Source organism: Brevundimonas sp. Br13, assembly GCF_055391505.1.
In genome coordinates, this window is sequence record NZ_AP044008.1 from 2,404,987 (window position 1) to 2,843,501 (window position 438,515).

At 66.5% G+C, this 438,515-nt stretch carries 452 protein-coding genes, 15 tRNA genes, 2 pseudogenes and 1 riboswitch (2 of these 470 only partly in view); of the genes and pseudogenes, 214 read left to right on the forward strand and 255 right to left on the reverse strand.

What is annotated here, in order from left to right; translation table 11 throughout:
* The 3 genes in view from ACZ5M6_RS11770 to ACZ5M6_RS11780 are tightly spaced (at most 38 nt apart) and all read right to left on the reverse strand, a layout consistent with a single transcriptional unit that may run on beyond the window.
* Nucleotides 1-429 carry the 5' end (the start) of a DNA polymerase III subunit delta' gene (locus ACZ5M6_RS11770; protein ID WP_464158723.1) on the reverse strand. It extends 564 nt beyond the left edge of the window, so only the first 429 of its 993 coding nucleotides appear in the window; its start codon is at nt 427-429; the stop codon falls past the left edge of the window.
* Nucleotides 426-1,058, reverse strand: coding sequence for a dTMP kinase (gene tmk, locus ACZ5M6_RS11775; protein ID WP_464158724.1), 633 nt, complete (start codon nt 1,056-1,058; stop codon nt 426-428). Before tmk ends, ACZ5M6_RS11770 begins: the two co-directional genes overlap by 4 nt.
* Nucleotides 1,059-1,096: 38 nt before the next feature.
* Nucleotides 1,097-1,885, reverse strand: a complete 789-nt coding sequence (locus tag ACZ5M6_RS11780; RefSeq protein ID WP_201463965.1) for a septal ring lytic transglycosylase RlpA family protein — start codon at nt 1,883-1,885, stop codon at nt 1,097-1,099.
* Nucleotides 1,886-1,995: 110 nt separating this feature from the next.
* Here ACZ5M6_RS11780 and ACZ5M6_RS11785 point away from each other — a divergent pair.
* Nucleotides 1,996-2,085: transfer RNA gene (locus tag ACZ5M6_RS11785), tRNA-Ser, on the forward strand.
* Between the two features lie 789 nt (nt 2,086-2,874).
* On the opposite strand, the gene ACZ5M6_RS11790 is transcribed toward ACZ5M6_RS11785, so the two are convergent.
* The 11 genes from ACZ5M6_RS11790 to ACZ5M6_RS11840 all read right to left on the reverse strand — a co-directional run bounded on the left by ACZ5M6_RS11790 (nt 2,875) and on the right by ACZ5M6_RS11840 (nt 13,816).
* The gene (locus ACZ5M6_RS11790) at nt 2,875-3,504 is read right to left on the reverse strand and encodes a helix-turn-helix transcriptional regulator (protein ID WP_464158725.1); all 630 of its coding nucleotides are present in this window, start codon (nt 3,502-3,504) and stop codon (nt 2,875-2,877) included.
* Nucleotides 3,497-3,763, reverse strand: a complete 267-nt coding sequence (locus ACZ5M6_RS11795) for a hypothetical protein (protein ID WP_464158726.1) — start codon at nt 3,761-3,763, stop codon at nt 3,497-3,499. Before ACZ5M6_RS11795 ends, ACZ5M6_RS11790 begins: the two co-directional genes overlap by 8 nt.
* Complete coding sequence (locus ACZ5M6_RS11800) at nt 3,760-4,347, reverse strand: lytic transglycosylase domain-containing protein (RefSeq protein WP_464158727.1); 588 nt, start codon at nt 4,345-4,347, stop codon at nt 3,760-3,762. Before ACZ5M6_RS11800 ends, ACZ5M6_RS11795 begins: the two co-directional genes overlap by 4 nt.
* A gap of 215 nt (nt 4,348-4,562) precedes the next feature.
* On the reverse strand, nt 4,563-5,060 hold the full coding sequence (locus ACZ5M6_RS11805; protein ID WP_464158728.1) for a tyrosine-type recombinase/integrase: 498 nt from the start codon (nt 5,058-5,060) through the stop codon (nt 4,563-4,565).
* 153 nt (nt 5,061-5,213) lie between these two features.
* Nucleotides 5,214-5,903 carry a response regulator gene (locus tag ACZ5M6_RS11810; RefSeq protein ID WP_054765924.1) on the reverse strand — a complete coding sequence of 230 codons (690 nt, stop codon included), beginning with the start codon at nt 5,901-5,903 and terminating at the stop codon, nt 5,214-5,216.
* On the reverse strand, nt 5,903-8,590 hold the full coding sequence (locus ACZ5M6_RS11815) for a DUF4118 domain-containing protein (RefSeq protein ID WP_464158729.1): 2,688 nt from the start codon (nt 8,588-8,590) through the stop codon (nt 5,903-5,905). The genes ACZ5M6_RS11810 and ACZ5M6_RS11815 overlap by 1 nt, the downstream gene beginning before the upstream one ends.
* Nucleotides 8,591-9,169, reverse strand: coding sequence for a K(+)-transporting ATPase subunit C (gene kdpC, locus ACZ5M6_RS11820; protein ID WP_152950355.1), 579 nt, complete (start codon nt 9,167-9,169; stop codon nt 8,591-8,593).
* Nucleotides 9,170-9,179: 10 nt separating this feature from the next.
* On the reverse strand, nt 9,180-9,896 hold the full coding sequence (locus ACZ5M6_RS11825; protein ID WP_054765927.1) for a TorF family putative porin: 717 nt from the start codon (nt 9,894-9,896) through the stop codon (nt 9,180-9,182).
* Between the two features lie 23 nt (nt 9,897-9,919).
* Complete coding sequence (kdpB, locus tag ACZ5M6_RS11830; protein WP_054765928.1) at nt 9,920-11,986, reverse strand: potassium-transporting ATPase subunit KdpB; 2,067 nt, start codon at nt 11,984-11,986, stop codon at nt 9,920-9,922.
* Nucleotides 11,987-12,004: 18 nt separating this feature from the next.
* Entirely contained in the window at nt 12,005-13,714 is a 1,710-nt protein-coding gene (gene kdpA / locus ACZ5M6_RS11835) for a potassium-transporting ATPase subunit KdpA (protein ID WP_464158730.1), read from the reverse strand.
* An 18-nt stretch (nt 13,715-13,732) separates the two neighbouring features.
* The gene (locus ACZ5M6_RS11840; RefSeq protein ID WP_082503478.1) at nt 13,733-13,816 is read right to left on the reverse strand and encodes a potassium-transporting ATPase subunit F; all 84 of its coding nucleotides are present in this window, start codon (nt 13,814-13,816) and stop codon (nt 13,733-13,735) included.
* Nucleotides 13,817-14,193: 377 nt separating this feature from the next.
* Here ACZ5M6_RS11840 and ACZ5M6_RS11845 point away from each other — a divergent pair, with 377 nt between their 5' ends.
* Nucleotides 14,194-15,087, forward strand: a complete 894-nt coding sequence (locus ACZ5M6_RS11845) for a PA3715 family protein (RefSeq protein WP_464158731.1) — start codon at nt 14,194-14,196, stop codon at nt 15,085-15,087.
* Between the two features lie 74 nt (nt 15,088-15,161).
* Here ACZ5M6_RS11845 and ACZ5M6_RS11850 read toward each other — a convergent pair whose 3' ends face one another.
* A complete protein-coding gene (locus ACZ5M6_RS11850) occupies nt 15,162-15,923 on the reverse strand; it encodes a hypothetical protein (protein ID WP_054765931.1) in 762 nt (253 codons plus the stop codon).
* A gap of 243 nt (nt 15,924-16,166) precedes the next feature.
* Between ACZ5M6_RS11850 and ACZ5M6_RS11855 the strand changes: the two genes are divergently transcribed.
* On the forward strand, nt 16,167-16,646 hold the full coding sequence (locus ACZ5M6_RS11855; protein ID WP_336967203.1) for a sensor histidine kinase: 480 nt from the start codon (nt 16,167-16,169) through the stop codon (nt 16,644-16,646).
* Nucleotides 16,647-16,724: 78 nt separating this feature from the next.
* Here the strand turns inward: ACZ5M6_RS11855 and ACZ5M6_RS11860 are convergent, their stop codons facing one another.
* The 4 genes from ACZ5M6_RS11860 to ACZ5M6_RS11875 all read right to left on the reverse strand — a co-directional run bounded on the left by ACZ5M6_RS11860 (nt 16,725) and on the right by ACZ5M6_RS11875 (nt 24,033).
* Nucleotides 16,725-17,729 carry an amidohydrolase family protein gene (locus ACZ5M6_RS11860; RefSeq protein ID WP_054765934.1) on the reverse strand — a complete coding sequence of 335 codons (1,005 nt, stop codon included), beginning with the start codon at nt 17,727-17,729 and terminating at the stop codon, nt 16,725-16,727.
* A 24-nt stretch (nt 17,730-17,753) separates the two neighbouring features.
* Nucleotides 17,754-19,694 carry a S9 family peptidase gene (locus ACZ5M6_RS11865; protein WP_464158732.1) on the reverse strand — a complete coding sequence of 647 codons (1,941 nt, stop codon included), beginning with the start codon at nt 19,692-19,694 and terminating at the stop codon, nt 17,754-17,756.
* Nucleotides 19,695-19,786: 92 nt separating this feature from the next.
* The gene (locus tag ACZ5M6_RS11870) at nt 19,787-22,471 is read right to left on the reverse strand and encodes a TonB-dependent receptor domain-containing protein (RefSeq protein ID WP_464158733.1); all 2,685 of its coding nucleotides are present in this window, start codon (nt 22,469-22,471) and stop codon (nt 19,787-19,789) included.
* A 175-nt stretch (nt 22,472-22,646) separates the two neighbouring features.
* A riboswitch (glycine riboswitch) is annotated at nt 22,647-22,734 on the reverse strand.
* Nucleotides 22,735-22,941: 207 nt separating this feature from the next.
* The gene (locus ACZ5M6_RS11875) at nt 22,942-24,033 is read right to left on the reverse strand and encodes an ABC transporter substrate-binding protein (RefSeq protein ID WP_464158734.1); all 1,092 of its coding nucleotides are present in this window, start codon (nt 24,031-24,033) and stop codon (nt 22,942-22,944) included.
* Between the two features lie 53 nt (nt 24,034-24,086).
* Here ACZ5M6_RS11875 and ACZ5M6_RS11880 point away from each other — a divergent pair, with 53 nt between their 5' ends.
* The 3 genes from ACZ5M6_RS11880 (at nt 24,087) to cml (ending at nt 27,707) form a co-directional block, all read left to right on the forward strand.
* The gene (locus ACZ5M6_RS11880) at nt 24,087-24,749 is read left to right on the forward strand and encodes a response regulator (protein ID WP_054765938.1); all 663 of its coding nucleotides are present in this window, start codon (nt 24,087-24,089) and stop codon (nt 24,747-24,749) included.
* Complete coding sequence (locus tag ACZ5M6_RS11885; RefSeq protein ID WP_182713108.1) at nt 24,746-26,131, forward strand: sensor histidine kinase N-terminal domain-containing protein; 1,386 nt, start codon at nt 24,746-24,748, stop codon at nt 26,129-26,131. Before ACZ5M6_RS11880 ends, ACZ5M6_RS11885 begins: the two co-directional genes overlap by 4 nt.
* Nucleotides 26,132-26,525: 394 nt before the next feature.
* Complete coding sequence (gene cml / locus ACZ5M6_RS11890; RefSeq protein ID WP_182713109.1) at nt 26,526-27,707, forward strand: CmlA/FloR family chloramphenicol efflux MFS transporter; 1,182 nt, start codon at nt 26,526-26,528, stop codon at nt 27,705-27,707.
* A 54-nt stretch (nt 27,708-27,761) separates the two neighbouring features.
* Here the strand turns inward: cml and ACZ5M6_RS11895 are convergent, their stop codons facing one another.
* On the reverse strand, nt 27,762-28,670 hold the full coding sequence (locus tag ACZ5M6_RS11895) for a LysR family transcriptional regulator (RefSeq protein ID WP_464158735.1): 909 nt from the start codon (nt 28,668-28,670) through the stop codon (nt 27,762-27,764).
* Between the two features lie 79 nt (nt 28,671-28,749).
* On the opposite strand from ACZ5M6_RS11895, the gene ACZ5M6_RS11900 reads away from it, so the two are divergent.
* From ACZ5M6_RS11900 to ACZ5M6_RS11910, 3 genes and pseudogenes are all read left to right on the forward strand, one after another.
* Nucleotides 28,750-29,193, forward strand: a complete 444-nt coding sequence (locus ACZ5M6_RS11900) for a VOC family protein (protein ID WP_464158736.1) — start codon at nt 28,750-28,752, stop codon at nt 29,191-29,193.
* A 96-nt stretch (nt 29,194-29,289) separates the two neighbouring features.
* A complete protein-coding gene (locus ACZ5M6_RS11905; RefSeq protein ID WP_336967209.1) occupies nt 29,290-29,766 on the forward strand; it encodes a hypothetical protein in 477 nt (158 codons plus the stop codon).
* Nucleotides 29,767-30,084: 318 nt separating this feature from the next.
* A pseudogene (locus ACZ5M6_RS11910) lies at nt 30,085-30,522 on the forward strand (M13-type metalloendopeptidase); the annotation flags it as partial.
* 225 nt (nt 30,523-30,747) lie between these two features.
* Here ACZ5M6_RS11910 and trhO read toward each other — a convergent pair.
* The 9 genes from trhO to ACZ5M6_RS11955 all read right to left on the reverse strand — a co-directional run bounded on the left by trhO (nt 30,748) and on the right by ACZ5M6_RS11955 (nt 36,073).
* Nucleotides 30,748-31,707, reverse strand: a complete 960-nt coding sequence (trhO, locus tag ACZ5M6_RS11915) for an oxygen-dependent tRNA uridine(34) hydroxylase TrhO (RefSeq protein ID WP_464158737.1) — start codon at nt 31,705-31,707, stop codon at nt 30,748-30,750.
* A 31-nt stretch (nt 31,708-31,738) separates the two neighbouring features.
* Nucleotides 31,739-31,815, reverse strand: a tRNA-Arg gene (locus ACZ5M6_RS11920).
* A gap of 17 nt (nt 31,816-31,832) precedes the next feature.
* Nucleotides 31,833-32,138, reverse strand: a complete 306-nt coding sequence (locus tag ACZ5M6_RS11925) for an ETC complex I subunit (protein WP_054765943.1) — start codon at nt 32,136-32,138, stop codon at nt 31,833-31,835.
* A 78-nt stretch (nt 32,139-32,216) separates the two neighbouring features.
* A tRNA-Pro gene (locus ACZ5M6_RS11930) sits at nt 32,217-32,293 on the reverse strand.
* Nucleotides 32,294-32,339: 46 nt separating this feature from the next.
* Nucleotides 32,340-32,819 carry a DUF192 domain-containing protein gene (locus tag ACZ5M6_RS11935; RefSeq protein ID WP_054765944.1) on the reverse strand — a complete coding sequence of 160 codons (480 nt, stop codon included), beginning with the start codon at nt 32,817-32,819 and terminating at the stop codon, nt 32,340-32,342.
* A 19-nt stretch (nt 32,820-32,838) separates the two neighbouring features.
* A complete protein-coding gene (locus ACZ5M6_RS11940) occupies nt 32,839-33,381 on the reverse strand; it encodes a cold-shock protein (protein ID WP_464158738.1) in 543 nt (180 codons plus the stop codon).
* Nucleotides 33,382-33,614: 233 nt separating this feature from the next.
* Nucleotides 33,615-33,689, reverse strand: a tRNA-Glu gene (locus tag ACZ5M6_RS11945).
* A 95-nt stretch (nt 33,690-33,784) separates the two neighbouring features.
* Nucleotides 33,785-35,596 (reverse strand): single-stranded-DNA-specific exonuclease RecJ, encoded by a 1,812-nt coding sequence (recJ, locus tag ACZ5M6_RS11950; RefSeq protein WP_464160124.1) that lies wholly within the window; start codon nt 35,594-35,596, stop codon nt 33,785-33,787.
* A gap of 39 nt (nt 35,597-35,635) precedes the next feature.
* Complete coding sequence (locus ACZ5M6_RS11955) at nt 35,636-36,073, reverse strand: hypothetical protein (RefSeq protein ID WP_464158739.1); 438 nt, start codon at nt 36,071-36,073, stop codon at nt 35,636-35,638.
* 130 nt (nt 36,074-36,203) lie between these two features.
* Between ACZ5M6_RS11955 and phaC the strand changes: the two genes are divergently transcribed.
* Both phaC and ACZ5M6_RS11965 read left to right on the forward strand, forming a co-directional pair.
* A complete protein-coding gene (gene phaC / locus ACZ5M6_RS11960) occupies nt 36,204-38,216 on the forward strand; it encodes a class I poly(R)-hydroxyalkanoic acid synthase (protein ID WP_464158740.1) in 2,013 nt (670 codons plus the stop codon).
* On the forward strand, nt 38,213-38,590 hold the full coding sequence (locus tag ACZ5M6_RS11965) for a hypothetical protein (protein WP_228184286.1): 378 nt from the start codon (nt 38,213-38,215) through the stop codon (nt 38,588-38,590). The genes phaC and ACZ5M6_RS11965 overlap by 4 nt, the downstream gene beginning before the upstream one ends.
* Here the strand turns inward: ACZ5M6_RS11965 and msrB (ACZ5M6_RS11970) are convergent.
* From msrB (ACZ5M6_RS11970) to rplM, 4 genes are all read right to left on the reverse strand, one after another.
* On the reverse strand, nt 38,587-39,084 hold the full coding sequence (msrB, locus tag ACZ5M6_RS11970) for a peptide-methionine (R)-S-oxide reductase MsrB (protein ID WP_054765952.1): 498 nt from the start codon (nt 39,082-39,084) through the stop codon (nt 38,587-38,589). The genes ACZ5M6_RS11965 and msrB (ACZ5M6_RS11970) overlap by 4 nt on opposite strands.
* A 51-nt stretch (nt 39,085-39,135) precedes the next feature.
* Entirely contained in the window at nt 39,136-40,074 is a 939-nt protein-coding gene (gene argC, locus ACZ5M6_RS11975; RefSeq protein WP_054765953.1) for an N-acetyl-gamma-glutamyl-phosphate reductase, read from the reverse strand.
* A gap of 103 nt (nt 40,075-40,177) precedes the next feature.
* The gene (gene rpsI, locus ACZ5M6_RS11980; protein ID WP_054765954.1) at nt 40,178-40,669 is read right to left on the reverse strand and encodes a 30S ribosomal protein S9; all 492 of its coding nucleotides are present in this window, start codon (nt 40,667-40,669) and stop codon (nt 40,178-40,180) included.
* A 2-nt stretch (nt 40,670-40,671) separates the two neighbouring features.
* Nucleotides 40,672-41,148: a 50S ribosomal protein L13 gene (rplM, locus tag ACZ5M6_RS11985; RefSeq protein WP_054765955.1), complete on the reverse strand. Its 477-nt coding sequence runs from the start codon at nt 41,146-41,148 to the stop codon at nt 40,672-40,674.
* Between the two features lie 258 nt (nt 41,149-41,406).
* Here rplM and ACZ5M6_RS11990 point away from each other — a divergent pair, with 258 nt between their 5' ends.
* Nucleotides 41,407-41,580, forward strand: coding sequence for a hypothetical protein (locus tag ACZ5M6_RS11990; protein ID WP_464158741.1), 174 nt, complete (start codon nt 41,407-41,409; stop codon nt 41,578-41,580).
* 27 nt (nt 41,581-41,607) lie between these two features.
* A complete protein-coding gene (locus ACZ5M6_RS11995) occupies nt 41,608-42,807 on the forward strand; it encodes an alkaline phosphatase PhoX (RefSeq protein WP_464158742.1) in 1,200 nt (399 codons plus the stop codon).
* Here ACZ5M6_RS11995 and ACZ5M6_RS12000 read toward each other — a convergent pair.
* Nucleotides 42,776-43,876 (reverse strand): COX15/CtaA family protein, encoded by a 1,101-nt coding sequence (locus ACZ5M6_RS12000; protein WP_464158743.1) that lies wholly within the window; start codon nt 43,874-43,876, stop codon nt 42,776-42,778. The genes ACZ5M6_RS11995 and ACZ5M6_RS12000 overlap by 32 nt on opposite strands.
* Nucleotides 43,877-44,022: 146 nt before the next feature.
* Here ACZ5M6_RS12000 and ACZ5M6_RS12005 point away from each other — a divergent pair, with 146 nt between their 5' ends.
* On the forward strand, nt 44,023-44,277 hold the full coding sequence (locus ACZ5M6_RS12005; protein ID WP_224760946.1) for a transglycosylase: 255 nt from the start codon (nt 44,023-44,025) through the stop codon (nt 44,275-44,277).
* Complete coding sequence (locus ACZ5M6_RS12010) at nt 44,277-44,471, forward strand: DUF2842 domain-containing protein (RefSeq protein ID WP_054765959.1); 195 nt, start codon at nt 44,277-44,279, stop codon at nt 44,469-44,471. The genes ACZ5M6_RS12005 and ACZ5M6_RS12010 overlap by 1 nt, the downstream gene beginning before the upstream one ends.
* 35 nt (nt 44,472-44,506) lie before the next feature.
* On the opposite strand, the gene nhaA is transcribed toward ACZ5M6_RS12010, so the two are convergent.
* The 8 genes from nhaA to ACZ5M6_RS12050 all read right to left on the reverse strand — a co-directional run bounded on the left by nhaA (nt 44,507) and on the right by ACZ5M6_RS12050 (nt 50,131).
* A complete protein-coding gene (nhaA, locus tag ACZ5M6_RS12015; protein WP_054765960.1) occupies nt 44,507-45,739 on the reverse strand; it encodes a Na+/H+ antiporter NhaA in 1,233 nt (410 codons plus the stop codon).
* A 244-nt stretch (nt 45,740-45,983) separates the two neighbouring features.
* Nucleotides 45,984-46,060, reverse strand: a tRNA-Pro gene (locus ACZ5M6_RS12020).
* 59 nt (nt 46,061-46,119) lie between these two features.
* On the reverse strand, nt 46,120-46,539 hold the full coding sequence (locus ACZ5M6_RS12025; protein ID WP_152950514.1) for a MerR family transcriptional regulator: 420 nt from the start codon (nt 46,537-46,539) through the stop codon (nt 46,120-46,122).
* A 5-nt stretch (nt 46,540-46,544) separates the two neighbouring features.
* Nucleotides 46,545-46,850: an integration host factor subunit alpha gene (locus ACZ5M6_RS12030; protein WP_054766969.1), complete on the reverse strand. Its 306-nt coding sequence runs from the start codon at nt 46,848-46,850 to the stop codon at nt 46,545-46,547.
* A 77-nt stretch (nt 46,851-46,927) separates the two neighbouring features.
* Nucleotides 46,928-47,905 (reverse strand): beta-ketoacyl-ACP synthase III, encoded by a 978-nt coding sequence (locus tag ACZ5M6_RS12035; protein ID WP_152950515.1) that lies wholly within the window; start codon nt 47,903-47,905, stop codon nt 46,928-46,930.
* Nucleotides 47,902-48,978, reverse strand: coding sequence for a phosphate acyltransferase PlsX (gene plsX / locus ACZ5M6_RS12040; RefSeq protein WP_321208117.1), 1,077 nt, complete (start codon nt 48,976-48,978; stop codon nt 47,902-47,904). The genes ACZ5M6_RS12035 and plsX overlap by 4 nt, the downstream gene beginning before the upstream one ends.
* A gap of 105 nt (nt 48,979-49,083) precedes the next feature.
* Nucleotides 49,084-49,602: a YceD family protein gene (locus ACZ5M6_RS12045; RefSeq protein ID WP_464158744.1), complete on the reverse strand. Its 519-nt coding sequence runs from the start codon at nt 49,600-49,602 to the stop codon at nt 49,084-49,086.
* A gap of 4 nt (nt 49,603-49,606) precedes the next feature.
* The gene (locus ACZ5M6_RS12050; RefSeq protein WP_287106156.1) at nt 49,607-50,131 is read right to left on the reverse strand and encodes a ubiquinol-cytochrome C chaperone family protein; all 525 of its coding nucleotides are present in this window, start codon (nt 50,129-50,131) and stop codon (nt 49,607-49,609) included.
* 91 nt (nt 50,132-50,222) lie between these two features.
* Here ACZ5M6_RS12050 and ACZ5M6_RS12055 point away from each other — a divergent pair, with 91 nt between their 5' ends.
* Entirely contained in the window at nt 50,223-50,702 is a 480-nt protein-coding gene (locus tag ACZ5M6_RS12055) for an outer membrane protein assembly factor BamE (RefSeq protein WP_054765966.1), read from the forward strand.
* Nucleotides 50,703-50,762: 60 nt separating this feature from the next.
* Here ACZ5M6_RS12055 and ACZ5M6_RS12060 read toward each other — a convergent pair whose 3' ends face one another.
* The 14 genes from ACZ5M6_RS12060 to ACZ5M6_RS12125 all read right to left on the reverse strand — a co-directional run bounded on the left by ACZ5M6_RS12060 (nt 50,763) and on the right by ACZ5M6_RS12125 (nt 62,499).
* Nucleotides 50,763-52,910, reverse strand: a complete 2,148-nt coding sequence (locus ACZ5M6_RS12060) for a sodium-translocating pyrophosphatase (RefSeq protein ID WP_287396727.1) — start codon at nt 52,908-52,910, stop codon at nt 50,763-50,765.
* Nucleotides 52,911-53,087: 177 nt separating this feature from the next.
* Complete coding sequence (locus ACZ5M6_RS12065; RefSeq protein ID WP_054765968.1) at nt 53,088-53,519, reverse strand: hypothetical protein; 432 nt, start codon at nt 53,517-53,519, stop codon at nt 53,088-53,090.
* A 45-nt stretch (nt 53,520-53,564) separates the two neighbouring features.
* On the reverse strand, nt 53,565-54,554 hold the full coding sequence (thiL, locus tag ACZ5M6_RS12070; RefSeq protein WP_464158745.1) for a thiamine-phosphate kinase: 990 nt from the start codon (nt 54,552-54,554) through the stop codon (nt 53,565-53,567).
* Nucleotides 54,554-55,078 carry a transcription antitermination factor NusB gene (nusB, locus tag ACZ5M6_RS12075; protein WP_152950520.1) on the reverse strand — a complete coding sequence of 175 codons (525 nt, stop codon included), beginning with the start codon at nt 55,076-55,078 and terminating at the stop codon, nt 54,554-54,556. The genes thiL and nusB overlap by 1 nt, the downstream gene beginning before the upstream one ends.
* Nucleotides 55,075-55,536 carry a 6,7-dimethyl-8-ribityllumazine synthase gene (gene ribH / locus ACZ5M6_RS12080; protein WP_191558565.1) on the reverse strand — a complete coding sequence of 154 codons (462 nt, stop codon included), beginning with the start codon at nt 55,534-55,536 and terminating at the stop codon, nt 55,075-55,077. Before ribH ends, nusB begins: the two co-directional genes overlap by 4 nt.
* Nucleotides 55,533-56,681 (reverse strand): 3,4-dihydroxy-2-butanone-4-phosphate synthase, encoded by a 1,149-nt coding sequence (ribB, locus tag ACZ5M6_RS12085; RefSeq protein ID WP_464158746.1) that lies wholly within the window; start codon nt 56,679-56,681, stop codon nt 55,533-55,535. Before ribB ends, ribH begins: the two co-directional genes overlap by 4 nt.
* A complete protein-coding gene (locus tag ACZ5M6_RS12090; RefSeq protein WP_054765972.1) occupies nt 56,681-57,271 on the reverse strand; it encodes a riboflavin synthase in 591 nt (196 codons plus the stop codon). The genes ribB and ACZ5M6_RS12090 overlap by 1 nt, the downstream gene beginning before the upstream one ends.
* Nucleotides 57,272-57,391: 120 nt before the next feature.
* Complete coding sequence (locus tag ACZ5M6_RS12095; protein ID WP_054765973.1) at nt 57,392-58,012, reverse strand: RibD family protein; 621 nt, start codon at nt 58,010-58,012, stop codon at nt 57,392-57,394.
* Complete coding sequence (gene nrdR, locus ACZ5M6_RS12100; protein WP_054765974.1) at nt 58,012-58,482, reverse strand: transcriptional regulator NrdR; 471 nt, start codon at nt 58,480-58,482, stop codon at nt 58,012-58,014. The genes ACZ5M6_RS12095 and nrdR overlap by 1 nt, the downstream gene beginning before the upstream one ends.
* An 8-nt stretch (nt 58,483-58,490) precedes the next feature.
* On the reverse strand, nt 58,491-59,774 hold the full coding sequence (gene glyA, locus ACZ5M6_RS12105) for a serine hydroxymethyltransferase (RefSeq protein ID WP_464158747.1): 1,284 nt from the start codon (nt 59,772-59,774) through the stop codon (nt 58,491-58,493).
* Between the two features lie 33 nt (nt 59,775-59,807).
* Entirely contained in the window at nt 59,808-60,371 is a 564-nt protein-coding gene (locus tag ACZ5M6_RS12110; RefSeq protein WP_054765976.1) for a GNAT family N-acetyltransferase, read from the reverse strand.
* A gap of 32 nt (nt 60,372-60,403) precedes the next feature.
* Nucleotides 60,404-60,592: a DUF6898 family protein gene (locus ACZ5M6_RS12115; RefSeq protein WP_054765977.1), complete on the reverse strand. Its 189-nt coding sequence runs from the start codon at nt 60,590-60,592 to the stop codon at nt 60,404-60,406.
* A complete protein-coding gene (hemA, locus tag ACZ5M6_RS12120; RefSeq protein WP_464158748.1) occupies nt 60,589-61,815 on the reverse strand; it encodes a 5-aminolevulinate synthase in 1,227 nt (408 codons plus the stop codon). The genes ACZ5M6_RS12115 and hemA overlap by 4 nt, the downstream gene beginning before the upstream one ends.
* Before the next feature lie 162 nt (nt 61,816-61,977).
* Entirely contained in the window at nt 61,978-62,499 is a 522-nt protein-coding gene (locus ACZ5M6_RS12125; protein WP_197273304.1) for a DinB family protein, read from the reverse strand.
* 29 nt (nt 62,500-62,528) lie between these two features.
* Here ACZ5M6_RS12125 and ACZ5M6_RS12130 point away from each other — a divergent pair, with 29 nt between their 5' ends.
* Nucleotides 62,529-63,209 carry a TetR/AcrR family transcriptional regulator gene (locus ACZ5M6_RS12130; protein WP_224761196.1) on the forward strand — a complete coding sequence of 227 codons (681 nt, stop codon included), beginning with the start codon at nt 62,529-62,531 and terminating at the stop codon, nt 63,207-63,209.
* 225 nt (nt 63,210-63,434) lie between these two features.
* Here ACZ5M6_RS12130 and tuf (ACZ5M6_RS12135) read toward each other — a convergent pair whose 3' ends face one another.
* From tuf (ACZ5M6_RS12135) to ACZ5M6_RS12155, 5 genes are all read right to left on the reverse strand, one after another.
* A complete protein-coding gene (gene tuf / locus ACZ5M6_RS12135) occupies nt 63,435-64,625 on the reverse strand; it encodes an elongation factor Tu (RefSeq protein WP_183217189.1) in 1,191 nt (396 codons plus the stop codon).
* Nucleotides 64,626-64,731: 106 nt separating this feature from the next.
* Nucleotides 64,732-66,810 (reverse strand): elongation factor G, encoded by a 2,079-nt coding sequence (fusA, locus tag ACZ5M6_RS12140; RefSeq protein ID WP_183217187.1) that lies wholly within the window; start codon nt 66,808-66,810, stop codon nt 64,732-64,734.
* A 149-nt stretch (nt 66,811-66,959) separates the two neighbouring features.
* On the reverse strand, nt 66,960-67,433 hold the full coding sequence (gene rpsG / locus ACZ5M6_RS12145) for a 30S ribosomal protein S7 (protein WP_054765982.1): 474 nt from the start codon (nt 67,431-67,433) through the stop codon (nt 66,960-66,962).
* A gap of 81 nt (nt 67,434-67,514) precedes the next feature.
* The gene (gene rpsL, locus ACZ5M6_RS12150) at nt 67,515-67,889 is read right to left on the reverse strand and encodes a 30S ribosomal protein S12 (RefSeq protein ID WP_008260482.1); all 375 of its coding nucleotides are present in this window, start codon (nt 67,887-67,889) and stop codon (nt 67,515-67,517) included.
* Between the two features lie 365 nt (nt 67,890-68,254).
* The gene (locus ACZ5M6_RS12155; RefSeq protein WP_464158749.1) at nt 68,255-68,806 is read right to left on the reverse strand and encodes a hypothetical protein; all 552 of its coding nucleotides are present in this window, start codon (nt 68,804-68,806) and stop codon (nt 68,255-68,257) included.
* 250 nt (nt 68,807-69,056) lie between these two features.
* On the opposite strand from ACZ5M6_RS12155, the gene ACZ5M6_RS12160 reads away from it, so the two are divergent.
* A complete protein-coding gene (locus tag ACZ5M6_RS12160) occupies nt 69,057-69,881 on the forward strand; it encodes a hypothetical protein (RefSeq protein ID WP_464158750.1) in 825 nt (274 codons plus the stop codon).
* A gap of 65 nt (nt 69,882-69,946) precedes the next feature.
* Here ACZ5M6_RS12160 and rpoC read toward each other — a convergent pair whose 3' ends face one another.
* Together rpoC and rpoB are read right to left on the reverse strand one after the other, a co-directional pair.
* A complete protein-coding gene (rpoC, locus tag ACZ5M6_RS12165) occupies nt 69,947-74,143 on the reverse strand; it encodes a DNA-directed RNA polymerase subunit beta' (RefSeq protein ID WP_201462747.1) in 4,197 nt (1,398 codons plus the stop codon).
* Nucleotides 74,144-74,292: 149 nt separating this feature from the next.
* A complete protein-coding gene (rpoB, locus tag ACZ5M6_RS12170) occupies nt 74,293-78,408 on the reverse strand; it encodes a DNA-directed RNA polymerase subunit beta (RefSeq protein WP_183217176.1) in 4,116 nt (1,371 codons plus the stop codon).
* A gap of 372 nt (nt 78,409-78,780) precedes the next feature.
* Between rpoB and ACZ5M6_RS12175 the strand changes: the two genes are divergently transcribed.
* Nucleotides 78,781-79,635, forward strand: a complete 855-nt coding sequence (locus ACZ5M6_RS12175) for an alpha/beta hydrolase family protein (RefSeq protein WP_464158751.1) — start codon at nt 78,781-78,783, stop codon at nt 79,633-79,635.
* A 12-nt stretch (nt 79,636-79,647) separates the two neighbouring features.
* On the opposite strand, the gene ACZ5M6_RS12180 is transcribed toward ACZ5M6_RS12175, so the two are convergent.
* The gene (locus ACZ5M6_RS12180; protein ID WP_054765988.1) at nt 79,648-80,328 is read right to left on the reverse strand and encodes a type 1 glutamine amidotransferase domain-containing protein; all 681 of its coding nucleotides are present in this window, start codon (nt 80,326-80,328) and stop codon (nt 79,648-79,650) included.
* A 124-nt stretch (nt 80,329-80,452) separates the two neighbouring features.
* Between ACZ5M6_RS12180 and ACZ5M6_RS12185 the strand changes: the two genes are divergently transcribed.
* Nucleotides 80,453-81,370 (forward strand): CE1 family esterase, encoded by a 918-nt coding sequence (locus ACZ5M6_RS12185; protein ID WP_082382707.1) that lies wholly within the window; start codon nt 80,453-80,455, stop codon nt 81,368-81,370.
* Nucleotides 81,371-81,494: 124 nt separating this feature from the next.
* Here the strand turns inward: ACZ5M6_RS12185 and rplL are convergent, their stop codons facing one another.
* The 5 genes from rplL to ACZ5M6_RS12210 all read right to left on the reverse strand — a co-directional run bounded on the left by rplL (nt 81,495) and on the right by ACZ5M6_RS12210 (nt 84,971).
* The gene (gene rplL / locus ACZ5M6_RS12190; RefSeq protein WP_152950534.1) at nt 81,495-81,881 is read right to left on the reverse strand and encodes a 50S ribosomal protein L7/L12; all 387 of its coding nucleotides are present in this window, start codon (nt 81,879-81,881) and stop codon (nt 81,495-81,497) included.
* 62 nt (nt 81,882-81,943) lie between these two features.
* On the reverse strand, nt 81,944-82,459 hold the full coding sequence (gene rplJ / locus ACZ5M6_RS12195; protein ID WP_464158752.1) for a 50S ribosomal protein L10: 516 nt from the start codon (nt 82,457-82,459) through the stop codon (nt 81,944-81,946).
* Between the two features lie 303 nt (nt 82,460-82,762).
* Entirely contained in the window at nt 82,763-83,224 is a 462-nt protein-coding gene (locus tag ACZ5M6_RS12200; protein WP_054765991.1) for an NUDIX hydrolase, read from the reverse strand.
* 161 nt (nt 83,225-83,385) lie between these two features.
* The gene (locus ACZ5M6_RS12205; RefSeq protein ID WP_054765992.1) at nt 83,386-84,471 is read right to left on the reverse strand and encodes an AI-2E family transporter; all 1,086 of its coding nucleotides are present in this window, start codon (nt 84,469-84,471) and stop codon (nt 83,386-83,388) included.
* A gap of 89 nt (nt 84,472-84,560) precedes the next feature.
* Entirely contained in the window at nt 84,561-84,971 is a 411-nt protein-coding gene (locus ACZ5M6_RS12210; protein WP_054765993.1) for a winged helix-turn-helix transcriptional regulator, read from the reverse strand.
* Between the two features lie 52 nt (nt 84,972-85,023).
* On the opposite strand from ACZ5M6_RS12210, the gene ACZ5M6_RS12215 reads away from it, so the two are divergent.
* On the forward strand, nt 85,024-85,632 hold the full coding sequence (locus ACZ5M6_RS12215) for an NAD(P)-dependent oxidoreductase (RefSeq protein ID WP_464158753.1): 609 nt from the start codon (nt 85,024-85,026) through the stop codon (nt 85,630-85,632).
* 78 nt (nt 85,633-85,710) lie between these two features.
* Here ACZ5M6_RS12215 and ACZ5M6_RS12220 read toward each other — a convergent pair whose 3' ends face one another.
* From ACZ5M6_RS12220 to ACZ5M6_RS12255, 8 genes are all read right to left on the reverse strand, one after another.
* The gene (locus ACZ5M6_RS12220) at nt 85,711-86,238 is read right to left on the reverse strand and encodes a DUF2059 domain-containing protein (protein WP_183217161.1); all 528 of its coding nucleotides are present in this window, start codon (nt 86,236-86,238) and stop codon (nt 85,711-85,713) included.
* Between the two features lie 252 nt (nt 86,239-86,490).
* Nucleotides 86,491-87,180 (reverse strand): 50S ribosomal protein L1, encoded by a 690-nt coding sequence (rplA, locus tag ACZ5M6_RS12225; protein WP_054765995.1) that lies wholly within the window; start codon nt 87,178-87,180, stop codon nt 86,491-86,493.
* A 4-nt stretch (nt 87,181-87,184) separates the two neighbouring features.
* Nucleotides 87,185-87,616, reverse strand: coding sequence for a 50S ribosomal protein L11 (gene rplK, locus ACZ5M6_RS12230; RefSeq protein ID WP_054765996.1), 432 nt, complete (start codon nt 87,614-87,616; stop codon nt 87,185-87,187).
* A 360-nt stretch (nt 87,617-87,976) separates the two neighbouring features.
* Nucleotides 87,977-88,552, reverse strand: coding sequence for a transcription termination/antitermination protein NusG (gene nusG / locus ACZ5M6_RS12235; RefSeq protein ID WP_054765997.1), 576 nt, complete (start codon nt 88,550-88,552; stop codon nt 87,977-87,979).
* 13 nt (nt 88,553-88,565) lie between these two features.
* On the reverse strand, nt 88,566-88,865 hold the full coding sequence (gene secE, locus ACZ5M6_RS12240) for a preprotein translocase subunit SecE (protein ID WP_201462751.1): 300 nt from the start codon (nt 88,863-88,865) through the stop codon (nt 88,566-88,568).
* 70 nt (nt 88,866-88,935) lie between these two features.
* Nucleotides 88,936-89,011 (reverse strand) — tRNA-Trp (locus ACZ5M6_RS12245).
* Between the two features lie 96 nt (nt 89,012-89,107).
* On the reverse strand, nt 89,108-90,442 hold the full coding sequence (locus ACZ5M6_RS12250; protein ID WP_191554085.1) for a hemolysin family protein: 1,335 nt from the start codon (nt 90,440-90,442) through the stop codon (nt 89,108-89,110).
* 95 nt (nt 90,443-90,537) lie between these two features.
* Nucleotides 90,538-90,672: a hypothetical protein gene (locus ACZ5M6_RS12255; RefSeq protein ID WP_255478917.1), complete on the reverse strand. Its 135-nt coding sequence runs from the start codon at nt 90,670-90,672 to the stop codon at nt 90,538-90,540.
* Nucleotides 90,673-90,795: 123 nt separating this feature from the next.
* Here ACZ5M6_RS12255 and ACZ5M6_RS12260 point away from each other — a divergent pair, with 123 nt between their 5' ends.
* Complete coding sequence (locus ACZ5M6_RS12260) at nt 90,796-91,458, forward strand: DUF938 domain-containing protein (protein ID WP_082382709.1); 663 nt, start codon at nt 90,796-90,798, stop codon at nt 91,456-91,458.
* Here the strand turns inward: ACZ5M6_RS12260 and ACZ5M6_RS12265 are convergent, their stop codons facing one another.
* Nucleotides 91,459-91,860 carry a hypothetical protein gene (locus tag ACZ5M6_RS12265; RefSeq protein WP_007445689.1) on the reverse strand — a complete coding sequence of 134 codons (402 nt, stop codon included), beginning with the start codon at nt 91,858-91,860 and terminating at the stop codon, nt 91,459-91,461. It abuts the gene before it with no gap.
* A gap of 421 nt (nt 91,861-92,281) precedes the next feature.
* Between ACZ5M6_RS12265 and ACZ5M6_RS12270 the strand changes: the two genes are divergently transcribed.
* Nucleotides 92,282-93,052 carry a pseudouridine synthase gene (locus ACZ5M6_RS12270; RefSeq protein WP_054765999.1) on the forward strand — a complete coding sequence of 257 codons (771 nt, stop codon included), beginning with the start codon at nt 92,282-92,284 and terminating at the stop codon, nt 93,050-93,052.
* Here ACZ5M6_RS12270 and ACZ5M6_RS12275 read toward each other — a convergent pair.
* From ACZ5M6_RS12275 to crcB, 5 genes are all read right to left on the reverse strand, one after another.
* Nucleotides 93,038-93,346, reverse strand: coding sequence for a transcriptional regulator (locus ACZ5M6_RS12275; protein ID WP_464158754.1), 309 nt, complete (start codon nt 93,344-93,346; stop codon nt 93,038-93,040). The two genes, ACZ5M6_RS12270 and ACZ5M6_RS12275, sit on opposite strands and share 15 nt — an antisense overlap.
* Nucleotides 93,343-93,795, reverse strand: coding sequence for a hypothetical protein (locus ACZ5M6_RS12280; protein ID WP_464158755.1), 453 nt, complete (start codon nt 93,793-93,795; stop codon nt 93,343-93,345). The genes ACZ5M6_RS12275 and ACZ5M6_RS12280 overlap by 4 nt, the downstream gene beginning before the upstream one ends.
* Nucleotides 93,796-93,874: 79 nt before the next feature.
* Nucleotides 93,875-94,639, reverse strand: a complete 765-nt coding sequence (locus tag ACZ5M6_RS12285) for an ATP12 family chaperone protein (protein ID WP_464158756.1) — start codon at nt 94,637-94,639, stop codon at nt 93,875-93,877.
* Nucleotides 94,636-95,658 (reverse strand): RluA family pseudouridine synthase, encoded by a 1,023-nt coding sequence (locus ACZ5M6_RS12290; RefSeq protein WP_054766003.1) that lies wholly within the window; start codon nt 95,656-95,658, stop codon nt 94,636-94,638. The genes ACZ5M6_RS12285 and ACZ5M6_RS12290 overlap by 4 nt, the downstream gene beginning before the upstream one ends.
* Nucleotides 95,655-96,050 carry a fluoride efflux transporter CrcB gene (crcB, locus tag ACZ5M6_RS12295; protein ID WP_201462755.1) on the reverse strand — a complete coding sequence of 132 codons (396 nt, stop codon included), beginning with the start codon at nt 96,048-96,050 and terminating at the stop codon, nt 95,655-95,657. Before crcB ends, ACZ5M6_RS12290 begins: the two co-directional genes overlap by 4 nt.
* A gap of 139 nt (nt 96,051-96,189) precedes the next feature.
* On the opposite strand from crcB, the gene ACZ5M6_RS12300 reads away from it, so the two are divergent.
* Entirely contained in the window at nt 96,190-97,383 is a 1,194-nt protein-coding gene (locus ACZ5M6_RS12300) for a hypothetical protein (protein ID WP_464158757.1), read from the forward strand.
* Here ACZ5M6_RS12300 and ACZ5M6_RS12305 read toward each other — a convergent pair whose 3' ends face one another.
* The 3 genes from ACZ5M6_RS12305 to ACZ5M6_RS12315 form a co-directional block, all read right to left on the reverse strand.
* On the reverse strand, nt 97,384-97,872 hold the full coding sequence (locus tag ACZ5M6_RS12305) for a CC0125/CC1285 family lipoprotein (protein ID WP_409613445.1): 489 nt from the start codon (nt 97,870-97,872) through the stop codon (nt 97,384-97,386). It abuts the gene before it with no gap.
* Between the two features lie 76 nt (nt 97,873-97,948).
* Nucleotides 97,949-98,674: an RluA family pseudouridine synthase gene (locus tag ACZ5M6_RS12310; RefSeq protein ID WP_464158758.1), complete on the reverse strand. Its 726-nt coding sequence runs from the start codon at nt 98,672-98,674 to the stop codon at nt 97,949-97,951.
* A gap of 16 nt (nt 98,675-98,690) precedes the next feature.
* Nucleotides 98,691-100,019, reverse strand: coding sequence for a replication-associated recombination protein A (locus ACZ5M6_RS12315; RefSeq protein ID WP_464158759.1), 1,329 nt, complete (start codon nt 100,017-100,019; stop codon nt 98,691-98,693).
* Between the two features lie 70 nt (nt 100,020-100,089).
* Between ACZ5M6_RS12315 and ACZ5M6_RS12320 the strand changes: the two genes are divergently transcribed.
* Complete coding sequence (locus tag ACZ5M6_RS12320) at nt 100,090-100,512, forward strand: VOC family protein (RefSeq protein WP_464158760.1); 423 nt, start codon at nt 100,090-100,092, stop codon at nt 100,510-100,512.
* Nucleotides 100,513-100,841: 329 nt separating this feature from the next.
* On the opposite strand, the gene ACZ5M6_RS12325 is transcribed toward ACZ5M6_RS12320, so the two are convergent.
* From ACZ5M6_RS12325 to ACZ5M6_RS12340, 4 genes are all read right to left on the reverse strand, one after another.
* Nucleotides 100,842-102,245, reverse strand: coding sequence for a Do family serine endopeptidase (locus ACZ5M6_RS12325; RefSeq protein ID WP_464158761.1), 1,404 nt, complete (start codon nt 102,243-102,245; stop codon nt 100,842-100,844).
* 74 nt (nt 102,246-102,319) lie between these two features.
* Entirely contained in the window at nt 102,320-103,219 is a 900-nt protein-coding gene (locus tag ACZ5M6_RS12330) for an enoyl-CoA hydratase-related protein (RefSeq protein WP_191554096.1), read from the reverse strand.
* A 107-nt stretch (nt 103,220-103,326) separates the two neighbouring features.
* Nucleotides 103,327-104,544, reverse strand: coding sequence for a hypothetical protein (locus tag ACZ5M6_RS12335; RefSeq protein WP_152950545.1), 1,218 nt, complete (start codon nt 104,542-104,544; stop codon nt 103,327-103,329).
* 234 nt (nt 104,545-104,778) lie between these two features.
* Nucleotides 104,779-106,371 carry a carboxyl transferase domain-containing protein gene (locus ACZ5M6_RS12340; RefSeq protein ID WP_464158762.1) on the reverse strand — a complete coding sequence of 531 codons (1,593 nt, stop codon included), beginning with the start codon at nt 106,369-106,371 and terminating at the stop codon, nt 104,779-104,781.
* A gap of 286 nt (nt 106,372-106,657) precedes the next feature.
* Between ACZ5M6_RS12340 and rpsF the strand changes: the two genes are divergently transcribed.
* From rpsF to ACZ5M6_RS12395, 11 genes are all read left to right on the forward strand, one after another.
* Nucleotides 106,658-107,047: a 30S ribosomal protein S6 gene (rpsF, locus tag ACZ5M6_RS12345; protein ID WP_054766976.1), complete on the forward strand. Its 390-nt coding sequence runs from the start codon at nt 106,658-106,660 to the stop codon at nt 107,045-107,047.
* 12 nt (nt 107,048-107,059) lie between these two features.
* Nucleotides 107,060-107,338 (forward strand): 30S ribosomal protein S18, encoded by a 279-nt coding sequence (gene rpsR, locus ACZ5M6_RS12350; RefSeq protein ID WP_054766014.1) that lies wholly within the window; start codon nt 107,060-107,062, stop codon nt 107,336-107,338.
* Nucleotide 107,339: 1 nt separating this feature from the next.
* The gene (rplI, locus tag ACZ5M6_RS12355; protein ID WP_183217132.1) at nt 107,340-107,924 is read left to right on the forward strand and encodes a 50S ribosomal protein L9; all 585 of its coding nucleotides are present in this window, start codon (nt 107,340-107,342) and stop codon (nt 107,922-107,924) included.
* Nucleotides 107,925-108,270: 346 nt separating this feature from the next.
* Nucleotides 108,271-110,745, forward strand: a complete 2,475-nt coding sequence (locus tag ACZ5M6_RS12360; RefSeq protein WP_464158763.1) for a TonB-dependent receptor plug domain-containing protein — start codon at nt 108,271-108,273, stop codon at nt 110,743-110,745.
* Between the two features lie 160 nt (nt 110,746-110,905).
* The gene (locus ACZ5M6_RS12365) at nt 110,906-112,396 is read left to right on the forward strand and encodes a replicative DNA helicase (RefSeq protein WP_464158764.1); all 1,491 of its coding nucleotides are present in this window, start codon (nt 110,906-110,908) and stop codon (nt 112,394-112,396) included.
* A gap of 39 nt (nt 112,397-112,435) precedes the next feature.
* Entirely contained in the window at nt 112,436-113,467 is a 1,032-nt protein-coding gene (gene alr, locus ACZ5M6_RS12370; protein ID WP_464158765.1) for an alanine racemase, read from the forward strand.
* 93 nt (nt 113,468-113,560) lie between these two features.
* Nucleotides 113,561-114,940: a DNA repair protein RadA gene (gene radA, locus ACZ5M6_RS12375; protein WP_464158766.1), complete on the forward strand. Its 1,380-nt coding sequence runs from the start codon at nt 113,561-113,563 to the stop codon at nt 114,938-114,940.
* A gap of 28 nt (nt 114,941-114,968) precedes the next feature.
* Nucleotides 114,969-115,565: a CvpA family protein gene (locus tag ACZ5M6_RS12380; protein WP_054766020.1), complete on the forward strand. Its 597-nt coding sequence runs from the start codon at nt 114,969-114,971 to the stop codon at nt 115,563-115,565.
* Between the two features lie 27 nt (nt 115,566-115,592).
* Nucleotides 115,593-117,098, forward strand: coding sequence for an amidophosphoribosyltransferase (gene purF / locus ACZ5M6_RS12385; RefSeq protein WP_464158767.1), 1,506 nt, complete (start codon nt 115,593-115,595; stop codon nt 117,096-117,098).
* A gap of 9 nt (nt 117,099-117,107) precedes the next feature.
* Nucleotides 117,108-117,422 (forward strand): hypothetical protein, encoded by a 315-nt coding sequence (locus ACZ5M6_RS12390; protein ID WP_152950551.1) that lies wholly within the window; start codon nt 117,108-117,110, stop codon nt 117,420-117,422.
* Between the two features lie 88 nt (nt 117,423-117,510).
* Nucleotides 117,511-118,263, forward strand: coding sequence for an SDR family NAD(P)-dependent oxidoreductase (locus ACZ5M6_RS12395; protein ID WP_054766023.1), 753 nt, complete (start codon nt 117,511-117,513; stop codon nt 118,261-118,263).
* Nucleotides 118,264-118,300: 37 nt separating this feature from the next.
* Here the strand turns inward: ACZ5M6_RS12395 and ACZ5M6_RS12400 are convergent, their stop codons facing one another.
* The 9 genes from ACZ5M6_RS12400 to ACZ5M6_RS12440 form a co-directional block, all read right to left on the reverse strand.
* Nucleotides 118,301-118,927 (reverse strand): methyltransferase family protein, encoded by a 627-nt coding sequence (locus tag ACZ5M6_RS12400; RefSeq protein ID WP_054766024.1) that lies wholly within the window; start codon nt 118,925-118,927, stop codon nt 118,301-118,303.
* A 221-nt stretch (nt 118,928-119,148) separates the two neighbouring features.
* Nucleotides 119,149-119,640, reverse strand: coding sequence for an NUDIX hydrolase (locus ACZ5M6_RS12405; protein ID WP_464158768.1), 492 nt, complete (start codon nt 119,638-119,640; stop codon nt 119,149-119,151).
* 4 nt (nt 119,641-119,644) lie between these two features.
* Nucleotides 119,645-121,264: a ribosome biogenesis GTPase Der gene (gene der, locus ACZ5M6_RS12410; protein WP_054766026.1), complete on the reverse strand. Its 1,620-nt coding sequence runs from the start codon at nt 121,262-121,264 to the stop codon at nt 119,645-119,647.
* Nucleotides 121,265-121,295: 31 nt separating this feature from the next.
* Nucleotides 121,296-122,675 carry a PQQ-binding-like beta-propeller repeat protein gene (locus tag ACZ5M6_RS12415; protein ID WP_464158769.1) on the reverse strand — a complete coding sequence of 460 codons (1,380 nt, stop codon included), beginning with the start codon at nt 122,673-122,675 and terminating at the stop codon, nt 121,296-121,298.
* A gap of 23 nt (nt 122,676-122,698) precedes the next feature.
* A complete protein-coding gene (locus tag ACZ5M6_RS12420; protein WP_183217112.1) occupies nt 122,699-123,433 on the reverse strand; it encodes a tetratricopeptide repeat protein in 735 nt (244 codons plus the stop codon).
* A gap of 79 nt (nt 123,434-123,512) precedes the next feature.
* Nucleotides 123,513-124,349: a 3-methyl-2-oxobutanoate hydroxymethyltransferase gene (gene panB / locus ACZ5M6_RS12425; RefSeq protein WP_287395133.1), complete on the reverse strand. Its 837-nt coding sequence runs from the start codon at nt 124,347-124,349 to the stop codon at nt 123,513-123,515.
* A 57-nt stretch (nt 124,350-124,406) separates the two neighbouring features.
* Nucleotides 124,407-124,808: a hypothetical protein gene (locus ACZ5M6_RS12430; protein ID WP_054766030.1), complete on the reverse strand. Its 402-nt coding sequence runs from the start codon at nt 124,806-124,808 to the stop codon at nt 124,407-124,409.
* On the reverse strand, nt 124,798-125,352 hold the full coding sequence (locus tag ACZ5M6_RS12435; protein WP_152950553.1) for an RNA polymerase sigma factor: 555 nt from the start codon (nt 125,350-125,352) through the stop codon (nt 124,798-124,800). The genes ACZ5M6_RS12430 and ACZ5M6_RS12435 overlap by 11 nt, the downstream gene beginning before the upstream one ends.
* 21 nt (nt 125,353-125,373) lie before the next feature.
* Complete coding sequence (locus ACZ5M6_RS12440) at nt 125,374-125,769, reverse strand: DUF6249 domain-containing protein (protein WP_201462769.1); 396 nt, start codon at nt 125,767-125,769, stop codon at nt 125,374-125,376.
* A gap of 185 nt (nt 125,770-125,954) precedes the next feature.
* Here ACZ5M6_RS12440 and ACZ5M6_RS12445 point away from each other — a divergent pair, with 185 nt between their 5' ends.
* Nucleotides 125,955-126,194 (forward strand): hypothetical protein, encoded by a 240-nt coding sequence (locus tag ACZ5M6_RS12445; protein WP_201462770.1) that lies wholly within the window; start codon nt 125,955-125,957, stop codon nt 126,192-126,194.
* A gap of 10 nt (nt 126,195-126,204) precedes the next feature.
* The gene (locus ACZ5M6_RS12450) at nt 126,205-127,035 is read left to right on the forward strand and encodes an endonuclease/exonuclease/phosphatase family protein (RefSeq protein ID WP_464158770.1); all 831 of its coding nucleotides are present in this window, start codon (nt 126,205-126,207) and stop codon (nt 127,033-127,035) included.
* Here ACZ5M6_RS12450 and ACZ5M6_RS12455 read toward each other — a convergent pair.
* Nucleotides 127,028-127,375, reverse strand: a complete 348-nt coding sequence (locus tag ACZ5M6_RS12455) for an ArsC family reductase (RefSeq protein WP_464158771.1) — start codon at nt 127,373-127,375, stop codon at nt 127,028-127,030. The two genes, ACZ5M6_RS12450 and ACZ5M6_RS12455, sit on opposite strands and share 8 nt — an antisense overlap.
* Nucleotides 127,376-127,494: 119 nt before the next feature.
* Here ACZ5M6_RS12455 and ACZ5M6_RS12460 point away from each other — a divergent pair, with 119 nt between their 5' ends.
* Nucleotides 127,495-129,213, forward strand: a complete 1,719-nt coding sequence (locus ACZ5M6_RS12460; protein ID WP_464158772.1) for an ATP-binding protein — start codon at nt 127,495-127,497, stop codon at nt 129,211-129,213.
* Here ACZ5M6_RS12460 and ACZ5M6_RS12465 read toward each other — a convergent pair whose 3' ends face one another.
* The gene (locus ACZ5M6_RS12465; protein ID WP_464158773.1) at nt 129,214-131,835 is read right to left on the reverse strand and encodes a TonB-dependent receptor domain-containing protein; all 2,622 of its coding nucleotides are present in this window, start codon (nt 131,833-131,835) and stop codon (nt 129,214-129,216) included.
* A 177-nt stretch (nt 131,836-132,012) separates the two neighbouring features.
* On the opposite strand from ACZ5M6_RS12465, the gene ACZ5M6_RS12470 reads away from it, so the two are divergent.
* Nucleotides 132,013-133,101, forward strand: a complete 1,089-nt coding sequence (locus ACZ5M6_RS12470) for an ABC transporter ATP-binding protein (protein WP_464158774.1) — start codon at nt 132,013-132,015, stop codon at nt 133,099-133,101.
* 21 nt (nt 133,102-133,122) lie between these two features.
* Here ACZ5M6_RS12470 and ACZ5M6_RS12475 read toward each other — a convergent pair whose 3' ends face one another.
* The gene (locus ACZ5M6_RS12475; protein ID WP_182714989.1) at nt 133,123-133,479 is read right to left on the reverse strand and encodes a phage holin family protein; all 357 of its coding nucleotides are present in this window, start codon (nt 133,477-133,479) and stop codon (nt 133,123-133,125) included.
* A 110-nt stretch (nt 133,480-133,589) separates the two neighbouring features.
* Between ACZ5M6_RS12475 and ACZ5M6_RS12480 the strand changes: the two genes are divergently transcribed.
* From ACZ5M6_RS12480 to ACZ5M6_RS12490, 3 genes are all read left to right on the forward strand, one after another.
* A complete protein-coding gene (locus ACZ5M6_RS12480; protein ID WP_348684302.1) occupies nt 133,590-134,027 on the forward strand; it encodes an HIT family protein in 438 nt (145 codons plus the stop codon).
* Between the two features lie 71 nt (nt 134,028-134,098).
* Nucleotides 134,099-134,174: transfer RNA gene (locus ACZ5M6_RS12485), tRNA-Thr, on the forward strand.
* A gap of 73 nt (nt 134,175-134,247) precedes the next feature.
* Complete coding sequence (locus ACZ5M6_RS12490) at nt 134,248-135,246, forward strand: SMP-30/gluconolactonase/LRE family protein (protein WP_464158775.1); 999 nt, start codon at nt 134,248-134,250, stop codon at nt 135,244-135,246.
* Between the two features lie 26 nt (nt 135,247-135,272).
* Here ACZ5M6_RS12490 and gspM read toward each other — a convergent pair whose 3' ends face one another.
* The 15 genes from gspM to ACZ5M6_RS12565 all read right to left on the reverse strand — a co-directional run bounded on the left by gspM (nt 135,273) and on the right by ACZ5M6_RS12565 (nt 151,870).
* Entirely contained in the window at nt 135,273-135,746 is a 474-nt protein-coding gene (gene gspM / locus ACZ5M6_RS12495) for a type II secretion system protein GspM (RefSeq protein WP_464158776.1), read from the reverse strand.
* Nucleotides 135,743-136,852 (reverse strand): type II secretion system protein GspL, encoded by a 1,110-nt coding sequence (gene gspL / locus ACZ5M6_RS12500; RefSeq protein ID WP_464158777.1) that lies wholly within the window; start codon nt 136,850-136,852, stop codon nt 135,743-135,745. Before gspL ends, gspM begins: the two co-directional genes overlap by 4 nt.
* Entirely contained in the window at nt 136,849-137,805 is a 957-nt protein-coding gene (gspK, locus tag ACZ5M6_RS12505; RefSeq protein WP_263596074.1) for a type II secretion system minor pseudopilin GspK, read from the reverse strand. Before gspK ends, gspL begins: the two co-directional genes overlap by 4 nt.
* A 26-nt stretch (nt 137,806-137,831) precedes the next feature.
* A complete protein-coding gene (gspJ, locus tag ACZ5M6_RS12510; RefSeq protein WP_464158778.1) occupies nt 137,832-138,431 on the reverse strand; it encodes a type II secretion system minor pseudopilin GspJ in 600 nt (199 codons plus the stop codon).
* Between the two features lie 5 nt (nt 138,432-138,436).
* Nucleotides 138,437-138,817 (reverse strand): type II secretion system minor pseudopilin GspI, encoded by a 381-nt coding sequence (gene gspI / locus ACZ5M6_RS12515; protein WP_228184345.1) that lies wholly within the window; start codon nt 138,815-138,817, stop codon nt 138,437-138,439.
* On the reverse strand, nt 138,810-139,310 hold the full coding sequence (locus tag ACZ5M6_RS12520; protein ID WP_325100310.1) for a GspH/FimT family pseudopilin: 501 nt from the start codon (nt 139,308-139,310) through the stop codon (nt 138,810-138,812). The genes gspI and ACZ5M6_RS12520 overlap by 8 nt, the downstream gene beginning before the upstream one ends.
* Nucleotides 139,279-139,728 carry a type II secretion system major pseudopilin GspG gene (gene gspG / locus ACZ5M6_RS12525; protein WP_054766045.1) on the reverse strand — a complete coding sequence of 150 codons (450 nt, stop codon included), beginning with the start codon at nt 139,726-139,728 and terminating at the stop codon, nt 139,279-139,281. The genes ACZ5M6_RS12520 and gspG overlap by 32 nt, the downstream gene beginning before the upstream one ends.
* A 13-nt stretch (nt 139,729-139,741) precedes the next feature.
* Nucleotides 139,742-140,959: a type II secretion system inner membrane protein GspF gene (gene gspF, locus ACZ5M6_RS12530; protein ID WP_464158779.1), complete on the reverse strand. Its 1,218-nt coding sequence runs from the start codon at nt 140,957-140,959 to the stop codon at nt 139,742-139,744.
* Nucleotides 140,959-142,455: a type II secretion system ATPase GspE gene (gene gspE, locus ACZ5M6_RS12535; RefSeq protein ID WP_409613525.1), complete on the reverse strand. Its 1,497-nt coding sequence runs from the start codon at nt 142,453-142,455 to the stop codon at nt 140,959-140,961. The genes gspF and gspE overlap by 1 nt, the downstream gene beginning before the upstream one ends.
* Before the next feature lie 4 nt (nt 142,456-142,459).
* A complete protein-coding gene (gene gspD / locus ACZ5M6_RS12540) occupies nt 142,460-144,613 on the reverse strand; it encodes a type II secretion system secretin GspD (RefSeq protein WP_409613528.1) in 2,154 nt (717 codons plus the stop codon).
* The gene (locus ACZ5M6_RS12545) at nt 144,610-145,461 is read right to left on the reverse strand and encodes a type II secretion system protein N (protein WP_464158780.1); all 852 of its coding nucleotides are present in this window, start codon (nt 145,459-145,461) and stop codon (nt 144,610-144,612) included. The genes gspD and ACZ5M6_RS12545 overlap by 4 nt, the downstream gene beginning before the upstream one ends.
* A 189-nt stretch (nt 145,462-145,650) precedes the next feature.
* Nucleotides 145,651-148,317, reverse strand: coding sequence for a TonB-dependent receptor domain-containing protein (locus tag ACZ5M6_RS12550; protein WP_464158781.1), 2,667 nt, complete (start codon nt 148,315-148,317; stop codon nt 145,651-145,653).
* Nucleotides 148,318-148,393: 76 nt separating this feature from the next.
* On the reverse strand, nt 148,394-149,911 hold the full coding sequence (locus ACZ5M6_RS12555; protein WP_224760958.1) for a hypothetical protein: 1,518 nt from the start codon (nt 149,909-149,911) through the stop codon (nt 148,394-148,396).
* Nucleotides 149,912-150,386: 475 nt separating this feature from the next.
* Nucleotides 150,387-150,902, reverse strand: a complete 516-nt coding sequence (locus ACZ5M6_RS12560; protein ID WP_464158782.1) for a hypothetical protein — start codon at nt 150,900-150,902, stop codon at nt 150,387-150,389.
* Nucleotides 150,902-151,870, reverse strand: a complete 969-nt coding sequence (locus tag ACZ5M6_RS12565) for a M20/M25/M40 family metallo-hydrolase (RefSeq protein WP_464158783.1) — start codon at nt 151,868-151,870, stop codon at nt 150,902-150,904. The genes ACZ5M6_RS12560 and ACZ5M6_RS12565 overlap by 1 nt, the downstream gene beginning before the upstream one ends.
* A gap of 117 nt (nt 151,871-151,987) precedes the next feature.
* Here ACZ5M6_RS12565 and ligA point away from each other — a divergent pair, with 117 nt between their 5' ends.
* Both ligA and ACZ5M6_RS12575 read left to right on the forward strand, forming a co-directional pair.
* Complete coding sequence (ligA, locus tag ACZ5M6_RS12570) at nt 151,988-154,321, forward strand: NAD-dependent DNA ligase LigA (RefSeq protein WP_444571969.1); 2,334 nt, start codon at nt 151,988-151,990, stop codon at nt 154,319-154,321.
* Between the two features lie 175 nt (nt 154,322-154,496).
* Complete coding sequence (locus ACZ5M6_RS12575; protein ID WP_054766053.1) at nt 154,497-154,919, forward strand: DUF2147 domain-containing protein; 423 nt, start codon at nt 154,497-154,499, stop codon at nt 154,917-154,919.
* Between the two features lie 78 nt (nt 154,920-154,997).
* Here the strand turns inward: ACZ5M6_RS12575 and ACZ5M6_RS12580 are convergent, their stop codons facing one another.
* From ACZ5M6_RS12580 to ACZ5M6_RS12645, 14 genes are all read right to left on the reverse strand, one after another.
* A complete protein-coding gene (locus tag ACZ5M6_RS12580) occupies nt 154,998-155,984 on the reverse strand; it encodes an aldo/keto reductase (RefSeq protein WP_464158784.1) in 987 nt (328 codons plus the stop codon).
* Nucleotides 155,985-156,094: 110 nt separating this feature from the next.
* Nucleotides 156,095-156,171, reverse strand: a tRNA-His gene (locus ACZ5M6_RS12585).
* Nucleotides 156,172-156,308: 137 nt separating this feature from the next.
* A complete protein-coding gene (locus ACZ5M6_RS12590) occupies nt 156,309-157,022 on the reverse strand; it encodes an energy transducer TonB (protein WP_054766055.1) in 714 nt (237 codons plus the stop codon).
* 14 nt (nt 157,023-157,036) lie between these two features.
* The gene (locus ACZ5M6_RS12595) at nt 157,037-157,471 is read right to left on the reverse strand and encodes a biopolymer transporter ExbD (protein WP_054766056.1); all 435 of its coding nucleotides are present in this window, start codon (nt 157,469-157,471) and stop codon (nt 157,037-157,039) included.
* 5 nt (nt 157,472-157,476) lie between these two features.
* Nucleotides 157,477-158,364: a tonB-system energizer ExbB gene (gene exbB / locus ACZ5M6_RS12600; protein WP_054766057.1), complete on the reverse strand. Its 888-nt coding sequence runs from the start codon at nt 158,362-158,364 to the stop codon at nt 157,477-157,479.
* 536 nt (nt 158,365-158,900) lie between these two features.
* Nucleotides 158,901-158,976: transfer RNA gene (locus tag ACZ5M6_RS12605), tRNA-Phe, on the reverse strand.
* A gap of 63 nt (nt 158,977-159,039) precedes the next feature.
* Nucleotides 159,040-159,204, reverse strand: coding sequence for a DNA gyrase inhibitor YacG (locus ACZ5M6_RS12610; protein ID WP_082382714.1), 165 nt, complete (start codon nt 159,202-159,204; stop codon nt 159,040-159,042).
* Nucleotides 159,205-159,207: 3 nt separating this feature from the next.
* On the reverse strand, nt 159,208-160,239 hold the full coding sequence (locus tag ACZ5M6_RS12615) for a ribonuclease E/G (protein WP_464158785.1): 1,032 nt from the start codon (nt 160,237-160,239) through the stop codon (nt 159,208-159,210).
* A complete protein-coding gene (locus tag ACZ5M6_RS12620) occupies nt 160,236-160,817 on the reverse strand; it encodes a Maf family protein (RefSeq protein WP_464158786.1) in 582 nt (193 codons plus the stop codon). The genes ACZ5M6_RS12615 and ACZ5M6_RS12620 overlap by 4 nt, the downstream gene beginning before the upstream one ends.
* Nucleotides 160,818-160,834: 17 nt before the next feature.
* The gene (gene infA, locus ACZ5M6_RS12625; RefSeq protein ID WP_008261544.1) at nt 160,835-161,053 is read right to left on the reverse strand and encodes a translation initiation factor IF-1; all 219 of its coding nucleotides are present in this window, start codon (nt 161,051-161,053) and stop codon (nt 160,835-160,837) included.
* A gap of 103 nt (nt 161,054-161,156) precedes the next feature.
* Nucleotides 161,157-161,624, reverse strand: a complete 468-nt coding sequence (locus ACZ5M6_RS12630; protein ID WP_054766060.1) for a UPF0262 family protein — start codon at nt 161,622-161,624, stop codon at nt 161,157-161,159.
* The gene (locus ACZ5M6_RS12635; protein ID WP_183217078.1) at nt 161,621-162,106 is read right to left on the reverse strand and encodes a DUF2948 family protein; all 486 of its coding nucleotides are present in this window, start codon (nt 162,104-162,106) and stop codon (nt 161,621-161,623) included. The genes ACZ5M6_RS12630 and ACZ5M6_RS12635 overlap by 4 nt, the downstream gene beginning before the upstream one ends.
* Nucleotides 162,106-163,398 carry a UDP-N-acetylglucosamine 1-carboxyvinyltransferase gene (murA, locus tag ACZ5M6_RS12640; RefSeq protein ID WP_333897309.1) on the reverse strand — a complete coding sequence of 431 codons (1,293 nt, stop codon included), beginning with the start codon at nt 163,396-163,398 and terminating at the stop codon, nt 162,106-162,108. The genes ACZ5M6_RS12635 and murA overlap by 1 nt, the downstream gene beginning before the upstream one ends.
* Before the next feature lie 103 nt (nt 163,399-163,501).
* The gene (locus tag ACZ5M6_RS12645; RefSeq protein ID WP_182715012.1) at nt 163,502-163,699 is read right to left on the reverse strand and encodes a hypothetical protein; all 198 of its coding nucleotides are present in this window, start codon (nt 163,697-163,699) and stop codon (nt 163,502-163,504) included.
* 110 nt (nt 163,700-163,809) lie between these two features.
* Between ACZ5M6_RS12645 and ACZ5M6_RS12650 the strand changes: the two genes are divergently transcribed.
* Nucleotides 163,810-163,884, forward strand: a tRNA-Thr gene (locus tag ACZ5M6_RS12650).
* 61 nt (nt 163,885-163,945) lie between these two features.
* Here the strand turns inward: ACZ5M6_RS12650 and ACZ5M6_RS12655 are convergent.
* From ACZ5M6_RS12655 to lipB, 4 genes are all read right to left on the reverse strand, one after another.
* Entirely contained in the window at nt 163,946-164,542 is a 597-nt protein-coding gene (locus ACZ5M6_RS12655) for a hypothetical protein (protein WP_287396510.1), read from the reverse strand.
* 47 nt (nt 164,543-164,589) lie between these two features.
* On the reverse strand, nt 164,590-165,090 hold the full coding sequence (msrB, locus tag ACZ5M6_RS12660) for a peptide-methionine (R)-S-oxide reductase MsrB (RefSeq protein WP_444571976.1): 501 nt from the start codon (nt 165,088-165,090) through the stop codon (nt 164,590-164,592).
* Nucleotides 165,091-165,164: 74 nt separating this feature from the next.
* Nucleotides 165,165-166,649 (reverse strand): hypothetical protein, encoded by a 1,485-nt coding sequence (locus ACZ5M6_RS12665; RefSeq protein ID WP_464158787.1) that lies wholly within the window; start codon nt 166,647-166,649, stop codon nt 165,165-165,167.
* Nucleotides 166,650-166,775: 126 nt separating this feature from the next.
* Nucleotides 166,776-167,492, reverse strand: coding sequence for a lipoyl(octanoyl) transferase LipB (gene lipB, locus ACZ5M6_RS12670; RefSeq protein WP_183217074.1), 717 nt, complete (start codon nt 167,490-167,492; stop codon nt 166,776-166,778).
* Between the two features lie 65 nt (nt 167,493-167,557).
* Between lipB and ACZ5M6_RS12675 the strand changes: the two genes are divergently transcribed.
* The 7 genes from ACZ5M6_RS12675 (at nt 167,558) to ACZ5M6_RS12705 (ending at nt 173,588) form a co-directional block, all read left to right on the forward strand.
* Nucleotides 167,558-167,809, forward strand: coding sequence for a FliM/FliN family flagellar motor switch protein (locus ACZ5M6_RS12675; protein WP_054766067.1), 252 nt, complete (start codon nt 167,558-167,560; stop codon nt 167,807-167,809).
* Between the two features lie 96 nt (nt 167,810-167,905).
* Nucleotides 167,906-167,990 (forward strand) — tRNA-Leu (locus ACZ5M6_RS12680).
* Between the two features lie 65 nt (nt 167,991-168,055).
* Nucleotides 168,056-169,474 (forward strand): magnesium transporter, encoded by a 1,419-nt coding sequence (gene mgtE, locus ACZ5M6_RS12685; protein ID WP_464158788.1) that lies wholly within the window; start codon nt 168,056-168,058, stop codon nt 169,472-169,474.
* Nucleotides 169,475-169,543: 69 nt separating this feature from the next.
* Nucleotides 169,544-171,385 (forward strand): lysozyme, encoded by a 1,842-nt coding sequence (locus ACZ5M6_RS12690; protein ID WP_464158789.1) that lies wholly within the window; start codon nt 169,544-169,546, stop codon nt 171,383-171,385.
* Between the two features lie 81 nt (nt 171,386-171,466).
* A complete protein-coding gene (locus ACZ5M6_RS12695) occupies nt 171,467-172,630 on the forward strand; it encodes an isovaleryl-CoA dehydrogenase (RefSeq protein WP_464158790.1) in 1,164 nt (387 codons plus the stop codon).
* A 29-nt stretch (nt 172,631-172,659) separates the two neighbouring features.
* A complete protein-coding gene (locus tag ACZ5M6_RS12700) occupies nt 172,660-172,848 on the forward strand; it encodes a DUF3008 family protein (RefSeq protein ID WP_228184363.1) in 189 nt (62 codons plus the stop codon).
* 101 nt (nt 172,849-172,949) lie between these two features.
* Nucleotides 172,950-173,588, forward strand: coding sequence for an exopolysaccharide biosynthesis protein (locus tag ACZ5M6_RS12705; RefSeq protein ID WP_464158791.1), 639 nt, complete (start codon nt 172,950-172,952; stop codon nt 173,586-173,588).
* 245 nt (nt 173,589-173,833) lie between these two features.
* Here ACZ5M6_RS12705 and flaF read toward each other — a convergent pair whose 3' ends face one another.
* Nucleotides 173,834-174,199, reverse strand: a complete 366-nt coding sequence (flaF, locus tag ACZ5M6_RS12710; RefSeq protein ID WP_464158792.1) for a flagellar biosynthesis regulator FlaF — start codon at nt 174,197-174,199, stop codon at nt 173,834-173,836.
* On the reverse strand, nt 174,159-174,581 hold the full coding sequence (flbT, locus tag ACZ5M6_RS12715; protein WP_464158793.1) for a flagellar biosynthesis repressor FlbT: 423 nt from the start codon (nt 174,579-174,581) through the stop codon (nt 174,159-174,161). Before flbT ends, flaF begins: the two co-directional genes overlap by 41 nt.
* Nucleotides 174,582-174,738: 157 nt before the next feature.
* On the opposite strand from flbT, the gene ACZ5M6_RS12720 reads away from it, so the two are divergent.
* The 7 genes from ACZ5M6_RS12720 (at nt 174,739) to ACZ5M6_RS12750 (ending at nt 179,046) form a co-directional block, all read left to right on the forward strand.
* Nucleotides 174,739-175,176 (forward strand): hypothetical protein, encoded by a 438-nt coding sequence (locus ACZ5M6_RS12720; protein ID WP_054766075.1) that lies wholly within the window; start codon nt 174,739-174,741, stop codon nt 175,174-175,176.
* Between the two features lie 11 nt (nt 175,177-175,187).
* Entirely contained in the window at nt 175,188-175,385 is a 198-nt protein-coding gene (locus tag ACZ5M6_RS12725; protein ID WP_054766076.1) for a hypothetical protein, read from the forward strand.
* Between the two features lie 64 nt (nt 175,386-175,449).
* A complete protein-coding gene (locus tag ACZ5M6_RS12730; RefSeq protein ID WP_152950575.1) occupies nt 175,450-176,310 on the forward strand; it encodes an AAA family ATPase in 861 nt (286 codons plus the stop codon).
* Nucleotides 176,311-176,366: 56 nt separating this feature from the next.
* A complete protein-coding gene (locus tag ACZ5M6_RS12735) occupies nt 176,367-177,179 on the forward strand; it encodes a methyltransferase type 11 (RefSeq protein ID WP_228184367.1) in 813 nt (270 codons plus the stop codon).
* Nucleotides 177,180-177,323: 144 nt separating this feature from the next.
* The gene (locus tag ACZ5M6_RS12740) at nt 177,324-177,917 is read left to right on the forward strand and encodes a YfbR-like 5'-deoxynucleotidase (RefSeq protein ID WP_464160125.1); all 594 of its coding nucleotides are present in this window, start codon (nt 177,324-177,326) and stop codon (nt 177,915-177,917) included.
* Nucleotides 177,918-177,921: 4 nt separating this feature from the next.
* Nucleotides 177,922-178,869 carry an NUDIX hydrolase gene (locus ACZ5M6_RS12745; RefSeq protein ID WP_464158794.1) on the forward strand — a complete coding sequence of 316 codons (948 nt, stop codon included), beginning with the start codon at nt 177,922-177,924 and terminating at the stop codon, nt 178,867-178,869.
* A gap of 87 nt (nt 178,870-178,956) precedes the next feature.
* Nucleotides 178,957-179,046: transfer RNA gene (locus tag ACZ5M6_RS12750), tRNA-Ser, on the forward strand.
* 125 nt (nt 179,047-179,171) lie between these two features.
* Here ACZ5M6_RS12750 and ACZ5M6_RS12755 read toward each other — a convergent pair.
* The 8 genes from ACZ5M6_RS12755 to ACZ5M6_RS12790 all read right to left on the reverse strand — a co-directional run bounded on the left by ACZ5M6_RS12755 (nt 179,172) and on the right by ACZ5M6_RS12790 (nt 190,521).
* Nucleotides 179,172-180,998 (reverse strand): Ca2+-dependent phosphoinositide-specific phospholipase C, encoded by a 1,827-nt coding sequence (locus ACZ5M6_RS12755; RefSeq protein WP_464158795.1) that lies wholly within the window; start codon nt 180,996-180,998, stop codon nt 179,172-179,174.
* 39 nt (nt 180,999-181,037) lie between these two features.
* Nucleotides 181,038-184,013: a TonB-dependent receptor gene (locus ACZ5M6_RS12760; protein WP_464158796.1), complete on the reverse strand. Its 2,976-nt coding sequence runs from the start codon at nt 184,011-184,013 to the stop codon at nt 181,038-181,040.
* Between the two features lie 80 nt (nt 184,014-184,093).
* Nucleotides 184,094-185,101, reverse strand: coding sequence for a FecR family protein (locus tag ACZ5M6_RS12765; RefSeq protein ID WP_287104881.1), 1,008 nt, complete (start codon nt 185,099-185,101; stop codon nt 184,094-184,096).
* 84 nt (nt 185,102-185,185) lie between these two features.
* A complete protein-coding gene (locus ACZ5M6_RS12770; protein WP_054766082.1) occupies nt 185,186-185,689 on the reverse strand; it encodes an RNA polymerase sigma factor in 504 nt (167 codons plus the stop codon).
* Nucleotides 185,690-185,855: 166 nt separating this feature from the next.
* Nucleotides 185,856-188,618, reverse strand: a complete 2,763-nt coding sequence (locus tag ACZ5M6_RS12775) for a TonB-dependent receptor (protein WP_464158797.1) — start codon at nt 188,616-188,618, stop codon at nt 185,856-185,858.
* A gap of 179 nt (nt 188,619-188,797) precedes the next feature.
* A complete protein-coding gene (locus ACZ5M6_RS12780; RefSeq protein WP_224764384.1) occupies nt 188,798-189,427 on the reverse strand; it encodes a DUF1190 domain-containing protein in 630 nt (209 codons plus the stop codon).
* 5 nt (nt 189,428-189,432) lie between these two features.
* Nucleotides 189,433-189,846: a DUF350 domain-containing protein gene (locus ACZ5M6_RS12785; protein ID WP_287394734.1), complete on the reverse strand. Its 414-nt coding sequence runs from the start codon at nt 189,844-189,846 to the stop codon at nt 189,433-189,435.
* A 27-nt stretch (nt 189,847-189,873) separates the two neighbouring features.
* The gene (locus ACZ5M6_RS12790) at nt 189,874-190,521 is read right to left on the reverse strand and encodes a DUF2491 family protein (RefSeq protein WP_182713480.1); all 648 of its coding nucleotides are present in this window, start codon (nt 190,519-190,521) and stop codon (nt 189,874-189,876) included.
* 137 nt (nt 190,522-190,658) lie between these two features.
* Here ACZ5M6_RS12790 and ACZ5M6_RS12795 point away from each other — a divergent pair, with 137 nt between their 5' ends.
* The 4 genes from ACZ5M6_RS12795 (at nt 190,659) to ACZ5M6_RS12810 (ending at nt 193,951) form a co-directional block, all read left to right on the forward strand.
* Nucleotides 190,659-191,339: a YjfI family protein gene (locus tag ACZ5M6_RS12795; protein ID WP_182713481.1), complete on the forward strand. Its 681-nt coding sequence runs from the start codon at nt 190,659-190,661 to the stop codon at nt 191,337-191,339.
* A 15-nt stretch (nt 191,340-191,354) separates the two neighbouring features.
* A complete protein-coding gene (locus ACZ5M6_RS12800) occupies nt 191,355-192,110 on the forward strand; it encodes a PspA/IM30 family protein (RefSeq protein WP_182713482.1) in 756 nt (251 codons plus the stop codon).
* 3 nt (nt 192,111-192,113) lie between these two features.
* Nucleotides 192,114-193,280, forward strand: coding sequence for a glutathionylspermidine synthase family protein (locus ACZ5M6_RS12805; protein ID WP_464158798.1), 1,167 nt, complete (start codon nt 192,114-192,116; stop codon nt 193,278-193,280).
* 65 nt (nt 193,281-193,345) lie between these two features.
* Nucleotides 193,346-193,951: a biliverdin-producing heme oxygenase gene (locus ACZ5M6_RS12810; protein ID WP_464158799.1), complete on the forward strand. Its 606-nt coding sequence runs from the start codon at nt 193,346-193,348 to the stop codon at nt 193,949-193,951.
* Between the two features lie 21 nt (nt 193,952-193,972).
* Here ACZ5M6_RS12810 and ACZ5M6_RS12815 read toward each other — a convergent pair whose 3' ends face one another.
* Nucleotides 193,973-195,262: a PQQ-dependent sugar dehydrogenase gene (locus tag ACZ5M6_RS12815; RefSeq protein ID WP_464158800.1), complete on the reverse strand. Its 1,290-nt coding sequence runs from the start codon at nt 195,260-195,262 to the stop codon at nt 193,973-193,975.
* Entirely contained in the window at nt 195,259-195,696 is a 438-nt protein-coding gene (locus ACZ5M6_RS12820; RefSeq protein ID WP_464158801.1) for a DUF2231 domain-containing protein, read from the reverse strand. Before ACZ5M6_RS12820 ends, ACZ5M6_RS12815 begins: the two co-directional genes overlap by 4 nt.
* A 252-nt stretch (nt 195,697-195,948) precedes the next feature.
* On the opposite strand from ACZ5M6_RS12820, the gene ACZ5M6_RS12825 reads away from it, so the two are divergent.
* From ACZ5M6_RS12825 to ACZ5M6_RS12845, 5 genes are all read left to right on the forward strand, one after another.
* Nucleotides 195,949-197,199 (forward strand): TetR/AcrR family transcriptional regulator, encoded by a 1,251-nt coding sequence (locus ACZ5M6_RS12825; protein WP_464158802.1) that lies wholly within the window; start codon nt 195,949-195,951, stop codon nt 197,197-197,199.
* Nucleotides 197,200-197,467: 268 nt separating this feature from the next.
* On the forward strand, nt 197,468-199,693 hold the full coding sequence (locus ACZ5M6_RS12830) for a TonB-dependent receptor (protein WP_464158803.1): 2,226 nt from the start codon (nt 197,468-197,470) through the stop codon (nt 199,691-199,693).
* Between the two features lie 61 nt (nt 199,694-199,754).
* Entirely contained in the window at nt 199,755-201,065 is a 1,311-nt protein-coding gene (locus tag ACZ5M6_RS12835; protein WP_464158804.1) for a metallophosphoesterase family protein, read from the forward strand.
* Nucleotides 201,062-202,633 (forward strand): alkaline phosphatase D family protein, encoded by a 1,572-nt coding sequence (locus ACZ5M6_RS12840; protein ID WP_464158805.1) that lies wholly within the window; start codon nt 201,062-201,064, stop codon nt 202,631-202,633. The genes ACZ5M6_RS12835 and ACZ5M6_RS12840 overlap by 4 nt, the downstream gene beginning before the upstream one ends.
* A 20-nt stretch (nt 202,634-202,653) precedes the next feature.
* On the forward strand, nt 202,654-203,442 hold the full coding sequence (locus tag ACZ5M6_RS12845; RefSeq protein WP_464158806.1) for an acid phosphatase: 789 nt from the start codon (nt 202,654-202,656) through the stop codon (nt 203,440-203,442).
* Between the two features lie 143 nt (nt 203,443-203,585).
* On the opposite strand, the gene ACZ5M6_RS12850 is transcribed toward ACZ5M6_RS12845, so the two are convergent.
* Genes ACZ5M6_RS12850 through ACZ5M6_RS12885 form a run of 8 tightly spaced genes read right to left on the reverse strand, consistent with a single transcriptional unit; the run spans nt 203,586 to nt 206,721 of the window.
* On the reverse strand, nt 203,586-203,777 hold the full coding sequence (locus ACZ5M6_RS12850; protein ID WP_464158807.1) for a helix-turn-helix domain-containing protein: 192 nt from the start codon (nt 203,775-203,777) through the stop codon (nt 203,586-203,588).
* A complete protein-coding gene (locus ACZ5M6_RS12855) occupies nt 203,774-204,193 on the reverse strand; it encodes a thermonuclease family protein (protein ID WP_464158808.1) in 420 nt (139 codons plus the stop codon). Before ACZ5M6_RS12855 ends, ACZ5M6_RS12850 begins: the two co-directional genes overlap by 4 nt.
* Complete coding sequence (locus ACZ5M6_RS12860; RefSeq protein ID WP_464158809.1) at nt 204,190-204,582, reverse strand: hypothetical protein; 393 nt, start codon at nt 204,580-204,582, stop codon at nt 204,190-204,192. Before ACZ5M6_RS12860 ends, ACZ5M6_RS12855 begins: the two co-directional genes overlap by 4 nt.
* The gene (locus ACZ5M6_RS12865) at nt 204,579-204,776 is read right to left on the reverse strand and encodes a hypothetical protein (protein ID WP_464158810.1); all 198 of its coding nucleotides are present in this window, start codon (nt 204,774-204,776) and stop codon (nt 204,579-204,581) included. The genes ACZ5M6_RS12860 and ACZ5M6_RS12865 overlap by 4 nt, the downstream gene beginning before the upstream one ends.
* Nucleotides 204,777-205,472: a hypothetical protein gene (locus ACZ5M6_RS12870; protein WP_464158811.1), complete on the reverse strand. Its 696-nt coding sequence runs from the start codon at nt 205,470-205,472 to the stop codon at nt 204,777-204,779.
* A 13-nt stretch (nt 205,473-205,485) separates the two neighbouring features.
* Nucleotides 205,486-205,689 (reverse strand): hypothetical protein, encoded by a 204-nt coding sequence (locus ACZ5M6_RS12875; RefSeq protein ID WP_464158812.1) that lies wholly within the window; start codon nt 205,687-205,689, stop codon nt 205,486-205,488.
* Entirely contained in the window at nt 205,686-206,501 is an 816-nt protein-coding gene (locus ACZ5M6_RS12880) for a hypothetical protein (protein ID WP_464158813.1), read from the reverse strand. The genes ACZ5M6_RS12875 and ACZ5M6_RS12880 overlap by 4 nt, the downstream gene beginning before the upstream one ends.
* Before the next feature lies 1 nt (nt 206,502).
* Complete coding sequence (locus ACZ5M6_RS12885) at nt 206,503-206,721, reverse strand: hypothetical protein (RefSeq protein WP_464158814.1); 219 nt, start codon at nt 206,719-206,721, stop codon at nt 206,503-206,505.
* 166 nt (nt 206,722-206,887) lie between these two features.
* Here ACZ5M6_RS12885 and ACZ5M6_RS12890 point away from each other — a divergent pair, with 166 nt between their 5' ends.
* On the forward strand, nt 206,888-207,010 hold the full coding sequence (locus tag ACZ5M6_RS12890) for a hypothetical protein (RefSeq protein WP_464158815.1): 123 nt from the start codon (nt 206,888-206,890) through the stop codon (nt 207,008-207,010).
* 1 nt (nt 207,011) lies between these two features.
* Here the strand turns inward: ACZ5M6_RS12890 and ACZ5M6_RS12895 are convergent, their stop codons facing one another.
* From ACZ5M6_RS12895 to ACZ5M6_RS12950, 12 genes are all read right to left on the reverse strand, one after another.
* Nucleotides 207,012-207,188 carry a hypothetical protein gene (locus ACZ5M6_RS12895; RefSeq protein WP_464158816.1) on the reverse strand — a complete coding sequence of 59 codons (177 nt, stop codon included), beginning with the start codon at nt 207,186-207,188 and terminating at the stop codon, nt 207,012-207,014.
* The gene (locus tag ACZ5M6_RS12900; RefSeq protein WP_464158817.1) at nt 207,185-207,883 is read right to left on the reverse strand and encodes a hypothetical protein; all 699 of its coding nucleotides are present in this window, start codon (nt 207,881-207,883) and stop codon (nt 207,185-207,187) included. Before ACZ5M6_RS12900 ends, ACZ5M6_RS12895 begins: the two co-directional genes overlap by 4 nt.
* A gap of 38 nt (nt 207,884-207,921) precedes the next feature.
* Complete coding sequence (locus tag ACZ5M6_RS12905) at nt 207,922-208,248, reverse strand: hypothetical protein (RefSeq protein WP_464158818.1); 327 nt, start codon at nt 208,246-208,248, stop codon at nt 207,922-207,924.
* Entirely contained in the window at nt 208,245-208,505 is a 261-nt protein-coding gene (locus ACZ5M6_RS12910) for a hypothetical protein (RefSeq protein WP_464158819.1), read from the reverse strand. The genes ACZ5M6_RS12905 and ACZ5M6_RS12910 overlap by 4 nt, the downstream gene beginning before the upstream one ends.
* On the reverse strand, nt 208,502-209,824 hold the full coding sequence (locus ACZ5M6_RS12915; protein WP_464158820.1) for a DUF7666 domain-containing protein: 1,323 nt from the start codon (nt 209,822-209,824) through the stop codon (nt 208,502-208,504). Before ACZ5M6_RS12915 ends, ACZ5M6_RS12910 begins: the two co-directional genes overlap by 4 nt.
* Nucleotides 209,821-210,264 (reverse strand): HNH endonuclease, encoded by a 444-nt coding sequence (locus ACZ5M6_RS12920; protein ID WP_464158821.1) that lies wholly within the window; start codon nt 210,262-210,264, stop codon nt 209,821-209,823. The genes ACZ5M6_RS12915 and ACZ5M6_RS12920 overlap by 4 nt, the downstream gene beginning before the upstream one ends.
* On the reverse strand, nt 210,261-210,527 hold the full coding sequence (locus ACZ5M6_RS12925) for a hypothetical protein (protein WP_464158822.1): 267 nt from the start codon (nt 210,525-210,527) through the stop codon (nt 210,261-210,263). Before ACZ5M6_RS12925 ends, ACZ5M6_RS12920 begins: the two co-directional genes overlap by 4 nt.
* The gene (locus tag ACZ5M6_RS12930) at nt 210,524-211,720 is read right to left on the reverse strand and encodes a recombinase RecT (RefSeq protein ID WP_464158823.1); all 1,197 of its coding nucleotides are present in this window, start codon (nt 211,718-211,720) and stop codon (nt 210,524-210,526) included. The genes ACZ5M6_RS12925 and ACZ5M6_RS12930 overlap by 4 nt, the downstream gene beginning before the upstream one ends.
* Nucleotides 211,720-212,625, reverse strand: a complete 906-nt coding sequence (locus ACZ5M6_RS12935) for a PD-(D/E)XK nuclease-like domain-containing protein (protein WP_464158824.1) — start codon at nt 212,623-212,625, stop codon at nt 211,720-211,722. The genes ACZ5M6_RS12930 and ACZ5M6_RS12935 overlap by 1 nt, the downstream gene beginning before the upstream one ends.
* A 142-nt stretch (nt 212,626-212,767) precedes the next feature.
* Nucleotides 212,768-212,968 carry a hypothetical protein gene (locus tag ACZ5M6_RS12940; protein WP_464158825.1) on the reverse strand — a complete coding sequence of 67 codons (201 nt, stop codon included), beginning with the start codon at nt 212,966-212,968 and terminating at the stop codon, nt 212,768-212,770.
* Nucleotides 212,968-213,282, reverse strand: coding sequence for a hypothetical protein (locus tag ACZ5M6_RS12945; RefSeq protein ID WP_464158826.1), 315 nt, complete (start codon nt 213,280-213,282; stop codon nt 212,968-212,970). The genes ACZ5M6_RS12940 and ACZ5M6_RS12945 overlap by 1 nt, the downstream gene beginning before the upstream one ends.
* Nucleotides 213,282-213,599 carry a hypothetical protein gene (locus ACZ5M6_RS12950; protein WP_464158827.1) on the reverse strand — a complete coding sequence of 106 codons (318 nt, stop codon included), beginning with the start codon at nt 213,597-213,599 and terminating at the stop codon, nt 213,282-213,284. The genes ACZ5M6_RS12945 and ACZ5M6_RS12950 overlap by 1 nt, the downstream gene beginning before the upstream one ends.
* Nucleotides 213,600-213,780: 181 nt before the next feature.
* Here ACZ5M6_RS12950 and ACZ5M6_RS12955 point away from each other — a divergent pair, with 181 nt between their 5' ends.
* Nucleotides 213,781-214,017, forward strand: a complete 237-nt coding sequence (locus tag ACZ5M6_RS12955; protein ID WP_464158828.1) for a hypothetical protein — start codon at nt 213,781-213,783, stop codon at nt 214,015-214,017.
* Here the strand turns inward: ACZ5M6_RS12955 and ACZ5M6_RS12960 are convergent.
* The 3 genes from ACZ5M6_RS12960 to ACZ5M6_RS12970 are packed head-to-tail and all read right to left on the reverse strand — an operon-like array spanning nt 214,014 to nt 215,111.
* Nucleotides 214,014-214,397, reverse strand: coding sequence for a hypothetical protein (locus ACZ5M6_RS12960; protein WP_464158829.1), 384 nt, complete (start codon nt 214,395-214,397; stop codon nt 214,014-214,016). The genes ACZ5M6_RS12955 and ACZ5M6_RS12960 overlap by 4 nt on opposite strands.
* Entirely contained in the window at nt 214,394-214,756 is a 363-nt protein-coding gene (locus ACZ5M6_RS12965) for a hypothetical protein (protein WP_464158830.1), read from the reverse strand. Before ACZ5M6_RS12965 ends, ACZ5M6_RS12960 begins: the two co-directional genes overlap by 4 nt.
* 28 nt (nt 214,757-214,784) lie before the next feature.
* A complete protein-coding gene (locus ACZ5M6_RS12970; RefSeq protein ID WP_464158831.1) occupies nt 214,785-215,111 on the reverse strand; it encodes a helix-turn-helix domain-containing protein in 327 nt (108 codons plus the stop codon).
* Between the two features lie 63 nt (nt 215,112-215,174).
* Between ACZ5M6_RS12970 and ACZ5M6_RS12975 the strand changes: the two genes are divergently transcribed.
* The gene (locus ACZ5M6_RS12975; RefSeq protein WP_464158832.1) at nt 215,175-215,393 is read left to right on the forward strand and encodes a hypothetical protein; all 219 of its coding nucleotides are present in this window, start codon (nt 215,175-215,177) and stop codon (nt 215,391-215,393) included.
* Between the two features lie 10 nt (nt 215,394-215,403).
* Here the strand turns inward: ACZ5M6_RS12975 and ACZ5M6_RS12980 are convergent, their stop codons facing one another.
* Complete coding sequence (locus ACZ5M6_RS12980) at nt 215,404-215,694, reverse strand: hypothetical protein (RefSeq protein WP_464158833.1); 291 nt, start codon at nt 215,692-215,694, stop codon at nt 215,404-215,406.
* Nucleotides 215,695-215,780: 86 nt separating this feature from the next.
* On the opposite strand from ACZ5M6_RS12980, the gene ACZ5M6_RS12985 reads away from it, so the two are divergent.
* From ACZ5M6_RS12985 to ACZ5M6_RS13030, 10 genes are all read left to right on the forward strand, one after another.
* The gene (locus ACZ5M6_RS12985) at nt 215,781-216,236 is read left to right on the forward strand and encodes a hypothetical protein (RefSeq protein WP_464158834.1); all 456 of its coding nucleotides are present in this window, start codon (nt 215,781-215,783) and stop codon (nt 216,234-216,236) included.
* Between the two features lie 150 nt (nt 216,237-216,386).
* Nucleotides 216,387-217,001, forward strand: a complete 615-nt coding sequence (locus tag ACZ5M6_RS12990; protein ID WP_464158835.1) for a hypothetical protein — start codon at nt 216,387-216,389, stop codon at nt 216,999-217,001.
* Nucleotides 217,001-217,573 (forward strand): hypothetical protein, encoded by a 573-nt coding sequence (locus tag ACZ5M6_RS12995; RefSeq protein ID WP_464158836.1) that lies wholly within the window; start codon nt 217,001-217,003, stop codon nt 217,571-217,573. The genes ACZ5M6_RS12990 and ACZ5M6_RS12995 overlap by 1 nt, the downstream gene beginning before the upstream one ends.
* Nucleotides 217,570-218,346 carry a GcrA family cell cycle regulator gene (locus ACZ5M6_RS13000; protein WP_464158837.1) on the forward strand — a complete coding sequence of 259 codons (777 nt, stop codon included), beginning with the start codon at nt 217,570-217,572 and terminating at the stop codon, nt 218,344-218,346. Before ACZ5M6_RS12995 ends, ACZ5M6_RS13000 begins: the two co-directional genes overlap by 4 nt.
* Nucleotides 218,343-218,531: a hypothetical protein gene (locus tag ACZ5M6_RS13005; protein WP_464158838.1), complete on the forward strand. Its 189-nt coding sequence runs from the start codon at nt 218,343-218,345 to the stop codon at nt 218,529-218,531. Before ACZ5M6_RS13000 ends, ACZ5M6_RS13005 begins: the two co-directional genes overlap by 4 nt.
* Complete coding sequence (locus ACZ5M6_RS13010) at nt 218,528-218,896, forward strand: hypothetical protein (protein ID WP_464158839.1); 369 nt, start codon at nt 218,528-218,530, stop codon at nt 218,894-218,896. Before ACZ5M6_RS13005 ends, ACZ5M6_RS13010 begins: the two co-directional genes overlap by 4 nt.
* Entirely contained in the window at nt 218,889-221,429 is a 2,541-nt protein-coding gene (locus ACZ5M6_RS13015; protein WP_464158840.1) for a DNA methyltransferase, read from the forward strand. The genes ACZ5M6_RS13010 and ACZ5M6_RS13015 overlap by 8 nt, the downstream gene beginning before the upstream one ends.
* Complete coding sequence (locus ACZ5M6_RS13020) at nt 221,426-221,611, forward strand: hypothetical protein (protein WP_464158841.1); 186 nt, start codon at nt 221,426-221,428, stop codon at nt 221,609-221,611. Before ACZ5M6_RS13015 ends, ACZ5M6_RS13020 begins: the two co-directional genes overlap by 4 nt.
* Nucleotides 221,608-223,095, forward strand: a complete 1,488-nt coding sequence (locus ACZ5M6_RS13025) for a replicative DNA helicase (RefSeq protein WP_464158842.1) — start codon at nt 221,608-221,610, stop codon at nt 223,093-223,095. The genes ACZ5M6_RS13020 and ACZ5M6_RS13025 overlap by 4 nt, the downstream gene beginning before the upstream one ends.
* Complete coding sequence (locus ACZ5M6_RS13030) at nt 223,095-224,117, forward strand: DUF1376 domain-containing protein (protein ID WP_464158843.1); 1,023 nt, start codon at nt 223,095-223,097, stop codon at nt 224,115-224,117. Before ACZ5M6_RS13025 ends, ACZ5M6_RS13030 begins: the two co-directional genes overlap by 1 nt.
* A 2-nt stretch (nt 224,118-224,119) precedes the next feature.
* On the opposite strand, the gene ACZ5M6_RS13035 is transcribed toward ACZ5M6_RS13030, so the two are convergent.
* A complete protein-coding gene (locus ACZ5M6_RS13035) occupies nt 224,120-224,689 on the reverse strand; it encodes a hypothetical protein (RefSeq protein WP_464158844.1) in 570 nt (189 codons plus the stop codon).
* A gap of 56 nt (nt 224,690-224,745) precedes the next feature.
* Between ACZ5M6_RS13035 and ACZ5M6_RS13040 the strand changes: the two genes are divergently transcribed.
* From ACZ5M6_RS13040 to ACZ5M6_RS13180, 29 genes are all read left to right on the forward strand, one after another.
* Complete coding sequence (locus ACZ5M6_RS13040; RefSeq protein ID WP_464158845.1) at nt 224,746-225,567, forward strand: hypothetical protein; 822 nt, start codon at nt 224,746-224,748, stop codon at nt 225,565-225,567.
* A gap of 133 nt (nt 225,568-225,700) precedes the next feature.
* Nucleotides 225,701-226,890, forward strand: a protein-coding gene (locus tag ACZ5M6_RS13045) for an IS3 family transposase (protein WP_165906610.1) whose coding sequence is annotated in 2 segments (ribosomal slippage) — nt 225,701-225,953 and nt 225,953-226,890 — 1,191 coding nt in all. Because the reading frame shifts where the segments join, the coding sequence is not laid out codon by codon here.
* Nucleotides 226,887-227,189, forward strand: coding sequence for a DUF6864 domain-containing function (locus ACZ5M6_RS13050; RefSeq protein WP_464158846.1), 303 nt, complete (start codon nt 226,887-226,889; stop codon nt 227,187-227,189). The genes ACZ5M6_RS13045 and ACZ5M6_RS13050 overlap by 4 nt, the downstream gene beginning before the upstream one ends.
* Complete coding sequence (locus ACZ5M6_RS13055; protein ID WP_464158847.1) at nt 227,189-227,476, forward strand: hypothetical protein; 288 nt, start codon at nt 227,189-227,191, stop codon at nt 227,474-227,476. The genes ACZ5M6_RS13050 and ACZ5M6_RS13055 overlap by 1 nt, the downstream gene beginning before the upstream one ends.
* A gap of 565 nt (nt 227,477-228,041) precedes the next feature.
* Nucleotides 228,042-228,500: a terminase small subunit-like protein gene (locus ACZ5M6_RS13060; RefSeq protein ID WP_464158848.1), complete on the forward strand. Its 459-nt coding sequence runs from the start codon at nt 228,042-228,044 to the stop codon at nt 228,498-228,500.
* Entirely contained in the window at nt 228,433-230,007 is a 1,575-nt protein-coding gene (gene terL, locus ACZ5M6_RS13065; RefSeq protein ID WP_464158849.1) for a phage terminase large subunit, read from the forward strand. The genes ACZ5M6_RS13060 and terL overlap by 68 nt, the downstream gene beginning before the upstream one ends.
* On the forward strand, nt 230,004-231,392 hold the full coding sequence (locus ACZ5M6_RS13070) for an anti-CBASS protein Acb1 family protein (protein ID WP_464158850.1): 1,389 nt from the start codon (nt 230,004-230,006) through the stop codon (nt 231,390-231,392). Before terL ends, ACZ5M6_RS13070 begins: the two co-directional genes overlap by 4 nt.
* A gap of 27 nt (nt 231,393-231,419) precedes the next feature.
* Nucleotides 231,420-232,850: a hypothetical protein gene (locus tag ACZ5M6_RS13075; protein ID WP_464158851.1), complete on the forward strand. Its 1,431-nt coding sequence runs from the start codon at nt 231,420-231,422 to the stop codon at nt 232,848-232,850.
* A 4-nt stretch (nt 232,851-232,854) separates the two neighbouring features.
* Nucleotides 232,855-233,304, forward strand: a complete 450-nt coding sequence (locus tag ACZ5M6_RS13080) for a hypothetical protein (RefSeq protein WP_464158852.1) — start codon at nt 232,855-232,857, stop codon at nt 233,302-233,304.
* Between the two features lie 11 nt (nt 233,305-233,315).
* Nucleotides 233,316-234,374 (forward strand): major capsid protein, encoded by a 1,059-nt coding sequence (locus ACZ5M6_RS13085; protein ID WP_464158853.1) that lies wholly within the window; start codon nt 233,316-233,318, stop codon nt 234,372-234,374.
* Nucleotides 234,375-234,432: 58 nt separating this feature from the next.
* A complete protein-coding gene (locus ACZ5M6_RS13090; RefSeq protein ID WP_464158854.1) occupies nt 234,433-234,780 on the forward strand; it encodes a hypothetical protein in 348 nt (115 codons plus the stop codon).
* A 3-nt stretch (nt 234,781-234,783) separates the two neighbouring features.
* Nucleotides 234,784-235,275, forward strand: a complete 492-nt coding sequence (locus ACZ5M6_RS13095; RefSeq protein ID WP_464158855.1) for a DnaT-like ssDNA-binding protein — start codon at nt 234,784-234,786, stop codon at nt 235,273-235,275.
* Nucleotides 235,268-235,543, forward strand: coding sequence for a hypothetical protein (locus ACZ5M6_RS13100; protein WP_464158856.1), 276 nt, complete (start codon nt 235,268-235,270; stop codon nt 235,541-235,543). Before ACZ5M6_RS13095 ends, ACZ5M6_RS13100 begins: the two co-directional genes overlap by 8 nt.
* Nucleotides 235,544-235,605: 62 nt before the next feature.
* Nucleotides 235,606-236,577 carry a structural protein gene (locus tag ACZ5M6_RS13105; protein WP_464158857.1) on the forward strand — a complete coding sequence of 324 codons (972 nt, stop codon included), beginning with the start codon at nt 235,606-235,608 and terminating at the stop codon, nt 236,575-236,577.
* Nucleotides 236,574-236,948 (forward strand): hypothetical protein, encoded by a 375-nt coding sequence (locus tag ACZ5M6_RS13110; protein WP_464158858.1) that lies wholly within the window; start codon nt 236,574-236,576, stop codon nt 236,946-236,948. Before ACZ5M6_RS13105 ends, ACZ5M6_RS13110 begins: the two co-directional genes overlap by 4 nt.
* Nucleotides 236,948-237,358, forward strand: a complete 411-nt coding sequence (locus tag ACZ5M6_RS13115; protein WP_464158859.1) for an HK97-gp10 family putative phage morphogenesis protein — start codon at nt 236,948-236,950, stop codon at nt 237,356-237,358. Before ACZ5M6_RS13110 ends, ACZ5M6_RS13115 begins: the two co-directional genes overlap by 1 nt.
* Nucleotides 237,355-237,783, forward strand: a complete 429-nt coding sequence (gene gp17, locus ACZ5M6_RS13120; protein ID WP_464158860.1) for a tail completion protein gp17 — start codon at nt 237,355-237,357, stop codon at nt 237,781-237,783. Before ACZ5M6_RS13115 ends, gp17 begins: the two co-directional genes overlap by 4 nt.
* 2 nt (nt 237,784-237,785) lie before the next feature.
* Entirely contained in the window at nt 237,786-238,229 is a 444-nt protein-coding gene (locus ACZ5M6_RS13125; RefSeq protein WP_464158861.1) for a phage tail tube protein, read from the forward strand.
* Nucleotides 238,229-238,609: a hypothetical protein gene (locus tag ACZ5M6_RS13130; RefSeq protein ID WP_464158862.1), complete on the forward strand. Its 381-nt coding sequence runs from the start codon at nt 238,229-238,231 to the stop codon at nt 238,607-238,609. Before ACZ5M6_RS13125 ends, ACZ5M6_RS13130 begins: the two co-directional genes overlap by 1 nt.
* 262 nt (nt 238,610-238,871) lie before the next feature.
* Entirely contained in the window at nt 238,872-239,237 is a 366-nt protein-coding gene (locus ACZ5M6_RS13135; protein WP_464158863.1) for a hypothetical protein, read from the forward strand.
* 74 nt (nt 239,238-239,311) lie between these two features.
* A complete protein-coding gene (locus tag ACZ5M6_RS13140; RefSeq protein ID WP_464158864.1) occupies nt 239,312-241,552 on the forward strand; it encodes a phage tail length tape measure family protein in 2,241 nt (746 codons plus the stop codon).
* Nucleotides 241,552-242,133, forward strand: coding sequence for a hypothetical protein (locus tag ACZ5M6_RS13145; RefSeq protein ID WP_464158865.1), 582 nt, complete (start codon nt 241,552-241,554; stop codon nt 242,131-242,133). Before ACZ5M6_RS13140 ends, ACZ5M6_RS13145 begins: the two co-directional genes overlap by 1 nt.
* Nucleotides 242,133-242,768: a hypothetical protein gene (locus tag ACZ5M6_RS13150; protein ID WP_464158866.1), complete on the forward strand. Its 636-nt coding sequence runs from the start codon at nt 242,133-242,135 to the stop codon at nt 242,766-242,768. Before ACZ5M6_RS13145 ends, ACZ5M6_RS13150 begins: the two co-directional genes overlap by 1 nt.
* A 10-nt stretch (nt 242,769-242,778) precedes the next feature.
* Nucleotides 242,779-243,204 (forward strand): DUF6950 family protein, encoded by a 426-nt coding sequence (locus tag ACZ5M6_RS13155; protein ID WP_464158867.1) that lies wholly within the window; start codon nt 242,779-242,781, stop codon nt 243,202-243,204.
* Nucleotides 243,205-246,714, forward strand: a complete 3,510-nt coding sequence (locus ACZ5M6_RS13160) for a fibronectin type III domain-containing protein (protein ID WP_464158868.1) — start codon at nt 243,205-243,207, stop codon at nt 246,712-246,714. It abuts the gene before it with no gap.
* A complete protein-coding gene (locus ACZ5M6_RS13165; protein ID WP_464158869.1) occupies nt 246,711-247,370 on the forward strand; it encodes a DUF4376 domain-containing protein in 660 nt (219 codons plus the stop codon). The genes ACZ5M6_RS13160 and ACZ5M6_RS13165 overlap by 4 nt, the downstream gene beginning before the upstream one ends.
* On the forward strand, nt 247,367-247,741 hold the full coding sequence (locus tag ACZ5M6_RS13170) for a DUF1353 domain-containing protein (RefSeq protein WP_464158870.1): 375 nt from the start codon (nt 247,367-247,369) through the stop codon (nt 247,739-247,741). Before ACZ5M6_RS13165 ends, ACZ5M6_RS13170 begins: the two co-directional genes overlap by 4 nt.
* A gap of 14 nt (nt 247,742-247,755) precedes the next feature.
* A complete protein-coding gene (locus ACZ5M6_RS13175) occupies nt 247,756-248,199 on the forward strand; it encodes a hypothetical protein (protein ID WP_464158871.1) in 444 nt (147 codons plus the stop codon).
* Nucleotides 248,196-248,573 carry a hypothetical protein gene (locus ACZ5M6_RS13180; RefSeq protein ID WP_336968373.1) on the forward strand — a complete coding sequence of 126 codons (378 nt, stop codon included), beginning with the start codon at nt 248,196-248,198 and terminating at the stop codon, nt 248,571-248,573. The genes ACZ5M6_RS13175 and ACZ5M6_RS13180 overlap by 4 nt, the downstream gene beginning before the upstream one ends.
* Nucleotides 248,574-248,601: 28 nt before the next feature.
* Here ACZ5M6_RS13180 and ACZ5M6_RS13185 read toward each other — a convergent pair whose 3' ends face one another.
* Nucleotides 248,602-248,745: a hypothetical protein gene (locus tag ACZ5M6_RS13185; protein ID WP_464158872.1), complete on the reverse strand. Its 144-nt coding sequence runs from the start codon at nt 248,743-248,745 to the stop codon at nt 248,602-248,604.
* A 95-nt stretch (nt 248,746-248,840) separates the two neighbouring features.
* On the opposite strand from ACZ5M6_RS13185, the gene ACZ5M6_RS13190 reads away from it, so the two are divergent.
* Genes ACZ5M6_RS13190 through ACZ5M6_RS13200 form a run of 3 tightly spaced genes read left to right on the forward strand, consistent with a single transcriptional unit; the run spans nt 248,841 to nt 250,205 of the window.
* Nucleotides 248,841-249,557 (forward strand): M15 family metallopeptidase, encoded by a 717-nt coding sequence (locus ACZ5M6_RS13190; RefSeq protein ID WP_464158873.1) that lies wholly within the window; start codon nt 248,841-248,843, stop codon nt 249,555-249,557.
* A complete protein-coding gene (locus ACZ5M6_RS13195; RefSeq protein WP_464158874.1) occupies nt 249,554-249,964 on the forward strand; it encodes a hypothetical protein in 411 nt (136 codons plus the stop codon). Before ACZ5M6_RS13190 ends, ACZ5M6_RS13195 begins: the two co-directional genes overlap by 4 nt.
* Complete coding sequence (locus ACZ5M6_RS13200; protein ID WP_464158875.1) at nt 249,888-250,205, forward strand: hypothetical protein; 318 nt, start codon at nt 249,888-249,890, stop codon at nt 250,203-250,205. The genes ACZ5M6_RS13195 and ACZ5M6_RS13200 overlap by 77 nt, the downstream gene beginning before the upstream one ends.
* Before the next feature lie 89 nt (nt 250,206-250,294).
* Here the strand turns inward: ACZ5M6_RS13200 and ACZ5M6_RS13205 are convergent, their stop codons facing one another.
* From ACZ5M6_RS13205 to ACZ5M6_RS13235, 7 genes are all read right to left on the reverse strand, one after another.
* A complete protein-coding gene (locus ACZ5M6_RS13205; RefSeq protein ID WP_464158876.1) occupies nt 250,295-250,501 on the reverse strand; it encodes a hypothetical protein in 207 nt (68 codons plus the stop codon).
* A gap of 12 nt (nt 250,502-250,513) precedes the next feature.
* The gene (locus ACZ5M6_RS13210) at nt 250,514-251,410 is read right to left on the reverse strand and encodes an SDH family Clp fold serine proteinase (protein WP_464158877.1); all 897 of its coding nucleotides are present in this window, start codon (nt 251,408-251,410) and stop codon (nt 250,514-250,516) included.
* A 131-nt stretch (nt 251,411-251,541) separates the two neighbouring features.
* Nucleotides 251,542-252,246, reverse strand: coding sequence for an SOS response-associated peptidase (locus ACZ5M6_RS13215; RefSeq protein ID WP_464158878.1), 705 nt, complete (start codon nt 252,244-252,246; stop codon nt 251,542-251,544).
* A gap of 22 nt (nt 252,247-252,268) precedes the next feature.
* Nucleotides 252,269-252,607: a hypothetical protein gene (locus ACZ5M6_RS13220; RefSeq protein WP_464158879.1), complete on the reverse strand. Its 339-nt coding sequence runs from the start codon at nt 252,605-252,607 to the stop codon at nt 252,269-252,271.
* A complete protein-coding gene (locus tag ACZ5M6_RS13225) occupies nt 252,604-252,801 on the reverse strand; it encodes a hypothetical protein (RefSeq protein ID WP_464158880.1) in 198 nt (65 codons plus the stop codon). The genes ACZ5M6_RS13220 and ACZ5M6_RS13225 overlap by 4 nt, the downstream gene beginning before the upstream one ends.
* Nucleotides 252,798-253,973, reverse strand: a complete 1,176-nt coding sequence (locus ACZ5M6_RS13230) for a tyrosine-type recombinase/integrase (protein WP_464158881.1) — start codon at nt 253,971-253,973, stop codon at nt 252,798-252,800. Before ACZ5M6_RS13230 ends, ACZ5M6_RS13225 begins: the two co-directional genes overlap by 4 nt.
* A gap of 219 nt (nt 253,974-254,192) precedes the next feature.
* Nucleotides 254,193-254,284: transfer RNA gene (locus ACZ5M6_RS13235), tRNA-Ser, on the reverse strand.
* 123 nt (nt 254,285-254,407) lie between these two features.
* On the opposite strand from ACZ5M6_RS13235, the gene ACZ5M6_RS13240 reads away from it, so the two are divergent.
* From ACZ5M6_RS13240 to ACZ5M6_RS13255, 4 genes are read left to right on the forward strand one after another with little or no spacing between them, the layout of a single operon-like run.
* Nucleotides 254,408-255,913 (forward strand): exopolysaccharide biosynthesis polyprenyl glycosylphosphotransferase, encoded by a 1,506-nt coding sequence (locus ACZ5M6_RS13240; protein WP_464158882.1) that lies wholly within the window; start codon nt 254,408-254,410, stop codon nt 255,911-255,913.
* 11 nt (nt 255,914-255,924) lie between these two features.
* Nucleotides 255,925-257,370, forward strand: coding sequence for a lipopolysaccharide biosynthesis protein (locus tag ACZ5M6_RS13245; RefSeq protein ID WP_464160126.1), 1,446 nt, complete (start codon nt 255,925-255,927; stop codon nt 257,368-257,370).
* On the forward strand, nt 257,367-258,308 hold the full coding sequence (locus ACZ5M6_RS13250; protein WP_464158883.1) for a glycosyltransferase family 2 protein: 942 nt from the start codon (nt 257,367-257,369) through the stop codon (nt 258,306-258,308). The genes ACZ5M6_RS13245 and ACZ5M6_RS13250 overlap by 4 nt, the downstream gene beginning before the upstream one ends.
* On the forward strand, nt 258,308-259,237 hold the full coding sequence (locus ACZ5M6_RS13255; protein ID WP_464158884.1) for a glycosyltransferase family 2 protein: 930 nt from the start codon (nt 258,308-258,310) through the stop codon (nt 259,235-259,237). The genes ACZ5M6_RS13250 and ACZ5M6_RS13255 overlap by 1 nt, the downstream gene beginning before the upstream one ends.
* Here the strand turns inward: ACZ5M6_RS13255 and ACZ5M6_RS13260 are convergent.
* Nucleotides 259,234-259,935 (reverse strand): P-loop NTPase family protein, encoded by a 702-nt coding sequence (locus ACZ5M6_RS13260; RefSeq protein WP_191559029.1) that lies wholly within the window; start codon nt 259,933-259,935, stop codon nt 259,234-259,236. The two genes, ACZ5M6_RS13255 and ACZ5M6_RS13260, sit on opposite strands and share 4 nt — an antisense overlap.
* A gap of 65 nt (nt 259,936-260,000) precedes the next feature.
* Nucleotides 260,001-261,440 carry a GumC family protein gene (locus tag ACZ5M6_RS13265; protein WP_464158885.1) on the reverse strand — a complete coding sequence of 480 codons (1,440 nt, stop codon included), beginning with the start codon at nt 261,438-261,440 and terminating at the stop codon, nt 260,001-260,003.
* 121 nt (nt 261,441-261,561) lie between these two features.
* Here ACZ5M6_RS13265 and ACZ5M6_RS13270 point away from each other — a divergent pair, with 121 nt between their 5' ends.
* Entirely contained in the window at nt 261,562-262,323 is a 762-nt protein-coding gene (locus tag ACZ5M6_RS13270; RefSeq protein WP_333896498.1) for a polysaccharide biosynthesis/export family protein, read from the forward strand.
* A 19-nt stretch (nt 262,324-262,342) separates the two neighbouring features.
* Here ACZ5M6_RS13270 and ACZ5M6_RS13275 read toward each other — a convergent pair whose 3' ends face one another.
* Together ACZ5M6_RS13275 and ACZ5M6_RS13280 are read right to left on the reverse strand one after the other, a co-directional pair.
* Complete coding sequence (locus ACZ5M6_RS13275) at nt 262,343-262,654, reverse strand: sel1 repeat family protein (RefSeq protein WP_152950594.1); 312 nt, start codon at nt 262,652-262,654, stop codon at nt 262,343-262,345.
* 172 nt (nt 262,655-262,826) lie between these two features.
* Nucleotides 262,827-263,552, reverse strand: coding sequence for a glutathione S-transferase N-terminal domain-containing protein (locus ACZ5M6_RS13280; RefSeq protein WP_464158886.1), 726 nt, complete (start codon nt 263,550-263,552; stop codon nt 262,827-262,829).
* A gap of 175 nt (nt 263,553-263,727) precedes the next feature.
* On the opposite strand from ACZ5M6_RS13280, the gene ACZ5M6_RS13285 reads away from it, so the two are divergent.
* Nucleotides 263,728-264,315, forward strand: coding sequence for an RcnB family protein (locus ACZ5M6_RS13285; protein ID WP_182713496.1), 588 nt, complete (start codon nt 263,728-263,730; stop codon nt 264,313-264,315).
* A gap of 99 nt (nt 264,316-264,414) precedes the next feature.
* On the opposite strand, the gene gatB is transcribed toward ACZ5M6_RS13285, so the two are convergent.
* Nucleotides 264,415-265,917, reverse strand: a complete 1,503-nt coding sequence (gene gatB / locus ACZ5M6_RS13290) for an Asp-tRNA(Asn)/Glu-tRNA(Gln) amidotransferase subunit GatB (protein ID WP_182713497.1) — start codon at nt 265,915-265,917, stop codon at nt 264,415-264,417.
* A gap of 97 nt (nt 265,918-266,014) precedes the next feature.
* Here gatB and ACZ5M6_RS13295 point away from each other — a divergent pair, with 97 nt between their 5' ends.
* Nucleotides 266,015-266,350, forward strand: a complete 336-nt coding sequence (locus ACZ5M6_RS13295) for a hypothetical protein (protein WP_464158887.1) — start codon at nt 266,015-266,017, stop codon at nt 266,348-266,350.
* Between the two features lie 144 nt (nt 266,351-266,494).
* A complete protein-coding gene (locus ACZ5M6_RS13300) occupies nt 266,495-266,878 on the forward strand; it encodes an endonuclease domain-containing protein (protein ID WP_464158888.1) in 384 nt (127 codons plus the stop codon).
* Nucleotides 266,879-266,919: 41 nt separating this feature from the next.
* On the opposite strand, the gene gatA is transcribed toward ACZ5M6_RS13300, so the two are convergent.
* Nucleotides 266,920-268,398 carry an Asp-tRNA(Asn)/Glu-tRNA(Gln) amidotransferase subunit GatA gene (gene gatA, locus ACZ5M6_RS13305; RefSeq protein ID WP_464158889.1) on the reverse strand — a complete coding sequence of 493 codons (1,479 nt, stop codon included), beginning with the start codon at nt 268,396-268,398 and terminating at the stop codon, nt 266,920-266,922.
* 2 nt (nt 268,399-268,400) lie between these two features.
* Entirely contained in the window at nt 268,401-268,688 is a 288-nt protein-coding gene (gene gatC, locus ACZ5M6_RS13310; protein ID WP_191554205.1) for an Asp-tRNA(Asn)/Glu-tRNA(Gln) amidotransferase subunit GatC, read from the reverse strand.
* A gap of 137 nt (nt 268,689-268,825) precedes the next feature.
* On the opposite strand from gatC, the gene ACZ5M6_RS13315 reads away from it, so the two are divergent.
* The 5 genes from ACZ5M6_RS13315 (at nt 268,826) to pyrC (ending at nt 273,163) form a co-directional block, all read left to right on the forward strand.
* On the forward strand, nt 268,826-269,410 hold the full coding sequence (locus tag ACZ5M6_RS13315; protein WP_191554206.1) for a hypothetical protein: 585 nt from the start codon (nt 268,826-268,828) through the stop codon (nt 269,408-269,410).
* Between the two features lie 38 nt (nt 269,411-269,448).
* Complete coding sequence (gene ruvX / locus ACZ5M6_RS13320) at nt 269,449-269,928, forward strand: Holliday junction resolvase RuvX (protein WP_191554207.1); 480 nt, start codon at nt 269,449-269,451, stop codon at nt 269,926-269,928.
* Entirely contained in the window at nt 269,925-270,848 is a 924-nt protein-coding gene (locus tag ACZ5M6_RS13325) for an AEC family transporter (protein ID WP_191554208.1), read from the forward strand. The genes ruvX and ACZ5M6_RS13325 overlap by 4 nt, the downstream gene beginning before the upstream one ends.
* Nucleotides 270,849-270,911: 63 nt before the next feature.
* Complete coding sequence (locus tag ACZ5M6_RS13330; RefSeq protein WP_183214727.1) at nt 270,912-271,892, forward strand: aspartate carbamoyltransferase catalytic subunit; 981 nt, start codon at nt 270,912-270,914, stop codon at nt 271,890-271,892.
* Entirely contained in the window at nt 271,892-273,163 is a 1,272-nt protein-coding gene (gene pyrC, locus ACZ5M6_RS13335) for a dihydroorotase (protein WP_464158890.1), read from the forward strand. Before ACZ5M6_RS13330 ends, pyrC begins: the two co-directional genes overlap by 1 nt.
* 182 nt (nt 273,164-273,345) lie before the next feature.
* Here pyrC and ubiM read toward each other — a convergent pair whose 3' ends face one another.
* Together ubiM and ACZ5M6_RS13345 are read right to left on the reverse strand one after the other, a co-directional pair.
* Complete coding sequence (gene ubiM / locus ACZ5M6_RS13340) at nt 273,346-274,527, reverse strand: 5-demethoxyubiquinol-8 5-hydroxylase UbiM (protein ID WP_464158891.1); 1,182 nt, start codon at nt 274,525-274,527, stop codon at nt 273,346-273,348.
* A 69-nt stretch (nt 274,528-274,596) separates the two neighbouring features.
* Nucleotides 274,597-275,532, reverse strand: coding sequence for a glycerophosphodiester phosphodiesterase family protein (locus tag ACZ5M6_RS13345; protein WP_464158892.1), 936 nt, complete (start codon nt 275,530-275,532; stop codon nt 274,597-274,599).
* 127 nt (nt 275,533-275,659) lie between these two features.
* Here ACZ5M6_RS13345 and plsY point away from each other — a divergent pair, with 127 nt between their 5' ends.
* The 3 genes from plsY to topA all read left to right on the forward strand — a co-directional run bounded on the left by plsY (nt 275,660) and on the right by topA (nt 280,116).
* Nucleotides 275,660-276,298 carry a glycerol-3-phosphate 1-O-acyltransferase PlsY gene (gene plsY / locus ACZ5M6_RS13350; RefSeq protein WP_444572018.1) on the forward strand — a complete coding sequence of 213 codons (639 nt, stop codon included), beginning with the start codon at nt 275,660-275,662 and terminating at the stop codon, nt 276,296-276,298.
* On the forward strand, nt 276,295-277,365 hold the full coding sequence (gene dprA, locus ACZ5M6_RS13355; protein WP_464158893.1) for a DNA-processing protein DprA: 1,071 nt from the start codon (nt 276,295-276,297) through the stop codon (nt 277,363-277,365). Before plsY ends, dprA begins: the two co-directional genes overlap by 4 nt.
* Nucleotides 277,366-277,503: 138 nt before the next feature.
* Nucleotides 277,504-280,116, forward strand: coding sequence for a type I DNA topoisomerase (gene topA / locus ACZ5M6_RS13360; RefSeq protein ID WP_464158894.1), 2,613 nt, complete (start codon nt 277,504-277,506; stop codon nt 280,114-280,116).
* 27 nt (nt 280,117-280,143) lie between these two features.
* On the opposite strand, the gene ACZ5M6_RS13365 is transcribed toward topA, so the two are convergent.
* The 7 genes from ACZ5M6_RS13365 to ACZ5M6_RS13395 all read right to left on the reverse strand — a co-directional run bounded on the left by ACZ5M6_RS13365 (nt 280,144) and on the right by ACZ5M6_RS13395 (nt 292,177).
* Entirely contained in the window at nt 280,144-283,347 is a 3,204-nt protein-coding gene (locus ACZ5M6_RS13365) for a discoidin domain-containing protein (protein WP_464158895.1), read from the reverse strand.
* Between the two features lie 162 nt (nt 283,348-283,509).
* Nucleotides 283,510-284,325: a carbohydrate ABC transporter permease gene (locus ACZ5M6_RS13370; protein ID WP_464158896.1), complete on the reverse strand. Its 816-nt coding sequence runs from the start codon at nt 284,323-284,325 to the stop codon at nt 283,510-283,512.
* Nucleotides 284,322-285,254 (reverse strand): carbohydrate ABC transporter permease, encoded by a 933-nt coding sequence (locus ACZ5M6_RS13375; RefSeq protein ID WP_287397411.1) that lies wholly within the window; start codon nt 285,252-285,254, stop codon nt 284,322-284,324. Before ACZ5M6_RS13375 ends, ACZ5M6_RS13370 begins: the two co-directional genes overlap by 4 nt.
* Nucleotides 285,251-286,519, reverse strand: a complete 1,269-nt coding sequence (locus ACZ5M6_RS13380) for a sugar ABC transporter substrate-binding protein (protein ID WP_464158897.1) — start codon at nt 286,517-286,519, stop codon at nt 285,251-285,253. Before ACZ5M6_RS13380 ends, ACZ5M6_RS13375 begins: the two co-directional genes overlap by 4 nt.
* Complete coding sequence (locus ACZ5M6_RS13385) at nt 286,516-287,985, reverse strand: glucoamylase family protein (protein ID WP_333896009.1); 1,470 nt, start codon at nt 287,983-287,985, stop codon at nt 286,516-286,518. The genes ACZ5M6_RS13380 and ACZ5M6_RS13385 overlap by 4 nt, the downstream gene beginning before the upstream one ends.
* 75 nt (nt 287,986-288,060) lie before the next feature.
* Nucleotides 288,061-291,063 (reverse strand): TonB-dependent receptor, encoded by a 3,003-nt coding sequence (locus ACZ5M6_RS13390; RefSeq protein ID WP_152950605.1) that lies wholly within the window; start codon nt 291,061-291,063, stop codon nt 288,061-288,063.
* Between the two features lie 28 nt (nt 291,064-291,091).
* Nucleotides 291,092-292,177, reverse strand: coding sequence for a LacI family DNA-binding transcriptional regulator (locus ACZ5M6_RS13395; RefSeq protein WP_197273308.1), 1,086 nt, complete (start codon nt 292,175-292,177; stop codon nt 291,092-291,094).
* A 305-nt stretch (nt 292,178-292,482) separates the two neighbouring features.
* On the opposite strand from ACZ5M6_RS13395, the gene ACZ5M6_RS13400 reads away from it, so the two are divergent.
* The 3 genes from ACZ5M6_RS13400 to ACZ5M6_RS13410 all read left to right on the forward strand — a co-directional run bounded on the left by ACZ5M6_RS13400 (nt 292,483) and on the right by ACZ5M6_RS13410 (nt 296,663).
* Nucleotides 292,483-295,137 (forward strand): TSCPD domain-containing protein, encoded by a 2,655-nt coding sequence (locus ACZ5M6_RS13400; RefSeq protein ID WP_464158898.1) that lies wholly within the window; start codon nt 292,483-292,485, stop codon nt 295,135-295,137.
* Nucleotides 295,138-295,193: 56 nt separating this feature from the next.
* Nucleotides 295,194-295,688, forward strand: coding sequence for a pentapeptide repeat-containing protein (locus ACZ5M6_RS13405; protein ID WP_152950607.1), 495 nt, complete (start codon nt 295,194-295,196; stop codon nt 295,686-295,688).
* A gap of 81 nt (nt 295,689-295,769) precedes the next feature.
* A complete protein-coding gene (locus tag ACZ5M6_RS13410) occupies nt 295,770-296,663 on the forward strand; it encodes a pentapeptide repeat-containing protein (RefSeq protein ID WP_464158899.1) in 894 nt (297 codons plus the stop codon).
* 75 nt (nt 296,664-296,738) lie between these two features.
* Here ACZ5M6_RS13410 and aspS read toward each other — a convergent pair whose 3' ends face one another.
* Complete coding sequence (gene aspS, locus ACZ5M6_RS13415; protein ID WP_464158900.1) at nt 296,739-298,571, reverse strand: aspartate--tRNA ligase; 1,833 nt, start codon at nt 298,569-298,571, stop codon at nt 296,739-296,741.
* Between the two features lie 160 nt (nt 298,572-298,731).
* On the opposite strand from aspS, the gene ACZ5M6_RS13420 reads away from it, so the two are divergent.
* From ACZ5M6_RS13420 to ACZ5M6_RS13435, 4 genes are all read left to right on the forward strand, one after another.
* The gene (locus tag ACZ5M6_RS13420; protein ID WP_182713518.1) at nt 298,732-299,019 is read left to right on the forward strand and encodes a YciI family protein; all 288 of its coding nucleotides are present in this window, start codon (nt 298,732-298,734) and stop codon (nt 299,017-299,019) included.
* Nucleotides 299,020-299,105: 86 nt separating this feature from the next.
* Entirely contained in the window at nt 299,106-299,786 is a 681-nt protein-coding gene (locus ACZ5M6_RS13425) for a P-loop NTPase family protein (protein WP_201462836.1), read from the forward strand.
* Nucleotides 299,787-299,874: 88 nt separating this feature from the next.
* Entirely contained in the window at nt 299,875-302,091 is a 2,217-nt protein-coding gene (locus ACZ5M6_RS13430) for an RNA degradosome polyphosphate kinase (protein WP_201462837.1), read from the forward strand.
* Nucleotides 302,091-303,599 (forward strand): Ppx/GppA phosphatase family protein, encoded by a 1,509-nt coding sequence (locus ACZ5M6_RS13435; RefSeq protein WP_464158901.1) that lies wholly within the window; start codon nt 302,091-302,093, stop codon nt 303,597-303,599. Before ACZ5M6_RS13430 ends, ACZ5M6_RS13435 begins: the two co-directional genes overlap by 1 nt.
* A 29-nt stretch (nt 303,600-303,628) precedes the next feature.
* Here ACZ5M6_RS13435 and rnd read toward each other — a convergent pair whose 3' ends face one another.
* Nucleotides 303,629-304,780: a ribonuclease D gene (gene rnd / locus ACZ5M6_RS13440; RefSeq protein ID WP_464158902.1), complete on the reverse strand. Its 1,152-nt coding sequence runs from the start codon at nt 304,778-304,780 to the stop codon at nt 303,629-303,631.
* Nucleotides 304,781-304,859: 79 nt separating this feature from the next.
* Here rnd and purM point away from each other — a divergent pair, with 79 nt between their 5' ends.
* The 3 genes from purM to ACZ5M6_RS13455 all read left to right on the forward strand — a co-directional run bounded on the left by purM (nt 304,860) and on the right by ACZ5M6_RS13455 (nt 308,800).
* On the forward strand, nt 304,860-305,897 hold the full coding sequence (purM, locus tag ACZ5M6_RS13445; protein ID WP_464158903.1) for a phosphoribosylformylglycinamidine cyclo-ligase: 1,038 nt from the start codon (nt 304,860-304,862) through the stop codon (nt 305,895-305,897).
* 4 nt (nt 305,898-305,901) lie between these two features.
* The gene (gene purN, locus ACZ5M6_RS13450) at nt 305,902-306,486 is read left to right on the forward strand and encodes a phosphoribosylglycinamide formyltransferase (RefSeq protein ID WP_082382715.1); all 585 of its coding nucleotides are present in this window, start codon (nt 305,902-305,904) and stop codon (nt 306,484-306,486) included.
* Nucleotides 306,487-306,751: 265 nt separating this feature from the next.
* The gene (locus ACZ5M6_RS13455; protein WP_464158904.1) at nt 306,752-308,800 is read left to right on the forward strand and encodes a M13 family metallopeptidase; all 2,049 of its coding nucleotides are present in this window, start codon (nt 306,752-306,754) and stop codon (nt 308,798-308,800) included.
* A gap of 77 nt (nt 308,801-308,877) precedes the next feature.
* On the opposite strand, the gene ACZ5M6_RS13460 is transcribed toward ACZ5M6_RS13455, so the two are convergent.
* The 4 genes from ACZ5M6_RS13460 to ACZ5M6_RS13475 form a co-directional block, all read right to left on the reverse strand.
* Nucleotides 308,878-309,078: a hypothetical protein gene (locus ACZ5M6_RS13460; protein WP_008260739.1), complete on the reverse strand. Its 201-nt coding sequence runs from the start codon at nt 309,076-309,078 to the stop codon at nt 308,878-308,880.
* A gap of 167 nt (nt 309,079-309,245) precedes the next feature.
* Nucleotides 309,246-309,665, reverse strand: a complete 420-nt coding sequence (gene ndk, locus ACZ5M6_RS13465; RefSeq protein WP_287103895.1) for a nucleoside-diphosphate kinase — start codon at nt 309,663-309,665, stop codon at nt 309,246-309,248.
* Between the two features lie 79 nt (nt 309,666-309,744).
* The gene (locus ACZ5M6_RS13470) at nt 309,745-310,167 is read right to left on the reverse strand and encodes a type II toxin-antitoxin system VapC family toxin (protein WP_287103897.1); all 423 of its coding nucleotides are present in this window, start codon (nt 310,165-310,167) and stop codon (nt 309,745-309,747) included.
* Nucleotides 310,164-310,475 carry a type II toxin-antitoxin system Phd/YefM family antitoxin gene (locus ACZ5M6_RS13475; RefSeq protein ID WP_464158905.1) on the reverse strand — a complete coding sequence of 104 codons (312 nt, stop codon included), beginning with the start codon at nt 310,473-310,475 and terminating at the stop codon, nt 310,164-310,166. The genes ACZ5M6_RS13470 and ACZ5M6_RS13475 overlap by 4 nt, the downstream gene beginning before the upstream one ends.
* A gap of 45 nt (nt 310,476-310,520) precedes the next feature.
* On the opposite strand from ACZ5M6_RS13475, the gene ACZ5M6_RS13480 reads away from it, so the two are divergent.
* Both ACZ5M6_RS13480 and ACZ5M6_RS13485 read left to right on the forward strand, forming a co-directional pair.
* The gene (locus ACZ5M6_RS13480) at nt 310,521-312,407 is read left to right on the forward strand and encodes an ABC-F family ATP-binding cassette domain-containing protein (RefSeq protein WP_464158906.1); all 1,887 of its coding nucleotides are present in this window, start codon (nt 310,521-310,523) and stop codon (nt 312,405-312,407) included.
* Nucleotides 312,407-312,661, forward strand: a complete 255-nt coding sequence (locus tag ACZ5M6_RS13485; RefSeq protein ID WP_197273309.1) for a DUF2164 domain-containing protein — start codon at nt 312,407-312,409, stop codon at nt 312,659-312,661. Before ACZ5M6_RS13480 ends, ACZ5M6_RS13485 begins: the two co-directional genes overlap by 1 nt.
* Before the next feature lie 3 nt (nt 312,662-312,664).
* On the opposite strand, the gene ACZ5M6_RS13490 is transcribed toward ACZ5M6_RS13485, so the two are convergent.
* Entirely contained in the window at nt 312,665-313,483 is an 819-nt protein-coding gene (locus ACZ5M6_RS13490) for a hypothetical protein (protein ID WP_464158907.1), read from the reverse strand.
* A 74-nt stretch (nt 313,484-313,557) separates the two neighbouring features.
* Here ACZ5M6_RS13490 and trmFO point away from each other — a divergent pair, with 74 nt between their 5' ends.
* Nucleotides 313,558-314,961: a methylenetetrahydrofolate--tRNA-(uracil(54)-C(5))-methyltransferase (FADH(2)-oxidizing) TrmFO gene (gene trmFO, locus ACZ5M6_RS13495; RefSeq protein WP_054766141.1), complete on the forward strand. Its 1,404-nt coding sequence runs from the start codon at nt 313,558-313,560 to the stop codon at nt 314,959-314,961.
* Here the strand turns inward: trmFO and ACZ5M6_RS13500 are convergent.
* From ACZ5M6_RS13500 to ACZ5M6_RS13510, 3 genes are all read right to left on the reverse strand, one after another.
* Nucleotides 314,958-315,653, reverse strand: coding sequence for a VIT1/CCC1 transporter family protein (locus ACZ5M6_RS13500; RefSeq protein ID WP_054766142.1), 696 nt, complete (start codon nt 315,651-315,653; stop codon nt 314,958-314,960). The genes trmFO and ACZ5M6_RS13500 overlap by 4 nt on opposite strands.
* A gap of 67 nt (nt 315,654-315,720) precedes the next feature.
* Nucleotides 315,721-316,374 (reverse strand): squalene/phytoene synthase family protein, encoded by a 654-nt coding sequence (locus ACZ5M6_RS13505; RefSeq protein WP_054766143.1) that lies wholly within the window; start codon nt 316,372-316,374, stop codon nt 315,721-315,723.
* Nucleotides 316,364-317,380, reverse strand: a complete 1,017-nt coding sequence (locus ACZ5M6_RS13510; protein ID WP_152950621.1) for a polyprenyl synthetase family protein — start codon at nt 317,378-317,380, stop codon at nt 316,364-316,366. Before ACZ5M6_RS13510 ends, ACZ5M6_RS13505 begins: the two co-directional genes overlap by 11 nt.
* 124 nt (nt 317,381-317,504) lie before the next feature.
* On the opposite strand from ACZ5M6_RS13510, the gene ACZ5M6_RS13515 reads away from it, so the two are divergent.
* From ACZ5M6_RS13515 to ACZ5M6_RS13535, 5 genes are all read left to right on the forward strand, one after another.
* A complete protein-coding gene (locus ACZ5M6_RS13515) occupies nt 317,505-318,260 on the forward strand; it encodes a tRNA1(Val) (adenine(37)-N6)-methyltransferase (RefSeq protein ID WP_464158908.1) in 756 nt (251 codons plus the stop codon).
* A 128-nt stretch (nt 318,261-318,388) separates the two neighbouring features.
* Nucleotides 318,389-320,056, forward strand: a complete 1,668-nt coding sequence (ettA, locus tag ACZ5M6_RS13520) for an energy-dependent translational throttle protein EttA (protein WP_054766145.1) — start codon at nt 318,389-318,391, stop codon at nt 320,054-320,056.
* 24 nt (nt 320,057-320,080) lie between these two features.
* Nucleotides 320,081-320,311 (forward strand): DUF433 domain-containing protein, encoded by a 231-nt coding sequence (locus tag ACZ5M6_RS13525; RefSeq protein ID WP_054766146.1) that lies wholly within the window; start codon nt 320,081-320,083, stop codon nt 320,309-320,311.
* Entirely contained in the window at nt 320,308-320,640 is a 333-nt protein-coding gene (locus tag ACZ5M6_RS13530) for a DUF5615 family PIN-like protein (RefSeq protein WP_054766147.1), read from the forward strand. Before ACZ5M6_RS13525 ends, ACZ5M6_RS13530 begins: the two co-directional genes overlap by 4 nt.
* Nucleotides 320,637-321,563 carry a 2-hydroxyacid dehydrogenase gene (locus ACZ5M6_RS13535; protein WP_464158909.1) on the forward strand — a complete coding sequence of 309 codons (927 nt, stop codon included), beginning with the start codon at nt 320,637-320,639 and terminating at the stop codon, nt 321,561-321,563. The genes ACZ5M6_RS13530 and ACZ5M6_RS13535 overlap by 4 nt, the downstream gene beginning before the upstream one ends.
* Here ACZ5M6_RS13535 and ACZ5M6_RS13540 read toward each other — a convergent pair whose 3' ends face one another.
* Nucleotides 321,564-321,968: an EF-hand domain-containing protein gene (locus ACZ5M6_RS13540; protein ID WP_054766149.1), complete on the reverse strand. Its 405-nt coding sequence runs from the start codon at nt 321,966-321,968 to the stop codon at nt 321,564-321,566.
* A 117-nt stretch (nt 321,969-322,085) separates the two neighbouring features.
* Between ACZ5M6_RS13540 and ACZ5M6_RS13545 the strand changes: the two genes are divergently transcribed.
* The 4 genes from ACZ5M6_RS13545 (at nt 322,086) to metH (ending at nt 327,955) form a co-directional block, all read left to right on the forward strand.
* Nucleotides 322,086-323,060: an ArsR/SmtB family transcription factor gene (locus tag ACZ5M6_RS13545; RefSeq protein WP_054766150.1), complete on the forward strand. Its 975-nt coding sequence runs from the start codon at nt 322,086-322,088 to the stop codon at nt 323,058-323,060.
* Entirely contained in the window at nt 323,057-324,013 is a 957-nt protein-coding gene (gene metF / locus ACZ5M6_RS13550) for a methylenetetrahydrofolate reductase [NAD(P)H] (protein WP_054766151.1), read from the forward strand. The genes ACZ5M6_RS13545 and metF overlap by 4 nt, the downstream gene beginning before the upstream one ends.
* The gene (locus ACZ5M6_RS13555) at nt 324,013-325,119 is read left to right on the forward strand and encodes a homocysteine S-methyltransferase family protein (protein ID WP_464158910.1); all 1,107 of its coding nucleotides are present in this window, start codon (nt 324,013-324,015) and stop codon (nt 325,117-325,119) included. Before metF ends, ACZ5M6_RS13555 begins: the two co-directional genes overlap by 1 nt.
* 169 nt (nt 325,120-325,288) lie before the next feature.
* Nucleotides 325,289-327,955: a methionine synthase gene (gene metH, locus ACZ5M6_RS13560; RefSeq protein ID WP_464158911.1), complete on the forward strand. Its 2,667-nt coding sequence runs from the start codon at nt 325,289-325,291 to the stop codon at nt 327,953-327,955.
* A 43-nt stretch (nt 327,956-327,998) separates the two neighbouring features.
* On the opposite strand, the gene ACZ5M6_RS13565 is transcribed toward metH, so the two are convergent.
* Both ACZ5M6_RS13565 and ACZ5M6_RS13570 read right to left on the reverse strand, forming a co-directional pair.
* Complete coding sequence (locus ACZ5M6_RS13565) at nt 327,999-328,574, reverse strand: hypothetical protein (RefSeq protein WP_054766153.1); 576 nt, start codon at nt 328,572-328,574, stop codon at nt 327,999-328,001.
* Between the two features lie 185 nt (nt 328,575-328,759).
* Nucleotides 328,760-331,783 carry an outer membrane beta-barrel protein gene (locus tag ACZ5M6_RS13570; protein ID WP_464158912.1) on the reverse strand — a complete coding sequence of 1,008 codons (3,024 nt, stop codon included), beginning with the start codon at nt 331,781-331,783 and terminating at the stop codon, nt 328,760-328,762.
* A gap of 546 nt (nt 331,784-332,329) precedes the next feature.
* Between ACZ5M6_RS13570 and ACZ5M6_RS13575 the strand changes: the two genes are divergently transcribed.
* Nucleotides 332,330-333,232, forward strand: a complete 903-nt coding sequence (locus ACZ5M6_RS13575; protein ID WP_333896034.1) for an MBL fold metallo-hydrolase — start codon at nt 332,330-332,332, stop codon at nt 333,230-333,232.
* Nucleotides 333,233-333,362: 130 nt separating this feature from the next.
* Here ACZ5M6_RS13575 and ACZ5M6_RS13580 read toward each other — a convergent pair whose 3' ends face one another.
* The gene (locus tag ACZ5M6_RS13580; RefSeq protein WP_333896035.1) at nt 333,363-334,049 is read right to left on the reverse strand and encodes a DUF1499 domain-containing protein; all 687 of its coding nucleotides are present in this window, start codon (nt 334,047-334,049) and stop codon (nt 333,363-333,365) included.
* A 15-nt stretch (nt 334,050-334,064) separates the two neighbouring features.
* Nucleotides 334,065-335,699, reverse strand: a complete 1,635-nt coding sequence (locus ACZ5M6_RS13585) for a long-chain-fatty-acid--CoA ligase (protein WP_333896036.1) — start codon at nt 335,697-335,699, stop codon at nt 334,065-334,067.
* Between the two features lie 168 nt (nt 335,700-335,867).
* On the opposite strand from ACZ5M6_RS13585, the gene udk reads away from it, so the two are divergent.
* From udk to ACZ5M6_RS13615, 6 genes are all read left to right on the forward strand, one after another.
* Entirely contained in the window at nt 335,868-336,515 is a 648-nt protein-coding gene (gene udk, locus ACZ5M6_RS13590) for a uridine kinase (protein ID WP_054766158.1), read from the forward strand.
* Nucleotides 336,516-336,599: 84 nt separating this feature from the next.
* On the forward strand, nt 336,600-337,532 hold the full coding sequence (locus ACZ5M6_RS13595; RefSeq protein WP_228184428.1) for an NAD(P)H-dependent flavin oxidoreductase: 933 nt from the start codon (nt 336,600-336,602) through the stop codon (nt 337,530-337,532).
* Nucleotides 337,533-337,568: 36 nt separating this feature from the next.
* Nucleotides 337,569-338,279 carry a TorF family putative porin gene (locus tag ACZ5M6_RS13600; protein ID WP_464158913.1) on the forward strand — a complete coding sequence of 237 codons (711 nt, stop codon included), beginning with the start codon at nt 337,569-337,571 and terminating at the stop codon, nt 338,277-338,279.
* Nucleotides 338,280-338,451: 172 nt separating this feature from the next.
* Entirely contained in the window at nt 338,452-338,664 is a 213-nt protein-coding gene (locus ACZ5M6_RS13605) for a cold-shock protein (RefSeq protein WP_182713543.1), read from the forward strand.
* Between the two features lie 42 nt (nt 338,665-338,706).
* Entirely contained in the window at nt 338,707-338,880 is a 174-nt protein-coding gene (locus tag ACZ5M6_RS13610; RefSeq protein WP_152950636.1) for a hypothetical protein, read from the forward strand.
* A 23-nt stretch (nt 338,881-338,903) separates the two neighbouring features.
* Nucleotides 338,904-339,164, forward strand: a complete 261-nt coding sequence (locus tag ACZ5M6_RS13615; protein WP_464158914.1) for a hypothetical protein — start codon at nt 338,904-338,906, stop codon at nt 339,162-339,164.
* Between the two features lie 2 nt (nt 339,165-339,166).
* On the opposite strand, the gene ACZ5M6_RS13620 is transcribed toward ACZ5M6_RS13615, so the two are convergent.
* Both ACZ5M6_RS13620 and ACZ5M6_RS13625 read right to left on the reverse strand, forming a co-directional pair.
* Nucleotides 339,167-340,330 carry a cystathionine gamma-synthase gene (locus ACZ5M6_RS13620; RefSeq protein ID WP_464158915.1) on the reverse strand — a complete coding sequence of 388 codons (1,164 nt, stop codon included), beginning with the start codon at nt 340,328-340,330 and terminating at the stop codon, nt 339,167-339,169.
* A 4-nt stretch (nt 340,331-340,334) separates the two neighbouring features.
* Nucleotides 340,335-341,735, reverse strand: coding sequence for a pyridoxal-phosphate dependent enzyme (locus ACZ5M6_RS13625; RefSeq protein WP_464158916.1), 1,401 nt, complete (start codon nt 341,733-341,735; stop codon nt 340,335-340,337).
* A 105-nt stretch (nt 341,736-341,840) separates the two neighbouring features.
* Here ACZ5M6_RS13625 and rnr point away from each other — a divergent pair, with 105 nt between their 5' ends.
* The 4 genes from rnr to rpmG all read left to right on the forward strand — a co-directional run bounded on the left by rnr (nt 341,841) and on the right by rpmG (nt 345,545).
* Nucleotides 341,841-344,171, forward strand: a complete 2,331-nt coding sequence (gene rnr, locus ACZ5M6_RS13630; protein ID WP_464158917.1) for a ribonuclease R — start codon at nt 341,841-341,843, stop codon at nt 344,169-344,171.
* The gene (locus ACZ5M6_RS13635; protein ID WP_152950642.1) at nt 344,168-344,881 is read left to right on the forward strand and encodes an NUDIX hydrolase; all 714 of its coding nucleotides are present in this window, start codon (nt 344,168-344,170) and stop codon (nt 344,879-344,881) included. Before rnr ends, ACZ5M6_RS13635 begins: the two co-directional genes overlap by 4 nt.
* A gap of 2 nt (nt 344,882-344,883) precedes the next feature.
* Nucleotides 344,884-345,291, forward strand: a complete 408-nt coding sequence (locus tag ACZ5M6_RS13640) for a DUF5990 family protein (protein WP_464158918.1) — start codon at nt 344,884-344,886, stop codon at nt 345,289-345,291.
* 86 nt (nt 345,292-345,377) lie between these two features.
* A complete protein-coding gene (gene rpmG / locus ACZ5M6_RS13645) occupies nt 345,378-345,545 on the forward strand; it encodes a 50S ribosomal protein L33 (protein WP_003164451.1) in 168 nt (55 codons plus the stop codon).
* Nucleotides 345,546-345,624: 79 nt separating this feature from the next.
* On the opposite strand, the gene ACZ5M6_RS13650 is transcribed toward rpmG, so the two are convergent.
* Together ACZ5M6_RS13650 and ACZ5M6_RS13655 are read right to left on the reverse strand one after the other, a co-directional pair.
* The gene (locus tag ACZ5M6_RS13650; RefSeq protein ID WP_183214777.1) at nt 345,625-346,986 is read right to left on the reverse strand and encodes a PleD family two-component system response regulator; all 1,362 of its coding nucleotides are present in this window, start codon (nt 346,984-346,986) and stop codon (nt 345,625-345,627) included.
* Nucleotides 346,983-347,348, reverse strand: coding sequence for a response regulator (locus tag ACZ5M6_RS13655; protein ID WP_182713570.1), 366 nt, complete (start codon nt 347,346-347,348; stop codon nt 346,983-346,985). The genes ACZ5M6_RS13650 and ACZ5M6_RS13655 overlap by 4 nt, the downstream gene beginning before the upstream one ends.
* 106 nt (nt 347,349-347,454) lie before the next feature.
* On the opposite strand from ACZ5M6_RS13655, the gene ACZ5M6_RS13660 reads away from it, so the two are divergent.
* From ACZ5M6_RS13660 to ACZ5M6_RS13670, 3 genes are read left to right on the forward strand one after another with little or no spacing between them, the layout of a single operon-like run.
* Entirely contained in the window at nt 347,455-348,723 is a 1,269-nt protein-coding gene (locus ACZ5M6_RS13660) for a DNA polymerase IV (protein WP_464158919.1), read from the forward strand.
* 8 nt (nt 348,724-348,731) lie between these two features.
* A complete protein-coding gene (locus ACZ5M6_RS13665) occupies nt 348,732-350,027 on the forward strand; it encodes a nicotinate phosphoribosyltransferase (RefSeq protein ID WP_464158920.1) in 1,296 nt (431 codons plus the stop codon).
* A 36-nt stretch (nt 350,028-350,063) separates the two neighbouring features.
* The gene (locus tag ACZ5M6_RS13670; protein ID WP_464158921.1) at nt 350,064-350,804 is read left to right on the forward strand and encodes a polysaccharide deacetylase family protein; all 741 of its coding nucleotides are present in this window, start codon (nt 350,064-350,066) and stop codon (nt 350,802-350,804) included.
* Nucleotides 350,805-350,810: 6 nt separating this feature from the next.
* Here the strand turns inward: ACZ5M6_RS13670 and ACZ5M6_RS13675 are convergent, their stop codons facing one another.
* The gene (locus tag ACZ5M6_RS13675) at nt 350,811-351,101 is read right to left on the reverse strand and encodes a hypothetical protein (protein ID WP_348684213.1); all 291 of its coding nucleotides are present in this window, start codon (nt 351,099-351,101) and stop codon (nt 350,811-350,813) included.
* 67 nt (nt 351,102-351,168) lie between these two features.
* Nucleotides 351,169-352,074 (reverse strand): hypothetical protein, encoded by a 906-nt coding sequence (locus ACZ5M6_RS13680; RefSeq protein ID WP_183214782.1) that lies wholly within the window; start codon nt 352,072-352,074, stop codon nt 351,169-351,171.
* 103 nt (nt 352,075-352,177) lie between these two features.
* Here ACZ5M6_RS13680 and ACZ5M6_RS13685 point away from each other — a divergent pair, with 103 nt between their 5' ends.
* On the forward strand, nt 352,178-352,636 hold the full coding sequence (locus ACZ5M6_RS13685) for a RidA family protein (protein ID WP_054766172.1): 459 nt from the start codon (nt 352,178-352,180) through the stop codon (nt 352,634-352,636).
* Nucleotides 352,633-353,781 carry a GNAT family N-acetyltransferase gene (locus ACZ5M6_RS13690; RefSeq protein WP_464158922.1) on the forward strand — a complete coding sequence of 383 codons (1,149 nt, stop codon included), beginning with the start codon at nt 352,633-352,635 and terminating at the stop codon, nt 353,779-353,781. Before ACZ5M6_RS13685 ends, ACZ5M6_RS13690 begins: the two co-directional genes overlap by 4 nt.
* A gap of 158 nt (nt 353,782-353,939) precedes the next feature.
* Here the strand turns inward: ACZ5M6_RS13690 and ACZ5M6_RS13695 are convergent, their stop codons facing one another.
* From ACZ5M6_RS13695 to clpS, 3 genes are all read right to left on the reverse strand, one after another.
* Nucleotides 353,940-355,616 (reverse strand): class I SAM-dependent methyltransferase, encoded by a 1,677-nt coding sequence (locus tag ACZ5M6_RS13695; protein WP_464158923.1) that lies wholly within the window; start codon nt 355,614-355,616, stop codon nt 353,940-353,942.
* 91 nt (nt 355,617-355,707) lie between these two features.
* Nucleotides 355,708-358,011, reverse strand: coding sequence for an ATP-dependent Clp protease ATP-binding subunit ClpA (clpA, locus tag ACZ5M6_RS13700; RefSeq protein WP_464158924.1), 2,304 nt, complete (start codon nt 358,009-358,011; stop codon nt 355,708-355,710).
* A 13-nt stretch (nt 358,012-358,024) separates the two neighbouring features.
* A complete protein-coding gene (gene clpS, locus ACZ5M6_RS13705; protein ID WP_054766176.1) occupies nt 358,025-358,354 on the reverse strand; it encodes an ATP-dependent Clp protease adapter ClpS in 330 nt (109 codons plus the stop codon).
* Between the two features lie 167 nt (nt 358,355-358,521).
* Here clpS and ACZ5M6_RS13710 point away from each other — a divergent pair, with 167 nt between their 5' ends.
* Nucleotides 358,522-359,010, forward strand: a complete 489-nt coding sequence (locus ACZ5M6_RS13710; protein WP_054766177.1) for a nuclear transport factor 2 family protein — start codon at nt 358,522-358,524, stop codon at nt 359,008-359,010.
* A 59-nt stretch (nt 359,011-359,069) separates the two neighbouring features.
* On the opposite strand, the gene ACZ5M6_RS13715 is transcribed toward ACZ5M6_RS13710, so the two are convergent.
* A complete protein-coding gene (locus tag ACZ5M6_RS13715; protein ID WP_182713555.1) occupies nt 359,070-359,549 on the reverse strand; it encodes a phasin family protein in 480 nt (159 codons plus the stop codon).
* A gap of 244 nt (nt 359,550-359,793) precedes the next feature.
* Between ACZ5M6_RS13715 and ACZ5M6_RS13720 the strand changes: the two genes are divergently transcribed.
* Nucleotides 359,794-361,224 (forward strand): serine hydrolase, encoded by a 1,431-nt coding sequence (locus ACZ5M6_RS13720; protein WP_182713556.1) that lies wholly within the window; start codon nt 359,794-359,796, stop codon nt 361,222-361,224.
* A gap of 21 nt (nt 361,225-361,245) precedes the next feature.
* Here ACZ5M6_RS13720 and ACZ5M6_RS13725 read toward each other — a convergent pair whose 3' ends face one another.
* From ACZ5M6_RS13725 to ACZ5M6_RS13735, 3 genes are all read right to left on the reverse strand, one after another.
* Nucleotides 361,246-362,934 (reverse strand): cisplatin damage response ATP-dependent DNA ligase, encoded by a 1,689-nt coding sequence (locus tag ACZ5M6_RS13725; protein WP_464158925.1) that lies wholly within the window; start codon nt 362,932-362,934, stop codon nt 361,246-361,248.
* A 105-nt stretch (nt 362,935-363,039) separates the two neighbouring features.
* Nucleotides 363,040-364,857, reverse strand: coding sequence for an ATP-binding protein (locus ACZ5M6_RS13730; protein WP_183214786.1), 1,818 nt, complete (start codon nt 364,855-364,857; stop codon nt 363,040-363,042).
* Between the two features lie 83 nt (nt 364,858-364,940).
* A complete protein-coding gene (locus ACZ5M6_RS13735; protein ID WP_054766996.1) occupies nt 364,941-365,246 on the reverse strand; it encodes a BolA family protein in 306 nt (101 codons plus the stop codon).
* 45 nt (nt 365,247-365,291) lie between these two features.
* Here ACZ5M6_RS13735 and ACZ5M6_RS13740 point away from each other — a divergent pair, with 45 nt between their 5' ends.
* Nucleotides 365,292-365,960, forward strand: coding sequence for a J domain-containing protein (locus ACZ5M6_RS13740; protein ID WP_054766181.1), 669 nt, complete (start codon nt 365,292-365,294; stop codon nt 365,958-365,960).
* 12 nt (nt 365,961-365,972) lie between these two features.
* On the opposite strand, the gene ACZ5M6_RS13745 is transcribed toward ACZ5M6_RS13740, so the two are convergent.
* Nucleotides 365,973-366,650, reverse strand: a complete 678-nt coding sequence (locus ACZ5M6_RS13745; protein WP_464158926.1) for an SDR family oxidoreductase — start codon at nt 366,648-366,650, stop codon at nt 365,973-365,975.
* A 40-nt stretch (nt 366,651-366,690) separates the two neighbouring features.
* A complete protein-coding gene (locus ACZ5M6_RS13750) occupies nt 366,691-367,863 on the reverse strand; it encodes an N-acetylmuramoyl-L-alanine amidase family protein (protein WP_464158927.1) in 1,173 nt (390 codons plus the stop codon).
* 510 nt (nt 367,864-368,373) lie between these two features.
* Between ACZ5M6_RS13750 and ACZ5M6_RS13755 the strand changes: the two genes are divergently transcribed.
* Genes ACZ5M6_RS13755 through ACZ5M6_RS13765 form a run of 3 tightly spaced genes read left to right on the forward strand, consistent with a single transcriptional unit; the run spans nt 368,374 to nt 373,313 of the window.
* Nucleotides 368,374-371,040, forward strand: coding sequence for an Rne/Rng family ribonuclease (locus ACZ5M6_RS13755; protein WP_464158928.1), 2,667 nt, complete (start codon nt 368,374-368,376; stop codon nt 371,038-371,040).
* A 58-nt stretch (nt 371,041-371,098) separates the two neighbouring features.
* The gene (locus ACZ5M6_RS13760) at nt 371,099-372,499 is read left to right on the forward strand and encodes a M48 family metalloprotease (RefSeq protein ID WP_152950658.1); all 1,401 of its coding nucleotides are present in this window, start codon (nt 371,099-371,101) and stop codon (nt 372,497-372,499) included.
* A gap of 28 nt (nt 372,500-372,527) precedes the next feature.
* Nucleotides 372,528-373,313, forward strand: a complete 786-nt coding sequence (locus ACZ5M6_RS13765; protein ID WP_183214790.1) for a DsbA family protein — start codon at nt 372,528-372,530, stop codon at nt 373,311-373,313.
* A gap of 44 nt (nt 373,314-373,357) precedes the next feature.
* Here ACZ5M6_RS13765 and ACZ5M6_RS13770 read toward each other — a convergent pair whose 3' ends face one another.
* The 4 genes from ACZ5M6_RS13770 to ACZ5M6_RS13785 all read right to left on the reverse strand — a co-directional run bounded on the left by ACZ5M6_RS13770 (nt 373,358) and on the right by ACZ5M6_RS13785 (nt 376,962).
* On the reverse strand, nt 373,358-375,379 hold the full coding sequence (locus ACZ5M6_RS13770) for a DUF3857 domain-containing transglutaminase family protein (protein WP_464158929.1): 2,022 nt from the start codon (nt 375,377-375,379) through the stop codon (nt 373,358-373,360).
* Between the two features lie 104 nt (nt 375,380-375,483).
* Nucleotides 375,484-376,674 carry an elongation factor Tu gene (tuf, locus tag ACZ5M6_RS13775; protein WP_183217189.1) on the reverse strand — a complete coding sequence of 397 codons (1,191 nt, stop codon included), beginning with the start codon at nt 376,672-376,674 and terminating at the stop codon, nt 375,484-375,486.
* A 52-nt stretch (nt 376,675-376,726) separates the two neighbouring features.
* Nucleotides 376,727-376,800 (reverse strand) — tRNA-Gly (locus ACZ5M6_RS13780).
* A 78-nt stretch (nt 376,801-376,878) separates the two neighbouring features.
* Nucleotides 376,879-376,962, reverse strand: a tRNA-Tyr gene (locus ACZ5M6_RS13785).
* A 148-nt stretch (nt 376,963-377,110) separates the two neighbouring features.
* On the opposite strand from ACZ5M6_RS13785, the gene rlmB reads away from it, so the two are divergent.
* From rlmB to ACZ5M6_RS13800, 3 genes are read left to right on the forward strand one after another with little or no spacing between them, the layout of a single operon-like run.
* On the forward strand, nt 377,111-377,995 hold the full coding sequence (rlmB, locus tag ACZ5M6_RS13790) for a 23S rRNA (guanosine(2251)-2'-O)-methyltransferase RlmB (protein ID WP_152950659.1): 885 nt from the start codon (nt 377,111-377,113) through the stop codon (nt 377,993-377,995).
* Nucleotides 377,996-378,026: 31 nt separating this feature from the next.
* The gene (locus ACZ5M6_RS13795; protein WP_464158930.1) at nt 378,027-378,839 is read left to right on the forward strand and encodes a TerC family protein; all 813 of its coding nucleotides are present in this window, start codon (nt 378,027-378,029) and stop codon (nt 378,837-378,839) included.
* Entirely contained in the window at nt 378,836-379,165 is a 330-nt protein-coding gene (locus ACZ5M6_RS13800; protein WP_336967590.1) for a rhodanese-like domain-containing protein, read from the forward strand. Before ACZ5M6_RS13795 ends, ACZ5M6_RS13800 begins: the two co-directional genes overlap by 4 nt.
* Here ACZ5M6_RS13800 and ACZ5M6_RS13805 read toward each other — a convergent pair.
* Nucleotides 379,162-379,509, reverse strand: coding sequence for a carboxymuconolactone decarboxylase family protein (locus tag ACZ5M6_RS13805; protein ID WP_054766191.1), 348 nt, complete (start codon nt 379,507-379,509; stop codon nt 379,162-379,164). The genes ACZ5M6_RS13800 and ACZ5M6_RS13805 overlap by 4 nt on opposite strands.
* Before the next feature lie 65 nt (nt 379,510-379,574).
* Here ACZ5M6_RS13805 and ACZ5M6_RS13810 point away from each other — a divergent pair, with 65 nt between their 5' ends.
* Nucleotides 379,575-379,889, forward strand: a complete 315-nt coding sequence (locus ACZ5M6_RS13810) for an ArsR/SmtB family transcription factor (RefSeq protein ID WP_152950662.1) — start codon at nt 379,575-379,577, stop codon at nt 379,887-379,889.
* A gap of 10 nt (nt 379,890-379,899) precedes the next feature.
* On the opposite strand, the gene metG is transcribed toward ACZ5M6_RS13810, so the two are convergent.
* The 3 genes from metG to ACZ5M6_RS13825 are packed head-to-tail and all read right to left on the reverse strand — an operon-like array spanning nt 379,900 to nt 383,463.
* The gene (metG, locus tag ACZ5M6_RS13815) at nt 379,900-381,600 is read right to left on the reverse strand and encodes a methionine--tRNA ligase (RefSeq protein WP_464158931.1); all 1,701 of its coding nucleotides are present in this window, start codon (nt 381,598-381,600) and stop codon (nt 379,900-379,902) included.
* Between the two features lie 54 nt (nt 381,601-381,654).
* On the reverse strand, nt 381,655-383,013 hold the full coding sequence (locus tag ACZ5M6_RS13820; RefSeq protein ID WP_464158932.1) for an MATE family efflux transporter: 1,359 nt from the start codon (nt 383,011-383,013) through the stop codon (nt 381,655-381,657).
* Between the two features lie 51 nt (nt 383,014-383,064).
* Complete coding sequence (locus ACZ5M6_RS13825; protein ID WP_184277801.1) at nt 383,065-383,463, reverse strand: DUF1489 family protein; 399 nt, start codon at nt 383,461-383,463, stop codon at nt 383,065-383,067.
* 104 nt (nt 383,464-383,567) lie between these two features.
* On the opposite strand from ACZ5M6_RS13825, the gene ACZ5M6_RS13830 reads away from it, so the two are divergent.
* Entirely contained in the window at nt 383,568-383,858 is a 291-nt protein-coding gene (locus ACZ5M6_RS13830) for a putative quinol monooxygenase (RefSeq protein ID WP_316407369.1), read from the forward strand.
* Here the strand turns inward: ACZ5M6_RS13830 and ACZ5M6_RS13835 are convergent.
* Nucleotides 383,855-385,846 carry an acetyl/propionyl/methylcrotonyl-CoA carboxylase subunit alpha gene (locus ACZ5M6_RS13835; protein ID WP_464158933.1) on the reverse strand — a complete coding sequence of 664 codons (1,992 nt, stop codon included), beginning with the start codon at nt 385,844-385,846 and terminating at the stop codon, nt 383,855-383,857. The two genes, ACZ5M6_RS13830 and ACZ5M6_RS13835, sit on opposite strands and share 4 nt — an antisense overlap.
* A gap of 99 nt (nt 385,847-385,945) precedes the next feature.
* On the opposite strand from ACZ5M6_RS13835, the gene ACZ5M6_RS13840 reads away from it, so the two are divergent.
* Complete coding sequence (locus tag ACZ5M6_RS13840) at nt 385,946-386,557, forward strand: TIGR02466 family protein (protein ID WP_191554268.1); 612 nt, start codon at nt 385,946-385,948, stop codon at nt 386,555-386,557.
* A gap of 1,025 nt (nt 386,558-387,582) precedes the next feature.
* Entirely contained in the window at nt 387,583-388,776 is a 1,194-nt protein-coding gene (locus ACZ5M6_RS13845) for a reverse transcriptase domain-containing protein (RefSeq protein ID WP_464158934.1), read from the forward strand.
* A gap of 23 nt (nt 388,777-388,799) precedes the next feature.
* Here the strand turns inward: ACZ5M6_RS13845 and clpB are convergent, their stop codons facing one another.
* Both clpB and ACZ5M6_RS13855 read right to left on the reverse strand, forming a co-directional pair.
* A complete protein-coding gene (clpB, locus tag ACZ5M6_RS13850) occupies nt 388,800-391,388 on the reverse strand; it encodes an ATP-dependent chaperone ClpB (RefSeq protein WP_464158935.1) in 2,589 nt (862 codons plus the stop codon).
* A gap of 152 nt (nt 391,389-391,540) precedes the next feature.
* Complete coding sequence (locus tag ACZ5M6_RS13855) at nt 391,541-393,799, reverse strand: TonB-dependent receptor domain-containing protein (RefSeq protein WP_464158936.1); 2,259 nt, start codon at nt 393,797-393,799, stop codon at nt 391,541-391,543.
* A 198-nt stretch (nt 393,800-393,997) separates the two neighbouring features.
* Here ACZ5M6_RS13855 and ACZ5M6_RS13860 point away from each other — a divergent pair, with 198 nt between their 5' ends.
* Both ACZ5M6_RS13860 and ACZ5M6_RS13865 read left to right on the forward strand, forming a co-directional pair.
* Nucleotides 393,998-395,635, forward strand: a complete 1,638-nt coding sequence (locus ACZ5M6_RS13860) for a serine hydrolase (RefSeq protein ID WP_191554272.1) — start codon at nt 393,998-394,000, stop codon at nt 395,633-395,635.
* Nucleotides 395,636-395,722: 87 nt separating this feature from the next.
* Nucleotides 395,723-396,205, forward strand: a complete 483-nt coding sequence (locus ACZ5M6_RS13865; protein ID WP_191554273.1) for a hypothetical protein — start codon at nt 395,723-395,725, stop codon at nt 396,203-396,205.
* Between the two features lie 30 nt (nt 396,206-396,235).
* On the opposite strand, the gene ACZ5M6_RS13870 is transcribed toward ACZ5M6_RS13865, so the two are convergent.
* The 3 genes from ACZ5M6_RS13870 to ACZ5M6_RS13880 all read right to left on the reverse strand — a co-directional run bounded on the left by ACZ5M6_RS13870 (nt 396,236) and on the right by ACZ5M6_RS13880 (nt 398,811).
* Nucleotides 396,236-396,982 (reverse strand): DUF4893 domain-containing protein, encoded by a 747-nt coding sequence (locus tag ACZ5M6_RS13870; protein WP_464158937.1) that lies wholly within the window; start codon nt 396,980-396,982, stop codon nt 396,236-396,238.
* 51 nt (nt 396,983-397,033) lie between these two features.
* Nucleotides 397,034-397,747 (reverse strand): DUF4893 domain-containing protein, encoded by a 714-nt coding sequence (locus ACZ5M6_RS13875; RefSeq protein WP_444572532.1) that lies wholly within the window; start codon nt 397,745-397,747, stop codon nt 397,034-397,036.
* A 116-nt stretch (nt 397,748-397,863) separates the two neighbouring features.
* Nucleotides 397,864-398,811 (reverse strand): DUF4167 domain-containing protein, encoded by a 948-nt coding sequence (locus tag ACZ5M6_RS13880; RefSeq protein ID WP_464158938.1) that lies wholly within the window; start codon nt 398,809-398,811, stop codon nt 397,864-397,866.
* 339 nt (nt 398,812-399,150) lie between these two features.
* On the opposite strand from ACZ5M6_RS13880, the gene ACZ5M6_RS13885 reads away from it, so the two are divergent.
* Together ACZ5M6_RS13885 and ACZ5M6_RS13890 are read left to right on the forward strand one after the other, a co-directional pair.
* Nucleotides 399,151-400,401 (forward strand): NAD-dependent epimerase/dehydratase family protein, encoded by a 1,251-nt coding sequence (locus ACZ5M6_RS13885; protein ID WP_464158939.1) that lies wholly within the window; start codon nt 399,151-399,153, stop codon nt 400,399-400,401.
* Between the two features lie 8 nt (nt 400,402-400,409).
* Nucleotides 400,410-401,303 (forward strand): SDR family oxidoreductase, encoded by an 894-nt coding sequence (locus ACZ5M6_RS13890; protein WP_464160127.1) that lies wholly within the window; start codon nt 400,410-400,412, stop codon nt 401,301-401,303.
* 9 nt (nt 401,304-401,312) lie between these two features.
* On the opposite strand, the gene ACZ5M6_RS13895 is transcribed toward ACZ5M6_RS13890, so the two are convergent.
* The 3 genes from ACZ5M6_RS13895 to ACZ5M6_RS13905 all read right to left on the reverse strand — a co-directional run bounded on the left by ACZ5M6_RS13895 (nt 401,313) and on the right by ACZ5M6_RS13905 (nt 403,238).
* A complete protein-coding gene (locus ACZ5M6_RS13895) occupies nt 401,313-401,741 on the reverse strand; it encodes a J domain-containing protein (protein WP_464158940.1) in 429 nt (142 codons plus the stop codon).
* 16 nt (nt 401,742-401,757) lie between these two features.
* Nucleotides 401,758-402,594, reverse strand: a complete 837-nt coding sequence (locus tag ACZ5M6_RS13900) for a division plane positioning ATPase MipZ (protein WP_054766206.1) — start codon at nt 402,592-402,594, stop codon at nt 401,758-401,760.
* A gap of 143 nt (nt 402,595-402,737) precedes the next feature.
* Nucleotides 402,738-403,238, reverse strand: a complete 501-nt coding sequence (locus tag ACZ5M6_RS13905) for an SPOR domain-containing protein (protein WP_182714816.1) — start codon at nt 403,236-403,238, stop codon at nt 402,738-402,740.
* Nucleotides 403,239-403,529: 291 nt separating this feature from the next.
* On the opposite strand from ACZ5M6_RS13905, the gene panC reads away from it, so the two are divergent.
* Nucleotides 403,530-404,390 (forward strand): pantoate--beta-alanine ligase, encoded by an 861-nt coding sequence (gene panC, locus ACZ5M6_RS13910; protein ID WP_182714817.1) that lies wholly within the window; start codon nt 403,530-403,532, stop codon nt 404,388-404,390.
* 103 nt (nt 404,391-404,493) lie between these two features.
* Here the strand turns inward: panC and ACZ5M6_RS13915 are convergent, their stop codons facing one another.
* Nucleotides 404,494-405,249 carry a hypothetical protein gene (locus tag ACZ5M6_RS13915; protein ID WP_287105018.1) on the reverse strand — a complete coding sequence of 252 codons (756 nt, stop codon included), beginning with the start codon at nt 405,247-405,249 and terminating at the stop codon, nt 404,494-404,496.
* Nucleotides 405,250-405,357: 108 nt separating this feature from the next.
* On the opposite strand from ACZ5M6_RS13915, the gene ACZ5M6_RS13920 reads away from it, so the two are divergent.
* Both ACZ5M6_RS13920 and ACZ5M6_RS13925 read left to right on the forward strand, forming a co-directional pair.
* A complete protein-coding gene (locus tag ACZ5M6_RS13920; protein WP_054766210.1) occupies nt 405,358-405,963 on the forward strand; it encodes an LOG family protein in 606 nt (201 codons plus the stop codon).
* Between the two features lie 105 nt (nt 405,964-406,068).
* Nucleotides 406,069-406,362, forward strand: coding sequence for a CC_3452 family protein (locus ACZ5M6_RS13925; RefSeq protein WP_054766211.1), 294 nt, complete (start codon nt 406,069-406,071; stop codon nt 406,360-406,362).
* A 17-nt stretch (nt 406,363-406,379) separates the two neighbouring features.
* Here the strand turns inward: ACZ5M6_RS13925 and gltX are convergent, their stop codons facing one another.
* The 3 genes from gltX to ACZ5M6_RS13940 form a co-directional block, all read right to left on the reverse strand.
* The gene (gene gltX, locus ACZ5M6_RS13930; RefSeq protein WP_444572537.1) at nt 406,380-407,714 is read right to left on the reverse strand and encodes a glutamate--tRNA ligase; all 1,335 of its coding nucleotides are present in this window, start codon (nt 407,712-407,714) and stop codon (nt 406,380-406,382) included.
* Nucleotides 407,715-407,791: 77 nt separating this feature from the next.
* Complete coding sequence (gene dksA, locus ACZ5M6_RS13935; RefSeq protein WP_054766213.1) at nt 407,792-408,226, reverse strand: RNA polymerase-binding protein DksA; 435 nt, start codon at nt 408,224-408,226, stop codon at nt 407,792-407,794.
* Nucleotides 408,227-408,400: 174 nt separating this feature from the next.
* The gene (locus ACZ5M6_RS13940) at nt 408,401-408,826 is read right to left on the reverse strand and encodes a flagellar assembly protein FliX (protein ID WP_054766214.1); all 426 of its coding nucleotides are present in this window, start codon (nt 408,824-408,826) and stop codon (nt 408,401-408,403) included.
* A gap of 183 nt (nt 408,827-409,009) precedes the next feature.
* Here ACZ5M6_RS13940 and ACZ5M6_RS13945 point away from each other — a divergent pair, with 183 nt between their 5' ends.
* The 4 genes from ACZ5M6_RS13945 to ACZ5M6_RS13960 all read left to right on the forward strand — a co-directional run bounded on the left by ACZ5M6_RS13945 (nt 409,010) and on the right by ACZ5M6_RS13960 (nt 412,522).
* On the forward strand, nt 409,010-410,122 hold the full coding sequence (locus ACZ5M6_RS13945; RefSeq protein ID WP_054766215.1) for a flagellar basal body P-ring protein FlgI: 1,113 nt from the start codon (nt 409,010-409,012) through the stop codon (nt 410,120-410,122).
* Between the two features lies 1 nt (nt 410,123).
* Nucleotides 410,124-410,435: a rod-binding protein gene (locus ACZ5M6_RS13950; protein ID WP_054766216.1), complete on the forward strand. Its 312-nt coding sequence runs from the start codon at nt 410,124-410,126 to the stop codon at nt 410,433-410,435.
* Complete coding sequence (locus ACZ5M6_RS13955) at nt 410,432-410,869, forward strand: flagellar basal-body protein FlbY (protein WP_152950682.1); 438 nt, start codon at nt 410,432-410,434, stop codon at nt 410,867-410,869. Before ACZ5M6_RS13950 ends, ACZ5M6_RS13955 begins: the two co-directional genes overlap by 4 nt.
* Nucleotides 410,870-410,947: 78 nt before the next feature.
* Nucleotides 410,948-412,522, forward strand: a complete 1,575-nt coding sequence (locus ACZ5M6_RS13960) for an EAL domain-containing protein (RefSeq protein WP_228184471.1) — start codon at nt 410,948-410,950, stop codon at nt 412,520-412,522.
* 4 nt (nt 412,523-412,526) lie between these two features.
* On the opposite strand, the gene ACZ5M6_RS13965 is transcribed toward ACZ5M6_RS13960, so the two are convergent.
* Entirely contained in the window at nt 412,527-413,771 is a 1,245-nt protein-coding gene (locus tag ACZ5M6_RS13965; RefSeq protein WP_464158941.1) for a dipeptidase, read from the reverse strand.
* Between the two features lie 219 nt (nt 413,772-413,990).
* Here ACZ5M6_RS13965 and hemF point away from each other — a divergent pair, with 219 nt between their 5' ends.
* The 3 genes from hemF to ACZ5M6_RS13980 all read left to right on the forward strand — a co-directional run bounded on the left by hemF (nt 413,991) and on the right by ACZ5M6_RS13980 (nt 415,841).
* Entirely contained in the window at nt 413,991-414,872 is an 882-nt protein-coding gene (gene hemF / locus ACZ5M6_RS13970) for an oxygen-dependent coproporphyrinogen oxidase (RefSeq protein WP_464158942.1), read from the forward strand.
* A complete protein-coding gene (locus ACZ5M6_RS13975; protein WP_464158943.1) occupies nt 414,869-415,060 on the forward strand; it encodes a hypothetical protein in 192 nt (63 codons plus the stop codon). Before hemF ends, ACZ5M6_RS13975 begins: the two co-directional genes overlap by 4 nt.
* Nucleotides 415,061-415,604: 544 nt before the next feature.
* The gene (locus ACZ5M6_RS13980) at nt 415,605-415,841 is read left to right on the forward strand and encodes a hypothetical protein (RefSeq protein ID WP_464158944.1); all 237 of its coding nucleotides are present in this window, start codon (nt 415,605-415,607) and stop codon (nt 415,839-415,841) included.
* Between the two features lie 42 nt (nt 415,842-415,883).
* Here the strand turns inward: ACZ5M6_RS13980 and ACZ5M6_RS13985 are convergent, their stop codons facing one another.
* The gene (locus ACZ5M6_RS13985) at nt 415,884-416,759 is read right to left on the reverse strand and encodes a LysR family transcriptional regulator (protein WP_464158945.1); all 876 of its coding nucleotides are present in this window, start codon (nt 416,757-416,759) and stop codon (nt 415,884-415,886) included.
* A gap of 79 nt (nt 416,760-416,838) precedes the next feature.
* Between ACZ5M6_RS13985 and ACZ5M6_RS13990 the strand changes: the two genes are divergently transcribed.
* The gene (locus tag ACZ5M6_RS13990; protein ID WP_464158946.1) at nt 416,839-417,915 is read left to right on the forward strand and encodes a YeiH family protein; all 1,077 of its coding nucleotides are present in this window, start codon (nt 416,839-416,841) and stop codon (nt 417,913-417,915) included.
* A 388-nt stretch (nt 417,916-418,303) separates the two neighbouring features.
* Here the strand turns inward: ACZ5M6_RS13990 and ACZ5M6_RS13995 are convergent, their stop codons facing one another.
* Together ACZ5M6_RS13995 and rlmJ are read right to left on the reverse strand one after the other, a co-directional pair.
* A complete protein-coding gene (locus tag ACZ5M6_RS13995; protein WP_464158947.1) occupies nt 418,304-419,035 on the reverse strand; it encodes a type 1 glutamine amidotransferase in 732 nt (243 codons plus the stop codon).
* A 29-nt stretch (nt 419,036-419,064) separates the two neighbouring features.
* A complete protein-coding gene (gene rlmJ, locus ACZ5M6_RS14000) occupies nt 419,065-419,880 on the reverse strand; it encodes a 23S rRNA (adenine(2030)-N(6))-methyltransferase RlmJ (protein ID WP_464158948.1) in 816 nt (271 codons plus the stop codon).
* Nucleotides 419,881-419,995: 115 nt separating this feature from the next.
* On the opposite strand from rlmJ, the gene ACZ5M6_RS14005 reads away from it, so the two are divergent.
* The gene (locus ACZ5M6_RS14005; RefSeq protein ID WP_464158949.1) at nt 419,996-421,018 is read left to right on the forward strand and encodes a DNA topoisomerase IB; all 1,023 of its coding nucleotides are present in this window, start codon (nt 419,996-419,998) and stop codon (nt 421,016-421,018) included.
* 3 nt (nt 421,019-421,021) lie between these two features.
* Here the strand turns inward: ACZ5M6_RS14005 and cysS are convergent, their stop codons facing one another.
* Complete coding sequence (gene cysS / locus ACZ5M6_RS14010; protein WP_464158950.1) at nt 421,022-422,473, reverse strand: cysteine--tRNA ligase; 1,452 nt, start codon at nt 422,471-422,473, stop codon at nt 421,022-421,024.
* Between the two features lie 105 nt (nt 422,474-422,578).
* Between cysS and folE the strand changes: the two genes are divergently transcribed.
* From folE to ACZ5M6_RS14085, 15 genes and pseudogenes are all read left to right on the forward strand, one after another.
* Nucleotides 422,579-423,193 carry a GTP cyclohydrolase I FolE gene (gene folE / locus ACZ5M6_RS14015; protein WP_464158951.1) on the forward strand — a complete coding sequence of 205 codons (615 nt, stop codon included), beginning with the start codon at nt 422,579-422,581 and terminating at the stop codon, nt 423,191-423,193.
* A gap of 172 nt (nt 423,194-423,365) precedes the next feature.
* Nucleotides 423,366-423,800 (forward strand): biopolymer transporter ExbD, encoded by a 435-nt coding sequence (locus ACZ5M6_RS14020; protein ID WP_152950694.1) that lies wholly within the window; start codon nt 423,366-423,368, stop codon nt 423,798-423,800.
* A gap of 323 nt (nt 423,801-424,123) precedes the next feature.
* Nucleotides 424,124-424,228 (forward strand): annotated as a pseudogene (locus tag ACZ5M6_RS14025) (hypothetical protein); the annotation flags it as partial.
* 55 nt (nt 424,229-424,283) lie between these two features.
* Complete coding sequence (locus tag ACZ5M6_RS14030) at nt 424,284-425,753, forward strand: gamma-glutamyltransferase family protein (protein WP_464158952.1); 1,470 nt, start codon at nt 424,284-424,286, stop codon at nt 425,751-425,753.
* A 30-nt stretch (nt 425,754-425,783) separates the two neighbouring features.
* Complete coding sequence (locus tag ACZ5M6_RS14035; RefSeq protein WP_182714860.1) at nt 425,784-426,125, forward strand: MmcQ/YjbR family DNA-binding protein; 342 nt, start codon at nt 425,784-425,786, stop codon at nt 426,123-426,125.
* A gap of 57 nt (nt 426,126-426,182) precedes the next feature.
* Nucleotides 426,183-427,067 (forward strand): alpha/beta hydrolase family protein, encoded by an 885-nt coding sequence (locus ACZ5M6_RS14040; RefSeq protein ID WP_464158953.1) that lies wholly within the window; start codon nt 426,183-426,185, stop codon nt 427,065-427,067.
* Between the two features lie 35 nt (nt 427,068-427,102).
* The gene (locus ACZ5M6_RS14045) at nt 427,103-427,945 is read left to right on the forward strand and encodes an aldo/keto reductase (protein WP_464158954.1); all 843 of its coding nucleotides are present in this window, start codon (nt 427,103-427,105) and stop codon (nt 427,943-427,945) included.
* Nucleotides 427,946-427,960: 15 nt separating this feature from the next.
* Nucleotides 427,961-428,623, forward strand: coding sequence for a Pr6Pr family membrane protein (locus tag ACZ5M6_RS14050; RefSeq protein WP_054766232.1), 663 nt, complete (start codon nt 427,961-427,963; stop codon nt 428,621-428,623).
* 8 nt (nt 428,624-428,631) lie between these two features.
* Nucleotides 428,632-430,161 (forward strand): UbiD family decarboxylase, encoded by a 1,530-nt coding sequence (locus tag ACZ5M6_RS14055; protein ID WP_464158955.1) that lies wholly within the window; start codon nt 428,632-428,634, stop codon nt 430,159-430,161.
* A 33-nt stretch (nt 430,162-430,194) separates the two neighbouring features.
* The gene (locus tag ACZ5M6_RS14060; RefSeq protein ID WP_152950700.1) at nt 430,195-430,809 is read left to right on the forward strand and encodes a hypothetical protein; all 615 of its coding nucleotides are present in this window, start codon (nt 430,195-430,197) and stop codon (nt 430,807-430,809) included.
* Nucleotides 430,810-430,899: 90 nt separating this feature from the next.
* On the forward strand, nt 430,900-431,508 hold the full coding sequence (locus ACZ5M6_RS14065; RefSeq protein WP_191554293.1) for a hypothetical protein: 609 nt from the start codon (nt 430,900-430,902) through the stop codon (nt 431,506-431,508).
* 101 nt (nt 431,509-431,609) lie between these two features.
* Complete coding sequence (locus ACZ5M6_RS14070; RefSeq protein ID WP_464160128.1) at nt 431,610-433,397, forward strand: M14 family metallopeptidase; 1,788 nt, start codon at nt 431,610-431,612, stop codon at nt 433,395-433,397.
* A gap of 3 nt (nt 433,398-433,400) precedes the next feature.
* Nucleotides 433,401-433,808, forward strand: a complete 408-nt coding sequence (locus ACZ5M6_RS14075) for an MAPEG family protein (RefSeq protein WP_054766237.1) — start codon at nt 433,401-433,403, stop codon at nt 433,806-433,808.
* 43 nt (nt 433,809-433,851) lie between these two features.
* Nucleotides 433,852-435,207: a TldD/PmbA family protein gene (locus ACZ5M6_RS14080; RefSeq protein ID WP_464158956.1), complete on the forward strand. Its 1,356-nt coding sequence runs from the start codon at nt 433,852-433,854 to the stop codon at nt 435,205-435,207.
* A complete protein-coding gene (locus ACZ5M6_RS14085; protein ID WP_464158957.1) occupies nt 435,204-435,998 on the forward strand; it encodes a 3'(2'),5'-bisphosphate nucleotidase CysQ in 795 nt (264 codons plus the stop codon). The genes ACZ5M6_RS14080 and ACZ5M6_RS14085 overlap by 4 nt, the downstream gene beginning before the upstream one ends.
* Before the next feature lie 81 nt (nt 435,999-436,079).
* Here ACZ5M6_RS14085 and ACZ5M6_RS14090 read toward each other — a convergent pair whose 3' ends face one another.
* On the reverse strand, nt 436,080-436,256 hold the full coding sequence (locus ACZ5M6_RS14090; protein WP_464158958.1) for a hypothetical protein: 177 nt from the start codon (nt 436,254-436,256) through the stop codon (nt 436,080-436,082).
* 169 nt (nt 436,257-436,425) lie between these two features.
* Here ACZ5M6_RS14090 and ACZ5M6_RS14095 point away from each other — a divergent pair, with 169 nt between their 5' ends.
* Nucleotides 436,426-436,671, forward strand: a complete 246-nt coding sequence (locus tag ACZ5M6_RS14095) for a DUF4170 domain-containing protein (RefSeq protein WP_054766241.1) — start codon at nt 436,426-436,428, stop codon at nt 436,669-436,671.
* Nucleotides 436,672-436,723: 52 nt separating this feature from the next.
* Nucleotides 436,724-436,939, forward strand: a complete 216-nt coding sequence (locus tag ACZ5M6_RS14100) for a hypothetical protein (protein ID WP_054766242.1) — start codon at nt 436,724-436,726, stop codon at nt 436,937-436,939.
* Between the two features lie 12 nt (nt 436,940-436,951).
* Here ACZ5M6_RS14100 and ACZ5M6_RS14105 read toward each other — a convergent pair whose 3' ends face one another.
* Together ACZ5M6_RS14105 and ACZ5M6_RS14110 are read right to left on the reverse strand one after the other, a co-directional pair.
* Nucleotides 436,952-437,617 (reverse strand): fused DSP-PTPase phosphatase/NAD kinase-like protein, encoded by a 666-nt coding sequence (locus ACZ5M6_RS14105; protein ID WP_287395174.1) that lies wholly within the window; start codon nt 437,615-437,617, stop codon nt 436,952-436,954.
* A 31-nt stretch (nt 437,618-437,648) separates the two neighbouring features.
* On the reverse strand, nt 437,649-438,515 hold the 3' portion of the coding sequence (locus ACZ5M6_RS14110) for a DMT family transporter (RefSeq protein WP_464158959.1). The gene runs 105 nt beyond the window's last position; the window shows 867 of its 972 coding nt (coding positions 106-972); the start codon falls outside the window, past its right edge; the stop codon is at nt 437,649-437,651.

Sequence of the window (438,515 nt, forward strand, 5' to 3'; positions counted from 1 at the left end):
GGCGTTGGCCGCATTGATGTTCAGGTCATCGGCCGCATCGATGATCGCCACCCGGTGCTGGGCCTGAGACGGGCTCTTGGAAAAGAACTCCGGCAGGTCGCGCGACTGATCGACCGAGATCGACTTCTTGGTCTTGCCGCCCTCGACCAGCCGTTCCAGCACCAGCAGGTCGGGATGGGACTGGGCCGAGATCAGCCGGCTGACCGGATCGTCGCGCCGCGCCCCCAGCGGCCCCCGCGCCGGATCCGCCCCCGCCCCCAGCAGCCGCCGCGCCGCGCGATAGGCGAAGGTCGCCTTGCCGGTCCCCTCGACCCCGCACAACAGCCAGGCGTGGTGCAGACGGCCTCGCTCCCAGGCGTCCAGAAAGGCCGTTTCCGCCGCCGCATCGGGCACCAGATCGAACCGATCGCGGGGGTGGTCGTCGCTCACAGCAGCCGGTCCTGCACCGCCCGCCAGACCCGCGCCTCGACCTCGTCCGGCGACCCCACGGCGTCGATCAGCACGCACCGATGGGGGTTGGCCTCGACGATCCTCAGAAAGCCCTCGCGCAATCGCTGATGAAACTCCAGCCCCTTGGATTCGAACCGTGTCTCAAACAGGCCGCGCCCGAACGCCCGCTCCAGCCCCACCTCGACCGGCAGGTCGAACACCAGGGTCAGGTCCGGCTGGTCGTCTCCGACCACGCCTGCATCGATCTGTTCGATAAAGCTCTGGGCCACGCCGCCGCCGGCGCCCTGATAGGCCCGGCTTGAATCGGCGAACCGGTCGCACACCACCCAGTCGCCGGCCTCCAGCGCCGGCCGGATGGTCCGCTCCAGATGGTCCGAACGCGAAGCGTACATCAGCAGGGTTTCGGTCATGGCCGACCAGGGCTCGGCGTCGGTGGCCACGACCAGGTTGCGGATCACCTCCGCCCCCTTCGATCCGCCCGGCTCTCGCGTGCGGACCACCTGGCGGTCGCCCAGAACGGGTTGCAGCCGCTCGACCAGCCGTCCGACCTGAGTCGACTTGCCGGAGCCCTCGCCGCCTTCGAAGCTGATGAATTTCCCACGGGTCACGGGCGCACTAATGGCGTCCGCAGCGCGGGAGGCAAGCCTTAGCCGCCGGATATCAACAGAGCGTCCGCATATCCGCGCGCCACGACCGCCTGACGGGCCGTCTCGGCCGCATTGGCGTCGCCCCAGGGACCGACCAGAACGCGGTACAGTCCGCCGGTCTCGTCCACGGTCGCGCGCTCGCCCAGCCTGCGCGCGGTCCGCCGCGCGCTGTTCTGATCCCTGAACGCCCCGGCCTGGACCCAGAAGCCGCCGCCCGCGCCGACCGGGGCTTCGGCCGAGGTCGAGGGAGCGGGCGCCGCCGCCTCGGCCCTCAGCACAGCGCCTCCGCCCAGTCGCGGCGCCCGGCCGAGATAGCGAACCCGCACCCGCCCCACGCCTTGCCGCAGCAGATCCAGCTCCTGCGCCGCGCCCCGCGACAGGTCGATGATTCGCCCATCGACGAACGGCCCGCGATCATTGACCCGCACCACGATCCGGCGCCCGTTCTCCAGATTGGTGACCTCGACCAGGCCCGGCAGCGGCAGGGTCTTATGCGCGGCGGTCAGCTGGCGCATGTCGAACCGTTCGCCGGTCGAGGTCGGCCGACCGTTGAAGGCGTCGCCGTACCAGGAGGCCAGACCGACCTCGTCATAATCGGGCTGTTCCTTGGGCGTGTACCACCGCCCGCGCACCTGATAGGGCCGCATCGTGCCCGACACGATCGGGGCCGGGTCCCTGACGACGGGCGCGGCTCCGCCGCCTCGCCCGCCGCCCAATGTCGAACAGGCCGCCAGCAGCGAGAACAGCCCCAAAACCAGGCCGCTCCGGATCCACTGTCCAACTCGCATCGGCACGCCTCGTCACACCCGTCCAAAAACAGGATGACCGAAGACATTTCCGCTTTGGTTAATGGGGCGTTCGCCTGCTATGGCGTCCGCCCGACCGGGCGATCCGGCAAGGAAGTGTGGCCGAGTGGTTTAAGGCACTGGTCTTGAAAACCAGCGACGGTGCGAGCCGTCCGTGGGTTCGAATCCCACCGCTTCCGCCATTTGCATTAATTTTATTACGCAAATTCTAGCTTTTTCTCTACGCCCACCTAAACACCCGCCTATCACAACACCGCTTCAGATGGCTTTTCAGGGCGTTCGAGGTGTGTTCGGTTATCTCCAGTTTCGCCTGGTCCGGGAGTTCTGTCTCACTTCCACAGCGGTTTCAGGCGCGATTCGGCGATATGCCCGAACCATCTCAGGCGAAGAGAGAACGAGAGTCCGCCAAGCACGCAGCACTGTCGTCAGCCGGATAGCGCCGTCTCCTTAATCGACCCTCGCCATCATCCAGCGACGAAAGGCGTCGGCGCCCGCTTGTGCCCCGAAGTGAATCGTGTCGGCCATGGCGTAGAACCAGCTCGTCCCCAGCCTGCTAATCAGCCACGTACCCAGCGAGCGCTCACGACTGGCCCGCGATCGGGCAAGCGGAGCGAAGTCATGCGGGACCATTCGTTCGGCGTCAGCTGTTTGCATCGGCCGCGATAGATCGTGCTTGCCTTGGCTGTCGATTGGCCACTTCGCCTTTCCAACAGATCCTGACCGCCTCGGGTCGGTAGCGCGAACTCCATGGACGCGGGGGAGCGTCCTCAGTGATCCCGAAATGACGGACCGAGTCCGCACCATGTCGATCATTCCCACGTCATGGCGCGCCTCCACGCAGTGACGGAAATTAGGGATCACCTGAAGAGGTGGCGCCAGTCAGACGATACAGTCGAGGGCCCGCCCCGTAAGACCGTCGCCGCATCGACCGAGGCCTAAGTTGAGGTCGGGGCCAGAGTTGAAGATGAAGGCTAGAAGCCGAAGTCCGTCTGAACTGGATCCGGACCACGTGAACGTCGTCGCGGCTTGCGCGCCGCCACTGCGGGCGGCGTACACGGTGGAGGTGGAGGTGGCGTTGGGGATTGCGGCGGAACCGACCCCGTCGTCGCCGAACCGGGCGCCCGCTCGCGGGACGGACCGTTCTCCCGCGACGACAGTGGCATGCCCGGCAGACGCGGCGGGCTCGGCGGGCTCGGCGGGCTGAAACGCCGCTCGCCGCCCGGCGCTCGGCCGGGAACCGGTTCGGCGCCTCGCCTCGCCCTTTTCCAGGCGTTCAATTCGCTTTCCCGCCATCCGACCCGACCTGGGGACACGGGTATGGGCCAAGGGAAGAGTCCTGCCCGCTGCATGCGCAAGGCCGTCGTTCGGCTGAAGCCGACGAGGTTTTGAACCTCGGGCCAGAGCAAAAGCCGGTCATCCGGACCGCCGGGCTGGACGCCGTCGTCGTTTAACCGGAACGGGGTCGCCCGGCCTCTTGGAGGCGGAACCGGCGTCGATTCCGCGCGGTCGAGGATCACGTCCGTCACGATCCGCTCCCTCACCGCCTTCGGATGGGCGGAGAAGAGGTTGGGGCCGTCGGATCGGGGCGTCCGATCACACACGGCGTCGGCTCTGGGCGGCGGCGGGGGCGCCGGTGCGGAGCCCCAATATCTGGGCCGCCGCCCAGGCTTCGAGCAGATTGCGGGGATAGAAGGGTTTTGAACGGACGTGGAGACACGGAGGTCCGTCCGACCGGGTGGACCAAAGCCGCGCCAGCGGGGCCGGCTTGAGCCGGATGCCCCGCTGCGCCAGGAAGGCGGAGGTCTCGGCGCGCGTCAGGAGCGCGCCCTCCTCCACCGCCGAAAACGCGGGCTCCGTCACCTTTGGGAGCCTCCCGTAGGCTGGCATTGCTGGACGGTGAGGATCCGCCGGCCCGCCGTCAGGGCGGAGGTAGCAGCCCAGAACGCTCGCGACGTACTGGCGGGTTTCGGCGATGTCGGGGATCTGTCCGAGCCGGGCCACCCGGGGGGTCCGGCGTTGTAGGCGGCCAGAGCCAGCCGCACGTCGCCGAACCGGACGAGTTGCTGCGCCAGATAGGCCACGCCGCCGCGCACGTTCTCCTCCGGCTCCAAACGATTCGGAACTTGAAGATCGGCGGCTGTCCCGGGCATCAATTGGGTCAGGCCACAGGCGCCGGCGATCAAACAGGCCTCGGGTCGATAGGCGCTTTCAACAATGACGACGGCGTGAAGCAGCTTCTCGTCGAGGCCGTGTCGCCGCGCGGCGGCCTCCACAGCCGCCTGGTAAGGCTGGCTGAGCGCCGCGATCCTGTCGCTCAGCGCTTCGAACTCACCGACGCCCTCCCTGTCCTCAGACGAGAAGCCGAACAGCCGCCGCCGGCGGCGGACCAGTCCACGGCCTGGGCCCGTGCCGGTCCAATGCCCATAGTCGGGCTGACGAGGCACAGGAGGAGGGCCGCGCGGCTGGCATACCTCACCACAGACGAACGTCCGGCTTGGCCACTCTGGCTGGCAACTGAGCGCCAACGGCGGTCATGCGGATTATGCCGGATAGAGGACATTCGCGCGTGGATCTGAGGCACGCTTTCGGGGCGCGATGCATGCTTTTCAAACCCACCCTTAGCAGATATGACTGGGCTCGTTTCAGGCTCGGTCGAGAGTCACAAATCGATCTGCTCTGATATCTCCAGGGCGTCGTCCACCTCGATGCCGAGGTATCGGACAGTGCTCTCCAGTTTCCGGTGACCCAATAGGAGTTGGCAAGCCCGCAGGTTACCGGTCTCCTTGTAGACGAGAAACACCTTACTGCGGCGGAGGCTGTGAGTTCCGTAACCCTGCGACTCGAGGTCGATCATCCGAATCCATTGATCGACGAGCCGGGCGTCCTGTCGGGTGCCAATGTGCTGCCCCGGCCGGCTACGACTGGGGAACAGCCAGTCCTCATCGCGCTGACCCCGGACCTTTAACCAGGCAGCGATTGCGTCACGCGCGGCCTCTGTGATTTCGAACGGCACAGGCCTACCCGTCTTCCGCTGGATGACGAATGAGCGCTGGCGGAAGGCCCAGATGTGCTTCGGCTTGAGCGGCGCCTCGGCGCCGATCAGACCAGCCCGTGTTCCATGGCGCTTGGGTTGGATGAATAGGTCAGACTGGCGCATGGCCAACCTCCATTGAGGTCGCCTCCATGTGCGTTGCCATTCTATGACCACAGCAGCTCTCAGCGCCGTCGGCGGTCAGGTCTTTAACCCAAAGAGCATCTTCAGATAATCGCCATGGCGCCGCCGTCCCGCCTCGGCTACCGGTCGGCTGAATCAAGTGGCAAGCCGATACCCAATGCCTGGTTCGGTGACGAGCAAAGCGGGCTGGGCTGGGTCTTTCTCCAGCTTGTGCCGGAGTTGGCCGATCACGACACGCAGATACTGGACGTCGTGCAGGTGGCCGGCGCCCCAGACGGTCTTCAGCAGATCGACATGGCCCAGCACCTTGCCGGCGTTGCGCGCCAGATAGGCCAGGACGTCGTACTCCTTGGGCCGCAGCTTCACCCGCTCGCCGGCGCGGGTGACGATCCGGCGGTCCAGATCGATTATGACATCCTCCGCCGTGACCACCCCGCCAGCGACCGGCGTCAGCATGCCTTGGCGCAAGCCTGCGCGGATGCGCGCCAGCAATTCGCCGACGCCGAATGGCTTTTCCACATAGTCATTGGCCCCCAGGTCCAAGGCCGCAATTTTTTCCGCCTCGCGGTCGCGTGCGGACAGGATGATGATCGGTCCCTTGTAGAACTCGCGCGCGCGGGTCAGCACGTCCTTGCCGTCCATATCGGGCAGGCCCAGGTCCAGGACCACGGCGTCGGGGTTCCACAGGGCGATGGCGCGCAGGCCTTCCTGTCCGCTGTCGGCGCGCTTGGGTTCATAGCCGGCGGCGTCGAGCGCAGGCGACAGAAACCGGTGGATTTGTGGTTCGTCGTCGATGACCAGAATCTGGGGGCGAACGGCGGTCATCACAGCAGATCCGGATGGGTGGCGATGGACTTGGGCAGGCTGATCAGAATTCGAGTTCCGCGCTTTTCACCGTCCGGTCCGTCCTGGATCGGGCTGGCGGCGGCGATGCGGCCGCGCATGGCCTCGACGAAGCCCTTGGCGATGGCGAGCCCCAGGCCGGCCCCTTTTGCACGGTCGGTGGATTCCTCCATACGCCGAAACTTGTCGAACACCCTTTCCAGCTCCGCAGTCGGGATGCCCCTGCCCTCGTCCTCGATGGAGATGACGACGGCGCCGCGATCCTCATAAGCCGCCAGTTCGATGGTCGTGCCGTCGGGGCTGTAGGCGATGGCGTTTTCCAGAATGTTGACCACCGCCTGTTCCAAGAGGCCCGGATCGGCCTCGACCATGCTGAGCTGGGCGGGAAAGTCTCGTGTGACCTTGCGCTGGCCCAGGCGGCGCGACACCCGGTCGGCGGCGGCGTTCAGGATGTCGCGCACATCGGTCCAGTCGGTGCGGACGTTCAGCCCGCCGCCCTCTAGCCGGGTCATGTCCAAGAGGTCGCCGACATAGCGCGACAGGCGCTCGGCCTCTTCTCGGATGCTCAGCAGCAGGTCGTCGCGGACCTCGGGCTTCAGGGTCGCACCATAGTCGATCAGCGTCGTCGCCGAGCCCAGGACCGTGGACAGGGGCGTGCGCAGATCGTGGCTGACCGAGTTCATCAGGGCGGCGCGGAAACGGTCGGCGCGGCGCAGGGTCTCGGTCTCCAGCGCCTGACCCGCCAGGTCGGCGCGCTCCAGCGCAACGGCGCCTTGATCGAGCAGGGCCAGGGCCAGCCGCTCCTCGTCCGAACCCGCCGCCACGGCCGAGGCGTCGATCCCCGCCACCCCGGCCCGCCCTCGAACCCCCTCCAGGGGTTGGAACCGCCAACGGCTCTGCGGCAGGGTGCCGGTGCCGTGGCCGGCGACCTCGCCATGCATCCAGGCCCAGCGGGCGGCCGCCATGGCGTCGGCGCCCAAGACCACCCTTTCTGGACTGGCGGCCGCCGGGACAATGTCGTCGCCGTCCGGCAGCAAGACCACGGCTCCCGCACCCGCAGCGGCGGACGCCTGTTCGGCCAGGCTTAGAGCCGTGCCGGCGCGATCCTGGGCGGCGGACAGGGTCTGGCTGGCGGCCAGCAAGGCCGAGACGGCGGCGGCGCGCCTTTGGGCGGCGCGGGCCTGTTCGCGCACCCGCCCCGCCAGAACCCCTGTGCCCAAGGCGACAGCCCAGAACAGAACCAGAGTGAGGAAGTCGGTCGGCGAGCCGATCAGGAAACTGTAGCGCGGCTGAAGGAACAGGAAGTTGTAGGTCAGAAAGGCCAGGGTCGCCGCCGCCAGGGCCGGGCGCAGGCCATTCAACACCGCCGCCGCCACGACCGCCGCCAGATAGATGACGCCCAGATCGACCCGCTCGAACCGCGTGTCCAGCAGCAGGGCGACGCCCGTCGCCGCACCGATGGAGCCGGCGCTCGCGCTATAGGCGCGCCAATCCACGCCGCCGCGCGGTGCCGCCCGCGTCGCCGGTTCGGGCGCCGCCAGATCCCCTTCGGTCACCACATGAACCGCGACGCCCTGGGCCTTGCGCAGCAGTTCGGTCGCCAGGGCCCGGCCGGTCCATTCGGCGAACCGCCCGCCCCGCGTTCTGCCGATGACGATCTGGGTGACGTTGTTGCGATGGGCGTGATCCAGAACGGCGCGCACCACGTCGTCGCCGCTCAGCGTCACCGGCCGCGCCCCCAATTGCTCGGCCAGTTTAAAGGCCTCGGACAGGCGCGCCATCGAGCGGGCGTCCGAGCGCGAGTCCGACGGCCGTTCCACATGGGCCACCGACCAGGGGGCGTCCATCATCATATCCGACATTCGCCGCCCCGTCCGCACCAGAGACGCGCTCATGGCGTCGCCGCCGACGAGGACCAGGATTCGCTCGCTCGCCGCCCAGGGCCCGGACACGCCGCGGACCCGCAGATGGGACAGCAGCTGATCGTCCACCGTCTGGGCCGCGCGGCGCAGGGCCAGTTCGCGCAGGGCTGTCAGATTCTCCAGCTTGAAGAAGTTCTCGGACGCCACCTGCGCCGTCTCGGGCACATAGACCTTGCCCTCGGCCAGGCGAGCGCGGAGGTCCTCGGGCGTGATGTCCACCACCTCGATGTCGTCGGCTTCGGTCAGGAGGCTGTCGGGCACCGTTTCGCGCTGCCGCACGCCGGTGATGCGCAGGATAACGTCGGAGAGGCTTTCCAGATGCTGGATGTTCAGCGTCGTCCAGACATCGATCCCGGCGTCGCGCAGCTCCTCCACATCCTGCCAGCGTTTTGGATGGCGAGAGCCCGGCGCGTTGGAATGGGCGTATTCATCGACCAGCAGCAGCCCGGGGCGGCGCGCCAGGGCGCCGTCGAGATCGAACTCCATCAGCGACCGCCCACGATGGTCGATCGGCGTGCGCGGCAGGACCTCCAGGCCGCGCAGCAAACTCATAGTCTCCTTGCGGCCGTGGGTCTCAACCAGACCCACGACGACATCCAGCCCCTCAGCCTTTCGCCGACGGGCGGCGCGCAGCATTTCATAGGTCTTGCCCACGCCGGGCGACATGCCCAGAAACACCTTCAGCCGCCCGCGCTTGCGGCGCGGAACGGCTGAAGTCGCGGGCGTTTCGGGCGCCGTCTCGGGCAATCAGCCCTCCGCGCCGAAGCGGGCGTCCAGCGCGCGATTGGTCATCAGGACATTGACCCGCGGCTGGCCGATGAAGCCGAGGAAGGCCCCCTCGGTCTGGCTGTCGATGATGCTCTGCACCTGCTGCACGGAAACGCCTCTGGCGCGGGCGATCCGCGCGGCCTGAAGCCGAGCGTAGGCCGGGGACACGTCCGGGTCGAGGCCAGAACCCGAGGTCGTCACCGCATCGGCGGGGATGACGCCGGGACCGTCCTCGGCGCGGATGGCCTGGGCGCTTTCGGCGACCCGCGCCGCCAGGTCCGGGTTCAACGGCCCCATGTTCGAGCCCGACGAGGCGGCGGCGTCATAGCCGTCGCCCGCAGCCGAGGGGCGCGGATGCAGATAGGTCGAACCCGCGAACGGCTGTCCGATCAGGGCCGAGCCAACGACCCGACCGCCGGCGTCGCGCACCAGGCTGCCGTTGGCCTGGCTGGGGAAGGCGATCTGGGCGATCCCCGTCACCGCCAGCGGATAAGCCAGCCCCAGCAGGAGGGTGAAAAGAGCCATCATCACGATGGCTGGACGCAGTTGGTTGACCATGGTCCTCGCCTCAGAAGGTCACCTTCAGCGTCGCTATGGCGCGCGCGCCGTAGAGATCGCCGAAGTCGTGTTGATCGGTGTCGTGATAGCGCAGGTCGACGGCCAGGGTGTCGGTCAGCTGATAGGCCGCGCCCAGGTTCCAGGTGGTGTAGTCTAGGTCCGAAGACACCCACTGACGCCCGACGGCGCCAGAAACAGTCCATTTCTCGGCTGGGCTGACGGCGCCGTTGATCTCCGCATAGGACGCCTCGTCCTCCGATGCGCCGAAGAAGTCGGGTGAATAATAGACCGCCGCTCCCAGGGTCGCGGGACCTACAGCGCGCGAGGCCGCCGCTTTCAGCTCGACATAGTCATAGTCCGCGCCGTCCGGCTGGCCGGCGTACAGATAGCCGATGACGCCGAAGTCCAGGGCATAGCCCGCCACCTCGGGCCGATAGCCGGCGTAGAGATCGACCTCGGCGTGGGTGTCGTCGCCGAAATCGACATTGGAGGCCCAGCCGCCGGCGTAGAAGCCATTGCGGGTCAGATCGACGCCCGCCGAGATCGCCGGATCTTCCTGCGTCTGGCTGACGCCGCGGAAGACATAGTCGGACGTCAGGGCGACGTTTGCCGAAACATCCTGCGCCTTGGCCTCGCTGCATAGGCCCAGGCCTGCGATTGCGGCGATACTGGCGGCGGCGAACCAGGCGTCGTTACGGCCGGAGGCCTTGTTGAGACGATTACGCATGGAGATATCCTTGGAAGCGCGCATCAGGCCAGGCCCAGCGCGGAAATGACGAGATCGATCAGCTTGATGCCGACGAACGGCGCGATCAGACCGCCCACGCCGTAGATCAGCAGGTTGCGACCCAGCAGGGCGCCGGCGCCGATGGCCCGGTATTTGACGCCCTTCAGCGCCAGCGGGATCAGGGCGACGATGATCAGGGCGTTGAAGATCACCGCCGACAGTATGGCGCTTTCGGGACTGTGCAGACGCATCACGTTCAGCGCGCCGAGCGACGGCAGGGCGACCACGAACATGGCCGGGATGATGGCGAAATACTTGGCCACGTCGTTGGCGACCGAGAAGGTGGTCAGGGCGCCGCGCGTGATCAGCAGTTGCTTGCCGACCTCGACGATCTCGATGACCTTGGTCGGATCGCTGTCCAGATCGACCATATTGCCGGCCTCGCGCGCGGCCTGGGCGCCGGTCTGCATGGCCACCCCGACATCGGCCTGGGCCAGGGCGGGCGCGTCATTGGCGCCGTCGCCGCACATGGCGACCAGACGGCCCTTGGCCTGTTCGGCCTTGATCAGGCGCATCTTGTCCTCGGGCGTCGCCTCGGCGAGGTAGTCGTCCACCCCGGCTTCCGAGGCGATGGCCGCCGCCGTCACCGGATTGTCGCCGGTGATCATGACGGTGCGCAGGCCCATGCGACGCAGGTCGGCGAAGCGCGCCTTCACGCCCGGCTTGACCACGTCCTTCAGGTGGATGACGCCGACCAGCACGCCGTTCTGGGTCACGGCCAGGGGCGTGCCGCCCGAACGGGCGATCCGGTCCACCGCCTGACGGAACTCGGCGGGAGCCGCGCCGTCGGACAGGTTCAGATCCTTCAACACCGCATCGACCGCGCCCTTCCTCCAGCTGTCCTTGCCGACGTCCAGGCCCGACTGGCGGGTGACGGCGGTGAAGGGGATGGCGACGGCGCCGACAGGTTGTTCGACCGAGACGCCGGCGTTGCGGCCCAGCTCGACGATGGACCGGCCCTCAGGCGTCTCGTCGGCCAGGGACGCCATGACGGCCGCGGCCAGGGCGGCCTCGGGGCGCACGCCGGGAACCGGGATGACCTCGGTCGCCATGCGGTTGCCGAAGGTGATGGTGCCGGTCTTGTCGAGCAGCAGGGTGTCGACGTCGCCTGCCGCCTCCACCGCACGGCCCGAGGTGGCCAGCACGTTCACCTTCAGCAACCGGTCCATGCCGGCGATGCCGACGGCGGACAGCAGGCCCCCGATCGTGGTTGGGATCAGGGTGATGAACAGGGCGCCCAGCACCATCGGGTCCAGATCGACGCCCGAATAGGCGCCCAGGCCCACCAGGGTCACGACCGCGATCAGGAAGATCAGGGTCAGGCCGACCAACAGCACGGCCAGAGCCAGTTCGTTCGGCGTCTTGCGTCGATCCGCGCCCTCGACCATGGCGATCATGCGGTCCAGGAAGGTCGAGCCCGGCTTGGCGGTGATGCGCACCTTGATCCAGTCGGACACCACGGTGGTGCCGCCGGTCACCGCCGAACGGTCGCCGCCGCTTTCGCGGATCACCGGGGCGCTCTCGCCGGTGATGGCGGCCTCGTTGACCGAGGCCACGCCCTCGATGATCTCGCCGTCCGAGGCGATGACATCGCCGGCCTCGACCAGGATGACGGATCCGATCTCAAGATCCGACGCATTGGTCGGGATCACCATGCCGGTCTCGGGATCGACGATCAGCTTGGCCTTGGTTGTGACGCGGGTGGCGCGCAGACTATCGGCCGCCGCCTTGCCCCGCCCTTCGGCGACGCTTTCGGCGACATTGGCGAACAGGACCGTGGCCCACAGCCACAGCGCCAGTTGCACCGCAAAGCCCGCCGATTGACCGCCGGCCATGGCCGCCGCCGCCGAGATCGTGGACAGAAGCGCCACGATCCAGGTGGTGAAGATAACCGGGTTCTTGACCAGTTTGACCGGGTTCAGCTTGACGAAGGCGTCGCCGACTGCGCGCCCGATCATCGCCCCGGAGAGACCGCCCGCGAGGGGCGACGCACCGCCGCCCTCGCGGGGATCGAGTGTGATTTGTGTCATGTCAGGATGTCCGAAGGATCAGGCGCCGGCGACCGCCGCGAGCACCTGGAAGTGCTCGACGATCGGTCCCAGGGCGAGGGCGGGTAGGAACTGCAGGCCGCCGAGGATGAGGATCACGCCGATCAGCAGGCCGATGAACAGGCCGTTGTCGGTGGGCAGTGCGCCGGCGCTGGGCGCCAGCTTGGGCTTGACGACCAAACTGCCGGCGATGGCCAGAACGGCGACGGCCGGAACAAACCGACCGAACAGCATCCCCAGACCCAGGGTCGTGTTCCACCAGGGGGCGTTGGCGGTCAGACCCGCAAAGGCAGAGCCGTTGTTCGCCGCCGCCGAGGTGTAGGCGTAGAGGATCTCCGAAAGGCCATGCGGGCCGTCGTTCAGCAGCCCCGCCAAGGCGTTGGGGAACACTGCACTGACCGCCGCGAAGCCCAGGATGGCCAGCGGCAGGACCAGCACCGCGATCATGGCGAACTGGATCTCGCGCGCCTCGATCTTCTTGCCCAGATATTCGGGCGTCCGTCCGACCATCAGGCCGGCGACAAAGACCGACAGCAGGGCCATGACCACCATGATGGCGATGCCCGATCCGATCCCGCCGGGCAGGATCTCGCCCAGCTGCATCAGGAACATCTGCAAGGCCCCGCCCAGCGGCATATAGCTGGCGTGCATCGAATTGACCGAGCCGTTCGAGGCGCCGGTCGTGACCACGGACCAGGCGGTCGAGGCGGGCGCGCCGAAGCGGACCTCCTTGCCCTCCATATTGACAGAGGCGTCCACCTGGGCCGCGACCAGGGCCGGGGCCGGCTGGGTCTCAATCACATACATGGCCGCGCTGGCGACGCTCAGCAGGATCAGCGCCGCCGCCGCAAGAGCGCGGACGTCGCGTCCCGCCAGAGCCGTGCGGCCGAAGGCGAAGAAGGCCGCCCAGCCCATGACGTTGATCGCCACGGCGCTGAGAAGATTGGTGATGGCGTTGGGGTTCTCGAAGGGATGGGCGCCGTTGACGTTGAAGACGCCGCCGCCGTTGATGCCCAACTGTTTGATCGCCACCTGGCTGGCCGCCGGAAACAGCGGCAGGCTCTGGGACCCGCCCTCGACGCCTGTCGCCTGAACGTTCGCCGCCAGGCTCTGCACAACGCCCAGCCCGGCCAGAACGACCGCCAGCACCAAGGCTGCGGGCAGCAGCACATAGAGGGTGGTCCGTGTCAGATCCGCCCAGAAGTTGCCGACGCCCTCGCCGCGATGGGCCACAAAGGCCCGCGCCAGGGCCGCCGCTATGGTCGCCCCGGTCGCAGCCGACACGAAGTTCTGTACCGTCAGCCCAACCATCTGGCTGAAGGTCGACATCGTCGCCTCCCCGCCATAGCTCTGCCAGTTGGTGTTGGTGACAAAGCTGACGGCGGTGTTGAAGGCCAGGTGCGGCGACACGCCGGCAAACCCCTGCGGGTTCAGCGGCAGCAAGCCCTGCAGACGCAGGATCGCATACAGCAGCACAAAGCCCGCCAGGTTGAAGGCCAGCAGGGCGCCGGCATATCCCAGCCAGCCTTGGCTGCGTTTCGGATCGACGCCCGCCGCGCCGTAAAAGACGGCCTCGACCGGCTTCAGCATCGGGTCCAGCCAGGTCCGCTCGCCGTTCCAGACGCGCGACATATAAATGCCGATGGGCCAGCCGAGCATGACGGCCAGCCCAAGGGTCAGGGCGATCTCGCCCCATCCTTGAATGTTCATGAAATCCGTCCCGGTTCCTCAGAACCGCTCGGGCCGCAGCAGCGCCGCGACCATGTAAACGGCGACGACCAGCGCCCCCGCCCCCCAGAGCATGGCGATCATCGTCACACCCGTTTCAACGCTGTGGCCAGCAGGGCGAAGACGGCGAACGCCCCTGCCCCGATCGCCAGAAAGATCACATCGGCCATGTCGGCCTCCTCGCTCAAAGTTCGAGCGGGACAGGACCATCAAGACGCATAATGGCGCGATGTGACTCCCAGCCCTTCGTCTAAAGGATTCATAAAAACATGGATCTATAGACCGGTCGCCTACTAGGCCTATCGCCTGGACGAAGAAGCGCGTCGTGGCTTCCCATTGGGAGTCGCCGTCGTCGATCCGTAGGAGAATTGGTCGCTTTTGCCAGGATGGACGGCGTCCCCTATGGATCGATCCACTTGCCCTACGCCAAGGCCCCGACTTCCCATTGACCGGGAACTTCCGTGACGAAAACGATGCTCAATGTCTATCAGCAGCAGACCATAGTTCAGCGGCTGTCAAAAGCTGTGAAGGGAGAGACCATGCGGACGGTCGACGGATGGAGTCTGGCGACGCTGATGTTGGCGCTGTGCTTGCCGACGCTAGCGCGTGCACAGGATCAGGAATGCGGGGACATCCGGGCGATCGTTCGTCAAGCCTACCCCAGTGCGGTCTCGGACGGTGAGCGCACTATGAGAACTGGAAATCGCACGCTCACCCTGCCCCCACCCTCGTCGATAAACCCTCACGCCATCGTCTGTCGTCGCTGGCGGGGAAGGCCAGGACTGCTTCTGGTCGCCATCCCGCTTATTGCTGAGGTTGGCGTGGATTCGACGCTGGGTGATCTTGATGTGCTCGTCGTCGACGAGCCAACCGGCACGCCGCGCCATCGGCTCCGCATTCCCCACGCCATGGACGACGACGCCGTCCGGATTTCCCGGATTTCTTTCGACACTGCGCCATACCGCCTCGGGCCAGATCGACTGGCGTTTGGCGTGAGACGCGAATGGGTCGGCAGTTCGCGCCCTAACCCGTTCATGGAAACCACGCTGTCCCTCTACGAGCCGCGGGGCGCAGCCCTCGCGTCAGTCTTGGACGACCTGATCGTCCAACGCAGTCAAGGGCAATGGGATCTGTCCTGCGCCGGCGAGACTGTTGTGACCGAGCGGATTCTTCGAATGATCCCGGGCCAGAAGGGGCAGGATATTTCGGTGCTGGAGCGGATCACTCAGAGCACGTCTAGGGAGGCCAAGAACGGTGAGTGCAGCACGACCGACCAAGCGGTCGCGCCTCGCACGATCCGCCTTTCATTTGACGGCAAGCGCTATGACGTTCCCCGCCTGATCCAGCGACGCTAGCCATCTGGTCATAAGGCGACGCGAACGGCGATCTTGATGTCGCTGGTGCGCCACGACAGGTCATCCCTCCCGCGTCATGTCGCTGGACTTGATGGGACGGCGACGGGCTTCTTGGGCGGACGGGCGATCGCCTCGGCCCTTTCCAGAAGGCTCTCCGTTCTGAGGAGGCGATCGTGATCCGTGTGGATCATCCCCCGCACGATGTAGCTGCCGAGCAGGACGCCGAACCCGATAATGGCCAGCTCCGGGGCGAGGCCGGTGGCGAGCGCGCCGAGGGCCCCGGCCGGATCGCCCCCTTCCACGGCGGACCTGAGATTGGCGGCCGCTCCGACCGCAAGCTCTCCCTCCGGAGAGACGATGAACCGTACGGCGGCCGCGCTCGTCGCGATGAGACCAACGGCGATCGGTAGCTTGTCCGGGGTGCGCGCGTTGAGCTTCAACTCGAGACGCACGGATTTCAGCCGACTTGTGATCTCGTCCTTCGAGAACTGATCCGCTACCTCCCCGGCAAAGGAAGCCGCCAAATCGTGGCTGCGCTGGAACCGCCCCTGTGATCTCGCATGAAGTTCCCGGACAAGGACGCCGAAGCTGAAGACCCAGCTTAGGCCCACGAGACCGAGCCCCAGCAGGAAGGCTCCGGCAACGACCGGCTTGAGCCACGCTCTGATCGTCGCCGCGTTCAGGGCGAGAAGCCCACCCAGTATCGTGACGATCAGCGCCCCGACACCGATCACCATCATCCATTTCAACACAGTCTCAAACCGTCCCTCCGGAGCGGAGGTCCGGTTGGCGCGGCACAAGGCGTCTATCGAATAGTCGGAGTTCTTGCCTGTCATGGCGGCGGTGTGGCCTCAGAACGTAAACTTTGAGTTGCGCTCCACAGCGCGCCCCTCAACCGTCGTCCAACACGAACACCTTGTGAGGGCCGGTTGCTCCGGCCGAGGCGCCACCATGGCGCGCGACAGTCTGGCGGAACAGGTGCAGCTCAAGGAGGCCGAGATCCGCTCCACCTAACTGCGCCTCAGAGAGCAGGAGCGGATGATCGCCATCAATGAGGAGCGCCAGCGCCTGGTGCCGACATGCACGACGGAGTCGGCGGCCATCTGGTCTCGCTGGCCCAGTTGAGAGGCGGCGCGCCCGATGTCGAAACCCTGCGCCAGGGCGTGCGGATCGCCATCGACGATCTGCGGCTGATCATCGACTCGATGAATGGCGTGGATGACTCGCTGGAGGTCGCCATCGCCATTTTCTATGAGCGCATGGCGCCCCGCCTGCGTCTGGTGGGTATCGAACTGACCTGGACCGCCGCGCCGGGCGCGCCCGTCGAGGGTTTCAGTCCGGAGGCCAGGATCAACATCTACCGTATTCTTCAGGAGGCGATCACCAACGCGGTCAAACACGCCCAGGCGTCCCGCGCGGACATCCGCCTTGAGAGCGAGTCCGAGGCCGTCGTCATATCGGTCTCGGACGACGGCATGGGCCTGCCGCCAAGGCTGCGGGATGGCGGCAAGGGCCTGCCCAACATGAAACGCCGCGCGGAACGGATCGGCGGAACCTGAATCTGGTCCCGCTGAACCCCGGACTTTCAGTTCGGCTGCGGGCGCCCCTGCCCACCTGGTTCGCACGCCGCCCGGAGATTATGCCCCAGTTTTTAGCTCGACCTGCCTCAGCCGTAACGCCTCGGCCTCGTCTGAAGTCAGCGGCAACAAGGCCATGGCGTCGTTCAGATAGGCGTCCAGAGGGCCCGAGAACGGCCAGTCGGATCCTGGTACGAACCGATCGACGCCGATCCGTCGCATCAGATCGACCAGCCTTTCGCGATCTCCGGGCGGCGTGTCGGCGTCGAAGACCTGGGCCAGGTCGAAATAGAGGTCTGGAAAACGCTTGGGATCCGTCGCCAGCGACTGCCGGAAGGCCTCCAGCGCGTCCCAAGTGTTCGCATCCAGTCCGCCCCAGCCGCCCGAATGGGCGATGACCACCGGGACGCCGCGAGCATGGGGCAGAACCTGTTCGACAAAGATGCGCACATCCTGGGCGCCATAGTCGGAGGCGCGGGTTCGCATGTGGATCATGATGGTCAGGCCGGCGCCCGAGGCGGCGTCGAAGACGGCGGCAAGACGGCGAACCTGACCGGGGTCGCGAAGATCGACGCCCGAGTTGGTCAGATGCAGCTTCAATCCCTTTGCAAAAGGCTCGCCTTTCCACGCTTCGATTTCGGCCAGAGCCTCGGGCGCCAGCGGATTGACCGAGATGAAGGCGACCAGCCGCTCGGGATGCGCGGCCGCCGTGGCCACGGTGAAGGCGTTGGCGGCATGAACGCGGTCGGCCGCGTCGGCCAGCGGCGGAACCATCATCGGGCTCTCGGCCAGATAGGCCGTGGACATGATCCAAGCCGTCTGGACGCCCGTCTGGTCCATATCCGCCAGAAGATCTTTGGCCGTCAGTGGTTTGACGAAGGCCGGATCGCAGGCGCTGATCCGCCCCGGACTGTCGCAATAGGCCGTCAGAATCTCCCGAATGGGCGGGGCGTGGACATGGACATGATGGTCGGTACGAACCGGAAGACGGGTCTGGGACGTGGCGGGCGCCGCGGCGAGCACGACCAGGGCCGCGCTCGCCGCGACAAGGCGTTTGAAGAACATGGAGCGTGACTGGAACTGTGTCGCCTAGCGCGCCGCCTCGCCCAGCAGGGTCTGTTTCCAGAACAGAAGGCTGGTCCAGAAATAGTAGTCCTCGTTCTCCTTCTTGTGGAAGCCGTGGCCCTCGTTCTGGGCCAGCAGGTGCCAGGCCGTGCCTCCGCGGCTGCGGACTGCGCTGACGATCTGGTCGGCTTCGGAGGCCGGGACGCGGGGATCGTTTCCACCGGTGGCGACCAGAAGCGGAATGGTGATCTTGTCGACGCTGGTCAGGGGGGAGATGGCTTGAAGCTGGGCGCGCTGAGCCGGATCCCGTTCGTCGCCGTATTCCACCCGTCTCAGGTCGCGGCGATACGACTGGGTGTTTTCCAGGAAGGTGACGAAGTTGGAGATGGCGACATAGCAGTTCGCCCCCTTCAGCCGGTCGCTGTAATGCACGGCGGCGGCGTAGCACATGTAGCCGCCGTAGGAGACGCCGGTGACGGCGAAGCGCGAGGCGTCAAGGGTGGGATCGACCTCGAGCGCGTCCAGGAAAGCGCCGATGTCCTTGACCGAATTCTCGCGCTGGAACGGGCCGTTGTCCAGATTGACGAACCGGGTGCCGAAGCCGGACGAGCCGCGCACGTTCGGGAAGAAAAGGGCCACGCCCATCTCGTTTAACAGATAGTTCTGCGCGCCCAGGAAATCGGGGCGCGTCTGGCCTTCAGGACCGCCGTGGATATCGACAATCAGCGGCCGCTTGCCGGGGAATTTGGCGGGGTCGGGCCGGTAGAGGAAGCCGGACACCGTCTCGCCGTCGAAGCTCCTCACCTCGACCAGTTGCGGCTCGACGTTGACAGCAGGGTCCAGACCGCCCGTCTCGCTATAGGTCCATTGGGTGACGGCCAGGGTGGTCGGATCGACGGAGAAGGCGTCGCCGGAGACGCGCGCGGACGACAGGCTGAGACCGATCGCGCCCCATGGGGCGATGTCGATGGCCGGGCCGATGCTGTAGGGGATGACGCCTTCCGGCAGACCTGTGACGACCCGGACGGCGCCGGTCGCGACATCCATAACCTTCAGCCGCGATATCCCAGCCTCGTTGACCGCATAGGCGATGAAGCCGCCGTCCGGAGCGACGGCGTAGTCGCTGACATCCCAGCGAGCTTCAGTGCTGACCGGAACAAAGCCGTTCCGCACGATCCGCCCCAGACGCAGGAAGTCGGAATCCTTGTTCGAGGTCGCCCAGACGGCGCCGTCGGGCCCGTACTGAGGATCGACATAGGAGACCTGCGCGACAGGGTCAGTCAGCGGCGTCATCCGGCCCGAGGCGAGGTCCAGCTCATAGACAACGGCCCTATTGATCGACATCCGGTTCAGGACCAGGGCCTTGGTCCCGTCCCTGGAGAAGTCGGCGATGTTCCAGCCGCCGCCGGACACCTGGGCCACCAGACGGTCGGTCGAGGGGTCGGAGGGATCGACCACATAGAGGTCCATGTCCGCGCCGTTGCGACGCGATGAGGCGTAGCCGACCCGCTTGCCGTCCCGACTCCAGGCGCCGAACCAGTTGCGGCTCTTGCCGTCCGTAATCAAGCTCAACCGACCGGCGGCCAGGGTGTAGAGTTGATAGAATTCGTCGCCCCCATTGTCCTTCTGGACAAGAAGGGTCTGACCGTTCGGCGACAGGGCGCCGGCCAGGATCGGCTCGGCCTCGAAACTGATCTGGGTCCGGGCGCCGTCAGGAGCGGCGACGACGTGAAGCTGATCCGTGGCGCCGAACCGGGTCTTGATCAGCATCGACTGATCGGCGGCGTTCCAGCCCAGGAAGGTCGCACGGCGCGTCTGAAGATAGGGCTGGCTCGCCGCGACCAGGTCGTCGGGCACGGCGGGAAGGCCGTCGGCGACGATGGCGGCGGGCTTGGGCGCCTCGGCCAGGGCCGCAGGAGCGACGCTCAGGGCGAGCAGGAGAGCCATCGGCAGACGGGAAATCATGACACAGACCGTGTGAAAAATGGAGGAGCAGAAGGGGAGATCGCCGGCCCAATGGAGGAGCGGGGCCGGCGATCCGGAGCGCAGAACCAGAACTAGAAGCGGTACCGCGCGCCAACCGTGACGTACCGACCGATGACGTCGTAATACGGCGAATAGAGCGACCCGACCGGCGGGTCCTTGTCGAACAGGTTGGTCGCATTGGCGTACAGCTCGACCCCGTTTGCGCCGTAGTGCGCCAGGTCGGCCGTCAGCCCTAGATCGACATAGGTGAAGGCGTCGATGTGGTTGTTCGAGATGGCGACGGTGCTGTTGTAGTCGCCCGCCGAGATGTAGCGCGCGCGCAGGTTCGCGCCGAACACCTCGCCCTTCCAGCCGAGGCTGGCGTTGACCCGCAGCTTGGGTACGCCCAGGCCGAAAGAATAGCCCTGGGATTCGACATATTCGATCTTGGTCACGCCGTCGTCCGTGGTCAGGCTGTTCACCCAGGTGCCGACCAAGCGCATCATCACCCGGCCCGTCGCGCCCGGAACCCAGAGGTCGGCGTCGGAGGCGTAGGAGGCCTCGGCGTCGATCCCGTCCGTGTGGTACTCGGCCAGGTTCACATAGGTGGACATGGTGCGGACCAGATTGCCCGCCGAGTCGCGCTCGACCTTGGAGCAGAGGTCGAGGTTGCCGTTGTAGCAGCGGTTGACCAGATCCTGCGGCGCAATCGTCGTTATCACGTCGTCGATCTTGATGTCGTAATAATCCAGCGACAGGTTCAGGCCTGGGATCGAAGGCGGCGAATAGGTGACGCCCAGGGTCAGTGTATCGGCGGTCTCCGGGCGGAGGTTGGGATTACCGCCGCCGTTGTTCAGCGTATAAACTAAAGCCCCGTTCTTGGCCGGGTCATTGATGTTGTTCCAGCCGGTGGTGGTGGTGGTGAACAGCTCCGAAAGATTGGCCGAACGGATATCGCGCGACTGAGTCACACGGCCGCGGAAGCCGGGGAAGAACTCGTTGGTGGCGCCAACCTTCCAAGACCAGATCGAGCCCGTGGTGTCGTAGTCCGAGATGCGAGCTGCAGCATTGAACTGCAGGTCGTTCAGGATCGGCAGATCCTTGACGATCGGGACCAGGACTTCGGCGAAGGCCTCCTTCACGCTGAACTCGCCGGACATGGCCGAGAAGCTGAACGTCTTGAAGGCCTTGGCCGCGTCCAGCTCGCCGATGCGCTGATCGGTCTGCTCCTTGCGGGCTTCCAGGCCGACGGCGATCGACACGTCGCCGGCCGGCAGGCTGAAGGGCTCGCCACGCAGGCTGACGCCGGCGACGTCCAGCTTGGTGGTGGCCCGCTGCTGAGGCGTGCCGGTGACATAGTCGATGGCTTCCTGAGACGGCGCGCCCAGGCCGAAGAGATTGATCGGCACGCAGCCCGAATTGGGATTGGTCAGGGTCACGCGGCAGACGGCTCGACCGCTCACGGGATCGATAACGGAATCGACCGCATTGGCGAATTCGGTCTTCAGCAGGAAACCGGGCGTATCGATATTATTCTCGAACTCGCCGTGGCTGTAGTAGGCGCCCCAGCGCCAGCTGTCGCCGAACTCGCCGTCCACAGCCAGAGTGGCCTGGGTGGTGACGCGCTCGAAATCGATCGTGGAATAGGACAGATCGGAGTTGAAACGTCCGAAGGTGAAGGACGTCTGGCCAGCGGCCGCCATCTGCTGCTTGATCGTGGACGACAAGAAGGCGTTGTCGATGCTGATGGTCAGGTCGCCGCGATCGTGATCGCCGAACCAGACATAGTCGTTCCACATCCGCGAGTGACGGACGTCAGCCGTAACCCGCAGCTTGTCATTGATCTCATAGACGGCGCTGGCCAGCCCGGTGTAGCGGCGCTGCGGCGTGACCAGGGGGCTGAGATCGTCATTGGACGGACCTTCGCCGCCGATCGAGTTGGTTCCGCTGACTGTGCCGTAATCGAAAGGCCGAAGCGTGCCGTCCGGGTTAAACACCTTACCGCGGTTCACGCCCGACAGGATCAGACCGCCGTAAGCGGCGTTGGCGAAACCGACGTCCGGCTGCAGGGCGCCGTTGACGGTGGCCCATCGGCCGATATTCGGGCGCGACGCTTTGGGGATGACGCCTTCGTTGTCGAGGTATTCGCCGCCGATGACGAAATGGCCGCGCCCGTCGGCGAAGTCTGCGCCCCAGGCGCCTTCGAACCGTTCCTGCTCAGCGTCGTCGTAGGAGGACACGCCGTATTCGGCGCCCAGCTTGCCGCCGGTGAAATAGCGATCGATGCCGATGTTCACGACGCCGGCGACGGCGCCTGAGCCCCAGGCGGCCGATGCGCCGCCCGTAACCACGTCGACGCTCTTGACCAGCACTGACGGCACGGCGTTCAGATCGTTCTCGCTGGACACGCGACGCCCATCGATCAGGACTAGGGTCCGGTTGATGCCCAAGCCGCGCAGATCGACCGGCGCATTGCCCGCACCGGTGTTGGTGCCGGTCGTCTGGGCCGATGTGGTGGCGCGGAATTGAGGCATGTCGTTGAGGGCGGCGGCGATATTCGGCCGCGCGCCAACCGACAGATCCTCGGCGGAAAGATGGATGGTCGGCGTCGGCGCCTCGAAGCCGGCGCGGTCGATCCGCGAGGCGGTGACGACGATGTCATCGACCGAGGCCGCATCCTCTGGAGCGCCCGCATCCTGGGCATGGACAGAGGTGGCGCAGGCCATCAGCGCGATGGCGCTGCAATAGTAGGTCAGGTTGCGATTAAGACGAGACAAAGCGAGATTCCTCATGGCGATGACGCCCCTCCCCAGGGTTGCCCAATGCGACCGGCGCTCTGCGGCGCCCGTTCGCCCCCGCTGTCATTGGGCCTGAGAGCTTCAGGCCGTTCGCCGACCCTTTCTCCTTCGGCGAGGCCGCATCCCCCGGATTCGACCTTCTCTCCAGCGTTCCTTCAGCAAGACGGTCCGTTTGCCTGAGCGTTTCCGGGGCGGTTGCGCCTTCGGCGTCGGCGGGAACCGATCTCTCCCGCCTTGCTGAAGCGAGTAAGATCGACCAACGAATGCCTGTCAAATCGGCACACCTCGCAAGGCTAATGCTTCTATTTTCACATTCATGCAATTACATGCCGCTTTTGAAGCGCGTCAGTCGTTTGTCGCCGAGCGACTATCGGTCACCGCAGGATCGGTGAAAGCGAGGTGACAGAAACACCGCCTTCAGAAGAAAGAGACTTATCCACAGGAAAGCCTTAGGGCGCCCTAGGGTCGTCCGGCGCCCGTTGCGCCGCCTGCATGGCGGCCCGCCAACGCTGCAGAAGCCCCTCGCGACGCGCCTGATCAAGATTGGCGAGCAAGGCCGGTCCCACACGGACCGGCCGAGCGCCGGGGATAGAGGTGCGACGCTCGGTAAGAATGTCGTCGCGAGCCGGGCGGACCCCCAGGCCGGCGATGATCCTCTGCCCTTCACGCGATAAAAGAAAATCCAGAAAAAGCCGGGCGGCGTTGGGGTGGGCCGCGTTGCGGGGTATGAAGGCCACGCGCGAGACGGACAGATGATAGTCCTCTGGCGTAACCAGGCCGATATCGGGCGCCCGGGCGACCCACGACGCCCCGTAAGACTGGTTCATATTGTAGGCGAAGGCCATGCGGCCCTCAGCCAGTTGGCCCATCATCCTTTGGCCGGACGTATCGGCACGCGGATGAGTAGACCCCAGGGCAGTCATCAGGGCCCAAGCGTCGGGATAGATCTGGATGTCGGCCGACAGTTGCAGAAGCGCCACCCCGCTGCGTTCGGCGTCATACAGGGTGACCCGGCGGAAAAACCGGTCCGCGTCGGTAGACAGCCGTTCGAGCAGTTGGGCGTGGCTGCGCGGCACGATCTCCGACGGCAACCGCCTGCGATTATAGGCGAAGACGACGGGCTCGGCCGTCACACCGAACGCCTGGTCTCGCCAGACCGAGCCGTCCGGCATGGCCGCCCGATGCGGCGATCGATAAACTTGGGCGTAGCCGTCATTGATCAGCTTGACCTGCACGTCCATCGCTGTGCTCCAGACCAGATCCGGCCCCTCCAGTCCGGAGGCGGCGCGGGACTGGACTCGGTTCGCGATCAGGGTCGAGTTGATGTCCTCGAGCCGCACCGCGATCTCGGGCCAGCGCCGTTGAAACGCCGCCAGCACAGGCCCCATCAGGCTAGTGTTCGTGAGGATGTGCAGCCCGCCCTCGCGCCTGGCCAGCCATCGGACGCGGGGCGCCGTCGCGACCCCGTCCGGCTCGCCCGCGCAGGCCGAAACCCCCGCCCCCGCGAGTCCGAGAAGCAGATGTCGGCGGTCCGTCTTCACCGGGGCGGGTTTCCCGCTATTGTACCGCTCATGATCCGCTCCTTCGCATCGCCATGAGAATACTGGTCGTCGAGGATGACAAGGCGCTTCAGCATTCGCTCGAGGCCAGCCTTCTGGCGGTCGGTTTCGAACTCCGCTCCACCGACAGCGGGGACCAAGCCCTTCATCTGGAAGCGACGGAGCGGTTCGACGCTGCCGTGTTGGACATCGGCCTTCCCGACATCGACGGTTTCGAGGTCCTGAAGGCCTTCAGACGGCGGGGATCGCAGACGCCCGTCCTCATGCTGACCGCGCGCGACGCCCTGGGCGACCGGGTGGCGGGACTGGATTTCGGCGCTGATGACTATCTCGTCAAACCCTTCGCCCCTTCGGAACTGATCGCCCGATTGAGAGCGATCGTGCGTCGACGCCAGGGTCGGGCGGCGGGCGCCGCGATCGTCGGCTCACTGGTCTGCGACTGGGACGCCGGCCGGGCCCAGGTCAATGACCGGGAGCTGTCGCTCCGTCCGCGCGAATGGGCGGCCCTGCGCGTTCTGGCCTCGCGCGCTGGCCAGGTGGTGGATCGGGAGTTGTTGGCGGCCGAAGTCTTTCCGCAGGATGAGGCTCCCTCGCTCAACGCCCTGGAGATCCATGTCGGTCGGCTGAGGCGCCAGTTGCAGCCTGACGGCCCCGCCGTGACCAATATCCGCGGTCGCGGCTATCGTCTCGATCCATGAGCGAGGCGCCCGGCTCGCGCCGCCCCCACAGTCTGGTGACACGTCTGCTGATCGCCCAGGTCGCGCCCCTGGCCCTGTTCGCCGTCGTGGTGCTGGCGGTCGGGGCTTGGACGGCCCACCGCGTGGTGGCGGAGACGGCCGACCGCCTCCTGGCGGGGGCGCTGCAGACCATCCGGGAAACGGTCTCGGTCGCCGACGGCAAGGTGACTGTCGATGTCGCGCCCTGGACTCTGGGCCTGCTCGACGGTCCCGAGCGGGACGCCGTCTTCTACAGTGTTCGCGAGGGCGGCCGACTGATCACAGGCTATGAGGAGTTGCCGCGCCTGCCCGACGCCTCGTCGGATGCTCCGATCTTCGCCGACCTGTCCGTCCGCGGCGTGCCGGTTCGCATGGCCCAGCAAACCCTGACGATCCCAGGAAGACCCGCCCCCGTCACCGTGTCGGTGGCTCAGAGCCTGGACTCGCGACGCGCCAGCCTGTTGGATCTATATCGCAGCCTGCTGCTGCCACCCACCCTGCTCGTCCTGTTGGCCGCGCTTCTGATCTGGCCGGCCTTGAAGTGGGGCCTCAACTCGCTCAAGCGGCTGATCGACGACCTGACGCGCCGCCCCGGTCCCCGTGCCGACTTCGCGCCCGCCGACATCGACCTGGCGCCCCGCGAATTCCAGCCGGTGCTGACCGCCTTCAACCATCTCCTGGCGCGGCTTGAGGCCTCGACGTCGGGGGTTCAGCGCTTCGCAGCCGACGCCTCGCACCAGTTGCGCACCCCGCTTTCGGTCGTGGCGGCCAATCTCGATCTGCTGGCGGGCGCGCCCAGGACCTGGACCGCGCGGGAGAGGCGTCTGATCGACGACTCCCGCGACGCGGTCGCCGGCATGACCCGGCTCGTCGGCCAGTTGCTTTCCACGGCCCGGGCTGACGGCGCCCGGATCAAGTCGTCTGCCGACCTGGGCCGGGCGGCGCGGCGCGCCTTTCAAATGGCTAAGGCGCGCCGGTCCGCCCCGAACGGCGCTCTACGCCTTCGTCTTCCGGCAGAGGCCGTGGTCGTTCTGGGCGCCGAGGACCTAATCGCTGAACAGATCCTCAATCTTATCGACAACGCCTTCCACCACGGCGCGCCGCCCGTCATCGTGCATGTGCGAACAACGGGCGCGGTCTGCGTCTGGGATCACGGCCCCGGCGTCGATGAGGCCGCCCTTCCCCGCCTTACAGACCGATTCTTCCGCGCCGCGCCCTCCCAGGCGTCCGGTTCCGGCCTCGGCCTCGCCATCGTTCGCACCTTGGCGGAGGCCCAAGGCGGGCAGTTCGGTTTATCCAACCGCAGCGGCGGGCGAAGCGGCCTCGTCGGGCGACTGACTTTCCAACCCAGTGCGGAAGAATGAGTCGTCCAAACGACAAGCCGTTCTGAAGGTGGACGCGCGCCACCGGATCGGGAGCGCCGTTCGCACCGACGGCGGCTGAAGGCGGCTTCGATCGATGTGCGGTTTAAGGCGGCTGCGCCGAAGACCCTCTCGCCAAGCCCCACCAGAGGGCTTTCGGTTTTGTCGGACAGCGCCCGTCGGCCGCCACAGCCCTGCGCGGCTTCGGTCGCTGGACCTTTGCTTTGTCTAGGTCCAGACAAAGCCTGACCAAGAAGACGCAGGAGGCGCCTGAGATGGGTGGCACGAAGGCCTCGGACGAATAGGCCGCAACGACGAACCCGTTGTTGCGGCGATCTGCTGACCTCCACCCGGCTGATCGCCGTCAAATCCAGCATTTGACGCGAAGCGATCCCTCATGTCCGACAACCGGCCCATTTGGGCCCACGCCCTTCCGACCGCCATCCTGCTGATGGCGCCCTTTGACCTGCTCGCCTCGCTGGCGATGGACATCTATCTGCCCGTGACGCCGGCCATGCCGGCCGCTTTGCAGGCCGATCCACCCGTCATCCAGCTCACGCTCAGCGTCTACCTCCTCGGCCTCGGCCTCGGGCAAGTCATCTTCGGCCCGCTCTCAGACCGGTTCGGTCGGCGGCCTGTGCTTCTGTCCGGCGCGCTCACGTTCGCGGTGACTTCGGGCCTGTTGGCGATGGCGGCGTCAGGCTGGGCGTTCGTCGTCCTTCGGCTTGCTCAGGCGATGGGCGCCGCGGCGATGCTGGTGGCGACCTTCGCGACGGTCCGTGACGTGTACGGCGACAAGCCGGAGAGTGTCCGGATCTATGGCCTGTTCAGCGCGATGTTGGCCTTTGTGCCCGCGTTCGGACCCGTGCTCGGGGCGCTCGTTTCAGCGCAGTTGAGCTGGCGGGCGATCTTCTGGTTCTTGGCCGCGTTGACGCTTCCGCCCCTGATGCACGCGCTTTGGCGGTGGACGGAAACGCGCCCTTTGGGCGAAGCCTCTCGCCCACGCCCGGGCCCCATTCTCCGCAGTTGGGCCTTCCAAATCTACACCTTGGCGTTTGGAGCCGCGATGGGGTCCTTCTTCGTCTACGTCTCGACGGCGCCACGCATTCTTGTCGAAAGGGTGGGACTGTCGGAGCTTGAGTTCAGCCTCGCCTTCGCCAGCACGGCTTTCGTCATGATCGTCGCATCCCATGCCGCTCGCCCTTGCTTGGACCGATGGGGGGTGGCGGGCGCCGTTCAGCGGGGCATGGGCCTGCTGCTCGCGAGCGCCCTGTGTTTCGGCGCGAGCGCCGCCTTCGGCGAGCCCTCCATAGGGAGCGTCATCCTCCCGTCTTGGATCATGGCAGTGGGGATCGTCCTGACCGTGTCCGTCTCGGCGAATGGCGCCCTCGAAGCCTTCGGCGATCAGGCGGGCCTGGCCGTCGCGCTCTACTTTGCGGGCCAGAGCCTGATCGTAAGCCTCGTTGGGACCCTGGCCGTGATCCTATTCAACGGCAGCACAGTTTGGCCTCTGGCCGCCTACACGCTGACACTGCCAACCCTCGTGCTACTGGGTCTCAACGCATCACGGAAATCCTGAAACCCAAGAGATCATCACGGATCGAACAGGCGGCTGCAGCTCAACGTCGCCAACTCAGGGCGTCGCCTGCGCTTCCGTCTCGATCTCGTTTCTGAGCCAACGCAGACCGTGATCATGGTCCCGCCGGTCATGCCAGACCTGGACAAGCGAAATACCGGCCAGGTCGATCGGCGGGGCCCCGAGGGTCAGACCGTCTTCCCGGCGCGCCTCAAGGCTTCGGCGCGCCGCCGTCACGATAAGGTCCGTCCCTCTGACAATCCGAGGGGCGACGGACCAGTGCGGCAGGGTGAAGATCACCCGACGAGCGTGGCCCAAGGCTTTCAAGGCGGCGTCCACCTCGCCCCTGTCGTCCGGCGACGCCGCCACCGCCACATGAGGTCGGGACAGATAGTCCTCCAAGGTCGCCGGCAGGCCCGCCGCCTCGTCGGCAAGACAGGCGAATTGATCAATGAAGAGATCCGAACCGCGCAAGCCCTCGTCCCGCACGCCCGGATAGACGCCGATCGCCAGATCGATCTCGCCGGACCGAACCGCCCCGAGGGCGGCCTCGCGGCCCAGGGACACGAGCCGCAAGGCCGCACCCGGCGCCGTTTCAACAAGGCGCCTGACCAGCCCCGGCAACAGAACCTCGGCGGCGTAGTCGGACATCGAGACCCGAAACGCCCGCCTGAGGGTCTGCGGACTGAAGACCTCATCCCGCAAAAGCCCTCCGAGCACGGCGAGGGCCTCGCCAAGGGGCGCGGCCAACGCCTGTGCGCGCGCGGTCGGCTCCAGCCTCCCGGCTCTGCGAACCAGGATCGGGTCATCAAGCAGAGCCCGAAGACGCGCCAGAGCGTGGCTGACGGCGGGCTGGGTCTTGTTCAGCCTCAGCGCTGCACGGGTCACATGGCGTTCAGAAAGCAAAGCGTCCAAGACCACGAGCAGGTTGAGATCAATGCCGGCGAGTTCATTCGTCATACGCATGATCTCCATATTAAATATCCATTTCCATGCGGAATGCGAATAAATGAAGATTGGCGCGCAATCACCAAGGGAGCGCCCGATGTCCGATACACCCTCCTTAGACCGCGGCCTGAGCCACATCGCCCTGGTCGTCCGTGAAATGGACCGCAGTCGTGAGTTCTATGAAACCTTCGCCGGCTTGCGGCTGGTGCATGAACGCCGTGCGGAGGGCCGTATCAGCCGCGTCGCCTGGCTGGCCGATCCCCACACCGCGTTCACGGTCGTGCTGGTCGAATCAAACCAGCTCGACGACACGCCGCTCGGTCCCTTTGGGCACATTGGACTGGCGTGCCGGGATCAGGGCGAAGTGGACCGTCTCGCGGACCTCGCCAGGCGCAGGGGCATCCTGCGGTCTCCGCCCGTTCAAAGCCCGCCTCCGGTCGGCTACTGGACTTACATCAGCGATCCAGAAGGAAATACGCTGGAGCTATCCTTCGGACAGCAGATCCGATTCACGGGTCTTCAGGGCGCCGAAGGACATTGAGCCGAGCGGCAGCGAGGCGCGCCTCAGCATCGGATTGACTCTCGCGCTATTTACGAAATTGTAGGTAGTCAATCAGCGCGTGTAGAGGAGGTATCGATGCTGAGAACTACGCTCATGGCGGCCGCCGCCGCCTCCATGATCAGCCTTGTTTCGGCGGAACAGGCTCAAGCAGGCACCTTCTATCTGCCGCCCCCCGGGGTGACGGCGCCGGCGACCGGGACCGTCACCTTCCAAACCTTCATAGGACCGGTCACCTGCTCGGTGCGATCGAGCTGGCGAATGCAGAACAATGTGCCAAGCCTGGTCACGTCAACCCTGACGGGACCGAACTGCTTCCTGGTGACCCTGAATGGGTTTGGAAGTCTGGTCGCCCCCACGCCGTCCACCCTGCCGTCGGGGATTAACAGCCAGGTGATCCTGAACTGGAGTGTGTCAGGAGGATCCACCTGCATGTCCTCCATGTCGCCCGGAATCTTCGACAATCCGACTTCGACCGTCAGCTTCACGGGGTCTGGGGTGAGTTGCGTCGCCTCGGGAACCTTGACGTTTCCAGGGCTGACGCTTCTTCCTTAGGCGCGTCGAGCAAGTCGTCGCTGGCCGCCAAGCTCGAGAAGGCGGGTCCTGTCGTGTCAGGCAAGCCCCAGCGACGCGCGCGCAAGAAGCGAAAAACTCGGCAGTCTTATGCCCCCTCGACGATGTTCAGCGTCGTGACGGTCCCCTGAAAAATGCGTCTGGAGCGCATGTTGCAGCTTGGAGAACTCTGCCAACCGATAGCGCTCCGCATGGCTGACTCGTCCTTTTAGTCGCCATCATTACTGGGTGTGCGGTCTACTGAGCCAGAGAAGAGCGTAAGCCAAATCGTCGTATGGGGATTGCCTCGCACTCGCGGTAAGGCGGTCGCCGACCAGTCGCGCCGCATTCGACGCCAAGGCCGAACGGCTGGTCTCTCAATACGATAGCTATGAACCTCTACCCGGCGTTCACCTGGACGGGCGCCGATCTCTCGGCGAGAACCTCGCAGATTTGGTCGGGGTGACCCTGGCGCTTGATGCGCTCCGGCTGCATGCGGCGGAGACCGGGATGGAAATGAACGCCCGGTTGGACGGCTTCACCGCAGAGCAGCGCTTCTTTCTGAGATGGGCGCAGTTCTGGCGCACACAGCCAACTGAAGACGCCCTGAGGCGTCAGTCTCAGAACAGCTACCACTCCCCGGCCCGCCACCGCGTCAACGGCGTCGTCCGCAATCTCGACGCCTGGTACGCCGCATTCCATGTCGGGCCGGACGCGGCTCTGGATCGACCACCAGACGAAAGAGTGGTGGTTTGGTAGCGCCTCGGATTCACGATCAGAACTCGGCGCTTGCGAAAAGCGTATGCGCCCAACGTCGCCTTTGAGTCACGCCGCGTCATCCAGCCTGACCCCGGCTGATTAGAACTCATCCAGAGGCAATCCGAAAGGTGGGTACAGACGTGGGAACAATTCAAGATTGTGGCTTATGACATTGTTTTTATTTATTTAACCTACAAAGCGGACACTGCTTCCGCCGGCGCCCCGTCAGGCCGGATCCGTTCGCCCCAGATGCGCCTGCCCTCGCCTTCGGGCCAGCTCGATCTGTCTTTGCCGCTCCGCATAGCGCAGCCTCTGGGCGTCGTCGCGCGTGTCCCTGCAACGGTCGCAACAGACGCCTTCGATGAAATGGGGCGAGGCCCGCCCCGCCGCGTCCACAGGCATGCGGCAGCCCCGGCAAAGCGTGTGCTCGCCCCGGACCAGACCATGTCCGACTGACACCCGCTCGTCGAAAACGAAACAGTCGCCCCGCCACAGGCTGTCGGCGGGATCGACCTCTTCCAGATAGCGCAGGACGCCGCCTTCCAGATGGTGGACGTTCTCCACCCCTTCCGCTTTCAGAAAGGCGGTCGACTTTTCGCAACGAATGCCGCCGGTGCAGTACATGGCGACCCGCTGCGGCTTGCGTTCGTCAAGCAGCGCCCGGCCTTCCGTGCGGAACCAGTCGGGAAAGTCGCGGAAGCTTTGGGTGTTCGGCTGCACCGCCCCCTCGAAAGCGCCGATTTCGCCCTCATAGTCATTGCGGGTGTCGATGACCAAGGTGGTCGGATCAGCGATCAGGGCGTTCCAGTCCCGAGGCGCCACATAGACCCCCGCTTGGCGCGCGGGGTCGAGATCGGGCTGACCCATGGTCACGATCTCGCGTTTGATGCGGACCTTCATCCGAAGGAAGGGCGCCTCCCCCGTCCAGGCGTATTTGACGTCCAGATCGGCGAACCCCGGCAGGGCGCGGATCTCACCCAGCACCGCCTCAATCCCCGCCTCCGGCCCGGCGATCGTGCCGTTCAGCCCCTCGGTCGCAACCAGAAGCGTGCCCTTGACGCCGCACGCGTCGCAGACCGCCTGAAGCCGATCCCGCACCAAAACAAGCTTGCTCTCCCCTATCGGCGCAAACCGATACAGGGCGGCGACTCGAATCTGAGGAGAGGCGAAAGCGGGGTCTGTCATCGAGAAAGCTCTGATCGCCGCCGCCGGAGAATGGCGCGCCCTGTAGGACTCGAACCTACAACCGTCCGCTTAGAAGGCGGGTGCTCTATCCGGTTGAGCTAAGGGCGCCTGGCAAACGCCCGACGTCAGTGCGTCCAGGGCTGTTTGCGGTTGGTTGCGAAGTTGTCGGCATAGGCCTTGATGATCGTCGGCGCCTCGTGCGGCTCGTGCAGCCGGAACGGAATGCCGTGACGTTCGGCATAGGCGACGGCCTCTTCCTTCGAATCGAAGGTCAGGCGCACCTGGCCGTTCATGTCGGAGCTGCCCGTCCAGCCCATCAGCGGGTCGATTGTGCGGGCCGAGGCCGGTTCGAACTCCAGGCGCCAGTCGCGGCTCTTGGCCTTGCCGGACTGCATAGCGGTCTTGGCCGGGCGGTAGATGCGGGCGAGCATGGCGAAATCCCTAGTGATCGGCAGGTCCTGTGGACCTGCCATAACGCGCGCCGGACACGGAATCCAGCGGCCGTTCCATGGTCGGGGCGAGAGGATTCGAACCTCCGACCCTCTGGTCCCAAACCAGATGCGCTACCAGGCTGCGCTACACCCCGGACCGAACGGAGCGCTCTATTGGCACTTCAGCGCGCAATCCGCAAATCATGGCTTGAAATAAGGGTGCAAAACCTTGTCGCCGGGCTTGGCGCCGATCTCGGAGGCCCGCCCCGCGCGCAGTTCCAGAACCCCATTGGCGGCGCCGTTCGAGGGGATCGGCGTCTCGGAAAAGGGCGTGGCGTGCGAGGCGATGGAGACGATTCGCCCTTTCGGATCTATATAGAGAATGTCCAGCGAACTGGGGGTGTTGCGCATCCAGAAGCTCTGTTCGCGCGGCGGCTCTCCCGGCCATTGGAACAGCATGCCCTGATCGTCCGCCAACGGGGGACGGAACATCAGCCCGCGCTGCCGTTCGGGCTCATCGTCCGCAATCTCAACCCAGAAGGCGTGTTCGCCCGAGGCGGTGACGACCGCCAGCCGCTGCATCGGCTCGCCGTTGACGCCCACCGGCGCCTTGGCGGCGCACCCAGCCAGCGCCAGCGCCATCAAGCCGGCTGAAAACGCACGTCGCACCAGATCGACCATCCGCCCTCCGGGGCGACCTTCAGCCGCCCGTTCTGATTTCCGCCACCACCAGCCCCTTGGGGCCGCTGGCGAACCGCACCTGAACCGCGTCGCCGGGAACCAGATCGTCCAGTCCACAACGGCGCAGCGTCTCTATATGGACGAAGATATCGCCGGGTTCGCGATCACGCACGACGAATCCGTAGCCCTTGGTGCGATTGAACCATTTGACCACGGCGGGCTCCAGCGTCGCGCCGGCGTCAAGCGGCGGCGCCGGCTTGTCGGCCTCGGTACCGGGCCGTCTCGCCACCGCCGCGACGTCGCCGACGCCCAGGTCGTGAACCTGGACGGCCTGCCATCCCTTGGCGCGCCGCACGCAGTCGCACACGATGGGCGCGCCCTCTTCCGCATGGTCGCGCCCCTTGTCTCTCAGACTGCTGATGTGCAGCAGCACGTCCCGCAGATCGGTCAAAGTCGGATCGTCCGGAACGATGAAGCCATAGCCCTTCGTCGGATCGAACCATTTGACGCGACCGACGACACGAACGGTCTCCGCCGTTTCAATCCCGTGGTAATCAGTCAACCTAATACCCCCGCCCGCTCCTCTACGGACCCTTAGATTCCGTTTAACACTGTTCCGCGAATCTTTGGAAAGCGGAATCTGGCCGCAGGGGGTGGGAATGTTGAGCGAGGTTAGCAGAAACGTCTCGGTTGTGTCGCACAAACGACACCAATCCGGCGCGCCGCTCAACGATTGAATTGGCGAGGATTTCTATAGGCGAGGCGGCAGGCGGCCAGGCCCTCAGCTTCACCGCGTGGCAGTCCCTAGGGGAATCGAACCCCTCTTTTCAGGTTGAAAACCTGACGTCCTAACCGATAGACGAAGGGACCGCTGCGCGGGAGAGCCGGCGATATAGCCGCGCCCTCAAAAGGGTGCAAGCGCGGATTTCGAGTTTTTCAGCAGCCTGGTCTCGAAGCGGCGACCGTCATATGCGACGGGGATCGGCCACGTCCTCGATCTCGAACTGAACGCCGCGCCGGCCGTTCCAGTCGTCCGCCTTCAGACGACCGACGACATTCAGCCCCCCCTGGCCCGACAGCAGGGCCCGGCCGATCGGCAGATCGGCGCAACGCCAGGCCACCGCGCGGACGGACGCCCCGTCAGGACCGACCAGACGACAGCGCACATGACCGCCGCTCATCTGCACCGCCTCGCGGGCCTGGACCCCGCCCAGGGCGAAGACGGGCTCGGGATTGGCCGGACCGAACGGCGCCAGACGTTCGAACGAATCGAACAGATCGCGGCGAGCGGCGGCCGGATCGATCAGGGCGTCGATCTCCAGCACATCCATCGCCACGGCGTCTTCCCGTTCGCCGGACAGCCGCTCCGCCAGAAAGGCGGTCAGTTCGGCCAGTCGGCCGCCCTCGACCGTCAACCCGGCCGCCATGGCGTGGCCGCCCCCGGCCAGCAGCAGCCCTGCTTCCCAAGCCGCCTGGACCGCCCGGCCCAGGTTCATGCCGGGCTGGGACCGGCCCGACCCCTTGCCCAGTCCCGTCACCGGGTCCAATCCAACGACGATCACGGGCTTGCGCCAGCGTTCCCTCAGACGCCCCGCCACAATGCCGACCACGCCGGGATGCCAGTCTTCGCCGGCCACCACGATCACGGGCGTGTCATCGACGTGCGCCCCGCTCGCCTCCACCTTGCGCACGGCGGCGTCGGTCACAGCGCGCTCGACGTCGCGCCGAGACAGGTTCAGGGCGTCCAGCTCCAGCGCCAATTGCTGGGCCTCGGCCGGATCATCCGTCGACAACAACCGGGCCCCCAGGTCCGCGCGCCCGATCCGACCGCCTGCGTTGATGCGCGGTCCCAGGATAAAGCCGGCGTGATGGCTCTTGGCCGCGCCCTGTTCCGCGCCCGCGGCGGCCAGAAGCGCGCGCAGACCGGGATTTCTCCAGTCGCTCATCACCTTCAGGCCCAGACTGGTCAGGGCGCGGTTGAACCCGGTCAGGCCGGTGACGTCGCAGATGGCCCCCAGGGCGGCCAGGTCCAACCACTGCCGCAGGTCCGGCTCAGGCCGGTCGGCGAACAGGCCTCGCCGCCGCGCCTCGCGGTTCAAGGCGGCCAACAGCACGAAGACCACCCCGGCCGCCGCCAGATTGCCCTGACCTGAGTTGCAGCCGGGTCGATTGGGATTGACCACCGCCAGGGCCTGCGGCGGCTCCGACCGCATCAGATGGTGGTCGATCACCACGACCTTCAGGTCGATGGCGGCGGCATGGGCCAGAGCTTCGTTCGCGGCGGCGCCGCAGTCCACCGTGACGACCAGATCGGCCCCGGCCGCCTTCAGCGTGTCGAAGGCGCGCGCCGACGGGCCGTAGCCTTCGGTCAAGCGATCAGGGACGTACAGAGGCAGGTCGGCGCCCATGGCCCGGAACCAGCGCACCAGCAAGGCCGCGCTCGACGCGCCGTCCACATCATAGTCGGCGAAGACATGCACCCGAGCCTTGGCCAGCAGTGCATCGACGATCGCCTGGGCCGCCCTGTCCATATCCATGAAGCTGGACGGATCGGGGAAAAGCGCCCGCAGGGTCGGGGTCAGAAAATCCGCACCCTGATCGGCGCCCACGCCGCGCGCCGCCAGCGCCCGCGCCACGGGCTCGTCGAGACCGAGCCCCTGACGATGGGCGCGAATCAGGGCCGGGTCCGCCGGGCGTTGTCGCCAAGCCCGCCCGGACAGGGACTGGGACACGCCCAGAAAACCGCTGTCGATCTTGAAGCCGCCGTCGTCCGCCATCATCGCATCATCCGGGGATTCTCCGCCCCGGCGACCGCCTCATGGGATCGGTCGGCGATCGACCGGCGGCGGCGCCTTGGCGCGATCTCTCAGTTCCTGAGCGAAGGCCTCGATATCCGCCTGGGTGCGGGCCGCGTCGGGCGATACGGGAACGGCCCAAACCTGGGCGCGGACAGCCGCGGCTTCAGCCTCGGCGTCGGTCATCGTCCATTCGATTCGCGCCGCCTCCTGCGCAAGGGTCGAGCCCTCGGCCTGGAGCCGATCGATTGATCGCCCGACCTCAGCGACCTGCGGCAGATCGGTCGGGGCGGCGGGGAAATCACGCCAGCGCGGATAGTCTCGATTGGCGTCGACCAGCGCCTGGACGCGCGGCGCAATGGGCGAGGCGGGATCGGTGTCCAGACCCAGCGACCGCGCACAACCGCCCGAGGCTGCGATGAGGCCCGTCAGACAGACGACGGAGGCGGCTCGCCTCATTTTCGGCCCGCCGGCTTCATTTTAGATAAGTGCGCGTTCATTTCGAGGTTCGTCTTATGCCATCATCGTCCTCTGCGGAAGGGCGCGGGTTCGAACCGGCGTGACGCGCACAATAAGGTGGAGGAAACCAATGGCCCGCGCTCCCGAAGACAGCCCGCCCAAGCCGGGCGCACCCCGCACCGAGCCGACCCCGCGCAAGGCGGGACGCCCGACCTCGGCCAAGCCCCGCCCTTCAAAAGCCAAGACGGCCCCCAAGGCCGCGAAGGCCGCGAAGGCCGACGCATCGGAGGCTGCGGCCTCCGCCGCTAAGCGCGGTCCCAAGCCCGCTCCGGCGGATACGAGGCCGCCCGAAACCGAGGACGTCGCCCCGCCCTTCGGCGCCGACCAGGCCCAGTTGATCGAGACTCTGTCGATGAACCTGGCCAAGGCGGCGATGATGGCGCAGGGCGCCTTGGCCGAAGCCGCCCTGTCGCAGGCCGACCGTCCGGCGGCCTTGTCGCCCGACCCCTTCAACATCGCGCCCGCCCTGACGTCGATCATGGGCGGTCTGGCGGCGCGCCCCGAAAAGCTGTTTCAGGCCCAGGCCGATCTGTTCGGCCGCTACATGGACCTGTGGGCCGATACGGCGCGTCAGGCGGCCGGCGAACCGGCGAAGCCCGCCCCCGCCGACAAGCGGTTCAAGGATCCGGAATGGTCCGAGAACCCGATGTTCGACCTGATGCGCCGCTCCTATCTGCTGACGTCCGACTGGATGAACGGCCTGATCGCGGGGGTCGAGGACGTCGATCCGGCGGTGAAGCGGCGCGCCCAGTTCTTCACCCGTCTGCTGACGGACGCCTTTTCGCCGTCGAACTTCCTGGCGTCCAATCCCGTCGCCCTGAAGGCCCTGGCGGAGACGAGCGGCGAATCGCTGGTCAAGGGCATGCAGAACTTCGCCGCCGATCTGGAACGGGGCGCCGGATCGCTGCGGATCAGCCAGGCGGACTACGGCAAGTTCGTCGTCGGTCAGAACGTCGCCACCGCGCCGGGGCAGGTGGTCTGGCGCGACGATCTGTTCGAACTGATCCAGTACGCCCCAGCGACCGAGACCCAGCACCGGATTCCGCTGCTGATCTTCCCGCCCTGGATCAACAAATTCTACATCCTCGACCTTCAGCCGGGCAATTCCCTGATCCGTTGGCTGTCCAGCCAGGGTTTCACCGTCTTCGTCTGCTCCTGGGTCAATCCCGATCGCGACAAGGCGGGCTACGGGTTTGACGACTATCTGGAGAAGGGCGTCTACCGCGCCGTCGAAAAGACGCTGGAGCAGGCCGGGACCGATCGGCTCAACGCCGTCGGCTATTGCATCGGCGGTACATTATTGGGCGCAGCCCTGGCCCATATGGCGGCCAGGGACGATCAGCGGATCGCTGCGGCCACCTTCTTCGCCGCCCAGCACGATTTCGCCGAGGCCGGCGACCTCCTGCTGTTCACCGACGACCACTGGATCGCCGAGATCGAGCGCCAGATGGACGCCGCCGGCGGCGTCCTGCCGGGCGCGGCCATGGCCGACACCTTCAACGCCCTGCGGTCCAATGACCTGATCTGGTCCTTCTTCGTCAGCAACTATCTGTTGGGCAAGGATCCGCCGGCCTTCGACCTGCTGTTCTGGAACGCCGACCAGACCCGGATGCCCAAGGCCCTGCACCTGGCCTATCTGCGCCAGATGTACGGGGCCAACGCCCTGGCCCAGGGGGCGTTCAAGATCGGCGGGCTGACGGCGGACCTGTCCAAGGTGACGATCCCCCTCTATTTCCAGGCCAGCCGAGAGGACCACATCGCCCCGATGAACTCGGTCTATCGGTCCGCCAAACTGTTCGGCGGCGAGGACGTCACCTTCACCCTGGCGGGCTCGGGCCATATCGCCGGGGTCATCAATCCGCCGACGGCGAAGAAGTATCAGCACTGGACCAACGCCGAACTGCCCGACACCCTGGCCGAATGGCAGGCGGGCGCGGTGGAGGCGCCCGGCAGCTGGTGGGAACACTGGGCGGCCTGGCTGCGGGCGCGATCGGGCGAGCCCGTCGCGGCGCGCGATCCGTCGGCCGGCCCCCTGCCCCCGCTTGAACCCGCCCCCGGCGCCTATGTGAAGGTGAAGTCTTGAACCGTCTGGAACCCAACCTCATGCTGGCCTTCAGCACGGGCGTCGCCCTGGCGCTCTTGATCATGACGGCGACGGCGTTCGGAGCGCCGGGCCAGGCGGCGAAATATCTGATCACCGCCGTCGTCTGTTCGGCCCTGTTCGTCGCCTTCAACGGCGGGATGAACCGGCTTCTGAAACGCCCCACGCCCCAGCCGATGATCCATCCGGCCTCCGCAGCCTCCGCCGTCTGGGCCGGCCTGTTTCCCTTGGTGTTGATCTTCGCCGCCGCCGCGCCGGTCTTTCTGCCGGGTCATGACTATGGCCTCCTGATCCTAATCGCCTCGGTTTGGTTCGGCGTGGCGGTCGATTCCGCCATCCGGGCCAATCGAGCCTAGGCCGCAACGAACCTCAGGGCCGCGCCGTTGTTGCAATAACGCAGTCCGGTCGGGCGGGGACCATCGTTGAAGACGTGGCCTTGGTGTCCCAGGCAGCGGGCGCAATGATATTCCGTGCGAGGAATGCCGATCGCAAAATCGCGCTTGCGGCCGATGTTGGCGCCCATGACCTCATAGAAGCTGGGCCAGCCGGTGCCGGACTCGAACTTCCAGCTCGAGCGGAACAGGGGCAGGTCGCACCCCTTGCAGACGAAGGTCCCCCGTCGATGCTCATCGTTCAAGGGACTGGTGAAAGGACGTTCGGTCGCCTCATGCCGCAGAACCCGCCAGGCGGCGTCGCCCAGCCGCCGCCGCCATTCCGCGTCCGAAATCCGGCGATAGGGCGAGGCGGCGTATTGGGCCTCGCCCGCCGCCGTAGGCTCTGGCGAGCAGGCGGCCAGGGCGAGGACGCCGGTCAAGAGGCTGCGGCGATGGGGGAGCACGGACAGGGTCATGCTCTCAGTACGAAGGCGAGTCGGAAAAGGTTTCTCTCCCGTCCTCCAAGCTCAGTTCAGCCCGGTCGCCTCATCCAGTCCCAGCATGATGTTCAGATTCTGCACCGCCGCGCCTGACGCCCCCTTGCCCAGATTGTCCAGCAGGGCGACCAGGCGCGCCTGCTCTCCGCCCCGGTCGCCGAAGACGTGAAGACGCAGACGATTGGTGCCGTTCAGGGCCTCGGGTTCGATCCCCGTCAGGGCCTCGGTCTCTTCCAGGTCGGCGACCTCGACGAACGGCTGGCCCTCATAGGCTTCGACCAGGGCGCCGTGCAGCCGCTCGACCGACGGCGTCTCCGGCAGGGCGGACAGATGCAGCGGAACCTCGACCAGCATCCCCTGGCGATAGTTTCCGACGGCGGGAGCGAACAGGACGGGGCGCGACAAGCCCGAATGTTTGGTCATCTCGGGCACATGTTTGTGCTTCAGCGTCAGGCCGTAGGCGCGATAGGCGGTCGAGGCGTCGTCGGCCTCGAACTCTGCGATCATGGCCTTGCCGCCCCCGGAATAGCCGGACACCGCGTTGACCGTAACCGGCCATTCGGCCGGGACCAGCCCGGCCTTCACCAAGGGCCGCATCAGGGCGATGAAGCCGGTGGGATAGCAGCCGGGATTGGACACCCGTGTCGAGGCGGCGATCGCCGCGCGCTGGTCCGCATCCATCTCGGCGAAGCCATAGGTCCAGTCCGGATCGACCCGATAGGCGGTCGAGGCGTCGATCACCTTGACTGACGGATTTTCGATCATGGCCACCGCTTCGCGCGAGGCGTCGTCAGGCAGACACAGGATCACCGCATCGGCCGCATTCAGCGCTTGGCGCCGTGCGTCCACATCGCGCCGCCGGTCGCCCAGCAGCATCAGGTCCAGATCGCCACGCGCCTCCAGACGTTCGCGGATCTCCAGTCCGGTAGTGCCGGCTTCGCCGTCGATGAAAATGGTGTGGGTCGTCATAGGCTGCTCCCTGGCCGTCCCGCTCCTGCCGGAGGAGATGGGCAAGAAAAAGGGCGCTCCGGGTCTCCCCGAAGCGCCCCAAATCCAAACCGCATGAATGCGATCAGCGCTTCGAGAACTGGAAGCTGCGGCGAGCCTTGGCGCGGCCGTACTTCTTGCGCTCGACGACGCGGCTGTCGCGGGTCAGGAAGCCGTGCGGCTTCAGGACCTTGCGCAGTTCCGGTTCGAAATGCGTCAGGGCGTGCGACAGGCCGTGGCGGATGGCGCCGGCCTGGCCCGACAGGCCGGAACCTTCGACGGTGCAGATCACGTCATACTGGGTGGCGCGGTCCGACACGGTCAGCGGCTGGGCGATCATCATGCGCAGCACGGGACGAGCGAAATACTGCTCCTGGTCCTTGCCGTTGATGGTGATCTTGCCGGTGCCGGGCTTCACCCAGACGCGGGCGATGGCGTTCTTGCGCTTGCCGGTCGAATAGGCGCGGCCCTGGGCGTCCAGCTTCTGGACATAGACGGGGGCGTCGTTCTCGGCCGAGGCGGTCAGGCCCTTCAGGGCGTCGAAGCCGGTCGCGGTTTCGTTGGTCACGTCGGTCATGCTCAGACGCTCCGGGTGTTCTTGGGCGACGCCGACTTGAAGTCGATCGTTTCCGGTTGCTGGGCTTCGTGGTCGTGCTGGCTGCCGGCGAACAGGCGCAGGTGCGTCATCTGCTTGCGGGCCAGGGGGCTTTCCTTGGGCAGCATCCGCTCGACGGCCTTCTCCAGGACGCGCTCGGGGAAGCGGCCGCCCAGCACCTTTTCAGGCGTGGTCGACTTGACGCCGCCGGGGTGGCCGGTGTGGCGGTAGTAGATCTTGTCGGTGTTCTTCTTGCCCGTGAACACCACCTTGTCGACGTTGGTGACGACGACATAGTCGCCGCAATCGACGTGGGGGGTGTAGTCGCCGCGGTGCTTGCCGCGCAGACGGTTGGCGATGAAGGTCGCGAGGCGGCCCACCACGACGCCTTCGGCGTCGATGTGGATCCACTTCTTCTCGACCTCGGCCGGCTTCAACGAAGCCGTGGTGCTCTTCAGCATTGAGAGGATTCCTGGAGACGAAAATCGGGTTCGGCCCCGAGGGAACCGAATGAAGGCGCGCTGATACAGGAGGGCGGCGACGGCGTCAATCCAATCCAGGACATCCAGATTGTATCATCCATATGTAAACAAACGTCTTTTTTGATACGGTATTAAAATACCAGTACCGGACAGCGTCCTTTTGTTGTGAAATAACAGTCGTCGTCATCAAACCATGATCATTCGGAGTCATCGGAGGTCGTCCCTTGGAGCCCTCCCATGATCCTTCATCGCCGCAGCCTCATCGCTTCCAGCGCCGCTCTCGCGTTTTCCGGCCTGGCTCGCAATGTCCACGCCGCCGAAGAGGAAACCTATCTCAATGAGGTCGTCGGCTACGGCCCGCTCAAGCGCGACCCCAACGGGGTGCTGGACCTGCCCGAAGGCTTTTCCTAACGCATCGTCTCCCAGGGCGGAGAGACCATGGCCGACGGCCTGCTGGTTCCGGGACAATTCGATGGCATGGGGTGTTTCGCCCTGGACGACACCCGCGTCGCCCTGGTCCGCAATCACGAACTGAAGGGCTCCTCAGCCAGCCACCGCAACTGGGGCCCCGGCGGCTATAATCAGGAACGGATCGGTCGGCTGGACGCGAACCGCGCCTATGACACCTATAAGGACGGTCGTCCCCTGCCCGGCGGCACGACCACGGTCATTTACGACCTGGCGACCGGCCGCACCGAGCGCCAACACCTCAGCCTGGCCGGCACCAGCACCAACTGCTGCGGCGGCCAGACGCCCTGGGGTTCCTGGCTCAGCTGCGAGGAGACCAGCGAACTGCCGGCCGACTCGGACGTGACCAAGGACCACGGCTACGTCTTTGAAGTTCCCGCGCGCGCCGAGGGCCTGGTCGATCCGGTTCCGTTGAAGGCCATGGGGCGCTTCGAACATGAAGCCGTCTGCGTCGATCCCCGCACCGGCATCCTCTATCTCACCGAGGACCAAGGAGACGGCCTCTTCTATCGCTTCCTCCCCGATGCCCCGGGCGAACTGGCCAAGGGGGGTCGGCTGCAGGCCATGGTGCTGCGCGGGCACAAGGGGGCCGACACCTCGAACCACAACGACCGCATCTGGTCAGTCGGCGACTGGCGCGAGGTGGAGTGGATCGACATGCACGAGGTCGAGAGCCCCAAGGGCGATCTGCGCTGGCGCGGCCACGCCGACGGCGCCGCCCTGGTGGCCCGCGCCGAAGGCATCTGGTGGGGCGACAATGAACTGTATCTGACCGCCACCTCGGGCGGGCCGATCCAACGGGGCCAGATTCTGCGCTATGTCCCCTCCCCCGAAGAAGGCCGAGGCGGCGAATCCCGGCGCCCCGGGCGCGTGCAGTTGTTCGTCGAGAGCACGGACCTGAAAACGCTGAACATGGGCGACAACATCACCATCGCGCCCTGGGGCCATCTGATCGTCTGCGAAGACAACTATTCGACAGAGGTCAAAAACCATCTGAAGGGGGTCACGCCCGAGGGCAAGCTCTACACCCTCGGGCGCAACGTGTTTCAGGGGAACTCTGAGTTCGCCGGGGCGGTCTTCGCCCCCGACGGCCGGACCCTGTTCGTCAATATTCAGTATCCCGGCCTGACAGTGGCGATCACCGGACCATGGTCCTCGGTCCGGACATGAAGATCCGGGGCTGAGCCCGCAGCACCAGCCAGAGGTTCATCGTCGCCGCCGCCAAGACGACGGCGGCCCCGGCCTGGTGCAGGACGCCGAGCCACAGAGGAACCGCGTGGATCAGGGTGGCGATCCCCAGGACCGCTTGGCCCCAGACCACCCCGGCCAAAACGAAGGCCGCCAGCCCCATTCCCTCGGCCACCCGCCAGCGCCAGGCCTGAAAGGCGTAGATGCTGACGGCGATCAGCAGACCATAGGCGACCAGACGGTGGTTGAACTGGGTCAGGGCCTGATCGTGCAGGAAGGCGACGGCGCCCAGGCTCCAGTCCGCAGGCGGCAGGACGGAACCGTTCATCAGGGGCCAGTCGGTATAGACGAGCCCGGCGTGCCCGCCCGCCACCACGGCGCCCAGCAGGCATTGCAGGAACACCAGACCCAGCAGGAAACCCGCGCCGCGCGCCCAGCCGGCCGGAGGGCGTCCGTGGTCCTGACCGTTCCAGGCCTCCAATCCGGTCCAGATCAGGGCGGCAAACAGGATCAAGGCCAGACCCAGATGGGTCGCCAGACGTTCGGGCGCGACACTGACCCGCTCGGACAGACCGCTTGAGACCATCCACCAGCCGATCAGCCCTTGCAGACCGCCGAGGCCCAGCAGCAGGACGCAGCGCCAGATCAGTCGATCCGGCACGGCCCACTGACGAAAAATCGAGCGGGCGGGCGCGATGCGGCACAGCAGAAACACCACAAGCGGCAGGGCGAACACCAGGCCGATCACCCGCCCCAGCAGCCGATGCACCCATTCCCACCAGAAGATGCCCTGAAACTCGGCCAGGCTCATGCCGGCGTTGACCTGGGCATACTGGGGAATCTGCTTGTACTTCTCGAACGCCTCGGCCCACTGGGCGTCGTTCAACGGGGGGATGGCCCCCATGATCGGCTTCCACTCCGTGATCGACAGACCCGAGCCGGTCAGGCGCGTGACCCCGCCCACCACCACCATCAGAAAGACCAAGGCCGCCGTGGCGAACAGCCACACGGCCACGGCGCGGTTACGATCTGGATTTCCGAAACGGTTCATTCGACGCCCGACACTGACCCGGATATGGTGTCGCCTTCGACCGTGACCAAATCGCGACCGAGGCGGTATGCCCCGCCAAGGCCGCAAGATCGAGTCGGATTGAGATCATGACGTCCTCCCCGATGGGGCTGACAGGGAGAAGATGCGTGTTGCAATACGCCGACATCGGCGCCGCCCTTCTGGGCGGCCTGCTTCTGGCCTGGATCGCCGACCTGCTGACCGGACGGCGGGGCTTCGGCGGCGCCAGCCTGGTCTCGGGCGTCGGCCTGGCCTGCGGCTGGTTCCTCGCCGTGCGGGTGTTTGCGGTCAGCACCCTGGACAGCTGGGTCTGGGTCCCTTGGGCCCTGACAGGGTCGGTCGTCTGTCTGGCGACCTTCTTCCTGTTCAGGAACAAGCGCTGATGCCGCCGCGGGCGCGTCGGTTCATCGCCGCCGTCGGCGTCCTGGCCTTTCTGGTCTTCTGGGTGTGGGGCCTCATCGCCCTGCGCGGCCTTTTACCGCCCTCGCCTTGGATCGACTTCCTGTTTTTCGGGATCGGAGGCACGGCTTGGGGACTGCCGATCATCCCCCTGCTCAGATGGGCGGAGCGCGGCTGAGCCTGCTCAGCCGCGCCCTGCTGTTCGCGTTCTCTTCAGGTCGAGGAACCTGCGAGCGGCTTCACCTGCGGCTTTGCGGCCGCCGGATCGCGGCGAGGCCGGCGCCCAGCCAGAGCCAAGACCACGGCCGCGCCGATCGCCGAAATGATCGACCCCCCGATCACGCCCAGCTTGACCTCGATCTGCTCAGGGGAGTCCACCGCGCCCGGAAAGGCCAGGACGCCGATGAACAGGCTCATGGTGAAGCCGACCCCGCACAGCAGAGAGACCCCATAGACCTGAAGCCAGCTGGCGTCGGTCGGACGCGCGCCGATCCGCAGGGCCGAGGCCAGCCAGGCGGCGCCGAAGACGCCGATCTGCTTGCCGAAAAACAGACCCAGGGCGATCGCCACGACCAGGGGGGCGAAGGCCTGTTCCAGCGACAGGCCGGCGAAAGAGACGCCGGCCTTGGCGAAGGCGAACAGCGGCAGGACCAGGAAGGCGTTCCAGGGATGGAGGTCGTGCATCGCCTCCTTCAGCGGGCTTTGGCGGTCTTCCTTGCGCGCCTGGATCGGAACGATCATCGCAAAGGCCACAGCCGTGAGCGAGGTCGAAAGACCGGACAGAACCGTCAGATACCAGACCGCCGAAAAGCCAAGCACCCAGAAGGGGGTCGGCACGCGGATCCTGTGGGCGATCAGGCCGAAGGCCGCCAGCAGACCCAAGGCCCAGAACAGCGGCGTCCAGTTGGCGCCCTCGCTGAACAGCAGGGCGATCAGGGCGATCGCGCCCAGATCATCGACTATCGCAAGGGTCAAAAGGAAGACGCGGAGCGACGAGGGCAGCCCCTTGCCGACGAAGCCGAAGATCGCCAGGGCGAAGGCGATGTCCGTCGCCAGGGGGATCGGCCAGCCCGCGTGCGGCGCCCCCATCGTCATGGACAGGAACAGATAGACCGCCGCAGGCCCGGCCATCCCGCCCAAGGCCGCCAAGACCGGCGTCGCCAGCTTCCTGGGGTCGCTCAATTCGCCGCGAACGATCTCATATTTGATCTCCAACCCCACGACGAGGAAGAAGATCGCCATCAAGCCTTCCTTGATCCAGTCGGAGATCGTTTCCTCCAGACGGATCGGCCCGATCTGGAGCACGTGATAGCTCTTCAGCCAGGCGAAATAGTCGGCGCTCCAGGGCGAGTTCGCCACCAGCAGGGCGGCGACCGCCGCGAGGGCCAGGGCCGAGCCGGACGCGGCCTCGGTCTTCAAGAAATCTAGGGTAGGTTTACGCGCCACGGCGGCCTCCGATCATCGAATGAAGCTGTCGTGACGCCAGGTTATCGACGGGCGTCGGACCGGATTCACCCGAACATCACAGGCGCCGGCCTGGTCGCGGGGAGGCGACCTGATCTCTGCCGTTCATCATAATGAGCCGAGAACCGGGTTCAAGCCGAAGGCGGCCGAAAAAGACCCGCGTGGGCGCAAAAGGAAAAGGGGCCGCCCGAAGGCGGCCCCTAAACCCGTCATCGACCTGTGTCGATGGTCGGAGCGACAGGATTCGAACCTGCGACCCCTTGACCCCCAGTCAAGTGCGCTACCAGGCTGCGCCACGCTCCGAAGGCGCTCCCTATAGACGCGGGTTTCGCGCGCCGCAAACGCAAAAACAGGTTTTCCACCTAGCTTCTCAGAACAGCGTCCAGTCGGGCCTTGGCCTGTTCCAAATCCATCAGCACGACATTCAGCCGCTCAGTCACGCCGGACAGGGCCGGCGTCCTTGAAATCAGGGGCTCAGCCGGGGATTCGGCGTCGCGCGCCTCGATCAGGCCGGCCATGTCCGCGCCGACCAGCGTCTTGAGCCCCTGCTCCTTGTGCAGCCGTTGCACCCCGCGGATGGTCAGGCCGTCCTCGTGCAGCAGCCGCCGAACCGCCTTAAGCACGGCGATGTCCTGGGGCCGGTAGAATCGACGTCCACCGGCGCGCTTCACCGGCGTGACGAAGCTGAACTTGGTTTCCCAGAACCGCAGGACGTGCTGCGGAGCTCCGACCTCCTCGGCCGCCTCAGAAATGGTGCGGAAGGCGTCGGCGCTCTTGGCCAAGCGAATCAGGCCTCGACGACGGCGTCGTGAACCCGGCTCTTCATGATCTGAGAGGCGCGGAAGCTGATGACGCGACGGGGGTTGATCGCCGCCGGTTCGCCGGTCTTGGGGTTGCGGCCCATGCGGGCCCGCTTCTCACGCACCTGGAAGACGCCGAAACCCGACAGCTTGACGGTATCGCCCTTTTCAAGAGCCTCCACGATCAGCTCCAGCGTCCGTTCGACCAGGGACGAACACTCCTGGCGGGACAGACCGACCTCTTCATGCACGGCTTCGCAAAGGTCGGCGCGCGTTACGGTGTGGTTGCCCATCATAGTCCCGTCTGGAAACGATCTTCTGGGCGCATAGGGGCGCAAACTTCTCAGAAAATCAATGCCCGGCGCAGCGGTTAAAGCCTCAAGGCGCAGGCGCCCCAGGTCAGGCCGCCGCCCATGGCTTCCAACAGCACCATGTCGCCCTTCTTGATCCGCCCGTCCTGGATCGCCGCATCCAGCGCCAGGGGAATTGAGGCGGCGGAGGTGTTGGCGTGAAGAGCCACGGTCGAGATCACCTTGTTCTCGTCCAGACCCAATCGGTCGCCGACGCCCTTGATGATCCGCTGATTGGCCTGGTGCGGCACGAACCAATCGACGTCGGCCACCTCTATCCCGGCGGCCTCACAGGCCGCAGTGATGCCTTCGGCGATGTTGACCACCGCATGGCGGAACACCTGATTGCCCGCCATCCGCAGATGGCCGACGGTTCCGGTCGACGCCGGCCCGCCGTCGACATAGAGCAGGTCCGTCTTCGAGCCGTCGGCGCGCAGGGCGAAGCCCAGCATCCCCTGGTCGGCGGCCGTCCCCTGCCCCTCGCGCGGCTCCAGCACCACGGCGCCGGCGCCGTCGCCGAACAGCACACAGGTCGTCCGGTCGGTCCAGTCCATCAGCCGCGTCATTTCCTCGGCGCCGATCACCAGGGCGCATTTCGACAGGCCGCGCGCCACGAAGCCGTCGGCCACGCTCAGCGCATAGACAAAGCCGGAACAGACCGCCTGAACGTCAAAGGCCACGCCGACGCCGGCGCCCAGCTTGTGCTGAACGATGGAGGCGACGGCGGGGAAGGTCATGTCGGGCGTGGTCGTCGCCACGATGATCAGATCGACATCCGCCGCCGTCTTGCCGGCGTCTGCCAGGGCCTTCCTGGCGGCCTCGACCGCCAGATCGCTGGTCGGCTGGTCGTCGCGCGCCTTGTGGCGCTGTTTGATCCCCGTGCGCTCCTGGATCCATTCGTCGGAGGTGTCGACGATCTGGGCCAAGTCGGCGTTGGTGACGATCTGCTCCGGCAGATAGGAGCCGACGCCGGTCACGGCGCTGCGGGTGACGCTCACTGAAGGGGTTCTCCGGCGGGGGCGGCGGGCGCGCTGGAATGGTCGAACACGGCGTCCAGCTTGCCCAGATTGGCGCCGACCTTGGTCATATAGTCGCTGCGGGCCAGATCCACAGCGATACGGATGGCGTTTCCGAAGCCCTTGGCGTCGGCGCCGCCGTGGCTCTTCACCACAATCCCGTTCAGCCCCAGCAGGGGGCCGCCGTTGATGGCGCTGGGGTCGATCTTCTCGCGCATCTTCTTCAGGGCCGGCATGGCGATGGCGGCGCCCAGCTTGGCCTGCAGGTTCGAGGTCAGGGCCTCGCGCAGCAGGGCCGAGATATAGCGGGCCGTGCCTTCGGCCGTCTTCAGGGCGATATTGCCGGTGAAGCCGTCGGTGACGACCACGTCCACCGTGCCCTTGGCGATGTCGTCGCCTTCGACGAAGCCGTAATAATTCAGGTCGAACGGGCCGTCGCGCAGGATGGCGTGCGCCTCCTTGACCTGTTCATTGCCCTTCATGTCCTCGGAGCCGACGTTCAGCAGGCCGATGGTCGGGCGAACGGTGCCGCGCACCGCCGTCTGGAAAGCCTCGCCCATGATGGCGAACTCGACCAGTTGCTCGGCGTCGCTGCCGATGTTGGCGCCGACGTCCAGAACCGCCGTATGGCCCTTGAAGGTCGGCCAGCTGGCGACGATGGCCGGCCGCTCCAGGCCCGGCGCCGACATGCGCAGAATCAGTTTGGAGATGGCCATCAGGGCGCCGGTGTTGCCCGCCGAGACCACGCCGCCGGCCTCGCCGGTCTTAACCGCCTCGACGGCGTTCCATAGGCTCGAGCCCTTGCCCCGGCGCATGGCCTGGGCGGGCTTCTCGTCCATGGCCACCACCTTGTCGGTATGACGGATGTCGACCGTGTCGGCCGGCAGGCTGCAATGCGCCAACTCGGCGCGAATCCGGGTCTCGTCACCATGCAGCAGGAAGCGGACTCCCTCCCCGCCATGGGCGCGGACAAAGCTTTGGACGCCCGGAACGACGACGGATGGGCCGTGATCGCCGCCCATGGCGTCAAGCGAGATCGTAACTGGGGCTGGCAAATGGACCTCGACTAACCGCGTCGTCTTGTCGCACGACACTGGATATAGGCGCCGGACGATAGCGCCGACGCCGGGGGATGCAACCGCACGGCCCCTGCGTCAACCTCAGCCTTGGTCGTCCTGCGGCTTCAGGGCCTTCAAAGCTGCAAAGGGCGAGATTTCGGCGGGCTCCTCCGGTTGCACGAACTGCGCCCCCGGCTTGCGGGGGAAGGGGTCCAGAGACAGGGCCAACTGCTCGACCGCATACTGCCCCAGGTCGATCTTGCCGTCCTCGATCAGGTCGGCGTCCTCCTCCTCCAGGGTGACTTCGATCTCGTCGGTCTGCTGCGGCTCGGCCTCGGCCAACTGGATCGAGAAGCGGCGGTCTACCTCGACCGGCAGGGGTTCCAAGGTCAGGCCGCAGGTCTGGATCGCATGGGCCGTGACGCGCCCCTTCATCGTCCACTCGCTGCTCGACGGGGTCGGCTTGACCTCAATATCGACGGCAAAGGCGTCCAGGCCCTGCAGATCCAGGGCGCGCGCAATTCGCTGACGGGCCTCCGCGTCGGGCTCCAGGCGTCGGCTCAGTCCCGCGCCGATCTGATTGACCCGCACCGTCTCGCTGTAGGGGAGGCTTGCGCTCATGGTCTCAAACATCCGTCCAGGCCGGCTTCACCAGCACATCATTGAATTCCTGCGCCGCCAGGGCGGCTCGCGCGGCCAGGGCGTAGCGCGCCAGATCAGCCGCCTGTTCCGCCCGCGTCTCGCCATAGACATTGCGCGCCAGAGCCTCGGTCAGAGCCGCCGCATCGCCGTCACGCAGCGGCGGTTCATAGGCGTTCATGCGGCCGTACAGGGCCTCGCCCAGCTTGCGCATCTTCTTGCCCACCGAAATGTCGCCGACGCCTTCTTCCCGCAACGCATGGTCCAGCGCCGAGACATAGACGTCGAACAGAGCCTGGGCCGCGTCTCGCCCGGGCGGCGTGTTCTCATCGCGCAGCCGCAGCACCAGCAGCAGCACGTGCAGCGTATAAAGTTCGAACCGCGCGTCGATCCGGTCAGCCACGCCCAGTCGCGTGTAAAGTCCCGGCCGGCGCGCCTGCTCCACCGCCAGGGCGTACAGGGCGTCGCCGATGCGGACGCCTTCGCGGGGTTTGAACAGGTTTTTCAGCATGGCTTTAAACGGCCCCTTTTCCGCCGCGCCGTTGAACTAGGACGCAGGTCCGTCTAGGTCAAAGATCTTGTTCTCTCGCAGGCGCCCGATCATGTCTCGTTTCGTCCCGCTTTTCGTCGCCGTTTCCCTGGGCGGCCTGTCCGCCGCCTGCGCGCCGATGGTCGGCTCCAACGGCTTTCAGGTGATCGACGCCAAGCCCCAGGACGTGGTCGCCGGAACCGACACCAAGGAGACGGTGCTGGCGCGGCTGGGCTCGCCCTCGACCACCTCGACCTTCGAACCGGACAAGGTATGGTACTACATCAGCCAGACCACTGAGAAATACACCTACAATCTGCCGGTCGTTTCCAGCCGCACGGTGACCGAAATCACCTTCGAGCCGAACGGCGACAAGGTCGCCGCCGTGCGCACCCTGGGGCTGGCGGACGGCGAACAGATCGCCATGAACAGCCGTGAAACCCCGACGCGTGGCCGCGCCCTGACGGTTCTGGAGCAGCTGCTGGGCAACGTCGGCCGCGGCCAGCTGCCGCGCACCGAGGACGACACTCCCGGTCAACGCCGTCCGGACTGATCCCCGGCGCATCGCCCAAGGAAAAACGCCCCGGAGATCGCTCTCCGGGGCGTTTTCACGTCAGCCGACCGTCCCGCTGGCCAGCACCGCCAGCAGCAGCAGGGCCACGATATTGGTGATCTTGATCATCGGATTCACCGCCGGCCCCGAGGTGTCCTTATAGGGATCGCCCACCGTATCGCCGGTCACGGCCGCCTTGTGGGCCTCCGATCCCTTGCCGTGGACCACGCCGTTCTTGTCGGTGAAGCCTTCCTCGATCACCTTCTTGGCGTTGTCCCAAGCGCCGCCGCCCGAAGTCATCGACACGGCCACGAACAGGCCGGTGACGATCACCCCCATCAGCATGGCGCCCAAGGCCGCAAAGGCGTTGGCCTTGTCCGAGATGACCATGACGGCGGCGAACAGGACGATGGGCGACAGGACCGGCAGCAGCGACGGCGCGATCATCTCGCGAATCGCCGCCTTGGTCAGGATGTCGACCGCCCGTCCGTACTCGGGCTTGACCTGATAGGTCATGATGCCGGGGTTCTCGCGGAACTGGCGCCGCACCTCGGCCACGACAGACTCGGCGGCGCGCCCGACCGCCATCATCGACATGCCGCCGAACAGGAAGGGCAACAGCCCCCCGAACAGCAGGCCCACGACCACATAGGGGTTGGTCAGGTCGAAAGCGACCGTCCCCATGTCGGCGAAGAAGGGATAGTCGGACGGATTGGCCGAGAAATATTGCAGGTCCGACGTATAGGCCGCGAACAGCACCAGCGCCCCCAGGCCCGCCGAGCCGATGGCGTAGCCCTTGGTCACGGCCTTGGTCGTGTTGCCCACGGCATCCAGCGCATCGGTCGAATGCCGCACCTCGCTGGGCAGGCCCGCCATTTCGGCGATCCCCCCGGCGTTGTCCGTCACCGGCCCAAAGGCGTCCAGGGCCACGATCATCCCCGCCACGCCCAGCATGGTGGTGGTGGCGATGGCGATGCCGAACAGGCCCGCCAACTGGAAGCTGGCCACAATGCCGACGATGATGGTCAGGGCCGGCAGCGCCGTGGCCTCCAGCGACACCGCCAGCCCTTGGATGACGTTGGTCCCATGACCCGACACCGAGGCGTTGGCCACCGACCGCACCGGCCGGAAGCCCGAGCCGGTGTAGTATTCCGTGACCACCACGATCGCTGCGGTCACCGCCAGCCCGACCATTCCGGACCAGAACAGGGCCATGGGCTGGATGACCAGACCGCCAGTCGTCGTCACCGGCCCGCTCACCATCTGGTCAATGACCCACCAGACCGCGCCGATGGACAGGACGCCGGTCACGATCAGCCCCTGATACAGGGCGCCCATGATGTTCTGGCTCTTGCCCAGCCGCACGAAGAAGCTGCCGATGATCGAGGTCACGATACAGACCGCGCAGATCGCCAGCGGCAGCACCATCAGCATGTCCACATAGGGCTGGCCGCGGAAGAAGATGGCCGCCAGCACCATGGTCGCCACGGTCGTCACCGCATAGGTTTCGAACAGGTCCGCCGCCATGCCGGCGCAGTCGCCGACATTGTCGCCGACGTTGTCGGCGATGGTGGCGGCGTTGCGGGGATCGTCCTCAGGGATGCCGGCCTCGACCTTGCCCACCATGTCGCCGCCCACGTCGGCGCCCTTGGTGAAGATGCCGCCGCCCAGTCGTGCGAAGATCGAGATCAGCGAGGCGCCGAAGCCCAGGGCCACCAGGCCGTCGATCACCTCGCGGCCGACCGGGTTCAAACCGAGGTGGTGGGTCAGGACGATATAATAGCCCGACACCCCGATCAGGGCGCCGCCCGCCACGAACATGCCGGTGATCGCGCCCGACCGGAAGGCCAGGTTCAGCCCCTTGGACAGGCTTTCGGAGGCCGCCTGGGCCGTGCGAACATTGGCCCGCACCGAGATCAGCATCCCGGCGTAACCGGCCGCGCCCGACAGGACCGCCCCGATCAGAAAGCCCACGGCCGCATAGGGGCCGATCAGCAGATAGGCGGCGATCAGGATCACAATCCCCACCAGGCCGATGGTCAGATATTGCCGCTTCAGATAGGCCGAGGCGCCTTCCTGAATGGCGGCGGCGATCTCTCGCATCTTGTCGTTGCCAGTGCTCGCCTTCATCAGGGCGGCGGTCTGAACGGCGCCGTAAAGCACCGCCAGAACACCGGCCGCGAAGACCAGCGTAAGATAGGTCGTCATTGGCGTTTCCATGCCCTTGCAAACAGGCGCGCAGGCCTGGCGCGGCGGGCGGGCCTTAGGGCCTCTGTCCGCCTTCCGGTCCCCCCGCACGCGGCGAGCGCGTCATTGCGCCCCTTGGGATTTTGCAGAGGGAGCGTGTCACGGGCGTCAAGTTGACGCAACCGTGATCGTTGACCGCTAGTGAGCGGTCGGCATGCCGGAGCGACGGCGTGGGCTCTGGGCGATGATCTCGACGCCGGTCACCGAGCCCCGTCCGGAGATGGTGTTGGCGGCAGCGACCAGGGCGGCCGACATGCGACGCTCGTCCAGGCGCGTCCAGTCGCCGGGAACGGTGAAGGGGGTCCGGTGCGCGGCCTTCACCAGGGCGTCGCGGAAGAAGGCCTCCTTCAGCCGCATCTGATCGGCGGTCTTGCCCGCGCCGAGCATCAGGCGGAGCGAGACGAAGACATAGTTCCGCAGCCGACCGTCAGCGATGACGGGCAGGCCCACCCCCGCTATGCCGAAGGTCGGGGGCCCTTCGGCCGCCTTCTCGGAGGAGGCGGCGGCGGAACCGGCGGCGGTCCCGGCGAGGGCGACGGTTCCGGCGGCGATGAAGCTTCTGCGATCCATGCGACCAGCCTAACGGCGGTGGGTTAGGATTCCCTTGCGAAAGTCCTAGCCATGGGTCCAGCCGGCGCGCCCCGGCGTCAGGGGCCGGCCGCCGTAGGAGACCGTGACCCCGGCGCCGACCCGCACCTCGCCCAGCAGGGTCAGGCGAACCCGCCGCCGGTCGGCCTCTCGGCGCAGCGTCTCCACCAGCCGGGCGGGGGCGGTGAAGACGATCTGGTAGTCGTCGCCCCCGGTCGCCAGATCCTCCAGCGCCGCCTGAGGATCGACGCGGGCCTCGAACCAGGCCCTGGCGGCCGCCGACAGGGGCAGGCTGTCCAGCTTCAGGTCGATCGCGACGCCGCTGGCGCCGGCGATATGCTTCAGATCGGCGATCAGCCCGTCGGAGACGTCGGCCGCCGCAGTGGCGTGGGCGGCGATCACCTCGGCGAAATCCTGCTGAGGCGTCGGCTGGCGATAATGGTCGATCAGAAAGGCCAGCCGCTCGGGATCGAGCGTCAACTGGCCCCGCGCCGCCTGAAGCCCCAGGAGGCCGTCGCCGATCGTGCCGGTCACGAAGACCATATCCCCCGCCTCGGCTCCGGCGCGCGACACCGCCCCCCCGGCCGGCACCCAGCCCAGGGCGGTCAGGGAGAAGGCGGCCGGGCCCGGCGTCTTCACCGTGTCCCCGCCCATCAGAAAGACGCCGAAGCGCGCCTGATCCTGAGCCAGGCCTGAGGCGAAGGCTTCGCGTTCCGGCCAGCCGCAACGTTCGGACCAGGCGCAGGCCAGCAGATAGCCGAAGGCTTCAGCCCCCTTGGCCGCCAGGTCCGACAGGTTCACACGCAGCAGCTTTCTGGCCACCGTATCCAGGGGGTCGTCGGGCAGGAAATGGACGCCTTCGACGATGGCGTCCTTGGTCAGGACCAGATCATAGCCGGGCCGGGACGGCAGGACCGCCACATCATCGACCAGCCCCCTGCCCCACTCCGGATGGGCCAGGGGCCGCAGCAGCGTCTCGATCGTCTCGAACTCGCCCGCGACGTCGAGCGCGGGCATCAGCGACGGACGTCTCTGGCGACGCCGTCCAGAGCAGCGTTGACGAACCGGGCCTCGGCGTCGTCGAAGAAGGCCTTGGCCAGTTCGACATATTCGTCGATCACCACTTCGCGCGGCGTCTCCGGATGTTTGATCAGCTCCCAGGCGCCCGAACGCAGCAGGGCGCGCAGGGTGGCGTCGATCCGCTCCAACCGCCAGTTGGACGCCAGCCGGGCCTTGATCGCCGCGTCGATCTCGCGCTGGCTTTCGATCACGCCGCGCACGATGTCGGCGAAATAGGCTTCATCCGCCTCGGCCAGGGCCTCGCCCTCGATGTCGGCGTCGAAGCGGAAGTTGGAGAATTCGGTGATCACCGTCTCCACCCCCTCGCCCGCCAGCTCCATCTGGTACAGGGCCTGGACGGCGGCGAGGCGCGACACGGTGCGCGCCCGGCGCTGTTTGGAGCTCAGATGGGGCTCGGCCCGCTGTTTCTCGGCCTCGGCCAGTTGTTCGAGGACGGCCTTGACGCTGTTCGGTTCAGTCATGCGCCGAGGCCTAGCCGCAACCGCTTCTTCAATGCAATGAGGTCCAGACAGGCTTTGGCCGCTCCGCCGCCCTTATCCCCTTCGGAAAGCCGCGCCCGGGCCCAGGCCTGATGCTCGTCCTCGGTCGTCAGAATGCCGTTGCCGACGATCAGCCCCTTGACGCCCAGCGCCATCAGCCCGGCCGCCGACTGGTCCGAGACGATCTCGAAATGATAGGTCTCGCCGCGGATCACGCAGCCCAGGGCCACATAGCCGTCATAACGCGGCGCGGTCGGGAAGCGACCGGCCTCCTCGGCCATGGCGATGACCGCCGGGATCTCCAGGGCGCCCGGCACGGTGACGACGTCGAACGCGGCGCCGTACGCCTTCAGCGTCTCCTTGGCGCCCTCCAGCAGAGCGTCGGCCAGTTCGTCGTAGAAGCGCGCCTCGACGATCAGAATACGGGGTGCGTCGGTCACGCCTTGTCTTCTCCATCCATGTCGCGCCAGCCAACGATGCGCAGGCCATAGCCTTCAAGCGCCGTCGGTTCAGGTCGCGTCGAACTCATCACGATCATATCCTTGACGCCCAGGTCCAGCAGGATCTGCGCGCCCACGCCATAGGCCCGCAGCGACCGATCGACCGCCGCCGGCTTGTCGACCCCCGCCAGCCGCTCGGCCAACGCGTTCAGCGCCGGATCGCGCAGGAAGACGACCACGCCCGCGCTGTCATGCTCGGTAATCTGGCGCAGAGCCTTCGGCACATAGTCCTGGCGCGTCTCGACATGGCCCAGGAGGTCGCAGGCGAAGTCCACCTGGTGCATCCGCACCAGGGTCGGTTTGGACGGGTCGATCCGACCATGGACCAGGGCGACGTGTTCCGCCCCCTCGATCGTGTTCTTGTACAGCATCAGCCGGAACGGCCCGCCGTGGACGCTCTCGAACGGCGTATCCATGATCCGTTCGACGAACCGCTCGGTGCGGCGGCGATAGGCGATCAGGTCCGCGATGGTGCCGATCTTCAGCCCGTGCAGCTGGGCGAAGGCGACCAGATCCGGCATCCGCGCCATCTCGCCGTCGTCCTTGATGATCTCGCAGATCACCGCCGCCGGGGTCAGGCCGGCCATGCGGCTGATGTCCACCGAGGCCTCGGTATGGCCGGCGCGGACCAGCACCCCGCCGTCACGCGCTACCAGGGGAAAGATGTGGCCGGGCGAGACGATGTCGTCCATGCCCTTCGAAGCGTCGGTCGCCACCTGGATGGTGCGCGACCGGTCGGCGGCGGAAATCCCCGTCGTCACGCCTTCCTTGGCCTCGATCGAGACGGTGAAGGCGGTCTTCATGCTCTCGCGGTTCTCGGCCGCCATCGGCGGCAACCGCAGCTGCTGCGCCCGCTCGGCCGTAAGGGCCAGGCAGACCAGACCGCGGGCCTGACGGATCATGAAGTTGATCTGATCCGGGGTGGCGAACTGGGCGGGGATGATGATGTCCCCCTCGTTCTCGCGATCCTCGGCGTCCACCAGGATGTAGGGACGGCCGTTGCGGGCGTCCTCCAATATGTCCTCGATGGGACTGATCGGGCTGTCGTTCATGTTCGCGGCCAGCATCTGGCGTTCCTTCGGCATCAGGCCGTCTCCTGCCACCGCGCCAGGTAGCGCGCCAGCATGTCGATCTCGAGATTGACCGGATCGCCGACCTTCAGGCGGCCCAGGGTCGTCACTTCCCACGTATGCGGAATGATATTCAACGAAAAGACCCGGTCTTGCACGGCGTTGACCGTGAGCGACACCCCGTCCACCGTGATCGAACCCTTGGCGGCGATGTAGCGGTGCAGCGGCGCCGGGGCCTCGACCTCGATCCGGTGCGAGCCCCCTTCGGGCGTGATGGAGACGACCCGGCCCAGGCCGTCGACATGACCCGACACCACATGGCCGCCCATCTCGTCGCCCAGGCGGGCGGCCCGTTCCAGATTGACGCCGTCGCCGGCCTTCCAGCCGCCCAGCGTCGTCTTGGACAGGGTCTCGTTCGACACCTCGACGGCGAACCAGTCGGGGCCCTTCTCCGTCACGGTCAGGCAGCAGCCCGCATGGCTGATTGAGGCGCCCAGGTCGATGGAGGCCACGTCCCAGGCGGTCTCAATCTCATAGCGGCGGTCGCGCGCGGTCTCGCGAACGTCGCGGACGCGGCCGATGTCGGTGACGATGCCTGTGAACATGAGACGACCGGTCCCCCTTCGGACCCGAAAAATACAATCTAATGTGTCCAGATCGTCTGAAACAGTCCGATCCGGACACCGAAAAACAGTGTCCAAAGTGTCCGATCTGTCCGATCGCCGTCAGATGCGGACGTAGCTTTCCCACAGGTCGTTCCCGACGGGCCGGACATCCAGGCGTCGGAAGTTGGGGGCCTCGGCCAGCTTTGCAAGGGCCAGGGAGGCTACGCACGGCCGCCCCTCCCCGCCCAACAGGATCGGCGCCCGGAACCATTCCAGACGATCCACCGCCCCCGCGCGCAGAAAGGCGGCAGCCACCTGGCCTCCGCCCTCGATCAGGACCGAGGCGACGCCGACCGCCTTCAGCGCCTTGAGGACGGCCGGCACGGCGGGGCGTCCGTCCTGTGCCTCGACCTGCCGCACCTCGGCGCCTCCGACCGGACGGGGGGCGACGGCGGTCAGGATCAAACTGTTCGGCCCCGCCAGTTTGGCCGTCGCCGGGGTTCTGAGCCGGCTGTCCAGCACCACCCGAAGCGGCTGGTCCACGCTGCGGCCCGGCAAACGGGCGGTCAGTTCGGGGTCGTCGTGGAGCACGGTCTCGACCCCCACCAGAAGGGCGTCATGGGCGGCCCGCAGCCTGTGCCCTTCCAGCCGGGCCGCCTCGCCGGTGATCCACTGGCTCTCGCCCGAGGCCGTGGCGATGCGGCCGTCCAGCGAGGTGGCCAGCTTCAGGGTGACGCGCATCAGCTCTTGCCGGACGGCTCGTCAAAGCCTTCATCGCCCAAAAATTTGGCGAAGTCGCCCGTGTGCCGAAAGTCCTTATAGACCGAGGCGTAGCGGACATAGGCCACCTCATCCACGCCCTTCAGCGCCTTCATGATGAAGTCCCCGACGACGCTGGAGGCGATTTCGGTCTCGCCGAGGCTTTCAAGCTGACGGACAATCCGATTGACCATCTGTTCGACCTGTTCGGCCTGGACCGGGCGTTTGCGCAGGGCCACGCCCAGCGACCGCTCCAGCTTGTCCCGGTCGAACGGGGTCCGCCGACCGTTGCGTTTCAGGATCACCAGTTCGCGCAGCTGGACCCGTTCGAAGGTGGTGAAGCGCCCGTTGCAGTTCGGACAGGACCGCCGCCGTCGGATGGCCGAGCCGTCGTCCGACGGCCGGCTGTCCTTAACCTGGGTGTCCTGATGACCGCAGAAGGGGCACTTCATCGGTCATCTCATCCGTAGATGGGGAAGCGGTTCGTCAGTTCGCGCACCTGGGCCGCCACGCCCGCGACCACGGCCGGATCAGCCTCGTCCCCGCCGTTCATCGAGGAGACGACGTCGGCGATCCAGTGACCGATCTCCTTGAACTCCTCCTCGCCGAAGCCCCGCGTGGTGCCCGCCGGCGTGCCCAGGCGAACGCCCGAGGTGACGGTGAAGGGCGCCGTGTCGAACGGCACGCCGTTCTTGTTGCAGGTCATCAGCGCCTTTTCGAGCTCGTGCTCGGTCGCCTTGCCGGTCACGCCCTTGGGCCGCAGATCGACCAGCATCAGATGGCTGTCGGTGCCGCCCGAGACGATGGCCAGGCCGCGCTCGACCAGGACGCCGGCCAGGGCCTGGGCGTTCTTGACCACCTGCTGGGCGTACAGCTTGAACTCGGGCTGCAGCGCCTCGCCGAAGGCCACGGCCTTGGCCGCGATCACATGCTCCAGCGGCCCGCCCTGGAGGCCCGGGAAGACGGCCGAGTTGATCTTCTTGCCCAGTTCGACATCGTTGGACAGGATCATGCCGCCGCGCGGCCCGCGCAGGGTCTTGTGCGTCGTCGTGGTCACGACATGGGCGTGCGGGATCGGATCGGGATAGGCGCCCCCGGCCACCAGGCCGGCGTAGTGGGCCATGTCCACCATCAGATAGGCGCCGACGCTGTCGGCGATCTCGCGGAACCGCTTGAAGTCGATGTGGCGGCTGTAGGCGGAGGCGCCGGCCAGGATCAGCTTGGGCTTCTCGCGCTCGGCCATTTCGGCCACATGGTCATAGTCGATCAGATGGGTGTCTTCGGTGACCTTGTAGGTCACCGGGCGGAACCACTTGCCCGACTGGTTCGCCGGCGACCCGTGGGTCAGGTGCCCGCCGCAGGCCAGGTCCATGCCCAAAAAGGTGTCGCCGGGCTGCAAGAGCGTAAAGAAGACCGCCTGGTTGGCCTGGGCGCCCGAGTGGGGTTGGACGTTGGCGAAGGCCGCGCCGAACAGCTTTTTCGCCCGTTCGCGCGCCAGATCCTCGGTCACGTCCACATATTCGCAGCCGCCGTAGTAGCGGCGCCCCGGATACCCCTCGGCGTATTTGTTCGTCAGAACCGAGCCTTGGGCGTCCAGCACCGCCTGGGAGACGATGTTCTCGGACGCGATCAGCTCGATCTGCTCCTTCTGCCGGCCCAACTCCCCTTGAATGCCCTTGAAGACGTCCGGATCGGCGTCGGCCAGGGTCTTGGTGAAATAGGCGTCATGGGTGAAGGCGGTCACGTCGGAATCCCCGCATCTGAGAAGGCCGCCTATCTAGTCCCCAGCGGAGCGAACCACAATATCTTGTGTCCCAGCCGCCCATTCACGCCGCAGCAGGCCGTAGACCAGCATGTCGCACAGGCCCTTGTGCGTGGTTTCATGCTCCCGCAACCGTCCTTCCAAGGAAAAGCCCAGGCGCTCGGCCAAGCCGGCGGACGGCCGGTTGTCCGCATCGATCTCCGCATAGATCCGACGGCACGACGGATCGGTGAAGAGATGGGACACCAGGGCCGTCATGCACTCCCGCGCCACGCCCTGCCCCTGGCGGTCGACGACGGTGACATAGCCGACCTCCAGAACGCCCTCGTCGCGTCCTGGAAAGGCGACGTAGCGCCCAGCGACCGCGCCGGTTTCGCGGTCCACCGCCGTCCAGCTTCGGCCCGGCCAGGTCGGATCGACCAGCCAATCGGCCAGATCGGCCTCGCTACGGAAGGCGGGTCGCGACATATACAGACACTGGTCGTCGCGCGAGAGGGTTGGAAACAGCGCCGCCGCGTCCTCGCGGACCAACGGCCGCATCAGGAAGCGGGGCGTATGAAGGGTGGGCGTCGGGCGCATGCCGCCGCTATAGGGTCAAGAGAGCGGCTGCGCTATCGCCCAGCCTCCAAAGCTCGCCTCAGCTTGGCGATCGCCACCCGCTCGACGGCCTTGGGTTCGTTCGCCGGCCCCATGGCGCTGACCTCGCGGCCGGTCGCGACGTGGATGGCCGAGCATTTGACATAGGGACCGTTGCGGACGAACTCGACGATGATCTCGCCGAGGTCGTCGCCGGTCGTCATGCGGCGACGGGCCGGCGCGCCACGTTGCAGTGGGAGAAGAGCTTGTCCATCGCCTGGACCAGATGATCCATCATCGCGTCCGTATGGTTGGGCGAGGGCGTGAAGCGCAGCCGCTCGGTGCCCTTGGGCACGGTCGGATAGTTGATCGGCTGCACATAGACGCCGAAGTCTTCCAGCAGCATGTCCGAGATCATCTTGCAGTGGACCGGGTCGCCGACATGGACCGGGACGATGTGGCTCTCGGACTCCATGACCGGAATGCCGACGGCGGCGAAACGGGCCTTCAGGGTCACGGCGCGTTCCTGATGGCGTTCGCGCAGTTCGGGATGGGCCTTCAGATGGCGCACCGAGGCCAGGGCCCCCGCCGTCAGGGCCGGCGGCAGGCTGGTGGTGAAGATGAAGCCCGAGGCCCAGCTGCGCACGGCGTCCACGATCACGGCGTCGGCGGCGATATAGCCGCCCATGACGCCCACGGCCTTGCCCAGGGTGCATTCGATGATGTCGATCTGGTCCAGGACCCCGTCCCGCTCTGCGACGCCGGCGCCGGTCGCGCCGTACAGGCCCACGGCGTGGACCTCGTCCAGATAGGTCATGGCGCCGTATTTCCGGGCCAGGGCGATGGTGCCGGCCAGGTCGGCGATGTCGCCGTCCATCGAATAGACGCTTTCGAAGGCGATCAGCTTGGGCGCCTCGGCCGGGGCTGAGGCCAGGAGCTGCTCCAGATGCTCCAGATCGTTGTGGCGGAACACATGCCGCTCGCCCCCGCCGTGACGGATGCCGGCGATCATCGAGGCGTGGTTCAGGGCGTCGGAGAAGATGATCAGGCCCGGCAGGATCTTCTGCAGGGTCGACAGGGTCGCCTCATTGCCGACGTAGCCGGAGGTGAACAGCAGGGCCGCCTCCTTCTGATGCCAGTGGGCCAGTTCGGTCTCCAGATCCACAGCCGAGCGAGTGGTGCCCGAGATGTTGCGCGTGCCGCCGGCGCCCGCGCCGGTCGCCGCGATCTCGTCCTGCATGGCCTTCAGCACGTCCGGATGCTGGCCCATGCCCAGATAGTCGTTGGAGCACCAGATCACGACGTCCTGTTCGGACCCGTCTTCCCGACGGCGCACCGCCTGGGGAAAGGCGCCGCTCACCCGCTTCAGATCGGCGAAGACACGATACCGGCCTTCGCTGCGCACCTGCTCCACCGAGCTTTCAAAGGCGGCCTTATAGTCGAACACGATAGTCGTTCTTTCGCTTATGGCGTGTCTGACGGTTTATTTGCGCCCGACGGCCTGGCTTGTCCATGTCTTCCGTATGGACAAATCGCCCAAGCCCTTAATTGATAACGCTTCTCAGAACGAAGGCGTCAGCTCGTCTCCAGCTCGGTATACTGCCCAGGATCAGCCTGCGCCGGACCCGTCTTGACTGAATCCCTTGTCTCGCCGCGCGGGCTCGTTCTGGTGAAGATACACCGCAAGCGTGTCCCAGGGCGGCGTGACGGATGCTTGAGTGAGAAGGCGGCCGATCTCGCCTCTGTGATAGCCGGCGTGCAGCGAGACATGAACCAGCATCTCCTCACGCGTCATCGAGCCGCGGTCGCCGTCAGTGAAGGTGAAGGCGACGGGCTCGATCCGAGCTTCGGCAGACAGAGCATCCACATAGTCGATGTACCACTGGTCGGTCGCTGCAACGGCCTCCCTCAACTGGCCGAGCGGCAACGCCGTTTCGAAATTTGTAGAGGTGAAGCCGTGCGTCTCTCCTTGCAGATGTCCTGCGAAAATCCGGCTCACAACGTGAAGGTGGCCGATGAGTCGCCGCGCGATCAGCAACTCCGCCTCCCATTGCACAGCATCAAGAGCGTCCAGTTTGTCAAACAGCTCCTGATTGGCCCAGGCAGAATAGCGAACCAACATCTGCAGCATATTTCCCATTGTCAGGCCTTACTTTGCTGGTGACGAATGCGAGCAATCCGCACACATTTTCAGAAGGAGCGGCGTTCCTGTCTATTCGCATTGAAAATCCGCAAGCGGCGACCCGCAAAACCCCGCGTCAGGCGCGCTCGCGCGCCACGGTCGATGCCATCATCGAAGCCGGTGCTCGCATTCTCAGCGATGACGGATGGGCGGGGTTCACGACGAACCGCGTCGCTGAGAGGGCCGGCGTCAGCATCGGCTCGCTTTACCAGTATTTTGAGGACAAGTTTTCACTGGTCGACGCCATCCGTCAGACCCATCTGGAAAACGGTATGCAAGCGATGCGAAGGGTTCGTGCCGTAGGATTGACGCCACATGAACTGGCGGTCCGGATCGTCGCAGCGAGGATCGAAGCCCATTCCATTCATCCTGGCCTTCATCCCGTCCTACTTCAAGAGATCCCGACAGCGAGGGCGCGCCGCAACCCGGCGAGCGACTATGAAGTCGCCTACCTGTCGTTATACGCGAAAATCGTGGCGGACTTCCGCAGCAGACAGGGTAGTCCCGCTGACGCGGTTGCGGGGCGTGTCCTCTCGGACGCCGTTGACGGCGTGATCCACAATGCGGCGAGTCGCAGCGCCCTCGACGACGAGCGGATGCGCGAGGAGTTGATCCGCTTGATCGCGCTCTATCTATCACCTGGAACTGATTTGCCGTGAAAGGCTGCCTTGTCCAGAGGCGCCTTCCTGGATTCAAGGCTGTCACCCTCACCCCATTGCTGTAGCCCCCGCGCGTAAGACAGTCGCCCAAAGCTAAACGGCCCCCGGATTTCTCCGGGGGCCGTTCTTTTTGTAGCCTACGCTCGCCTCGCGGAGGCTCGCCGCTTGAGGTCGAAGCGCTCAAGAAGCGAGCGACCGCTCGCGCGCGTTAGCGCACCAAGACGATTACTCGACGATCTTGGCCACGACGCCGGCGCCGACGGTGCGGCCGCCTTCACGGATGGCGAAGCGCAGGCCCTGGTCCATGGCGATCGGGGTGATCAGTTCGACGTTCAGCTCGGCGTTGTCGCCGGGCATGATCATCTCGACGCCTTCCTTCAGCTTCACGATGCCGGTCACGTCGGTCGTGCGGAAGTAGAACTGCGGACGATAGTTGGTGAAGAACGGGGTGTGACGGCCGCCCTCTTCCTTGGTCAGGATGTAGGCCTCGGCCACGAACTTGGTGTGCGGGGTGATCGAACCCGGCTTGCACAGAACCTGACCGCGCTCGACGTCTTCACGCTTGGTGCCGCGCAGCAGAACGCCGACGTTGTCGCCCGCCTGGCCCTGATCCAGCAGCTTGCGGAACATTTCGACGCCCGTGCAGGTCGTCTTCTGGACCGGACGGATGCCGACGATCTCGACTTCTTCACCGACCTTGATGATGCCCTTCTCGACGCGACCGGTCACCACGGTGCCGCGGCCCGAGATCGAGAAGACGTCTTCCACCGGCATCAGGAACGGCAGGTCCACCGGACGCTCAGGCTGCGGGATGTAGCTGTCGACCGTCTCCATCAGCGCCAGGATGCGCTGTTCGCCGATCTCCGGGTTCACGCCGTCGGTCGCGGCCTTGGCCGAGCCCTTGGTGATCGGGATTTCGTCGCCCGGGAACTGGTACGAGCTCAAGAGCTCGCGCACTTCCATCTCGACCAGCTCCAGCAGCTCTTCGTCGTCGACCAGGTCGACCTTGTTCATGAAGACCACCAGGGCCGGCACGCCGACCTGACGGGCCAGCAGGATGTGCTCGCGCGTCTGCGGCATCGGACCGTCAGCGGCCGAAACCACCAGGATCGCGCCGTCCATCTGCGCCGCGCCGGTGATCATGTTCTTCACATAGTCGGCGTGGCCGGGGCAGTCGACGTGCGCATAGTGACGGTTCGCCGTCTCATATTCCACGTGCGCCGTGTTGATCGTGATGCCGCGCGCCTTCTCTTCCGGCGCAGCGTCGATGTCGGCGTAGTTCATCGCCTTGGCGCCGCCGGCCTTCGCCAGCGTCATCGTGATCGCCGCCGTCAGCGTCGTCTTGCCGTGGTCAACGTGACCAATCGTGCCGATGTTGCAGTGCGGCTTCGTGCGTTCGAACTTTTCCTTGGCCATTCTCTAGCTCCTAGGTCCCCGAACCGGGGGTTCCTGCAGTCTGGGGGTTAAGGGCGCCCGGTTTGGGACCGGGCGCTTTTAGGTGCGCTTTTCCGAAAGGAAAAGCTTAGGCGTACTTCTTGATCACTTCGTCGGCGACGTGCTGCGGCACCGGCTCATAGTGGTCGTACTGCATGGTGAACTGGGCGCGCCCCTGCGACATGCCGCGCAGCGTGTTCACATAGCCGAACATGTTGGCCAGCGGCACGAAGGCGTTCACGACGGTGGCGTTGCCGCGCATGTCCTGACCCTGGATCATGCCGCGACGGCCGTTCAGGTCGCCGATCACCGAACCCAGATACTCTTCCGGGGTCACGACCTCGACGGCCATGATCGGCTCCAGCAGCTTGGGTCCGCCCTTCTCGCGCAGTTCCTTGAAGGCGGCGCGAGCGGCGATTTCGAAGGCCAGGACCGAGGAGTCGACGTCGTGGAAGGCGCCGTCCACCAGGGTGGCCTTGACGTCGATCACCGGGAAGCCGGCCAGCAGGCCGTTGTCCTTGGCCGACTTCAGGCCCTTTTCGACGCCCGGGATGTATTCCTTGGGCACCGCGCCGCCGACGATGGCGGATTCAAAGACGAAGTCCGTACCCGGCTCGCCCGGCTCGAACACCAGTTTGACGCGGGCGAACTGGCCCGTACCGCCGGTCTGCTTCTTGTGGGTGTAGTCGATCTCGGCCTTGCGGCTGATGGACTCGCGATAGGCCACCTGCGGCGCGCCGATATTGGCCTCGACCTTATAGGTGCGCTTCAGGATGTCGATCTTGATGTCCAGGTGCAGCTCGCCCATGCCCTTCAGGATCGTCTGGCCCGACTCGTGGTCGGTCGAGACGGTAAAGGACGGGTCTTCCGAGGCCAGCTTGGCCAGGGCGACGCCCAGCTTCTCCTGGTCGGCCTTGGACTTGGGCTCGACGGCGATCTCGATCACCGGCGCCGGGAATTCCATCCGCTCCAGGATGACCGGCGACTTGATCGGGTCGCACAGGGTGTCGCCGGTGCGGGTGTCCTTCAGGCCGGCCAGGGCGACGATGTCGCCGGCGTAGGCTTCCTTGATGTCCTCGCGGTTGTTGGAGTGCATCAGCAGCATGCGGCCGACGCGTTCCTTCTTGTCGCGGGTCGAGTTCAAGAGGCCCATGCCCGTTTCCATCTTGCCGGAATACAGGCGGCAGAAGGTCAGCGAGCCGACGAAGGGGTCGTCCATGATCTTGAACGCCAGAACCGACAGGGGCTCGTCGTCGGACGCCTTGCGCTCGACCTCGGCCTCGGTCTTGTAGTCGATGCCCTTGGTCGGGGGGATGTCCACCGGCGACGGCAGATAGTCGACGACGGCGTCCAGCAGGGTTTGCACGCCCTTGTTCTTGAAGGCCGAGCCGCAGAGGATCGGATAGAAGGCGCCGGTCAAAACGGCCTTACGGATGCACTTCTTGATGGTCTCTTCCGAAGGCTCGTTGCCTTCGAGGTAGGCTTCCATGGCCTCGTCGTCCAATTCGACGGCGTTGTCGATCAGGTACTGACGGGCCTCGACGGCCTTGTCCATCAGGTCGGCGGGGATCTCTTGATCTTCGTATGACGCGCCCAGCCCGTCATTGTCCCAGACAACCGCCTTCATGCGGACCAGGTCCACCAGGCCCTTCAGGGCCGACTCGGCGCCGATCGGGAACTGGATCGGCACGGCCTTGGCGCCCAGACGGTCGCGGATCGATTCGACCGACTTGTCGAAGTCGGCGCCGATCTTGTCCATCTTGTTGACGAAGACGATGCGCGGAACCTTGTACTTGTCGGCCTGACGCCAGACGGTTTCGGTCTGCGGTTCGACGCCGGCGTTGCCGTCCAGAACAGTCACAGCGCCGTCGAGGACGCGCAAGGAACGCTCGACCTCGATGGTGAAGTCGACGTGGCCGGGGGTGTCGATGATGTTGAGGCGCTTTTCTTTCCAGAAGGCGGTCGTCGCGGCCGACGTAATGGTGATGCCGCGTTCCTGCTCCTGGTCCATCCAGTCCATGGTGGCGGCGCCGTCGTGAACTTCGCCGATCTTATGCGACTTGCCCGTGTAGTACAGGATCCGCTCGGTCGTCGTCGTCTTGCCCGCGTCGATGTGGGCCATGATGCCGAAGTTGCGGTAGTCTTCGATTTTATGCGTGCGGGGCATTAGAGCGTCCCTTGAGGGCTTCGGACGCAGATGCGCCCTTCGAAATGTCGGATATGACGGCGCGGGCGATTTAGCTGAAACCGCCCGCGCCGGATAGTCTTAGATAGGAACCGCCCCATACCTTCGAAAGGGAGACGGTTTTAAGACATTTACCAGCGGTAATGGCTGAAGGCGCGGTTCGCCTCGGCCATCTTGTGGGTGTCTTCGCGCTTCTTGACCGCAGTGCCGCGGTTGTTCGAGGCGTCCAGCAGCTCGGCGGCCAGCTTCTCGGTCATGGTGTTCTCGCCGCGCTTGCGGGCGGCGTTGACCAGCCAGCGGATGGCCAGGGCGCGACGACGGTCGGGACGAACCTCGACCGGCACCTGATAGGTGGCGCCGCCGACGCGACGCGAGCGGACTTCGACGGCCGGAGCGACGTTGTCGAGGGCGGAGTGGAAGGTCTCGACCGCGGTCTGGTCCTTCTTCTTCTCGGCCAGGATGTCGAAGGCGCCGTAGACGATGTTCTCGGCGACGGCCTTCTTACCTTCGTACATGACGTAGTTCATGAACTTGGTGACGACCAGGTCGCCGAACTTGGGATCCGGCAGGACTTCACGTTTCTGGGCGCGGTGACGACGCGACATGGGTTATTCCTCTTGGGGCCCGGCCGACGCCGGGTAGATCTCGAAAAGGCCTCCGGGCGCGACGGCCCGGAAGCGAACGGCTTACTTCGGACGCTTGGCGCCGTAGTGCGAACGGCGCTGCTTGCGGTCCTTGACGCCTTGCGTGTCGAGCACGCCGCGCAGGATGTGGTAGCGAACGCCGGGCAAGTCCTTCACGCGGCCGCCGCGGATCAGAACCACCGAGTGTTCTTGCAGATTGTGGCCTTCGCCGGGGATGTAGCACACGGCCTCGTAGCCGTTCTTGGCCAGACGGACCTTGGCGACCTTACGCAGAGCCGAGTTCGGCTTCTTCGGGGTCGTGGTGTAGACGCGGGTGCAGACGCCGCGACGCTGGGGCGAACCCTCCAGAGCCGGCACCTTGTTGCGGGTGGGCTTGGGCTTGCGCGGCTTGCGGATCAGCTGGTTGATCGTGGGCATTGAGACAGGTCTCGACTTCTATGGGGGGCGTGTGTCTTTCGACCGAGGCGCCCCACGCCTTCTTTTGTGAACGAGGGACCATTCCCCCGCCCGGGTGTCATCGAGACTGAGGGCGTGATCCAAACAGTCCCTCGGTCCGCTCCGGCCGACCGGAACACGAAAACACAAAGGGCCGGAACGCGCGCTTTGGGCGTTCCGGCGGGCACAGCCCGTCCGTTCGATTGTCACGATCTCGGCGACCGGCGAACCGGCCACGCCTCGAAAGTGCGCGGCTTCTACGCGCGATGAGGGGCAAGGTCAAGGATGACCTCCCAACGGCTAAGCGCATCCGTCCTTAACGGCCATCAAAATACAAGAGGTACAAGCTACCTAATCATCGTAGTGAGCTGGAACCCTTGATCGTCGCCAAACGACTTAGCCTCAGCAAGCTGCCCCTCGCTCAGCAAATGACCTATCGCGCCGAGGTAGGTCACGAGAACGTCTGGACGGCTGCCCGCCCCTGCAGTCACATGGAAAGGCGTATCGATGCCAATTTTATGCAGTGTAGCAAGCCGCCCGACCGCCTCCGCTCCGTGCCGCCTAAGGAAATCACCGGCTCGAGCAGCCTCCCGGTCTCGATCCATTTGCCAACTAGCATGAGGGTCGAAATTAGGCAGCCTACTGGGTTGCGGATTTCGCGTCTCATAATCGGAAAGTGTTGCGTTTGCTCGACGGCTAAAGTCGATCAAATCGCGTCCCAATTCGCGTAAGTTCTTTGGATCAAACCCGCGGATCGCCTGCGCCTCCATGAATCTCAGATAGGCAAACGAAGTAAGCGCGAGCGCACCAACCACCATAAGCATAACGACAGACAGCGGCAGATGGTCGCGCGCCCAAGCCACGGCTCCAACAATTAATGCCGTCAAGAGGCTGGCCACCCAACCAGCGAGGCCTTGGCCACGAATGCCCGACCATAGCCGAACGAACCAGCCCGTGACGGCCGCTACTCGATCTGTTCGCGCTCTCTTCCCCATACCGCCGTCATATCAGACGGCCGCAGATTATCTAGCAGGCGAGAAACTACTCGCTCACCAGAAAACGGACTTGCGCGACAATCTTCATACTGTGTCGATTATCCGCCCCGATGTCGCCATCGTCGCCGCACAGCTTAACTGCCAGGGAGGGTGGATGAAGGCATTGGCGATACAGGCGAACCGCATCCGCGACGAGACTTGGCGCAAGGCGGGTCTGGCGACGGTGGCCGCCGCCATCAACATCGCCCTGATCGCCGCCCTGTCCTTCACGGCGCTGGGGATCGACGGGGAAGACTTCGCCGCCGAGCCGCCGCCGATCTATCTGGACATCGAGCCTCGCCCCCTGCTGCCCGACGAACGCCCTCGCGCCCCCGCCAGAGCCGCGCCGGACGTCGAGCCCGCAGCGGCTCCGACAGCCTCGTCTTCCCCCTCGGTTCGTGCTCCCGCTGCTGAGGCCCAGGCCGTTCCCCGCCCTGCCCCCCTGCGTCCCCGCCTCGCCGCCCCGACGCCGCCGGGCGCGCCGCCGCCGGCCGACGTCTGGCGGGTCGATCCTTCAAACCGCAGCGGGGCCATGGCCCGCACCCTGCGCCAAGGCCTGCCGGGCTGCGCCTCGCCCGATCTGCTGAACGAGATGGAGCGTCAGCATTGCCGCAATGAGTTCGCCCGAAGGGCCGAGAACGCGGCGCCCATCACAGGCTCGGGCAACCCCGAGCGCGACGCCCGCTTCGCCCGCGAGGGGGCGCGCCGTCTGGCGGAGTGGGAGGCGACGCGCCGTCCCCTGTCCGGCGGGGTGGGCGTGGTCGGCCCGGCGGACTGTGTCGGCTCGAACTTCGGCACAGGCTGCGCGGGCGCGCACCTGAACCCTTCGCTGGCGCCGGATTCGACCCGCAATGTTCAAACAAGGCGCGACGGCCACCGCGCGGCGGGCGCCCCGATCACGCCCGGGGCGTCGGCGCCCATGGAACCCTGGAAGGACTGAAGGAAAAAGGGCGGCCCCGTCGCCGGCGCCGCCCCTCTTCAGTTCATCACATCCGAACCCGGAGATCAGCCTTCGCTGCTCTCCAGCTCCAGTTGCAGATCGGCCGGCAGTGGCTCGATCGCGTCTTCGCGCGCCTGGGTCAGTTCGGCGTCGCGCTCGTTGGCGATCTTCTGCAGCGAGCGCAGATAGGCGCCCGTACCGGCCGGGATCAGACGGCCGACGATGACGTTCTCCTTCAGGCCTTCCAGCATGTCCTTCTTGCCGTGGACCGAGGCCTCGGTGAGGACGCGCGTGGTCTCCTGGAAGGACGCCGCCGAGATGAAGCTGCGGGTCTGCAGCGACGCCTTGGTGATGCCCAAGAGGACCGGCTGGGTGACGGCCGGACGACCGCCGCGCTTCTCGACCTTGGCGTTCTCCAGAGCCGCCTCGGCCACCTCGACGGTGTCGCCGCGGATCAGGGTGGTTTCACCGGCGTCGATCACTTCGACCTTTTGCAGCATCTGACGCACGATGACTTCGATGTGCTTGTCGTTGATCGGCACGCCCTGCAGTCGGTAGACCTCCTGCACCTCGTTCACCAGATACTCGGCCAGCGCCTCGACGCCCTGGATGCGCAGCAGATCGTGCGGATCCGGATTGCCGTCGATGATGTAGTCGCCCTTCTGGATCAGATCGCCGTCGTGGACGGAGATGTGCTTGCCCTTCGGGATCAGGAACTCGACGGGTTCGCCCTGAACGCCGTCGGCGTTGGGCTCCGGCGTGATCTTGATGCGGCGCTTGTTCTTGTAGTCGCGACCGAATTCCACGCGACCGTCCATCTCGGCGATGACGGCGCAGTCCTTCGGACGACGGGCTTCGAACAGTTCGGCGACGCGCGGCAGACCGCCGGTGATATCGCGGGTCTTGGCCCCTTCGGTCGGAACGCGGGCGATGATCTCGCCCGGCTTGACCTCGTCGCCGTTCGCCACGGACAGAACCGCGCCGACGGGCAGGAGATAGCGGGCGTCGGAGCCCGACGACAGCTTGGCGTAGGCGTCGCCGCTGGTGATCCCCATGGCCGGACGCAGGTCCGAGCCGCGCGGGCTGGCCCGCCAGTCGCTGACGACGCGCTGGGCGATGCCGGTGGCTTCGTCGGTCTCTTCCTTGACCGACAGGCCCTCGACCAGGTCCTCGAAGCGCACCACGCCGCCGACTTCCGTCAGGATCGGGGTGGTGTAGGGGTCCCACTCGGCCAAGCGTTGGCCCTTCTTGACCGGATCGCCATCCTTGACGCGGATGCGGGCGCCGTACGGAGCCTTGTGCGTCTCGCGGTCCTTGCCGTCCACGACCACGGTCACGATGACGTTGCGGCTCATGGCCACCAGGTCGCCGTGGGCCGCAACGACGGTCGGGCCGGTGACCTTGGCCGTACCGGCGTTGGTCGCCTCCATGAAGGAGGTTTCCGCCACCTGGGCCGTACCGCCGATGTGGAAGGTCCGCATGGTCAGCTGGGTGCCCGGCTCGCCGATCGACTGGGCGGCGATGACGCCGACCGCTTCGCCGATGTTGACGTTGGTGCCGCGCGCCAGGTCACGGCCGTAGCAGTGGGCGCAGATGCCGGCCTCGGCTTCGCAGGTCAGGGCCGAACGCACCTTCACCGACTGGACGCCGGCGGCTTCGATGGCCTCGACCACCTCTTCCACCAGATAGGTGTCGGCGGGGAACAGGACCGTGTCCGTACCCGGCTCCTTGATGTCCTCGGCCGCATAACGGCCCAGGATACGGGCGCCCAGAGAGACCAGGACGTCGCCGCCCTCCATCACCGCACGCAGGGTGATGCCGCGGGTCGAGCCGCAGTCCTGTTCGGTGACGATCGAGTCCTGCGCCACGTCCACCAGACGGCGGGTCAGATAACCCGAGTTGGCGGTCTTCAGCGCGGTGTCGGCCAGACCCTTACGGGCGCCGTGGGTCGAGTTGAAGTATTCAAGGACGGTCAGGCCTTCCTTGAAGTTCGAGGTGATCGGCGTCTCGATGATCTCGCCGGAGGGCTTGGCCATCAGGCCGCGCATGCCGCCCAGCTGCTTCATCTGGGCCTGCGAACCCCGGGCGCCGGAGTTGGCCATCATATAGACCGAGTTGATGTCGGGGTTTTCGCCCTCGATCAGCACGCGCGGCTGCGCGATCTCGCCCATCATGGCGTCGGCGATCCGGTCCGTGGCCTTGGCCCAGGCGTCGACGACCTTGTTGTACTTCTCGCCGCGCGTGATCAGCCCGTCGGCGTACTGTTGTTCGTACTCCTCGACCTGGGTGCGGGTTTCGGCGACCAGCTCGGCCTTCTTCGCCGGAATGACGATGTCGTCCTTGCCGAAGGAGATGCCCGCCTTGGCGGCCTCGCGGAAGCCCAGACCCATCATCTGGTCGGCGAAGATGACCGTCGCCTTCTGACCGCAGTGGCGATAGACCACGTCGATCAGGTTCCCGATCTCCTTCTTGGTCAGGTTCTTCTCGAGCAGGCGATAGCCGACGTTCGGGTTGCGCGGCAGCAGGGCGGCCAGCTTCATCCGGCCCGGCGTGGTGTCGATGACCTTGGTCACCTCCTTGCCCTCGGCGTCCAGCTCGGTCCAGCGCGCCTTGATGCGGCTGTGCAGGGTCACGACCTTGGCGTCCAGCGCCGCGTCGATCTCGCCGATGTTGGCGAACAGCTTGCCTTCACCCGGCTCGCCGTCCTTGACCAGCGACAGGTAGTACAGGCCCAGGACGATGTCCTGCGACGGCACGATGATCGGCTTGCCGTTGGCGGGCGACAGGATGTTGTTGGTCGACATCATCAGGACGCGCGCTTCCAACTGGGCCTCAAGGCTCAGCGGGACGTGAACGGCCATCTGGTCGCCGTCGAAGTCGGCGTTGAAGGCGGTGCAGACCAGGGGGTGCAGGCGGATGGCCTTGCCCTCAATCAGCTTGGGCTCGAACGCCTGGATGCCCAGACGGTGCAGCGTCGGCGCGCGGTTCAGCAGAACCGGGTGCTCGCGGATCACCTCGTCCAGGATGTCCCAGACGGCGGGTTGCTCGCGCTCGACCATGCGCTTGGACTGTTTGACGGTGCCCGACAGGCCCTTGGCGTCCAGACGCGCGTAGATGAAGGGCTTGAACAGCTCCAGCGCCATCTTCTTGGGCAGACCGCACTCGTGCAGCTTCAGCTCCGGACCCACGGTGATGACCGAACGGCCCGAATAGTCGACGCGCTTGCCCAGCAGGTTCTGACGGAAGCGACCCTGCTTGCCCTTCAGCATGTCGGCCAGCGACTTGAGGGGGCGTTTGTTGGCGCCGGTGATCACGCGGCCGCGACGGCCGTTGTCGAACAGGGCGTCGACCGATTCCTGTAGCATCCGCTTTTCGTTACGGATGATGATGTCCGGCGCCCGCAGCTCCATCAGGCGCTTCAGACGGTTGTTCCGGTTGATGACCCGGCGATACAGGTCGTTCAGGTCGGAGGTCGCGAAACGACCGCCGTCCAGCGGCACCAGAGGGCGCAGTTCCGGCGGGATGACCGGCACGATGGTGAGGATCATCCACTCGGGCTTGTTGCCCGATTCCAGGAAGGCTTCGATCAGCTTCAGGCGCTTGGACGCCTTCTTGGCCTTCATCTCCGACGGATTGTCGGCCAGTTCGGCGCGGTGCTTTTCAGCTTCCGCGTTCAGGTCGATGCCCATCAGCAGGTTGCGGACGGCCTCGGCGCCGATCTCGGCGGTGAAGCCGTCGTCGCCGTACTCTTCCTGATAGCGATAGAACTCGTCTTCCGTCAGCAGCTGGTTCTGCTTCAGCGGGGTCAGGCCCGGCTCGGTGACGATGTAGTTCTCGAAATACAGGACGCGCTCGACGTCCTTCAGCGCCATGTCCAGCATCAGCGAGATGCGGCTGGGCAGCGACTTCAGGAACCAGATGTGGGCGACCGGGGCGGCCAGGTCGATGTGGCCCATCCGCTCGCGACGGACGCGGGCCAGGGTGACCTCGACGCCGCACTTCTCGCAGATGATGCCCTTGTACTTCATGCGCTTGTACTTGCCGCACAGGCATTCGTAGTCCTTGGTCGGGCCAAAGATACGGGCGCAGAACAGGCCGTCACGCTCGGGCTTGAACGTGCGGTAGTTGATGGTTTCCGGCTTCTTGATCTCGCCGAACGACCACGACCGGATCTTCTCCGGCGAGGCCAGGGCGATCTTGATCTGGTCGAAGGTCGGGGTGACCGGGACCGGGTTGAAGATGTTCAGGACTTCCTGGTTCATCTTGGGTTCCTTGCTGCGGTCGGAGACCGCGAAAAACTTAGTGGCGAGTGGCGAGTGGTGAGTGGCGAGGAAGAAGGGGGATCACGGCGCTGAATTTCTTCACTCGCCACTCGCCACTCATTACTCGCCACTCTGAGGCGCTACGCGCCTCAGCTGTTCTCCAGCTCCACGTTCAGGCCCAGCGAACGCATTTCCTTGATGAGCACGTTGAAGCTCTCGGGAATGCCGGCCTCGAAGCTGTCGTCGCCGCGGACGATGGCCTCGTAGACCTTGGTCCGGCCGGCCACGTCGTCGGACTTCACCGTCAGCATCTCCTGCAGGGTGTAGGCGGCGCCGTAGGCTTCCAGAGCCCAGACCTCCATTTCCCCGAAGCGCTGACCGCCGAACTGCGCCTTGCCGCCCAGCGGCTGCTGGGTGACCAGCGAGTACGGGCCGATCGAGCGGGCGTGGATCTTGTCGTCGACCAGGTGGTGCAGCTTCAGCATGTAGATGTAGCCGACCGTGACCGGACGCTTGAACTGCTCGCCGGTCTGACCGTCGTACAGGATCGACTGGGCCGACTTGTGCAGGCCGGCCTCTTCCAGCAGACGCTCGATGTCGCCGATGTGCGCGCCGTCGAAGACCGGAGTCGCGAAGGGCACGCCCTTGGACAGGTTCTTCGCCAGTTCGATCAGCTCTTCCTCGTCTTCCGGCAGCGGGGTTTCCGGGCCGTAGATTTCGGTCAGACGATCGATCAGAGCCTGCTTCTGTCCACCCTGCTGCCAGGCTTCCAGCAGACCGGAGATCTGCTTGCCCAGGCCGGCGGCGGCCCAACCCAGGTGGGTCTCGAAGATCTGGCCGATGTTCATGCGCGACGGCACGCCCAGCGGGTTCAGAACCACGTCCACGTGGGTGCCGTCCTCCAGGTGCGGCATGTCCTCGATCGGCAGGATCTTGGAGATGACGCCCTTGTTGCCGTGACGGCCGGCCATCTTGTCGCCGGGCTGAAGCTTGCGCTTCACGGCCACGAAGACCTTGACCATCTTCATCACGCCGGGGGGCAGTTCGTCGCCGCGTTGCAGCTTCTCGACCTTGTCTTCGAAACGACGGTCCAGTTGCTTACGCGCGTCCTCGAACTGGCGCTTCATCGCCTCCAGCTCGCCCATGGCCTTTTCGTCGTCCAGGGCGATCTGCCACCACAGGCCGCGGCTGACCTCGGCCAGCTTCTCTTCGGTCAGCTCGCCGCGACCGATGCCCTTCGGACCCGACACGGCGGTCTTGCCCAGCAGCAGCGGCTTCAGACGGCCGTAGACGTTACGCTCCAGAATCTTGAGCTCGTCGTCGCGGTCCTTGCCCAGGCGTTCGATCTCGGCGCGTTCGATGGCCAGGGCGCGTTCGTCCTTGTCCACGCCGTGACGGTTGAAGACGCGGACGTCGACGATCGTGCCGGCGACGCCGGGCGGCAGGCGCAGGGAGGTGTCGCGCACGTCGGAAGCCTTCTCGCCGAAGATGGCGCGCAGCAGCTTCTCTTCCGGGGTCATGGGCGACTCCCCCTTCGGCGTCACCTTGCCGACCAGGATGTCGCCCGGCTGGACCTCGGCGCCGATGGCCACGATGCCCGCCTCGTCGAGGTTGCGCAGGGCTTCCTCGCCGACGTTGGGGATGTCGCGGGTGATTTCCTCCGGCCCGAGCTTCGTATCGCGCGCCATCACCTCGAACTCCTCGAGGTGGATGGAGGTGAAGACGTCGTCGCGCACGATGCGCTCGGAGATCAGGATGGAGTCTTCGAAGTTGTAGCCGTTCCAGGGCATGAAGGCGACCAGGGCGTTGCGGCCCAGGGCCAGTTCGCCCAGGTCCGTCGACGGGCCGTCGGCGATCACGTCGCCGGCCTTCACCGCATCGCCCACGCGCACGATCGGGCGCTGGTTGATGCAGGTCGACTGGTTCGAACGCTGGAACTTCGACAGGCGATAGATGTCGACGCCCGAGCGGGCGGCGTCCACCTCGCCGGTGGCGCGCACGACGATCCGGGTGCCGTCGATCTGTTCGACGACGCCGTCACGACGGGCCACCACCACGGCGCCGGAGTCCACGGCCACGACCGCTTCCATGCCGGTGCCGACCAGGGGCGCGTCCGACTGCACCAGCGGCACGGCCTGACGTTGCATGTTCGCGCCCATCAGTGCGCGGTTGGCGTCGTCGTTTTCGAGGAAGGGGATCAGGGCGGCGGCGACCGAAACGACCTGTTTCGGCGACACGTCCATCATGTCCACGGCGTCCTTGTTCAGGAGCTGGGATTCACCGTTGATCCGGCCGGGGACCAGGTCCTCGACGATCACCCCGTCCTTCAGTTCGATGTTCGCCTGGGCGATCGTGTACTTCGACTCCTCCATGGCGGAGATGTAGACCACCTCGCCCTGGGCCTTGCCGTCCTTCACGCGGCGGTACGGGCTCTCGATGAAGCCGTACTTGTTGACGCGGGCGTGGGTGGCCAGGGAGTTGATCAGGCCGATGTTCGGGCCTTCCGGCGTTTCGATCGGGCAGATGCGGCCATAGTGGGTCGGGTGGACGTCGCGGACTTCGAAGCCCGCGCGCTCACGCGTCAGACCGCCCGGGCCAAGCGCCGACAAACGACGCTTGTGGGTGATTTCCGACAGCGGGTTCGTCTGGTCCATGAACTGCGACAGCTGCGACGAGCCGAAGAATTCGCGAACCGCCGCAGCGGCCGGCTTGGCGTTGATCAGGTCGTGCGGCATGACCGTGTCGATATCGACCGAGGACATGCGCTCCTTGATGGCGCGCTCCATCCGCAGCAGGCCGACGCGGTACTGGTTCTCCAGCAGTTCGCCGACCGAACGGACCCGGCGGTTGCCCAGGTTGTCGATGTCGTCGATCTCGCCGCGGCCGTCCTTCAGCCCGACCAGGATCTGCAACACCTTCAGCACGTCCTCCTTGCGCAGGACGCGGATCTCGTCCGAGACCTCGGGGGTCTCCAGACGCATGTTCATCTTGACCCGGCCCACGGCCGACAGGTCGTAGCGCTCGCTGTCGAAGAACAGCGAGTTGAACATGGCTTCGGCGGCTTCCGGGGTGGGCGGCTCGCCCGGACGCATCACGCGATAGACGTCGAACAGGGCGTCTTCGCGGTTGTCGTTCTTGTCGATGCGCAGGGTGTTGCGCATGTAGGCGCCGACCGTGACGTGGTCGATGTCCAGCACCTCGATGGTGGTGAAGCCGTTCTCTTCCAGCACCGCGATGGTGGCGGCGTCCAGCTCGTCCCCGGCCTCGGCGAAGATTTCGCCGGTCTCGAAGTTGACGGCGTCGTTCGCCAGATACTTGGTCACCAGGGCGTCGGCCGCCAGCGACAGCGACTTGACCGTTTCACCCAGCTTCTTGGCGGCGCGGGCGCTGATCTTCTGGCCGGCCTGGGCGACCACTTCGCCAGTGTCGGCGTCGATCAGGTCGAACTCCGGCTTCACGCCGCGCCAGCGCTCGGCCTTGTACGGGGTGACCCAGCCCTCGCCGCGCTTCTCGTAAGGCACGGTCTCGTAGAAGGTCTTCAGGATCTCTTCGCCGTCCATGCCCAGACCCATCAGGAAGGTCGTGGCCGGCAGCTTGCGGCGGCGGTCGATGCGGACATAGACCACGTCCTTGGCGTCGAACTCGAAGTCCAGCCAGGAGCCGCGGTAGGGGATGACGCGCGCGGCGAACAGCAGCTTGCCCGAGCTGTGCGTCTTGCCCTTGTCGTGGTCGAAGAAGACGCCCGGCGAACGGTGCATCTGCGAGACGATCACGCGCTCGGTGCCGTTGACGATGAAGGTGCCCTTGTCCGTCATGAGCGGGATGTCGCCCATGTAGACGTCCTGCTCCTTGATGTCCTTGACCGAACGGGCTCCCGTTTCCTCGTCGGTCTCAAAGACGATCAGGCGCAGCTTGACCTTCAGCGGCGCGGCATAGGTCATGTCGCGCTGAATGCACTCCTCGACGTCGTACTTCGGATCTTCGAACTCGTAGGAGACGTATTCCAAGATGGCGCGTTCGTTGAAGTCCTTGATCGGGAACACCGACTTGAAGACTGCCTCGATGCCCTGCTCCTTGCGCTGGCCCGGACGGACCTCGCGTTGCAGGAACTGTTCGTAGGAGGCGCGCTGGACCTCGATCAGGTTCGGCATCTGCACCGCTTCGGGAATACGTCCGAAGGATTTGCGGATGCGCTTCTTGCCGGTGAACGAAGTGGCGGAAGCGATCTGACCGTTGATGGCGAGATCGTGGGCGACGTCAGTCATTCAGTGTTTCCCATGACGCACGACCCGGGGAAGTCGCGCGCGAAATGCAGCAGCCACGGCGCGCGTTTTCAGCGTCCGCAGCCAGGTTTTCGGCGTCCACCCTCGACCCGCTGCCGGGCCAGGACGCCTGAAATGTACCGGCTCCCTGGGGAAGGAGCCGCGCCTTCGCTCCGGTCGGAGGGCGACGGACCGGGCCTCGGCGCTTGCGCGCAGACTCTTTAAGAGTGTTGCGGAATGCGGACATATACTCGCTTCCGCGGCGAAATAAAGGCCCCTGCCCCATATTTTCGCGCCCATTCGCCAAGGCATTTAAGGCGGATTGACGGACGGGCGGGTCGCGCCGAAGAGATGGCGTCAGGGGGAACCGCTCAGATGCAGAACCACGCTCGTCAATGCGCTGTCGCCTCGGCCTTGTGCGCCCTGCTGCTGGGCGGCTGCCTGTCGCTGGACGTGCCGGAGGACGCCTTCTTCTATCCGGACGCGCGCGTGGCGGCCGAAAAGATCGACCTGCCGACCGACGCCCCCATGGTCTTACCCGCCGAAGTCGTCCGACTGAGCTATGCGGGCGGCGACATTGGGGCCACGCGGATCAGGACCGGCCGCCGCGACGCGCCTTTGATCCTCTACTGCGGCGGCAACCTGTTTCGGCGCAGCAGCGGCGCCGGGACGGTCGCCAATGGACTGGCGCCGTTCGGCGACGTATTGATGTTCGACTATCCGGGCTATGGCGATACGGCGGGCCAGGCGGACTACGCCAACTTTCTCGCCGCCGGCGTCGCAGTCGCGGACGCGGCGCGCGCCCAGGCAGAGGCCGAAGGCCGCCAGCTGATCGCCTGGGGCCATTCCCTGGGCGGACCCGTCTGCGCCCAGGCCGCAACCCATATGCGCGCTGACGCCCTGGTTCTGGAAACCACCACCCCCAGCACGCGTGCGGCGGTGGACACGATGGTCGGCTGGGCCCGCCCCTTCGTCCGGGTGAACATCGCCCCGAACCAGGATGCTATCGACGTGCCGGCGGCGCTCAAAACCTATTCCGGCAAGGTGGTGGTGCTGGAGGCCGGCCGCGACAAGACCCTGCCCCCGGCGCTCAGCCGCCGTCTGGCGCGCGAACTGAGGACCGAGGGTCTGAGGGTCGAACATTTGGTCTTCCCTCAGGCTGACCATGGCGACGTGCCGCAACAGGCCGATTTCAAGCCGCGCATGGCCGCCGCCCTGGACGGGCTTTGACGGCGCTCGGTCTCAGGACTTCAGCAGTTGCAGCAGGGCCTCCGCCGCGTCGCGCGAGGAGGCGGGATTCTGACCGGTAACCAGTTTGCCGTCCACGACGACATGGGAGCCCCAGTCGGGGCCGCGCGAATAGTCGCCGCCGTTTGCGCTCAGCACGTTCTCGACCAGGAAGGGCACCACGGCGGTCAGGCCGACGGCCTCCTCCTCGGTATTGGTGAAGCCCGTGACCTTGCGGCCGTTGACCAAGGGCTGTCCGTCCGGACCGTTGACCGACTTCAGAACGCCCGGCGCGTGGCAGACCAAGCCCGTCGGCTTGTCCGCCTTGGCGAAGGCTTCGATCAGGGCGATTGAGGCCGGATCGTTGGCGAGGTCCCACAGCGGTCCGTGGCCGCCCGGATAGAAGACGGCGTCGAAATCCTCGGCCTTGACCGACGACAGTTCGACGGTCGAGCCCAGGGCGGCCTGGGCCTCGGCATCGGCCTTGAAGCGGCGCGTGTCCTCGGTCTGTGCGTCGGGATCGTCGCTCTTGGGGTCCAGCGGCGGCTGACCGCCCTTGGGCGAGGCCAGGACGATCTCGGCCCCGGCGTCCTTGAGCGCATAATAGGGGGCGGCCAGTTCCTCCAGCCAGAAACCGGTCTTCTTGCCGGTGTCGCCGAGCTGGTCGTGCGAGGTCAGCACCATCAGGATCTTCATTTCGGGGGCTCCTTTTCAGGCGTAACAGATGGGAAGCCGAACCGATCCGCCAAGGCCGCGCTTGCGACGCCTGTCGGCCTGGGGCAAGCCTGCCCCCTTCCCTGCCCCCAATGGAGACGGACGGATGAGAGCGTGGATCGCGGCCCTGGCCCTGCCTCTTGTGATGGGTGTATTGGCGTCGGCTTCAGCCGCTCGGGCCGATTGCGGCCTGGCGCCGGCCGGAACGACCCGCGCCCTGGCCCTGGGTCCGAACGGTCGGACGGTTCAGCTTCATACGCCGCGCGGATTTGACCCGAACCGCCCCGCTCCCCTGGTCTTTCTGCTGCACGGCAGCGGCGGCACGGGCGCCGAAATTCTGGCGTCCTCGGGTTTGGCCGAGACGGCGGATCGGCACGGCTTCATCGTCATTGCGCCCGACGGCGGCATTCCGGTGGAGCGCGGCTTCGTCTGGAACGTGCCGGGCGTGCCCACCATAGCGGGGACGATTCCCGGCCCGAACGACGCCGACGATGTCGCCTTCATGACCGAGACCATCGACGCCCTGGCCGATCAGGGCTGTATTGACCCGTCCAGGGTCTATGCGACCGGCCTGTCGGGCGGCGGCCGGATGACCTCCTGGCTGGGCTGCGCGGCCGCGGACCGGTTCGCCGCCATCGCTCCCGTGGTCGGGCTGCGCGCCGGACGGCCCGATCGGCGTGATCCTCAGCGCCCTGATCCCGCCACCTGCCGGCCGTCGCGCCCCATGCCGGTGATGGCCTTCGCCGGCGACGCCGACACCACCAATCCGATCCAGGGCGGCGGCGCCCCATATTGGAGCTACACCATGCATGCGGCCGAACAGCGCTGGGCCCAGTTGAACGGCTGCGCGGCCCCGCGTCCCACCGTCTGGGTCACGGCCCAGGTCTATGAAGAAGGCTATGCCGCCTGCCGAGACGGCGCCGACGTCGTCGGCCGCATCACCGCCGGCGGGGGCCACAGCTGGGTCGCCGACAACGACGCCATGTGGGCCTTCTTCGCCGCGCGGACACGCCCGCAGAACTGATACGGACTAGGCCCCAGCCATAGCGCTCACGGGCCTCAAGCAGCGCGAAGCGCGGTAGGCCAACAAAAAAGCCCGGCGGTTTCCCGCCGGGCCTTTCCGATCTTCAGCGGAGCTGAGACCCAGATTACTTGATCTGGACCTTGGCGCCGGCTTCCGTCAGCTTCTTGGCGATCTCGTCGGCTTGTTGCTTGGAGACGTTTTCGACGACGTTCTGCGGAGCGCCTTCGACCAGGTCCTTGGCTTCCTTCAGACCCAGGTCCGAACGGACGCCGCGGACTTCCTTGATGACGTTGATCTTCTTGTCGCCGCCGTCAACCAGGACGACGGTGAACTCGGTTTGCTCTTCAGCGGCTTCAGCCGGAGCAGCGGCGCCGCCGCCGGCCGGCATGGCCATGGCGACCGGAGCGGCGGCGGAAACGCCCCACTTTTCTTCCAGCAGCTTGGAGAGTTCAGCGGCTTCCAGAACGGTAAGCGCGGACAGGTCTTCGACGATCTTGGCGAGGTCGGCCATTGTCAGTTTTCCTTCGGAGGATTGGTTTCAGAGAATGATGCAGAGATGAAAGGGTCCGCCGCTTACGCGGCTTCCTTGGTGGCGTAGGCGTTGAACACGCGAGCCAGCTGACCGGCGGGCGCTTGCAGCACGCCGGCGACCTTGGTCGCGGGCGCATTGAGCAGGCCGATGAGCTGAGCGCGGACTTCGTCGAGCGTCGGGAGTTTCGAGAGAGCCTCGACACCCTTCTGATCGACGACGGTTTCGCCCATGAAGCCGCCGATGATCTTGAAACGATCATTGGCCTTGGCGAACTCGGTGGCGACCTTGGCGGCCGTGCCCGGGTTCTCGGCATAGGCGATGCCCACGGGGCCCTTGAACAGGCCGTGGTAGTCGCTGCCTTCTTCGGCTTCGAGCGCCTTCAGCGCCAGGCGGTTCTTGACCACCTTGAACGCGCCGCCTTCTTTGCGAAGACGGCCGCGCAGATCTTCCATTTCCGCAACGGTCAGACCCAGGTTGTGGGTCACGACCACGGAGCCGGCGTCGGCGAACACGCCCTTGAGCGTCTCGATCGACTCGGCCTTTTGTGCGCGGTCCATTGCGGTCTCCAGTCTTGGTATTCGCCGCCGGGCTTATTCCCGACGACGGATTGGCCAAAGCGCCGCGCATCGCTGCGAAGCGTTGAGGCCGGTCTTATTGTCCGAAGGATGCGTCTGACTGCGTCCGTCCCGGAATGCGGGCTGACATCGGCAAGGTCGCGTCCCCATCTCCCCACGGCGCCAGAGGGCTCTCTGACAGTTACGGCCTGGGTGACCCCCACGCCCCGAAGTTCTCGGACAGGACCGTCAAAGGCGTGAACCTGTGACGGGAAGGCGCGCTAATACAGGCGCGGCCCGGCGAAATCAAGCCGGCTGTTCGTCCGTCGGCAGGGTTGCGGCGAATTCGAGGATCAAGGCCGCCAGATCCGGTTCGTTGACCGCCGCCGCCGCGGCTTGCGGCGTCATCCATCGCCGCTGGCGCTGATGGTCCTCAGGCCAGGCTCCGAGCTGGATCAGCACCTGCAGCGGATAGACGGAGACCACGCATTTGCGCTGCCCACCGTCCTTCAGGGTCTTGGCGTAGCGAAAGACGCCGATGGGCGCGTCTTCGACGGCCCCCTTGACGCCCGCCTCCTCCAGAGCCTCCTGCACCGCCGCCTGGGCGTCGGTCTTGCCGGCCATACGGCCGCCCTTGGGTATGACCCAGCGTCCGGTCTGGCGCGACGTGATCATGAGGATTCGGCGCTCGCCCTCCTCCACCCGCCAGGGCAGGGCCGCCACCTGACGCATTTCCGAGCGCGCCGTGCGCTTGGCTCCGCTGGCCATACGTCAGATCCCTTCCACCGCAGAAGGCCGAAAGACCGGTCGAGACCCCTTGCCTCGTCCCCGGCTCGCCCGACCATCCGTACCAAGACGGTCGATCGACCACATCTTCCCAAACGTCATCCGGCAGGCGGCGTCAAGACACTGGTAAACCCGATAAGGGATCAGGTTTGGCCAGGCGCCGTCGCCTCCTCGTCGCCCAGAATGTCCTGTCGGTAAATCATGGTGATGACGGTGTGCAGAACCAGGGCCAGGGGCGTTGCGAACAGGACCCCCAGCGGCCCGAAAAGCGTTCCTATCCCCACGACGGCGAAGATGCCCAGGACCACCGGCAGATTGGCGACGTTCTTCTGCACCATGGGGGTGATGAAGTTGCTCTCCAGCTGGGAAACGGCGACGTAAAGCCCCAGGGTCATCAAGGCGGTCTCCCAGCCCTGGGTCGCGCCCACCAGGACCGCCGGGATGGTGGAGACGATGGGGCCGACGATCGGCACGAACTGCGCCACGCCCGTCAGCAGCCCCAGACCCACCGCCGAGGGCACGCCGATCAGCGCCAGTCCCGTCCCCGTCAAGACCCCGACCAGCACCATCGAGAACAGCTGCGCCTTCAACCACCCCTTCAAGGCGCGGCCGCAGCTGTTCAGCACCTCGCGCAGGCGCGGCCGGTGGGTCTTGGGCGCCAGGGACAGAAGGCCCTCGCGCGATTTGGCGGGCTCGATGGCCAGGAAAACCCCGGCCACCATCACCAGAACCAAGGTGGTGGCCCCGGAGGCGAAGCCCACTGCGAACTTCTGCGCCACTTGCAGCGCCTGCCCCGTCTGTCCGCCCAGACTCTTCAGCTGGTCAAGCAGTTGGGCGGCGTAGGGCTGGGCCTGAATCCAGGACTGCACCCGATCCCAGCCCTGAGGCAGCACCGCCACAAGGGCCGCGATCTGTTCGGCGATCTGGGCGCCAAAGAGGGTCAGAACCCCCGCCAGGATCGAAATGACGATCAACAGGGACAGCAGAACCGCAGCGGGATCGGGCAGGTTGAACCACCGGACGATAGGGTCGGCTAGGGCCCTCAGAACGACCGCGGCCAGAATTGCACCGAAAACCAACAACCATAGGGTGTGTAGCGTGACAATCAGTTGGCCGGCGAAATAGACGCCCACCAGCACCACGGCGCCGAAGGCCAGCCTTCCCTTCCATGGATCGCGTCCGCCCTCATCCGCCGGCGCGCCCTGCGCCGCTCTTCCCAAACCGAACATTCGCTTCCCTTGTTTCGCCTGCCTACAACGCCGCCGGAGCGGCGCCGTTCGAAGCGATGACGAAAAGAGTTCGACCAGGTTCGTGGGACTCAGGGATGATCGCGTCCGTCATAGGCGGCCTGGGCCGCCTCCACCTCGTCCATATGGGTTTCCGCCCAGTCTATCATCGACTGCAGAGCCGCCAGAAGCGATCGGCCTAAGGGCGTCATGGCGTAGGTGACGGACACGGGCACGGTCGGCGCGACCGATCGGGAGACCAGCCCGTCGCGCTCCAGAGCCTTCAGGGTCTGGCTCAACATCTTTTGGGACACGCCGTCGATCCTATGCCTCAGCGCATTGAAACGCATCGGCCCGTCGCCCAGGACGATCAGGATCAGGGTGCTCCATTTGTCGGCGATCCGATCCAGGAGCTGGCGCGTCGGACAGGCGGCGCAAAAGACGTCGCCGCGCAGTCTGGTTTCCAGTGGGTGACCAGGTGAGAGAAAGGTGCCGTCTTGCATAGCCGATTTCCATAACGCACCTGGTCTCCATTGGAAACCTATGGAGACTTTCATGAAGATCGCAGTCTTGGGCGCCAGCGGTCGCGCCGGATCGGAAATCACCAAGGAGCTGGCCTCTCGCGGCCATTCAGTCGTGGCGATCGCCCGCAAGCCGGAAGCCATTCCCGTAGCGCCCGGCGTGACGGCGCTTGGGGGCGACGCCTCGGACGCTGCGGCCTTGGCGAACCTCATCAAGGGATGCGACGCCGTGATCAGCGCCCTGCACCACGACATCAAGGCCGAGACCCTGCTTCAGGCGCTGAAGACTGCGGGCGTGCCGCGCCTTCTGGTCACCGGCGGCGCGGGCAGCCTGGAGGTCGCGCCGGGTCTTCGCCTGATCGACACTCCCGATTTTCCGGAAGAATTCAAACCCTACGCCCTGCCCGGCGTCGCCTTCCTGGAGGATCTGCGGGGCGAGACCGAAATCGACTGGACCTTCTTCTCCCCTGCGGCCTTCATCGAGGAAGGACCGCGCCTGGGCGTCTTCCGCACGGGAACCGATCAGTTGATCGTCGACGCCGACGGACAGAGCCGCATCAGCTTCGCCGACTACGCCATCGCCATGGTGGATGAGTTGGAGCAGCACAACCACTCGCGATCGCGTTTCACCGCGGCCTATTGAGGGCTGGGCGGCGGGTCTTGATCCGCCGCCGTCTTCCAGGTCACAGGTGAAACAGTCCCCGTGATCGTCGCCTGAAAATCACCGCCCCACGGCTTGAGACATCGCCGCCTTCAATTCACGGCGCTGTTCGGCTGTGCATTCAAACTCGTCGCAGAGCACATTGCCCATCTCGGCCATGATTTCCGGCATGATCGCCTGGACCGCCTCCGCCAAACGCGGCGCGGCTTGATAGCTCTTGGTCACCATGGAGCGGCCGACGTCGCTCTGATAGAAGTCGACCAGGGCCTGGAGTTCTTCCAGAGTGAAGATGTCGGCGTAGATCGGCGCCATGGCCTCGAACATGCGCGGCATCATGCGCGCCGTCACCTCCCCCATGACCGCACGGAACTTGGCGGCCTCATCTTCGGACATGCCTTCGAGCTCGGCGGGCATCATCATCGACGTCATCTGACCCAGGGCGGCGCCCAGTTCCTCTCCTTGCATCAAGGAGACGAACTTGTTTGCGAGCGCCAGCCGCGCCGCGCCGTCATCGCGCGTCTCGGCCAGGGCGGCCGGCGCGCAGAACAGTGTCAGGGCCAACATCAGCCCGCCGAAAACGTGTCTCATCCTAAACCCCCGGTTAGACGCCCACCCTGCCGGGCCGTCCGGTTCGAGACAAGAAAAAAGCGGCGGGGATCGCTCCCCGCCGCTCTTCGATACCGATCGTCTTTCGACGCAGACGGCTTAGAGCATGATCGTTTCGGACGGAACCGCTTCGCGGTTCCGACAGAAGCGTGAATCATGCTCTCGCTTCAATCTGGAGCCTGATTCACCGTTTCAGCGGAACCGCGAAGCGGTTCCTCATCAACGGATCAGGCTCTAGGCGCCCAGCGAGGCCGGATCGACCTTGAAGCCCGGGCCCATCGTCGAGGACAGGCTGATGCGCTTCACATAGGTGCCCTTGGCGCCCGACGGCTTGGCGCGGACCAGGGCGTCCACGATGGCCTTGACGTTGGCTTCCAGGGCTTCCTGGGTGAAGGAGACCTTGCCGACGCCGGCGTGGACGATGCCCGCCTTCTCGACGCGGAACTCGACCGCGCCGCCCTTGGCGTCCTTGACGGCCTGGGCGACGTTCGGGGTCACGGTGCCGACCTTGGGGTTCGGCATCAGGCCGCGCGGGCCCAGCACCTTACCCAGACGGCCGACCAGGGCCATCATGTCCGGCGAGGCGATCACGCGGTCGAACTCCATGAAGCCGCCGGCGATCTTCTCGTACAGGTCTTCGGCGCCGACGTGCTCGGCGCCGGCCGCGACGGCTTCAGCGGCCTTGGCGTCCTTGGCGAAGACGGCGACGCGGACGTCACGGCCGGTGCCGGACGGCAGGTTGACCACACCGCGGACCTGCTGGTCGGCGTGACGCGGATCGACGCCCAGGTTGACGGCGATTTCCAGGGACTCGTCGAACTTGGCCTTGGCGTTTTCCTTGGCCAGCTTGATGGCGTCGGAGAAAGGCAGCAGGTCTTGGGTGACGCCGGTGCGGGCCTTCTGGGCCTTGGTTTGCTTGGCCATGTGCTTAGCCCTCCACCACTTCGAGGCCCATCGCGCGGGCGGAGCCTTCGATGATCTTGGTCGCCGCGTCCAGGTCGTTGGCGTTCAGATCCTTCATCTTCTTCTCGGCGATCTCGCGCAGCTGGGCCACGGTGATCTTGCCGGCCACTTCACGACCGACCAGCTTGGAGCCCGACTTCAGGCCGGTGGCCTGTTTCAGGTACCAGGTCGCCGGGGGCGTCTTGGTGACGAAGGTGAACGACTTGTCCTGATAGACGGTGATGACGGTCGGAAGCGGGGTGCCCTTGGCTTCCTTCTCGGTGCGCGCATTGAACTCCTTGCAGAAGCCCATGATGTTCACGCCGCGCTGACCCAGCGCCGGGCCGATCGGGGGCGAAGGCGTGGCCGAACCGGCCGGCACTTGCAGCTTGATATAGCCGAGAATCTTCTTGGCCATTGGTCTCTCCTATGAATGACCCGACGAACGAACGACGAGCCGGTGAGCCGTGGTGCGGCATGGCGGCCTCCCACGGATTTGACGCTCCACGAGCCGAGGCCCGCCGAGCGAAGGCGCGCGTGTAACAGAGCGGGGCTGGAAAGGCAAACGCGACTGGCGCTCCCATCCCCCGCTTCGTCGTCTCGGGCTTTACCCGAAGTCCGGATGCGGATCGGGCTGTGCGTCGTCCGAGGCGCAATGCGACTGACGATCCGATCCTCGGATCAAGCCCGAGGATGACGGCGGGAAACGATCCACACGCCACAACAAAAAAGCCGCGCCCAGTCGGACGCGGCTTCAAATCCCGGCAGGGGCGCGGCTTCAGCCCGCGACCTTCTCCACCTGGCCGTATTCCAGCTCGACCGGCGTGGCGCGGCCGAAGATGGAGACGGCGACGCGCAGGCGGGCCTGTTCTTCGTCGACGCTCTCGACCGAGCCGTCGAAGCTGGCGAACGGACCGTCGATGACCTTGACCTTCTCGCCGATGTCGAAGCGGATGGTGGGCTTGGGACGTTCGACGCCCTCTTCCACCTGGCCGATGATGTTCTGAACCTCACGTTCCGAGACCGGCAGGGGCTTGGTGCCGCCGGCGGCGCCCAGGAAGCCGGTGACCTTCGGCGTGTTCTTGACCAGGTGATAGGCCTGGTCGGTCATTTCCATCTTCACCAGCACATAGCCGGGGAAGAACTTGCGTTCCGAGTTCACCTTGCGGCCGCGACGGATCTCGACGACGTCCTCGGTCGGCACCAGGATTTCGGAGAAGGCGTCTTCCAGCCCCTGTTGCTTGGCCTGCTCGCGCAGTTGCTCCGCCACCTTCTTCTCGAAGTTCGAGTAGGCGTTGACGATATACCATTTGTGGCGCGGGTTGGCGGGCTTTGCGGGCGCTGCATCGGTCATGGGCGCGTCTTTCTCAGGATCCGAGAGCGATGATGTAGCGGAAGGCGAAACCAAGGCCGGTGTCCACGACCCAGAAGAAGATCGAGGCGATCACCACCATGATGAAGACCATCACCGAGGTGATCCAGGTCTCCTTGCGGGTCGGCCAGACGATCTTGCGGGCCTCGGCGCGAACCTGGCTGAAGAACTGCGCCGGGCTGGTGCGGGGCTTCTTGGGCTCGATCGGGTCGACGACGACGGTGGCGCCGGCCGCGACGGCCTGGGGCTTGGAGCCGGCCTGGGGCCGCTTGCCGGGTGATTTGGCCTTGGCCATCAGTTGCTCTTCACACAATTGTTCCTGTCGCCCCAGATGGGTAGTCCCATCCGGAAGCGACAGGGGGGATTGGCAGGAGTTGGGGGACTCGAACCCACGACCCCCGGTTTTGGAGACCGGTGCTCTACCAGCTGAGCTAAACTCCTAGACAATCGCGCGAACCGTCCGGCCCGCGCGTTCGCCAGAGGGGGGCGTATGCCCCACGCCGCCCGTCATTTCAAGGGCGATGTCGCAGTTCCGCTTCAGTCTTCCAGATGGGCGGCGATGGCTTCCCGCTCGGCCTCGGCCTTCACCAGTTCCTTGAAGATCAGCTTGTCGATGCGGCGGTCGTCCATATCGACCACCTCGACCTCGAATCGGCCGACCTGCAGAATCTCGCCCTCGTCCGGGACGCGCGAAATCTGATGCAGAATCAGGCCCGCGACGGTGTGGAAACCCTCATGCTCGCCGAAGTCCTCGCCCAGGGTATCGGCGAGATCGTCGAGATCGGTCTGTCCGTCCACCAGCCAGCTGCCGTCTGGGCGCTGATGAATCCAGGCGTCGTCTTCATCGTGGCCCTCGTTGAAGTCGCCCGCGATCATTTCCAGAATGTCGGTGGCGGTGACGACGCCTTCGAAGGCGCCGAACTCATCGACGATGAAGGCCATATGAACCCGGGACCCCTTCAGGATCTCCAGGGCCTTCAGGACCGAGGTCGATTGGGGAATAAAGGCCGGTTCGGCCACCAGGGGTTCGATGTCGAACGTGCCGTCGGTCAGCAGGGCGTCCAGCAGATCCTTCTTGTGCACCACCCCAAGGGGATTATCGACGTCGCTCTCACGCGCCACCACGATCCGGGAATAGGGGCAGGTGCGGATCTCTTCGCGCAACACCGCCTCGGGATCGTCCAGGGCGATCCAGAAGACTTCGTGGCGCGGCGTCATGGCCACCCGCACGGGCCGGTCGCCCAGGCGCAGGATTTCCTCGATCATCACCTGTTCTTCGGGCTCGATCAGGCCAGCGGAGGTGCCTTCGGCCAGGATCGTCGCCACCTCTTCCTGGGTGACGTCCGAACCGTCACGATCCTTGACGCCCAAAATCTTCAGAATGCCCGAGGTCGAGGCCGTCAGCAGCAGAACAAAAGGTTTCAGAGCGACGGCCAGGGTGGAGATGGGCGCGGCCATCTTCGCCGCAATGGTTTCAGGGAAGATGAGGGCCAGCCGCTTGGGCACCAGTTCGCCGACGATCAGCGAAACATAGGTGATGCAGACCACGACCAGGGCCGTGGACACGATTTCCGTGTAGGCCGACAGGGCCGGGAAGCTGACTTCCAGAATATGGTCCAGTTCGGCGGCGATGGTGGCCTGACCATAGGCGCCGGCCAGAATGCCGATCAGGGTGATGCCCACCTGGACCGCCGACAGGAACTGCGTCGGCTCCTCTGACAGTTTCAGCGCCTTGCGCGCCCCGCGATCGCCTTTTTCAGCCCGGCTTTGGAGGCGGGATTTTCGCGAGGAGACCACGGCCAACTCGGTCATGGCGAACAGGCCGTTGAGCACCACAAGGAGCAGAACGACGGCAATAGCGATGAGTAACATCTAGGGGTTTTTGGGGACCGACGCGGCGCGACATTCGGCGTCCGCGCGCCTATACTATGACAGGTTTGCGCGCGACGCCACGTTTTCCTTGATCTTCAGCCGGTCCGGCCGACCTCTATCGCCCCATAGGCGCCGGACGTCGAGGCGCGACCGGCGTCATGGGCGCCGGCGCAGGCGCTCATGCCCAAAAGCGTGCCGATGAACAGTCCGGTGCGAAGCGCGCGTCGCATAAGGTTACCAATCGCTTAATACTGACAACCGTCATAAACGATGGATTAAGATTTGGTTCAAGCCGACACCCGCCGGAAGCGAAAAAGAGACGCCACAGCCCGAGCGGCGTCTACAGGATCGAGATGCAGACCATGGATTCCCTCGTCGCCACAGACGGCGCCGCCCTTCCGCCCGGCGCCCTGTCCTCTCCGGCGGCGCGTCGCAACGCCGCGCCGATTCTCGGCGTGCTGAAGGCCCATATGCCCAAGAAAGGCCGCGTGCTGGAGGTCGCCGCCGGATCGGGCGAGCACGCCCTGATCTTCGCCTGCGCCCTTCCCGGCGTGACCTGGACGCCCAGTGATCCGAGCCGTGAGGCGCGCGACAGCATCGACGCCTGGCGGCGGGATGGACCGTCGAATCTGCGGAAGCCCCTTCCGCTGGACGCCGCCGACCCGGCGACATGGCCCCCGACGGCGGGTCCCGAAACGGCTTGGGATGCGGTCTATTGCGCGAACATGGCGCACATCAGCCCCTGGTCGGCGACCGAGGGGCTGATGGTTCTGGCGGGACGGATGCTGCGCGGCCCCGGCGGTCTCTTGGCGCTTTACGGCCCCTATCGCGAGGCCGACCTCCCCCTGTCCCCGTCGAACGCCGCCTTCGACGAGAGTCTGAAGGCGCGAAACCCGAGCTGGGGCTTGAGGGCGCGCGAGGACGTGGAGGATCTGGCCCGGTCGCAGGGGCTGGTCGCGACGCGCCGGGTCCAGATGCCGTCGAACAATCTGATGCTGCTGTTCAGGCGCGCCTGATCAGAGGGCGGCGACCACGGCCGCCAGATCCGGACGGGCGTTCACCAGCTGGACCTGTTCGCCGTTAAACAGGGCGCCGGGCGCCTGTGCGGCCACGCCGAAACGATCGGCCGCCACATCCACGCCGTCGGCGAAGGCGATCACGGGCAGTTGGTTTGCCCGCGCCAGATCGATCAGAGCCCGAACGGCCGCCAGGCCCGTCGCGTCCTGCGCGCCGCCCGGCACGATCAAACCCTTCAAACGCCCCTCGGCGATGTCGGATGCGGTTGCGGTCGCCAAGACCGTCACCCCGCCCGCAACCAAACTGGCGTCGCCGGTCGAAATGGGCGCCAGTCCCACACCTTCAGCCCGCAGTGCGCCCTCGACATCGCCCATTTCACCGAAGTCCATGTCCCGGCGCATCACCAACCCCATCCGAAGACGGGTGGGCACGGGACGATTATAGCTCGAACGACGAGGACCGGAGGAAGATTTACGTTGTGCGTACAAGACGTCTCCTTTTCAATTTCAATATGTCATCAGATCGCGTCGCCGAATCCGAAGACGCTTCTGGAAAATTTCCAGAGAAACGAAAATGATCGGGATCGGCCGTGGCCGCCCCGCAATCTGCATCGTTTGTGGAATGAGGTCTGATATAGTCGGATCGTCGGCAATATCAACCTTCGCCGGCTCGGAACGTCCTGATCATGGTCATTCACGACCCCCGCGATTTTCTCATACGACCGCCCCGCCTGGAGCCTGATGCGGTGAGGAGGAACGGCTTCGCGGTTCCGTCCGAAGCGATCATGCTCTAGACAGCCGCATCCTTTGACGACGGACCGTAATGGCTTTTTCCCGCACCTATGACGGCGACGCGCCGGTCCGGATCAACAAGTGGCTGGGCCAGACCGGCGTCTGTTCGCGCCGGGAGGCCGAGAGCCTGATCGCAGACGGACTGGTGACCATCGACGGAGAGGTGGTGCGAGACGCGGGCCGCAAGATCGAGCCGGGCCAGACCCTGACCCTGAACGACACGGCCCAGTCGGCCCTGGCGGCGGGCATGACCATACTGCTGCACAAGCCGGTCGGCTATGTCTCGGGCCAGCCTGATCCCGGCAAGATCCCGGCCGTGCGGCTGTTGAAGGCCCCCAACCGCGTCGGCGAGGGCGAGGTCCCGGCGCGCGACGCCTCCCTGCCCCCGATCGGCCGGCTGGACGAGGATTCGCGCGGCCTGCTGCTGCTGTCGTCGGACGGGGTGGTGGCCAAGGCTGTGATCGGGCCGCAGTCCGAACTGGACAAGGAATATCTGGTGGTCGTCGACGGCCAGATCACCGAGGCCAAGCTGGGCAAGCTGCGCCACGGGCTGGAGCTGAACGGCAAGCCGCTGAAGCCCGCCCGCGTCACCCAGATCGAACCCCAGCGGCTGCGCTTCATCCTGACCGAGGGCAAATACCGCCAGATCCGCCGGATGTGCGAACTGGTCGGGCTGGAGGTCACGGACCTCTACCGCATCCGCGTGGGGCCGCTGCTGCTGGGCGACCTGCCCGAGGGCGGATGGCGTCACCTGACCCCGGACGAGCGCGACGCCCTGATCCGGCAGTCAGCCGGGAACTGACACGCCCGCCAGGCCGGCAAGCCGGGTCAGCTCCGCCACATGGCCGGCGAAGGCCTTGCGCCCCGCCCCCGTCAGAGCCAGCCAGGTGCGCTGTCGCCCGCCCAGGGCCGCCTTGCGCAGCTTCACATAGCCGGCCTCTTCCAGCTGTTTGACGTGTTTGGACATGACGGAATCGGACACGCCGATCCCGTCGCGGACCACGCCGAACTCGACCTCGTCCGCCGCCGACAGCATGGCGCAGATCTGCAGACGGCCGGGGGCGTGGATGACGGCGTCCAGGACCGGGGCGCTCACGGTCGCGTCACCGTTTCTGCGCGATAAACCCGCATCCAAAGGCGCGAGAAGACCAGAGCGAGGACAAAGGCGGCGGCAATCAGCGGCAGAACCCAGACATACTGGCCCGTCCGTCCGAAATAGACGCTGGCCAGGGCCAGAGCGAGGAAGACGACGCCCAGGGCGATGGCGACCCAGCGTGCGCGGCGTGGCGACAGGCCGGTGACGCTGACGCCGGTCTTCTCGGACCATCGCCGCCAAAGGATGGCGAAGGCCAGGGTCGCTGCTGCCGAGGCCAATACGTTGAAGGGCATCGGCGCAGCCTGGCCGCCGACAAAGGCGGCCGCGACCGCCGAATAGACGAGGTCATAGGACCAGGAACTCTTGCCGACGCGCTCGCGCACCAGGTCCTGGGAACGCCGGATCTCGGCCAGCATCTGTTCGTGGGTTTCAGGGTCGTTCTGGGACATGGCGGCTTTCTCACTTTCCACAATGGAAAATGATAGAGACTTTCCATATCGTCAAGTCATAAGTTTCCAGATTGGAAAATCAACCCAGCGCCTCGAACCACCGCTGGAGCAGTTCGGCCTCGGCCCGGCGCGCCTCGGTGCGTTCCGCAGCCTCTGCATCGACGCCCCACTGCTCCTCCTGAAACCGCTCATCGATCCGCGACAGGTCGAAGGCGGCGCCGCCCTCCAGAGCGCCCTGCTCCAGCGCCAGGGCCAGGACCGCCGAACCGAACAGGGGCACGGCGGTCGCCAGGCCGGTCAGGCGGAAGTCGTCCAGCGACAGGGCGTGGGCCTTCACCCGGGCGACGGCCTCAGGCGACTGGGGTTGATGGATGACGCCGGAGACGGGCGCCAGGACCACTCCCATCTCGCGCGCCGCCCAATCACGCCACGGTCCCCACGCGTGTTGCTGGCGTTCGACCAGGGGCGTCGGGTGTTCCGCCAGATAGCAGACCACGTCCGATCCGGCGTAGGCGGCGATCTCGTCCGCCACCGCCTCGCGCGCCTGGCCGATCCGGTCGATCGCGGTCGAGGCCAGGCGGGTGGCGGGCATGGTCGAGGGTTCGACGATCTCGCCCTGCGCGGCCCACTCATCGGCGACGAGTCGGGCGGCGGCCTCGGTCGGCAGCACCAGGGGCGCCTTGGCGGGGGTCTTGGGCGTGCGCCCGTCCAGCAGCACGGCCCAGCCGCCGTCGGAATGGCTCCCGACGGTCACATCGCTCCAGAAGCGGCGCACCGTCTCCTGAACTTCGCGAAAGCCCTTGCGGGCGGCGACAATGGGGTCGAGCGGGGGAATATGGCTCATCGAATTCGCTTCACGCCCAGGAAGGGATCGTCTTCCGCCTCGTCCTCGGAGAAGCCGAAGTGGGCGAAGCCGGCCTTCATTTCGGGGCTGAGGGGGGCGGTGACCTTGAGCAGGCCGCCGCGCGGGTGGTCCAGTTCGATGCTGCGGGCGTGGAGTTGCAGCTTCAGCGGACCGGACAGTTCGCGGGATTTGTCGTCGCCGTATTTGGGATCGCCCAGGATCGGGTGGCCTATGCCCGCCATATGGGCGCGCAGTTGGTGGGTGCGGCCGGTGAAGGGGCGCAGGGCCATCCAGGCGGCGCGATCGGAGGCGCGGGAGATGGTGCTGAAGGCCGTCTCGGCCGGTTCGGCCTTGGGATCCTTGCGATCCGCCGGGCGCATCATCTCGAAGTCGTTGATGCCGGTCTTCTTCAGCGGCATGTCGATCTGGCCCGAATAGGGTTTCGGATTGCCGATGACGATGGCCCAATAGGTCTTCTTGGCCTGACGGCGGGCGAAGGCCCCGGCCAGACGTTTGGCCGCCTCAGGCCCCTTGCCCAGCAGGAGGACGCCGGAGGTGTCGCGGTCCAGGCGGTGGACCAGGCGCGGCCGCTCCATCCCCTCGCCCCAGGCGCCCAGCAGACGGTCCACGTGACGGCTGGTCTTGGTGCCGCCCTGGACGGCCAGGCCGTGCGGCTTGTTCAGGGCGATGACCATGTCGTCCTCATAGAGGACCAGAGACTTGGCGAAGGCGATGTCGCGTTCGGTCAGGGTGTGGGGGTCGCCGGCCTGGCGCGAGGTGTCGTCGGGAATCGGCGGCACGCGCACGGCGGCGCCGGCGGTCAGACGGCCCTCGGGCTTGATCCGGGCGCCGTCGACGCGGATCTGGCCGCTGCGGGCCATCTTCTGGACCTGGATGTTGGACAGGTGCGGCCAGCGCCTGCGGAACCAGCGGTCCAGCCGGATGCCGTCCTCGTCTTCCGCCACATAGAGGGTCAGGACTTCGCGCTTGGGCGCGTCTGCGGGCGGTTGGTCGGTCAAAGGGCGGCTCCGAAAGCGCGGCGGGCGACCATCAGGCCGATAAAGAGAGCGGCGACGGCCAGGACCACCGAACCGACCACATAGGCGGCGGCCAGGGCGTAATCTCGGCGTTCGATCATCATCACCGCCTCCAGCGAATAGGAGGAGAAGGTGGTGAACCCGCCCAGCACGCCGACAGCGGCGAACAGGCGGATCGTCTCCTGATGCGCCCCGCCCTTGAAGGCCAGCCAGCCGACCAGCAAGCCCATGGCCAGGCCGCCCAGGATATTGGCCGCGAAGGTGCCCATCGGCCAGGCCGTATTGGGCGCCAGCCGCGTGGCGAGGAGACCGAGCCCGAAGCGCGCCATGGACCCCAGGGCGCCGCCGGCGGCGACGAGAAGAAACCGTGTCATGATCCGGGCCTATATACGCCGCCGCCGCCGAAAGCGAAGTCTCCCTGCCCGCGCCGCCCGTCTGACCGAAACTTCACTTGCCCTCGGACGTGGTTAACGGCGATATCCGAAACAGCCTAGTTCAGGTCGGGGATGTTTCATGTCGCAGGAAGACAGCCAGAGCCCGGCGATCACGCCGACGATGACCCCGCCGCCGCCCGTCGTCGAACCCGAAGCGCCGGCGGCCGAGCAGCCGCACGATCTGGCCGAAGCCCCGGCGGAGGCCCCGCGCGCCGCGCCGCCGACGCCGACCCCCACCGACACCCCCGCCATATCGGACGAAGGGGTTCTGCGTCCGATCCAGGAAAGCGACTATTTCACCCTGGACGACGCGGCGATCGCGCGCATCTCCGGCAACATCGACCTCTATTTCAACCAGCCCCTCGACATCTTTCCCTTCTGGGAGAACGAGAAGAAGCCCGACCGCTTCCACGTCCTGTTCTCACGCCAGATCGAGGAGCGGTTTCCGGCGGACCGCGACATCCGCGGCCGGGTTCACGCCTATGGGCGGCGGATCTTCCGCGCCCTGTGCGTCCATGTGGGGATCAAGCGGCTGACCCAGGCCCTGGCCCTGATCGCCTTCGCCGTCCTGGCCGAGATGGGGCCGACCCTGTTCGCCGAATGGGCGGGCGGCCAACCGGCCGGTCTGGGTCTGGGGGTGCTGGCCATGCTGGTGACGGGCGGGATTTTCTTCGGCGTCTCGACCATCCTGTTCATCCAGTACCGGTTCCGGCTGGAGAACGACTCCTATGAGCTGTCGCGCGAGATCGTGCTGCGGACGCGGGAGCTGCAAAACCTGTTCACCAACGCCCGCGCCCTGTCGGACCAGGCCGAGACCACCTATCAGATGGACGGCAAGGCCTGGGGCCAGCGCGCCCTCTATCTGACGCGTCTGGTCATGTGGATCGGGGCGCGGATGGAGTATCTGGAGAAGTTCATCCAGATGGAGCTTTGGCGTGTGCGGCGCGAACGCTACTGGATGCGCTGGTTCGGGCGGATCACCACCCCGGCGGTTCTGTTGATCTGGCTCATCGCCTTCGCCCTCTTTCCGGCGCCGCAGGCGAACGAGGTCGGGTTCCGCGTCCTTCAACTGGTCGCCGTCGTTCTGGCGTTCGGCGTGTCCTGGCTGTCCTACTTCCGCTGGCAGACCCCGGCAAACGCCATTCAGGACAAGCTGGGCGCTGACGGCTGGGTCCGCTACGCCTCGCTGGACGTGGACAACACGGTCGGCGACCAGGTGCGGCGCGACAAGGAACGGCTGGTCGAATACCGCGCCCTGACCAGGGGGCGCTGATCAGCGTGGGATGGAGGCCTGGACCGAGCGGGCGTCATAGGCGTTCGGACGATCGGGCTTTCGCCCCCGTCCCATGACGATCTCCAGAGAAGTCGAGGTCGGGCTGGGGCCGCTGAAATTCAGGCCCAGGCCGACGCCGACGCCCGAGGCGGAATAGCCGCCGTACCGGCTGGAGCCGCCGCCGATCGAGACGCTGGGGCGCACCCCGCCGGCGCCGCCGGGGCGGCCGTCGGTCCAGCTTTGGGTCACCTCGAACCAGTCATAGCCCTGTTCGGTCGTCAGATCGGCGGCCCGCAACAGGGCGAAGTCGGCTACGGCGCCGGGGGCGCCCACGCCGTTGTAGGTCACCCGATAGCGGTTCGATTCGATCCTCTGGTCGGAATAGCCCTGACCGCCCGGCCCGCGCTGGGCGCCGTAGGGCGCCAGACTGGCGCAGGCCGCAAGCGCCAAGGTCGAGGCGGCGAGGCTGAGAACGGCGAGGCGCTTCATGGCGGGGTCTCCTTTGGCTGAGATAGCGTTGTTTGAGCCGGAGCGTTCCGTCCAGAGGCCCAGACTAGAGGCCCCACTACAGGCCAAGCGCCGCGCGCAAACCCGCAAAGTCCGCGGGCGGCGGCGCCTCGAGCGTGGTGGTCCCGCCTTCGGGATGGGGGAAGCTCAGCTTGGCGGCGTGCAGCATCAGGCGCGGCGCCGGCCCGACCTCTGTCGTCAGGGCGCCGCCGTAGCGGACGTCGCCGATCAGCGGACGGCCCAGATGGGCCATATGGACCCGCAACTGGTGCATCCGACCGGTCAGCGGCTCCAGCTCGACCACCGCCCCCTGATCATTGGCGGCCAGGGTCCGATAGCGGCTCTGCGCCCCTTGCGCGCCGGGCGCGTCGAAGGCGACGACGCGCACATAGGACTCGCGCCCGATTTCCTCGCGCCGCAGCGGGGCGTCGATACTGCCAGACCTCGGCTCCGGCGCGGCGGACAACAGGGCCAGATAGGTTTTGCGGAACCGCCGCATCTGCAGGGCCTTGCCCAGAAAGCCCGCCGCCGGCTTGGTCTTGGCCGCCAGGATCACACCCGAGGTGTCCCGGTCCAGCCGATGCACCAGCTCCGGCCGCTTTCCGTTGGACCGGGCGAAGGCCCACAGCAGATCATCCAGCGTATGGGCCTTGATCCGCCCGCCCTGGCTGGACAGGCCCGACGGCTTGGAGAAGGCGATCACATGGGCGTCCTCGTGGATCACCCACGACCGGACGGCGGCGATCTCATCCTCGGACAGGGCGACGGGGGTGCGGGTGGTCATCGGGGGCTTCTAGAGGTCAGTCCCCCGCCCCGTCCACCGCCCCCTCTTTGGCCATTCGCGCCCGCATCTCGGCCCAGCGCTCCAGCCGCGCCTTGACCTTCTCCTCATGCCCCTCGCCCTTGGGCTTGTAGAAGGTGCGGCGCTCCATTTCGTCGGGGAAGAAGTCGGCGCCGGAAAAGCCTTCGGGCGTGTCCGGGTCGTACTGATAGCCCTTGCCGTAGCCCAGCTGTTTCATCAGCTTGGTCGGGGCGTTGCGGATATGGGCGGGCGGCGCCAGCGAGCCGGTCTCATAGGCCGCCTTCTTGGCCGCCTTGAAGGCTTCGTACACCCCGACCGACTTGGGCGCTGTGGCCAGGTGGACCACGGCCTGGGCCAGGGCCAGTTCGCCCTCCGGGCTGCCCAGGAAGTCATACGCATCCTTGGCCGCATTGGCGACCAGGATCGACAGGGGGTCCGCCTCGCCGATGTCCTCGACCGCCATCCGCACGATGCGCCGCGCCAGATACAGCGGATCCTCGCCCCCGTTCAGCATACGCGCCAGCCAATAGAGGGCGGCGTCCGGGTCTGATCCCCGCACCGATTTATGCAGGGCGGATATGAGGTTGTAGTGTTCTTCCCGCGACTTGTCATAGGCAGGCGCACGGCGTTGCAGCACCCCCGCCAGGCCCTGGACGTCCAGGGTTTCGCCGGCGGGCAGGTCGAACAGCACCTCGGACATGGTCAGCAGATAGCGGCCGTCGCCGTCGGCCAGGGCCAGCATGGCCTGACGCGCTTCCGGCGACAGCGGCAGGAGCCGCTCCATATGGGCCTCGGCGCGCGCCAGCAGCTGATCCAGGGCCGCATCGTCCAGCCGCTTCAGCACATAGACCTGGGACCGCGACAGCAGGGCCCCGTTCAGTTCGAAACTGGGGTTCTCGGTCGTGGCCCCCACCAGGGTCACGATCCCCGCCTCGACGAAGGGCAGGAAGCCGTCCTGCTGGGCGCGGTTGAAGCGGTGGATCTCGTCGACGAACAACAGGGTGCTCTGCCCCGCCGCCCGCCGCATCCGCGCCGCCTCGAACGCCTTCTTCAGGTCGGCGACCCCGGAAAAGACGGCGCTGATCGACTGGTATTCGTAGCCCGCAGCCTGGGCCAGCAGCCGGGCGATGGTGGTCTTGCCGGTGCCCGGCGGCCCCCATAGGATCATCGAGCCCAGCCGCCCCGCCTCGATCATCCGCCGGATCGGACCGCCCGGTCCCAACAGATGATCCTGGCCCACCACCTCCTCCAACGTGCGCGGTCGCAGACGGTCCGCCAGGGGCGCATCGGGGGGCAGGATGCCGGAGGCTTCAAAAAGGTCGCTCATTGCGACCTATGTAGTCGTGCCTAAAGCGGTTTTCACCCGTTAGTATGGGTCAGCGCCACAGAGAGCCCTTATGACCGACGCCCATCCGAACCAAGGCCCGACTGGCGGCCTGACCCCGCACCTGACCATTCCGTCGCGGGGCGCCGCCGCCGCCGTCGATTTCTACACCATCGCCTTCGGCGCGGAAGTGCTGGATCGGCGGCTGGCGGACGACGGGGAACGGTTGATGCACGCCCATCTGAGGATCAACGGCGCCAGCCTGATGCTGAACGACGAGTTCCCGGAATATACGGGCAGCCAAGACGTCCGCCCCGCCGGCGTGACCCTGCACCTTCAGGTCGAAGACCCGGACGCCTGGTGGACCCGCGCCCTGACCGTCGGGGGCGCCGAGCCGGTCATGGACATGGCGAACCAGTTCTGGGGCGACCGCTACGGCGTCCTGCGCGACCCCTTCGGCCATACCTGGTCGATCGGCGGGCCGACGAAGAGTTGAGACGATCAGGCTCTCGCCCCGTCCGGTCAGCGAGAGCCCTCGCAGCGCTTGATCCCCAACCCTCTGCCTGCCGGCCATCCCTGGGCTTCTCGTCCGAGATCGCGAAAACCCGCTCCTTGTTTCAACGGCTTGCGGCTTCGCCCGCCGAATTGTCCGGCGCCCCTCCCGAGGCCCCTATAATGACGCCCGGTCTTTGACATCGCAGAAGGAGCAGAGCGCGGCGGCCGCCGGACAGTCCGATCGGCGTCTGGACATTTCTCATTAAAAATGAAACCCGTCGGACAGATCGGACACATCGGACACCTTTTTTTGTCCCATGGCGGAGCGGCCTAGCGCAGAACGCCTCGGATTTGCCGACCGCCGCGATTGATGACCACCTCCCATGGGCCGCGACCGGCCCCGGCGGCTTCGACGTCGCGCGCCGTGGCGATGGGGCGACCGTTGATGCTGACGATCAGGTCGTTCTGGCGGAAGCCCGCACGCGCGGCGTAGCCCCGGCCCGACACGCCGGTGACGATGACGCCAGAGGCGAAAGGATCGCCGCCCAGGCGGTCGGCCAGGGCCGGGTTCAGCGCCACGACCTCAGCGCCGGCGAAAGGTCCGGTCTGGATCATCACGCCCTTGTCGGGATCAGCCTCGCCCGGCAGGGTTTGCACCCGCGCCGTCAGCGTCTGGACCCGCCCGTCGCGCAGGATGGCCACCTGCACCTGATCATTGGGCGCGCGGGAGCCGATGCGGTAGTTCAGCCCGCCCTGGTCGTTGATCTCCTGGCCGTCGATCGCCGTGATCACGTCGCCCTGACGCACCCCCGCACGGGCGGCGGGACTGTTCGGATAGACGTCGGTGACCACCAGCCCCTGCGGGCGGGAAAGGCCCAGGCTGCCGGCGATGTCGCCGGTGACCGTGTCGCCCTTCACCCCCAGCCAGGGCCGCACCACCGTCTTGGCGCCGCCCAGGGCGCTGTCGACCACCCGCTTGACCATGGCGGCCGGCACGGCGAAGCCGACCCCGGCCGACGAGCCCGAGCGCGAGAAGATGGCGGTGTTGATGCCGATCAGGTCGCCGTCCATGTCCACCAGCGCCCCGCCCGAATTGCCGGGGTTGATGGCCGCATCGGTCTGGATGAAGGAGCCTGAGTCGGAAATGCCCGTCTCGGTCCGATTCAGGGCCGAGATGATGCCGTTGGTCACCGTCTGGCCCACGCCGAACGGATTGCCGATGGCCAGGACCAGATCGCCGACCTGCTGTTCTTCCTGATCGTCGATGGCCAGGACCGGCAGGCGGTCGCTGACGTTCTCCAGCCGCAGCACGGCGATGTCGCTGCGCTCGTCGGCCAGGATGACGGTGGCGGGAAACTCGCGCCGATCGTTCAGCACCACCTTGATCTGCTGGGCGCCGTCGATGACGTGGTTGTTGGTCACCACGATCCCGTCCGACCGGACGATGACCCCCGACCCCACGGATTCGGCCACCCGCGCCTGGGGGATGCCGCCGCCGAAAAACTGGAAGAAGGGATCGACCTGAACCCGCTGCACGCTGCGCGCCGAAATATTGACCACAGCCGGAGCGGCCGAGCGCACCACAGGGGCGAAGCTGGACTTCATCCCCGCCGCATCACTGGGGGCGGTGCGCGTGGGCTGGGCGAACTCGCCCTCCTGCGCCTTGGTCGAGGTGGGATTGCCGCAGGCCGAAAGGGCCAGGGCGGCGACGAGCACGATCGGTCGGGTCTTCATCGTCATCCAAGGAATGGAGGCTTCAAGCCGGGCTATACCGCACGGCTTTTCTGGCGGCATCAAGGCGATGGCGGTCAGACCGTCCAGCTCGGCTTGCGCTTGTCCAGAAAGGCGCGAACCCCCTCCTGCCCCTCGGCCGAGACGCGCGCCCGGGCGATCCGTCGGGCCGTATCGTCCATCAGGCCGTGATCGATCCTGTGGCCGGCGATGTCGTTGACCAGCCGCTTGGCCTCGCCCATGGCGCCGGGCGCATTGCCGCCCAGGCTGTCGGTCAACATGGTGATGAACTCATCGACCGAACCCTGGGGCAGGACCAGGTCGATCAGTCCCGCATGGGCGGCGTAGTCGGCGTCGAAACTGTTGGCGGTCAGAAACAGTTGGCGGGCGCGGCGGGCCCCGACGGCCTCGATCACATAGGGGGCGATGGTGGCCGGGATCAGGCCCAGCTTGACCTCGGAAAAGGCGAAACGCGCGCCCTCGACCGCCACGGCCATGTCGCAGGCGGCGACGATTCCGGCCCCGCCGCCCATGGCCGCGCCCTCGACGACGGCGCAGGTCAGGGCGGGGACGTCGTGGAGGGCCTTCAGCATCCGCGCCAGCCCCAGGGCGTCGTCGCGATTGTCGGCCTCGGACCAGTCCGCCGCGTCACGCATCCAGTTCAGATCGGCCCCGGCGCTGAAGGTTCCGCCCGCCCCGCGAATGAAGACCGCGCGCACATGGTCGGCGCCGTGCAGGGTCTCGAACGCCTCATGCAGGGCGGCGATGGTGGCGGCGTCAAAGGCGTTCTTCTTTTCCGGCCGGTTGAGGGTGACGAAGACGACGCCGTCGGTCGTGGCGTCGATCCGAACCAGATCATCGTTCGCATCCGGCGCGGGGTCCGCGACCAGGGGATGGGCGATGCTGTTGATCTCCGCCGCCTCCGCGTCGGTGACGTCCAGGGCGTTGATGTCGGCGTCGTTCGGTTGATCGGCCATGTCTTGATCTCGGATATTCGATTGACGAGAGCCTAACGCGCTCCACGTCAAACGGAAACGCAACCCTCCTCGATTCGATCGCCAACTCGCTCAGCCTTCATGGGAAACTAGCCCGTGGAGTTGCCGCAATAGAAGGAGCTGGACCGACACGGCACGCCTGGCTGGGTGTTGAGGCCCATGGCGATGACTTCCAAGGTCAGACTGAAGTACATATCGGGGCCGGTTATATTATAGGTGAACTGCGTGCCGGACACTGTTGTTGTCAGAATGCAGGCGTCGTTCCTATACAGGTTGAGCACATATGATGTGGCCTGTGGCACAGCCGCCCACGAGGCCGTAATCGGCGTGCGTGGATAGACGTAAGTCCCTGGCGAGAGACTCCAGTTCACGCCGGTGGTGGGAGGCAGTTGCGGAGCTTGATTGTCCCTCCACTGCACGATCGGCGACTGGCCGTCTTTCGTTTCGGAGGTCCAATACCAGTGGAATGCCGGCCCCTGCGGCCCGTTCTTGAGATAGTTTTGAATGAAGCCGGACACGGTGATGTTGGCGCCCCACAAGCCGTTGTAGAAAACCCATGCTGGGCCATCATCGGAAATGAAGGTGAGGTTCGGCGCCGTGTCCCAGACTGGCCCCACATCGTCTGTATAATCGTTCGCCGTAAAGCCGGTCTCCGTCCTCATATGGACGCCGGCGGTCGTGTAAAGCTCATGGCTGTGCCAAGCCGCATAGCCGTTCAGACGAGGCACTTGGTCAAGCGTCAGGTCTGAAAAATTCGAAGATGTGACAATGTTGGGATCGCCATGGGCTTCATAATCGACATAGAGCAACGACACCTTGTCCTGATTGATCTTCACCTTGGCGGTGAGACGAATCCAGTCCCCTATGTGAGCGCCGAATCCGGAGCCCGAACCCAGCGGCCGTGAGGCGTAAGACGTCTGCGGACCCAGCCCCCCATTATATGCAAAGAAGCCGAAGTAAGAAATAAGATAGTAGTCGTCCCGCATTGCGATGCGGACGTACATCGGCGCGGTGATCGTTCTATTTGTAGGTCCATGCTGACCTAAGAACGTTTCGAGCTGATAGTTATAGAAATGAGGGTCGGATACGGGGATCACCGACGGAGACGAGGGGAGAAGCTCGCCTATATCGCTGAAATAACCTTGCCAAAGCGACACCCAGCTCCAATCAGCGACCGGTGCTGAGCCCGGCGCAGCCGGAAGAGGAAACAATGAAATATTGTCGATCTCTCCACCGCCGAAGGCAGTGCTGGAGGATCCCGCTTTCAACTTATCCGGAGTCATCGGCCCGGCGTCGAGAACGGACATGCCTGAGGGTAAGTCAGCGCCCCCGGATGAAAGTTCTCCGCTACCGCTGACCAACTGGCAGCGGCTGAGAAATGTCTCGACAGCTATCGGCCGATGCGGATCCTGAGAATGCAAGCGAAGGATTGGAGCCAGCTTGGCTGCAACTTGGGCAGGCGTAACCGTCGGCATAAAAGATCCCCAAATCTGATAGACCGACGATATGAGGCGCCCTGCGAGAAGTACAGCTGTCTTATGCTACATCCTAAACAGGCCGAAGGTCGTCTCCGGGATCGGGGCGTTCAGGCTCGCCGATATAGCCAGCCCGAGCACGTCGCGCGTCTGGGCCGGGTCGATCACGCCGTCGTCCCACAGGCGGGCGGTGGCGTAATAGGGATTGCCTTCGTCCTCATACTTCTGGCGGATCGGCGCCTTGAAGGCCTCGGCCTCCTCGGCGGACCAAGTCTCGGCGTCGCGGTGGACGGTGGCCAGGACGCTGGCCGCCTGTTCCCCGCCCATGACCCCGATCCGGCTGTTGGGCCAGGTGAAGAGGAAGCGCGGCGAATAGGCGCGGCCGCACATGCCGTAGTTCCCCGCCCCGAAGCTGCCGCCGATCAGGACGGTGAACTTCGGAACCTCGGCCGAGGCGACGGCCGTCACCAGCTTGGCGCCGTCCTTGGCGATGCCGCCCGCCTCATATTTGCCGCCGACCATGAAGCCCGAGATGTTTTGCAGGAACAGCAGCGGAATCTTACGCTTGCAGGCCAGTTCGATGAAGTGGGCGCCCTTCTGGGCGCTCTCGGAGAAGATGACGCCGTTGTTGGCCAGTATGGCGACCGGATAGCCCCAGATGCGGGCGAAGCCGCACACCAGGGTCGAGCCGTACAGGGCCTTGAACTCATCGAACTCCGAGCCGTCGACCAGACGGGCGATGACCTCGCGCACGTCATAGGGCGCGCGGACGTCCTCCGGGATCAGCCCATACAGTTCGGCCGGATCGAAGGCCGGCGCGCGGGGTTCGCGCACATCCATCTCCACGGCCTTGGTCGTGTTCAGATTGGCGACGATCGACCGCACGATCTCCAGCGCGTGTTCGTCGTTCTCGGCGACATGATCGACCACGCCCGAGCGGCGGCCGTGCGTTTCGGCCCCGCCCAGTTCCTCGGCCGAGATGACCTCGCCGGTGGCGGCCTTCACCAGCGGCGGGCCGGCCAGGAAGATGGCGCCCTGGTTCCGCACGATCACGGTCTCGTCCGACATGGCCGGCACATAGGCGCCGCCGGCGGTGGACAGGCCCATGACGCAGGCGATCTGGGCGACGCCCTTGGCGCTCATCCGCGCCTGGTTGAAGAAGATGCGGCCGAAATGGTCGCGGTCGGGAAACACCTCGGCCTGGTGCGGCAGGTTGGCCCCGCCGGAATCGACTAGATAGACGCAGGGCAGACGGTTCTGCTCGGCGATCTCCTGGGCGCGCAGGTGTTTCTTCACCGTCATGGGGAAGTAGGCGCCGCCCTTCACCGTCGGATCGTTGGCGACGATCATGACCTCGCGCCCTGAGACCCGCCCGATCCCGGCGATGACGCCGGCGCCCGGCGCTTCGCCGTCATACATGCCGTGGGCGGCCAGTTGGCCGATCTCCAGGAAAGGCGAACCGGGGTCGAGCAACCGCTCCACCCGATCCCGCGGCAGCAACTTGCCGCGGGCGACGTGACGCTCGCGCGCCTTGTCGGAGCCGCCGCGCGCGGCCTTGGCCACATGGTCGCGAAGTTCGGCGACCAGGGCGCTGTTATGCGCGTGCAGGGACTTGTACTTGGGGCTTTGCGGATCGACCGCTGACGTCAGCTTCGGCATGGGGGGTGGTTTAGGGGCGGTTGGCGAAAAGCGCTAGTGAGTGAGACGTGCGCCGAGGCGCGCGGTGAAGGCTCGCCTCCTGCTCACAGGCGCTTTTCACCCCCGACGCCCGCCGTCCTTGCCAGTTCCCGCCTTTTCCCCTATACGCCCCCGCTTTCCAGGGCTTCGGTCCTGACGCGGAACGCCAAAGGGTTGGACAACCGGTCCCGCCGCCGCGCCAGGAGCCATCGTGGAGATCGACTTACCCGGTCGTTTCCGCGCCGACGCCTACAAGGGAGACTACCGCATGGCTCTTTACGAGCACACGGTCATGACGCGCCAGGACATCTCGGCGCAACAGGCCGAAGCGCTGAACGACACCATCAAGGACCTGATCGTGCAAGGCGGCGGCTCCGTCGCCAAGATCGAGTACTGGGGTCTGCGCAACCTGACCTACCGCGTGAAGAAGAACCGCAAGGCTCACTATTCGCTGCTGGCCGTCGACGCCCCTCCCGCCGCCATGGCCGAGGTCGAGCGTCAGCTGTCGATCAACGAAGACGTGCTGCGCTGGCTGACCGTCCGCGTCGAGGAACTGGACCTGGAACTGTCGCCGCTTCTGGCCCGCCGCGAGCGCGAACGCGAGCGTGAACGCGAGCGCACCCCGCGTGACGACGCCGACGCCGCAGACGCCGAATAAGGAAACCGGATCATGACCGACACGACTGCCCCCACCCCGGGCGCCCCGGCCGGCTCCGGCTCCGCCGGCCGCCGCCCCTTCTATCGTCGCCGCAAGGTCTGCCCGTTCTCGGGCGCCAATGCGCCGAAGATCGACTACAAGGACGTCAAGCTGCTGCAGCGCTACGTCTCCGAACGCGGCAAGATCGTGCCTTCGCGCATCACCGCCGTCTCCCAGAAGAAGCAGCGCGAACTGGCAAAGGCCATCAAGCGCGCCCGCTATCTGGCCCTCCTGCCGTATGTGGTGAAGTAAGATGAAGGTCGTTCTGCTGGAACGCGTCGATAACCTCGGCGCCATCGGCGACGTCGTCACTGTCAAGGACGGCTTCGCCCGCAACTTCCTTCTGCCGCGCGACAAGGCCCGCCGGGCCACCGCCGCCAATCTGAAGGCTTTCGAACTCGACCGCGCCGCCATCGAGCAGCGCAACGAGAAGAACAAGGCCGAGGCTCAGAAGATCGCCGACAAGATCGACGGCCAGACCTACATCATGATCCGTCAGGCCGGTGAAACCGGCCAGCTGTACGGTTCGGTCGCCGGTCGCGACGTCGCCGAGGCCATCCAGGCCGAAGGCGGCAAGGTCGAACGTTCGCAGGTGGTCCTGAACACGGCGATCAAGACCCTGGGCGTCCACGAAGTGCCGGTCCGCCTGCACGCCGAGGTCCGCGCCACGGTCAAGATCAACATCGCCCGCTCCATGGACGAGGCCGAGCGCCAAGCCAAGGGCGAGGACGTGATCCGCAGCCAGTTCGACGATGAGCGCCAGGCCGCCGAGCAATCGGCCCAGGAGCTGATCGAAGGCGGCGCCGGTCAACAGGAAGGCTTCGGCGACGAGGCCTGATCCTGGTCCGCCGGATCAGGGCCTGCCCTGATCCAAGGCGAATCGCAAAGACATCAAGGGCGCGTTCCACAAGGAGCGCGCCTTTTTTGCTGCAAAGCGGCGACCCGATCCAGCCGTCGCCCGTCGCCGCTGATATGACAAGTTTGCAACAGACCATTCCGCTTCCGCGCCGCCGAGGCGCCTTGTGCACAACCGTGCCTTGACCCCCTGCCCCTGCGATGAACACATTTCACTCGGGCTCGATTTCAGGCTTCTCCATAGTTGTTTTTTGCGCCGGCCTGGCCCTGGACGTCGTTTTGCGGCCGTCGCCGTCCAAGACCAGAGGTCGCTGTCATTGGGGATAGTCATGAAGCTGATTTCTGGTCGTTCTGTTTTGCTCGCGTTCGCCTCCACCAGCGCACTGATGTCGGCGCCGTGCGCCTTCGCCCAAGAAACACCGCCTTCGACCGACGATGCGGCCGACATAGGCGAGATCGTCGTGACCGGCACGAGAACGGCGGGTCGGACAAGGCTGGACACCATCGCGCCGGTGGACGTCATCTCCGGCGAGACCCTGACCCGGACAGGCACGGGCACGGAAACCGCCGCAGCCCTCGCCGCCGCCGCGCCGTCGATCAACTTTCCGCGTCCCGCCATCTCGGACGGCTCCGACCATGTCCGACCGGCGACCTTGCGAGGCCTGGCGCCCGACCAAACCCTGGTGCTGATCAACGGCCAGCGCGGCCATGTGGGCGCCCTGGTCAACGTCAACGGCGCCCTGGGACGGGGCTCGACCGCCTTCGACCTGAACACCATCCCGTCCGTCAGCTTGGGTTCGGTCGAGGTGCTGCGCGACGGCGCCTCGGCCCAGTACGGTTCGGACGCCATCGCCGGGGTGATCAACCTGCGCCTGCGACAGGCGCGCGAAGGCGGTGGTCTGACGCTGAACTACGGCCGCTACGACACCGAATATGACACCGCGCGCGGATCGCATGAGGCGACAGACGGCGAACAGACCTCCCTGTCCGGCTGGGTCGGTCTGCCCTTGGGCGACGACGGCTTCGTCACCGTATCCGGCGAGCTGCAAAAACGCGACCCGACCAACCGTTCCGACTACGCAGCCCCCTCGGCCGTCGTCGGCAACACCTCCACCACGACCGTGCTCGGCCGGTTCGGCGACCCGGCCGTGGAGTCGCAGTCGCTGTGGTTCAACGCCGGAAAACCGATCAGTGCGGACTGGGAAGCCTACGCCTTCGGCGGAATCCAGCACAAGGTAAGCGAATCCGGCGCCACCGCCCGCGCCTACAACAACGCTAACAATGTCGTCGCCATCTATCCGAACGGCTTTCTGCCTCTGATCAACACCGAGATCGTCGATCGCAATCTGTACGGCGGGGTCAAGGGCGAGGCGGCCGGGATCGAATGGGACCTGTCGGTGGGGTATGGCCGCAACTCGCTGGATTACCGCGTCACCAACTCCCTGAACGCCTCATACGGGGCGGGGTCCAAGCGAGAGTTCAACGCCGGCGGATTGAAATATGACCAGCTCACCCTGGGCATCGATGGCGTGAAACCGCTTGAGGTCGGACTGATCGAACCGCTGAACGTCGCGTTCGGGCTCGAATACAGAACCGAAAGTTTCGAAGTCTACGCTGGCGAACCGGCCTCCTATAATCGCGGAACGGGCGGGACAGGCGGCGCGGGCGCCCAGGGCTTCCCTGGTTTTGCCCCCTCGAACGAGGCCGATGAAGACCGCAATAACTGGAGCGCCTATGTTGATCTGGAAGGTCGGCTGACCCCGGCCCTGACCTTCGGCGTCGCCGGGCGTTACGAGGACTATTCCGATTTCGGCGACCAGTTCACCGGCAAGATCTCGGCGCGCTATGACTTCTCGCCCGCCTTCGCGCTGCGCGGCGCGGTTTCTACAGGCTTCCATGCCCCCGCGCTTCAGCAACAGTATTTCAGCTATACGGCGACCAATCTGGTTACACAGGTCATCGGCGGGGTGCCCACCACCAGCCTGATCCAGGCCGGGACCTTCCGCGTCGATGATCCGGTCGCCCTGGCTCTCGGCTCCAAGCCGCTAGAGCCGGAAACCTCGATCAACTATTCGCTGGGCGCCGTATTCCGCTCTGGCGGCTTCGAACTGACGGTTGACGCCTATCAGATCGAGGTGGAGGACAGGATCATCTATTCGGAAAGCCTGGGTACAACCCGCCCGAGCCAGTCGGCGGCCACGACTACGGCGGTCCAGACCCTGTTGGCGCCCTTTGGGGTCAGCGCGGCGCGCTTCTTCCTGAACGGGGTGGACACCACCACCCAGGGGGTCGATGTCGTCGGCCGTTATCGCTTGCCGACGGATTTCGGACGCTTCGACTTCACCCTGGCGGGGAACTACAATGAGACGACAGTAGACAAGACGCCGGGCACGCCCGCCGGCCTGTCGATCCCCGTTTCTCCCAACTTCCTGTTCGATCGGTCCAACATTCTGGCCTTCGAGGATGGCACGCCGAAGACCAAGGTGGTTGGAGGACTGGACTGGACCCTGGGCGATTGGGCGGTCTCGGCCAAGGCGACCTACTACGCCAGCGTCCTGGTCGCCAATAACGCCTCGACACTGGACTATGAGACCGGCGACCACACTCTCTTCGATCTGGAAGCCCGCTATCAGTTCCCCTACGGGGTCGGTCTGGCCGTCGGGGCGAACAATCTGTTCGACGAATACCCGACCTACACGCCGACCACTCTGAACGGCGCCACCGGCTCGGTCGGTTTCCCGAGCTATTCGCCCTTCGGCTTCAACGGGCGGTTCTTGTACGCTCGTCTCAGCTACAGCTTCTGAGGCGTTCGGCCGGGGCGCGCTCAGTTGCGCGCCCCGGCGTCGAATCCACGAGCCCCGCAGACGACGGATTCACTTCACCCACAGGGGGGACGATCTGTCCACGGTCGTGGAGGCGTCCGCGACTGACGCAGGCGCGTGTCAGGGGTAAAGCGTTAAGACAATGAACGCCTTCGCCCCCCTGCCCTTCTCGTCCTCCCCGTTGGACCCCAACGGCGTCGCCTCCATGCCTCATAACCTGGAGGCCGAACAGGCGCTGCTCGGCGCCTTGATGTTCGACAACGGGGTGTTCGAGCGTCTCAGCGACCGTCTGCGCGGCTCCCACTTCTACGAGCCCTTCCACCAGCGGCTGTTCGACGCCATCGAGGGTCATATCCGTCAGGGCATGCTGGCCGAGCCGACCATCCTGATGGAGCGGTTCAAACAGGACCCCGCCTTCCAGGAGTTCGGCGGCCTGCGCTATTTCGCCGATCTGGTGGACCGAGCCCCGCCGGCGGCCAACGCCCCAGACTACGCCCGCGTCGTCTATGACACGGCCCTGCGCCGCGACCTGATCCGCATCGGCGGTGAAATCATCAAGGAGGCGCCCAATCCGGACGTCCCCGCCGACGAACAGATCGAACAGGCCGAACAAACCCTTTATTCTCTGGCCGAGACGGGCAAGCCCTCGTCCGGTTTCGTCAGCTTCTCCCACGCCCTGTCCGGCGCCGTTCAGATGGCGGCGGAAGCCTATCAGCGCGAGGGCAAGCTGGCCGGTCTGGCCACGGGCCTGCACGACCTGGACCGAAAACTGGGCGGGTTGCACCCATCCGACCTGCTGATCCTCGCCGGACGCCCGTCGATGGGTAAGACGGCTCTGGCGACCAACATGGCCTTCAACGTGGCCCGCGCCTATCAGTGGGAGCCGACGCCGGAGGGCCGCAAGACGGTCAACGGCGGGGTGGTGGCCTTCTATTCGCTGGAAATGAGCGCCGAACAGTTGGCCATGCGGATCCTGGCCGATGCGTCCGGCGTCTCATCCGACAAGCTGCGCAAGGGCGAGATTGACGCTTCGGACTTCGGCAAGCTGCGCGATGCGGCGGTCGAAATCGGCGAGGCGCCCCTCTACATCGACGCCACCGGCGGCATCTCCATCTCCAAGCTGGCCGCCCGGGCGCGGCGGCTGAAGCGGATGGAGCACGGGCTGGACCTAATCATCGTCGACTATCTTCAGCTGGTGACCACCGGCGAAGGCGGCGGGCAAAAGAACCGCGTTCAGGAAGTGTCCGAGATCACCGGCGGCCTCAAGGCCCTGGCCAAGGAGCTGAACGTCCCGATCATCGCCCTGTCGCAGCTGTCGCGTCAGGTCGAACAGCGCGACGACAAGCGGCCCCAGCTGTCGGACCTGCGGGAGTCCGGCTCGATCGAACAGGACGCCGACTGCGTGATGTTCGTCTATCGCGAGAGCTACTATCTGGGCCGGGCCGAGCCGCGCGAAGGCACTGAGGAACACCTGCAATGGCAGCAGGACATGGACCGGCTGCAAGGCCAGGCCGAGGTCGTCATCGGCAAGCAGCGCCACGGCCCAATCGGCATCGTCAAACTGGCCTTCGACGCCGACACGGTCCGCTTCGGCAACCTGGCGCACGGCTATGAGGAAGTCAGCTACGAATAGGGCTCTTCCCTAACCGCCGACTTGCGCCATAAGGCCGCCATGCCCTCCCCCGCCCTGCTGTCCGTCGATCTGAACGCCCTGGCCCGCAACTTCCACACGCTGGAAGCCGTGACCGGCGCGCCGGTTCATCCGGTGGTCAAGGCCGACGCCTACGGGCTGGGCGCCGAGGCCTGTGCGACCCGGCTGATGACCGAGGGGGCGCGGACCTTCTTCGTCGCCCGCGCCGATGAGGGCCTGGCCTTGCGGGCGGCGCTGGGCGATGCGCCGGTCGTCTATGTGCTGGACGGCTGCCACGACGGGGCGGCCGGCGTGCTGAAGGCGGCGAACCTGCGTCCAGTGCTGAACCAGCCCCGACAGATGCAGGCTTGGAGCCAGGTCGGCGGCGGCGCCTGCGGCATCCAGATCGACACCGGCCTGAACCGGCTGGGGTTCCGCCCCGAAGACGCGCCGGAGCCGTTCGAGGGCCTCCACCTTGTCATGAGTCACCTGGCCTGCGCCGACGAACCGGACCAGCCGATGAACCGGCGCCAGCGCGACGCCTTCACGGCGGCGGCCGCGCGATATCCGGGCATCACGCGATCCCTGGCCAATTCGGGCGGTTGCTTTCTGGGGCGGGACTACAGCTTCGACGCCGTGCGCCCCGGCGTCTGTCTCTATGGCGGCGGGCCGCAGGGTCGGCCAGATGTCAGGATCGCCGCCGTCGCCACCCTGACCGCCGAGGTCTTGCAGGTTCGAGACGTCAGGGCGGAGGAAAGCATCGGCTATTCCAGAGGCTTCGTCGCCGACCGTCCCGTGCGAGCGGCCGTGGTGGCTGCGGGCTATGCCGACGGTGTCATGCGGGCCTATGGACAAGGCGGCGCCGCCTGGGTGTCGGGCGAGATCCGCCCTCTGCTGGGCCGGGTGTCGATGGACGTCTGCACCCTGGACGTCACCGGCCTGGACGTCGCGGTCGGCGATCGGGTCGAGCTTTTCGGCGCGAACCGTCATCTGGATGAGGCGGCGGCCGCGGCCGGAACCATCAGCTATGAACTATTGACTGCAATCGGCGACCGGGTGCCTCGCGCCTATTGAGGCGAATGCGACCGCGACTGACGTAGAAGAGGCCGATGAAGGCCCGAAGCTCGGCCCGTCACCCGACGTCGGCTGTCTCTGCTAAGGAAGTCCATGGCTCGCGATTCCGCCCTCTACGTCTGTCAATCCTGCGGCTCGGTCCACGGCAAGTGGTCGGGTCAGTGTTCATCGTGCGGGCAGTGGAACACCCTGACCGAAGAGAGCCGTTCCGCGCCGCCGGGCGCGATCAAGCCTTCGGCGGCCGCTTCGGCGCGCGGACGCGGCCTGCAGTTTGAAACCCTTCAATCCAACACCCCCGAACCGCCCCGCATCACGACGGGCGTGGCCGAGTTCGACCGGGTCTGCGGCGGCGGCGTGGTTCCGGGTTCGGCCATCCTGCTGAGCGGCGATCCGGGCGTGGGCAAGTCCACCCTGCTGCTCGAGGTCGCGGCCAAGGCGGCGCTTCGCGGCGGGCGTATCGCCTATATCTCGGGCGAAGAGGCCGTCGAGCAGATCCGAGCGCGGGCCAAGCGGATGGGGCTGGACCAGGCGCCGGTCAATCTGGCGGCGGCGACGGCGCTGCGCGACATCCTGGGCACGCTGAAGCGCGAACAGTTCGACATCGTCATCGTCGATTCGATCCAGACCCTGTGGTCCGACGTTCATGAGAGCGGGCCCGGCTCCATCACCCAGGTCCGGGCCTGCGCCGGCGAAATGGTCCGACTGGCCAAGACGCAAGGGATCGCCGTCGTCCTGGTCGGCCACGTCACCAAGGACGGCCAGGTGGCCGGGCCGCGCGTGGTCGAACACCTGGTCGACGCCGTCATGACCTTCGAGGGCGAGCGCGGCTATCCGTTCCGCATTCTGCGCGCGGGCAAGAACCGGTTCGGCGCCACCGACGAAATCGGGGTGTTCGAAATGGGCGACAGCGGCCTGCGCGAAGTCGCCAATCCCTCGGCCCTCTTCCTGGGCGAAGGCAAGGACCGGGCGCCCGGCGCCGCCGTCTTCGCCGGGATCGAAGGCTCGCGGCCCGTTCTGGTCGAGATCCAGGCCCTGGTGGCGCCGTCCGCCTATGGCACGCCGCGGCGGGCGGTGGTCGGTTGGGACTCCGGTCGCCTGGCCATGTTGCTGGCGGTGCTGGAGGCCCGGTGCGGCCTGGGCTTCGGCGACAAAGATGTCTATCTGAACGTCGCCGGGGGGCTGCGGATCAACGAGCCGGCGGCGGACCTGGCGGCGGCGGCGGCCTTGATCAGCTCGGCGCTGGACATGCCCCTGCCCCAGGGCTGCGTCGTCTTCGGCGAGATCGGCCTGTCGGGCGAGGTGCGCAGCGTGGGCCGAGCCGAGGCGCGGCTGCGCGAGGCTCAGAAGCTGGGCTTCGACCATCTGCTGTGCCCGCCCCTGCCCCAGAGCGCGGGGAAGACAAACGGGGTCAAGGTGACGTCGGCGACGCGTTTGACGGATGTGGTCGAACGAATCTCGCAAAACCGCTATTAGACGGGCGCAACAGTTTCTGGACCTCTGAGTGACCGGTTACGACGTCTTCGCCATAGTGGTGATCCTGTTCTCCGCCGCCGCCGGTTGGGTGCGCGGCGGGGTGCGCGAGATCATCACCCTGCTCAGCGCCCTGCTGGCGGCGCTGATCGCCCTGGTGACCCTGCCCTGGACGGCCATGCTGGGGCGGGCCCTGGTCAATCCCGACTGGGCCGGGACGATCCTGGCGGCGATCGTGACCTTCATGGTCGTCTATTTCGGCATCCGCATCTTCGGCTCCTTCCTGTCCAAACAGGCCCAGGCCCATCCGCAGTTGGGAGGAATCGACCGGTTCATCGGAGTGTTCGTCGGCGCAGGCCGGGCCTTGGTCCTGTTGGGCGCCGTCCATCTGGTCATCGTAGCCGCCATGCCGGGCGAACGGACGCCGAAATGGCTGACCCAGGCGGCGCTCTATAAGGTCAGCGCCGTCGGCGCCCGCGCCATTCAGATCGTCCTGCCCGGCATCGGGCGCGGCGCCGATGCGATCACGCCTGTGGTGGATTCATCCGTGCGCAAAGGGTTTTCGAACGACGAAGCCTTGCCTCGGACGCAATCCGAGACTAACTCGCCGCGCGAAGCCGCCCCGTAAGTTTCCCCCGGTCATCGGAGCCCCTCGATGCGCCACCATATCGCCGATCCCGTCGTTCACCGCGAGCACTGGCGCGAGCCGGAGGATGATCAGCTCCGTCTGGAGTGCGGCGTCTGCGGCGTTTGGGGCGCGGATGAAGACGAAGGCTCCGCCGTCGTCGCCCTGGGCCTGCATGCGCTTCAGCATCGCGGTCAGGAAGCCTGCGGCATCGCCAGCATCAAGGACGAACGCTTTTACACCGAACGCCATCAGGGGCTGGTGGGCGAGGCCTTCGGCGGCGCCGACCTGATGACGCGCATGCCCGGTCGCGCGGCTGTCGGCCACACTCGCTACTCCACCGCCGGCGGGTCCTTCCTGCGCAACATCCAGCCGATGTTCGCCGACCTGGACCAGGGCGGCATCGCCATCGCCCACAACGGCAACCTGACCAACTTCAAATTTCTGCACAGCCAGCTGGTCAGCGAAGGCGCCATCTTTCAATCGACCTCGGACTCCGAAGTCATCCTTCACCTGATAGCACGCAGCCGTAAGGCCAAGATCGTCGACCGCTTCATCGACGCCCTGGCGCGGATCGAGGGCGGCTACGCCCTGGTGGCCCAGACCCGTCACAAGATGATCGGCGCGCGCGACCCTCTGGGCATCCGCCCCCTGGTGCTGGGCCAGATAGGCGAGGCCTGGGTCCTGGCGTCAGAAACCTGCGCCCTGGACATGATGGGCGCCGCCTTCGTGCGCGACGTCGAACACGGCGAGGTCGTGGTCATCGACGAGAACGGCGTCGAATCGATCAAACCCTTCCCCGCGCGCGCCGCTCGCCCCTGCCTGTTCGAATACGTCTATTTCTCGCGTCCCGACTCGGTCGTGAACGGCCGTTCGGTCTATGAAGTCCGCAAGGACATGGGCCGGGGTCTGGCCCGCGAATGGGGCGTGGACGCCGACATCGTCGTGCCGGTGCCCGATTCCGGCGTGCCCGCCGCCCTGGGCTATGCCCAGGAGAGCGGCATCCCCTATGAGATGGGCATCATCCGCAGCCACTATCTGGGCCGCACCTTCATCCAGCCCAGCCAGGGCGCCCGGCAGAAGGGCGTGCGGATGAAGCACAGCCCCAACAAGTCTGCCCTGGCCGGCAAGCGGGTCGTGCTGATCGACGACTCCATTGTGCGGGGCACCACCTCGGTCAAACTGGTCCGCGCCGTCCGGGCGGCCGGCGCCAAGGAGGTTCATCTGCGTTCGGCTTCCCCGCAGATCCTTTTCCCCGACTTCTACGGCATCGACATGCCCGAACGGGCGCAACTGCTGGCGGCCAACAAGACGCTGGAGGAGATGCGCGAAATGCTGGAGGTCGATTCGCTCGGCTTCCTGTCCATCGACGGCCTGTATCAGGCCATGGGCGAGCCCGGCCGCAACAATGACGCGCCCCAGTTCACCGACCACTATTTCACCGGCGACTACCCCACCCGCCTGCTGGACCGGGAGATCGAGGAAGGCGGCCGGGAGTTTTCAGCCCGACAGCTTTCGCTGCTGGTCAGCGCATGATATCACGGGTTGATGGCGCACAACCCAGTTCAAAACAGCCAACTGCAGGAGGGGAGGCTCGTCCTGATCAGGCTTGGCGACCGCCTTCTGGCGATTGTCGGGATGTTCTTCGTCTTGAACCTGATCCTGGCGGCAAACCAGTCCGCACTATCGCCTTCGACCCTCGCTGGGTTGACGACGGGCGTGGGCGCCGGGCATCTGCTCTTCGGCAAGCGCCGCTTTCGCGTGCCGTCGATGGTTTGGCTGGGCGTCGGTTTGGTGATGATCTTGGTCGCCACTAAGGCGTCATACGGCCTCGCTAAAGCAGCGTTCGGCGGAAACTGAGTCACATCAGGGCGTCAGCTTCAGCCTGTGATCGCCGCACGCTCGATCCCGCTTGGCGGCCGCCGCAAACGCACGCTAATCATGGCGGATGTCAGACCTGCCCCTCAAAGACCGTATCGCCCTCGTCGTCGGGGCCTCGCGCGGCATCGGCTATGAGAGCGCCCTCGCCCTGGCCAAGGCCGGGGCGCACGTGGTCGCAACGGCCCGGACCCAGGGCGGACTGGAAGAGCTGGATGACGCCGTGTTCGCCGCCACCGGCAAACACGCCACCCTGGTCCCGTTTGACCTGGTCGACGGGGGCGGCATCGACCGGCTGGGCGGAGCGATCTTCGAACGGTTCAAGAAGCTGGATGTCTGGGTCCAGGCGGCGGCGACCATGGGGCCGTCGGGCCTGACGCCGGTGGCCCACGCCGACCCGCGCGAGTTCGCCAAGGTGGAGAAGGTCAACTTCACGGCCGTCTACCGGCTGATCCGCTCGCTGGAGCCGCTGCTGCGCGCCTCGGACGCCGGGCGGGCGATCCATTTCACCAGCAGCGTGGCGACGACGCCCCGCGCCTTCTGGGGCATGTACGCCGCCACCAAGGCAGGCGCCGAAGCTCTGATCAAGGCCTGGGCGGACGAGGTGGAGAGCACCCCGATCCGCGTCAGCATCGTCGATCCGGGCCGAATGCGCACCGCCATGCGCGCCCAGGCCTTCCCCGGAGAAGACCCGCAGACCGTGCCCCATCCATCGGAAATCGGTCCCCTGGTGGTCGAACTGGCGCGAGGCGACCTGACGCCTCCGCCGACGATCCGATTCCGTGACTGGAAGGCCGGGTTAACGACGGAAGCTCTGGTCTGAAGTCATGCGAGGCCAGAGCCCTTCTGATCGCCGCCAATCAGGGTAGGCGCACCAGCGTAGCCAACCAGCCCTGGGCCTGGGCCAGGTCGACGGCCTCAAACAGCGGTATGGCGAGCAGGAAAACCAGCCCGTCTCTAATCGTGGTCAGAAAGAAGTTGGGCCGCACCGACAGCTCTGGCTCGTCCCGCCAGAGGGAGAAGTCAGGCAGGAAACGAGGCGTCCGCGCCTTGTAATCGGCATAGGCGGCGCCGAAGGTCGCGCCCAGCCATGCCTCTTCGCGGCGAACGGTCAGATAGAAGACCGCCACGGACGCGAGGGTGAACAGCACCGCCAGCGTCAGGCTGCCGCTCTGGGCGCCGACGCCGAAGGCACCGAAGAAGCTGAAGATATAGAGGGGATTGCGGCTGATCGAATAGGGGCCGCGCGAGACGATCTCGGCCTTCTTGCGCCCTCCGATATAGAGGGAACACCAGGCCCGGCCGACGATGGCGAAGACGATCGCGGCCAGACCCACGGCCTCGACGCCCTCGTGAAGCGGACTGTCCAGGCCCGTGGCGGACTGGGACACCATCGTCAGGCCCACCAGACCCAGCAGGGCGACGAGCACGGCGCCCTTACGCACCTTTTGCACCGCTTGAAGATCGAAGATCGGGGATGTCGTCATGGTGTTCTCCTATCCTCCAGGGATCAAGCGCCGCAGTGGGCCTTGCTGCAAGCCCTATGATTGCAAACGAATATCCCTCTCGAAAAAGGACGCCATCGGAGGGAACTTCAGACAGCCGCAATTCCCGTGCTTGCCCCGCGCCCAGCCTGTCTGATCCACAGGCTGGCTCAGCAGGATGGCGACGATCAGGGCGGGCATGGCGAACGAGGCGGACCAAGACCCTAGCCTTGATCAACACCCCTCGCCATCGGCGTCAGCCGCTCCAGAATGTCCGCCAGTTCCTGGGGCCAGATCGTCTCGGTGGAGGCGCGGATCTGGTCGAGGCTCCACCAGCGGTGCTCGGCCAGGACGCGCCGCTCCGTCTCGGTCCAGCCGGCGGAGGACAGGTCGAAGTCGTCGCTGCGGAGCAGGAAGAAGCGCTGATCGACGTCGGCCATGCAGCCGTCGGGCAGGCGGAAGCTGACGCGGACGCGGGCGACCTGGGGGCCCGGATCAGCGACGATCAGGCCCGTCTCCTCGAACAGTTCGCGGCGTGCGGCGTCCTCGTAGGTCTCGCCCGGATCGCAGCCGCCGCCCGGCGTGGCCCAGAATTCGGATCCCGCAAGGGGGCCGTCGGCGAAGGCGAAACGGAACAGCAGCACCCGCCCCTGCCCGTCCAGGATCAGCCAGCGCGAGGTCGGCCGGTCGGGAAGGACGGACGCGACCTCGCTCATGAGGTCACTTCTTGGCGCCGCCCTTCTGGCCGGTGCGGATGCGGCCTGAGCGCGACACTTGACGGGCGCCGCCGCGCGCGCCCTTCTGGATCGCAACAGACGATCCGGCCTTCTTGGACGCGCTGGCCTTCAGGCCGCCCAGCACCTTGGGCTGGGCCTTGCGGGTCTTCTTCTGCTCCAGCGCCTTGCCGGGCAGCTTGGACAAGGCCTCTTCCTTCTCGGCCTTCTTGACGCGGCGCGGCGCGGTCTTGGCGTCGCCCTTGTAGCGTTCCGGGCCGGACTTGGCGCCGCCCTCGGCATAGGGATTGGCGCCGCTGGACTTGACGTTCAGGCGGATCGGCGTGCCCGGCAGGTCGAAGCTCTCCCGGATCGAATTGACCAGATAGCGCTTGTAGTGATCCGGCATGGCCTCGGCCCGATTGGCCATCAGCACGAAGGTGGGCGGACGGGCCTTGGTCTGGGCGATGTATTTCGGCTTGATCCGCTTGCCGTCCACGGCGGGCGGCGGGTGGCGCTGGGTCGCCATGGACAGCCAGGTGTTCAGATCCTTGGTCTTCACCTTGACCGACCAGGTGTCATAGGCCTGAAGCACCGCCGGCATCAGCCGATCGACGCCCCGCCCCGAGTGGGAAGACAGGGCCACAAAGGGCGAACCCTTCAACTGAGGCAGTTTGTCTTCCGCCAGGGTCTTCAGCTTGGCCAGCCGCGACTGGGGTTCGTCTTCCAGGTCCCATTTCGACGCGACATAGACGAGGGCGCGGCCTTCGCGCTCGACCAGATCGGCCAGCTGAAGATCCTGGGTGTCGAAGGCGTCGTCCTTGTCCATGACCAGGATCACCACCTCGGCGAAGGTGATGGCGCGGATGGTGTCGGCGACCGACAGCTTCTCCAGCTTCTCCTGAACACGGGCCTTGCGCCGCATCCCGGCCGTGTCGATCAGGCGGATGTTCTTGCCCTCGAACGTCCAGTCCACCGAGATGGAGTCGCGGGTGATCCCGGCTTCCGGCCCCGTCAGCAGCCGGTCGTCGCCGATCAGACGGTTGATCAGGGTGGACTTGCCGGCGTTGGGCCGGCCGATCACGGCGATACGGATCGGCTTGTCCGGCTCGTCGATCTCCTCGACGAAGATGTCCTCCGAACCGGCGCGGAGGGCGGCGTAGAGGTCGGCCATGCCCTCGCCGTGCTCTGCGGAGATAGCGACGGGCTCGCCGAAACCCAGGGCGTGCGCCTCGCCCACGCCGCCGCCGCTCTCACGGCTCTCGGACTTGTTGGCCAGCAGGATGATCGGCTTGTGCACCTTGCGCAGGCGTTCGGCGAAGATCCGGTCCAGCGAAGTCACGCCTTCGCGGGCGTCCATCATGAACAGGATCAGTTCGGCGTCGTCGATGGCCGCCTCAGTCTGTTCGCGCATCCGCGCCTCGAGGCTTTCGTCAGTGACGTCCTCATAGCCGGCCGTGTCGATCAGCGTCAGGTCCATGTCGCCGATATTGCCGTCGGCATAGCGCCGGTCGCGGGTCACGCCGGGCCGGTCGTCGACCAGCGCGAGGCGCTTGCCGACGAGACGATTGAACAGTGTCGATTTGCCCACATTGGGGCGGCCGACGATGGCGACCTTCAGAGCCATGTCGGCCTTCTAACGTAATTCTGGCTGAAAATCAGCGGATACAGATCAGCTGACCGGTGTCGGTCAGCACATAAAGGGCGCCGTTATAGGCCGCAGGCGCGATATAGGCGGGCGCGCCCAGCTTCAACGTCGTCTGAGCGACGCCCGTCTTCGGATCGAAGGCGACCGCTTCGCCGTAGGAGTTGACCATCACCAGACGGTTCGAGGCCAGCAGCGGGCCGGACCACTGCGGCGTGATGGTGCGACGGCCGAAGCGCAGGAAGCCGCCGACCTTGCGGGCGCGGCCTTCATTAAGCTCGCGAGTCCAGTAGATCTGGCCGGTGTCGCGATTGGCGGTGATCAGCTCGCCGGACTTGGACACGACGAAGACCACGTCCCCGACCGGCAGGGGCGCGTTCACGCCCGTGACCGGCAGTTGCCATTTGGGTTGGCCCGAGCGCAGGTCCAGGGCCGACAGCACGCCCGAATGGCTGACGCCAAAGACCATGCCGCGGCTGATCACGGGGCGACCGGCCACGTCACGGACCTCGGACAGGGCGCTGGTGCGGCTGGTGCGCGACAGGGTCTGTTCCCACAGGGACTGGCCGTTCAGGGCGCTCAGCGCCACCAGCTGACCCGAGGCGAAGGGGGCGATGACGGTGTTTCCGGTCACGGCCGGGCTGGAGGCGCGCATCACACGGGCCGGCTCGGCGATGCCGCGATAGGTCCAGTCCTGGGCGCCGGTGTCGACGTCGAAGGCGAACAGCTGGCTGTCCACGTCCACGACGAAGACGTGCGAACCGACCACCGTCGGCGCCCCGTGAATGGGGGCGTCCACCGGCTGAGTCCAGGCGACGGTCCCGGTATTGGCGTCCAGCGCCGTCATGGAGCGATAGCCGGAGGAAACGAAGACCTTGCCGCCGGCCACGGCGACGCCACCGCCGAAGCCGCCGTTGCGGTCGCGCTCGCCGTTCTTCACGTCGGTCTTCCACAGAACCGCGCCCGTGTCGGCGGAAACGGCCGACACGGTCGATTCGCCGTCCAGAACGAAGATCTTGCCGTCGGCGGCGACGATGGGCGCCATGACGTTGCCGACGCGGGCCGACCCGCGGCCGATGTCGCGCTTCCAGGCGATCTTGAAGTCCGGCGCGGCGATGACGTGCTCGACCAGGTTTTCCGCCGTGCCGCCCGGCTGGGTCCAGGCCGTCGCGGCCTGCGGACCCGGCAGGAAATAAGTCCGACCGGACAAGGCCGCCGAGGGCGCCAGTTGCTGTTCGAACTCCAGCACCGAGATGCGCTGGCCTTCGGACGCCGTCGCTTTGGGATCGCCCTTCTTGCCCAGACCGAAGGGCAGGTTGCGACTGACGGCGCCGCAGGAGGCCATGGTGGCGGCGACGCCGCAGATCAGCGCGACTTTCAGAACTCGGTTCATCGGGGGCGTCCTGTCGGGGGTCGTCACTGTTGGGCGGGAGCGGTGGACGGAGCGGGGGCGGCCGGCGGAGGCGCCGACTTGGCCGCATCGACGATGGCCTTGAGGGCGCCGGCCGTACCGGCGTCGATCGTGGCCACGGCGATATTGGCGCGCTGGCGGACGTCGTCGGGCACGTCCTGGCCCAGTTGCAGCAGAACGAAGGCTTCACGCGCCTCCTTGGTCTTGCCGTGTTGCAGCCGCGCCAGGGCCAGGGCTTCCTGGGCGAAGGCGTGCAGCGGGCGATCGTCCTCGGCCAGGGGCGTCAACCGCGCCTCCAGATCGGCCAGGGGCGCCGTATCCATCACCAGGAAGGCGGCCTTGAGGGCTGGCGGGTCCGAAAGGATTGGATCGCCCGATGCCTTGGCCGCCTCGTCAAACAGGCGAACCGCATCCGGAATCTTGTTGGCGCTGACCGCCAGCCCCGCCTGTTGTTGCAGGGCCATGACCTTATAGGCCCCGTTACCTTCCTTGGCCGCTTCTTCGAAGGCGGCGCGCGCATCGACGGGCTTGTCGGCCCGCAGGGCCTCCATGCCGCGATCATAGGCCTCAGCGGCCTTGGCGGCCTTGCTCGAGTTCAGGCTGTCCCAGCCCCACCAGCCCAGGGCGGCGACAAGGGCGACCACCAGAACGGCGCCCACGACGGGCAGCCAGGTGCGGGCCAGGCGCTTGTACCGGTCGGAGCGAAGCTCCTCCTCGACCTGTTCGAAGACATCAACCACGGAAACGTCGCCCCAAAATCGCAAAAAGCAAACCGGCGCGGACCCTAGAAGGTCGGCCCCTCGCCCGCAACGTCGTCCGTTACTGCGAAGCCGGCTTTTTCGAGAAGTAGGTCTCGACTTCGGCAGGAAAACGGCGGGTTTTCACATCATTGGCGAAAGCGGCGGCCGCACGGTCGATCTCGGTGCGCAGATCGGCGTATTTCCGCACGAACTTCGGCGCCCAGTCAAACAGGCCCAGCATGTCGTTGACCACCAGGACCTGGCCGTCGCAGGCGGCCGAGGCGCCGATGCCGATGGTGGGAACGTCCAGGGCCTCGGTGATCTCGCGCGCCAGCGATTCGGCGACGCCCTCGATGACGATGCAAAAGGCGCCGGCCTCGGCCGTGGCCCTGGCTTCCGCCAGGACCCGATCCCGCTCGACGTCTGTACGGCCCTTGGCTCGGAAACCGCCCTCGGCCAGCACCGCCTGAGGGCGCAGGCCGACATGCCCCATGACCGGAATGCCCCGCCTCACCAGAAAGGCTACGATTTCGGCCAGTTCGACGCTGGTCTCCAGCTTGACCGCCTGGGCGCCGGTTTCCTTCATCACCCGCACGCAGTTGTCGTAGGCCGCTTCCTTGCCCCCCTCATAGGAGCCGAAGGGCATGTCGACCACGACCAGGGCCCGGCGCGATCCACGCACCACCGCCTGACCGTGCAGGATCATCATGTCCAGGGTGACGCCGACGGTGTTGGGCAGGCCGTGCACCGCCATCCCCACGCTGTCGCCGACCAGAAGAACGTCGCAATGGGGATCGAGCAGCCCCGCCATCGGAGCGTCATAGGCGGTCAGGCAGACGATCGGCTCGCCGCCTTTTCGTCCCGCGATGTCGGGGACCGAAATCCGTTTGACGGTCTCTTGAACATGAACGGACATTGGGCGCCTCCTGACCTGAGGGGCGTCAGATAGGCGCGCCGAAGACGCAAGTCACCCTCAGACGTCCTGCGACAGCTTCACAGCTCCCGCCGCCAGCAGGGCCGCCACCGCGCCCGCCGCGATCCAGAAGGCCAGCATGCCTGAGCCGCCCATCAGGTCGATCGACCCAAGTCCCAGGCTGTCCAAGCCTGTCTGGGCCGCGCCCTGGGCCGCGGCTGCGGCGGTCCGCACCCCCTGCGTCAGGGTCGTGTCGGGGTCGCCGCTGAAGTTGAAGTTCACGCCCTCCCGCACGGCCAGGACGCCGCCGACCAAGCCGGCCGCTGTCAGAGCCAGACCGCGCCAGCGCGACCGCTTCTCCAGCCGGGCCTGCAAGGTGGCCACGAACAGCGCCTCGTCCGCCAGAGTCGGAGTGCGCGAAAAAAGGCGCTCGATCATCGGATCGAATTCGTCAGCCGACATGGAGCGACCTCCCGTCCGCCGCCACGGGTTGCAACCGCGCGCGGAGTTTATCCAGACCACGTTTGACATGTGACTTCACCGTGCCCAGTGGCAAATTCATGGCTGCCGCAATCTCCGGGTGAGACATCCCCGCGCCGTGGCACAGGGACACGCAGACCCTTTCCGTTTCGCTGAGGGTCCTCAGCGCCTCGTCCAGATCCATGGAGCCGGCCTGATCCTGCGCCGGCGCCGCCTCATCGGCCTCCGCCTCGGCCACATAGCGGGCTTCGCGGGCGACGCGCTTCAGATAAAGCCGGGCGGCGATCTTCTTGATCCAGCCCGCAAAGGTCCCCTGCCCCCGAAACTCCGAACAGCGCTGAAAACCCTGCAGAAAGGCGTCCTGGGCGACGTCGTCGGCCAGGGACGGCGCCGCGCCCATGCGGCGCAGCAGCCCCCGGACCGCCGAACCGTGCCGCCGGACCAGTTCGCCATATTCCCGCCGTCCGCCGGCCGCCGCCTGGGCGGCCAGCTCGACGTCGTGCAGATCACGCAAGGACTTGCTCATGACGTCCCCCTCCGGTCGACGTCAGGCCTTGTTCGGGTTGAAGAAGCCCAGGATGATGAAGGCGATCCCGATGGCGACGGGAATGCACGCCAGACCCAGCAGAGGATTGGCCACGCCGCCGTTCCATCCGTTGCCCCCTAGATCGCTGACAAGGCCGAACGCCCCGATCCCAACACCCGAGGCCAGGCTCAGCACGCCCTTGCGGATGTCCTTGGTCCGCGACGGCAGGCTTTTCTGCACGTCCTTGGTCATGGCGTCGATCAGTTCGGGCGGCAGGGTCTGGCCCTTGTCCACCGCATGGCGGACGGTCAGCTGCATCTCGGTGCGCTCGCGGCTTTTCAGATAGGAGGGGCCCACGACCACGGCGACGATGGAGCCGAAGACGATGAAGACGATGAAGATGGGTGTCAGTTCCATGACGAACTCTCTTTGATCCGTTGTGACAGCCTGATGCGGCGGCCTTCTGATCACAAGAGGCGCCGGCCCGCGCAAACGGATGCGGGAGCCCAGATGAAATATCGGTAAGCTGTCTCACGAATGCGGCTGACGCGTCCGGTCGAGGCGACTAGGGTCGTCTTCATTGTCATTCTAAGGAGCGTCCCATGGCCCATGTCGTTTACCGGATCGTCGAACACGACGGGGGCTGGGCCTATCAGGTCGGCGACACCTATTCCGAAACCTATTCCACCCATGAGGCGGCCAAGGCTGCCGCCGTCCAGGCCTCGCGGGAACAGAAGGTTCCGGACGAGAACGCCGCCATCGAATATGAAACGGCGGACGGTCGCTGGGTCACCGAAACGGCGGACGGACACGACCGGCCGGTCACCGACGTCGAAGACTGAGGCGAAGACGGTGTTGATTTCGCGTCGCGCCCTTCTCGCCGCCTCCGCCGCCCTGCCGCTGGCGGCCTGCGCCAACAGCGGCTTGGCCGGCGGACCCGCTGACCGGGAGCCGATCCCCTCCCTGACCTTGGCGACCTTCAACATCTGGCACGACATGGGCGATTGGCCCGCGCGGCGGCCGCTTCTGATCGCGGCGCTCCGGGCTCAGAACGCCGATGTCATCGCCTTGCAGGAGGTGCTGGAGGACGCGGACAAGGGGCTGGAGAATCAGGCCGAAATCCTGGCGCGCGAACTGGGCGGCTATCAGGTCGCCTTCGTCTCCACCGATCCCGAAGACGCGCGGCGTCGCTACGGCAGCGCCCTTCTGACCCGTCTGCCCGTACTGGCGCGCGACTCGGTGCGGCTGGAGCCCCTGGACGACTACCGCACGGCGCTGCGTCTGCGCCTGTCCGTCGGCGGCCGGCCCGTCGACGTCGCGGTCACCCACCTGGCCTGGCAGCAGGACGCCGGAGCCGTGCGCGCCCGCCAGATCGGCCATCTGCTGTCCTGGCTGCCTCAGGACGGGACGCCGCTGATCGTCATGGGCGATTTCAACGCCGCCCAGGACGATTCGGGATTGGCGGCTCTGACCGGCCCGCGCTTCATCAGCGCCCTGCCCGCCGGCGCGGCCGAGACGACCCTCAATCCGGCCAAGGGGCATCCGAACCGGGTCATCGACCACATCTTCGTGGAGCGGGCCTTCTTCACTCCCGCCGCCGCCCATCTGTTCGGGGATCAGCCCACCGGCGGGGAATATCCGTCAGATCATTTCGGGGTCGCCGCGACCGTCGCCTTCAACTGAAGGCCTGGGCGTAGAGGTCGGGCTTGAATCCGACCAGCCGCCGATTCCCCAAGTCCAGGATCGGCCGTTTGATCATCGAAGGCTGGGCGATCATCAGGGCGACGGCCTTGTCTCGGTTCAGGCCCGCCTTGTCGGAATCCGGCAGCTTCTTGAAGGTCGTGCCGGCGCGGTTCAGCACCGCCTCCCAGCCGTGTTCATCGACCCAATCGGACAAAGCTTTCGAGCTCACGCCTGACGTCTTGTAGTTGTGAAACAGATAGTCGACGCCGTTCTGCTCCAGCCAGACACGTGCTTTTTTGACTGTATCGCAGTTGGGAATGCCAAAAAGTGTCACGGTCATGGACGATGATCTCAAATGAAGCCGCTGTTGTAGGTGCTTTTCCTTACATGCGGAGAAACTCTATGTGGAGAGGGTTTCGCCGACACAGGCTGGGTTCGCAATCCTCAACGACATCCCTGATGCTTCAGCCGTTCCTGCAACACACCTCAGCCCTGATGAAAACGCGGGCGGCGCTGAGCGCTTCGATCTTTTTATCGTTTCTGACGGCCGCGATGATCATCATGGTCCTCATCGTCTTCGGCAATCTTGAGGTCATTCGCGCGGCGGATCGGCGCGTTCAGAATTCGCTTGCAGTGGAAACCGCCACGACGAAGGTCCTAGCCGCCGCCCTGGACGACCAGACGAACGTCCGCTTTGAAAGCGCGCTGAACGAACTGATCGCACTGACCCGCGACAACCCCGTTCAAAACGCGCGTCTGGAGGCGCTGCGTCAGATCGCAGAAAGCCACAGAAGAGCAGACATCCTATCCGAACACACCAAGCTGCAGGAGACGAGCGAACACATACGGGTTCAGCAGACGGCGCACCTCATCGCCCTGTCAGACGCGTTCAGGGCGGAGGAGGCGCGATTGGCCCGCGTCCGGGAAAGCCAGCGCGACCGCGCCTTCTTCATCGCCTACTCGACCGTCCTGGCGGCAGGCGTGACGGCGCTGGCCTTCGGCTTGGGCCTGGGCCTATGGGGCGTTCGCGCCTCGGTTCGGCGCGAACGCGAAATCCTCGGCTTCGCCAAGGCCAAGGCCCAGACTTTGGCGGTCGTGAGCCACGAAATCCGCACGCCCTTGAACGGCATGCTGGGCATGTTGCAGGTCATGGCGACCGAACCGATGTCGGACGCTCAGAGACGCCGGCTCGAGGTGGCCCTGGAGTCGGGGGAGACCTTGACGACCCTTCTCAATGATCTGCTCGACGCCTCCAAGCTGGAAGCCGGCCGCCTTGAACTGCTGGAAGAGGATTTCGATCTCGACCGGCTTCTGGCTCGGCAGGAGGCGGCGTTCGGGGCGGTCGCGCGCAACAAGGGCGTCGGCTTCCAGGTCGAGGTTCAGCCCGAGGCCGCCGGCGATTGGAAGGGCGATCGGGTCCGCATCAGTCAGATTCTGGCCAACCTCATTTCCAACGCAGTGAAATTCACCGCCGACGGCAAGGTCCGCTTGTCCGTCAGCGCGCCGGTGACCGGCGGTCTCCGGTTCGAAGTGCACGACACAGGGATCGGCATGGATGAGGCGGCCCTCGCGCGCCTGTTCACGCCCTACAGCCAGGCCGGCGCCGGCACCGCCCACACATACGGCGGCACCGGACTGGGCTTGTCGATCTCCCGCTCCTTGGCCCGACTTATGGGCGGAGACATCACGGTCCAAAGCGTTCCGGGTCAGGGATCGTGCTTCATCGTGGATCTCCCGCTGGAGCGTGGGCGGCGCGTAGAGGCGGAGGTCGAAGCCGCGCCCGATCTGGTCGATCTGCGGGTCCTGGCGGCGGACGACAACCCCGTGAACCGGCATTTCCTCTCGTCCGTTCTGACCAGTTTGGGCGTGAAGGTCGATCTGGTGGAGGACGGAGATCAGGCCGTCGCGGCTTGGCGGGCCGCGTCCTATGACCTCGTCCTGCTGGATCTTCGCATGCCCGGTTGCGACGGCTTCCAAGCCGCGCGCCGCATCCGTGCGCAAGAGACGCACGGCGCCCGCACCCCCCTCCTGCTTTTGTCCGGCGACGTGTCGGCCGATGTTCAGAAAGAAGGACGTTCAGCGGGGCTGGACGGCTTCGTGTCCAAACCCTTGGACATCCACACCCTGATCGAAGCCATGACCGCCGCCCTGACCGATGGTCGCGCCCAGGCCGCCTGATCAGAAACGCTTCGTCAGACCCAGACTGATCACCCGACCACGGGGGTCGGCCACGACGGGGTCGTATCCGAAGGCGAACTGGGCCAGGGGCGGCGCCTTGTCGGCGATATTGACCGCGCCCAACGTCACATCGACGTCGGTCCCGACGGAGCGGGTGTAAAGCAGGTCGATGGTCGTTTGGCTGGCGATCGAGGCGTCGGTGATCCCGCTGCGGTCGTTGGCGTAGCCCGCCGTATAATGAACAAGGCCGGTCAAAGCCTGCCTTCCGTCGCGCCAGTCCAGAACCAACTCTCCCCGATTGCGCGGCAAGGATCGACCGATGTTGTTCAGATTGGTGGACCCCACGCCGGACACGGCGTCGGCGCTCGCATTCAGGCGGATGTCGTAGCGATCGACATAGGTCCAGTCCGCCGCCGCCGACGCCCGTCCGCCCCAAAGATCGCGGCCGTAGCGGGCCGACAGATCCACCCCCTGGGTTTCGATCGACGAGGCGTTGATGAAATAGAGCTGAACGAAGGTCAGGGCCCCGCTCGCGGACCGGGTCAGACGCGACTGGGCGTCCGTACCCGTCCGTCCCGCCAAATCATCGGCCGCCGCCTGGTTGATCACAGCCTGGGCCGATTCCTTGACCACCTGATCTCTATAGTCGAACCGCCAGGCGTCGAGGGACAGCTCCAGCCCGTCCAGCGGACGCCACTGCGCGCCAAAGGTCAGGCTTTCCGACTTCTCAGGCTTCAGCTCCGGATCGCCGGAAGTCAGGGTGTTGACGAAGACGAAGGCGCCGCGATCCAGCACCGAAGGCTGCGCCGCCTGAGCGCCGGACTGGGCGTAGACCGAGGGCGCCCGATAGCCCTGGCCCCAGGACGCCCTCAGGGCGAGGGCGTCCACCACCTCCCAGCGAACGGCCGCCTTGGGATTGAACCGGCCTTCCCCGTCATAGGCTTCATAGCGGCCGGCCAGTTGGGCCTCGATCCGGTCTCCCAGATGCAGACGCGCCTCGGCATAGGCGGCCAAAGCCTGCTGGTCGCCGTCGAAGTCCGGCGAATAGCCGGCCGTCAGCAGGTCGCCGCGGTTGACGAGATCTTTCCAGTCGTGGCGGAAAGCGCTGCGGCGAAACTGAAGCCCCATGGCGAGATCGACAGAGCCGCCGTCCCAGCCCAGGGCCTGACCCGAGGTCGAGGCGTCGGCAGTCGTCAGGCTGGCGGCGCCACGCAGACCCGCAGAGCCGATCAGACTGTCGATCAGGGCGGCGCTGTTGGGCGCGCCGGTCCCCAGATAGGCGCTTCCGAACGGGTTGAAATATCGGCAGGCGCCGACGCCGGGCGTCCCAGTCGCCGGGTCGCACCCCGGACCGCCCAGGCCGTTCAGGGCGTTTTGCAGGGCGCTGCCGATCACGTCCGGCTTGTCATAGGCGACGTGTTGGCGGCTGGCCGTGGCGGCCAGACTCCAGCGCCAGCCGCCGGAGAAATCACCGTCCAGCACTGCAGCGACCCGCCAGGTGCGATAGTCGAACTGAGCCTTCGACGCCCCTGCCTCGGCGCCGAGAAGCCGACCGCGAAACAGGACGTCTTCTCCGAACGGATTGTCGGGATGGGACGCCGGGACGCTCAGGGACCGCGCCAGAATGGGCAGGGACGGCGTCTGGCGCGCCGTGGTCGAACTGGCCGAGCCCGCCGCCTGCAAGGACAGGCGCATGTCCCCCACAGGGCGTCGATAATCGGCGAAAACCTGGGTCCGCGTCTCTTCCGGCGCCAGGTCGAAGAAGTCCGAATAGTCCAGCCGGCAGAAGGCGTCGGACGCTGAGTTAAGATAGGCGGATTGGAAGGCGGGGTCGCCGCAGCTCGGATCGGGCGAATAGGCGCGGCGGCTGGGCCGGTAATAGGAGCCGGGCTGGCCGTAGCTGGTCACGGCGGTCCAAGGGGCCCGGCCATAGGTCTGCGCCTGGGCGAAATCCCTTTCATCCGTGCTCAGGGCCGAACGGTGGAAGCGGGACGCCGCGACCGTCAGATCGCCGCCCAGCAGCGTCCAGCCGCCCAGCCCCTGGACCAGGGTTTCTTCCGATCCGTCGGCTGAGGCGTAACGGGCGCTCAACTCCGGATGATCGACCGCGGTGCGGGTGATGAAGTTGACGACCCCGGCGACCGCATCCGATCCATAGACGGCTGAGGCGCCGTCCTTGACCACCTCGATCCGCTCCAGGGCGATCAGGGGAACGAGGGCGTTGATGTCCACGAAGGCCGAACCGTCGGTGGCGACCACGGCGCTGGAGGTCCAACGCTGGCCGTCCACCAGGACCAGGGTCGAACCCAGGCCGAGGTTTCGCAGATTGAACTGCGCCGTGCCCGAGCTTTGCGGCTGATTCAGCTGATCGACCTGCGCCTCAGAACCCGAATTGGCCGTCACGAGCCGGGTGAGCTGACCCGCATCGCCTACTCCGGCGGCGGCGATCACCGTGCGGTTCACGGTTTCCACCGACGCAACCCGATCTCCCCCGGCCAGACGCGATCCCGTCACCACGACCTCTTGCACCTGAGCGGGCTGCTGCGCCTGGGCCGCGCCCGCGGCGGCGACGGCCCAGCCGGCGGCGGCGGCGGTCGCCATCCAGAGTCTGCGCTTCGTCATATCGGTCTTCCCCGTGGTCCCAGCCGGGGGTTTTACCGACACCGCGCGGCTTGTGAAGACTCGATTTTGCAGTTTTGCAGATTTGCGCCACTACGACAGCCGAACCAAACCTCGCCCATTGATCCCGCCATGTAACCGGTTACGGTGGGCCAAAACGCAGCGACCTAGGGAAGAAGCATGGCGGACGTCCGTCTGATCGACGTGAAGAAGGCGTTCGGCGCCGTAGAGGTGCTGAAGGGCGTCGATCTGGAGATCGCGGACGGCGAATTCGTCGTCTTCGTCGGCCCGTCCGGATGCGGCAAATCCACCCTGCTTCGGACCATCGCCGGGCTGGAAGAGGCGACGACGGGAGACGTCTGGATCGGCGGCCGCCGCGTCAACGACCTGTCGCCCTCGGATCGCGGCGTGGCCATGGTCTTTCAGTCCTACGCCCTTTATCCGCACATGACGGCCTATGAAAACATGGCCTTCGGACTGAAACTGGCCAAGACCGACAAGGGCGAGATTGATCGGCGCGTGCGCGCGGCGGCCGAGGCCCTGAGCATCACCGACTATCTGGACCGCAAACCCAAGGCCATGTCCGGCGGCCAGCGGCAGCGCGTCGCCATCGGCCGCGCCATTGTGCGCGAGCCCCAGGTGTTTCTGTTCGACGAGCCCCTTTCCAACCTGGACGCCGCACTGCGGGTGCGGATGCGCTACGAGTTCGCGCGGCTGCACGGCGAGCTTAAGACGACCATGATCTACGTCACCCATGATCAGGTCGAGGCCATGACCCTGGCGGACCGCATCGTGGTCTTGAACGGGGGACGGATCGAACAGGTCGGGGCGCCGATGGCGCTTTATCAGCATCCGGCCAATCTGTTCGTCGCCGGATTCATCGGCAGCCCGAAGATGAACCTTCTGAAGGCCGAGATCGTCGAGGCTTCGAAAGAAGGCGCAGTCGTCAAGACGGCTGGAGGCGAAAGGGTGCGGGCGGCGGTGGACGCCTCGACCGCCCAGCCGGGCGCCGCCGTCACCCTGGGGATACGGCCCGAACATATCGCCTTGAACGACGGTCGCGACAGCCTGTCGGCCCAGGTCCTGTTCGTCGAAACCCTGGGCGCAGTCACCATGGCCCATCTGAAACATCCCGCCTCCGACGAGACCCTGACGGTCCAGACGCCCGGCGAGCGCCGTCTGACGGTCGGCGAAACCGTCAGCCTGTCGGCGGCGCCCGCAGACGTCCATCTGTTCGACGCAGAGGGTTGCGCCTTCCCCCGCCTGTGACCGAGGCTGGACCGCGCGGCGTCAGCCGCGCTTTTCCTCGTCGCCGATGAAGGCGCCGGCGATCCAGCTGACCACGCCCGTCACGATGGCGGCGCCGATCCCCGCCCACAGGCCGTTCACGGCGAAACCGCCCAGGAACATGGCGGTCAGGCCGATCATGGCGGCGTTCACCACCAGCAGAAACAGCCCCAGGGTCACGATGGTGATCGGGAAGGTCACAATCACCATGAAGGGCCGCACCACCGCATTGACCAGGCCCAGAATCAGGGCGGCCGCGATCAAAGAGCCGTTGTTGGTGAAGGCGACGCCGGGCACCACCTGGGCCGACAGCCAAAGGCCGATCATGGTGACGACGGCCTGAATGATGAAGCGGATCATGATGTCCTCAGGGCTGGAAGCGTCACCATAACGCGCGATCCCGGCAAAAGGCTCCCCTCGATCCGTCGCGCCTGCTAGATTCGCGAAACGACCCGAGACGGAGACTGCAGATGAGCCTTCACGGCGCCTATGACCCCGACAATGTCTTCGCAAAAATCCTTCGCGGCGAACTGCCCTCGGTGAAGGTCTGGGAGGACGACCATGTCCTGGCCTTCATGGACGTCTTTCCTCAGTCGGAGGGCCACGTCCTGATCATCGCCAAACAGTCCCAGGCGCGGAACCTGCTGGAGGTCGAGCCCGACGTCTTGGCCCATATGACGGCGGCGCTTCAACGCACGGCGCGCGCGGTTGAAAGGGCGCTGTCGCCAGACGGCCTGTCGATCATGCAGTTCAACGGCGACGCCGGCGGCCAGACGGTCTTCCATCTGCATTTCCACATCATCCCGCGCTGGGCGGACCGACCGATGAAGGGCCACGGTCACGCTCCCATGGCCGATGCGGCGACGCTGCAGCCTCTCGCGGACAGGATCGCCGCCGCCCTGGACTGAGGCCGCGCGAGGCGTCTTGCGTCCGGCGCGATCCGTCCGCATAAGGCGCGCAGTTCCGTCATACGGACGCGGCCGGTTTAGCTCAGTTGGTAGAGCGCCAGTTTTGTAAACTGGATGTCGCGGGTTCGATTCCTGCAACCGGCACCATTCCCCTTCTTTGAAGACGGATGGCCTTGGACCTGAGGATCGCTACAGTGTCCGCTCTTTTCAGGAGTCCGTCTTGCCTGCTTCTCGTCGTCTGGTGCTCGTCGGCGGTCTCGCCGCTGCGGGCTGCTCCTCCCTCGCCGTGACAGCGGGCGGCGTCCGCCGTATGGACCCAGCCTTAGACGGGGTGGTCGCCCCGGATGCGCGGCTCGAGCGCCTGGCGTCGGGCTTCACCTGGTCCGAAGGCCCGGTCTGGATCGCCGACGGGGACTATCTGCTCTTCAGCGACGTGCCGGAGAACCGCATCCATCGTTGGTCGCGGATGGAAGGTCCCTCGGTCTTCATGGCGCCGTCCGGCTATGACGGGCCCGATCCGTCGGTCTTCCGCGAGCCGGGGTCGAACGGCCTGATCGTCGGCCCGGCGGGGACGATTTTGATGGCGGATCACGGCAATCGGGCGATCGCCCGCGTGGATTTGGCGACCCGGGTCAAGACCTTGCTGGCGACCCATTACCGCGGCGCGCGGTTCAACTCGCCCAATGATCTGGTCCAGGCGTCGAACGGCGCGATCTTCTTCACCGACCCGCCCTACGGCCTCAAGGACATGGACCGTTCGCCGCTGAAGGAGATGGCGGAGAACGGCGTTTACCGCCTCGATCCCGACGGCGGCGTGCATCGTCTGATCGATGATCTGACCTTCCCCAACGGCGTCGCCCTGTCCCCGGATCAGCGCACCCTCTATGTCTCGGTCTCCGATCCGGCGCGACCGGTCCTGATGGCCTATGAGCTGGACGGCGCGGGCGGGATCACGGGCGGCCGGGTGTTCAAGGATTTCGCCGCCCTGGCCGGCCCTTCGGCGCCGGGCCTGCCGGACGGGATGGCGGTCGATCGGGACGGACGCCTGTTCGCCACCGGTCCGGGCGGCGTCCATGTGCTGACGCCGGACGGCCGCAGCCTGGGTCTGATCGACACGGCGGGCGCGGCGGCCAACTGCACCTTCGGCGAAGACGGCCGCACCCTGTTCATCACCGCCGGCGACCGACTGCTGCGGCTTGAGACCCTGACGCGGGGCTGACGAGGCGGGTTAACGACGCGGCGGGTTCAAGGCGCGGTGGTCAGCGTCCCCTCCAGGCTGATCGTGGCGTCGGCGTTCTCGACCACATTCAGGGTCGTCGCCTCGACCTTGCGGTCATGCAGGGCCGCCAGCCAGCCGAAGGCGGCGGTGGTCGACACATTGGTCAGGCTGAACCCCAGCCCCCCTTCGGCCGACATCCCCATCTGGGGCGTCAATCCGGTCGCCGCCCCGACCTCGGCGACGGCGGCGGAGACGTCGACCTCTCCTGCCTTGGCATCGCCGACGGCCAGGCTCCCCGTCCCGCGCTCGATGGCCGTCAGTTCGGCCTCGGCCGTCGCGCGCGTCCGCGCGGCCTCATCGCGCCAGCTCGCCAGCGGCCGAACGATCAGCAACCAGGCCACGACGGCGGCGATCGCCACGCCCATCACGGTCAGCATGCGCCGCTCCCGCAAGGTGCGGCCGTCCCACCAGGCGGCGGCTTGAGCGATCAGGCCGTTCATTGCATCCCTCCGATGATCACTTCGCTGACGACCCGACCGCCGTCCTCGACCGTGGACTGGTCCGTCATCGACAGACCCGAGGCGGTCAGGGCCGCGCGGATCGCGTCCAGATCCGAAAAGGCGGGATAGCTGAGCGTCGCCCGCACCCCCTTGCCCGGGCCGGCGCTGAGACTGTCCAGTTCGGCTCCCTCCACCTGTTCGACCGCCGCGAACAAGGCCGCCGAGACCGCCGCCAGCCCGCCCGGCGGTGGCGCGACCTCGATCAGCCGACGCGCCTCCTGAACGGGATCGGGGGCGCCGGCCGCCTCCGGCAGCCGGGCCTCGATCAGGGCCAGGGTCCGGCGTTCGGCGTCCTGCGCTGCGGCCTGGTCGCGCAAGCCGCCCGCTGCGGTCAGGATCAGGGGCGAGACCAGCAGGGCCGCCGCCAAGGCCGCCGCCAGACGCCAGTCGCCCCGGCCCGGCTCGCGCTTGCGTTCCCGGCCCGACAGCAGATCGACGGCCGGCGCGACGGCGGCGGCGGCCAGCCAGCGCTCCAGGGTCTCGGCGTCCTCGATTCGCACCAGGCGGCGATCGCCGGCGATCAGGTCAACCAGGTCGGACTGCACTGTGGCCGCAAAGCCTTCGCCCCGCAGGGCCGTATCCCCGCCGAAGACGGCGGCGACCAGTTCATCGCCCGACGGCGGCGGCGCAAGAAGACAGTCGGGCGTGACCGCGACCGGCCGCACCCCAAGGGCGGCCAGATAGTCGATCCAGGCTTCCAATAGACCCGCGCTGACGGCGGCGACCAATCGTGGTGCGGTCTCTTCGCCGCGCGCCGCCGGCGCCACGGCCACGACCGTCCTTTCGGGATCGCCGGCCAGTTCGTCCTTCAAGGCCCAGCGCGCAGCGGCCCGCACCTGGGCCGCGCCGCCGACCGGCAGATCCAGCCAGCGCACCAGAACATCGGCTCCCGGCGCCACGGCGACGGTGCGGACATCGGGCGTCGTCAGCGGGTCTTCGAGCAACAGCAACCCGCGCTGCAACACCCGCCCGCCTTCGTCGAAGGTCAGGAAGGGCGCGGGCATGGAGGCGGCCGGCGGGATGATGACGATACGGGTCTGGCTCATTCTTCAGGGGTCCAGCGGCGAATGACGGTGCGCACCGCGCCGTCGGGCGCGGCGTGGATCAAGGCGGTTCGGACGGCGCGACCGCCCGCATAGTCGACGTCGACCGTCAGATCGAAATAGCGCGTGACCAGCGTCACCTGCTCACGGGTCTGATCATCCGGCGAATAGGTTTGCAGGGCCGGCTGCCCCCAGAAGGCGTCCGTAGAGGCCCAGCCCTGGCGCGGTCGGGCGGCGATGGCGGCCCGCGCGCCCTGAACCCCGACCGCGCCCCCGGTCAGCATGGTCAGAAGCGGCGCCTGATCCGGCGTCAAGGTGTTGACGTTCAACTTGGCCGGTTGGGCCGTCGGCAGGGCGCAGACATAGGGTCGAAGCCGATCATAGAGACCGGCGTCGATGTGGGCGACCGCCCGCATCTCGCTGACGTCGGCCAGCATGATTCCGCCGGTCCGGTAGGGCGTGGCGAGGCCGGCGTAACGCGCGTCCTCGGCCCCGCCCGGCGCGGCCTCCGCATCGGCGTCCATCCAGTCGGTCAGGGCGGCGGCGGCGGCGGCCATCCGGGCGCGCGACACGCCCAGGGCGGCCCCCAGGGCGATGAACTGGGCCGCGCCCTCGGGCCGGGCGAACAGATCTTCCCTCTGGCCATAGACCAGCGAGTTCAGGTTGAAACAGGCCTGACCGTCGGTGACGACGGCGCGGATCGCCCCCTCTTCGATCGGGAAGTTCAGCACACGGCCGTTCCAGCGCGGCTCCAGAGGGGTGCGCAGCGGATCGGCCTTGATCAGGTCGGCGATCTGGCGACGGGCCAGGCTCTCGGCCCCGGCGGCGTACCACTGGGCCTGGGCCTGGACGTCGGCGTTGGTGGTGCGACGCACGGAAAAGCGCACGTCGTCCAACAGGACGACCGCCACGGCGGCCATGACGGCCACCAGCAGCAGGACGGTCAGCAGGGCCATCCCTTCGCGCGACGTCCGCCCCCGCCTCATGCCGATGCGACCAGAAAAAGCTGCTCCAGCCGTCCCACCCCGTCCAGGGTCATGACGATACGAACCGCATCGGGCAGCGGTCGGTCGCTGGAGGTGATGAAGGCCTGGGCTTCCGACCCATCCTGAATAAAGGTCACGGCGGCGTCCTTGACCCCGCGACAGAGGACTTGAGGCGGTCCCGGGCGCGCGCCGTCCAGATAGGGGAAGACCCGGCGCTCCAGACGCCCCTCCACCACCCGATATTCGACCCTCTGCAACGACGCCCGCGGGGCCTGGCCGGGATTGGACCAGCCGTTCCGAACCAGGGTCAGGATCGGATCGCCGGGCTGCTCCTGCCCCATCAGGGCGCGCGGCAGAGGCCGCCCGGTCGGGGCGCGAACGCGGCGCGGCGCAGCCTGGGCCAGGTCGGCCTTCAACAGGACGTGCATGCGCTGAAGATCGCCGATCCGGTCGGTCTCGGCGCGCAGAGCGAACCGGGTGTCGATCGTCTGGCTCAGCACCAGGGCGCCCGCACCGGCCAGGAGGGCGAAGATCGCCAAGGCGACCAGCACCTCCACCAGGGTGAAGCCGCCGCGCCTCCCAAGCCTGTGGCCCACGCGCCTCATGCCGCAGCCGCGCGGAACAGAACCCGGTCGGCGACCTGGCCTTCGTCGGTGAAGACGCGAACGTCGATCCGGCCCAGGCCGGGAACCTCGGTTCCCGTCACCACCCGCCGCCAGCGCCACACGCGGCCCGCCAGCTCGACCTGGCCCAAGGTTTCACCGGTCGGCAGGCTGGACGCCAGCATGGCCTCTGCCGCCACGTTTTCAGCGACGACCCCGCCCAGGGTCCGGGCTTCCAGCCGGACCGCCGAGCGTGTCGCCTCTCCCGACAGATTCAACAGGGCCATCGCCGCAAGAGCGAAGACCGCCAACGCCACCAGCATCTCGATCAGGGTGAAGCCGGCGCGGCCCGCCGCTGACGATCGGACGGCCTCAACCATTGATCGACACCTCGCCCGCGCCGTCGATCGAGATGGTGCGGACCTGTTCGTCACGGCTCAGCCGAACCTGCGCCGGATCGGCGATTCCCGTGGGATCGAAGACGATGCGAACAGGGCCGGCGGGCGCCGCGACGCCCTCCGCCCAGGTTCGAGGCGTGAAGACACCGTTCAGCGGCGTCCAGGCCGTCCCGTCGAACTGCGCGAACCGATAGCCGGATGCGTCCGCCTCGACCGCCACCGGACGGTTGGTCATGATGGCCTCCTCTCGGGCGCGCGCCAGCCGAGCGGCGAACTGCTCGGCCTCCACCCCGACGGCCGGTCGAGGATCGGGCATGGAGAGCACCACCGCCCCAGCCGCCAGCCCGATCACCGCGATCGTGACCATCAGCTCGACCAGGGTGAAACCGGCTTTTCTTTTGGCGCCACCGCTCGCCGCGCGGCGGCGCGCTGCTTGAGCGCGGTCAGCCCTGCCAGTTGCCGAGGTCCGCATCATTGCCCTCGCCCCCTTCCTTCCCGTCCGCCCCTAGGGAGAAGACGTCGAACGGCTGGCCGTGCGTGCTCTGGCGGCGGTAGCGATAGGGATTGCCCCAAGGATCTTCGGGCAGACGACGCACATAGCCGCCTTGGCGATAGCGTTCCGGCTGGGCCAGGCCGGCCGGCGCCGACACCAGGGCCTGCAGCCCCTGCTGATCGGTGGGGAAGTTCAGATTGTCGAGGCGATAGGTCTCGATCGCCTGTTCCAGAACCGCGATGTCCGCCTTGGCCTTGGCCACCATGGCCCGGTCCTGGCTGGGCAGGACATTGATGGCCACGACCGTCGCCAACAGGCCGATGATGACGATGACCACCATCAGTTCGACCAGGGTGAAACCTTGACGTTTCCGTCTCTTGTTCTGATTTTCTGAAGTCATCACTAAATGCTCCTCACCCCATCGCCAGGGTGTTGATCTGAAGAATGGGCAGCAGGATCGACAGGACGATCAGGGCCACTACCCCGCCCATGACGACGATGATGGCCGGCTCCAGCAGGCTCAGCATCACGGCGGTGAAGGTGGCGAACTCGCGTTCCAGATAGTCGGCGGCGCGCTCCAGCATGGGCTCCAGCCGGCCGCTGCTCTCGCCCGAAGCGGTCATATAGACCAGCAGCGGCGGGAAGACGCCGGCGCGGCGCATAGCGGCCGACAGGCCCCCGCCCTCGCGAACGGCCTCGGCCATGGTCTCTGTCGCGCGTCTCAGGGCCCGGTTCGACACCGTTCGGGCGGTGATCGTCAGCCCCTCCAGCACGGGCAGGCCGGCCTGAATCATGGTCGACAGGGTCCGCGCCATGCGCGCGCCGTGCAGGTCGCGCGTCAGCCGGCCGACGACCGGCAATCTCAACATCGCCTCATCCATGCGCAGACGGGTTGCAGGATGGCGCCGCGCGGCCACGCCCCCGCCGATCAGGGCCGCCAGGATCAGGATCAGCAACCAGCCCCAGTGCCGCATCAGCGTCGACAGGCCGATCACCATCCGGGTCAGCAGCGGCAGGGTCTGGTTCATGCTTTCGAACTGATCGACCACCTTGGGCACGACGAAGGTCATCAGCACCGCGATGACGCCCAGCGCCACCACCGCCAGGACGGCGGGATAGACGATCGCCGTGATCACCTTGCCCCGCACCTGCTGGTCGCGTTCCAGCCCGTCGGCCAGCCGTTCCAGAATGGGTTGCAGCGCACCGGACTGTTCGCCGGCCGAGACCATGGCCCGGTAGAGCGGCGGAAAGGCGTGGCCCTGCACCGACATGGCGTCGGACAACCGCCGCCCCTCCATCACCCCGGCATGAACGCCTTCCAGCACGCGACGCACGGCGGGCCGGTCCGCCTGGAGGGCCAACGTCCGAAGCGCCTCCTCGACCGGAGAGACGGAAATCAGCGTCGCCAGCTGACGGGTCGTCAGGGCCAGGGTCTTCGCCCCCAGACGGACGCCGGCGCCGCCCTGTAGGGGCCGTTCGCCCCGCGACCCGACACCAGCCGGCGTGAGTTCCAACGCCATCAGGCCGCGACGGCTCAACTGTCCCCTCGCCGCCGTCTCGTCCGCCGCGGTCAGGGCGCCGGACACGGTCCGGCCGACCGCATCGACGGCGACATAGTCGAAGCCCGCCATCAGGCCGCCTCCGCCGGGTCGGACGCCGTTTCCTGGCGGGCCACGCGCACCGCCTCCTCCACCGAGGTGACTCCCTCAAGCACCAGGGCCCGCGCCCTATGCCCCAGGGTTCCCGCCCCATCAAAGGCGGCAGCGACCAGAGCGTCCTCGTCCGCCTCGGCGGCGATCAGGCGACGCAGGCGGTTGCCGACCTTCATCACCTCATAAAGGCCGATCCGACCGACATAGCCGGAGCCGCCGCAGTGGCTGCACCCCTGCGGGCGCCAGACCGTGACCCCGGCCTTGGCGCCGATCAGCTTGGCGGTCTTCTTGTCGGCGACCTCGGGCGTGCGGCAATGGTCGCACAGGCGTCGCACCAGTCGCTGGGCCACGATCAACCGCAGGGTCGAGGCCAGGAGGAAGGGCTCCACCCCCATGTCGCGCAGACGCGTCACCGCCCCCGCCGCGTCGTTGGTGTGGACGGTGGACAGGACCAGATGGCCGGTCAGGGCGGCCTGGACAGCGATGGCGGCGGTTTCGACGTCGCGGATTTCGCCCACCATGACCACGTCCGGGTCCTGGCGCAGAATGGCCCGCAGGCCCGCAGCGAAGGTCATGCCGACCTTGGTGTTGACCTGGGTCTGGCCGACACCGTCGATGGCGTATTCGACCGGGTCTTCGACCGTCAGTATGTTGCGCGTCTGGTCGTTCAACAGGGCCAGGCCCGCATACAGGCTGGTGGTCTTGCCCGACCCCGTCGGCCCGGTGACCAGGATGATTCCGTTCGGCTCGGCCAGGGCCGCGCGGAAGGCGGCCAGGGCGTCGGGCGCCATGCCCAGGCGGTCCAGGGTAAGACCCGCCTGATCCTTGTCCAGGATCCGCATAACCACCCGCTCGCCGCCGCGCGACGGCAGGGTCGAGACCCGCACGTCCAACGTCTTGCCGCCCAGAGCCAGGGGGATGCGCCCGTCCTGGGGCACCCGCTTCTCGGCGATGTCCAGGCGGGCCATGACCTTGATCCGCGACACCAGAAGCGGCGCGATGCGCGGGTTCAGGCTCAGGGCCTCGCGCAGCACACCGTCGATCCGCATCCGCACCAGAAGCGCGCTCTCATAGGTCTCCAGGTGGATGTCCGAGGCGCCGGTCCGCACCGCCTCGGCGATGATCCCGTTGATCAGCCGGATCACCGGGGCGTCGTCGGCCGTATCCAGCAGGTCGGCCGCCGCCGGGATGTCGTCGATCAGACTGTCCAGCCCGGCCGGCATGTCCAGATCCTCGCCGTCCGCCGCCGCCAGATGATCGCCCGCATAGATCTCGGACAGCTGCCGGTCGAAGGCGGCCTGGCTGAGGGGCTCCACCGCCAGCGGCCGACCCAGCACCCGCCGCGCCTCGATCAGCCCCCTGGGGTCGGCGCCCTCGCGCAGGCCCACCCGCGCCACATCGCCGGCGTCCAGCAGCAGGACGCCGTGCCGTTTGGCGAAGCCGTAGGGCAGGCTTGGGCCGACCAAGGTGATCATGGCGTCAATGTCCCGCCGACGGCAGGGGCGCGGCCTCGACCGGGGCCACCGGGGCGGTCACGCCCGTCGGCGCGATCACCATCGGCTCGCCCGTCGCCGGGGCGGCCGGGGCCTGGGTCCGCATATAGTCTCGCACCAGGGCGTCCAGGCTGGGCTCGCGATCCGGCTGCACCGCCTGCTGCTGGTCGCGGATATAGCCCCAGCGGTCCGCAGCCAGACCTTGAGCCTCTTCACGGGTGCGGATGATGGTGGGGCGCAGGAAGACCATCAGATTGGTCCGCCCGCGCTGACGGCTGTTCGAGCGGAACAGGGCGCCGACGCCGGGCAGGTCGCCCAGGCCGGGGATCTTGTCCGCCTGAATGATGTCGTTCTGGTCCAGAAGCCCCCCGGCCACCGCAATGTCGCCGTCGTCGACGACAAGGGTCGTCTGCAGCTCGCGCTTGTCGAAAACCAGATCCGTCGTGCTGCTGGTCAGACCGCCGTTGATGGCCGACACCTCCTGACGCAGCGTCAGGGTGATGGAGCCCCCGGCGTTGATCTGGGGCCGCACCGTCAGCCGCACCCCGATGTCCTTGCGGTCGGTGGTGGTGAAGGGGTTGGAGTTTCCGTCCAGCAGGGTCTGGCCCGTGGTGATCGGCACCTCCTGCCCGACCAGGAAGGTGGCTTCTTCGTTGTCCAGCGTCATGATCGACGGCGTCTGGAGCAGGTTGGAGCCCTTATCGGTCTTGGCCGCATTGATGATGAAGCCGAACAGGCCGTCTCCGACCTCGAACCCGCCGCCGCCGACGAAGCCGTTGGCGCCCACCAGACTGTTCAGGGCCAGGGTCTGCAGCTGTTCGCGCAGAGGATCGTCCTCGTCCAGCTGCCCCGCATAGGCGCCGCCGGCCATTTTCACCAACGGGGTGGCGTTGTCAGTATAGTTGGTCAGGCCGACGCCGTTCTCCCCGCCGTACAGCCACTGGACGCCCAGTTCGCGCACGGCGTTGTCGCTCAGCTCGACCACAATGGCCTCGATCAGCACCTGCTGGCGGCGCACGTCCAGGCGACGGATGACGTCGGCCAAGGTGCGCTGCATGTCGGCCGGCCCGGAAATCACCAGGGCGTTGGCGCCGGGGAAGCGGGCGATGGTGGCGCGCTGGCCGGTGGCGGTGACGGAGGACGAGCCGATGGCGCCGCCCTCGGCGTCTCCGCTCCCCAAGCTGGCGGCGGCGCGCGACAGGCCGCTGGAGGCGCTGGTCGTCGATCCGGTCGCGGCGGTGCGCAAGCCCTGGCTCGTGCTGTTGGAGGCCGTCACGGGCTGGCCCACCACCTGTTGCAACACCGGCAGAAGCTGCTCGGCGTTGGCGTGTTCCAGGAAAACGACGTTCACATCCTGGTTCGCCCTCGACCGGCCGTCCAGGTCATGGATCAGGCCGCGCACCCGCGCCAGGGCCTGGCCGTCGCCGCGCAGGACGATGGAGTTGGAGCTTTCGACCGGCGTGACCGTCACCATGCCCTGCCCGCCCCCGGGCGCGGCCATCACCTGTTGCAGCACCCCGGCGATCTCGCGCGCGGAGGCGTTCTCTAGGGCGACCACCTCATAGCTGGACCGATCCACGTCGATCCGGCCGATCAGCGAGCGGATGCGCGCCAGATTGTCCGAGAAATCGGCCACCACCACGCTGTTGGCGCCCGGATTGGCCAGAACCTGGCCCTGAGCCCCGACCAGGGGCCGAATAGTCTCCGCAGCCGAGGCCGCGTCGATGTTGCGCAGTTGGAAGACCTCGGTCGAGAACCGCTCGGCCCCGACGGTGGACGGTCCCTGGGCCGCGCCCTGGGCGGGACTGATCCGATAGGCGCCCGACTGGGTCGGCGTCACCACCAGGCCGTTGGCCCGCAGGGTGGACAAAAAGACTTCAAACAGTTGGGCCCGACCCAGCGGGCGCTCACTGGTCACCGTCACCGTACCGGTCACGGCCGGGTCGACGATGAAGGTGCGGCCGGTGGTGCGGGCCACGTCCTGGATGAAGGCGCGAATGTCGGCACCCTGGACGTTCAGGGTCTGGCGCGCCTCCTGGGCCAGGACCGGCGAGGCCGCGACCGGCGCCTGAAAAGCCAGAACCAGGGCCAGCGCCCCGACGCCGGAGCGCATCAGCCGGTGGCGCAGAGAGACGGTCATGGTCGCGTCCTTATGGTGGTGGTGCGGGTCTGACCCCCGCGCTCATACTGGATTTCGGCAGAGGAAGCGTCGGCCAGCTGACTTCTCAGGGCGCCGACCGCTTGAGGGCTGTTCAGGGCCACGCCGTTGACCGACAGAATGACGTCGCCCGCCTGAAGACCCGCGCTGCGAAGCTCCGACCCGTCTCCGGCGGACGAGACGGTCAGGCCTTTGACGCCCAGCCCCTGCAGCCTTGGGCGCAAAGCGGCCTGAGCGATCAGGCGTTGGGGATTGACGACTGCGGCTGCGGCCGCGTTCGAGGCGGGGGAAGCGGCGGGCGGGGTCACGATCTGGGGGGTCGAGGGCGGCGGCGGGGGCGACGCGGCCCCGGCAGGCGCATCCGTAAACTCCAACCGGGTCAGGGACTGGCCCCGCGCCAGGGTCACGAAGTCGGGAGCGACAGACTGCAACACCAGTCCGGGCTCGACCTCCTCTCCGACGCCGACGGAAATCTGACGCCCGTCAGCCAGGCCTATGATGGCCGAGCCGCCGCCCACGCCGCCCGCGCGGACGCCGAACAGACGCACCTGACTGGCCTCCGCGCCCGAGGCGCCGGCCAGGGCCCCCTGCCCTCCGGTGCGGAAGAAGGCGTCAAACCGCGACAGTATGCTGACGTCGACAGGCCTAGTCGCAGCGGCGGCGGCCGGCGCCTCAGCCTGGGGCCTGGGCGCGGCGAACAGCCAGATCAGACGGCCGGCCTGCACCAGCAGCAGGGCGATCAGAAGGAGTTCCACGAGGCGGCGCAGCGGCAGACGACGCCCCCTGTCCAGGGCGGCGGAGAGGCTGAGGTTGCGGATGTCAGCAATCACGACGCCAAGCCCGTGCCGGCCCCCGACGGCCGCGAATGGCGTGTAGAACAATCGTCCGTATGCGGGCCTCACCGAAGTGTGAAGACGCGGATAACTTCTCGTGACAGTTCAACCGTGTACGGACATTTAAATCGAAACGGCCGGGAGGCGTTCGCCTCCCGGCCGTCGATGGTTTGCGGTTCTGACGGATCAGAAGCGCGCGGTCAGGCTCACCGAGGCGCTCTGACCCAGGTCATAGTTGTTGACCCGGATCTTGGCGCCCCGCTCCTGGTATTCGTCGAAGTCGGTTCCCAGCAGGTTCCGCAGTTCCAGGGCGAAGCCCATGTCGCGGTCCATGACGGTGAAGTCCTTGCGATAGACGAAGTCCAGGAAGACGCCCGGATCTTGAATGAAATCCGGTTCGCGGCTGGTGCTGATGCCGGCGCCGCGGGCGGTGATGCGATCGCTGACATAGTTGACGATGATCGTCGCCTGAGACCGGGCCGTGTCGTCTTCCCACCCCAGTTGCAGGTTGGCGACGTGATCCGACTGGCCTTGCAGACGGCTGCCGTCCTGAATGAAGAAGGAAGCCTGTTCCGGCGTACCGGCGCCGCCCAGGGTCAGCACCGTATCGCCCGAGCTCACCTTCACCTCAGAGTCGGAGTAGGTGTAGTTGGCCTGGACCAACCAACGCTTGTTGGCGATGAAGGCCATGGGCTGGTCGGGGAACTCGAAATACTTCTTCACCTCGACCTCGGCGCCCATGATGGTCGCCTTGGGCGCGTTCAGGAAGGACTGCTGGCGCTGGTTGCCGACGTCGACGATGACGGATTCAACCGGCTTGTCCATGTCCTTGTAGAAGACGCCGGCCGTGATGAACTGCTGGCGGGCGAAGTACCATTCATACCGTGCGTCCAGGTTCAGCAGTTCGGTGTCCACCAGGTAGGGGTTGCCGATGAAGATGCGGTCGCTTTCCGGATCGGTATAGGCCTGGGGGGCCAGTTCGCGGAACTGCGGGCGACCGATCGTCTTGGACGCGCCGAACCGCAGTTGCTGATCCTCAGCGAAGTTCCAGGTCGCCGTGAAGGAGGGCAGCCAATACTGTTCCTCGATTTCGGTGGCCTTATAGGTCGAGGTGCCGCCGAAAACGTCGCGCGGGGTGACGCTCTGTTGGCCGTCCTCGAAGCGGACGCCTACCGTCGTGCGAACCAGCGGGATGATCTCCGCATCAATCATCGCATAGGCCGCATTGACCTGAAGCTCGGCGTCATAGGCGCTGGCGCCGTTGCTGCCGGCGATTTCGCGCAGCTGCAGAGTGTTCGGATTGATGTTGTAGTCTGAGAACAGATAATCGACCCGCGCGTGACGCTGGCTGTCGGTCAGGCCGTTGACGGCTTCGAACTGCAGATCGTGACGGGTGGCTTCGCGATTGTTGTCGAACGAGGCCACGCCGGCGCTGATGATCGCCTCGCGGATCGAGGACAACGGCAGGGTGTAGGCCACATCCACGCCGCCCGAGACGATGTCGTCGTCCAGTTCGCTGAACGAGATCAGATTGCCCTGAAAGTTGTGGATGTAGTCGCCGGCGGCGTCCACGCCGTATTGGAAGCGGGACTCATAGGGCGCGTCCCGCGACGTCTTGGCGTAGGCGGCCCGCCAGTCGATCTCCAGGGCACCGTCCATGAACTGGTGTTCGCCCGCCAGCTGGCTCGTGAACAGCTGGCGCACGAACCATTCCGTATAGTCGTTGCGGATGACGCTTCCGCCCGCGTCGAAGTCCGGGCCGGCGGCCGAACGCGCTTCCTTGGTGGTGTTGCGGACGTACAGGTTGGTCCACTTCAGCTCATGATCGACCGTCTTCAGCGACAGGCCGCCGAGCATGTTCAACCGGATGTCGTTCTGGTTCGATTCGACGTCATAGGAAGAGGAGACCTCCAGGGCGTCGCCCTGGAACTGGCCCTCTTGCTGAACGCCGCGACGGGCGCGCCAGCTGTTGTCGTAGCCGGCGACCGCGATAAGGCCCAGCGTCCCCAGGCCGGTGTCCTGCGAGAACCCGCCGGCCAGCTCGACGCCGCCGTCGATCGGGGTCTTCTCGCGTTGCAACAGCCGAAGCGGGGCGTTCTCCAACGACTGCCCCATGGCCTGAAGCTGGGCGGCCGAGAAGTTGGCGGTGTTGATCTGCTTGCCCTGGTCGAAGGCGATGCGGATGGCGCCAGGCACGTCGCGGGTGTCGTCGTCGAAGCCGGTGAAGTCGGTGCGCGACCCGTAGTAGATCAGGCTTTCCTTGCCCGTCGATTCCGTGTTGCCGCCCAGCGACAGCTTCATGTTGAAGAAGGGTTCGTTCGGGGCGTCGATCGTGTGCAGATCGATCACGCCGCCGCCGAATTCGCCGGGAAAGTTGGGCGAATAGGTCTTCTGAACCGTCACGCCGTCCAGGATGCTGGAGGGAAACAGGTCCAGGGGCACGACCCGTTGCAGAGGCTCGGGGCTGGGCAGTGGCGAACCGTTCAGCAGGGCCGACGAATAGCGCTCGCCCAGGCCGCGGACGTAGATGAACCGGCCCTCGACGATCGACAGGCCGGTGACGCGGGTCAGGGCGGCGGCGGCGTTGCTGTCGCCGGTGCGCTCCAGGTCTTCCGAGGTCAGGAAGGCGGCGACTTCAGAGCTTTCGCGGTTTGGCTCGGGGATATAGCGCCCCAGGACGACGATCTCGCCGACTTCGGCGGGCTCTTGATCGACTTGTTCCGCCGAGGTCTGGGCCGGATTCTGGGCCGTCGGGGCGGTTTCAGGTGCGGCTTGGGCGAACGCCAGGCCGGGCGCAATCAGCGCGCTGGTGGCGAGAAGGACCCCGCTCAGGGTCAGAGAAAGTCTATTCATGGTCTGCGCCTTGAAGGGGTCAGGAAACGCGAAGAACCGGCGGCGACCCTGAAGGCCGCCGCCGGCGCTGTCGTCATCAGCAGGGAGAGCCGGCCGTCAGGCCGCAGGTCCAACCCTGCCACCAGGTGTCCTGGGCGTTCCGCACAGCGCCGATGTAGTTGACGCTGTCGAAGAAGCTGTAGACCGTCTTCGGATCGATCGCCGTCACGGCGTTCTCATTGGCGCCGTTGATGAAGGCCAGGTTCTGGTTGGCGATGGTCGTGCCGGAAGCCGGGGCCGTCAGGGTCGAAGTTCCCGCCGCCGTCACATTGGTGTTGCGGGCGTTGGTGAACACCGCCGTCGAACGGGCGACGTTGGCCGGACGGTAGGAGACCGAGCAGGACATGTAGATCGAACGCAGCGAAGGCGTCGTGCCCCCGTCGAAGCTCGTCTGGGTGTCGGCGTCAGCGATGTCGAAGCAGCCGGCGACCGAGCCCGTCGTCGAGGTGGCGACGATGTTGATCAGGGTCGGGTTGGTGCCGGTGTCGAAGTGCATGACCGTGTGGGCGTCGGTCGGGGCGTTGCGGCCGACCAGGGTCCAGTTGGCGATCTTCGGCTGCGACAGATAGCGCGAAGCATAAGGCGTCGAAGACGGAGCCGACGAGAACTCGAAGCCGGCCGACCGGCTGGTCGAGTTCGGGGCCCGCTGGGTCACGATGCCGAACTGGGCGCCGCCGCGCCAGCCGGTGTCGGTGTCCAGACCGTCGTCGTCGGCGCCGTTGATGACGATGTGCTTGAGGTTGGCGTTGCCGCCGAAGATCTCGATGCCGTCGTCGGAGCTGTTGTAAGACTGGATGTACTCCAGAACCGTGCCGGAGCCGACGCCGGCCAGGGTCAGGGCCTGCAGCTCATTTCCGGTCGAGATTTCAAAGCCGGAATATTTGATCTGAACGTAGCGCAGACGGCCCGAGTTGTCGGTCGCCGTATTGCCGCCGTAGAAGGCGTTGGTGCCCTCGACCTGGCCGGTGCAGGTGACCGGCGCCGTCAGCTGGCAGTTGGCCTGGGGCGCGCGGCCGGCCAGGACGATCCCGCCCCACTGACCTTGCGAGGTCGCCGTGGCCGTGCCCTCGACGTCCTGGCGGCTGGTGAAGATGATCGGCTTGGTGGAGGTGCCCTCGGCGTAGATTTGCGAGCCGCGGTTGACCAGCAGATAGTCACCGCCGCTGGAGGCGAAGATCTTCACACCCGGTTCGATGGTCAGGATGCCCTGCGTGCCCGTGGTCGAGGCGGGATCGATGCCGCGGTCGGTGCCCACCTCGGTGCGGCCGCTGATCGAATAGATGGTGCCGGCGCGGACGGCCAGGCTGAGGTTGCCCAGAATCTGCTGCGGCAGTTGGCAAACGCGCAGCGAGCCGTTGGCGATGGTGCCGACATTGGCCAGGCCGGTCGGGCAATCCGCAGCGGGCGTGCCGGGGGCCGGCGTGTTGCCGCCACCGTTGTTGCCGCCGTTGTTGCCGCCGTTGCCGAAGTTGCCTTCGCCGGGCGAAGCCACTTCCGCCGAGCCGCAGGCGGCGAGCGCGAGGGCGCTGGCCGCCGTCACGAGCAGGGTTTTCATCTGAAGGCCGGTCATCGTCAGTCCACCGTGTCTGGTCAAAGAGCTATGACAGGGGGCGCCCGAGCCCATGCCCGGCCGCAAAGACGTGATCGCCCCTCCTGCCCGAGTGGAGTCATTAGGGATGCTGTGTGAAGGCGCATGCGCTGTTGCGTGAAGCTTCAGCGGAGCTTTTGCTGCGGATTGCGATCCATTTTACGACAAACGATCTGCCTTCGGATCACTGGCTCTCGTCCAAGGCCCTGCGGCGGCGCGCCTTCTTCGGTCTGGCCTTGACCCAATCTGGAAATCTATCTTAGGTTGCAACGTGTCGCGCGATCCCGAAATAAAATCCGGACCTCCACGTCCCGCGCAAGACCGGCGCGCCGCCGACCCAGGGCGGCGACGCGGGTCGATCATCTTGGCTGGCGCCGTCGGCGCCTTCATCTGGCTGACGATCGCCGGCGCGGCCTGGCTGGCGGCGCGGGCCCTCGGTTGATCAGTCGCCGTTCCACCACGTCAGGCTGACGGGGAACCGGCGATCGCCCACCTGAACGGCCCCGCTCATAACCGGCGTCTGGTCGCCCAGATTGCGTCTGGCGGTCGCCAGGGCGCCCTGGTCGATCCGCAGATCCAGACGCACCGCCTCTCCGCGCGCAGCGGTTCCCGTCATCCGCAGCCTATCGTCCGTGATCTCATAGGCCTGCAGCGACACCGGCGGCGAGCCGTCCGACCCGGCGAGGGTCAGGATCAAAGGCGCGCCCGCCCGCGATCCCCGCTCCCACGCTTCAAAGGCCGCGATCTGGCCGACGAACAGCCCGGCCAAGTCCCCCGGTGCAGCCCCGCCCCCAACCGGCCGATACTGGCCCGAGACGTCGCCGCTCAGCTGGTGACGGAAGGCCGCCTCAACCGGCGCCCGCTCTGCGGTCTCCGCCCCCCGGCGCACTCCGCCCTCCCGGCCTTCGCACCCCGCCAGGGCCGCAATACAGAGAAGAATCCCGCCCAGGCGCCGCATCAGCGATCCAACGACCGGTCCAGAGCCCGGAATCCGGCGATGGCCAGTTCGGTCGAGGCGGCGAAGACCTCCGGCCGGATCCGCTCGAAGTCGTCGCTGGGGCGATGATAGTCGGGGTGATAATCGACGCCCATATAGAGGAAGGGAACCCCGGCCTCATGGAAGGGGGCGTGATCGGAGGCGTCCACCCAATTGTCCTCTCCCTCGTCCTGCGGCGTGTCCTTGCCGAAGGCGAGGCGGACCGGCCCTACCGGAGCGATCGGCTCCAGGATCGGGCGTAGACTCGGATTCTGATAGGTCCCCGTGACCCATAGCCGCCCATCGGTCTCGGCCCGCGCCGTCATGTCGAAGTTCAGGTTCAAGGCGACGGCGGACAGGGGCATGGGCGGGGCCTTGACGAACTCTTTCGCTCCCAGCAGCCCGCGCTCTTCCCCGTCGAAGAAGACGAGCAGAACGCTGTGCTCCGGCGCCTCGGCCTTCAGCCGCTTGGCCAGCTCCAGGGCGGTCGCGACGCCGGAGGCGTTGTCGTCTGCGCCGTTGTAGATCTGACCGCCGTGGACGCCGACGTGATCATAGTGGGCCGACACGACGATATAGCGGTCGCTGACCCGGCGGCCGGGAATCAGCCCCAGAATATTGACGCCGCGATAGGTTGTCGGCCCGTTGGGCGAATCGCCCACGGCTTCGAACGGCTGCAGCCGCCCGAACGGCGCCGGCGCCACGCCCAGGGCCTCCAGCCGCGACACGAGATAGGCCCTGGCCCGCTCTCCACCGGGCGAGCCGGTGTCGCGCCCCTCCATCTCGTCCGACGACAGGATCCGCACGTCCGCCAGCAGCTGATCATAGACGGAGGCGGGCGCGGCGACCGTCTGGCCGACCGGCGTGGCGGTCGGCGTGACACAGCCGGCCGCCCCGACCGCGAGGCCCGCCGCCATGACGGCGCTGACGAAAGAACGGACGGTCGGCATGGGCGGCTCCACGGGGTCGATACGGCAACTTAGCGCGGCGCCGCGGCGCCGTCAGCCGCGTTGACGGGATGAACCTGACGCTGCGCATGCTTTGAAACAGATGATAGGGAGTTCGACATGTCCAGCGCGATTCCCGCCTTTCCGCCCGTCGAAGACCTGACCGCCGAGACGGCGGCTGAGGAGCTGGCCTGGCTGGCCGCCGAAATGGCTCGCCACGACGCCCTCTATAATGAGGCGACGCCCGAGATTTCCGACGCGGACTATGACGCCCTGCGCGCCCGGAACCTGGCGGTCGAGGCCGCCTTCCCCGATCTGGTCCGACCCGACTCCCCGTCGAACAAGGTCGGCGCCGCCGCCTCCAGCCAGTTCGCCGAAGTGCGCCACGGCGTCCCCATGCTGTCGCTGGACAACGCCTTCGACGAGGGGGAGGTGCGCGACTTCGTCGCCCGCATCGCCCGCTTCCTGAAACTGCCGGCCGACGAACCCATCGCCTTCGTCGCCGAGCCCAAGATCGACGGCCTGTCCGCCAACCTCCTCTATGTCGACGGCCGCCTGACCCTCGGCGCCACACGCGGCGACGGCCGCACCGGCGAGGACGTGACCGCCAATCTGAACACCATCGCCGATGTGAAACAGGCCCTGGCCGGCGACGACTGGCCCGACCGGATCGAGATCCGGGGCGAAGTCTACGCCCCCAATGACGCCTTCGCCGCCTTCAACGCCGCCGCCGAGGCCGAGGGCCGCCGCACCTACGCCAACCCCCGCAACTTCGCTGCGGGCTCCCTTCGCCAGAAGGACGCCCGGATCACGGGCAAAAGGCCGCTGAACTTCTTCGCCTACGCCTGGGGCGAACACTCCAGCGATTTCGCCGAGACCCAGTGGGAGGCCCTGCAAAAGCTCAAGGCCTGGGGCTTTCCCGTCAACGCCCGCTCGCGCCGGGTCGAGGGCGCCGAGGGCCTGATCGCCGTCTATCGCGAGCTGGAACGCGACCGCGCGACCCTGGGCTATGACATCGACGGCGTGGTCTACAAGGTCGACCGCATCGACTGGCAACGCCGGCTGGGCTTCGTCGCCCGCAGCCCCCGCTGGGCCATCGCCCACAAGTTCCCGGCGCAACAGGCGACCACGGTGCTGGAGGGGATCGACATCCAGGTCGGCCGCACCGGCTCCCTGACCCCCGTGGCCCGGCTCCACCCCGTCACCGTCGGCGGGGTCGTGGTCAGGAACGCCACCCTGCACAATGAAGACGAGATCGAACGTCTGGACGTCCGCATCGGCGACACCGTCCGCCTGCAACGCGCCGGAGACGTCATTCCTCAGATTCTGGGCGTGGTCCCGGACCTGCGGCCCGCCGACGCCGTCCCCTATGTCTTCCCCGACAAATGCCCGGTCTGCGGCTCGGAGGCCGTGCGGGAGGGCGACGAGGTCAAGCGCCGCTGCACCGGCGGCCTGATCTGCGACGCCCAGATCGTCGAGCGGCTGAAGCATTTCGTCAGCCGCCGCGCCTTCGACATCGAAGGCCTGGGCGAGAAACAGCTTGTCGCCTTCCACGCCCGCGGCTGGATCAAGGAGCCCGCCGACATCTTCCGCCTGGCGCGCGATGCGGACCGGCTGAAGGAATTGGAGCGCGAAGATGGCTATGGCGAGACCAGCATCCGCAACCTGGTCGCCGGCATCGACGCCCGGCGCGTCATTGCGCTGGACCGGTTCCTGTTCGGCCTGGGCATACGCGACATCGGCGAACAGACCTCCATCGTCCTGGCTCGGGCCTTCGAAAGCTGGTCCGCGCTGAAGGCCGCCTGCGTCCAGGCCGCCTCGGGTGTGCCGTCCGACGCCTGGACCACGCTCGCCTCCGCCCACGCCATATCGCCCCGCGTCCTGACCCTGATGGCCGAGGCGACGCCCCCCGCCGTCGATCCCTGGCCCGAGGCGACGATGGACATGAAGATCAGTCAGGCCTTCCCCGGCATGGCCGCCCCGGCCCGCCGCTCGCTGGCGACGATGGTTCAGGACTGGTCCGGCCTGGTCGAACTGGCCCGCGTGGCGCGTGAGGAAGCCCCGTCCGAAATCCTGAACCAGATCGCCGGCGTCACCGGCGTCGGCCCCGTCGCCGCCCTGGCCCTGGCCCACTTCTTCCACGAGCCGCACAATCTGAAGGTCGTCGCCGCGCTCGAGGCCGAGCTGACCGAAATCCTCGACGCCGAACGGCCCAAGTCCGACACCCCGGTCGCGGGCAAGACCGTCGTCTTCACCGGCGCCCTGGAACGCTTCACCCGCGACGAGGCCAAGGCCCGCGCCGAAAGCCTGGGCGCCAAGGTTTCAGGTTCCGTCTCGAAAAAGACCGACTACCTGGTCGCCGGCCCCGGCGCCGGGTCCAAGCTCAAGGACGCCGAAAAGCACGGGGTTCGGGTGCTGACCGAGGACGAGTGGCTGGCTCTGATCGGGGGATAGGTGGGGGCTTAGCCGGTCCGCGCGCGGAACACCCGCTGCTCCAGCCGCCGAAAGCTTCCCTAAGGTCCGGTTTTTGTTGGCGATAAGGTGATCGGCAGAGCCTTGTTTTGATCCAAAACCGGGATCACCTTGCGCCCAACGGGCGGCGTCGCCGACCCGAACAGAGGAAACGACGATGAAGACCAAGATCATGCTGGCCGCCGCCGCCCTGGCGACCGCCCTCGCCTCCCCCGCCCTGGCCGGCGATCCGACTGGCCTGTGGCAGACCCCCACCAATGGCGGCCAGGTGCGGATCAGCCGCTGCGGCCAGGCCCTGTGCGGGACGCTGGTGACGTCGAACCACATCCGCGCCGACCCCAATGTGCGCGACGAGCACAATCGCGACGCCAGCCTGCGGGGCCGGACCCTGCGCAATCTGCCCATGCTTTCGGGCTTTACCGGCGGCCCCACGGAATGGCGCAACGGCTCCGTCTATAATCCGGCTGACGGCCGCACCTATCGCGGCACCATCACCATGAACGGGGACAACAGCCTGAACCTGCGTGGCTGTGTCGTCGCTCCCCTGTGCAAGACCCAGACCTGGACCCGCATCCAGTAATCCTCTTCGGCGCAGAACAGCAAAGGCCCGGCCGGATCGCTCCGGCCGGGCCTTTTCATGGCGTTCAGAGCCAGAACCTCAGCGGTTCAGGGCCGCCCGCGCCGCCTCGGCGTAGCGATGGCCCACCGCCGCTCCCTTGGGGAAGACGGCGTCGATTCGCGCCAGATCCTGGGGCGTCAGCGCCAGGTCCACGGCGGCGACGTTCTGCTCCAGGGTCGCGACGCGGCGGGTGCCGGGAATGGGGATCAGATCGTCCCCCTGAGCCAGGACCCAGGCCAGGGCCAGTTGGGCGGCCGTGACGCCCCTGTCGGCCGCGATCGCCTTCACCGCCTCGACCAGATCCAGGTTCTTCTGGAAATTCTCGCCCATGAAGCGCGGATTGGTGCGGCGGAAGTCGTCGGGGGCCAGATCGTCCACCGACCTGATCTCGCCGGACAAGAAGCCCCGGCCCAGCGGGCTGTAGGGCACGAAACCGATCCCCAGCTCGCGCGTGACGGCGAACAGCTCGTCTTCGGGCTCGCGGCTCCACAACGAATACTCCGTCTGAAGCGCCGTGATCGGATGGGTGGCGTGGGCCTTGCGCAGGGTCTCAGGCGACGCCTCTGACAGCCCCAGGAAACGGACCTTGCCCTCGGTCACCAGCTCCGCCATCGCTCCGACCGTCTCTTCAATCGGCGTGTCGGGATCGACCCGGTGGAGATAGTAGAGATCGACGTGATCGACGCCCAGCCGCTGGAGACTGCCCTCAATGGCCCGGCGGACGTTGGCGGGGCTGCCGTCCACCATCAGCTTCGACCGGTCCGCGTTGTAATTGATGCCGAACTTGGTGGCGATAAAGGCTTGGTTGCGCCGATCCTTCAGCGCCTTGCCGAGGAGGATCTCGTTCGTATGGGGCCCATACATCTCGGCCGTATCGAACAGGGTCACGCCCAGGTCCAGGGCCCGGTGGATGACGGAGGTGGACTGGGCCTCGTCGGCGCCGCCGTAGAAGGCGCTCATGCCCATACAGCCCAGGCCGATGGCCGAGACTTCGGGTCCGCTTGGACCCAGTTTGCGCGTCTTCATCTGCGCTCTCCTGTCGATGTGGGGGATCGGCCCAAAAACGGAAAATGGAGGCCGACGATCAGGAGATGGGAGCTACAGGCCGGGGCATCAAGCCCGCCCGGCCTCTGCGATGGTACCGCCTCTCAGGCTTGAACTGAGGACCTCCGGTTCCACAAACCGGCGCTCTAACCAACTGAGCTAAGGCGGCCCGCGCATCGCGAGGCGCGTTCTCTACCGGTCCTGCGACAGGGGATCAAGCGGCTTGATGCGATTTCGTGGCGACGCGGGACAAAAGAAAACGCCCCGGAGATGGCTCTCCGGGGCGTCTGGTTCTGGCTGGCCAGCTTACTGAAGGCGGAAGCGAACCGTGAAGCGCGCTTGGCCGCCTTGGGCAACCCCGTCAACTGTGCCCGGCGAAAATCTCGCCGACCGCATTGAAGACAGGGCTTCACGACCGAAGCCCGCGCCAGCAGGCGTTTCGGAAACGATGCTGCAGTTCGTGGCCGACCCGTTGGCTTGAACCGAGCACAGCAACACGACCGTGCCTTCCTCAATCCCACGCTCTTGGGCTCGGGCGGGGAATTCAGGACGAGGCTGCCGCGACCAGCTGACACTGGTGATCGTCGAAGGCCGAACCGGCGCCGGCGGAGCCGGAGGCGGCGGCGGGCCGGGAACGACGACGGGCGGACCGGTGTACTCGACCCGATCTTCCTTCTTCGTCGGCGTGATGTTCACCGGCGGAGGCGGAACGATGTTCGGGACGGGCGCAGGCACGCGAACCTGAAGCTTCGGCGGCGGAGGCGTGTCCGTCGGCGGAGGCGGCGGAGGCGGAGGCGGCGGAGGCGGCGGGACCGGCTCGACCAACTCGACCTCGACGGACTCGTCGACGTAGTTGAACTCCTTGAGCTTAAACTTCGACTGCTGAAGGAAGAAGATCAGCAGGGCGAACAGGAGGGTGACGATCAGCAGGCACACGATCAGCACGGGGTAGGAAACCCCCATGAAGCCCTTGGCCTTGGGTACGTCGTAACGACTGCGATGATAAGTGACGTCTGTCATACTATCTCCGCCATCTAGCTCGTCGCCTGGTCTTCGCCGACCAGTGCAACGCTGTAGAAGCCGTTATCCTGCAAGGCGTTCATGACCTGCATGAAGTCGCCGTAGCGGGTGTTTTGGTCAGCCCGAATGAAAATCCGCTCATCGGCCGGGTTCCGGGAGCCGATCTGTTTGGTCAGATCTTCTCCCAGCGTCCCGATGCTGGTCTGGAAGTCGCCCACAAAGACGTCGCCGTCGTTCTGGATCGAAATATAGACCGGCTTGGGCGGGTTCGGGGCCGCCTTGGCGACGGCGATCGGCAACTCTACCGGCACCGACACGGATGCGAGCGGAGCCGCAACCATGAAGATGATGAGCAGGACGAGCATGATATCAACGAAAGGCGTGACGTTGATATCGCTGTTGGCCTCGACCTGGCTGCCGCCGCCGCCTGATTTAATCTTGGCGGCCATCCGTCTTACGCCCCCTTGTCGAGCTGACGCGAGATGCCGTTCAGCAGCTCAGCGGCGAAACCGTCGGCGCGGGTGCCGTAGGCGGCGATGCGGGTGTTGAAGTAGTTATAGAAGACCACGGCCGGGATAGCGGCGAACAGGCCGATACCGGTGGCCAGCAGGGCCTCGGCGATACCCGGAGCAACGACGGCCAGGTTGGTCGTATTGGATTCCGCGATGCCGATGAAGGAGTTCATGATGCCGTAAACGGTGCCGAACAGACCGACGAACGGACCGGTCGAACCGACCGAGGCCAGGAACTGCTGACCGCCCGACAGGCGCTTGGCCAGGCCCGACTGAACGGCGGCGACGGCGGCGGTGGCGCGGCCCATGGCGTTGTCCAGGTGGTCGCCGGTGACCGAAAGGCCAGCTTGACGCGACATTTCGATTTCGTCGGTGGCGGCGGCGGCCATGTCGGCCAGCGGGTTGCCGTCATATTCTTCCTGGGTGGCGACGGCGCGCATGTCCGCGATGGTGCGGGCGCCGCGGAAGTTTTCCAGGAAGTTGTCGGTCTTGCGGTTCAGGGCGCCGAACTCGAACAGCTTGATGAGCAGCAGGGTCCACGACAGGATCGAGGCCAGCAGCAGGCCGATCATCACGACCTTAACGATGATCGTGGCTTCCATGAACATGGAGATCGGGGTGATGCCGCCCGAATGACCGCCGCCGACGGATTCGCCGACGGTTGAGGGGTTGGCCGCATCGGCGGCCGGAGCCATGGCCGTCGGGGCTTCGGCGGGCGCGGCGGCCGGGGTCGGCTCGGCCGGGGCCTGGGCCAGAACCGGCGAGCTCGCCATCAGGACGGCCGCGCCGGCCGCGGCGAGAAGGATGTTCGTCTTTTTGCTGTTCAGCATAGTTCGCCAGTTCCTGCTTGGTCTGACTCGTGGAACCAAAGGTGCGGCCGTGTCAAAGGGCCGCCCCCCAACCTGAAATGTTTCCTTCAGAGGCCATGTCCCTGCGGGATCGCCGGCCGCTGAATTCTTGGATGGAGACATATGCGGTCGCCCGTACTGCCTCCGATGTTCGAACCGCGGGAGAACACGCCTCCTAGAATCCGTTTGACGCCTTAATGGGAGGGCGTCCCAACCCCTTTGACGAACCCTTACCGGAGCGTCAAGGGACAACAGCCGGATTTCGCCTTCGGGGAGAAGGTTCATGAGAATCTCGCCCTTTTGTCGCGCCCAGAATGGCGCAGCACGACATTTTTGTGATGCTAATCTGTCGATTAGGGGAAGCTTGTTCGAAAACGCGCCTCGGCGAAGTTTTTAACTCTTTCAGCAGCGTTCCGTAGGTCATCCGGCCCGCGAGTCGACGATTGCACGCGACGATCGCACGCGTGAAGGCGCTTGCCGGGAAAAGATATGGAATCTGGGAAGCCCCGAAGGGAAAATGGTGCCTGGAGGCGGATTCGAACCACCGACACGCGGATTTTCAATCCGCTGCTCTACCAACTGAGCTATCCAGGCGCCGACGCGGCGTCGCGAGAGGCGGGTCTATAGGCGACACTTTTCGCACTGTCCAGCGCCGTTTCAGTCCTTTTCGTCATCCTCCTTCAGCCCCTCTTCCAAGGGAACCGGAATGACGTAAGCCCCGCTGAACCAGCGTTGCAGATCCACCTCTGAACAGCGGCGCGAGCAGAAGGGCCGATATTTCGGATCGGCCTCGGCCTTGCGGCAAATGGGACAGGCGCTCATGGGTCAGCCTTCTTCTATATGGCCCCGGCCGGGCGGCAGGGCGTCGTCAGACCGCAGGCCGGCCCTCGGCCCCAGCCGGGCGACCAGGGGCGCGGCCAAGGCGGCTTCCTCCGGCGGGCAGCGGACGCTCAGCCTCGGCGTCGTCGTTTCGCTCAGCAGCCGCCGACGCAACGCCCGAACCAAGGCCAGGGCGCGCGTGGCGACCGACGGTCCGCCGCCGTCGCACAGTCGTTCCTCGACCGGCGTCATGCGCCAGGGCAGCGACATCTGCAGCAGGCCGAACCGGCTGATCGGGCCGAAGACGGCTTGCGGTTCATGGGAAAAGGCGGCGCGGGCGATGCGGGCTTGAGCCTCCGCGTCCTGCCCATCCCCGACCAGGTCGATGACCACAAGCCCGCCCCACTGTCTGAGACTGATCAGCCGCGCGGCCTGATGGAGCCCCTCTCGGTTGGCCGCCGCCCGCCCCTGCCGCGCGTCTCGACCGGGACTGGGCGCATAGTCGATGTCGACGGCGACCAGGGCGCGCGTCCTTTCCAAGGCGAGATCGACGCCATGGGCCGCGCTGCCCCATCGGGCGGCTAAGGCCTCTTCCTCCGCTTCCACAGCGGCGTCGATGGCGGCGACGCCCTCGATCAAGTGACTATTCGGAGCCAGGGCCTGGAGACGTTCCGCCACGCCGGGCGCGGCTTGCAGCAGACGCGGCGCGCCCTCCCCCGGCCCCAGACGACGCACGACCGGCCCCTTGCCGGCGCGGGGTTCGGCGATCACCACCACCTCCAACCGCTCGCCCTGATCGACGCGATCCTTCCGATTCAGCGGCAGGAAGGCCGGCGGGCCGGCGCCCAGGTCCATGAAGGCGCCGCGAAGGCCTGGAATGACGTCGGTCACACGGCCTACGGCCCGCGCGCCCAAACGGCACTGAGCGACGTCGTCGTCGCGATGGATGATCAGATGGGTGTAGCGGCCGTTCCGGGACGCCACGCCGCGGATTTCGCCAGGCGTGTCGTCGAGGAAGACCTCGACCGCGCCGCTCATGCGCGCCAGCCGACGCCGTGCAACAGTTGGACGGCTTCGTACAGGGGCAGCCCCATGACCGAGGGATGGCTGCCGACGATCCGCTGAACGAAGGCGCCGGCCGGGCCCTGGATGCCGTAGCCGCCGGCCTTGCCGCGCCAGTCGCCCGTCGCGACATAGGTCGCGATCTCATGATCGGACAGCGGTTTGAAGGTGACGCGGGTCTCATTGACCCGCACGGCCGTCCTGCCGTCGCGCACCACCGCCACCCCTGTGAAGACGCGATGGTTGCGCCCGGACAGCAGTTTGAGGAAACGTGCAGCCTCGGCCTCGTCCGCCGCCTTTTCGAGAAACCGACGACCGACCGCGACCACCGTGTCGGCGGCCAGAACGACGGCCTGGGGGCGACGCGAAGCGACCACCTGGGCCTTGGAGGTCGCCAGCCGCTCGGCCAGACGCGGCGGCGTCTCCCCCTTCAGCGGGGTTTCGTCTATATCGGCAGGGTCGATGTGATCCGGCTTGATTCCCACCTGCGCCAGCAATTCGATGCGGCGTGGGCTGGACGAGGCCAGCGCAAGCTCCAGACGCCCTTCCGACACGAAAACGACGCCGCTCCTTATTTGAAGCGGTAGGTGATGCGACCCTTTGTCAGGTCGTAGGGGGTCATTTCCACCAGAACCTTGTCGCCCGCCAGCACGCGGATACGATTCTTGCGCATCTTGCCGGCGGTGTGGGCGATGATCTCGTGGTCGTTCTCGAGCGTCACGCGGAAGGTGGCGTTCGGCAGCAGTTCGCTGACGGTGCCGGGAAACTCGAGCAGTTCTTCCTTAGCCATGCGGCCTCTCGCGCCCGGTTGATATGCGTTCAGCCCCACGCCGGGCGGGCGCGAGGGGCGGAATGGAGGGGCCTAATGCCTCAAAACGGCAAGATAGTCGAGGTCAGCCGCGACGGTAGAGGGCGCACAGCAGGGTGAACAACCGCCGCGCCGTCTCCTGGTCGACTGCGATCTTGCCTTCCAGGCGGTTCATCAGCTGTTCCGCCCCTTCGTTATGCAGTCCCCTTCGACCCATATCGACAGATTCGATCTGGCTGGGCGAGGAGCCGCGCAGGGCTTCATAATAGCTGTCGCAGATCAGTAGATAGTCTTTGATGACGCCCTTCAGCGGCGTCAGGCTGATGGCGTAGGTGCGGGCGAAGGCTTCGCCCGTGACGTCGAACACCAGACGATTGTCCTGAAGCGACAGCTTCAGCCGGTAGGACCCGCCCTCTGCGCCGACGGGTTCGAAACTGTTTCGTTCGACCAGATCGAAGATGGCGACGCGGCGCTCGTGTTCGATCTCGGCCGTCGCCGCCGGCAGGGTGGCGGCGTCCAACTCGACGGACGCCAGCTTGTGGGGGGCGCTCATACCGTCTTCCCTTCGTCCAGCCCTGCGTCGTCCAAATGGGTCGGCGCCATTCGGGCCGGCCAGCGCTCGGATATGTCAGTGACGACGGCGTCCAGGCATTCGACGTCGATTCTCAGATCACCGCCCCCGGCGAACATCAGTATGACCCGACCGCTCGGCGCCTCGGTCGGTATGAAGTCGAGCGCCAGCAGTTCCAGCGTGGCGTCCGGATTGCGTGGCAACCGCCGGCTCTTTACCCCCATGACATCGCCGAACTGCATGGCGGACATGACGCGCGTTCCGCCGCATTCCCAACAGAAGCGGCTGAAGGCGATGGTCAGGGTGCGCGCGCCCTTTTCCCAGACGATGTCGATCGGCCGGAGTATGGCGTCCTGAAGGGCGGCCGAGATGATCTGCAGATCGTCGGCGTCCTCGGCCAGCAGACGCAGCGGTTCGACCGCCGTCTTGGCTTCGGACAGGGCGCCGTCGATCTCCGCTGTCATCACTCCATCCCTTCGCTGTGACCCTTGACCCGCCGAATCTCCGCGCCGCAGGCGCCGAGCTTTTGTTCCAAACGCTCGAACCCGCGATCCAGATGATAAACGCGACCGACGGTCGTTTCGCCTTCGGCGACCAAGCCGGCGATGATCAGGCACATCGAGGCGCGCAGATCGGTGGCCATGACCTGGGCGCCGTGCAGCGTCTCGACGCCGTGCACCCGGGCCTCGCCCGCATGGACGGAGATGTCGGCGCCCAGCCGCGCCAGTTCCGGCACATGCATGAAGCGGTTCTCAAAGATCGTCTCCCGCACCGTGCTGACGCCCTCAGCCGTGGTCATCAGCGCCATGAACTGGGCCTGCAGATCGGTGGCGAAGCCCGGATAGATCGCCGTCTCGACATCGACCGCCTTCAGCCGGACCTTGGGGTCGCGCTTGATCAGGACGCCGTCGTCCGTCGGCGACACCTCGACCCCGGCCTCGATCATCTTGTCGGTCAGGGCGCCGATCAGATCAGCCCTGGCCTTGGTCAACCGGACTTCGCCCCCGGCCATGGCGGCGGCGACGGCGTAGGAGCCCATTTCGATACGGTCGGGAATCACCGACCAGGTCGTCCCGGTCAGCGACGAGACGCCGGTGATGGTCAGGACGTCGGTGTCGATCCCCTCGATCTTGGCGCCCATGGCGGTCAGACAGCGCGCCAGATCGCCGATCTCGGGTTCACGCGCGGCGCGGCGCAGCACCGTCGTGCCCTGGGCCAGGACGGCGGCCAGCAGTGCGTGTTCGGTCGCCCCGACGGAGACGAACGGAAACTCGATCTCGGCGCCCTTCAGGCCGGACGGCGCCTTGGCGGTCACATAGCCTTCCTCCAGCTCGATCTCAGCGCCCAGGGCCGTGAGCGCCTGAAGATGCAGATCCACGGGCCGGGCGCCGATGGTGCAGCCGCCGGGCAGAGACACCTTGGCCTCGCCGGTGCGGGCCAAGAGCGGCCCCAGCACATTGAAGGAGGCCCGCATCTGGCGGACTAGGTCATAGGGAGCGAAGGTCGAGGTCAGGGTCTGGGCGTGGAACAGGCTTTCCTGCCCATCGGCGCCGTCGCGCTCGGTCACCTCAATGCCGAACTGGCGCAGCAACTGACCCAAGAAGCGGGTGTCGGCCAGCCGCGGCATATTGGTCAGCAGCAGGGGTTGATCCGTCAGGATCGAGGCGGCCATCAGCTTGATGGCGGAATTCTTGGCGCCGCTGACGGGGATCTCCCCGAAGAGCTGAGCGCCGCCCTGAATGGCGATACTGTCCATGACGTCCTTGAAGCGCGCCCGAAGGAAACGCCTCGGGGGGAGGGTTCTCTAGCAAGCCGGCGCGCGCTTGCCAAAGGGCGGAGCGTCCGCCGGGCGATGACTTTCAGTTGCTGTCCTTGGGCGCCGCCGGGGTTCGGGCGGGCGCCTTGCGGCGTCTCAGGTTGGCGCGCAGGGCCGCCGCCAGGCGAATGGCGCGTTCGGCCTTGGCCCGCGCCGCCTCGGACGACGCGCCGCCCTCTGGCGTCAAGCTGGGCGAGGTCTCGACGGGCGGGGTGTCGGTGTCGTGCGGCGGACGAGTCATGGGCTTAGAATGCCGTGATAACGGGGCTTGTCCAAACTTTCTTTCAGATCGTCAAAAAGCCGCTTCCCTCCCCCGAACGGTTTGGCTATACGGCCGCTTCCTCAGTCGGGGCCGCCGTAGCTCAGTGGTAGAGCGCATCCTTGGTAAGGCTGAGGTCGTGGGTTCGATTCCCCCCGGCGGCACCATCTGAGACGAAAAAGGCCCGGCGAAAGCCGGGCCTTTTGCTTGATGGAAGGCCGCGCCGCTTCAGTCCGAAGCCGTCGCGCCTCGCGGCCAGACCGCGCCGTCTTCAGCGTCCCGGTCCTTGCTCCAGCTGAAGCCCATCGACAGGGACTTGCGGCTCGAATCGCCGCCGTAGCCGCGCACCCGCCCGTAAGGCGGATAGAAACCAGGCCCCCGAAGTCCATAGCCGTAAGCCTCATAGCCGTACCCCCAGGGTTCGTTGCGCCCCTCGCGATAGGCCAGGTCCAGACGCCCGTTTTCGCCGATCGGCATCGAGACGGCGGCGCCATAGCTGCGATAGCCGCCGGTGCCGACGCCCGCCTCGACCATGCCGTGCATCTGGCGGTCGTCCATGGGGCCTTCAGGGAGGGGCTCCTGAAAATCCACGCCGGGCGTTCTGTTGCTGAGCCAGGCCTGAATCTGCTGTTCCGTCGTCATCCCATGGGGTTGAGCGTCCTGCGCGGTCGGCGCAGGAGCAGCGGCTTCCGGGGCGGCGGCCATGGCCTGGGCCAGGGTCGGGGCGTTGGTCGGGGCGGTCGCGACGACGCCGTCAGGATCGCCGTCCGCGCCTGCGCCCGAAGCTGCGAGCGCCAAGCTCGCCACAAGTCCTGCCATCAGCATGGGCCGTCTCCTTCCGCCTCATCCTAGCACGCCGATTGCGGCCATGGTCAGGCGTTTCCGTCGCCCCGTTGCAACGGGTCCGGCAAGGGTTCGCCTTCGGGCACGAAGGTCAGAGCGACCGAGTTGATGCAATAGCGGTTTCCCGTCGGCGGCGGGCCATCGGGAAAGACGTGGCCCTGGTGGCTGCCGCAGCGCGCGCACTGGGTCTCGATGCGAATCATGCCGTAGCTGGTGTCGCGCACCTCATGGACGTGGGCCGGATCGACGGGTTCGGTGAAGCTGGGCCAGCCGGTTCCGCTTTCGAACTTGGTGCGGCTGCGGAACAGGGGCAGACCGCACTCCCGGCAACAGAAGACGCCCGCGCGCTTTTCGCCCAGCAGGGTTCCGCAGAACGGCGCCTCTGTGCCGTGGGACAGGAGGACGCGCTTCTCCTCGGGGTTCAGGTCCGCCTCCAGCCGGGCGCGTTCCTGATCATCGGGCGGCGTCAGATCATAGCCGGCCGAGGAGCGTCGGGGGGCTAGGGAATCGGAAAGGTCGATATCGGTCATGACCCCGAAATAGGAAGGGGCGGGCCGAGGTTCCACCCCGACCCGCCCCCTTCAGATCCGATCGCCGAGACGTCCTATTGGAACAGGCTGGCGACCCAGGCGCGCACGGCCGTCTCGTCGGCCGCATCACCCGAGTAAGCCAGGCCCTGCGTCGGCGTGTACGGGGCGTCATTGCCGCGCTGGCGGGTGGTCCAGGCCTTATGGCCATAGGTCAGTTCCGCGTAGTTCGACGGCAGACGCAGCACGGTCGGCTCGATGAAGATGGTGTCCTCAGCCGTGGTTGATCCCGCCAGACGCACGTTCGGCAGGCGGGTCAGCAGATCCAGGGTGTCCAGGCAGCCCCCGCTGCAGCCGGCGTCCACCAGAACGACCACGGGTCCGGCGACCGGATTGGCCGCGCCGGTGTCCGGCACGGACGGACGACCCGGCATGGTGAAGGTCGCCTGATTGGCCGCCAGGGCCGAATCGAAGGCCGCCACGATGGCCTGGGTCTGGTCGATCACCGCGCTGGATTCCTGCACGAAGCGAGGATCGGCCTGCATGCGGCCCAGGGTGTCGACGAACCACTGGCGATTGGCCGGGGTGGCGCGATAGGTGATGGAGCCGGCTTCCGGCTGGCGGCTGACGGTGAACTCCGGCGTCCAGATGCGATTGGCCAAGCCGTAGCCGCGGCTGGTGGCGTTCAGCGACGACCCGTCGGCGCCGCGCAGATCGATCACCAGGCCCTGCGATCCGCGAATGGCCGGCAGCTGCGCCTCGACGGCGGCGAAGAAGGCGTCCCAGCCGGCGTCGTCGGCCAGACTGTGGACATGGACCCAGGGACGACCGTTGACGGTCTCGACGGCCAGCGGCGTCGCCGGCGGCACATAGACGGTCGCGCGATAGGCGGCTTCCAGCGACGCCGCGTCGGCGGGTTGCGGCTGCATCTGGAACTCGCGGTCCCGGCGCCCGACCTTGAAGCTGCACAGCGACGGCACCCCGCCGGTGAAGGGGTTGTTGCGGTTCCACAGCAGATAGGGGGCGGTGCGGACGCGCCCGGCTTCCGTCGTCAGATCGCCTTCCCAACGGTCCAGCCGCTCTTCGGCCAACTCGGCCGCAGTCTTGTCGCCGCACTTGACCAGGGTCGAGCCGACAGGCGGCAGGTTCCGAACGCCCGGCTTGACGTAGGAGACCACATATTCGCCGTTGCGCCAGGCCGTCGTCAGGCCCGGCCAGCCGATGGCGAAGAAGGGCCCCTGCCCTTCATAGGTCGGCCGGATCACGGTGTTGGAATCGCGGAATCCGTTCGCATAGTAGCGCAACAGATAGGCGTGGCTGTCCCCGCTGTTGACGCGGCCGACGCGGCCCATGGCGTCCTGATAACCGGCGTCGATCCAGTTGCGGAAGGTTTCGCCCGGCGCGCCGGGAATGACGGCGGCCGGATGGTTGGCGGCCAGGGCGTCTCGGGCGGCCTGAAGGTCTTGCTGGGCCAGTGCGCGGAAATCCTGGGCCGATGCGGCTCCAGCCGCCAGACTGAGGGACATGACGGCGGCCGAGGCGGCGGCGATCAAGCGGTTCATGGAGGCTCCTGGGCTCGGATTCTAAAGCGAGGTGGCGCCGTTAAACCTTATGGCCGCCGGGCTTGCCAACCCCCATCGGCGCCCTTTGGCGCGATTGTCGCATCCCGCGCCGAGCGCCGATACGGCTCAGAGTGGCGGGGAACTTTCCGTTACCGGACCGAATATCTGTCGGAAGCTGTTCTTCAACGCCGCATCCGCCTCATCCATCGTGGCCAGGATTCCCAGGTCCACCAGGCTGGTCACCCCGTGCTCCTGGATGCCGCACGGCACGATGCCGCCGAAATGCTCCAGGTCGGGCTCCACGTTCAGGCTGATCCCGTGGAAGCTGACCCATTTGCGGACCTTGACCCCGATGGCGGCGATCTTGTCCTCGCGCGACCAGCCGGCGCCCTTGCGCTCGACCCAGACCCCGACCCGGCCCTCGCGCACCCCGGCCTCCACGCCGAACCGGTCCAAGGCGCCGATCAGCCATTGCTCCAACCCACGCACGAAACCGCGCACGTCCTTGCCGCGCTGGTTCAGGTCCAGCATCACATAGGCCACGCGCTGACCCGGTCCGTGATAGGTGAACTGCCCGCCGCGCCCCGTGCGATGAACGGGAAAGCGCGCCGCATCGAGCAGATCCTCGTCCTTGGCCGACACTCCGGCCGTATAGAGGGGCGGATGCTCCAAGAGCCACACCAGCTCCGCCGCCTCCCCCGCCGCGATGGCGGCGACGCGGGCCTCCATGAACGACTCGGCGGCGGCGTAATCGACATAGGTCGAAGAGACGGTCCATTCGACCGGGCGGCCGTCGCCGCGACGCAGCTTCTGAAGGTCGGGACTTAACGGGTCGGCAAGCATAAGGCTTCAATGTGCAGGCGGAGGCGTTTCCGCAAGGGACGACCTCTTAGTGAACGAGAGCGCCCGTGTCCCAGATCAACGCCGTAAACGTCGAAATCTCAGTCGTGCTGGGGCGTATGGTGCTGCCGATGTCCCAACTGCTGAAGATGGGTCGGGGCGCGGTGATTCCGCTGGACGCCTCCGAGGGCGACGAGGTTTGGATCCTGGCGAACAACCACCCCGTCGCGCGCGGCGAAATCGAGATTCGCGAAGACCGGATCGCCATCACCGTCACCCGGCCCGCCGACGTCTATGACTTCATGGCCGGCGCGGCCTGACATCCGAACGGCGTCAACCGCACAAAGCGCGCTCGGCTCAAAAGAGAGACTTTCCTTTTCCAGCGGCTTCGTCTATTCGCCGCCGCTCCGATGCGAGCGGTCGTGGCGGAATTGGTAGACGCGCAGCGTTGAGGTCGCTGTGGGGCAACCCGTGGAAGTTCGAGTCTTCTCGACCGCACCATCTGGCTAAACAGGGCGATTCATCGGCTAACTACGGCTGGACATTCTACCAAGGGAGGCGACCACGTGAGCACCACGGACACCGCCTTTGCTCCAGCCGAAGCGCCTGAAACCGAAGACCACGCCGCCCTGGACGAGGACTATGTCCTCACGCCCCAATTCGTCGAAAAGGTCGTGGACGCCGCCGACGACGGCGACGGCATGCGACTGCGGTCGCTGCTGGAGGATCTGCACCCCGCCGACGTCGCCGATCTGATGGGCTTCCTGACGGCTGAGCACCGCGCGGTCGTGGTGCTGTGGCTGCCGCCGGAACTGTTGGCCGAGACCCTGCCGGAGCTGGACGACGGGATTCGGGAAGAAGTGCTGGAGCGGGTGCCGCACGGCACCCTGGCCGAGGCCCTACAGGAACTGGATTCCGACGACGCCGCCGCCGTGGTCGAGGATCTGGAAGACGACCAGCGCGAACGCGTCCTGGCCGCCATGCCCGACGTCGATCGCGCCGCGATCGAGAACAGCCTGGGCTATGAGGAAGAGTCCGCCGGCCGCCTGATGCAGCGCGAGGTGATGGCAGCGCCCCAGTTCTGGAGCGTGGGCGACACCATCGACCATATCCGCAAACAGGGCGATGACCTGCCGGAGCTCTTCTTCGACATCTATGTGGTCGATCCGCTGAACCGCCCCGTCGGCGGGGTGCCGATTAGCGGCCTGTTGCGTGCCCCGCGCAGCGCCGCCCTGTCCGACCTGATGGAGCCGATCAATGAGATCGCGGTCGATCAGGACCAGGAAGAGGTCGCCTACATCTTCGAAAAATACCATCTGATCTCGGCGCCGGTCGTGGACGCGGCCGGCCGGCTGGTCGGCCAGATCACTGTCGACGACATCGTCAACATCATTCAGGAGGAGAACCGCGAGGACATCCTGCGTCTGGCGGGTGTCTCCGACGAGGATCGCGGCTCGTCCGTGACCGAGATCGTGCGCGGCCGCGTGCCTTGGCTGGCCATCAACCTGGCGACCGCCGCCCTGGGCGCCAGCGTGATCGGCCTGTTCGAGGGCACGATCCAACAAATTGTGGCCCTGGCGGTCCTGATGCCCATCGTCTCGGCCATCGGCGGCAATGCAGGCACCCAGGCTCTGACCGTCACTGTCCGCGCCCTCGCGACCCGCGAACTGAACTCCGCCAACGCCACCCGCACGTTTTTCCGCGAACTGGTCGTGGGCCTGGCCAACGGCCTGATCCTGGCGCCCCTGATCGGCGTCGCCGCGGGGATCTGGTTCCGAGATGAGGACTGGAAGATCGGCGTCGTCATCGCCGCCGCCATGATCCTGAACCTGCTGGTCGCGGCCTGTATCGGGGTTCTGACGCCCCTGACCCTGTCGAAGCTGAAGTTCGACCCCGCCGTCTCCTCGGCGGTGTTCGTGACCGCCACGACCGATTTCTTCGGCTTCCTCATATTCCTGGGTCTTGCGACGATCGTTCTGTTGTAAACGCTTGGCCCCAGGCTTGCTGCGGGACGGCTCAGGGCCGAGCCGTCGTCTCGCTTTGGGGCAACACCTGTGTCAGACACGTTGAAACCGACCAAGATCTCCCGCGAGGGTGTCATTCTGATCAAGAGCTTCGAGGGTTTCCGCCCTCGGGCGATCCAGCGCGACGACGGCCGCTGGATGATCGGTTATGGCCATACGGCGTCCGCCCGCGAGGGGCTGACCGTTTCGGAAGTCGATGCTGAACTGCTGTTGCAGTACGACCTGCTGCCTGTCGTCAAGGCGATCGACGAAGTCCAGGCGCCGCTGAACCAGCACCAGTACGACGCCCTCGCCAGTTTCGTCTTCTCCATCGGGGTGGATCGCTTCCGCTCCTCCGAGGTCTTGAGGCGACTGAACGCGGGTGAGACCCAGGCTGCGGCCGAAGCCCTGGCCGCCTGGATCGACGACGGCGGCCCCTTGTCGCCCCCGCGTCGCCGCGCGACCGAACGGGCCCTGTTCGTCGCCAATCCGGACGCCCCGGTCTCCCTTGCCGATCTGCTGTCCGCTCCCCTGCCCCCGGCGACGGCGACGATCTTGGAGACGACGGAGGCGGCCGGTTCGACCGGTTTCGACGCGGTCGATGTCGCGCCTTTTCCGGCCCATGACGCGTCGGAGCCCATGACGTGGGAAAGCGCAATATCCGCCCTGCTGAACGAGTCGGATCTCAAGCAAGCGGATGAAGAGGTCGACGAAGGTCCCGATCAGGCGTCTCATCCTGCAGACGACGCCGCGGACGCACCTGCGAGCCAGGACGCCGAAACCCCCATGGCGAACGGCGAAGCTCAACCGGTGGAAGCCGAGCCGGTGACGACGGTCGAACCTTTGGTCGATGCGGGCAAGCCGTGCGCAGACTCCGCCTCGCCCGCTTCTGAATCCTCTGCTGCGCTTCTTCCGGACGAGCGGGCGTCGAGAGCGGAACCCGAAGAGGCCCAGGCCGCGCCTACGCCTGCCGAATCTTCATATGATCAGGCGGAAAAAAGCGAGCCCCCCGTGGAGGCTGATGCAGGTGAGTTCGTCGCTCCGACCCTCGAACTGCCCACAGCGTCGGAGGAACCCGAGCCGGCCTCAGCGGAGCCGTCCCCCACGCCCCCTGCCGCCCGCCCGGCGCCCAGCGCGGCCGCCTTCTATTCTCCCTACGCGATTCGGGTGACCGGACCGCTCGCCCTCCTCTCCTCGCCCCCCCCGTCGCCCCCGGCGGCCTCCGCCTCAGCCGTCCCGGCGGCGCTGACGCCCGTCCCGCTTGAGACCCTTGCCGCAGAAGCGGAGCCGGCGAACGACGACGGCGTGAGCCTTCCGGAGGAGGCTGTGGCGGCGCCGGCCGCCGAGGCGGAAGCGGCCTCCGTCGATCAGCCCGCCTTCGAGCCGTCCAACGCCCCGAGCCCCACGCCGACCCTGGCATCCGCCGATGCGCCCGACGTGGAGGAACAGACGGTTCAGGTGCCCATGTTCTTGATCGCCCCGACCGAGCCGCCCGCCGAGCCGGACAGCGAGCAGGCGTCGGCGGGGCGTTTGGAGGCCGCTCCGCCTCCCGACGCCGCGACTGATGCGACGGAAATCACCGACCTCGATCAGACCGCCCTGTTCGACACGGAGGTTCAACCGGAGGACGGCCTGCATCTGTCGGTCGACCGGGAGGCGACGCCCGACAAGCGGTTCGACTGGGGCGAAACCGCGACCTTCCTGGTGATGGGCGGCATAGGCATGCTGGCCTTCGGCGCGGCCATGGCGGCGTTCCGACAAGCCTCGAAGGCGACGGGGGGCGAAACCGCCGTCATCGGCTGGGTGCTGGCGATCATCGCCTTGGCCTGCGTCGGGGTTTCGGGCTACAACCTGTTTCAGCGCTGGGGCCGCCCGACGGATCCGACGGCCTGACGGACGGAATCGTCACAGGCTGAAACGGACAGGTCGTCCTGCGCTTTGCGAAAGGCCGTGCGCGATGCTACGCCGAATGGCATGAGCATTCCCTTCGCACCCCAATCCATGGAATTCGGCCTCGGCGAGAACGCGGACGCCATTCGCGACACCACCGCGCGCTGGGCGGCGGATCGCCTGGCGCCCCTGGCCGCCGAGATCGACGAAACGAACAGCTTCCGCCGCGAACTCTGGCCCGAGATGGGCGAACTGGGCCTGCACGGCATCACGGTCGAGGAAGAGTTCGGCGGCCTGGGCCTGGGCTATCTGGAACATGTGGTGGCGATGGAGGAGGTGTCGCGCGCCTCGGCCTCGATCGGCCTCAGCTACGGCGCCCACTCCAATCTGTGCGTCAACCAGATCCGCCGCTGGGGCACGCCTGAGCAGAAACAGAAATATCTGCCCAAGCTGATCAGCGGCGAACACGTCGGATCGCTCGCCATGTCCGAGGCCGGTTCCGGCTCGGACGTCATGTCCATGCGCACCCGGGCCGAAAAGCGGGGCGACCGCTACGTCCTGAACGGGACCAAGTTCTGGATCACCAACGCCCCCCACGCCGAGACCCTGGTGGTCTATGCCCGCACGGGCGACGGCAACGGCGGGGTGACCGCCCTTCTCATCGAAAAGGGCATGAAGGGGTTCAGCGTCTCCAAGAAGCTGGACAAGATGGGCATGCGCGGCTCCGACACCGCCGAACTGGTGTTCGAGGACTGCGAAGTGCCCGAGGAGAACGTCATGGGCCCGGTCGGCGGCGGCGCCGGCGTGCTGATGAGCGGCCTGGATTATGAGCGCGCGGTGCTCGCCGCCGGCCCCTTGGGCATCATGCAGGCCGCCCTGGACGTGGTCCTGCCCTATGTCCGCGACCGCAAACAGTTCGGCAAGCCGATCGGCAGCTTCCAGCTGATGCAGGGCAAGGTGGCCGACATGTACGTCGCCCTGAACAGCGCCCGGGCCTATGTCTATTCGGTCGCCCGCGCCTGCGACGCAGGCCTCACCACCCGCTATGACGCCGCGGGCGCCATTCTGCTGGCGTCCGAAAACGCCGTGAAGGTCACGCTTGAGGCCGTTCAGGCCCTGGGCGGCGCGGGCTACACCAAGGAGTGGCCTGTCGAACGTCTGGTCCGAGACGCCAAACTCTATGACATCGGCGCCGGCACCAACGAGATCCGTCGCTTCCTCATCGGTCGGGAACTGCTGGGCGGCTGACGGCTTCTTCCGGACGGAAGGAGACACCCATGCCCGCAAAATCCGCAGCCCAGCAGAAGGCCGCCGGCGCCGCCCTGTCGGCCAAGCGCGGCGACACGCCCAAGTCGGAGCTGAAGGGCGCGTCCAAGTCCATGGCCGAGTCCATGACGGAAAAACAGCTGGAAGACTTCGCCCACACCGAACGCAAGGGCAAACCCGAACACGCGGCCGAGAAATAGCCGGTTCGGCGCGATTCTTCGGCATTGTTGCCGTTCCGTAAGTGGCGGTGAAACCTCTGTGCGCCTAAATGGGCGAACTCCTTTCGCCGAGCCCGCCGCTGATGCCCGCCCAAGACAAGCCGAACGACGACCTGCGGCTCTTCTCCGACGTGATCGAGGAACTGGGCGAAGGCGACGACCCCAAACTGAAGCTGGAAGAGCTGGTCGCCGCTTTCGGCGAACGGGGCTTCGGGGCCATGATACTGATCCTGTCGATGCTGGCCCTGCTGCCGTGGCCGCCGGGCGGCAAGGCGGTGTTCGCCGTGCCCATCATTCTGATGTCGCTGGAACTGGCCTTTCAGCGCAGTTCGATCTGGTTGCCGCGCTGGGCGCTGCGCACCTCGATCAGCCGTCCCGCCTATCGCGCCGGGGTGTCGCGGATCATGAAGACGGTGCGCTATGTCGAAAACCTGACTCAGCCTCGCCTGCCCCTTTTGACGGGCGAAGTCGCGGATACCATCACGGGCCTCGTCTGCGTCCTGCTGGCGCTGATCATGGCCCTGCCGATTCCGTTCGGAGACGCCCTGCCGGGCATCGCCCTGGTCTTCTTCGCCCTGGGGATGATGCAGAGAGACGGTGTGGCCATTCTGCTGGGCGCACTGGCGACCAGCGCCTGCGGCCTCTACCTGTTCCTGATCTGGCACACGGTGTCAGAGATCGCCCATCACGCGGCCGGATGGTTCTCGGGCGTTCTGCCCTGAACGACAAAAGGGCCGCCGCGTCGCCGCGACGGCCCTTCATTGTCTGACCGCGAACGGCCGGACCGCAACTCAGCCCGAAAGGATCAGGCCAGGCCTCCAACGAGGACCAGGGTCGCGGCCACCGCACGCGATTGATGACAATGAGACACTGGATCACCTCCTTTCGACTGTTGAACAGGGACTCGAAAGGTAAGACGCCTCAAGGCCTTGCGCCAATAGGCTTCGCGATTTCGTGAAGTCGGTCGTCAGGCCGCCTGCTGCGCGCCCGGCGCCAGGCCCTGCATCATCATGCGATTGATGTCGATCAGGTCCTCGAACGACTCCTCTCCGCGCATGACCAGAGAAGAGTGGCGATTGACGAACAGGCTCAGCGAGATGATCTGGGCGCGCACGGCCTGCGGCAGGACATTGGCGGAATCGCCGCAGTCCGCCGCCAGGGCCGACCAAAGACGGCGATTCCAATCCAAGGCGTCAATCCGGGTGGCCAGATCGCGCTCATCAGACTTGGACGCCTGGACCAGGGCGCGCGTGACCTGACCGAACAGCCGGTATTCCAGGTCGCGGGGCGTCTCAGCCCGCGTCGCCGCCGCTGCGTACGCCTGAAGCGACATTGAGCACCTTCTCTTCGTAATCGACAATCTTACGGGCGGCCATCAAGGCCTTATAGTATTCGCGTTGCAGCACATGGCGCGAGGCGGAGACACATTCGGCCAAGACGTCCGGGTTCTTGGTCGCCCCCATGAATTCGGTGATGCGGAGGGCCATCTCGTCGTAGAATTTCGACGCCGACGCCTCGTCCAGATACATCATCATGATCGGGAAATAGATGCGGCGCGCAGGGGTCGTGACCTCATCGGCCTGCATGATGTCCTTTTCACGCAAAACACTGGCGCGGTTTTGCAGGATGAGAACGCCGCGACGGTCGCCGTTTTGAACCACCGCGCCGTTCAACACGAATTTTTCGCCGGGTTTCAACGACAGTTTCAAAGCCATTGACGACCGAACTCCTTCAGCAGGTCGGAACCGATCGAAGATGGACCGCCCCTAACGATTCGAAACCTTAAAGGCTGAGGGTTAATCATCCCTTGTCCCCAGCCTGCGCGGAACACCTGCCTCGGGGCGACGTTTCGTCACCAGACAGGAGGCGACCATGCCCGACATGGACTATCAGGACGATCAGGGACAGGCCGAGGTCTTTGACGAAACCCATCTGGACGATGAAGGCGAAGGCGACCTTCTGCTGGATGAGGCTGACCAAATTCTTGACGTCACCCAGGCCGACGGCGATGCGGACGAAGACGCCTTCGACGAGGACGACCTCGACATCGACGATCAACTGGCCCTGGATGGGATCGAGCGCGAGGCGGACGCCCTGCTCGGCATGGACGGCGAAAAGGTCAATCAGTCCGACGCCGACAGCAATGATCTGGCGGCCGAGGGCGAAGTCGAACTGGTCTACTCGGGCCTGATGGAAAATGAGCGCGGCGCCCAGGCCAGTGCGGCGCACTGGGAGGCGCGACGCCTCGACGACGACGATATCGAACAGCTCGGCTACGGCGCCGACGACGCCCGCACGCAAGAATCCTGAAAGGAGCGCACATGCAGGACGCGAACGCTAAACAAGACGCCTCGACGGACACACCCCACGCCAAAAGGGTCGAACCGCGCGAAGGCAAGCCCGACCAGTTGGAACACCGCGTAAATCCGGAAGAAGGGCGCGAGGAGGCGCTGATCGACGAGAGCGTGGAAGAGACCTTCCCCGCCAGCGATCCCATCTCGCCAAAACACATCACCTGATCGCTGTTCAGGCGATTGCCGATCGGCTAACCCGCTTCGTGGCACTCACGAGGCGGGTTTTTTCATGAGCCGGTTTGAAGGCACTGATCGCTATATCGCAACGGCCGACCTGAAGGTCGCCGTCAATGCGGCCGTGGCCTTGGAACGTCCGCTGCTGATCAAGGGGGAACCGGGAACGGGCAAGACCGTGCTGGCCTATGAGGTCGCCAAGGCCTTCGATGCGCCCCTGATCACCTGGCACGTCAAATCGACCACCAAGGCCCATAACGGACTCTATGAGTACGACGCCGTCAGCCGGCTGCGCGACAGCCAGCTCGGCGAGGCGCGGGTTCAGGACGTCCGCAACTATCTGAAGAAGGGCAAGTTGTGGGAGGCTTTCACATCCCCGACGCGCCCCGTCCTGCTGATCGACGAGATCGACAAGGCGGACATCGAATTCCCCAACGACCTGTTGCAGGAACTCGACCGGATGGAGTTCTATGTTCAGGAGATCGACGAGACGATCCGCGCCGAGGTCCGGCCCATCGTCATCATCACCTCGAACAATGAGAAGGAGCTGCCGGACGCCTTCCTGCGCCGCTGCTTCTTCCACTATATCCGCTTTCCCGACGCCGAGACCCTGGCGGCCATCGTCGACGTCCATTTTCCGGGCATCAAACCGCGCCTGGTCTCGGAGGCGTTGAAGACCTTCTACGAGATCCGCGACACGCCCGGCCTGAAGAAGAAGCCCTCCACCTCCGAACTGCTGGATTGGCTGAAGCTGCTGCTGGTCGAAGACATTGACGCGGAAACCCTGCGCGAAAAGACGCCCAACAAGCTGATCCCGCCCCTGCACGGCGCCCTGCTCAAGAACGAGCAGGACATTCACCTGTTCGAACGTCTGGCCTTCCTGGGCCGCAGAGACGGCGCGCGCCCGGGCGGCTGAGCGGCATTACCGCGATTTCACTGGACCACTCTCTTCGACGGCTCAAAATAGAGACCATGAGCGTTACACCCCCGTATCGTTTGCTGATCGCCGGCGTGGCGATCGTCGGGCTCGGTGCAGGCCTGGTCGCCTGTGACGGCGAAAACGCGGTTCGGATCACCAAGACCACCACGACCAGCGCCTCCAACGACGTAGAGCCCGGCGTGCTCAAGGTCGTCGAAGGTCTGAAATGCCCCGAAACGCTGGGCGTGCTGACGCGCAAGGGCTTTGCTGACCCGGGCGGGGCCGCCTGCACCTACGGCGGCCCTCGCGGCGCGGAGGTGGTGCTCTATCTGGTCAAGCTTGAAGATCGGTCCGCCGAGGACGTGCTGCGCGAATATGAACGCCGCGTCTCGTCGGACATGCCCCAGGCGGCGATGCGTATCGACGCCCGCCAGACGGAAAACGGTACGGAAGAGGCCACTGTCGCCGCGCCCGGCGTGAACATCCAGGCCAAGGGCGATGACGCCTCGGTCAAGCTTCCGGGGCTTCAGATCGAGACCCGGGGCGACAGCGCGAGCGTTCGCATCGCGGGCATCAACATCCAGTCCAAGGACGGCGAAGGCGTCCGCACCGAAAAGAGCAGCGTCAAGATCGACTCTAACGGCGAAACCACCCAGATTCGCACCCAGGCGCCAGGGGACGCCACGCGGGCCAGCTTCATCCTGGCGGACGACGACGTGCCGGCGGGCGCATGGCGTCAGGTCGGCTTCGAGGCGCGTGGGCCCGCCGGCGGCCCGCTCGTCATCGCCACGGTTCGCTCCAAGTCACGGCACGACCGGGTGTTCGAAACGGCCAAGGATCTGGTCGCCCTGAACGTCGGAGACTGAAATCCACGCCGAAAACAAGCGCCGACGGCCGGACGCCTTGATCCTGACGGCGCTTTGCGTCACCTGACCAGCCCACCAGCGAGCAGGATCGACGATTTGGCCGAGCGCCCCAAGAAAAAGACCGAAGTCCGCGCCTGGCAGCGCATGCTGTCGGGCCGACGCCTGGATTTGCTCGACCCCTCTCCTTTTGACATTGAGATCGAGGACATCGCCCACGGCCTGGCCCGGGTTGCGCGGTGGAACGGCCAGACCATCGGCGAGCACGCCTTTTCGGTGGCCCAGCACAGCGTCGTGGTCGAGGAGATCGCCGCCCACATCAAGCCGGGGCTCGATCCCAAATGGCGCCTCGCCGCTCTGCTGCACGACGCCTCCGAATATGTCATCGGCGACATGATCTCGCCGTTCAAGGCGGCCCTGGGATCCGGCTACAAGGACTTCGAGGCGCGGCTGGAAGCCGCCATCCACGTCCGCTACGGCCTGCCGCCCAAGACGCCCCAAACGATCAAGACCCTGATCAAGAAGGCGGACAAGGCCTGCGCCTATTTCGAGGCGACGCAGTTGGCGGGTTTCAGCGAGAGGGAATCGCTCGGCTTCTTCGGCGCGCCGCCGCCCGGATACAGCCTGACCATCGAGCCCCTGCCGGCCTCTCTCGCTCAGGCTCGCTATCTGGAGCGGTATCAGGTGCTGGCCAAGGCCGTGGGCCTTCTGCCCGCCGACGACGCCTGGCACACGGAATAGAGCTGTGACCGGGCCGACGGATCAGGGCGTGCGAATCGGTCTGTCGGCCGTCGTCATGACGCTGAAGGACCGTCGGGCCGTGGTCCTGACCACCCAGACCGAAGACGGCGTTCGCGCCCTGCCCTTCGGGCCTTTCGACCCGGCGCGGGACCGTACCTTTGAGCGAGCGCTGCGCGACTTCGTGACCGATCAGACGGGGTTCCGGCTCGGCTTCGTCGAACAGCTCTACACCTTCGGCGACGCGGGCCGCGCCTCGCCCCGCGCAGCGCCCGGCCCCGACCAGATGCGCGAGGTGTCGGTCGGCTATCTGGCCCTGACCTCGGAAGCCGCCGCTCCGCCGGCCCATGACGCCCAATGGACCCCCGTCTTCGACATCTTCCCCTGGGAGGATCGGCGTTGCGGCCGATCGACTCTGCATGGCTCGGTGATCGACGCCCTTCTTCGCTGGGCCGGGGCGGATGAACGACGCCTGGGCCGCGCCCGGGCCCTCTTCGCCCTGACGCCGGATCATCGCTGGAACGAGGAGCGCGTTCTGGAGCGCTATGAACTTCTTTATGAGGCGCGCCTGGTTGCGGAGGCTTGGCGCGACGCCCGACAGACGCCGCACGATCTCCCGCCCCTCCCCGGCGCCGTCATGGGCTCCGACCACCGGCGCATTCTCGCCACGGGCCTCGGTCGGCTGCGCAGCAAGCTGAAGTACCGGCCCGTCCTGTTCGACCTGACGCCTGAGTCCTTCACCCTTTCCGAGCTTCAGGCGTCCGCCGAGGCCGTCTCCGGCCTCACCCTGCACAAGCAGAACTTCCGCCGCGCTGTGGAGCGGGCAGGCCTGGTCGAGCCCACCGGCCGGATGTCGTCGGCCACGGGCGGCCGCCCCGCCGAGCTGTTTCGTTTCAAGGGCCTGGACCCGGAAACCGGCGCCGCGCCCGGCCTGTCGCTGCCGGCGCAAAGATAGGTTCGGATTTCTTTCACAGACAGCTTGCGGCGCCGCCGCTCTGCCATTAGAGAAGCCGCTCGCTCGACCAAGCGACTGATGCGCCGCGGAGAGGTGGCAGAGTGGTCGAATGTACCGCACTCGAAATGCGGCGTGCCTGGAAGGGTACCGTGGGTTCGAATCCCACCCTCTCCGCCATCATCCTGCTGTCCCGAGGCGAGGCGGGCCCCGCCTCACCGAACAGAAGAACTGCATTCGAACACTGCATGTTTCGGAGCCCTGCGCCCAGGGAGCCGCCGGTCTTTCGACCGGCGGGGCTGCCCCTATTGCGGCAGGCTGGCCCGCGCCAGCGCCGCCTGGACCTCGGCGCGCGCGGCCTCCATGTCGCGGCGGAAGACGTCCGAGCGTTGTTCCGCGCCGTAAATGACCATGCCCGACAATATGCCGGCCTCGACGGCGCTGTAGCTGTGAGAACCGCAGATGTAGCGGCTTTCGGCGAAAGCGCGTCCGCGGGCGTAGAGGGCGTCGGCGCGCTGGGGCGCCAGTTCCGCCAGGATCATGGCCACATGGGCGCCGTGGGCCGAATGGCCGGACGGATAGTCGGGATTGCCGGCTAGATGTTCGGTCTTGGCTTCGCAGATCGGCTGGTCCGTGCCGATGTACGGCCGCTTCGTGCCCCAGTGGGTCTTGGCGTCTCCGACCACGGACCGGTCCTCGCCGGCCCGATCCAGCAAGGCCGTCAGAACCGGCGCGGTCTCTGGCGTCAGCCGCACCCCCAGGGCCTCTGCGAAGTCGTCATAGATTTCGCCCGACACGTCCGAGGTCGCCAGCGCCCAACGCGGCGTGCCCTGCAGGGCGCGCGTCTCACGGAACACGCCCTGGTCGGCGACGGCGCGGGGCGAACCCGGTGGGGGCGGCGGAGCCAGCACCTGGGTCAGATCCGGTCGTTCCACCGGGGTCAGATAGCCCCGCTCCGTCCCTTCGTCGGTCAGCTCCACGGCGAGCCCGTCGCACCGTTTTTCGGTCCGCAACGGATTGCAGACGGCCGCCGCACCCCCGGTCAGTCGCACCTGATAGGCAGGGAAACGCGGATCCGCCGTCATATAGTCGGTAGACACATATTGCGCTCCGCTGGCGAAGGCGGCGCTGCGCATGGAGATGTCGCCCGTCCGCGCCTCCCGGGTGTCGGCGTCGGCGCGGGTGCGGACGATGAAGCCGGCGCGAACGGCGGCGCGAATGCGCGCCTGATCAGCTACCGGGTCGTTCAAGGTCAGATAGGCGGCGGCGGGCGAGGTCTCGTCGGTGTTGACGAAGAAGACCCGGCCCTCCAGCAAACGCCGCGCGCCGCGATAGGCGGCGACCTTCTCGGGGCCTTCGTCCAGGGCGAAGAAGACCTTGCCGCGCGCCGCCCCCAGCCGCGGCCAGCCTCCGGCCAGAACCCCTTCACGCAGGGTGGCTTGCCGCCCCTGGACAAGGTCGGGCGTGATCAGGTGATCTGCGTCGAACACCGACCGCACCTCGGCGTCCAGGGCGTCCCAGGCGGCGGCGTCGAAATCCAGCGGCGTCGTTCCGCCGGGCATGGCCGGGCCGCCCGTCTTGGCGTTCAGCATGATCAGAATGGGGGCATGGTCCGGATGAGCGCGCGACCAGTCGCGGATCTCCGTCAGACAGGCCACGAAGGTCAGGCAGGTGCTGCGGAAATCGACGTCGGGCATGTGCAGGGTCTTGAAGCCCGGCCGGGCCATGGCTTCCGCGAAGGCCGCGCTTACCGGCGCGCCCTGGCCCGGCCGTCCCAGGGCCGACAGGGGGTGGGCGTAGCGTCCGCCCTGCGGATCGTTCAGCACGTCGATCTCGATCTGGCGCGCCCCGGCGTCCAGCTGTTCCGTCAGGGGACGATGCGAATAGTCCAGAGCCACGGCGCCGGGATTGACGGCGATCATGGCCTGAAGTTCGGCGGCCGGGATCGGCAGCTTGTAGCTGTTGTGGGTGCCCACCGCCGTCAGATCGTTCATACCCAGATTGCGATCCATCCAGGCTTGGGCGCAGGGGTCGCCGCCGGCCGCGCGTAGATCGGCTGCGGTCAGGTCGCAGGCCGGCGCCGCGCCCGCCAGAGCGGAGCCGGCCATAAGGGCCGCTATCAGATTGAGCATCGAAAATCCTCGGAAGTCACAAGCAGAAGGGAAAAGGGATCACAGGGACCAACGCAGGCTGGCGGTCAGGCTGGGGCCGACGCGGCCCAGCTGGAGCAAGCGCCGCGTGTCGTATTCGTAGGCGAGGTCGGTCGTATCGGTCAGGTTGGAGGCGGCGACGACCAGGGTGCCGCCGGACCCGATCTCGAACGAGGCCTGAGCGTCCAGATAGCCGGCGGGACCGACGGTGAAGTCGGCCACCCCTCCCCCCTGCATGTCCGCCTCGGACCGGAAGGCGGAGCGCCACGACCAGGACAGGCCGATCGCGACCGGCCCCCGTTCGAAGAAGGGATTGATCGAATAGGCCAGGCGCGACACTCCGGCCAGACTGCGTCCGCCCGGTCCGTGGCCGTCGGTGAAGGTCCCGCTGGCCCACAGGCCGAAGCCGGAGGGAAGCCGCCGGTGGAGCCCCACCTCCACGCCCCGGCTGATCGCGCGCCCCAGATTGGCCGGCCGCGACATCATCACCTCGGCCCGCACCAGGGGACCGGCGCGGGTCTCGAACACCAGCATCTCGGGCGCCTCCACCAGGCCGATGAAGTCGTCGATGCTTTTGTGGAAGACGGCGAGGCTGAGCGCGCCCTGCGGAAAGCTCCACTCATACGAGGCGTCGAGATTGGTCGACATATAGGGGCTGAGATCCGGGTTACCGCCGACCCCGGTGAAGATCGAGCCGGGCGACGGCGCGTCGATCTCCGCCTGCCCGCGCTCGTAGATGTTGGAGACCAGGGAGCTGGCGGGCACCGTCGCCAGACGCAGGTCCGCCAGCGAGGGCCGCGTCATTGTCCGCGACGCCGCGAGCCGGAGCCGGCGGCCCTGATCAAGATCGAAGGCGATGTTGAAACTGGGCAGCAGGGCGGTGTCGGTCCCGACCTTGGAGACCGGACGAATGGCGCCGCCGCCGCTTTCTCCGGCGTTCAGAAACGCGCCCTCCACCGCCGTGCGCGTCGTCACTAGGCGAAGCCCCAGGTTCCCGGAAAAGGGCGCGCCTGCGGCGGCTCCGTCGAAGTCCATTCGCGCATAAAGGGCGCCGACACGCTCCCCGACCCGATAGGAATTCTGCAGATCCGCCCCGGTGGGGACCAAGGCGTCCGGCCCGATCCCCAGGACGTCGCTCTCCCCTGCGATGTGAAAGGCCTGCTGAAACCGGTCGAAATCGGCGGCGGTCCAGGATCCCGGATGCCGATCGATCAGGGAATCGAACACGTCGTCGGCCACGCGAAATCCGAGAAACTCGGGGGTGACCACGGCGCCCGGCCGAAGCGCGGCCTCACGGTCGCGTCTCTGGTAATCGCGGGACCGATCGCTGATCTGGGCGCCGAAGGCGATTTCGGTCAGGACCGTCCTGCCCAGATCGACGGACACGGGACGCCGCAGATCGAGGAGGCCCGTCAGGTCCTCGTCGACGGATTCGATGGCGCGCACGCCCAAACGCTTGAAGGCGAAGCCGGCCGGGTCGGTCAGGTCCAGATCGGTCGCAAGCAGAGCCGCCTGCCGGCCGCTCGCCGCCCCGTTGACGTCGAACGCATAGGCGGGGGCCTGTAACGAACGGAAGGAGATCCTCTCCAGCGGCGTATCCAGCTTTGATCGTGCGCGGGACAGGCTGAAACGCGGCGTCAGGCTCCAATCGCCCAGCACCACATCCGCCCTGCCCGACACCACGATGTTCAGATGCGCCTGGGCGGAGAACTCCGTGTTGTTGTCGATCACGCCCGCCCGGATCGAGCCGGCCGTGACCACGCCGTCCGTGACCGTGGCCGTGGCGCCGGGCGTCTCCAGAAGGGCGCCGACCCCATAGGCGATCCGGTCCTCGCGAATGGTGTTGTCGAAGGTGGAGACGAGGCTGTCGAACCGCAGCCTGAGCGAAGGGGAGGCCCGCCACTCTCCACCTAGGAAGAGGCTACGCCTCAGCCGATCCTCGTGCTCGACCGTCGTCCTCACATCGCTGGGGGCGACCGCCGGCTGCCCCTCGACGACGACCGGCGTATAGCGTCCCACCTGAAAACGGTCGTAGAGGACCGACCGCCCCTCCTGGGACAGGCCGCCGACCAAACCCCATGCGCCGCCTTCGGACACGAACCGGCCCGCGAGGGAGACGTCTGTTTCCGGCCGGCCCGTTCGCGCCTCGACGGAGGCGCCCGCCCTGAGGCTCAGGAAGGGATCGCCGTCCAGGCCGCCGATCGTCTCGATGTCGATGTTGGAGCCGATCCCGCCCTCGATCAGATCGGGCGTCGCCGACTTGGTGAGCTGAGCCCCCGCCAGGAGATCGGCCGACAGGGCGCGGAAGCGGAACTGCCGACCGCTCTGGGTCGAGTTGCGGATGTTCTCGTTGAAGGCGACCGGCGCTCCGTTCAGGGTCACCGACTGGAACAGCGGCCCCAGCCCCCGAACGCTGACGAACTGCCCCTCGCCCACCTCGCGTTCGATGGCCACGCCGGGGACCCGCTGCAAGGCCTCGGCCAGATTCGCGGCCGGAAGTTCGCCGATCCGGGTCGCGGACGCGCTGTCCAGGATGACGTCCGCCGCCGCCTTGCGTCGCAAGGATTCCTCGATCTGCTCCGACAGCCGCCCCACGACCGTGATCGACTCCAGCTCTGCGGCGGGAATGGGCGGGATCTCGGCGGGCTTTTGAGCCTCCATCCAGACCCGCAGCCCCCGGTCGCCGATGAAACGGTGCCGCAAGCCGGTGCCTTGGAGCATCTGGTCTGCCGCAGCGCGCCAGGACATTTGCCCGCGAACCGCTCGCGTGCGCCGCGCCTCGCCCATGGGCGTCAGAAAGGCCAGGTCACAGCCCGCCGAAACACAGAGCTGCACCAAGGCGCGACGCGCGTCCTGGGCGGGGATGTCGAAAACCTGCGCGCGATCCTGCGCCCGGGCGGCCGGGGCCCAGCCGCCGAGGGCGACGATCGCCAGAGCGGCGGCGGCGACGCCTCCCCGTAGCGCATCGAACGGCGTCGATCGTGCGGGCGGTTTCAAGCGAACGGCGCCTTGAGCCAGGGTAGCGAACAACGAAGACGCAACGCTTAGCGCGCTTGCGTGACAGCTCTGCGATAGACCTATTCGGGGCGGATCAGGACCCGGCCGTCCTCGCCGCGTTCGATCGAGATCGGCAACAGGGCGTCCAGCCGGTCGATCAGTTTCGCCTCGTCCGTCAGGGGCAAAACCGCCGTCACGCGCATCTCGGCGAGGGCGGGGTCGGCGATCACCAGGGGCGCGCCTGCGTAGCGCCCGGCCTCTTCGACCACGACCGACAGGGGCGCATCGTGGAAGACCAGTCTGCGCTCGCGCCAGGCGGTGGCCGCCTCGACGTCGATCCGACGAAGACTGACGCGGTTGACGCCCCGTTTGAAGACGGCCTGCTGCCCCGGAGCCAGGGCGACGGCGCGCTCCAGCGCGCGGGCGCGGCCGACGTCGGTCCGCCCGATGGCGACCCGTCCCTCCAGCAACGACACCTCCGCCTGGTCGTTTCTCAACGCCGCCGCGAACCGCGTCCCTGTCACGATGACGTAGCGATCCTCGACCGCGACCTGGAAGGGTCGTTCGGCATTGTGGGCGACGTCGAAATAGGCCGCGCCCTGCATCAGGGTTAGGCGGCGGGCGTCGCGGCCATAGGCGACCTGGATCCGCGTGCCGGAATCCAGGGTGACGCGCGATCCGTCTTCCAGCGTCACATCCGTGATCTCGCCCGGCGCGCTGGCATAAAGACGACCGGTCGCGACGGCGGGCTCCTGCCCCGCGCCGGGCAGGACAAGAGCGACGGCGACCACCGCCGCCACCGCGCCTGTGGCCAGCCCGCCGGCGATCAGCAGACGTCTCTGGGACACGACAGTCCGTCGTCCCCGCAGACGCGCCAGATCGGGCGCAAAGACATCGCCCAACGGCGAGAGTTCCGCCAGACCGCTCTTCGCAGCCTCGTACTGGTCCAGATGAGCGTCGTCCGCCTCCAGCCATTCGAGGAAGGCCGCCTGGTCGCGCGCGGAGACGTCCGGCCGTCGCATGCGCGCCAGCCAGGATTCGGCGGTCAGCGGCCGACGATCAAACAGGGATGTCAGGCGCTGGATCATGCGCAAACAGAACGCTCCGGGACGCGGCGGGCGGATGGGGCGCCGACGCCTTCAAGACTCACAACGACAGTTTCGCCAAACCCCTCAGCCATCTCGTGAAATCTTCAGCTGACGGAGGGCTTCGGCAATGTGTTTTTCGACCATGCTGACCGACACGCCCAGACGTTTGGCGATCTGGGCGTAGGTCTGGTCCTCGAACCGGTGCAATAGAAAGGCGTCGCGGGTTCGCGGCGGCAGGGCGCGGATGACGCGGGCGGCCGCAGCCAGATTCTCCCTGCCGATCAGCTGCTGGTCGGCGGCAGGCGCCTCGCTGGCCACGGCGCGCGGCGAGGCGTCGAGGGCGTGGATGTCGTCCGTGCCGCGAACCCCCGTCCGACCGGCGGCCTTCCAACGATCCGCCTGAAGGTTTCGGGCGATGACGAACAACAGGGGGCGGGCGTCCGGCCCCGTCAGATCGTGGCCCGCGCGGTGGAAACGCGTGAAGGCTTCCTGCGCCACGTCCTCCGCGTCCTCGGCCGACAGGCCCCGGCGCTGCACATAGGCCATGAGATCGCGCCGCAGGCCGGCGAAGACCTGATCAAGCGACATGGTCGCCCCGCCCACCTGGACACTCAGACGCGACTAAGCGAAGACGCCCCCTCCTCGCGGAAGGGGCGTCGCGCCGGCCTCTGTCCCGGCGGGTTGGGCCGGGGAAGGCGAAGGACGACGTCGGTCGCCCCCCGCTTTCGACATGAGGTTCGCTTGTGGGAATGGATCAGAACTCCATCCGCAGGCCGAAGTTTATCCGGCGTCCCGACTTTTCGTACATGGTCGGGAAGGAGGGATCCATCGTGTAGCCCTTGGTCGCCTCGTCCGTGACGTTGATGCCTTCCAGGTTGAGCTGAAGGCTCTCGGTCACGCGGTAGCTGGCCGACAGATCGACCTGACCATAGCCCTCGCGCGTGATCGGGTACATTTCATAGCCGATCGCTTCGACATACTCGTCCTTATAGTTATAGGAGGCGCGCGCCTGAAGCTTATCGTTCTCATAGAACAGGGTGACGTTGTAGGTGTTGTCGGCCAGACCGATAGGCGGCGTCGGGATCCCGAGGGTCGAGGAGCCGGTCAGGGAGCTGTCCAGCACCGTGTAGTTGGCGTTGATCCCGAAGCCTTCCAGCGGCGAGAAGAACTGGCCGAAGGGCACCACGGCGACCAGTTCCACGCCGCTGACCTTATATGAACCAGATTCATTGATCGGCTGATAGACGTCGAAGGTGTAGACGCCGTCGACCGTACCGTTGGCGTTGTACTTGGTGACGTTCGGCACCGTGCCCGTCAGGGCCTGACGCACCACGCCCTCGATCTCCTTCCAGAAGTAGGAGACCGCCAGCAGGCCGCCGTCGCCCAGATATTGTTCCAGGCCGGCTTCCCACTGTTTGGCGTAGGTCGGCTTCAGATTGGGGTTGCCGTCGGTGAAGCGGAACGAGTTCCAGCTGGCCGTGCGCTTGTAGGCCAGGTCGGTCAGGGCCGGGCGGATCAGGGTCTCGGACCCGGCTGCGCGGAAGATCAGGCTGTCCGTCAGGTCGGCCGTGATGTTCAGGCTGGGGAGGACCTTGTCGTAGCTGCCGTCGCTGGACACGGGCTCCGGGGTGTAGCCCGTCGAGCCGTTCGGATTTTGGATCTGGTGATAACCGGCCGAGGTGATCGAGGTGTCGACATAGCGCGCGCCGCCGTTCACGGCGACCGGCACGGGGCCGATGTCGAAATTCAGGTCGGCCATGGCGTAGAGGGCCAGAACCTCTTCCGTCACCTCATAATAGTCGCCGACGTTGAACGGGGTGTAGAAGCCGTCGTAGCGGAAGGTGCGACGCGCGTAGTCGTTCGACACCTGGCTCCAGGTCAAGTCGCGGATGCTGAAGTCGCCGCCGGGGACCAGATCGCCGATGGGGGTCAGTTCGCTCTGCGCCAGGGTGCGGGTATTCAGCCAGGCGGTGCTGCCCGCGCTCGGCCCCTGGATGTTCAGCGAACCGTACTGCCGCTCCTTGGACTTGTCCGTATAGCGGGCGCCGAACTGGACGCTGGTCAGGGCCGGGAAGAAGTCCAGGTCAAGATATTTGGTGAAGTCGACCTGGGCGGCGTACTTGTCGTCGCTGATCTCTTCGTAGGTGGTCTCATAGGCCTCGAAGAGATAGCGCGAGGGCGAGTTGTACATGTCGATCGAGGCCGGGTTGGCGCTCTTGATCGTCTCGCCGCCCTCAGCCGTCCAGCGCGTCCGCGACGGTGCATAGGCGACGTGCTTCAGGTTGGAGTTGTCCAGAGTCTTTTCAGCGCCGGAATAGCCGGCAATGGCGTGCAGTTTCCAGCTGTCGCCGCTCCAGTTCAGCTCGGTTCCGAACTGCTGGTAGTCGGTGTGGTTGATCCGCTCCTTGCTGAGAAATTCGTGCTGGGTGGCGGTGTAGGAGACGTCGCGCAGCACCACCATGCCGTAGTCGGCCAGTGTGGTCTTGTCGAACTCGTGGATGGTCTCCAGGGTCGAGCGGCTGGAGGCCGAATAGGCGGCCGCATCATACTCGTCCTCGGTGGTGTCGTAGCCGCCCACCATGGCGTCGAACGCCAGGCTGAAGTTGGACGAGGGACGATATTGCAGCGCGACCGTGCCGCCCCACTGGTCCTGGGTATTCAGATAGGCGCGGTCGCCGACCTTGTCCTGGAAGATGATCCGGTTGGTCACGCTGGTGTCGGCGCGGTTCGGCACCGAGACGCCGGCGTCGCGCAGAAGAACCGCGGCCGCCTGCGTGCCGCGCGCGCCGGTGGACGTCGCCAGAAAGCGCGTCATCGGCCGGAAGTTGATGCCCGATTCCGAGTCGGTGCGATTGGTGCGGCGGGCCGTCGAGAAGGACACCAGCGCGCCGAAGTCGCCCCAGGTGTCGCTGGCCAGGAAGGCGATCTTGGGATCGATCTCTTCGGAGATGGAGTTGTAGGCCCCCTCGACCGAACCGACCAGCCGGCGACCGGCGTAGTCGAACGGACGGGCGGTCGAGATGTTGACCGAGCCGGCGATGCCGCCCTCTTCGTCGGCGGCGCGGGGCGACTTCTGCACCGTCACCTGCTGGATGATTTCCGAGGCGAAGATGTCAAACTCGACGTCCCGGCCGCCGCTGCCCGAGGCGGTGGCCAGGCCGTTGATGCTGACGAAGGTGAACTCGCTGGGCAGGCCGCGCACGTTGACGCGCTGGCCCAGGCCCTTGTTGCGTTCGATGGTGACGCCCGGGATGCGCTGCAGCGCCTCGGCCAGGTTCTGTTCGGGGAAGTTGGCGACGTCGGTGGCGACGATGGAGTCCGAGAAGCCGACCGTCTTGCGCTTGATGTCGACCGCCTCTTCAAGGCTGCGGCGATAGGAGCCGGTGACGACGATCTCGTCCAGAGTGGCTGTGGCCTGGCTCGCGACGGCGGCCGGTTCGGCGGTCTGCGCCAAGGCGACGAACGGCGTTGCAGCGACCACGGCGAAGGCCGTCGTGCCCAGAATTCGGTTCTTCATGTGAGTAGCCCCCAGTGAGTTCTAGGCGCTTCAACGACGGGCTCTCAGGCCCCCTCAATGTGTGACAGGCCTTTTCATTCAAACTTCACGGCCCTGTCGCGTTCGACCTTCTCACACAAGCAAAACGGCCCGCAGGCGCAACCTGCGGGCCGTCGTCCGATTCTGGCGAAGGGACGAGTTCAGCCGCCGAAACTGCGCCCCCCGCCGCCGAAGCCGCCGCGCGAGACGACCGTGGTCCGGCTCTGTACCCGCGTCGGCGCCTGCTTCACGACATCTCCGTTGTCGCGCGTCGTCACCATCCGACCGGTCCGGTAGTCGCGATAGGCATAGCCGCCGCCGTATCCGTTCACATAGCGGTCCTCGCGATCCCGATACAGCGGACCCCCGCCATAGTATCGCCCGCCGTCCAGCATCTGGCCGATGACGAAGCCGGCCAGCAGCGGGGTGAAGAAGGATCCCCCGCCCTGATTGTTCGGCTGGCACTGCGATGGGCCCCATTGGCCCTCGCACTCCTCGCGCGTGGCGTAGCGTGGAGCAGTCCGCGCCGCATCCTCCTGCGCCTTGGCCAGGGCAGCGTCGCACTGGGCGTCGGGTATGACGTCGGCGGTCCGACACTCATCCAGCGAGGCATAGACCAGCGCCGGCTCGGCCTCGGCCCGCGGGGCTGGAACGTCCGGAGAATCGCAGGCCGCCAGCGTAAAGCCGGCCGTGGCCATCAGGCTTCCGATGTGCAGGACACGCGACCGCTTCAGCCGTCGCATCGTCCTTGTCTGGGGCAGATCGCCCGATCCATTGTTGTGGTCGGTCATGGCGGTCACGAGGTCATGCAGGCGGCGTTTAGCAGGCCGACACAGATCGAGATGGAGGCCAGATAGACAGCCGCCGCGATCTCGCCCGCCTCGATCCGTGCCACCAGATTGCGGAAGGCCAGGCGGCTGATGGTGACGAAGACCACGATCTGGATCACCCCGGCCAGCAGGGCCCAGGCGGCGAACTCGGCCAGGCTGACCGTATGGGACAGGGCCGAGGCCAGCGGCAGGACATAGCCGATCAGGGCGCCACCCAACGCAATGGCGGCGGCCGTATTGCCCTGCCGGATCAGCGTATGCTCGTGGTACGGCGTGACCCACTGGTAGACCAGCTTGAACGCCAGGGTGAAGCCGCCCGCCACGGCGAAGGCGATCAGGAAGGCGATCGCCCCCTGCTGAAACAGGAACCAGTCGAACATTCGGTCTTCCCCTCTTTAAACACGCCCTCAGGCGCGGAATTCGGCCATTTCCAGCGGAATGCCGATCATGATCTCGTGCGTCGTCTCGCCGCCCTCGGGCTGCTGCTCCAGGGCGATCATCAGTTCGCGCCCGCCCGCCAGTTCGCGTGTATAAAGCATGCAGGTCTGGAAGATCTTGGCGTAGGGCTTCGTCGCGGCGCGGTCGTCCCAGATGGTCTCCCACAGGGTGACCGGCGGCTGGATCGCGTCGCTCTCGGAGAACCAGAACCGCGGATAGTCGGGCAGGTCCTCGGCCGCCCCGTGGAAGACCGGCGCCGACAGCCGGTCGCGCCAGACCCGCCGTTCCCGCTCTCCCGGCGGATAGGCCGAGGTCCAGGGCACAAACAGACTGAAGTCATAGTTCTCCAGCCCCGCCTCGTCGTCGCTCATGGCCTGAAGCATGACGTGGTCGTCGGTGTAGAAGCGATGGACGAACTGGCCGCTTTCCAGGCTGATCAGCCCCTGGGCCGAGATGTCGAGCACGTCGCGGTCCAGGGCGAAACGGGTCTCTTCGCCCAGCCGCCGCCAGGCCAACGGGTCCAGCGACACGGTTCGACCCACGGTGATGTTGCGCACCGCCGCCAGCTTCGACGCGGGCTCAGCCTTGTTCGACGATCCGAAGAGTTTCTTGAACATGGCGACTATCTAGGCCCCATGGACGCCAAGGGCGAGCCTCGGACGCAAGAGCGACGGAACGAAGCGGTTCATACGCGCAACTTCAGCCCGATCTTGCATCATGTCAAGCGTTCATGTTACACGTTTCATGTAACGCCATGCCCAACCGCGCCCCGCACTCTTCCGCCGCCAACGACCGCATTCGCGCGTGGCGACAGGCGCGCCGGGAAGCGGGCCTCGTCAAGCTGGAGCTCTGGGTGCCGGAGGCCGCGCGCGACGACGTCAAGGCCGCCGTCCGCGCCATCGTCACGGACTCCACCCGCGGCCCGGAGCTTGCCGGGCGCCGCCGGATCCCCACTTCTGACCCCATCACCCCTGGAGACGACCACCCTATGGACGCCGTGATCGAAACCCCCTGGACCGTGCCCGCCATCAAGGCGGCGCTGGACCAGTCCCCCCTGGTGCGCGAGGGCGAAATGACCCTGCGCGTGCTGGAGGGGGCGGACCCCGTACTGCTGGCCACCATGCATGAATACGGCGACCTGCCGGTCTATCTCAGCGTCGGGGGCGCCCAGATCGTCTGCTCGGTCCTGCTGTGGCCGGTGTCGGAACAGACCGATCGCCATGCCTTCAACGAGTTTCTCCTGAAGGCCCAGCGGGTGGTGCCCCTGTCGAACTTCGCCATCACCAACGTCGGCGGCGAAGACGTGTATGAGTTGATGGGCGAACTGTCGTGCAAGACGACGCTCCAGACCATACTGATCGAACTGCGCACCCTGGCCGAGAATGCGATCGACGCCACCGAACTGCGCGAAACCTTCGGCGCCGACGCCGCCTGATCCGGAAGCCAGACCATGTCCATGCTCAGAAAACTCTCCGCCCTGTTCCGCGGCACGGCCCATGACGCGGCCCAGGGCGTCGTCGACGCCAACGCCCTGAAGATCCTCGATCAGGAAATCCGCGACGCCGACAACGCCCAGGGCAAGGCGCGCGACGACCTGGCCGGCCTGGTGGCGCGCCGCCGCATGGCCGAAAACGAGATGGCCAGCTTCCGCGACCAGATCGCCAAGTACGAAAGCTCGGCCCGCACCGCCCTGGCTCAGGGGAAGACCGATCTGGCCCGCGAGGTCGCCGCCCGCATCGCCGAGCTGGAGGTCGAGATAAACAGCCGCGGCCCGTTGATCGAGGACATGAAGACGGCAGAGACGCGTCTGCGCACGGCCATCGCCGCCACCGACCAGAAGATCGAGACGCTCCGTCGCGAGATCGACATCGTCAAGGTCAATGACTCAGTCCAGCGAGCCCAGACCTCGGTCGCCCTGAACTCGGCCGGCGCCCATTCGCGCATCGGCTCGGCGGCGGACAGCCTGCAACGGATCAAGCAGCGCCAGGCCATCCAGGAAGAAAAGCTGAACGCCAGCCAGGCCCTGGAAGATCGCCGCACCGGCGCCGATCTGGACGCCAAGCTGCGCGAGGCCGGCATCCTGCCCGGTCATTCGTCGGCCGACGACGTTTTGGCCCGCCTCAGCCAGCCGGAAGTGACGGTAGTCACGCCCCGCATCGGCCAATCCACCCCCGGCGTGGCCACGCCCGACAAGGACCCGGCCTGATCCATGGAGCGTCTGCGCTTCGATCCCCGCCCCGACTGGGAAGCCACGGCCGAGCGCCTGGGCTTCACCTGGCGCCACATCAACGGTGAGATCTACTGGGACGAGACGGCGGCCTACGCCTTCTCCATGGAGGAGGTCGAGGACGGGATCGAGGCGCCGACCGCCGAACTGCACGGCCTCTGCCTGGAGCTGGTGAAGGAGGCCGTCCAGTCCGAGCGGCTGATGGAGCAGCTGGATATCCCCGAACCCATGCGGGACTATGTGGCCGCCAGCTGGACGCGCGGGGATCCGTCCCTCTACGGCCGCTTCGACTTCGCCTACGACGGCCGGGGTCCGGCCAAGCTGTACGAATACAACGCCGACACCCCGACGAGCGTCTACGAGACGGCCGCCTTCCAGTGGCTGTGGCTGGAGGATCAGATCCGGGCCGGCGTCCTGCCCGCCGACGCCGACCAGTTCAACAGCCTGCACGAAAAACTGGTCGCCCGCTTCCGCGCCATCTTCCCGAACGGCGGCTTCGTCCATTTCTCGTCGGACGCCGACTTCGTGGAGGATCGTCAGACGGTCCGCTTCCTGGAAGACCTGGCCCAGCAGGCCGGGCTTGAGCCCCAGTTCGTCGCCATCGACCAGATCGGCCTGAACGCCGACGGCCGTTTCGTCGACCATGAGAACTGGATCATCCAGGCTATGTTCAAGCTGTATCCGTGGGAGCAGATGCTGCGCGACGACTACGCCGCCCCCCTGCCGACCGCCGATGTCCGGGTGCTTGAACCCGCCTGGAAGAGCATTCTGTCCAACAAGGCCATCCTGCCCTTGTTGTGGGAACGCCACAAAGGCCATCCCAATCTGCTGGAGGCCTATTTCGAGGGCGATCCGGCGCAGGCTGCTCTCGGGGACTCCTACGTCCGCAAGCCGCTGTTTTCCCGCGAGGGCGCCAATGTCGAACTGATCGACCAGGGCGTCAGCGCGGAAGCGGTCGTGGACGGCGGCTACGGCCAGGGCCGTTTCATCCGTCAGGCCCTGCACGACACGCCCCGGTTCGACGACGCCCACGTCATCGTCGGCTCCTGGGTCGTCGGCGACGAACCGGCGGGCATGAGCCTGCGCGAGGACGCGGGCCGGATCACCCGCGACACCTCACGCTTTGTCCCGCACTTCATCCGTGACTGAGGCTCAACCGGAAACAGCGATCGGCTCGCACCACTCTCAGACCCACGCCTGGATGGCAGCTGCTGATGATCGAAGCTGAAACAAGCCGAGCCAAACGACTGAAGGCGGCGACGCAAGGCGTGCATCAGGGCCTGGACGACGCCGTCATGGCCGCTCGCCCCTTCGAAAGTCGCGCGCGATATGCGGAGTTCCTGCGAATTCAGCAACTGTTCCATCGCGACGTGGCGGCCCTCTATCAGAACGAGGCTCTGACGGCCCTGATCCCGGATCTGGCCGCGCGGCGAAGGTATGACGCGGTGATCGCAGACCTTACCGACCTGGAGGCCGAACCCGGCGTCGAGTCTGACAGCCCCGTGTTTGACGATCAGATCGCCGACATTCCCGCGGCGCTGGGCTGGCTCTATGTGGCGGAGGGATCGAACCTGGGCGCGGCGTTCTTGCTGAAGGCTGCGGCCGGCCTGGGCTTGTCAGAGGCGTTCGGCGCCCGGCATCTGGCCGCCTCTCCGGACGGTCGCGCCAACCACTGGCGCAGCTTCACCGCCGCCCTGGACGCGGCGGAGATGACGCAGGCTCAAGAGGATCGGGCAACGGCCGGCGCCACAGCCGCCTTCGCCCGCGTGCGCGCCCTGGTGGAGGCGCACCTCGGACCGGATCAGTCGGCGGCGGCCTGAACCCCGCCGACCGTCTCCGCCTTATTGCGGCGCGACCCGCCAGACGGTGTTCGACAGATCGTCGGCGATCAGCAGGATGCGACGTTGAGGGTCGAAGGTGACGCCGACCGGCCGTCCCCTCGCCTTGCCGTCCTTGATGAAGCCCGTAGCGAAATCGACGGGCTGTCCCGCCGGACGACCGGCGTTGAACGGCACCCAGCTCACCTTATAGCCGGACAGGTCCTGGCGGTTCCAACTGCCGTGCTCGCCGATGAAGGCGCCCTGGCTGAAGGCGCCGCCGAAACCACCGTTGGTGGCGAAGCTCAGGCCAAGGGCCGCGACATGGGAGCCCAGGGCGTAGTCGGGCTTGACCGCCTCGGCCACCTTGTCCGGCCGCTGCGGATGGGCGCGCGGATCGACGTTCTGCCCCCAATAGCTGTAGGGCCAGCCGTAGAAGGCGCCGGGCCGCACCGAGGTCAAATAGTCGGGAGCCAGTTGCGGGCCCAATTCGTCGCGCTCATTGACCACGGCCCAGAGAGCGCTGGTGGTCGGCTCAATCGCCAGGGCCGTCGGATTGCGGATGCCGCTGGCGAGGATGCGGTGGGTGCCGGTCTGCCGGTCGATCGCCCAGACCACGGCGCGGTCCTGCTCCACCGCCATGCCGCGCTCGCCGACATTGCTGTTGGATCCGATGCCAACGTAAAGGGTCTGGCCGTCGGCGCTGGAGGTCAGTGACTTGGTCCAGTGGTGGTTGATGGCCGAGGGAAGCTCGGTCAGGACCGCGCCGGGCGCTGTGATCCGCGTCTGTCCAGGCTCATGGGGAAAGCGCAGCAAGGCGCCCTGCTCGGCGACGTAGAGGGCGCCGTCGACGAAGGCCAGGCCATAGGGCGCATCCAGATTGTCGATGAAGGTCGTGCGCAGTTCGGCCTGTCCGTCTCCGTCGGCGTCGCGCAGCAGGGTGATCCGATCCCCGCCCTTCACGCTGCTCTTGCCCTTGGCCTTGATGAGGCCGGCGATGACGTCCTTGGGACGCAGCTTGGGCGCATGGCCGCCGGACCCTTCCGCCACCAGAATGTCCCCGTTCGGCAGAACAAGAATCTGGCGCGGAATCTTCAGGTCAGTCGCCAGGGGCGTGATGGCGAAGCCGGCGGGAACGGCGGGCCGCTCGCCGTTCCAGCCCACGGGCTCGGCGATCTTCATCGGTGGAACCAGGGTCTGGTTCTGGGCCGGCAGATCGGGATTGGGACCGGTCTGTCTGAGGTTGGGATCGCTGCGACTGCAAGCCGTCAGGGCCAGGAGCACGGCGGTCGCGCCGAGAAGGTGTCTGATCATCGTGCAATCCCCCGAACCGGCGCGGCGCTATAGGCGAACCACCCTGCGACAAGGACGAAGAGGGTGGACAGGATGGACAGGGTCAGACCCAGGGCCCCGACCGAGCTCCATGCGTCCTGGCTGTGCTTGAAGGCGTTGATCAGGCCGCAAAGCCAAGCCAAGGCCAGGGCGACCACATAGATCAGGGTCGCCAGCCGCTGAGGGGTGCGCCAGGCCAGGACCAGCTGGACGATCGCCCACAGTCCTGCGACGCCGCCGAACACCAGGGCGCCGACGATCAGCCAGGCCGAAAAATTCGACCACTGCATCTCAGCGGTCCGCAGATAGGCGATGTCGCTGATCAGGGCCGAGGTGAACAGGGCGATCGGAAAACACAACAGTATGGCGTGGAGTGGATTGTGGGCGGGGCGCTCCGACCCTGTGGCGGCGATCATCGACTTTCAATCTCCTCGTCCGGCCTTCGTCTGTCCGAGCCCAATCCTCCATTGCGGGATTTGGTTTCATCAGATCATCGGGGGAGCGCGGGCCTTGGCGGAAATGCTGTCGCCGGCGCCATCATCTCCGCTACACAATCCGAGATTAAGCCGCGCTCGGTCCGCGACGCTTCGTCGCTGAAGACAGGGCCGTCTTCCCCGAACCTCGCGCCGCGCACTCGACAGCTCATCATCGAGACTTCATTGAAACCTATGTCTCAAGTCCAAGCGCCCAGCCGGGCCGCCGACGCCCTTCAGATCATCAAGGCCGCCATCGCCCAGGCGGCGGCCAACGGGCTCGACAGCCTGACGATGCGGGACCTCGCCCACGCCGTCGGCAAGAGCACGACGGTCATCGTCAACCTCTTCGGATCGAAGGCCGGGCTGATCCAGGCGGTGGGAGAAGAGGCGCTACGGCAGGACACGGCCTTTCACACCGCCTTCTTCGCCCCCGTCGTCGGCCTGCCGCCCAGCCGAGACGCTCTGCTGGCCTTGTTGCGGCACTATCTGCGCCTGCGCGCTTCCGAAAGCGCCGGTTTCGCGCGGATCTGGGAGGCGCTGTTGATCGACGGAGACGCCTGCGCCGAGCGTCGCGATCTCATTCGGCGCTGGACCGCGATGCGGGAAACGGCGTGGGCCGACTATCTGGCGGCTGATCCCCGGTTGGTCGACTTCGCCTCCATCATCGTGGCCTGGACCACGATGGAGCAGTTCTACGCCGGAGCCCTGGGCGAACGCGCAGACTATGAGGTGATCGCGTCCGAAGGTCTCGGCGGCCTCGTCGATCGCGCCTTCGGCGAGACCGAAAGGCCGGCGGCGGCGACCCTCTGGCACAGGGAAACCCTGATCATACCTCAGGCGCCGGCGGCCGGACTGGAACCGGACTCGATGAAGCTTAAGCTTCTGCATATCGCGGCGGATCAGATACTGGAGCGGGGTCTGGGGGCCCTGACCAACCGGTCCGTCAGCGCCGTGGCGGGAACATCGACCTCAACCATCGCCTATCACTGGCCCGACATGCGCCGCTTCGTCCTGGACGCGGTCTGGCACAGCGTCTTCCGCGACATGCCGCTGTATCTGGCCGGTCAGCGTCCGGAAGGCGACCCGGCGTCGGCGGACCTGGAGCGTTGGGCGCGGCTGATGGCGCCGACAGTCGCCATCGCACCACAGTCAGAGGGCTTCTACGTGCGATACGCCAGGCTGATCGCGGGCGTGTGCATGGAGGCGCGGCGCGACCCCGCGCTGCGTGACCTGGCCATGTTGCTGCGCGGTCCCGAAGGCGGAGGCACCTATTACAATCAGGCCGGCGTCTGGCCCGCCGACTTCGATCTCAATCGGCTGGCGGCGACGCGGTTCGCCCTCTGGATCAAGGCCGCCGCCCTGACCGCTCGGGCGAGCGGAGCGCCCCTCGATGAGGCGGCGCTCAAGGCGGCCGCAACCCGGTTGGTTGCAAGCCGGGCGTGACAGAACACACGTTATCGTCGTGCATGCCCAGCCCTAGCCGCGGCTGACAAGAACAGTTCTAACAAGCTTCATAAAAGCATTGCGCGCGCAATCTAATGCCGCATCGTTGTCGAACATCTGTTTTTCCACGCGACGATGCGGCCGGACTTCTCCCCAGGGTCAGGGCCCGCTTCGATCAGGAGGCGACCAAACGGCTGTTCGACGACCTTCAGCAACACATCGACACGCGAGGGTGGGGGCCCCGCGCGTCGCCCGATGGATGGTCAACATGCAACGTCTTCTTCTCGGCGCCTCGGTCGCCGTCCTCACGGCGGCGGCCCTGCCCGCCTCCGCCCAAACCCAAACCGCCTCTCAAACGGCCTCGGTCGATGACGTCATCGTCACGGCCCAGCGTCGCTCCGAATCGTCGCAGAAGGTCGCCCTGGCCCTGACCGTGGTGTCCGGCGAAACGCTGGACGACCGCAACATCCAGACCGTGAACGATCTGGAAAACACCGTGCCCAGCCTGGAGGTCGACAGCCAGCTGGGCGGCGGCCAGCCCCAGTTCCGCATCCGCGGCGTCGGCCTGACCGACTACGCCGCCAACAACACCTCGACCGTCGGCATCTATGTGGACGAAGTCGCCTATCCCTACGGCGTGATGACCCAAGGGCTGCTGTACGACATCGCCCGCATCGAGGTGCTGCGCGGCCCGCAGGGCACGCTTTACGGCCGCAACACGACGGGCGGCGCGGTCAGCGTCATCACCAACGCCCCGACCGATCACGTCGCCGCAGGTCTGAACCTGAGCTACGGCAGCTATGACGCGGCCAAGATGGAAGCCTATGTCTCCGGCCCCGTCGTCGACACCCTGACCGCCCGCCTTTCGGTCGCGGCTGAATCGGGCGGGGCGTGGCAGTACAATCGCGACACCGGCGAGAGCCTGGGCGACAAGGACACCAAGGCCGCGCGCCTGCGCCTGACCTGGCGTCCCTCGGCCCAGACCGACGTCGATCTGAACCTGCACTACAGCCGCGACGAGTCCGACGGGCGGGGCCTGCGTCTGATCACCACCCCCTTCACCGCCGGCGGCGGGCGGGTCTATCCGATCGACACCGATCACCGCATCACCGGCTGGGGCATCTCGCCCTATTTCGCCCAGTTGATCGGCGCCTCGCCCAACGCCAAGCCCTTCCGGGACAATGAGGGCAAGGGCGTCAGCCTGCGGCTGAACCAGGATCTGAACTGGGCAACCCTGACCGCCATCGCCAGCTATGAGACCTTCGACCGCCAGGAGTTCAACGACTGGGACGCCACCGCGTCGAACGAGGCGGGCACCTTCTTCTTCAACGACATCGACACCTCGTCCCAGGAGGTCCGCCTGGCCTCGCCGGCCGGCGGTCGGATCCAATGGCTGGCCGGCGTTTATCACGCCAATGAATCCGTGGACGGCGGCTTCTATTCGGACTTCTCCGAAGCCAAGAGCCTGGCCTTCTGGATGAGCACCACCTACGGCCAGAAGGTCGAGACCACCGGCGTATTCGGCAATGTGGACTATCGCCTGACCGACCGCCTGACCCTGGTCGGCGGCCTGCGCTATGAGGATGAAACCCGCGAACTGAACAACTTCAAGACCGAGGTCCTGGCCCCCACCCCGTCCGTCCGGGCCACCACCTCCAAGTCGCAAGAGATGGGCGAGTGGACCGGCAAACTGGGCGTCGAATACACCCTTAGCGACGACATACTGACCTACGCCAATGTTTCGCGTGGCGTGAAGTCGGGCGGTTTCACCACTTACAACAGCGGCCTGCCGGACCAGTTGGAACCCTTCAAGCTCGAGGAGCTGATCGCCTATGAGACCGGGCTGAAGTCCAGCTTCTTCCAGCGCAAGCTTCAGTTCAACGCCGCCGCCTTCTACTACGACTATCGCGATCAGCAGCTGCAGGGCATCCTCTACACCCGCACGGGCCGCGTGGGCCGTATGATCAACGTGCCCAAGTCCCACATCCAGGGCGCAGAGATCGAGGCCGTCTGGCGTCCCCTCCCCAATCTGACCGTCACCCAGGCCCTCGCCTACAAGTACGGGGAGTATGACGAGTTCTTCTTCGTCAACAGCGCCGCGACGGAGGCGGCGCGCGACAAGGTGACGGGCGAGTACAACACCATCGTCTACAGCGACCGCGCAGGCGAACGTCTGCCCTTCCCCAAATGGGACTACAAGGGTTCGATCGCCTATGACTGGCGGATGGGCGACTGGGGCGTCGAAGCCCAGACCAACTACGCCTTCCGTGACGAGAAGTTCAGCACCTCGGCCAACTCGATCATCGACTCCTTCTGGCTGGTCAACGCCGGCCTGACGGTGCGGCCGATGGACGGGAACTACGCCCTGGGCGTCTATGTGAACAATCTGACGGACGACTATTCCGAGGAGTCGCGCAATCGCTTCATCTCGGCCTCGACCGGTTCGCCGAACCCGCCCCGCACCTGGGGCGTGCGCCTGAGCTATCGGTACTGACGCCTTGCGGGCTTCGGTCGGTCGGCCGAAGCCCGCCCTTCTTCGTTGGGAGAGACACGCCTTGCAATTCCCCTGGACACGTCTGCGCGGGACCGCCGCCGCCCTCGCCGCCTTGACCGCCTTGACCGCCGGAGCCGTCATGGCCGAACCGGCGCCGCAGCGGTTCACCATCGCCGTCATTCCCGACACTCAGAACTACGTCGACTTCACCCATCAGCGTGCGGAGGGCTTCGCCTTCGACGCCCGCGACCTGATGGATCAGCAGCTTCAATTCATCGCTGACAACTCTGTGTCGCGCGGCGGCGACATCGTCTTCGCGACCGCCGTGGGCGATGTCTGGCAGCACCCGATCATCGCAATTGACCCGGACCACGCGGCCCGGGGCTTCCGCCCTCGCCCTGCGCCGTCAGGCGCGGGGGTCGCGGCCTGGGCGGACGGCGTGCGGAATGTCGAAATCCCGGCGGCCATCGCGGCCTACGACCGGATCGACGGCGTCCTGCCCTTCTCTGTCGTGTCAGGCAACCACGACTATGACGGCCAATGGTGGGACGAGCAGTGGCCCCAGGATCTGACGGCGCCGCCGGGCGACCTGCGTCGTCTGGGCATGATCCACATCGGCGGCCTGACCGCCTTCACCCAGGCCTTCGGCGCGACCTCGAAATATTTCAAGGACCGGCCCTGGTATGTGGCCTCTCATGACGACGGCGCCGACAGCGCCCAGGTCTTCGAGGCGGGCGACTATCGCTTCCTGCACATCGGCCTGCAGATGGCGCCGTCCGACGCCAGCCTGAAATGGGCGGAGACGGTCATCCACGCCCACGCCGGCCTGCCGACCCTGATCACCACCCACGACTTCATCGACAAGACCGGCCAGCGCCGCGCCCATCCGGTGGTCGATCTGAACGCCCTCGATCCCTTCGACAACAGCGCCCAGGGCGTGTGGGACAAGCTGATCAGCCGCAATCCGCAGATCTTCATGGTGCTGAGCGGCCATCATAACGGCCAGGCCTTCCGTACCGACCTGAATCGACAGGGCGGCGCCGTCTATCAGCTTCTGTCCGACTATCAGGACCGCAATCAGACGGCGCTCGACACCGGGCTGGCGCCGGGCCGCGCGCCGGGGATCGGCGACGGCTGGCTGCGGCTGATGATCTTCGACATGGGCGGCGATGTCCCGACCGTGCGAGTCCGCACCTATTCGACCTATTATGGGGTCTATGCGTCCGACCAGGCCGAATACGCCCGTCGCTACAAGCCCAATGAACAGCCCCAGATGACCGACGAAGCCTTTGTCGCCGCCGACGACTTCGTCATCCGCCTGGAAGATTTCCGCACCCGCTTCGGCCCCGGCGCCGACGAGGCCGGGCGATGATCGGCCTGAACGATCCACTGTCGCGCCGCGCCCTGATCGGGGGGCTGGTCGCCGCGCCGGTCGTCCTCCGGTTCGGCCGGGCCCAGGCGGGCGCCGCCGATCTGTTCCCCCTGGGCGTCGCCAGCGGCGACCCTTGGCCGGACGGCTTCGTTCTGTGGACCCGCCTGGCCGCCGATCCCATAGCGCCGGACGGCAGGGGCGGTCTCGGCGAGCCGATGGAGGTTCTTTGGGAGGTCGCCGCCGACGAAGGTTTCAACCGCATCGTCGCTGCTGGCCGAACCACGGCCCAGCCCGCCGAGGCCCATTCGGTCCATGTCGAAGTCCAGGGCCTGCTTCCCGGCCGCCCCTATTGGTACCGTTTCACCGCCGCCGGTCAGCGCAGCCCCGTCGGTCTGGCGCGCACGGCGCCGGCGCCCCACGCCGAGGTGGACCGGCTGAAACTGGCCGTGGCCTCCTGTTCGAACTGGGAGGTCGGCTATTTCAGCGCCTATGGCCATATGGCCGACGAGGCGCCGGACCTGACCCTGTTCCTCGGCGACTATATCTATGAATACACCCGCACCGGCGCGCGGGCGGCCAATGTGGTGCGACACTACGGCTTTGAGGACGCCACCACCCTGGCCGGCTATCGCAACCGCTACGCCCTGCACCGCACCGATCCGGACCTTCAACGTCTTCACGCCGCCGCTCCCTGTCTGGTGACCTGGGACGACCATGAGGTGCTCAACAACTATTCCGGCGTCTGGCCCGACGAGGGCGGGCGGCCCGACGACTTTCTGCGCCGCCGCGCCGCCGGCTATCAGGCCTTCTATGAAGCTATGCCGATCCGCCGCACGCGGCTGGACCGCCGGCTTCAGATGCCCATTCACAAGCGCGTCCGCTACGGCCGTTTGGCCGAGTTCTTCATGCTGGACGGACGCCAGTATCGGTCGCGCGGGGCCTGCGTCGACGAAGGCGGGGCCAAGGGGCAGATCGTCCCCGACAGCCTCTGCCTGGACCGCGCCGACCCGTCACGCACCTTCCTGGGTTTCGAACAGGAACGCTGGCTGTACGACGGTCTGGCGGGCGGCGACGCGCGCTGGACCATCCTGGGCCAGGACCTTGTCATGGCCGGGCTGCGGTTCGAAAACCCCAATGGCGAGACCCGCTACTGGACCGACACCTGGGACGGCTTCCCCGCCGCCCGCGACCGCATGACCCAGGCCCTGCATCAGCTGAAGCCGCGCAATCCCGTGGTTCTGTCCGGCGACTATCACTCCTTCTGGACCAATGACGTCCTGCTGGACAGCCGCGACGAGACCTCGCCGGTGGTGGCGACCGAGTTTGTGGGCACCTCCATCACCTCCGGCGGCCCGCCCTATGAGGGGCTGATGGCGGCCATGCCGGCCAATCCGCACATCCGCTTCTTCGAAAGCCGCGTGCGCGGCTATATGGCGATGGACGTCACCCCGGAGCGGATGATCACCCGCTATCAGGCGATCAGCGACGTGCGCGATCCCAAGGCGTCGATCTCCACCCTGAATCGCTGGGTCGTCGAGGATGGCCGCCCCGGGGCCCAACCGGCCTGATCCCGTCCAGAGTTGATTTCATGATTCGAATCCTGTCCCTGCGCGGCCGCGCCGTCGTGGCGGCCCTGGCGCTCGCCCCGTTGATCGTGCTGGCCGGATGCGCCTCCAGCCCCTCTCCCGCCCCGACCTTCTGGACCGGCTTCCGCGATCACCCGAAGGGCTATCTGACCGCAGGCGCGGCCCCTGACGCCTCCCGTTTCCTGCCGCCCCCGCCGGAGGCCGGGTCGCTGCGCGATCAGGATGACGTCGACCGGTACCGCGCCACCCGCGCCTTGAAGGACACGCCCCGCTGGGATCAGGCCCGCGCCGACAATGAGATCGAGACGCCGACCGCGCCTCGGGTCTTTGACGAGGCGCTCGGCATTCGGTTCGAGCCCGCGCGCATGCCGACCCTGACCCGGCTCCTGGGCCGGATGCTGGGGGACCTTGAGATCGTCCAGACCCCCGCCAAACGCGGCTTCTTCCGCCCACGTCCCTTCGTCGCGGAACCGGCCGAAACCTGTTTCCCGCCCGAGCCCTGGCTGGCGAACAGCGGCTCCTACCCCTCCGGCCACGCCGCCCTGGGCTGGGCCTGGGCCCTGGTCCTGGCCGAAATGGCGCCGGACCGCGCCGACGCCGTCCTGGCCCGCGGCCTGGCCTATGGCGACAGCCGAATGATCTGCGGCGTCCACTACGCCAGCGACGTCGAGGCCGGCCGCCTGGTCGGCGCCGCCCTGGTCGCCGCCCTGAAGGCGAATCCCGCCTTCCAGGCCGACTTCAGCATAGCCCGCGATGAACTGGAGACGGCGCGTCTAGAAGCGGCGCGTTGACGGACTGGACGCAGGCGAACAGCTCCGGGGCGAGCTTCCGTTTCACTCATGCTTCCAAGGAGGTGGCGGAGACGGAGGGCGCGCTACCTTCCTTCTGTGCTTGGGTTTGCGGGGCGATTTGTCGATCCGCCCTAAGCCGCGCCCTAAGCCGCGTTGTCGGTCTCGCCCAGAAGAGCCAGCAGTGAAGACCTGGGGATAACCGTTTTCGATCCGATCTTCACCCGCGTCAGGCGCCCATCGGCGAGCAATTCGAAGATGGTCGAGCGGCCGACGCCCAAGGCTTCGCTCGCCTCCTTTACAGAGAAGGCCAGCTTGTTGTCGTTCGCCGCGCTCATCTCCAGATCCCTTTCCTCTCGCGCCGGGCTGCGTCTTCCTCGCGCCTGTACGGATCGCCGTAGTTGGTCTCGCTAATAGCTAGGCCTTCGCGGACCAGCAGCCCGCCCAGGTCGCGGCCAGCGACCGTGCAGACGGCGACGTTCCGGCCGTAGCGATCGGTATCCGTCACCGTGCAGCGGGCGCCGGCGCTGGCCAACTGCCGGGCCCGACGCGCGGCCTCGGACCCGGTTGTCCTGGCGACCGGCGAACAAGCCCAGACGTTGGGCCGCTGGCGGCACCGGGTGAAGGGCGCGACCTCGCCCGCGTCGGCGCCAGCCAGCCGGATGCGGTGGCGCTCGCCGTCTTTGGTCAGGCATCGGCCGGAGTCGCCATCTGACATCGCCAGGGTCAGACAGATCAGGGCGATGGCGCTCATTTGGGTTGGTCCTGTAGGGCGGCTAAGAGTTGGCGAGCCGTCTTCTCGCGTTCGGTCAGCGACTTGTCGCCGGGCTCTGGCGTCAGGATCAGCATGGCGGCCGTGATCCCGTCAGCCAGCCTATCGGCTCGGGCCTCTGCTGCGTCTCGCTCCTTCATCGCTGACAGTGTTTCGGCCTGGGCCTCTTGAAGCCGCTCGTCTGCCCAGCGAACCCAACCGTCTATTGCGGCTTGTGCAGATGCGGCGAAGTCACAGGCGGCGATGACGTTCCTCACTTCGTTCATGTCGATCCGAAGCGAGCCGACTGCGTGATGTTCGAACGGCCGTAGATGGTCCGCCAGCTTCGCCGCCGCCTCCAGCCCTGCCGTGTTTGTGGGCTTCGCGCTCACTTCACCCCTCCCGCTTTCAGCGCTGCCCGGCCTGCCTCTGTGATCGAAAGCACGTCGCAGAACATGGCGTCTTTCCAGGAGGCCAAGCCCAGCTTCACGAGCGCTTTCGCTGGGGCGTAAGACATGGAAACCGGGGTGTCCTCGGCTTCTATGTCTCGAAGCAAATCGGCTTGCGGCTTTGTCAGAGCGGCCATCTACTTCTTCTCCGCTTTCAGTGCTGCGAGGGCTTCGGCGGCGCGGCGGAAGTTCACCAGCCGCAAAGCGCGGCCTACCTCACGAACCATGATCGGCCCGGCATCTTTCCAGACCTCAAAAGTGTCGTCTTCCCGTTCGTCATATTCCGCTGCGACAGCTGCAAAGGGCTCCAGCGCCTTCTCCACCGCCACCCTAAGCGCGTCATCGGCGGGCGGGGATGGGCGGGCGCGGCCGATCATGTTGATCAGGTCTGCGATGTCGGAATGGACGTAATACCCCTCGTGTTGACCGCGCATGCAGAGCTTGGGTTGGCGCTCAACGCAGCGTTTGATGACCGCGTGATCTTCGTCCGTAAGCCATTCCGCCCCTTCCACAGCAGCGGGTTGGGCAGTCATTGCGCCCGCAACAAAGGCCGCTCTCTCCTTGGCCTGATCTTCACCGGGATACTCGTAACAGGCGAGGTCGGTTGCGGAGAGCACAGAGGCGGGAGCGGGTTGGGCGGGGGCTGCGGAGAGGGCTTCGAGCATGGCCGCCTGACCCAAAAGGATGCAGTGTTGCTCGCACCATGGCGCCTGACCTCCGTGCATGACGTTCTCGGTTTCCCACGCGCCATGTGCTTCAAGTATAGCCTTGCCGACTCTCAGGGCGGCGGCCCGATCCGGCACAGAAACCAGCATCTTCTCATCTTGCGCCATTAGAGCGGTCCTCCTATTGGGTGGGGGCGAGCTTGCCGGTCAGCAGCGCAATGGACTTCTCGCGCTCAAAGTCTCCGGGATTCGACCATGCGAAGTAGGTGTCTTTGGTCACGCGCACCCCGCCTCCCCGCATCTCACAAATGCGATAGCCGTTGACGTGTTCTTCGCGGAGTATCTCGCCCGGCTTGTCTGGTTGCCATGAGGTCCAAGCGCTCATCCCCGGCCCCCTTCGCTTGCGGGGATGGCGGCGCAGACCATCGTCTCAATGTTGGACAGGGCTCCGAGCGCTTGGACGTGCGATCCGTCCGCGCCGCGCTTAACTTCGGCCGTCACGCGAGCAGCTAGGTCCGCAAGCCCTCCCCCATCGGGCGCGGCGGGGCGGAAAAGGGCGAGGACCTTTTCGGTGAAATCGTCGAAGAATGCTGCGCGGGAGTCAGGCCGCATGTTGTAGTTTTCGAGACGCTTAGCGTAGTGCCCGACTCTTTCGCGAATGAGCAGCGCCACAGCCTCCCGCGTCTCTCCGCTCGGTTGGGGGCGGAGGGCGGCGAGAGAAGCGAGAACGTGTTCCGCCTGTGTCGCCGTCACCCGCCCAGCTAGATCTTCGAACCTGTCCAACGCGGACATGACGGCCGTGATTTCGCGTCGCCGCTTATCCTCCGACCCGCCCGCTTCTACCGGAGCGGCGGGGGCGAGGCGGAAGGCGATGATGATGTTCCAGTCAATCCATTCGGACTTGACCGGCTCAGGCGCAGTGGCCCGGCGGGTGCGCGTTAACACCACCTGCCCCGGCACCGGGTTCTCTTTCCACCCGCCTTCAGGTGCTTTGACCCACCCGTCAGGACCGGGGCGGCCGATGAAGGTGAAGCGTGAGGGGACGCGCGAATAGGCGGCATCGTTGATGAAGATCGTGATGTAATCCGCTGTTGCGATCCCGACGATGCCGATACCTTCGGCACACGACAGCAAATCGCCGCGCTTCACATCTTCCGCACTCAGCGGACCCACTGCGGGCTTGTCTTGGGTGGTCATGTCAGCGGGCTCCGGGAACGGGACCGGCGAGCGCCTGGTCCTCGTGATGAATGAAAAGTTCGGCCTTGACGCGGCGGCACCGGACGCCGGCCGCGCGAAGGGCCGCCACGTATTCAGCAGACGGCTCGCTCTCCCATTGGACGTAGCGGGCGTCTCCAAACGTCCGGTACAGGTCAATGGCGCTCTTGACGCCGTAGTCGTTCCGGTGATTGGCGGTCATGGGGTTGTCCTCGTAAACAGTGTGATTTATATAAACCGCACGATTTACCCCGTCAACAGATAACGGTGCTGTTTTGTCCTTGCCCTCGACTGACGCCCCCGCTACAGGCCGCGCCATGGGAAGACCTCCGCTTGGGCCGAATGGGGCCGTGCCTGTGAATGTGCAGATGACGCCGGAACTGCTTGCGCGCGTTGATTCGGAGGTCGGCGGCAAGAAACACGCGCGTTCCAAGTTCATCCGCGAAGCCGTCGAGGCTGAACTCCAACGCCGCGAGAAACCCAAGGACTGAGTCATGCGGCTGTCCTTTCGGAGTTCGGCGCCAAGCCCAGGGCGACGCGGATTTCAGCGTCCAGCTCGGAACTGGTCACGAACAGTCGGGCGCGGTTGAGTAGAACCATCAGCTCGGCCTCTCTGGCCTTCAGCGCGTCATGGTTCTTGCGGATGGTTTCCCATTGTTCGGGGGTCATGCCACGGCCCTCTGGTATTGGATGTGGACCATCAATTGACGTCCCAGGTGTTCAGTGTAGGCGGGAGGAATGGCCTCGCTCATTTCGGCGCAGGTAGCCCAGGTCATCCCCATGGCCTCCGACATCGCGGCGCGGTGTCCGTCCACCCAAACGTCACGGGTTCCCCGCCCGCCGGCCGATGCGGCGCGGCGTCGGGCATGGCCGCCATAGACGCCGATCACCGGACGGTCGTCGTGCTGACAGGGCGACGGCGGGCTGATCGAGATGTTGCTTTCGAACAGCCGATGGCGTCGGAGCTGACAGCCCTGAGCGCCCAGGCCGAACATGGACCCGCAGAGGGTGATCGGATCGACCATCGCCCACCGCGCCTCTTCGACATTCTCAATGGACCAAGGCAAGCCGCACATAATCAGGAGATTGCGTACGTCCTCGATCATGAGCGGCGCCCCCCGTGTTCCGGGCGCATGGCGAAGGGCCGTGTAGCCCTGACAAGGCGGCGAAGCATGGATTGCGTCGAAATCTGCCAGTCCCAGCATTTCAACTCGGCCGTCTGGATGACGGAAGGCGATCTGCTCCCCCCTCAGCAGCGCGCGCAGAACCTCGATGGCGTCGCCCCGATGGAATGCGAACGGGTAGTTTTTCTGCGGATACAGATCGACGCCGAAGACATCGAACCCGGCGCGGTGATAGCCCATCCCGGCCCCGCCTGCGTTGCAGAATAGGTCAAGGAGCCTCATCCTCCCCCTCCATCACAGTCCGGTGCGGGGGTGGATTGGCGGGCCTTGGCGAGGGCGGCGTCGATGACGGCCAGGTCTGCGTCGCCGACAATCGGAACGTCCGCGACGTAACGGCGAGCAAGGATCAGCGCCTCCAGCAGATCAGGAGCCGCCGCGATTAGATGGGCGTTGGCCATCTGCTCCGGGCCGGAACCCCACAGGCCGCCATATGCGTCAGTGACGCCTTCTCCAGTCTGCTGGCCAACGCCAAGAAGCTGCCCTTTGTTCGGGCCGTCCTGCACAGTGAAGATCTTCCAAGGCCCCGGCGTATGTCCCCCGCTCATTGGTCAGAGCCTTTCGCGCGAAGGATTGCAGCAGCCTGCAATGCCTCAGCTGCATTGTCCGTCCAGCCGAAGAGATCGGTTTCGGAGTAGGCTCCCCTTTCGTCGTCCATGCAGGAGAACAGACGCTCGCCAGCCCAGGCAGACCCGCCCGCCCAATAGGTCAGCCGCTCGACGGTCTCATCGGCGGTGACGGCCCAAAACGGCCGATCAAGCGGATACGGACCAGCCGCTTCAAGTCTTGCGATTAGGTCAGTCATTGTGAAACCTCGACCAGCTTCCCGCCCCGAGCGCGGTACCAAGTGTCAGCCTTCAGGCCGTCCTGGCCGACGATGCCGCTGGCGGTGGACAGGGCCGGATATCCCTTGCCGTCCCACTCACCACGCTCAACGGCGAAGAGCGCGACGCCATCAGAGCCCATCACGCGCCCGTCCTTGCCCGGCGCCATCGCCGCGCCCTGATCGCCGGATGCGGTGGCCGCGCCATGATCGCCGGATGCGGTGGCCGCGCCCTGATAGCCGGATGCGGTGGCCGCGCCCTGATAGCCGGATGCGGTGGCCGCGCCCCGAGTGCCGGATGCGGTGGCCGCGCCCTGATAGCCGGATGCGGTGGCCGCGCCCCGAGAGCCGGATGCGGTGGCCGCGCCCCGAGTGCCGGATGCGGTGGCCGCGCCCCGAGAGCCGGATGCGGTGGCCGCGCCCCGAGTGCCGGATGCGGTGGCCGCGCCCTGATAGCCGGATGCGGTGGCCGCGCCATGATCGCCGGATGCGGTGGCCGCGCCCTGATAGCCGGATGCGGTGGCCGCGCCCTGATAGCCGGATGCGGTGGCCGCGCCCCGAGTGCCGGATGCGGTGGCCGCGCCCCGAGTGCCGGATGCGGTGGCCGCGCCCTGATAGCCGGATGCGGTGGCCGCGCCCTGATAGCCGGATGCGGTGGCCGCGCCCCGAGTGCCGGATGCGGTGGCCGCGCCATGATCGCCGGATGCGGTGGCCGCGCCCTGATAGCCGGATGCGGTGGCCGCGCCCTGATAGCCGGATGCGGTGGCCGCGCCCCGAGTGCCGGATGCGGTGGCCGCGCCCCGAGTGCCGGATGCGGTGGCCGCGCCATGATCGCCGGATGCGGTGGCCGCGCCCTGATAGCCGGATGCGGTGGCCGCGCCCTGATAGCCGGATGCGGTGGCCGCGCCCCGAGTGCCGGTGGCGGTGGCCGCGCCATTCGAGTTGACGGCGACTGGACCCTCCGGGATCGCGCGGTCCATAACCCACTTGACCGCCTCTAGCGTCAGATCGCGTAGGCCGATTTCCTCGCCGACCTTCAGGATTTCACCCGCGACCTTGACGTTGTCGTCGGTGTCCGTGGCGCCGGAAAGCGTCACCCGACAGAAGCGCGAACCAGCCGGGGCGTAGTATTCAAACACCGACAGCGGGTGAGCGTCGCTGATAATGGCGTGGAAGCCGCCCTCGCAGGCCTTCACCTTGCCGGTGTGTGTATAGGTCTCGCCGATGGCGAACTGAAAATCTCGGCAAGTCAGGTCGGCGTTGAAGCCTTTGATGGCCTTGATTTCGTCAGGCGTGGTCATTTCTCAGAGCCTTCTGATTGAGGGGTGCGGTCGTTGGCGGCGCGCTCTCGCATCGCCTTCTTCGTCAGCTTCGGCCGACCGTCGAAGCCGCGAGAGACGGAGCCGAAGCCCCGGCCCTGCAGCTTGCGCGCGGGTTCGCCCTGGCAGGTCTCACCAGCCAAACGACGGGCCTTGGCGATGTCCTTGCGGTCCTGGGGCGTCTTGGTCGCGTGACAACCCTTGTGCGCCGGATAGAGGTTGTCATCTGCGTCATTGGCGCTGATGGCCCGCGCTATGCGGTGCTCAATGTCGTATTCGTCGCCGTGGATCTTCAGGCCGCAGATGCCGCACCGGCCGCCATGGGCCATGAAGATTGCGAGGCGCCGCTTCGCTGTGAACTTGGGGCGCGGCGGGACGACGACGCGGGCGCGCTGGGGCATGATGGATTGGTCGGGCTTCATTGCAGCCCCCACAGGATCGTCCCGTCCACGTCTTCGATCCGAAGCGTTCCGGGGTTCAGTTCGGCGTGGCGGTTCAGGTCGTCATCGGCCGGCAGGTTGATGATGTAGAAGCCCCCCTCCCTGACAAAGATGCGGGGCTCCCACTCGCTCTCAGGCGGCAGGGGCTTGCCGGTCGCATAGGTGCCGCCATGGACTCCAGTCTCATTGCAGAGACCGCAGCCCTCGGGACCATTGCCCCGGCTGATGCAGACGCAGGCGCTCATCCGAAGCTCTCCAGCGCTTCCCGCATGGCCTTCTCGACCCGTTCGGCCTGTTCCGGCGCCGTGGTCGTCAGCAGGGCGATGCGGGCCTTGTAGTGCTGGCTGGCCTGGACGGTCTTCAGCTCGGCAAGGGACTTGAACGCCAGATCAGAAATGAACCGATCGACGCCGGAAACGACATCGACGGCCGAACCCGTCCCTTCGCTGGCTTGATCTGCCTCAGCGGGTTCGGCCGTCTCGTCTTCCCCAAGCGACGGGGGAGCATCGCCAGGGAAGTCGTCGCCCTCATCCGTACGCGGGCCTCTAGTCCCATCGGATGAGGGCTCTTCCGAAGCGGGAGGGGGGTCCGCTTCGAAACTCGGAATGGTGTCTTCAGGGTCGAGGCCCTGAACGGTGTTGAAGCCTTCGCGGGGGACGTCAGCCGCTGGCGCGGATAGGCGGGCGGCGAGGCCGGGCGGCGGCAGCGACGTCGACGCGGACCGGAGATCGTACATGTCGTCGTCGCGCTCGATGACGGCCTGCAGATCAGTCGACATAGGCAGGCGCTTGGACAGGCGCCGGATGACGGTCTTGCGGGCCATCTCTGACCACCAGTCGACCCAAGGGCCGCGATCTTTGGACCGGGAGACGTCGCGCACCTTGTTTATGTCCGCGACCGACATGACCTCGCGGTAGATGCCACCGTCCTTGGTCTTGGCGACCGCGTAGGCGGCTACCGCCGGACCCCGGTCCTCGCCCATGAACGGCTGGTGCTCGATCCGCTCATCGTCCCCCAGAGTGTAGAGGAAGCTGTCGTTGGCGTGGACGACATGCGCGGCGATCGTCAGCAGCTCGCCCGAGCGTCGCACCTTGGCGATCACGCCGGCGACCATCGGCATGTATTGGACGGCGTCGACCCAGACGTCCCGGTTGTCGATCTTCTTCTTCGTCCGGAAGATTACCAGCGCGGCTTCACGTCCGTCGGGAAGCAGGCCGTCTTGGGCACACTTCATGCAGGCCTGAAACAGCGTCTGGCGATCCGCCGACAGCAGCGCGGGGTTGGACTGCACCGCCGTCATAACGACGCGGACATACCGCTCCGGCGTGACGTGCGGAGGCAGCGCCATCGCAAACTGAGGCTTCATGGTCTCCAGCTCGGCGCGCACAGCGGCGGCCGGCGGAAGGTTACGTTCCTGGGTCTGAACCAGAGCGTTCATCAGGCGGCTTCCTTGTCGGGGCTATTATCGTTGTCGCTCGCGTCAGCGGCGGCGATCTCAAGCTGCTGGTCGATCCGCTTCACCGCCCATGGCGGGAGGGTCAGGTATTCGGCGTCAGATCTAGTCCCGCCCGGTCCCGGCCATTCCCCGGTCTCGACGCATCTGGCGAACTGGTCGATGGAGCGGCGAAGCTGCATCCGTCCCCGTTCAATGTCGGCTCCGGTGAGGACGGTGACGCGGACACAGTGCGGCGGGGCCTTCTCAACCCAGACGAAGGCGAACTCTTCCATCGGGTGTCCCAGAACCGCCTCAGAGGCCATGCCTACCAGGGCGGCCTGCATGTGGTAGCCGTAGGAAGCCAGCGACCGCTCAAGGCTCTCGTCGGACACGCTGTCGGCCGTCTTGAGGTCTGCGAACAGGCCCGAATGGCCGGGGATGTTGTCGGGTCGGCTCTTGAGCCAAATGCCGGTCGCCTCGTCCCTGAAGATCAGCGAACGCTCCACGGCGCCGTCGAGTATGCCGAGACGCCCCTCCCCGCCCTTGACCAGAGGGTGCGCCGCCAAAGACCGGGCCATGCCGGTGATCGCCTCAAGCTCGGCATCGGTGATGATCGTCAGGCCAGCCTTGATCTGCTCGGCCTTCCACTCCTTCGCCGCGTCGGTGCGCCAGTCCTTCCACTTCGAAGGGCGGATGACGAACTCAGCGTCGAAGCCCTTCCGGCCGAGATACAGCAGATGGTGCGCCGCCCTGCCGATGGAGAAGTGTGGTCGGTCCTTCGGCTCAGGTCGGTTCGGATTGTAGGGGCTGTCGTACCAATAGTGCGCCGGCGACTGGCTCCAGATGGTGCGGAGACCGGAGGAAGAGATGGAGGGCCCGTCGCAGCAGTCGCCATGATACTCGGCCATGGACAGCGCATACACGCCGGGGACCGAAACCTTGCCCGAAGGTGGAAGCGGTAAGGGGTTGGAAAGGCTCAAGGCTTCCTCCGAAGCGGCAAAGAGAGGATCGCCAGCAGCGCCACGGCCGCGACGAGGATTTGAAAGGCAGTCACAGCAGCCAGAGCGCGCCGAGGACGACGCAGCCGGCGGCCAGGGCGAGCGACGCGCGGATCAGGTTGACGGGGTAGCGGCGAGGTTCGGGGCGGCTTGCGGCCAGCACGGCGTTGCAATGCCGCTCGTTCCAGCGGTCCCTGACTTGGTCCCATTCGGGGTTGGACAGGGCGCCAGTGATGGGGTGGCGGAGGGTCATCACGCGGCTCGCGCCATGTTTGCCGGAGGCAGCGGATCGTTCCGCTCCGCCTCCCGGATCGCCCGGATCAGATCGGTGATCATGATGACGTCGGCTTCCGCGGTGACGTCGTCACGCACCGACAGCGCGTCTTCCATGACGTGCTGCAGATACTCGCGGGCCTGTTGCGGGGTCCGGCGCTTGCCTGATCCGGTGGCGACCACTTCCCTGCCCTCTGCGACGAAGCGCGGGGCGATTTCGTTTGCAGCGCTGGCCAGGACAGAGACCGACAGGCGGTCCACCAGCGGGTTCATAATGCTGTCGAGGCGGCGCATCAGGCGGCCTCGTTCGTCAGAGAATTGTCGTTGGCGACCGAGGCGCGGGCGGCCCAGCGCGCGGCGCCGGCTTCGTATCGGTGACGGGTGGCGGTTCCGACGCGGTCGATGATGTGGAAGTCGATGAAGTCCGAAAGCTCGGCTTCCGACAGTTGCTCGGCGCAGTCAGGGTTGAAGCCCATGATCCGCAGCGCCGCGGCGTTGGCGATGGTCAGCTTGCCGTAGGACTTCGCGTCGATGGTGTCGGTCTTCGGGCCGCAGACGACGTGGGTCTGGTCGGGCGAGACGACGTAGATGGTGGCGGTCTTGAGGGACATGGGTCACTCCGTTTCGATGGAGTGAGTATGCATATTGCATATCGCCGGCGCAACAAGAAAGTTTGCATTTTGCATACTGTCCGCTCGCACGGTACGTCAGGATTGGACGCAGGGATGCGATCTGGGACTCGACTCTCACGAGAAACCGACGAGTCGTTACCGGGGAAGAGGAGACAGGCGGATGGCCAGAAAGACGATCCACTGCGTGCAGATCTTCTGGCGCGTCGACGGGCGCCTGGAGGGCGGCCCAGTCGAACAGTTCCTGACGGAAGAGGCGGCGAAGGCCTACGGCGAGTTCAAGGCCGGCGACGCTTCAGGCGTGGCCGTATTCACGCTACGTGGAGAACCGGCGGCTGATCATTGGGATGAAGCGGATGTGCTGGCCACCTATGGGGAAGCGCCGCACCCCCAAGTCTAACGGATAGTGCGGCTGCTCTGCTGCCGTTCGGCCAACATAGTCTCTATCCGAGCCTGACTTTCGGCCATTTTGTCGAGCCTCTGATCAATCGCTGTCAACTTGTCATCAGTTTGGTCAGACTGGTGCCGGGTCTCGGCTTGCAGAGCTAGAAAACCCGCTGCGAAAGCTCCCAGCAGCAAGATCACACCACCCCCAAACCAGCGGCGGAGGTCTCGAACATCATTCCCCAGATCGGCAAGTCGCGTCTCGACTGATTGTTGCCATCCGTCCATCCCGTCAGATGTGCCACCGCCGTTGCCTCGCTTCAAGGGCGGATCGGTGTCTGGGAAGAAGGCTTCCTCGCGCTCTCGCCGCGCCTCCTCGAAGCTGTGAACGGTCAACGGTGTTTCCCCGAGATCTCGTTCAACATGGCACCAAGGCGCGCTTGGCTATCGAGTGCGTCGGCCAAGGCAGATGTGGACTGTTGCGCGTCTCCACGCTTAAGGGCGTGGATCGCCGATCCCAGCGTCGCTGCAACGATTGCTACCTGATTTGTAAGCCGGAGCAGCGCATCCCTAAGCAAGGAGGCTTGGCTACCGGAAACGACGGCTTGCATCTCCGCGTCAAGGGCGCGCATCTCTACGGCAGGCAGCTGAGCCTCTAACTTGGTCACCCGCTCTTCAAGAGCCTTCACGCTCTCGTTGGTGGACCGGTCGATGCTCAGCATTGCGATTTGAGACTCCAAAATGGAAATCTTCATTCGCAGTTCGTCAATCGCATCCAAGCTTCTAGCCCTCCGTCCCCGTTCGCTTGAAGCTCTCCAGCACCCTCAACGCCTGAGCCTTGCTCTCCTCGGGGATCGCCGCCCAAGTTTCGAGCACGCCGGTTGGCAGATCGTTGGGATCGTGGTCCAGCAGCATCCCCGGCGTAGTCCCCAGAGCGGGCGCCAGGCGCCGTAGCCACTTATCTGAAAGACCCCTCGCGCCGGTCTCCAGGTTGGAGATGACGGCCTTCGTAGTGTCCACCTTCTCAGCCAGTTCAGCCTGGGTCAGGTGCCGGAAGGCGCGCCACGCGGCAAGATGGTTGGTGTCCTCGGCCATGTAGGCATTCTGCATCCTCCCCGCTTTCGGGTCGTCACGCAGATTGCATACCTTTCCGCTTGCCAGCAGGTATGCATATTGCATATCTTCACTCGCATGACGAAGCATCCGAGCGATCTCAAGGCCACCGACCTGCAGCGCATTGGCGTGAGCAAGCCGTACGCTCACCAGCTGCTCGCGGGTCTGCGCACGCCCTCCCTGAAGCTCGCTGTCCAAGTCGAGGTTGAGTTCGGAATCCCGCCCAAGGCTTGGCTAGACGCCGCCAACGACGACACCCGCTCCGGCGAGGCGGCCTGACGTGCGCCCCTCACCGCCCCGCCTCCCTCTGGTCGTCGAAGCGCTCTGCACCGCCGACGCTGCCTATGGGCTGATCTGCGACATCGAGAAGATGGCCGCCGAGGGCCGCCAAGCGGATGCCCTGGCGACGCTGGCTTACCTCGCTGACGCGGTCCAGGCGCACCGCCCCATTCTCCGGGGCGTCATCGCCGCCCAGCGCCAAGCCGCAGAGCACCTCGATCTCGCGCAGCGGCCCAACGTCCGGGTCCTCGCCAGCATCGGCATAGCCCAGCCACAGCCTGACCCCGCGAACTCTGAACACGCGCCCACTCCCGAACAACCTTCGCCGTCTGTCGCCTGACCGGCGCCGACGGTCATCTGGAAACCCGCCCGGAACATCCGCAGTCCATGAACAAGCTCAGCCATCGTGAACACGCCCGGCTCGCCCGCGAGCTGATCGACCATTGCGGCGGTCTGGAAGAGGCCGCGACCGCCTGCCGGGTCCGCAAGTCGGCCCTGTCCGGGTATCAAAATCCCGAAGACCCCTCGACCATGCCGGCCGACGTCATGGACGCCTTAGAGGAATACGCAGGCCAGGGCCCGGTCTACTCCGGCGCCATCGCCGAGCGCCGGATGTTGCCAACTAAGGTCACGGGTTGCCTCAAGGAGCTGGCGTTCGACCTGGCCCAGGAGAGCATGGACGTCGTCACGGCCGTGCGGGAAGCCCTGACCGACGGCAGCCTCTCCCCCAACGATCTCGACGCCATCGCCCGGGCGGAGCGCGACGCCGAAGACGCCCTCGAGCGGGTTCGCGCCGTCCGCCGGGCCGCCGAGAACGCGACCGACGGCCGGAGGGTGGCGTGATGGCCGGCGCCCTCCTCTACGGCCTCCACAGAGCATTCCAGGCCTTCGCCCATGGCGTCACCGGCCTGATCTCCTTCGCCTCGCACGATCCGCGAGAGCGCTGACCGACGGGACCGACCGCCCCGTTGAGCGGTCTTGATGGAGGCCCAGATGGCCAAAAAGCTGAAAGCCACCCCCGACGGAGACGACGCCAAGTCGATCCCGAACAGCGACAACATGGAAGCCGTCTTCCTGTCGCATCTGAACAAGCTGCGGACCCAGCAGAACAAGGTGGCGACCGCCAAGGCTGCCTACGACGCAGAACGATCGGTCATGAACGACCTGTTTGCCCTGGCGAAGGCCGACAAGTTCACTCGCAAGGAACTGCAGGCGATCTTGGACGACGGCGCCGCCAGCCGCCGTGATCTGACGGCCGAGGAAGAGCGCCGGGCGAAACTGCGGACCTGGGCTGGTCTCCCGGCTGGCTCCCAGGCCGATCTGTTCGAAAACACCCCTTCCGCAGCCATCGACGAACTGACGGTCGAGGGCCACGGCTACACCGCCGGCCTTCGTGGCGACGACAGCACCATGCCGGATCAGTACGCCCCGCATCACGCTCAGGCCTGGCTGCGTGGATACCATGCCGGTCAGGAAAAGCTGGCGTGGGCGTTCGCAGAAGCAGGCGGCAAGCCCGACCATAAGGACACCGGCATAAAGCCGTCGGCCGTCTCGTTCGAGCCGGTCAACGACGACGAGGCCGCCTCGGATCAGGAAGCGGCTGCCTGATGATCTTAGCGCTCGACCTCGCCACCCAAACGGGCGTCTGCTTCGGGGCCGCCGACACCGGCGAAGTCCCGACGTTGGAACACTTCCGGCTGCCCTCGACGGGGGACGAGGTCGGGCGCTTCGTCAATGACTTCGAAGACCGGATCCGGGCGCTGATCGCTCTCGTAGAGCCGACGCTGATAGTCTTCGAGGCGCCCGTGTTGCCCCGCGCCAAGTTCAATCGCGAGACCAAGAAGGTCGAAGGCGGCGTCAGCATCATCACGACCCGCAAGCTGCAGGGCTTGGCGGCAATGCTTGAGGCCATCGCTGACCGCGAGAAGCTGGAGTGCAAGGAGCTTCAACCTTCGCAGGTGAAGCAGGCGCTCACCGGCAAGGGCAACGCCAAGAAGGCCGAAATGGTCCGCGCCTGCCGCGCCTTCGGCCTGAACCCCCACACCTACACCCACCAGGGCGAAGAAGCCTCGGATGAAGCCGACGCCTTCGGTGTCTGGCTCTGCGCTCTCCGGATGCGCCACCCGAAGTTGGCCGGCCGCTGGGATCCCATCAATTTCATGGCCGGGAGGGCCGCATGAACAGACCGCTGACGCAGAAGGAACACCTCTTCATCCGGCTTTGGAACGAAGGGGCCTCATACGAAGACATCGGGACCGAAATCGGCATCGCCAGGGCAACGATGCATGACTGGCGCGTTCGGCTCGGTCTGTCGGCCCGCCACGTCTCCCAGCAGCGGAAATACAGCCCCCAGGACATGGAGACGATCCGAAGGCTGTGGTGCGATGAAGGCCTTTCGGCATCCGAGATCGCCCGCCGGATGGGAGGCGACTGGAACCGGAACATCGTCATTGGCCAGATCACCCGCCGCGGCTGGGCAAAGGCTGGTCGCGGCAAACCATCGGCGCCCGTGCGGAAGCCGTCGAGAGCATCCGCTACCCCGAAGAGCCTGGCGGCTGCTCCCATCAACCTGACAAAGTCCCGGTCGGATTCGACCCCGCAACAGCGCGCCGAGAAGTCTGCGCAGGGCCAAGCGATTATCGCCAGGGTCGAACGTTCCGAGGTGAAGAGCCCGAACGCCACGCCCTTCTTGCAAGCGACGCGCGGCTGCAAATGGCCCATCGGGTCCGGCCTGGCCCTGCACTATTGCTGCAATCCCGTCGTCGGCGGGGTCGGCGCGGCCAAGGTCTATTGCGAAGGCCACCACGAAATGGCGGTGTCCTCGATCCAGCCCTATCGATCCCGCTCGCCGGTCTCGAGCTTCACCCGTCACGACCGGATCGCCACGCCTAAAGCAAAGCCCGCCAACGACCCGTTCGGATCGATCTGGGATGACGGGAGAGCGGTCGCATGACGCCCTTGGAAGCCGCCAGGGAGATGCGCCGGAAGGCCGACGACATCGCCATCAACCGCGCCCGTCTGAACGGGATTATGCGCACGATCCACGACCAATGCGGCCGCCACGGTCTGCGATCGATCCTGCAAACCGAATTCGCCCGGGTGACCGGAGCCAACGACGACGGGGACTGGATCGGATGAGCCGTCAGGAACGCATCATCGTCGACCGGATCGACCGGGCCCGCGAGGCTCCAGCCTCGAAGGCCAAGCGGGCCCGTCGCGCCATGTACCTACGCATGGAAGCGCGGAAGGCCGTCACCGCCATTCTCGCCGGCCTGGAATGCCCCCGGGAGCGGGCAGCTATCCTTGGAGATCTGATCGACGTCGCAGCCGAATATCGCTGGCCCATCATCGGCCGGGTCGAGACCGCCACGGCCCTGAACAGCGTCGCCGCCGATGTGTGCGCCGTCTTTAGGCTGCCCCGCGCCATCAAGAGCGCCGCGGCCGAACAGGCCTTCGCCAAGCTGACCAAGGCGGCGAACGATAGGGGCGCGGCCGATGAGTGACGCCTATCGCGAGTTCATCGTCGCCAAGTCGCCGCCGGCGCAGGAGACGGGCTTCGACATCGATCCGGCCCGGATCAACCCGGCCATGAAGCCGCACGCCGCCGCCATTACCCGCTGGGGCGTCCGTGGCGGCCGGCGCGCCTACTTCACCGCCTTCGGCCTCGGCAAGACGACAATCCAGCTTGAGACAGGCCGACTGATGCTCGAGGAAGCGCATCGCGTCCACGGCATGGATCAGCGCGGCCTGATTGTCCTGCCCCTCGGCGTGCGCCAGGAGTTCAAGCGCGACGCCGTGCAGGTCCTGGGATGGGACGCCGAGCCCCGCTTCATCCGGTCGACCGACGACGCCGGCGCCGGGATCAGCCTGACCAACTATGAGAGCGTAAGGGACGGCAAGGTCGACCCGGCCGCCTTCACTTGGGCGTCGCTGGACGAGGCGTCTTGCCTTCGCTCGTTCGGCTCCAAGACCTTCCAGACGTTCCTGCCGCTGTTCGACGCCGTACCCTACCGCCACGTCGCCACGGCCACGCCTTCGCCGAACCGCTTCAAGGAGCTGATCCACTACGCCGGCTTCCTGGGCATCATGGACACCGGCCAGGCCCTGACCCGCTTTTTCCAGCGGAACAGCGAGAAGGCCGGCGATCTGACGCTGTACCCGCACAAAGAACGCGAGTTCTGGCTGTGGGTGAACAGCTGGGCGATCTTCCTGCAGAAGCCCACCGACCTCGGCTTCAGCGATGACGGCTATGAGCTGCCCGAGATCAGCGTGCGCTGGCATGAGGTCCAGACGGACCTGACCGCCACCGAAGCTGACCGCGACGGCCAGATCGCCCTGTTCAAGAACGCGGCGATGGGCTTGGCGCAGGCGGCGAAAGAGCGGCGGGACACCCTGCCGGCTCGGATCGCCAAGGTGGCCGAGATCCGTGCCGCCAGCCCTGGTGATCATTTCATCCTCTGGCACGACCTCGAGGACGAGCGCCGCGCTCTAGAAGCAGCCGTGCCGGGCGTCACGTCGATCTACGGCACGCAGGACCTGGACGCCCGAGAGCAGGCGATCATCGACTTCTCCGACGGCAAAATTCGCGACCTCGCCGCCAAGCCGGTGATCGCCGGATCCGGCTGCAACTTTCAACGCCACTGCCATCGCGCCGTGTTCGCCGGCGTCGGCTTCAAGTTCAACGACTTCATCCAAGCCATCCACCGCATCCAGCGCTTCGGCCAGACGCAGCCCGTCGAGATCGACATCGTCTACGCCGAGACCGAGCGCGAGGTCCGCCGCGACCTGGAAGCGAAGTGGGCCCGCGACAAGGAGCTTCGCCAGATCATGTCCGACATCATCCGCAAGTACGGGCTGAACCATCGTGAGATGGGCGCCGAGTTCGCCAGGGCGACGGGCGTTGAGCGAGTGGAGGCGTCCGGCGAGGGTTGGATCGTCGCGAACAACGATTGCGTGGAGGAAACCCGCTCCATGGCGGAGAACTCGGTCGACCTGATCGTGACTTCGATCCCCTTCGCCAACCACTACGAGTACAGCCCCAACTACGCCGACTTCGGCCACACCGACGACAACGGCCACTTCTGGTCCCAAATGGACTTCCTGACGCCGGAGCTGTTCCGCGTCCTGGCGCCCGGCCGGATCGCTGCAATCCACGTTAAGGACCGGATCCTGTTCGGCAGCGTCACCGGCTACGGTCGGCCGTCCGTCTCGCCCTTCCACGCCGAGACCATCGCCCACTACCAGAAGCACGGCTTCGTCTTCGCCGGCATGATCACCGTCGTGACGGACGTGGTCCGCGAGAACAATCAGACCTACCGCCTCGGCTACACCGAGATGTGCAAGGACGGGTCGAAGATGGGCGTCGGCTCGCCCGAATACGTCTGCCTGTTCTTCAAGCCGCAGACGGATCTGTCGAAGGGCTATGCCGACCAGCGCATCGCTCGGTCGAAGGCGGATTACAGCCTGGCGCGCTGGCAGGTCGATGCTCACGCATTCTGGCGGTCCTCGGGCGATCGGCACCTGTCGCCCGACGAGATGGCGAAGCTGTCGCCCGACAAGCTGGTGAAGGCCTTCACGGCCGCCAGCCTCGCCGGCGTCTACGACTACGAGGCCCACATCCGTATCGGTGAAGCCCTGGAGCTGCGCGGGGCCCTGCCGTCGACGTTCATGGCCCTGGCGCCAGGATCGAACGACCCGGACGTCTGGCACGACGTGACCCGCATGCTCACGCTGAACGGCGAGCAGTCCAAGCGCGGCCTTGAGAACCACATCTGTCCCCTGCAGTTCGACATCGTGGACCGCTGCATCGAGCGGTGGAGCATGAAGGGCGAGACCGTCTACGACCCGTTCGGCGGGCTGTTCACGGTCCCCAATCGCGCCATCCGCCTGGGCCGTAAAGGCCGCGCCGCCGAGCTGAACCCGACCTACTTCCTCGACGGCGTGAAGCACCTGCAGATCGCTGAGCGCGAGCTAGCCATCCCCTCTCTGTTCGACCTGTTCGCCAACGACGACGGTCCGCTGGAGAGCGCAGCGTGAACCGCCGCGACATCATCGACCTCGAGCTCCACTACGCCCGCATGCTGCGCCGCGAGGCTAAGGCTCGCCAGAAGCAGAACCCGGCCGCAGCAGAGCAACTGAACCGCTTCGCCGACGCCGCCGTCCAGCGCGTCGAGGCGATCAAATGCGGCCCCCTCTTCGACACGGAGAAGGCGGCATGATGGACCCCCGCGACCAAGCCGAGGCTATCAAGAGCCTGCCGTCAAATCTTGAGGCTGAGCAATCGCTTCTCGGCATCCTGATGTTCGACAACGCCGTGTTCGAGCGCCTGCCCGATGGGTTGCGCGGCTCGCACTTCTACGAGCCGTTCCATCAGCGCCTATACGACGCCATTTCGTCCAGCATCACGGCAGGGTCGGCGGCGGACCCGACCATCCTTATGACGCGGTTCACCAATGACCCGGCCTTCACTGAGTTCGGAGGGCTCCGTTATCTGGCGGACCTCGTTGACCGCGCCCCGCCTGCTGCAAACGCCAAGGACTATGCCCGGTCGATCTATGACCTCGCCATCCGCCGCGAGCTGATCCGCATCGGCGGCGAGATCATCACCAATGCCCCGGACCCGGATCGAGCAGCAAAGGATCTGCTGTCGGAAGCCGAAGGGGCGCTCTACGGCCTGGCTGAAACCGGGAGCGTGTCAGAGGGCGTCCAGACCTTCAGCAGCGCCTTGGACGGCGCCATGCAGGCTATTGAGGGCGCCTTCCGCTCCGATGGCCAGTTGACCGGCATTGCAACCAATCTGGTTGATCTGGACCAGAAGCTAGGCGGCCTCCACGACAGTGACTTGCTGATCCTCGCCGGTCGTCCATCCATGGGTAAGACCAGTCTTGCCACCAACATCGCCTTCAACGTAGCCAAGAACTATCGCTGGGTCGAGGACGCCGACGCGCCAGACGGCCGAAAGACCGTTGCCGGCGGACGGGTTCTGTTCGCGTCCCTGGAAATGTCCAAGGAGCAGTTGGCCCAGCGCATCCTTGCCGACGCCTCGGGCGTGTCGTCCGACCGGATGCGGAAAGGCCAGATCAACGAGGCCGAGTTTCGCCGCATCCGCGAATGCCGCGACCTGATCGATAATATCCCGCTGCACATCGACGCGACGGGCGGGCTGCACATCGCCAAGCTCGCCGCCCGCGCCCGGCGCCACAAGCGCAGGTTCGGCCTGGACCTGATCGTCGTGGATTACCTTCAGCTCGTCACCACAGACGGCGCCAAGGGCATCGGACGGGTTCAAGAGGTCACGGCCATCACCGGCGGCTTAAAAGCCCTGGCGAAGGAGCTGAACGTCCCGATCATCGCCCTGTCGCAGCTCTCCCGCCAGGTCGAGAACCGCGAGGACAAGCGGCCCCAGCTTTCCGACCTTCGGGAGTCGGGATCGATCGAGCAAGACGCCGACGCCGTGATGTTCGTCTATCGCGAGGCCTATTACCTCAGCCGCTCGGAGCCGAAAGAAGGCACGGCCGAGCACATGGAATGGCAAGCCGAAATGGCCATCAAGGAGCACGAGGCCGAGGTCATTATCGGCAAACAACGTCACGGCCCCATCGGCACGGTCAAACTCGCCTTCGACGCCGAAACGACCCGGTTTGGAAACCTCGCGCGGGGGTCAGACTATGAGACCGCGCGTATGCCCTATGGTGAAGACTGATGGCCAAGAGGGAGAACTTCTATCGGCGCGACCCAAACAAGGCTCTGTCCGGCATGATCGGTCTCAGCCTCGAGGAGCGCGGCGTCTACAATACCGTCCTCGACATGCTCTATCAGACGTGGCGCCCGCTTGAGGACGACCGCCGCTATATCGCGAACTGGTGCGGCTGTGCGGTCCAGAAGCTGAACCCGATCATCAATCGCCTGCTGGAGCGAGGACGCCTCATCTCTTTCGAAGAGGGGGGGCGCACCTACATCTCTGACGAGGCTTTCGAAGCCGAGCGGAAGGCCGTCAAGGGCGGTGCTGGGACACGCTCTGGACGGGCTCAGATCGGGGAGAAGTCGGGAGAAGTCGAGGAGAAGTCGGCAAGTGTCGAACAGAACCCGGCACTTCTCGACACCTCAAATGAGGAAAAACAAGCGGTTAAGTCGCTAGAGAAGACAAGAGAAGAAAAGAAGGATGCTAACGCATCCTCTGTCCGGCCGGTGCCGGACGACGCGTTCACGCTCGCATGGAAAGCCTATCCTGCGCTGGGTCGATCACGCTCCAAATCGCAAGCCAAGACCAAACCGATTTGGCGCGCGGCGGCAAAGAGCGCCGGCGGCGATGATCGGCTCTTGGCGGCGGTGCGGCGCTACGTCGCCGAAGACACGACCCACAAGGGCGAGTGCGGCCCCCCAGCGTTTGACCGCTGGCTCAGGGATGGACGATGGGAGCATTGGCTTCCGGCTGGGACGAGTGCGGACCAAGCGTCAGGCCCGGCGCCTGCCGCCTTGTTCGACGGCCCGCCCGATATTCGCGCCTGGACTGCCGACCGCCTCGGAGAGCCCTACGCCCGGTCCTACGTCGATCCGGCCCGATGGGACGGCGCCAACCGCGCTCTGCTCGCCGCCAACCCTTTCGCGCTCGGAAAACTCAAGTCCGACCTCGCCCCGATCTGCGAGCGCTGGAACTTCACCGTGCGACTGGCGGCCGCCAACGATCCCAAACCCGACCTGTTCGCCGGAGGAGAAGCCGCTTGAACTCAACAGATGGTTTTGAAGTGCGCCAGGGCCTTCCAATCACGACGCGCCCCGGATCGAATCGCTTTCCTCAAAGCCCGAGCGTAATCTGTAGCCTCTCGAATATAGACAACCTGCGGAGTGTTGGCTGGGACTCTCGCATTGGCCCACTGAAGTCCCATCCACTGTTCCTTGAGCTGGGTGAGGATCATGGGGAGCGTTTCGGCGTAGTTGACGATGTCGTGGTCGGGGACGTGGTCCAAGCTGATCAGCGGAAGACGTTCCAAAGCGCGCTCGAACAGCCCGTTCGAAACGGCTGGCCAAGCGGTGTCGGCACATATCATTCCATCCTCATCGTGAGCTGTCGATTCTGCGATTGGCTCGACCAACTCAAGGAAGCGGGTCAACGCCGCAGTCGCCCGGAAGCGATCAAACTGAGCGGCTTTGAAATACTGTCTGGCTGCGAACCAAAACGCTCCGCCGGTCACGGCTACCGCAAGTCCATTAAAAAGAAGCGCCCACCAGGCGGCCTCGGCGGCCGATTGGGCAGCCCACGCGGCCTGTTGGCTCGCCACCAGCAGTTCTTGGTCCATTCGCCCCTCCCAGCCGATCGGTCGGCCCGTCACTCTGTCATCCAAGGATTCGCTCCATGAGCAAGCTCTCGAAACAAAAGGCCCGCCTCCGCAAGGGCCGCTACGCGAAACCCTCCCTGCCCCGCGTCATCGGCGCCAACGACAACCATCCCGCGGCAGTGAACGACAATGCGGCACCGGTGATGATCCGCGGCGTGAGGCTGACCGAGGGCCAGGCTCGCCGGTTCGCCGCCGCCCAGGACCAGCTGGCCAGCCCGCGCCTCGACGTCCAACGCGCCGGCCACCGAACCATGGAAGCGCTGGAGCAGGAGATCGAGGCCAAGCAGACGGCCCATGACGTCGAAGCGGCGCTAGGAGAGCGCCGAGACCTAGAGGCCCTGCGCGGCTACGCCATCGGCAAGTCAAAGGTCGAGGGTGCCGTCGGAGCGCCGCGTATCGCCCGTGACGGGCTGGAGACCCTGCTCACTGCCGGATCCATCACTCGCACCCAGCATGCGGCCGGGATGCTCTACCGCGCCGACTACGAGCGGATCGACCCGGAAAAGATGCTGACCCCGCCCCAGCTGGACCCGGAGAAGCTGAACGTCGTCCGAGGCGGAGACGGCTGGGACCACAAACGCCGGGAGATCGAGGAACGCGTTTTCGGCATCCACCTCATGATTTGCGGCGTCGATGCGCCGACGGAAACGGAGCGGCGGGCCCTGCCCAGGCTGCCGGCCGGGCATCCGGCCATGCGGGCGATTCATGCGCTGACGGAGATCGCCGGGAAGGGGCAGAACCTGAGCGACCTAACTTCCAGTGGATCGGTGAAGGCGCGTATCCGGGAGGACTTGATTTTCGCGTTAGAGGCGTGCGCTATCGCCTACGGGTTAGATTGAAAGGAGGAGACGTGCCAGTAGCTATAGTCGGGCGTGATATTATTGAGAACGGCTCTGTCGTGATGGACGTTGACGTGACCCCCTGAAACTCCTCCAGGAATAGCTAGAGTCCGCCCAACGAAGGACGGACAGAATGAAGCGATCGAGGTTCACGGAAGAGCAGATCATCGGGATCCTGCGGGAGCAGGAGGCCGGTGTAGCGACGGCGGAGGTGTGCCGACGCCACGGGGTCAGCTCGGCGACCTTTTACAAATGGAAGGCCAAGTTTGGCGGGCTCGACGTGTCGGAGGCTCGGCGGCTCAAGGCGCTCGAGGATGAGAACGCCCGGCTGAAGCGGATGCTGGCGGACGCGATGCTGGACAACGTGGCCCTGAAGGACCTGCTGGGAAAAAAGTGGTGACGCCCGCCGGCTATCGCGAGGCGGCTGGCCATCTGCAGGCCGCCTACGAGATGAGCGAAAGGCGGGCGTGCCGTGTTCTGGGCGTCGATCGGACGAGCGTGCGCTATCAGGCGACGCGCCCGGACGACGGCGCTCTGCGCGACCGGCTGAAGGCCCTGGCCCAGGAACGTCGACGGTTCGGCTATCGTCGCCTGCACGTGCTGCTGCGGCGCGAGGGCCATGCGGTCAACAGGAAACGGGTCCAGCGGATCTATCGCGACGAGCAACTGACGGTGCGCCGGCGCGGCGGCCGGAAGCGAGCGATGGGCACGCGGCGACCGCTGGACCTGCCGCTGGCGCCCAACCAGCGCTGGTCGCTGGACTTCGTCGCAGACCAGCTGACGGACGGGCGGCGCTTCCGCATCCTGACGGTGATCGATAACTGTACGCGCGAGTGCCTGGCGCTGGTGGCCGACACCTCGCTGTCGGGCGCGCGGGTCGTGCGGGAGTTGGACGCCGTCATCCGGCAGCGAGGGCGGCCCGACACCATCGTCAGCGACAACGGCACGGAGTACACCTCGAACGCGGTCCTGGCCTGGGCCGACGACACCGGCGTCGGCTGGCACTACATCGCGCCGGGCAAGCCCCAGCAGAACGGCTTCAACGAAAGCTTCAACGGGCGGCTGCGTGACGAGCTGCTGAACGAGACGCTGTTCCGCTCGCTGCCGCACGCTCGCGCCGTGCTGGAGGCGTGGCGACGCGATTACAACGAGCAGCGTCCGCACTCGAAGCTCGGGTGGCTGACGCCGCAGGCTTATGCAGAAGCGCTCACCGGACACATCGGCCGGCCTGCTGCGCTGGTTGATGGCTGCGCAGACCGGCCTCTTGCCAACCCAGCCGATCACAGCTCAGATCAACCTAGGACTCTCGTTATGGCTGGATGAGAAACGGGGGTCACGTCAACGTCGGAGAGAACACAGCCACGATCACTGTATCCGGTCTAAGATTTGAACTACACTGGAAGCAGGGGGACGGAGAACAAAGGGTTGAGGCCGAGGATATCTCGCCCGGCTCAGTCCGTATCACCTTGATCAACGCGGAAAATTCGCTGGGAGCGACCTACACCGTCCCGGATGTCGGCACAGTTGGCGGGAGACAGCTAGGATTTTCCCTGTATTGGCAATCTGTGCATGGAGCCAAGGGCACTAGCCGATTCTTCGCATACACGTTCACGGTACGCTAATGGCTGACGTACTCAAGCCAGCTAAAGACTTGGCCCGTGATGCATCAATTTCCTCGGACGCTCGGGAGGCCCGCAAACTTGAACTTGGGCTCGTAGGAAAGCTGTTTGGTGGCGGGGAGGAAAAGGCAGGAAACTTCGGCGCCGTAGCTTTCGCCCTCTCGCTTGTCGCACTTTTGGGGGTCCTCTTTATCTTGCCCGCCAATGATGAATCTAAGCCTCAGGCCCTGACCATTCTCGGGACCGTAGTGTCAGGCGCCTTCGGGTTCGTCATCGGGAAGAAGACCTGAGGGTTGACTCAGGAACGGTAATCGCGGACACACGCCAAGTGCGCAAGACGCGCCCGATCAGCCCCGACCCGCAACGGCCGGGGCTTTTTCGTGTCCGCCGCCCATGTGCGGAGCTACGGCGAAGGCTGGCGCTGGCGGGCTAGGATTGACCGGGAACCGGGCGCAACCTCCATGCCCTGGCCGCCGATGTCGTCACGAGCACGCTAGGGTCAGTCTCTGGCTTAACCGCCCGGGCCACCCTGTAGACCGCGTCCCGAACTGCGACTGCACCGCTGGTGCTGGACAGATCGTACTCCCCGTCCGGCAGATCATAGGTGACGCCGTTGCCCCCTCGGATAGTCCGGCTTGCGCCTAACCGCGCCATGCCTACGTGAAGGTCCTCGTAGTTCTTCTCGGTGGCGCGGTGAAGTACGATGCGGATTGTGTGCTGAGCCATTTGGGGCTCCCTGATAGGTCGCGCGATGTCGCGACACCTGCAGCGTGCACCCGTAGCGGCGTTCTGTAGATGTTTTTGGGCCGCGCGGATGTGGACAGTTCGTCATCCCTGTGGGTGCAAGGAGGCCGAATGGCTCGACCCAGCCTATTCAACGACGCGACAGCCGAGGAAATCTGCATCCGCATCATGTGCGGGGACAGTCTGGCCGAGATTTGCCGCGACGAAGAGATGCCGGCCTATCGCACGGTCATGCGGTGGCTGAAGGACGACCTGACGTTTCGGCAGAACTACGCGTCCGCGCGCGAGGATCAGGGCCACGCCGACGCTGACGCCATCGTGGACATCGCCAAGCGGATCATCAAGGGCGAGATCGACCCCGCCGCCGGCCGTGCCGCCATCGATGCTCTGAAGTGGACCGCCGGCAAGCGTCAGCCCAAGGCCTACGGCGACAGTCAAACGCTCAAACACACCGGCGCCGACGGCGGCCCGGTCCAGTTCGCGAACATGACGGAGGCAGAGATTGACGCTCGCCTCGCCGCAGCTCTCGCCGGAGGTTCTGAGCCGGCTTCCCCTTCCGAAGAAGATTGAAGTCCTCGCCCTTCTGGAGCGGAAGGCGGAGATCGTCAGGCTGAGGGAGGCGGAGGAACGGCTTGCCGCGGAGCGTCAGCGCCTGGAGCGAGACTTCTTCGCCATCCGCGAGCGCTGCGAAACCCTGGCCGGGTTCGTCCGCGAGGCCTGGCCGATCCTGGAGCCCGACACCAAGCTGGTCTGGAACTGGCATCTCGACGCGATCTGCCAGCACCTTGAGGCGGTGACCGACGGCCGGATCAACCGCCTCGCCATCAACGTCCCGCCCGGCTCCTCCAAGTCGATGATCGTCTCGGTGCTGTGGCCCGCTTGGGAATGGGGGCCGAGGGGGCGCCGCTCTCTCCGCTACCTGACTACCTCCTTCGCCGAAGACAGTGTGAAGCGGGACACCCGGAAGCACCGGGACCTGACCCTGTCGGATTGGTATCGGTCGCTCTGGCCTGAGGTCGTGCTGACCCGCACCGGCGAGATGAGCTTCGCCAACCAGGACACTGGCACCCGCGAAGGAACGGCGTTCGGCTCTCTGACCTCGAAGCGCGGCAACCGCCTCATCATCGACGACCCGCACTCGACCAAAACCGCAGAGAGCGACGCGGAACGATCGGCCACGGTGCGCCAGTTCCGCGAAGGCTCGCTGAACCGGCTGAACGACCAGGATCGAGATGCCATCGTCGTCGTGATGCAGCGCCTGCACGAGCAGGACGTCACCGGCGCCATCCAGAAACTGGGCCTGGGGTTCGTCATCCTCATGCTCCCGATGGAGTTCGAGCCGCAGCGGCGATGTGAGACCCGGATCGGCTTCAGCGACCCGCGCACCGAAGACGGAGAGCTGCTCGATCCCGTCCGCTTCCCCCGCAAGGTGGTGGACGACCTGAAGAAGGGCCTCGGCTCCTACGCCTATGCCGGGCAGTACCAGCAGCGTCCGGCTCCGCGAGATGGCGGCCTGTTCAAGCGATCCTGGCTCCCAGTTGTCGAAGCCATCCCCAATGACATCGTGTCGTGGTGCAGGGCCTGGGACATCGGGGCCACCAAGGGCGGGGGCGACCCGACAGCAGGCGTGAAGATCGGACGCGGTCGCGACGGCACGTTCTACGTCACCGACGTCTACCGGGCCCAGGAAAGCCCGTCCGAGGTCGAGCGCACCATCCTCGCCACGGCATCGCTCGATGGGCCCAACGTCACGATCCGTCTTCCCCAAGATCCGGGCGCATCCGGCAAGGCCTACGCCCAGACGCTGGTGAAGATGCTGGCCGGCTATCCGGTTAAGACCGTCGCCCCGACCGGCGACAAGGCCACCCGCGCCACTCCCGCCGCCGCCCAGGCTGAGGCCGGCAACGTCAAGCTGCTCCGCGGCGAATGGAACGAGGCTTTCATGGACGAGCTTTGCACCTTCCCCGCCGCCACGCATGACGACCAAGTCGATGCGTTCGCAGACGCCGTGAACGAACTGGCGTTGGCCCAGGTCTCGACCGTCGCCATGTTCCTGAAGAGCCGGCACCGCGGATGAGCGCGCGTCAGATGCTCGTGAACCGGGCGACCCGCACCCTGCAGGGCATGTTCCCCGGCTTCTTCGGAACAGCGAAGCACGACCATTACAAGGACTTCGGCTATCCGGCTGAGGTCACGTTCGAACTGGCCTATCACGCCTACACCCGCACCGGCCTCGGCAGCGCCGGGGTGGACAAGACGGTCGCCAAGACCTGGCAGGATGCGCCCTGGCTTCAGGAGTTCGCCCGCGACAACGGCGACGACACCCCAGAGACCAAGCTCGAAGGCGAAATCCGCAAGCGCTTCGCCGAACTGCGCGTCTGGCAGCAACTCGCCGAGGCGGATCGGCGCGGCCTCGTTGGAGCCTATGCCGGCGTCATCTTACAGCTAGCGGACGACCGGGCGTTTGATCAGCCTGTCACGCGGGTCAACGGCGGCCTTGAGGGCTTGGTCGAGATCATCCCAGCCTGGGAAGGCCAGCTCACCATCAGCGAGTGGCATACCAACCAGAACGACGCCAAGACCTACGGCAAGCCCAAGATGTTCGCCTTCCAAGAGGCGGCCGTCGATCGCTCGACCTCTCAGCCTCGGCAGTTCAACGTCCACCCCGACCGGGTCGTGATCTGGTCAAAGGACGGATCGGTCAACGGCCGGTCGTTTCTGGCTCCGGGCTACAACGACCTGCTGACGCTGGAGAAGATCAGCGGCGCCGGCGGCGAGGGCTTCTGGAAGAACGCTAAGTCCGGCCTCAGCCTGCAGATCGACAAGGACGCCAACATCACGAACATGGCCCAGGCCATGAATGTCGAGGTGTCTGAAGTCGTCGACAAGATGGAAGAGCAGGTGAAGGACTTCAACGCGGGCTTCGACGCCTCGCTGTTGATGCAGGGCATCACCGCCACACCCATGCAGGTGTCCCTGCCCTCGCCCGAGCATTTCTGGGCCGCGCCGCTTCAGTCCTACGCCGCCTCGATTTCGATGCCGTTGAAGATCCTTGTCGGGTCGCAGTCCGGCGAGCGGGCCAGCACCGAAGACGCTGCCGAGTGGAACAAGACCGTGATGGCGCGCCGCACCGGCATCGTCATCCCGAACATAATGGACATCGTCCGCCGCCTGGTCCGCTTCGGCATCCTCGCCGACAAGGACTGGAACCTCGATTGGTCGGACCTCACCGAGACCTCGCAGGAAGCCAAAGTCGCGCTGGCCGACAAGATGGCCGACGTGAATCAGAAGATGAAGGACACAGGCGAGTTCGTCTTCACGACCGAGGAAATGCGCGGTGTGACCGGGCGCGAGCCGCTGAAGGACGCCGAGAAGTATCGGGACGAGCAGCCCGACCCCGACGAAGAGCAGGACGCCCTCGACCTGCCCAAGACCGAAGATGAGCCGGCTCAGGCCGCCTGATCCACCCACAATCCGAAGGAGGCGCGCGTGCAACAGCATGACGTGAACGCCCGCACGTTCGTCGTGAACAAGGATCGGACGAAAGATATCGCGCTGGCCAAAGCCAAATTGCAGGACGCGATTGCTCTTCACAAGAAACATATGAACGGCACGGCCCCCACTACAGGCGCAGCCGGTGAGGAATCGCAGCAGGCGATGATGGACATGATGGTCGAGGCACTAAGCGCCTTGACCGGCGAGTCATCGTCTCGCGGTGACATGGCGTCCATGAATGATGCTGTCCGCGTCAACAAGGCCCTCATTGCCGGAGCACAGGTCCGCGTCAACATCCGCACCTTGGCCAACTCGGCGGCGATCAAGCGCGAGAAGCGCAACGGTCGCGACGTGATCATCGTCCCCTCGGCGACCCTGCCGGACGACGTCGTCATGAACGACATCCTCTATCCCGCCGCCGAGATCGCCAAGTCATTCAAGACCCTGGAGCGCACACCTGCTCCGCTGGGTCACCCGTCGGTCAACGGCAAGTTCCTCTCGGCCCGCGACCCCGAGGGCCTGAACCAAGGCTGGATCGGCGCCTGGAACGAGAACGTACGTCAAGAGGGCGGCCGCGTCCTGCTGGACAAGGTGATAGACGTCGAGCGCGCCAACCAGTCCGAGGGCGGCAAGCGCGTGCTGGCGGCCATCGACGCCGGCGACCCTGTCCACACCTCGACCGGGCTGCTGGCCATCATGGACGCCGCGAATGGCGACGTTCCCTACAAGTTCACCGCTCGCGACATCGAGTTCGACCACGACGCCATCCTTCTGGACGAAGACGGCGCCGCCACTCCCGACCAGGGCGTCGGCATGATGGTCAACTCGGCGGGCAAAGAGATCGACGTCATCAACAGCACCCTCACCGAGGATGCTGAGCGTGGGGTGGATTGGGCGCTGGATCACCTCGCCCAAGCTCTGGACCGGCGCGAACGTGCGTCGTGGCTGGAGCGCGTCAAAACCGCCCTTATCGAAGCCCTGAAAGGCTCCGAGCGGGTCCCCTCTGAACAGCAAAACAAGGACGCTGACATGACTGTCTCGAAAGAACAGTTCGATGCGCTGTCCGGCGAGGTGAAGACCCTCTCGGAAAGCGTTGCGAACATTGGCACCAGCATCGGCACTTCGGTCGCCGAGGCCGTCGCCAACGCGCTGAAGCCCGTCACCGATCAACTGACGGCGAACGCGGCCAATCAGAAGGCCAAGGACGACGCCGAGCACGCCGAACTGGTGGGCAAGGTGGTCAAGGCCAACCTGCTGGACGAAGACACGGCGAAGGAGCTGACGCTCAACGCCCTTCGCAAGCTGGCCCCGAAGGCTGAGCCCGGCAAGGCCGCGCCGATCGCCAACAGCGGCTTCAAGCTGCCGAGCGCCAATGGCGGCAAGCCCGCCTTCAAGGCCCCGGCCGCTCAGAAGACGGAGGCCTAAGCACATGCCCCGCTTCAACAAGATCTACGCTGGCCCCGTCACCGAGGTCACGCCCCAGGTCCAGGAGCGCATCTGCGCTGCTGTGGTCCTGCCGGGCATAGCCTTGGTGGAATCCGGTTCGGCCTTCGCCATCGCGGGCGCCAACAGCGGCGACAAGCTCTACATCGCTCAGGACAACTACCTGGCGCTGAAGGGCACCGACGACGCTTGGCCCGCCGGTGACACCGTCATCGGCATGGAAGCGCTGGATGAGCAGTTCTTCAACATCCGCGTCCCGACCGGCACCAATGTCGCTCGCGGCGCCGAACTGACCACCAGCGCGGCCGGCAAGTTCGTCCTCGCCACCACGGGCCAGAACGTCGCCTTCGTCGCCGAAGAGGCCTTCAACAACAACACCGGTTCTGACCAGCTTGTGCGTGCGCGCAAAGCCGGCCGGAACGTGGTCGCCGCCTAAGGAGGGCGAACATGCGCTATTTCGACGAACAGCTCGTCGCCAACTCCCGCCCGCACCAGCAATGGTGGGGCGAGCTGAGCGTGGCGCGCGAACACTTCCACCGGGTCGAAGACCAGCACGCCGCCCTCTACGGCGAGATGTCGGGCGTCACCAACGCCTCGGCCGTCCTGCCGCGCGACGCCTGGCTGGAGCTGGACACCATCACCACCCGCGTCATGCGGGACGATGGCGGCAGCGTCTTCATGGCTGACCTGATGCCGCTGGCCAAGCCGGTGAACATCGGCAAGCTGGTCCACATGACCCGCACCGCCTCGGACACCGCCAATCCGGTGTTCCGCTCGCTGTCGGGCCAGGTGCCGGTCGCCATGGACAAGACGGTCTACAACTACGCCGGCACCGTCGTTCCGATCTTTGCTGACGGCTACGGCCGCGAATGGAGGGAATGGAACACCCTGCAGTCCGAGAACTTCGACGCCCTGGCTGACGATCAGGAAGGCTCGATCGACAAGCTGAACCGCGACATGGCCAGCTATGCCCTCGACGGCGACACCACCATCAAGTTCCAGGGCTACACCGGCTACGGCATCCGCACGTCGCCGCTGACCAAACTGATCAACATCGGCGCGGGCGGGGCGAATATCGACCTGACCACGGCGACCCCGGATCAGCTGGAAGCGTTCTTCGTCGGGCCCTTCGGCGCGATGTTGGATGCCAACCTGATCACCGAGTCCGTCAACCTCTACATCAGCCCCGACATCGCCCGCGCCTGGGACCGTTCCTATTCGAACGCCCAGGGCTTCAAGCAAGGCACGATCCGCGAGTTCGTCGCTCGCAATCGTCGCATCAACAAGATCGAGGTGACGTGGCGCCTGACGGGCAACCAGTTCTTCGGCTTCGTGCCGAACGCTCGGTACATCCGCCCGATCATCGGCATGGCCGTGAACACCACGGCGATGACGCGCCTGAACCCGACGGACAACTACCAGTTCCTGAACATGGGCGCGATGGGGCTGGAGATCCGCGGCGACTACAACGGCAAGTCGGGCGTCTTCGCCTCGACCACGGTCTAACCCGGCGGGGCCTGGCTCCGGCTGGGCCCTTCCCTCATCGCGAGGAAAGGAGCGCTCCATGCGCATTCGCATCACCGCCGGCGGCATCTACGATGGCGAAGGCAAGGAAATCCCGGTCGGCACCGAACTCGATGTCACCGACTTCGACGTCAACGACGAAGGCCAACCGGTCGAGCCGCACCCCTGGAGCGGCCGGTTTGTCGCGATCGGCGGCGGCAAGAAGGGCAAGAAGGGCGTCAACAACGACGGCGCCCTGAAGGCCGAGCATCACGGCGGCGGCAAGTTCAACATCATCCAAGGCGAACAGGTGCTGCTGGAAGGCATCTCGAAGGCCGACGCCGATGCCTTCAATGCCCTGTCCGACGAGGACAAGCAGGCGTTCGTCGCCTCGCAGGCCAAGGCCTAAGACGTGGCGGGCTACGGTTCAGACGAAGGGTTCAACGAGTGGGCGGTCGAGAACGGCTATTCCACCTCGACTGGAGACCTGACCGTAGCCCAGTTGCGCCAGCGGGCCAGCGACTACCTCGACGGCCTCTACGGTGCTCGGTTCCGCGGCGAGCCAGCTGGAGGCATTGACCAGGAGCGCGCCTGGCCCCGCGTCAACGCTCTGGCATGGAAGACGCCGGTCGCCGCCAGCGTGGTCCCACGCAACGTCATCGTCGCCAGCTATCATGCAGCCATCCAGGAAGCGCTGAAGCCCGGCTCGCTCTCGATTTCCGCAGCTAACTCCGGCGCCCTGAAGCGCAAGAAGATCGACACCCTCGAAAAGGAATACTTCGAGGGCAGCGGCAACGCTGTCACCGACAACACGCTGCGGCTGAGCGCCGTCGAAGGCCTGCTCGCCCCGTTCCTCATTCCAGAAGACGCGCCAGCCGCGCTCGGCCTATGGGCGGTTGGCTGACATGCTGACCTGTGCGACTGTCCAGTCCGTGACCCGCCGCATCGACAAGGATGATCCTCGCGCGACCGCCCCCGACATGGCGGCGCGGATGGCGACGGAGATTCTGCTGGACATCGTCACGTCGGCCGATCTGCTGACCAAGGCGATCATCCGCGATAACCCGGTCGAGCAGCAGCAGAAGATCATCGAGGTCGCCCGCGCTCAGTTTGAAGCCTACCTGGATCTGATGGCTCAGGCGGCCCATCACGCTCGGGCCCTGAAGCCCTAAACGACATGGCAAGACGACCGTCCCAACGACGGCTCTTTCGGGAGCTGGCGGCGAAGTATGGCGTGGAGGTCGCTGAGGCGTTCCTCGCTTCGATCCGGGACATCACCCGGCAGATCGAGGTCCAGAAGCTGCTGCTGGCTCTGGAGCGCCGCGACCTCGAAGCGGCGATGCAAGCCCTTCACCTCAACCGAGCCGCCTTCCAGCCCCTGGAGGCCAAACTCACGGAGGCATTTACGGCCGGGGGTCAAGGCGCGGTCGCATCCATGCCGGCCGCCGTCTCCATCGGGTTCAGGTTCGACCCCGGCAATCAGCGCGCGGCCGCGATCATCCGAGAACGGGCGGCCCGTCTCATCACAGGGCTGATCGACACTGAGATTGAACAAGCTCGCGCATTCCTCGCCGACGGCATGGCGAGCGGCGCCGGTCCTCGTTCTGTAGCCCTGGATCTGGTCGGACGCATCAGCCGGGCGACGGGTCACCGCGAAGGCGGTCTGATCGGTCTGTCTGGCCCCCTTCGTGACTACGTCGCCACTGCCCGCGCCGAACTGGCGTCGACGGACCCTGTCCTACTCCGCAACTACCTGACCCGCAAACAGCGCGACCGTCGCTACGACCGGGCCGTGACCCGAGCCATCGAGACCGGCAAGCCCATTCCGGCCGAGACCGCCCGAGCAGCCATCACCCGCTATTCTGCCCGTTTGGTCCGGCTCCGCGGCGAAGTCATCGCCCGCACTGAGGGCCTTCCCGCGATCCGAGCCGCCAAGCATGAGGCATTCCAGCAGCTCGCCGACGATGGCCGGGTCGACGTCATGGACATCGTGCGCGGATGGTCCACCACGACGGACGGTCGCGAGCGCGACACCCACGGCGCCATGAACCGGCAAGAGGTCCGGGGTCTGGATGCGCCGTTCGTCAGCCCAAGCGGCGCGCGCTTCAGGTTTCCCGGCGACACCTCACTCGGCGCTCCGGCCAAGGAGATCGTCGCCTGTCGCTGCGACGAGTTCATCGCGATCAGACGCAGGTGGCCACTATGAGCATCATCACTGGCGTCGCGGCAGAAGCGCTGGCTGACTTCGGCGACGATTTCGAGGACGGCGTCCTTTCCGTGCCCGGGGAGCGTACCTCCGACGGGCAAGGCGGCTGGACGGCGGGTGAACCGACCGACTACCCCTGCAAGGCCCTGGTCAGCAGCTACAAGGACTATCGCCGGATCAGTCTAGGCATCCCCGCCACAGACCGCCGCGTCCTGGTCCTGGCGGCAAGCCTCCCCGCCGGTGTCTATCCAGCCAAAGGGCATAAAATCACCGCTCCAGACCCCGCCAAAGGGCTGGCCATGACCACCTTCGACGTGATCGAGCGCACCGGAGACCTTGCCGGCGCTCTCGCTGAACTACAGGCCCGGTAGTGGCCAAGGTCACGCTGGATTTGGGAGCCATCGACAAGCTGTCATATCGGGCGGCTGAGGGTGGGATTCGTGCGGCGCTTGGCGAAGGCGAGACGATCCTCAAGCGCAATATCCTCGCCCAAGAAGGAACCGGACGCATCTATGATCGTGGCGGACGGACGCACCAGGCATCGGCGCCAGGCCGTCCGCCGGCCGCAGACACAGGCAATCTCCGCGCCAACACCAATGCCGATCCAGCCATCCGACAAGACGGCACCGATCTGGTCGGGTCAATCGTGTCCAACACCGAGTATTCCGAGGCATTGGAGCGCGGGACGGAGCGCATGGCGGCAAGGCCCTTTATGGGTCCGCTGGCAAGCGATCATCGCGATGATCTCCATCGGGCCTTTGTCCGAGGGGCTAAGGAATGAACAGCACCAAGGCTATCTTCGACCGGCTATCGGCAGACTCCAGCATCATAGCTGAGCTCGAAGTCTTCGAAGGCGCACCCGCGATCTTCAACGACCGCGCTCCGGACGCCTTCGTCTTCTACAACAAAGCTGCGCTCATCATCGCAGCGCCGACGGGCGACGACCCAACCGAGACTTTCACCGAGGCGGGCCGCGAAATCCGGCAGGACATCCGAATCTACGCCAAGGATGACGGTTCGACCGCCGCCATTCACGCCCTGGCCCGCGCTGTCCGCGACCTATTCCACAACCAGCCAGAGGCCCTGACCATGACCGGCGCCGTGCCGATCATCTGTCAGGCCGCCGGACCCACTGTCTCCCCAACGACCGATCCGTCCCTGGTCGGCCGACGCATCTCGCTTCGCCTTGAACTCGAAAGGATCTGATCATGGCTATCAAGACCAAAGGCAATGTCGCCCTCGAAATGGACACCGCCACCTCCGGAGGCCCCACCTTCACCAAGGTTCCGGGCGTATTCTCGAACGATGGCGGCGGCACCACGACCGACCGCGTGGACGTGACGGACTTCGACACCGTTGGAAACAGCCGTGAGTACATCAGCGGCCTTTCCGAGGAGCAACCTCTGTCGTTTGAGCTTCACTATCAGCCCGGAAACGCGGTGCAGGAAGCCATCCGCGCCGCCAACGCCGCCGGCACCACAAAGACCTTCCGTCTGGTCTTTGGCGAGGCGGACGACACGAACCCCGAGACCTACACCTTCACCGCGTTCGTCAGCTCCTATGGTGTTCCGCGCGGCCCCATTGAAGGCAAGCTGTCCGTTCCCTTCGAACTGCAGCCCGCAGCCGCTGGTACCTGGGCCGACGTCGCCTGATGAGCGACGCCTATCTCGGAGTTGTTCACTTTCCTCATGAAGGTCGAACGATCCCGCTCCGCTTCACCTTGGGCCGTATCGCCCAAATGGGGCGAGAGACCGTCGTCATGAAACTGGCGCTGGCCACCCGGGGCGGCGAGGGAGACGGACAAGCCCTTGCCGATCTGCTGGAGCTTGCGTCAGGCGGAGAACTGAAGGCAGTGGACTTGGTTGATCAGGTGTTGGGCTTTGATACAGCCCTGATCGCCCTACACGACGCATGGGCGCTTTCCCGCTTCGGCCCCAAGGGTAAGCCGCAGGGTCAGCGTGAGAAAAACCCTCTAAAGCGCCTCTGGACGTCATTGAAGACGCTCTGGAGGCGGGTGCGCGGGCCGGCCTGACGCTCACCGAGATATTCGACCACACCTTTTTCACCCTGCGGCTTGCAGTCATGGGCGCCGCGAGCAGAGACGCCACGATGGCTACCGCTGTCGGCTGGTGGACGGAGCGGTTTGCGCGCGAAAAGGTGCTTTCTCCGCTTTCCGCCTATCTGGACGACGAGGCTGATGAAGAAGTCGATGAAGCGGCCCGTCTAAGAACTTGGGCTCAAGGCGTCGACGCGAGGTTCGCTCGGAAGTAGCCTCCGCTGAAATGGAGGGAAGCATGGACGACAAGGACGTGGAGATCGCGCGGCTCAAGGGCCAGATTGAGGGGATGCAGCAGGCAGCGAGCGCGAAGCCGCGGCCCAAGTCAGAGGGGGATCAGCCGAACCGAGTGGGCATACTCATTCTGCTGGTGGTGTTGGCCATAGTTGGCATCTTCCTTGCGACCGCATGGAACAGCGGCAAGCAGCAGGCAAAGGAGGACGAGGCATTCACCTATCCCTGCCAACTAGCATCTGAAAAACCCGCAGAGGCTCAAGCCTGTGTCGATAGCATGAAGGCCATGTACAAGGGGCCGCTCGACGATCCTGACATGGTGGCGAACGCTGCGGCAGAGCATGTTCGGCGATACCGCGAAGGCAGATAGAGAACCACGCGTTACCGCATATTGAAACGACCAATCTAAGGGCTCTTCGGAGCCCTTTTTTCTTTGGGGGTCGCATGACCGTAGTCGGTTCCGCCGAGTTCGAAGTTCGGGCCAATCGGTCCAAGTTGGCGAATGATCTCCGCGAGCAAGAGCGCGAAGTGAAGGCTTCGCTTGACCGAACCGAGCGGCAAGCGACCCAGCAACTCACGAAGCTGCAACGAGCCAGCCGGCTCAACCTGACCCGCCAGGGCGCGGACGTCTTCACGTCGGCCGCCGGCGGCGCCAGTCCGAGCATGATCGCTTTTCAGCAGGGACCACAGATCCTCGACGCTCTGGCGACGAGTGGGATCAGGGCGAATGGCGCGATGGTCACGCTGGGTGCCGGGCTGACAGCAGCCGCAGCGGGCGTCGTCGTCTTGGCGGCTGCTTGGCAGAGAGGCGAAGATTCCGCTCTCGCATACGAGCGGGCCGCGACAGGCGTCGGGCGCGTTGCCGGCCTCACCGCTGAACAGCTCCAGGAACTCACTGAAGTCGCTGCTGAGCAGGGTGAGGTGTCGATCAAGGCGGCACGCGAACAAGCAGCAGCGTACCTTGCGACTGGTCAGGTCGGCGGCGAAACCCTGTCCCGGCTTATCGCGCTAGGGCGAGACTACTCGGCCTTCATGGGCGTGGACGCTGCGGAGGCAACCAAACAACTGGCGAAGGCCATGGCCGACCCAGCCAAGGCCGGTCACGCTCTCACCGAGCAATTCGGGCTGCTAGACCAGGCGCAGCTTCGCGACATCGACAACATGATGGAGCAAGGCGATCTTCTGGGCGCCCAGCGCGTCCTGCTAGAGGGTCTGAGCGGAGCCGTCACCGGACATGCGGATAAATTGGGCGAAATCGAAAGCGCCTGGGACGCCATAGGCCGGTCGATCTCGGACGCCATCGAAAAGGCGGGCCAGTTTCTCTACACGACGCAATCCGAGCGCCTTCAACAGATCATCGACAGGCGCAGCAGCATCGAACGAGGGCAACGCGCAAGCGGTCGTCCCCTAGATGCCAGAACCCAAGGCATTTATGACACCCTGGGACGTGAAGGCTCAGCAATTCTCGCTGAGCGTCAACGAAACGCGTCCGCAGCCGCTACGGCACAGGCCAACCAAGCGGCTGAGCGAGAGCGCATCCGAAAGGAACGGGAGGCGGAAAGCCGCCGGCTTAGTAGCCAAAGCGGATCAACCCGCTCATCCGGCATCAGCAGCCGCGCGTCGGACACCTTGCGCGATCTATCCGCGCAGCGCGAAGCGCTCCAGCTTCAGATGCAGATCAGCCTTCTGCGGGCCAAGGGGCTGAGCGACGAAGCCGAGGCCGTCCAACGCCGCCTGGACGTCCTTTCCCTGACCAAGCAGCTCGAGTCGGCTGGGGTGGAAAACGCCGCTGAGGTGGCCCGGCAGCAAGTCGATGCTCTGACTGAGGCAGAAGCCCGCCAGCGCGGCTTGAATAATGCGAGGGAGCAGGGTCAGCGCTATCTTGAAATGGCAGTCGCGGCCCAGCGTCGTAACAACGACCAAGCCCTTGAGCGCGTTCGCTATGAGGCCCAGATTGCAGGGCTACGAGGCAACCCTAAAATCATCGAGGCGGCAGAGCGTGAGCTCTACATCGCCGAACGGGTCAACGCCTTGCTGCGAGACAAGGAAGGGCTGATTACCGCCGCCGACCTCGCCGCAGCAACGGCCCAAGCGACCAATGAAGCCGACACGCTGGGATCAGCGGAACGCGAAGGCCGACTTCGCGACGAGTTCCGGCGATCTTTCGTTGATGGGATGCGTGCCGCTCTTGATGGCGATGTCTCAGGCCTATTCGAGAGCCTTGCTGATCGGTTCACAGATCGGATGTTGGAAAACCTAGCCGACGATCTGTTCGATGTGCTTCAGAACGCCAACAGAGGCGGTAACGGCGGTTTCCTTGGGTCGATATTCAGCGGCATCAAAGGGATGATCCCCGGCTTTGCCTCAGGCGGCTCCATCAGCAAAGGCGGCTTGGCCTACGTCCACCGGGGCGAGGTGCTGGCCAATCTGTCGGCTGGGACTGACATCATTCCTGCCCATGCTGTCAGGGCCATGGGCGGCATGGCAGGCAGCATGGGCGGAGCCTCACGCGGAGGAACAGCTGTCATGTTCGATCTCCGAGGCGCGGTCATGACGGCTGACCTTCTGTCGCAGATGGAGGTGATGGCGGCTGAGTCCGGCGGCGCTGCATTCAGTGGCGCCCGCCAGACCGTCCCTTCTGATCTGGCGCGTCGTAACCGCTACAGCCTGGGGCGTCGCGGCTGATGGCCGTCTTGATCCTGCCGACGGATCCGGCTCCGTCGAATATGGTGATCGGGCTGATCACGGCGAAGAACACACTGGCCCCTGCTTTCGGGGACGGAGAGCAAGAGCTTGTCCGCAAGGGCAGCCGCTACGCCCTCACCTTTCAGATGCCGCCGATGTCCTACGTCACGTCGATGGATTGGGACGACCTGATGGCGGAAGGCGACACGGTCGTCATGAAGGTGCATCAGCCGGGCTTCGACACAGGCGCGCCAGGGACGCCGCGCGTGAACGGAGCCGGACAATCCGGGTCGTCTCTGGTGATCGACGGGCTGACGAACGGGTATGTCATCCGCAAGGGTCAGTTTTTGTCTGTGGTGACGTCCGGTCGGCGATTCCTGTACCGCGCCCGATCCAGCGTCGCGGCGTCCGACGGTTCCGCAACGGTGCCCTTGCGGACCATGCTGCGGTTCCCGCCAGCCGACAATGACGTAGTGGAAATCGCCCAGCCCATGATCGAGGGCTTCGTCCGTGATCTTGGGGAGTGGTCGGTCGGCGTGAACAGGCTGGTCGGACTCCAGTTCACGGTGAGGGAGCGCTGATGGACAGCAACCTCGTCGCCGCGCTTCAGCAGCCCTCGTTCGTCAAATGCACCCTCGTCCGCCTGGACATGCCCGGCGGCGCCATTTGCCTGACGGACGGCGGCTTCGTGGTCTTCGACGCTGGCGAAGGTGAAGGCCCGGAGCCCTATGTCGCCCATCATCCGGTTTATGGATCGCTAGATACGATCGGCAACGCTAAGGACGGCGCCGAGGCCCAAACAACCCGGATCGACATCGGCATTCTGCCGGCCTCAGACACCGCCGCGGCGGCGCTGGGCTCTCCGAACGTCCAAGGCGTCCGGGTCCAGTGGTGGGAGGGCGCGGTCGATCCAAGCGCAGGCCTGCTGATCGGCGCACCCGAGCTGAAGTTCGACGGCGAGATCGACAAGCCGCGTTTTCAGGTCGGCGACAATTGGCTTCTGGTCCTGGAGTGCGGCACCCAGGCGGAACGCCAGCTGGAGCCGAACGCCGACTGGCGGCTGAACAACGCCTTCCATCAGCTGATCTGGCCCGGCGAGTTGGGCCTCTCGTTCGTGGACGGCGTGACCCGCAAGAAGGAATGGCGGAGCCGTCCGGAAAACCCCGGCGTGTTCAAGCGCCTGCTGAAGTCCTTCGTGCCCTTCCTGCCCGACTAGGGACTGATCCATGACCACGATGCTGAAACGGGCGGCGGCGACGCAGGCCTGTATGGACCGGTTCGCCTATAAGCCGGTCGAACCCGGCGTGCGCGACTGCGGCAAGCTGGCGGCGCATGCCCTGCATAAGCAGGGACGGTCGGCCAAGCTGTTGAACGCCTCGCGCCACAAGACCTGGCGCGGCGCGCTGGCCTATCTGAAGCGAACCGGGTTCGCGTCGCTGGTCGATCTGATCGACGCGATGGAGCTGGAGCGGATTGCGCCGGCGGCGGCCCTGCCCGGCGATCTGATCGCCCTGCCGTCCGAAGAAGGCGACGGGTTCGGATGCTCCCTGGCGGTGGCCCTGGACAACGGCCGGGTGCTGGCCCTGAACCGCGTCAGCGGCCTGATAGAACCGATGATCCCCCACATGTTCGTCTGCGCCTGGAGGGTGTGAATGGCTTTCGCCCTTCCGGCCGCCGCCAGCGCAATCTCCGCCGCAGCACCGGCCGCCGCCGCGACGGCCGCCAAGGCGACGTTGATGACGACGCTGAAGAGCGTCGCCTTCAACGCCCTGACCAATCTGGCGATCAGCACGGCCCTGTCCGTGTTTCAGCCGCAGGTGGGGCAGTCGGGCCGGACGTTCGAGTTCGTGATCGACCCCGATGGACCGATCCCGTTCGCGGCGGGTCGGGTCGGCGTCGCGGGGTCGGTCATCCACCGGGACACCTTCGGCCCGGACCTTATGTATTACGGCGTTCCGTTCGTCCTGTCGGGCGCGGGGCCGATCACGGCCATCGAGTCGTTCAAGGCCGACGACTATCCGATGTCGTTCGACGCCAACGGCGGCGCGACGACCGAGCCGTATCGGCAGGAGCTGTTCTTCCGTTACGTCCTGGGGCATCAGCCCGCCCCGGTCGCCCTGACGACGCCCTCCGGCTTCAAGAACGGCGCGACCCTGCCCGGCTGGACATCGGCGCACAAGCTGTCCGGAAAGGCGGCCGGCGTCATCTTCATGGCCGAGAACTCCAAGGGTTCGGCCTTCCCGACCGGCGAGATCAAGCCGCTGGTTCAGATGATGGGGCTGAAGGGCTGGGACCCGACCCTGGACAGCACCTATCCGGGCGGCTCCGGCCCTTGCCGTCTGCACGATTCCAGTACCTGGGTCACCCTGACCTGCCCCATCCTGTGGGGGCTGAAGTGGGCGCTGGGCCTGTGGGAAGGGCCGACTCTGAAGGGGGCGCCGGCGCACGGCAGCACGACGGACTATCAGGTCGGCGGCATTGGGGCGAAGCTGTCGGGCATCGACGTTCCGGCCTTCGTCGCCGCGTCGAACATCGCCAAGGCCAACGGCTGGACCGTATCGGCCTATCCGAACACGGACGACGACAAGCACCAGGTGCTCCAGTCCTTCCTCCAGGCCGGGGGAGCCATCTATTCGCAGCGGGCGGGCAAGATCAGCTGCATCAGCCGCGCCGCGCCCCGGACCAGCATCGTCACCCTCTCGGCCGCCGACACGGCCGGGCCTCTGGAGATCGACGCCGCCGCCAGTCGGATCGACCGCATCAACACCCTGCGTCCGCGCTTCTGGAGCCCGGCGCACCGGTGGCAGATGACGGCGCTGGACGGCGAGGTCACGGCAGAGAGCTATCGCGAGGAAGACGGCGCGGTTCGGTCGCGCGGGGTCGACTATCCCTATGTCTCGAACGCGGTCCAGGCCGCCCAGCTGGCGGCGCTCCAGATCGCCAATACGCGCGAGGGCATCGCGGGCGTGATCCCGCTGAAGCCGCACCTCCAACGCATCCGGCCGGGCGACGCCTTCACCATCACGGAACCGGGCTTTGTCCTGAACGGGCTGAAATGCCTGTGCCTGAGTACGGACTATGATCCGGCGACGGGCGTGGTGCGGGTGTCGTTCGTCAGCGAGACGGACGGGAAGTATCCGTTCGCCCTGGGTCAGAGCCCTACCCCGCCGGAACCGCAGGTTCTGACGCCGGTCGATCCGCGCTACGTCACCCCTCCCCTCCCTGGCGATTGGACCATCACGCCGCGACCCCCGGCGCCCGGCGGCGGCGGCCTCCCCAGCTTCGACCTTACCGGCGTTGTCTCTAACGACACCGCGACGGCTATCATCGTGGAATATGGTCCGACGGCGACGGGACCGTGGAAGCAGGCCTATCAGGGCCCGCCGACCGTCACGAACATCCCGATCGAGGGGCTTCAGCCCGGCGCGACCTACTATGTCGCGGTTCAGTACCAGAGGAACCAGAACTATTCGGACCGCTACGTCTACGGTCCCTACACGGCGCCTCTGCTGGACCCGTCACCCAACGCGCCGACCATCCAAGCGATTAACGCCGACATCACTGCGGCCTTCGGCGACATTTTCGACGTGTCCGCCCTCGTCAGTCAGGCCCGAACCGACATCGACGCCCAAGGGGCCGAGATCGCGGCGGCGCGTGGTGATCAGCCTAGCCTGAACAGCCGCATCGTTCAGGTGAACCAGGCGCGGATCGAGGGGGACACGTCGAACGCCCAAGCCATCGCCTTGGTCGAAGCTCGCACGGCGAACACAGAAGCCGACATCATCGATCTGGAGCTTGCGCTCGCGACGGAGACAGGCGCGCGGGCGCAGGCGATCCAGCAGGTCAGCGCCAGCAGCCGTAATCGTCCCAACATGCTAGCGAACGGCTCGGGCGAGCTGGGTTTGCGAGGGATTTCTTGCATCCATATCGGCGGGGGCGGCGTGGTGACGCCGCTGGCTCTATTCGCCGAAGATACCAGCTGGGGTCGGATCATCCGCATTGGCCCATTCGGCGGCGGAACATACATCTTAGAGTGGGATAATGTGACCGCGGTCGCGTCCACATCATTCACGATTACGGGGGATGCTGCCGTCTTGGGCCTCGCGGCGCAGGATCGCAGCTATTTCGACATCCAGTGTCTGGATGGCAACGGCAACCTCGTTCCCGGAGGGGATGGCGACCAGAACCCCATCTACGGTTCGCATGACTTTTCACCAGATGACGCCAACCGAAACGCCTATGCGGTGTCGTTCACGACGCCAGCAGGGACCGTCCGGGTGCGCAGCCGGTTCATCGTAGAGGCTCAGAACAGTAACCCATCCTACATCGCCGTCCGACAGGTGAAGACCGAGCGTGGCTCGCTGCCTGCGAGTCGATACAGCGCCGACGCGAGCCAAGCTGTGATCGAAGCCTCCGTCACCGAACAGTCCCTCGCCATCATCGATCTGGAGACCCAGCAGGCGCTGGCCTCCTACCAGCTGATCGCGTCGGCGACGGGGGGCAAGCCCGCCCGGTTCGCCCTCGTCTCGTCCACGGCTGGAAGCTACGTGGCGATCGACGCCCCCTATATCTTCTGGGGCGACAACACCGTTTTCGACGACGCGACCGACACGCTTCAGACGACTGTTGGTCCCAATATCCGTGTCCTCGCCTTCGGCGCTCCGTTCGGCGCCAGAGGGAACTTGCTGGAATGGTGGGGTCCCTCCAGCATCGCGATCGGATCCATGACCACAGCGAACGGCCTTAATGGCCGGATGACGACGGCGCCCTACGTGTTTGACAATGTCGTCGTCACGGTTGCCGCGCGCTTCGCCGCGGGCACGGTGACAGTCTTCCGGACCACGTCTTCGACGACGGCGGCCCAGCTGACGTCCACGGGTACGGTCCTGGTCGAGGCGTCCGTGACCAGCACCAGTGAAGACGACGTAACCGCACCGATCGTCACGGCCGACGTGGTCGGCGTCAGCAGCGGCGGCGTCGAAACCGTGTTGGCGACCAAGTCCATGGGATCGGGCCTGCCGGAAGATCCCCTGGTCTACACCTTCGCACCGGTTCAGGGCTCTTACCCTACCTATCGCGTCAAGGTGCGCGGCAGTGGGCCGGTCAGCAAGGACGGGCAGTCAACCGTAGAGGTCACACTGAAGACCTCTCCCGTGGCGTGATCGTCAATCTCTGTTCAGAACTGGAAATTCTCATGACTGATTTGCCTGCGTCATTTGGAACCAAGGCCGCCGTAGAAGAGGCGATCCGTTCTCGATTCTCAGAGATTTCAGCCATCCTGTCAGCGGTCGGGGTCAATCCAGCGCTGTACCCGGCCGGCTTGCCGGCATCGCTCGCTCGAGCGATGCGGTTTTCCGCCACCATGGCGTCCACTCTGACGCCGCCGGAACCCCTGACGCCGGAAGAGGTGGTGGCGCGCCTTTACATGGCCGTTGATGCCGAGCGTGATCGCCGTCTCGCTTTGGATTTCATCTATGACTTCGGAGAGACGCAAGCGGTCGATGACAGCGGAGACGAGATCCAAGCCGGCGAGCGCCGTCTCCAGATGAGCCCCCTGGACCGTTCAAACTGGCAAACCTTGCAAGGCGCGGCGTTGACGGCAGTGGTCGGCGGCGCGCCTGAAACAATCCTGCCCATTAGGGCTGAGGACAACTGGAATATCCAGACGAATGCGGCGCAGGTGTTGCAGGTATTGGCGACCATGACGGCATATGGCGCGGCGTTGCTGTTCCACGGCGGCGCACTGAAGAGCGCCATCCGAGCGGCGGAAGACCCGGCATCAGTCGACATCCTGGCGGGATGGCCAGAACCGTCGTGAGCCGCTTCACCGAGGCGACCTGGGAGCGAACCGGCGAGATCAAGAACGCCCGCCCGGTCTACTTCCTCACCTCGCCGCTGGCTTATGAAATCGGCTTCCTGGGATCGGGATGGACGATCACCGCCCCGGAGGGGTTCTGTACGGACCTGGCCAGCCTGCCCGGCTGGTTCGCGCGCACGTCGGCCGGGATGCGACTGGCGGATCAGATCGCCAGATCCGCCGTCGTCCATGATCGGATGCGGACCGACCGCAGATGGCCGAAACTGTTGGGCGATTACGTCTTCTTCGAAGCCTTGGGCGTCGATCGGGTGCCACTGGGCTGGCGGCTGATCTGCCTCTTCGCCGTCGCCCTGAACTTCAGCCGATATTGAACCCTGGAGGCGAGATGCCTGACGAAATCACGGCGCCGCTGGCGTCGCCGGGCGGTATCGCCGCGCTGTTGACGGCCGTGGGGTTCGGGGGCGTGCTGACGGCCCTGATCAACCGGCCGTCGCGCCGGGCGGTGGACGCCACGGCGGCGAAAGATGAGGCCACCGGCGGGGCCGCCGTGATCGCCGCGACGGCCAACGCCTTCACCGAAGTGACCAGCGGCCTCCGCGAAGAGATCGAGCGGCTTCAGCGCGTCGCGGTGACGTTCGAAGCCGATCTGGCGGCCGCCCATGAGCGCGCCGTGGCCCTGGAGGCCCAGGTGCGAAAACTGACGGCGGATCTGGAGCGGGTGCGGCGGGAGCGGGACCAGGCGCTGGAAAAGGCCGAGATCGCAAACGGCGAGGTTCGCCAGCTGCAACAGGTGATCACGTCGCTGAGGCGAACGGAGGAACAGCCATGACCGACCCGGAAGCCGCCAAGGCCATGGAGGCCGTCGCCGCCGCGACCAAGGGGGCCGACACGCCCGAGGCCGCCTCTGTCGTCACCCGGCCGCCGGAAGCGGCGGTCAAGATGCTGGCCTGGGCCGGTCCGGCCCTGTCGGTCATGATCATGTCGATCGTGGCGGCCCTGGCGTCGGCACCGGCCTGGCGCTGGCTGGGTCTGCCCGAATGGCCCGATGAGGTCGCCGCCGTCCGGGTTCAGGCCCTGGCCTGGATCGCCGGGGCTCTGGTCGCCATCCTGGGCGTCGTCGTCTTCCGGCTGGCGTCCGGCGGGCTGAAGCGGGTCGAGGCCAAGGCCGGTCCGGCCGGGCTGACGGTCGAGACGGGCGACTGACGAACCCGGTTCGCGAACGGCGTGCGCGTCAGGCGAGGATTCGGGCGAGGGCGAAGGCGCCGATGGCGACCGCCAGCCACAGAGCCGCGCCGCCCAGGACGGCAGCCCAGGGCCATGACCGCCTGTTGTCGTTCTGAGGCTGTTTCAGGCCCGTCGACCGCTCCTCCGACATCGTAAAACCCCCGTCTTTCGCGACAACCATAGATGCGGCACACCACGACCACAAGTCATGGCTGACCCCTGCGTCACCAGGCGGCGTGGGGCGGTTTGGAAGACGATACGCCGTTCATCTACGACTGGCCGAAACGACGCCGGCAGCGGTTCAAGCCGCTGGACAGCGATGCGCTGAACATCTGGGCGCACGGGCGGACCTGGTGCCCGCGCGCCTTCTATCCCCCGCCACTGAACCCCTTCTGGTGCAGGCTGCGTCCCTGCCCGGCCGGATGGCCGGACGGCGAGAACGCGGCCTGCCCGCTGATGCCCTCATCTGAAACTGGAGAGTCCACCATGGCCTTTGTCCTAGGCGCGAAGTCGCGCGCCGAATTGAACGGGGTTCACCCCGACGTCGTGCGGTTCGTCGAGTTGACGCTCAAATATTCGACGCAAGATTTCAGCGTCCACGACGGGCTGAGAACCGAGGCCGAACAACGGGAATATGTCCGCACCGGCGCGTCTCAGACCATGAACAGCCTGCACCGCAAGCAGGCTGACGGCTGGGGCCATGCCGTGGACCTGGTGCCGTTCATCAACGGAAAGCTGCGTTGGGAATGGGGGCCAATCTATGTGATCGCGGCGGCCGCGAAGCGCGCGGCGGCGGATCTGAACGTGCGCATCCGGTGGGGCGGCTGCTGGCAGGAACTGTCGCAGATCAAGGGCGCCGCGCCTGACGACATGGAACGGGCGGTGGCCGCCTATGGCGCCGAGCGGCGCAGGGCCGGAAAGAAGGCCTTCACCGACGGCCCGCATTTCGAGCTCGTCCTGTGATCCGCGCCCTTCTCGCCGCCTTAGCTCCCTGGGCGCTCGCCGCCGTCGTCGGCGCCCTGCTTTGGACCTGGACGCCGCTCATCGGACCGGCCGCCCGCTACGCCCGTCTGGAAGCCGACCGCGACGCCAAGGCCGCCGCCGCCAAGGCGTGGGAGGCCCACGCGCGCGGCTGGATGGCCAGCTTCCACGCCGCCGAGGGCATCCGTCGCGACGAACGCCAGAACAGCCGCATGGCGACCGAACAGCTGGCCGCCCAGTGCGACGCCCGCGTGGCCCAGGCCCGTCAATCCGCCCGCGTCATCGAACGCATCGTCACCAAGGAGCCGACCTATGATGAGACCCGTTGTCCTGTCCGCAGCCTCGTTGATCCTGGCGAGCTGCGGCGGGCGCTCCAGCCTGCCGACTGAGCCCATCGTCCAGCCGGCGGCGAAGTCGATCGATGCCCGTCTCTGCGCCCCGCTGAAGCCTGAGCCACCGGTCGAGGGCTCCATCGTCCAGCCGGTGACGGCGGCCGAGGCGGACGCCACCCGCGATCACCTGGCGAGCGACGCCGAGGCGCGCGCCTGGGGGCGTGAGGGATGGGAGCGGGCGGCGGTCGCGGCGGAGCCATGTGAGCCGCCTCCGCGGGTGCCGCCGCGACCGGGCTAGGGTCCCGATTTGCAGACAATGCAAAACAGCGTCGAGCCTAAGCTCCGCTATCGAGCGCCCGTCGTCCGAAAGGGCGACGCGCTTTCGTCTTAGATGCTTGCCCGGTTGAAAATCGCGCGTTTGGATCCGACCTTCAAATCGCTGATGGATTTAGGCGCTCCAAACGACGGAAGCGCGGGCCCCTTGGCGATTCCGGCTTCCCGAAGTTTCTGTACGTCTGACAGCACTTGTCGGACCCCGTCAATGCCGGCAGCGGCGGTAGGGTTCAGGCGGAGGATTTCGTTAATATCAGCCATGCTTTGCATCCTTCAGAAAACGAAACGGCCTTCGTGAGTTTGGACGGCGTAGTTCCAACCGCGTCGTCCCATATAGTCCTTTAAGAGCCTATAATAGGCGGAAATACGCCTATTCAGTTCGGCATGTTCCGGGTCTCGCCCAAAATCTTCGACCACAAGGCCCAACGTATTTCGCACCACGTCGATCGAGAGACCACGTCCGTGGGAACGCCAGAGCTTGGTATCGTTCAGCTTTTCAGCCACGCTCGCTGCGCGTTCGGTCCTCATTTCAGGCGTGACTGGAATTTGACGCCCATTGGTGATTGTCCAGTTCTTGAACTTGTATTGCACCAGCCACTGTTTAAGTAAATCGACACCGTGCTCGCGGGCCTGCTCGAGCCAATGGAGTTGGGCAGGATCGAACTTGTCGAGCAGGAACGCTAGCTCGGCTTGGCTGAGGTCGCCCCGGGCTGACTTATCAATGATTTCCTTATATTTTTCGAGGTATCCCAACCCTGGCACCCATGCGCCGCTTGCGTTCTCAATCTGCGGATCGATGGGCCCCAGCACCGAGTAGTAATCCATCAAAATCCGGTCACCACTCATGACTAGGATGGTGCCTGCCGACATGGCCCGATTAGGGATGAGGAACGAGATTTCGCCGCGCGGATAATGGTGCCTAAGGACCGAGACGATACGCTCGGTCGTCTCAATGGATCCGCCATCGGTCTCGAGTACTATCAAAAGATTTTCTCTTTTGCCCTCAAGGTCATCCATGAGCTGGCGGATAATATCATCGAACGGCGTCATGATTGGATGGATGCACGCTATGACGTCGGCGTTTGCACACTCCTCCACCTTCTTCAGGCGCTCAATCAGCTCGCTGTCGATGTAGTTGTTGGACGCAGTGACGTCGCTCGAATCTGACATTCTTCCCCCCAAGCTGTTCCATGGTGTTGCACAACCATGGATAATCTCGCAACAGCGTTTGTGGCCAGTGATGTTGGATAGAGCCTAGATGGCAGCCCCAGTGGTAGTGCTGATCCAAATGATCTGCACCGCTAGATCGCTACCAGCGCCCCGTCCGGCAACGCCCGCTGAAGCCGCTGCGCCTCCGGCCACGGATCCGTCATCCAGGCTTCGATCTCATCCGGCTTGGTTAGGATCACCGGCATGGCCTTGGGGTGAACCGACTTCACCGGCTCGCTGGGGTCGGTCGTCAGGAAGGCGAAGAGGTCGGCGGTTTCCAAGCCCGTCTTGATCTTGCGCACCCCCTGCCATCCCTGAAGGTGGATGCCGGCGAAGAAGGCCAGGGGCTCGGGATCGTCGCCGGCCAGCTTGAACCACACCGGCCGATACTTGCCGGCGGCGTCGCGGCCGGGCTCGCTGAAGGCCGTGAAGGGGACCAGGCAACGGTGGGCCGGCTCCAGCCAGCGTTTCCAATGAGCCGAGGCAGTGTTGCGGACATTGGTCGTGCCGCTGTCCGGCTCCCTCTTAAGCAGCTCCTGGAAGTCGAACTCGGCGCCCTTGGCGCGCAGCTTATCGGCGCGCTTGGTCGCCGCCTCATAGACGGCCCTGGCCGACGACGGCATGCCCCAGCGGGCCAGGGCCAGTTCGCGCACGCCGTTCGCGTCGGTCCGCACGATCGGCGCGGCGTAATCAGGATAGACGTCGCCCGGCGCCAGGTTGCCGACCGAGGACGTCATGGCCTTGGCCATGTCCATGATGGCCTGGGGGCCGGTGCGCTGGCGATAGAGGTTGCACATGGGCGAACGCTGACACGGCGCGTCAGGTTTGTGGAGTCCGTCGCGCCGCTCTCTGGGCCGCGCGTCGGCTTTGGACCTGTCGATAGGTGAACAGCCAGTCGCTGTGCGCCTGAAACCGCGCGACCCCGGCCGGGGTCAGCAGCCATTGGGCGCGAAGGCCCCGGTGGATCTGAAACCGGATCATGCCCAGACAGTCGCCGTTCGTGCAGAACGGCAGGCGATCGACCAGGGAGAAGTCGCGCCCCTTAGCGGCGGCGATGCGTTGCAGATCGACGTCGGCGAAGTCGCCGCAGCACTCACAGTGGCGCGTGGTCCGGATTTCCTCATCGATCAGCTCGCCGACGGTGCATCGCGGGATCACGTCGCCGGCGACAGCAGACCCAGCCTGGCGGCGTCGGCGATCAGGCGGGCGTTCTCGGCCGGGTGCAGATAGACCACGTTCGACCCCGGCGCGGGCGTCGGCGGCAAATCCGGGTGCGGTGGCAGGCAGACAATGCGCGCCTCCAGTTCGGCGATCAGCCGAAGGCGCTCAGAGAGCGGCAGGGGTTCGGTCATGAGCGGGCTCTGAGGGGGTGAACGTTCGTGGCTGGCGTGACGCCGGTGCAATGATCGGCCCATGCTTCCATGAGCATCCGACGCTTGGCTAGGGCACTGCTCCGCCGATAGGCCTGTTCCGCCTTGTCCCCGACGAGATGGGCGAGCGCCTCTTCCATCGTTTCCCGTGCGAAGCTCGTGCAGTCGCCGGCCCAATCTCGGAAGGAAGACCGGAATCCGTGGACGGTAGCTCCCTCGATCTTGTTGGCTTTCAGCACCTTCGACAGGGTCATGTCGCTCATGGGCCCGTTCCAGCCAGGAAAGATCAGGCCGGACCGCACGCTCGCAGGGGTCTCATTCAGCAGTGCGAGCGCGGCGCCAGAGAGCGGTTCGTAATGATCCCTGCCCCCCTTCATGCGCTCCGCCGGGATAACCCAGAGATCGCCTTTGATCTCGCTCCAATCCGCGCCCCTCACCTCGCCCGAGCGCTTGGCTGTCAGGATCAGAAAACGCAGAGCTCGCGCCGATCCGCTTGATCGGCTGGCCAGCAGGGTGACGAGGGCCGGCACGTCGGTATAGTGCATGGCCGCGAAGTGATCCTTGTTCCGCTCGGCGCGGGGCAGAAGAGCAGACAGATGCCCTTTCCATCGGGCCGGGTTCTCACCTTCGCGCAATCCGCGGACCTTGGCCGCGTCAAGCACCCGCTCTATCCGAGACCGGACCCTCGTCGCCGTCTCAGCCTTGGATGACCAGATCGGCTTCAGCGCCTCGAGAACCATTTCCGTGTCGACCGACGACACGTCCGCTTTCCAAATCCTGGGCGCGTGCTGGGTCAGGGACGCCTCCCACTGGCCTCTCTGCTTGGGGGATCGCCAGCTGGGCTCGAGCGAATCCATCAGGTCGTTGGCGACCGCAGAGAAAGTGCGAGAGGCAGGTGGAATGAGCGACAGCCGCCGTTGCTCAATCGGATCCAGCCCGTCCGCCAGCATCCGCCGCGCGGCCTCAGCCGCCTTTCGGGCATCAGCGAGGCCGACGCGGTCCAGGCTCCCCAAACCCATCTCCCGCCGCTTCTTGTGCAGATGGAAGATCCAGACCCATCGGCGGGCGCCGGTCTGGTCGATGCGCAGATAGAGGCCGTCGCCATCGGCGTAGAGGCCTGGCTCCTTGAGGGCGAGAGCGCCCTTGCTGGTCAATCTGCTCGTGGTCCGCGCCACCCTGGCCTCCGTGAACGTAAAGAGAACATAGAGCAGCGACAGAACCGGACGCCACCCTAAGCCCGCCCTAAGCTCCGCCCTAATATCGGACGCTGGCTTGCTGCGGACTGCTGTGGACTACGACGGACAAAAAGCCCTGATTTCTAGGGCCTGCCGGGATTGTCTGTGGATTGCTGCGGACCCCTGCGGACGGGGTGGTGGCGGAGACGGAGGGATTCGAACCCTCGGTACCCCTTACGGGGTACGACGATTTAGCAAACCGTTGCCTTCAGCCACTCGGCCACGTCTCCAGCGAAGGGCTCGATAGCGGAGCCTGATGCGTCGTGCAATCCGCTTCGCGCGAAACGACGATGTTAACGTCACATAGAGGGCCGGGCGTGCAGGGTGGCGACTGTACGACGCCACGGATATCCATGCCTGACTGCGCCTCCTCTCTCGCCGCGCCCGCCGCCGCGACGCCGCCGGGCGACGCGGGCGAGGCGCGCGCCCAGCGGGGTCCGTTCCGGCCCGAGGTCTGGCTGAACGCGCGCCGTCGCTCCAGCGTGCGCCTGGCCGCCCACTGGTTTCGGGCCCTCGACGTGACGGTCGCCGTCGGCCTGGCGGCGCTCGTCCTGTGGGCGCTGGAGTCGATCGATCTGCGAACCCTGCCGGTCGGCGCTGTCCTGCCCCTCGCCGTCGGAGTGACGGCGGTTCTGGCCCTGCTGCGGGGCCTGGACCTGTATCGATTCGAGCCGGAGCGGTCGCCCCTGGTCCATCTGGCGGCGGTGCTCGCGGCCCTGGGCCTGGCGATTGCGGCCGCCGTGACTGTGGGCTGGGCGCTGCAAGGCGACGGCCTGGGTCCGGTCCTCCCCTGGGGCCTGACGGCGGCGGCGGCCCTGACCGGTCTGCACGGTCTGTGGCTGATCCTGGTCGGGCGCTGGCGCCGCCAGGGCGCCCTGTCGCCCAACATCGTCATAGTGGGAGCCACACGAAACGCCCAGGCCCTGATCGAACGCGCGCTGGAGCGGCGGGACCTGAACGTCCTGGGCGTGTTCGACGATCGGCTGGCGCGTTCGCCCAGCCGGCTGGCCGGAGTGCCCGTGCTGGGCCGGGCCGACGCCCTGCTGAGCCACCGGATGCTGCCCTATGTCGATCATATCGTACTGGCCATCGACCCTGAGGCCGGGCCGCGCGGGCGCGACTTGGCCCGTCGGCTGGAGACCCTGCCCACGCCCGTGGCCATCCTGGTCGATTCCGAAGCCGGCCGCGACGATGCGCTGAAGCGGCTGGCCGGGGGCCGCCTGGCGCCGCTCGGCAACACGCCCAGCGACGAGCGCCGGGCCTTCGTCAAACGGCTTCAGGATCTGGTGATCGGCGGCCTGGCCCTGATCGCCTCGGCGCCTCTGATGATTCTGATCGCCCTGGCGGTCCGTCTGGACAGTCCTGGGCCGATCTTCTTCCGCCAGCGGCGACACGGCTTCAACCAGGAGGCCATCGTAGTGTGGAAGTTCCGCTCGATGCGCCATGCCGCCGCCGACGCCACCGCAAGCCGCCAGGTGGCCGTCGACGACGACCGCGTCACCCGCGTCGGCCGCTTCATCCGCGCCACCAGCCTGGATGAGCTGCCCCAGATCTTCAACGTCATGTCCGGCGAAATGTCTCTGGTCGGTCCCCGGCCCCACGCCATCGGCATGAAGACCGGCGAGACCGAATCCGCCCTCATGGTGGCCGAATACGCCCACCGTCACCGCATCAAGCCCGGCATCACCGGCTGGGCCGCCGTCAAAGGCTCGCGCGGCCCGGTCCACACCGAGGCCGAGGTGCGCCGCAGAGTCGAGCTGGACATCGACTATATCCAGCGCCAGTCCTTCTGGCTGGACCTGTGGATCCTGCTGATCACCGTGCCCGTTCTGCTGGGCGACCGGACCGCCGTCAGGTGAGCGAGAAACGCATGTTCTGGCGCGGCGTCTGGGGCTATCTGCCGGCCCAGATCGTTCAGGGCGTGGTCGGCTTCCTGACCATCGTCGTCTTCACCCGCCTGCTCAGCCCCGAGGATTTCGGCCGCTACGCCCTGGCCTTTTCGGTCACCAGCCTGGCCCATACCGTCAGCTTCAGCTGGCTGGAGGCGGCCATGGCCCGCTTCTGGGCGGCCGAGCGCACGCCGGGCGGCCTGGCGACCCATTTCGCCAGCCTGTACCGCACCTCCTTCGCCGTCATCGCCGTCTTCACGCCGGTCGCCGCCCTCGCCGTCTGGCTTCTGCCCCTAAGCCCGGCCTTCAAACTGGCCCTGGCCTTCGGCTTGGCCGGAGCGCCCATCCGCAACCTGGCCAAGCTGGCGCAGGAGCGGTATCGCGCCGCCGGCGAGGTGTCCAAGGCCGCCACGGTCGATATGGCCGTCGCTGTCCTGGGCTTTCTGGTCGGGGCCGGGTTCGCCCTGGCCGGCGCGGGCGCCGCCTCGCCCCTGCTGGGCCTGATGATCGCCCCCCTGTTCGCCCTGCCCTTCATCCTGCCGGGCGAACTGCGCCAGTCGGCCGGCGGAACCGTGGATCGTGCGCGGCTGAAGGCCTACGCCGCCTACGGCTATCCCATCGCGGCGTCGCTGACCCTGGCCCTGGTCCTGGCCTCGACCGACCGGTTCCTGTTGGCGGCCTTCCTGGATGCGGCGGCGGTCGGCGCCTATCACGCCAGCTACAGTCTGGCGAACCGCACCCTGGATGTGATGTTCATCTGGCTGGGCGCGGCAGGCGCGCCGGCCATGGTCATGGCGCTGGAGCGCGGCGGCCGCGAGGCCCTGCGCCAGACGGCGCTGGAACAGGGTTCGACCCTGATCCTGATCGGACTGCCCGCCGCCGTCGGCCTGGCCCTGGTGGCCCGCCCCCTGGCCGAGCTGATGATCGGCCCCGAGCTGCGCGTCGCCGCGACCCTCGTCACGCCATGGATCGCGGCCTCGGCCTTTCTGTCCGGCCTGATCGCCTATTATTTCGGTTTCGGCTTCACCCTGGGCAAGAAGACCGGCCTGCTGCTGGTCACCATGGCCGTCCCCGCCGTCGCCAACATCGGGCTGAACCTGATCCTGATCCCTCGTCTCGGCGTGCTGGGCGCCGCCGTCGCCACGGCCCTCAGCTTCGCCATAGGCCTGGTCGCCTGTCTGCTCATAAGCCGCCGCGCCATCGCCCTGCCCATTCCGTGGGAGGCCCTGGTCCGTTGCGGCCTGGCCTCGACCGGCATGGCCCTGGTGGTCTGGCGCCTTCCGCCGCTGGGCGGTTTCATCGAACTGATGCTGGACGCGAGCGTCGGCGGACTGGTCTATGCGGCCCTGGCGCTGACGCTGAACGCCGCAGGGGTGCGCGACGTGCTGAACCGACTGATCAAGGCCCGACGGAGCGCGACGGCATGAGCGGCTCCCGCGCCGATATCCACGACAACCCCGGCTGGGTCGGCGCCCGGCCCGAACTGTCGGTCCTGATCCCCTTCCTGCGCGACGATCCCGAACCCCTGTTGCGCCGGCTGGATACGGAAGGCGCCGCCGTCGCCGGCCGGGCCGAGCTGATCCTGCTGGACGACGGCACGGGCGACCCTGGTTTGACTGCCCGGCTGAAGGCGACGCTGGACGCCCTGGCCCTGCCTGCCCGCCTCGTCACCCTGTCCGCCAATGAAGGCCGGGCGCGCGGTCGCAATCGCCTGACCATCGCCGCCCGCGCCGGCTCGTGGCTGTTCCTCGACAGCGACATGAAGCCCGACAGCCCCCGCTTTCTCCAGACCTGGATCGAGCTGATCGCGCGCGACGATCCGGCTGTAGCCTTCGGCGGCTTTTCGCTGAAGCAGGCGCCGCGCGACCGCCGCTTCGCCGTCCACCGCGCCCTGTCCGGCGCCAGCGAATGCGTCCGCGCCGCCCAGCGCGCCAAGACGCCCGAGAAATACGTCTACACCTCCAATCTCTTGGTGCGTCGCGACGTCTTCGCCGTCGAATCCTTCGACCCCGGCTTCACCGGCTGGGGGTGGGAGGACGTCGAATGGGCCATGCGGGTCGCCCGCCGGTTCCAGGTGATCCACATCGACAATCCCGCCACCCATATGGGCCTGGACACGGTGCCGGACCTGGCGCGCAAGTTCGACCAGGGTGCCGCCAACTTCGCCCGCGTGGTGGCCCTGCACCCCGACATCGTCCAGAACTACCCCAGCTACAGGGCCGCCCGCGCCCTGAAACGCCTGCCGTCCCTGCCCCTGATCCGTCGCCTGGCCAGGGGCGCGGCCCTGTCGCCTCTGTTGCCGACCCGCACCCGCGCCTTCGCCCTGCGCCTGTACCGGGCGGCCGTCTATGCGGACGCGATCTGATGCGGGACGTCGCCGTCCTCATTCCCACCCTGCGTCGCCCCGCCATGCTGGAGCGGGCCCTGCGCTCGGTCTTCGCCCAGGTCGGGTCGCTGGACCGAATCGCCGCCGTGGTCGTCGCCGACAATGACCCCGACGGTTCGGCCTCGGCCGTGGTGGAGCGGCTGCGGGGCGAGGCGCCGGTTCCCCTGACCTACGCCCACGCGCCCGTCCCCGGCGTCGCCACCGCCCGCAATGTCGGCCTGGCCGCCACGGACGCCCCCCTGATCGCCTTCCTGGATGACGACGAGGCCGCCTCCCCCGGCTGGCTGGCCGCCCTTTTGCGGGCCCAGGCCCAGACCGGCGCCGAGGTCCTGTTCGGTCCTATCCGGGGCCGCGTGCCCGAGGGTACGGGCTGGACCACCGCCTATCTGGAGCGGTTCTTTGGCCGCGACGGCCCGGCTAAGACCGGCCTGACCGACCAGATCCACGGCTGCGGCAACAGTCTGATGGTCCGCGCCACGGCCCTGCCCGGCGACGCCCCTTTCGACACGGCCATGAACGAGACCGGCGGCGAGGACGACCGCCTGTTCACCGCCCTGCAGGCGCGCGGCGGCCGGTTCGGCTGGGCCGCCGACGCCTGGGTGGACGAGTTCGCGCCCCCCGACCGCGCCACCCTGAACTACGCCCTGCTGCGCGCCTTCGCCTATGGCCAGAGCCCCAGCCAGCTGGCCGCCGCCCGCCGCGACTGGCCCGGCGTCGCCCGCTGGATGCTGATCGGCGCTGCCCAGACCGCCGTCTGGGGCCTCGTCTCCCTGACCCTCGCCCTGCTCCGCCGCCCCGCCCGCGCCGAAACCCTGGACCGCACCGCGCGCGGCCTGGGCAAGGTCTTCTGGACAAAAGGGTTGGAGCCGAAGCTCTACGGCGCGGCCATGCTTCGCAAAGCCGCTTAACCCGCCAGCCGGGACAGGAATTTGGGCGGCTTATAGGTCGAACGGTTCATGACCACCCCGGCGATACGACCGCCGACAGCCTCGATCTCGTCGCGCAGGATGACCGGGGCGCTCGCGCTCGCCCCGCCGGCCGCGACCACCAGAACCGTCATATCGACGAAGGGCGCCAGAATGATCGCCATGTCGTTGCGGTCCGCCGCCGGGCTGTCGATGACGATGGTGTCGGCGTGCGGCCTCAGGGCGTCCCAGTAGCGCGGCTCTCCCACCGCCTCGACGCGGTGTCCCGAGCGCAGGGCCTCCATGTGAAACCGCGTCGTCCACAGCCGTCCGCCCAGGCAGGGCCGCGCGGTCAGCAGGCGCGCCGGCGGAACCGGCTTGCCGTCCCGCCCCGTCGGCGCCGGCGTGACCGCGAAGAAGCTGGAGCCATCGGGCGAGGCCTGGGCCGGCTTGCCCAGCTGCCCGAACCGGTCCGGTTCGGCGGCGATGGCTTCAAGCTGTCCTTGCTGCGCCAGATCGCCGTCCACCAGCCAGACCGGCTTTCGCGCCCGCACGGCGGCCAGCCGGGCGTATTCGCGCGTGACCGTCGATACGCCTTCACCGGTCGTGGCGGCGGCGAACTGGATCACCCGGGCGCGATGCGCCGGGGCCGGCCCCAGCGCCGCCCACAGACCGGCCATTTCGGACGTCAGATCGACCATCGAATCGCTATGCGCGCTCCACCACGCGCCACAGTATCACGGCCGCCCGCCCAAGCCCCACCGACCTAGTGCGCCTTGGCGGGAGCGACCGCCAGGACTGGCACGTCCAGAGTACGGCGCACCGAGTCGGGCGTCGAAAATCCGCGCCGTGTGAAGATCCTCAGCAGGCCGATGCACAGGGCGGTGAAGGCGGCGAACAGGAAGACGGCGGCCAGGGCCGGCGCCTTCAGGCTCTTGCCCGTCGCCGGGGGCTGGGCCCGTTCGATCACGGTGACGTTGTCGGCGCCGGCGGCGACCAGGGCGTTGTCGGCGCGGCTCTGGCTTTCGCGTTGCTGAAACTCGCGGATGTTGGCGGTCAGGACCTCGCGGTTGCCCGCCAGGGTCGCATTCTCAGACTCCAGGGCCGTCAGCCGCGCCTGTCGCGACCGAATGTCCGAGAGCTGCCGATCCAGGACCGCCAACCGGGCCGCCAGGGCGTCGCGGTCGGCCTGGGTGTTGATTCGGGTCGTCTCCAGCTCGGTCCAGACCGGGTTGGGTCCAGTGCGAACCTCCTTAGGCCCGACCGCCGTTCCGCTGGCGACATAGGCTTGCAGTTGGGCGATCCGCGCCTCGATGTCCTTCACCGGCTGGGCGTCGGGCTGATAGCGCGACAGCAGCTGCTGGCGTTCGGTGCGCAGTTGCAGCACCTGATCCTGGGCCGAGATGTTCAGGTCCTGCTGCAGGGCGACCTCGGCCGGCGTACTGGCCTGCAGCGCCACGAGCGTGCTCAGCCTCTGGCTGGTCTGGTTCAACTGGCTCTGCGTCGCCATCCGATCGGCGAAGGTCGTCTGATAGGTCGCTGCCAAGGTGGCCTTGGCGGCGGCGAAGTCGCCGATGTCGTTCGACGTCAGAAACTGCTCATAGGCCCGGTCCGCGGCGTTCAGATCCTCTTCAAACGCAAGGCGCTGGCTGGCGATGGCCGGGGTCTTGTCCTGAAAGACTTCGCGACGATAGGCCAGATACTGATCGATCACGCTGTTCAGGATGCGGGCCGCCTGCTGAGGATTATCCGCCTTGTAGCTGACGCGGATGACCGCGCTGCCCGGCGCCGTCGCGACGTTCAGGCTGGAGCCCAGCACCTTGCTGGCCGCCGCCTTCGACTTTTCCGGCGCGCCCTTGGGCGCCCTGCCCAAAATGACCTGGGGGCCCAAGGCGTCGATGACGCGCTGGCGCACCTGGCCCGAACTGAGGATGGCCGCTTCGGAGTTCGCCACCTCGTCGCCCTGCGGCGCCTGCCCCCGTTCGGCCGTCCCCACGCGGGGTTGATAGACATATTCCTGGCCGACGCCCGCGAAGACGGCGCCCTGGGCCGTATAGGTCTTCTTCAAGGTGAAGACGGCGGCGGCTCCCAGGACGAAGATCAGCAGGAAGACGACGACCATCAAGAGCAGTTCGCGGAACAGCAGGCCGACGACGTCCAGCACGCCGTAGCGCGGTCGAGTCGTGACATAGGCCGTCGAACGCATGGCGAGCGAATCCAGGAAACTCTTGATCGACGCCACCTTTCGCTGACCGGCGTTAACCATCGGTTACCCATAAGGGGCGAGGCTGTGATCCATCCTCTTTCCCGGCGGACCAACCGATTCCATGACGTCAGATCGCCGACTGTTCCTGCTGGCCCTCGGATCGGCCGCCGCCACCTTGGCGGCATGCGGCGGCGGGGCTGCCGGCCGAATGCCCCGCCCCATCGACCGCACGCAAAGGGTCCAGCCTTCCAGCCGCGGGGATTTCCCCAACATACCGTTCGCCGACTGGACCGACGAAGAGCCTGAATATCTGCTTTACCCCGGCGATGAGATCGAGGTGGCCCTGCCCACCGCCGCCGAACTGACGCGAACGCTGAAGGTCGGACCTGACGGCCGCGTCGCCCTGCCCCTGATCGGCCAGGTCATGGCGGCGGATCGGAGCCTCTCTGAGTTGGAACATGCGGTGTCTGCGGCCTATGGGTCGCAACTGCTGCGCCCGACGGTGGAGGTGACCCTGCGCCAGGCCGGGCCCATTCGGGTCTGGGTGGATGGCGAGGTCCGCACGCCGGGCGTGATCGAAATGGTCGGAGACCTGGACGCGCACCAGGCCGTCATTCAGGCAGGCGGCCTGCTGCCCACAGGCAAGGCGGAACGGGCGGCCCTGATCCGGCGCGGCCCTGGCGGCGCGCGCATGATGCGGGTGATCGATCTGCGTCCCCGGCGGGGCGAGGTCGTCGCCCTGAGGCGCGGCGACATCATCTTCGTGCCGCGTTCGACCCTTGGCGAACTCGCCGCCTTCTTCACCCAGGTGCGCTCGGCCATGCCGATCGGCTTCAGCTATTCGATCAACGGCTCGAACGGCGCGGGTTACGCCAGCTTCTGAGGCGTAACCGTCTCTGCGGTCAGGCGACCAGACGAACCACGCCGGTGTCGATGTAACGGCGCGCCGCCTTCTGGGCCTCGGCGATCTCTTCGCGATCCATCTCCTGGCTCATCTCGCGGCGGTAAACGCGCGCCTCGATCGAACCCTTCATGGCCGCCAGGTTGAAGATCATGTGGGCCGAGACCCGGTCCATCGGACAGCCGCCCGATCCGGCCGAATACATCATGCCCAGCTTGAACAGCTCGTCGCCCGACATGTCGGCAGTCGGCAGGGGCAGTTCATCCGTCTGCGCGCCGGCCGCCAGGTCGTGCGCCATTTCTTGCGCTTGCATCACCACATCTCCTGAACGAACGCCCTTCTGGGTCCGTCTCTGATGACGCATCAAATACCGCTGGTTTGAAGTTAAAGTTAACGCCGAAAGCCCGTGCAGGACTTTTCAGTAAAGCGAGAATGAATACTCCAGACTCGATTCATAAATCCGAAATCGTTCGGAAACCTGTCGTTTACGCGGGGCGCGCCCGCTGGCCGAAGAGGATAGCCCGCGCCGCCTCGGCGGCCTTTCCAGACCCGCCGGCGTTTCCGCGCCGGTCTTCCAGCACCGCCCTGCCCGCCCTGACAGCCGGCCGGGCGCCGACCCGCTCAAGCCAAGCCGCCAGACGGGGGAACTCGGCCAGATCCTGACCTTGGAGACTGGGCAGTATCCAGGGCCAGGCGGCCATGTCGGCGATGGAATAGTCTCCGGCGAGATAGTCTCGATCCCGCAGGCGGCGATCCATGACGCCATAGAGACGATGGGTCTCGTTCGTATAGCGCCGGACGCCGTAGGCGATCTGGCGCTGATCCTTGATCATGGCCGGAGCATATTGGCGGAAATGGTGGGTCTGTCCGGCCATCGGCCCGAGGCCGCCGACCTGCCAGAACAGCCATTGATCGACCTCTACCCGCGCCCGCATGTCGGTCGGATAGAAGAGGCCCGACTTGTTTCCCAGGTACTGGAGGATGGCGCCGGATTCGAAGATCGAGATGGGCGCGCCGCCGGGTCCGTCCGGATCGACGATGGCCGGCATCCGACCGTTGGGGCTGATCGCCTGGAAAGCCGGCTCGAACTGTTCGCCGACGCCGATGTTCACCGGCCTGACCTCATAGGCCAGGCCCATCTCCTCCAGCGCGATGGAGACCTTCCACCCATTGGGTGTGGGCCAGTACCAGAGCTGGATCGGCGCGTTCATTAGACGATCTCCATTGAGCCTTGCGGACATCTGGGTCGGCGGCCTCGCCTGCGCAACGTCCGTCGATTAATCCTGACACGGTCATTCAGGAGGCGTTCAGACGCAAAGCCGGACTTTGACGTCATTAACGGGTGCTTTCGTCCTCTCGGCGGAAGGCCCAGATTGGAGCACGCTGATGAAACGCCTTACCAAGGCCGCCGTCGTCGCCCTCGCCCTCTCCGCTACCGCCGTTCCGATGATGGCCCAGGCGCAGAGCCGCGACGACCGGCGCGAATATCGCCAAGACCGCCGGGACGACCGCCGCGACTATCGCAACGAACGCCGCGACGATCGACGTGACTGGCGTCAGGGCGAATACCGGGATCGCCAGGAATACCGCCACGATCGCCGCGATGACCGCCGCGATTATCGCGTCGAACGCCGGGATGATCGTCGCGACTGGCGTAACGACCGCTGGGACCGCAACAATCGCGACTGGTGGCGAGGTCGGTCCGAGTTCCGCGGCTACAACGGGCCTCGGTCGGGCTACTGGTACGCCCCCAGCTACGGCTACTACCGCGTCGAGCCGCGCTACTACGGCTATCGGTGGCGGACCGGCGCCTATCTGCCGGCCCGGTATCGGACCTACTATGTCCGCGACCCCTATTTCTACGGCCTGCGTCCGGCGCCGCACGGCTATCGCTACGTCCATGCCGGCAGCGACATTCTTCTGGTCGCCGTCGCGACGGGTCTGATCGCCAGCGTCCTTTCGAACGTCTATTGATCCGACCCGGGGCTGAAGCGCGGTTCGAATGAAGAAGGCCCGGAGAGCGATCTCCGGGCCTTTTTTCAGAGGTTCCGTCAGACGGGGCGGAGGCGGAGGTCAAAGCCCCAGCTTGGCCTTCAGGATGTCGTTGACGGCGGCCGGATTGGCCTTGCCGCCCGTGGCCTTCATGACCTGGCCGACGAACCAGCCGAGAGCCTGAGGCTTTTCGGCGACGGCGGCGGCCTTGTCCGGATTGGCGGCGATGATCTCGTCGACAGCCTTCTCGATGGCGCCGGTGTCGGTCACCTGTTTCAGGCCGTGCTTCTCCACCACCTCGGCCGGCGAGCCTTCGCCGTTCCAGACGTGGTCAAACACCTCCTTGGCGATCTTGGAGGAGATGACGTTGGTCTCGATCAGTTCGACCAGCTGGGCCACATGGGCGGCCGGCAGCGGGTTCTCGCTGAAGTCCTTGCCGTCGGCGGCCAGACGCGCCGACACCTCGTTCGTCACCCAGTTGGCGACCAGCTTGGCGTCGCGACCCTGAGCGGCGGCCTCGAAATAGTCGGCCTTGGCCTGTTCCGAGATCAGCACGATGGCGTCGTACTGGGACAGGCCGTACTGGCTCATCAGACGTTTGCGCTTGTCGTCCGGCAGTTCGGGCAGAGACGCCTTGATCTCGGCGATCCAGGCCTCTTCCAGGTCCAGCGGCAGCAGGTCGGGGTCGGGGAAGTAGCGGTAGTCCTGCGCCTCTTCCTTGGAGCGCATCGACCGCGTTTCGCCCTTCACCGGATCGAACAGGCGGGTTTCCTGAATGATCGAACCGCCGTCCTCGAGGATCTCGATCTGGCGGCGCGCCTCGTACTGGATCGCCTGGGAGATGAAGCGGAACGAGTTGACGTTCTTGATCTCGCAGCGCGTGCCCAGGAAGCTGAAGTCGCCCGTGGCCTTGAACTTCTCATAGTTGCCGGCGCGGCAGACCGAGACGTTCACGTCGGCGCGGAGGTTGCCCTTCTCCATGTCGCCGTCGCAGGTGCCTAGATAGACCAGGATGGTCCGGATCTTCTTGACGTAGGCGACCGCCTCTTCCGGCGTGCGCAGGTCAGGCCGCGAGACGATCTCCATCAGGGCCGTGCCGGCCCGGTTCAGGTCGACATAGCTCTCGGTCGGCGACAGGTCGTGGATCAGCTTGCCCGCATCCTGCTCAAGGTGCAGCCGCTCGATGCCGACGTTGAAGAAGCTGCCGTCCTCGGCCTCCACCTCGACCACGCCTTCGCCGACGATGGGGTAATAGAGCTGGCTGATCTGATAGCCCGTCGGCAGGTCGGGGTAGAAGTAGTTCTTGCGGTCGAACTGGCTGCGCTTGTTGATCTGCGCACGCAGGCCCAGACCGGTCTTCACCGCCTGTTCGACGCAGTGCTTGTTCAGGGTCGGCAGCATGCCGGGGAAGCCGGCGTCCACCAGCGAGACCTGTTCGTTCGGCCCCGCGCCGAAGCCGACGGCGGCGCCGGAGAAGAGCTTGGCCTTGGAGGCCACCTGGGCGTGGATCTCCAGCCCCATGACGATTTCCCAATCGCCGGTGCGGCCCTTGATGGTTTTCGGGTTCGGAACAGTGTCGGTCATGGGGTCGTCCTAGCGCCGTCGGCGGCGGCGAGAAAGAGGCTGTCTTGAGGGTGTCGCGAAATCGCGCTCAACTTCGGTCGCCTCAATGGAGAATCCCATGTCCAAGACCCTGATCGCCGCCGCTGCGGCCTCCCTGCTGCTGGTCGGCGCCGCCTCGGCGCAGACCGCGCCGGCTACGGCCCCGGCCCAAGACCATGCTCATGCCGAGCATCACGCCCATCCGACCATCGACAGCCCGATCGAGGCCCTGGTGAACGATCCGGCGACCAAGGCCGTGCTGGAGAAGCACCTGCCCGGCATGGACAAGCATCCCGCCTACGGCCAGTTCAAGGCCATGACCCTTCGGCAGGTCGCCCCCTATTCTCAAGGGGCCATCACCGACGAGAAGATCGCGGCCATCGACGCGGATCTGAAGGCGCTGCCGGAAGCCTAATCTTCCCCTCTCCCGGAGGGAGAGGGAGGGGCCCACGCCGCAGGCGTGGGAGGGTGAGGGAAAGACGTTGGCCGTCAATAACATGGTCTTCCCTCACCTAAGCCTTTCGGCCACCTTCTCCCTCCGGGAGATGGAGCCGCAACCATGACGAGACAAGAGCGAACGGATCGAGCGCGGACGCTGAGACAGACGTCCGGTCTGGCGGAACGACGTGCCTGGTCTCTGTTGCGCGGCGGGCGGTGCGACGGGTTCAAGTTCCGTCGGCAGCATCCGATCGATCGCTACCGTGCGGACTTCGCCTGCGAGGCGCTGAGGCTGGTCATCGAACTGGATGGCCCGGTCCATGAGCGGGACGAGGTAGTGCTGAACGACCATTATCGCCAGCTGGACATCGAAGCGCTGGGGTGGGTCGTCATAAGGTTTACCAATGCTCAGGCCCTGGGGGAGCCGCATCAGATCACCGATGCGGTCCGCGATCATGCGAGACGGGTGAGGTCGGTCCCTCACCCTCCCACTCAACTGCGTTGAGCGGGCCCCTCCCTCTCCCTCCGGGAGAGGGAAAGATCAGTTCACCACCACTGACCCGGCTTGGCCGTGAAGCCCGCCGCCCGTTCCAGCGCCGCGCCGACCTGGAAGACCGTGGCCTCGTCCAGGGCCTTGCCGATAACCTGGAGGCCGAGCGGAAGGCCGTTGGAATCGACGCCGGCGGGGACCGAGAGGCCCGGCAGGCCGGCCAGATTGGTCGTCACCGTGAAGACGTCGTTCAGATACATGGTCAGGGGGTCGATCTGCTTGTCCCCCAGGGCGAAGGCGGCCGACGGGGTCGAGGGGGTCAGGATGGCGTCCACCTGGCCCCAGACATTGTCGAAGTCCTCGGCGATGCGGCGACGCACCTTCAAGGCGCGGACGTAGTAGGCGTCGTAGAAGCCGGCCGACAGCACATAGGCGCCGATGGTCAGGCGACGCTGGACCTCCTTGCCGAAGCCCTCGGCTCGCGAAGCGGCGTAGAGGTCGTCCAGCGACTTGAAGTCATCCGCCCGGTGCCCGAACCGCATGCCGTCATAACGGGCCAGGTTGGACGAGGCCTCGGCCGGCGCCACGATATAGTAGGTCGGCAGGGCGTATTTGGTGTGCGGCAGGCTGATGTCCACGATCTCGCAGCCGGCGTCCTTCAGCCAGGCCACGCCCTGGTCCCACAGGGACTGAATCTCGGCGGACATGCCGTCCACCACATATTCGCGCGGCACGCCGATGCGCAGGCCCTTGACCGACTGGCCGACCGACTGGGTCCAGTCGGGCGTCGGGACGTCCAGGCTGGTGGAGTCCTTGGCGTCGAACGAGCACATGGATTGCAGCAGCAGGGCCGCATCCTCGACCGTCTTGGTGATGGGGCCGGCTTGGTCCAGCGATGAGGCGAAGGCCACCATGCCGAAGCGGCTGGCGCGGCCATAGGTGGGCTTGATCCCGACCGTGCCGGTGAAGGCGGCGGGCTGGCGGATCGAGCCGCCGGTGTCGGAGGCGGTGGCGGCCAGGCACAGGTCCGCCGCCACGGCCGAGGCCGAACCGCCGGAAGACCCGCCCGGCGTCAGATCGGCGTTGGAGCCGGTCGACTTCCACGGATTCTTGACCGGACCGAAGGCCGAGGTCTCGTTCGACGAGCCCATGGCGAATTCGTCCATGTTCAGCTTGCCCAGCATGACCGCCCCGTCGCGCCACAGATTGGCGGTGACGGTCGATTCATAGGGCGGCACGAAGCCGCGCAGCATGTTGGACCCGGCCGTGGTCTGGACGCCCTCGGTGCAGAACAGGTCCTTTATGCCCAGGGGTGCGCCTTCCAGCGCCCCGCCCTGGCTGGAGGCGATGCGGGCGTCGGAGGCGCGGGCCATGTCCATGGCCTTGTCCGCCGTCACCTCGACATAGGCGTTCAGCGTCGGATTGGCGGCCTCGATGGAGGTCAGGAAGGCCTGGGTGATTTCGGCCGAGGAAAAGTCCTTGGCCTTCAGGCCGTCGACGGCGGCTTTCAGGGTCAGTTTGGTCAGGTCGCTCATGATTACTCGACCACCTTGGGCACGACGAAGAAGCCGTCGGCGGACTTCGGGGCGTTGGACAGGACAGCCTCGATCTTGCCGCCGTCGGTGACCACGTCCTCGCGCAGGCGCAGGGGCTGGGCGACGTTCGAGGTCATGGGCTCGACGCCGTCGACATCGACCTCGTTCAGCTGCTCGATCCACTGCAGGATGCCGTTCAGCTCCTGGGCCAGCGGCTCCAGCCGATCCTCGGGGGTCTTGATGCGGGCGAGATGCGCAACCTTGCGCACCGTCGCAGCGTCGATGGCCATGCGGCCCTCCAACACACAGAATGAAACGAAGGGGTCGGATTAGCGGTCCCGACTGGGATTCACAAGGATCAGAAGCCGCCCAACTGCCGCCATATTGCAAAGCTCTCCCTAAGATCTGGGCCGCTGGAGAAGATCGAATGCTCGCCGTTGCCATCCTAGCCGTCGCTGTGCTGGCGCAAACCCCTTCTGCACCGGACTCATGTGACTACGACAAGGAGGCGATGACGGCCTTGTCTCCCGATGAATTCGACCAGGATATAGAAGGCGGCTGGCGGGCCCTCTCGTACAAGCCGGGATGTACCGAAGCTGCGGCCGATCTGCTGGCGGCCTACCGTACGGCCCATTGGGGGTCGCTGACACCGGGGGAGCTGCATGTGAACTATTGGCATGAAGGCCAGCTGAGAGCGTCTTTGGACCAACGCCTCCGCGCGAAGCGACTGCTCCTCGCCGGGGTCAACCCCGCCATCACCAGCGACGGGTTCCAGGACTATGCGATCGGCACAGTGGCTTTTCTGGACAATGATCGAGAGGCGCTCCAGGCCGCCCGTGATCGTTTAGCCGCAACGCCGCCTCCGGACAATTGGGCGGAGACCGTCGCTGCGTTTCGGGAGCGGTTCGGCGTGGAGATGAAATGGCCCATGAATCTCAACGTTCTGGACAATATGCTGGCCTGTTTCGGTCGCAGCTACGACGAGGCCTATGAGGGCTGTAAGGCGCGTTAGGCTTTGACACTTCGCCTAGGCGCGACTACCGCCCGACCGTGCCCGTTCTCGACCTCCTCGACCTGCCCGCCGCCTGCCCGCCCGAGACCCCGTGGATGGGGCTGGATCTGGGCGAGAAGACCATTGGGGTGGCCGTGTCGGACGCCACCCGCCTGATCGCCTCGCCGCTGGAGCTGATCCGTAAGTCCAAGTTCACGCATGAAGCCGAACAGCTGTTCAAGCTAATGGCCCATCGCAAGGTCTCGGCCCTGGTGATCGGCCTGCCGGTCAATATGGACGGAACCGAGGGGCCGCGCGCCCAGTCGTGCCGCGCCTTCGCCCGCAATCTGGAGCGGCTGCGGCCCATCAACGTCGCCTTCTGGGACGAGCGGCTGTCCACCAGCGCGGTCGAGCGGTTCCTGATCGAGGACCTGGACCTGAACCGCAAGCGCCGGGCCGAGGTCGTGGACCGCACCGCCGCCGCCTGGCTTCTGCAGGGCGCGCTGGACCGGGTGCGGGATCAGGCGAGCTGGATTTGACCGGGCTGATCGCCGGCGTCCTGCCGGTCTTTCTGATGATCGCCCTGGGCTATGGCTTGCGAAAGTCCGGCTTCCTGCCCGATGAGGCGTGGCGGCCGATCGAGAAGCTGTCGATCAATATCTTCTATCCCAGCTTCCTGATCCCCGCGATCTGGCATGCCGATCTGGCCGGCGGCGGGGCGACAGTGGCGGGGGCGTCGGCGGTCGGGGCGACCCTGATCGTGGCGGCGGCGGCCTATGCGGCCAAGCCCCTGATCCCGCTGGGCGGGCCGGCCTACACCAGCGTGTTCCAGGGGGTGATCCGCTGGAACAGTTTCGTCTTCGTGCCGGTGATCCAGTCGGTCTATGGCTCGACCGGGACGGCCATGGCGGCGGTGGCCATCGCCTTCATCATTCCGGTGACCAATATCACCTGTGTGGCGGTTCTGGCCAAGTGGGGAGCGCTGAAGCGCGAGCCCTCGGTGCTGGGTCTGGCGAAGTCGATGATCGCCAATCCGATCCTGCTGGCCTGTCTGATCGGTCTGGGGCTGAACCTGCTGCGGGTCCCGCTGATCCCCGGCCTGTCGGATGCGATGGACCTGCTGGGCGCGGCCGCCCTGCCCCTGGGGCTGATCGTCGCCGGGGCCGGCCTGTCCTTCGCCGAGGTCAGGCGGCGCCAGGGGACCATCGCCGCCGTGACCCTGGTCAAGCTGGGCGTCATGCCGCCGCTGATGTGGCTGATCGCCTGGGCCCTGGGCGGCGACAGCTTGACCCAGGGGGTGGCCCTGATCTGCGGGGCGGCGCCGGGATCGGCCGCCTCCTATATGCTGGCGCGGCAGATGGGCGGGGATGCGCCCCTGATCGCGGGGATCATCGCCTCGACCACCGTCGGCAGCGCGGTCGTGATTCCGGTGCTTCTGGCCCTGTTCCACTTCGTTTGATCCGCGGTCCGGCCGGCCCCCGGTCTGGCGTTTGCGGCGACTCCCGCCTATAGGCGCGTCTCGATGACCCAGCCCCACGACGTCACCGACCAGACCATTCGAGAGCGGCTGATTCCGTTCCCCAAGGCCCATTTCCTGGCCGCCTCGGATCTGAACCCCTTCGTCACCCCGCAGCTGCTGGACCTGGGCGACGCCTTCGTCGACTTCAATCGCCAGTCGTCCAAGGCCCTGGATCTGCTGCACGGGCGCACGGTCGTGAACCTGTTCTTCGAGAACTCGACCCGCACCAGCTCCTCGTTCGAGATCGCCGCCAAGCGGCTGGGCGCAGACGTGGTGACCATGCCGGTGGCCTCTTCGTCGGTGAAGAAGGGCGAGACCCTGATCGATACGGCGGTGACGCTGAATGCGATGAAGCCGGACATTCTGGTGATCCGCCACTCGGCCTCGGGCGCGGCGGAGCTGCTGAGCCAGAAGGTCGGCTGCGCCGTCGTCAACGCCGGGGACGGCCGGCATGAGCACCCGACCCAGGCCCTGCTGGACCTGCTGTCGATGCGTCGCGCTTTCGGGGATGTGACCAGCCTGACGGTCGCCATCTGCGGCGACATCACCCACAGCCGGGTGGCGCGCTCGAACGTCGCCCTGTTGCAGATGATGGGGGCGCGGGTGCGCCTGATCGGGCCGCCGACCCTGGTGCCGGGCGACGCCGACCGCTGGGGCTGCGAGGTCTTCCACGACATGCGCGAGGGGCTGGCGGGCTGCGACGTGGTCATGATGCTGCGGCTTCAGCTGGAGCGGATGGCCGGCGCCCTGGTGCCCTCGACCCGCGAATATTTCCGCTTCTGGGGCCTGGACCGCGAGAAGCTGGCCTGGGCCAAGCCGGGCGCCCGCGTCATGCACCCAGGGCCGATGAACCGGGGGGTCGAAATCGATTCCGACGTGGCCGACGACCTGGACGTCTCCCTGATCCAGGATCAGGTCGAGATGGGCGTCGCCGCCCGCATGGCCGTGCTGGCCTCCCTGTCGGCCCGCTGGGGGGACAAGTGATGACCACCCTCGCCATCCTCAACGCCCGGCTGCTGGACCCCGCCAGCGACTATGACGGCCCCGGCGGCGTCCTGATCGAGAATGGCCGCATCGTGCGCGTCGTTCACGGTGCGGCTCAGATCGACGCCGATCAGGTGATCGACGCCGATGGCCTTTGCCTGTCGCCCGGCCTGATCGACATTCGGGTCAAGACCGGCGAACCCGGCGCTGAACCGAAAGAGACGCTGAAGTCCGCCAGCCTGGCCGCCGCGGCCGGGGGCGTGACCACCATCGTGGTCCAGCCCGACACCGATCCCGCCGTGGACGACCCGGCCATGGTCGACTTCATCCAGCGGCGCGGCGCGGCCCTGAATCTGGTCAATGTCCGTGCGGCCGGCGCCGCGACCAAGGCCCTGGACGGCCAGCGGATGGCCGAGATCGGCCTGATGGACGAGGCTGGCGCCCTGTATTTCACCGACGGCGACAAGGTGATCGTCAACAGCCGCACCCTGCAAAGGGTGATGAGCTACGCCGCCGCCTTCAACGCCCTGATCGCCTGTCGTCCGTCCGACCCCTGGCTGACGGAAGGGTCTGTCGCGGCCTCGGGCGAACTGGCCACGCGCCTGGGCCTGTCCGGCAGCCCGGCCATCGCCGAGCGCATCGGGCTGGAGCGCGACCTGGCCCTGGTCGAACAGACGGGCGCCCGGTTCCTGGTGGATCAGATCTCGACCGAGGGGGCGCTGGAGACCCTGGCGCGGGCGCGGGCCAAGGGGCTGGAGGTCGCCGTCAGCGTCTCGATCAACCACCTGTGCTTCAACGAGGTGGACATCGGCGACTATCGCACCTTCTACCGGTTGGACCCGCCGCTGCGGTCGGAGACTGATCGCCAAGCCCTGATCGAGGCGGTGCGCGAGGGGCTGATCGACGTGATCACCTCGGCCCACGCCCCTGCCCCCGCCGAGGACAAGCGCCGTCCCTTCGCCGAGGCCGCGCCCGGCGCCGTGGGCCTGGAGACCCTGCTGTCGGCCGCCCTGACCCTGCACCACGAGGACGGTCTGGACCTGCTGGACGTGCTGAGGCCCCTGACCCAGGGACCGGCGGCGCTGCTGGGCCTCGACGCCGGGGTGCTGGCCGAAGGCGCGCCGGCCGACCTGGTGCTGTTCGACCCCGGCGCGCCGGTGATCGTGGATGCGGATACGCTGCGCTCCAAGTCGAAGAACTCGCCGTTCGACGGACGCAGACTGCAGGGCAAGGTGATCGGGACCTGGGTGGGCGGCCGCAAGGTTTTCTGACCCACCCTTCCCTCTCCCGCTGGGAGAGGGCTTGAGCGCACGAGAGCGAAGCGATCGTCCTGGCGCGACCCGAAGGGCGGCGCGAAGCAGCCAAAGGTGAGGGGTACGTGGTGCGAACTGGCCCGCCGCCGGTCCCTCATCCGGCCCTTCGGGCCACCTTCTCCCAACGGGAGAAGGATCGATCACACCGTCAGCATTCGCTTCACCACCCGTTTGAACGGCGCCGTGGCCTGGCCGGCGCGCAGGGCGGCGCCGCGCGCCAGACGGGCCGGGGGCGTTTCCTGGGTGAACAGGCGGACCAGGGCGTTGGTGCCCTGGTACAGGGGCCAGCTGGCGAGGCGGTGGTCGCGTTCATAGCGGGCCAGCAGACGTTCCGACCCGATGTCCCCGCCCCGCGCCGACTTCAACACCTTGGCCAAGACGTCCTGTCCGCGCAGACCCAGGTTGAAGCCGTGGGCGGTGACCGGGTGCATGCCCACCGCGGCGTCGCCGATCAGGGCGAAACCCTCGCCCGCGAACCGGCGGCTCCAGGTGGTGGCCAGCGGATAGGCGCAGCGTTCGCTGACCAGTTCCAGCCCGGTCAGCCGGCCCTTCAGCCGCCGTTCCATCTCGACCGCGAAGGCGTCGGGCGACAGGCGCATCAGGTCGGCGATGGCGGGGGCGGCCAGGGTGAGGACGACGGAGGAGACCCGCTCCTGGGCGTCCGCGACCGGCAGCAGGGCGACGGTCTGGCGATGGTCGAACCATTCGGTCGCGACATGGCCGTGCGCCTGGTCGTGGCGCATCCGGCAGACCATCATCGACCGGCCCAGCCGGTTCATCTCGACCCCGACGCCCAGTTGGTCGCGCACGCCGGAAAAGCGGGAATCCGCCGCCACGATCAGCCTGGCCCGGATCGTCACGCCGTCGTCCAGCACGATCCGGCCGCGCGGGGGGGCGCCCTGGACGGCGCAGCTGGCCACCCGCCGCCCGGCCATCAGGGTCACGCCCGCCTGGCCCTCGACGACCTCGAACAGGGCGCGGCGGATCAGGTGGTTGGGGATCAGGACGCCCAGCCGGTCGGCGCCGCCGGCGTCGAAGGTCAGGGCGAAGGGCGAGCCGCCGTCCAGCACCCGCGCCTCGCGCAAATCCGAAATCTCTTCCGCCGGAACCCGGTCCCAGGCGCCGAGAGACTTCAACAGACGGATCGAGTTGTGGGTCAGGGCGATCTCGCGTCCGTCGAAGGCCGGATCGCGCAAGGCCGCCTCGTCCTGTCCCTCGATCAGGGCGATCGTCAGCCCCGCCCCGGCCAGGGACCGGGTGAAGGCCAGGCCGGCCGGGCCGGCCCCGACCACGGCCACGTCGAACATCAGATCATCGCGCATGCTGAACTCCTGATCGTCCTCCTGCCCTAGCCGGTTCGTCCGCTCCTTGATCGAGCGCAAATCGTCGCGTCAGCGCGGGCGGCGGCAGGCAGCAGCCTTGGCGACTTCGGCGCCCAGCACCGACTGGACCGCCAGAGGGGTGTCGGTGGCGATGACGGTCACGCCCTGGCGGAAAAGGTCGCGGTATTCGGAGACGTCGCCGTCGGCGGCGTAGCGGTCGTCGCGGCGGCGCCCCTCCGCCCCCAGGGTGCCGAACTGGACCTCGATCCCCGCCTGACGCAGGGCCGACCACAGGGCGGGCCGCTCCTCGCGCGTGCCGGTCCAGGCCAGGATCTGGGCCGGGTTCAGCCCCTCCAGATCCTCCACGCCGTCCAGACCGGCCGAGATCATCATCTCCGGCGCAAGAGCCGCGACGGCGCGGGCGTCGGCGTCATTATAGGTGATCAGGATGACCCGGTTCTGCGCTCCCGAGCGCCGCACCTGGGCGATGATGGTTTTCGCCAGATCGACCGTGGTCGCGCCTTCGGCCGGTTTCAGATCCAGGCTGGCGATGGCGCCGACGCGGCCGGCGGCGTCCAGGGCCTCGGCCAGGGTCGGGGGTGCGGCTTCGGTCAAGGCGCCGTTCGAGGCCTTCAGCCGGGCGGCCTTGACCTGGGCCAGGGTCAGGTCGGCGACGCGGCCCCGCCCGGTCGTGGTCCGGTCCATCGTCTCGTCGTGCATCAGCACCAGATGGCCGTCCTTAGTCAGGATCGCGTCCAGTTCGAGGATGGCGCCGGGAATGGCTCGCCCGGTCGCCTCGATGGCGGCGATGGAGTTCTCGGGCTGATCCGGCGCCGAGACCGCCCTATGGGCGGAGATGGCCACGCCGCCGTCGCGGACACAGTCGAAATAGGCGGCCATGGCCGGGCGGGACACGGGCCCCTCCCCGCCGGTCGGGGCGCCGACGCAGGCCGAAACCGATATCAGCAGGATCGAGGCGGCAACGGCGGTGGAATATCGGCTCATGAGAGTCTCCGGAAAGGCGGGCGGACCTGACCCTGCGTCATTCATCGGGTCAAGAGGTCGGATCGCCCTTGCTCCGTAAGGCGCGCCGACGCATTTTGCCGCAACAATTCGCGGGGAGAGAATCAAAGTGCAGGATCTGGTGGGGCCCGCGGTCGGGACCTTGGCGCTGGTCGCGCTGGGCGGATATCTGCTCGGCTCGATTCCGTTCGGCGTGGTGATCACCCGCGCCGCCGGCGCCGGCGACGTGCGCAACATCGGCTCCGGCAATATCGGCGCGACCAATGTGCTGCGCACCGGGCGCAAGGATCTGGCCCTGGCCACACTGCTGCTGGACGCCGGCAAGGGGGCGGTCGCCCTGTTGATCGCCCGCGCCCTGTTCGACAGCCAGGCTGCGGGCGCCATCGCCGGCGGCGCGGCCTTCCTGGGCCACCTGTTTCCCGTCTGGCTGAAGTTCAAGGGCGGCAAGGGCGTTGCCACCTTCTATGGTCTGCTGCTGGCCGCCGCCTGGCCCCTGGGCCTGATGGCCGGCGCGGTCTGGCTGATCAGCGCCTTCGCCTTCCGCTATTCGTCGCTGGCGGCGCTGATCTCCTCGGCGACTGCGCCCCTTCTGGCCCTGCTGCCGCTGGCCGCCGTCGGCCTGCCGGTGGACATGCCGATCCTGGCCCTGACCGTCTTCGCCGCCGTGCTGATCTGGATCCGCCATCATCAGAACATCGCCCGGCTGCTGAAAGGCGAGGAGCCGCGCATCGGGGCCAAGAAGGCGTGACCCCGGCGGCGGACGAACGGTTCGCCAGGCTGCGGCTCGCCCGGACCGACCGCATCGGTCCCGTCGCCTTTTCCCAGCTGCTGGGCCGTTATGGGTCAGCTGTCCGCGTGCTGGAGGTCTTGCCCGACCTGGTCCGCAAGTCCGGCGCGGCCTCCATTCCGCCGCCCGTCGCAGGCATTGAGCGCGAACTGGCTGACGGCGAGCGGATCGGCGCGCGCCTGCTGGTGCTGGGCGATCCTGACTATCCTGAGATGTTGGCAAACCTGGACCCGCCGCCGCCGATTCTGTGGGCCCGGGGTCGGATCGATCTATTGAACATGCCCAGCGTCGCCATCGTCGGCGCCCGCATCGCCTCGGCGGGCGGGCAGAGAATCGCGCGCGGCCTGGCGCTGCAACTGGGGCAGGCCGGTCATGTCGTCGTCTCGGGCATGGCGCGCGGCATCGACGCCGCCGCCCACGAAGGCGCCCTGGCGACGGGGACCGTGGCGGTCCTGGGCGGCGGGGTGGACGACGTCTATCCGCCCGAACACGCGGATCTTTACGCGCGGCTGATCGACCAGGGCTGCGTCGTGTCGGAAAGCCCCGTCGGCGCGCGGGCCCAGGCGCGGGACTTCCCCCGCCGCAACCGCATCATCTCGGGCCTTTCGCGCGGCGTCGTGGTGGTGGAGGCGGAGATCAAGTCGGGATCCCTGATCACCGCCCGACTGGCGGCCGAACAGGGGCGCGACGTCTTCGCCGTGCCGGGCTCGCCGCTGGATCCGCGCGCCAAGGGGCCGAACGAACTGCTGCGCCAGGGCGCCATCCTGTGCGAGGGGATCGAGGACATCGAGCGCGCCTTCAACACCCTGCGCAGCCTGCGCGCGTCGCCGTCGGATCCCATGGACTATGGCGAGGTGGACGACGCCTTCCTGGACCGGGTCGCCGCCCTGCTCTCCCCCACCCCGACGCCGCGCGACGAGATCGCTCGCGCCCTGAACGCCCCGATGGGCCAGGTGGCGGCCGCACTGCTGGAGCTGAGCCTGGCGGGCCGCGCCGAGCTGCTGCCGGGCGGTCTGGCGTCCATATAGTGAAGTCTCTTCCGGATTCGTCTTCGATCCGTGATAGTCACCCGATATTTCGCAAGTTTACGGGCGTCCGGGGGCCGGTGCATTGACACATGGCTCCGCTCCAACCACGTTCGCGCCCCTTCCCGAGACCGAACACGCATGAACCTCGTCATCGTCGAGAGCCCCGCAAAGGCCAAGACCATCAATAAATACCTCGGCTCCGGCTACGAGGTTCTGGCGTCCTACGGCCACGTCCGCGACCTGCCGTCCAAGGATGGGTCGGTCCTGCCCGACGACGACTTCTCCATGCACTGGGAGGCCGACGCCAAGGGCGCCAAGCGCCTGTCCGAAATCGCCGAGGCCGCCAAGCGCGCCGACCGCGTCATCCTGGCGACCGACCCTGACCGCGAAGGGGAAGCCATCAGCTGGCACGTGCTGGAAGTGCTGAACAAGAAGAAGGCGCTGAAAGACACCCACGTCGAACGCGTCACCTTCAACGCCATCACCAAGTCCGCCGTCCTCGAGGCCATGGCCAATCCGCGCCAGCTGGATATGGAGCTGGTCGAGGCCTATCTGGCGCGCCGCGCGCTGGACTATCTGGTCGGCTTCACCCTGTCGCCCGTGCTGTGGCGCAAGCTGCCGGGCGCGCGCTCGGCCGGTCGCGTCCAGTCGGTGGCGCTGCGCATCGTCGTCGATCGCGAGATGGAGATCGAGAAGTTCAAGCCTCAGGAATACTGGTCCATCGAGGCCGACCTGAACGCCGACAGCCCGCCCTTCACCGCCCGTCTGGTCAAACACGCCGGCAAGCGGGTGCAGCGTCTGGACATCAAGGACGAGGCGACCGCCGCAGCCGCCCGCGCCGCCATCCAGGCCGGCGACTTCACCATCAATTCGGTCGAGAAGAAGCCGGTCCGTCGCAACCCGGCGCCGCCCTTCACCACCTCCACCCTGCAGCAGGAGGCTGCGCGCAAGCTGGGCTTCACCGCCCAGCGCACCATGCAGGCGGCGCAAAAACTGTATGAGGGCGTGGACGAGACCGGCGGCCTGATCACCTATATGCGGACCGACGGCGTCTCGGTCAGCCCCGAGGGTCTGGCCCAGGCGCGCGAGGTGATCGGCAAGGAGTACGGCCCCGCCTATGTCCCGGCCGAACCTCGCCATTACAAGGTGAAGGCGAAGAATGCTCAGGAAGCGCACGAAGCGATCCGGCCGACCAACATCGCCCGCCATCCCGACAGCCTGCGCCTCGATTCCGATCTTCAGCGCCTCTATGAGCTGATCTGGAAAAGGATGGTCGCCTCGCAGATGGAGGCCGCGCGCCTGGACCGCACCACGGTCGAGATCGAGACCTCCGACGGCCAGACCGGCCTGCGCGCCACCGGCCAAGTGGTGACCTTCGACGGCTTCCTGGCCGTATATGAGGAAGGCCGCGACGAGAAGCAGAAGGGCGCGGAAGGCGACGAGGGCGAAGACGACACCAGCCGCCTGCCCGCCCTGAAGGAGGGCGCCAAGGCCAAGGTCGACGCCATCCGCACCGATCAGCATTTCACCGAACCGCCCCCGCGCTATTCGGAAGCCACCCTGGTCAAGAAGCTGGAAGAACTGGGCATCGGCCGCCCGTCGACCTACGCCTCGACCCTGTCGACCCTGCGCGACCGGGAATATGTGCGGGTGGACAAGAACCGCTTCTATCCCGAGGACAAGGGGCGGCTGGTCACGGCCTTCCTGGAGCAGTTCTTCAGCAAATGGGTCGAGTACGACTTCACCGCCGCTCTGGAGACCCGGCTTGACGAGGTGTCGGCCGGCGACCTGAACTGGAAGGTGCTGCTGCGCGAGTTCTGGCAGGACTTCCACGCCGCGACCCAAGCCGCGGGGGAACTGCGCACCACAGCCATTCTGGACGCCCTGAACGAGAGCCTGGGCGCCCATATCTTCCCCGACAAGGGCGACGGGTCCGACCCGCGCGAATGCCCCCTGTGCCATCAGGGCCAACTGAGCCTGAAGACCAGCCGGTTCGGCGCCTTCATCGGCTGCTCGCGCTATCCTGACTGCAAATACACTCGCCCCGTCGCCAGTCCTTCGGCCGAGGACGGGTCGGCCGAGAGCGGCGATCGCGAACTGGGGGTCGATCCGGCGACCGGACACCCCGTGCAGCTGAAGATCGGCCGCTTCGGCCCCTATGTCGAAATCGCGCCGCCGGACGGCGAGAAGCCGAAACGCTCGTCCCTGCCCAAGGGCTGGTCGCCGGCGTCCCTGACACTGGACCAGGCCCTGCGCCTGCTGGCCCTGCCGCGCGAGGTCGGGGTTCACCCCGAGGACGGCAAGATGATCACGGCGGGCCTGGGGCGTTACGGGCCCTTCGTCCTGCACGCCGGCACCTATGCGAACGTCTCGGACATCGACGAGGTGTTCGAGGTCGGTCTGAACCGCGCCGTGGCCCTGCTGGCCGAGAAGCGCGCGGGTCGTCCCGGTCGCGGCGCCGCTGCGGCCCCGCTGAAGGACTTGGGCGCACACCCGGAGACGGGCGAGCCGATCCACGTCATGGCCGGCCGCTTCGGTCCCTATGTGAAGTCGGGCAAGATCAACGCCACCCTGCCCAAAGGCACGGCGCCCGAAGACCTGACCTTGGAAGCCGCCCTGCCGCTTCTGGCCGCCAAGGCCGGCGCGGCGCCGAAGAAGAAGGCGCCAGCGGCGAAGAAGGCTGCGGCTGCGAAGAAGCCCGCCGCCAAGAAGGCGCCGGCGAAGAAGGCCAAGGCGAAGGCGGAAGGCTGACGTCCTTCTCCCCTTGCGGGAGAAGGATCAGTTGAGGGTGATCCGCCGCGCGCCCACTGGGATCGCAAGCTCGTCGCCAGACCATTGCGCGGCCCGCCCGTCGATGCGGACCCGCTCCGGCCGCCCCTCGCCCGCCGGCCATTGCAGCACATAGCCGCCCGGCGGCGTCGCGCCCTCGCCCAAGGTCAGCACATAGGCCGCCCCCTGTTTGCGATAGGCGTAAGTCAGCGCCCCATAGGCGGTGCGCAGATCCTTCACCCCCACGCCCTCGGCCGTGTCCAGCCAGGCCTCAGGCACCCCTGCCGCCAGCACCAGGGCGTGGTCGCGGTCGCGTTCGTAGGCGAACAGGTCCAGGGCCGAGCGGATATAGTCGGAGCTGATCCAGGCGTGGGGCATGTCGCCGATAAAGCGCGGCTCGCGCTTGTCGCGCCCCACCACCTCGGCCCAGCCGTTCCAGGCCTCGGGCCGGCGGTCGGCCATCAGGAAGTCCAGCACCGCCAGAGCCCGGTCCTTCTGGCCCAGCCGCACATAGGCGCCGACCAGCCGCCATTCGTAGGGGGTATAGTCCTTCCACGCCGTGCGGTTGGCCAGACGGTTCTGGAAGTTTTCCCAATAGAGATCGAAGGTTCGCGCCATCAGTTCGGGCGGAAGATTATCCTGGTCGCCCGACGGCGACAGGGCGATGGTGGTCGAGGTGGCGTCGAAATCGCCGCGGTCGGCGGCGCCCGCGATCCAGTCGATGTCGTGGTGTGCGGCCGTCGCGACGATGGAGGCGCGGATGTCGGCGGCGAACTGATCGCGAGCGGCGGCGTAGCGGGCGGCGGCCTCGGCGTCGCCCAGGGTCTGGGCGATGAAGACGGCGTCCTTGTAGCCCAGCAGGCCCCAGAAATCGTCCCAGTAGGAATAGGCTGCCTTGTCCGAATAGCCCTCGTGGCTGATCGTCGGGGGCAGCAGGCCGTACAGGTGGCGCTGGTCGGGGGCCTGGAAGGCGGCGGTGCGGGTGGAGGCGCGCAGTTCGTCCATATAGGTGATCGCCTTCTGCACCTGGGGCCAGACCTGACGCAGCAGGGCCTCGTCGCCGGTGTAGCGATAGGTCTCGGCGGCCAGGAAGACGAACTCGCCGTGGCTGTCGTTCTCGGGCACCGGATCGGCGCCGCGCGCGTCGACGCAGCACGGAACCTTCCCGTTTTCAAAGACGTAGGGGGCGTACCAGCGCAAATAGTCGGCCGAGTGCTCGGCCATGCCCAGCCGGTTCAGCCCCTCGGCCATCATGGCCCCGTCGCGAATCCAGGAGCGGTTGTAGCTGCGGGTGCCGGGCTGGAGGATCGCCCCCTGACGCGACATCAGCATATGGGCGAGCGACGACTTCAGCGCGTCCTCGATCCGCTGGGCGGCGGGCGGCAGGGTCAGGTCCACCCGGTCGAGCTTCGCGCGCCATTCGGCGGCCAAAGCCTGCTCGGCCTGATCCAGGGCGGCGAGGCCCTGCCCGGCCAGGGGCGGATCGCCCGCCAAGGGTGACAGGAAGCCGAAGGTGCGCGTCTCGCCAGGCTGAAGCGTCACCTCGTACAGCAGGGCGCCGGCCGGCAGGTCCGCGGCGTCGGAGACGGCGACCGGCTCACCGGCGGGCCGTCGCGCCGTCGGCAAAATCAATGATTGAGGATCGGCCCCGGCGTCGAAGCTCGAAGCCGCCACAGCGTCCGGCGCGGTCAGGGGCTGGACCCGGACGTCGTCGTTCAGCGTCAGGCTCGCGCCGTCCCAGGCGATCCGCTCGACCGGCGCCACGCCCCCCGGAATGGCCAGGAACTGCACCGGCCCATTCACCTGGAACGGCCGCGCCGTCAGGGCCAGGGTCAGGCTGCGCGGCCGGTTGGAGGTGTTGGTCAGGTCATAGCGGCCCCACAGACGCGCCTGGTCCGGTGAACCATCGGCGAAGCTGGTGATCTTCAGCGTCCAGTCGTCGGCGGTCCAGGTCACGGACGGTATGGGCAGGTCGTCGTCCCTCAGCCCCTGTTCGATATCGACGTCGGCCCAGGTGATCAGCCGGCCGTTGTCGACCACGAAGGGTTCGATGCTCGGCCCGGCGCGGCGTAGTTCGATGGCGCCGTCCTCGCCGATCAGACCGCTCTCCCCGCCCCCGTCCACGCCGACCAGGGTCCAGTAGGGCTGTTCGCCGAAGAAGCCGCGCGGATAGAGACCACGTCGGTTCTCCCTGGCCACCGCCTCGACGAAGGCCGTGGCGTCCTCGCCGAAGGCCAGGGGTTCGACCTCGATCTCGTTCAGCGCATAGGTGGTCGCCTGCCCCGCGCCCAGCCGCTGGCCGGCGCCGGACGAGCCGACCACGTCCGAGGCGGGGACCGGCTTCAGCGGCTCCAGCCGCAGCCAGCGGGCGGTCGTCTCGGGCGTGCGCAGCCAGTCGACGCCGCCGTTGCCGCCCTGCACGGATGTCAGCTCGCGCCAGTCCCGTCCGTCCATCGACGCTGAAATCCTATAGTCCGCCGCCGCGCCCCGCTCGCCCCAGCGCAGGGTCAGGCCGCCGAATTCGCGCTCATAGCCCAGGTCGAGAGTCAGGGCCGACGGTTCGCCCACCGGCGGGGTCCAGGCGGTCTTCGGGTCCAGATCGACGGCGTTGGCGGCGGTCGTCTGCGCCCGGCCGTCGGCGGCGATCGGCGGGGGCGGCACAAGGGGCTCGACCGGCAGGGCGCGAAGGCTCAGTTGATCGATCTCGACGGTGCCCTTGCCGCCCTCGGCCGCCACCACGACGAACTCGACCCGTTCGGCGCGGCGCAGCACCGTCTCGGGGCTGGGCCCCCAGGCCTTGGACACCTGGCGGCGTTTGATCACGAACTTCGTCCAGCCGTCGGGGAAGTCGTAACGGGCCGTCTGCTTCCACCACACATTCTCGGCCGAGGCGTCGGTCAGCTTGACCTCGAAGGTGTTGGTCGGCCCGGCGCCGCGCACCCAGAAGCTGATCTCGTAATTGTCGGGCAGATCGACCGGCAGGGCGCGGCTGAGCACGGCGTAGCCGGCCTTGCCGTCGAAATCATAATCGAGCCGCACGGCGCGGCCGTCATGCCCCGCCACGGCGGAGACGGCGGCGTGGACGTCGGTCGAGGCGCTGGCCTGCCACCGCGAGGCGTCGTCCATGCTGTCGAGAACGCGCGTGTCCTGGGCGACGGCGGGGGCGGCCATCAGGGCGGCGCTGAGCGCGAGGGTGGAGGTCAGGATACGCATTCGGATTACTCCAATGGCCCCTCCTGTCGTCATCCTCGGGCTTGTCCCGAGGATCCATACGCCCGGTGTCGAAGGCGTGCGTCCCGTCCTCGACGGTGTCTATGGATCCTAGGCACAAGGCCTAGGATGACGGCTTTGGAGGGGTGAGAATGGGAACAAGCATCACCCCTTCACGCTGCCCGCGAGCATGCCGCGGATGTAGTAGCGTTGCAGGGCGAGGAAGAGGATCAGCACAGGCGCGACCGTGACGACGGCGCCCGCCATCATCAGTTCGACATCCTGGACATGTTCGCGAGAGAGCGCCGCAAGCGCCACCGGCAGGGTGTAGTTCGACTGGTCCGTCAGGATGATCAGCGGCCACAGGAAGTCGTTCCAGCTGCCCAGGAAGACGAACAGGCCCAGGGTGACGATGATCGGCTGCAGCGTCGGCAGGACGATGCGGCGGAAGATCTGGCCCTCGCTGGCGCCATCAATCCGTGCCGCCTCCAGCATCTCGTCGGGAATGCTCAGCGCATACTGGCGCACCAGGAACAGGCCGAAGATCGAGGCCAGCCAGGGCACCAGGGCGCCGGCGTAGGTGTTCACCAGCCCCATCCCCTTCAGCATCAGAAACAGCGGCAGGGTGCCGATCTGGGCCGGCACCACCAGGGCGGCGACCAGGAACTGGAACAACCGTTCGCGCCCGGTGAACTTCAGCTTGGCGAAGGCGTAGCCGGCCGGGACGGTGAAGCTGAGCGCCAGGGTCGTCGCCAGGGTCGCCAGGGCGAAACTGTTCCACAGATAGCGGCCCATGCCCTGGTTCAGGAACAGGTCGCGGTAATGCTCCAGCGTCCAGCGCGAAGGGACCAGGGGCGGCGGGAAGGTCGCCGCTTCGCCGGTGGGCATGAAGCTGACCGACGCCATCCAGGCCAGCGGGAACAGGACGATGAGGGCGATGAGGGCGACGGCGAGGTTGAGGAAGATGGAGCGGAGTTTCACTGATACGCTCCCACCCGCTTGGCCACGGCCAGCTGCACCAGGGTGATGGCCAGGATGCACAGGAACAGGACGAAGGCGACCGCGCTGGCGGAGCCCAGGTTCCACCATTTGAAGCCCTCTTCATACATGAAGTAGAGCACCGTCACCGTGCTCTGGGCCGGGCCGCCCTGGGTCATGACATAGGGTTCGGCGAACAGCTGGAAGAAGCTGGCGACGGAAATGATCGAGACCAGCAGCATGGTCGGGGCGATGGCCGGCAGGGTGACATGGCGGAACTGTTTCCACGGCCCGGCGCCGTCGATGCGGGCGGCCTCGTACAGGTCGTCCGGCACGGTCTGAAGCACGGCCAAGAATATCAGCATATTGTAGCCGAAGATCTTCCAGACCACGAACATCAGGATGGCGGGGATCGAGGTCGAGGGCTGGCCCAGCCAGTCCACCGCCGGCAGGCCGATGCTCTCCAGCCCCCAGTTGATGACGCCGTAGCGGGTGTGCAGCAGATAGCGCCAGACCACCGCCGTCGCGACCAGGGTGGTGACATAGGGGGCGAAGAACATGACCCGCCAGATCGGCCGCCACTTCACCACCCGCGCGTTCAGGATCACCGCCGCCGCCAGGGAGGCCGCGATGGACACGGGCACGCCTAGGACCGCGAAGGTCAGGGTGTTCTTCATCGCCCCCCAGAACAGCGGATTGGTCATCAGCCGCTCGTAGTTCTGCAGACCGACGAAGCGCAGATTGTCGAGGTCCGCCAGGGCGTAGATGTCGAAGTCGGTCAGGCTGAGCAGCAGGGCCGCGATCACCGGAAGGGCGAAGAACAGGCCGATGGCGATCATGGCCGGGGCGACGAAGCCCCAAGCGGCGCGTTCGCGGGCTGCGAGGCCACGCGACGGTCTCGGCTGGACCAATGTCGGATCGGCGACGGTCATACGGCCCTGCCCTGTTCCATCATCCAGCGGCGCTTCTCCAGCAGCCGGTCGGCCCGGCGATCGATCTCGGCGGCCGCAGTCTCGGGCGTATATTCGCCGCGCACCATCCGTTCGGCGACGATCTGCATCTCGGTGACGATCCGTTCCCATTCCGGAACCTTGGGCACGGCCTTGGCCCGCTCCAGCTGGCCCCGGAAGGGCGCCAGCATAGGGTCACGCTCGACCTGGGCGATGTCCCAGGCGCTTTTCCGCGCCGGCAGGTCGCCGACGATGGTGTTGAACCGGGCCTGGACCGCCGGCTCGGACAGGTAGCGGACCAGGGCCCAGGCCGCCTCCTGATGCGGCGAGGATTGGAAGACCGCCAGGCTGGAGCCGCCCGGCGCCGAGGCGCCCAGGCCGGTCGGTCCCGGCACGCCCGCCGTGGCCCAGCTGGACTGGAAGCTCGCCGGCAGGCGGCTGCGGAAGTCGCCGACACTCCACGGGCCGGAGAAATAGAAGCTGAAATAGCCGCGCGCGAACTCGGTCCAGACGTTCGAGATCTGCGCCGCCGACGCCAGGGGCGCCAGGCCCTCGGCGAACAGGCTGCGATAGAAGGCCAGGGCCGAGATGAAGCCGGGGTTGGAGAAGTTGCCGCGCGTATTCCTGTCCCGCAGCAAGGGCTCCTCGGTCTGAAGGCCGAAGGTCAGAAGCTGCTCGAACTCGTTCAACGGAAGCAGGATGGCGTAGTTTTCGCCGCCCGCCACGCGCTTGATCCCGTGCATGGCCCGCTTCCACTCGCCCCAGTCCTGCGGCGGCGCATCGAAGCCCGCGCGGGCCAGAAGGTCGGTGCGATAAAACAGCAGACGCGTATCCACGTACCAGGGCGTGGTCATGGCTCGGCCGGCCACCTCGTTGGTCTCGAGCACCGCCTCGAACTGATCGGTCAGCAGGTCGGCGGCGGCCGACGGGGTCGGCGACAGGGCGCCGATGGCGGTCAGTTCCGACACCCAGGTGTTGCCGATCTGGCTGACGTCCGGAAGGGAGTCGCCGGCATAGGCGGTGAGCAGTTTCTCGTGCGCCGCCGTCCAAGGCAGGGGCTGGACCGCGACGCGGACGCCGGGGTTGCGGCGCTCGAACTCGGGCATCAGCTGGCCCACCGTCCCGCCCTCATTGCCCATGGCCCAGAAGCGCAGCACGGTCTCGCCGTCACGACGCGGCGTGCAGGCCGCCGCCGCCCCGCCCGCCAGCAGCGCCAGGGCGCCCCGCCTGTGCGGGCCAGAGGTCATGCGTTCAGCCAGCCGCCGGTGAAGCCCGCTGTCTCCAGAGCCTTACGGATGTGCGGCTCGCCGCGCATGTAGCGCCAGATGAAGTCGGAGCGATGGTTCTCGGTCATGCCGACGATCGGCCCCTGGTCGATGCCCAGATAGTCGTCGGCGACCCAGCCCACCCCGTCAATGATCTTGCCGTGCTGCAAGGGGCCGTCGCGCTGGGTCAGGGTCGGGTTGAAGCTGTCGAGGAAGCCCCACTCGGTATAGATTCCCGCGCCGAACCGGCTCTTCATCGCCTTGATGCAGGGCACGACGATCTCGGGCGCGAAGGCGATGGAGCTGGCCGCCGCCGTGGGGGCGATGGTGCCGTCGTCGCGGTCTCCGGGGCCGCGCGCCGAATAGCTGAAGAACTCGCGCTCGACGCCGTTGATCGTCTGTTTGAAATCGCCCGGCCCGTCGCAGGCCGTCAGGCCCCAGGTCTCGGACGAATAGCCGACCCACTGGCCCGGGTTGTCGTGCCCGTATTTTTGCTGGGCGTAGACGGCGCGGCGGCTGTTTTCGAAATAGTCGAGATATTCGCCCATCTGGGCCGACTGGCCCCGCATCCAGGCGTCCTGGATGCCGCGGAAATCGACGTACATATGGCTGTACTGGTGGCCGAAGATCGGCGCGAAATTCAGGTGCCAGCTGCCCCAGCGATCGGTCCAGCTCTCGTCATAGCTGGCGGCCCATTCGTGCCAGACATTGACCGAGACCGGATGGGTCGGGCTGCCGATGGCCAGCAGCAGCACCAGCATGCCCTCGTTGTAGACGTGCCAGTCCGAGGGGATGAAGCCGCTCTCGGGATGCCAGCCCATGGTGATGCGGTTGTCGCGGATAACGGCCCAGTCCCATTCGATCCGCTCGTACAGGGCCTGGACCCGGCTGCGGATCTCGACCTCGTCCGGGTGGTCGCCGTCGAAATAGCGGGAGGCGAACAGCATGCCGGCCATCAGCAGGGCCGTATCGACGGTCGACAGCTCATTGGTCCGGTAACGAAGACCGGTCTCCATATCGAGGAAATGATAGAAGAAGCCCTTGTGCCCCGCCGTGCCGGTCGGCTCCGGCCCCTGGGGCAGGCTGTGGAAATAGCGGACGGTGATCAGGGTCCGCTCGCGCGCCTCGTCCCGGCTCATCCAGCGGCGCTCGACGCCGATGGGCCAGCAGGTCAGGGCGAAACCGACCGCCGCAATAGAGCAGAAGGATTTGCTGGGCCAGCGATCCGGCGTCAGGCCGGTGGCCCGGTCCGTGACCTTTTCGAACCAGCGGAAGGTGCGTTCCTGAAGCTCATCGACCTCGCGGTCCAGCCGCAGAGGCCGGCGCTGCGTGCCGTTTACCGCGCCTGTGACCGCCTGCTGCGCCGCCGCCTGGCCCGCGACGACGCCCCAGACCGCCAGGGCCGCCGCACCTGCCGTGGTTCGCATCAGGAAGTTTCGGCGGTTCATAGGCACGCTCACTGAATATCTGAAAAAAGAAGGCCGCCTTCCGCGCAAGCGGAAGGCGGCCCAGGCTCAGGGTGGTTAGAAGGAGTAGCGCAGACCGACCTGGAAGCTGCGGGTCGGCGTGAAGACTCCGGTGCCAGCGCCGAAGCGCGGGCTGGTGTAGCTGCCTTCGAACGAGCTGTAGTTGGTGAAGTTGAACAGGTTGATGGCGTCAGCAATGAACTCCACTCGCTGTCCGCCAAACACTTCGAAGGCCTTCGTCAAGCGCAGATCCACTTGCCGATAGGCGAAGTTCAGGCCCGGCAGGAAGGCGCGCTTTTCGGGGTTCCCGGCATTCCAGCAGATGTTGGGACCACCCGCCGGCGCGTCAGGGCAGTTGAAAACATTATACGGCAGGCCTGAACCCAAGGTCACGATGCCGGACAGCAGGAAATCGGCCGGCAGACCCAGGGTGCCCGAGGCGACGATGCGGTGCCGCTCGTCCGTCGCCGATCGATATTCCGGCGATTGGCTGGGGACATTGTAGTCGAAGTCGAAGGCCGCATATCCGTTGTCACGGCTGCCGTTCTGGGTCGCGTCCATATAGGTGTAGGCCAGATTGAAGCCCCAGCCGTCCTGAGCGTTGTACGGCTTATCAGCGGTCAAATAGATCGCTTTATAGTCGCGTTCCTTGTCCGTGTTCTGGAAGAAGATGGTGTTCCGGAACTGCGGGAAGCCGACCGAGGTGGGCGACGGTCCGTTGAAGCGACCACCCGTCTCGGTCAGGGCGTTGGCGATGTACCAAGCAGATTCACCCTCCGTATGACCGGCCGCAAATGTAAGGGCCGTCTGCCATTGGCCGAACTTCTGGCGCACGCCGATATTGAACTGATCGGTGCGCGGCGGTTCGAAGTTGTTCTTGACAAGGAAGACCTCTCCGGCGCCCGGCGACGCGGCCAGCAGCGGATCAAGGCCGGCCGGCGTCAGATAGGCTGGGTTCCAGGCTACCGTCTGCTGCCCCCCGACGAGGCCGCCGGTGTTGGAGAAGTAGATAGTCTTGTTGAACTGGAACGGCTTGAACCGTTCATCGAAGGCGAAGTTGAAGCCGATCCGGTCGTAATAGCGCCCTGCACCGCCGAACAGCACAGTGCGTTCGTCGCCGAAAACGTCATAGGAGAAGCCGAAGCGAGGCTGGAAGGCGTCCTTGAAAGCAGGACGATCACCGTCGGAAATATAGTCAGCCGGATTGAAGTAGGACGGGAAATCGTAGCTCGGCAGGTTCTGAATCGCCGCCAGCATGTTCCGAATGGAGTCCGGCGTCCGGTAGTCGTTGTTGACCGCGTTGTCCTCGTAGTCCCAGCGGATGCCTAGGTTCAGTTCCAGCTTGTCGGTGATCTGCCAGTCGTCCTGAATGTACAGTCCGATGACATTGTTGTCAGCGTCAGCGGGAGGAACGGCCACGCCGAGGTCAACAGAGACCGGAATGGTTCGGCTTCCGTTGATTTCAGGACGCGCCTCGATGTCGTAGGTGAAGGTCGGGTTGCGGCCGAAGTCCTTCTGCACGAAGTAATTCTGCATCGAATACTTCGCACCCATCTTGATGGTGTGGGTACCCATCCAGGACAGGTCGGGGATAGTCAGGTCGTTCCGGATCGTCGTGCTCTTCTGCTCCAGGAACTGAGAGTCCGCGCGACCGCCAGCCGTGAAGACCGTCGCCTCGCGGTTGTTGATGTTGTACTGGAAGCCGGGCGTCGTCGGACTGTCGTCCCGGAAGATGACATACCGGCGGCCGTAGTCGCCGCCGTTGATCACCGACTGCTCATAGCTGGACTGCAGGTAATCGATCGCGAACTCATTCAGGAAGCGATCGCCCTGGTATTGGTGACGCAGGTTGAACGCCTTGTTCTCACCGCTGTTGCGCGCCGCGCGGCTGGGGGCGTTCTGGCCGCTGGCCCCACGGATATCCTCTTCGGTCTTGTACTCGGCGCTGAGTTCCAGACGCTGCCGGTCGTTGATCTGCCACGACAGCTTGCCGAAGAAGATGTCCTGTTCATACGGCGTCGAGGTTGTGCCCAGATCGGCGGCGAAGAAGTCATTGTATTCCGTGCGGTTCAGGAAGGACTGCGAAATCCGGTCCTCATCCTTGCGCTCGTAGGCGCCGAAGAAGTGCAGACGATCCTGGATGATCGGGCCACCCAGGCTGGCGCCGTATTGCAGTCGCTTCAGCGGCGCCTTCTCGGCTCCACGACGTTCCGAAATCTCATCCTGAGCGATCCAGTCTGGATCCTGATAGAAGACGAAGGCGTCACCGTGGAACTCGTTCGTGCCAGAGCGGGTCACGGCCGTAATGATGGCCGAACCGGCCTGTTCATACTCAGCCTTGAAGTTTTGGCTGATGACGCGGAACTCCTGAACCGCGCCCTGCGGGAAAGGGGTGCCGCGGCTGTCGTCCTGACCAGCCACGCCGCCGTCGTTGATCAGGGATTTTCGGTTCTGACCGTCGATGAAGACGTTGATGGCCTGAGCCGTCTGACCACCGGCCGAAATGGTCCGCTCCGTATCGTCTTCGCGAACACGCAAGCCGGGGGCCAGGGCGGCGAAGTTCAGGAAGTTGCGGCTGATCTGCGGCAGGTTGTTGATCTGCTGCTGGGTCACATTGGTGGCGACTTCGGGCGTGCGGACTTCAAACACCCGACGGCCGGTCACGACGATGTCGCCCAGCTCGGTCGCGCCGCTGGTCGCAGGCGCGGTCGAAGCGGCGGCGACGTCCAGATTCAGCGTGCCGACCTGGCCCAGGGCCAGGGTGACGGTTTCTTCAGCCGTCTGGCCGTCCGCGCTGGTCACTTGAACGCGATAAGTGCCGGGACGGAGACCGGAAAAGACGTAGCGGCCGTCGGCGCCGACGCGGGCGCGCGCCACATAGCCGGTCGCCACTTCCGTGGCTGTGACTTGCGCGCCGGCTTCAGCGGTCGCGCCGTCGTAAACGGCGCCGCGGAGCGTAGTCGTTGCGTTTTGCGCGGTCGCCGCCCCAGCGAAACCGGCCGCGATGGCCAGAGCCGACGCGGCCGCCAAGGCGGTGCTGCGTGTATTGAACTTTCTCATCCTGTTTTCCCCTCCTGATGGGCCCGTTTCACAACGGCTGTGCGGTTGGATTGACGGTGGTCGACCCGGCGGTTTCAGCCGCCGCGGTGGATTGTCGTTCGACCAGGAGCGGTCGAACGATTTCGCAGGCGGAATCCGGCGCCCCGTTCGGGCCGGCCTGGACCAGGCCGATCAGGCGCTCCACGCCCCTTCGGCCCATTTCCGCAATATTCACTCTCAACGTGGTCAGGGTCGGTCGGACCAGGGCCGCCAGCGGCACGTCGTCGAATCCGATCACAGCCACGTCCTCAGGGCAGCGCACGCCCGCCTCCTGGAAGGCCAGCATGGCGCCCAGGGCCATCATGTCGTTGGCCGCGAACACCGCGTCGGGGCGCTGGTCCAGAGCCAGCAACCGGGTGGCGGCGCGATGCCCGGCGGCCTGGGTGAAGTCGCCCTCGACGATGATCGGTTCCTGGTCGACCAGGGCGCTGGCGTAGCCTTCGGCGCGGATGTCCGCCTCAAGGTTTCCCGCCGCGCCCCGAATGTGGGCGATGCGGCGCCGGCCCGTCGCGCGCAGATGCTCGACCGCCGTGACGGCCGCCCCGTGATTGTCGATCGCGATGGAGGGGCGGCCCGCCTCGTCCAGGCCGCCGTTCATCAACACCACCGGCATGCGGCCCGCCACATCGGCGGCCAGGTTGGCGGCGCGCAGATGGGGCGACAGGACGATCATTCCATCGACCCGACCGCGCATCGATCGCAGAGCGGCCAAGGTCTCCTCGGTATCGCCGTGGGAGCTGGATACGATCAGATGTTTGCCGTGCGCGCGCGCGGCCAAATCCATGCCGCGGATCAGCTCGGAGAAGAACTCGCCGTACAGGTCCGGCAGGATGACGCCGATCGTGTCGGTGCGGCTGGTCGACAGGCTGCGGGCGCCGACGTGAGGCACATACCGGAGATATTCGACCGCATCGAGCACCCGACGTCGGGTCGATTCCGTGATGGCGTCAGAGCCGTTAAGCACGCGCGACACTGAGGCGACGGACACCTGCGCCCGCTCCGCCACGTCACGGATCGTGGCGGCCTTGGCGGCCGGCGCATGTCCGTTAACGGCTGACGGGGTGGAGACGTCCACGGTTTCCTCTCTGAGCGTTCATCGTGCCGGCCCACTTATCGAAGGTCCGTCGATAACAAATGTAATCGGTTACATGACACAGGAGGCTCAGTCACCGCAAGCGGCGAGATGTCGCCCCTTCTCGATTTCTCCTCCCCCGACGGGTGTTCCCGTCCAGGCTTCGGCCGCCACCGCCCCTGGGTGCGATCCCTGGGGTCGGGCGGCATGATCCACCGCGAATTCAGCGGTTGATAACGACTACATCTAGTAGCGCGGGTCATCGCGACACCGTAATCTGGCGCCAGCTCTAAGGGGAGATGCGGTTTATGCGCTTTCAATCCGGCTTCGTCGCTCGCGCCGTGCGGGTCGCGATGGAGACCCGCGCCATAGAGCGCCCCTTCCTGGTCCAGGAGGTTCTGGCGCCCGCCGGCTGGTCCGACGCCCGGATCGAAGCCTGGCTGGACTGGGGCGATTCGCTCTCGCCCCCGCCGTCCGTCGCAGGCGGCTGGCTGAACGGCGCGCCGGACGCCTGGGCTGGGCGTTTGGCGGCCAAGGGATTGGCCGAGGGCGTCTTTGCCGACACCAAGGCGGCGGGGGCCTTTGCGGCGGAGCTGGCGGCTACGATGCAGCTCGGCCTGGCGACCCCGGTGGGACACGCGGCAACGGCCGGCGTCGTCGACCTCGCCGATCCATCCGCCGCCGCCCGGCTTTCCGCCCACAGGGCCGATCGGACGACCCAGCGGCTGGCGCGACAATCAGCGGAGGCCCTGACCGACGCCCTCTGCGCCGTCGCCGACGCGGTCGATCGTTGCGAGGGGGCCCGGGGGGATTGCGCCGACCCGATGCGAAATCCCGCGCTGGGCCGGGCCGCCGCCGCCGCCCGCGGCCGCGGGGCGACCGACGCCGACATCCTGCGCGCCGTCGATGGTGAGCGTCCCAGCCTGACGCTTCGCCCCTTGGCGGACGGCGCCCAGCTGGTGGTCCTGGCCGACCGGACCCAGACCGCCGCCGGCTCCCCTGAAGTTCTGGCCGCTGCAGAGGCCGCCCTGGACGGCGGCCTGGTCGTCGTCTTCGACCCGCGGGACGCTGAGGTTCTGGCCGAACCCGCCGCCAATCGGGTTCTGATCGACCTGGCTGCGGTCGCGACCCTGAGCGATGGGACGTTCGATCTTCTGCCCGATCTGGTTCGTCTGTGGGTGACGGCCCTGGACCTCCAATCGGACGACGCCGTGCTCGCGCTGGGACTGGAGGGGCTTTTGGACGCCCTGGCGCCGCTCGACGGCGATCCCGCCGCCCGCGCCGAGGCCTTGGGCGCCCTGACGGCGTCGGTCGCAGTCCAAACCTCGGTCGAGCTGGCGCGGCTGCGCAGTCCCTGTGGCGAGTGGGAGGGTTTGAAGGCCCAGATCATCGACGTCGAAAAGGCGCGCCGCGACCGGCTGTCGGCCAATCCCTCTCCCCTCGCCGCCCAGGCGATCGAGATTCTGGATCGGACGTCCGGTCCCCGCCGCCACGTCGCCGTGGATCTGTTCGTTGACGACGCCGAGGCCCGCCTGCGTCTCGGCCGGGGCGCGCCCGCCGTCGTCGATCTATTCGAGACCGCAGACGGTGGGATCGGTCGCCGCCTGGCCCCGGCCCTGGCCGCCGCCCTGGTCCGCAGCGGTGGGGACGTCCAGGCGGCCGAGCGTCGCCTGTTCGGCCGACGCACCCTGGTCGAGGCGCCGGGCGTGGATCATTCCGCGCTTCGCGCCTTCGGCTTCACCGATGTGGAACTGGCCGCCGTGGAACAGGCCCTGGCTGCGGCGGACAGCTTCGACGCCGTCTTCACCGCCCCCGTCCTCGACCCCGGCTTCATCCGCGACGTTCTGGGACTGGAAGACGGCGACGGCCCCTTGTTGAACCTGCTCGGGGTGCCCGAAGAGGCTGAGGCCGCTGCGGCTCAATGGGTGTTCGGCCAGGGGCATCTGAGGGATTGGACGGACGCGCCGACCGACGTCGCAGCCCTTCTCGCCGATCCCGCCGGCTTTGAGGGTCGCCTGCGTCTGGCGCTCGAACCCTTCAGCGACGCCCCGGACATCGCGCTTGAAACCCTAGACTGGCGCGCCACCGCCGCCCAGGCCGCGCGCGCGCTCAGCCAGGCGGCGGATCACGGACGGCGCGCCATCCGCCTGAACCGCGCCGCGCCTCCCCCCGGCCCTCTGCTGACCCTGCCCAAGGCCGACCCGGCGCCGCGCTTCGAAGCCGCGCCCCAGACCGCCGCCGCCGCACCCGCCCCCAAGGAAAGGATCATCGAACGGGTGGTGGAGCGCGAACGCGCCCGCCGCAAACTGCCCGACCGTCGCAAGGGCTATATCCAGAAGGCGGCCGTAGGCGGCCACAAGGTCTATATCCACACCGGAGAATATGAAGACGGCGAACTGGGCGAGATATTCATCGACATGCACAAGGAAGGCGCCGCCTTCCGCAGCCTGATGAACAACTTCGCCATCGCCATCTCCATCGGCCTCCAATACGGCGTGCCGCTGGACGAGTTTGTCGACGCCTTCGTCTTCACCCGCTTCGAGCCGGCGGGACGGGTCACCGGCAATGATTCCATCCGTTCGGCGACCTCGATCCTCGACTACATCTTCCGCGAACTGGGCGTCTCCTATCTGAGCCGCCAGGAACTGGCCAACGCCCAGGCGGATCACACCCAGGCCGAGGGCCAAAACTGGGGCGAACTGGGCGATGGAAAGCCCAAGGACGGCGAGGCCGTCCCCGCCGCACGCTTTATATCCAAGGGGTTCGCGCGCGGCTCGGCGCCGGACAATCTGGTCGTCGTGCCCTTCGGCCGCAAGCTGGAGACAGAGCCCCGGCCGGGCGGCGAGGCGGAGGCGGCGGCCTGTCCCTCCTGCGGGGACTTCAGCCTGCAACAACGCGGCGCCGGCTGGACCTGCGACACCTGCGGCGCGGCGCCGGCCTTGCAAGGCGGGGATCAGGGCTAAGTTAACGGGTCGCCCCTAGGCTTGGATCAATGCGACGCCTTCGCCGGAGCGACCCCATGTCCCGCCTGACCGCCCTATCCCTCGCCGCCGTCCTTCTCGCGACCCTGGCCGTCCCCGCCTCGGCCCAGAACGCCGGTCAGATCGCCTCGGTGCGTCGTGGCGCGTCCTGCGCGGGCTGCAACCTTTTTCAGGGAGACTTTTCAGGACTTGAGGCGCGGGGCCTGAACCTGTCGCGGTCGCGTCTGCGCCAAGCGGACCTGAGCCTGAGCGTGATGAACCGCACCCGCTTCTCCAACGCCGATCTGCGCGACGTGGAGGCCTATGGCGGGGTCTTTTCCGGCTCCAGCTTTTCAGGCGCGGACCTGACCAACGCCAGTTTCGTCGGCGCCTATCTGCAAGGGGCGAACTTCGCGGGGGCCACGCTCCAGGGAACCAATCTCTCCGGCGCCGATCTGTCGCGCGCCTCCGGTCTGACGCAGAGCCAGCTCAACCGAGCCTGCGGCGACGGCTCCACCGTCCTGCCTCACGGGCTGCGTATTCCGGCCTGCTGAAGGCCGCCAATCTTGCCGGCATTTAACGAAATTACCTCGATTTAAGTAGGTCCCGTCACGGTTTCAGGGCATTCAGGCGGTGTGAAACAGATCATCCGCCCCACCCTTTCGGCCCTTTTGCCCGCCCTGGCTGCGGCGAGCGGCCTTCTGCTGGCGCCGTCCGCCTTCGCCGGCGTCGAGATGACGGTGCAAGATCGCGACGTGGCCCGGTCAGTCTCGCTCGGCGGATCCTGCAATCGCTGCGAGCTGTCGGGGCGCAATCTTTCCGGTGCGACCTTCACCGGCGCCAGCTTCATGAACGCCACCCTGGTCGGGGCCAATCTGCGTGGCGCGGAAATGGTGGGGTCGAACTTCACGGGCAGCGACTTCAGCCGCGCCAATCTGACCGGAGTCGAGATCGTCGGCGCCGACTTCACCTCCACCAGCTTCGCAAACGCCGTCCTGACGGGAGCAGAGGCCCAGGGCGCCTCCTTCGTGCGCGCCAACCTTTCCCGCGCCAACCTTTCCGGAGGCGAGTTGCACGGGGTCAATTTCAACGGCGCCACCCTGATCGAGGCCGACTTTTCGGGCAGCGAGCTATTCGGCGCGACCCTGGCCAATGTCCGCGCCGCCGGGGCCGATTTCAGCGATGCCGAGATCAACGCCTCCAACCTGACCCACGGGGACTTCACCGGCGCCTCCTTCCGGGATTCCAGCCTGGACGGCGCGCGGCTGACCGGCGGCGTCTTTAGCCGGGCCGACTTCAGAGACGCCTCCCTGCGGCGCACCGATATTCGAGGCGCAGATTTGTCCGGCGCGCGCAATCTGACCCAGGATCAGGTGCGGGAAGCCTGCGGCGATGGATCGACCCGCCTTCCCGGCCGTCTGACGGCTCAGGCCTGCCGCGGCGCAATCCGCGTCATCCGCGCCGTTCCCGCGCCGCCGACGCCGCCCGCGCCGCCGCGCGTCCGCAACTTCGTGGCTGCAGAGCGCTGACGCCCGGCTGAACGCGGTCGAATGAAAAAAGGGCGCGCCTCTCGGCGCGCCCTTTCTTTCGCTCAGATAGGCCGATCAGACCTTGATCGGCGGGGCCGTGCGGATGTGCAGCTCCTTCAGCTGGCGCTCTTGCGCCGGGGCCGGGGCGCTCATCAGCAGGTCTTCGCCTTGCTGGTTCAGCGGGAAGGCGATCACCTCGCGGATGGCCTGCTGACCGGCCAGCAGCATGACGATCCGGTCGATGCCGGGCGCCAGGCCGCCGTGCGGCGGGGCGCCGAAGCGGAAGGCGTTCAGCATGCCGCCGAACTGTTCCTCGACCACCGAGGCGTCGTAGCCGGCGATCTCGAAGGCCTTCAGCATGATCTCGGCCTTGTGGTTCCGGATCGCGCCCGAGCACAGCTCATAGCCGTTGCAGACGATGTCGTACTGATAGGCGCGGATGGTCAGCGGATCCTGGGTCTCCAGGGCCTCCAGCCCACCCTGGGGCATGGAGAAGGGGTTGTGGCTGAAGTCGACCTTCTTCTCTTCTTCCGACCATTCGAACATCGGGAAGTCGACGATCCAGCAGAACTTGAACTGGTTCTCGTCAACCAGCTTCAGCTCCGTCCCCACGCGGGTGCGGGCAAGACCGGCGAACTTGGCGAAGGCCGACGGCAGGCCGGCGACGAAGAAGGCGGCGTCGCCCTGGCCCAGGCCCAGGGACTTCATCAGGGCCTCGGTCGGCTCCTGGCCCAGGTTCTTGGCGATGGGGCCGCCCCAGCCGCCCTGGTCGTCGGACCAGAAGATATAGCCCAGGCCCGGCTGGCCCTCGCCCTGGGCCCAGGAGTTCATGCGATCGCAGAAGGCGCGCGATCCGCCGGTCGGGGCCGGAATGGCCCAGACGGCGTTCTTCTCGTCCGCGCCCAGGATCTTGGCGAACAGGCCGAAGCCCCCGTCGCGGAAGTGGTCAGACACCACCTGCATCTTGATCGGGTTGCGCAGGTCCGGCTTGTCCGAGCCGTACCAGGCCATCGACTGGGCGTAGGTCAGGCGTTCGAAGCCCTTGTGTTCGAAGCTCTGACCGAAGTCGTTGGTGAAGCTGTGGGTCTGATCGATGGGCGAGACCGGCTTGCCCTCGCCGAACTCTTCGAAGACGCCGTGCATGACGGGTTCGATGGCGGCGAAGACGTCTTCCTGGGTCACGAAGCTCATCTCGACGTCGAGCTGGTAGAACTCCAGCGATCGGTCCGCGCGCAGGTCTTCATCGCGGAAACAGGGCGCGATCTGGAAATAGCGGTCGAAGCCCGAGACCATCAGCAGCTGCTTGAACTGCTGGGGCGCCTGCGGCAGGGCGTAGAACTTCTCGGGGTGCAGGCGGCTGGGCACCAGGAAGTCGCGCGCGCCCTCGGGCGACGAGGCCGTCAGGATCGGCGTCTGATATTCCAGGAAGCCCTGGTCGAACATGCGGTTGCGGATCGACTGGATCACGCGCGAGCGCAGCACGATGTTCTTGTGCAGGGTCTCCCGGCGCAGATCGAGGTAGCGGTGCTTGAGACGGATCTCCTCAGGATACTCCGGCTCGCCGAAGACCGGCAGCGGCAGTTCGGCGGCTTCCGACAGGACTTCGACGCCCTGGACCCGCACCTCGATCTCGCCGGTCGGCAGATTGGGGTTCACCACGGCGGCGTCGCGGGCGATCACTTCGCCGTCCACCTTGATCACGCTCTCGGCGCGAAGACGCTCCACGGCGGCGAAGCCCGGCGTCTCCGGGTGCAGCACCAGCTGGGTCAGGCCGTAGTGATCCCGCAGGTCGATGAACAGCAGGCCGCCGTGGTCGCGCTTCCGGTGAACCCAGCCGGACAGGCGGACGGCGGAACCGGCGTCGGAGGCGCGCAGGGCGCCGCAGGTATGGGAGCGGTAGGCGTGCATGAACAGACCGTCTGGAAATCTGGCGGTGGAATCTGACGCCTTCGGCGCCTGAAATCGAAGCGGCGTAGGGCGCATCATCGCCCCGGAAAGTCAAGGTTTCAGCCGTTGCAAACCCCGCTGCGGCGCGCAATAGCGGTTCCAGTCAAAGCTGAAGGCGCCCATGTTCATCGTCACCATCACCTATACCCAGCCGATCGAGGCCATCGAGGAAAAGACGGTCGAGCATCGCGCCTGGCTGGACCAGCACGTCGCCAGCGGCCTGATCCTCGCCGCCGGCCCGATGGTTCCGCGCACCGGCGGCATTCTGGTGGTGCGCAGCGGCGGAACGAAGGAGGCGCTGGAAACCCTGCTGAAGGACGATCCTTTCCAGGTCCACGGCCTGGCCGATTACAAGGTGACCGAGTTCAAGGCGGGCAAGCTGAACCCCGCCCTGGCCGATTTCGCCTGAAACGCTCCACAGGGTCTAACGTCCCTCCCCATTACCAACAGGCCCGCTCTGACACAGGCCGACCGGGCCTCTGCTATGACAGAACCATGTCCGCGCCGAGCGCCCTGAGCCCAAAGCCCGCCGAACAGCTGCGTCTGCCGCTGGAACGCCCCGTAGGCGACGCCTTCGTGGTCTCAGACAGCAACGCCGAGGCCGCGCGGGTGCTGGCGGCCTGGCCGGACGGCGTGGGTTCTGTCCTGGCGCTCTATGGACCGGCGGGAGCCGGCAAGAGCCGTTTGGCCGCCGACTGGGCCGAACGGGTCGGCGCCCTGCCCCTGCACGGCGCGGAAGCAGCTGTGATCGACCCCCTGGAGCTGGAAGGCCGCCCCGTCCTGCTGGACTCGGCCTCTGATGCGGATGATGAAAGCCTGTTTCATCTGATCAATCTGGCGAACGTCTCCGGCGGCGCCCTCCTGCTGGTGGATCGGGCGGCCCCGCGGCAATGGCGAGCAGCCCTGCCCGACCTGCGCTCGCGTCTGGACGCGGTGCGGGCCGTGCCCGTCGAGGCGCCGGATGACAAGGTGCTGTCGGCCATTCTTCGCGCCCGCTTCGCAGAGCGCAGCATCGCCCCCGCCGACGACGTCATCGACTATCTGGTGCGACGCCTGGACCGTTCAGCGGACATGGCCGTGAAGGTGGTGGATCGGCTGGACGCCCTGCATCGCCCGGTGACCCGCCCCCTGGCCCGCGAGGTTCTGGACCAGCTCGGAGACGCAGACGCCGCCTGACGCGGCCCCTCCCTACCATCTTCCCGGCCCCTGCAAATTTCCGGCTCGTCCGCTTGCGGCCGTCACAGTCGCGCGCGACAACCGGCGCATGACCGACGCTGCGATTCAAGACGACACCCGGGGCGAAGAAGTTCCAGCCTCCCGCGCGCCTCAGCTGGCCCTGAACGAAGATCTGATGATTTCGCCGTCGCGCTTCTTCAATCGCGAAATTTCCTGGCTGGCCTTCAACGAACGCGTGTTGGAAGAGGCGGCCAATCCGAACCATCCGCTGCTGGAGCGGCTGCGGTTCGTCTCGATCTCGGCGAACAATCTCGACGAGTTCTTCATGACGCGGGTCGCAGGCCTGAAGGGGCAGTTGCGCGAGCGACTCAGAATCCTGTCCGCGGACGGTCTGACCCCGGCCGAACAGCTGGAGCGCATCAATATCGCTGCGGGCCAGTTGATGGCCGAACAACAGGTCCGCTGGCGTCAGCTGAAGAAGGAATTGGCTGCGGCGGGGATCGAGGTGGTCGATCGCAACCGCCTGACCAAGACCGAAAGGGAGCGGCTGGAGCCCGAGTTCCTGAACCAGCTGTTCGCCGTTCTGACGCCTCTCGCCATTGATCCGGCTCACCCCTTCCCCTTCCTGCCCAACCTCGGCTTTTCCCTGGCGCTGAAGCTGAAGCGCAAGGGCGAGGCCAAGACCTTCTACGCCCTGGTGCCGGTGCCGACCCAGGTGCGCCGCTTCTGGGAGTTGCCGACCGACGGTCGCTCGGCGCCGGGTCGCAAGCGGTTCATCACCCTCGAGAACGTGCTTCTGCTCTTCATCAACCACCTCTTCCCCGGCTGTGAGGTCTTGGAAAAGGGCCTGCTCCGTCTGATCCGCGACAGCGACATCGAGATCGAGGAAGAGGCTGAAGACCTGGTGCTGGAGTTCGAGGAGGCCTTGAAGCAGCGGCGCCTCGGCTCGGTGGTGCGCGTAAAGATCGAGGCCTCCATGCCCGCCGATCTGCGCGACTTCATCATCGGCGAGTTGGAGGCGACGCCCCAGGACGTGGTGCTGGTGGACGGCATGCTGGGCTTGGCTCAGCTGTCGGACCTGATACCCGGCGGCCATCCCGATCTGAAGTTCAAGGGCTATGAGCCCCGCTATCCGGAACGGGTTCGGGACAATGGGGGCGACATCTTCGCCGCCGTCCGAGAAAAGGACATGCTGATTCACCACCCGTTCGAGAGCTTCGACGTGGTGGTGCAGTTCCTGCGTCAGGCGGCGCGTGACCCGAACGTCATCGCCATCAAACAGACCCTGTACCGCACCTCCAAGGACAGCCCCATCGTCGCCGCCCTGATCGAGGCGGCCGAGAACGGCAAGAACGTCACCGCCCTGGTCGAGCTGAAGGCCCGTTTCGACGAAGAAGCCAACCTGCGCTGGGCGCGAGCGATGGAGCGGGCCGGCGTCCACGTCGTCTTCGGCTTTGTCGAATACAAGACCCACGCCAAGCTGAGCGTCGTGGTGCGACGTGAAGGGGACGGCCTGCGAACCTATTGCCACTACGGCACCGGCAACTATCACCCGGTCACGGCCAAGGTTTACACCGACCTGTCCCTTTTCAGCTGTGATCCGGCTCTGGCGCGCGACGCCAGCCGGGTGTTCAACTACATCACCGGCTACGCCACCCCGGACGAGTTGGAGGCGTTGATCGTCTCCCCGCTCAACATGAAGGCCAAGCTGATCGAACTGATCGGCAAGGAGATGTCGGCCGCCGCCATGGGCAAGCCGGCGGCCATCTGGGTGAAGCTGAACGCCCTGGTCGATCCCGAGATCATCGACGCCCTGTACCGGGCCAGCCAATGGGGCGTGCGTATCGACCTGGTGGTGCGCGGCATCTGCTGTCTGCGTCCCGGGGTGCCGGGCCTGTCGGAGAACATCCGGGTCAAGTCCATCGTCGGCCGCTTCCTGGAACACAGCCGGATCGTCTGTTTCGCCAACGGCAAGGATCTGCCGCACGACAAGGCCAAGGTCTTCATCTCGTCAGCCGACTGGATGACCCGGAACCTGAATCGGCGGGTCGAAGTGATGACCCCCATCCTCAACGCCACCGTCCATGATCAGGTGCTGGATCAAATCATGGTCGCCAATCTGAAGGATGATGCGCAGAGCTGGGTCTTGGACGCCGAAGGACGCTATACGCGCGTTTCCCCCGCCGATCCGGAACGCCCCTTCTCCGCCCATGATTACTTCATGACCAATCCCAGCCTGTCGGGCCGCGGGCGCAAGGTGAAGACCTTGCCGGCCGTCCTCCGCTACGAGCGCCCCGGCCGTTGATGGGTGACATCGCCCCAGCCGGCCGTGACATCGCGGCCATCGACATCGGCTCCAACTCGGTTCGCCTGGTCCTGTACCATCTGGAAGGCCGCGCCGTTTGGACGGTGTTCAATGAAAAGGTCTTGGCGGGCCTGGGCCGCGATCTGCCCGCGACGGGCCGGCTGTCGCCCGAGGGGGTCGCCATGGCCCTGACGGCGCTTCGCCGCTTCGCCGCCGTCCTGGAAGGTGTGCGCCCGGACGCGACCCTGATCGCCGCCACAGCTGCGGTGCGAGAAGCCGAAGACGGGCCTGACTTCTGCCAGAGGGTGGCGGCGGAGACCGGGCTGAACATCCGCGTATTGAGCGGCGAGGAAGAGGCGAAGTACGCCGCCATGGGCGTGTTGGCGGGCGCCCCGACGGCCCAGGGCGTTTCGGCCGACATGGGCGGCTCCAGCCTGGAGCTGACTCAGTTGAAGGGTCTGAAGGCTCTGAAATGGACTCGAGGACAGGGCCTGACCCTGCCGCTCGGGCCCTTCGCCCTGGCCGAGGGAAGCGGTTTTGACGCTGAACGGATCAGGGGCCGCATCGACCAGAAGCTGAAGCCGGTCGCTTCACGGTTCCGAACGGACCGGCTCTACGCCGTCGGCGGCGCTTGGCGCACCCTGGCCCAGGTTCACATGGGGCTGAAATCCTATCCGCTGAAGGTGGTGCATCAATATCAAATGTCGGCGAACGAGGCGTTGGAGACCGCGCGGCTGGTGTCCCGACAATCCGCCGTCAGCCTGGCCAAACTGCCCGGCGTCTCGAAAACCCGCGCAGAAACCCTGCCCTACGCCGGACTGGTGCTGGAGGGGTTGATCAATCATCTGGGCCTCAAACACATTGAAATGTCGGCCTGGGGCGTGCGTGAGGGCCTCCTGTTCGAAACCCTGGACAAGGCCACCCGGACGGCTGATCCTCTTCTTGCCGGCTGTGCGGCCCTGGGCGGCCGTCAAGGAGTGGCGCCCGCCCTGCCGGGCGCTCTGAAGGGGTGGATCGCCGAGATCGTCGCAGCGCTTCCTTCCGTCTTCGGCGCCAAGCGCGACGACGTGCTGGTCGCCGCCGCCTGCCGTCTGGCGGATCTGGGCGCGCGGCTGCACCCTGATCACCGCTTGGAGCTGGTGTTCGACCAGGTGCTGCGCGCGCCCGTGGCGGGGATCAGCCACGACGAACGCGCCTTTCTGGCCAGCGCCCTGAACGCCCGCTACGGCGGCGGTGCAGCCACGCCCCAGCCCGAGGTCATCGACCGGCTGCTGGACGCCGTCGCCGCCAGACGCGCCCGCGCCCTGGGCCTGGCCATCCGCCTGGCCTGCGATCTGTCCGGCCGCTCGCCGCAACTTCTCGCCAACGCCACGGCGCGTGTGAAGGGCGGAGAACTTCGGCTGACGGCGACGGAAGGTTATGCCGACGTTCTGTTGGGCGAACAGACGCGCAAACGCGCCAAGGCTCTGGCCGAGGCGATGGACCTGGGCCTGAAGATCCAGACCTAGAGGATCGACGGCGCGTCGAGCCCCGGCCTCTAGCCTTCGATCTCGACCACCTCGACCCGGGCGCCGCTCAGCACCAGGGCGATCTCGCCCCGCTTTAGCTTCAGCGCGTCCTCGCCGAAGATCTGGCGCCGCCAGCCCTTCAGCGCATCCACGTCGGCGTCGTCCGCAACGGCGATCTTCTCCAGGTCGGAAACCGTGGCGATCAGCTTGGGCGCGACGCCGGCGTTGTCGCTCTTGGCCTTCAGCAGCACCTTCAGCAGCTCGACCACCGACGGGGGCGCCGGCTGGCGATGGGCGGGGCGCTCCATCTCGGGCGCATGGGATTCCGGATCGGCCAGGACGCGTTTCAGCTCCTCGGCCAGTTCCAGCCCCAGCCGCGATCCGCCGAACCCCTTGGGCACCGAGCGCAGCCGGTTGAAGGCGTCGGGGTCGGTCGGCGCCTGTTGCGCGACCTCGTCGATCCCCTCGTCCTTGAGGATGCGGCCGCGCGGCTGGTCGCGCTCCTGGGCCGCCCGCTCGCGCCAGACGGCCACGGCCTTGAAGGCCGCCAGATATTTGGCCGAGAATTTCTTGGGCTTCAGCCGCTTCCAGGCGTTCTCGGGATTGGTGTCGTACAAGGCCGGATCGACCAGGTTCTCCATCTCCGCCATCACCCAGTCCAGCCGGCCTTCCTTCTTCAGCCGGTCGCGCAGCTTGGGATACAGGGCCGCCAGATGGGTCACGTCGCCCAGGGCATAGACCAGCTGGCTGTCCGACAGCGGGCGTCGCGCCCAGTCGGTGAAACGGCTGCCCTTGTCCAGTTCGACGCGCAGCATCTGCCGCACCAGGGAATCATAGGCGACCTGTTCGCCGAAGCCGGCCGCCATGGCCGCCACCTGGGTGTCGAACAGCGGCTTGGGCATGGCGCCCAGGCGCACGAAGATTTCGACGTCCTGTCGACAGGCGTGGAAGACCTTGATGATCTTCGGGTCGCGTAGCAGATCCAGGAAGGGCTCGAGATCCAGACCTTCGGCCATGGGATCGATGATCCCGGCGTGATCGGCGGACGCGGCCTGGATCAGGCACAGCCTGGGCCAGTAGGTCGTTTCCCGCATGAACTCGGTGTCGACCGTGATGTACGGGGCGGCGGCGAGGCGGGCGCAGAAATCGGCCAGCGCCTCATTGGTGGTGATCGGCGTCATTCCGATGCTATAGCCCCCCGCAACCCACCTGTGGCAAGAGCCGCGCTGCATTTCCGCCCCGATTCCAGGCCCGAGACCCATGAGCGACACCCAAAAACCTCTCGAAAACGGCCTGACCTACGCCGACGCCGGCGTGGACATCGACGCAGGCGAGATGCTGGTCGAACATATCAAGCCCCTGGCCAAGTCCACGGCGCGCCCCGGATCCGAGCCTTCGCTGGGCGGTTTCGGCGCCCTGTTCGATCTGAAGGCGGCCGGATTCGAGGATCCGCTGATCGTCACCACCACCGACGGCGTGGGCACCAAGCTGAAGATCGCGATCGAAACCGGCCGTCATGACGGCGTCGGCATCGACCTGGTCGCCATGTGCGTCAACGACCTGTTGGCCCAGGGCGCCGAGCCGCTGCTGTTCCTCGACTATTACGCCACCGGCCGCCTGGAGATCGACGCCGCCCGCCGCGTGGTCGCCGGCATCGCCGAGGGCTGTCGCCAGGCCGGCTGCGCCCTGGTGGGCGGCGAGACGGCGGAAATGCCGGGCATGTACAGCGAGGGCGACTACGACCTGGCCGGCTTCAGCCTGGGCGCGGTCGAGCGCGGCCACGCCCTGCCCTATCTGGATCGCCAGGCCGCCGGCGACATCATCATCGGCCTGGGCTCCACCGGTCCTCACTCGAACGGCTATTCGCTGGTCCGCAAGGTGGTCGAGAAGTCCGGCCTCGGCTGGGGCGACGACGCCCCCTTCGCCAAGGACCGCTCCCTGGCCCAGGCCCTGATGGAGCCTACCCGCATCTATGTGAAGCCGGTCCTGCCCCTGATGAAGGCGGGCCTGGTCAAGGGCGCGGCCCACATCACCGGCGGCGGCCTGATCGAAAACCCGCCGCGCTGCATCGCCGAGGGGCTGAAAGCCGCATTCGACTGGGACGCCTGGCCCATGCCCCACGTCTTCCAGTGGCTGGCCGAGACCGGAGGCATCAGCGACCACGAGATGCGCCGCACCTTCAACTGCGGCGTCGGCTTTATCCTGATCGTCTCGCCCGAGAACGCCGAGCCGGTGCTGGCCGCCCTGCTCAACGCGGGCGAGGTCGCCTTCGTCTGCGGACAGCTGGAAGCGGCCTGATCTCGTGAAGACGCGCGTTGCGGTCCTGATCTCGGGGACCGGCTCCAATATGGCCGCCCTGATCGACGCCGGTCAGGCGGCGGACAGCGGCTATGAGGTCGCCCTGGTCCTGTCCAACATCGAAGGCGCGGGCGGTCTGGCCATCGCTGCGGCCAAGGGGGTTCAAACAGTCGCCGTTCCGCACAAGCCCTTCGGCAAGGACCGCCAGGCGCATGAGCGGGCGGTGGACGCGGCCCTTCGCGCCGTCGGCGTCGAGGTGGTCGCCCTGGCCGGCTATATGCGCATTTTGACGCCCTGGCTGGTGCGCGCCTGGGAGGGTCGGATGCTGAACATCCACCCCAGTCTTCTGCCCCTCTATCCCGGCCTCGACACCCACGCCCGCGCCATAGCGGCGGGCGACGCCGAAGCCGGCTGCACCGTCCACCTGGTCACCGAAGGTGTCGACGAAGGCCCGATCCTGGGCCAGGCCCGCGTTCCCATCGTCGACGGCGACACGCCCGCGAGCCTGGCAGAACGGGTCAAGACGGCGGAGCATCGGCTGTATCCGCAGGTGCTGGGTGATTTCTGCAAGGGTCTGGCGCGGGGTTGAAGCCCTCTACCAAAGGCCCGTCATCCTAGGCCTTGTGCCTAGGATCTATACGCTCGGCTTATGGCGTGTGGCATGGTCTGCGAGCGTGCGCTCGTCCCTCCGTCTTGAGTTTATGGATCCTAGGCATGAGGCCTAGGATGATGACTTGTCGGCGGCGCGTCCCCGTTCTCTAAACACCTCCGCCCCCAGATTACGAAAACTTCATGCGACACCGCGCCGCACCGGCGCAAAGGTGCCGCCGACCAAAATCGGGACCTTATCTTTCATGCAACGTATTCGCCTGATGGCCGCCTGCTCGGCCTGCATCCTCGTCGCCCTGACCGGCGGCGCCTCGGCCCAGGACCATTCGCACGGGGCCCACGCCGCGCCCGGCTTCGGCGCCTGGGGCTTCGACCTCGCCGGTCGCAATACGGCGGTGAAGCCGGGCGACGACTTCAACGAATACGCCAACGGGACCTATCTGCGCACCACCGAGATCCCCGCTGACAAGGCCCGGTTCGGCCCGTTCGACGTCCTCTATGAAAACGCCCAGGCCCAGCTGCGCGCGATCATCGAGTCCAGCGCCGCCAACCCGGTCAACGCCAACGCCCAGAAGGTGGGCGCCCTCTACGCCAGCTTCATGGACGAGGCCCGCGTCGAACAACTGGGCGCCGCGCCCATGGCCGCCGATCTCGCCGCCGTGAAGGCCGTCTCCGACCACGCCGCCATGGCCCGTTTGATGGGCGCCAGTCATTCGGGCTTCGGCGGTTCGCTGTTCGGCGTCGCCGTGTTCGAGGACCTGCAGAACCCGAACATCAACTCGGCCTATCTGGGCCAAGGCGGGCTCGGCCTGCCCGACCGCGACTATTATCTGAAGCCGGACTTCGCCGCCCAGCGCGAGGCCTATCTGGCCTATCTGACCCAGACCCTGACCGCCATCGGCTGGACCAAGCCGGCTGAGACGGCCGCCGACATCCTGGCCTTCGAGACCAAGGTCGCCGAGAAACACTGGACCACGGTCGAGCGTCGCCAGATCGACAAGCTCTACAACCCCAGCAAGGTCGCCGACCTGGCCGCCCTGGCCCCCGGCTTCGACTGGGCCGCCTTCCTCGACGGCGCCCAGGTCGGAAATCTCGACACCCTGGTGCTGATGGAGAACACGGCCATCCCCGGCATCGCCCAGGTCTTCGCCGACACCCCGATCGAGACCCTGAAGGCGTGGGAGGCCACCCAGATCGTCGATCAGGCCAGCCCCTATCTGTCCAAGGCCTTCGTCGACGCCCGCTTCGAATTCCGCGGCAAGACCCTGCGCGGCCAGCCCGAGAACCGGCCGCGCTGGAACCGGGGCGTAGCCCTGGTCGACGGTCAGCTGGGCGAGGTCCTGGCCCAGGAATATGTCCGTCTGCACTTCCCCGCCTCATCCAAGGCCCAAATGGAGACCTTGGTCGACAACATCCGCGCAGCCATGACCGAGCGTCTGCGGACCGTGGACTGGATGAGCGAGGCGACCCGCGAACAGGCCCTCTACAAGATGTCCAAGTTCGGGGTGAAGATCGGCTATCCCGACAAGTGGCGGTCCTATGATGGTCTCGAGCTGACCGCCGACGACCTGTACGGCAATGTCGAACGCTCCAACGCCTTCGAATGGGCCTATCAGCGAGGCAAGATCGGCAAGCCGGTCGATCCGCTGGAATGGGGCATGACGCCCCAGACGGTGAACGCCTATTACAATCCGCCGCGCAACGAGATCGTCTTCCCGGCCGCCATCCTGCAGGCGCCCTTCTTCGATCCGAAGGCCGACCCGGCCGTCAACTACGGCGGCATCGGCGCGGTCATCGGCCACGAAATCACCCACGGTTTCGACGACCAGGGCCGCAAGTCCGACGGCGACGGCGTGCTGCGCGACTGGTGGACGCCGGAAGACGCCGCTCGGTTCGAGGCGCGCGCCAAGGTGCTGGGCGACATCTATAATTCGCTGGAGCCCATTCCCGGCGTCCATGTGAACGGCGACCTGACCATGGGCGAGAATATCGCCGATCTCGGCGGCCTGCTGCTGGCGCTGGACGCCTATCACAAGTCGCTGAACGGCCAGCCGGCGCCAGTGATCGACGGCCTGACCGGCGACCAGCGGGTGTTCCTGGGCTGGGCGCAGGTCTGGCGCGAGAAGTCGCGTCCCGAGGCGCTGCGCGAACAGCTGACCACCGACCCGCATTCGCCGGGCGCGGTCCGCGCCGCCACCTCGCCGCGCAACATCGACGCCTGGTACGCCGCCTTCGGGGTCTCGCCGGATCAGAAGGAATACATCGCCCCCGAGGCCCGCGCCCGCATCTGGTAAGCGGTCACACGAGCCCGAACGAAAAAGGCCCGGAGCGTCGCTCCGGGCCTTTCTTTTTCAGCCGAAGGCGAAAAGCCTTACTTCGGCGTGGTCGCCGCGCCCGCGACGGCGCCGATCGCGGCGCCCGCCACGGTCGAGCCGGTGTTGCCGCCGACAACTTGGCCGGCGACGGCGCCGCCCAGGGCGCCGGTGGCGGCGCGTTGTTCCATGGTCTGGCCGCAGGCGGCCAGCAGGGCCACGGCGCCGATGACGGGGGTCAGTTTCAGCAGAGTTTTCATAGGTCTTCTCCGGGGGGATGAGATGATGTTGACCCAACGAAAAGGCCCGCGTCCGGTTCCGGACGCGGGCCTCTGTCTCGTCGCGCTACGCTCGGGACGCGGTCCCTCGCGACTTGAGCGCTGACTTCGCGCTACGCTCGGGACGCGGTCCCTCGCGACTTGAGCGCTCAGCCGACGATCTGGTCTTCGGTGAAGAACTGGGCGATCTCGAGCTTGGCGTTGTCCAGGCTGTCCGAGCCGTGGACCGAGTTCTCGCCGATCGACAGGGCGAACTGCTTGCGGATCGTGCCTTCGGCGGCCTGTTCCGGGTTGGTGGCGCCCATGACTTCACGGTACTTGGCCACGGCGTTCTCGCCTTCCAGAACCTGGACGACGACCGGCTCGGCGGTCATCTGCTCGACCAGTTCGCCGTAGAAGGGACGCTCGGCGTGGACTTCGTAGAACTTCTTGGCCTGGTCGGTGGTCAGCTTGACGCGGCGCTGGGCCACGATGCGCAGGCCGGCGCCTTCGATCACGGCGTTGATCGCGCCGGTCAGATTGCGGCGCGTCGCGTCGGGCTTGATGATCGAGAAGGTGCGTTCGGTCATGGGAGGTGACTTCTTGTTTGGGAGATTGAGTGTCGCGGGCTTATAGCGACGCCCCAGCCCCGCGCCAAGCCGCGTCTTCTCAGCAGGCGACGGCGCGCACGTGACCCAGGGCGGCGTAGTCCAGAATGGCGCGGTCTCGGGTGACGACGACCAGATCGTCTACACGCGCCTGCGACACGAGCAGTCTGTCAGCGGGATCCTTGTGAAACGGTTCAGGCAGCCTTGCGGCGGTCAAAGCCGCCGTCGTGGAAAGAGGTAAAGCCTGCGCAGTGGCGCTGGACATCGCCGCTTCGAACCAGACGACAGGATCTCCAGTGATCTGCAGCAGGCGTCCCGTTCGCGTCGCGGTCGCCAGCAGGCCGATTTCCCAAGCCGAGACCGACGAAATCCAGAGATCGTCGGCTTGCGCCGCCTTGGCGATGACGTCGCGCGCCTCTTTACGCATCGAAGTGCCAAGAACCATGCGGATGAAGGCGTTCGTGTCCAGAAGGACGCCGCTCATTCTTCATCCCACAGGCCGCGCTGCGGATCGCACACCCCGTGTATGGCGGGGTCGTAGATTGGGCCATCGATGTCCAAGCCCTCGGGTATGATCACTGTGCCCTTCATACCGCCGAAGATGCTGTTGGGATCCCACGGCTTCTCCGCTGGGTGATCGGGAGACCTCACCACCGCCACTTCCTTGCCGCGCTTGGTGATGCGAACTCGACGGATCTCGCCCGAGTTTACACGATCCAGCAGGTCCAGGCACTTGGCCTTGAACTCCGTGGCCGTTATGACGACCTCGCCGCTTACAAGATCATACGTCATGACTGGTCATATAGAGATGACCGGTCAGAAAGTCCACGCGCCCTGATGCTCCAGATCAACAACCTGACCCTGAACGCCTGGGGCCGCCAGTTTCTGGACGACGCCTCGGTCAGCCTGCCGCCCGGTTCCAAGGTCGGTTTGGTCGGGCGCAACGGCATCGGCAAGTCCACCCTGTTCAAGGTGATCCTGGGCGAACTGGCCGCCAACGGCGACGAGATCAGCCTGCCCAAGACCGCCCGCATCGCCTCCGTCGATCAGGAACACCCCGCCACGCCCGTCAGCGTCCTGGAGACCATCCTTGAGGCCGACGTCGAGCGCCACGAGCTGATGACGCGGCTGGAAACCGCCGATCCCGAGGAGATGGGCGAGATCTGGGGTCGTCTGATCGAGATCGACGCAGAGAGCGCGCCGGCGCGCGCGTCTGAAATCCTGGTCGGTCTGGGCTTCAGCCAGGAGGATCTTCACCGGCCCATGTCGCATTTCTCGGGCGGTTGGCGGATGCGCGTGGCCCTGGCCGCCGCCCTGTTCGCCGAACCGGACATGCTGCTGCTGGACGAACCGACCAACTACCTCGATCTGGAAGGCGCCTTGTGGCTGGAGGCGCGGCTGAAGAAATACCCGCACACGGCCCTGATGATCTCGCACGACCGCGATCTGCTGAACTCGGTCTGCACCCACATCCTTCAGCTCTCGAACCGCAAGCTGGAGCTCTACACCGGCAACTACGACACCTTCGAGCGCACCCGGGCCGAAAAGCTGCGGCTTATGGAGGCCACCAAGTCCAAGCAGGACGCCGAGCGCGCCCACCTTCAGAAGTTCATCGACCGCTTCAAGGCCAAGGCCTCCAAGGCCACCCAGGCCCAGTCGCGCGTCAAGAAGCTGGAGAAGATGGAGCGGATCGAGCTGCCGCCCGAGGAGCGCGTCGCCCCCTTCGTCCTGCCCTCGCCGGAACGCCCCCTGCCCCCGCCCCTGATCCGGCTGGAGAAGGCCAGCGTCGGCTATGAGCCGGGCAAGCCGATCCTCAAGAACCTGAACCTGCGGATGGACCTGGACGACCGCATCGGCCTCTTGGGCGTCAACGGCGCCGGCAAGTCTACCTTCGCCAAGCTGATCGCCAAGGCCCTGACCGTCGACGCCGGAGAATTCCACCGCGACGGCAAGATGCGGGTCGGCTGGTTCCACCAGCATCAGATCGAGGCGATGGACCCCGAGGACACGCCGTTGCAGATCATCCTGCGCGCCATGCCCGAAGCGTCCGAAAGCAGCCGGCGCAGCCGCCTTGCCCAGTTCGGCCTGCCCTTCCAGAAGCAGGACACCAAGGTCGGCGCCCTGTCCGGGGGCGAGCGCGCGCGTCTTCTGCTGAACCTGGTGGCCATGGATGCTCCCCACATCCTGATCCTCGACGAACCGACCAACCACCTGGACATCGACAGCCGCCGCGCCCTACTGGACGCCCTGAACCAGTACACGGGCGCCGTGATCCTGATCACCCATGACCGGTCGCTGATGGAGCTGGTCGCCGACCGGCTGTGGCTGGCCGCCGACGGCACGGTGAAGCCGTTCGAAGGCGACATGGACGACTACGCCAGGTTCGTGCTCGACCGCGCCAAACAGGCCGGGATGAAACCCAGCCAAATCAAGCATGAGCCCGTGGCCGAAGCGGCGCCTGTCGCTGCGCCCAAGGCGGAGAAAAAGAAATCAGGCCCCTCCCCCTCTACCCTACGCCATGCGGTGAAGAAGGCAGAAGAGGAGATGGCGCGCCTGACCGCCGACCTGGCCCGTATCGACACCGACCTCGCCGCTGCGGCAGCCGCCAATGACTCGAAAAAGCTGGAAAGCCTGGGCCGCGCCCGCGCCAAGACCCAGGCCGATCTGGACGCCGCTGAAACCGCCTGGATCGCGGCGGAAGAGGCGCTGGCCGAGGTGGCGTGATGATCAAGCCCGTTCAACTGTCCAAGGATCAGCGCGCGGCCGCCACGGCCAGGCTGCGCGCCTATTTCCGCGACGAGCTGGAGCAGGAGCTGGCTCAACTGCCGGCCGAGATGTTGCTGGACTTCATCGGCAAGGAAATCGGCGCGATCTTCTACAATCGCGGCGTTCAGGACGCCCAGCAGTTGGTCCAGCAGAAGGCGGAGGACGTGGTCGAGGCCCTGTATGGCCTGGAACGCTCAGTTTCGATCCGTTAGGCGTCAGCCCGGATCGCGCGCGTCCGGAGCCCAATATTCCAGCCGCTGATAGGCTTCGCCCAGGAAGACGGCGGCCAAGGGCGCCTCCAGCCCCGACAGGACCAGGGCGGATGCCACGTCCCTGGCGGCGCCGGACAGCAAGCCCGCAGCGGAGAGCCCGATCAGGACCAGCTTGGGCAGGCCGACCACGATCAGCCCGCCCAGCAGGGGCCAGAAACTGCCCTGGGCGACGCCCATGCTGTTCAGCGAGACCATATGCCCGCGCCCCAGGGTGGCCGGGGCGAACAAGGACAGCCGCACGGCCATCACCAGAACCCCATAGGCCACCAGCAGGGTCACGACCGCGAGCAGCACCAGCTTCCACACCGGACCGACCGCAGCCCAGTTCCGCTGGTTGATCGCCTCAGCGTCCAGCCCCGCCATTCCGAACAGGGCCAGAAGCAGCAGGGCCGCAACCGACAGGATCATGGCCATGAAGACCGCGCACAGCAGGGCGGCGCCCAGCAACCGCAGTTCCGGCCATCCGAACTGAAGACCGGCCGGACCCAGTCCGCGTCGCCGCGCCTCATCCAGATCGACGCTGACCGCAATCCGCGTCAGGCCGCCCGCCAGGGCCAAGCCGGCGACGAGGCCGGCGATCTGGCCGACACCCCGCCCGATCATCGCCCACGAGGCTTCAACCGCATTGGCGCTCCACCCGGCGACGCTCCAAACGACGGCGCAGACCAGGATCGCGCCCCACGCGCCCCGCCAGGCCAGCGGCAGCTTTGCGAAGGCGGCCTTCAGGGTCTCGCCTAACGGCAACTGTCTGTGACGGTTCACGCGCACCCCCTCATCCCCGCCGCGACATAGCAGGGGATCATGACATCCCGCCAGACGGCCGCTAGAAGGCCGCGATGAACGCTTCCCCCACATCTCCTTCTCCTGTTCACGTCATCGGCGGCGGCCTGGCCGGCTCGGAAGCCGCCTGGCAGATCGCTCAGGCCGGCGTGCCCGTCATCCTGCACGAGATGCGAGGCGTGCCCGGCGTGAAGACCGACGCCCACCAGACGGACGGACTGGCCGAACTGGTCTGCTCCAACTCCTTCCGCTCGGACGATTGGGAGTACAATGCGGTCGGTCTGCTGCACGCCGAGATGCGGGCGCTGGACTCGGTCATCATGGCCTGCGGGGACGCCCATCAGGTGCCGGCGGGCGGCGCCCTGGCGGTGGATCGCGACGGCTTTTCCCAAGCGGTCACGGCGAAGCTGGAAGCCCACCCCCTGGTCACCGTCGTGCGTGAGGAGATCGCCGGCCTGCCGCCTGAGGATTGGGATAATGTGATCGTCGCTACCGGCCCCCTGACTTCGCCCGCCCTGGCCGAGGCGATCCTGAAGGCGACGGGCGAGGAAAGCCTCAGCTTCTTCGACGCCATCGCCCCCATCGTCCATGCCGACAGCATCGACTTCGACATCGCCTGGCGTCAGTCCCGCTATGACAAGGAAGGCCCCGGCGGAGACGCCGCCGCCTACGTCAACTGCCCGATGGACAAGCCCCAGTACGAGGCCTTCATCGACGCCCTGCTGAACGGCCCCAAGGCCGAGTTCAAGGATTGGGAGCACGTCCCCTATTTCGACGGCTGCCTGCCGATCGAGGTCATGGCCGAGCGGGGGCGCGAGACCCTGCGGCACGGGCCGATGAAGCCGGTCGGGCTGACCAATCCGCGCAATCCGACGGTCAAGCCCCACGCCATCGTCCAGCTGCGTCAGGACAATGCGCTGGGTACGTTGTTCAACATGGTCGGCTTCCAGACCAAGCTGAAGCACGGAGCTCAGGCCGAGGTCTTCCGCATGATACCGGGGCTTCAGAACGCCCAGTTCGCGCGCCTGGGCGGCCTGCACCGCAACACCTATCTGAACAGCCCCCAGCTGCTGGACAAGCAGTTGCGGCTCAAGGCCATGCCCCGCCTGCGCTTCGCCGGCCAGGTCACGGGGGTCGAAGGCTATGTCGAGAGCGCGGCCATGGGCCTGCTGACCGGCCGCCTGGCCGCCGCCCAGGCCCTGGGTCGCGACCTGTCGGCGCCCCCGCCTGAGACCGCCATGGGCGCCCTGGTCGAACACATCACCGGCGGACACCTGGAAGGCTCGAAGTTCCAGCCGATGAACATCAACTACGGCCTGCTGCCCCCGCTGGAGGCCCCCAAGGTCGATGAAGACGGCAAGCGCATCCATCCCAAGGAACGCGGCCGGGCGAAGAAGCGGTTGCAGAGCATTCGGGCGATGGAGAGCCTGAAGGCCTGGCGGGACGCGGTGACGGCTTAAACCACCGTTCCGAACAGACGTCCGATTCCGGCGGTGACCGCCATGGCGAGCACGCCCCAGAAGACGACGCGCACCACCGAGCGGGGGATGTCGGCCCCGCCCGCACGCGCGCCCATGCCGCCCAGGACCGCCAGACCGACAACGGCGCTGGCGGAGACCCAGATAAGGAGGCCGTCGGTCGGCGCGATCGCCACGGCGGCCAGGGGAAGAACCGCGCCTGCGGCGAAGGTGGCGGCGGATGTCAGGGCCGCCTGAATGGGGCGCGCGGTGGTGAAGCCGGAGATGCCCAGTTCGTCGCGCGCATGGGCGCCGAGGGAGTCGTGAGCCATCAGCTGTTCGGCCACGGCTCTGGCCGTGTCGGGCTGGACCCCACGCGCGACATAGATACCCGCCAGCTCGTCCAGCTCGGCCTCAGGCGCAGCGGCCAGTTCGGCCGCCTCTCTGGCCAGATCGGCCTTCTCCGTATCGGACTGGGAGCTGACCGAGACATATTCGCCAGCGGCCATGGACATGGCGCCGGCGACCAGTCCGGCGACGCCCGAAACCACAACCGAGCCCTTCGAGGCCTCGGCGGCGGCGACGCCGACGATCAGGCTTGCAGTGGAGACGAGGCCGTCGTTAGCCCCAAGGACAGCGGCTCTCAGCCAGCCGATACGCTCGATTAGGTGGCGTTCAGAATGGGGTCGGGCCATGGCGGCCTCCGTGTGTCTGCACCTCTAGACCAGACCCAAAAGCCCGTGGGCGCAAGCCCGATCTGGATCAAATCCGCCCGACGAAGGCGGCCAGGATCAACCGCAGCCGCCGGAAGGCCTCGGGCCGGTCACGCCCGGACAGGGCGGCGTGGGCCACGGCGGGGAAGGCGGCGACCGGCAGGGTCTTCAGGGCGGCGTTGGCGGCCTTGCGCCCGGCCCTCGCCTCGTCCGCTCGCCCGACCTGGGTCAGGCCCCAGACCCGTCCGGCCTCGATCACCTTATCCACATGGCCAGGACCGGCCAACACATGGACCGCCGTCTGCATGGGCCCCACGTAGAAGGCGTCGAGATCATGGGGCTGGCTGTGGACGCGGCCGATATGGGCCTCGATCAGGGCGTCGAAGGGGGCGCGGTCCAGGCTGTGACGGGCGACGAGATCCGTCAGGGCCTCGAGCACCGGATGGCCCTTGCGCGGGACGGCGGCGAAGACTCCATCCAGCTGTTCGGCCCACCAAGTGTAGCGCATCTCGGCCAGCAGGGGCTGGGTCACGCGCGTGGGTATGACCATCAGCTCGGCCTCGAAGGCGTAGAGGGTGATCAGATCGGCGCGGGAGCGATCATCGGCGACCAGTCGGCTGGACAGCCAGCGGTCCAGATCGGCGGCGCGAACCTGGGCGTCCAGGCCTGCCCCCCCTGCCGCAGGAGCAGGTTCAGGCGGCACGCGAAACGGCGAAATCGGCCAGGTCTTCCAGGGCCGCGCGCCAGTCGGATGCGGGCAGGACCGACAGGGCGGCCTTGGCCTGATCGGCGTAGTCGCCGGCCAGGTCCAGGGTCGCGCCGATGGCGCCGGAGCCGACGACCAGTTCACGGGCGCGGGCGAAGTCGTCGGGCGTGCGTTCGCCCTTGGTCACGGTCCGCTCCCAGAAGGCGTCCTCGCGGCCCCGGGTGCGGGCCACGGCCAGCAGCAGCGGCAGGGTGGCCTTGCCCTCGTTGAAATCGTCGCCGGCGTTCTTGCCCAGGGCCTCGGCGGTCGCGCCGTAGTCCAGGGCGTCGTCGGCCAGCTGGAAGGCGATGCCCAGGGCCATGCCGTAATCGCGCAGGGCCTTGACCGCCTCGGCCGACGCCCCGGCGCCCACGGCCCCCGCCTCGGCGGCGGCGGCGAACAGTTCGGCGGTCTTGGCCGAGATGATCTGAAGATAGGTGGCCTGGTCCAGGTTCAGGTCGTGGGCGCGGGTCAGCTGCAGCACCTCGCCTTCCGAGATCACGCGCGAGGCCTCGGCCAGAATGCCCAGAGCCCGCATCGAATCCGTTTCGACCATCAGTTCGAAGGCGCGGGCGAACAGGAAGTCGCCGACCAGGACGCTGGTCGGTGCGCCCCAGATCAGATGTGCGGCGACCTTGCCTCGACGCAGCTCCGACGCATCCACGATGTCGTCGTGCAGCAGGGTGGCGGTGTGGATGAACTCCACCGCCGCCGCCAGCTTCTTGGGCGACAGAATGTCCCCCTGCGCGCCCGTGGCCCGGGCGGCGGCGACTGTGAGCAGGGGCCGCAACCGCTTGCCCCCCGCCGAGACCAGATGTTCGGCCAGTTTTGGGATGATCGGCACATCCGACTGCATCCGGTCGATAATCAGAGCGTCCACCTCGGCCATATCGGTTCCGGCCAGCCGGACGAGGGCGTTCACATCCCCCTTCGGACGGGGAAACACGGCAGGGGCGAGGTCCAAGGGGATACTCTTTCGCAGGTCGCGCAACGTCCGCCGCGCAGCTAATTCCGACCGCGTCCGCTTGCCGGATCGCGATGGCGCGCACAATGGTGATCACCCCCCGGAGGGTCAAGGAGATTGAGGCTTGGACAGCGTTCCCGCCGCGCCGGAAGTCGTCGAGAACGCCCTGTTAGGCGGGCGGGTGCGCTTGCGACAGCCCGCGCGGGGTTATCGCGCCGGCATGGACGCCGCCCTGTTGGCCGCCGCCGTCGCGCCACGGCCGGGCGAGCGGCTGTTCGAAGCCGGCTGCGGAGCCGGCGCCGTGCTGATGCAGATCGCCGCCCGTCATGACGCTCTTTCGCTGACGGGGCTGGAGCGTGATTCGTCGTCGGCCGCCCTGGCGCGCGAGAATGCGGGGCTGAACGGTTTCGGGGATCGGATCACCGTCATCGAGGGCGACGTCGCGGCCGGTTGCCGTTCGCTGGGACTGCCGCCCTTCGACTGGGCCGTGTCCAATCCGCCCTTCTTCGACGACCCCGGCGCCCTGCGCGCGCCCGCTCCGGGCAAACAGGGCGCCTGGATGGCCGACGACGGCCTGGCGGCCTGGACCGGTCTGCTGCTGAAAGCGGTGCGCGAGGGCGGCCGGATCGTGATCATCCACCGCGCCGACCGCCTGGCCGATCTGCTGGCCCTGCTGGGAGACAAGGCCGGGTCCTTCGCCATTCGACCGATTCAGCCCTTCGCCGAGGAACCGGCCAAACGGGTGCTGGTCCGGGCGATCAAGACCGGCAAGGCGCCGTTGCGCCTCCTGCCGCCGCTGGTGCTGCACGACCGGTCTGGCGCCAAACACACGCCCGAATCCGAGGCCCTTCTGAGAGGCGAAGCCGCTCTGGACTGGTGAGAGGCCGCGTCCCGACACAGGGCGCCCGACCCGCCGATACTCGCCTTATTTGCTCTCGCGCCTCAGGATCGCTACATCCGCGGCAACCTCCCCCATTCGACGAAACCCCAAGGGCGAAATCGCACCTCATGGCGCAGCAATATATTTTCCAGATGCAGGGTCTGACCAAGACCTTCCCCGGCGGCCGCAAGATCTTCGAGAACATCTGGCTCAGCTTCTACAACGACGCCAAGATCGGCGTGGTCGGGGTCAACGGCTCGGGTAAGTCCACCCTGCTGAAGATCATGGCCGGCCTGGACACCGAGTTCTCCGGCGAGGCCCGCGCCGCCGACGGAATCAAGCGCGGCTATCTGGAGCAGGAGCCCCAGCTCGATCCCGCCCTGAATGTTCGCGAGAACGTCGAGGCCTGGTGCGAGGAGAAGCAGTGGGTCAACCGCTTCAACGCCGTCGCCGCCGAACTGGGCGAGAACTACACCGACGAGCTGATGGAGGAAATGACCAGCCTCCAGGAGAAGATCGACGCCGCCGACGTCTGGGACATCGACAGCCGCATCGAAATGGCCATGGGCGCCCTGCGCTGCCCGCCCGACGACTGGGAAGTCACCAACCTGTCCGGCGGTGAGAAGCGCCGCGTCGCCCTGGCCCGCCTGCTGCTGTCCAAGCCCGACATGCTGCTGATGGACGAACCGACCAACCACCTGGACGCCGAATCCGTCGCCTGGCTGCAGCACCACCTGGAGAACTTCCCCGGCTGCGTCATCCTGGTCACCCACGACCGCTACTTCCTGGACCAGGTCACCAAGTGGACCCTGGAGCTGGACCGCGGCAAGGGTCACCCGCACGAGGGCAACTATTCCTCCTGGCTGGAAGCCAAGCAGAAGCGCGTCGTTCAGGAACAGTCGGAATCCGAAGCCCGCCAGCGCGCCCTCACCCGCGAACTGGAATGGGTCCGTTCGGGCGCCAAGGCCCGTCAGGCCAAGTCCAAGGCCCGTCTGGCCGCCTACGAACGGATGGTCGAGGAACAGGAATCGATGCGCGGGGCCCAGACCCACGCCCATATCCAGATCCCGCCCGGCCCGCGCCTGGGCAATGTGGTGCTGGAGGTCGAGGGCCTGCAGAAGTCCTATGGCGACAAGCTGCTGTTCGACAATCTGACCTTCAAACTGCCGCCCAACGGCATCGTCGGCGTCATCGGCCCCAACGGCGCCGGCAAGTCGACCATGTTCAAGCTGATCACCGGTCAGGAAAAGCCCGACGGCGGCTCGATCCGCGTCGGGGAGACAGTGAAGCTGGCCTATGTCGACCAGTCGCGCGACGACCTGAAGCCGGACGAAACCATCTGGCAGGCCATCTCCGGCGGCACCGACGTGATGATGGTCGGCAAGCGCGAGATCAACACCCGCGCTTATGTCGGCAGCTTCAACTTCAAGGGCGGCGACCAGCAGAAGAAGGTCGGCCAGTTGTCGGGCGGTGAGCGCAACCGCGTCCACCTGGCCAAGACCCTGGCCGCCGGCGGCAATCTGATCCTGCTCGACGAACCGACCAACGACTTGGACATCGAGACGCTCCAGAACCTCGAAGAGGCCCTGGAAGAGTTCGCCGGCTGCGCCGTAGTCATCTCCCACGACCGCTGGTTCCTGGACCGTCTGGCCACCCACATTCTCGCCTTCGAAGGCGACGGCCATGTGGAATGGTTCGAGGGCAATTTCGAAGCCTACGAACAGGACAAGATGCGTCGTCTCGGCGCCGACAGCATCATTCCCAAGCGCCTGCAACACCAGAAGTTCGGGCGCTGATTGATCTGTGATAGGATGCGGGACATGAGCGACGATCTTCTGTCCCGCATCACCATTGATCCCAGCCAGTGCGGGGGCCGTCCGTGCATTCGAGGCATGCGAATTCGCGTGCAGGACGTTCTGGACATGCTGGCCGGTGGCGCGAGCCCGGAGGAAGTCCTCGCGGACTTCCCCTACCTGGAAGCTGACGACATTCGGGCCAGCCTTGCCTATGCGGCCGCAAGCATCGGCGACACCGGCGTGATCGCCGCGTGAAATTCATCGTGGACGCCCAGCTGCCTATCGCTCTTGCCGATTGGCTGAGAGCTAATGGGCACGCGGCCGACCATGTTTCCACGCTTCTGGCGGTACATGCGCGTGACCAGGACATCTGGGATTTGGCCCGAGCGGAATCGCGCGTCATCATCACCAAGGATCGGGACTTCGCCATCTGGGCGGCGGACCGCCGGCTAGGGCCTCAGATCGTCTGGCTTCGTCTTGGCAACGCGACCCGGCGTGTGCTGATCGAATGGCTTGAACCCCGATGGGCCAGGATCGAACAAGGTCTCCTCGACGGCCTCCATTTGATCGAGGTGCGCGCATGACCCAACGCCCCGCCGTCCTGATCATGCAACGGCATCTCGCCCCGCTCTCGCCGATCCTAGAGAGCGCCTATGACGTCTACCGCTTCTGGGAAGGCCCGCCCATTGAGGCCGCCCATGACATCCGCGCCCTGATCGTCGCCGGCGAGGCGCCGCTGGACAAGGGGCTGATCGAACGCCTCCCCGCCCTCGATCTGATCGCCTGTTTCACCTCGGGCTATGACGGGATCGACATCGACTGGTGCCGGCAACGCGGCCTGCCCGTCACCCATGCGCCGGGCGTCAACCACGAAGACGTGGCCGACCACGCCCTGGGCCTGATCCTGGCCGCGCGTCGGCAGATCGTCTCGGGCGACCGCCAGGTCCGGTCGGGCGGCTGGACCGCCGAGACCCGCAGCATCACCCCCTCGCTCGGCGGCCAGAAACTGGGCGTCGTCGGCCTGGGCGCCATAGGCGCGGCGGTAGCCCGGCGCGCCGAGACGTTCCGCATGGATGTGAGCTGGTGGGGCCCTCGCCTCAAGGATGCCGAATGGCCCCGGGCCGACAGCCTGTCGGCCCTGGCCGAGGCCAGCGACATCCTCGTCGTCGCCTGCAAGGCCGATGAGACCAATCGCGGCCTGATCTCTCGCGAGGTGCTTCAGGCCCTGGGGCCGGGCGGCCTGCTGGTCAATGTCGCGCGCGGCCAGTTGATCGACGAGGAAGCCCTGATCGACATGCTGAAATCCGGCGCCCTGGGTCAGGCGGCCTTGGACGTCTTCATGGAGGAGCCGACCGAGCCTTCACGCTGGGCCGATGTTCCGAACCTCGTCCTGACGCCCCACACCGCCGGCGCGACGTCCGCCGGGGTGCAGGGCATGCTGATGCTGCTGATGCAGAATCTTCAGGCGCATTTCGCGGGCCAGCCGCTGAAGACGCCGGTCGGGTGATCAGTCCGGGCGTTGCGGACGCTGGGGGCGTTCATCGGCCGTGACGACGCCGTCGCCGTTCTTGTCCATGGTCTTGAACATGGCTTCGGCGGCGGCCTCCATCTCAGCCTTGGTGATGAGTCCGTTCCCATCCGCATCGGCGCGGCTCAGCATCCGACCGCCCGGCGAGGCGGACAGCTCCGAGGCGTTGATCGCGCCGTCATGGTTGCCGTCGATACGGTCGAACATGGCGCCCATCCTCGCCTTCATGTCAGCGAGGGTCTCGCGCTCCGGCGGACGCATCCCGCCCATCGGCGGCGGGCCGGACATCTGCCCCCCGCCCATCGGCGGCTCAGGAAAATCGCTCTGCGCCAGGGCCGGTCCGGCGACGAGGAGGGCGAAGGTTGAGATCAGAAGACTGCGCATGGAACCACTCCAAAGGGATTGCATCTCCTTCAACGGCGAAAGGAAGCCTTACCGTCGCGGCCTTTGCGAGCAGGTTTTTGCTTGCCAAATCATATAAAGATATCTTTATATGATCATATGAGCTTGAACGCCGATCAGACTGTCGAAGCGCTTCGCGCCGCCGGCGAACCCACCCGCCTGCGCATCCTGTCTCTGCTGGCCAGTGAAGAGCTGTCGGTCATGGAGATGTCGCGCATTCTGGACCAAAGCCAGCCCCGCGTCTCGCGTCACCTGAAGCTGATGACCGATTCCGGGCTGATCGAGCGGTTTCCCGACGGCGCCCGCGTCTATTACCGCCTGTCGCACGATCCCCATGCGCGGCGGCTGATCGACACCGTACTGGACATTCTGGCCGACGACGCCGGAGAGGCCGACCATCGGCGACTGAGCGAGGTGCAGAAGGACCGACAGCAGGCGGCCGAAAGCTATTTCGAACAGATTGCGCCGCAATGGGACCGACTGCGCTCCCTCTATGTCAGCGAAAGCGCCGTGGAAGCCGCACTGGAAAGGGCGGTGGGGCCCGGTCCGTTCAAGCGCGTCGTCGACCTGGGCACCGGCTCGGGACGTATGCTGACCCTGTTCGGCAAGAAGGCCAAGATGTCGGTCGGGCTGGATCTGAGCCAGAACATGCTCAACATCGCCCGCGCCAATGTCTCCAAGGCCGGGCTGAGCAAGGTCGAACTGCGTCACGGCGACATCTTCGCCACCCGTCTGCCCGCCGGCAGCGCCGATCTGGTGATCGTGCATCAGGTCTTGCACTATCTTGCCGACCCTTCCGCCGCCGTGGCCGAGGCGGCGCGTCTGGTCTGCCCGGGCGGGCGGCTGGTCATCGTCGATTTCGCCCCGCACGACTTCGAACATATGCGCGAGGCCCATCAGCACCGCCGCCTGGGCTTCGCAGACGCAGAAATCACCGGCTGGCTGGTCGACAACGGCCTGGCTCCCTCTGCGCCCATCGCCCTGCCCCCCGATAACGAAGGGCTGACTGTAACGATCTGGACGGCCGAACGCCGGGCGGCGCCGGCCGCCGCCCAAGGCAGAAAGAGCGCATGATGACCGGTTCCTCCACCAATCTGGCGGAAGCGCGGGCCTTGCTGCTCTCGCCGCTGGGGCCGGTCGCGCGCGCCGGATCGAACCGCGAAACGGTGCGGGTTTCCTTTGAGTTCTTTCCGCCCAAGACCGACGAGGCCGAGGTCAATCTGTGGAAGGCGATCCGCCGGCTTGAGCCGCTGAACCCCGCCTTCGTCTCCGTCACCTATGGAGCGGGTGGTTCGACGCGGGAACGCACCCACCGGACCGTGCAAAGGATCATCGCCGAGACGGCTTTACGTCCCGCCGCCCACCTGACCTGCGTCGACGCCAGTCGGGATGAGGTGGACGAGGTGATCGCCGGCTACAAGACCATCGGCGTCGATCATATCGTCGCCCTGCGTGGCGATCCCCCCGGCGGCGGCGGCATCGGCGGCGTCTATCAGCCCCGCGCCGACGGCTACGCCAACGCCACCGAACTGACGGCCGCCATCAGCCGCATCGGCGGCTTCGACGTCACGGTCGGCGCCTATCCCGAGAAACATCCTGAGAGCCCGTCCATCGATCACGACATCGAGGTGCTCAAGGCCAAGGTGGACGCCGGCGCGACCCGCGCCGTCAGCCAGTTCTTCTTCGACATCGACGCCTTCCTGCGTTTCCGCGACCGGGTGCGGGCGGCGGGGGTGACCATTCCCCTGATCCCCGGCGTCATGCCCGTGTCCAACTTCGCCGGCCTGGTCCGTATGTGCGGCGCTTGCGGCGCGGGTATCCCCGACTGGCTGAAAGCTCATTTCGACGGGCTGGACGACGACCCGGAGACCCGCAAACTGCTGGCCGCCTCCATCGCCGCCGAGACCTGCGCCCGTCTGCAGGAAGAAGGTTTCTCCGACTTCCACTTCTACACCCTGAACCGCGCCGATCTGGTCTATGCGATCTGCCGCGTGCTGGGCGTGCGTGAAACAAAGGCTGTGGCGTAATGACCTCTCCCCTCACCCGCCCCCTGACTCGGGCAGAACGGATCGCCGCCCTGCATGCGGCGGCCAAGGAACGCATTCTGGTCCTCGACGGCAGTTGGGGCGTGATGATCCAGCGTAGGGGCCTGTCCGAAGCCGACTTCCGCGCCGACCGCTTCGTCGCCGCCAACGGCTATGACGAAACGCACCAGATGAAGGGGAACAACGACATCCTCTGCATCACCCGCCCCGACATCATCTCGGACCTGCACGACCAGTATTACGCCGCCGGCGCCGACATCTCCGAGACCAACACCTTCTCCGGCACCACCATCGCCCAGGAGGACTACGCCCTGGACGCCCAGGCGGTGTGGGACATCAATCTGAAAGGCGCCAAACTGGCCCGCGCCGCCGCCGACCGCTGGACGGAGAAGGAGCCGCACAAGCCGCGCTTCGCCGCCGGCTCCATCGGCCCGCTGAACAAGATGCTGTCCATGTCGTCCGACGTGAACGACCCCGGCGCCCGCAGCGTGACCTTCGATCAGGTCTATGAGGCCTATCGCCATCAGGTGAAGGCGCTGAACGAGGGCGGCGTCGACCTCTATCTGATCGAGACCATCACCGACACGCTGAACTGCAAGGCCGCGATCAAGGCGATCAAGGATTTGGAAGACGATGGGCTAGACGCCCTGCCCATCTGGATTTCGGGCACCATCACCGACCGGTCGGGCCGCACCCTGTCGGGCCAGACGGCCGAGGCCTTCTGGAACAGCGTGCGCCACGCCAAGCCCTTCGCCGTGGGCTTCAACTGCGCCCTGGGCGCCGACCTGATGCGGCCCTTCATCGCCGAACTGAGCCGCGTCGCCGACACCCTGGTCGCGGCCTATCCCAACGCCGGCCTGCCCAACGCCATGGGCCAGTACGACGAGGAGCCGCACGAGACCGCCCACTTCATCGAAGAATGGGCGGCGTCGGGCCTGGTCAATATCGTCGGCGGCTGCTGCGGCACCACGCCGGATCACATCAAGCATGTCGCAGAAGAGGTCGCGCCGCTGAAACCGCGCGCGATCCCGGAGCGGCCGGTGGCCTTGCGGCTCTCGGGGCTGGAACCGTTCGAGATGGTGGCGTGATGGCGACGCCTTCTTTCCTTCTCTCATTGGGAGAAGGTGGCCCGCAGGGCCGGATGAGGGTTCGCCGGTGGGCCAACTCGCACCGCCTATCCCTCGCCCTTTCGCGCCAGAACGACGGCTTCGCCGCCGTGCGCTCAAGCCCTCTCCCAATGGGAGAGGGAGGACAGTCATGAGACCCACCTTCATCAACGTCGGCGAACGAACCAACGTCACCGGCTCGGCCAAATTCCGCAAGCTGATCGTCGAGGGCGACTACTCGGCCGCGCTCGACGTCGCCCGGCAACAGGTCGAGGCCGGCGCCCAGATCATCGACATCAATATGGACGAGGGCCTGCTGGACGGCGCCGTCGCCATGCGGACCTTCCTCAACCTGATCGCGGCCGAGCCCGACATCGCCCGTGTGCCGGTGATGATCGACAGCTCCAAATGGGAGGTGATCGAGGCGGGCCTGAAATGCGTCCAGGGCAAGCCCATCGTCAACTCGATCAGCATGAAGGCGGGCGAGGCTGAGTTCCGCGAACAGGCCGTCAAATGCCTGCGCTACGGCGCCGCCGTCGTGGTCATGGCCTTCGATGAGGTGGGACAGGCCGACACCGCCGCCCGCAAGATCGAGATCTGCACCCGCGCCTATAATATCTTGGTCAACGAGGTCGGCTTCCCGCCCGAGGACATCATCTTCGATCCCAATATCTTCGCCGTGGCGACGGGGATCGAGGAGCACGACAACTACGCCGTCGACTTCATCGAGGCGGTCAAGGTCATCAAGGCCACCCTGCCCTACGCCCGCATCTCGGGCGGTGTGTCGAACGTCTCGTTCAGCTTCCGCGGCAATGAGCCGGTGCGCCGGGCGATCCACAGCGTCCTTCTGTACCACGCCATCAACGCCGGCATGGACATGGGCATCGTCAACGCCGGCGACCTGCCCGTCTATGACGACATCGACCCCGAGCTGCGAGAGGCGGTCGAGGACGTCATTCTGAATCGACCGCAGCGGACCAATGTCTCGAACACCGAGCGATTGGTCGACATGGCGCCCCGCTACAAGGGCGAAAAGGGTCAGGCTCGCGTCGTCGATCTCAGCTGGCGCGAACAGCCGGTCGGCAAGCGGATCGAGCACGCCCTGGTCCACGGCATCACCGAGTTCATCGAGGCCGACACCGAGGAGGCGCGTCTCGCCGCCGAACGGCCGCTGCACGTCATCGAAGGTCCGCTGATGGACGGGATGAATGTGGTCGGGGACCTGTTCGGCTCGGGCAAGATGTTCCTGCCGCAGGTGGTGAAATCCGCCCGGGTGATGAAACAGGCCGTGGCCTGGCTCGAGCCCTATATGGAAGCTGAAAAGGCCGGCAAACCGCGCGAACAGGCCGGCCGCATCCTGATGGCCACGGTCAAGGGCGACGTCCACGACATCGGCAAAAACATCGTCGGCGTCGTGCTCCAGTGCAATAATTACGAGGTCATCGACCTGGGCGTCATGGTCCCGGCCGACCGGATCCTGGACGAGGCCAAGGCCCATAACGTCGACATCATCGGCCTGTCCGGCCTGATCACCCCGTCGCTGGACGAGATGGTCTTCGTCGCCGCTGAGATGGAGCGGCGCGGTTTCGATATTCCTCTGCTGATCGGCGGCGCCACCACCAGCCGCACCCATACGGCGGTCAAGATCGAGCCGGCCTATCGCCGGGGCTCGACAACCTATGTCGTCGACGCCTCGCGCGCCGTCAGCGTGGTCTCAGGCCTGCTGTCGCCCACCGAAAGGGCCAGGAACGAAGCCGCCACCCGCGACGAATACATCCGCATTCGGGAACAGTACGCCCGGGGCCAGGAGGTCAAGGCCCGCGCCAGCCTGGATCAGGCGCGCGAGAACCGCTTCAAGCTCGACCCCGATCAGCCCCGCCCCGGCAAGCCCGGCTTCATCGGCGTGCGGGCCTTCGAGTCCTGGGATCTTCAGGACCTCGCCGACCACATCGACTGGACCCCATTCTTCGCCAGTTGGGAGCTGATCGGCCGCTATCCGCTGATCCTTGACGACGAGATCGTCGGCCAGGCCGCCCGGGATCTGTTCGCCGACGCGCAAGCCATGCTGAAGCGAATCATCGACGAGAAGTGGTTTACCGCCAAGGGCGTGGTCGGCTTCTGGCCCGCCCGCGCCGCCGGCGACGACATCATCGTCTTCGCCGACGAGACGCGCGACGCCGAGATCGCCCGCTTCCACACGCTGCGTCAGCAGATCAAGAAGTCGAACGGCAAACCGAACCTGGCTCTGTCCGACTTCATCGCCGACGACGACCAGGACTATATCGGCGCCTTCGCCGTCACCGCCGGCCACGGCGAGCTGGAGATCGCCAAACGCTTCAAGGACGCGGGCGACGACTATTCCGCCATCCTCGCCACCGCCCTGGCCGACCGCATGGCCGAGGCCTTCGCCGAACGGCTGCACAAGGAAGTCCGCACCCAGCTGTGGGGTTACGCTGCCGACGAGGCGACCAGCGTCGACGATCTGATCGCCGAACAATACCAGGGCATCCGCCCGGCGCCCGGTTACCCGGCCCAGCCCGACCATACGGAAAAGGCCACCCTGTTCCGCCTGCTTCAGGCCGAGCAAAACGCCGGAATGGCCCTGACGGAGAGCTTCGCCATGAGGCCCCCCGCCTCGGTCTCGGGCCTCTATTTCGGCCATCCCGGCAGCCACTATTTCGGCGTCGGCAAGATCGACCTGGACCAGGTCGAGGACTACGCCCGTCGCAAGGGCTGGGACGTCGCCACCTGCGAACGCTGGCTGGCCCCCATCCTCAACTACGATCCCTACGTCGCCAAACGGGAAACGGCGGCCTGAGCCGGACCCAAGCCGCCGTCGCTGATCTTCGAGATTCTGCCGCTTAGTTTGCGGGCGCCGGCGCCTCAAGCCCCACTTCGGCCGGGGTCGCCGGCGGATTGGTGATGTTGTTCCGGATGCGCCGCGCCGCATGTTCGCACCGGCCCGGCAGGCCGTAGAACAGGCCGAACGACTGGCTCCGCGCCGCCTCGTCCTCGCTCGCCAGAAGCGGCGCCCACTGGGCCTTGGCCGCAGCCGCCGCCTGTTGCGCAGCCGCCTTGGTCGCCGCCGTCTGCCTCGGCTCCGCCGCCGCCAGGGCGCTGCGGAAATCCTGGGCCTCCAGACGCCCCAGCCGCACCAGCTCCGTATCCTCCGGCGAGCGGTTGGTCAGGCTGTCGCCCAGATCCGCGTGCCCCGTCACCAGGGCGTCGCACCAAGCCACCAGCGGATAATCCTGTGTCGGCGCCCCGCGCGGCAGCGTGTGCGAATAGGCGATCGCCTCACGGACCTTCAAGGCCTCCGCCGTCTCGGCGGTGCGATTGCCCGTGACGATCGGCCCGTCCTGGGACTGGGCGAAGGCGGCGGCGGCGGCGGAAAGCGAAAGGGTCGCGGCGAGCGCGGCGGCGGAAAACTTCAGCATTGCAATCCTAGACGAGAGGGCGCCCCAGCGCCCAGCCAAGCTGTAACGCTCCACCGCCAAGATGGCGCCAGTGCGGCGCTCAAAAAGAAAGGGCGGCGGACCGAAGTCCGCCGCCCAGTGCTTCTTCCGCTATGACTTGGCCTTGAGGATGACGGCGGAGCCGCCGACATCCTGAGGTTCTCGTCTTAGAAGGAGTAGCGCACCCCCAGATAGGCGCGGCGAGGCGCAACCCAAGCATTCGCTTCCTGGTAGTCGAAGTCAGCGTTACCAGCCACGTCAGTGAATTCCGACGTCGCGGACTGCTGATCCAAGATGTTGAAGATGTCCGCAAACAGCTCGACCTTACCGAACGACAGGTCGAGCGTGTAGGTCGCCCGAACATCGAAGGTGAAGTACGACGGGCCCGTCTCCGAGCCGGTGAAGCCGGGCGAAAGCCAAGTCGAGGTCGTGCCGCCGAAGTTGTAAGCGGGATCGCGCGGTCCCGCCACATATCCATACAGATACGAGATGGGGGTGTAGATTACACCGCTGTTCCAGTTGAAGACGCCAGCCACTTCGAGGCCGAAGTCGAACTCGTAACCGCCGTAAGCCTTGAACTGATGCTTGATGTTCCCAGGCAGATCACCCCAGGCGTTCGGAGCGCGGGGATCCAGGTAGATGAAGTCACCCTGCACGCCTGCATTGCCGTCCGAGCTCGAGTTACCCTTGGCGTCGTTGAAGGTGTAGGACAGCTGTCCGAACCAGTTTTCGGTACGGTACTTCGTCAGCGCCACTTCGATGCCGCGATAGTCACGCTTGCCGCCGGCGAGGGTGCCCAACACATAGTTGATCCGACCCGCTTGGACGTCAGCAATCTGAGCGGCGCTCAAACCGAAGTAGTTGTAGTCCAGGAAGAAGGGCCCACCGGGAACCGCGTTGCCGTCCAGACCCGTATTGGTCGGGTCCGAATAGACGTGCAGATCGTAGTCTTCGAAGATGTTACGGGTGTTCCGCTGGGTGGCGACCACCGACAGACCGATGTCACGTCCAAAGGTGGTCGAATAGCCGATCAGGAATTCATCCGTGTAGGGCGTCTTGGTGCTGGGCGAGAAGATGGAGTCGAGCACAGCAGCGCCACCGCGGGTACGATAAGTCACCCAGTTGCCGCCAATGTTGATCTGCTCTTCATCGACTGCCCCTGACAGGCTGCCGGCGAAGGCGGTCATGTCGTTACGTACGGGATCGTAATAGCGACCGCCGAAGGCCCAGACCTTGGTGCGGCCGTCCCCGAACAAATCATAGACGACGCTGACACGCGGCGCGAGTTCCCATTCAAACGTAAACAGTTCGCTTCCGTTCGAATCGGTGTGGGTCCACTCCTCGGCTCGCACGCCGGCGTTCACCGTCAGTTGTCCCTTGGTCCAGCTATCCTGGATGTAGAAGGCCTTGCCTTCGGAACCCACATTGTTGATGCCGTTCTGTGTCCGCAGCGAGCGATACGAGTTGATCTGGCCGCCCGGGTTTCCTGCCGTATCGGAGAAGCTGATGGCGTCGATCTCACCCAGCGACAGGGATCCGTCACGGTTGGTGTCAACGATCGCATAAAGCGCGGCCCGGTTCGAGGCTGCGTTGATGCCATCGATGATACGACTACGGTCATCGGCGGAGAAGACAGCGCTCGTAAAGCCCGTGCCCGCCAGTTGAGCAAAGGTCGTGCCCGGGTAACGGCTCGACAGCGAGGTATAGGTCGCGCCTCCGTTCACCGTACCCTCGACGATGTTTTCGTTCTTGGTCGATGTGTAACCCGCCTTGAACGTATGGCTGCCGAAGGACGTGTCCAGGAAGTACTCGGCGCTGACGCCCCATTCATCCCGATTGCGGTTACGAAGCGTATTCCCGCCCGAACCACCAATGTTCTGCTCTTCGTAGGTATAAGTCGCCCCACGAGCAAACACGACGTTATTACGCGTGGAGCTGTCGGCGGCGATCGTGTTGAGCTCAGACTCGTGGTTGAAGTAGTAAGCGTTCAGCGTCAGATCGCCCCAGGTCTTGGTGTAATCGATCTTGTAACGCTCGCCACCCTGGTCCGTCGCCGAGTCACGATAGTTGCGAACAGATGCCGAGGAGCTGCCGCTGATTTCCGTCGGATCGCTCAGGTAGGTCGCGGTCAACCGGTCATTGTCGGTAATCTGCCAAGTCAACTTCGCGAAGCCGTACTCAGCGTCGCGTTCGACCGTCCGCTGAACCGCGCCGGTGGTTCTGTTCAGAACGTCGTCTTCGCGATGCGTGCGCTGATAAGAACCGAAGAACCACAGCCTATCACGAAGAATGGGTCCGCCGAGCGTCACTGCCGTGTCGTAGGTGGAGAATCCAGCCGACTCATTATGTTTGTCTTCCTGAACGAGACTGTCATTCTGGAAGTAGTAGTTGACAGAACCGTGGAACTCATTTGACCCGGACTTTGTCACCACTTGTGAGATGAGACCCGAACCACCTTCGTACTCAGCAGGTGCACCGCCAGTAATGACCTTCTGCTCCTGAATGATTTCGTTGTTCAGGTTGGCACCAAAGGTGCCGGTGACGGGGTCGGTGACATTTACGCCATCAATGTAGTAGACGTTGTCCGAAGACGAACCCACCACACCAGTGACTGACGAGTTAATGCCCGACTTTGAAGACGGGTTCGAGCCAGGCTTCACGCCAGGAACGAGTTGCAGATAGCTTTGATAGCTCCGGCCCGTAGGCAGGGATTCCACAGTGTCCAGCGTCAAAACAGTCTGAACCGTGGCGGAAGTCACATCGACAGCGGCGAAAGAGGTGCCGGTCACGATGATGTCGTCCACGGTCGACGCACCACCGATGCTGAACGTCTGCGACAGGTCACTGTTCGACGTCACCGCAATGCCGGTCGCCGTAAAGGTTTCATAGTTGGGCGCCGAGATCGAGACCGTGTAGTTGGCGGCCGGGTCAAGGCCCGACAAGCGCACAAAACCCGCACTATCCGTCACGCCAGTACGAGACACAAGCGAGAGCGGCGAACTGACAGTGACCGTTGCGCCGGCCAGGGGCGCGCCGTCAGGGCCATTGACGGTCACGCGAAGGCCGCCCGTCGTGCTTTGAGCCAAAGCAGCCGTTGGCGTCAGGACAGGCGCTGCCACGATCATGGCGAACGCCACGCCGCCCATCATGGTCGTAGCGAGCATCCGCTGCCGAATGGATCGGTTTTTCAAAATCATCCTCCTGAAACGATCGGGCGACGCTAAAATGCCGCCTAAACTCTACGTCCCCATGCACGTAGATCGGAGGAGAGCTTAATCCGCCACATAGGGCGCGCTACGTCTATTACAGGCCCGTAACCCTTTAGTCGTCCACCTGTCGCAATATGGCCACAGAAAGGCGAGGAAGGCCACAATACGTCGTTATTGCGGCGAAATCCACCAATTCATCAATCTGAGCCCGCAAGAACGCGACACTTTGAGATTTGTCGTCTGCTGCGTCATCGAATGCGCAATATTTCCCCCACAGCCCTCTAGGTGGTCCCTAGGAGCATTCCGCTCAAATCACCGCTCCACCGCCACCCTCGACGCATAAGGCGCCGGCTCGGGCGTGCACGACGCTGTGACGAGTTGCGCCGCCATGAGACACAGCAGCGCCGCCGCGATAGGCTGGAGCCGATTTGAGACAGCGAAGGCGATCGAACGAGCCATGACGGGCGCTCCGGCGAAGGTTACCGAGGAGTTAAGGCAAGGGTCGCGCCAGAGGACGGGGGCGGCGGCGTGATTCCCTTCGTTCGCGATTTCGACTTCGCCTATGGGCGGCGCGATCAGGTCTCGCCGCTGATTCAGCGGGTGATCGCCGCCAATCCGGGCCCCTTCACCTTTACGGGGACGGGGACCTATATCGTCGGGCGGGCGGAGCCGGGGGCGCAGGTGGCGGTGATCGACCCCGGCCCTCTGGACGAGGCGCATCTGGCCGCCCTGCTGACGGCGGTGGAAGGGCGCGTCGTCAGCCACGTCCTCGTCACCCACACCCACCGCGACCACGCCCCCCTCGCCCGCCCCTTCGCCGATCGTAAGGGGGCGACGATTGTCGCGGCGCGGCCCCCGGTGCGAGAAACCCACGCCTCGGGCGCGCTGGATGAGGATGAGGATGCGGACTTCGCCCCCGACACGGTGCTGACGGGCGGCGAACGGATCGAGGGCGACGGCTGGACGCTGGAGGCCCTGTTCACGCCCGGCCACGCCTCGAACCATATGGCGTTCGCTCTACGGGAGGAGAACGCCCTGTTCAGCGGCGACCACGTCATGGGCTGGTCCACCACGGTGGTGGCGCCGCCGGATGGAAACATGCGCGACTATATGGCCAGCTTGGACGCCGTGATCGCGCGGAACTTCACCACTCTCTGGCCCACGCACGGCGCCCCTGTGACGAACCCTGGGCCCTTTCTGTCAGCCTATCGCGCCCACAGGCTGGAGCGCGAGGCCCAGGTGGCGGCGCGGTTGAGGGCGGGCGACCGAACGGCGGCGGAGATGACGCCGATTCTCTACGCCGCCGTGGATCAGCGGCTGTGGCCGGCCGCCGCCCTGTCGGTCCTGGCCCATCTGATCAAACTGGTCGAAGACGGGACGGCGACCGTTTCGGGCCCGCCCAGCGTGACGACGGAGTTTCGTCCGGCCTAGAGCCTGATCCGTTGAGGAGGAACCGCTACGCGGTTCGCTGAAACGGTGAATCAAGCCCCAGATCAAAGCGAGAGCATGATTCACGCTTCTGTTGGAACCGCTGCGCGGTTCCGTCCGAAACGATCATGCTCTAGCGGACTTCCTCCTCCAGGGCCGCGACGATCTTGCCCATCAGACGGCAGGTCGCGCCGCCGTCGGGGCGCGGATCGCGCGCTGCAACTCGAATGTCGGTCCGTCCGGGCCGGATGCGGATCACCGCGTCATAGGCGAAGCCGAACCAGGCGCCCTCATGCACCCCCTCGACCTCGAAGGTCGCGGCGCGAACCACTGGAAAACCAGCGTCCACCAGGGCCGATACCGCCTGCTGCGCCAAGATCTGCGAGGGAATGGAGCGGGCGGCGGGACAGGCCGGCTCGCCCTGAACGTCATCCGCGTGAGGATGAAGGGCGGCCAAACGGCTGAAGGCCGGCGGTTCTTCCACACTGGTGCTGACGTCGCGCGGCGTCGGCTGGGCCAGACGCGCCCCTTGATAGAGGAAGACGCCCAGCACGCTTCCCGCCAACACCAGGGCCGTCGCGGCATAGGCCCCACGTCGGCCGAGGTCGCGCAGAGCCAGGACCGAGACGACCAAGGCCGCACCGAGGCCGACCCAGGCCATGCCCCGCCCCACCGTCCAGGTCAGCAGATCATAGGTGACCGCCCGATCGACCCCGCCGAACAGGGTCGCCGCCATGGCCGCCACCGCCAGGACCGGGGCCGCCGCCGTTACGGCGGTCAGGACAGGGATCAAGGCGGGGACGGGCTTGGTCGATCGCATCGGCGCTCCGGCAGGTCAGGCGGGCTGAACGTCGGGCAGACGATAGTCCTTCATCCGCTCGCGCAGAAGCTTCTTGTCGATCTTGCCTGTGGCGCCCAGGGGGATCTCGTCCAGCGCCACCACATCGTCGGGCATCCACCATTTGGCGATCTTGCCCTTCAGGAAGTCGAGATGCTCCTGCTTGTTCAGGATCTCTCCCGCCTTCAGCTTGACCAGCAGGACCGGGCGCTCGTCCCATTTGGCATGAGGGGCGCCGATCACCGCCGCCAGTTCGACCTTGGGATGGCCGACGGCGATGTTCTCGATCTCAATGGAGCTGATCCACTCCCCACCCGACTTGATCACGTCCTTTGACCGGTCGGTGATCTGCATGAAGCCCAGCTCGTCGACGGTCGCGACGTCGCCCGTATCGAAGAAGCCGTCTGAGTCCAGAATCGAGCTCTCCTCACGGAAATAGGCGCGGGCGACCGTCGGCCCCTTGACCATCAAATGGCCGAAGGTGGCCCCGTCATGCGGCAGGCTCTGACCCGCGTCGTCCTTCAGCGCCAGTTCTATGCCCAGTGGGGGCGTACCCTGTTTGGTGCGGTATTTCAGCTGTTCCTCGAACGGCAGGGCCGCCGTCTCCGGCGTCATGTTCGACAGGGTGCCGATCGGCGAAGTCTCGGTCATGCCCCAGCCCTGGAGCACTTCGACGCCATAATCGTCGTGGAAGGCTCGGATCAGGCTTTCCGGCACGGCCGAACCGCCGATCAGCACGCGCTTGACCGTAGAAAGCTTCAATCCGTTCTGCCGCATATGGGCCAGAAGCCCCTGCCACACGGTGGGCACGGCGGCCGAGAAGGTGACGCCCTCGGTCTCGAGCAGCTCATACAGAGCCTCCCCGTCCATCCGGGCGCCCGGCATCACCAGCTTGCAGCCCGATGCGGGACCGACGAAGGCGATGCCCCAGGCGTTGGCGTGGAACATGGGCACCACCGGCAGTATGACGTCGCTGGTCTTGCCCCCAACCACCGAAGCTTGCAGGGCCATGAAGGTGTGCAGGAAGTTGGAGCGGTGCGAATACAGCACCCCTTTGGGATTCCCCGTGGTGCCGGAGGTGTAGCACAGGCCGCAGGCGGTGTTTTCCGGGAAGTCGCCCCACAAGACGTCGGGGGACTGTTCAGCCACGATCCTTTCATAGGATTCTGCGCGCGGCAGCCGGGTCTGCGGCATGTGGGCGTCGTCGGTCATGATGATGACCCGCTCGACCTTCGGGATGTGGGGCAGAATGGCTTCAAGCAGCGGCACGAAGGTCAGGTCGGTGAAGATGACCCGGTCCTCGGCGTGGTTGATGATATAGACGAGTTGCTCGGGAAACAGACGGGGGTTCAGGGTGTGGCACACCGCGCCTATGCCCATGACGCCGTACCAGGTCTCGATATGGCGGTCGGTGTTCCAGGCCAGGGTGGCGACGCGATCGCCGGGCTCGATATCCCAGGCTTTCAGGGCGTTGGACACCCGCTTGGCCCTGTCGTGAATCCGGCTATAGGTGGTGCGGACGATGGGGCCTTCGACGGAACGGGTGACCACTTCGCGGTCGCCGTGCCAGTTCTTGGCATGGTCGAGGATCTTATCGACCGTCAGAGGCCAATCCTGCATCAATCCCAGCATGTGCGTCTTCCTTGTCCCTTGATGCGTCTGCTCGCCCGCGACGCTTGATGAGACGCTATAGGGGTGATCAGCGATAAGCAATGCGACCCCGGCGCGCCGTCGCGCGACCGATCGCCCCGTCGGACCGGCGCTTGGCGATGCGCCGGCCGGCGCCGTAGAAGGCCGTCCATGGCCATATTGATCGCAATCACGGGGGGCTCCGGCTCCGGTAAGAGCACGCTGGCGGAGGCGCTTGTGTCCAGCCTGCCCGACGGGGCGGCCGTGCTGGTGCGCGAAGACTCCTATTATAAGGACGCCGCCGCCCTGCCCGGCTTCGACCCCGCGACCTTCGACTTCGACGATGTAGCCGCGCGCGACCATGCGCTGATGATCACAGACCTGAAGGCGTTGAAGTCGGGTCGGGGCGTGACCGCGCCCGTCTATTCCTTCATCCATCATGGACGCGAGCCGGGCGGCGAACCGATCCCGCCAGCCGAGGTGGTGATCGTCGAAGGCACCCATGTGCTCTGTACGCCCGAGCTGACTGCCCTGTTTGACATCCGGGTCTTCGTCGACACCCCCGCCGACATCCGCTTCATCCGGCGCCTGCTGCGCGACCAGTCCGAGCGGGGTCGGTCGGCGGATTCGGTCGTGGCCCAGTATCTGGCGACCGTGCGGCCGGGCCATGAGCGGCTGACCGAGCCGTCGCGCACCCACGCCGACTTCATCGTCGCCGACGCCACCGCCGCCGTCCGGCTGGAAGATCCGCAGGCCGTGGTTCGTCTGGCCGCGCCCGTCCTGGCCCATCCCCTGCTGGCGCCTTTCCTGACAGACTGAAGGTTTCGGTCGGACTTCGGAACGGATTGCCTTACGCCACGACAGCCCGGTATGCGTCCTGAAACGAAACTGAAGGAGACGCCTGTGGCCATTCCCGCTTCGCTTCAAAAAGGCCTGACCCTGCCGGTCATCTCCTCCCCGATGTTCCTGGTCTCGGGGCCGGATCTGGTGGTCGAGGCCTGCAACGCCGGGATCATCGGAACCTTCCCGTCGCTGAACCAGCGCACCACCGAGGGCTATCGGGACTGGCTGCAGGAGATCAAGGGTCGCCTGTCCCCCGACGCCGCCGCCTTCGGCGTCAACCACATCGTCCACCCGACCAACCCCCGGCTGATGGCCGACATGATGGTGTCGGTCGAGGAGAAGGTGCCCCTGATCATCACCTCCCTCGGCGCGGTGCGTGACGTGGTGGATGCGGTCCACGGCTACGGCGGCGTGGTCTTCCACGACATCGCCAACATCCGTCACGCCCGAAAGGCGGCCGAGGCGGGCGTCGACGGCCTCATCCTGGTCGCCAACGGCGCCGGCGGCCACGCCGGCATCATCAATCCCTTCGCCCTGATCAACGAGGTCCGGTCCTTCTACGACGGGACCATCATCCTGGCCGGGGCCATTTCGACGGGCCGAGACGTGGCGGCGGCCCTGATGATGGGCGCCGATTTCGCCTATATGGGCACCCGCTTCATCAACACGGCCGAAGCCCTGGCGCCCGAGGCCTATAAGCAGATGGTCATCGACAGCGGCTCGACCGACATCGTCCATACCCCGGCGGTCTCGGGTATTCCCGCCAACTTCATGACCAAGTCCCTGGTCGAAAACGGGATCGATCCCAAACATCTGCCCGAGCACAAGCTGGACATGGGCGACGAAGCCAAGGCCTGGAAGACGGTCTGGTCCGCCGGCCAGGGCGCAGGGGCCATCCACGACGTCGTTCCGACCGCCGAACTGGTCGCCCGCCTGCGACAAGAGTTCGCTCAGGCCACGGAACAGTTTTCAGCCCGGTTCCCGACAGGCTAAGGGGCTCTTTCGCGCGGTTCGCGCGTTGGAGCCCCCATGATCCGAAACACACGCGCTGCCCGCCTCTCCGTTCCCCTCGCCGTCGCCCTTGCGGGCCTCGCCGCCCCCGCCCTGTCCCAGACCTCCGGTCCTTCCTCGGACTGGGGTTTCGAGCTGGGGGCTGGGACGGACAACCGATCCAAGGCGGCGTCCAAGTCCGGCAACGACGGCTATGTCTTCGGCGCTGCGACCTGGGAGTCCGCCGACGGCCGTTTCTACGCCGGTCCCGGGTTCGAGACGATCCAAACCGGGGGTTCCCGGTTCGAGACCGAACTGGTCGCCGGCTACCGGCCCGAAGCCTGGGGCTACGCCTTCGACCTCAGCCTGGCCTACAAGAACCGATGGGACGTTGATCCCGGCTATGACGCCGACGGTTGGGAGCTGACCGGCGACATCAGCCGCGCCGTCGGCCCCGCCGAGGCCCGGCTGCAGGTCCAGTATTCGCCCGACGCGGCCGGCTCAGCACGGTCCTTCACCTGGGTCGAAGCCCAACTCGCCTGGGCCTTCAGTCCCCGTCTGGAGGGCTCCGCCGCCGTCGGCCGCCGCGAACAGGACGGCGCCCCCGACTACACCGGCTGGAACGCGGGCGTGACCTACGCCCTGACGGACGCCCTGGCGCTGGATCTGCGCTACCACGACACGGACGCCCATACATTCGGCGAACAGTACGAGGAGGCCCTGGTGGCCGAGGTCGCCTACGCCTTCTGACCCGCACCCTTGCGCCCGCGCCTTGGGCTTCCCATATCGAGGGCGTCGATCTCTCTGCGTAACGCCGCTGCTCCCTTTGCATCACGCACCGAGGTCCAAACGCCGATCCCATTCAGACCCGACAGACCGCTTGGGGCCCTCCCTTCGGTCAACGCCAGACGGAGGTCTCCAAATGGCTACCGGCACTGTAAAATGGTACAATCCCACAAAGGGTTACGGCTTCATCGCCCCTGATGACGGCGGCAAGGACGTCTTCGTCCACGCCTCGGCGGTCGAAACCTCGAGCCTCGGCTCGCTGAACGAAGGCCAGAAGATCGGCTACGAGATCGAGCGCGACCAGCGCTCCGGCAAGGAATCCGCCGGCCGCCTTTCGGCGGCGGAGTAGGACAAGCTTCTTGGCTCGCCCGCCATCGCTTTCGACGGCGAGGTGACGAAGCTCCTGCCTCTGGGCGGCCGGAAGGTCCGCCTGGACAACGGCCACATCGTCACGGTCCTGCCGACCCTGGGTGCGCCGAACGGCGTGTCCCTGCTCGGCGACCGTGTCGTGGTCGAGATCGCCTTCAATCAGCTGAAGGGCTGGCGCCTCGCGCGCCGGCCCTGAAGCCTTTCTGCACGGATGACGACATGACCCCGCTCGCCGACATGATCCCCACCATGACCGACGCCGACCTGACCACACTGCGCGCCAACGCCGCCCGTCTGGTCGAACACGGCGCCTCGACTCAGGTGATGGCCGCCAGCGACATCCTGCCGGTCATCGACGACGAACTGGCCCGCCGCGCCGCCCTGCCCAAGCCCGTCAAGGCCCCGCCGGCGAAGCGCGCCGTCCCCAAGAAGAAGCTGCCCCCCGTCACCGGCCACCAGACGGCTCTGCCGACCGGCTGAGATCAGCCCAGGGCCTGATCCAGGTCGGCGATCAGGTCCTCGACGTCCTCGACCCCGACCGACAGGCGGATCAGGCTGTCGGTGATCCCGCCCTTCTCGCGGACCTCCTTGGGCACGCTGGCGTGGGTCATGATGGCCGGGTGGTTCACCAGGCTTTCAACCCCGCCCAGCGACTCCGCCAGCGTAAAGACCTGCACCTGCTCCAGCACCCGCTTGGTCCGCTCCAGGTCGCCGTCCAGGATCACCGTCACCATGCCGCCGTAACCGCCGCGCATCTGGCGCGCCGCCAGTTCGTGCTGCGGATGGGCGATCAGGCCGGGATAGATGACTTTCGCCACGCCCGACCGGGTCTCCAGCCAGCGCGCCACCGTCAGGGCGTTCTCGCAGTGGGCCTTCATCCGCAGCGCCAGGGTCTTCAGGCCACGGTTGGCCAGGAAGGCGTCGAACGGCCCCATGATCCCGCCGACCGAGTTCTGTAGAAACTTGATCCGCGTCGCCAGCTCAGGATCGGCCGTCGCCAGCACGCCGCCGATGATGTCCGAATGGCCGTTCAGATATTTGGTGGCTGAGTGCATGACGATGTCCGCCCCCAGCATCAACGGCTGCTGGCAGAAGGGTGTGGCGAAGGTGTTGTCGACAATCAGCAGCAGGCCATGCGCCTTGGCCAACTTGGACAGGGCGGCGATGTCGGCCAGCTTCATCAGCGGATTGGTCGGGGTTTCGACCCACAGCATCTTCGTCTTGGGCGTGATCGCCGCCTCGACCGCCGCGATGTCGCTCAGGTCCACATAGGCGAAGTCCAGTCCCATGGTCCGCCGCCGTACCCGCTCGAACAGGCGCCACGAGCCGCCGTACAGGTCGTCGCCCGTGACGATATGATCGCCCGCATCCAGCAGTTCGAGCGCCGTCGAGGTCGCCGCCATGCCCGAGCCGAAGCCGAACCCGTGGGCGCCGCCCTCCAGGTCCGCGATACAGGCCTCGAACGCCTCGCGCGTCGGGTTCTTGCCCCGCGCGTATTCATAGCCCTTGTTCACGCCCGGACTTTCCTGGGCGTAGGTCGAGGTGGCGTAGATCGGTGTCATCACCGCCCCCGTCGTCGGGTCCGGCTTCTGTCCGGCATGTATGGCGCGGGTCGAGAAACCCTGGCTGTTCTTCTTGTCGGCCATGGGATTACCGGTTCAGGCTGAGGTGGTTGATCAGGTCGGTGCGGGTGATCAGGCCCACGAACTTTTCGCCGTCCAGCACGATGGCCACCCGGTCGCGGTCGAACAGGGGGATCAGGGCGTCCAGCGGCTCATTGACCTGGACCGTGTCCAGATCGCGCGTCATGGCGTCGGCGACCGGCTTGGCGAACCGCTCCTTGCGGGTGATCTCATCGGTGTTCATCACCTGGACCAGGTCGCTCTCGTCCAGGATGCCGACCAGACGCCCGTCCTCGATGATCGGCAGCTGGGAGACATCGGCGCCCTTCATCCGTTTGAAGGCCGTGTCCAGGGTGTCGCCCGGCCCGGCCACGACCACGTCGCCCCGCTCGTACTTGCGGTTGATCAGGTCCGACAGATCGCCGTGCAGCTCGCGCTCGCCCAGGCCCTGATCCGCCAGCCAGGCGTCGTTATAGACCTTGGACAGATACTTGGCCCCGGTGTCGCAGACGAAGGTGACGCAGGTCTTGGGCTCAGTCTGTTCGCGGCACCAGCGCAGGGCCGTGGCGATCAGAGTGCCCGAAGACGATCCGGCCAGAATGCCTTCCTTCAGCAGCAGTTCGCGCGCCGTGGCGATGGCTTCCGCGTCCGGGATCGAATAGGCCTTGTCGATCAGGCTCATGTCCGCCGTATCGGGCACGAAGTTCTGACCGATGCCCTCGACCGTATAGCTGCCGTCCGGCCCCGGCACGCCGTCGTTGACGATGCCGGCCAGGGTCGATCCGACCGGGTCGGCCAGGATGATCTGGGCCTTGGAGCCGACGCTCTTCAGATAGCGCGCGACGCCGGTGATGGTGCCGCCCGAGCCGATGCCGGCGACGAAGGCGTCGATGTCGCCGCCCGTCTGTTCCCAGATCTCCGGCCCCGTGGTCTTCACATGGGCGTCGGCGTTCGACTGGTTGGCGAACTGGTTGACGTAATAGGCGCCGGGGATGGCCTGGGCCAAACGCTCGGCCATGTCGGTGTAATATTCCGGGTGTCCGTGCGGAACGTCCGACCGCGTCAGGCGAACATCGGCGCCCATGGCCCGCAGATGCTGGATTTTTTCCTTGGACATCTTGTCCGGAATGACCAGCAGCACCTTATATCCACGCGCCCGCCCGACCAGGGTCAGGGCCAGGCCGGTGTTGCCCGCCGTCGCCTCGACGATCGTGCCGCCTTCCTTCAGCCATCCCTCACGTTCGGCCGCATCCAGCATCTCGACCGCGATCCGGTCCTTGATCGAACCGCCCGGGTTCTGGGACTCCAGTTTCAGCAACAGCCGGCACTTGCCGGTGTCGATCTTCGTCACCTCCACCATCGGCGTCCGGCCGATCAGATCCAGCGGCGACTTCACGGTCACGCTAAGGGCGGGGGCGTTCAGGGACATCGTAGGCTCCGGTTCGGGACGCAGCGAGGCTGAGGCCTCACATTCACATGGTCAACTCACGCAAGATTTGACCCAAGGGCGCGGTTCCGCGCTACGAAAGACGCAATGACCAAATCACCCAAGAGGCCGCCCGCCGGTCTCCCCGACAAAGACACCCTCCTCGCCTTCCTGCGCGAGGCCGGATCGGCCGAGAAGACCGATATCGCCCGCCACTTCGGCCTCAAGGGCGGCGATCGCCGGGCCCTGCGCGAAATGATCCGCGAGCTGGAGGCTGAGGGCCGGCTGGGCAAGCGCGGCCGCAAGGGCTTCTCAGAAGCCGGCGCCCTGCCCCCCGTCGGCGTCGCCGACGTGATCGAACGCGACGGCGACGGCGAACTGTACGTCCGCCTGGTCGAGGCCGGCGCCGATGCGCCCCGCGCCCTGTTGATGCCGGACAAGGCAAAGCCCGGTCCGGCCCCCGGCCTGGGCGACCGGCTGCTGGTCAAGTTCCAGCGCGGCGACGACGGCTGGGAGGCGCGACTGATCAAACGGCTGGACGCCGGGACGAACCGTGTCCTGGGCGTCATCCGCAAGTCGGCGCGCGAGACCCGCGTCGAGCCGGTCGACCGTCGCTCCAAGGACGTGCTGCTGGTGCCCCAGGCCCAATCCGGCGATCTGCGCGACGGCGATCTGGTCCTGGCCGCCGTTGAAAAGGGCGACCAGCGCTATGGGCCCAAGCGCGGCAAGATCCTGGAGCATATCGGCAAGGAGGACGATCCCCGCGCCGCCTCCCTGATCGCCATCCACGCCCACGGCGTCCCGACCGGCTTCTCCGAGGCCGTCGAGCGTGAGGCCGAGGATCAGGAACTGCCGACGCTGAAGGGGCGCGAAGACCTGCGCGAAATCCCTTTCATCACCATCGACCCCGCCGATGCACGTGACCACGACGACGCCGTCTATGCCGCCCGCGACGAAGATCCGAAAAACCCCGGCGGCTGGATCGTCTGGGTCGCCATCGCCGACGTCGCCGCCTACGTCCGCCCCGGCAGCCAGCTGGACCGAGAGGCGCGCGACAAGGGCAACTCCACCTATTTCCCCGACCGCGTCGAGCCGATGCTGCCCGAGGTGCTGTCGAACGGCCTGTGCAGCCTGAAGGAGGGCGAGAACCGCGCCTGTCTGGCGGTGCGGATGATGTTCGACAAGGACGGCCGCAAGACCGGCCACAGGTTCGTGCGCGGCCTGATGCGGTCGCACGCCAAGCTCAGCTACGAACAGGCCCAGTCCGCCATAGACGGGCCTGAAAAGGGGGGCGGGGCCGACGACACGACCGGGCCGATCATGGAGACCATCCTCTATCCGCTGTGGAACGCCTATCACGCCATGCTGAAGGGCCGGCTGAAGCGCAGTCCGCTCCAGATCGAATCCGCCGAACGCCGCATCCGCATGGCGCCCGACGGCGGGATCGCCTCCATCGAGAAGCGCGCCTCGCTGGAGGCGCACCGGCTGATCGAGGAGATGATGATCCAGGCCAACGTCTGCGCCGCCGAGACCCTGGAGCAGAAGAAGACGCCCCTGATCTATCGCGTCCACGACGCCCCAAGTCAGGAGAAGATCTTCAACCTGGCCGACTTCCTCTCGACCATCGGCAAGCCGTGGAACAAGGGCGAGCCGGGCACCACCAAGCGGTTCAACAAGTTGCTGGACGAGACCCGCGACGGCGAATACGCCGATGTGGTCAACGAAGTGGTTCTGCGCACCCAGATGCAGGCCGTCTATTCGCCGGAAAACGTCGGCCACTTCGGTCTGAACCTGGACCGCTACGCCCACTTCACCTCGCCGATCCGGCGCTATTCCGACCTGATCGTTCACCGCGGCCTGATCCGGGCGCTGAACCTCGGCAAGGACGGGCTGACCGACCGCGAGATCGCCGAACTGCCGGCCATCGCCGAGGGCGTGACCATGACCGAGCGCCGGTCCATGGCGGCCGAGCGGGACGCCATGGACCGCTATATCGCCGCCTTCCTGGAGGACCGCGTCGGCGCGAACTTCACCGGACGGATCACCGGCGTGACCCGCTTCGGCCTGTTCATCCGCCTCGACGAGACCGGCGCCGACGGCCTGGTTCCCGTCTCCACCCTGGGCGGCGAGTATTTCGCACATGACGACCGCGCCCACGCCCTGGTCGGCGAACGCACCGGCAAGCGCTTCACCCTGGGCCGGATGGTCGAGGTCAGGCTGGTGGAGGCCACCCCCGTCACCGGCGGACTGGTGTTCGAAATGCTCAGCGAACCGGAGCCGCGCGATCCCAACGCCCCGCCCCCTCGCTACGGCGTCCGGGGACGAGGCGGCGACGGCCCGCCGATCCGCGGCAAGAACCGGCCGGGCGGCCCCAAGCCCCGCAACGGCTCCAAACCTTCGGGCGGGCTGAAGGGCGTGCGCAAAGGCAAACGGAGGTGACCCCCTTCGACGCCGCGCAGGACCTGACCGACGCGCCTCGCGTCGGCGGCGCCCAACGCCCCAAGGACGCGGCGACATTGATCGTGACACGGGGCGGGTCGCGGCCTGAGGTGCTGATGGGGCGGCGGGCGCCGGGCCATGTCTTCATGGCGTCGAAGTGGGTGTTTCCCGGTGGGCGGATCGACCGGGCGGATTTCACCGCCGCCTCGACCGGCGCCTTGGCGTCAGACGTCGCGCGTCGGCTGGAGGCCGAGGTTCCCGCCCGCCGCGCCCGCGCCCTGGCCCTGACGGCGATCCGCGAGACCTTCGAGGAGACCGGGTTGATCCTGGGGCGCGCCGCGCCCTCCGCCAGCGTCGCTGGACCGTGGCGCGAATACCGCCAAGCGGGCGCCCTGCCCGATCTTTCGGTCCTGTCCTACATCGCCCGCGCCGTTACGCCGCCCGGCCGCACGCGCCGGTTCGACGCTCGTTTTTTCATGGCCCCAGCCGAGGCCCTGCTGACGCCCGAGCCGACCACAGGGTCGGGCGAGTTGGACGAAATCGCCTGGCTTCCCCTGGAAGACGCTCGCGCCCTTGATCTGCCCGCCATCACCCGCTTCGTGCTGGGCGAACTGGCCGAGCGGCTTGGCCAGGATCGAACCAGCCCCGACCGCCCCCTCCCCTTCGTCCGCATGGTGCGCGGCCGCCACATCGTCGATCACAGGGACTGACCATGCCTAGCGCCATCACCCTGCGCCTGACCACAGCAGACCCGGTCCCAGGCGTCGCCTACAGCCTGCAGGACAAGGCCAACACGCCGGTCAAACCCCGTATCGCCGGTGACGGTCCGATCAGTTTCGACGTCCCCGTGACCCTGTCCGACGACGGGCGGCTGACCGGCCCCTTCGTTCGACGCGAGGGACCGTTGCGCCGCTTCATCTATATCGCCATCGGCACATCGGCTGGACAGCACGGCGAATGGAGCCGTCGCGCCAAGATCGATGTCCACGACATTCCCGCCGCCCTTCTGGCCCAGGCCCGCGCCGGTCAGACGCTTGAGGTGATTCTGCCCGGCCGTGCCCGCGACGGCGGCCCCGCCTGCGCGACTGTGCGGCCTCTTCGGCCGTGGACGGCCGTCTGAGATTGGGCCGTTGACTTTGGATCGAGTCTGAGTATGTTCCGCGCCTCTTATTTTAAGCGGCTTTCGCCGTCGCAGAGGTAATTCCGATGGCCAAACCGGCTTCCATCAAGATCCGCCTGAACTCCACGGCCGACACCGGCTTCTTCTACGTCACCAAGAAGAACGCTCGCACCATGACCGAAAAGATGGTCGTCAAGAAGTACGACCCGGTCGTGCGCAAGCACGTCGAGTTCAAGGAAGGCAAGATCAAGTAACGCCTTGATCCGCTGACAAAGGAAAACGCCCGGCTGGTCGCAGCCGGGCGTTTTTCGTTGCGGCTACGCCGGTGCGACGTCAGACCGCGCGCGCGACGACCTTGTTGCGGCCTCCGGCCTTGGCTTCATAAACGCCTTCATCGGCCCGCTTCAGCAGGGCCTCGGGCGTGTCCCCGGCGCCGGTGGTCGCGGCGACGCCGATCGACAGGGTGATGGTCAAAAACTCCTCGCCGCCCATCACGCGGAACGGCGCTGCGGCGATGTCGCGGCGAATACGCTCGGCCACCATACGGGCGTCCTCCAGACCCGCGCCCGGCATGACCACCACGAATTCCTCCCCGCCCATACGGCAGGGCAGGTCCACGGCGCGCACATTGGTGGCGAGCCGGACCGCAAACTCGGCAAGAACCTCATCGCCGGCGTCGTGGCCGAAACCGTCGTTGACCGCCTTGAAGTGGTCGATATCCAAGACCAGCACAGCCACCGGCGAGCCGCCGTGTGTGGCGCGCCCCACCAGGGCCTGCAGCTGGCCGGCCATGTAGCGCCGATTGTGCAGGCCCGTCAGAGAGTCGGTGACGGCCATTTCCAGACTGCTGTCCAGCTTCTGGCGCAGGAAGTCCGTATAGCGTTTGCGCCGGATCTGGGTGCGGACACGCGCCGAAAGCTCCTCGGTGTCGATCGGACGCGGCAGAATGTCGGTAGCCCCCAACTCCAGCGCCTTGACCATCCGCGGTCGCTCGCTGGGCTCCACGATCGCGAGGACCGGCGCGCGCCGCGCGTCGCCGGATTTCAGCATGGCCACGACCCTTAATCCGTCGAAACTCTGGGCCGCCACATTGACGATGATCAGATCCAGCGGCCCCTTGGCCGCCGCAAGCGCCGCCTGGGGATCGGTCTCCACCACCACGCGGTGTTCGCGGCCCAGTTCGGCAGCGACCGCTGCGGCCTGGCTTTCGTCGTCATCGACGATCAGAACCCGGCCGCCTTCGGTTCTCAGACGCGCTGCAGCCTCGTCGCCCACGCCCATGCGCCGGCTGCTTTCCTCGCGCTCGCGCAGCTCGTCCATCACCTGCTTCAGCCGCGTCAGCGACTTGACCCGCGCCAGCAGCACCACATCGTCGATCGGCTTGGTCAGAAAGTCGTCGGCCTCGGCCTCCAGGCCGCGAATGCGGTCGGCTCGTCCGTCCAGAGCCGTCACCAGCACCACCGGAATGTGCCGCGTCTCAGCTCGCGCCTTCAACCGCCGACAAGTCTCGAAACCGTCCATGCCAGGCATCATGACGTCCAGCAGGATCAGGTCCGGCTGCTCTTTCGCCGCCAGGGTCAAGGCCGTCTGACCGTCGTGGCAGGTCAGCACGTCATAATATTCGATGGTCAGCTTGGCCTCGAGCAGACGCACATTCACGTCTACGTCGTCGACGACCAGAATTCGCGCGCTCATCCCAGATGCTGCCGAATGGTCTGGAGGAAGTGCATGACCGAGATCGGCTTGGAGATATAGGCCTCGCAACCGCCCTGACGAATCCGCTCCTCATCGCCCTTCATGGCGAAGGCGGTCACGGCGATGACGGGAATATGGTTCAGCTCCTCGTCGTCCTTCAGCCATTTGGTGACTTCGAGACCCGAAATTTCAGGCAGTTGAATATCCATCAGGATCAGGTCCGGATGGTGCGCGCGCGCCAGGGCCAAGGCCTGAAGCCCCTCTCGGGTCTGCAAGGTCTCGTAGCCCTGGGAATCGAGCAGATCATGAAAAAGCTTCATGTTCAGCTCGTTATCCTCGACGATGAGGACTTTCTTGGACATCATCACCTGACCTGGGTCGCCGGCGAATTGGCGACGCCGCGTTGAACGTCATACTGCCTGCCCAGTCTTAAGTTGGGGTGAAGCCAAGGTTACGGAGACCTTAAGCGTGGCCATAAAGGCCGTCTGCCGCGACTGTCTGTGGACAGGAACCGACCCCGCCGGGCCGCCGGATCGGCGCTGCCCGTCGTGCGGATCGCGCCGCATCGTCGCCCACACGGAACTGGATCGGTTGACGATCGCGCACATGGACTGCGACGCCTTCTACGCTTCGGTGGAGAAGCGCGATCGGCCCGAGCTTCGCGACCGGCCGGTGATCGTCGGCGGGGGAAAGCGCGGCGTGGTTTCGACCGCCTGCTATGTCGCCCGCCAATATGGCGTCGGCAGCGCCATGCCGATGTTCAAGGCCCTGAAGGCCTGTCCCGAGGCCGTGGTGATCAAGCCGGACTTCGCCAAATACGTCTTTGAGTCAGATCGCATCCTGGGCGCCCTGGGCCGGCTGACGCCCCTGATCCAGCCGCTGTCGCTGGACGAGGCCTGGGTCGATCTGTCGGGCACGGAGCGACTGAACGGCGGGCCTGCGGCCTTTCAGTTGATCCGGTTCCAGAAGCAGATCGAGGACGAGACCGGCCTGACCGTCTCGATCGGCCTGGCGCCCAATCGCTTCCTTGCGAAAATGGCCTCGGAGATGGACAAGCCGCGCGGCTTTTCCGTGATCGGCGCAGGGGATGCGCAGGCCCTGCTGGCGCCCCGCTCCGTCACCGCCCTGCCCGGCGTCGGCCCGGTGTTCGGCAAGGCGCTGCGCAGCGACGGCTACGCCACCATCGGCGATCTGGCGCGCGCCGACGTCCGCGATCTGGTCAAACGCTATGGCGAGTCCGGCCTACGTCTTTACGACCTGGCCCACGCGCGGGACGCTCGGGCCGTGAACCCGGAGCGGGACCGCAAAGGCATGAGCGCCGAAACCACCTTCAGCGAGGACCTCAGCACGGCCGAGGCCCTGGAGGCAGAGCTCTGGCCCCTGTGCGAGAAACTGGCGTCAAAGGCGCGGCGCGATGGCGTCGCCAGCCGCGTCCTGGTGCTGAAACTGCGCCGCACCGACTTCAAGATCGTCACCCGGCGGATCAGCCTGGCCGAACCGGTCCAGACCGCCCGCGCCCTGTTCGCCGCCGGTCGCGATCTGCTGCGACCGGAACTGGGGCCGCCCTATCGGCTGATCGGTATCGGCATGGCGGATATTCAGGATGCGGAAGACGCGCCTGTCGGTCTGTTCCAAAGCGCCGAGACCCGCCTCCTGAAGACCGAACGGGCCATCGACCGGCTGCGGGAAAAGTTCGGCAAGGACGCCGTGGTGGCGGGTCGGGCGCTTAAGACCTAAGAGGGCGCATGGACCTCGCCAAACGCGCCTTCGACCACGGGTTCCGCCTGGACCCGATCGTCCGCAGCCTGCTGGACACCGATTTCTACAAGTTGCTGATGTTGCAGATGATCTGGCGTGAACATCGCGACACGCCCGTGGTCTTCCAGGTCATCAACCGCACCCGGTCGGTCCGTATAGCGGACGAGATCGACGTCGCTGCACTGCGCGACCAGCTGGACCACGCCCGCACATTGCGCTTCACCAACAAGGAATTGGTCTGGCTGGCGGGCAACAGCTTCTATGGCGTGAAGCAGATCTTCTCGCCGGACTTCATCGCCTGGCTGACCGACTACCGCCTGCCCGATTACGACCTGTCGGTTCAGGACGGCCAATATGTCCTGACCTTCTCCGGCGCCTGGGCCGAGGTCACCCTGTGGGAAATCCCCGCCCTGGCCATCCTCAATGAACTTCGCTGCCGCACAGGGCTGCGTCGGCTGGGACGGTTCGAACTGGACGTCCTCTATTCGCGGGCCAAGACCCGGCTGTGGTCCAAGGTCGAGCGGCTGCGCGCCCTGCCAGACCTGGCTCTCTCCGACTTCGGCACCCGTCGTCGTCACGGCTTCTTGTGGCAACGCTGGTGCATTCAGGCCCTGAAGGAGGGCCTGGGCCGGTCCTTCATCGGCACCTCCAATGTGCTCCACGCCATGGAGAACGATCTGGAGGCCATCGGCACCAATGGCCACGAACTGCCGATGGTCATGGCCGCCCTGGCCCCCGACGACGCCAGCCTGGCCCAGACACCCTATGCGGTGCTGGACGAGTGGCGGCGGCATTACGGCAGCAATCTGCTGGTCGTCCTGCCCGACGCCTTCGGCACAGAGGCCTTTCTGGACAAGGCTCCCGACTGGGTCGCCGACTGGACCGGCTTCCGCCCCGACTCGGCCCCGCCGATCCCGGCGGGCGAACGGCTGATCGACTGGTGGCGCGAACGGGGCCGCGATCCGCGCGAGAAGCTGCTGATCTTCTCCGACGGCATGGACATCGACGGTATCGAAGCGGCCCACGCCCATTTCCATGGCCGCACCCGGCTCAGCTTCGGCTGGGGCACTAATCTGACCAATGACTTCCGCGAGTGTTCGCCCGCCTTCGCCCCCGAGCTTGAGCCCATCTCCCTGGTCTGCAAGGTGGTCGAGGCCGGGGGGCGTCCCGCCGTCAAACTGTCGGACAATCCGGAAAAGGCCGTGGGCGATCCGGCCGAAATCCAACGCTATCGCCGCGTCTTCGGCGAGCGCGGCCTGACCGCTCGACCCGTTACGGTCTGAAACCCGGCCTTAAGCCCGATCAGCCATAAGGGCGGCATGAACGCCTTCGTCGATAAGATGCGCCGCCGCGCGGGCCGTTATCTGGATGTCCGCCCCGCGACCATCCGGCCCCCGCGAGGCGTGCTGAGCCTGTCGTTCGACGACATCCCCGCCTCCGCCTGGCTGGAAGCCGGGCCGGTGCTGGCCCAGCACGAGGTGAAGGCCACCTATTATGTCTGCGGCGGTCTGGCGGGCGGGCGCAATCTGGATCTGCCGCAGTTCGAGACCGAGCACCTTCAGGCCCTGCACGCGGCGGGACACGAGGTCGGCTGCCACACCTATGAACACGTCTCAACCCTGCGCCTGTCGCCGGCCGAACTGGACGCCAGCCTGGCCCGTAACGCCGCCTGGGTGTCGGAACGGCTGGACGGCTATCGGATGCAGACCTTCGCCTATCCGTTCGGCGACTGCGCCCTGGGGTCCAAGGCGGTGATTGAGCGGCGCTTCCTGTGCGGCCGAGGCGTGCGCGACGGGATCAACACCGGCCGCGTGGATCGCAATCTGGTGCAGGCCATCGGCCTGGAGAGCCGTCGCCTGCCCGGCTATGATCTGGAACAGCTTGTCGCAGACACGGCGGGCTCTAGAGGCTGGCTGATCGCCTACGGCCACGACGTCAGCGACGCGCCTACCCCCTATGGCTGCCGCCCGGAAGACATCGACCGGCTGATCGGACTAGCCAAGGCCGCCGGGCTGGACATTCAACCCGTGGCCTCGGCGTGGGGCCGCGTCACCGGCTGAAACGGCTTAGAAAACGCCCACGGCGCCCTCGGCCCAAATCAGCAGAACCGCCAGGACCACCGCGGCGCAGACGGCCAGAGCCAAGGAACGACGTTTGATCAAAGCCAGCGTCAGTTCGATCAAGACGCCCGCTCCGACCAGCAAGACGCCCGCGAACAGGAAGTCCGACGCCGTCCAGGCGACCTCGCGAGTGAACTGCATGGCCACCAGCGGCGCCGATAGGGCCAAGGCCACAAGGCCCCAGCCGACCAAACGCAGAGGATGCGCCCCGCCCGCACGCTTCGCCGCCATCGACATGCCGTCGCTCCAATCCGAAAATGTCAGCACACTAATCGATAATCGGGCTATCGAACATCGCCGGCTCTCAGACGAGGGCGACGGCCTTGCGCCGATCCGCCCAGGCGATCAGCTCCTTCCTCGGCCAGACCATCAGCCATGACCGCGCGGTGTATTCACCGCTGTCGATCAACGCCTTTCGCGACGCAGAGGCTGTTGCCGCCCGCTGCGTGTGAATCTCGCCCGGCCCTTGATGCACCATAAAGGCCCCGCCCTTCAGCGGGTTGAGCCGCAGGTGCGCCAGGCGGGGGCTGATCTCGGTCAGGGGCGGGTCGTAGAACCAGCTGGAGCCGATCATCCCCGCCAGCTCCGGTCGCGTCCGACAGATTTCCGCCGCCGTGGCCCAGGCGTCGTTCCAACCCTCCTCGTTGAAGCCGCGCAGCCAGCGGCTCTCGGTATGGACCTCCAGCCAGGGCTCGCGTTTGGCGCCCGCCTTCAGATAGCGGAACAGCGGGCCGAAACCCCAGCCGTCGCGCACATGTTTGATGATCTGTCCCGGCCCCACCGGCGAACTCAGGTCGATGACCTGGCTCTTGGCCGCCGGCACGCTGAGCGCCAGGCTGAAGCGAACATCCTTGGCCCAGTGGTCGAAGTCGTAATCGCCCTCCGCCTGGGTCAGGAAGGCCGCCAGCTGTTCGATCCAATAGGGATAGAGGGACAGCACTTCGGGCGGCAGAGCCAGGGTCGCGACCCGATCCGGCAAGCGCAGGGCCCAACTGGCGATGAGGCCGCGTCGAACCGCGTCAGAGGCGGATGCGCCCAGAACGGCGTCCACCGCCCTGGCTGGCATTTCGAAATCCCAGTGGGGCGCGGCCTCTGCGGCCTTGGCGGCGGCGGGCTCCATGGCTGCATCAACGTGCGCCCAGTCCGACGGCGAAAGGCGCGCCAACACGGCCTGAAAGGCGGCGACGTCAGAGGTCAGGTGCAGATCCATGAGCGCCATTCTGGCATATGGCGATTGGCGAAGGCTTAAGACGCCGGACGGGTGACGCCGCCCTTGCGCCGCGCTAAACCGCCGACCAGATCAAGGAGCCCCCATGACCATCGAATCCCGTATCGCCGAACTCGGCATCACCCTGCCGGAACCCGCCAAGGCGGTGGCCAACTATGTGCCCTTCGTCCAGTCGGGCGCGGTCGTCCACATCTCGGGCCAGCTGTCGAACGACGCCTCGGGCGGGATCAAGGGCACGGTCGGCGTAGACGTGACGCCGGAACAGGCTGCCGCCGCCGCCCGCCTGTGCGGGATCAACCTGCTGGCCCAGATCAAGGCCGCCTGCGACGGCGACCTGGGCCGGGTCGTGCGGATCGTGAAGCTGGGCGGCTTCGTCCAGGCGGGACCGGAATTCGAGGCCATTCCCGCCGTCATCAACGGCTGCTCGGACCTGATGGTCGAGGTGTTCGGCGACGCCGGCCGCCACGCCCGTTCCGCCGTCGGCGTCTACAAGCTGCCCCTCGGCTTCGCCGTCGAGGTGGACGCCGTCGTGGAGATCCGTTGACCTTCACACTGACGGTTCACGACGGGATCGCCGACATCGGCCGCGAGGCCTGGGACGCCTGCGCGTGTCCCACCGGCGATCCCTTCGTCTCCTACGATTTTCTGCACGCCTGCGAGGCGTCCGGCAGCGCCGCGCCGCACCAGGGTTGGGCGCCGCGACACCTGGCCCTGCGTGACGAGGATGACGCCGTCCTGGGCGTCATGCCCCTCTATCTGAAGGGCCACAGCCAGGGCGAATATGTCTTCGACCACAGCTGGGCCGACGCCTATGAGCGCGCCGGCGGTCGCTATTACCCCAAGCTGCTGGGCGCCGTGCCCTTCACCCCGGCGACCGGCCCACGCTTCCTGAACCACCCGGATACGGACGCCGCGACGGTGCGGCAGGCCCTGCTTCAGGGCGCCCTGACCCTGGTCGAGCGGCTGGGCGTCTCGTCCCTGCACGTCAACTTCCCAACCGAGACGGAATGGACGGATATGGCCCAGGCCGGCCTGCTGCCCCGCCAGGACGTCCAGTTCATCTGGCGCAATAACGGCTATCAGACCTTCGACGACTTCCTGGCCGCCCTGTCGGCCAACCGTCGCAAGACCATCCGCCGCGAACGCCGCGACGCCCAGGCCGGTCTGGACATCCGCATCCTGACGAGCGCCGACATCGCCGAGGCCCACTGGGACGCCTTCTTCGCCTTCTACATGGACACGGGCGACCGGAAATGGGGGCGACCCTATCTGACCCGGGACTTCTTTAGCCGCGTGGGCGCGACCATGGCGGACCGGATCGCCCTCGTCATGGCCTTCCGAGACGAAAAGCCCATCGCCGGCGCTCTCAACTTCATCGGCCGCGACGCCCTGTACGGCCGCCAATGGGGTGCGCTGGAAGACGTGCCCTTCCTCCATTTCGAGCTCTGCTATTATCAGGCGATCGAGTTCGCCATCGCGCACGGCCTGTCCCGCGTCGAGGCGGGCGCCCAGGGCGAGCACAAGATCGCGCGGGGCTATCTGCCCTCTCCCGTCTATTCCGCCCATTTCATCGCCGATCCGGCGCTTTGCGATCCAGTGGCCGACTATCTTCGCCGCGAAGGCCCAGCCGTCGAGGCCCAACGGCTGGAGATGACTGAGGAACTGTCGCCCTTCAAAAAAGAAAACTGACCCTCTCCCGCTTGCGGGAGAGGTGGCCCGTCGTTCGCGAAGCGAACCAGGGTCGGAGAGGGGAGTCTTGTTTGGCTGGAAGAAGACTTCCCCATCGTCAGCCGTCTCGCTACGCTCGACGAGCTGACACTTCCCCCCGCAAGCGGGGGAAGGTCCACCTAGGCCGGCTTCTGCGCCCACAGATGATACATGCGGGCGAACAGGTTGGGGTGTTGTGCCTCCAGCTTGTCCCATAGGTCCAGGTCCAGCGGATCGGCGCGCCCGAAGGCCGAACGGAACGCCGACTGAGCCTCGGGCGGGGCGTCGAAACCGATAAGGCGGAGACCAGCGACGGCCAGCAGATCGTCCAGTTGGGGCGGCGTGTAGCAATGTTCCTGCACGTGGAAGACCAGATCACGGCATCCGCTGAGACTGTAGAAGTCCGCGCTTTCCTTCAGCGCCGCTAGGGGCTCGCCGTCCGGCAAGGCCAGAACATGGGCGCGGAACGCCCGGATGTCCGTCTCAACCGGCGTCCAGGCCCGCTCCCGGATCAGATCATGCGCCGCCCGCACCACCGCCCGCGCCCGCTCGCTGTAGAGCCCCAGCCGCACCGCGCCTCCGGGCCGCAGAACGCCCGCCAGCCGCGCCAGCCCGTCCTCCGGTCGCGCCATATGGTGGATCACCCCGGTGCTGGTTATGACGTCGAACCGCGCCTGAACCTGGTCCAGCTTCAGGATGTCGCCCTGAACAAACCGGATCTGCGTCAGACCCAGGTCCTCGGCCACCCTCATGCCGTGGGCCAGGCTGGCGCGGCTCAGGTCCATGGCGGTGATCGCCAGCGAAGGGTCCATCCGCGCCAGGTCGATGGGCTCGAAGCCCGTGCCGCATCCGGCGATCAGCATCGTCTCCACACGATCGCCGAAGGCTTTACGATCCAACCCCGGCAAGACTGAAACGACTTCACGAAGCGGTCGAGGTCGAGGCGAAGGCGGCGCCGACCAGCGCGGATAAGGATTGGCTTCGTACTGATCCTTGACCGCTTCGGAGACGGCGTCTCCACCGTGGGGCGTGAAAGCGGGAACCGTCCGGGCCAGATCCCGCTCGCGCGCCGGTTCGTCAACGGCGCGGCGGATCAGTTGAGCCTGGATCTCGCCCTCGCCCAGGGCGGACAGGTCTGCCGGGGCCGGCGGCCTGTACAAGATAGCCGCCGCCCCCTCGGCGTGCCGCGCCGACGCGACATATTCGGACGCGAACCCGCTGACGCCCAAGGCGGCGATCAGAACGCCTATCGCGGGGTCCGGCCTGTCCCCCTCCGTCAGCATCTCCACCAGGGCGTCGCGCACGGTCTCCAGTCGGGTCTCCATGGCCGGGCTGACGTTCACGCACCGTGTCAGGAAGGCCAGCCACAGCGGATCGCGGCCCATGTCCGACAACATCGACGCCGATCCATCGAACCGCGCCTGCTTCAGCAACAGGGTCTCGGCGGTCACCCGCGCCAGCGTCTGCGGGTCGACGGCTGGAGAGGCCAGGCACGTCTGCAGGTCGCGATCCAGCACGGCGTTCCAAGCATTGGGCGTCAGGCCCGCCAGCAGACGCGCGAAGGTCGGCTCTACCCGCCGCCGCAGCACGTCATCCCCGACAGTCGTAGCGCGGCTGAGCAGTTTGGCCGCCGTTCCGGGGTCGCCGTGCTCGACCAGGAACAGCCCCAGCCCCGCCAGTCCGGGGGCGAAATCCGGGGCCGCTTTCAGACAGGCCTTGTAGGCCGCAAAGGCGCCGTGCAGGTCTCCGTCCGCCTGCCGCCGCTCGGCCTGGGCGAGCAAGGCCGCCGCCTCTTCAATCTGTTCAACCTGCCCCATCGACCCAGTATGCCGCCGCCGAGCGCGCCGCGCATGAAAAAAGGCCCGGGCGTCTCCGCCCGGGCCTTCCGCTCGTCGTCGCTCGGGCTGATCAGGCCGTCTCTTCTTCCTCCGACTTCGCCGGAACGCCGCCGGCGCTCTTGATGTCGAAGTCGATCTTGCCGTCCTTCAGCTGGACCTTGACGTGTCCGCCGCGCGTCAGACGCCCGAACAGGATGTCGTCGGCCAGCGGCTTCTTGATCGAATCCTGGATGACCCGCGCCAGCGGACGCGCGCCGTACAGTTCGTCGAAGCCGTTCTTGGCCAGCCAGTCGGCCGCCTCGTCCGTCAGTTCGATGGTGATGTTCCGGTCCGCCAGCTGGGCTTCCAGCTGAAGGATGAATTTGGTCACCACCGAGCGGATCGTGTCGGCCTGCAACGGCTTGAAGGCCACTATGGCGTCCAGGCGGTTCCTGAACTCCGGCGCGAACAGACGCTGGATGGCCTTTTCGTCCTCGCCCTCGACCTTCCCGCGGCCGAAGCCGATGGAGGCGCGGGCGTTGTCGGCGGCGCCGGCGTTGGTGGTCATGATCAGGATGACGTTCCTGAAGTCCACCTTCTTGCCGACCGCGTCGGTCAGCAAGCCGTTGTCCATCACCTGCAACAGGATGTTGTAGACGTCCGGGTGCGCCTTCTCGATCTCGTCCAGCAGCACCACCGAATGGGGATGCTGATCGACGGCGTCGGTCAGCAGACCGCCCTGGTCATGGCCGACATAGCCGGGAGGCGCCCCGATCAGGCGGCTGACCGTGTGCCGCTCCATGTACTCGGACATGTCGAAACGCTGCATCTCGATGCCGAGGGTGGAGGCCAGCTGACGCGCCACCTCGGTCTTGCCGACGCCGGTCGGACCGCTGAACAGGAAGCTGCCGATCGGCTTGTTCGGATCACGCAGACCCGCCCGCGCCAGCTTCATCGCCGCCGACACCTGTTCGATGGCCTGCTCCTGGCCGAAGACCACCCGCTTCAGATCGACCTCCAGCTCGCGCAGGCTCTCGGTGTCCGACTTGGAGACCGACTTGGCCGGGATGCGCGCCATCTTGGCGATGACGGCCTCGACCTCCTTCTGGCCGATGACCTTCTTGCGCTTGGATTCGGTCAGCAGCATCTGCGACGCCCCGGCCTCGTCGATCACGTCGATCGCCTTGTCCGGCAGTTTTCGGTCGGTCATGTAGCGCGCCGACAGCTCGACCGCCGTCCGCACGGCGCTGTCAGTGTAACGAACCTTATGGTGCTGTTCGTAATAGGTTTTCAGACCTTTCAGGATCTTCACCGTATCCTCGACCGTCGGCTCGTTGACGTCGATCTTCTGGAAGCGGCGCACCAGGGCGCGGTCCTTCTCGAAGTGTTGGCGATACTCCTTATAGGTCGTCGATCCCATGCAGCGCAGCGAACCCGAAGCGAGGGCCGGCTTCAGCAGGTTCGACGCATCCATGGCCCCGCCCGAGGTCGCGCCGGCGCCGATCACCGTGTGGATCTCGTCGATGAAGAGCACGGCGTTGTCGTGGTTCTCCAGCTCCTTGACCACCTGTTTCAGCCGCTCTTCGAAGTCGCCGCGGTAGCGGGTGCCGGCCAGCAGCGCGCCCATGTCCAGCGAATAGATGGTGGCGTCCTTCAGGACGTCGGGCACCTCGCCGTTGACGATCTTGCGGGCCAAACCTTCGGCGATGGCGGTCTTGCCGACCCCGGGATCGCCGACCAGCAGCGGATTGTTCTTGGTCCGGCGGCACAGGATCTGGATCGAGCGTTCGACCTCGGCCTGACGGCCGATCAGGGGATCGACCTTGCCCTGGTGCGACTTCTCATTGAGGTCGACGCAATAGGCTTCCAGCGCCTCGCCGCCCTGTTTGACCGCCGACTGGTCTTCGGCCTCCTCAGGCGAGGTGCCCTTGGCCGGACGGGTCTCGCCGGCGCCGGCCTTCTTGGCGATGCCGTGGGCGATGAAGTTGACCGCGTCATAGCGGGTCATGTCCTGCTCTTGCAGGAAGTAGGCGGCGTGGCTCTCGCGCTCCGAGAAGATGGCGACCAGCACGTTTGCGCCGGACACCTCTTCGCGACCCGAGGACTGGACGTGGATGACCGCGCGCTGGATCACGCGCTGGAAGCCCGCCGTCGGCTTGGCGTCCTCGCCGTCCGCCGTCGCGAGGGCGGCTAGATCATTGTCGACATAGAGGTTCAGCGCCGCCTTCAAGGCCGACAGATCGACATTGCACGCCCGCATGACATTGGCGGCGTCCGGGTCGTCGATCAGGGCCAGCAACAGGTGTTCGAGCGTGGCGTACTCGTGCCGACGCGCATTGGCGTAGCCGACGGCGCGGTGCAGGGTTTCTTCGAGAGGACGGGAAAATGAAGGCATAGGGAGGCTCCTCTCAGTCCTTTTCCATCGTGCATTGCAGAGGGTGCTGGTGGCGGCGCGCGGTTTCGATGACCTGCGCGACCTTGGTCTCGGCGACTTCATAGGTGTAGACGCCGCAGACCCCCACGCCATGCTGATGCACATGCAGCATGATGCGGGTGGCTTCTTCTCGGCTCTTCTGGAAGAACCGCTCCAGCACATAGACGACGAATTCCATCGGCGAATAATCGTCGTTCAGTATGAGCACTCGGTAAAGCGAGGGCTTCTGAAGCTTGGGCTTTGTTTCGGTGACGACGGCGGTTCCTTGTCCGCCGCCTGTTTCACCGGGCCTTTGTATGGGCATTCGTGTTCCGTATCGGGGAGTCGTCTTGTCTATCAGATAGGGAATGATGGCCTGATTTGAAGCGGCGTCCAGTCACGGCTTTCGTGAGCGGAGGCTGACGAAAGATTCACGTGATCCCGCAACCCTTTCGCCACAGGTTGGGACATCCCCAATCAAAGGTCGCCCCCATGTCCGTCGCCCTCGCCGCCGCGCCATTGGCCGCATTGGCGCTGCTCGCCGCCCCCTCGCCGGGCCAGACCCTGCGCGAGTCGGTCATGGCGGCGGACGCCCGGCTCTTTTCCGTCTTCTTCGAAGCGTGCGACCCTGCGACCCTGCGGACGCTCGTTACGGACGATTTCGAATTCTTCGACGACAGGGGCGGTCGGGTGGCGACGGATGCGGACGGTTTCGTGGCCCAGTACGCCGATCGGTGTCAGGACCGCCTTGCGCCGGACGCCTGGCGGTCTCGACGCGAAGCGCTTGCGGACGCGGTGGCGGTCTATCCGATCGAAAACTACGGCGCCGTCGAAACCGGCGAACACGTCTTTTATGAGAGGCGCGGGGACGGCCCCGAAACCCGCGTCGGCCGCGCCCGCTTCACCCAGATGTGGAAGCGCGAGGGCGAGACCTGGAAGCTGGCGCGCGTCTTCAGCTACGACCACACGCCCCTGCCCTGAAGACAAAGAAAAGGCCCCGAGGCGAACCTCGGGGCCTTCGAATGCTTCGATCGCCAGACTTAGCGGGCGGCCTGGAAGGTCTCGACCGAGGCGGTGACGCGCTCATTGATGGGCTTCAGGCTGTCCTTGACCGTCGTGGTGACGATCTCGTTGGTCTTGGCCAGTTCGGACATATAGCGTTCCATGGACTTCTTGGCCCAGGTCGTCTGAAGTTCGAAGAACTCCTGGACCGAGCGGGCGGTCGACAGTTCCTTGGCGGCGGCGACGCCGTCTTCCCAGCTGGTCTTGGCGAAGCCCAGAGCCTGTTGCGACAGGGCCTCGGCGCCCTTCTGGGCGACGGTGGCCGACTCGACCACGGCGTCCAGGTTCTTCTTGCCGTGGGCGTTCAGTTCAGTCAGCGACGCGACCGACTTGTCGATGCCTTCACGCAGCGCCTTGGCGCCGGCGGCTTGGAAATCGGCGGCATGGGCCTGAGCCTGGTTTTGGGCCTTGGCGGCGGAATCGGCGGTCTTCTTAATGGTTTCGGCGGTGTCGGCCATGGTCATGTTTCCGATTGGTTTGGAGGGACGGCGCAATCTAGTTGACCCAGGGTCATCACCTTTATGCTGCACAAGCGAACAAAAATCAAGGATCATTGTGCATTGCACCATTTCGTGACTCGCTCTTCAAATTCGCGTTGATGATCGGTTAACCACCCTGAAACCCGCCTCTCCTATGCTAGACCTCCAATCGCGTCGGCCGGGGGGCCTGTCGCACCCTGCTCACCGAGGGTCGTATCCGCCCATGCTTTCACTGTTCCGCCGTGGTCTCTTCGCCGTTCTCGCCCTGTCGCTGGTGTTCAGCGCGAACGTCCGGCCGATCGAAGCCCAGGCTCAAAGCCAGGAAAACAGCCGCTACGCCGCCATCGTCATAGACGCCGCCTCGGGCGAGGTTCTGTTTTCGCGCCATGCCGACGCCCGTCGCTATCCGGCCTCCCTGACCAAGATGATGACGCTCTATTTGACCTTCGAGGCCCTGTCGCAGGGCCGGGTCAAGGCTGACGACGTCCTGACGGTTTCGCCCCACGCCGCCTCCCAGCCGCCGTCGAAACTTGGCCTGGCGGCGGGTCAGACCATCACCCTGGACGACGCCATGCGCGCCACCGCCGTGCGGTCGGCCAACGACATGGCCGTCGCCATCGCCGAACATGTGGGCGGTTCCGAAAGCCGGTTCACCAGCCTGATGACGCAGAAGGCCCAACAGTTGGGCATGACCCAGACGCGCTATTTCACCGCCAACGGCCTGCCCGACGCGCGCCAAGTGACCTCAGCCCGCGACCAGGCCATCCTGGCCCGCGCCATCATGCGGGACTTTCCCCAGTACTACAGCTATTTCGGCCTGCATGACTGGGCCTACAACGGCCGCAGCTATCGCAACACCAACGGTCTCCTGCCCACTGGAAACGGCTATGACGGGATGAAGACCGGCTATACCAACGCCTCGGGCTACAATCTCGCCGCCTCTGCGGTGCGCGACGGACGTCGGCTGATCACCGTCGTGCTGGGCGGTCGCTCCAGCGCCAGCCGCAACGCCCATGTCGCCGAACTGATGGACACGGGCTTTGAGGTCGAACGGCGGCGGGCGCAGGGCGAGTCGATCCAGATCGCCCAGTCCTTCTTCGAACAGCGCGGCTTCGGCGTCGGCTCCGAAGCCCTGTCGCCCAGCGCTCCGGTGGCCTACGCCGCCTTGTCGGACGACGAAGACGGCATCGGGGGCGAAACCTCGGCCGTGGCCTATACGGCGGCGCCGGCCCCGGCGGTTTTGCCGACACGCGTCACGCCCGCCCCTTCGGAACGGCGCGCCGCCGCCGACGCCGCCGGTCGGGCGCCCGCCAACCTCACCGCCTCTCTGAACGGTGGATCCGGCGCTGCGGCGCCTGCGCGCCGAACCACGCCGCCGCCCGCCCGCGAAGCCGCAAGGGCCGCCCCATCACGCGCCTCAGGCCGGTGGGCTGTTCAGGTCGGCGCCTTCAAGGATGAAAAGGTCGCTTCCGACTGGCTGACGGAGGTCAATCGCCGCTTCCGCACCCAATTCGCCAACGCCGAACGCAATGTTCAGACGGCGGGCGAATGGTACCGGTCGCGCTTCACCGGACTGACCGAGGACGCCGCCAAGGCGGCGTGCGAGGCTCTGTCGGAACGTCGCGTCACCTGCATGGTCGTGCGCCCGGACTGACGCCGCAACCGGCGCGGGTCGTCAACTCCGAGCCACCCGTCCGCCGCCGCTTTCCAGGGCGTCCAGAAGATCCATCACCCCGTCCAGGGTGTCGGCTTCGCGCGCCGGCTTGTCCCAGCGGATTCGGCTGATGCGGGGAAAGCGCATGGCGACGCCGGACTTGTGCCGCGACGATCGTTGAAGGCCCTCGAATGCGATCTCCAGCACCAGGCCGAAATCCCGTTCTGCCCGAACCGACCGCACCGGTCCGAACCGCTCGACGGTATGGTCCCGCACGAACTTGTCCAACTGCTTCAGCTCTTCGTCGGTAAAGCCGAAATAGGCCTTGCCGACGGGGGTCAGCGCGCCCGCCTCGGTCCAGACGCCGAAGGTGTAGTCTGAGTAGAAGCTCGACCGTTTGCCGTGACCGCGCTGGGCGTACATCAGAACGGCGTCGATGACGTGGGGATCACGTTTCCACTTGAACCACGGCCCCTTTGGTCGGCCGGCCACATAGGGACTGTCCCACCGTTTCAGCATCAAGCCCTCGGCCGCCGCCCCGACCGGCGGATCGGCCCGCAGCCGCGCCAACTCCGTCCAGTCTGCGTAATCGACCAGAGGCGAGAGATGCAGGCGCGCCTCGGGATGGGCGCCGACCAGCGCCTCCAGCCGGGCGCGGCGGTCTCTGAGGGGCAGCGCCCGTAAATCGCCGGTCTCATCGGCCAGCAGATCATAGGCGATGACGGCGGCGGGAAAGGCGGCCATGGCCTTGGCGTCGACCGTCTTGCGGTTCAGCCTTTGCTGCAGATCGCCGAAGGGCGCCACGGCCCCGTCCCGCCAGACCACCAGTTCGCCGTCCAAGGCGCCCGCGAAGGCCAGGGTCTCCATCACGTCAGGAAAAGCGGCTGAAATCTCGTCGCCGGTGCGCGACCACAGTTTGCGCACACCGCCCTCGACCACCGCCTGAACGCGGATGCCGTCCCACTTCCATTCGGCGGCGTAGTCGGCTGGATCGAGCCGCGGCAGATCGGCCGTCTCATCGACGGCCACGGCCAGCATGACCGGCCTGAACCGTCCAGGCGCATCGGGGCTCGGCCGTTCGGCGCGACCTTCCAGCCAGGCGAACAGATCGGCGTAAGGCGGGTCCACAGCATGCCAAACCTCCTCCACCGCCGATACATCCACCGGCTCCAGGACCGCACGCGCCTCCCCGCCTTCCGCCTTAGGAGGCGCAACCGCTTCGGCGGGGCGCATCATGGCCGCCGCCGTCTTGGCCAGGCGCGCCGACAGACCGACCCGCAGTCCGCCCGTCATCAGCTTCAGCAAGGCCCATCGCCCCTTCGGCTCCAGAGCGTCCAACCAGGTTTCCAGCAAGCCTCGAACCTCGGTGCGGCCCGCAGCGCGCAGCGCGTCCACCACCTCGCCCAGTTCCGGTTCGCGGTTGGGGCGATGATCCGATTGACCGGGCCAGATCAGGGCGACGGTCTCGGCCAGGTCGCCGACATAGTCGTAGGACCAGCCGAACAGGGTCGCATCGACCCGCCCTTCGACCGCCTTTCGGATCATGGCCGGCTTGGCGGCGTCGAAGGTCAGATCCCCCGTCAGGGCCGCCAAGGCCCAGCCCCGATCCGGATCGGGGGTCGCCTTCAGATAGTCCCGGACCAGCACCAGTTTGGCGTTGCGCGACGCCGTCAAAGACAGGCGATCCAGAAGTTCGGCGAAGGCGCGCATGATGATCCAGTCTGGCCGCGGCGAGCGGCGCCGTCAGCCCAGAACGAAGAAGGCGACGGAGGTTTCCCGCCGCCGCGCCTTGCGCGCCCCCTTAAATCAGTCGCGTCAGGCTGCGGCCGACTGGCTCGGCGAATCCTCGGCGGCGCTCAGGGCTGCGCGCCCGCCGGCGGCACGGCCCATCATCTCCGCCAGGGCGGCGAAGTCGATCGGCTTGGTCAGATAGGCGTCCGCGCCGGCCTCCAGCCCGGCTTCGTGATCCTCGCTGCGGGCTGAGGCCGACAGCACGACGATCGGCGTGTCGGCGTTCGGCCCGTCTCCGTCCCGAATGCGCCGAGTCGCCGTCAGCCCATCCATGACCGGCATGTTGACGTCCATTATGATCAGATCGAACGGCTGTTCGGACGCCGCCTCTACGGCCAACTGTCCATTCTCCGCCGTGACGGCGGCGTGGGAGGCCGTGCTCATCCAGGCTTCCAGGATCATGCGGTTGACGGGGTGGTCCTCGACCACCAGCACTCTCAGCGCAACGCCTTCCTCGACCTCGGCCTCTACGGCGCCGGTCGCGACAGGACGAACCCATTCCACGACCTCGGCCTCTACGGTCAGGGTGAAGCACGATCCGCGCCCCACCTCGGAGTCCACCGTGATGTCGCCGCCCATGATGTTGGCCATCCGGCGTGCGATGGTCAGACCCAGGCCCGTTCCGCCGAAGCGCCGCGTGGATGAGGCGTCCACCTGGGTGAAGGGCTGGAACAGCCGGGCCAGATCCGCTTCGGATATGCCCGATCCGCTGTCCGTCACCGAGAATTCAAAGCCGACGCGCCGATCGGAGATGCGCGTGCCGCGCACGCGATAGAGAATTTCGCCGCCGTCGGTGAATTTCACGGCGTTGGACAACAGGTTCTGCACGACCTGACAGACGCGCAGCGGATCGCCGCGCACGACCGCCGGAATCTCGCCTTCCAGTTCAGACGCGAACGTCAGACCCTTGGCCTCGGCCTGGGCCTCGAAGGGTCCGGTGATCCGACGGTGAAGGTCCTCCACCACAACATCGACGACCTCGAAGGTCATCTTGCCGGCCTCGATCTTGGTCATGTCTAGAATGTCGTTCAGCAGCGACAGAAGGTTGTCGCCGGAGTTGCGGATGATCGACAGATATTCGCGCTGGGCGGCCTCCAGTCGAGTTGCGCTGAGCAGCTGCGCCGCGCCGAGGACGCCGTTCATCGGCGTTCGCAGCTCGTGCGAAATGACGCCGAGGAAGTTGGACTTGGCTTGGTTCGCCGCATCCGCCTTGTCACGGGCGGCCTCCAGCTCTTCGATGAGATGGGCCTGGTGGGCTTGGAAGGCCTCGATCCGGCTCTCGCGCAACATGGTCATGGTCACCAGCACGAACAGCACGGCGACCACGCACGGCAGCACCGCAATCATCGACCAGAACTGAGGCTCGCCCCAGCAGCTCAGCAACATGATCGCCGCCGCCGCCCCATAGGGCGACGAGACGATGATCGCGTGCAGCGGCGAATTACGAAGCTGGGCGAAGACCAGCACATAGCCGCAAATGATGAATCCGACCGCCAAAGCCTGGCCGAAAACCGCGCCGGAGTACCAGGCCATCAGGGGGGCGACGGCCCAGGCGGCGGTGGTGACGGTCGCGACCGCTGGGAAGACCATGCCCCAGCCCGCCTCCACCCGATCACGCAGCTTGTGCTCGACCACGCCCCGGATCGTGCCGGCCCCCAGGGTCATCACGAACCAGATCAGGGCTTGCCACCAAGGGGCGGTGCCCAACAGCGCCAGGGCCCAGGAGGCGATGATGACATAGCGCAGATACTGGGTTTGCAGGATGGCTGTCAGGGCCTGGGCCGGGTCGCCCGCGCGCCGATCACCGGGAAATGTCTTAGCAACACCGTCCGATTCAACCATATGAACCCGCCCCCACGTTCTTTGTAAGGCGCGACGCTAGTACGAAGGTTCTAAGACGGAGTGAACGCTGGTCTCCGCCGCAATCAGACGCTGTGAACGGCCTCCGCCGGCGTCAGGGCCTTTATGGACAGGGCGTGTACAGGCCCGGCCAGTTCGGCGCGCAGCAGGTCGTTGATCCGGCGCTGGCGCAGCACTCGCGAAACGCCCTCGAAGGCGGATGACACGATCACAAGGTTGAAATGACTCTCCCCACCCGGCTGGGCGTCCATGCCGCCCTCGTGATGGTGGCCGGCGTGCCGCCAGCTGTCGTCCTCGATCTCAAGACGTTGCGGCGACAACGCAGCGGTCAGTTTTTCACGGATAATCGTCGCCACGGGCCCGTCTGACATGATCGTTTCCTTGAAGAGGTCCAAATCCGAACTACACTTCGTGTGATGTCCGCCTCCTTTCAATACAAGCCGCGATTCACCGACATCCGCGTGAAACCGCCCAAGGCCGAGGAGGAAGCGGCCCAGGCGGATGTTTTGCATCTCAAGCCCGGCGAAAAGCCGTGCCAGTGGCCGGACTGCCGCCGCGCCGCGACCGCCAAGGCGCCCAAGTCGCGCGAACGACTGAACGACTTTTATGAGTTCTGCCAGGCCCATGCGGGTGAGTACAACAAGGGCTGGAACTTCTACGCCGGCATGACCGAAGGCGAGATTCGCGCGGCTCAGGAAAACGAGGCCATGACGGGCGGACGCCCGACCTGGGAGATGAAGGCGGGTCGATTCACGCGCGAAGCCGCCGCCTTCTCGGCGAAGATGGGTACGTCGAACACCACAGGCGCCGGCTCATGGCGCGACAGTTTCGGCCTTTTCGGCCGTCGCGGCGATCAGGCGCCCCAGTCGCCGACCGAGGATCGGCGCGTCGGCAAGCTGGAGCGCGGCGCCCTGGCGGATCTGGACCTGGAGCCCGGCGCGGACAAGGCGGCGGTCAAGGCCCGCTACCACGAGATGCTGAAGCGCTTTCATCCCGACACCAACGGCGGGGACCGCGGCGCCGAGGCCAAGCTACAGCGGGTGATCAAGGCCTGGAAGACGCTGAAGAAGGCGGGCCTGGCCTAGGGCAGCTCGCCCCTAGTCGGCATAGATCATCTTTCGCGTCATCCCGCCGTCCAGGGTCAGCACCTGTCCTGTGACGAACTCGGCCGCCGCCAGATAGAGCACGGCCTGGGCGACGTCCTTCGCCCGCCCCACCCGACCGACCGGATGCTGCTCGTGGTCGGCAGCGGTCACATCGTCAGGATCAGCGATCCACCCCGGCGCGATCGCATTGACCCGCACCTTTGGCCCCAGGCTGATCGCCATGGCGTGGGTCAGGGCGACAAGGGCCCCCTTGGCCGCGGCGTAGGCTTCCGTCTCGGGCTCGGACATGAAGGCGCGGGTCGAAGCCATGTTGACCACGCTTGCCCCTTCCTTCAGGCGGGGAATGACCGCACGGCTCATCAGAAAGGCGCCGGTCAGGTGACTGTCCAGGGTGCGGCGCCATGCCTCCAGCGACAATTCGGCCAACGGACCATTCGCGGGATCTGCGATGCCGGCGTTGTTGACCAGCAGATCGAGCTCGGACCACCCCAGATCCTTGAAGGCGGCGGCGACCGAGGCTTCGTCGCCGACGTCGCACAGGATCTGCCGCGTGCCCGGCGCGGCGGCCTTCTTGTCGAATGAGACGACCTGCCAGCCTTCGCTGGCCAGAGCCTGACATATGCCGGCGCCGATCAGGCCGGCGCCTCCCGTGACGATTGCTCTCTTCATGATCCGACAACCGCCAAGCCCCGGCTTGGTTGCCGACCGGTCACGGCTGACCGGCGGGTCCGTCGTTGGAGGCGGTCACCAGGGCCGCAGCGGGCTCGCGGAAATAGCGGTCGATGCCGTCGGCGACCGACCTCATCAGGCGGCGACGCGCCCGTTCATCGGTCAACAGCCGTTCGTCCTCGGGATTGGTGATGAAGCCCATCTCCAGCAGAACCGCCGGCACGTCCGGCGCCAGAAGCACGGCCAGGCCCGCATCGCGATGGCTGCGGCGCAGCAGCGGATGGTCCGAGGCCTCCAAATGCGTCAGCAGCACACGGGCGAACTGGGCTGATCGGTTCTGGGTCGCACGCTGGGTCATGTCCAGCAGGATGCGGTCCACCGAAGGGTCGCGGCCGGGCAGATGCAGTTCGCGATGCCAGTTGTCGCTCCGCGTGAACTCGCGCACCGCCCGCCCTGCGCCCTGTTCGGACAGGGTGTAAACGCTGGCGCCCCGCACGGCCGGGTCCGTCCCAGCATCCGCGTGCAGCGAGATGAACAGATCCGCGTCGGCCCGACGCGCAATGGCGACACGGCGATACAGATCGACATAGGTGTTGGTTTCGCGTGTCAGCAGAACGCGATACCGGCCCGTGCGCTCCAGCTCGGCCTTCAGGGCCAGGGCTGCGGCAAGAGTCACCTCACTCTCACTCACCTTCGCGCCGCTTGCGCCCGGATCGCGGCCGCCGTGGCCCGCGTCGATGACGACCAGCGGTTTCTCGGCGCGTCGGGGAGCCGGGGTCGGCGAGACACGCGGCGCAGCGGGGCCGACGGCGCCTCCGTTCGCCTTTAGATCGACCACATAGCGATAGTGGGCCACCCCGTCGCCAGGCGGCAGAAGAAAGCGTCGCTCGATCTGGCTGTCGCGCGCCAGCTCCAACTCGACGCGAGAGGCGCCGCCGACCGCCGTCACCTGATAGGCGCGGACAAGGCCCGATCCGCCGCCGTTCAGGCCGCTTCCCGGCGCCACTCCGGCCAGAGCCAGGGTGATCCGTCCGCCGTCTCCCGCGTTGATCACGCGCCCCTGTGTGGACTTGTCCAGATCAATGACCACACGGGTCCGATCCCGGTCGGCGCCGAACCGCACGGCCAGCACGTCGCCCTGGGCGCCCCAGGCGAAACCGCGCGTCGCAAACAGGACGCAGGCGCAGATGACCACGAAGGCCAGGGCGGTCATCGCCCATTCCTTCGCGCCCCAACGGCTCATCCCTGTGACAGCGCGACCACCCATGACGCCTGCAAACCACTCCTACTGCGACTTCGGATCCATCATGCCAGAGGCTCGTATTCAGGGGGTTAAGGCCGAACACCTTTTAATTCGCATGCGGCGTGACTATGCTGTGAACCGTCCGCGAACCGATCGCGCCCTTTCGCCTGTGCGAATAGGGGTGCGCCCTCCTCGCGGCGCTGACTTTCACCAATCCGAGAACCGCCCCGGCGTCGCCGATGGTTCGAAGAGCGGACCAGGGTCGCGGCCTTCCCCCCAGGTTTGGCGCGCCCGGTTCAGGACCGACGACCTCCATGGGCCTTTCCGCCTGCCTTCCCCTACGGCTTGACCAAGCCTCTTTCGCCCTCCTCGGCGAAGGGAAGTCGCACGCGCCGGCCCCTACCCCCATTCGGCGAGCCGCCATGACCCTGCCCGGTGTTCCGGGACGGTCGGCCTGTGCGCGCCAGAGAGAGACTTTCCATGTCAAAGACCATGCTGATCGACGCGGCCCACCCGGAAGAAACCCGGGTCGCGATCGTAGACGGACGCCAGATTGAGGAATTCGATTTCGAATCCCGCGCGAAGCGCCAGCTTCGCGGCAACATCTATCTTGCCAAGGTCACTCGCGTAGAGCCCAGCCTACAGGCCGCCTTTGTCGAATACGGCGGCAACCGTCACGGCTTTCTGGCCTTCAACGAAATCCACCCGGACTACTACCAGATCCCCGTCGCCGACCGCGAAGCCATCATGGCCGAGGCGCATGACGACGAGGACGAGGACGATCTGGATCGGGAATCCACCGGCGACGACGTCGATCCGGAGGCCGCCCTGGCCGACGAAGAGCGGCTGAAGCGCCGGCTGATGCGCCGCTACAAGATCCAGGACGTCATCAAGCGTCGCCAGATCCTGCTGGTGCAGGTCGTCAAGGACGAGCGCGGCGCCAAGGGCGCAGCCCTGACCACCTGGCTGTCGCTGGCCGGCCGCTACTGCGTCCTGATGCCCAACACCGGCAAGGGCGGCGGCATCAGCCGCAAGATCACCAACACCTCGGACCGTCGCCGGCTGAAGAGCGCCGTCGCGGCCCTGGATGTGCCCAAGGGCATGGGCCTGATCATCCGCACCGCCGGCGCCAAGCGCACCAAGGCCGAGATCAAGCGCGACTATCAATATCTGCTGCGTCTGTGGGAGACGATCCGCGAGACAACCCTCGCCTCCCACGCCCCCTCTCTGATCTACGAAGAAGAGAACCTCGTCCGGCGCGCCGTGCGCGACATGTTCGACAAGGACTTCGACGGCATTCAGGTCGAGGGCGTCGAGGGCTTCAAGGAAGCGCGCGACTTCATGCGCGTGCTGATGCCCGCCCAGGCCAAGAAGGTTCACCTGTACCGCGGCTCGCGCCCCCTGTTCGCGGCCAACGGCATCGAAGAATTGCTGACCCAGATCCACCAGCCGGTCGTGCCGCTGAAGTCGGGCGGCTATCTGGTCATCAACCAGACCGAGGCCCTGGTGGCTATCGACGTCAACTCGGGCCGCGCCACCAAGGAACGCAACGTCGAACAGACGGCGTTCAAGACCAACCTGGAAGCGGCGGAAGAAGCCGCCCGCCAGCTGCGCCTGCGCGACCTCGCCGGCCTGGTCGTCATCGACTTCATCGACATGGATGAAGGCAAGAACAACCGCACGGTCGAGCGGGTGCTGAAGGAGGCCCTGTCGACCGACCGCGCCCGCATCCAGATGGGCCGCATCTCGCCCTTCGGCCTGATGGAGATCAGCCGCCAGCGTCGTCGCCTGGGCGTGATCGAGGGCGCAACCGAGGCCTGCCCGCACTGCCAGGGCACCGGCCGCATCCGCTCAGCCGAATCCGCCGCCTTGATGACCCTGCGCGCTGTCGATATCGAGGCCGGCAAGAACGGCGCGGGCGTCGTGGTGCTGAAGGTCTGCACCGCCGTCGGCCTTTACATCCTGAACCACAAGCGCGCCTATCTGCAGTCGCTGCTGGAGCGTCGCGGTCTGAACGTCATCGTCCAGATCGACGACAGCCTGGGCCAGGGCGAACACAATATCGAGCGTACCGAGACCAACGAGGACTTCGTCGCGCCCGAGATCGAGATGCCCAACCTCGACGACGATTTCGACGCCTCCCTCTATGAAGACGAGGATGAGGAGGACGACGAAGAGATCATCACCGACGACGAGGACGACGATCTGGACGCCCTGGACCGCGAGGACAGCGACGATGACGAGCCGCGCGAGCGGGCCGAACGTCACGACGGGGGCGGTCGCGGACGGAACCGTCGCCGTCGTCGCGGCGGGCGTCGCGACGAGGAAGGCGGGGAAACGGACACCGCCGATACGATGGATGTCGCCGACGCCTCGGACGATGAGGACGATGAGAACGGTCGCCGCCGTCGCCGTGGCCGCCGCGGCGGGCGCCGGGTGCGCGAGGACGGCGAGCGCGACGTCTACAGCTGGGTGCGCGGCCGCACGCCGTCGCTGGACAATCCCTATGTCTGGTTCGATCCGCTGAATCCGGGACGGCCAGAGCCCCGCTCCGACCGTGCTGAGCGCGGCGATCGCCCCGCGGCGGCCGAGGCCGAGGTTGAAGGTCTGAACGTCGTCGCTGCGGCAAGCGGCGGCGAAGAGGGCGGACGTTCGCGGCGCCGTCGCAGACGCGGTCGGGGCCGAGGCGGCGACGCCCAGGACCTCAAGGCGGACGCCGCCGTCGCCGAAACCGCCGACGAGACCCCGCAGGCGGCGGTCCTGACCGAGACCGTCGCCGCCGAGGCTCAGCCGGAGGCGCAAGCCGAACCGCAATCCGCCGTACAGCCCGAGCCGCAGCGCCGTCGCGTGCGCCGCAAGACCGCCGCCGCCCCAGCCGTCGCGACGCCGGCCGAGGCGGAGGTCGAGGTCGAAGTCGAAAGCGAAACGCCAGCCGCCGCCGTCACGCCTGAGCCTGAACCGGTCCAGCCGGAAGCGACGCCGACGGCGGTCGAGGCCGACCAGCCGGTGCTGACGGCCGCGACGGCGGAGTTGGAAACCTTCGAGGCGCCCAAGCCCGAGGTCGATATCGAAGCCATCATCGCCGAAGACCCCAATCAAATCGTCGCCCCGCCTGAAAAGCCCAAGCGCGGGTGGTGGCGCCGCTGATCGGTCACGATTAAGCTGTCAGGATGCAGGCGGGGGCCGGTCGTTTTTGGAGTACGCCATGACGTGGCTTCCCCGATCCGCATCCCGCCTTCTGACCGCGGCGGCGGTGGGCTTTGCAGCCCTCGTCGCCGCCGGTCAGGCCTCGGCCCAGAGCCTGATCCGCGACACCGAGATCGAGGGGATCATCCGCGAATGGGTCGATCCGGTCTTCGTCTCCATGGGTCTGAACCCGTCCGACGTCGAGGTTCTTCTGGTCAATGACAATGAGCTGAACGCCTTCGCCACGCGCGGGCGGATCATGGGCGTGAACACCGGCCTGATCCTGCGGACCAAGAACCCCAATGAGCTGTTGGGCGTGATGGCGCACGAGGCGGGCCATATCAAGAACCGCCACACCCAGCGCGACGGGGCCCAAAACGCGGCCAAACAGCCGATGTTCATGACCATGGCCCTGGGCGCCCTGGCCATCGCCGCAGGCGCGCCGGATGCGGGCGTCGCCCTCTTGGGCTCCAGCCAGTATTTCGGCACGATCGGTGCCCTGCAATATATGCAGAGCCAGGAGGGCGAGGCCGATCTGACCGGCGCACGCGCCCTGGAGGCGGCCGGTGAATCCGGCGCGGGCCTGGTGTCCTTCTTCGAGAATTTCCGCGCCCAGGAGGTCTTCTCCGACGCCCGCCGCTATCCCTATTTCCGCAGCCACCCCCTGTCGTCGCAGCGGATCGAATCCCTCCGGCGTTTCGTGCAGGACCAGCCCCATTACGACCATCGCGACAGTCCCGAGCGGATGGCCCAGCACGCCCTGATCCTGGCCAAGATCCACGCCTTCATGGACCCGCCCAACACCACCCTGCGGGCCTATCCGTCTTCCGATGTCAGCCTGCCCGGCCGCTACGCCCGCGCCATCGCCTGGTATCGGGACGGCCAGACCGACAAGGCGCTGACGGCTGTGGACGCCCTGATCGCCGAAGACCCTCAGAACCCCTATTTCGCGGAACTGAAGGGCCAGATCTATTTCGAAGAGGGCCGCCCGACCGAGGCCGTAACCGCCCACCGCGAGGCGGTGCGGCTGAAGCCTGACGCCCCCCTGCTGCGGATCAACCTGGCCCACGCCCTGATCGGCACAGAGGACCCCAAGAACCTCGACGAGGCCATCGACCAGCTCAAACACGCCACGGTCGCCGAGCGCGAGAACACCATGGCCTGGCGTTTGCTGGGACAGGCCTACGCCGCCCAGGGCAAGGAGGGCGAGGCCCGGCTGGCGACCGCCGAATACTATTTCGCCGCCGGCCAGGAACAGCAGGCCACCCAGTTCGCCCTGCGGGCCCGCAGCATGCTGGACCCCAACTCCATTGAATGGCGCCGGGCGGTGGATATCGTCCTGGCGTCCGGCGCGACGCCCGATGATCTTTTGGACCTCGATCGCCGCGAAGCCGGCCGTCGTCCCGCCACCCTGAACTGATCCCCCTCCCCGCCTGTTGCGAGACTTCATGACCCACGACGCCCCCGCGCCCGAGACACCCGCCGCTCCGCCCGCCCCGGCCCGGCGGATGAACGGGGCCGTCGCCGGCTATGTCGCCCTGGGGGTGTCGGTGGTCGCCCTGGGCCTGGCCGCCGCGCCCTATCTCGGCGGCGGGTCCAGCGATGTCCGCGCCTATCTCCTGGAACATCCCGAAGTCCTGCAGGAAGCCAGCCTCGCCTTGCAGGCCAAGGAGGGGCAGGCCCGGGTCGATGAAACCAACCAGGCCGCCGCCGCCAACGCCGCGCTTCTGGCCCCCGACCGCCGCGACCCCGCCTTCGGTCCGGCCGACGCCAAGGTCACGGTGATCGAATTCTTCGACTTCCGCTGCCCCGGCTGCAAGGCGGTGGCGCCCCAGTACCGCGCCCTGATGGCCGCGCATCCGGACGTCCGGTTCGTCTTCAAGGATTGGCCGATCCTGGACCGGGGAGAGGACATAACCTCGCAATACGCCGCCCGCGCCGCCCTGGCCGCCCATCAGCAGGGCAAGTATCTCGAGGTCTATGACGCCCTGATGACCGAGCGGGCCCTGACGCCAGAGGCCATCGACCGCATCCTGGTCGAACACGGCGTCGATCTGGCCCGCGCCAAGGCGACCTTGGCCGCACCTGACACCACCCGCCACATCGCCGACATCCACACCACGGCCGCCGCCCTGAAGCTTCAAGGCACCCCGACCTTCTTCGTCAACGGCAAGGCCGCCGCCAGCATCGACCCGGCCGAAATCGCCCGCATGATCGAGGCGGCGAAGCGATGAGGTTCAGGGCGCCAGCGGGCTGAAGCCCGACAGCACGCCGCGGATCAGGCGGCCTGCAGCAGCAAGCGCAGGGCGCCGAAGGCGAAAACCAGCCCAAGCACCAACAACCAGCTTTTCCAGCCCGTCGCGCCGGTCGACGGGCTCTTCAGCTTTCCGGACCTGTTGGTGGCGAGGTCGAAGCTGACGCCGTTGGACGCCCGCATTTTCTGCAAGAAGGCGAAGTAGTCCTGAACCGCCTCGACCGGAACAATGCGGCGTTCGACATCGACTTCGATCAGATGTCGCCCCTTGTATTCATCCAGCCATCTGAACTCGCTGACGCCGTGCACGCCTGGCCCCTCGAAACGCAGCCGCCACGGCGTGATCTGTGGTTTTATGGGGAAGACGAAGAGGCGTTCCGTCCTGACGATGCGCGGCGATCCCAGATCGATGGGCTGGTCGCGGCGGGGACGGTACTGGGTCTTCAAGGTCTCTCCGACCACGTCGTCGCGGGACTCGAAACGGACGCCCTTGTCGCCCCCTTCATTGACCGCATAGGGCCTGTGAACCCGATATTGCTCAAGGACCTCCAGCCGGTTGGCTGCGGGATCGTCGCTCCAGATCAGCGGCTCCAGCTCCGATAGCTCGCCATAGGCCGACTCCAGCCCTTCGCGCATCCGCAGGCTGACGCCGTCAGCCCCCTCGTTCTCACGCCAGCGACGCATGTCGTCGGCGCGCCAGTCTCGATAGACGGTCCTGAGCTTGAGCTCGGCCGGATCAGTGGCCTTGTGACCGAAGGTCCAGTGCTCCGTGGTCTCGCAGATCATTTTTCGTGCCGCTTCCGGAATCTTCTCCAACTCCGCATCTTCGGCCAGCGGCAGGCCGACCTTGTAGGGCGGGCGCGTCAGATGGGAGAGGCTTCCGAACTGCGGCGAACAGGTCGGGTCGAACCACCAGGCCTGTCCGTCGACCTCCACCCGCACGATACAGTGGTCGAAGGCCGTTGCATGGGGCAGCGCCTCGGCCAGCCCCTCGCGCAACTGCGTATTCACCAGGGCGGGACAAGCCTTGAAGCCCAGCCGCGTGAGAATGGCGACGAGAAGACGAGACGCGTCCTTGCAGTCGCCATACCGGCTGTCCCAGATGTCCCTGATGGTGCGTGGACGAAAACCGCCCGCGCCCACGCCGATCGAATGATACCGCAACAGGCGCTGGACATATCTCAGCGCCTCCGCGACGCGCCCCTCAGCCGTGTGGGGTGCGGCGGCCATTTCGGCGACCGCGTCTTCCAGGCCCGCCGGCAGAACGTCCGTCGCATAGGCCTCGCGAAACAGGTCGGAGACGTCCGACCAGGTCATGCTGTCGGCGATGTGGACCTCGGCGTGGCCGACAAAGGATGCGGGCGTATCCGCGTCATAGATGTAGACCGGCGCGTCGATCATGCGCCAGCGCAGTTGGCGCACCCCGTCCTCGACCGTGTCCTCGACCGGCGGAACCGCGCCCCGGGTCTGCATCGCGAGGCGCCGGTCCTCGGGAGCGCGAAGGCGGCAATCCGTCTCGATCGCAGGCGACGACCACTGTAGGCGGAAGTGCTGACTTAGGCGTCCTGCCAGGGCTGGATTGGCCCCGACGATGCTGAAGGCTGTTTCGACGACATCGCCGATGCGCACATCGGGAATGATCATGTGCGCCGTCAAACGACCGTCGTACATGGCCCGTTCGAGGTTCAACTCCCGCCGCAGCAGTTCAAACGCCGCCGGACTGGCGGCCTCCCGGCGCACTCCATCCCGCAAGACACTGGCGGTATGGACGACTAGATGTTCGTGAGCGGGATCAAACGTAATCTCGAAGCTGGCGCAGGTCTGAAGGCCGTCGCCGCCGGTCACCTTCTGCACCAGGCGGGAGCTATAGACGGGAACAGGTCCGCATACGTCCACCAGGGTCTCAGACAGGATGTAGCAGACGCCCCTCTTGCTCAGCGCAAACGGATCCCGATCGCCCAGGTCGATCGCACGCTGCGGAAACGTCTGTGGCGGCGGGGCGAACCTCAGCCGCGCGGTCTTATAGTCCTCGTCTCCGTAAGCCATTGGATCTCCCCCAGGCTTCACCGTAGAGCAACGGGACCGAAAGCAAAACGGCCCCCGGATTTCTCCGGGGGCCGCTGAGGTCTTCGGGTCGTTTGGACCGTCGATTACTCGACGATCTTGGCCACGACGCCGGCGCCGACGGTGCGGCCGCCTTCACGGATGGCGAAGCGCAGGCCCTGGTCCATGGCGATCGGGGTGATCAGTTCGACGTTCAGCTCGGCGTTGTCGCCGGGCATGATCATCTCGACGCCTTCCTTCAGCTTCACGATGCCGGTCACGTCGGTCGTGCGGAAGTAGAACTGCGGACGATAGTTGGTGAAGAACGGGGTGTGACGGCCGCCCTCTTCCTTGGTCAGGATGTAGGCCTCGGCCACGAACTTGGTGTGCGGGGTGATCGAACCCGGCTTGCACAGAACCTGACCGCGCTCGACGTCTTCACGCTTGGTGCCGCGCAGCAGAACGCCGACGTTGTCACCGGCTTGACCCTGGTCCAGCAACTTGCGGAACATTTCAACGCCCGTGCAGGTCGTCTTCTGGACCGGACGGATGCCGACGATCTCGACTTCTTCACCGACCTTGATGATGCCCTTCTCGACGCGACCGGTCACCACGGTGCCGCGGCCCGAGATCGAGAAGACGTCTTCCACCGGCATCAGGAACGGCAGGTCCACCGGACGTTCCGGCTGCGGGATGTAGCTGTCGACGGTTTCCATCAGGGCCAGGATGCGCTGCTCGCCGATCTCCGGGTTCACGCCGTCGGTCGCGGCCTTGGCCGAACCCTTGGTGATCGGAATCTCGTCGCCCGGGAACTGGTACGAGCTCAAGAGCTCGCGCACCTCCATCTCGACCAGCTCCAGCAGCTCTTCGTCGTCGACCAGGTCGACCTTGTTCATGAAGACCACCAGGGCCGGCACGCCCACCTGACGAGCCAGCAGAATGTGCTCGCGCGTCTGCGGCATCGGACCGTCAGCGGCCGAAACCACCAGGATCGCGCCGTCCATCTGCGCCGCGCCGGTGATCATGTTCTTCACATAGTCGGCGTGGCCGGGGCAGTCGACGTGCGCATAGTGACGGTTCGCCGTCTCATATTCCACGTGCGCCGTGTTGATCGTGATGCCGCGCGCCTTCTCTTCCGGCGCAGCGTCGATGTCGGCGTAGTTCATCGCCTTGGCGCCGCCGGCCTTCGCCAGCGTCATCGTGATCGCCGCCGTCAGCGTCGTCTTGCCGTGGTCAACGTGACCGATCGTGCCGATGTTGCAGTGCGGCTTCGTGCGTTCGAACTTTTCCTTGGCCATGGCCAAACTCCTGATGGCCCGGGTTGAGGGGCGCGATGCTGATCTAAAAACCTGGAGCGGGTAGACGGGATCGAACCGACATCCTCAGCTTGGAAGGCTGCTGCACTACCATTGTGCTATACCCGCGCGGAGACTGCGGAAGTTCCGGGGAACGCCGCAGCCGATTCCTCTCCGTCGTCCTGATCCGTCGTGTTCGAAGGCGCGTGGTGGGGGAAGAAGGACTCGAACCTTCGAAGCTTACGCAGGGGATTTACAGTCCCCCCCCTTTGCCGCTCGGGACATTCCCCCAACGCGCCTTGTCGAACCGCCGGACCCCTCGTTCCGCCCATAATCAAGCGGGACGAAACAAAAGCCTTCGGCATGTCGCCTCCTCTGCGATAGAGGGGGCGCCCAGACCCGAAAGCCCTTGGGGCTCCAAATCGGAGGGCGTCTTATAGTGTCGTCGAAATCAGAACGCAACGACCGTAGAAGCGGTAAAAAGCCAATCCCAGCAAACCCATCTTCCGGCCCGCGGGAAAGGGGCCAAAAGCCTGTCGCAAAAGGCTTTTCCGGCCGAGATGATGCGAGCCGAACCCCGCGTTCGCCCGATCGCGGCAAGGCGGACGCCGATAATTTTCTGTGGGGCCGTCACCCCGTCCTCGCCGCCCTGGCGAATCCGGCGCGGCGCGGCATGGGCCGGTTGCTGGCCACGCCCGAGCGCGCCGCCGAAATCGAGGAGGGCCGATTGGCGCACGGCCACAAGATCGAAGTGGTCGAGGGCCAGATCCTGACCCGCATGCTGCCGCCCGGCGCCGTCCATCAGGGCCTGGCCTTCAAGGTCCAGCCGCTGGAAGGAGTGTCGCTGGACGATCTGGCCGATCCGGCCCAGGGGGTCATCGTCATGCTGGACCAGTTGACCGATCCGCAGAACGTCGGCGCCGTCTTCCGCTCCGCCCTGGCTTTTGGGGCTCGGGGGATCGTCGTTCAGGATCGCCATGCGCCCGCCCTGGCCGGCGCCCTGGCCAAGGCGGCGGTCGGCGCCACCGAACGCCTGCCCCATGCGCGAGTGACCAATCTGTCGCGCGCCCTGGAAAGACTGGCGGATCTGGGCTGGCGCGCGGTCGGCCTGGACGGTTCGGCCGACCAGACGCTGGAAGAGGCGCTGGACGCCCAGCCGACGGTCCTGGTCATGGGTTCCGAAGGCGACGGCATCCGTCGTCTGGTGGCCGAACATTGCGACGTCCTGGCCAAGATCCCCATGCCGGGCGGATTCGAGAGCCTGAACGTCTCCAATGCGGCGGCCGTGGCGCTTTATGAGGCTGCGCGCGCGCAACGCGGCTGACAGACGGCGCGGGCGAGGTTAAGGAGCGGCCATGGAATTCCTCTCTTCTCCCGAACTCGCCAGCCAAGCGACCGCGCTGGGCCAGGTTCTGCTGATGGATCTGGTCCTGGCCGGCGACAACGCCGTCGCCGTCGGCCTGGCCGCCGCCGCCCTGCCCCAGGAGCAGCGCAAGAAGGCCATTCTGATCGGCCTGGCCGCCGCCGTGGTCATGCGCATCGGCTTCGCCCTGATCACCGTGCAGCTGCTGGCCCTGGTCGGGCTGCTGCTGGCGGGCGGTCTTCTGCTGCTTTGGGTCTGTTGGAAGATGTGGCGCGAACTGCAGGAGCAGCGCACCCACGATCAGGCCGAGGCGGAAAAGGAGCTGGAGCTCGCCCTGAGCATAGAGCACGGCGCCGGCCCCTCGCCCGAAGAGCTTGGCGTCAAGCGCAAGTCGTTCGGCGCCGCCCTGCTCCAGATCATGATCGCCGACATCACCATGTCGCTGGACAATGTGCTGGCCGTCGCCGGCGCCGCCCACGAACATCCTTGGATCATGGTCTTCGGCCTGATCCTGTCGATCGCCCTGATGGGGGTTGCGGCGACCTATATCGCCCGACTGCTGCACCGCTTCCGCTGGATCGGCTATTTCGGTCTGGTCGTGGTCTTGTACGTCGCCCTGCACATGATCTGGGACGGCGCGCGTCAGGTGGTGGTCCGCACCGGCAATATGGAGCAGTTCAACGCCTCGGCGCCGGCCTTCATCGAGATCAACCCCGAGGAAGCCGCCAAACATCTGGGTCAGAAGCGCGCAGAAGACAGCGCGGTTAAAGCCCCGGCCGAGCCTGCGTCGGTTCCGGCCGCATGACGGTCGCGACCGTCACCGTTGAAGAGGCGGCGGCCTGGCTTCAGTCCGGCGAAGCCGTGCTGATCGACGTGCGCGAGGCGGACGAGTTCGCCGCCGCCCACGTCGAGGGCGCGATCCTGGCCCCGCTCAGCGCCATGCCCGCAGCCTGGCAGGCGCTGGACCTTCCGGCCGACCGCAAGATCGTGGTCATGTGCCTGAAGGGCGGTCGCAGCCATCAGGTCTGCGCCTTCATCGGCCCGACCGGGCCGGAGGGTCAGCCGCTGTTCAACCTGACCGGTGGGATCCAGGCCTGGTACGCCGCCGGTCTGCCGATCATCGAGGGTTAGTCGGCCTCGGCGAACTGGTCGTAGGCGCGCAGGGCGTCGGCGGCGTACATCAGGGCCGGGCCGCCGCCCATATAGACCGTCATGGCCATGACTTCGGCGATCTCGTCGCGCGTCGCGCCCAAATCCTTCAGCGCCTTGGCATGAAAGCCGATACAGCCGTCGCACCGCTGGGACACGCCGATCGCCAGGGCGATCAGCTCTTTGGTCTTCTTGTCCAGGGCGCCGTCGGCGGTCGCCGTCTTGGCCAGTTCCGAAAAGGCCTGCATCGGCCCCGGCTGCGCCCGGCGCAGTTCACCGATATAGGCCGAGATATCGCGCGTCAGCGCCGTATAGTCCTTGGCCATAACGGCCTCCTTTTCAATTTCGATATTTATGATATGATCGAAATATGAAATGTAAAGACCGACCGATGACCGCTGTCTTCGACGGCCTTCCGGCCCGAGCGGATCAGGCGGCGGCGTTTCTGAAGGGGCTGGCCAGTCCGCACCGGCTGCTGATCCTGTGCGCCCTGGCCCAGGGAGAGCGCAACGTCTCCACCCTGATCGCCGAGACCGGCATGGCCCCTACATCCATGTCCCAGCATCTGGCCAAGCTGAAGGACGAGGGGGTGATCGACGTTCGCCGCGACCACCGCACCCTGACCTATTTCATCGTCCATCCGGCGGCGGTTCAGGTCATGGACGTGCTGCACGCCCATTTCTGCGGGAGCCTGCAGGCGGACTGAGGCGGTCGCCCTACTCCGCCCCGCCGAAGCGTTCGGACCATTCCGCCACCTGGGCGTCTTCGATCTTGGCGAACAGCACGCCCTGAGCCTCGACCTTGCCGCCGACCGGCAGACGGTTCAGCAAGTCCTCGTCCGCTGCGGGCCAGCTGAGATCGGTCGAACCGACCGAGGCGGCGATCTTATCAGCCGAAAAGGGCAGGATCGGCGCCGCCAGCCGGGCGAACAAGGCCACCAGATTCAGGCCGGTGCGCACGCCCACCGCCGCCCTGTCGCGATCGGTCTTCAGAGCGGTCCAGGGGGCCGCGACCTGCAGATATTCGTTGCCCAGCACCCAGGCGGCGCGGACGGCGACGGCGGCCTTGCGGAACTCCATCGCCTCGAACTGTTCGGTCGCCTCGGCCACGGCGGCCCGGATGTCGGCCTCCAGCTTAATCTCGACCGGTCCCGCCTCGCCGCCCTCGGGCACCACGCCGTCGAACTTGGACTCGGCGAACTTGACGATCCGATTGACGAAATTCCCTAGCACATCGGCCAGGTCCTTGTTGGTCGAGGCCTGGAAATCCTCCCAGGTGAAGGCCGAATCCGCGTGCTCCGGCCCATAGGCCGTCAGGCGCCATCGCCAGTAGTCGGCCGGCAGCAGCTCCAGCGCCTGGTCCATGAAGACGCCGCGCTTCTGGCTGGTCGAGAACTTGCCGCCATACCAGTTCAGCCAGTTGAAGGCCTTCAGCTGGTCCACCGTCTTCCACGGCTCGCCCGAGCCGATGATGGTCGCGGGGAAACTGACCGTGTGAAAGGCGACATTGTCCTTGCCCATGAACTGGACGTAGCGGACGTCGTCCGCCCCCTCGTCCAGACGCCACCAGTCGCGCCAGGTCCGGCCCGTAGCCTCGGCCCACTCCTCGGTCGCGGCTATATATTCGATGGGGGCGTCGAACCAGACGTAGAAGACCTTGTCCTCCATTCCGGGACGCGGAACGCCGTCCTTGGTCACCGGCACGCCCCAGGCCAGGTCGCGGGTGATGCCCCGGTCGATCAGCCCCTCGTCCAGATGCTTGTAGGCGATGGACTTGGCCAGCGTCTGCCAACCGGTCTTGCCGTCGACCCAGGCGCGGATCTGGGGCTCGATCCTGGTCTGAAGCAGATACAGGTGACGGGTGTCGCGCACCTCCAGATTCTTGGAGCCCGACACGGACGAGTAGGGATCGATCAGGTCGGTCGGGTCCAGCAGGCGGCCGCAGTTGTCGCACTGATCGCCGCGCGCGCCGACATGGCCGCAGTGGGGGCAGGTTCCCTCGACATAGCGGTCGGGCAGGAAGCGGGCGTCGTCGATCGAATAGATCATCCGATCCACCCGCTCCTCGATCAGGCCGTTCTTCTCCAGGGCCTCGGCGAAATGCTGGGTCAGGCGATGGTTCTGCGGGTTCGACGACCGGCCGAACCAGTCGTAACTAAGGCCGAAAGCGTGCCCTGCGGCCTTCTGGATTTCGTGCTGCTCGTCGCAATAGGTGCGCACATCCTGGCCGGCGGCGGCGGCGGCCAGCTCGGCCGGGGTGCCGTGCTCGTCGGTGGCGCAGATATAGAGGACCTCATGCCCCTGGGCCCGCTTGAACCGCGCCCAGACGTCGGCCGGCAACATCGAGCCCGCCAGATTCCCCAGGTGCTTGATGCCGTTGATGTAGGGCAGCGCCGAGGTGATGAGGATGCGGGCCATGATCGTCCAGGAGTTCGGGGAAGCGCAGGGATATAGAGCGGCGGCGCGGTTTCCTCAAACGCCTTGCGGCAGACGGCGCGCAATACGGATGAAACGCCCGGTCAGCAGGGTCGAGGACGCCAGGCTCGCGATCACCACCGCCCAGACCAGGCCGTTGACGCCCATCTGGTGGGCCAGCACCCAGCCCAGCGGCATCATCACCGCGCCATAGGCGGCGAAATGCAGGATGGTGGGCCACCAGACGTCGCCCGCCGCGCGGTTGGCCTGGGCCGCCACGACCTGGATGCCGTCCGCAACGAAGAACAGCGTCGCCAGCACCAGGGCCGGCGCCGCGATGGCCAGCAGGGCCGGATCGCGATTATAGGCGCCGACGATCAGATAGGCGCTGGGCCAGACCAGCAGGGCGACCACCAATGTCAGGGCCGTCACGACGCCCAGCCCCACCAGCCCGGCGCGCATCACCCCTCGCCCGTCGCCGGCGCCATAGCTGCGGCCGACCAGCACCGCCGTCGCCGACGACAACCCCATGGGCAGCATGAAAACGATGGCCGAGACGTTGAGCACGACCGCCCAGGCCGCCGTCTCCGCCGTGCCGATCTGACCGGCGAAGAAGGTGAAGCCCGAAAAGGCCCCGACCTCGATGAAATAGGAGGCCCCGGCGCCCAGGCCGACCTTGACCTGTTCGCGCGCGGCCTTGGGATCGCGCTCGGGCTTGTCGAAGATGCCCAGCGCCCGCGCCTCGGGCAGACGCAGGATGTAGATCACCAGGAAGATCGCCAGCGCCGCCCGCGCCCCGAACGTAGCCCAGGCCGAGGCGAAGGCGCCGTCGAAGCCGAAGCCCAGAAGGTCCGGCACCAGCACGATGTTCAGCGCCAGATTGACCCCGTTCGCCACCCACATGGCGACCATGCCGGGCTTGGGCCGGCCCAGAGCCTCCAGGAAGAACTGGCCCGTCACCGAGATCAGATAGAAGGGCATGGACAGGGCGAAGACGATCAGGGCAGGCCCGGCGCCTTCCGCCAGACCGTCCTCCAGCCCCAGCTTGCCCAGCCCCCACGGGCCGATGGCGATCAGGGCGATCATCGACACCACCCCGATCTGCAACGAATAGGTCAGGCCGCGACGCAGCACCGAGCCGACCGCGTGCCGACGCCCCTCGCCCAGCGTCCGCGCCGTCATCACCTGCACGCCCAGCATCAGGCCCACCGCCGTCGTCACCACGATCGACGTCGGCGCCCAGGCCAGCGAATGGAACGCCAGTTCCCGACTGGAATAGTTGCCCACCACGATGGCGTCGGTCAGCCCCATGGTCATGATGCCGATGCGCGCCAGAATCACCGGCCATGCCAGGTTCAGCAGGTCGCGGAAGGCGGTACGGGTCTGGGGGCTGAGCGCGATCATCGGACGCGGCACAGGCCACGCCGACCCGTCGGGGTCAACTCCCAAAAACGTTGAGGACTTGGCCTACCAGGCGCCCAGTTCGCGAAGCTGACGCACCAGTTCCTCCGGGGCCTCGCCGGCGTCGAGGTCGGTCAGATCGACCGGCGCATCCTTGGGCTCGAAATAGCGCCAGCCCTGGAAGGGTCGCCGGGCCATGGGCGCCGTGCGGATGACCTTGGGTTCGAGCGTGATCTCGCATCGGCTCTGCTTGCCCTCGCCCAGGGTGGCGATGTCCAGCACCGGCTGGCGACAGACGATCGTCCCCTTCACCACCCAGTAAAGCGAGCCACCGTCCTCGATCTCGGTCGCCCGTTTCGGCGTCATGCGTGTGTGGACGACGAGCGCCCCGCCCCTGGCGGCGCGGGCCTCCAGCCATTCGACGTCCGGCACCCCGACGCCCAGCTTGATCATATGAAGCGGCATGGCGCCCACCTAGAGCCCCTTAGGCGCATTGGCCAGATTCTTAATCTTAGGCCCCTAACCATTCTCCGGCGCAGTTCACTTCGCCTAGCGCGCTTAGGACCAGTATGTACGGATTGATTACCCGCCTGACGGCCCATGCCGGCCGCCGCGACGAACTGGGCCTCTGCCTGCTGGACCCCAATGTGAAGCGACCAGGCTGCCACAGCTACGTGGTGGCGCACGACGTGAATGACGCCGACGCCCTGCTCGTCACAGAGGTCTGGATGAGCAAGGCCTCGCACGATGCCTGGTTCAACACGATCCGCGAATCCAGGGTGATGCGTCCGGCGCTCGGCCTGATCGCGCTGTGGGGCGATACGGTCGTGACACGCCCGATCGGCGGCGTGGGGCTTTAGTCCGCCTTCACGACCGCCAGCACGGCCGCCTCGACGACCTGATCGCCAAGAGACGCGACGCTTTCCACCACGCCGTCGAACGGCGCGGTCAGGGCGTGTTCCATCTTCATCGCTTCCAGCACCACGACCGGCTGGCCCTTCGTCACCGCATCGCCGGCCTTGACCGGCGTAGCCACGATCTTGCCCGGCATGGGCGCGCGCAGGGAGCCATCGGAAGCGGATCCGTCATCCGATCCGCGCGCATTGCTGGCTTTTGTGACAGGCCAAGCGTCACCCTGCTCGAAGATGACGCCCTCGACGCCTGACAACGCTCCGGCGTAACCGAAACTTACGCCGTCACCGACGACTATCCGGTTTTCATCGGCGCGGCTGACAACCATTCTGCCATCAGCCTCGATTTTCCAGCTGAAATCTCCGCGCCCGGTAGTCAGAACCGAGCCCTCGACACTCTTGCCGTTGATCTGCGCCTGAAACAGCGCACGTGAAGGTCCATTGAGGCGGAAACCAACAGCCGCGCTGTCGGAATCTGTCGACCAAGGTGACCGATACTCGCCCAGTTGCGGCGCCAGATGTTGATTGTCGGCGATAAGGTTCAGTGCGGCGATCCGAGCGTCCGAAGACGGCCCGTCGCCTAGCAACGCCGCCTCCTCCGCCGCGATAAAGCCCGTATCCACGTCGCCGGCGACGAAGCGCGGGTGCTCCAGGCAGCGCTTCAGGAAGCCCGCATTGGTCTTGACCGGCCAAACCTCGACCTCGCCCGCCGCCTCGGCCAGGCGCGCCGCAGCCGCCTCGCGGGTGTCCTCATGGACGATCAGCTTGGCGATCATCGGGTCGTAGAACTGGCTGACTTCGCCGCCCTGCTCCACGCCCGTATCGACCCGAATCCCGTCCGGCATGACGAAATGGTCCAGCCGCCCAATCGACGGCAGGAAGCCGGTCGCCGGATCTTCGGCATAGAGGCGCGCCTCCATGGCCCAGCCGTTCAGGCGGATCTGATCCTGCTTCAGCGGCAGGGGCTCGCCCGCCGCCACCCGGAACTGCCATTCGACCAGGTCGACGCCGGTCACGCTCTCGGTCACCGGGTGCTCGACCTGAAGCCGGGTGTTCATCTCCATGAACCAGACGCCGTCCGCCTTCAGCCCGTCCGAGGCGTCGGCGATGAATTCGATGGTCCCGGCCCCGACATAGTTGACCGCCTTGGCCGCCTTGATCGCGGCCCCGGTCACGGCGGCGCGCACGGCCTCGCTCATGCCCGGCGCCGGCGCCTCTTCGATCACCTTCTGGTGGCGGCGCTGGAGAGAGCAGTCGCGCTCGTACAGATGCACGACGTCGCCGTGCCGGTCTCCGAACACCTGCACCTCGATATGGCGCGGGCGGGTGATGTAGCGTTCGATCAGCACCCGGTCGTCGCCGAAGGCGGCCGCCGCCTCGCGCCGGGCGCTGGCCAGGCCGGCGGCGAAATCGGCCGGATCATCGACCCGTTTCATCCCCTTGCCGCCGCCGCCCGCGACCGCCTTGATCAGCACCGGATAGCCGATCCGCGCCGCCTCGGCCGTCAGGGTCTCTTGCGACTGGTCCGCGCCCTGATAGCCGGGCGTCACCGGCACCCCGGCCTGGATCATCAGTTCCTTGGCCGCGTCCTTCAGCCCCATGGCCCGGATCGAAGCCGGGTCCGGCCCGATCCAGATCAGCCCCGCCGCCGCCACCGCCTCGGCGAAGTCGGCGTTTTCGCTCAGGAAGCCATAGCCGGGGTGGATGGCCTCGGCCCCCGTCGCCTTGGCCGCCGCCAGCACCTTGGCCCCGTCCAGATAGCTCTCACGCGCCGGCGCCGGCCCGATCAGCACCGCCTCGTCCGCCGCCCGCACATGCAGGGCCTGGGCGTCGGCCTCCGAATAGACGGCGATGGTGCGAATCCCCATCCGCTGGGCGGTGCGGAAGACGCGACAGGCGATTTCGCCGCGATTGGCGACAAGGACGGACTTGAACATGCCCCGGTCTTAGCCGGATCGTGCGCCCCTGCCCAGCGGTTCTCCCCGGCTGCGACGGCGAGGCCTTGCGCCCCGCGCCAGACCGGCTATCCCGGCCCCATGTCCCTGCGCCCCCTCTTCGTCACCCAGGTCTATGAAGCCTCCCTCGCCGAGGGAAGCGGCTGGCCCGCCTTCAACGCCCAGCTGATCGAGGTGGTCCGCATGATGGCCGAAGAAGACGCCGCCGGCCGCCGCTGGTGCCGCGACAATGCCTATCGCGGCTACACCTCCTACGCCTCTCTGAACGACCTGCCCCAGCGCTTCCCCGAGTTCGCCGAGCTGAAGCGCCACCTGGACCGCCACGCCCTGGCCTATGCCCAGGCGCTGAATTTCGACCTGGCCCGCAAGCCGCGTCTGGACAATCTGTGGGTCAATATATTGAAGCCCGGCGGCGGCCACACCAGCCATATCCACCCCCACGCCTATCTGTCCGGCACCGTCTATATCGACGTGCCCGACGGCGCCTCCGCGCTGAAGCTGGAAGACCCCCGCCTGCCCTTCATGATGGCCCGCCCCGGCCTCACCGACGACGCCCCCGAGGCCGAACGCCCCTTCGTCTATCTGCGGCCCCAGGCCGGGACGGTGCTGATGTGGGAAAGCTGGCTGCGCCACGAGGTGCCGACCAACCAGGCCAAGTCCGACCGGATTTCGATCAGCTTCAACTACGCCTGAGGCGCCCGTGGGCGACACGGACCTTCCCCCGCCTGCGGGGGAAGTGTCAGGCCGTGGCGCGCAGCGACACGCCTGACGATGGGGGAAGTCTTCCTTTTTGGCGACACTTCCCCCTCCGACCCTGGTCCGCTACGCGGACGCCGGGGATGGTCTCCCCCGCAAGCGGGAGAGGGTCTTTCGCCTATGACCCGGCGTGGGGGCGATCCGCATCGTGCGGCGTCCAGAGCCCCTCCACCCCCGCGCAAGCGGCGCGGCGGTCCCCCTCCCCGCAGGCGGGGAGGAGACGGTGCGCCGGCCCTTGCCTGTCTCCTCCCCATGAAATGGGGAGGCGGCGCGACGCGAAGCGGCGTGACGGTGGGGTTCTACGCCGCATCACCAGCATGCGCCCGCCTCGCGACCCTCAGGCGCGTCCGGAGGATAACGAAAGGCGAGCATCAAGCTTAACCCGCCTACTTTGGAGCAACGCGACTATGTGCTAAGCAGCTTTTAGGTCTGATTTGCTTCTGAATCGGGCCTTCGTCGCCTTCTCAAAGTGTCGATCGTCGCGGCCGCAAGGTTCGAGGCGGGCGCCACGGAAACCGGTTTGGACGGGGATGCGGATCACGCGTCGTCGTCGGGATCGTCATCAAGGGAAGGATGCACGATGCCGGATATGCGTAACCAGGATCAGGCTAGTGGCGAAAATGACGGAGGCGGGTCCGAAGGGGACGCTTTTCGCGCCAAGGCTGCATCGCGTTCACGATTTGTTCCATTACGAACGGGGCGAATCCGCGTTACAATCGCGAGAGGGATCGTAATTTTCGCGGTCCTGTTTTCGACTTCGAGTGCAGGGTGGGGATTCTCCCAAACTGATCGAGATCGATCACTCGTCAAAGTGTCGATCGTCGCGGCCGCAAGGTTCGAGGCGGGCGCCACGGAAACCGGTTTGGACGGGGATGCGGATCACGCGTCGTCGTCGGGATCGTCCACCTACCGTATTCCCCGGGGGAGCTCACCTGGAACCTCGGGGGAAGTAGGAGGTGGCAATGACTAGACGTTTACCTCGCGCATTTTCAGATTCTTGCCTGCGAGAGACATGGCGTGGAAGCCGTGATGGTAGGGGCTACAAGCCCGGCGGGCCTGGCATCGACCGCGTTACCGCCGATCAGTTCGGAAGCCATCTCTCGAGCAATTTGGCGCGCATACGACATGAGATTGGGCAGGCGCGGTATCGCCTGTCCCCTCTAAAACCGCACCTGCTCGTTAAAGGAACAGGCTTTCGAGTTTTAGCGATCCCCACAGTTCAGGATCGCCTCGTACAACGAGCTGTCGTGGAGCATTTAAATGCCGATAGTCGCTTTAGCGTCGCTACGCCGATCAGCTTTGGCTTTCGCCGAGGGTTCGGCATTGAAATGGCGCACACTCGAGCACTGGAACTTCGGAAGCTAAAGCCGTGGGTGTTGAAAGTAGACATCATCCAATTCTTTGACAGACTGGATCGATCAATCCTGCGGCAGAAAATCGCGCCTATACGTTCCCCGGCGGTCAGAGATCTTCTTACACAAGCGATCAATTGCGAAATCGACAAACGGTTCGCGTCACATGTCGCACAAGCAGAAGCCAACGGCATCAGGGTCGGAGAGGGGCTTCGGCAAGGTATGCCTCTGTCCCCTGTTCTGTCGAATTTGATGCTCAAAGAGTTCGACGTTGCTATCAGCCGGGCGGGGCTGTCCGCCGTTCGCTACGCTGACGATATTGCCGTGTTCTGCCAAAGCCGACCCGACTGCGTGACAGCACTAGAATTCATCAAACAAGAGCTTGGGCGTCTTAAGCTTGCAGTCCCAGATCTCGGTGGTTCCAAAAGTGTGATCTACGGGCCGAGCGAAGACGCCGAATTCCTTGGTCTTGAGATGCGCCGAGACGCCACAGGATACCACCTCGTCGCCCCCTCCAAGAAGCTCTCGCAGATCGCGGAAAAAATGAGGTCAATCGCTTCTGTCGAAGAGTGTATCAAGCGGAAGAGAACAGTGGCTCATATTTCGCAGACCTTGGACTCGATGATTGCCGGTCACAAGGGCGCTGTGTCTCTTGTTAAAAACGGCGATGACTTCCTAAACCGTCTGATTGCTGAACGAAAGAAAGCGCTGAACGAATTGCTGTCTGAGATACTTGGCGCTGATGTTCTTGAGAATCTTGGAGAACAAAAGAAGGCCATTCTAGGATTCAACGACTTTGAATGAGAACGGCCTTCTTAAGTACTATCTCAATGCACCCGCGCCTTCCCGATCTCCAACCCGCCCTCGCCGGCCGTGACCGCAATCACCCCGCCGTCCTCGATCTCGCCGGCCAGCAGTTTGCGCGCAATCGGGTCCACCAGCTCCTTCTGGATCACCCGTTTCAGCGGCCGCGCCCCATAGGCCGGGTCGTAGCCGCGGTCGGCCAGCCAGGCCAGGGCGGCGTCGTCCAGGTCGAGCGTCATGCGGCGGTCGGCCAGCAGCTTTTCGAACCGTGACAGCTGGATCCGCACGATGCCGCCCATCTGGTCGCGGCCCAGGCGGTGGAACAGGATGATCTCGTCGATCCGGTTCAGGAACTCGGGCCGGAAGTGGGCGCGGACGGCGTCCATGACGAAGGGGCGGACGGCCTCCACATCCTCGCCCTCGCCCTGATCGGCCAGATACTGGCTGCCCAGGTTGGAGGTCATGATGATCAGGGTGTTGCGGAAGTCGATGGTGCGGCCTTGCCCGTCGGTCAGGCGGCCGTCGTCCAGCACCTGCAACAGCACGTTGAAGACGTCGGGGTGGGCCTTTTCGACCTCGTCGAACAGGACGACCTGATAGGGGCGGCGACGCACGGCCTCGGTCAGGGCGCCGCCCTCGTCATAGCCGACATAGCCGGGAGGGGCGCCGATCAGGCGGCTGACGCTGTGCTTCTCCATATATTCCGACATGTCCAGCCGGGTGATGGCCGCCTCGTCGTCGAACAGGAAGTCGGCCAAAGCCTTGGTCAGTTCGGTCTTGCCCACGCCGGTCGGGCCCAGGAACAGGAAACTGCCCAGCGGCCGGTTCGGGTCGTTCAGGCCGGCGCGGGCGCGGCGCACCGCGTCGGAGACGGCGGCGAGCGCCTCGTCCTGGCCCACCACGCGGGCGGACAGGGCCTCCTCCATCTTCAGCAGTTTTTCGCGCTCGCCCTCCAGCATCTTGTCGACCGGCACGCCGGTCCAGCGGCTGACGACGGCGGCGATCTGTTCGGCGTCGACCACCTCGGGCGTCAGGGGGCCGGATTTGTCGGCCTCGTTCGCCTCGGCCTCGGCCAGCTGTTTCTCGATCTGGGGGATCTGGCCGTAGGCGATCTCGGACGCGCGACCCAGATCGCCGGCGCGCTGGGCGTTGGTCAGCTCCAGACGCAGGCGGTCCAGGGTTTCGCGCAGCTGGGCGCCCTGGCCGACCTTTTCCTTCTCGGCCTTCCACTGGGCGGTCAGGTCGTCGGACTGGCCTTCCAGATCGGCGATCTCGTCCTCCAGCTTCTCCAGCCGGTGTTGAGAGGCCTGGTCGGTCTCCTTCTTCAGGGCCTCGCGCTCGATCTTCAGCTGGACCAGGCGGCGGTCGATCTCGTCCAGGGCCTCGGGCTTGGAGTCCACGGCCATGCGCACGCGGCTGGCGGCCTCGTCGATCAGGTCGATGGCCTTGTCCGGCAGGAAGCGGTCGGTGATGTAGCGGTTCGACAGGGTGGCGGCGGCGACGATGGCGCTGTCGGAAATGCGGACCCCGTGGTGGACCTCGTACTTCTCCTTCAGCCCACGGAGGATCGACACCGTGTCCTCCACCGTCGGTTCGGAGACGAAGACCGGCTGGAAGCGGCGGGCCAGGGCGGCGTCCTTTTCGACGTGCTTCCTGTATTCATCCAGGGTGGTGGCGCCGACGCAGTGCAGTTCGCCGCGCGCCAGGGCGGGTTTCAGCAGGTTGGAGGCGTCCATGGCGCCGTCGCCCTTGCCGGCGCCGACCAGGGTGTGCATCTCGTCGATGAACAGGACGATGCCGCCCTCGGCCGCCGAGACCTCGGACAGCACGGCCTTCAGCCGCTCCTCGAACTCGCCGCGGTATTTGGCGCCGGCGATCAGGCTGCCCATGTCCAGCGCCATGACGGTCTTGTCGCGCAGCGATTCGGGCACGTCGCCGTTGACGATGCGCAGGGCCAGGCCCTCGACGATGGCGGTCTTGCCCACGCCGGGTTCGCCGATCAGGACGGGGTTGTTCTTGGTCCGCCTCGCCAGGACCTGGATGGTGCGGCGGATCTCCTCGTCGCGGCCGATGACCGGGTCGATCTTGCCGTCGCGGGCGGCCAGGGTCAGGTCGCGGGCATAGCGTTTCAGGGCGTCATAGGCGTCTTCGGCGGCGGCGCTGTCGGCGGTCTTGCCCTTGCGGACGTCAGCGATGGCGGCCTCCAGCTTGTCGGCGGTGACGCCCGAGGCCTTCAGCACCTCGGCGGCGGTTCCGCCCTCCTTGGCCAGGGCCGCCAGCAGGCGTTCGGTGGTGACGAAGGCGTCGCCGGCGGATTTTGAGGACTCTTCGGCGGCGGCGAAGACGCGGGCGGTGTCGCCGTCCAGATAGAGCTGACCCGAGCCGCCGGTGACCTGGGCGCGCTTCTTCAGCGCGGTTTCGACATCGGCCTCGGCGCGGCGGGCGTCGCCGCCGGCGGCGGTGATCAGGTTGCGGGCCAGGCCGTCCCGCTCCTCAAGCAGGACCTTGAGCAGATGTTCGGGGGCGAACTGCTGGTGACGACGGGCCAGGGCCAGCGACTGGGCCGACTGGACCGCCTGTTTGGCGCGGTCGGAATAGAGATCGAGATTCATAGGTGTCCCCTCATCAGGCGGATTTCGCCCGCGCCGCCCTTTCAGGAAGCGACGACACGGGTCTGTGAAATCCAGATGGTGTGACCCGTCGGGCACACAAGGGGTGGCGGGCGGGAGATTTCACCCCGCCCGCTCAGAACCGTCCGAGGGCGTCAGCCGCCTGTCGGACCGGTCGAGAAGTCGAACTGTTCCGGCTGGCGGCGCGGCCCGCCGAAGTTCCAGGTCAGGCCGACGTAGAAGGCCCGCAGCTTGATGTCCTGCTCCGAGCGTTCGCGGAACTGCGGCGTTTCATAGATCGTCGTGGTGTTGAAGGTGTTGAACAGGTCGCGCGCGGTGAAGTTGAACGACAGCTGCTCGTTCAGCTTGCGACGATAGCCCAGATTGACCATGCCGCCGGCCTCGCGCCGCCCCTGGGCCAGAAGACTGTCGCCCTGCCAGAAGCTGGACAGTTGGACGAAGTCCTTGGCCGTCGGCTGCCAGTTCAGGCTCAGGCGTCCGCTGGCCAGGGTCGCCTCGCGGTCTCCGCCGCCGACCACGGCGCCCGAGTCGATCTCCTGACGGAAGACGTTGACCCCGGCGCTGTAGCGCAGGGTCGACAGCAGGCGCCCGTTCGCCGTCGCCTCGACGCCCACGTCTTGGCGCGAGCCCAGGTTTTCGGGCCGGGTCAGGAAGACGCCGCCGCCGATGTCGGTCGCCACATCGGTGAAGGCCTTGTCGGTGTTCCGAAGATAGGCCGTCGCCTGATAGAAGCTCTGCCCCTTGCGCATCTGCCACATGGCCTCGAAGCTGTCGGTCTCCTGCGGCTCCAGATCCGGATTGCCCGAGCGGACGTTCAACGGGTCCTGATAGACGACAAAGGGGTTCAACTGGCTGGGCTGGGGCCGCTGGATGCGGCGCGAATAGCTGGCGCGCAGCGTCTGTTCGGCCGACAGCTGATATTGCAGATGGGCCGTCGGATAGGCGCGGAAATAGTCCTGGGACGCCGAGGCGCCGCCGGTCAGATCCTTGATCTCGATGTCGGCCTGTTCCAGGCGCAGCCCCAGCTGGGCCGACAGCTTCTCGCCCAGAGGACGTTCGTAGGTGGTGTAGAGGGCGTGCACCGTCTGCTCGGCCTCGAACCGGTTGTTCAGGGCCGGGACGGGCGTCAGGGCGGCCTCGGACGGGCCACGCAGGAAGCCGGCGTCCTGCTCGGGCCGCTGAAGGTTCAGCTCATAGCCCAGGCGCAGCTTGCCGCCGTCCGACATCGGGCGGGTATAGGCGCTGGTGAAGCCCCAGGTGACCTGATCGACGTCAGTCCGAGTGCGCTCGTACAGGGCCGCCGCCGCCGGCGTCAGGAAGGTGGTCAGGGCCTGGCTGGTGTTTTCATTGCTGTTGGAATCGTAACGCAGTTCGTTGGACCATTCGTGGCCGTCGCCGTCGAAGCGACGCAGCACGCGGGCCGTGGCGCCCCAGTTGGCGAAGTCGAAGTCCGACGATCCCTCGCGCCGATAGGCGTTCGTCACCGCCCCGCCCGCGTTGCGCGTTTCGAACAGGCTGGAGGCCGAGCCTGTGCCGTCGAAGGCGACGCCGCGCAGTTCGCCGGTGATCTGGGTCTTGTCGTCCAGCTTGTATTCGGCGGTGAAGCGGCCAAAGGCGCCGTTCTGCTCGGACTCGATCGGCTGATCGACGGTGGTGGTCGAAACCACGGCGCCGGTGGTCGGGTCCAGTTGCTCGCGCGTCCGGGTGAAGCTCAGCTCCGTCGGATCGGACCGATAGCTGACGTCGCCCGACAGGGTCAGTCGGTCCTTCTGCCAGGATCCGCTGAGGCCGGCGTTCCAGCGGCCGTTGTCGCCGACGTTCGCCCGCACCGAGCCGGTGGATTGCGTACCCGGCTTGGGCGCCGTCGGCTTGGTGATCAGATTGATGACCCCGCCCGACCCCTCGGGGCTGTAGGCGGCCGAGGGGTTGGTCATCACCTCGATCCGCGCATATTGGCTGGCGGGCAGTTGGATCAGCGCCTGCCCGCGACCGGGGCCGGTCAGAATGCCGGACGGGCGGCCGTCGACCAGAATGGTGACATTGGCGTCGCCGCGCAGGGAGACATTGCCCTCCGAATCCACATCGACCGAGGGCACGTTGCGCAGGGCGTCGGCCAGGCTGCCGGTGGTCGCCTGCAGATCATTGGCCAGGCTGTAGCTGACGGAATCGATCGAGGTGCGGACGTCGTCGGCGCGCGCCGTCACCGTGACGTCGCCGACCGTCGCCGGTTTGTCAGAGGCGGCCGGCGCCTGCCCGGCCGGCGTCTGGGCCGGTCTCTGCTGAGCAGGCGCGGGCGTCTGCGACGGCTGCGGCGTTTGCGCTTGGGCCAGGGCGGCGGCGGGCAGCACGGCCCAGGCCGCGCCGAGCAGCAGAACGAGTTTGGACGACGTCATCCCCGATGATCCTGAAGGTGCGGCGGACGGCTTCCGACGCTTATCGATAATCGTTGCGTATCGAGCCTGCTTTGCAATGCAAAGTTACATCTTGGACAGGTCCATTACACCTTCGTCATGCTTGCTCCGAAAGCGATGGGTGACGCGCGCGAAGCGGCGCGTTAGCGTGTCGCCGCATCGAGAGTTGGAGCCTGCGCCTTGCCCCTGAACCTGACCCGTCGTCGCGCCCTGGCCGGCGCCCTCCCGCTGAGCGTCGCGGCCCGCCCGGCTCTGGCCTGGAACGCCGCCAACGACGATACGGCCCTGGCCGAGGCGGTCGACGCCTATGTGAAGAAGGCGATGGCCGCCTGGCCCGACCAGCCCGCATTGGGAATCGCCGTGGTCAAGGACGGCGCCGCCGTGCTGACCCGCGGCTATGGGGTGAAGGTTCAGGGCAAGCCGGCCGTCGCCGATGAACACACCCTGTTCGCCATCGCCTCCAACACCAAGAACGTCACCGCCGCCGCCCTCGCCATTCTGGTCGATGAGGGCAAGGTCAAATGGGACGCGCCGATCAAGACCTATCTGCCCGATTTCCGGCTGGTCGATCCTTACATCACCGACCACATCACGGTTCGCGACACCTTGAGCCACCGCGCCGGTTTCGGCCTGGGCGCCGGCGATCTGCTGTTCTGGCCCAACAGCGACCGGACCCGCGCCGAGGTCTTGGCCCAGGCCGCCTTCGTGCCGATCGAGGACGGGTTCCGCGCTCGATACCATTATTGCAATCTGATGTTCGTGGTCGCGGGGGCGGTGATCGAGGCCGTCTCGGGCCAGACCTGGGAAGACTTCATCCAGACGCGGATTCTGGACCGCGTCGGCATGAGCGAGACCGTGCCCCTGGCGCGCCTGGCTGACCCGGCCAAGTCCGCCCTGCCCCACGGCCGGGTCGGGCCGCCGCTGCGCTATCAGGGCGCCATGACTCCGATCGCGGATTCGATCGTGGAGGTCTGGAACTGGGACTCGGCCGCCGCAGCCGGCGGGATCTGCACCACCCCGGCCGACTGGGCCAAATGGATCGCGGTGCGGCTGAACGAGGGGCGGCTGCCCGACGGGACGCGACTGTTCTCGGAAGAGTCCGCCAGGGAAATGTATCGTCCCAACATCATCGTCGGCAGCTCGCCGGGCCCGACGGCGGAACTGCCCAACCGCTCCATCGCCTCGACCTACGCCCTGGGCCTGCAGGTTCAGGACTATCGCGGCGAGCGACTGATCAGCCACGGCGGCGGTTCGCCCGGCGGCATTTCCGCGACCGTTCTGATCCCCGGCCGCAAGGTTGGGTTCAGCATTTTTTCGAACGCCGAGGAGAGCTTCCTGCTGCGCGCCCTTCGCTCAGGCATCGCCGACCTCTGCCTGGGCAAGGTGGATGTCGACTGGATCGCCGATTCCAAGCGGTTGGAGGCGGAGGGGAACGCCAAATCCATCGCCGCCGCAGCCGAGATCGACGCCAAACAGGCGGCCGGGGCGCCGCCCTCCATGCCTCTGGACGCCTATGCCGGAACCTGGCGCGACCCTTGGTACGGCGACATCGTCATCGCGCCCAAGACCCGCGGCCGGGGGCGCGACCGCAAGCCCGGCCTTTGGCTGACCTTCACCCATACGCCGGCCTTGCAGGGCTGGTTGGAGCCCTATGACGGCGAGACCTTCCGCACCCGCTTCCCGGACAAGCGGGAGGAAGACGCCTTCGTGACGTTCGACATCCAGACCGCCAAGCCCGCCACGGCGACGATGAAGGGCGTCTCGCCGGACATCGACTTCTCCTACGATTACCAGGATTTGAGACTGACGCGGATTTGAACGTTCGGCCTGTGACCTAGGCGCGCAAGGCGGAACGTCCTGACCGAGGCAGCGCTGTCCTTCCATCAACGTAAAGGAAGGACAGCCATGTCAAAGTCAGACACTCCCCGCGCGCTCGACCGCGACGAAGCGGAGATGGTCCAGCAGAGCCAGGCCCTAGACGACCGATCGCCCGCCGAATTGCGGGAGCTGATCGGCCGACTGCGGGCGCGGCGGGACAGGGCGCAGCGCCAGATTCGCACGCGCGCCCGCTCGGCTCAGGGGCGGGGCGAAACCGCCGGGGCCGACACAGGCGCGCGGGAGAAGAAGGCGCTGCTGACAGAGGCGATCGCTCGCGTCGCCGAAGCCCTGGCGTCTCCACGGAGCGGCGGCGCAAAGGCGAAGACGGCGACCGAAAATCTTCGACAGGCGGTCCGGCGCAAGGCCGAGAACCCGACCTGGACCGGGCCCGAAGACCGCACAGCGGATCAAGGATCGGTCGAGACCCCAAACACGAAGATCGCTCCCTCGGGCGCCCTGCACGCCGAGGGGATGCGCGCGGCGATTTCGCGTTCCACCGGCAATCGTTGACCCAGAGACCTGAAGCCGCGCCTGCGGACTTCAGGTCCTGATTTCCAGGAGCTCCAGCTTGGCTTCCTGCTTGGGCCAGGGGAGGACGAGCCGCCAGCGGCTCTGGCCGATCCGCTCCAGAACGCCCACCTGATCGCGTTCCGGGCGATCGCCATAGGCGGGAAAGCCGGTCTCGGCGTCGCTGAGGGCCTGGGCGCCGATATAGACGAGGCGACGATCCGTGTCGGGATAGAGCAGGCCCTGAGTCCGCTGCGACCCCGTCTTCTTGGTCAGAACCAGATCCCCGCCTGGGGTCGTCTCCACCGAACAGGCGAACCAGGGATAGTCGACATAGGCCAGACCGCCGCCCTCCCCGCGCCGCCCCAGCTTGATCGTTCGGCAACGATAGGCGCCGGGAGGCGGCTGAAGGCGATCGGGCAAGCCGGCGTTGGGATCGACCAACGGGCCCAGGGCCTCGACCTCAGAGGCGAAGCCGGCGGCCTCGGCCTCGGCGCGGGCCATACGCCAGGCCTGGTCCAATCGACCGAGCAGGCTGGCGTCGGCCGCCGAGGCGACCTGACGCCAATCGTCGCTTCCGCCTTGAAGCCCGCCTTGAGCTGCGGAAGGTGCGGCTGCGGCGGCGGCTGTCGCGGGCGGCGCGACGCGCGGGGGGACGCCTTTGGCGGGCGCGCTGACGGCCGGCGAGGTTTCGGCGCGGCTGCCCGGACTGTTCTCACCGCAGGCGGACACCGCCAAGCCGAGAAGCAAGGGCGCAAAGAAGGTCGGGGTGCGGCGCATGATCGGCGTCTCCATCGGTTCAGGAGACGAACGGTCAAGCCGCCGCGCGGTTCAGTCGGTCTTGGCCGGAACCAGTTCGATCAGGTCCAGGTTCGACTCATACTGCGGCCACGGCAGCACCAGACGCCAGCGCGCCTCGCCGATCCGTTCCAGAACGGCGACCAGATCACGATCACTGTTACGGCCATAGGAGTTGGCGGCCGGTTCCTGGGCCAGGGCCATGGATCCCAGCAGCAGCATGTGCCGGTCGTTCTCGGGGAACAGGAGGCCCGAAGGCCTTTGGGAGCCGGTCAATTTGGTGAACTTCAGGCCGCGCGGCGTCTGTTCGATGCGACAGGCGAACCAGCCGTAAACCACATAGCCCAGTCCGTCCTCGCCGCCCTGGGAACCCAGTTTCACGGTGCGGCAGCGGTAGTCGCCGGTCGGCGGGGTCACGCCGGGGCGTCCGGCGGACGGGTCGATCAGATCGCCCAGACTGTTCAGGTCCCCCGAACCGCGTTGGCGTCGGGCCTGTTGCAGAGCCAGATCCCAGGCGGCGTCACGACGCTGATAGCGATCCCGATCGGTCGAGGTGATGACGCCGCGCCAATCCATCAGAACCCCGCCCGTTCCGGAAGAGGGCGGCGGCGGGGGCGGAGGCGGCGGCGGGGTGGAGGCGCAGGCCGCCAGGGCAAGAAGGCCCGCCAGAGCCAGACCGCCCTTCGGCCCCGCGCCAGAGGCCTGGCGGCGAAGCGAGGTACGACGAGACGGGCGAATCTGGCGCATCAACGCTTCCCTGTGAAAAGGCGTCCGATGGACGGACCTTGCGGCGAAGTCGGCCTTTTAGGCCCTTGGTCGGCGGTCGGCGTCAAGACCGCAGTCGCAGATCCCCCTTCGGATTATCAGCCTTCGCTTTCGGCCGCAGCCTCCGCCTTGCGGCGGGGCGCGCGGCGGCGCGGGGCGGGCTCGCCCTCCTCGACCGTCGGAGCAGGGGCGGACGAGCGGGTCAGAAAGCCGGGCAGAGCCGTCGGAGTCTCATCGTCGCCCGTTTCGGCTGCAACGGCGGGACGACGCGACCGGCGCGCCGGCCGCTCGTCCGTCTGAGGGACTTCGCTCTGATCCGGGACCGGTGCCACCGACTCGGTCTGGGCCGCGGCGGCGGCGTCATCGGCGACCGCTTCGACCGGGCGGCCTTCGCCCGACTGGCCTTCGCCCTGGGTGTCGAATCGGCGCTGCCGCTCCTCGCGACGCCGCTCCCAGCGCTCACGGCGGGTTTCGCGGCGACCGCCGCCTTCGCCCTCGGCGCGCATCTCGCCGTCGTCGCGCGACGACTGGCCGTCGCGGTCGCGGTTTTGGTCGCGGTCGCGGTCGCGGTCGCGATTGTAGTCGCGCTCCCGGTTTTGATCCCGGTTCTGGTCGCGGTTTTGGGACTGCTCCGCGCGCTCCGCCGCTTCCTGAGCCTGGCGATCCGCCGCCTGCTGCGCCGCCATGAAGGCCGCGGCCTGGGCGCCGGATTCGTCTTCGAAATCGATGTCGAAGCCTTGGTTCGACAGTTCGCGCGCGGCGATGTCGGAGAAGGAGCGTTGGGGCTGAAGCGCGCGCAGAACCCGGTAATAGTGTTCGGCGTGCTGTTGGTAGTTCTCGGCCAACACCCGGTCGCCGCTGGACGCCGCGTCACGGGCCAGCTGCTGATAGCGCTCATAAACGGTCTGGGCGTTGCCGCGGACCTTGATGTTTTCGGGCCCTTGCGAATCCCACGAACGATTCGGATTGGCGTTGTTGGCGTTATTGGCGCCCGCCTTGTTCCGATTGCGTCCGCGCTGACGCTTCATGCCCTTGAAATCTCTCATTCGCGCTACCGTGTGCAGGGATGGAGCCAAGCCGTCGGGCCGGGTCCGTCCGTTTCGTGGTTCCGTTTCGCTCGGGGCCGATCCCCGATTGTCGATCTGTCGGAATGCCTTGTCGCCCGCATGGTGCGCCGGCCCTGTGGGGACCGACCGTCATGGCCGGCTCAAGCCGCGAACAGCCGGGCGAAAACCCGTAAAGCTGCGTTTGAGTGGGAGACGAGAGAGACTTAGCGTGTGCGCCGTCCCTTTCCAAGGGGTTTTCGACAAAGCGTCGCACCTTGGGCCACGGCTCCGCTTTGCCGACAGCCCTCGGGTGGGCTAGGCAGGCTCTTTAAGGCGACGATGAGGCTTTCTCCCATGCGGGTTCTGGTTCTAGGCGGCGACGGCTTCTGCGGCTGGCCGACGGCCCTGCATCTCTCGGCCCAGGGCTGGGACGTGACCATCGTCGACAATCTGAGCCGGCGGAATATCGACAATGAGCTGGAGGTCCAGTCGCTGACGCCGATCCGCACCATGGGCGAGCGGATCAAGGCCTGGAAAGAGGTGTCGGGCCGCGACATCGGCTTCGTCAACATGACCGTAGGCAAGGAGTTCGACCGTCTGGTGGCCCTGATCCGCGACCTGACGCCCGACAGCGTGGTCCATTTCGCCGAACAGCGCGCCGCCCCCTATTCGATGAAGTCGGCGCGGCACAAGCTGTACACGGTCGACAACAACATCAATGCGACCAACCACCTGCTGGCCGCCATCGTCGAAAGCGGGCTGGACGTGCATCTAGCCCACCTGGGCACCATGGGGGTCTATGGCTACGGCACTGCGGGCCTGCGCATCCCCGAGGGCTATCTGAAGGTGACGGTCCAGACCGACAACGGCCCGGCCGAGCAGGAGATTCTGTTCCCGCCGAACCCCGGCAGCATCTATCACATGACCAAGACTCAGGACGCCCTGCTGTTCCAGTTCTACGCCCGCAACGACGGCCTGCGGATCACAGACCTGCATCAGGGCATCGTCTGGGGCGCCCAAACGGCCGAGACCAGGCTGGACGAACGTCTGATCAATCGCTTCGACTACGACGGCGACTACGGCACGGTGCTGAACCGGTTCCTGATGCAGGCGGCGGTCGGCTATCCGCTGACGGTGCACGGATCGGGCGGCCAGACCCGGGCCTTCATCCACATTCAGGACACGGTGCGCTGCGTCGAACTGGCGCTGAACAATCCGCCCAAGCGCGGCGATCGGGTCAAGATCCTGAACCAGATGACCGAGAGTCGGCGTGTGCGCGACCTGGCCCGGATGGTCGCCGACATGACCGGTGCCGAAGTCCACAATGTGCCCAACCCCCGCCAAGAGGCCGACGAAAACGATCTGGTCGTCGCCAACGACCAGTTCCGGGAACTGGGGCTGAAGCCGATCACCTTGGCTGAAGGTCTGATGCAGGACGTCACCGAGATCGCCCGGCGCTACGCCGAGCGGGCCGATCTGAGCCGCATTCCTTGCGTCTCGGCCTGGAACCAACGCCGCGCCAAGGCGCTGGAAAGCCAAGCGCGGCCGTGCGCGAGTTCGCCCGGTTCGCCCAACATCCTGACCGCCTGAGCCTGCCGATGAACCGCCCTGTCACCGCCCCCTCCCTACTGGTCTTCGGCGGCGGCTATCTGGGGCGGGCCGCAGCGCGCGAAGCCTTGAAGCGAGGGGGACAGGCGGCGGCGACCTCTCGCGATCCCGAACGCCGACGCTCCCTTGCGGCGGAAGGTGTTTCCGCGATCAATCCTGCAGACTCTGACGCCCTCAAGACTGCGCTGGAATCGGCCACGGCAGTGCTGATCACCGCGGCGCCGGACGCCCATGGCTGTCCGGGCCTGCGCGCCCTGGCGCCCGTCGCGTCCCAGGCTTGGCCGGATTGGATCGGCTATGTGTCATCAACCAGCGTCTATGGCGACCGAGCCGGCGGCTGGGTGTTCGAGGACGGGCCGCTGAACGCCGCCAGCCTGGAGGGCGCCCGTCGAGTGCGGGCCGAACGCGACTGGCTGGACGGGGCGCAGGGCATGGGGCTGACAGTCCAGATTTTCCGTCTGCCCGGTTTTTACGGCCCCGGTCGCAGCGTCATCGATCGGCTGAGAGACGGCACGGCGAGACTCGTTCGGAAGCCGGGCCAGGTGTTCAACCGCATCCATGTCGATGACGTGGTGTCGGCCTTGTTCGCCTCCATGGACCGGCCCAGGCCCGGCGCCGCCTATAATCTGACCGACGATGAGCCCTCGCCCGCCAATATGGTGGTGGAATGGGCGGCCGACCGGATGGGCCTGCCCCGTCCGCCGGAAGTCGATTGGACCGATGACAGCGTCAGCGAGGCGATGCGCCGCTTCTATCTCGATTCCAAGCGGGTCTCGAACGCCCTGGCCAAGGCCGAACTGGACTGGCGACCGGCCTATCCCAGTTGGCGGGAAGGCCTGGAGGCCTTGCTGGACGCGCCGCCGCCGCTTCGCCTGGTCAGCTGATAGCGCGTCTCAAGCGCCTCTGTTCTTCTTCAGGAGGCGGTCCCGCGCCGCATTGACTCGGATCGCCAACCCGGCCGTGCCGCCTTGGTCGGGATGGACGCGGCTCATGGCGTGTTTCCAAGCCGCGCGAATCTGCGCCTCGTCCGCGTACGGAGGGACGCCGAGCACTGCGCGCGCCTCGGCCTCGGTGATCGGCTCGGAACGTACGGGCGTCCGCATCCGCGACGACCAGACCAGATAGAGGCCCGCCGCCGCGAGGCCTGCGCCCCACAGCCAAGCGCCCCTGAAGGCCGCCAAAGCCCCGCCGGCCAGAAGCGCAGACGCGAGCAGGGTCGCCGTCACCCGCCAATGGGCCCGACCACGTCTTTCCGTCTGTCGTCCCAGTCGCACCAGGGCCCAGACGGCGACGGCCGCCAGGGCCAGTCCAATCAGAGCCACGCGGTCATCCGGCCTTTCAGGCCGCCACGTCCAGCGGCGCCAGGGCCTGTTCCAGACCCATGGCCTTCATCAGATTGCGCAGCTCCTGGCGGGCCGCGACATGGGCCAGGGACACCGCCACCGGCCGCACCTCATTGGACAGGTCTGCAACCGTCAGGCCGAAGGGGAACAGCTCGCGATAGATGACCCGATCACGCAAGCCCGGCCCGACGCGGAAGCCGACCCGCTTGGCCAGCTTGTTCATCCGCTCTTCCAGTCGCTTGCGGTTGCGCGCCTCGGCGACGGCGAGACGGTTCGTCACGACCAGCCAGTCGATGGTCGCTTGCCGGCCCTGGGTGATCGCCCGGACCTTGCGGGCCTCCCAGACGCTTTCGGAATAGATAGAGGGCTTCAGCAGCTCCAGCGAGACTGGGTCCACCTCGCCCAGCAGGTCGAAATCGACGAAACTGTCGTTCATCGGGGTGACGATCTGGTCGGCGCGCGCATGGGCGGCGCTGGACACGGCCGTGTCGCCGCCGGGGGTGTCGATCAATATGGCGTCCACGCCTGCGGCCGCAGCCTCGGCGAAGGCCTTTTCGAAGGCCGCGATCTGCTCATCTGTCCCGCCCTTGGCCAAGGCCTTGCCGTCGCCCATGTCGGGCATGAACGGCTGGGGCAGCGTTTGGCCGTTCGCGGCCAGCCAAGCCTGACGGTTGGTGAAGAAGCGCTGCATGGAGCGCTGGCGCAGATCCAGATCGATGATCGCCACCGTCCGCCCCGCATGCAGCAGGCCGGTGACGATGTGGATCGCCAGGGTGGACTTGCCCGCCCCGCCCTTCTCATTGCCGAGGACGATCACGTGTGGCTGCGTCATGGAGGAAACCCTCTGTGGCGGCCGACGCGACTCAGTGCAGCGCGGCCTTCGGACGCCTTAGACTCGGCGCACAGAGGCCAAACGTCAACGCGGCGTTAACGGCCATCTGTGGACTTTGCTCTGGTGGAAGGGACGCCCGCCGGTCAGCCGGCGCGACGGCACCAGGGATCGGCCACCTGGGCGGCCGCGCACAGGGCGCTGGCGGTCTCGGTTGGAATAGGCCCAACCCGCAGCCGGGTCAGACGACGACCGGCGACCTCGACGTCCTCGAATCGCGGCGAAAAGTCGGACAGATCCGCCTGAGTTCTCAGCCGCGCCCAGGCGGCCCGCGCCGCAGCTTCGCTGGAAAAGGCGCCCAGCTGGATCAGTCGGCCCTCCGCCGACGAGGTCGGCCGCGGCTCCGACCGGATGACGGCGGGGCGCAGAACCGGCCTGTCGGCACGATCGACCGCCTCGACAAGCGCAGGAGCGGCGGCGCGCATGGCGGGCTGGACGGCCGGTTGGACCATCCGCGTCACCGCACCCCTTAGACCGGGCTCCCGGTCAGGCTCGGGTTCCGTCCGCCTTTCGTCCGCGCCCAGCCGCCCCGCCATGGCGTCGCGGGCGTCCCACATCTCATAGGGCGTCATCAGGGCGATTTTCACGGGCGAGAATTTTGCAGGCCGCAAACCCTGAGTTTCGGCGCGAGTTTTTTGCGCAGCTGCGGGCCTGGGGGCGTCCGGGTCCATCGGAATCTCGATCGCAGCGATCCGATCGGCGGCGGACTGGAAGGAATGACGGTCGCCCTCGACGGCCCCGCACCCGGCAAGCCCGAGGGTGAGGGCGATCAGAACTGGACGGGTCGCTGCTGCTGGCGTCATAAGCACCACCCTAGTCGCCAGGGCTTGAGGTCTGGTGCATCGACACGCTTAAGGCACAAGGTTAACCGGTTCACCATGACCCAGCCCGCTTCGCTCCTCGTCGTTCGTTCCGTCGCGGAACTGCGCGCCGCGGTACGCGACTGGAAGAGACAAGGCCTGACGGTGGGCCTGGTTCCGACCATGGGCGCCCTGCATGACGGCCATCTGGCCCTGGTGCGCGAAGCCGTTCAGCGCGCCGATCGAGTGGTGGTCTCCAACTTCGTCAATCCGACCCAGTTCGCCCCGACCGAGGATCTGGCCCGCTATCCACGCCAGCAGGCGGAGGATGCGCGGCTGTTGTCCGGCGTCGGCTGCCCTCTGATGTTCGCGCCCGCGCCAGAGGACATGTACCCCGAAGGCTTCGCCACCAGCATCGCCGTGACGGGTCCGGCGATGGGCCTGGAAGGCGATTTCAGGCCTCAGATGTTCGGCGGGGTCGCCCTGGTGGTGACCAAGCTGTTCAACCAGGTTCAGCCGGACTTGGCCGTGTTCGGCGAGAAGGACTATCAGCAGCTGATGGTGATCCGGCGCTTCGTCCGCGACCTGGATCTGCCGATCGACATCGTCGCCGTTCCGACCCAGAGGGACGAGGCCGGCTTGGCCCTGTCGTCGCGAAACGCCTATTTGTCGCAAGACGAATTGGCCGTGGCCCGCCGGCTCAACCGCATCCTGGCGGCGGCGGCGGCCGATGCCGCGTCGGGGCGTCCCCTGCCCGGCGTCGAACGAGACGCCTATGCCGCCGTGCTGAAGGCCGGCTTTGAGCGCATCGACTATGTGGCGGTCCGGCGGGCCGAAGACCTGTCGGTCTTTCGCGACGGCGTGGTCGACGCCCCCGCCCGCATTCTCGCCGCCGCCTGGCTGGGCAAGACGCGGCTTATCGACAACCTGGCCGTCTGAAAAAAGAGCCCGACGCAGGCGCCGGGCTTTGAATGGAAGTTCGGTGATGGTGTGTCCCAGAACGGGACAGATTCATCTGTCCGCCGCTTCGGTTAACGAAGTCCTAACCGCCGCGATCCGGCAGCCATGTGGTCTGACGACCGCTCGGTCCGGTCGGCCAGGTCAGCCGCCATCCGTCGCCGGCCCGTTGCGACTGAAAGTCCGCCTGAGAACCGACGCCGGGATAGTCGAACCGTTCGCCGTCCACGACGATCGACGCTGCACCCCCGTCGGGGGCCGTCGCACGCCAACTGCCGCCGGTGCGGCTCAGGACCGGCACCCGCCTTCCGTTGATCGTCACCTCCGGCGGCGGTCCGTTCGCGCGACCGGAGACGATCAGGACCGCGCCGTCGGAATCCACCGCATCCAACCGACCCCGGCCGTCCAGCCGGGTCGTGGGTTCTCCGGCCGCGATCAGGATGATCGGCCCCGCGCCGCCTTGCAGAAGCACCAAGGTCTCGGGCGAGGGCGCGGCGTCCTCTCCGATCTGCACCTCCGGCCTCAACCGCATGTCGCCTGAGGTCAAGGGCGCCCGCAGTTCGAACCGGCCGGCGGCGTCTGCGCTGACCGCCACGGCCGCTCCGTCCCCCGCGCGAAGCACGACTCGGGCGTCGGGCGCCGCCGCGCCTCGAACCACCACCTGTCCCCCCTCGCGCCGAGCGGCGTCAACCGTCGGCGGCTGCGTCCAGGGCGATTCCACCGGGGCGCCCGGCTCGGACGCGACGGCGGCGTCCTTCTTTTCCGAACAGGCGCTCAAGGTCGGCGCCACAAGGACCAGAGCCGTCGATAGGGCCGCCTTGGCGACGATCCAGCGTTTCATCCTTGGTTCCGACACGATATGGCTGGCGCCCAGCGGCCGAGAGTCTGTTAGCTCGATCGCCGCCCGTTTGGCCATGGCCGACGGCGCATCCGTTCATTTCGAGGCCTCATGTCCCTGCCCCCTGTTTCGATCCAGCCTTTCGAAGGCCCCTCCGTCTGCCTGTTCTGCGGTTCGTCCGATCGGGCCGATCCCGCCTATATCCAGGCCGCGCGAGACTTCGGCAGGGCGACGGCCGAGGCGGGGTGGCGTCTGGTCTATGGCGGTGGCGGCGTGGGTCTGATGGGCGCCTCGGCGCGCGGAGCCCATGAGGCGGGCGGGCGAGTGCTGGGAATTATGCCCGCCTTCCTGCGCAGCCGCGAGCGCCTGTTCGACGAGGTCGAGACGGTCGTCGTGACCTCCATGCATGAACGCAAACAACTGATGTACGACCAGTCCGACGCCTTCGTGGTCGCTCCGGGCGGCATCGGAACCCTGGAAGAGGTCGTCGAACTGCTGTCCTGGAAGCGGCTGGATCTCCATCAGAAGCCCGTGGTCTTCCTGAACCTAAACGGCTTCTGGAACGGCTTTTTCGATCTGATGCGTCACAGCGTCGACGAGGGAATGACGCCGGCCGATTTCCTGAACGCCTGGACGGTGGCGGACACGGTGGAGGCTGCGCTGGAGCAGATTCAGACGGATCCCATGGACGGGGCGCGTATCTATGATCGCCGATAGGTGATCGCCGGTCACAATCGACGCCGCGCATCTTGACAGTTTTTATCGAAAACTGACATTGACGCCCGACGGCACGACGCCGTTCTTCAATTTCGGAGAGTTTTCATGCGCGTCCTGCTGATCGCCGCCGCCGTTTTCGCCGCCGCCCCCGCCGTCGCCCAGACGCCCGCCCCCACCAGCCTGGTCCTGGCGGATGCGGCCAAGGCCCCCGCCCGCCCGACCATCATCGACGGCGCGCGCTGGTCCTGCGAGGGCTCGGCCTGCACCGCCTCGGGCGGCACGGAACAGCCGGCGACGCGCGCCTGCCGCCGCGTGGTGCAGAAGTTCGGCCCGGTGACGGCCTTCTCCTACAAGGGCAAGACGCTCAGCGCCGAAGAACTGGCCGCCTGCAACGCCTGATCCAGGCGTGAGGCGGCTTAGGCCGCCTCGCCTTTCAGGCGCCGCTGGATGGTCTCGCGACCGATCAGCGGCGCCAGGGCCGCCATGTCCGGCCCATGGGCCTGGCCCGTCAGCGCCAGCCGCAAGGGCATGAACAGGGCCTTGCCCTTGGCGCCCGTCTCGGCCTTGACGGCGTTCGTCCAAGCGGACCAGGCCGTCTCATCAATGACCTCGGGCAACAGGCCGGCGGCGGCCTCGATGAAGGCGGCGTCCTCGATGACGGGCTGGATCGGCCCCCGCACGACCTTCGCCATTTCAACCACATCGGCGAACTTGTTCAGATTGCCCCGCACCACGGACCAGAAGGTCTCGCCTAGATCCGCGTCCAGAGCCTGCAGCCGGGGTTGAGCCGAAGCATAGTCCATGACGTGCAGCGCCTGGGCGTTCAGCCGGTCCAGATCGGCCGTGTCATACCGAGCCGGCGACCGGCCCATCTTGGTGAAGGCAAAGCTCTCGCCCAGGGCCTGAACCGATGCGGCGACCTCCAAGGGGTCGGAGGTGCCGATCCGGCCCAGATGGCTGGTGATGGCGATCGGCTCGTAACCCTGGTCGCGCATGTCGCTGATCGACAGGGAGCCCAACCGTTTCGACAGGGCCGCGCCGTCGGCGCCGACCAGCAGGGGCATGTGGGCGAAGCCGGGAACCGTCGCCCCCAGGGCTTCGAAAATCTCGATCTGGGCGCCGGTGTTGGTGACGTGATCCTCGCCCCGGATGATGTGGGTGATGGCCATGTCGATGTCGTCCACCACAGACGGCAGGGTGTAGAGGAACAGGCCGTCCTCGCGGATCAGAACCGGGTCGGACATGGAGGCGGTGTCGACCTCGGCGTGGCCGCGCGCGAGGTCTTCCCAGGCGACCCGCTTGCCCTCCAGCTTGAACCGCCAATGGGGACGACGGCCCTCGGCCTCATAGGCCGCCTTCTGCGCGTCGGTGAGGTCCAGCGCGGCGCGGTCGTAGATGGGGGGCAGGCCGCGCGACAGCTGCACCTTGCGGCGACGATCCAATTCGTCGGCCGTCTCATAGGCGGGATAGAGCCGGCCCGACGCCTTGAGCTTGGCGGCGGCCTCCTCATAGCGGTCGAAGCGCTTGGATTGGTTATAGCGCTCGTCCCAGGTCAGCCCCAGCCAGGTCAGATCGTCCTCGATCCCCTGCTCGAACTCCGGCGTGGAGCGCGCCAGGTCGGTGTCGTCGATCCGCAGCACGAAGGATCCGCCCTGCCCCTTCGCGAACAGCCAGTTCACCAGGGCGGTGCGGACATTGCCGACGTGCAGCTTACCCGTCGGCGACGGGGCGAAACGAACCTTGACGGACATGAAGACCTAGACCTCAAAAGCGAGGCGGCTAGGTCGCGCCGCAACCCCGCGAAGTCAAGGCTTGGGTCCCTCGAACTTCAGTCGTCCCGGTGAACCCGCTCGCGGCGTTCGTGGCGCTCCTGCGCCTCGACCGACAGGGTCGCGGTGGGGCGAGCCTCCAGACGACCCAAGCCAATGGGTTCGCCGGTGTCCTCGCAATAGCCGTAGGAGCCGTCCTCGATCCGCCGCAGGGCGTCGTCGATCTTGGAGATCAGCTTGCGCTGCCGATCGCGGGTCCGCAGCTCCAGGGCGCGATCCGACTCCGAAGAGGCGCGATCAACCAGATCGGGATGGTTTTCCGTCTCCGCCTTCAGGTTGACGACCGTCCCCTTGGACTCGCGAAGGATTTCATCCTTCCAGTCCAGCAGCTTCTTTTTGAAGTAAGCCAGTTGCCGCTCATTCATGAACGGCTCGTCGTCCGACGGGCGGTAAGGACCGGTTTCGTCGGACACAACGGACGCCAAGGCGCTCATCCCACTCACGCTCTCTAATCACGCCCCCCTGTGGCGTAGGGGCCGTATAGTCAGCCCGACGAGTCGCGGCAACGGCGTTCGCGATTCCGTGATCATGATTCCGTGAGCGCCTTGATGAAATAGGAACCCAGCTAAGGCCCCGTCCTCGATCTTGAAAAGCCGAAGCTTTTACGATCAAGCCTCGCCGCGACGCAGTTCGGCCTTGGCCAGTTCCACAGCGGCGCGCAGGTCGATCTGATCCAGCACGGCGTTCAACCCCGCATCCCCGCCATCGGGGCGCTCTTCGCGCAGATTGCGGGCCAGCCGTTCCAACAAGGCGGGATCGCCCTCGCCGGACAACAGAGCCAGTTTCATCTCGTCGAGCCGGTCCAAAAGCCCTGCGCCCCGCTTGATGGCGCGCCGACGTTTTTCCAGCGGCCCCTCCACGCCTTGGAGAGCCATCAGGGCCGAGACGTCGGCGACGCTCGTCGGTGCGGCGGCGGCTGAAGCGGCGGTGGGCGCCGACGCCCCGCCGGCTTGACCGAGCGAAAAGCCGCTGGCCGAGCGAGCGGACTTGCCGCTGGTCGGGGCTTGGGGGCCCGTGGTCCCTGTGACCTTCATCCGCGCATGCTCCGGCTCATGATCCCATCCTTGAGGAACGGAGTGACCGTTTGGTTAACAGCTGGGCAGAATCTGCCCTCACCATCCACCCGCAAGCCGCCACACCACCATATTTTCAACAGCTTAGATCACGGCACGATCCTGGCATAAGGCATCAGAAGAAGCCTCAGAGACGTCCGACCCATGCAGAATCTGCTCGCCCGCCTCGTCACGCCCTTGGCCGTCCTGGCCCTGGGCGTCAGCGCGTCCGCGGCCGCAGCCCAGTCGCGGATCAAGGACATCGCCGCCGTTGAAGGCGTTCGCGGCAACCAACTGGTCGGCTACGGCATGGTCATGGGTTTGAACGGCACCGGCGATTCGCTGCGCAACTGTCCCTTCACCCGGCAGTCGCTGGAAGGCATGACCGAGCGGCTCGGGGTCAATATCCGCGGCGCAAACGCCAACACCAAGAATATGGCCGCAGTCATGGTCACGGCCGAACTGCCGGCCTTCGCCACGCCGGGTTCGCGCATTGACGTCAACGTCTCCTCCATGTGCGACGCCAAGAGCCTGCTGGGCGGATCTCTGGTCGTGACCAGCCTTCAGGGCGCGGACGGTCAGGTCTATGCGGTGGCCCAGGGCTCGGTCCAGACCGGCGCCGTCTCGGCCTCCGGAGGATCAGGTTCTTCGGTGACGCGGGGGGTGCCGACGGCCGGCCGGATCGCCTCGGGCGCCTCTGTCGAGCGCGAGACAGGCTTCGAAATGGCCAACATGAACGAGGTCCGGCTGAATCTGCGCAATCCGGATTTCACCACCGCCCAGCGCGTCGCCGCCGCCGTCAACGCCGCCTTCCCCGGAACCGCCCTGGCCGAGAACGGAACGGTCGTGGCCCTGCGGGCTCCCGGACAGATGGGCATGGCCGGCTTCATCAGCCGCGTGGAAAACCTGCCCGTCACCGTCGATTCACCCGCCAAGGTCATCATCGACGAGGTGAACGGCGTCATCGTCATGGGCGATGCGGTGCGGATCTCGCGGGTGGCCATCGCCCAGGGCAATCTGACCATCTCGGTCGATGAACAGCCCTTTGTCAGCCAGCCCGCCCCCTTCAGCCAGGGACAGACGGCGGTCGTGCCCAGCACCCAGGTCAATGTCGAAGAAGATCTGGGCACCCAGATGCGGCTGGTGGGCGGCGGAACCAGCCTGTCCACCCTGGTGAACGGCCTGAACGCCCTGGGCGTCAGCCCGCGGGACATGATCAGCATCCTGCAGGCGATCAAGGCGTCCGGCGCCTTGCAGGCCGAGATCGAGGTGATGTGACATGACGGACCTGTCCGCCCCCGCCGAACTGATCCGGCCCCTGCCCGCCGCTGCGACGGCCGCAGCCGGCGCGAGCCGTGAGAAGATCAAGGCCACGGCGGAAGCCTTCGAGGCCAGCTTCCTGTCTCAGATGCTGAAACCGATGTTCGAAGGCCTGTCGACCGACGGCCTGTTCGGCGGCGGTCAGGGCGAGGCGACCTGGCGCAGTTTTCTGCTGGACGAAATGGCCAAGAAGACCGTGGCCGCCGGCGGGATCGGCCTAGCCGGGCCGGTGATGAACGAAATGCTGAAGATGCAGGAGGCGCGGCCATGAGCGACGCTGAACTGGCCGGGGCGCGCGTGCGCCAACTGCTGGATCTGACGCGGCGCCTGACCGAGCGTTTGGCGGCCGAGACGCGCGCCTTCCAAGAGGGGCGCCCCCAGGAGGTCGCCAAGGGATTGGCCGAAACCCAGGAGATGGCCAACCTCTATCGCCGCGACTCCGCCCATGTGAAGGCCAACCCCGCCCTTCTGGCCGACGCGCCTTCGGCTGATCGGTCCGCTCTGATCGAGGCCACCCGCGCCTTCGACGCCGTCCTGGCCCGTCACGCCGGCGCTGTTGAGGCCGCCCGCCGTATTTCCGAGGGCCTGGTGCGGGCCATCGCCCATGAGGTCGCAGCCGCCCGAACGCCGGCCGCCGCCTATGCCGCCGATGGGCGGGCGGCCATGGGCGACGGACGCGCGGTGGCGTTCAACCGCAAGGCTTAAGCGACATTTTTTGATTTCTGCGGGCCTCGTTCCCGCCGTGTTGCGGGTTTTTTAAGCGACGGGGATCATAGTCGCCCCATGCCGATCACCACGCGCCTTTTGGGACTTGCCTTTGCGTCCGCCGACGCCCTGGTGGAAATCGACGCCCAAGGGCGCGTCGGCTTCGCCCTGGGCGCGGGCCCCGCTGCGGGACAGGACGTCGGCGCCCTGTGGACCGGCAAACCCCTGACCGAACTGCTTCATCAGGGCGATCATGTCCTCCAGACGCTGATGAACAGCAAAGCGGGCGCCCGCAGCGCGCCCCTGCAGATTCTTCTGACCGCCGGCGCCGACCGAGTGCGACGCGCTTCGATCCGCGCCTTCGTCCTGCCCCAGCTGGCGCCCGCGATATCCTGCGCCATCGCCTATGAGGGTCCGGCCATCCCGCTGGGCGAACTGGACGTTCCGCCGCTGATCGACGCCGAACGCTTCCTGATCGACGCGCCCCGGATCATCGACAATTCGCGCGATCTGGCGTTCGGCTTCCTGGACGTTCACGGCCTGGAGCAGCTGCCGGAGGCGCTGGCGGACCGGGTTCAACGCCGGATCGAGGCCACGCTTCAGTCGGCCGCCGTTCACGGATCCTCCGCCGCCCAGATCACCCAGGAGCGTTTCGCCCTCTTGCGGCCGGAAACCGACAAACGCGACCTGGCGGCGGAAGTGGTCGAGGCCGGACGAGCGGAGGGCGCCGAACTGGCCGCCGAGAGTTTCACCGCCCCCGTTCCCCAGGGCGCGGACAGCCTGTGCGTGCTGCGCGCCATGCGTTTCGCCATTGAGGGATGTCTGAAGGACGGCGGCCTGGCCAATCCTCAGATCGCCTTCACCGAGTCCCTGAAGCGGACCTTCCGCGACGCCGAGGCGTTCCGCGGCGTGGTCAAGGCTCGCGACTTCCAGGTCCACTACCAACCGATCGTCCGACTGGACTCGCGGGCGGTCCACCATTTCGAGGCCCTGGCGCGGTTCAATACCCCCAACGGCCCGGCCGAAGCCATCCGCATGGCTGAAGAGCTGAAAATGATCGAGGCCTTCGACCTAGCCGTCGCCGAGAAGGTGCTGAAGCGGATGCGGGCGCCCGGCGCCGGCCTGCTCAAGATGGCGATCAATGTCTCCGGCGCGTCGCTTGGCGACGACACCTATGTCGAGAACCTGCTGAAGATGACCTCCGGCTCGACGGAAGAGCGCAAACGTCTGATCGTGGAAGTGACCGAAACCTCGGCCCTGGCCGATCTGGAGGCGGCGAACCGGCGGCTGACCGCCCTGCGTGAGACCGGCATCAAGGTCTGCATCGACGACTTCGGCGCCGGCGCCACCTCCTATGACTATGTCCGCAAACTGCCTGTGGATGCGGTCAAGATCGACGGGGATCTGGTGCGCGGTCTGAGCGATCCCCTGACCGAGGGTTTGATCCGGGGCGTGGTCGAACTGTGCCGGTCGATGAAGCTGGAAACCATCGCCGAGATGATCGAGACGGACCCGGTCGCCGATCAGTTGAAGAGCCTGGGGGTCGAATACGGCCAAGGCTGGCTGTTTGGCCGCGCCGAGGCCGAGCCGCGCACCCAGCTGGCCAGCGCGGCGCCGATCCGACGCCGGGGCGCGGTCGAAGCCTGGGGCTGACCGCCTATCCGGCAGTCGGCTTGGCCAGCGACGGTCGCTCGCCGGCCTTGGCGGCGGCGGTCGCTTCGACGGCGCGCATGACGCGCAGCAGGTTCTCGCCAGCGATCTTGCGGATATCGGCCTCGGTCCAGCCGGCGTCCATCAGGGCGGCCAGGATGCGGGGATAGGCGTCCACCCCGGTCATGCCCTCGGGCAGGCTGCCGATGCCGTCGAAGTCGGCGCCCAGGCCGACGTGGTCGATCCCCGCGACCTGACGCACATGCTGGATGTGAGCGACGACGTCGGCCAGGGTCGCCTCCGGCGTCGGATGGGCGGCGGACCAGGCGGCCAGGCCGGCCTCGACGGCGGTCGGATCGCCGGGGTTCAGGGTCTTCAGCCGCGCCTCCTCGCCCGCGCGGTCGGCGTTCCAGGCGCGGACCCGTTCGGAGACGAAGCCGGGCGCCAGATTGATCATCACGATCCCGCCGTCCTCGGGCATCATCCGCAGCACCCGGTCGGGGACGTTGCGGGGATGGGCCGTGATCGCCCGCGCCGAGGAGTGGGAGAAGATGACCGGGGCGTCGGACACCCGCATGGCGTCCAGCATGGTGTCCTCCGACACGTGGCTGAGGTCCACCATCATGCCCAGGCGGTTCATCTCGCGCACCACATCCTCGCCGAAGGGGCTGAGCCCGCCCCATTTGGGGGCGTCGGTCGCGCTGTCGGCCCAGGTGGTGGTCTTGGAGTGGGTCAGGGTCATGTAACGGGCGCCGGCGCGGTGGAACTCGCGCAACAGGGCCGGAGAGTCGTCGATGGAATAGCCGCCCTCCATGCCGATCAGGCTGGCGATCCGACCCGAGGCGAAGACGGCGTCCACCTGGTCCGCCGTGGTCGCCAGGCCGAAGACGTCGGGGTGGGCGGCGATAATCCGCTTGGCCGTGTCGATCTGTTCGAAGGTCTCCTCGACCGCCTCGAGCGGGGTCAGGCTGGCGGGGACGTAGACCGACCAGAACTGGCCGCCGACGCCGCCGGCGCGCAGGCGGGCGATGTCCGTGTGGAGCGGGGTCGTCGCCTCCAGATCGGTCGTCAGATCAACGGCGTAGACGTCATTGCCGTACTGCTGGCGCAGGGCCCAGGGGAGGTCGTTGTGGCCGTCGATCAGGGGCGTGGTCTTCAGAATCTCCAGCACCCGGGCCTCGCTGGTCGTTTGGGCTTGGACGGAGGTGGCGAAGGCGGCGACGGCGACGCCGGCCAGAAGACGACGGATCATGATGCGACTCCCTGATGTCGCGACGCACACTGGCAGACGGATCTGGAGAAAAGAACCCTCTCCCGCTTGCGGGAGAGGTGTCGCGTCGATCGGCGAAGCCGATCCAGCGACGGAGAGGGAAGTCTCGCCCATAAGAAGACCTCCCCCATCGTCAGGCGTGTCGCTGCGCGCCACGACCTGACACTTCCCCCGCAAGCGGGGGAAGGTCTAAGAGACGGCATGAGCGACGCCGCCTTCTCCGATCCGCTCGACCTGAAGAAGGTCGAGACCCGCGCCTGGTTCGAGCATCTGCGCGACCGCATCCATTCGGCCTTCGAGGCGCTGGAGGATGCGGCGCCCAACGATCTGTTTCCGGGGGAGCCGGGGCGGTTCGTGCGGACCCCCTGGGCGCGCGAGGCAGGCGGCGGGGGCGTGATGGGGATGATGCACGGCCGGCTGTTCGAGAAGGTCGGGGTCCATGTTTCGACCGTGCACGGAACATTCCCTGCAGACTACGCCAAGACGGTTCCGGGGGCGGCGGAAGACCCCCGGTTCTTCGCCACCGGGATCAGCCTGATCTGCCATCCGGTCAGCCCCCGGATTCCAGCGGTGCATATGAACACCCGCTTCATCGCCACGACCCAGAGCTGGTTCGGCGGCGGGGGCGATCTGACGCCGGTGCTGGAGGCGGACCGGCGCCAGGACCACCCGGACACCCTGGCCTTCCACGCCGCGATGAAGGCGGCCTGCGACGCCCATGACCCCGACTGGCACGCCAAGTACAAGGCCTGGTGTGACGAGTATTTCTTCCTGCCGCACCGGCAGGAGCCGCGCGGCACGGGCGGCATCTTCTATGACCACCACGACAGCGGCGATCACGACCGGGACTTCGCCTTCACCCGCGACGTGGGCCTGGCCTTCCTGGACGTCTATGCGAAGATCGTCGCGGGCCGGATGGCCGAGGCCTGGACGCCGGAGGAGCGCGAGCAGCAGCTGGTGCGGCGCGGGCGCTATGTGGAGTTCAACCTGCTGTACGACCGTGGCACCATGTTCGGCCTCAAGACCGGCGGCAACGTCGATTCGATCCTCAGCTCCATGCCCCCGGTGGTGAAATGGCCGTGAAATCCCCCCTTGCGAAGATCCTGCTGCGCCCCCTGGCCACCTCGGTGCTGTTCGCCGTGCTGTACGGAATCTATCTGGCCCTGTCGAAACAGCCGGATATTCCGCTGACCCTGTTTGTGGTGATCGGCTTCTACTTCGCGGCCTCGCTGCTGCTGGAGCGGTTCGTGTTTCCCCGGTTCGGGCTGTAAGCCGCCGCACCCCACACTCCCGTCATCCTCGGGCTTGACCCGAGGACCGGATGCGGATCGGGCTGTGCGCCCGCCGCTGACGCAATGCGGCGGACAGCCCGGTCCTCGGGTCAAGCCCGAGGATGACGGCGGTTTGGGGTTCCGCTGATGCCGTGAGTCAGACTCCAGATTGATGCTGGAGCGAAGTCTGAGTTGAACCAATCGGGTCAAACTGAACCGATTTTGCTCTAATCCACCGCTCAAGGCTTAACCATACTTGCGCGAACGCAACGGGAACGCCATGAATCGCTTCAGTTGCATACCCCCCAACCACATAAAGAGGCTGGCCAAAGCGCCGGAACAGTATGTCTGACGATGTAAGAGTCACCAACTGGCCCAGTGCCGATACCAAGGAAGAGGTCGCCCTTCAGCTTCTCAAGCTGGTAGCGCGCGCCGAGGAAAGGCCAGTCCTCGGCGATACCGATGTCCTTGATCGAAAGTATATCCTCGATCTTTACGCTGAGTGTCTACAGGCCACGGGCGGCTACTCGAACAGGACGGTGTGATGTTTGAGGTTGGCAAATCCTACAGCTTCACCACTGAGGACGAAAACGGCTTTGGCACGGCCTCCTACAAGGTAGTCGCCTGGGACCATCCTTTGCTCAAGCTCACATCTACTGGTGAGCGTGAGCTGATCTTGAGCGTCGCATCGTCCCGTTTCCACTCGGCAAAGCCCGTGGACCATGACGCTTCGGCTCCAGTGGACTTCGAAATCCTCATTGCGATGGGCAATGACCGATGATTGACGGTACCATTTGGATGAGTCGGCGATTGCTATACGGCTTCACCCCATCGCCGCCGTGAAGGCGTCGCCGGCGCGGCTGCGATAGCGTTCGGCGTGGCGCAGCAGGCGGAAAGGGCGCTCAGGCAACTGGAAGGGCGCTGTGACCAGGCGGCCGGCGGCGACGGAGGCATAGGCGACGCTTTCGGACAGGGCGGTGGCGCCGGCCCCGGCCTCGGCGGCGGCGAGAACCGCTTCGTTCGACGGCAGGGTCATGGCGACGGGCAGGTCTGCGGGATCGATCCCGGCCTGACGCACCGCCTCCTCCAGGGTCGAACGGGTGCCCGAGCCCGCTTCGCGCAGAACCCAGGGGGATGTGGTCAGATCAGTCGCCGACAGACGGCGCAGGCCCGCCCAGGGATGATCGGGCGCGACCACGACCGCCAGGCGGTCCGAACCGATCCGGGCCTGTTCCAGCATGGGGTCGTCGACCGCGCCCTCGACCAGGCCGATCTCGGCCTCGCCTCCCAGGACGGCGGCGGCGGCCTGGCGCGTATTGCCGATCTGGACGTCCAGCTCGATGCCCGGATGGGTGGCGTGGAAGGCCACCAGACGACGGGGCAGCCAGTAGGAGGCGATGGTCTGGCTGGCGAAGACGGTCAGGCGGCCGCGCCGCAGGGCGCTGAGATCCGCCAGCGCCGCCTCGGCCGCCGCCGCGCGGGCCAGAACGGCCCTAGCTTCGGGCAGGAAGGCCTGGCCGGTGGCGTTCAGCACCACGCCCCGCCCCACCCGGTCGAACAGATGGACGTCGTGCTCGGCCTCCAGCGCCGCGATGGCATTGGAAACCGCCGACTGGGTCAGGTTCAGCGCCCGCGCCGCCGCCGTCACATGCTGACGCTCGGCCACGGCGACGAAGATGCGCAGGCGCTCCAAAGTCACGATCAATCTCCAAATCGGATTGAACCGACCATAACAATCCGTTGGACCGAGGTCGAGCGGGCGCGCATCAAGCTGGACCATGAAGTCCGCCGCCTCTGCCGCCGTCGCGACCCCGCCCCTGCCCCGCCCCGTCGGCCTGGCGGCGCGGCTGGGCGCGTTCGGTCGTTCGGTCTGGCCTGGCCTGATGATGAGTCTGGTGGTCGCCCTGGCGGCGGTAGGCCTGGGCGGCCTGGAACGCGAGGCGGTCGGCAAGGTCTGGCTGGAGCCGCTGGTCCTGGCCATTCTGCTGGGGGCCGGGGTGCGGGCGGCCTGGACGCCGGACGACCGGTTCAGGGTCGGGATCGATTTCAGCGCCAAGATTTTGCTTGAGGTCGCCGTGGTCCTGCTGGGCGCCTCGGTCAGCGCGGCGACCCTGTCGTCGCTGGGCCTGGGGTTCGTGGCCGGGGTCTTCGCCCTGGTGGCGGCCGCCATCCTGGCCGGGTTCGGAATCGGCCGTCTGCTGGGGCTGAACCCACGCATGGCCCTGCTGGCGGCGTGCGGCAACGCCATCTGCGGCAACTCGGCCATCGCCGCCGTGGCCCCGGTGATCGACGCCGACGGCGAGGAGGTCGCCGCCTCCATCGCCTTCACCGCCGTGCTGGGGGTGGTGGTGGTTCTGACCCTGCCGCTGCTGGGCGGGCTGATGTCCATGAGCGGACTGCAGTACGGCGCCCTGGCAGGGCTGACCGTCTACGCCGTGCCCCAGGTGCTGGCGGCGGCCGCCCCGTTCGGCGCGGTCGCGACCCAGACGGGGACGGTGGTCAAGCTGGCGCGGGTGCTGATGCTGGGGCCGGTGATCCTGGCGCTGTCGCTGATGTTCAGGGATCGGGCGGCGGGAGCGAAGGGGCCGGGACTGCACCGGCTGCTGCCCTGGTTCATCGTCGGTTTTCTGGCGATGATCGCCCTGCGGAACCTGGACCTGATCCCGCAGGCGGCGCTGGAGCCGATGACGGCGGCGTCGGGCCTGCTGACCGTGGCGGCCATGGCGGCCCTGGGGCTGCAGACTGACATCCGGGCCGTGGCGCGCGCCGGCGGGCGGGTGGTCGCGGCCGTGGTGCTGTCGCTGGCGGCCCTGGTGGGGCTGAGCTTGGGGCTGATCGGGGTGTTGGGGGTTTAGCTCTCCGCCTCCGGACCCAGCAGCACAGCTTCAATCAATCGTGCAGGGAAGACGTCCCGCCATCGCTTGTGGCGAGCGGAACCTGGCTGCGGTCGATCGGCCATTTCACGAAAGCCAGAACCCACAAACCGACAACGTTTACGTAGGGGATCAAAGCGACCACAACCCACCAGCGCGAAAGGCCTAGCCGTTTCAACACACGCGCTGCTGGATAGCCCAACACGAACAGGACAATGCCTAGTATTAACCAGTGCCAGATGCTGAAAACACCCACGGAACGCCCTCCATTATCAGCTAAAGTTACGTTAACTGGGGCAAGCTGCAAGTTCCAAATGGATTGGAAGCACGGATCGGTTGTAACGCAGGGCTCGTCAAAGCACGCCGAAGATCAGATCCCGCTGCCCTGCTCCTCCACCGGCGGCGGGGTGATCAGCAGGAAGGCGCGGATCCAGGCGGTGAGGACGGCGCGGTCGTTGGGGCGTTTCAGGCTTTCGAGGGCGGCGTCGGCCAGGGGTTCGGGGATACGCGACCCACGCCGGGTCTCGACCAGGGCGGCGGCGTAGTCGGGCTGGAACTCCGGGTGGCACTGGAAGGAGATGGCGTCCTCCCCCCAGGCCAGGCCGGCGTAGGGGGTGAAGCCGCTGGAGGCGATGACGCGGGCGTCGGGCGAAATGGCCACGACCTGATCCTGGTGCGAGACCGGAATCGCGATGGTGCGGGCGCGGGGGTGCATCCAGGGCTCGTTGCTGAGGACGTCGTAGCGGTGCAGGCCGACGCCCCAGCCCTTGTCCGATTTTACGACCTCGCCGCCGAAGGCGTGGGCCAGGACCTGGTGGCCGAAACAGATGCCAACGATCCTGGTCCGGCCCCGCGCTGCGCGCAGCCAGTCGACCAGCTGAGGGATCCACGGCAGGTCGTCATAGACCCCGGCGGCCGAGCCGGTGACGATCACCCCCTGAAAGGCGGAGGGGTCGGACGGCAGATGGCCGGACTGGACGTCGAACCGGGTGGTCGGGACGTTTTCGCCCAGCAGGGCGCGGAACCGGGCCGGATAGTCGTCGAAACTGTCCTTCAGGGCCTCGGGCGGATGGCCGGTTTCCAGGATGGCGATGCGGGTCATGGCGCCAACATAGGGGCGCCGCGCGCGGATCAGAAGGACCAGATTTCAGCTCGGCCGCCCGCATCGCCCAGACGCTCGGCCACCCAGCCGCAGACCTGGCGCGCCGCATCCTCGGCGCCCGGCGGCGGATTGACGATCACCAGGGCGCAGCCGTTCATCTTCATCGGATTGGTCAGGGGACGCAGACGGGCCTCGGCGACCAGGGTGGGACCGGCCTTGCCCTCCAGCCGACGGGTGAAGGCGTCGAACGTCTCCAGATCCTTCAGCGGAGTCCAGATGGCGATGGTCGCGGCCGGGTCGCGGCGGACCACCGCCAGGGCGGTTTCGGCCGAGCGGATATAGTCGTCGGGCTTTTCGAACGGCGGGTCGATCAGGATCAAGGGGCCGCGCACCCGCGCCGCCTCGGCCGTGGCCAGGGCGTAGCCGTCGCCCTCGCGCGCCTCGGCGTTGGGGCGGTCGGTCAGGGCCTGGGCCAGCAGGGCGCGGACGGGCGGGTTCAGCTCATAGCCGACATAGGTTCCGCCCGCCCCGAGGGCGTCGGCGATCAGCACCGGCGAGCCGGGATAGAAACGGGCGCCGCCGTCGGGGTTCAGCGCCGCCACCCGGTCCGCCAGGGCCTGCATCAGGGGCGACAGATCAGCGTCCGTCATCAGACGCGCGACCCCGGCCTCGGCCTCCTTTGACCGGGCGGCGTCGCCGGACAGGTCATAGAGGCCGGCGCCGGCGTGGGTGTCGAGCACCGTCAGCGGTCCCGCCGCCGCGCGGGCCTTCACCAGCCACAGGACCAGGGCGTGTTTGACCAGGTCGGCGAAATTCCCGGCGTGGAAGCTGTGGCGATAGTTCATGCCGCCTCGTGTCGCGCCGGGCGCGCAGGGTCAAGGGGAACTCGCCAAGGCGGCGCCGCGTTCGTCGCAGGTCTGAGGCAAGCCGCTGAAAGACCGCTGAAAAGGAAACGCCGGGATGGCGGACGGATCGCATGGCTTCGACCCGGTGGTCGAGGTTCCGCAGGGGCTGAGCTGGTGCAGCGACGACAACCCCGGCCTGACCCGCCGCCGCGCCGGCAAGGGCTGGTCCTATCGCGACGCCGAGGGGCGGCCGGTCAAGGGCCCCAAGGTTCTGGACCGGATCCGCGCCCTGGCCATTCCGCCCGCCTGGACCGACGTCTGGATCTGCCCCAAGGCCAACGGCCATATCCAGGCCACGGGCCGAGACCTGAAGGGCCGCAAACAGTACCGTTATCACAACGATTGGAGCACGGCCCGGTCGGAGAACAAGTTCGACAAGCTGCCGGCCTTCTCACGCGCCCTGCCCCGGCTGCGCGCCCAGGTGGAGCATGATCTGGGGCTGCGGGGACCGGTGAAGGAGAAGGTGCTGGCGACCGCCGTGCGTCTGCTGGAAATCACCCTGATCCGGGTCGGCAATGCGACCTACGCCCGTCAGAACCGCAGCTATGGACTGACCACCCTGAACAAGCGGCATCTGGAGGTGGACGGCGCCGCCCTGACGTTCGAGTTCCGCGGCAAGAGCGGCAAGGACCACCGCGTCAGCGTCCGCGACCGGCGGCTGGCGCGGGTGGTCCGGACCCTGGAGGAGCTGCCGGGGCGCCAGTTGTTCAAATACCGCGACGCCGAGGGCCATCTGTGCCCCGTCACCTCGGACGATGTGAACGCCTATATCCGCGCGGCCATGGGTGAGCAGTTCTCGGCCAAGGACTTCCGCACCTGGGCGGGCACGGTCTCGGCGGCGCGGGCCCTGCGCGAGATGGAGCCCCCGACCTCGCCCACCGACGCGAAACGCAAGATCACCGTCTGCGTCAAGGCGGTGGCGGGCCTCCTGGGCAATACGCCGACGGTGTGCCGGACCGCCTACGTCCATCCGAAGGTGATGGCCCTGTTCGAGAGCGGCGCGTTGAAGACCGCCCTGCCGGGACCGGACGCCAAGGGGTTCGAGACGGCGCTGATCCGGCAGTTGGCCGCAGCCTGACCGTCAGCCCTTCAGCCGCCAGGCGGCGCCGTCGGGGCCGTCCATGACGACGACGTTCAGTTCGTTCAGGCGGTCGCGGATGCGGTCGGCCTCGGGCCAGTCCTTGGCGGCGCGAGCCGCGGCGCGTTGCTCCAGCAGGGCCTCGACCTCGGCCTTCAGGGCGGGATCACCGCCCTCGAACCAGGCGTCCGGCGTCAGCGACAGCACGCCGAGCAGGCCGGCGGCTTCTTTCAGGCTCCAGCGAGCCATGGCGACGTCATTGATGTCGGTCTCGGCGTCATTGAGCAGATCGCGCAAGGCGTTCGCCAGCCCGAAGAGCTGAGCTATTGCGCCGGGCGTGTTGAGATCGTCCTCAAGCGCGTCCAGCACTGGATCGAGCGCGTTCTCGGCCAGTTCCAGCTCGGCCTCGTCCAGCGTGGCCGGATCGAAGTCGGCCAGGGCTGCGTCGGCGTCGCGCAGGACGCCGTAGAGTCGGTCCAGATTCTTGCGGCTCTGTTCCAACAGTCCCTGGTTCCAGTCCAGCGGCTGGCGATAGTGGGCTGACAGAAGGGCCCAGCGGACGACCTCGCCCGGCATGGACTGGACCAGGTCGTGCAGCAAGAGGACGTTGCCGATCGACTTGGACATCTTCTCGGCGTCCACGGTCAGGAAGCCGTTGTGCATCCAGTAGCGGGCGTAGTGGTCGTGGGCGTTCTCGGCGTGGGCGCAGCCGTGGGCGCAGACGCCCTGGGCGATCTCGTTCTCGTGGTGGGGGAAGGCCAGGTCGACGCCGCCGCCGTGGATGTCGATGGGCAGGCCCAGGGTCTGTTCGATCATGGCCGAGCATTCGATGTGCCAGCCGGGGCGCCCCTCGCCCCAGGGGGAGGGCCAGGCCGGCTCGTCCGGCTTGGACGGTTTCCACAGGACGAAGTCGTGGGGGTTCTTCTTGTAGGGCGCGACCTCGACCCGGGCGCCGGCGATCATGTCGTCCAGGTTCCGGCCCGACAGGGCGCCGTAGGACGGATAGGCCGAGACGTCGAACAGGACATGCCCCTCGGCCGCATAGGCGCAGCCGGCGTCGATGATGGCCTGAATCTGATCGACAATGGCCGGTATATAGTCGGTGACATGGGGGGCCAGGTCGGGCGGCGAGACGTTCAGCAGGGCCATGTCAGCGAGATAGGCGGCCTCGTACCGGGCCGTGACCTCGCCGATCGGCACGCCTTCGCGGGCGGCCTTCTGGTTGATCTTGTCGTCCACGTCCGTGACGTTGCGGGCGTAGAGCACCTTGTCCGCCCCGTACTGCCTTCGCAGCAGCCTTGCCAGGACGTCGAACACCACCGGCGGGCGCGCATTGCCGATATGGGCGTAGTCATAGACCGTCGGGCCGCAGACATAGAGGGTCACCCGGTTCGGATCGCGCGGTTCGAACAGGCGCTTTTCACGGCGCAGGGTGTCGTGGATGTGCAGCGGCATGGAGCGGTCTTCGGCAGGTTTTCTTGCAGGACGGAGGGTCCGTCCCATATAGCGGCCTGAGATACAACCGGGCGCCCTCGCCCGCGCCGGCCGGAAATCCAGTCCATGAGCGTCACCCCCGCCAAACCCGTCCTCGTCAGCGATGCGGCTGTGCAGCGTCCCAGCCGCGAACAGGCGCTGGAGGCGGTGCGGACCCTGATCGCCTGGGCCGGCGACAATCCCGACCGGCCAGGCCTGATCGACACGCCCAAGCGGGTGGTTGACGCCTATGGGGAGTGGTTCGACGGCTATGAGGCCGACGCGGCCAAGGAGCTGAGCCGCACCTTCGAGGACGTGACCGGCTATGACGACATGGTCATCCTGCGCGAGATCGAGGTGGAGAGCCACTGCGAGCACCACCTGGCCCCCTTCCTGGGCAAGGCCTATGTCGCCTATCTGCCCGGCGAGAAGGTGGTGGGCATCTCCAAGCTGGCGCGGGTGGTCGAGATCTTCGCCCGGCGGCTGCAGAATCAGGAAACCCTGACCAACGACATCATCGAAGCGATCGAATCGCAGCTTCAGCCCCGGGGCGTCGCGGTCATGATCGACGCCGCCCACCAGTGCATGACCACCCGCGGCGTGCATCACCGGCACGTCTCGACCGTCACGACCCGCTTCACCGGCGCCTTCAAGTCCGATCCCGCCCTGGCGGAGCGTTTCCTGAAGCTGGCGAAGGGCTGAGCCGGCGACCCTGTCGCATATGGGTGTCGCATATAATTGACGTGCAGGAAGGCGCGATCGTTTAGAAGCGCTTTACAAGCGGCGATCGGAACGCCAAGAACCGATCAAGCTTTCGGGCGATCCATAGGGAATGTCGGCGCATATGACGGCCGGCGAGTAACGGAGACGGTGCATGGCTGCGAAGATCGGTGGTTCCGGCGGGGACAAGCACACCATCGAACAGACGGCGGATATCAACATCACGCCGTTCATCGACATTCTGCTGGTGCTGATGATCATCTTCATGGTCGCCGCGCCGATGGCGACCGTCTCGATCCGCCTCGACCTGCCGCCGGCGCAGCCGCCTACCAATCCGACCGAAGAGAAGGAACCGGTGTACATCACCATCCAGGAGAACGGTCAGCTGTTCATCTCCGACAAGCAGACCTCGATCGACAACCTGGCGGCTGACGTCTGCACCGCCCTGGGCGGCGGCGCCTGCCAGGAAGAGCGCGTCTTCGTCCGCGCCCAGCCGGAAGTGAAATATTCGCAGTTCATGGAAGTCATGAACAAGATGCAGGAGAACGGCTTCTTCAAGGTCGGCCTGCTGAACGAAGACATCGAATAGGACTGGGTTCTATCCAGGATCAGGGCCGCGTTCCGGAAGGGACGCGGCCTTTTTCTTTGCGGCGAAGCTTGTGGGACGCGCCCGAGGCGGACTTGATAAGCCCCGGCTGTTCGAGGAGTCCGCCCATGCGCCGTCGCACCTTCCTATCCGCCCTGCCCGCAGGAACCCTGGCCGCCGGCGCCCTGGCCGCGACCGGAACCCAGGCGAGACAGGCGGCGGCCGTAACGCCCTCCACCGCCCGTCCGGCTGATCCCTATGCGGGGGTGGGCATCGGAGATCGGATTACGGGACCCAGGTTCACGGGCCGCTCGACCGTCTGGGGCATGAACGGGGCGGCGGCGACGGCCCATCCGACCGCCAGCCTGATCGGGATCGACACCCTGAGACGCGGCGGATCGGCCATAGACGCCGCCATCGCCATCAACGCGGCCCTGGGCTTTCTGGAGCCGGTGGCCAACGGCATCGGCGGCGACGCCTTTTTCCATGCTGTGGGACCCGAAGCAGAAGAAGGTGATCGGGCTGAACGGGTCCGGCCCCAGCCCGCAGGGCCTGAGTCTGGAGACCGCGCGGTCCAGGGCCATCGACGGCTATCTGCCCCGCTACGGCGCGGTGACGGTGAATGTGCCGGGCACGGTGGACGCCTGGTGGAGCGCGCACCAGCAGTATGGGAAACTGCCGTGGAAGGAGGTCCTGCTGCCTGTCGCCGAACTGTGCGAACAGGGCGCGCCCGTGCCCCAGGTCATCGCCTACTACCTGGAACGCAACATGGCCGCCTTCGACCGGGGCCGTATCCCGATCGAGGAAAACGACAACAGGAAGCGCATCTGGGCCACGGGCGGGGCGACGCCCCGGGTGGGCGAAGTCTTCGCCAACCCGTATCTGGGCGAGACCCTGCGGATGATCGCCGAGGGCGGGCGCGACGCCTTCTATGACGGCCCCATCGCCGATCAGATCGAGGCCTATTTCAAACGGATCAGCGGCTGGATGACCCGCGCCGACATGGCGGCCCACCACACCGAATGGGTCGAGCCGATCCAGACCAACTATCGCGGAGTGGACGTCTTCGGCCTGGGCCCGAACACCCAGGGCCTGTCGACCAACCAGATCCTGAACATCTGCGAACAGTTCGACCTGAAATCCATGGGCTTCCAGTCCGCCGCCTCGCTGCACGTCCAGGCCGAGGCCAAGCGGCTGGCGTTCGAGGACCGGGCGCGCTGGTTCGCCGACGACCGCTTCTCCAGGACCCCGGTCGAATGGCTGAACTCCAAGGCCTACGCCGCCGAGCGGGCGAAGCTGATCCGGCCGGATCGGGTGATGGACCGGGTCATGCCCGGCGACGCGCCGCATCACGGCGACACCACCTATTTCAGCGTCGCCGACAGCGACGGCATGATGGTCAGCTGGATCCAGTCCAACTATCGCGGCATGGGTTCGGGCCTGGCGCCGGACAATGGGACCGAGCCGCTGGGCTTCATGTTCCAGGATCGAGGCGAACTGTTCGCCCTGACCGACGGCCATCCCAACATCTATGCGCCGGGCAAGCGGCCGTTCCAGACCATCATCCCCGGATTCGCGGTCAAGGACGGCGAGCCCTGGATGGCGTTCGGCGTCATGGGCGGCGCCATGCAGCCCCAGGGCCAGGCGCAGATCATCATCAACATGGTCGACTATGGGCTGGAGCCCCAGGCGGCGGGTGATGCGCCGCGCTGGCAGCACTATGGCTCGTCGGAACCGACCGGCCAGCCGCAGGAAGGAACCGGAGTGCTGCACCTTGAGAGCGGCGTGCCCGAGGCGACCAAGGCGCAGCTGCGGGCCATGGGCTGGACCTTGGGCGAGCCGGACGGCGGCTTCGGCGGCTATCAGAACGTGATGAAGCAGATGAACCCGGGCGGGCGCTGGACCTATGGCGCGGCGACCGAAATGCGCAAGGACGGGATCGCCCTGGCCTATTGAGGTTGGGCCTATTGAGATTGGCGTTCGGAAATGACCCACGAAGAGGTGCGTGCTCTGCTGCTGTCCTTTCCCGGCGTCGAGGACGGCGTCTCCTATGGGGAACCGTCGTTCAAGGTGGCGGGGAAGTTCTTCACCTGGCTGCGTCCGAAGCTGGACGACAGTATCGTGGTGCACCTGGATAATCTGGACGAGCGGGATTTGCTGATCGAGATGGACCCCGACGCCTTTCATTTCACGGACCACTACCGCGACTATCCGATCGTGTTGGCCCGCATCGCCCATGTCGATCCCGTCTGGCTGAAGGCGGCGCTGTGGAAACGGTGGCGCAAGGTCGCGCCGAAGCGCCTGGCAAAGGCCCATGACGCGGCTTGACCTGACGTCGGGGAAATAAGTCAGGGTCCGTTGAAAATAGCAACGGACGGAAACGACATGGGGCTGACGGTCGAAGACCGGTCGATCAAGGCCGAGGACGGCTGGCCGCTGGAAGCGACCCTGTTTCGGGGCGACAGGCCGAGAATGGCGGTGCTGGTCTCGGCCGGAACGGGATTTCCGCGCGGCTTTTACGCCCGGTTCGCGCGGTGGATGGCCGAACGGGGCGGCGTGGTTCTGACCTATGACTATCGCGGCATCGGCGGGTCGCGGCCCGAGGATCTGGCGGCCATGGAGATGGACTATCCCGACTGGGGTCGGCTGGACATGCCGGCGGCGCTGAAGGCTCTGAAGAAGGCGGCGCCGGGCCTGCCGATCTTCCATGTCGGACACAGCGTCGGGGGTCATTTCGTCGGCTTCATGTCCAACCAGGGCGAGATCGCCCGCCACGCCTTCGTCTCGGTCGGGACCGGATGGTGGGGCGGACACCACCGAACCTATAATCCGATGGAGCTGTTCTTCTGGTTCGGTTTCGGGCCGCACCAGCTGCGCCGCCACGGCTATATCCGCGCGGGCCGGCTGTGGCGCGGGACCGACCTGCCGCGCGGCGTGTTCGATACGTGGAGGCGGTGGTGCCTGAAGCCCGCCTATTTCCTGGACGAGCTGAGGTCCGGCGCCCTTGAGCCCCAGGGGTTCGACAAGGTTCGGGCGCCGATCCGGTCCTGGATCTTTCCCGACGACCCCATCGCCACACCGGGCACAGGCGCGGCCCTGCTGAAGGCCTATCCCAACGCCTCGTCCGAGATCGTGGTGCGACGCTCCCAAGACTACGGCGCCCGACGGATCGGCCACGAGGGCGCCTTCCGCAAGGGACTGGAGCCGCTGTGGCAGGAAATTCTGGATTGGTTCGACGCAGGGGTTTCGAAGGCTGGACCCGGCGCCTAACTGTTCGGCTCCCCCAGTGAGAAGGTGTTCCCCCCATGGCCTATGGCGATCAGCCCACCCTCAGCGTCGACGGCGTCGAGATTCCCCTGCTCGGCTTCGGCACCTGGCAGCTGGAGCCGGCGGACGCGCGCCGGATGGTCGCCGAGGCCCTGCGGATCGGTTATCGCCACATCGACACGGCCTGGATCTACAAGAACGAGAAGGCGGTGGGCGAAGGCATCCGGGATTCGGGCGTGCCGCGTGAGGACATCTTCCTGACCACCAAGATCTGGGTCGAGCATTTCACCCATGACGCCCTGCTGAAACAGGCCGAGGAATCGGCCGAGAGCCTGGGGACCACGCCGGACCTGCTGCTGCTGCATTGGCCCAAGCCGACGCCGACCTTCGAAGAGACCCTTGGCGCGCTGAACCAAGCCAAGGACCGGGGACTGACGCGCAACATCGGCCTGTCCAACTTCCCGTCCAAGGAATTCCGGCAGGCCCAGGCCCTGTCCAAGGCGCGGCTGATCACCAATCAGGTCGAACACCATCCCTATCTGGGCGTTGACGCCCTGGTCGCGACGGCGGCCGAGCTGGGGTCGTCGATCACGGCCTGGTCGCCCCTGGCCCAAGGCAAGATCGCAGACGACGCCACGATTTCCGAGATCGCCCAGGCCCATGGCAAGGCCAACGGCCAGATCACCCTGCGCTGGCTGATCCAGAACCGGATCATCGCCATTCCGCGCACGACGAAGGAAAGCCGGGCGCGCGAGAATTTCGACATCTTCGACTTTGAACTGTCGGGCGAGGAGATGCAGCGGATGGACGCCCTGGACCGGGGCGAACGGCTGGGCGACTGGCTGGACCCCGCCTACGAATGGGACAAGTCCGCCGCCTGATCAGAAGAGGCGCGCATGTTGCGGGAAAGAGATCGGCCGCGTCTGTGGCGCGCCGCCTTCGCCGTCATCGGCTGGGCGGCGCTGGCGTTGCAGTATCTGCTGATGGCGGGGCCGGCGGACGGCTGGGCGGTTGCGACGCGGACCGTCCAGTACTTCAGCTTCTTCACGATTCTGACCAATATACTGGTCGCCCTGGCCCTGACCGGGCCTTTGCTGAAACCGACATGGCCCCTGGCCCGCTGGACGGCGTCGCCGACCTTCCGCGCCGCCGTGACGACCTACATTCTGATCGTCGGGCTGGTGTATCATTTCATGATCGCCCCCTACTGGCGGCCGGAGGGGCTGACCTTGGCCGTCAATCTGGTGCTGCACTACGTCATGCCGGCCGCCTTCCTGCTGGACTGGCTTTGGTTCACGCCGAGGGGCGCGTTGCGGTGGATCGACCCGGTGAAGGCCCTCGGATTTCCGCTGATCTTCGGCGCATGGACCCTGGGTCACGGGCTCGCCACCCACTGGTGGCCCTATGGGTTCGTCAATGTTGACGCCCTGGGGCTGGGCCGGGTGCTGGCGACTTTCGGCGGGCTGCTGGTCTTTTTCCTGCTGGTCGGATCGGCGCTGGTCGGGATGGACCGGGTCTTAAGCCGAACGAGGCGTGACAGTTCGGCCCCGGCGCTTTAGGCGGAGCCATGGCCTATAAATCCCTGCGTGACTTCATCGACCAGCTGGAAGCCGACGGCGAGCTGGTGCGGGTGTCCGAACCCGTCTCCACCGTGCTGGAGATGACCGAAATCCAGACCCGGCTGCTGCGCAACGGCGGCCCGGCGGTGCTGTTCGAAAAGCCGGTCATGCCGGACGGGACCATCAGCCCCGTCCCCTGCCTGGCCAATCTGTTCGGCACGGTGAAACGGGTCGCCATGGGGGTGACGCTGGAGGGCAAGAACCGCACGACGGCGGGCGAGCTGCGCGAGGTCGGGGAACTGCTGGCCTTCCTGAGAAATCCGACGCCGCCGCGGGGCTTAAGCGACGCCATGGAGATGCTGCCCCTGGCGCAGACCGTCATGTCGATGCGGCCCAAGACGGTGAAGAAGGCGCCGGTGCAGGAGGTGGTGCTGAAGGGCGACCAGATCGATCTGGCCGCCCTGCCCGTCCAGACATGCTGGCCCGGCGAGCCGGCGCCCCTGATCACCTGGGGTCTGGTCGTGACCAAGGGGCCCAGCGAGGATCGCGAGGACGACTTCAACCTGGGCATCTATCGGATGCAGGTCCTGGGCAAGGACCGGGCCATCATGCGCTGGCTGGCCCATCGCGGCGGGGCGCAACACTACGCCCGGCACAAGAAGGCGCGGCCCAAGGAGCCCCTGCCCTGCGCCGTCGTCCTGGGCGCCGATCCGGGGACCATCCTGGCGGCGGTGACGCCGGTGCCGGACACCCTGTCGGAATATCAGTTCGCGGGCCTGATGCGCGGCGCCAAGGCCGAGCTGGTCCCGTGCAAGACCGTGCCGCTGATGGTCCCGGCCCAGGCCGAAATCGTGCTGGAGGGCCACGTCCTGCTGGACGCGTTCGAGGACGAAGGCCCCTATGGCGACCATACCGGCTATTACAACTCGGTCGAAAAGTTCCCGGTCTTCAAGGTCAGCGCCGTCACCATGCGGCGGAACCCCATCTATCTGACCACCTTCACCGGACGGCCGCCGGACGAGCCCAGCGTGTTGGGCGAGGCGCTGAACGAGGTCTTCATCCCCCTGCTGCGCCAGCAGTTCCCCGAGATCGTCGACTTCTGGCTGCCGCCCGAGGGGTGCAGCTACCGGATCGCGGTGGTGTCGATGAAGAAGGCCTATCCGGGCCACGCCAAGCGAGTGATGCTGGGCGTCTGGAGCTATCTGCGCCAGTTCATGTACACCAAATGGGTCATCGTCGTGGACCACGACATCGACGCCCGCGACTGGAAGGACGTCATGTGGGCCATCTCGACCAAGATGGACCCGGCGCGCGACATCACCGTGATCGAGAACACCCCGATCGACTATCTGGATTTCGCCAGCCCCGAGAGCGGCCTGGGCTCCAAGATCGGCCTGGACGCGACGGACAAATGGCCGCCCGAGACCAAGCGCGAATGGGGCGAGGAGATCCGGATGGACCAGGCGGTGGTCGAAAGGATCGACGCCATCTGGGACACGCTCGGCTTGCCCGGCGACAAGACGTCGATCTGGAAATAGGGCGGAAGCCTTGATTCACGCCGAGGGGGCGATGTGAGCGCGTTCGAATTCTTCTTCAGCTTCTATGGGCTGATCCTGGGCCTGTCGGTGGCGGAACTGCTGGGCGGGTTCGCGCGGACGCTGAACCGTAATCCAAGGCCGCGCTTCGGCCTGTTGACGCCGCTGCTGGTGGTGTTCGCCGCATTGGATGTGACCACCTTCTGGTTCCAGGCCTGGATCATCTTCCGCCCCGCCCCGTTCAATCTGGCCCTTCTGATGCTGGGCCTGGTGATCGCAGGCCTGTTCTACATCTCGGCCACCCTGGTCTTTCCGCGTGACGAGGATCAGGTCGAGGATCTGGACGCCCATTTCTGGCGCAACAAGCGCACCATCCTTCTGCTTCTGCTGAGCGCCAATGTCATTGTCGCCAGCCTGATCGTCGGCGTCGCGGCCGCCCAGGGCGAACTGCATCTGGTGGCCAAGAGCTGGTTCTTCTGGTTCGGCGTGAGTCTGTTCACCGGTCTGACGCTGATCGCCGCCCTGGCGCGCCGCCCCTGGATCGTGAAGGCGGCGCTGATCGCGCTCTTGGCCTATTACGGCCTGAACATCAGCCGGGCTGCGGCGCCCCTGGTTGAAAAGGGCGGCTGGTCCCTGGTGGCGAAGGAATAGTCCGCCGATCGCGGATCGGCCGCCGAGGCGCGCTTGCCAAGACAAGCGTGATAACTCCATATCTGGGCGTGGCGTCAGATCGGGGGACAGGTGAGCGCGTTCGAATTCTATTTCAGTTTCTATGGCTTAGCGCTCGGCTTGTCGGTGGCGGTGATCGCCACGGGCCTGGCCACGGCGATCCAGCATCGCACGACCCTGCGCATCGGCTGGCTGACGCCCCTGTTGGCCCTGTTCGTCGGCCTGGACATCGCCACCTTCTGGGACGCCGCCTGGCACACCTTCCGCGACGCCCCGTTCAGCTACGGCATGCTGGTGATCGGCCTGGCGATCGCCATGGTCTATTTCATCGCGGCCTCCCTGGTCTTTCCGCACCAGATCGAAGACGGGATGGACCTGGACGACCATTTCTGGGGCAACAAGAGGATCGTGCTGATCCTGACCACCGTGGCCAATACGCTGATGGTGGCGGTCTCGATCTCTCAAATACTCGGCAAGCCGGGTGCGGCCATGCTGCTGATCAACTATGCGATCGCCTATCCGCTGTATCTGGTGCTGGTCGTTCCGGCGGCCCTGACCCGCAGCAGGCGGACCTTCGCCATCCTGCTGGGCCTGCACGTCGCCATCTATTTGATCCTGGCCTGCATGCCGGCGACCCTCGCCGTCCCCACCCCGGCCACGCCCGCCGCCGTCGCCGGCTGAGGCCCGCAGGCTTGCCATAAGGACCGGATCGGTCGAGGACTTCATCCATGCGTCACGCGCTTCTGCTCGCCGCCGTCGCGGCCCTAGTCTCGAGTCCCGCCATGTCCCAATCGCCGGGCCGTCCGCCCGTTCTTTCCAATATCGCGCCCTGGGACCAGCCCTTCCTGCCGCCCGCGCCGGCCTGGGACGGGGCGTCGAAGGCCCTGCTGCGCGATGCGAGCGATCCCTGGGTGACGCCGTTTGAGGCCGATCGGGGCCATGACTTTTCGCCGAACTATGTCGATACCCGCGCCTGGTTCGACCGACTGGACGCCGCCAGCGACCTGATCCGGATCGAACAGTTCGGCGTCTCGCCCGAGGGGCGGCCCGTCTATGCGGTGATCGCCTCCAAGGACGGCGCGGCCTTCGATCCGGCCAAGCCGGTGCTGATGATCCAGGCGGGTATCCATCCGGGCGAGATCGACGGCAAGGACGCGGGCATGATGGTGCTGCGCGACATCGCCTTCTATGGGAAGGACGCCCTGCTGGACCGGGTCAATCTGATCCTGATCCCCATCCTGAGCGTGGACGGGCATGAGCGCGCCGGCGCCTATTCCCGCCCGAACCAGCGCGGACCACGCATCCAGGGCTGGCGCAATACGGCGACCAATCAGAACCTGAACCGCGACTATCTGAAGCTTGACCAGGCCGAAATGCGGGCAGTGCGGGGCCTGATCCTGAAGTACCGGCCGGACCTCTATGTGGACGTCCACGTCACCGACGGCCTGGATTATCAGTACGACGTCACCTACGGCTTCAACGGCGAGGACGGATCGTTCAGCCGCTCGCCGAACAGCTCCGCCTGGCTGGATACGGTGTTCAAACCGGCGATGAACGCGGCCCTGGAGCGCCAAGGCCATATCCCCGGCGAACTGGTGTTCGGCATCGACGACGACGAACCGAAGAAGGGGCTGTCGGACGGCGGCCTGGGCGAACGCTACTCCAACGGCTGGGGCGCCGCAGCCCATGTGCCGACGATCTTGATCGAAAACCACAGTCTGAAACCGCACGAACAGCGGGTGCTGGGGACCTATGTCTTCATCGAGGAGGCGATGCGGCTGCTGGCCGATCAGGGCGCGGCGCTGAAGGCGGCCACCGATCAGGACCTGACCCTGCGACCGGCGCAGATCCTGGCGAATTTCGAGGCGGAGGAGACCCCCTCCTCCACCCGCCCGTTCAAGGGGATGCTGTACGAGATGTATCACAGCCCCGCCTCGGGTCGCGACGAGGTGCGCTGGCTGGGCCGGCCCGATCCCGAACCGTGGCAGATGCCCTTCTACGGATCCAAGCCGACGCTGACCCTGAGCCGTCCGACCGCCTATTGGGTGCCCAGCTATCGTACCGACATCATCGAGCGGCTGAAAATCCACGGCGTCGAGATGGAGACGCTGCCTGCGCCGCGCACGGTGAACCTGTCGATGCTGCGCCTGGTCGAGCCGAAACTGGCGACGCGGGCCAACGAGGGCCACGTCCAGGCCTCGGTGAAGACGGTCGAGGCCGAACGCCGCGACTGGACCTTCCCCACCGGCTCGGTGCGCGTGCCGACCGATCAGCCGCTGGGCGACGTCGTCGTTCTGCTGCTGGAGCCGCAGTCCAGCGAGAGCTTCTTCGCCTGGGGCCTGTTCCCCGAAGTCATGAGCCGGGTCGAATATATCGAGGCCTACGCCATCGCGCCCCTGGCCGAGAAGATGCTGGCGGCCGATCCGGCGCTGAAGGCCGAGTTCGAGGCCAAGCTGGCGGCCGAACCGGCGTTCGCGGCTGATCCGCAGGCGCGGCTGGCCTGGTTCTATGAGCGGACGCCCTTCTATGACGACCGCTATCTGCTCTATCCCGTCGGGCGCGAGGACTGATCCATGACCACCCCCATGATGTACGCCGTCCAGGCCGCCGCCCTGTGGAGCGGCCTGCTGATCCTGCTGCTCCTGGTTCTGTCGGGCATTGTGGTCAGCGGCCGCCGCAAACATATGGTGTCGCTGGGGGACGGCGGTATCGCGGACCTAGCGGCCGCCACCCGCGCCTTCGGCAATTGCGCCGAATACGCCGCGCCCGGCATGATCGCCATGCTGCTTCTGGCCGCCGTGGGAGCGCCCGCCTGGATGGTGCATGGCGTGGGGGCGACCCTGTTCGTGGGGCGGTCGGCCCATGCCCTGGGCCTTCTGTTCCAGACGGGGCCGTCGCTGGGTCGGGTGATCGGCATGCTGCTGACCTGGGTCGCCCTGCTGACGGCGGCGGTCGGATTGATCGCCTTCGCCGTGGTCTGAGGCGCGAGGTTGCGACGCAGCAAAGGGTCCGCCATATCGGGGCATGACTGAAGCCCGCGACGCCTCCGCCTCCGCCGATCTTTTGCATGACATCGTCCAGGCCGCGCTGAAAGCAGGCGCGGACGCCGCCGAGGCGGTCAGCGCCGACCGAAGCGCCCTGTCGGTCGGGGTGCGCAATGGAAGGCTGGAGGACGTCGAACGCGAAGAGTCGCGCGATCTGGGCCTGCGGGTCTTCGTCGGACAGCGGCAGGCCTCGGTTTCCGCCTCGGACCTGTCGCCGGCGACTCGCACACGTTTGGTCGAACGCGCGGTGGCCATGGCGCGGCTGGCGCCGGAAGACCCCCACGCCGGTCTGGCGCCGCAGGATCGGCTGGCGCAGGCGCCCTTCGCCGAACTGGACCTGTTCGATCCCAGCGAACGCAGTGCGGAAGCGCTGGAGCAGGCCGCCGCCGAGGCAGAGGCCGCGGCTTTGGCCGTGAAGGGCGTCGCCCGGTCCGAGGGCGGGCATGCGTCCTGGTCGTCCAGCCGCTGGCGACTGGTGACCTCGCATGGATTCGACGGGGACTATCAGGGTTCGGCCTTCTCGCTGGGCGTCGGAGTGATCGCCGAGAAGGACGGAGCGATGGAGCGCGGCGGCGAGAGCCGCTCGACCCGGCATCTGTCGGACCTGCCGGGCGCCGAAATCATCGGGCGAACGGCCGGCGAACGCGCCGCAGCCCGGACCGGGGCGCGCAAGATCGCCTCGACCACCGCCCCCGTCATCTTCGACAACCGCATGGCCGGCCAGATCGTCTCGCCGGCGATCGGCGCGATTTCGGGGCCGTCGATCGCGCGCGGCACCTCCTTCCTGAAGGACCGGATGGGCCAGAGGGTGTTCGCCGAAGGCGTGACCCTGATCGACGATCCATTCCGGCCGCGCGGCCTGGGATCGACCCCGTTCGACGATGAAGGGGTCGTGGTCGAACGGCGCGCCCTGTTCGACGACGGTGTGCTGACCACCTGGCTGCTGAACAGCGCCTCGGCCCGGCAGTTGGGGCTGGAGTCCACCGGCCACGCCTCGCGCGGCCTGGCGGGATCGGCGGGGGTTTCGACCCACAATCTGCACATGGAGCCGGGCGAGCGCGATCTGGCCGGGCTGATGGCCGACGCCGGGACCGGGCTTCTGGTCACCTCCATGTTCGGGCCGTCGCTGAACGGAAACACCGGCGACTGGTCCGCCGGGGTGTCGGGCTTCTGGTTCGAGAACGGCGCGATCGTCTATCCGGTCAATGAGGTGACGGTGGCGGGCAAGCTGCCTGACCTCTATCTGCGGCTGGTTCGGGGCTCGGACCTGGAGTTCCGGGGCAGTTTCAACGTGCCGAGCCTGATGTTCGACGCGGTGGCCATAGCGGGCAAATGACGGAGCTGGACGCCGATCTCGACCTGATCCGCCAGGCGGCGATCGACGCCGGGGCCCTGGCCGTCGCCGAACGCGAGGCGGGGCTGAAGATCGAGTCAAAGGCGGGCGGCTCCCCCGTGACCAGCGGCGACCTGGCGGTGGACGCCATGCTGAAGGACCGTCTGTTGGCCGCCCGGCCTGACTATGGCTGGCTGTCGGAGGAGACGGCGGACTCGCCGGACCGCCTGTCGAGGCGACGGATCTTCGTGGTGGACCCGGTGGACGGCACGGTGGCCTATATGAAGCGCCAACCCTGGTGGTGCACCCCCATCGCCGTGGTCGAGGACGGCCAGGTCGTCGCCGCCGTCATCCATGCGCCGGAGGTTCAGGAAACCTATGCGGCGGTTCGGAACGGCGGGGCCTGGCGCAACGGCGCCCGGGTGCGGGCCTCGGACGTGGACACGCTGGACGACGCCTCGGTGCTGGGCGACGCGCGGATGATCGAGGGGCCGCACTGGGACGAGCCCTGGCCGCCCCTGCGGTTCTCAAAGCGCAACGCCCTGGCCTATCGGATGGCCCTGGTCGCCGCCGGCGCCTTCGACGCGGCCCTGGCCCTGACGCCGAAATGGGATTGGGACGTGGCGGCGGGCAGTCTGATCGCCGAAGAGGCTGGGGCCCGGGTCAGCGATCACCACGGCCGCCCCTGGCGGTTCAACCGGGCCGATCCACGCCAGGCCAGCCTGGTCTGCGCCGCCCCGGCCCTGCACCCGCTGATCATACGGCGCTGTAAAAACGTGCCGCTGTCGACCTGAAACCTAGGCAGCCGGCTCTTCATGCAGGTCGAGCCGACGCTGAATACGGCCCACATCGTCCCGCATTCGGTCCAGAGACACCTAGAGGCGAGCGTCAGTCTCCGCCAACCCGGCGATGTCGCGCCGCACGGACGTCAGCCCGATTTCGACGCCGGAGACCCGTTCCTTCAACTCACGCAGATCAAGCGCCAGCGTATCGATCTTGGCGTCGATCCGCCGCAGGAACACCAGCGTCAGATTTTCCGGATCACTGCTCATGACCGCATAATGCCCCAAGCTGCGATGACGGGCAAACGGGAGCGCGGCTGTAAAAACGTGCCGCTTTCGACGTAAGGCAGGGTCTGAAAACCCCGTCATACATTGATCCTTAGCCGTTCTCGGCCTATGCCCCGGCCAGAGCCCCACCCGAGCCTTTCAAGGACATCCGATGGTCGACCAATCCTCCGTCCCCACGCAACTGCTGCACCTGGTCATCGGCGGCGAACTGCGCCACCCGAAGGAGCCCGTCTTCCGCGACCTGTCGCAGGTCGAGTTCGTCGGCGCCTACGGCAGCTATGACGAAGCCAAACAGGCCTGGAAGGCGCGCGCCCAGGCGACCGTGGACAACGCCCACATGCGCTATTTCATCCTGCACGCCCACAAGCTGATCGACCCGCGCGGCGACGCGGCCTGAGTGCGACGTCAGGGAGCGGGAACCTGTTCCCTGACACGGACGCTGAACGACCGTGATCAACCTGGAACCCCAACAGATTTTTCAGCTGGTCAGCCTGCTGGCTGTCCTGGCCCTGTTCAGCTTTTCGCTGCGAGGCCACATCGGCTATGCGCGCTGGTTCAAGCGGTGGGAGGCCGAACGCAAGGCGCGACGGGACGCCGAACTGGCCGCCGAGGCGCGCCAGGCCGGCGAAGACGACGAAAGACCGAAGACCGGCCCCTGGGGCTGACGGTGTCGGCCCCTACTCCCGCCTCAGCAGCTTTTCGGTCAGCAGCGTGCCCCACCAGCCGGCCTTGAACTCCGCGCGGATGGCCTTGGGGTCGTAGTCGGGACTGTCCACCCAGTCGATGAAGCTGACGCCTTGGGGCTCGACCTCCTTGACGTACTTCTCCAGCGTAAAGTCCAGAACGCCGGTCAGCCCTTCGCGCGAGTGCAGATATTTCTTCGACAACTGCTTCATGGCGACCGATATGGGCTCGCCCAGATGGAAGTGGCGATAGAAGACCGCCATCATCCCGGCTCGGTCCGCGCCGGACTTGCAGTGGATCAGGACGGGATAGTCGATGGTCTTGAACAGGTCGCGCGCCCGGTGAATGCGGTCCCTCTGGGGCGGGTCGCGCGAGTCCAGCGGGGCGTCGATCAAGGTCAGGCCCAGCCGCCGGCAGGCCTCCTTCTCCAGCCAGTAATAGCCCTCGTCCCGCTCGCCCCGCAGATTGATGACGGTCCTGACGCCCTTGGACTTCCAATAGGCCAGTTGGCGCGGCGACGGCTGGTTGGTGCGGACAAGGTCCGGCCCCAGCCAGTGGGCGTTGGAGAAGACCAGGCGCAGAAAGGCGTGATCCGCCCAGAAATAATGCCAATGGGCCCGGAAACGGCCCATTGCGGTCGAAAGGTCAAAGCGCGCCATGGCCGCCAGATAGCGATCCGGGGCCGCCGCGTCATCCTCCGCTTGCAACCGGGGCCGTCGCCGCCCCGTCTTGCGGCGCCCGACCCTCGATCCAGAAGATGAAGATCGAGGCTCCGACGATCAGGGCGGCGCCCGGCCAGAACCAGATCGAGGGCGTCTGTCCCAGCAGAAGCCAGCCGACCAGTCCGGCCAGCGGCGCCTTCAGATCGGCGAAGGGCTGCAGATAGGCCGCGTCGGCCAGCCGGTAGGCGAAGGCCAGCAGATATTGCGCCGCCGCCGTCAGGCCGCCCAGGGCCAGCAACAGAAGCAGGCCTGCACCCTGAGGCAGGGCGAGGGGCAGGTCCGTAGCCACCCCGGCCGGCAAGGCGAAGGCGAAGGCGTTCGCCAGCAACAGAAGCGCCAGATGGTTGGGCGTGATCAGGACCAGCAGGGAGAGGGTCAGGGTCTCGGGCGTCTCCTCCCTCGCCAGCCGGCGGGTCATCACATCGGTGACGGCCCACAGGGCGGCGGCCAGGACCGGGGTAAGGGCGGCCCACCCCAGGCTTTCGGACCCGACCCCCGAAACGATCACGGCGCCGAGAAAGCCGACAATGGCCGCGACGATCCGGGGGCTCGACACCCGCTCGCCCAGACACAGGGTCGAGCCGATGATGACGAACAGGGGGCCGGTCGCCAGCAGGGTCACCATCTGCCAGATCGGCACGCCCGAGGCGAAGCCGTAGACGAAGACATGGACGCCCAGGGCCGAGGCGAAGGCGCGGATCAGATGGGCCAGAGGACGGCGCGTCCTCAGCCTGTTCAGGCCGATCCGCAGAACGATGGGCAGCATCAGGACCGAGGCGATCAGATACTGCCAGAAGGCCATTCCGGTCGAACTCATGCCGAACCGTTGGGGCAA

Excerpts from the sequence above, each read along its gene's own strand:
- ACZ5M6_RS11780 (WP_201463965.1), bottom strand. The coding sequence starts at position 1,885 with ATGCGAGTTGGACAGTGGATCCGGAGCGGCCTGGTTTTGGGGCTGTTC.
- ACZ5M6_RS11805 (WP_464158728.1), bottom strand. The coding sequence starts at position 5,060 with ATGCGCCAGTCTGACCTATTCATCCAACCCAAGCGCCATGGAACACGG.
- ACZ5M6_RS11810 (WP_054765924.1), bottom strand. The coding sequence starts at position 5,903 with ATGACCGCCGTTCGCCCCCAGATTCTGGTCATCGACGACGAACCACAA.
- kdpC (WP_152950355.1), bottom strand. The coding sequence starts at position 9,169 with ATGGTCAACCAACTGCGTCCAGCCATCGTGATGATGGCTCTTTTCACC.
- ACZ5M6_RS11825 (WP_054765927.1), bottom strand. The coding sequence starts at position 9,896 with ATGCGTAATCGTCTCAACAAGGCCTCCGGCCGTAACGACGCCTGGTTC.
- kdpB (WP_054765928.1), bottom strand. The coding sequence starts at position 11,986 with ATGACACAAATCACACTCGATCCCCGCGAGGGCGGCGGTGCGTCGCCC.
- kdpA (WP_464158730.1), bottom strand. The coding sequence starts at position 13,714 with ATGAACATTCAAGGATGGGGCGAGATCGCCCTGACCCTTGGGCTGGCC.
- ACZ5M6_RS11840 (WP_082503478.1), bottom strand. The coding sequence starts at position 13,816 with ATGATCGCCATGCTCTGGGGGGCGGGGGCGCTGGTCGTCGCCGTTTAC.
- ACZ5M6_RS11850 (WP_054765931.1), bottom strand. The coding sequence starts at position 15,923 with ATGACAGGCAAGAACTCCGACTATTCGATAGACGCCTTGTGCCGCGCC.
- ACZ5M6_RS11855 (WP_336967203.1), top strand. The coding sequence starts at position 16,167 with ATGCACGACGGAGTCGGCGGCCATCTGGTCTCGCTGGCCCAGTTGAGA.
- ACZ5M6_RS11860 (WP_054765934.1), bottom strand. The coding sequence starts at position 17,729 with ATGTTCTTCAAACGCCTTGTCGCGGCGAGCGCGGCCCTGGTCGTGCTC.
- ACZ5M6_RS11865 (WP_464158732.1), bottom strand. The coding sequence starts at position 19,694 with ATGATTTCCCGTCTGCCGATGGCTCTCCTGCTCGCCCTGAGCGTCGCT.
- ACZ5M6_RS11880 (WP_054765938.1), top strand. The coding sequence starts at position 24,087 with ATGAGAATACTGGTCGTCGAGGATGACAAGGCGCTTCAGCATTCGCTC.
- ACZ5M6_RS11885 (WP_182713108.1), top strand. The coding sequence starts at position 24,746 with ATGAGCGAGGCGCCCGGCTCGCGCCGCCCCCACAGTCTGGTGACACGT.
- cml (WP_182713109.1), top strand. The coding sequence starts at position 26,526 with ATGTCCGACAACCGGCCCATTTGGGCCCACGCCCTTCCGACCGCCATC.
- ACZ5M6_RS11895 (WP_464158735.1), bottom strand. The coding sequence starts at position 28,670 with ATGCGTATGACGAATGAACTCGCCGGCATTGATCTCAACCTGCTCGTG.
- ACZ5M6_RS11900 (WP_464158736.1), top strand. The coding sequence starts at position 28,750 with ATGTCCGATACACCCTCCTTAGACCGCGGCCTGAGCCACATCGCCCTG.
- ACZ5M6_RS11905 (WP_336967209.1), top strand. The coding sequence starts at position 29,290 with ATGCTGAGAACTACGCTCATGGCGGCCGCCGCCGCCTCCATGATCAGC.
- trhO (WP_464158737.1), bottom strand. The coding sequence starts at position 31,707 with ATGACAGACCCCGCTTTCGCCTCTCCTCAGATTCGAGTCGCCGCCCTG.
- ACZ5M6_RS11925 (WP_054765943.1), bottom strand. The coding sequence starts at position 32,138 with ATGCTCGCCCGCATCTACCGCCCGGCCAAGACCGCTATGCAGTCCGGC.
- ACZ5M6_RS11935 (WP_054765944.1), bottom strand. The coding sequence starts at position 32,819 with ATGGTCGATCTGGTGCGACGTGCGTTTTCAGCCGGCTTGATGGCGCTG.
- recJ (WP_464160124.1), bottom strand. The coding sequence starts at position 35,596 with ATGGCGGACGACGGCGGCTTCAAGATCGACAGCGGTTTTCTGGGCGTG.
- ACZ5M6_RS11955 (WP_464158739.1), bottom strand. The coding sequence starts at position 36,073 with ATGAGGCGAGCCGCCTCCGTCGTCTGTCTGACGGGCCTCATCGCAGCC.
- phaC (WP_464158740.1), top strand. The coding sequence starts at position 36,204 with ATGGCCCGCGCTCCCGAAGACAGCCCGCCCAAGCCGGGCGCACCCCGC.
- msrB (WP_054765952.1), bottom strand. The coding sequence starts at position 39,084 with ATGACCCTGTCCGTGCTCCCCCATCGCCGCAGCCTCTTGACCGGCGTC.
- argC (WP_054765953.1), bottom strand. The coding sequence starts at position 40,074 with ATGACGACCCACACCATTTTCATCGACGGCGAAGCCGGCACTACCGGA.
- rpsI (WP_054765954.1), bottom strand. The coding sequence starts at position 40,669 with ATGACCGACGTGACCAACGAAACCGCGACCGGCTTCGACGCCCTGAAG.
- rplM (WP_054765955.1), bottom strand. The coding sequence starts at position 41,148 with ATGCTGAAGAGCACCACGGCTTCGTTGAAGCCGGCCGAGGTCGAGAAG.
- ACZ5M6_RS11990 (WP_464158741.1), top strand. The coding sequence starts at position 41,407 with ATGATCCTTCATCGCCGCAGCCTCATCGCTTCCAGCGCCGCTCTCGCG.
- ACZ5M6_RS11995 (WP_464158742.1), top strand. The coding sequence starts at position 41,608 with ATGGCCGACGGCCTGCTGGTTCCGGGACAATTCGATGGCATGGGGTGT.
- ACZ5M6_RS12000 (WP_464158743.1), bottom strand. The coding sequence starts at position 43,876 with ATGAACCGTTTCGGAAATCCAGATCGTAACCGCGCCGTGGCCGTGTGG.
- ACZ5M6_RS12010 (WP_054765959.1), top strand. The coding sequence starts at position 44,277 with ATGCCGCCGCGGGCGCGTCGGTTCATCGCCGCCGTCGGCGTCCTGGCC.
- ACZ5M6_RS12030 (WP_054766969.1), bottom strand. The coding sequence starts at position 46,850 with ATGGGCAACCACACCGTAACGCGCGCCGACCTTTGCGAAGCCGTGCAT.
- ACZ5M6_RS12045 (WP_464158744.1), bottom strand. The coding sequence starts at position 49,602 with ATGAGCGCAAGCCTCCCCTACAGCGAGACGGTGCGGGTCAATCAGATC.
- ACZ5M6_RS12050 (WP_287106156.1), bottom strand. The coding sequence starts at position 50,131 with ATGCTGAAAAACCTGTTCAAACCCCGCGAAGGCGTCCGCATCGGCGAC.
- ACZ5M6_RS12055 (WP_054765966.1), top strand. The coding sequence starts at position 50,223 with ATGTCTCGTTTCGTCCCGCTTTTCGTCGCCGTTTCCCTGGGCGGCCTG.
- ACZ5M6_RS12060 (WP_287396727.1), bottom strand. The coding sequence starts at position 52,910 with ATGACGACCTATCTTACGCTGGTCTTCGCGGCCGGTGTTCTGGCGGTG.
- ACZ5M6_RS12065 (WP_054765968.1), bottom strand. The coding sequence starts at position 53,519 with ATGGATCGCAGAAGCTTCATCGCCGCCGGAACCGTCGCCCTCGCCGGG.
- thiL (WP_464158745.1), bottom strand. The coding sequence starts at position 54,554 with ATGCCCGCGCTCGACGTCGCGGGCGAGTTCGAGACGATCGAGACGCTG.
- nusB (WP_152950520.1), bottom strand. The coding sequence starts at position 55,078 with ATGACTGAACCGAACAGCGTCAAGGCCGTCCTCGAACAACTGGCCGAG.
- ribB (WP_464158746.1), bottom strand. The coding sequence starts at position 56,681 with ATGCCGAAGGAACGCCAGATGCTGGCCGCGAACATGAACGACAGCCCG.
- ACZ5M6_RS12090 (WP_054765972.1), bottom strand. The coding sequence starts at position 57,271 with ATGTTCACAGGCATCGTCACCGACATCGGCCGCGTCCGCGACGTTCGC.
- ACZ5M6_RS12095 (WP_054765973.1), bottom strand. The coding sequence starts at position 58,012 with ATGCGCGTCACCCTGAAGCTGGCCACCTCGCTGGACGGCCGCATCGCC.
- nrdR (WP_054765974.1), bottom strand. The coding sequence starts at position 58,482 with ATGAAGTGCCCCTTCTGCGGTCATCAGGACACCCAGGTTAAGGACAGC.
- ACZ5M6_RS12110 (WP_054765976.1), bottom strand. The coding sequence starts at position 60,371 with ATGCGCCCGACGCCCACCCTTCATACGCCCCGCTTCCTGATGCGGCCG.
- ACZ5M6_RS12115 (WP_054765977.1), bottom strand. The coding sequence starts at position 60,592 with ATGACGACCGGCGACGACCTCGGCGAGATCATCGTCGAGTTCGTCCGC.
- ACZ5M6_RS12125 (WP_197273304.1), bottom strand. The coding sequence starts at position 62,499 with ATGCTGCAGATGTTGGTTCGCTATTCTGCCTGGGCCAATCAGGAGCTG.
- tuf (WP_183217189.1), bottom strand. The coding sequence starts at position 64,625 with ATGGCCAAGGAAAAGTTCGAACGCACGAAGCCGCACTGCAACATCGGC.
- fusA (WP_183217187.1), bottom strand. The coding sequence starts at position 66,810 with ATGCCCCGCACGCATAAAATCGAAGACTACCGCAACTTCGGCATCATG.
- rpsG (WP_054765982.1), bottom strand. The coding sequence starts at position 67,433 with ATGTCGCGTCGTCACCGCGCCCAGAAACGTGAAGTCCTGCCGGATCCC.
- rpsL (WP_008260482.1), bottom strand. The coding sequence starts at position 67,889 with ATGCCCACGATCAACCAGCTGATCCGCAAGCCGCGCAAGCCCAAGCCC.
- ACZ5M6_RS12160 (WP_464158750.1), top strand. The coding sequence starts at position 69,057 with ATGAAGGCATTGGCGATACAGGCGAACCGCATCCGCGACGAGACTTGG.
- rpoC (WP_201462747.1), bottom strand. The coding sequence starts at position 74,143 with ATGAACCAGGAAGTCCTGAACATCTTCAACCCGGTCCCGGTCACCCCG.
- rpoB (WP_183217176.1), bottom strand. The coding sequence starts at position 78,408 with ATGACTGACGTCGCCCACGATCTCGCCATCAACGGTCAGATCGCTTCC.
- ACZ5M6_RS12175 (WP_464158751.1), top strand. The coding sequence starts at position 78,781 with ATGCAGAACCACGCTCGTCAATGCGCTGTCGCCTCGGCCTTGTGCGCC.
- ACZ5M6_RS12180 (WP_054765988.1), bottom strand. The coding sequence starts at position 80,328 with ATGAAGATCCTGATGGTGCTGACCTCGCACGACCAGCTCGGCGACACC.
- ACZ5M6_RS12185 (WP_082382707.1), top strand. The coding sequence starts at position 80,453 with ATGAGAGCGTGGATCGCGGCCCTGGCCCTGCCTCTTGTGATGGGTGTA.
- rplL (WP_152950534.1), bottom strand. The coding sequence starts at position 81,881 with ATGGCCGACCTCGCCAAGATCGTCGAAGACCTGTCCGCGCTTACCGTT.
- rplJ (WP_464158752.1), bottom strand. The coding sequence starts at position 82,459 with ATGGACCGCGCACAAAAGGCCGAGTCGATCGAGACGCTCAAGGGCGTG.
- ACZ5M6_RS12200 (WP_054765991.1), bottom strand. The coding sequence starts at position 83,224 with ATGGCCAGCGGAGCCAAGCGCACGGCGCGCTCGGAAATGCGTCAGGTG.
- ACZ5M6_RS12205 (WP_054765992.1), bottom strand. The coding sequence starts at position 84,471 with ATGTTCGGTTTGGGAAGAGCGGCGCAGGGCGCGCCGGCGGATGAGGGC.
- ACZ5M6_RS12210 (WP_054765993.1), bottom strand. The coding sequence starts at position 84,971 with ATGCAAGACGGCACCTTTCTCTCACCTGGTCACCCACTGGAAACCAGA.
- ACZ5M6_RS12215 (WP_464158753.1), top strand. The coding sequence starts at position 85,024 with ATGAAGATCGCAGTCTTGGGCGCCAGCGGTCGCGCCGGATCGGAAATC.
- ACZ5M6_RS12220 (WP_183217161.1), bottom strand. The coding sequence starts at position 86,238 with ATGAGACACGTTTTCGGCGGGCTGATGTTGGCCCTGACACTGTTCTGC.
- rplA (WP_054765995.1), bottom strand. The coding sequence starts at position 87,180 with ATGGCCAAGCAAACCAAGGCCCAGAAGGCCCGCACCGGCGTCACCCAA.
- rplK (WP_054765996.1), bottom strand. The coding sequence starts at position 87,616 with ATGGCCAAGAAGATTCTCGGCTATATCAAGCTGCAAGTGCCGGCCGGT.
- nusG (WP_054765997.1), bottom strand. The coding sequence starts at position 88,552 with ATGACCGATGCAGCGCCCGCAAAGCCCGCCAACCCGCGCCACAAATGG.
- secE (WP_201462751.1), bottom strand. The coding sequence starts at position 88,865 with ATGGCCAAGGCCAAATCACCCGGCAAGCGGCCCCAGGCCGGCTCCAAG.
- ACZ5M6_RS12250 (WP_191554085.1), bottom strand. The coding sequence starts at position 90,442 with ATGTTACTCATCGCTATTGCCGTCGTTCTGCTCCTTGTGGTGCTCAAC.
- ACZ5M6_RS12255 (WP_255478917.1), bottom strand. The coding sequence starts at position 90,672 with ATGCGACGCGCGCTTCGCACCGGACTGTTCATCGGCACGCTTTTGGGC.
- ACZ5M6_RS12260 (WP_082382709.1), top strand. The coding sequence starts at position 90,796 with ATGCAGACCATGGATTCCCTCGTCGCCACAGACGGCGCCGCCCTTCCG.
- ACZ5M6_RS12265 (WP_007445689.1), bottom strand. The coding sequence starts at position 91,860 with ATGCGCCGGGACATGGACTTCGGTGAAATGGGCGATGTCGAGGGCGCA.
- ACZ5M6_RS12270 (WP_054765999.1), top strand. The coding sequence starts at position 92,282 with ATGGCTTTTTCCCGCACCTATGACGGCGACGCGCCGGTCCGGATCAAC.
- ACZ5M6_RS12280 (WP_464158755.1), bottom strand. The coding sequence starts at position 93,795 with ATGTCCCAGAACGACCCTGAAACCCACGAACAGATGCTGGCCGAGATC.
- ACZ5M6_RS12285 (WP_464158756.1), bottom strand. The coding sequence starts at position 94,639 with ATGAGCCATATTCCCCCGCTCGACCCCATTGTCGCCGCCCGCAAGGGC.
- crcB (WP_201462755.1), bottom strand. The coding sequence starts at position 96,050 with ATGACACGGTTTCTTCTCGTCGCCGCCGGCGGCGCCCTGGGGTCCATG.
- ACZ5M6_RS12300 (WP_464158757.1), top strand. The coding sequence starts at position 96,190 with ATGTCGCAGGAAGACAGCCAGAGCCCGGCGATCACGCCGACGATGACC.
- ACZ5M6_RS12305 (WP_409613445.1), bottom strand. The coding sequence starts at position 97,872 with ATGAAGCGCCTCGCCGTTCTCAGCCTCGCCGCCTCGACCTTGGCGCTT.
- ACZ5M6_RS12310 (WP_464158758.1), bottom strand. The coding sequence starts at position 98,674 with ATGACCACCCGCACCCCCGTCGCCCTGTCCGAGGATGAGATCGCCGCC.
- ACZ5M6_RS12315 (WP_464158759.1), bottom strand. The coding sequence starts at position 100,019 with ATGAGCGACCTTTTTGAAGCCTCCGGCATCCTGCCCCCCGATGCGCCC.
- ACZ5M6_RS12320 (WP_464158760.1), top strand. The coding sequence starts at position 100,090 with ATGACCGACGCCCATCCGAACCAAGGCCCGACTGGCGGCCTGACCCCG.
- ACZ5M6_RS12325 (WP_464158761.1), bottom strand. The coding sequence starts at position 102,245 with ATGAAGACCCGACCGATCGTGCTCGTCGCCGCCCTGGCCCTTTCGGCC.
- ACZ5M6_RS12330 (WP_191554096.1), bottom strand. The coding sequence starts at position 103,219 with ATGGCCGATCAACCGAACGACGCCGACATCAACGCCCTGGACGTCACC.
- ACZ5M6_RS12335 (WP_152950545.1), bottom strand. The coding sequence starts at position 104,544 with ATGTCCGTTCTCGACGCCGGGCCGATGACTCCGGATAAGTTGAAAGCG.
- ACZ5M6_RS12340 (WP_464158762.1), bottom strand. The coding sequence starts at position 106,371 with ATGCCGAAGCTGACGTCAGCGGTCGATCCGCAAAGCCCCAAGTACAAG.
- rpsF (WP_054766976.1), top strand. The coding sequence starts at position 106,658 with ATGGCTCTTTACGAGCACACGGTCATGACGCGCCAGGACATCTCGGCG.
- rpsR (WP_054766014.1), top strand. The coding sequence starts at position 107,060 with ATGACCGACACGACTGCCCCCACCCCGGGCGCCCCGGCCGGCTCCGGC.
- rplI (WP_183217132.1), top strand. The coding sequence starts at position 107,340 with ATGAAGGTCGTTCTGCTGGAACGCGTCGATAACCTCGGCGCCATCGGC.
- ACZ5M6_RS12360 (WP_464158763.1), top strand. The coding sequence starts at position 108,271 with ATGAAGCTGATTTCTGGTCGTTCTGTTTTGCTCGCGTTCGCCTCCACC.
- ACZ5M6_RS12365 (WP_464158764.1), top strand. The coding sequence starts at position 110,906 with ATGAACGCCTTCGCCCCCCTGCCCTTCTCGTCCTCCCCGTTGGACCCC.
- alr (WP_464158765.1), top strand. The coding sequence starts at position 112,436 with ATGCCCTCCCCCGCCCTGCTGTCCGTCGATCTGAACGCCCTGGCCCGC.
- radA (WP_464158766.1), top strand. The coding sequence starts at position 113,561 with ATGGCTCGCGATTCCGCCCTCTACGTCTGTCAATCCTGCGGCTCGGTC.
- purF (WP_464158767.1), top strand. The coding sequence starts at position 115,593 with ATGCGCCACCATATCGCCGATCCCGTCGTTCACCGCGAGCACTGGCGC.
- ACZ5M6_RS12395 (WP_054766023.1), top strand. The coding sequence starts at position 117,511 with ATGTCAGACCTGCCCCTCAAAGACCGTATCGCCCTCGTCGTCGGGGCC.
- ACZ5M6_RS12400 (WP_054766024.1), bottom strand. The coding sequence starts at position 118,927 with ATGACGACATCCCCGATCTTCGATCTTCAAGCGGTGCAAAAGGTGCGT.
- ACZ5M6_RS12405 (WP_464158768.1), bottom strand. The coding sequence starts at position 119,640 with ATGAGCGAGGTCGCGTCCGTCCTTCCCGACCGGCCGACCTCGCGCTGG.
- der (WP_054766026.1), bottom strand. The coding sequence starts at position 121,264 with ATGGCTCTGAAGGTCGCCATCGTCGGCCGCCCCAATGTGGGCAAATCG.
- ACZ5M6_RS12415 (WP_464158769.1), bottom strand. The coding sequence starts at position 122,675 with ATGAACCGAGTTCTGAAAGTCGCGCTGATCTGCGGCGTCGCCGCCACC.
- panB (WP_287395133.1), bottom strand. The coding sequence starts at position 124,349 with ATGTCCGTTCATGTTCAAGAGACCGTCAAACGGATTTCGGTCCCCGAC.
- ACZ5M6_RS12430 (WP_054766030.1), bottom strand. The coding sequence starts at position 124,808 with ATGTCGGCTGACGAATTCGATCCGATGATCGAGCGCCTTTTTTCGCGC.
- ACZ5M6_RS12435 (WP_152950553.1), bottom strand. The coding sequence starts at position 125,352 with ATGAGCAAGTCCTTGCGTGATCTGCACGACGTCGAGCTGGCCGCCCAG.
- ACZ5M6_RS12440 (WP_201462769.1), bottom strand. The coding sequence starts at position 125,769 with ATGGAACTGACACCCATCTTCATCGTCTTCATCGTCTTCGGCTCCATC.
- ACZ5M6_RS12445 (WP_201462770.1), top strand. The coding sequence starts at position 125,955 with ATGGCCCATGTCGTTTACCGGATCGTCGAACACGACGGGGGCTGGGCC.
- ACZ5M6_RS12455 (WP_464158771.1), bottom strand. The coding sequence starts at position 127,375 with ATGACCGTGACACTTTTTGGCATTCCCAACTGCGATACAGTCAAAAAA.
- ACZ5M6_RS12460 (WP_464158772.1), top strand. The coding sequence starts at position 127,495 with ATGCTTCAGCCGTTCCTGCAACACACCTCAGCCCTGATGAAAACGCGG.
- ACZ5M6_RS12465 (WP_464158773.1), bottom strand. The coding sequence starts at position 131,835 with ATGACGAAGCGCAGACTCTGGATGGCGACCGCCGCCGCCGCCGGCTGG.
- ACZ5M6_RS12470 (WP_464158774.1), top strand. The coding sequence starts at position 132,013 with ATGGCGGACGTCCGTCTGATCGACGTGAAGAAGGCGTTCGGCGCCGTA.
- ACZ5M6_RS12475 (WP_182714989.1), bottom strand. The coding sequence starts at position 133,479 with ATGATCCGCTTCATCATTCAGGCCGTCGTCACCATGATCGGCCTTTGG.
- ACZ5M6_RS12480 (WP_348684302.1), top strand. The coding sequence starts at position 133,590 with ATGAGCCTTCACGGCGCCTATGACCCCGACAATGTCTTCGCAAAAATC.
- gspM (WP_464158776.1), bottom strand. The coding sequence starts at position 135,746 with ATGAACGGCCTGATCGCTCAAGCCGCCGCCTGGTGGGACGGCCGCACC.
- gspL (WP_464158777.1), bottom strand. The coding sequence starts at position 136,852 with ATGAGCCAGACCCGTATCGTCATCATCCCGCCGGCCGCCTCCATGCCC.
- gspK (WP_263596074.1), bottom strand. The coding sequence starts at position 137,805 with ATGGCCCTGCTGACCGTCCTGCTGCTGGTGGCCGTCATGGCCGCCGTG.
- gspI (WP_228184345.1), bottom strand. The coding sequence starts at position 138,817 with ATGGTTGAGGCCGTCCGATCGTCAGCGGCGGGCCGCGCCGGCTTCACC.
- ACZ5M6_RS12520 (WP_325100310.1), bottom strand. The coding sequence starts at position 139,310 with ATGATGCGGACCTCGGCAACTGGCAGGGCTGACCGCGCTCAAGCAGCG.
- gspG (WP_054766045.1), bottom strand. The coding sequence starts at position 139,728 with ATGACTTCAGAAAATCAGAACAAGAGACGGAAACGTCAAGGTTTCACC.
- gspF (WP_464158779.1), bottom strand. The coding sequence starts at position 140,959 with ATGGCGGGCTTCGACTATGTCGCCGTCGATGCGGTCGGCCGGACCGTG.
- gspE (WP_409613525.1), bottom strand. The coding sequence starts at position 142,455 with ATGATCACCTTGGTCGGCCCAAGCCTGCCCTACGGCTTCGCCAAACGG.
- gspD (WP_409613528.1), bottom strand. The coding sequence starts at position 144,613 with ATGACCGTCTCTCTGCGCCACCGGCTGATGCGCTCCGGCGTCGGGGCG.
- ACZ5M6_RS12550 (WP_464158781.1), bottom strand. The coding sequence starts at position 148,317 with ATGAATAGACTTTCTCTGACCCTGAGCGGGGTCCTTCTCGCCACCAGC.
- ACZ5M6_RS12555 (WP_224760958.1), bottom strand. The coding sequence starts at position 149,911 with ATGAAAACCCTGCTCGTGACGGCGGCCAGCGCCCTCGCGCTCGCCGCC.
- ACZ5M6_RS12560 (WP_464158782.1), bottom strand. The coding sequence starts at position 150,902 with ATGCGGCGCCTGGGCGGGATTCTTCTCTGTATTGCGGCCCTGGCGGGG.
- ACZ5M6_RS12565 (WP_464158783.1), bottom strand. The coding sequence starts at position 151,870 with ATGCCGACCGTCCGTTCTTTCGTCAGCGCCGTCATGGCGGCGGGCCTC.
- ligA (WP_444571969.1), top strand. The coding sequence starts at position 151,988 with ATGTCCAGCGCGATTCCCGCCTTTCCGCCCGTCGAAGACCTGACCGCC.
- ACZ5M6_RS12575 (WP_054766053.1), top strand. The coding sequence starts at position 154,497 with ATGAAGACCAAGATCATGCTGGCCGCCGCCGCCCTGGCGACCGCCCTC.
- ACZ5M6_RS12580 (WP_464158784.1), bottom strand. The coding sequence starts at position 155,984 with ATGAAGACGCGCAAACTGGGTCCAAGCGGACCCGAAGTCTCGGCCATC.
- ACZ5M6_RS12590 (WP_054766055.1), bottom strand. The coding sequence starts at position 157,022 with ATGACAGACGTCACTTATCATCGCAGTCGTTACGACGTACCCAAGGCC.
- ACZ5M6_RS12595 (WP_054766056.1), bottom strand. The coding sequence starts at position 157,471 with ATGGCCGCCAAGATTAAATCAGGCGGCGGCGGCAGCCAGGTCGAGGCC.
- exbB (WP_054766057.1), bottom strand. The coding sequence starts at position 158,364 with ATGCTGAACAGCAAAAAGACGAACATCCTTCTCGCCGCGGCCGGCGCG.
- ACZ5M6_RS12610 (WP_082382714.1), bottom strand. The coding sequence starts at position 159,204 with ATGAGCGCCTGTCCCATTTGCCGCAAGGCCGAGGCCGATCCGAAATAT.
- ACZ5M6_RS12615 (WP_464158785.1), bottom strand. The coding sequence starts at position 160,239 with ATGAGCGGCGCGGTCGAGGTCTTCCTCGACGACACGCCTGGCGAAATC.
- infA (WP_008261544.1), bottom strand. The coding sequence starts at position 161,053 with ATGGCTAAGGAAGAACTGCTCGAGTTTCCCGGCACCGTCAGCGAACTG.
- ACZ5M6_RS12630 (WP_054766060.1), bottom strand. The coding sequence starts at position 161,624 with ATGAGCGCCCCCCACAAGCTGGCGTCCGTCGAGTTGGACGCCGCCACC.
- ACZ5M6_RS12635 (WP_183217078.1), bottom strand. The coding sequence starts at position 162,106 with ATGACAGCGGAGATCGACGGCGCCCTGTCCGAAGCCAAGACGGCGGTC.
- murA (WP_333897309.1), bottom strand. The coding sequence starts at position 163,398 with ATGGACAGTATCGCCATTCAGGGCGGCGCTCAGCTCTTCGGGGAGATC.
- ACZ5M6_RS12645 (WP_182715012.1), bottom strand. The coding sequence starts at position 163,699 with ATGACTCGTCCGCCGCACGACACCGACACCCCGCCCGTCGAGACCTCG.
- ACZ5M6_RS12655 (WP_287396510.1), bottom strand. The coding sequence starts at position 164,542 with ATGCTGATGGCAGGACTTGTGGCGAGCTTGGCGCTCGCAGCTTCGGGC.
- msrB (WP_444571976.1), bottom strand. The coding sequence starts at position 165,090 with ATGACCGATATCGACCTTTCCGATTCCCTAGCCCCCCGACGCTCCTCG.
- ACZ5M6_RS12665 (WP_464158787.1), bottom strand. The coding sequence starts at position 166,649 with ATGAACCGCTTGATCGCCGCCGCCTCGGCCGCCGTCATGTCCCTCAGT.
- lipB (WP_183217074.1), bottom strand. The coding sequence starts at position 167,492 with ATGCTTGCCGACCCGTTAAGTCCCGACCTTCAGAAGCTGCGTCGCGGC.
- ACZ5M6_RS12695 (WP_464158790.1), top strand. The coding sequence starts at position 171,467 with ATGAGCATTCCCTTCGCACCCCAATCCATGGAATTCGGCCTCGGCGAG.
- ACZ5M6_RS12700 (WP_228184363.1), top strand. The coding sequence starts at position 172,660 with ATGCCCGCAAAATCCGCAGCCCAGCAGAAGGCCGCCGGCGCCGCCCTG.
- ACZ5M6_RS12705 (WP_464158791.1), top strand. The coding sequence starts at position 172,950 with ATGCCCGCCCAAGACAAGCCGAACGACGACCTGCGGCTCTTCTCCGAC.
- flaF (WP_464158792.1), bottom strand. The coding sequence starts at position 174,199 with ATGTCGCTTCAGGCGTACGCAGCGGCGGCGACGCGGGCTGAGACGCCC.
- flbT (WP_464158793.1), bottom strand. The coding sequence starts at position 174,581 with ATGGCTTTGAAACTGTCGTTGAAACCCGGCGAAAAATTCGTGTTGAAC.
- ACZ5M6_RS12720 (WP_054766075.1), top strand. The coding sequence starts at position 174,739 with ATGCCCGACATGGACTATCAGGACGATCAGGGACAGGCCGAGGTCTTT.
- ACZ5M6_RS12725 (WP_054766076.1), top strand. The coding sequence starts at position 175,188 with ATGCAGGACGCGAACGCTAAACAAGACGCCTCGACGGACACACCCCAC.
- ACZ5M6_RS12730 (WP_152950575.1), top strand. The coding sequence starts at position 175,450 with ATGAGCCGGTTTGAAGGCACTGATCGCTATATCGCAACGGCCGACCTG.
- ACZ5M6_RS12735 (WP_228184367.1), top strand. The coding sequence starts at position 176,367 with ATGAGCGTTACACCCCCGTATCGTTTGCTGATCGCCGGCGTGGCGATC.
- ACZ5M6_RS12740 (WP_464160125.1), top strand. The coding sequence starts at position 177,324 with ATGCTGTCGGGCCGACGCCTGGATTTGCTCGACCCCTCTCCTTTTGAC.
- ACZ5M6_RS12755 (WP_464158795.1), bottom strand. The coding sequence starts at position 180,998 with ATGCTCAATCTGATAGCGGCCCTTATGGCCGGCTCCGCTCTGGCGGGC.
- ACZ5M6_RS12765 (WP_287104881.1), bottom strand. The coding sequence starts at position 185,101 with ATGATCCAGCGCCTGACATCCCTGTTTGATCGTCGGCCGCTGACCGCC.
- ACZ5M6_RS12770 (WP_054766082.1), bottom strand. The coding sequence starts at position 185,689 with ATGTCGCTTGATCAGGTCTTCGCCGGCCTGCGGCGCGATCTCATGGCC.
- ACZ5M6_RS12775 (WP_464158797.1), bottom strand. The coding sequence starts at position 188,618 with ATGAAGAACCGAATTCTGGGCACGACGGCCTTCGCCGTGGTCGCTGCA.
- ACZ5M6_RS12780 (WP_224764384.1), bottom strand. The coding sequence starts at position 189,427 with ATGACCGACCACAACAATGGATCGGGCGATCTGCCCCAGACAAGGACG.
- ACZ5M6_RS12785 (WP_287394734.1), bottom strand. The coding sequence starts at position 189,846 with ATGTTCGACTGGTTCCTGTTTCAGCAGGGGGCGATCGCCTTCCTGATC.
- ACZ5M6_RS12790 (WP_182713480.1), bottom strand. The coding sequence starts at position 190,521 with ATGTTCAAGAAACTCTTCGGATCGTCGAACAAGGCTGAGCCCGCGTCG.
- ACZ5M6_RS12795 (WP_182713481.1), top strand. The coding sequence starts at position 190,659 with ATGCCCAACCGCGCCCCGCACTCTTCCGCCGCCAACGACCGCATTCGC.
- ACZ5M6_RS12800 (WP_182713482.1), top strand. The coding sequence starts at position 191,355 with ATGTCCATGCTCAGAAAACTCTCCGCCCTGTTCCGCGGCACGGCCCAT.
- ACZ5M6_RS12805 (WP_464158798.1), top strand. The coding sequence starts at position 192,114 with ATGGAGCGTCTGCGCTTCGATCCCCGCCCCGACTGGGAAGCCACGGCC.
- ACZ5M6_RS12810 (WP_464158799.1), top strand. The coding sequence starts at position 193,346 with ATGATCGAAGCTGAAACAAGCCGAGCCAAACGACTGAAGGCGGCGACG.
- ACZ5M6_RS12815 (WP_464158800.1), bottom strand. The coding sequence starts at position 195,262 with ATGATCAGACACCTTCTCGGCGCGACCGCCGTGCTCCTGGCCCTGACG.
- ACZ5M6_RS12820 (WP_464158801.1), bottom strand. The coding sequence starts at position 195,696 with ATGATCGCCGCCACAGGGTCGGAGCGCCCCGCCCACAATCCACTCCAC.
- ACZ5M6_RS12825 (WP_464158802.1), top strand. The coding sequence starts at position 195,949 with ATGTCTCAAGTCCAAGCGCCCAGCCGGGCCGCCGACGCCCTTCAGATC.
- ACZ5M6_RS12830 (WP_464158803.1), top strand. The coding sequence starts at position 197,468 with ATGCAACGTCTTCTTCTCGGCGCCTCGGTCGCCGTCCTCACGGCGGCG.
- ACZ5M6_RS12840 (WP_464158805.1), top strand. The coding sequence starts at position 201,062 with ATGATCGGCCTGAACGATCCACTGTCGCGCCGCGCCCTGATCGGGGGG.
- ACZ5M6_RS12845 (WP_464158806.1), top strand. The coding sequence starts at position 202,654 with ATGATTCGAATCCTGTCCCTGCGCGGCCGCGCCGTCGTGGCGGCCCTG.
- ACZ5M6_RS12850 (WP_464158807.1), bottom strand. The coding sequence starts at position 203,777 with ATGAGCGCGGCGAACGACAACAAGCTGGCCTTCTCTGTAAAGGAGGCG.
- ACZ5M6_RS12855 (WP_464158808.1), bottom strand. The coding sequence starts at position 204,193 with ATGAGCGCCATCGCCCTGATCTGTCTGACCCTGGCGATGTCAGATGGC.
- ACZ5M6_RS12865 (WP_464158810.1), bottom strand. The coding sequence starts at position 204,776 with ATGGCCGCTCTGACAAAGCCGCAAGCCGATTTGCTTCGAGACATAGAA.
- ACZ5M6_RS12870 (WP_464158811.1), bottom strand. The coding sequence starts at position 205,472 with ATGGCGCAAGATGAGAAGATGCTGGTTTCTGTGCCGGATCGGGCCGCC.
- ACZ5M6_RS12875 (WP_464158812.1), bottom strand. The coding sequence starts at position 205,689 with ATGAGCGCTTGGACCTCATGGCAACCAGACAAGCCGGGCGAGATACTC.
- ACZ5M6_RS12880 (WP_464158813.1), bottom strand. The coding sequence starts at position 206,501 with ATGACCACCCAAGACAAGCCCGCAGTGGGTCCGCTGAGTGCGGAAGAT.
- ACZ5M6_RS12885 (WP_464158814.1), bottom strand. The coding sequence starts at position 206,721 with ATGACCGCCAATCACCGGAACGACTACGGCGTCAAGAGCGCCATTGAC.
- ACZ5M6_RS12890 (WP_464158815.1), top strand. The coding sequence starts at position 206,888 with ATGACGCCGGAACTGCTTGCGCGCGTTGATTCGGAGGTCGGCGGCAAG.
- ACZ5M6_RS12895 (WP_464158816.1), bottom strand. The coding sequence starts at position 207,188 with ATGACCCCCGAACAATGGGAAACCATCCGCAAGAACCATGACGCGCTG.
- ACZ5M6_RS12900 (WP_464158817.1), bottom strand. The coding sequence starts at position 207,883 with ATGGGCTATCACCGCGCCGGGTTCGATGTCTTCGGCGTCGATCTGTAT.
- ACZ5M6_RS12905 (WP_464158818.1), bottom strand. The coding sequence starts at position 208,248 with ATGAGCGGGGGACATACGCCGGGGCCTTGGAAGATCTTCACTGTGCAG.
- ACZ5M6_RS12910 (WP_464158819.1), bottom strand. The coding sequence starts at position 208,505 with ATGACTGACCTAATCGCAAGACTTGAAGCGGCTGGTCCGTATCCGCTT.
- ACZ5M6_RS12915 (WP_464158820.1), bottom strand. The coding sequence starts at position 209,824 with ATGACCACGCCTGACGAAATCAAGGCCATCAAAGGCTTCAACGCCGAC.
- ACZ5M6_RS12920 (WP_464158821.1), bottom strand. The coding sequence starts at position 210,264 with ATGAAGCCCGACCAATCCATCATGCCCCAGCGCGCCCGCGTCGTCGTC.
- ACZ5M6_RS12925 (WP_464158822.1), bottom strand. The coding sequence starts at position 210,527 with ATGAGCGCCTGCGTCTGCATCAGCCGGGGCAATGGTCCCGAGGGCTGC.
- ACZ5M6_RS12930 (WP_464158823.1), bottom strand. The coding sequence starts at position 211,720 with ATGAACGCTCTGGTTCAGACCCAGGAACGTAACCTTCCGCCGGCCGCC.
- ACZ5M6_RS12935 (WP_464158824.1), bottom strand. The coding sequence starts at position 212,625 with ATGGCCGAGTATCATGGCGACTGCTGCGACGGGCCCTCCATCTCTTCC.
- ACZ5M6_RS12940 (WP_464158825.1), bottom strand. The coding sequence starts at position 212,968 with ATGACCCTCCGCCACCCCATCACTGGCGCCCTGTCCAACCCCGAATGG.
- ACZ5M6_RS12945 (WP_464158826.1), bottom strand. The coding sequence starts at position 213,282 with ATGCGCCGCCTCGACAGCATTATGAACCCGCTGGTGGACCGCCTGTCG.
- ACZ5M6_RS12950 (WP_464158827.1), bottom strand. The coding sequence starts at position 213,599 with ATGTCCCTCAAGACCGCCACCATCTACGTCGTCTCGCCCGACCAGACC.
- ACZ5M6_RS12955 (WP_464158828.1), top strand. The coding sequence starts at position 213,781 with ATGGCCAGAAAGACGATCCACTGCGTGCAGATCTTCTGGCGCGTCGAC.
- ACZ5M6_RS12965 (WP_464158830.1), bottom strand. The coding sequence starts at position 214,756 with ATGAAGATTTCCATTTTGGAGTCTCAAATCGCAATGCTGAGCATCGAC.
- ACZ5M6_RS12970 (WP_464158831.1), bottom strand. The coding sequence starts at position 215,111 with ATGCAGAATGCCTACATGGCCGAGGACACCAACCATCTTGCCGCGTGG.
- ACZ5M6_RS12985 (WP_464158834.1), top strand. The coding sequence starts at position 215,781 with ATGAACAAGCTCAGCCATCGTGAACACGCCCGGCTCGCCCGCGAGCTG.
- ACZ5M6_RS12990 (WP_464158835.1), top strand. The coding sequence starts at position 216,387 with ATGGCCAAAAAGCTGAAAGCCACCCCCGACGGAGACGACGCCAAGTCG.
- ACZ5M6_RS12995 (WP_464158836.1), top strand. The coding sequence starts at position 217,001 with ATGATCTTAGCGCTCGACCTCGCCACCCAAACGGGCGTCTGCTTCGGG.
- ACZ5M6_RS13000 (WP_464158837.1), top strand. The coding sequence starts at position 217,570 with ATGAACAGACCGCTGACGCAGAAGGAACACCTCTTCATCCGGCTTTGG.
- ACZ5M6_RS13005 (WP_464158838.1), top strand. The coding sequence starts at position 218,343 with ATGACGCCCTTGGAAGCCGCCAGGGAGATGCGCCGGAAGGCCGACGAC.
- ACZ5M6_RS13010 (WP_464158839.1), top strand. The coding sequence starts at position 218,528 with ATGAGCCGTCAGGAACGCATCATCGTCGACCGGATCGACCGGGCCCGC.
- ACZ5M6_RS13015 (WP_464158840.1), top strand. The coding sequence starts at position 218,889 with ATGAGTGACGCCTATCGCGAGTTCATCGTCGCCAAGTCGCCGCCGGCG.
- ACZ5M6_RS13025 (WP_464158842.1), top strand. The coding sequence starts at position 221,608 with ATGATGGACCCCCGCGACCAAGCCGAGGCTATCAAGAGCCTGCCGTCA.
- ACZ5M6_RS13030 (WP_464158843.1), top strand. The coding sequence starts at position 223,095 with ATGGCCAAGAGGGAGAACTTCTATCGGCGCGACCCAAACAAGGCTCTG.
- ACZ5M6_RS13035 (WP_464158844.1), bottom strand. The coding sequence starts at position 224,689 with ATGGACCAAGAACTGCTGGTGGCGAGCCAACAGGCCGCGTGGGCTGCC.
- ACZ5M6_RS13040 (WP_464158845.1), top strand. The coding sequence starts at position 224,746 with ATGAGCAAGCTCTCGAAACAAAAGGCCCGCCTCCGCAAGGGCCGCTAC.
- ACZ5M6_RS13050 (WP_464158846.1), top strand. The coding sequence starts at position 226,887 with ATGAGAAACGGGGGTCACGTCAACGTCGGAGAGAACACAGCCACGATC.
- ACZ5M6_RS13055 (WP_464158847.1), top strand. The coding sequence starts at position 227,189 with ATGGCTGACGTACTCAAGCCAGCTAAAGACTTGGCCCGTGATGCATCA.
- ACZ5M6_RS13060 (WP_464158848.1), top strand. The coding sequence starts at position 228,042 with ATGGCTCGACCCAGCCTATTCAACGACGCGACAGCCGAGGAAATCTGC.
- ACZ5M6_RS13070 (WP_464158850.1), top strand. The coding sequence starts at position 230,004 with ATGAGCGCGCGTCAGATGCTCGTGAACCGGGCGACCCGCACCCTGCAG.
- ACZ5M6_RS13080 (WP_464158852.1), top strand. The coding sequence starts at position 232,855 with ATGCCCCGCTTCAACAAGATCTACGCTGGCCCCGTCACCGAGGTCACG.
- ACZ5M6_RS13085 (WP_464158853.1), top strand. The coding sequence starts at position 233,316 with ATGCGCTATTTCGACGAACAGCTCGTCGCCAACTCCCGCCCGCACCAG.
- ACZ5M6_RS13090 (WP_464158854.1), top strand. The coding sequence starts at position 234,433 with ATGCGCATTCGCATCACCGCCGGCGGCATCTACGATGGCGAAGGCAAG.
- ACZ5M6_RS13110 (WP_464158858.1), top strand. The coding sequence starts at position 236,574 with ATGAGCATCATCACTGGCGTCGCGGCAGAAGCGCTGGCTGACTTCGGC.
- gp17 (WP_464158860.1), top strand. The coding sequence starts at position 237,355 with ATGAACAGCACCAAGGCTATCTTCGACCGGCTATCGGCAGACTCCAGC.
- ACZ5M6_RS13125 (WP_464158861.1), top strand. The coding sequence starts at position 237,786 with ATGGCTATCAAGACCAAAGGCAATGTCGCCCTCGAAATGGACACCGCC.
- ACZ5M6_RS13130 (WP_464158862.1), top strand. The coding sequence starts at position 238,229 with ATGAGCGACGCCTATCTCGGAGTTGTTCACTTTCCTCATGAAGGTCGA.
- ACZ5M6_RS13135 (WP_464158863.1), top strand. The coding sequence starts at position 238,872 with ATGGACGACAAGGACGTGGAGATCGCGCGGCTCAAGGGCCAGATTGAG.
- ACZ5M6_RS13140 (WP_464158864.1), top strand. The coding sequence starts at position 239,312 with ATGACCGTAGTCGGTTCCGCCGAGTTCGAAGTTCGGGCCAATCGGTCC.
- ACZ5M6_RS13145 (WP_464158865.1), top strand. The coding sequence starts at position 241,552 with ATGGCCGTCTTGATCCTGCCGACGGATCCGGCTCCGTCGAATATGGTG.
- ACZ5M6_RS13150 (WP_464158866.1), top strand. The coding sequence starts at position 242,133 with ATGGACAGCAACCTCGTCGCCGCGCTTCAGCAGCCCTCGTTCGTCAAA.
- ACZ5M6_RS13155 (WP_464158867.1), top strand. The coding sequence starts at position 242,779 with ATGACCACGATGCTGAAACGGGCGGCGGCGACGCAGGCCTGTATGGAC.
- ACZ5M6_RS13160 (WP_464158868.1), top strand. The coding sequence starts at position 243,205 with ATGGCTTTCGCCCTTCCGGCCGCCGCCAGCGCAATCTCCGCCGCAGCA.
- ACZ5M6_RS13175 (WP_464158871.1), top strand. The coding sequence starts at position 247,756 with ATGCCTGACGAAATCACGGCGCCGCTGGCGTCGCCGGGCGGTATCGCC.
- ACZ5M6_RS13180 (WP_336968373.1), top strand. The coding sequence starts at position 248,196 with ATGACCGACCCGGAAGCCGCCAAGGCCATGGAGGCCGTCGCCGCCGCG.
- ACZ5M6_RS13185 (WP_464158872.1), bottom strand. The coding sequence starts at position 248,745 with ATGTCGGAGGAGCGGTCGACGGGCCTGAAACAGCCTCAGAACGACAAC.
- ACZ5M6_RS13200 (WP_464158875.1), top strand. The coding sequence starts at position 249,888 with ATGATGAGACCCGTTGTCCTGTCCGCAGCCTCGTTGATCCTGGCGAGC.
- ACZ5M6_RS13205 (WP_464158876.1), bottom strand. The coding sequence starts at position 250,501 with ATGGCTGATATTAACGAAATCCTCCGCCTGAACCCTACCGCCGCTGCC.
- ACZ5M6_RS13210 (WP_464158877.1), bottom strand. The coding sequence starts at position 251,410 with ATGTCAGATTCGAGCGACGTCACTGCGTCCAACAACTACATCGACAGC.
- ACZ5M6_RS13215 (WP_464158878.1), bottom strand. The coding sequence starts at position 252,246 with ATGTGCAACCTCTATCGCCAGCGCACCGGCCCCCAGGCCATCATGGAC.
- ACZ5M6_RS13225 (WP_464158880.1), bottom strand. The coding sequence starts at position 252,801 with ATGACCGAACCCCTGCCGCTCTCTGAGCGCCTTCGGCTGATCGCCGAA.
- ACZ5M6_RS13240 (WP_464158882.1), top strand. The coding sequence starts at position 254,408 with ATGCCTGACTGCGCCTCCTCTCTCGCCGCGCCCGCCGCCGCGACGCCG.
- ACZ5M6_RS13245 (WP_464160126.1), top strand. The coding sequence starts at position 255,925 with ATGTTCTGGCGCGGCGTCTGGGGCTATCTGCCGGCCCAGATCGTTCAG.
- ACZ5M6_RS13250 (WP_464158883.1), top strand. The coding sequence starts at position 257,367 with ATGAGCGGCTCCCGCGCCGATATCCACGACAACCCCGGCTGGGTCGGC.
- ACZ5M6_RS13255 (WP_464158884.1), top strand. The coding sequence starts at position 258,308 with ATGCGGGACGTCGCCGTCCTCATTCCCACCCTGCGTCGCCCCGCCATG.
- ACZ5M6_RS13260 (WP_191559029.1), bottom strand. The coding sequence starts at position 259,935 with ATGGTCGATCTGACGTCCGAAATGGCCGGTCTGTGGGCGGCGCTGGGG.
- ACZ5M6_RS13265 (WP_464158885.1), bottom strand. The coding sequence starts at position 261,440 with ATGCGTTCGACGGCCTATGTCACGACTCGACCGCGCTACGGCGTGCTG.
- ACZ5M6_RS13270 (WP_333896498.1), top strand. The coding sequence starts at position 261,562 with ATGACGTCAGATCGCCGACTGTTCCTGCTGGCCCTCGGATCGGCCGCC.
- ACZ5M6_RS13275 (WP_152950594.1), bottom strand. The coding sequence starts at position 262,654 with ATGCAAGCGCAAGAAATGGCGCACGACCTGGCGGCCGGCGCGCAGACG.
- ACZ5M6_RS13280 (WP_464158886.1), bottom strand. The coding sequence starts at position 263,552 with ATGAACGCGCCGATCCAGCTCTGGTACTGGCCCACACCCAATGGGTGG.
- ACZ5M6_RS13285 (WP_182713496.1), top strand. The coding sequence starts at position 263,728 with ATGAAACGCCTTACCAAGGCCGCCGTCGTCGCCCTCGCCCTCTCCGCT.
- gatB (WP_182713497.1), bottom strand. The coding sequence starts at position 265,917 with ATGACCGACACTGTTCCGAACCCGAAAACCATCAAGGGCCGCACCGGC.
- ACZ5M6_RS13295 (WP_464158887.1), top strand. The coding sequence starts at position 266,015 with ATGTCCAAGACCCTGATCGCCGCCGCTGCGGCCTCCCTGCTGCTGGTC.
- ACZ5M6_RS13300 (WP_464158888.1), top strand. The coding sequence starts at position 266,495 with ATGACGAGACAAGAGCGAACGGATCGAGCGCGGACGCTGAGACAGACG.
- gatA (WP_464158889.1), bottom strand. The coding sequence starts at position 268,398 with ATGAGCGACCTGACCAAACTGACCCTGAAAGCCGCCGTCGACGGCCTG.
- gatC (WP_191554205.1), bottom strand. The coding sequence starts at position 268,688 with ATGGCCATCGACGCTGCGACGGTGCGCAAGGTTGCGCATCTCGCCCGC.
- ACZ5M6_RS13315 (WP_191554206.1), top strand. The coding sequence starts at position 268,826 with ATGCTCGCCGTTGCCATCCTAGCCGTCGCTGTGCTGGCGCAAACCCCT.
- ACZ5M6_RS13330 (WP_183214727.1), top strand. The coding sequence starts at position 270,912 with ATGACCCAGCCCCACGACGTCACCGACCAGACCATTCGAGAGCGGCTG.
- pyrC (WP_464158890.1), top strand. The coding sequence starts at position 271,892 with ATGACCACCCTCGCCATCCTCAACGCCCGGCTGCTGGACCCCGCCAGC.
- ubiM (WP_464158891.1), bottom strand. The coding sequence starts at position 274,527 with ATGCGCGATGATCTGATGTTCGACGTGGCCGTGGTCGGGGCCGGCCCG.
- ACZ5M6_RS13345 (WP_464158892.1), bottom strand. The coding sequence starts at position 275,532 with ATGAGCCGATATTCCACCGCCGTTGCCGCCTCGATCCTGCTGATATCG.
- topA (WP_464158894.1), top strand. The coding sequence starts at position 277,504 with ATGAACCTCGTCATCGTCGAGAGCCCCGCAAAGGCCAAGACCATCAAT.
- ACZ5M6_RS13365 (WP_464158895.1), bottom strand. The coding sequence starts at position 283,347 with ATGCGTATCCTGACCTCCACCCTCGCGCTCAGCGCCGCCCTGATGGCC.
- ACZ5M6_RS13375 (WP_287397411.1), bottom strand. The coding sequence starts at position 285,254 with ATGACCGTCGCCGATCCGACATTGGTCCAGCCGAGACCGTCGCGTGGC.
- ACZ5M6_RS13380 (WP_464158897.1), bottom strand. The coding sequence starts at position 286,519 with ATGACCTCTGGCCCGCACAGGCGGGGCGCCCTGGCGCTGCTGGCGGGC.
- ACZ5M6_RS13385 (WP_333896009.1), bottom strand. The coding sequence starts at position 287,985 with ATGAACCGCCGAAACTTCCTGATGCGAACCACGGCAGGTGCGGCGGCC.
- ACZ5M6_RS13390 (WP_152950605.1), bottom strand. The coding sequence starts at position 291,063 with ATGAGAAAGTTCAATACACGCAGCACCGCCTTGGCGGCCGCGTCGGCT.
- ACZ5M6_RS13400 (WP_464158898.1), top strand. The coding sequence starts at position 292,483 with ATGCGCTTTCAATCCGGCTTCGTCGCTCGCGCCGTGCGGGTCGCGATG.
- ACZ5M6_RS13405 (WP_152950607.1), top strand. The coding sequence starts at position 295,194 with ATGTCCCGCCTGACCGCCCTATCCCTCGCCGCCGTCCTTCTCGCGACC.
- aspS (WP_464158900.1), bottom strand. The coding sequence starts at position 298,571 with ATGCACGCCTACCGCTCCCATACCTGCGGCGCCCTGCGCGCCTCCGAC.
- ACZ5M6_RS13420 (WP_182713518.1), top strand. The coding sequence starts at position 298,732 with ATGTTCATCGTCACCATCACCTATACCCAGCCGATCGAGGCCATCGAG.
- ACZ5M6_RS13425 (WP_201462836.1), top strand. The coding sequence starts at position 299,106 with ATGTCCGCGCCGAGCGCCCTGAGCCCAAAGCCCGCCGAACAGCTGCGT.
- ACZ5M6_RS13430 (WP_201462837.1), top strand. The coding sequence starts at position 299,875 with ATGACCGACGCTGCGATTCAAGACGACACCCGGGGCGAAGAAGTTCCA.
- ACZ5M6_RS13435 (WP_464158901.1), top strand. The coding sequence starts at position 302,091 with ATGGGTGACATCGCCCCAGCCGGCCGTGACATCGCGGCCATCGACATC.
- rnd (WP_464158902.1), bottom strand. The coding sequence starts at position 304,780 with ATGACGCCGATCACCACCAATGAGGCGCTGGCCGATTTCTGCGCCCGC.
- purM (WP_464158903.1), top strand. The coding sequence starts at position 304,860 with ATGAGCGACACCCAAAAACCTCTCGAAAACGGCCTGACCTACGCCGAC.
- ACZ5M6_RS13455 (WP_464158904.1), top strand. The coding sequence starts at position 306,752 with ATGCAACGTATTCGCCTGATGGCCGCCTGCTCGGCCTGCATCCTCGTC.
- ACZ5M6_RS13460 (WP_008260739.1), bottom strand. The coding sequence starts at position 309,078 with ATGAAAACTCTGCTGAAACTGACCCCCGTCATCGGCGCCGTGGCCCTG.
- ndk (WP_287103895.1), bottom strand. The coding sequence starts at position 309,665 with ATGACCGAACGCACCTTCTCGATCATCAAGCCCGACGCGACGCGCCGC.
- ACZ5M6_RS13470 (WP_287103897.1), bottom strand. The coding sequence starts at position 310,167 with ATGAGCGGCGTCCTTCTGGACACGAACGCCTTCATCCGCATGGTTCTT.
- ACZ5M6_RS13475 (WP_464158905.1), bottom strand. The coding sequence starts at position 310,475 with ATGACGTATGATCTTGTAAGCGGCGAGGTCGTCATAACGGCCACGGAG.
- ACZ5M6_RS13480 (WP_464158906.1), top strand. The coding sequence starts at position 310,521 with ATGCTCCAGATCAACAACCTGACCCTGAACGCCTGGGGCCGCCAGTTT.
- ACZ5M6_RS13485 (WP_197273309.1), top strand. The coding sequence starts at position 312,407 with ATGATCAAGCCCGTTCAACTGTCCAAGGATCAGCGCGCGGCCGCCACG.
- trmFO (WP_054766141.1), top strand. The coding sequence starts at position 313,558 with ATGAACGCTTCCCCCACATCTCCTTCTCCTGTTCACGTCATCGGCGGC.
- ACZ5M6_RS13500 (WP_054766142.1), bottom strand. The coding sequence starts at position 315,653 with ATGGCCCGACCCCATTCTGAACGCCACCTAATCGAGCGTATCGGCTGG.
- ettA (WP_054766145.1), top strand. The coding sequence starts at position 318,389 with ATGGCGCAGCAATATATTTTCCAGATGCAGGGTCTGACCAAGACCTTC.
- ACZ5M6_RS13525 (WP_054766146.1), top strand. The coding sequence starts at position 320,081 with ATGAGCGACGATCTTCTGTCCCGCATCACCATTGATCCCAGCCAGTGC.
- ACZ5M6_RS13535 (WP_464158909.1), top strand. The coding sequence starts at position 320,637 with ATGACCCAACGCCCCGCCGTCCTGATCATGCAACGGCATCTCGCCCCG.
- ACZ5M6_RS13540 (WP_054766149.1), bottom strand. The coding sequence starts at position 321,968 with ATGCGCAGTCTTCTGATCTCAACCTTCGCCCTCCTCGTCGCCGGACCG.
- ACZ5M6_RS13545 (WP_054766150.1), top strand. The coding sequence starts at position 322,086 with ATGAGCTTGAACGCCGATCAGACTGTCGAAGCGCTTCGCGCCGCCGGC.
- metF (WP_054766151.1), top strand. The coding sequence starts at position 323,057 with ATGATGACCGGTTCCTCCACCAATCTGGCGGAAGCGCGGGCCTTGCTG.
- ACZ5M6_RS13555 (WP_464158910.1), top strand. The coding sequence starts at position 324,013 with ATGACCTCTCCCCTCACCCGCCCCCTGACTCGGGCAGAACGGATCGCC.
- metH (WP_464158911.1), top strand. The coding sequence starts at position 325,289 with ATGAGACCCACCTTCATCAACGTCGGCGAACGAACCAACGTCACCGGC.
- ACZ5M6_RS13565 (WP_054766153.1), bottom strand. The coding sequence starts at position 328,574 with ATGCTGAAGTTTTCCGCCGCCGCGCTCGCCGCGACCCTTTCGCTTTCC.
- ACZ5M6_RS13580 (WP_333896035.1), bottom strand. The coding sequence starts at position 334,049 with ATGCGATCGACCAAGCCCGTCCCCGCCTTGATCCCTGTCCTGACCGCC.
- ACZ5M6_RS13585 (WP_333896036.1), bottom strand. The coding sequence starts at position 335,699 with ATGCTGGGATTGATGCAGGATTGGCCTCTGACGGTCGATAAGATCCTC.
- udk (WP_054766158.1), top strand. The coding sequence starts at position 335,868 with ATGGCCATATTGATCGCAATCACGGGGGGCTCCGGCTCCGGTAAGAGC.
- ACZ5M6_RS13600 (WP_464158913.1), top strand. The coding sequence starts at position 337,569 with ATGATCCGAAACACACGCGCTGCCCGCCTCTCCGTTCCCCTCGCCGTC.
- ACZ5M6_RS13605 (WP_182713543.1), top strand. The coding sequence starts at position 338,452 with ATGGCTACCGGCACTGTAAAATGGTACAATCCCACAAAGGGTTACGGC.
- ACZ5M6_RS13615 (WP_464158914.1), top strand. The coding sequence starts at position 338,904 with ATGACCCCGCTCGCCGACATGATCCCCACCATGACCGACGCCGACCTG.
- ACZ5M6_RS13620 (WP_464158915.1), bottom strand. The coding sequence starts at position 340,330 with ATGGCCGACAAGAAGAACAGCCAGGGTTTCTCGACCCGCGCCATACAT.
- ACZ5M6_RS13625 (WP_464158916.1), bottom strand. The coding sequence starts at position 341,735 with ATGTCCCTGAACGCCCCCGCCCTTAGCGTGACCGTGAAGTCGCCGCTG.
- rnr (WP_464158917.1), top strand. The coding sequence starts at position 341,841 with ATGACCAAATCACCCAAGAGGCCGCCCGCCGGTCTCCCCGACAAAGAC.
- ACZ5M6_RS13640 (WP_464158918.1), top strand. The coding sequence starts at position 344,884 with ATGCCTAGCGCCATCACCCTGCGCCTGACCACAGCAGACCCGGTCCCA.
- rpmG (WP_003164451.1), top strand. The coding sequence starts at position 345,378 with ATGGCCAAACCGGCTTCCATCAAGATCCGCCTGAACTCCACGGCCGAC.
- ACZ5M6_RS13650 (WP_183214777.1), bottom strand. The coding sequence starts at position 346,986 with ATGAGCGCGCGAATTCTGGTCGTCGACGACGTAGACGTGAATGTGCGT.
- ACZ5M6_RS13655 (WP_182713570.1), bottom strand. The coding sequence starts at position 347,348 with ATGTCCAAGAAAGTCCTCATCGTCGAGGATAACGAGCTGAACATGAAG.
- ACZ5M6_RS13665 (WP_464158920.1), top strand. The coding sequence starts at position 348,732 with ATGGACCTCGCCAAACGCGCCTTCGACCACGGGTTCCGCCTGGACCCG.
- ACZ5M6_RS13670 (WP_464158921.1), top strand. The coding sequence starts at position 350,064 with ATGAACGCCTTCGTCGATAAGATGCGCCGCCGCGCGGGCCGTTATCTG.
- ACZ5M6_RS13675 (WP_348684213.1), bottom strand. The coding sequence starts at position 351,101 with ATGTCGATGGCGGCGAAGCGTGCGGGCGGGGCGCATCCTCTGCGTTTG.
- ACZ5M6_RS13680 (WP_183214782.1), bottom strand. The coding sequence starts at position 352,074 with ATGGATCTGCACCTGACCTCTGACGTCGCCGCCTTTCAGGCCGTGTTG.
- ACZ5M6_RS13685 (WP_054766172.1), top strand. The coding sequence starts at position 352,178 with ATGACCATCGAATCCCGTATCGCCGAACTCGGCATCACCCTGCCGGAA.
- ACZ5M6_RS13695 (WP_464158923.1), bottom strand. The coding sequence starts at position 355,616 with ATGGGGCAGGTTGAACAGATTGAAGAGGCGGCGGCCTTGCTCGCCCAG.
- clpA (WP_464158924.1), bottom strand. The coding sequence starts at position 358,011 with ATGCCTTCATTTTCCCGTCCTCTCGAAGAAACCCTGCACCGCGCCGTC.
- clpS (WP_054766176.1), bottom strand. The coding sequence starts at position 358,354 with ATGCCCATACAAAGGCCCGGTGAAACAGGCGGCGGACAAGGAACCGCC.
- ACZ5M6_RS13710 (WP_054766177.1), top strand. The coding sequence starts at position 358,522 with ATGTCCGTCGCCCTCGCCGCCGCGCCATTGGCCGCATTGGCGCTGCTC.
- ACZ5M6_RS13715 (WP_182713555.1), bottom strand. The coding sequence starts at position 359,549 with ATGGCCGACACCGCCGAAACCATTAAGAAGACCGCCGATTCCGCCGCC.
- ACZ5M6_RS13720 (WP_182713556.1), top strand. The coding sequence starts at position 359,794 with ATGCTTTCACTGTTCCGCCGTGGTCTCTTCGCCGTTCTCGCCCTGTCG.
- ACZ5M6_RS13725 (WP_464158925.1), bottom strand. The coding sequence starts at position 362,934 with ATGCGCGCCTTCGCCGAACTTCTGGATCGCCTGTCTTTGACGGCGTCG.
- ACZ5M6_RS13730 (WP_183214786.1), bottom strand. The coding sequence starts at position 364,857 with ATGGTTGAATCGGACGGTGTTGCTAAGACATTTCCCGGTGATCGGCGC.
- ACZ5M6_RS13735 (WP_054766996.1), bottom strand. The coding sequence starts at position 365,246 with ATGTCAGACGGGCCCGTGGCGACGATTATCCGTGAAAAACTGACCGCT.
- ACZ5M6_RS13740 (WP_054766181.1), top strand. The coding sequence starts at position 365,292 with ATGTCCGCCTCCTTTCAATACAAGCCGCGATTCACCGACATCCGCGTG.
- ACZ5M6_RS13745 (WP_464158926.1), bottom strand. The coding sequence starts at position 366,650 with ATGAAGAGAGCAATCGTCACGGGAGGCGCCGGCCTGATCGGCGCCGGC.
- ACZ5M6_RS13750 (WP_464158927.1), bottom strand. The coding sequence starts at position 367,863 with ATGACCGCCCTGGCCTTCGTGGTCATCTGCGCCTGCGTCCTGTTTGCG.
- ACZ5M6_RS13755 (WP_464158928.1), top strand. The coding sequence starts at position 368,374 with ATGTCAAAGACCATGCTGATCGACGCGGCCCACCCGGAAGAAACCCGG.
- ACZ5M6_RS13760 (WP_152950658.1), top strand. The coding sequence starts at position 371,099 with ATGACGTGGCTTCCCCGATCCGCATCCCGCCTTCTGACCGCGGCGGCG.
- ACZ5M6_RS13765 (WP_183214790.1), top strand. The coding sequence starts at position 372,528 with ATGACCCACGACGCCCCCGCGCCCGAGACACCCGCCGCTCCGCCCGCC.
- ACZ5M6_RS13770 (WP_464158929.1), bottom strand. The coding sequence starts at position 375,379 with ATGGCTTACGGAGACGAGGACTATAAGACCGCGCGGCTGAGGTTCGCC.
- tuf (WP_183217189.1), bottom strand. The coding sequence starts at position 376,674 with ATGGCCAAGGAAAAGTTCGAACGCACGAAGCCGCACTGCAACATCGGC.
- ACZ5M6_RS13795 (WP_464158930.1), top strand. The coding sequence starts at position 378,027 with ATGGAATTCCTCTCTTCTCCCGAACTCGCCAGCCAAGCGACCGCGCTG.
- ACZ5M6_RS13800 (WP_336967590.1), top strand. The coding sequence starts at position 378,836 with ATGACGGTCGCGACCGTCACCGTTGAAGAGGCGGCGGCCTGGCTTCAG.
- ACZ5M6_RS13805 (WP_054766191.1), bottom strand. The coding sequence starts at position 379,509 with ATGGCCAAGGACTATACGGCGCTGACGCGCGATATCTCGGCCTATATC.
- ACZ5M6_RS13810 (WP_152950662.1), top strand. The coding sequence starts at position 379,575 with ATGACCGCTGTCTTCGACGGCCTTCCGGCCCGAGCGGATCAGGCGGCG.
- metG (WP_464158931.1), bottom strand. The coding sequence starts at position 381,600 with ATGGCCCGCATCCTCATCACCTCGGCGCTGCCCTACATCAACGGCATC.
- ACZ5M6_RS13825 (WP_184277801.1), bottom strand. The coding sequence starts at position 383,463 with ATGCCGCTTCATATGATCAAGCTGGGCGTCGGGGTGCCGGACGTCGAA.
- ACZ5M6_RS13830 (WP_316407369.1), top strand. The coding sequence starts at position 383,568 with ATGTACGGATTGATTACCCGCCTGACGGCCCATGCCGGCCGCCGCGAC.
- ACZ5M6_RS13835 (WP_464158933.1), bottom strand. The coding sequence starts at position 385,846 with ATGTTCAAGTCCGTCCTTGTCGCCAATCGCGGCGAAATCGCCTGTCGC.
- ACZ5M6_RS13840 (WP_191554268.1), top strand. The coding sequence starts at position 385,946 with ATGTCCCTGCGCCCCCTCTTCGTCACCCAGGTCTATGAAGCCTCCCTC.
- ACZ5M6_RS13845 (WP_464158934.1), top strand. The coding sequence starts at position 387,583 with ATGACTAGACGTTTACCTCGCGCATTTTCAGATTCTTGCCTGCGAGAG.
- clpB (WP_464158935.1), bottom strand. The coding sequence starts at position 391,388 with ATGAATCTCGATCTCTATTCCGACCGCGCCAAACAGGCGGTCCAGTCG.
- ACZ5M6_RS13855 (WP_464158936.1), bottom strand. The coding sequence starts at position 393,799 with ATGACGTCGTCCAAACTCGTTCTGCTGCTCGGCGCGGCCTGGGCCGTG.
- ACZ5M6_RS13865 (WP_191554273.1), top strand. The coding sequence starts at position 395,723 with ATGTCAAAGTCAGACACTCCCCGCGCGCTCGACCGCGACGAAGCGGAG.
- ACZ5M6_RS13870 (WP_464158937.1), bottom strand. The coding sequence starts at position 396,982 with ATGCGCCGCACCCCGACCTTCTTTGCGCCCTTGCTTCTCGGCTTGGCG.
- ACZ5M6_RS13875 (WP_444572532.1), bottom strand. The coding sequence starts at position 397,747 with ATGCGCCAGATTCGCCCGTCTCGTCGTACCTCGCTTCGCCGCCAGGCC.
- ACZ5M6_RS13880 (WP_464158938.1), bottom strand. The coding sequence starts at position 398,811 with ATGAGAGATTTCAAGGGCATGAAGCGTCAGCGCGGACGCAATCGGAAC.
- ACZ5M6_RS13885 (WP_464158939.1), top strand. The coding sequence starts at position 399,151 with ATGAGGCTTTCTCCCATGCGGGTTCTGGTTCTAGGCGGCGACGGCTTC.
- ACZ5M6_RS13890 (WP_464160127.1), top strand. The coding sequence starts at position 400,410 with ATGAACCGCCCTGTCACCGCCCCCTCCCTACTGGTCTTCGGCGGCGGC.
- ACZ5M6_RS13900 (WP_054766206.1), bottom strand. The coding sequence starts at position 402,594 with ATGACGCAGCCACACGTGATCGTCCTCGGCAATGAGAAGGGCGGGGCG.
- panC (WP_182714817.1), top strand. The coding sequence starts at position 403,530 with ATGACCCAGCCCGCTTCGCTCCTCGTCGTTCGTTCCGTCGCGGAACTG.
- ACZ5M6_RS13915 (WP_287105018.1), bottom strand. The coding sequence starts at position 405,249 with ATGAAACGCTGGATCGTCGCCAAGGCGGCCCTATCGACGGCTCTGGTC.
- ACZ5M6_RS13920 (WP_054766210.1), top strand. The coding sequence starts at position 405,358 with ATGTCCCTGCCCCCTGTTTCGATCCAGCCTTTCGAAGGCCCCTCCGTC.
- ACZ5M6_RS13925 (WP_054766211.1), top strand. The coding sequence starts at position 406,069 with ATGCGCGTCCTGCTGATCGCCGCCGCCGTTTTCGCCGCCGCCCCCGCC.
- gltX (WP_444572537.1), bottom strand. The coding sequence starts at position 407,714 with ATGTCCGTCAAGGTTCGTTTCGCCCCGTCGCCGACGGGTAAGCTGCAC.
- dksA (WP_054766213.1), bottom strand. The coding sequence starts at position 408,226 with ATGAGCGCCTTGGCGTCCGTTGTGTCCGACGAAACCGGTCCTTACCGC.
- ACZ5M6_RS13940 (WP_054766214.1), bottom strand. The coding sequence starts at position 408,826 with ATGAAGGTCACAGGGACCACGGGCCCCCAAGCCCCGACCAGCGGCAAG.
- ACZ5M6_RS13945 (WP_054766215.1), top strand. The coding sequence starts at position 409,010 with ATGCAGAATCTGCTCGCCCGCCTCGTCACGCCCTTGGCCGTCCTGGCC.
- ACZ5M6_RS13950 (WP_054766216.1), top strand. The coding sequence starts at position 410,124 with ATGACGGACCTGTCCGCCCCCGCCGAACTGATCCGGCCCCTGCCCGCC.
- ACZ5M6_RS13955 (WP_152950682.1), top strand. The coding sequence starts at position 410,432 with ATGAGCGACGCTGAACTGGCCGGGGCGCGCGTGCGCCAACTGCTGGAT.
- ACZ5M6_RS13960 (WP_228184471.1), top strand. The coding sequence starts at position 410,948 with ATGCCGATCACCACGCGCCTTTTGGGACTTGCCTTTGCGTCCGCCGAC.
- ACZ5M6_RS13965 (WP_464158941.1), bottom strand. The coding sequence starts at position 413,771 with ATGATCCGTCGTCTTCTGGCCGGCGTCGCCGTCGCCGCCTTCGCCACC.
- hemF (WP_464158942.1), top strand. The coding sequence starts at position 413,991 with ATGAGCGACGCCGCCTTCTCCGATCCGCTCGACCTGAAGAAGGTCGAG.
- ACZ5M6_RS13980 (WP_464158944.1), top strand. The coding sequence starts at position 415,605 with ATGTTTGAGGTTGGCAAATCCTACAGCTTCACCACTGAGGACGAAAAC.
- ACZ5M6_RS13990 (WP_464158946.1), top strand. The coding sequence starts at position 416,839 with ATGAAGTCCGCCGCCTCTGCCGCCGTCGCGACCCCGCCCCTGCCCCGC.
- ACZ5M6_RS13995 (WP_464158947.1), bottom strand. The coding sequence starts at position 419,035 with ATGACCCGCATCGCCATCCTGGAAACCGGCCATCCGCCCGAGGCCCTG.
- rlmJ (WP_464158948.1), bottom strand. The coding sequence starts at position 419,880 with ATGAACTATCGCCACAGCTTCCACGCCGGGAATTTCGCCGACCTGGTC.
- ACZ5M6_RS14005 (WP_464158949.1), top strand. The coding sequence starts at position 419,996 with ATGGCGGACGGATCGCATGGCTTCGACCCGGTGGTCGAGGTTCCGCAG.
- cysS (WP_464158950.1), bottom strand. The coding sequence starts at position 422,473 with ATGCCGCTGCACATCCACGACACCCTGCGCCGTGAAAAGCGCCTGTTC.
- folE (WP_464158951.1), top strand. The coding sequence starts at position 422,579 with ATGAGCGTCACCCCCGCCAAACCCGTCCTCGTCAGCGATGCGGCTGTG.
- ACZ5M6_RS14020 (WP_152950694.1), top strand. The coding sequence starts at position 423,366 with ATGGCTGCGAAGATCGGTGGTTCCGGCGGGGACAAGCACACCATCGAA.
- ACZ5M6_RS14030 (WP_464158952.1), top strand. The coding sequence starts at position 424,284 with ATGCTGTGGGACCCGAAGCAGAAGAAGGTGATCGGGCTGAACGGGTCC.
- ACZ5M6_RS14035 (WP_182714860.1), top strand. The coding sequence starts at position 425,784 with ATGACCCACGAAGAGGTGCGTGCTCTGCTGCTGTCCTTTCCCGGCGTC.
- ACZ5M6_RS14040 (WP_464158953.1), top strand. The coding sequence starts at position 426,183 with ATGGGGCTGACGGTCGAAGACCGGTCGATCAAGGCCGAGGACGGCTGG.
- ACZ5M6_RS14045 (WP_464158954.1), top strand. The coding sequence starts at position 427,103 with ATGGCCTATGGCGATCAGCCCACCCTCAGCGTCGACGGCGTCGAGATT.
- ACZ5M6_RS14050 (WP_054766232.1), top strand. The coding sequence starts at position 427,961 with ATGTTGCGGGAAAGAGATCGGCCGCGTCTGTGGCGCGCCGCCTTCGCC.
- ACZ5M6_RS14055 (WP_464158955.1), top strand. The coding sequence starts at position 428,632 with ATGGCCTATAAATCCCTGCGTGACTTCATCGACCAGCTGGAAGCCGAC.
- ACZ5M6_RS14070 (WP_464160128.1), top strand. The coding sequence starts at position 431,610 with ATGTCCCAATCGCCGGGCCGTCCGCCCGTTCTTTCCAATATCGCGCCC.
- ACZ5M6_RS14075 (WP_054766237.1), top strand. The coding sequence starts at position 433,401 with ATGACCACCCCCATGATGTACGCCGTCCAGGCCGCCGCCCTGTGGAGC.
- ACZ5M6_RS14080 (WP_464158956.1), top strand. The coding sequence starts at position 433,852 with ATGACTGAAGCCCGCGACGCCTCCGCCTCCGCCGATCTTTTGCATGAC.
- ACZ5M6_RS14085 (WP_464158957.1), top strand. The coding sequence starts at position 435,204 with ATGACGGAGCTGGACGCCGATCTCGACCTGATCCGCCAGGCGGCGATC.
- ACZ5M6_RS14090 (WP_464158958.1), bottom strand. The coding sequence starts at position 436,256 with ATGAGCAGTGATCCGGAAAATCTGACGCTGGTGTTCCTGCGGCGGATC.
- ACZ5M6_RS14095 (WP_054766241.1), top strand. The coding sequence starts at position 436,426 with ATGGTCGACCAATCCTCCGTCCCCACGCAACTGCTGCACCTGGTCATC.
- ACZ5M6_RS14105 (WP_287395174.1), bottom strand. The coding sequence starts at position 437,617 with ATGGCGCGCTTTGACCTTTCGACCGCAATGGGCCGTTTCCGGGCCCAT.